Origin of the sequence: Streptosporangium saharense, assembly GCF_014203715.1 — a bacterium.
GTDB classification, from domain to species: domain Bacteria; phylum Actinomycetota; class Actinomycetes; order Streptosporangiales; family Streptosporangiaceae; genus Streptosporangium; species Streptosporangium saharense.
In genome coordinates, this window is the sequence record NZ_JACHJP010000001.1 from 641654 (window position 1) to 1094273 (window position 452620).

453 protein-coding genes, 3 tRNA genes, 3 pseudogenes, 1 CRISPR repeat array and 2 riboswitches (2 of these 462 cut by a window edge) are annotated in these 452620 nt (G+C 69.8%); of the genes and pseudogenes, 263 read left to right on the forward strand and 196 right to left on the reverse strand.

The window, feature by feature from the left end:
• On the reverse strand, positions 1-414 hold the 5' portion of the coding sequence (locus tag FHS44_RS03135) for an ABC transporter substrate-binding protein (protein WP_184712329.1). Its footprint begins 1167 nt before the window's first position; 414 of the gene's 1581 nt are visible here — the first part of the coding sequence; the start codon lies at positions 412-414; the stop codon falls past the left edge of the window.
• Positions 415-761: 347 nt separating this feature from the next.
• On the opposite strand from FHS44_RS03135, the gene FHS44_RS03140 reads away from it, so the two are divergent.
• Entirely contained in the window at positions 762-2612 is a 1851-nt protein-coding gene (locus FHS44_RS03140; protein WP_184712330.1) for a dipeptide ABC transporter ATP-binding protein, read from the forward strand.
• Between the two features lie 39 nt (positions 2613-2651).
• On the opposite strand, the gene FHS44_RS03145 is transcribed toward FHS44_RS03140, so the two are convergent.
• Complete coding sequence (locus FHS44_RS03145) at positions 2652-3845, reverse strand: RNA-guided endonuclease InsQ/TnpB family protein (RefSeq protein WP_184712331.1); 1194 nt, start codon at positions 3843-3845, stop codon at positions 2652-2654.
• Between the two features lie 132 nt (positions 3846-3977).
• Between FHS44_RS03145 and FHS44_RS03150 the strand changes: the two genes are divergently transcribed.
• From FHS44_RS03150 to FHS44_RS03160, 3 genes are read left to right on the forward strand one after another with little or no spacing between them, the layout of a single operon-like run.
• Positions 3978-4922 carry an ABC transporter permease gene (locus tag FHS44_RS03150; RefSeq protein ID WP_184712332.1) on the forward strand — a complete coding sequence of 315 codons (945 nt, stop codon included), beginning with the start codon at positions 3978-3980 and terminating at the stop codon, positions 4920-4922.
• Positions 4919-5797 carry an ABC transporter permease gene (locus FHS44_RS40610; protein WP_221460303.1) on the forward strand — a complete coding sequence of 293 codons (879 nt, stop codon included), beginning with the start codon at positions 4919-4921 and terminating at the stop codon, positions 5795-5797. Before FHS44_RS03150 ends, FHS44_RS40610 begins: the two co-directional genes overlap by 4 nt.
• Before the next feature lie 50 nt (positions 5798-5847).
• A complete protein-coding gene (locus tag FHS44_RS03160) occupies positions 5848-6768 on the forward strand; it encodes a LysR family transcriptional regulator (RefSeq protein ID WP_184712333.1) in 921 nt (306 codons plus the stop codon).
• On the opposite strand, the gene FHS44_RS03165 is transcribed toward FHS44_RS03160, so the two are convergent.
• The 6 genes from FHS44_RS03165 to FHS44_RS03190 all read right to left on the reverse strand — a co-directional run bounded on the left by FHS44_RS03165 (position 6765) and on the right by FHS44_RS03190 (position 12300).
• Complete coding sequence (locus FHS44_RS03165) at positions 6765-7958, reverse strand: NAD(P)/FAD-dependent oxidoreductase (protein ID WP_184712334.1); 1194 nt, start codon at positions 7956-7958, stop codon at positions 6765-6767. The two genes, FHS44_RS03160 and FHS44_RS03165, sit on opposite strands and share 4 nt — an antisense overlap.
• Positions 7958-8284, reverse strand: a complete 327-nt coding sequence (locus tag FHS44_RS03170; RefSeq protein ID WP_184712335.1) for a 2Fe-2S iron-sulfur cluster-binding protein — start codon at positions 8282-8284, stop codon at positions 7958-7960. Before FHS44_RS03170 ends, FHS44_RS03165 begins: the two co-directional genes overlap by 1 nt.
• Before the next feature lies 1 nt (position 8285).
• Positions 8286-9473, reverse strand: coding sequence for a cytochrome P450 (locus tag FHS44_RS42215; RefSeq protein ID WP_184712336.1), 1188 nt, complete (start codon positions 9471-9473; stop codon positions 8286-8288).
• 89 nt (positions 9474-9562) lie between these two features.
• Complete coding sequence (locus tag FHS44_RS03180) at positions 9563-10726, reverse strand: glycosyltransferase family 4 protein (protein WP_184712337.1); 1164 nt, start codon at positions 10724-10726, stop codon at positions 9563-9565.
• Positions 10723-11586 (reverse strand): sulfotransferase family protein, encoded by an 864-nt coding sequence (locus tag FHS44_RS03185; RefSeq protein ID WP_184712338.1) that lies wholly within the window; start codon positions 11584-11586, stop codon positions 10723-10725. Before FHS44_RS03185 ends, FHS44_RS03180 begins: the two co-directional genes overlap by 4 nt.
• 51 nt (positions 11587-11637) lie before the next feature.
• Positions 11638-12300, reverse strand: a complete 663-nt coding sequence (locus FHS44_RS03190) for a macro domain-containing protein (protein ID WP_184712339.1) — start codon at positions 12298-12300, stop codon at positions 11638-11640.
• A gap of 180 nt (positions 12301-12480) precedes the next feature.
• Here FHS44_RS03190 and FHS44_RS03195 point away from each other — a divergent pair, with 180 nt between their 5' ends.
• The 3 genes from FHS44_RS03195 (at position 12481) to FHS44_RS03205 (ending at position 14808) form a co-directional block, all read left to right on the forward strand.
• Positions 12481-14067 (forward strand): ADP-ribosyltransferase domain-containing protein, encoded by a 1587-nt coding sequence (locus FHS44_RS03195; RefSeq protein WP_184712340.1) that lies wholly within the window; start codon positions 12481-12483, stop codon positions 14065-14067.
• Between the two features lies 1 nt (position 14068).
• The gene (locus FHS44_RS03200) at positions 14069-14434 is read left to right on the forward strand and encodes a winged helix-turn-helix transcriptional regulator (RefSeq protein WP_184712341.1); all 366 of its coding nucleotides are present in this window, start codon (positions 14069-14071) and stop codon (positions 14432-14434) included.
• Between the two features lie 104 nt (positions 14435-14538).
• Positions 14539-14808: a hypothetical protein gene (locus FHS44_RS03205; protein WP_184712342.1), complete on the forward strand. Its 270-nt coding sequence runs from the start codon at positions 14539-14541 to the stop codon at positions 14806-14808.
• An 82-nt stretch (positions 14809-14890) separates the two neighbouring features.
• Here the strand turns inward: FHS44_RS03205 and FHS44_RS03210 are convergent, their stop codons facing one another.
• Both FHS44_RS03210 and FHS44_RS03215 read right to left on the reverse strand, forming a co-directional pair.
• Entirely contained in the window at positions 14891-15535 is a 645-nt protein-coding gene (locus tag FHS44_RS03210; protein ID WP_184712343.1) for an NAD(P)-dependent oxidoreductase, read from the reverse strand.
• A 78-nt stretch (positions 15536-15613) separates the two neighbouring features.
• On the reverse strand, positions 15614-16606 hold the full coding sequence (locus tag FHS44_RS03215) for a hypothetical protein (RefSeq protein WP_184712344.1): 993 nt from the start codon (positions 16604-16606) through the stop codon (positions 15614-15616).
• 128 nt (positions 16607-16734) lie between these two features.
• Between FHS44_RS03215 and FHS44_RS03220 the strand changes: the two genes are divergently transcribed.
• Together FHS44_RS03220 and FHS44_RS03225 are read left to right on the forward strand one after the other, a co-directional pair.
• Positions 16735-17829, forward strand: coding sequence for a sensor histidine kinase (locus tag FHS44_RS03220; protein ID WP_246435225.1), 1095 nt, complete (start codon positions 16735-16737; stop codon positions 17827-17829).
• On the forward strand, positions 17769-18413 hold the full coding sequence (locus FHS44_RS03225) for a response regulator (RefSeq protein WP_184712346.1): 645 nt from the start codon (positions 17769-17771) through the stop codon (positions 18411-18413). Before FHS44_RS03220 ends, FHS44_RS03225 begins: the two co-directional genes overlap by 61 nt.
• Positions 18414-18441: 28 nt before the next feature.
• On the opposite strand, the gene FHS44_RS03230 is transcribed toward FHS44_RS03225, so the two are convergent.
• The 5 genes from FHS44_RS03230 to FHS44_RS03250 all read right to left on the reverse strand — a co-directional run bounded on the left by FHS44_RS03230 (position 18442) and on the right by FHS44_RS03250 (position 21609).
• Positions 18442-19611: a cytochrome P450 gene (locus FHS44_RS03230; RefSeq protein WP_184712347.1), complete on the reverse strand. Its 1170-nt coding sequence runs from the start codon at positions 19609-19611 to the stop codon at positions 18442-18444.
• Positions 19612-19623: 12 nt separating this feature from the next.
• The gene (locus FHS44_RS03235; RefSeq protein ID WP_184712348.1) at positions 19624-20340 is read right to left on the reverse strand and encodes a helix-turn-helix domain-containing protein; all 717 of its coding nucleotides are present in this window, start codon (positions 20338-20340) and stop codon (positions 19624-19626) included.
• A 96-nt stretch (positions 20341-20436) separates the two neighbouring features.
• Positions 20437-20631, reverse strand: a complete 195-nt coding sequence (locus tag FHS44_RS03240) for a helix-turn-helix domain-containing protein (protein ID WP_184712349.1) — start codon at positions 20629-20631, stop codon at positions 20437-20439.
• 25 nt (positions 20632-20656) lie between these two features.
• Entirely contained in the window at positions 20657-20779 is a 123-nt protein-coding gene (locus FHS44_RS03245) for a hypothetical protein (protein ID WP_376771574.1), read from the reverse strand.
• 32 nt (positions 20780-20811) lie between these two features.
• Positions 20812-21609, reverse strand: coding sequence for an aminotransferase class IV family protein (locus FHS44_RS03250; RefSeq protein ID WP_184712350.1), 798 nt, complete (start codon positions 21607-21609; stop codon positions 20812-20814).
• Positions 21610-21701: 92 nt separating this feature from the next.
• Here FHS44_RS03250 and FHS44_RS03255 point away from each other — a divergent pair, with 92 nt between their 5' ends.
• Positions 21702-22046, forward strand: a complete 345-nt coding sequence (locus FHS44_RS03255; protein WP_184712351.1) for a MerR family transcriptional regulator — start codon at positions 21702-21704, stop codon at positions 22044-22046.
• Positions 22047-22076: 30 nt separating this feature from the next.
• On the forward strand, positions 22077-22427 hold the full coding sequence (locus FHS44_RS03260) for a hypothetical protein (RefSeq protein WP_184712352.1): 351 nt from the start codon (positions 22077-22079) through the stop codon (positions 22425-22427).
• On the opposite strand, the gene FHS44_RS03265 is transcribed toward FHS44_RS03260, so the two are convergent.
• The 3 genes from FHS44_RS03265 to FHS44_RS03275 are packed head-to-tail and all read right to left on the reverse strand — an operon-like array spanning position 22385 to position 27067.
• Positions 22385-25270, reverse strand: coding sequence for a DUF7824 domain-containing protein (locus FHS44_RS03265; RefSeq protein WP_184712353.1), 2886 nt, complete (start codon positions 25268-25270; stop codon positions 22385-22387). The two genes, FHS44_RS03260 and FHS44_RS03265, sit on opposite strands and share 43 nt — an antisense overlap.
• Positions 25271-25307: 37 nt before the next feature.
• The gene (locus FHS44_RS03270) at positions 25308-25967 is read right to left on the reverse strand and encodes a response regulator (protein ID WP_221460305.1); all 660 of its coding nucleotides are present in this window, start codon (positions 25965-25967) and stop codon (positions 25308-25310) included.
• Positions 25955-27067, reverse strand: coding sequence for a sensor histidine kinase (locus FHS44_RS03275; protein WP_246435228.1), 1113 nt, complete (start codon positions 27065-27067; stop codon positions 25955-25957). The genes FHS44_RS03270 and FHS44_RS03275 overlap by 13 nt, the downstream gene beginning before the upstream one ends.
• A 134-nt stretch (positions 27068-27201) precedes the next feature.
• Here FHS44_RS03275 and FHS44_RS03280 point away from each other — a divergent pair, with 134 nt between their 5' ends.
• On the forward strand, positions 27202-28230 hold the full coding sequence (locus tag FHS44_RS03280; protein WP_184712356.1) for an AF_0692 family protein: 1029 nt from the start codon (positions 27202-27204) through the stop codon (positions 28228-28230).
• Positions 28227-29000, forward strand: coding sequence for an NAD(P)H-binding protein (locus tag FHS44_RS03285; RefSeq protein ID WP_184712357.1), 774 nt, complete (start codon positions 28227-28229; stop codon positions 28998-29000). The genes FHS44_RS03280 and FHS44_RS03285 overlap by 4 nt, the downstream gene beginning before the upstream one ends.
• A 10-nt stretch (positions 29001-29010) precedes the next feature.
• Here FHS44_RS03285 and FHS44_RS03290 read toward each other — a convergent pair whose 3' ends face one another.
• A complete protein-coding gene (locus FHS44_RS03290; protein WP_184712358.1) occupies positions 29011-29904 on the reverse strand; it encodes an MBL fold metallo-hydrolase in 894 nt (297 codons plus the stop codon).
• 82 nt (positions 29905-29986) lie between these two features.
• On the opposite strand from FHS44_RS03290, the gene FHS44_RS03295 reads away from it, so the two are divergent.
• Positions 29987-30838, forward strand: a complete 852-nt coding sequence (locus FHS44_RS03295) for a LysR family transcriptional regulator (RefSeq protein WP_184712359.1) — start codon at positions 29987-29989, stop codon at positions 30836-30838.
• Between the two features lie 23 nt (positions 30839-30861).
• Here the strand turns inward: FHS44_RS03295 and FHS44_RS03300 are convergent, their stop codons facing one another.
• On the reverse strand, positions 30862-31449 hold the full coding sequence (locus tag FHS44_RS03300; protein ID WP_184712360.1) for a TetR/AcrR family transcriptional regulator: 588 nt from the start codon (positions 31447-31449) through the stop codon (positions 30862-30864).
• A 66-nt stretch (positions 31450-31515) separates the two neighbouring features.
• Between FHS44_RS03300 and FHS44_RS03305 the strand changes: the two genes are divergently transcribed.
• On the forward strand, positions 31516-32496 hold the full coding sequence (locus FHS44_RS03305) for a saccharopine dehydrogenase (RefSeq protein ID WP_184712361.1): 981 nt from the start codon (positions 31516-31518) through the stop codon (positions 32494-32496).
• A 3-nt stretch (positions 32497-32499) separates the two neighbouring features.
• Here FHS44_RS03305 and FHS44_RS03310 read toward each other — a convergent pair whose 3' ends face one another.
• Both FHS44_RS03310 and FHS44_RS03315 read right to left on the reverse strand, forming a co-directional pair.
• Positions 32500-32790, reverse strand: a complete 291-nt coding sequence (locus tag FHS44_RS03310; protein WP_184712362.1) for a hypothetical protein — start codon at positions 32788-32790, stop codon at positions 32500-32502.
• Between the two features lie 26 nt (positions 32791-32816).
• Positions 32817-33269, reverse strand: a complete 453-nt coding sequence (locus FHS44_RS03315; protein WP_184712363.1) for a carboxymuconolactone decarboxylase family protein — start codon at positions 33267-33269, stop codon at positions 32817-32819.
• Positions 33270-33364: 95 nt separating this feature from the next.
• Between FHS44_RS03315 and FHS44_RS03320 the strand changes: the two genes are divergently transcribed.
• From FHS44_RS03320 to FHS44_RS03335, 4 genes are all read left to right on the forward strand, one after another.
• Positions 33365-36130 carry an AfsR/SARP family transcriptional regulator gene (locus FHS44_RS03320; RefSeq protein WP_184712364.1) on the forward strand — a complete coding sequence of 922 codons (2766 nt, stop codon included), beginning with the start codon at positions 33365-33367 and terminating at the stop codon, positions 36128-36130.
• Positions 36131-36157: 27 nt separating this feature from the next.
• Complete coding sequence (locus tag FHS44_RS03325; RefSeq protein WP_184712365.1) at positions 36158-36820, forward strand: potassium channel family protein; 663 nt, start codon at positions 36158-36160, stop codon at positions 36818-36820.
• 81 nt (positions 36821-36901) lie between these two features.
• On the forward strand, positions 36902-37477 hold the full coding sequence (locus FHS44_RS03330; RefSeq protein ID WP_221460306.1) for a TetR/AcrR family transcriptional regulator: 576 nt from the start codon (positions 36902-36904) through the stop codon (positions 37475-37477).
• Positions 37474-38652, forward strand: a complete 1179-nt coding sequence (locus tag FHS44_RS03335) for an FAD-dependent oxidoreductase (RefSeq protein ID WP_184712366.1) — start codon at positions 37474-37476, stop codon at positions 38650-38652. The genes FHS44_RS03330 and FHS44_RS03335 overlap by 4 nt, the downstream gene beginning before the upstream one ends.
• Here the strand turns inward: FHS44_RS03335 and FHS44_RS03340 are convergent.
• On the reverse strand, positions 38615-38989 hold the full coding sequence (locus FHS44_RS03340; RefSeq protein ID WP_312863514.1) for an MmcQ/YjbR family DNA-binding protein: 375 nt from the start codon (positions 38987-38989) through the stop codon (positions 38615-38617). The two genes, FHS44_RS03335 and FHS44_RS03340, sit on opposite strands and share 38 nt — an antisense overlap.
• Before the next feature lie 349 nt (positions 38990-39338).
• Between FHS44_RS03340 and FHS44_RS03345 the strand changes: the two genes are divergently transcribed.
• Positions 39339-40244 (forward strand): hypothetical protein, encoded by a 906-nt coding sequence (locus FHS44_RS03345; protein ID WP_221460307.1) that lies wholly within the window; start codon positions 39339-39341, stop codon positions 40242-40244.
• An 89-nt stretch (positions 40245-40333) separates the two neighbouring features.
• On the opposite strand, the gene FHS44_RS03350 is transcribed toward FHS44_RS03345, so the two are convergent.
• The 3 genes from FHS44_RS03350 to FHS44_RS03360 form a co-directional block, all read right to left on the reverse strand.
• Complete coding sequence (locus tag FHS44_RS03350; RefSeq protein ID WP_184712368.1) at positions 40334-40894, reverse strand: TetR/AcrR family transcriptional regulator; 561 nt, start codon at positions 40892-40894, stop codon at positions 40334-40336.
• Positions 40895-40935: 41 nt separating this feature from the next.
• Entirely contained in the window at positions 40936-42459 is a 1524-nt protein-coding gene (locus FHS44_RS03355; RefSeq protein ID WP_221460308.1) for an MFS transporter, read from the reverse strand.
• Between the two features lie 213 nt (positions 42460-42672).
• On the reverse strand, positions 42673-42873 hold the full coding sequence (locus tag FHS44_RS03360; protein ID WP_184712369.1) for a hypothetical protein: 201 nt from the start codon (positions 42871-42873) through the stop codon (positions 42673-42675).
• 457 nt (positions 42874-43330) lie between these two features.
• On the opposite strand from FHS44_RS03360, the gene FHS44_RS03365 reads away from it, so the two are divergent.
• Both FHS44_RS03365 and FHS44_RS03370 read left to right on the forward strand, forming a co-directional pair.
• A complete protein-coding gene (locus tag FHS44_RS03365) occupies positions 43331-43882 on the forward strand; it encodes an SRPBCC family protein (protein ID WP_184712370.1) in 552 nt (183 codons plus the stop codon).
• The gene (locus FHS44_RS03370) at positions 43879-45054 is read left to right on the forward strand and encodes a zinc-dependent alcohol dehydrogenase (RefSeq protein ID WP_184712371.1); all 1176 of its coding nucleotides are present in this window, start codon (positions 43879-43881) and stop codon (positions 45052-45054) included. The genes FHS44_RS03365 and FHS44_RS03370 overlap by 4 nt, the downstream gene beginning before the upstream one ends.
• A 2-nt stretch (positions 45055-45056) precedes the next feature.
• Here FHS44_RS03370 and FHS44_RS03375 read toward each other — a convergent pair whose 3' ends face one another.
• The 3 genes from FHS44_RS03375 to FHS44_RS03385 all read right to left on the reverse strand — a co-directional run bounded on the left by FHS44_RS03375 (position 45057) and on the right by FHS44_RS03385 (position 51201).
• Positions 45057-45353 carry an STAS domain-containing protein gene (locus FHS44_RS03375; protein ID WP_184712372.1) on the reverse strand — a complete coding sequence of 99 codons (297 nt, stop codon included), beginning with the start codon at positions 45351-45353 and terminating at the stop codon, positions 45057-45059.
• Complete coding sequence (locus tag FHS44_RS03380) at positions 45353-49489, reverse strand: SpoIIE family protein phosphatase (protein WP_184712373.1); 4137 nt, start codon at positions 49487-49489, stop codon at positions 45353-45355. Before FHS44_RS03380 ends, FHS44_RS03375 begins: the two co-directional genes overlap by 1 nt.
• A 116-nt stretch (positions 49490-49605) precedes the next feature.
• On the reverse strand, positions 49606-51201 hold the full coding sequence (locus tag FHS44_RS03385; RefSeq protein ID WP_221460309.1) for a sensor histidine kinase: 1596 nt from the start codon (positions 51199-51201) through the stop codon (positions 49606-49608).
• Positions 51202-51345: 144 nt separating this feature from the next.
• Here FHS44_RS03385 and FHS44_RS42220 point away from each other — a divergent pair, with 144 nt between their 5' ends.
• The 3 genes from FHS44_RS42220 to FHS44_RS03400 all read left to right on the forward strand — a co-directional run bounded on the left by FHS44_RS42220 (position 51346) and on the right by FHS44_RS03400 (position 54534).
• Positions 51346-52155, forward strand: a complete 810-nt coding sequence (locus tag FHS44_RS42220; RefSeq protein WP_184712375.1) for a response regulator — start codon at positions 51346-51348, stop codon at positions 52153-52155.
• 84 nt (positions 52156-52239) lie between these two features.
• Complete coding sequence (locus FHS44_RS03395) at positions 52240-54036, forward strand: GAF domain-containing SpoIIE family protein phosphatase (RefSeq protein WP_184712376.1); 1797 nt, start codon at positions 52240-52242, stop codon at positions 54034-54036.
• Positions 54037-54123: 87 nt separating this feature from the next.
• Positions 54124-54534 carry an STAS domain-containing protein gene (locus tag FHS44_RS03400; RefSeq protein ID WP_184712377.1) on the forward strand — a complete coding sequence of 137 codons (411 nt, stop codon included), beginning with the start codon at positions 54124-54126 and terminating at the stop codon, positions 54532-54534.
• Here FHS44_RS03400 and FHS44_RS03405 read toward each other — a convergent pair whose 3' ends face one another.
• Positions 54535-56565: a sensor histidine kinase gene (locus FHS44_RS03405; protein WP_184712378.1), complete on the reverse strand. Its 2031-nt coding sequence runs from the start codon at positions 56563-56565 to the stop codon at positions 54535-54537.
• Positions 56566-56823: 258 nt separating this feature from the next.
• On the reverse strand, positions 56824-57171 hold the full coding sequence (locus FHS44_RS03410) for a hypothetical protein (protein WP_184712379.1): 348 nt from the start codon (positions 57169-57171) through the stop codon (positions 56824-56826).
• Between the two features lie 129 nt (positions 57172-57300).
• Here FHS44_RS03410 and FHS44_RS03415 point away from each other — a divergent pair, with 129 nt between their 5' ends.
• The 3 genes from FHS44_RS03415 (at position 57301) to FHS44_RS03425 (ending at position 60122) form a co-directional block, all read left to right on the forward strand.
• Positions 57301-57870, forward strand: a complete 570-nt coding sequence (locus tag FHS44_RS03415; RefSeq protein ID WP_184712380.1) for a hypothetical protein — start codon at positions 57301-57303, stop codon at positions 57868-57870.
• A 257-nt stretch (positions 57871-58127) separates the two neighbouring features.
• The gene (locus FHS44_RS40625; RefSeq protein ID WP_184712381.1) at positions 58128-58601 is read left to right on the forward strand and encodes a GNAT family N-acetyltransferase; all 474 of its coding nucleotides are present in this window, start codon (positions 58128-58130) and stop codon (positions 58599-58601) included.
• A gap of 243 nt (positions 58602-58844) precedes the next feature.
• Positions 58845-60122, forward strand: a complete 1278-nt coding sequence (locus tag FHS44_RS03425) for a chymotrypsin family serine protease (RefSeq protein ID WP_184712382.1) — start codon at positions 58845-58847, stop codon at positions 60120-60122.
• Between the two features lie 43 nt (positions 60123-60165).
• On the opposite strand, the gene FHS44_RS03430 is transcribed toward FHS44_RS03425, so the two are convergent.
• Positions 60166-61326, reverse strand: coding sequence for an MFS transporter (locus FHS44_RS03430; protein ID WP_184712383.1), 1161 nt, complete (start codon positions 61324-61326; stop codon positions 60166-60168).
• A gap of 84 nt (positions 61327-61410) precedes the next feature.
• On the opposite strand from FHS44_RS03430, the gene FHS44_RS03435 reads away from it, so the two are divergent.
• Positions 61411-62319, forward strand: coding sequence for a LysR family transcriptional regulator (locus FHS44_RS03435; protein ID WP_312863515.1), 909 nt, complete (start codon positions 61411-61413; stop codon positions 62317-62319).
• 211 nt (positions 62320-62530) lie between these two features.
• Positions 62531-63697 (forward strand): elongation factor Tu, encoded by a 1167-nt coding sequence (tuf, locus tag FHS44_RS03440; protein WP_184712384.1) that lies wholly within the window; start codon positions 62531-62533, stop codon positions 63695-63697.
• 154 nt (positions 63698-63851) lie between these two features.
• Here the strand turns inward: tuf (FHS44_RS03440) and FHS44_RS03445 are convergent, their stop codons facing one another.
• Positions 63852-64454, reverse strand: coding sequence for a DUF4291 domain-containing protein (locus FHS44_RS03445; protein WP_184712385.1), 603 nt, complete (start codon positions 64452-64454; stop codon positions 63852-63854).
• A 580-nt stretch (positions 64455-65034) separates the two neighbouring features.
• Here FHS44_RS03445 and FHS44_RS03450 point away from each other — a divergent pair.
• From FHS44_RS03450 to FHS44_RS03460, 3 genes are all read left to right on the forward strand, one after another.
• The gene (locus tag FHS44_RS03450; RefSeq protein WP_184712386.1) at positions 65035-66024 is read left to right on the forward strand and encodes a ParB/RepB/Spo0J family partition protein; all 990 of its coding nucleotides are present in this window, start codon (positions 65035-65037) and stop codon (positions 66022-66024) included.
• Between the two features lie 109 nt (positions 66025-66133).
• The gene (locus FHS44_RS03455) at positions 66134-66460 is read left to right on the forward strand and encodes a hypothetical protein (protein ID WP_184712387.1); all 327 of its coding nucleotides are present in this window, start codon (positions 66134-66136) and stop codon (positions 66458-66460) included.
• Positions 66461-66572: 112 nt separating this feature from the next.
• On the forward strand, positions 66573-66965 hold the full coding sequence (locus FHS44_RS03460; RefSeq protein WP_184712388.1) for a hypothetical protein: 393 nt from the start codon (positions 66573-66575) through the stop codon (positions 66963-66965).
• A 106-nt stretch (positions 66966-67071) separates the two neighbouring features.
• On the opposite strand, the gene FHS44_RS42225 is transcribed toward FHS44_RS03460, so the two are convergent.
• From FHS44_RS42225 to FHS44_RS03475, 3 genes are all read right to left on the reverse strand, one after another.
• The gene (locus tag FHS44_RS42225) at positions 67072-71730 is read right to left on the reverse strand and encodes an nSTAND1 domain-containing NTPase (RefSeq protein WP_184712389.1); all 4659 of its coding nucleotides are present in this window, start codon (positions 71728-71730) and stop codon (positions 67072-67074) included.
• A gap of 238 nt (positions 71731-71968) precedes the next feature.
• The gene (locus FHS44_RS03470) at positions 71969-73861 is read right to left on the reverse strand and encodes an alkyl/aryl-sulfatase (RefSeq protein WP_184712390.1); all 1893 of its coding nucleotides are present in this window, start codon (positions 73859-73861) and stop codon (positions 71969-71971) included.
• Positions 73862-73912: 51 nt separating this feature from the next.
• On the reverse strand, positions 73913-74941 hold the full coding sequence (locus FHS44_RS03475; RefSeq protein ID WP_184712391.1) for an AI-2E family transporter: 1029 nt from the start codon (positions 74939-74941) through the stop codon (positions 73913-73915).
• 167 nt (positions 74942-75108) lie between these two features.
• Between FHS44_RS03475 and FHS44_RS03480 the strand changes: the two genes are divergently transcribed.
• Positions 75109-75546 (forward strand): Hsp20/alpha crystallin family protein, encoded by a 438-nt coding sequence (locus FHS44_RS03480; RefSeq protein ID WP_184712392.1) that lies wholly within the window; start codon positions 75109-75111, stop codon positions 75544-75546.
• Here FHS44_RS03480 and FHS44_RS03485 read toward each other — a convergent pair.
• Together FHS44_RS03485 and FHS44_RS03490 are read right to left on the reverse strand one after the other, a co-directional pair.
• Positions 75543-76355: a DUF6885 family protein gene (locus FHS44_RS03485; protein ID WP_184712393.1), complete on the reverse strand. Its 813-nt coding sequence runs from the start codon at positions 76353-76355 to the stop codon at positions 75543-75545. The two genes, FHS44_RS03480 and FHS44_RS03485, sit on opposite strands and share 4 nt — an antisense overlap.
• Before the next feature lies 1 nt (position 76356).
• Entirely contained in the window at positions 76357-77724 is a 1368-nt protein-coding gene (locus FHS44_RS03490; RefSeq protein ID WP_184712394.1) for a type I glutamate--ammonia ligase, read from the reverse strand.
• 209 nt (positions 77725-77933) lie between these two features.
• Positions 77934-78139, forward strand: a riboswitch (cobalamin riboswitch).
• Between the two features lie 131 nt (positions 78140-78270).
• Between FHS44_RS03490 and FHS44_RS03495 the strand changes: the two genes are divergently transcribed.
• From FHS44_RS03495 to FHS44_RS03530, 8 genes are all read left to right on the forward strand, one after another.
• Positions 78271-80682 (forward strand): ribonucleoside-diphosphate reductase subunit alpha, encoded by a 2412-nt coding sequence (locus tag FHS44_RS03495; protein WP_312863516.1) that lies wholly within the window; start codon positions 78271-78273, stop codon positions 80680-80682.
• Positions 80682-81677 (forward strand): ribonucleotide-diphosphate reductase subunit beta, encoded by a 996-nt coding sequence (locus tag FHS44_RS03500; RefSeq protein WP_184713419.1) that lies wholly within the window; start codon positions 80682-80684, stop codon positions 81675-81677. The genes FHS44_RS03495 and FHS44_RS03500 overlap by 1 nt, the downstream gene beginning before the upstream one ends.
• A gap of 65 nt (positions 81678-81742) precedes the next feature.
• A riboswitch (cobalamin riboswitch) is annotated at positions 81743-81943 on the forward strand.
• Between the two features lie 298 nt (positions 81944-82241).
• A complete protein-coding gene (locus FHS44_RS03505; RefSeq protein ID WP_312863517.1) occupies positions 82242-82817 on the forward strand; it encodes a (2Fe-2S)-binding protein in 576 nt (191 codons plus the stop codon).
• 271 nt (positions 82818-83088) lie between these two features.
• Entirely contained in the window at positions 83089-84927 is a 1839-nt protein-coding gene (locus FHS44_RS03510; protein WP_184712396.1) for a SagD/YcaO family ATP-dependent cyclodehydratase, read from the forward strand.
• Between the two features lie 24 nt (positions 84928-84951).
• Positions 84952-85974 (forward strand): LLM class F420-dependent oxidoreductase, encoded by a 1023-nt coding sequence (locus tag FHS44_RS03515; protein WP_184712397.1) that lies wholly within the window; start codon positions 84952-84954, stop codon positions 85972-85974.
• An 11-nt stretch (positions 85975-85985) separates the two neighbouring features.
• The gene (locus FHS44_RS03520) at positions 85986-87269 is read left to right on the forward strand and encodes an MATE family efflux transporter (protein WP_184712398.1); all 1284 of its coding nucleotides are present in this window, start codon (positions 85986-85988) and stop codon (positions 87267-87269) included.
• Positions 87270-87587: 318 nt separating this feature from the next.
• A complete protein-coding gene (locus FHS44_RS03525; protein WP_312863518.1) occupies positions 87588-88331 on the forward strand; it encodes an ion transporter in 744 nt (247 codons plus the stop codon).
• A gap of 79 nt (positions 88332-88410) precedes the next feature.
• Complete coding sequence (locus tag FHS44_RS03530; protein ID WP_184712400.1) at positions 88411-88902, forward strand: hypothetical protein; 492 nt, start codon at positions 88411-88413, stop codon at positions 88900-88902.
• 69 nt (positions 88903-88971) lie between these two features.
• Here FHS44_RS03530 and FHS44_RS03535 read toward each other — a convergent pair whose 3' ends face one another.
• From FHS44_RS03535 to FHS44_RS03545, 3 genes are read right to left on the reverse strand one after another with little or no spacing between them, the layout of a single operon-like run.
• Complete coding sequence (locus FHS44_RS03535) at positions 88972-89562, reverse strand: hypothetical protein (RefSeq protein WP_246435060.1); 591 nt, start codon at positions 89560-89562, stop codon at positions 88972-88974.
• Between the two features lie 39 nt (positions 89563-89601).
• Complete coding sequence (locus FHS44_RS03540; RefSeq protein ID WP_184712401.1) at positions 89602-90183, reverse strand: DUF1963 domain-containing protein; 582 nt, start codon at positions 90181-90183, stop codon at positions 89602-89604.
• Positions 90184-90224: 41 nt separating this feature from the next.
• Positions 90225-90743 (reverse strand): hypothetical protein, encoded by a 519-nt coding sequence (locus FHS44_RS03545; protein ID WP_184712402.1) that lies wholly within the window; start codon positions 90741-90743, stop codon positions 90225-90227.
• Between the two features lie 223 nt (positions 90744-90966).
• Here FHS44_RS03545 and FHS44_RS03550 point away from each other — a divergent pair, with 223 nt between their 5' ends.
• The 3 genes from FHS44_RS03550 (at position 90967) to FHS44_RS03560 (ending at position 93173) form a co-directional block, all read left to right on the forward strand.
• The gene (locus FHS44_RS03550; protein WP_184712403.1) at positions 90967-91560 is read left to right on the forward strand and encodes an HAD-IA family hydrolase; all 594 of its coding nucleotides are present in this window, start codon (positions 90967-90969) and stop codon (positions 91558-91560) included.
• Between the two features lie 172 nt (positions 91561-91732).
• Positions 91733-92371: a TetR/AcrR family transcriptional regulator gene (locus tag FHS44_RS03555; RefSeq protein ID WP_184712404.1), complete on the forward strand. Its 639-nt coding sequence runs from the start codon at positions 91733-91735 to the stop codon at positions 92369-92371.
• Between the two features lie 52 nt (positions 92372-92423).
• Positions 92424-93173 (forward strand): alpha/beta fold hydrolase, encoded by a 750-nt coding sequence (locus tag FHS44_RS03560; protein ID WP_221460313.1) that lies wholly within the window; start codon positions 92424-92426, stop codon positions 93171-93173.
• Here FHS44_RS03560 and FHS44_RS03565 read toward each other — a convergent pair.
• The 8 genes from FHS44_RS03565 to FHS44_RS03600 form a co-directional block, all read right to left on the reverse strand.
• Complete coding sequence (locus FHS44_RS03565) at positions 93166-93951, reverse strand: nitrilase-related carbon-nitrogen hydrolase (RefSeq protein ID WP_184712405.1); 786 nt, start codon at positions 93949-93951, stop codon at positions 93166-93168. The two genes, FHS44_RS03560 and FHS44_RS03565, sit on opposite strands and share 8 nt — an antisense overlap.
• A complete protein-coding gene (locus tag FHS44_RS03570) occupies positions 93948-94874 on the reverse strand; it encodes a beta-keto acid cleavage family enzyme (protein WP_184712406.1) in 927 nt (308 codons plus the stop codon). The genes FHS44_RS03565 and FHS44_RS03570 overlap by 4 nt, the downstream gene beginning before the upstream one ends.
• Before the next feature lie 25 nt (positions 94875-94899).
• Complete coding sequence (locus FHS44_RS03575; RefSeq protein ID WP_184712407.1) at positions 94900-97383, reverse strand: CoA transferase; 2484 nt, start codon at positions 97381-97383, stop codon at positions 94900-94902.
• Positions 97384-97558: 175 nt separating this feature from the next.
• Positions 97559-98980 (reverse strand): amidase, encoded by a 1422-nt coding sequence (locus FHS44_RS03580; protein WP_184712408.1) that lies wholly within the window; start codon positions 98978-98980, stop codon positions 97559-97561.
• 37 nt (positions 98981-99017) lie between these two features.
• Positions 99018-99974, reverse strand: coding sequence for an ornithine cyclodeaminase family protein (locus FHS44_RS03585; protein WP_184712409.1), 957 nt, complete (start codon positions 99972-99974; stop codon positions 99018-99020).
• Positions 99971-100414, reverse strand: coding sequence for a thioesterase family protein (locus FHS44_RS03590; RefSeq protein ID WP_184712410.1), 444 nt, complete (start codon positions 100412-100414; stop codon positions 99971-99973). Before FHS44_RS03590 ends, FHS44_RS03585 begins: the two co-directional genes overlap by 4 nt.
• Positions 100411-101364: a 3-hydroxyacyl-CoA dehydrogenase NAD-binding domain-containing protein gene (locus FHS44_RS03595; RefSeq protein ID WP_184712411.1), complete on the reverse strand. Its 954-nt coding sequence runs from the start codon at positions 101362-101364 to the stop codon at positions 100411-100413. The genes FHS44_RS03590 and FHS44_RS03595 overlap by 4 nt, the downstream gene beginning before the upstream one ends.
• A 5-nt stretch (positions 101365-101369) precedes the next feature.
• Complete coding sequence (locus FHS44_RS03600) at positions 101370-102734, reverse strand: APC family permease (protein WP_184712412.1); 1365 nt, start codon at positions 102732-102734, stop codon at positions 101370-101372.
• A 231-nt stretch (positions 102735-102965) separates the two neighbouring features.
• Between FHS44_RS03600 and FHS44_RS03605 the strand changes: the two genes are divergently transcribed.
• A complete protein-coding gene (locus FHS44_RS03605; RefSeq protein WP_184712413.1) occupies positions 102966-103850 on the forward strand; it encodes a LysR family transcriptional regulator in 885 nt (294 codons plus the stop codon).
• 16 nt (positions 103851-103866) lie between these two features.
• Here the strand turns inward: FHS44_RS03605 and FHS44_RS42230 are convergent, their stop codons facing one another.
• From FHS44_RS42230 to FHS44_RS42235, 3 genes are read right to left on the reverse strand one after another with little or no spacing between them, the layout of a single operon-like run.
• Positions 103867-104460 carry a GNAT family N-acetyltransferase gene (locus FHS44_RS42230; protein WP_184712414.1) on the reverse strand — a complete coding sequence of 198 codons (594 nt, stop codon included), beginning with the start codon at positions 104458-104460 and terminating at the stop codon, positions 103867-103869.
• Positions 104457-105929, reverse strand: a complete 1473-nt coding sequence (locus FHS44_RS03615; RefSeq protein ID WP_184712415.1) for an APC family permease — start codon at positions 105927-105929, stop codon at positions 104457-104459. The genes FHS44_RS42230 and FHS44_RS03615 overlap by 4 nt, the downstream gene beginning before the upstream one ends.
• A 28-nt stretch (positions 105930-105957) precedes the next feature.
• A complete protein-coding gene (locus FHS44_RS42235; RefSeq protein ID WP_312863519.1) occupies positions 105958-107067 on the reverse strand; it encodes a GOLPH3/VPS74 family protein in 1110 nt (369 codons plus the stop codon).
• Between FHS44_RS42235 and FHS44_RS42660 the strand changes: the two genes are divergently transcribed.
• On the forward strand, positions 107058-107390 hold the full coding sequence (locus FHS44_RS42660; protein ID WP_376771555.1) for a PASTA domain-containing protein: 333 nt from the start codon (positions 107058-107060) through the stop codon (positions 107388-107390). The genes FHS44_RS42235 and FHS44_RS42660 overlap by 10 nt on opposite strands.
• Before the next feature lie 13 nt (positions 107391-107403).
• Here FHS44_RS42660 and FHS44_RS03625 read toward each other — a convergent pair whose 3' ends face one another.
• Positions 107404-108837 carry an amidohydrolase family protein gene (locus FHS44_RS03625; RefSeq protein WP_184712417.1) on the reverse strand — a complete coding sequence of 478 codons (1434 nt, stop codon included), beginning with the start codon at positions 108835-108837 and terminating at the stop codon, positions 107404-107406.
• A gap of 192 nt (positions 108838-109029) precedes the next feature.
• Positions 109030-109884 (reverse strand): GntR family transcriptional regulator, encoded by an 855-nt coding sequence (locus tag FHS44_RS41605; protein WP_184712418.1) that lies wholly within the window; start codon positions 109882-109884, stop codon positions 109030-109032.
• 2 nt (positions 109885-109886) lie between these two features.
• Between FHS44_RS41605 and FHS44_RS03635 the strand changes: the two genes are divergently transcribed.
• A complete protein-coding gene (locus tag FHS44_RS03635; protein ID WP_221460314.1) occupies positions 109887-110927 on the forward strand; it encodes a LysR substrate-binding domain-containing protein in 1041 nt (346 codons plus the stop codon).
• Here the strand turns inward: FHS44_RS03635 and FHS44_RS03640 are convergent.
• Positions 110858-111670: an alpha/beta hydrolase gene (locus tag FHS44_RS03640; protein ID WP_312863520.1), complete on the reverse strand. Its 813-nt coding sequence runs from the start codon at positions 111668-111670 to the stop codon at positions 110858-110860. The two genes, FHS44_RS03635 and FHS44_RS03640, sit on opposite strands and share 70 nt — an antisense overlap.
• Positions 111667-112458 carry an alpha/beta fold hydrolase gene (locus FHS44_RS03645; protein WP_184712419.1) on the reverse strand — a complete coding sequence of 264 codons (792 nt, stop codon included), beginning with the start codon at positions 112456-112458 and terminating at the stop codon, positions 111667-111669. Before FHS44_RS03645 ends, FHS44_RS03640 begins: the two co-directional genes overlap by 4 nt.
• Positions 112459-112633: 175 nt before the next feature.
• On the opposite strand from FHS44_RS03645, the gene hsaA reads away from it, so the two are divergent.
• The 3 genes from hsaA to FHS44_RS03660 all read left to right on the forward strand — a co-directional run bounded on the left by hsaA (position 112634) and on the right by FHS44_RS03660 (position 114913).
• On the forward strand, positions 112634-113797 hold the full coding sequence (gene hsaA / locus FHS44_RS03650) for a 3-hydroxy-9,10-secoandrosta-1,3,5(10)-triene-9,17-dione monooxygenase oxygenase subunit (RefSeq protein ID WP_184712420.1): 1164 nt from the start codon (positions 112634-112636) through the stop codon (positions 113795-113797).
• The gene (gene hsaB, locus FHS44_RS03655) at positions 113794-114327 is read left to right on the forward strand and encodes a 3-hydroxy-9,10-secoandrosta-1,3,5(10)-triene-9,17-dione monooxygenase reductase subunit (protein WP_221460315.1); all 534 of its coding nucleotides are present in this window, start codon (positions 113794-113796) and stop codon (positions 114325-114327) included. The genes hsaA and hsaB overlap by 4 nt, the downstream gene beginning before the upstream one ends.
• Before the next feature lie 166 nt (positions 114328-114493).
• Complete coding sequence (locus FHS44_RS03660; protein WP_184712421.1) at positions 114494-114913, forward strand: VOC family protein; 420 nt, start codon at positions 114494-114496, stop codon at positions 114911-114913.
• Positions 114914-114937: 24 nt separating this feature from the next.
• On the opposite strand, the gene FHS44_RS03665 is transcribed toward FHS44_RS03660, so the two are convergent.
• The gene (locus FHS44_RS03665; RefSeq protein WP_184712422.1) at positions 114938-115507 is read right to left on the reverse strand and encodes a hypothetical protein; all 570 of its coding nucleotides are present in this window, start codon (positions 115505-115507) and stop codon (positions 114938-114940) included.
• Between the two features lie 370 nt (positions 115508-115877).
• Between FHS44_RS03665 and tcuA the strand changes: the two genes are divergently transcribed.
• From tcuA to FHS44_RS03710, 9 genes are all read left to right on the forward strand, one after another.
• A complete protein-coding gene (tcuA, locus tag FHS44_RS03670) occupies positions 115878-117383 on the forward strand; it encodes an FAD-dependent tricarballylate dehydrogenase TcuA (protein WP_184712423.1) in 1506 nt (501 codons plus the stop codon).
• Positions 117384-117402: 19 nt separating this feature from the next.
• Positions 117403-118323 (forward strand): SDR family NAD(P)-dependent oxidoreductase, encoded by a 921-nt coding sequence (locus FHS44_RS03675; protein WP_184712424.1) that lies wholly within the window; start codon positions 117403-117405, stop codon positions 118321-118323.
• A gap of 64 nt (positions 118324-118387) precedes the next feature.
• Complete coding sequence (locus FHS44_RS03680) at positions 118388-119173, forward strand: citryl-CoA lyase (RefSeq protein WP_221460317.1); 786 nt, start codon at positions 118388-118390, stop codon at positions 119171-119173.
• A gap of 3 nt (positions 119174-119176) precedes the next feature.
• Positions 119177-120040, forward strand: coding sequence for a MaoC/PaaZ C-terminal domain-containing protein (locus FHS44_RS03685; RefSeq protein ID WP_184712425.1), 864 nt, complete (start codon positions 119177-119179; stop codon positions 120038-120040).
• Positions 120025-120960 (forward strand): phosphotriesterase family protein, encoded by a 936-nt coding sequence (locus tag FHS44_RS03690; protein ID WP_184712426.1) that lies wholly within the window; start codon positions 120025-120027, stop codon positions 120958-120960. Before FHS44_RS03685 ends, FHS44_RS03690 begins: the two co-directional genes overlap by 16 nt.
• A 96-nt stretch (positions 120961-121056) precedes the next feature.
• The gene (locus FHS44_RS03695) at positions 121057-122031 is read left to right on the forward strand and encodes an alpha/beta fold hydrolase (RefSeq protein ID WP_184712427.1); all 975 of its coding nucleotides are present in this window, start codon (positions 121057-121059) and stop codon (positions 122029-122031) included.
• A 36-nt stretch (positions 122032-122067) separates the two neighbouring features.
• Positions 122068-122832: an enoyl-CoA hydratase/isomerase family protein gene (locus tag FHS44_RS03700; RefSeq protein ID WP_184712428.1), complete on the forward strand. Its 765-nt coding sequence runs from the start codon at positions 122068-122070 to the stop codon at positions 122830-122832.
• Positions 122833-122854: 22 nt separating this feature from the next.
• Positions 122855-123919 (forward strand): LLM class F420-dependent oxidoreductase, encoded by a 1065-nt coding sequence (locus FHS44_RS03705; protein ID WP_221460318.1) that lies wholly within the window; start codon positions 122855-122857, stop codon positions 123917-123919.
• Positions 123920-123958: 39 nt separating this feature from the next.
• A complete protein-coding gene (locus tag FHS44_RS03710; protein WP_184712429.1) occupies positions 123959-125383 on the forward strand; it encodes an aldehyde dehydrogenase family protein in 1425 nt (474 codons plus the stop codon).
• 37 nt (positions 125384-125420) lie between these two features.
• On the opposite strand, the gene FHS44_RS03715 is transcribed toward FHS44_RS03710, so the two are convergent.
• Complete coding sequence (locus tag FHS44_RS03715; protein ID WP_184712430.1) at positions 125421-126176, reverse strand: GntR family transcriptional regulator; 756 nt, start codon at positions 126174-126176, stop codon at positions 125421-125423.
• Positions 126177-126330: 154 nt separating this feature from the next.
• Between FHS44_RS03715 and FHS44_RS03720 the strand changes: the two genes are divergently transcribed.
• The 11 genes and pseudogenes from FHS44_RS03720 to FHS44_RS42665 all read left to right on the forward strand — a co-directional run bounded on the left by FHS44_RS03720 (position 126331) and on the right by FHS44_RS42665 (position 138136).
• Positions 126331-127059, forward strand: a complete 729-nt coding sequence (locus FHS44_RS03720; protein WP_184712431.1) for a GntR family transcriptional regulator — start codon at positions 126331-126333, stop codon at positions 127057-127059.
• Positions 127056-127811, forward strand: coding sequence for a CoA transferase subunit A (locus tag FHS44_RS03725; protein ID WP_184712432.1), 756 nt, complete (start codon positions 127056-127058; stop codon positions 127809-127811). Before FHS44_RS03720 ends, FHS44_RS03725 begins: the two co-directional genes overlap by 4 nt.
• Before the next feature lie 107 nt (positions 127812-127918).
• Positions 127919-128635 carry a CoA-transferase gene (locus tag FHS44_RS03730; protein WP_184712433.1) on the forward strand — a complete coding sequence of 239 codons (717 nt, stop codon included), beginning with the start codon at positions 127919-127921 and terminating at the stop codon, positions 128633-128635.
• Positions 128620-129546, forward strand: coding sequence for a phosphotriesterase family protein (locus FHS44_RS03735; RefSeq protein ID WP_184712434.1), 927 nt, complete (start codon positions 128620-128622; stop codon positions 129544-129546). Before FHS44_RS03730 ends, FHS44_RS03735 begins: the two co-directional genes overlap by 16 nt.
• A gap of 66 nt (positions 129547-129612) precedes the next feature.
• Positions 129613-130371 carry an enoyl-CoA hydratase/isomerase family protein gene (locus FHS44_RS03740; RefSeq protein WP_184712435.1) on the forward strand — a complete coding sequence of 253 codons (759 nt, stop codon included), beginning with the start codon at positions 129613-129615 and terminating at the stop codon, positions 130369-130371.
• A 176-nt stretch (positions 130372-130547) separates the two neighbouring features.
• A complete protein-coding gene (locus FHS44_RS03745) occupies positions 130548-132185 on the forward strand; it encodes an ABC transporter substrate-binding protein (protein ID WP_184712436.1) in 1638 nt (545 codons plus the stop codon).
• A 30-nt stretch (positions 132186-132215) separates the two neighbouring features.
• Positions 132216-132959, forward strand: coding sequence for an enoyl-CoA hydratase/isomerase family protein (locus FHS44_RS03750; protein ID WP_184712437.1), 744 nt, complete (start codon positions 132216-132218; stop codon positions 132957-132959).
• A 39-nt stretch (positions 132960-132998) separates the two neighbouring features.
• Positions 132999-134057: an LLM class F420-dependent oxidoreductase gene (locus FHS44_RS03755; protein WP_184712438.1), complete on the forward strand. Its 1059-nt coding sequence runs from the start codon at positions 132999-133001 to the stop codon at positions 134055-134057.
• Positions 134057-134995 carry an ABC transporter permease gene (locus tag FHS44_RS03760; protein ID WP_184712439.1) on the forward strand — a complete coding sequence of 313 codons (939 nt, stop codon included), beginning with the start codon at positions 134057-134059 and terminating at the stop codon, positions 134993-134995. Before FHS44_RS03755 ends, FHS44_RS03760 begins: the two co-directional genes overlap by 1 nt.
• Before the next feature lie 79 nt (positions 134996-135074).
• Complete coding sequence (locus FHS44_RS03765) at positions 135075-135986, forward strand: ABC transporter permease (RefSeq protein WP_184712440.1); 912 nt, start codon at positions 135075-135077, stop codon at positions 135984-135986.
• Positions 135987-136020: 34 nt separating this feature from the next.
• Positions 136021-138136: pseudogene (locus tag FHS44_RS42665) on the forward strand (ABC transporter ATP-binding protein).
• A 64-nt stretch (positions 138137-138200) separates the two neighbouring features.
• Here the strand turns inward: FHS44_RS42665 and FHS44_RS03780 are convergent.
• The 6 genes from FHS44_RS03780 to FHS44_RS03805 form a co-directional block, all read right to left on the reverse strand.
• A complete protein-coding gene (locus FHS44_RS03780; protein WP_184712442.1) occupies positions 138201-138566 on the reverse strand; it encodes a cupin domain-containing protein in 366 nt (121 codons plus the stop codon).
• A gap of 100 nt (positions 138567-138666) precedes the next feature.
• On the reverse strand, positions 138667-139692 hold the full coding sequence (locus FHS44_RS03785; RefSeq protein WP_184712443.1) for an alpha/beta hydrolase: 1026 nt from the start codon (positions 139690-139692) through the stop codon (positions 138667-138669).
• Between the two features lie 161 nt (positions 139693-139853).
• On the reverse strand, positions 139854-140678 hold the full coding sequence (locus FHS44_RS03790; RefSeq protein WP_184712444.1) for a MoaF C-terminal domain-containing protein: 825 nt from the start codon (positions 140676-140678) through the stop codon (positions 139854-139856).
• 377 nt (positions 140679-141055) lie between these two features.
• Entirely contained in the window at positions 141056-142009 is a 954-nt protein-coding gene (locus tag FHS44_RS03795; protein WP_184712445.1) for an NAD(P)H-dependent flavin oxidoreductase, read from the reverse strand.
• Positions 142006-143634, reverse strand: coding sequence for an AMP-binding protein (locus FHS44_RS03800; protein WP_184712446.1), 1629 nt, complete (start codon positions 143632-143634; stop codon positions 142006-142008). The genes FHS44_RS03795 and FHS44_RS03800 overlap by 4 nt, the downstream gene beginning before the upstream one ends.
• A 145-nt stretch (positions 143635-143779) precedes the next feature.
• Positions 143780-144265, reverse strand: coding sequence for a MarR family winged helix-turn-helix transcriptional regulator (locus FHS44_RS03805; RefSeq protein WP_184712447.1), 486 nt, complete (start codon positions 144263-144265; stop codon positions 143780-143782).
• Between the two features lie 103 nt (positions 144266-144368).
• On the opposite strand from FHS44_RS03805, the gene FHS44_RS03810 reads away from it, so the two are divergent.
• Positions 144369-145337 (forward strand): haloalkane dehalogenase, encoded by a 969-nt coding sequence (locus tag FHS44_RS03810; protein ID WP_246435064.1) that lies wholly within the window; start codon positions 144369-144371, stop codon positions 145335-145337.
• A 44-nt stretch (positions 145338-145381) separates the two neighbouring features.
• On the opposite strand, the gene FHS44_RS03815 is transcribed toward FHS44_RS03810, so the two are convergent.
• Positions 145382-146953 carry a sulfatase family protein gene (locus tag FHS44_RS03815; protein ID WP_184712448.1) on the reverse strand — a complete coding sequence of 524 codons (1572 nt, stop codon included), beginning with the start codon at positions 146951-146953 and terminating at the stop codon, positions 145382-145384.
• 128 nt (positions 146954-147081) lie between these two features.
• On the reverse strand, positions 147082-147189 hold the full coding sequence (locus FHS44_RS42670) for a putative leader peptide (RefSeq protein ID WP_376771556.1): 108 nt from the start codon (positions 147187-147189) through the stop codon (positions 147082-147084).
• Positions 147190-147906: 717 nt separating this feature from the next.
• Here FHS44_RS42670 and FHS44_RS40070 point away from each other — a divergent pair.
• Positions 147907-148224, forward strand: a complete 318-nt coding sequence (locus FHS44_RS40070) for a hypothetical protein (protein WP_221460320.1) — start codon at positions 147907-147909, stop codon at positions 148222-148224.
• Positions 148225-148608: 384 nt separating this feature from the next.
• Here the strand turns inward: FHS44_RS40070 and FHS44_RS03820 are convergent, their stop codons facing one another.
• Positions 148609-149343 (reverse strand): TetR/AcrR family transcriptional regulator, encoded by a 735-nt coding sequence (locus FHS44_RS03820; RefSeq protein WP_184712449.1) that lies wholly within the window; start codon positions 149341-149343, stop codon positions 148609-148611.
• A 96-nt stretch (positions 149344-149439) separates the two neighbouring features.
• Between FHS44_RS03820 and FHS44_RS03825 the strand changes: the two genes are divergently transcribed.
• The 5 genes from FHS44_RS03825 to FHS44_RS03845 all read left to right on the forward strand — a co-directional run bounded on the left by FHS44_RS03825 (position 149440) and on the right by FHS44_RS03845 (position 155480).
• Positions 149440-150150 (forward strand): GNAT family N-acetyltransferase, encoded by a 711-nt coding sequence (locus FHS44_RS03825; RefSeq protein ID WP_184712450.1) that lies wholly within the window; start codon positions 149440-149442, stop codon positions 150148-150150.
• Between the two features lie 144 nt (positions 150151-150294).
• Complete coding sequence (locus tag FHS44_RS03830) at positions 150295-150459, forward strand: hypothetical protein (RefSeq protein WP_184712451.1); 165 nt, start codon at positions 150295-150297, stop codon at positions 150457-150459.
• Positions 150460-150745: 286 nt separating this feature from the next.
• On the forward strand, positions 150746-151141 hold the full coding sequence (locus FHS44_RS03835; protein WP_184712452.1) for a hypothetical protein: 396 nt from the start codon (positions 150746-150748) through the stop codon (positions 151139-151141).
• Positions 151142-152374: 1233 nt separating this feature from the next.
• On the forward strand, positions 152375-152827 hold the full coding sequence (locus tag FHS44_RS41610; protein ID WP_184712453.1) for a tyrosine-type recombinase/integrase: 453 nt from the start codon (positions 152375-152377) through the stop codon (positions 152825-152827).
• 661 nt (positions 152828-153488) lie between these two features.
• Positions 153489-155480, forward strand: coding sequence for a pentapeptide repeat-containing protein (locus tag FHS44_RS03845; protein ID WP_184712454.1), 1992 nt, complete (start codon positions 153489-153491; stop codon positions 155478-155480).
• Positions 155481-155857: 377 nt separating this feature from the next.
• Here the strand turns inward: FHS44_RS03845 and FHS44_RS03850 are convergent, their stop codons facing one another.
• Both FHS44_RS03850 and FHS44_RS03855 read right to left on the reverse strand, forming a co-directional pair.
• Positions 155858-156571, reverse strand: coding sequence for a creatininase family protein (locus FHS44_RS03850; RefSeq protein WP_184712455.1), 714 nt, complete (start codon positions 156569-156571; stop codon positions 155858-155860).
• Complete coding sequence (locus FHS44_RS03855; RefSeq protein WP_221460321.1) at positions 156568-157887, reverse strand: helix-turn-helix domain-containing protein; 1320 nt, start codon at positions 157885-157887, stop codon at positions 156568-156570. Before FHS44_RS03855 ends, FHS44_RS03850 begins: the two co-directional genes overlap by 4 nt.
• A gap of 143 nt (positions 157888-158030) precedes the next feature.
• Here FHS44_RS03855 and FHS44_RS03860 point away from each other — a divergent pair, with 143 nt between their 5' ends.
• From FHS44_RS03860 to FHS44_RS03875, 4 genes are all read left to right on the forward strand, one after another.
• Positions 158031-158210 (forward strand): hypothetical protein, encoded by a 180-nt coding sequence (locus FHS44_RS03860; protein ID WP_184712456.1) that lies wholly within the window; start codon positions 158031-158033, stop codon positions 158208-158210.
• The gene (locus FHS44_RS03865) at positions 158210-158572 is read left to right on the forward strand and encodes a hypothetical protein (protein WP_184712457.1); all 363 of its coding nucleotides are present in this window, start codon (positions 158210-158212) and stop codon (positions 158570-158572) included. Before FHS44_RS03860 ends, FHS44_RS03865 begins: the two co-directional genes overlap by 1 nt.
• 62 nt (positions 158573-158634) lie before the next feature.
• Complete coding sequence (locus tag FHS44_RS03870) at positions 158635-158853, forward strand: hypothetical protein (RefSeq protein ID WP_221460322.1); 219 nt, start codon at positions 158635-158637, stop codon at positions 158851-158853.
• A 150-nt stretch (positions 158854-159003) separates the two neighbouring features.
• On the forward strand, positions 159004-159477 hold the full coding sequence (locus FHS44_RS03875) for a tyrosine-type recombinase/integrase (RefSeq protein WP_246435254.1): 474 nt from the start codon (positions 159004-159006) through the stop codon (positions 159475-159477).
• A gap of 554 nt (positions 159478-160031) precedes the next feature.
• Here the strand turns inward: FHS44_RS03875 and FHS44_RS03880 are convergent.
• Positions 160032-160105, reverse strand: a tRNA-Gly gene (locus FHS44_RS03880).
• A 100-nt stretch (positions 160106-160205) separates the two neighbouring features.
• Here FHS44_RS03880 and dcd point away from each other — a divergent pair.
• The 3 genes from dcd to FHS44_RS03895 all read left to right on the forward strand — a co-directional run bounded on the left by dcd (position 160206) and on the right by FHS44_RS03895 (position 162705).
• Complete coding sequence (gene dcd, locus FHS44_RS03885) at positions 160206-160781, forward strand: dCTP deaminase (protein ID WP_184712460.1); 576 nt, start codon at positions 160206-160208, stop codon at positions 160779-160781.
• A 301-nt stretch (positions 160782-161082) separates the two neighbouring features.
• On the forward strand, positions 161083-161700 hold the full coding sequence (locus FHS44_RS03890; RefSeq protein WP_184712461.1) for a DUF47 domain-containing protein: 618 nt from the start codon (positions 161083-161085) through the stop codon (positions 161698-161700).
• A complete protein-coding gene (locus FHS44_RS03895) occupies positions 161701-162705 on the forward strand; it encodes an inorganic phosphate transporter (RefSeq protein ID WP_184712462.1) in 1005 nt (334 codons plus the stop codon).
• A 29-nt stretch (positions 162706-162734) separates the two neighbouring features.
• Here the strand turns inward: FHS44_RS03895 and mshD are convergent, their stop codons facing one another.
• Positions 162735-163643, reverse strand: coding sequence for a mycothiol synthase (gene mshD, locus FHS44_RS03900; RefSeq protein WP_184712463.1), 909 nt, complete (start codon positions 163641-163643; stop codon positions 162735-162737).
• A gap of 131 nt (positions 163644-163774) precedes the next feature.
• Between mshD and FHS44_RS03905 the strand changes: the two genes are divergently transcribed.
• Positions 163775-165595, forward strand: a complete 1821-nt coding sequence (locus FHS44_RS03905) for a bifunctional metallophosphatase/5'-nucleotidase (RefSeq protein WP_246435065.1) — start codon at positions 163775-163777, stop codon at positions 165593-165595.
• A 25-nt stretch (positions 165596-165620) separates the two neighbouring features.
• Here the strand turns inward: FHS44_RS03905 and FHS44_RS03910 are convergent, their stop codons facing one another.
• A complete protein-coding gene (locus FHS44_RS03910; protein WP_184712465.1) occupies positions 165621-166334 on the reverse strand; it encodes a winged helix-turn-helix transcriptional regulator in 714 nt (237 codons plus the stop codon).
• A 205-nt stretch (positions 166335-166539) separates the two neighbouring features.
• Here FHS44_RS03910 and FHS44_RS03915 point away from each other — a divergent pair, with 205 nt between their 5' ends.
• The 9 genes from FHS44_RS03915 to FHS44_RS03950 all read left to right on the forward strand — a co-directional run bounded on the left by FHS44_RS03915 (position 166540) and on the right by FHS44_RS03950 (position 171228).
• Positions 166540-166791, forward strand: coding sequence for a MoaD/ThiS family protein (locus tag FHS44_RS03915; RefSeq protein ID WP_184712466.1), 252 nt, complete (start codon positions 166540-166542; stop codon positions 166789-166791).
• 133 nt (positions 166792-166924) lie between these two features.
• Positions 166925-167605, forward strand: a complete 681-nt coding sequence (locus tag FHS44_RS03920; protein WP_184712467.1) for an LmeA family phospholipid-binding protein — start codon at positions 166925-166927, stop codon at positions 167603-167605.
• A gap of 26 nt (positions 167606-167631) precedes the next feature.
• Entirely contained in the window at positions 167632-168183 is a 552-nt protein-coding gene (locus FHS44_RS03925; protein WP_184712468.1) for a sigma-70 family RNA polymerase sigma factor, read from the forward strand.
• Entirely contained in the window at positions 168180-168986 is an 807-nt protein-coding gene (locus tag FHS44_RS03930; RefSeq protein WP_184712469.1) for a zf-HC2 domain-containing protein, read from the forward strand. The genes FHS44_RS03925 and FHS44_RS03930 overlap by 4 nt, the downstream gene beginning before the upstream one ends.
• 40 nt (positions 168987-169026) lie before the next feature.
• Positions 169027-169443 (forward strand): thioredoxin family protein, encoded by a 417-nt coding sequence (locus tag FHS44_RS03935; protein ID WP_184712470.1) that lies wholly within the window; start codon positions 169027-169029, stop codon positions 169441-169443.
• Positions 169444-169533: 90 nt separating this feature from the next.
• Positions 169534-169617, forward strand: a complete 84-nt coding sequence (locus tag FHS44_RS42675) for a putative leader peptide (protein ID WP_352004551.1) — start codon at positions 169534-169536, stop codon at positions 169615-169617.
• Between the two features lie 61 nt (positions 169618-169678).
• Positions 169679-170077, forward strand: coding sequence for a DUF4395 domain-containing protein (locus FHS44_RS03940; RefSeq protein ID WP_184712471.1), 399 nt, complete (start codon positions 169679-169681; stop codon positions 170075-170077).
• A 15-nt stretch (positions 170078-170092) separates the two neighbouring features.
• On the forward strand, positions 170093-170932 hold the full coding sequence (locus FHS44_RS03945; RefSeq protein WP_184712472.1) for a sulfurtransferase: 840 nt from the start codon (positions 170093-170095) through the stop codon (positions 170930-170932).
• A complete protein-coding gene (locus FHS44_RS03950) occupies positions 170932-171228 on the forward strand; it encodes a DUF1416 domain-containing protein (protein WP_184712473.1) in 297 nt (98 codons plus the stop codon). Before FHS44_RS03945 ends, FHS44_RS03950 begins: the two co-directional genes overlap by 1 nt.
• Before the next feature lie 61 nt (positions 171229-171289).
• On the opposite strand, the gene FHS44_RS03955 is transcribed toward FHS44_RS03950, so the two are convergent.
• Positions 171290-172168 (reverse strand): DsbA family protein, encoded by an 879-nt coding sequence (locus tag FHS44_RS03955; protein ID WP_184712474.1) that lies wholly within the window; start codon positions 172166-172168, stop codon positions 171290-171292.
• An 87-nt stretch (positions 172169-172255) separates the two neighbouring features.
• Here FHS44_RS03955 and FHS44_RS03960 point away from each other — a divergent pair, with 87 nt between their 5' ends.
• Positions 172256-173560, forward strand: a complete 1305-nt coding sequence (locus FHS44_RS03960) for a hypothetical protein (RefSeq protein ID WP_184712475.1) — start codon at positions 172256-172258, stop codon at positions 173558-173560.
• Here the strand turns inward: FHS44_RS03960 and FHS44_RS03965 are convergent.
• From FHS44_RS03965 to FHS44_RS03975, 3 genes are read right to left on the reverse strand one after another with little or no spacing between them, the layout of a single operon-like run.
• Complete coding sequence (locus FHS44_RS03965; RefSeq protein WP_184712476.1) at positions 173550-175085, reverse strand: chromosomal replication initiator protein DnaA; 1536 nt, start codon at positions 175083-175085, stop codon at positions 173550-173552. The genes FHS44_RS03960 and FHS44_RS03965 overlap by 11 nt on opposite strands.
• Positions 175082-175744 carry a hypothetical protein gene (locus FHS44_RS03970; RefSeq protein ID WP_184712477.1) on the reverse strand — a complete coding sequence of 221 codons (663 nt, stop codon included), beginning with the start codon at positions 175742-175744 and terminating at the stop codon, positions 175082-175084. Before FHS44_RS03970 ends, FHS44_RS03965 begins: the two co-directional genes overlap by 4 nt.
• Entirely contained in the window at positions 175744-176385 is a 642-nt protein-coding gene (locus FHS44_RS03975) for a hypothetical protein (RefSeq protein WP_184712478.1), read from the reverse strand. The genes FHS44_RS03970 and FHS44_RS03975 overlap by 1 nt, the downstream gene beginning before the upstream one ends.
• A gap of 174 nt (positions 176386-176559) precedes the next feature.
• On the opposite strand from FHS44_RS03975, the gene FHS44_RS03980 reads away from it, so the two are divergent.
• From FHS44_RS03980 to FHS44_RS03995, 4 genes are all read left to right on the forward strand, one after another.
• Positions 176560-178500: a hypothetical protein gene (locus FHS44_RS03980; protein ID WP_312863521.1), complete on the forward strand. Its 1941-nt coding sequence runs from the start codon at positions 176560-176562 to the stop codon at positions 178498-178500.
• A 172-nt stretch (positions 178501-178672) separates the two neighbouring features.
• Positions 178673-181642, forward strand: coding sequence for an ATP-binding protein (locus tag FHS44_RS03985; RefSeq protein ID WP_184712480.1), 2970 nt, complete (start codon positions 178673-178675; stop codon positions 181640-181642).
• A gap of 230 nt (positions 181643-181872) precedes the next feature.
• Positions 181873-183186, forward strand: coding sequence for a MurT ligase domain-containing protein (locus FHS44_RS03990; protein WP_184712481.1), 1314 nt, complete (start codon positions 181873-181875; stop codon positions 183184-183186).
• Positions 183176-183892 carry a type 1 glutamine amidotransferase gene (locus FHS44_RS03995; protein WP_184712482.1) on the forward strand — a complete coding sequence of 239 codons (717 nt, stop codon included), beginning with the start codon at positions 183176-183178 and terminating at the stop codon, positions 183890-183892. Before FHS44_RS03990 ends, FHS44_RS03995 begins: the two co-directional genes overlap by 11 nt.
• A gap of 59 nt (positions 183893-183951) precedes the next feature.
• Here FHS44_RS03995 and FHS44_RS04000 read toward each other — a convergent pair whose 3' ends face one another.
• Positions 183952-184314 (reverse strand): DsrE family protein, encoded by a 363-nt coding sequence (locus tag FHS44_RS04000; protein WP_184712483.1) that lies wholly within the window; start codon positions 184312-184314, stop codon positions 183952-183954.
• Between the two features lie 67 nt (positions 184315-184381).
• On the opposite strand from FHS44_RS04000, the gene FHS44_RS04005 reads away from it, so the two are divergent.
• Positions 184382-184870, forward strand: coding sequence for a heme-binding beta-barrel domain-containing protein (locus tag FHS44_RS04005; RefSeq protein ID WP_184712484.1), 489 nt, complete (start codon positions 184382-184384; stop codon positions 184868-184870).
• Here FHS44_RS04005 and FHS44_RS04010 read toward each other — a convergent pair.
• Positions 184854-185789, reverse strand: a complete 936-nt coding sequence (locus FHS44_RS04010) for an AF_0692 family protein (RefSeq protein ID WP_184712485.1) — start codon at positions 185787-185789, stop codon at positions 184854-184856. The two genes, FHS44_RS04005 and FHS44_RS04010, sit on opposite strands and share 17 nt — an antisense overlap.
• Positions 185786-186016, reverse strand: coding sequence for a hypothetical protein (locus FHS44_RS04015; RefSeq protein WP_184712486.1), 231 nt, complete (start codon positions 186014-186016; stop codon positions 185786-185788). The genes FHS44_RS04010 and FHS44_RS04015 overlap by 4 nt, the downstream gene beginning before the upstream one ends.
• Before the next feature lie 169 nt (positions 186017-186185).
• Here FHS44_RS04015 and FHS44_RS04020 point away from each other — a divergent pair, with 169 nt between their 5' ends.
• A complete protein-coding gene (locus FHS44_RS04020; protein WP_184712487.1) occupies positions 186186-187343 on the forward strand; it encodes a sensor histidine kinase in 1158 nt (385 codons plus the stop codon).
• A 13-nt stretch (positions 187344-187356) separates the two neighbouring features.
• A complete protein-coding gene (locus FHS44_RS04025) occupies positions 187357-187662 on the forward strand; it encodes a DUF2470 domain-containing protein (RefSeq protein WP_184712488.1) in 306 nt (101 codons plus the stop codon).
• 9 nt (positions 187663-187671) lie between these two features.
• Here FHS44_RS04025 and FHS44_RS04030 read toward each other — a convergent pair whose 3' ends face one another.
• The gene (locus FHS44_RS04030) at positions 187672-187995 is read right to left on the reverse strand and encodes an STAS domain-containing protein (protein ID WP_184712489.1); all 324 of its coding nucleotides are present in this window, start codon (positions 187993-187995) and stop codon (positions 187672-187674) included.
• Between the two features lie 76 nt (positions 187996-188071).
• Positions 188072-188530, reverse strand: coding sequence for a DUF5994 family protein (locus tag FHS44_RS04035; RefSeq protein WP_184712490.1), 459 nt, complete (start codon positions 188528-188530; stop codon positions 188072-188074).
• Between the two features lie 742 nt (positions 188531-189272).
• Here FHS44_RS04035 and FHS44_RS41615 point away from each other — a divergent pair.
• On the forward strand, positions 189273-189875 hold the full coding sequence (locus FHS44_RS41615; RefSeq protein ID WP_221460324.1) for a collagen-like protein: 603 nt from the start codon (positions 189273-189275) through the stop codon (positions 189873-189875).
• 74 nt (positions 189876-189949) lie between these two features.
• Entirely contained in the window at positions 189950-191182 is a 1233-nt protein-coding gene (locus FHS44_RS04045; RefSeq protein ID WP_184712492.1) for an acyltransferase family protein, read from the forward strand.
• Here the strand turns inward: FHS44_RS04045 and FHS44_RS04050 are convergent.
• Complete coding sequence (locus tag FHS44_RS04050; protein WP_184712493.1) at positions 191132-191638, reverse strand: P-loop nucleotide/nucleoside kinase family protein; 507 nt, start codon at positions 191636-191638, stop codon at positions 191132-191134. The two genes, FHS44_RS04045 and FHS44_RS04050, sit on opposite strands and share 51 nt — an antisense overlap.
• A 78-nt stretch (positions 191639-191716) precedes the next feature.
• Between FHS44_RS04050 and FHS44_RS04055 the strand changes: the two genes are divergently transcribed.
• Positions 191717-192130, forward strand: coding sequence for a Fur family transcriptional regulator (locus tag FHS44_RS04055; protein ID WP_184712494.1), 414 nt, complete (start codon positions 191717-191719; stop codon positions 192128-192130).
• A gap of 20 nt (positions 192131-192150) precedes the next feature.
• A complete protein-coding gene (gene ygfZ, locus FHS44_RS04060) occupies positions 192151-193137 on the forward strand; it encodes a CAF17-like 4Fe-4S cluster assembly/insertion protein YgfZ (protein WP_184712495.1) in 987 nt (328 codons plus the stop codon).
• A gap of 54 nt (positions 193138-193191) precedes the next feature.
• Here ygfZ and FHS44_RS04065 read toward each other — a convergent pair whose 3' ends face one another.
• Together FHS44_RS04065 and dtd are read right to left on the reverse strand one after the other, a co-directional pair.
• On the reverse strand, positions 193192-194013 hold the full coding sequence (locus tag FHS44_RS04065) for a hypothetical protein (protein WP_184712496.1): 822 nt from the start codon (positions 194011-194013) through the stop codon (positions 193192-193194).
• 111 nt (positions 194014-194124) lie between these two features.
• Positions 194125-194550: a D-aminoacyl-tRNA deacylase gene (dtd, locus tag FHS44_RS04070; protein ID WP_184712497.1), complete on the reverse strand. Its 426-nt coding sequence runs from the start codon at positions 194548-194550 to the stop codon at positions 194125-194127.
• Between the two features lie 81 nt (positions 194551-194631).
• Here dtd and FHS44_RS04075 point away from each other — a divergent pair, with 81 nt between their 5' ends.
• The gene (locus tag FHS44_RS04075; RefSeq protein ID WP_184712498.1) at positions 194632-195576 is read left to right on the forward strand and encodes an asparaginase; all 945 of its coding nucleotides are present in this window, start codon (positions 194632-194634) and stop codon (positions 195574-195576) included.
• Here FHS44_RS04075 and FHS44_RS04080 read toward each other — a convergent pair.
• From FHS44_RS04080 to FHS44_RS04100, 5 genes are all read right to left on the reverse strand, one after another.
• A complete protein-coding gene (locus FHS44_RS04080; protein WP_184712499.1) occupies positions 195565-196005 on the reverse strand; it encodes a hypothetical protein in 441 nt (146 codons plus the stop codon). The two genes, FHS44_RS04075 and FHS44_RS04080, sit on opposite strands and share 12 nt — an antisense overlap.
• Positions 196006-196116: 111 nt before the next feature.
• Positions 196117-197478, reverse strand: a complete 1362-nt coding sequence (locus FHS44_RS04085; protein ID WP_184712500.1) for a serine hydrolase domain-containing protein — start codon at positions 197476-197478, stop codon at positions 196117-196119.
• A 28-nt stretch (positions 197479-197506) separates the two neighbouring features.
• Entirely contained in the window at positions 197507-198367 is an 861-nt protein-coding gene (locus FHS44_RS04090; protein WP_184712501.1) for a putative protein N(5)-glutamine methyltransferase, read from the reverse strand.
• Between the two features lie 198 nt (positions 198368-198565).
• Positions 198566-199387, reverse strand: a complete 822-nt coding sequence (gene erm, locus FHS44_RS04095) for a 23S ribosomal RNA methyltransferase Erm (RefSeq protein WP_184712502.1) — start codon at positions 199385-199387, stop codon at positions 198566-198568.
• A 186-nt stretch (positions 199388-199573) separates the two neighbouring features.
• Entirely contained in the window at positions 199574-201217 is a 1644-nt protein-coding gene (locus FHS44_RS04100; protein WP_184712503.1) for a DUF2207 domain-containing protein, read from the reverse strand.
• A gap of 189 nt (positions 201218-201406) precedes the next feature.
• Here FHS44_RS04100 and FHS44_RS04105 point away from each other — a divergent pair, with 189 nt between their 5' ends.
• On the forward strand, positions 201407-202450 hold the full coding sequence (locus FHS44_RS04105) for a neutral zinc metallopeptidase (protein ID WP_184712504.1): 1044 nt from the start codon (positions 201407-201409) through the stop codon (positions 202448-202450).
• 186 nt (positions 202451-202636) lie between these two features.
• Entirely contained in the window at positions 202637-203329 is a 693-nt protein-coding gene (locus FHS44_RS04110) for an SGNH/GDSL hydrolase family protein (protein ID WP_184712505.1), read from the forward strand.
• Here FHS44_RS04110 and FHS44_RS04115 read toward each other — a convergent pair.
• The 14 genes from FHS44_RS04115 to FHS44_RS04175 all read right to left on the reverse strand — a co-directional run bounded on the left by FHS44_RS04115 (position 203289) and on the right by FHS44_RS04175 (position 213037).
• Complete coding sequence (locus FHS44_RS04115) at positions 203289-204248, reverse strand: NAD-dependent epimerase/dehydratase family protein (RefSeq protein WP_184712506.1); 960 nt, start codon at positions 204246-204248, stop codon at positions 203289-203291. The genes FHS44_RS04110 and FHS44_RS04115 overlap by 41 nt on opposite strands.
• A 76-nt stretch (positions 204249-204324) precedes the next feature.
• Positions 204325-204921 (reverse strand): TetR/AcrR family transcriptional regulator, encoded by a 597-nt coding sequence (locus tag FHS44_RS04120; RefSeq protein WP_184712507.1) that lies wholly within the window; start codon positions 204919-204921, stop codon positions 204325-204327.
• Positions 204922-204976: 55 nt separating this feature from the next.
• The gene (locus FHS44_RS41620; RefSeq protein WP_281401252.1) at positions 204977-205102 is read right to left on the reverse strand and encodes a hypothetical protein; all 126 of its coding nucleotides are present in this window, start codon (positions 205100-205102) and stop codon (positions 204977-204979) included.
• 376 nt (positions 205103-205478) lie between these two features.
• Positions 205479-206015: an NUDIX domain-containing protein gene (locus FHS44_RS04125; RefSeq protein ID WP_184712508.1), complete on the reverse strand. Its 537-nt coding sequence runs from the start codon at positions 206013-206015 to the stop codon at positions 205479-205481.
• 83 nt (positions 206016-206098) lie between these two features.
• Positions 206099-207319, reverse strand: coding sequence for an NsdA family TPR-like regulatory protein (locus FHS44_RS04130; protein ID WP_184712509.1), 1221 nt, complete (start codon positions 207317-207319; stop codon positions 206099-206101).
• Between the two features lie 165 nt (positions 207320-207484).
• Positions 207485-208042 carry a GNAT family N-acetyltransferase gene (locus FHS44_RS04135; protein WP_312863522.1) on the reverse strand — a complete coding sequence of 186 codons (558 nt, stop codon included), beginning with the start codon at positions 208040-208042 and terminating at the stop codon, positions 207485-207487.
• 41 nt (positions 208043-208083) lie between these two features.
• The gene (locus tag FHS44_RS04140; RefSeq protein WP_184712510.1) at positions 208084-208416 is read right to left on the reverse strand and encodes a DUF2516 family protein; all 333 of its coding nucleotides are present in this window, start codon (positions 208414-208416) and stop codon (positions 208084-208086) included.
• Between the two features lie 162 nt (positions 208417-208578).
• On the reverse strand, positions 208579-209007 hold the full coding sequence (locus tag FHS44_RS04145) for a hypothetical protein (RefSeq protein WP_184712511.1): 429 nt from the start codon (positions 209005-209007) through the stop codon (positions 208579-208581).
• Between the two features lie 5 nt (positions 209008-209012).
• Positions 209013-209540, reverse strand: coding sequence for a helix-turn-helix domain-containing protein (locus tag FHS44_RS41625; protein ID WP_184712512.1), 528 nt, complete (start codon positions 209538-209540; stop codon positions 209013-209015).
• A 59-nt stretch (positions 209541-209599) separates the two neighbouring features.
• A complete protein-coding gene (locus tag FHS44_RS04155) occupies positions 209600-210526 on the reverse strand; it encodes a M56 family metallopeptidase (RefSeq protein WP_184712513.1) in 927 nt (308 codons plus the stop codon).
• Entirely contained in the window at positions 210523-210879 is a 357-nt protein-coding gene (locus FHS44_RS04160) for a BlaI/MecI/CopY family transcriptional regulator (protein ID WP_184712514.1), read from the reverse strand. The genes FHS44_RS04155 and FHS44_RS04160 overlap by 4 nt, the downstream gene beginning before the upstream one ends.
• Before the next feature lie 61 nt (positions 210880-210940).
• Positions 210941-211462, reverse strand: a complete 522-nt coding sequence (locus FHS44_RS04165) for a GNAT family N-acetyltransferase (protein WP_184712515.1) — start codon at positions 211460-211462, stop codon at positions 210941-210943.
• 45 nt (positions 211463-211507) lie between these two features.
• Complete coding sequence (locus FHS44_RS04170) at positions 211508-212296, reverse strand: class I SAM-dependent methyltransferase (protein ID WP_184712516.1); 789 nt, start codon at positions 212294-212296, stop codon at positions 211508-211510.
• Between the two features lie 3 nt (positions 212297-212299).
• Positions 212300-213037, reverse strand: a complete 738-nt coding sequence (locus FHS44_RS04175) for an SDR family oxidoreductase (protein WP_184712517.1) — start codon at positions 213035-213037, stop codon at positions 212300-212302.
• Positions 213038-213150: 113 nt separating this feature from the next.
• Between FHS44_RS04175 and mshA the strand changes: the two genes are divergently transcribed.
• From mshA to FHS44_RS04190, 3 genes are read left to right on the forward strand one after another with little or no spacing between them, the layout of a single operon-like run.
• A complete protein-coding gene (mshA, locus tag FHS44_RS04180) occupies positions 213151-214437 on the forward strand; it encodes a D-inositol-3-phosphate glycosyltransferase (protein WP_376771558.1) in 1287 nt (428 codons plus the stop codon).
• Between the two features lie 9 nt (positions 214438-214446).
• On the forward strand, positions 214447-214974 hold the full coding sequence (locus tag FHS44_RS04185) for a type III secretion system chaperone family protein (protein ID WP_184712519.1): 528 nt from the start codon (positions 214447-214449) through the stop codon (positions 214972-214974).
• Between the two features lie 10 nt (positions 214975-214984).
• On the forward strand, positions 214985-215728 hold the full coding sequence (locus FHS44_RS04190) for a phosphoglyceromutase (RefSeq protein ID WP_184712520.1): 744 nt from the start codon (positions 214985-214987) through the stop codon (positions 215726-215728).
• Positions 215729-215785: 57 nt separating this feature from the next.
• Here FHS44_RS04190 and phoU read toward each other — a convergent pair whose 3' ends face one another.
• A complete protein-coding gene (phoU, locus tag FHS44_RS04195) occupies positions 215786-216448 on the reverse strand; it encodes a phosphate signaling complex protein PhoU (RefSeq protein ID WP_184712521.1) in 663 nt (220 codons plus the stop codon).
• 159 nt (positions 216449-216607) lie between these two features.
• Between phoU and FHS44_RS04200 the strand changes: the two genes are divergently transcribed.
• Together FHS44_RS04200 and FHS44_RS04205 are read left to right on the forward strand one after the other, a co-directional pair.
• Positions 216608-217780 carry a sensor histidine kinase gene (locus tag FHS44_RS04200; RefSeq protein WP_184713431.1) on the forward strand — a complete coding sequence of 391 codons (1173 nt, stop codon included), beginning with the start codon at positions 216608-216610 and terminating at the stop codon, positions 217778-217780.
• The gene (locus FHS44_RS04205) at positions 217777-218466 is read left to right on the forward strand and encodes a response regulator (protein WP_184712522.1); all 690 of its coding nucleotides are present in this window, start codon (positions 217777-217779) and stop codon (positions 218464-218466) included. Before FHS44_RS04200 ends, FHS44_RS04205 begins: the two co-directional genes overlap by 4 nt.
• A gap of 281 nt (positions 218467-218747) precedes the next feature.
• Here the strand turns inward: FHS44_RS04205 and FHS44_RS04210 are convergent, their stop codons facing one another.
• Positions 218748-219374, reverse strand: a complete 627-nt coding sequence (locus tag FHS44_RS04210; protein WP_184712523.1) for a copper chaperone PCu(A)C domain-containing protein — start codon at positions 219372-219374, stop codon at positions 218748-218750.
• Between the two features lie 262 nt (positions 219375-219636).
• On the opposite strand from FHS44_RS04210, the gene FHS44_RS04215 reads away from it, so the two are divergent.
• From FHS44_RS04215 to FHS44_RS04230, 4 genes are all read left to right on the forward strand, one after another.
• Entirely contained in the window at positions 219637-220119 is a 483-nt protein-coding gene (locus FHS44_RS04215; protein WP_012887713.1) for a CarD family transcriptional regulator, read from the forward strand.
• A gap of 17 nt (positions 220120-220136) precedes the next feature.
• On the forward strand, positions 220137-220616 hold the full coding sequence (gene ispF / locus FHS44_RS04220; protein WP_184712524.1) for a 2-C-methyl-D-erythritol 2,4-cyclodiphosphate synthase: 480 nt from the start codon (positions 220137-220139) through the stop codon (positions 220614-220616).
• Positions 220617-220781: 165 nt separating this feature from the next.
• On the forward strand, positions 220782-221048 hold the full coding sequence (locus FHS44_RS04225; RefSeq protein WP_184712525.1) for a GlsB/YeaQ/YmgE family stress response membrane protein: 267 nt from the start codon (positions 220782-220784) through the stop codon (positions 221046-221048).
• Between the two features lie 93 nt (positions 221049-221141).
• Positions 221142-221408 (forward strand): GlsB/YeaQ/YmgE family stress response membrane protein, encoded by a 267-nt coding sequence (locus tag FHS44_RS04230; protein ID WP_184712526.1) that lies wholly within the window; start codon positions 221142-221144, stop codon positions 221406-221408.
• A gap of 246 nt (positions 221409-221654) precedes the next feature.
• Here FHS44_RS04230 and FHS44_RS04235 read toward each other — a convergent pair whose 3' ends face one another.
• Entirely contained in the window at positions 221655-222833 is a 1179-nt protein-coding gene (locus FHS44_RS04235; RefSeq protein ID WP_184712527.1) for a DUF2637 domain-containing protein, read from the reverse strand.
• A 67-nt stretch (positions 222834-222900) separates the two neighbouring features.
• Here FHS44_RS04235 and FHS44_RS04240 point away from each other — a divergent pair, with 67 nt between their 5' ends.
• The 4 genes from FHS44_RS04240 to FHS44_RS04255 all read left to right on the forward strand — a co-directional run bounded on the left by FHS44_RS04240 (position 222901) and on the right by FHS44_RS04255 (position 225968).
• Complete coding sequence (locus FHS44_RS04240; RefSeq protein ID WP_184712528.1) at positions 222901-223290, forward strand: PPOX class F420-dependent oxidoreductase; 390 nt, start codon at positions 222901-222903, stop codon at positions 223288-223290.
• A 114-nt stretch (positions 223291-223404) separates the two neighbouring features.
• Positions 223405-224802 (forward strand): cysteine--tRNA ligase, encoded by a 1398-nt coding sequence (cysS, locus tag FHS44_RS04245; protein WP_184712529.1) that lies wholly within the window; start codon positions 223405-223407, stop codon positions 224800-224802.
• A 23-nt stretch (positions 224803-224825) separates the two neighbouring features.
• The gene (gene rlmB, locus FHS44_RS04250; RefSeq protein WP_184712530.1) at positions 224826-225797 is read left to right on the forward strand and encodes a 23S rRNA (guanosine(2251)-2'-O)-methyltransferase RlmB; all 972 of its coding nucleotides are present in this window, start codon (positions 224826-224828) and stop codon (positions 225795-225797) included.
• A 98-nt stretch (positions 225798-225895) separates the two neighbouring features.
• A tRNA-Thr gene (locus tag FHS44_RS04255) sits at positions 225896-225968 on the forward strand.
• A gap of 509 nt (positions 225969-226477) precedes the next feature.
• Here the strand turns inward: FHS44_RS04255 and FHS44_RS04260 are convergent.
• Complete coding sequence (locus tag FHS44_RS04260) at positions 226478-226816, reverse strand: hypothetical protein (protein WP_184712531.1); 339 nt, start codon at positions 226814-226816, stop codon at positions 226478-226480.
• 590 nt (positions 226817-227406) lie between these two features.
• On the opposite strand from FHS44_RS04260, the gene FHS44_RS04265 reads away from it, so the two are divergent.
• Entirely contained in the window at positions 227407-228165 is a 759-nt protein-coding gene (locus FHS44_RS04265) for a hypothetical protein (RefSeq protein WP_184712532.1), read from the forward strand.
• Between the two features lie 260 nt (positions 228166-228425).
• Here FHS44_RS04265 and FHS44_RS04270 read toward each other — a convergent pair whose 3' ends face one another.
• A complete protein-coding gene (locus tag FHS44_RS04270) occupies positions 228426-228674 on the reverse strand; it encodes a hypothetical protein (RefSeq protein ID WP_184712533.1) in 249 nt (82 codons plus the stop codon).
• A gap of 347 nt (positions 228675-229021) precedes the next feature.
• Here FHS44_RS04270 and FHS44_RS04275 point away from each other — a divergent pair, with 347 nt between their 5' ends.
• Positions 229022-229861: an aminoglycoside phosphotransferase family protein gene (locus tag FHS44_RS04275; RefSeq protein WP_184712534.1), complete on the forward strand. Its 840-nt coding sequence runs from the start codon at positions 229022-229024 to the stop codon at positions 229859-229861.
• Between the two features lie 188 nt (positions 229862-230049).
• Here the strand turns inward: FHS44_RS04275 and FHS44_RS04280 are convergent, their stop codons facing one another.
• Entirely contained in the window at positions 230050-230829 is a 780-nt protein-coding gene (locus tag FHS44_RS04280; RefSeq protein WP_184712535.1) for a hypothetical protein, read from the reverse strand.
• Positions 230830-231052: 223 nt separating this feature from the next.
• Between FHS44_RS04280 and FHS44_RS04285 the strand changes: the two genes are divergently transcribed.
• Positions 231053-231352 carry a hypothetical protein gene (locus tag FHS44_RS04285; protein WP_184712536.1) on the forward strand — a complete coding sequence of 100 codons (300 nt, stop codon included), beginning with the start codon at positions 231053-231055 and terminating at the stop codon, positions 231350-231352.
• 281 nt (positions 231353-231633) lie between these two features.
• Positions 231634-231933 carry a hypothetical protein gene (locus FHS44_RS04290; protein ID WP_184712537.1) on the forward strand — a complete coding sequence of 100 codons (300 nt, stop codon included), beginning with the start codon at positions 231634-231636 and terminating at the stop codon, positions 231931-231933.
• A gap of 207 nt (positions 231934-232140) precedes the next feature.
• Here FHS44_RS04290 and FHS44_RS04295 read toward each other — a convergent pair whose 3' ends face one another.
• The 9 genes and pseudogenes from FHS44_RS04295 to FHS44_RS04335 all read right to left on the reverse strand — a co-directional run bounded on the left by FHS44_RS04295 (position 232141) and on the right by FHS44_RS04335 (position 237163).
• On the reverse strand, positions 232141-232314 hold the full coding sequence (locus FHS44_RS04295; RefSeq protein WP_184712538.1) for a hypothetical protein: 174 nt from the start codon (positions 232312-232314) through the stop codon (positions 232141-232143).
• Positions 232315-232679: 365 nt separating this feature from the next.
• Positions 232680-233144: a hypothetical protein gene (locus FHS44_RS04300; RefSeq protein ID WP_376771559.1), complete on the reverse strand. Its 465-nt coding sequence runs from the start codon at positions 233142-233144 to the stop codon at positions 232680-232682.
• 84 nt (positions 233145-233228) lie between these two features.
• Positions 233229-233618 carry a MarR family winged helix-turn-helix transcriptional regulator gene (locus tag FHS44_RS04305; protein WP_312863523.1) on the reverse strand — a complete coding sequence of 130 codons (390 nt, stop codon included), beginning with the start codon at positions 233616-233618 and terminating at the stop codon, positions 233229-233231.
• Positions 233619-234636: 1018 nt separating this feature from the next.
• Positions 234637-234988: direct repeats of the CRISPR family, unit length 29 nt; unit sequence GTCGCTCATCACCCTGAAGGGTTCGCAAC.
• 27 nt (positions 234989-235015) lie between these two features.
• Positions 235016-235216: pseudogene (locus FHS44_RS04310) on the reverse strand (helix-turn-helix domain-containing protein); the annotation flags it as partial.
• An 11-nt stretch (positions 235217-235227) separates the two neighbouring features.
• Positions 235228-235467, reverse strand: a complete 240-nt coding sequence (locus FHS44_RS04315) for a hypothetical protein (protein WP_184712539.1) — start codon at positions 235465-235467, stop codon at positions 235228-235230.
• Positions 235468-235887: 420 nt separating this feature from the next.
• Positions 235888-236217, reverse strand: coding sequence for a hypothetical protein (locus FHS44_RS04320; RefSeq protein WP_184712540.1), 330 nt, complete (start codon positions 236215-236217; stop codon positions 235888-235890).
• Positions 236218-236276: 59 nt separating this feature from the next.
• Positions 236277-236651, reverse strand: coding sequence for a hypothetical protein (locus FHS44_RS04325; RefSeq protein WP_184712541.1), 375 nt, complete (start codon positions 236649-236651; stop codon positions 236277-236279).
• Complete coding sequence (locus FHS44_RS04330) at positions 236648-236875, reverse strand: hypothetical protein (protein ID WP_184712542.1); 228 nt, start codon at positions 236873-236875, stop codon at positions 236648-236650. The genes FHS44_RS04325 and FHS44_RS04330 overlap by 4 nt, the downstream gene beginning before the upstream one ends.
• 72 nt (positions 236876-236947) lie before the next feature.
• Positions 236948-237163, reverse strand: a complete 216-nt coding sequence (locus FHS44_RS04335; RefSeq protein ID WP_184712543.1) for a hypothetical protein — start codon at positions 237161-237163, stop codon at positions 236948-236950.
• 281 nt (positions 237164-237444) lie between these two features.
• Here FHS44_RS04335 and FHS44_RS04340 point away from each other — a divergent pair, with 281 nt between their 5' ends.
• The 3 genes from FHS44_RS04340 to FHS44_RS04350 all read left to right on the forward strand — a co-directional run bounded on the left by FHS44_RS04340 (position 237445) and on the right by FHS44_RS04350 (position 239516).
• A complete protein-coding gene (locus FHS44_RS04340; RefSeq protein WP_246435069.1) occupies positions 237445-238041 on the forward strand; it encodes a hypothetical protein in 597 nt (198 codons plus the stop codon).
• 21 nt (positions 238042-238062) lie between these two features.
• On the forward strand, positions 238063-238701 hold the full coding sequence (locus FHS44_RS04345; RefSeq protein ID WP_184712545.1) for a GntR family transcriptional regulator: 639 nt from the start codon (positions 238063-238065) through the stop codon (positions 238699-238701).
• A 335-nt stretch (positions 238702-239036) separates the two neighbouring features.
• Positions 239037-239516, forward strand: a complete 480-nt coding sequence (locus FHS44_RS04350) for a hypothetical protein (RefSeq protein WP_184712546.1) — start codon at positions 239037-239039, stop codon at positions 239514-239516.
• A 30-nt stretch (positions 239517-239546) separates the two neighbouring features.
• On the opposite strand, the gene FHS44_RS04355 is transcribed toward FHS44_RS04350, so the two are convergent.
• Positions 239547-240416: a protein phosphatase 2C domain-containing protein gene (locus FHS44_RS04355; RefSeq protein WP_246435071.1), complete on the reverse strand. Its 870-nt coding sequence runs from the start codon at positions 240414-240416 to the stop codon at positions 239547-239549.
• 208 nt (positions 240417-240624) lie between these two features.
• Positions 240625-241509, reverse strand: coding sequence for a 1-aminocyclopropane-1-carboxylate deaminase/D-cysteine desulfhydrase (locus tag FHS44_RS04360; protein WP_184712547.1), 885 nt, complete (start codon positions 241507-241509; stop codon positions 240625-240627).
• 471 nt (positions 241510-241980) lie between these two features.
• Between FHS44_RS04360 and kynU the strand changes: the two genes are divergently transcribed.
• The 4 genes from kynU to FHS44_RS04380 all read left to right on the forward strand — a co-directional run bounded on the left by kynU (position 241981) and on the right by FHS44_RS04380 (position 245885).
• Entirely contained in the window at positions 241981-243264 is a 1284-nt protein-coding gene (gene kynU, locus FHS44_RS04365; RefSeq protein WP_184712548.1) for a kynureninase, read from the forward strand.
• The gene (locus FHS44_RS04370) at positions 243261-244574 is read left to right on the forward strand and encodes an FAD-dependent oxidoreductase (RefSeq protein WP_221460326.1); all 1314 of its coding nucleotides are present in this window, start codon (positions 243261-243263) and stop codon (positions 244572-244574) included. The genes kynU and FHS44_RS04370 overlap by 4 nt, the downstream gene beginning before the upstream one ends.
• The gene (locus tag FHS44_RS04375) at positions 244571-245257 is read left to right on the forward strand and encodes an alpha/beta hydrolase (RefSeq protein ID WP_184712549.1); all 687 of its coding nucleotides are present in this window, start codon (positions 244571-244573) and stop codon (positions 245255-245257) included. Before FHS44_RS04370 ends, FHS44_RS04375 begins: the two co-directional genes overlap by 4 nt.
• A 106-nt stretch (positions 245258-245363) precedes the next feature.
• Entirely contained in the window at positions 245364-245885 is a 522-nt protein-coding gene (locus FHS44_RS04380; protein ID WP_184712550.1) for a hypothetical protein, read from the forward strand.
• Here FHS44_RS04380 and FHS44_RS04385 read toward each other — a convergent pair.
• Positions 245879-246043, reverse strand: coding sequence for a hypothetical protein (locus FHS44_RS04385; protein WP_184712551.1), 165 nt, complete (start codon positions 246041-246043; stop codon positions 245879-245881). The genes FHS44_RS04380 and FHS44_RS04385 overlap by 7 nt on opposite strands.
• Positions 246044-246219: 176 nt before the next feature.
• On the opposite strand from FHS44_RS04385, the gene FHS44_RS04390 reads away from it, so the two are divergent.
• The 10 genes from FHS44_RS04390 (at position 246220) to FHS44_RS04435 (ending at position 255301) form a co-directional block, all read left to right on the forward strand.
• Complete coding sequence (locus FHS44_RS04390; protein WP_184712552.1) at positions 246220-246756, forward strand: flavoprotein; 537 nt, start codon at positions 246220-246222, stop codon at positions 246754-246756.
• A gap of 156 nt (positions 246757-246912) precedes the next feature.
• Positions 246913-248880, forward strand: coding sequence for a glycosyltransferase family 2 protein (locus FHS44_RS04395; RefSeq protein WP_184712553.1), 1968 nt, complete (start codon positions 246913-246915; stop codon positions 248878-248880).
• Between the two features lie 75 nt (positions 248881-248955).
• Positions 248956-249990 (forward strand): energy-coupling factor ABC transporter permease, encoded by a 1035-nt coding sequence (locus tag FHS44_RS42240; protein ID WP_312863524.1) that lies wholly within the window; start codon positions 248956-248958, stop codon positions 249988-249990.
• Positions 249990-250766: a cobalt ECF transporter T component CbiQ gene (gene cbiQ, locus FHS44_RS04405; RefSeq protein ID WP_184712555.1), complete on the forward strand. Its 777-nt coding sequence runs from the start codon at positions 249990-249992 to the stop codon at positions 250764-250766. The genes FHS44_RS42240 and cbiQ overlap by 1 nt, the downstream gene beginning before the upstream one ends.
• Entirely contained in the window at positions 250763-251512 is a 750-nt protein-coding gene (locus FHS44_RS04410) for an energy-coupling factor ABC transporter ATP-binding protein (protein ID WP_184712556.1), read from the forward strand. The genes cbiQ and FHS44_RS04410 overlap by 4 nt, the downstream gene beginning before the upstream one ends.
• Positions 251513-251824: 312 nt before the next feature.
• Entirely contained in the window at positions 251825-252163 is a 339-nt protein-coding gene (locus FHS44_RS04415; RefSeq protein ID WP_184712557.1) for an STAS domain-containing protein, read from the forward strand.
• Between the two features lie 80 nt (positions 252164-252243).
• The gene (locus tag FHS44_RS04420; protein WP_184712558.1) at positions 252244-253017 is read left to right on the forward strand and encodes an SDR family oxidoreductase; all 774 of its coding nucleotides are present in this window, start codon (positions 252244-252246) and stop codon (positions 253015-253017) included.
• 23 nt (positions 253018-253040) lie between these two features.
• Positions 253041-253805, forward strand: a complete 765-nt coding sequence (locus FHS44_RS04425; protein WP_184712559.1) for a crotonase/enoyl-CoA hydratase family protein — start codon at positions 253041-253043, stop codon at positions 253803-253805.
• A 165-nt stretch (positions 253806-253970) separates the two neighbouring features.
• On the forward strand, positions 253971-254627 hold the full coding sequence (locus tag FHS44_RS04430) for a rhomboid family intramembrane serine protease (RefSeq protein WP_184712560.1): 657 nt from the start codon (positions 253971-253973) through the stop codon (positions 254625-254627).
• A 134-nt stretch (positions 254628-254761) separates the two neighbouring features.
• Positions 254762-255301 (forward strand): GntR family transcriptional regulator, encoded by a 540-nt coding sequence (locus FHS44_RS04435; protein WP_312863525.1) that lies wholly within the window; start codon positions 254762-254764, stop codon positions 255299-255301.
• Between the two features lie 27 nt (positions 255302-255328).
• On the opposite strand, the gene serC is transcribed toward FHS44_RS04435, so the two are convergent.
• Together serC and FHS44_RS04445 are read right to left on the reverse strand one after the other, a co-directional pair.
• A complete protein-coding gene (gene serC, locus FHS44_RS04440; RefSeq protein ID WP_184712561.1) occupies positions 255329-256438 on the reverse strand; it encodes a phosphoserine transaminase in 1110 nt (369 codons plus the stop codon).
• A 155-nt stretch (positions 256439-256593) separates the two neighbouring features.
• Positions 256594-257700, reverse strand: coding sequence for a citrate synthase 2 (locus tag FHS44_RS04445; protein ID WP_184712562.1), 1107 nt, complete (start codon positions 257698-257700; stop codon positions 256594-256596).
• Positions 257701-257868: 168 nt separating this feature from the next.
• Here FHS44_RS04445 and pdxH point away from each other — a divergent pair, with 168 nt between their 5' ends.
• The 5 genes from pdxH to FHS44_RS04470 all read left to right on the forward strand — a co-directional run bounded on the left by pdxH (position 257869) and on the right by FHS44_RS04470 (position 263973).
• Positions 257869-258522, forward strand: a complete 654-nt coding sequence (gene pdxH, locus FHS44_RS04450) for a pyridoxamine 5'-phosphate oxidase (protein WP_184712563.1) — start codon at positions 257869-257871, stop codon at positions 258520-258522.
• A gap of 58 nt (positions 258523-258580) precedes the next feature.
• Entirely contained in the window at positions 258581-259828 is a 1248-nt protein-coding gene (locus FHS44_RS04455; RefSeq protein WP_184712564.1) for an MFS transporter, read from the forward strand.
• Between the two features lie 177 nt (positions 259829-260005).
• Positions 260006-260710, forward strand: a complete 705-nt coding sequence (locus FHS44_RS04460) for an iron-dependent transcriptional repressor DtxR (RefSeq protein ID WP_184712565.1) — start codon at positions 260006-260008, stop codon at positions 260708-260710.
• Between the two features lie 120 nt (positions 260711-260830).
• The gene (locus tag FHS44_RS04465; protein ID WP_184712566.1) at positions 260831-263059 is read left to right on the forward strand and encodes an ATP-binding SpoIIE family protein phosphatase; all 2229 of its coding nucleotides are present in this window, start codon (positions 260831-260833) and stop codon (positions 263057-263059) included.
• Between the two features lie 137 nt (positions 263060-263196).
• Positions 263197-263973: an alpha/beta fold hydrolase gene (locus FHS44_RS04470; protein WP_184712567.1), complete on the forward strand. Its 777-nt coding sequence runs from the start codon at positions 263197-263199 to the stop codon at positions 263971-263973.
• Between the two features lie 27 nt (positions 263974-264000).
• Here the strand turns inward: FHS44_RS04470 and FHS44_RS04475 are convergent, their stop codons facing one another.
• Positions 264001-264162, reverse strand: a complete 162-nt coding sequence (locus FHS44_RS04475; RefSeq protein WP_184712568.1) for a hypothetical protein — start codon at positions 264160-264162, stop codon at positions 264001-264003.
• Positions 264163-264281: 119 nt separating this feature from the next.
• On the opposite strand from FHS44_RS04475, the gene FHS44_RS04480 reads away from it, so the two are divergent.
• Positions 264282-264800 (forward strand): hypothetical protein, encoded by a 519-nt coding sequence (locus FHS44_RS04480; RefSeq protein WP_184712569.1) that lies wholly within the window; start codon positions 264282-264284, stop codon positions 264798-264800.
• 49 nt (positions 264801-264849) lie between these two features.
• Here FHS44_RS04480 and FHS44_RS04485 read toward each other — a convergent pair whose 3' ends face one another.
• Positions 264850-265995 (reverse strand): acyl-CoA dehydrogenase family protein, encoded by a 1146-nt coding sequence (locus FHS44_RS04485; RefSeq protein WP_184712570.1) that lies wholly within the window; start codon positions 265993-265995, stop codon positions 264850-264852.
• A gap of 270 nt (positions 265996-266265) precedes the next feature.
• Between FHS44_RS04485 and FHS44_RS04490 the strand changes: the two genes are divergently transcribed.
• Genes FHS44_RS04490 through FHS44_RS04500 form a run of 3 tightly spaced genes read left to right on the forward strand, consistent with a single transcriptional unit; the run spans position 266266 to position 269699 of the window.
• A complete protein-coding gene (locus FHS44_RS04490; RefSeq protein WP_184712571.1) occupies positions 266266-267834 on the forward strand; it encodes a hypothetical protein in 1569 nt (522 codons plus the stop codon).
• A 14-nt stretch (positions 267835-267848) separates the two neighbouring features.
• On the forward strand, positions 267849-268685 hold the full coding sequence (locus tag FHS44_RS04495) for a class F sortase (protein ID WP_184712572.1): 837 nt from the start codon (positions 267849-267851) through the stop codon (positions 268683-268685).
• Positions 268686-268736: 51 nt separating this feature from the next.
• Positions 268737-269699 carry a threo-3-hydroxy-L-aspartate ammonia-lyase gene (locus FHS44_RS04500; RefSeq protein ID WP_184712573.1) on the forward strand — a complete coding sequence of 321 codons (963 nt, stop codon included), beginning with the start codon at positions 268737-268739 and terminating at the stop codon, positions 269697-269699.
• Between the two features lie 21 nt (positions 269700-269720).
• On the opposite strand, the gene FHS44_RS04505 is transcribed toward FHS44_RS04500, so the two are convergent.
• Positions 269721-270500: a methylenetetrahydrofolate reductase gene (locus FHS44_RS04505; protein ID WP_184712574.1), complete on the reverse strand. Its 780-nt coding sequence runs from the start codon at positions 270498-270500 to the stop codon at positions 269721-269723.
• A 411-nt stretch (positions 270501-270911) separates the two neighbouring features.
• Between FHS44_RS04505 and FHS44_RS04510 the strand changes: the two genes are divergently transcribed.
• Positions 270912-271439, forward strand: coding sequence for a GNAT family N-acetyltransferase (locus tag FHS44_RS04510; protein WP_184712575.1), 528 nt, complete (start codon positions 270912-270914; stop codon positions 271437-271439).
• Here the strand turns inward: FHS44_RS04510 and FHS44_RS04515 are convergent, their stop codons facing one another.
• Positions 271440-272414 (reverse strand): alpha/beta fold hydrolase, encoded by a 975-nt coding sequence (locus FHS44_RS04515; protein WP_184712576.1) that lies wholly within the window; start codon positions 272412-272414, stop codon positions 271440-271442.
• A gap of 148 nt (positions 272415-272562) precedes the next feature.
• Here FHS44_RS04515 and FHS44_RS04520 point away from each other — a divergent pair, with 148 nt between their 5' ends.
• From FHS44_RS04520 to FHS44_RS04545, 6 genes are all read left to right on the forward strand, one after another.
• Positions 272563-272976 carry a DUF4259 domain-containing protein gene (locus FHS44_RS04520; RefSeq protein WP_184712577.1) on the forward strand — a complete coding sequence of 138 codons (414 nt, stop codon included), beginning with the start codon at positions 272563-272565 and terminating at the stop codon, positions 272974-272976.
• A 128-nt stretch (positions 272977-273104) separates the two neighbouring features.
• The gene (locus FHS44_RS04525; protein WP_184712578.1) at positions 273105-273887 is read left to right on the forward strand and encodes a class I SAM-dependent methyltransferase; all 783 of its coding nucleotides are present in this window, start codon (positions 273105-273107) and stop codon (positions 273885-273887) included.
• Positions 273888-274066: 179 nt separating this feature from the next.
• Positions 274067-274969, forward strand: a complete 903-nt coding sequence (locus FHS44_RS04530) for a hypothetical protein (RefSeq protein WP_184712579.1) — start codon at positions 274067-274069, stop codon at positions 274967-274969.
• A gap of 13 nt (positions 274970-274982) precedes the next feature.
• Positions 274983-275780 (forward strand): class F sortase, encoded by a 798-nt coding sequence (locus tag FHS44_RS04535; RefSeq protein WP_184712580.1) that lies wholly within the window; start codon positions 274983-274985, stop codon positions 275778-275780.
• Complete coding sequence (locus FHS44_RS04540) at positions 275777-277273, forward strand: DUF2079 domain-containing protein (RefSeq protein ID WP_184712581.1); 1497 nt, start codon at positions 275777-275779, stop codon at positions 277271-277273. Before FHS44_RS04535 ends, FHS44_RS04540 begins: the two co-directional genes overlap by 4 nt.
• Positions 277274-277345: 72 nt before the next feature.
• Complete coding sequence (locus FHS44_RS04545) at positions 277346-278491, forward strand: acetyl-CoA C-acetyltransferase (RefSeq protein WP_184712582.1); 1146 nt, start codon at positions 277346-277348, stop codon at positions 278489-278491.
• A gap of 374 nt (positions 278492-278865) precedes the next feature.
• Here FHS44_RS04545 and FHS44_RS04550 read toward each other — a convergent pair whose 3' ends face one another.
• Entirely contained in the window at positions 278866-279576 is a 711-nt protein-coding gene (locus tag FHS44_RS04550) for a class I SAM-dependent methyltransferase (RefSeq protein WP_312863526.1), read from the reverse strand.
• Positions 279577-279912: 336 nt separating this feature from the next.
• On the opposite strand from FHS44_RS04550, the gene FHS44_RS04555 reads away from it, so the two are divergent.
• Together FHS44_RS04555 and FHS44_RS04560 are read left to right on the forward strand one after the other, a co-directional pair.
• Positions 279913-281955, forward strand: a complete 2043-nt coding sequence (locus FHS44_RS04555; protein WP_184712584.1) for an ATP-binding protein — start codon at positions 279913-279915, stop codon at positions 281953-281955.
• A 32-nt stretch (positions 281956-281987) separates the two neighbouring features.
• Positions 281988-283847, forward strand: coding sequence for an ATP-binding protein (locus FHS44_RS04560; protein WP_184712585.1), 1860 nt, complete (start codon positions 281988-281990; stop codon positions 283845-283847).
• On the opposite strand, the gene FHS44_RS04565 is transcribed toward FHS44_RS04560, so the two are convergent.
• Together FHS44_RS04565 and FHS44_RS04570 are read right to left on the reverse strand one after the other, a co-directional pair.
• Positions 283834-284871, reverse strand: coding sequence for an adenosine deaminase (locus FHS44_RS04565; protein ID WP_184712586.1), 1038 nt, complete (start codon positions 284869-284871; stop codon positions 283834-283836). The genes FHS44_RS04560 and FHS44_RS04565 overlap by 14 nt on opposite strands.
• A 102-nt stretch (positions 284872-284973) precedes the next feature.
• Positions 284974-286179: a pyridoxal phosphate-dependent aminotransferase gene (locus tag FHS44_RS04570; RefSeq protein ID WP_184712587.1), complete on the reverse strand. Its 1206-nt coding sequence runs from the start codon at positions 286177-286179 to the stop codon at positions 284974-284976.
• Between the two features lie 247 nt (positions 286180-286426).
• On the opposite strand from FHS44_RS04570, the gene FHS44_RS04575 reads away from it, so the two are divergent.
• The 50 genes from FHS44_RS04575 (at position 286427) to truA (ending at position 325400) form a co-directional block, all read left to right on the forward strand.
• Positions 286427-286499: transfer RNA gene (locus tag FHS44_RS04575), tRNA-Trp, on the forward strand.
• A gap of 75 nt (positions 286500-286574) precedes the next feature.
• Positions 286575-286823 carry a preprotein translocase subunit SecE gene (secE, locus tag FHS44_RS04580; RefSeq protein ID WP_184712588.1) on the forward strand — a complete coding sequence of 83 codons (249 nt, stop codon included), beginning with the start codon at positions 286575-286577 and terminating at the stop codon, positions 286821-286823.
• Positions 286824-286889: 66 nt separating this feature from the next.
• On the forward strand, positions 286890-287687 hold the full coding sequence (gene nusG / locus FHS44_RS04585) for a transcription termination/antitermination protein NusG (protein ID WP_184712589.1): 798 nt from the start codon (positions 286890-286892) through the stop codon (positions 287685-287687).
• Between the two features lie 117 nt (positions 287688-287804).
• Complete coding sequence (gene rplK / locus FHS44_RS04590; protein ID WP_184712590.1) at positions 287805-288236, forward strand: 50S ribosomal protein L11; 432 nt, start codon at positions 287805-287807, stop codon at positions 288234-288236.
• A 140-nt stretch (positions 288237-288376) separates the two neighbouring features.
• Complete coding sequence (gene rplA, locus FHS44_RS04595) at positions 288377-289090, forward strand: 50S ribosomal protein L1 (protein WP_184712591.1); 714 nt, start codon at positions 288377-288379, stop codon at positions 289088-289090.
• Between the two features lie 148 nt (positions 289091-289238).
• Entirely contained in the window at positions 289239-290075 is an 837-nt protein-coding gene (locus FHS44_RS04600) for an SCO4651 family lipoprotein (protein ID WP_184712592.1), read from the forward strand.
• Between the two features lie 305 nt (positions 290076-290380).
• Positions 290381-290905, forward strand: coding sequence for a 50S ribosomal protein L10 (gene rplJ, locus FHS44_RS04605; RefSeq protein ID WP_184712593.1), 525 nt, complete (start codon positions 290381-290383; stop codon positions 290903-290905).
• An 85-nt stretch (positions 290906-290990) separates the two neighbouring features.
• A complete protein-coding gene (rplL, locus tag FHS44_RS04610; protein ID WP_184712594.1) occupies positions 290991-291383 on the forward strand; it encodes a 50S ribosomal protein L7/L12 in 393 nt (130 codons plus the stop codon).
• A gap of 565 nt (positions 291384-291948) precedes the next feature.
• Positions 291949-292458 (forward strand): Rv1363c family protein, encoded by a 510-nt coding sequence (locus FHS44_RS04615; RefSeq protein WP_184712595.1) that lies wholly within the window; start codon positions 291949-291951, stop codon positions 292456-292458.
• Positions 292455-292970, forward strand: coding sequence for a hypothetical protein (locus FHS44_RS04620; protein WP_184712596.1), 516 nt, complete (start codon positions 292455-292457; stop codon positions 292968-292970). Before FHS44_RS04615 ends, FHS44_RS04620 begins: the two co-directional genes overlap by 4 nt.
• Before the next feature lie 445 nt (positions 292971-293415).
• Positions 293416-296883 carry a DNA-directed RNA polymerase subunit beta gene (gene rpoB / locus FHS44_RS04625; RefSeq protein ID WP_184712597.1) on the forward strand — a complete coding sequence of 1156 codons (3468 nt, stop codon included), beginning with the start codon at positions 293416-293418 and terminating at the stop codon, positions 296881-296883.
• 27 nt (positions 296884-296910) lie between these two features.
• A complete protein-coding gene (locus tag FHS44_RS04630; protein WP_184712598.1) occupies positions 296911-300798 on the forward strand; it encodes a DNA-directed RNA polymerase subunit beta' in 3888 nt (1295 codons plus the stop codon).
• Positions 300799-301330: 532 nt separating this feature from the next.
• Positions 301331-301702, forward strand: a complete 372-nt coding sequence (rpsL, locus tag FHS44_RS04635) for a 30S ribosomal protein S12 (protein ID WP_012887826.1) — start codon at positions 301331-301333, stop codon at positions 301700-301702.
• Positions 301703-301704: 2 nt separating this feature from the next.
• The gene (rpsG, locus tag FHS44_RS04640; RefSeq protein WP_179819699.1) at positions 301705-302175 is read left to right on the forward strand and encodes a 30S ribosomal protein S7; all 471 of its coding nucleotides are present in this window, start codon (positions 301705-301707) and stop codon (positions 302173-302175) included.
• Positions 302176-302262: 87 nt separating this feature from the next.
• Positions 302263-304311 (forward strand): elongation factor G, encoded by a 2049-nt coding sequence (gene fusA / locus FHS44_RS04645; protein ID WP_221460487.1) that lies wholly within the window; start codon positions 302263-302265, stop codon positions 304309-304311.
• Between the two features lie 154 nt (positions 304312-304465).
• Positions 304466-305659, forward strand: a complete 1194-nt coding sequence (tuf, locus tag FHS44_RS04650) for an elongation factor Tu (RefSeq protein ID WP_184712600.1) — start codon at positions 304466-304468, stop codon at positions 305657-305659.
• 256 nt (positions 305660-305915) lie between these two features.
• On the forward strand, positions 305916-306224 hold the full coding sequence (gene rpsJ, locus FHS44_RS04655; RefSeq protein WP_012887830.1) for a 30S ribosomal protein S10: 309 nt from the start codon (positions 305916-305918) through the stop codon (positions 306222-306224).
• A 14-nt stretch (positions 306225-306238) separates the two neighbouring features.
• Positions 306239-306892, forward strand: a complete 654-nt coding sequence (rplC, locus tag FHS44_RS04660; RefSeq protein ID WP_184712601.1) for a 50S ribosomal protein L3 — start codon at positions 306239-306241, stop codon at positions 306890-306892.
• Positions 306889-307536 carry a 50S ribosomal protein L4 gene (rplD, locus tag FHS44_RS04665; protein WP_184712602.1) on the forward strand — a complete coding sequence of 216 codons (648 nt, stop codon included), beginning with the start codon at positions 306889-306891 and terminating at the stop codon, positions 307534-307536. The genes rplC and rplD overlap by 4 nt, the downstream gene beginning before the upstream one ends.
• A complete protein-coding gene (gene rplW, locus FHS44_RS04670) occupies positions 307536-307838 on the forward strand; it encodes a 50S ribosomal protein L23 (protein WP_184712603.1) in 303 nt (100 codons plus the stop codon). Before rplD ends, rplW begins: the two co-directional genes overlap by 1 nt.
• 91 nt (positions 307839-307929) lie before the next feature.
• Positions 307930-308766, forward strand: coding sequence for a 50S ribosomal protein L2 (gene rplB, locus FHS44_RS04675; RefSeq protein WP_184712604.1), 837 nt, complete (start codon positions 307930-307932; stop codon positions 308764-308766).
• An 11-nt stretch (positions 308767-308777) separates the two neighbouring features.
• A complete protein-coding gene (gene rpsS, locus FHS44_RS04680; RefSeq protein ID WP_068896536.1) occupies positions 308778-309056 on the forward strand; it encodes a 30S ribosomal protein S19 in 279 nt (92 codons plus the stop codon).
• A gap of 67 nt (positions 309057-309123) precedes the next feature.
• Positions 309124-309477, forward strand: coding sequence for a 50S ribosomal protein L22 (gene rplV, locus FHS44_RS04685; protein ID WP_179819691.1), 354 nt, complete (start codon positions 309124-309126; stop codon positions 309475-309477).
• The gene (gene rpsC, locus FHS44_RS04690) at positions 309477-310328 is read left to right on the forward strand and encodes a 30S ribosomal protein S3 (RefSeq protein ID WP_184712605.1); all 852 of its coding nucleotides are present in this window, start codon (positions 309477-309479) and stop codon (positions 310326-310328) included. Before rplV ends, rpsC begins: the two co-directional genes overlap by 1 nt.
• A gap of 2 nt (positions 310329-310330) precedes the next feature.
• Positions 310331-310750 (forward strand): 50S ribosomal protein L16, encoded by a 420-nt coding sequence (gene rplP / locus FHS44_RS04695; RefSeq protein ID WP_184712606.1) that lies wholly within the window; start codon positions 310331-310333, stop codon positions 310748-310750.
• Positions 310750-310986, forward strand: a complete 237-nt coding sequence (rpmC, locus tag FHS44_RS04700) for a 50S ribosomal protein L29 (protein WP_184712607.1) — start codon at positions 310750-310752, stop codon at positions 310984-310986. Before rplP ends, rpmC begins: the two co-directional genes overlap by 1 nt.
• A complete protein-coding gene (gene rpsQ, locus FHS44_RS04705; protein ID WP_184712608.1) occupies positions 310979-311260 on the forward strand; it encodes a 30S ribosomal protein S17 in 282 nt (93 codons plus the stop codon). The genes rpmC and rpsQ overlap by 8 nt, the downstream gene beginning before the upstream one ends.
• Positions 311261-311500: 240 nt before the next feature.
• The gene (rplN, locus tag FHS44_RS04710; RefSeq protein ID WP_012887841.1) at positions 311501-311869 is read left to right on the forward strand and encodes a 50S ribosomal protein L14; all 369 of its coding nucleotides are present in this window, start codon (positions 311501-311503) and stop codon (positions 311867-311869) included.
• 8 nt (positions 311870-311877) lie between these two features.
• Positions 311878-312174, forward strand: coding sequence for a 50S ribosomal protein L24 (rplX, locus tag FHS44_RS04715; protein WP_246435273.1), 297 nt, complete (start codon positions 311878-311880; stop codon positions 312172-312174).
• Positions 312174-312755 (forward strand): 50S ribosomal protein L5, encoded by a 582-nt coding sequence (gene rplE, locus FHS44_RS04720; protein WP_184712610.1) that lies wholly within the window; start codon positions 312174-312176, stop codon positions 312753-312755. Before rplX ends, rplE begins: the two co-directional genes overlap by 1 nt.
• A 2-nt stretch (positions 312756-312757) precedes the next feature.
• A complete protein-coding gene (locus FHS44_RS04725) occupies positions 312758-312943 on the forward strand; it encodes a type Z 30S ribosomal protein S14 (protein WP_012887844.1) in 186 nt (61 codons plus the stop codon).
• A 145-nt stretch (positions 312944-313088) separates the two neighbouring features.
• Positions 313089-313487, forward strand: a complete 399-nt coding sequence (gene rpsH, locus FHS44_RS04730) for a 30S ribosomal protein S8 (protein ID WP_184712611.1) — start codon at positions 313089-313091, stop codon at positions 313485-313487.
• Positions 313488-313504: 17 nt separating this feature from the next.
• The gene (gene rplF, locus FHS44_RS04735) at positions 313505-314047 is read left to right on the forward strand and encodes a 50S ribosomal protein L6 (RefSeq protein ID WP_184712612.1); all 543 of its coding nucleotides are present in this window, start codon (positions 313505-313507) and stop codon (positions 314045-314047) included.
• 2 nt (positions 314048-314049) lie between these two features.
• Entirely contained in the window at positions 314050-314433 is a 384-nt protein-coding gene (rplR, locus tag FHS44_RS04740) for a 50S ribosomal protein L18 (RefSeq protein WP_184712613.1), read from the forward strand.
• Positions 314434-314473: 40 nt separating this feature from the next.
• A complete protein-coding gene (gene rpsE, locus FHS44_RS04745; RefSeq protein ID WP_184712614.1) occupies positions 314474-315106 on the forward strand; it encodes a 30S ribosomal protein S5 in 633 nt (210 codons plus the stop codon).
• A gap of 3 nt (positions 315107-315109) precedes the next feature.
• A complete protein-coding gene (gene rpmD / locus FHS44_RS04750; RefSeq protein ID WP_068896549.1) occupies positions 315110-315292 on the forward strand; it encodes a 50S ribosomal protein L30 in 183 nt (60 codons plus the stop codon).
• A gap of 2 nt (positions 315293-315294) precedes the next feature.
• Positions 315295-315750, forward strand: coding sequence for a 50S ribosomal protein L15 (gene rplO / locus FHS44_RS04755; RefSeq protein ID WP_184712615.1), 456 nt, complete (start codon positions 315295-315297; stop codon positions 315748-315750).
• Between the two features lie 191 nt (positions 315751-315941).
• Positions 315942-317258 (forward strand): preprotein translocase subunit SecY, encoded by a 1317-nt coding sequence (gene secY / locus FHS44_RS04760; protein ID WP_184712616.1) that lies wholly within the window; start codon positions 315942-315944, stop codon positions 317256-317258.
• A complete protein-coding gene (locus FHS44_RS04765; RefSeq protein WP_184712617.1) occupies positions 317258-317908 on the forward strand; it encodes an adenylate kinase in 651 nt (216 codons plus the stop codon). The genes secY and FHS44_RS04765 overlap by 1 nt, the downstream gene beginning before the upstream one ends.
• Positions 317909-318031: 123 nt before the next feature.
• Positions 318032-318850 (forward strand): type I methionyl aminopeptidase, encoded by an 819-nt coding sequence (gene map, locus FHS44_RS04770; protein WP_184712618.1) that lies wholly within the window; start codon positions 318032-318034, stop codon positions 318848-318850.
• A 54-nt stretch (positions 318851-318904) separates the two neighbouring features.
• Entirely contained in the window at positions 318905-319321 is a 417-nt protein-coding gene (locus FHS44_RS04775) for a DUF1707 SHOCT-like domain-containing protein (protein ID WP_246435073.1), read from the forward strand.
• A gap of 167 nt (positions 319322-319488) precedes the next feature.
• Entirely contained in the window at positions 319489-319992 is a 504-nt protein-coding gene (locus FHS44_RS04780) for a hypothetical protein (protein ID WP_184712620.1), read from the forward strand.
• A gap of 682 nt (positions 319993-320674) precedes the next feature.
• Entirely contained in the window at positions 320675-320896 is a 222-nt protein-coding gene (infA, locus tag FHS44_RS04785; RefSeq protein ID WP_012887858.1) for a translation initiation factor IF-1, read from the forward strand.
• A 26-nt stretch (positions 320897-320922) separates the two neighbouring features.
• On the forward strand, positions 320923-321036 hold the full coding sequence (gene rpmJ, locus FHS44_RS04790; RefSeq protein WP_003956441.1) for a 50S ribosomal protein L36: 114 nt from the start codon (positions 320923-320925) through the stop codon (positions 321034-321036).
• Between the two features lie 207 nt (positions 321037-321243).
• The gene (gene rpsM / locus FHS44_RS04795; protein WP_184712621.1) at positions 321244-321624 is read left to right on the forward strand and encodes a 30S ribosomal protein S13; all 381 of its coding nucleotides are present in this window, start codon (positions 321244-321246) and stop codon (positions 321622-321624) included.
• Positions 321625-321670: 46 nt separating this feature from the next.
• The gene (rpsK, locus tag FHS44_RS04800; RefSeq protein ID WP_012887860.1) at positions 321671-322075 is read left to right on the forward strand and encodes a 30S ribosomal protein S11; all 405 of its coding nucleotides are present in this window, start codon (positions 321671-321673) and stop codon (positions 322073-322075) included.
• Between the two features lie 20 nt (positions 322076-322095).
• Positions 322096-322722 carry a 30S ribosomal protein S4 gene (rpsD, locus tag FHS44_RS04805; protein ID WP_184712622.1) on the forward strand — a complete coding sequence of 209 codons (627 nt, stop codon included), beginning with the start codon at positions 322096-322098 and terminating at the stop codon, positions 322720-322722.
• 98 nt (positions 322723-322820) lie between these two features.
• Positions 322821-323837, forward strand: a complete 1017-nt coding sequence (locus FHS44_RS04810) for a DNA-directed RNA polymerase subunit alpha (RefSeq protein ID WP_184712623.1) — start codon at positions 322821-322823, stop codon at positions 323835-323837.
• An 89-nt stretch (positions 323838-323926) separates the two neighbouring features.
• A complete protein-coding gene (gene rplQ / locus FHS44_RS04815; protein ID WP_184712624.1) occupies positions 323927-324448 on the forward strand; it encodes a 50S ribosomal protein L17 in 522 nt (173 codons plus the stop codon).
• A 79-nt stretch (positions 324449-324527) separates the two neighbouring features.
• The gene (gene truA, locus FHS44_RS04820) at positions 324528-325400 is read left to right on the forward strand and encodes a tRNA pseudouridine(38-40) synthase TruA (protein WP_184712625.1); all 873 of its coding nucleotides are present in this window, start codon (positions 324528-324530) and stop codon (positions 325398-325400) included.
• Positions 325401-325445: 45 nt separating this feature from the next.
• On the opposite strand, the gene FHS44_RS04825 is transcribed toward truA, so the two are convergent.
• From FHS44_RS04825 to FHS44_RS04835, 3 genes are all read right to left on the reverse strand, one after another.
• Complete coding sequence (locus FHS44_RS04825) at positions 325446-327086, reverse strand: hypothetical protein (RefSeq protein WP_184712626.1); 1641 nt, start codon at positions 327084-327086, stop codon at positions 325446-325448.
• A gap of 1397 nt (positions 327087-328483) precedes the next feature.
• Positions 328484-329455 (reverse strand): hypothetical protein, encoded by a 972-nt coding sequence (locus FHS44_RS04830; RefSeq protein WP_184712627.1) that lies wholly within the window; start codon positions 329453-329455, stop codon positions 328484-328486.
• A 36-nt stretch (positions 329456-329491) separates the two neighbouring features.
• On the reverse strand, positions 329492-330199 hold the full coding sequence (locus FHS44_RS04835; RefSeq protein ID WP_221460330.1) for a CAP domain-containing protein: 708 nt from the start codon (positions 330197-330199) through the stop codon (positions 329492-329494).
• Positions 330200-330640: 441 nt separating this feature from the next.
• Between FHS44_RS04835 and rplM the strand changes: the two genes are divergently transcribed.
• From rplM to glmM, 3 genes are all read left to right on the forward strand, one after another.
• Complete coding sequence (gene rplM / locus FHS44_RS04840; protein WP_184712629.1) at positions 330641-331084, forward strand: 50S ribosomal protein L13; 444 nt, start codon at positions 330641-330643, stop codon at positions 331082-331084.
• 71 nt (positions 331085-331155) lie between these two features.
• Positions 331156-331677: a 30S ribosomal protein S9 gene (rpsI, locus tag FHS44_RS04845; protein ID WP_184712630.1), complete on the forward strand. Its 522-nt coding sequence runs from the start codon at positions 331156-331158 to the stop codon at positions 331675-331677.
• 1 nt (position 331678) lies between these two features.
• Positions 331679-333034 carry a phosphoglucosamine mutase gene (gene glmM / locus FHS44_RS04850; protein WP_184712631.1) on the forward strand — a complete coding sequence of 452 codons (1356 nt, stop codon included), beginning with the start codon at positions 331679-331681 and terminating at the stop codon, positions 333032-333034.
• A 55-nt stretch (positions 333035-333089) separates the two neighbouring features.
• On the opposite strand, the gene FHS44_RS04855 is transcribed toward glmM, so the two are convergent.
• The 7 genes from FHS44_RS04855 to FHS44_RS04885 all read right to left on the reverse strand — a co-directional run bounded on the left by FHS44_RS04855 (position 333090) and on the right by FHS44_RS04885 (position 339371).
• The gene (locus tag FHS44_RS04855) at positions 333090-333554 is read right to left on the reverse strand and encodes a hypothetical protein (RefSeq protein ID WP_184712632.1); all 465 of its coding nucleotides are present in this window, start codon (positions 333552-333554) and stop codon (positions 333090-333092) included.
• 2 nt (positions 333555-333556) lie between these two features.
• Positions 333557-334855 (reverse strand): AAA family ATPase, encoded by a 1299-nt coding sequence (locus tag FHS44_RS04860; RefSeq protein ID WP_184712633.1) that lies wholly within the window; start codon positions 334853-334855, stop codon positions 333557-333559.
• Between the two features lie 47 nt (positions 334856-334902).
• Positions 334903-335619, reverse strand: coding sequence for an ABC transporter permease (locus tag FHS44_RS04865; RefSeq protein WP_184712634.1), 717 nt, complete (start codon positions 335617-335619; stop codon positions 334903-334905).
• A 2-nt stretch (positions 335620-335621) separates the two neighbouring features.
• Positions 335622-336536 (reverse strand): ABC transporter ATP-binding protein, encoded by a 915-nt coding sequence (locus tag FHS44_RS04870; protein WP_184712635.1) that lies wholly within the window; start codon positions 336534-336536, stop codon positions 335622-335624.
• A complete protein-coding gene (locus FHS44_RS04875; RefSeq protein WP_184712636.1) occupies positions 336533-337414 on the reverse strand; it encodes an ABC transporter permease in 882 nt (293 codons plus the stop codon). Before FHS44_RS04875 ends, FHS44_RS04870 begins: the two co-directional genes overlap by 4 nt.
• Positions 337407-338327: an ABC transporter ATP-binding protein gene (locus FHS44_RS04880; RefSeq protein WP_184712637.1), complete on the reverse strand. Its 921-nt coding sequence runs from the start codon at positions 338325-338327 to the stop codon at positions 337407-337409. Before FHS44_RS04880 ends, FHS44_RS04875 begins: the two co-directional genes overlap by 8 nt.
• A 78-nt stretch (positions 338328-338405) precedes the next feature.
• Complete coding sequence (locus tag FHS44_RS04885) at positions 338406-339371, reverse strand: DUF389 domain-containing protein (protein ID WP_184712638.1); 966 nt, start codon at positions 339369-339371, stop codon at positions 338406-338408.
• 93 nt (positions 339372-339464) lie between these two features.
• Between FHS44_RS04885 and FHS44_RS04890 the strand changes: the two genes are divergently transcribed.
• Positions 339465-339710 carry a hypothetical protein gene (locus tag FHS44_RS04890; protein ID WP_184712639.1) on the forward strand — a complete coding sequence of 82 codons (246 nt, stop codon included), beginning with the start codon at positions 339465-339467 and terminating at the stop codon, positions 339708-339710.
• Positions 339707-340633, forward strand: coding sequence for a CPBP family glutamic-type intramembrane protease (locus tag FHS44_RS04895; RefSeq protein ID WP_184712640.1), 927 nt, complete (start codon positions 339707-339709; stop codon positions 340631-340633). The genes FHS44_RS04890 and FHS44_RS04895 overlap by 4 nt, the downstream gene beginning before the upstream one ends.
• Here the strand turns inward: FHS44_RS04895 and aspT are convergent.
• From aspT to coaA, 3 genes are read right to left on the reverse strand one after another with little or no spacing between them, the layout of a single operon-like run.
• The gene (aspT, locus tag FHS44_RS04900; protein ID WP_184712641.1) at positions 340561-342246 is read right to left on the reverse strand and encodes an aspartate-alanine antiporter; all 1686 of its coding nucleotides are present in this window, start codon (positions 342244-342246) and stop codon (positions 340561-340563) included. The two genes, FHS44_RS04895 and aspT, sit on opposite strands and share 73 nt — an antisense overlap.
• On the reverse strand, positions 342243-343856 hold the full coding sequence (locus FHS44_RS04905) for a bifunctional aspartate transaminase/aspartate 4-decarboxylase (protein WP_184712642.1): 1614 nt from the start codon (positions 343854-343856) through the stop codon (positions 342243-342245). The genes aspT and FHS44_RS04905 overlap by 4 nt, the downstream gene beginning before the upstream one ends.
• A 48-nt stretch (positions 343857-343904) precedes the next feature.
• Positions 343905-344837, reverse strand: a complete 933-nt coding sequence (gene coaA, locus FHS44_RS04910) for a type I pantothenate kinase (protein ID WP_184712643.1) — start codon at positions 344835-344837, stop codon at positions 343905-343907.
• 127 nt (positions 344838-344964) lie between these two features.
• On the opposite strand from coaA, the gene glmS reads away from it, so the two are divergent.
• A complete protein-coding gene (gene glmS, locus FHS44_RS04915) occupies positions 344965-346809 on the forward strand; it encodes a glutamine--fructose-6-phosphate transaminase (isomerizing) (protein ID WP_184712644.1) in 1845 nt (614 codons plus the stop codon).
• Here glmS and FHS44_RS04920 read toward each other — a convergent pair.
• Positions 346796-347551 (reverse strand): hypothetical protein, encoded by a 756-nt coding sequence (locus FHS44_RS04920; RefSeq protein WP_184712645.1) that lies wholly within the window; start codon positions 347549-347551, stop codon positions 346796-346798. The two genes, glmS and FHS44_RS04920, sit on opposite strands and share 14 nt — an antisense overlap.
• Positions 347552-347681: 130 nt before the next feature.
• Here FHS44_RS04920 and FHS44_RS04925 point away from each other — a divergent pair, with 130 nt between their 5' ends.
• The 10 genes from FHS44_RS04925 (at position 347682) to tsaD (ending at position 356001) form a co-directional block, all read left to right on the forward strand.
• Positions 347682-348032 carry a holo-ACP synthase gene (locus tag FHS44_RS04925; protein WP_184712646.1) on the forward strand — a complete coding sequence of 117 codons (351 nt, stop codon included), beginning with the start codon at positions 347682-347684 and terminating at the stop codon, positions 348030-348032.
• A gap of 49 nt (positions 348033-348081) precedes the next feature.
• Positions 348082-349572 carry an NAD(P)H-hydrate dehydratase gene (locus FHS44_RS04930; RefSeq protein WP_184712647.1) on the forward strand — a complete coding sequence of 497 codons (1491 nt, stop codon included), beginning with the start codon at positions 348082-348084 and terminating at the stop codon, positions 349570-349572.
• A 135-nt stretch (positions 349573-349707) separates the two neighbouring features.
• Positions 349708-350829 carry an alanine racemase gene (gene alr, locus FHS44_RS04935; RefSeq protein WP_221460494.1) on the forward strand — a complete coding sequence of 374 codons (1122 nt, stop codon included), beginning with the start codon at positions 349708-349710 and terminating at the stop codon, positions 350827-350829.
• Between the two features lie 22 nt (positions 350830-350851).
• Positions 350852-351952, forward strand: a complete 1101-nt coding sequence (locus FHS44_RS04940) for an alpha/beta fold hydrolase (RefSeq protein WP_184712648.1) — start codon at positions 350852-350854, stop codon at positions 351950-351952.
• Positions 351949-352401: a tRNA (adenosine(37)-N6)-threonylcarbamoyltransferase complex ATPase subunit type 1 TsaE gene (gene tsaE / locus FHS44_RS04945; RefSeq protein ID WP_376771560.1), complete on the forward strand. Its 453-nt coding sequence runs from the start codon at positions 351949-351951 to the stop codon at positions 352399-352401. The genes FHS44_RS04940 and tsaE overlap by 4 nt, the downstream gene beginning before the upstream one ends.
• A 279-nt stretch (positions 352402-352680) precedes the next feature.
• A complete protein-coding gene (locus tag FHS44_RS04950) occupies positions 352681-353238 on the forward strand; it encodes a hypothetical protein (RefSeq protein WP_184712649.1) in 558 nt (185 codons plus the stop codon).
• Between the two features lie 17 nt (positions 353239-353255).
• On the forward strand, positions 353256-353813 hold the full coding sequence (locus tag FHS44_RS04955) for a class F sortase (protein WP_184712650.1): 558 nt from the start codon (positions 353256-353258) through the stop codon (positions 353811-353813).
• 31 nt (positions 353814-353844) lie between these two features.
• Positions 353845-354528, forward strand: coding sequence for a tRNA (adenosine(37)-N6)-threonylcarbamoyltransferase complex dimerization subunit type 1 TsaB (tsaB, locus tag FHS44_RS04960; protein ID WP_184712651.1), 684 nt, complete (start codon positions 353845-353847; stop codon positions 354526-354528).
• Positions 354529-354545: 17 nt separating this feature from the next.
• Positions 354546-354977, forward strand: a complete 432-nt coding sequence (gene rimI / locus FHS44_RS04965; RefSeq protein ID WP_184713438.1) for a ribosomal protein S18-alanine N-acetyltransferase — start codon at positions 354546-354548, stop codon at positions 354975-354977.
• A complete protein-coding gene (tsaD, locus tag FHS44_RS04970) occupies positions 354970-356001 on the forward strand; it encodes a tRNA (adenosine(37)-N6)-threonylcarbamoyltransferase complex transferase subunit TsaD (protein ID WP_184712652.1) in 1032 nt (343 codons plus the stop codon). Before rimI ends, tsaD begins: the two co-directional genes overlap by 8 nt.
• A gap of 15 nt (positions 356002-356016) precedes the next feature.
• Here tsaD and FHS44_RS04975 read toward each other — a convergent pair whose 3' ends face one another.
• Entirely contained in the window at positions 356017-357075 is a 1059-nt protein-coding gene (locus FHS44_RS04975; protein ID WP_184712653.1) for an alkene reductase, read from the reverse strand.
• 127 nt (positions 357076-357202) lie between these two features.
• Between FHS44_RS04975 and FHS44_RS41630 the strand changes: the two genes are divergently transcribed.
• Entirely contained in the window at positions 357203-357721 is a 519-nt protein-coding gene (locus tag FHS44_RS41630; RefSeq protein ID WP_184712654.1) for a MarR family winged helix-turn-helix transcriptional regulator, read from the forward strand.
• A gap of 3 nt (positions 357722-357724) precedes the next feature.
• On the opposite strand, the gene FHS44_RS04985 is transcribed toward FHS44_RS41630, so the two are convergent.
• The 4 genes from FHS44_RS04985 to FHS44_RS05000 form a co-directional block, all read right to left on the reverse strand.
• On the reverse strand, positions 357725-358957 hold the full coding sequence (locus FHS44_RS04985; RefSeq protein ID WP_184712655.1) for a hypothetical protein: 1233 nt from the start codon (positions 358955-358957) through the stop codon (positions 357725-357727).
• Between the two features lie 212 nt (positions 358958-359169).
• Positions 359170-360333, reverse strand: coding sequence for a class I SAM-dependent methyltransferase (locus FHS44_RS04990; RefSeq protein WP_184712656.1), 1164 nt, complete (start codon positions 360331-360333; stop codon positions 359170-359172).
• Positions 360334-360382: 49 nt separating this feature from the next.
• Positions 360383-361021, reverse strand: coding sequence for a Uma2 family endonuclease (locus FHS44_RS04995; protein ID WP_312863527.1), 639 nt, complete (start codon positions 361019-361021; stop codon positions 360383-360385).
• Between the two features lie 147 nt (positions 361022-361168).
• On the reverse strand, positions 361169-362512 hold the full coding sequence (locus FHS44_RS05000; RefSeq protein ID WP_184712658.1) for an FAD-dependent oxidoreductase: 1344 nt from the start codon (positions 362510-362512) through the stop codon (positions 361169-361171).
• Between the two features lie 86 nt (positions 362513-362598).
• On the opposite strand from FHS44_RS05000, the gene FHS44_RS05005 reads away from it, so the two are divergent.
• The 5 genes from FHS44_RS05005 (at position 362599) to FHS44_RS05025 (ending at position 366527) form a co-directional block, all read left to right on the forward strand.
• Entirely contained in the window at positions 362599-363114 is a 516-nt protein-coding gene (locus tag FHS44_RS05005; RefSeq protein ID WP_184712659.1) for a MarR family transcriptional regulator, read from the forward strand.
• A 183-nt stretch (positions 363115-363297) separates the two neighbouring features.
• Positions 363298-363609 carry a co-chaperone GroES gene (gene groES, locus FHS44_RS05010; protein WP_184712660.1) on the forward strand — a complete coding sequence of 104 codons (312 nt, stop codon included), beginning with the start codon at positions 363298-363300 and terminating at the stop codon, positions 363607-363609.
• A gap of 90 nt (positions 363610-363699) precedes the next feature.
• Positions 363700-365322: a chaperonin GroEL gene (gene groL / locus FHS44_RS05015; protein ID WP_184712661.1), complete on the forward strand. Its 1623-nt coding sequence runs from the start codon at positions 363700-363702 to the stop codon at positions 365320-365322.
• A gap of 271 nt (positions 365323-365593) precedes the next feature.
• Positions 365594-366232, forward strand: a complete 639-nt coding sequence (locus FHS44_RS05020; RefSeq protein WP_184713439.1) for a sigma-70 family RNA polymerase sigma factor — start codon at positions 365594-365596, stop codon at positions 366230-366232.
• Positions 366233-366275: 43 nt separating this feature from the next.
• Positions 366276-366527 (forward strand): anti-sigma-D factor RsdA, encoded by a 252-nt coding sequence (locus FHS44_RS05025; RefSeq protein ID WP_184712662.1) that lies wholly within the window; start codon positions 366276-366278, stop codon positions 366525-366527.
• Here FHS44_RS05025 and FHS44_RS05030 read toward each other — a convergent pair.
• Together FHS44_RS05030 and FHS44_RS05035 are read right to left on the reverse strand one after the other, a co-directional pair.
• Positions 366488-366868: a DUF5319 family protein gene (locus FHS44_RS05030; protein ID WP_221460331.1), complete on the reverse strand. Its 381-nt coding sequence runs from the start codon at positions 366866-366868 to the stop codon at positions 366488-366490. The genes FHS44_RS05025 and FHS44_RS05030 overlap by 40 nt on opposite strands.
• Before the next feature lie 96 nt (positions 366869-366964).
• On the reverse strand, positions 366965-367963 hold the full coding sequence (locus FHS44_RS05035) for a helix-turn-helix transcriptional regulator (RefSeq protein WP_184712663.1): 999 nt from the start codon (positions 367961-367963) through the stop codon (positions 366965-366967).
• 579 nt (positions 367964-368542) lie between these two features.
• Here FHS44_RS05035 and guaB point away from each other — a divergent pair.
• The 3 genes from guaB to FHS44_RS05050 all read left to right on the forward strand — a co-directional run bounded on the left by guaB (position 368543) and on the right by FHS44_RS05050 (position 372470).
• Positions 368543-370024, forward strand: coding sequence for an IMP dehydrogenase (gene guaB, locus FHS44_RS05040; protein WP_184712664.1), 1482 nt, complete (start codon positions 368543-368545; stop codon positions 370022-370024).
• Between the two features lie 83 nt (positions 370025-370107).
• Complete coding sequence (locus tag FHS44_RS05045; protein WP_184712665.1) at positions 370108-371226, forward strand: GuaB3 family IMP dehydrogenase-related protein; 1119 nt, start codon at positions 370108-370110, stop codon at positions 371224-371226.
• Positions 371227-371513: 287 nt separating this feature from the next.
• Positions 371514-372470 (forward strand): hypothetical protein, encoded by a 957-nt coding sequence (locus FHS44_RS05050; RefSeq protein WP_184712666.1) that lies wholly within the window; start codon positions 371514-371516, stop codon positions 372468-372470.
• Here FHS44_RS05050 and FHS44_RS05055 read toward each other — a convergent pair.
• From FHS44_RS05055 to FHS44_RS05070, 4 genes are read right to left on the reverse strand one after another with little or no spacing between them, the layout of a single operon-like run.
• Positions 372442-373263: a class II fructose-bisphosphate aldolase gene (locus FHS44_RS05055; protein ID WP_184712667.1), complete on the reverse strand. Its 822-nt coding sequence runs from the start codon at positions 373261-373263 to the stop codon at positions 372442-372444. The genes FHS44_RS05050 and FHS44_RS05055 overlap by 29 nt on opposite strands.
• A gap of 12 nt (positions 373264-373275) precedes the next feature.
• Entirely contained in the window at positions 373276-374247 is a 972-nt protein-coding gene (locus FHS44_RS05060) for a 1-phosphofructokinase family hexose kinase (protein ID WP_184712668.1), read from the reverse strand.
• Complete coding sequence (gene nagA, locus FHS44_RS05065; RefSeq protein WP_184712669.1) at positions 374244-375380, reverse strand: N-acetylglucosamine-6-phosphate deacetylase; 1137 nt, start codon at positions 375378-375380, stop codon at positions 374244-374246. The genes FHS44_RS05060 and nagA overlap by 4 nt, the downstream gene beginning before the upstream one ends.
• A 37-nt stretch (positions 375381-375417) precedes the next feature.
• On the reverse strand, positions 375418-376299 hold the full coding sequence (locus FHS44_RS05070; RefSeq protein WP_184712670.1) for an SIS domain-containing protein: 882 nt from the start codon (positions 376297-376299) through the stop codon (positions 375418-375420).
• A 104-nt stretch (positions 376300-376403) separates the two neighbouring features.
• Between FHS44_RS05070 and FHS44_RS05075 the strand changes: the two genes are divergently transcribed.
• Positions 376404-377174 carry a DeoR/GlpR family DNA-binding transcription regulator gene (locus FHS44_RS05075; protein ID WP_184712671.1) on the forward strand — a complete coding sequence of 257 codons (771 nt, stop codon included), beginning with the start codon at positions 376404-376406 and terminating at the stop codon, positions 377172-377174.
• 42 nt (positions 377175-377216) lie between these two features.
• On the opposite strand, the gene FHS44_RS05080 is transcribed toward FHS44_RS05075, so the two are convergent.
• Entirely contained in the window at positions 377217-378014 is a 798-nt protein-coding gene (locus tag FHS44_RS05080; protein ID WP_184712672.1) for a MerR family transcriptional regulator, read from the reverse strand.
• A gap of 118 nt (positions 378015-378132) precedes the next feature.
• Between FHS44_RS05080 and FHS44_RS05085 the strand changes: the two genes are divergently transcribed.
• The 3 genes from FHS44_RS05085 to FHS44_RS05095 are packed head-to-tail and all read left to right on the forward strand — an operon-like array spanning position 378133 to position 380758.
• Positions 378133-378663, forward strand: coding sequence for a MarR family winged helix-turn-helix transcriptional regulator (locus FHS44_RS05085; RefSeq protein WP_184712673.1), 531 nt, complete (start codon positions 378133-378135; stop codon positions 378661-378663).
• 39 nt (positions 378664-378702) lie between these two features.
• Complete coding sequence (locus tag FHS44_RS05090) at positions 378703-379722, forward strand: hypothetical protein (RefSeq protein WP_184712674.1); 1020 nt, start codon at positions 378703-378705, stop codon at positions 379720-379722.
• A 10-nt stretch (positions 379723-379732) separates the two neighbouring features.
• The gene (locus FHS44_RS05095; RefSeq protein WP_184712675.1) at positions 379733-380758 is read left to right on the forward strand and encodes a hypothetical protein; all 1026 of its coding nucleotides are present in this window, start codon (positions 379733-379735) and stop codon (positions 380756-380758) included.
• A 1-nt stretch (position 380759) separates the two neighbouring features.
• Here FHS44_RS05095 and FHS44_RS05100 read toward each other — a convergent pair whose 3' ends face one another.
• From FHS44_RS05100 to FHS44_RS05120, 5 genes are all read right to left on the reverse strand, one after another.
• Entirely contained in the window at positions 380760-381419 is a 660-nt protein-coding gene (locus FHS44_RS05100; RefSeq protein ID WP_184712676.1) for a response regulator, read from the reverse strand.
• 183 nt (positions 381420-381602) lie between these two features.
• On the reverse strand, positions 381603-383804 hold the full coding sequence (locus FHS44_RS05105; protein ID WP_184712677.1) for an MMPL family transporter: 2202 nt from the start codon (positions 383802-383804) through the stop codon (positions 381603-381605).
• A gap of 184 nt (positions 383805-383988) precedes the next feature.
• A complete protein-coding gene (locus FHS44_RS05110; protein WP_184712678.1) occupies positions 383989-384210 on the reverse strand; it encodes a hypothetical protein in 222 nt (73 codons plus the stop codon).
• On the reverse strand, positions 384207-384530 hold the full coding sequence (locus tag FHS44_RS05115; protein WP_184712679.1) for an ArsR/SmtB family transcription factor: 324 nt from the start codon (positions 384528-384530) through the stop codon (positions 384207-384209). Before FHS44_RS05115 ends, FHS44_RS05110 begins: the two co-directional genes overlap by 4 nt.
• A gap of 91 nt (positions 384531-384621) precedes the next feature.
• Positions 384622-385827 (reverse strand): sensor histidine kinase, encoded by a 1206-nt coding sequence (locus FHS44_RS05120; protein WP_184712680.1) that lies wholly within the window; start codon positions 385825-385827, stop codon positions 384622-384624.
• 151 nt (positions 385828-385978) lie between these two features.
• Here FHS44_RS05120 and FHS44_RS05125 point away from each other — a divergent pair, with 151 nt between their 5' ends.
• From FHS44_RS05125 to FHS44_RS05145, 5 genes are all read left to right on the forward strand, one after another.
• On the forward strand, positions 385979-387457 hold the full coding sequence (locus tag FHS44_RS05125) for a DUF8832 domain-containing protein (RefSeq protein ID WP_221460334.1): 1479 nt from the start codon (positions 385979-385981) through the stop codon (positions 387455-387457).
• Complete coding sequence (locus FHS44_RS05130; RefSeq protein WP_184712681.1) at positions 387454-387858, forward strand: FixH family protein; 405 nt, start codon at positions 387454-387456, stop codon at positions 387856-387858. The genes FHS44_RS05125 and FHS44_RS05130 overlap by 4 nt, the downstream gene beginning before the upstream one ends.
• A 27-nt stretch (positions 387859-387885) precedes the next feature.
• Complete coding sequence (locus tag FHS44_RS05135; protein ID WP_221460335.1) at positions 387886-389016, forward strand: hypothetical protein; 1131 nt, start codon at positions 387886-387888, stop codon at positions 389014-389016.
• A 4-nt stretch (positions 389017-389020) separates the two neighbouring features.
• The gene (locus FHS44_RS05140; protein WP_221460336.1) at positions 389021-389563 is read left to right on the forward strand and encodes a hypothetical protein; all 543 of its coding nucleotides are present in this window, start codon (positions 389021-389023) and stop codon (positions 389561-389563) included.
• 79 nt (positions 389564-389642) lie between these two features.
• Positions 389643-390347 (forward strand): DUF5710 domain-containing protein, encoded by a 705-nt coding sequence (locus FHS44_RS05145; protein WP_184712682.1) that lies wholly within the window; start codon positions 389643-389645, stop codon positions 390345-390347.
• Here the strand turns inward: FHS44_RS05145 and FHS44_RS05150 are convergent.
• Together FHS44_RS05150 and FHS44_RS05155 are read right to left on the reverse strand one after the other, a co-directional pair.
• A complete protein-coding gene (locus tag FHS44_RS05150; protein ID WP_184712683.1) occupies positions 390341-390973 on the reverse strand; it encodes an NAD(P)-dependent oxidoreductase in 633 nt (210 codons plus the stop codon). The two genes, FHS44_RS05145 and FHS44_RS05150, sit on opposite strands and share 7 nt — an antisense overlap.
• Positions 390970-391875: an EamA family transporter gene (locus tag FHS44_RS05155; RefSeq protein ID WP_312863528.1), complete on the reverse strand. Its 906-nt coding sequence runs from the start codon at positions 391873-391875 to the stop codon at positions 390970-390972. The genes FHS44_RS05150 and FHS44_RS05155 overlap by 4 nt, the downstream gene beginning before the upstream one ends.
• A 79-nt stretch (positions 391876-391954) precedes the next feature.
• On the opposite strand from FHS44_RS05155, the gene FHS44_RS05160 reads away from it, so the two are divergent.
• From FHS44_RS05160 to FHS44_RS05170, 3 genes are all read left to right on the forward strand, one after another.
• Positions 391955-392833, forward strand: a complete 879-nt coding sequence (locus FHS44_RS05160; RefSeq protein WP_184712684.1) for a LysR family transcriptional regulator — start codon at positions 391955-391957, stop codon at positions 392831-392833.
• 81 nt (positions 392834-392914) lie between these two features.
• Positions 392915-394648, forward strand: coding sequence for a glycerol-3-phosphate dehydrogenase/oxidase (locus tag FHS44_RS05165; protein ID WP_184712685.1), 1734 nt, complete (start codon positions 392915-392917; stop codon positions 394646-394648).
• Positions 394649-394672: 24 nt separating this feature from the next.
• Positions 394673-395026 carry a VOC family protein gene (locus FHS44_RS05170; protein ID WP_184712686.1) on the forward strand — a complete coding sequence of 118 codons (354 nt, stop codon included), beginning with the start codon at positions 394673-394675 and terminating at the stop codon, positions 395024-395026.
• A gap of 3 nt (positions 395027-395029) precedes the next feature.
• Here FHS44_RS05170 and FHS44_RS05175 read toward each other — a convergent pair whose 3' ends face one another.
• The 8 genes from FHS44_RS05175 to FHS44_RS05210 form a co-directional block, all read right to left on the reverse strand.
• The gene (locus FHS44_RS05175; RefSeq protein WP_184712687.1) at positions 395030-396031 is read right to left on the reverse strand and encodes a hypothetical protein; all 1002 of its coding nucleotides are present in this window, start codon (positions 396029-396031) and stop codon (positions 395030-395032) included.
• A 157-nt stretch (positions 396032-396188) separates the two neighbouring features.
• Positions 396189-398423 carry a hypothetical protein gene (locus tag FHS44_RS05180; protein ID WP_184712688.1) on the reverse strand — a complete coding sequence of 745 codons (2235 nt, stop codon included), beginning with the start codon at positions 398421-398423 and terminating at the stop codon, positions 396189-396191.
• A gap of 57 nt (positions 398424-398480) precedes the next feature.
• Positions 398481-400661, reverse strand: coding sequence for a TIGR03986 family type III CRISPR-associated RAMP protein (locus tag FHS44_RS05185; protein ID WP_184712689.1), 2181 nt, complete (start codon positions 400659-400661; stop codon positions 398481-398483).
• The gene (csx19, locus tag FHS44_RS05190; RefSeq protein ID WP_184712690.1) at positions 400658-401227 is read right to left on the reverse strand and encodes a type III-D CRISPR-associated protein Csx19; all 570 of its coding nucleotides are present in this window, start codon (positions 401225-401227) and stop codon (positions 400658-400660) included. The genes FHS44_RS05185 and csx19 overlap by 4 nt, the downstream gene beginning before the upstream one ends.
• A complete protein-coding gene (locus tag FHS44_RS05195) occupies positions 401224-402771 on the reverse strand; it encodes an RAMP superfamily CRISPR-associated protein (protein ID WP_184712691.1) in 1548 nt (515 codons plus the stop codon). Before FHS44_RS05195 ends, csx19 begins: the two co-directional genes overlap by 4 nt.
• Positions 402768-405095, reverse strand: a complete 2328-nt coding sequence (locus FHS44_RS05200; protein WP_184712692.1) for an RAMP superfamily CRISPR-associated protein — start codon at positions 405093-405095, stop codon at positions 402768-402770. Before FHS44_RS05200 ends, FHS44_RS05195 begins: the two co-directional genes overlap by 4 nt.
• Complete coding sequence (locus tag FHS44_RS05205) at positions 405092-406702, reverse strand: Cas10/Cmr2 second palm domain-containing protein (protein WP_184712693.1); 1611 nt, start codon at positions 406700-406702, stop codon at positions 405092-405094. Before FHS44_RS05205 ends, FHS44_RS05200 begins: the two co-directional genes overlap by 4 nt.
• Entirely contained in the window at positions 406687-407799 is a 1113-nt protein-coding gene (locus tag FHS44_RS05210; protein WP_184712694.1) for a hypothetical protein, read from the reverse strand. Before FHS44_RS05210 ends, FHS44_RS05205 begins: the two co-directional genes overlap by 16 nt.
• Positions 407800-407895: 96 nt before the next feature.
• Between FHS44_RS05210 and FHS44_RS05215 the strand changes: the two genes are divergently transcribed.
• Positions 407896-408636, forward strand: a complete 741-nt coding sequence (locus FHS44_RS05215; RefSeq protein WP_184712695.1) for a CRISPR-associated endoribonuclease Cas6 — start codon at positions 407896-407898, stop codon at positions 408634-408636.
• A gap of 7 nt (positions 408637-408643) precedes the next feature.
• Here FHS44_RS05215 and FHS44_RS05220 read toward each other — a convergent pair whose 3' ends face one another.
• Positions 408644-410191 (reverse strand): alpha/beta hydrolase, encoded by a 1548-nt coding sequence (locus FHS44_RS05220; RefSeq protein ID WP_184712696.1) that lies wholly within the window; start codon positions 410189-410191, stop codon positions 408644-408646.
• Between the two features lie 78 nt (positions 410192-410269).
• The gene (locus FHS44_RS05225) at positions 410270-410743 is read right to left on the reverse strand and encodes a hypothetical protein (protein WP_221460337.1); all 474 of its coding nucleotides are present in this window, start codon (positions 410741-410743) and stop codon (positions 410270-410272) included.
• A 58-nt stretch (positions 410744-410801) separates the two neighbouring features.
• On the opposite strand from FHS44_RS05225, the gene FHS44_RS05230 reads away from it, so the two are divergent.
• Entirely contained in the window at positions 410802-411500 is a 699-nt protein-coding gene (locus FHS44_RS05230; protein ID WP_184712697.1) for an AraC family transcriptional regulator, read from the forward strand.
• On the opposite strand, the gene FHS44_RS05235 is transcribed toward FHS44_RS05230, so the two are convergent.
• The 4 genes from FHS44_RS05235 to FHS44_RS05250 form a co-directional block, all read right to left on the reverse strand.
• Positions 411479-412132: a class I SAM-dependent methyltransferase gene (locus tag FHS44_RS05235; protein WP_184712698.1), complete on the reverse strand. Its 654-nt coding sequence runs from the start codon at positions 412130-412132 to the stop codon at positions 411479-411481. The genes FHS44_RS05230 and FHS44_RS05235 overlap by 22 nt on opposite strands.
• 126 nt (positions 412133-412258) lie before the next feature.
• Positions 412259-412651, reverse strand: a complete 393-nt coding sequence (locus tag FHS44_RS05240; RefSeq protein WP_184712699.1) for a RidA family protein — start codon at positions 412649-412651, stop codon at positions 412259-412261.
• 44 nt (positions 412652-412695) lie between these two features.
• Entirely contained in the window at positions 412696-413181 is a 486-nt protein-coding gene (locus tag FHS44_RS05245; RefSeq protein WP_184712700.1) for an RrF2 family transcriptional regulator, read from the reverse strand.
• A 43-nt stretch (positions 413182-413224) separates the two neighbouring features.
• Positions 413225-414205 (reverse strand): saccharopine dehydrogenase family protein, encoded by a 981-nt coding sequence (locus FHS44_RS05250; RefSeq protein WP_184712701.1) that lies wholly within the window; start codon positions 414203-414205, stop codon positions 413225-413227.
• A 65-nt stretch (positions 414206-414270) separates the two neighbouring features.
• On the opposite strand from FHS44_RS05250, the gene FHS44_RS05255 reads away from it, so the two are divergent.
• Positions 414271-414984: a TetR/AcrR family transcriptional regulator gene (locus tag FHS44_RS05255; RefSeq protein WP_312863529.1), complete on the forward strand. Its 714-nt coding sequence runs from the start codon at positions 414271-414273 to the stop codon at positions 414982-414984.
• Between the two features lie 153 nt (positions 414985-415137).
• Here FHS44_RS05255 and FHS44_RS05260 read toward each other — a convergent pair whose 3' ends face one another.
• The 6 genes from FHS44_RS05260 to FHS44_RS05285 form a co-directional block, all read right to left on the reverse strand.
• The gene (locus tag FHS44_RS05260) at positions 415138-415500 is read right to left on the reverse strand and encodes a CU044_2847 family protein (protein ID WP_184712703.1); all 363 of its coding nucleotides are present in this window, start codon (positions 415498-415500) and stop codon (positions 415138-415140) included.
• On the reverse strand, positions 415497-416762 hold the full coding sequence (locus FHS44_RS05265; RefSeq protein ID WP_221460338.1) for an ABC transporter substrate-binding protein: 1266 nt from the start codon (positions 416760-416762) through the stop codon (positions 415497-415499). Before FHS44_RS05265 ends, FHS44_RS05260 begins: the two co-directional genes overlap by 4 nt.
• Positions 416763-416857: 95 nt before the next feature.
• On the reverse strand, positions 416858-417961 hold the full coding sequence (locus FHS44_RS05270) for a GlnX family signal transduction membrane protein (protein ID WP_184712704.1): 1104 nt from the start codon (positions 417959-417961) through the stop codon (positions 416858-416860).
• Positions 417958-419754, reverse strand: coding sequence for a vWA domain-containing protein (locus tag FHS44_RS05275; protein ID WP_184712705.1), 1797 nt, complete (start codon positions 419752-419754; stop codon positions 417958-417960). The genes FHS44_RS05270 and FHS44_RS05275 overlap by 4 nt, the downstream gene beginning before the upstream one ends.
• A gap of 24 nt (positions 419755-419778) precedes the next feature.
• Positions 419779-421983: a serine/threonine-protein kinase gene (locus FHS44_RS05280; RefSeq protein ID WP_184712706.1), complete on the reverse strand. Its 2205-nt coding sequence runs from the start codon at positions 421981-421983 to the stop codon at positions 419779-419781.
• Entirely contained in the window at positions 421980-423704 is a 1725-nt protein-coding gene (locus FHS44_RS05285; RefSeq protein ID WP_184712707.1) for a S1 family peptidase, read from the reverse strand. The genes FHS44_RS05280 and FHS44_RS05285 overlap by 4 nt, the downstream gene beginning before the upstream one ends.
• A 532-nt stretch (positions 423705-424236) precedes the next feature.
• Between FHS44_RS05285 and FHS44_RS42245 the strand changes: the two genes are divergently transcribed.
• From FHS44_RS42245 to FHS44_RS05305, 4 genes are all read left to right on the forward strand, one after another.
• The gene (locus FHS44_RS42245; protein ID WP_184712708.1) at positions 424237-425226 is read left to right on the forward strand and encodes a class I SAM-dependent methyltransferase; all 990 of its coding nucleotides are present in this window, start codon (positions 424237-424239) and stop codon (positions 425224-425226) included.
• Positions 425223-427253: a glycosyltransferase gene (locus FHS44_RS42250; RefSeq protein ID WP_184712709.1), complete on the forward strand. Its 2031-nt coding sequence runs from the start codon at positions 425223-425225 to the stop codon at positions 427251-427253. Before FHS44_RS42245 ends, FHS44_RS42250 begins: the two co-directional genes overlap by 4 nt.
• A gap of 12 nt (positions 427254-427265) precedes the next feature.
• Positions 427266-428966: a glycosyltransferase gene (locus FHS44_RS05300; protein WP_184712710.1), complete on the forward strand. Its 1701-nt coding sequence runs from the start codon at positions 427266-427268 to the stop codon at positions 428964-428966.
• 76 nt (positions 428967-429042) lie between these two features.
• A complete protein-coding gene (locus tag FHS44_RS05305) occupies positions 429043-432747 on the forward strand; it encodes a bifunctional glycosyltransferase/CDP-glycerol:glycerophosphate glycerophosphotransferase (protein ID WP_184712711.1) in 3705 nt (1234 codons plus the stop codon).
• A 608-nt stretch (positions 432748-433355) separates the two neighbouring features.
• On the opposite strand, the gene FHS44_RS05310 is transcribed toward FHS44_RS05305, so the two are convergent.
• From FHS44_RS05310 to FHS44_RS05320, 3 genes are all read right to left on the reverse strand, one after another.
• A complete protein-coding gene (locus tag FHS44_RS05310) occupies positions 433356-433571 on the reverse strand; it encodes a DUF397 domain-containing protein (RefSeq protein WP_184712712.1) in 216 nt (71 codons plus the stop codon).
• A gap of 175 nt (positions 433572-433746) precedes the next feature.
• On the reverse strand, positions 433747-433962 hold the full coding sequence (locus FHS44_RS05315) for a DUF397 domain-containing protein (protein WP_184712713.1): 216 nt from the start codon (positions 433960-433962) through the stop codon (positions 433747-433749).
• A complete protein-coding gene (locus FHS44_RS05320) occupies positions 433950-434777 on the reverse strand; it encodes a helix-turn-helix domain-containing protein (protein ID WP_184712714.1) in 828 nt (275 codons plus the stop codon). Before FHS44_RS05320 ends, FHS44_RS05315 begins: the two co-directional genes overlap by 13 nt.
• A gap of 176 nt (positions 434778-434953) precedes the next feature.
• Between FHS44_RS05320 and FHS44_RS05325 the strand changes: the two genes are divergently transcribed.
• Together FHS44_RS05325 and FHS44_RS42680 are read left to right on the forward strand one after the other, a co-directional pair.
• Positions 434954-435481 (forward strand): ATP-binding protein, encoded by a 528-nt coding sequence (locus FHS44_RS05325; RefSeq protein WP_221460339.1) that lies wholly within the window; start codon positions 434954-434956, stop codon positions 435479-435481.
• 50 nt (positions 435482-435531) lie between these two features.
• Positions 435532-435786: pseudogene (locus tag FHS44_RS42680) on the forward strand (helix-turn-helix domain-containing protein); the annotation flags it as partial.
• A gap of 66 nt (positions 435787-435852) precedes the next feature.
• On the opposite strand, the gene FHS44_RS05330 reads toward FHS44_RS42680, so the two are convergent.
• Positions 435853-436275, reverse strand: coding sequence for a VOC family protein (locus tag FHS44_RS05330; protein WP_184712716.1), 423 nt, complete (start codon positions 436273-436275; stop codon positions 435853-435855).
• A gap of 96 nt (positions 436276-436371) precedes the next feature.
• Between FHS44_RS05330 and FHS44_RS05335 the strand changes: the two genes are divergently transcribed.
• On the forward strand, positions 436372-437352 hold the full coding sequence (locus FHS44_RS05335) for a helix-turn-helix transcriptional regulator (RefSeq protein WP_184712717.1): 981 nt from the start codon (positions 436372-436374) through the stop codon (positions 437350-437352).
• Here the strand turns inward: FHS44_RS05335 and FHS44_RS05340 are convergent.
• Positions 437349-440282 carry a M36 family metallopeptidase gene (locus FHS44_RS05340; protein WP_312863530.1) on the reverse strand — a complete coding sequence of 978 codons (2934 nt, stop codon included), beginning with the start codon at positions 440280-440282 and terminating at the stop codon, positions 437349-437351. The genes FHS44_RS05335 and FHS44_RS05340 overlap by 4 nt on opposite strands.
• A 160-nt stretch (positions 440283-440442) precedes the next feature.
• Positions 440443-442488, reverse strand: coding sequence for a beta-propeller domain-containing protein (locus FHS44_RS05345; protein ID WP_184712719.1), 2046 nt, complete (start codon positions 442486-442488; stop codon positions 440443-440445).
• 86 nt (positions 442489-442574) lie between these two features.
• On the opposite strand from FHS44_RS05345, the gene FHS44_RS05350 reads away from it, so the two are divergent.
• Positions 442575-444140 (forward strand): succinic semialdehyde dehydrogenase, encoded by a 1566-nt coding sequence (locus FHS44_RS05350; RefSeq protein ID WP_184712720.1) that lies wholly within the window; start codon positions 442575-442577, stop codon positions 444138-444140.
• On the opposite strand, the gene FHS44_RS05355 is transcribed toward FHS44_RS05350, so the two are convergent.
• Positions 444133-445095 (reverse strand): GlxA family transcriptional regulator, encoded by a 963-nt coding sequence (locus tag FHS44_RS05355; RefSeq protein WP_184712721.1) that lies wholly within the window; start codon positions 445093-445095, stop codon positions 444133-444135. The two genes, FHS44_RS05350 and FHS44_RS05355, sit on opposite strands and share 8 nt — an antisense overlap.
• 126 nt (positions 445096-445221) lie before the next feature.
• On the opposite strand from FHS44_RS05355, the gene FHS44_RS05360 reads away from it, so the two are divergent.
• Positions 445222-445896, forward strand: coding sequence for an alpha/beta fold hydrolase (locus FHS44_RS05360; RefSeq protein WP_184712722.1), 675 nt, complete (start codon positions 445222-445224; stop codon positions 445894-445896).
• Between the two features lie 8 nt (positions 445897-445904).
• Here the strand turns inward: FHS44_RS05360 and FHS44_RS05365 are convergent, their stop codons facing one another.
• The 5 genes from FHS44_RS05365 to FHS44_RS05385 all read right to left on the reverse strand — a co-directional run bounded on the left by FHS44_RS05365 (position 445905) and on the right by FHS44_RS05385 (position 449295).
• Positions 445905-446636: an AAA family ATPase gene (locus tag FHS44_RS05365; protein ID WP_184712723.1), complete on the reverse strand. Its 732-nt coding sequence runs from the start codon at positions 446634-446636 to the stop codon at positions 445905-445907.
• Positions 446633-447466 carry an aminoglycoside phosphotransferase gene (locus FHS44_RS05370; protein ID WP_184712724.1) on the reverse strand — a complete coding sequence of 278 codons (834 nt, stop codon included), beginning with the start codon at positions 447464-447466 and terminating at the stop codon, positions 446633-446635. Before FHS44_RS05370 ends, FHS44_RS05365 begins: the two co-directional genes overlap by 4 nt.
• A gap of 259 nt (positions 447467-447725) precedes the next feature.
• On the reverse strand, positions 447726-448568 hold the full coding sequence (locus tag FHS44_RS05375; protein ID WP_246435078.1) for a radical SAM/SPASM domain-containing protein: 843 nt from the start codon (positions 448566-448568) through the stop codon (positions 447726-447728).
• Between the two features lie 275 nt (positions 448569-448843).
• Positions 448844-449101 carry a hypothetical protein gene (locus FHS44_RS05380; RefSeq protein WP_184712725.1) on the reverse strand — a complete coding sequence of 86 codons (258 nt, stop codon included), beginning with the start codon at positions 449099-449101 and terminating at the stop codon, positions 448844-448846.
• Complete coding sequence (locus FHS44_RS05385) at positions 449098-449295, reverse strand: hypothetical protein (RefSeq protein ID WP_221460340.1); 198 nt, start codon at positions 449293-449295, stop codon at positions 449098-449100. The genes FHS44_RS05380 and FHS44_RS05385 overlap by 4 nt, the downstream gene beginning before the upstream one ends.
• Before the next feature lie 352 nt (positions 449296-449647).
• Here FHS44_RS05385 and FHS44_RS05390 point away from each other — a divergent pair, with 352 nt between their 5' ends.
• Both FHS44_RS05390 and FHS44_RS05395 read left to right on the forward strand, forming a co-directional pair.
• Positions 449648-451147 (forward strand): NsdA family TPR-like regulatory protein, encoded by a 1500-nt coding sequence (locus FHS44_RS05390; RefSeq protein WP_184712727.1) that lies wholly within the window; start codon positions 449648-449650, stop codon positions 451145-451147.
• A 16-nt stretch (positions 451148-451163) separates the two neighbouring features.
• Entirely contained in the window at positions 451164-451529 is a 366-nt protein-coding gene (locus FHS44_RS05395; protein ID WP_184712728.1) for a hypothetical protein, read from the forward strand.
• A 99-nt stretch (positions 451530-451628) separates the two neighbouring features.
• On the opposite strand, the gene FHS44_RS42255 is transcribed toward FHS44_RS05395, so the two are convergent.
• Positions 451629-452620, reverse strand: partial view of a PucR family transcriptional regulator gene (locus FHS44_RS42255; RefSeq protein ID WP_184712729.1) — the 3' portion only. The gene runs 247 nt beyond the window's last position; the window shows 992 of its 1239 coding nt (coding positions 248-1239); the start codon falls outside the window, past its right edge; it ends in the stop codon at positions 451629-451631.

Genomic DNA, 452620 nt, shown 5'->3' on the forward strand with positions numbered 1-452620 from the left:
GGCGTTGCCGGTGAACCAGCGCTTCATGCTGGCGACGACGTCCTTCGAGGTCAGCGGGGTGCCGTCGTGGAAGGTGACGTCCTTCCTGAGGACCAGGGTGTAGGACAGGCCATCCTGGGCGCGCTCGTAGGTGTCCACGAGCATGGGCCGCGCCTCGTAGTTCCTGTCCACCTCGAACAGTTTCTCGAAGATCATGTCGCCCATGTGGGCGGCCAGCAGGTTGGGCTTGGCGACGAAGTCGAGCGAGCCGGGGTCGTTGGGGACGGCGACGTTGAGGTTGCCGCCCCTGACGGGTCCCTGGTCGCCGGTCGGGCTGGCTGCCGTACCGGAACGACCGGCACAGGCGGTCAGGGCGAGCAGGCAGGCCGCCACCAGGATCGGGATCGAGAGGCGGGACCGGGGGGCTGTTCTCACGGGGTCTCCTTCTCCTGGGAACAAGCTTGGGGACGAGCTCCCGGGAACGGATGAGAGGGAATGGGCGGCGTTCCCAGGGGGAGTCGCGGCAGCCGAGATTCCCTGCAATGTCGCATATCGGTTCCGCGCAATAAACCGAGAAAAACAGCACAGAATCCTCGACCCAGCCGAGGAAGGCGATCGCGCGCCTGGGACTTCCCCTACTCAGTCGAGGAAGAGGTCCACTTTTTCCTGGTTTACCGGGGGAAATCTGACTGCCAGAGTCGTCCTACCCGTCAAACCGCCTGCTCGGTGAGAAGGGTGACGAACGCCCCGATGCCAGCCCACCCGTGCAGCGTAGGAACGCCATGCCCAACGCCCCCGAACCACCCCTCCTCGACGTGCGGGGCCTGTCGGTCACCCTCGGCACCGACACGGCGGACCTCGAACTGGTCCACCACCTCTCGCTGACGCTCGACCGCGCGCAGACGCTCTGCGTCGTCGGCGAGTCGGGCAGCGGCAAGACCGTGACGGCCCTGTCGATCATGCGGCTGCTGGAGTTCACCGCCCCGGTACGGACCCGTGGGCGGATCGACATCGACGGCACCGACTTGGTCGCCCTGCCCGACGAGGAGATGCGGCGGTACCGGGGCCGCAGGATCGGCATGATCTTCCAGGAGGCCCTGGAGTCCCTCAACCCGTCGCGGCGCGTCGGCAGACAGCTCGTCGAGGCCGACCACCGGGCCCGTGGCCTGCGCGGGCGGCGGGCGCGCACCCCCGGCGCGATCGACAGGGCCGAGCGCAAAGCCCGCGACCTGCTCACCGAGGTCGGCCTGACCGACACCGAGCGCGTCATGGCGCTCTACCCCCACCAGCTCTCCGGCGGCATGCAGCAGCGCGTGATGATCGCCATGGCGCTCATGTCGGACCCCGACCTGCTGCTCGCCGACGAGCCGACGACCGCGCTCGACGTCACCACCCAGGCGGACATCCTCGACCTGTTCCGCAGGGTCCAGCGGGAGCACCGCATGGCGTGCGTCTTCATCACCCACGACATGGCCGTCGCCGCCGAGATGGCCGACCGCATCGCCGTCATGTACGGCGGGCGCCTCGTCGAGGCGGGTCCCGCGACCGAGGTGCTCACCATGCCCAGGCACCCCTACACCCGGGCGCTGCTCGACTGCGTGCCGCAGGTCGGGGTGCGCAGGACCGGTGGCCTGCCGTCCATCCCCGGCGCCGTGCCGAGTCCGGCCGAGCAACTGCCCGGCTGCCGCTACGCCCCCCGCTGTCCGTGCGCGACCACCCGGTGCACCGCGCAGGAGCCGGACCTCATCCCGGCCGGGACCTCCCGGGTCGCCTGCTGGCACCCGGTGACCGAACCGCTCACCGCTCCAAGGAAACCCGCCGAAAGCCCCGCCCGGATCCCCGCGCGGGACGAGGCGCCCGTGCTGCGGGTCAGGGAGGTCGGCAGGACCTTCGGAACGCGGGTACGGCAGGTGCACGCGGTCAAGAATGTGTCGCTGGCCGTCGCCCCCGGGGAGTTCTTCGGCCTCGTCGGGGAGTCGGGGTCGGGCAAGACGACCCTCGGGCGCATGATCGCCGGGCTCGAACGGCCCACCACGGGGGAGATCGACGTCGGCGAGGACATCGTGCTCACCGGCTCCGGCATCCGGGGGCCGAAGAAGGACTTCCGGCGCCGGGTGCAGATCGTCTTCCAGGACCCGCAGAGCTCGCTCGACCCGCGTCACACCGTCGCGGCCATCATCAAGGAGCCGCTGCGGGAACTGACGCCGCTGCGCGGGGACGCCCTCGACGCGCGGGTGCTCGAACTGCTCGACGAGGTGGGGCTGCCCGCCTCGACCGCGCGCAGGCTGCCCGGCCAGCTCTCCGGCGGGCAGCGTCAGCGGGTGGCCATCGCCCGCGCCATCGCCCCGGAGCCCGAGCTGATCGTCGCCGACGAGCCGACCTCGGCCCTCGACGTCTCGGTCCAGGGGCAGGTGATGAACCTGCTGCTCGACCTGAAGCGGGAACGACGGCTCGGCTTCGTCTTCATCACCCACAACCTGAGCCTGGTGCTCTCGGTCGCCGACCGCATCGGCGTGATGTACCAGGGTGAACTCGTGGAGGTCGGCCACCCGGACGCCATCGTCTCTCCGAACGCGCACCCGTACACCCGGCGGCTGCTCCAGGCCAACCCCAAGCTCACGATGCCGGATTGACATCCTCCCCTGCCTGAAGGCGGGGGATTCCAACGGCAACTACTCCACGAGGAGGAGATCGCGTTGAGGTTCACGGTTCGCAGACCCACCCAACGGCGGGCCTCCCCGTGCGGACACGGCATGCCCTGCCGCGTGGCGAATGTTCCTGGCCGCGTTCACATCGGCGTTGCCGGCGTATCCGCAGGACCGGCACCGGAAGTCGGCTTGGCTCTCACGCGACGTCCGCTCCACGATCCCGCACGCCGAGCACCGCTGACTCGTGTACGCGGGGTTGACCTTCACGACCCGCCCGGGGGCCTTGTGCTCCAGGCGTTCCACAAGCCGGCCCCACCCGGCCGCCAGGATGCCCCGGTTCAGGCCCGCCTTCTGACGGACGTTCCCGCCGGGCGCCTCAACCGTGCCCCTGGCGGATCGGGTCATGTTGGAGATCTTCAGGTTCTCGACGGCGATCACGTCGAAGCGCCGAGCCAGGCCGGTGGAGATCTTCTCCACCCAGTCCCTGCGGCGGTCCGTCTCGCGGGCCTTCAGCCTCGCGATCGCGGCCTTGACCTTGCCGCGCCGGTTCGAGCCGCGTTTCGCCCGGGCCAGTTTCCGCTGGAGACGCCGAAGCCGGGCCTTCTCCGTCGGGCGAAGCGTGGGCGCGTTCAACAGCTCACCCGTGGACAGGGCGGCGCTTACCGCGACGCCCCGGTCCACGCCGACGACCTCACCGGTGCCGGGCGCGGGGATCGGCTCCGGGATCACGGCGAACGCCACATGCCAGCGGCCCGCCCGGTCGCGGGTGATCCGGTAGGACTTCACACCCTGCGGGACGGCACGCGACCAGCGAAACCGCACCCAACCGACCTTCGCAACCCTCACCTCGCCCACGGTGCGCGACAGGCGGCGCACATCGCCCGCCGTGACGGCGACGATCCGAAACCCTTCACCCCGCCCGCGCCTGCGCCACGTCGGCCGGCGGTGAGTTCTGCCGAAGAAGTTCGCCATCGCCTGCGCGAAGTCCTTCAACGCCTGCTGCTGCACGATGACCGACCCGCCGCGCAGCCACGCGTGCTCGGCCCGTGCCTGGGTCAACTGGCGGCACTGCTCGGCGAAACCCGGCGCGGACGCCCGCCCCGGCTTCCAGTGGGCATGCTGCTCCACCGCCAGATTCCACACGTATCGGGCGTGCCCGCAATGCTCCAACAGCGCCCGCTCCTGAGCGGGCGTGGGCTGAAGACGGTAACGGGACACGCCCTCGAACCTACCGACCACCACCGACACAACCAGGAGACCGAAGTGCTCGACCGTGCCGCGTTTCCTCCCCGCCCTGAAGCACGGGGCATCCACGCCGTAGGCGCTTGGTGATCCGGGAGGAAGAGAACGATGCCACAACTCCTGCTCCGGCGCGCACGTGACCTCGTCATCGTGCTGTGGGTGGTCGGAACCGTCATGTTCGTCGTGATCAGGCTCGTGCCCGGCGACCCGGCCGTCTCGATCCTGGGGGACACCGCCACCCCGGAACAGCTCGCCGTACTGCGTGACAGCCTTGGACTGTCGGGGTCGTGGTACGAGCAGTACGCCGCCTGGCTCGGCCGGGTGATCTCCGGGGACCTCGGGACCTCGATCAGCTTCTCGGAGCCGGTCCTTCCGGTGATCCTGGGGCACGTCGTCCCGACGCTCACGCTCGCGGTGTTCAGCACGGTGATCAGCTTCACCGTCGCGCTGATGATCACGCTGTGGGGCACCGTACGGCCAAGGAGCCTGGCGGCCAGGTCGGTGACGCAGGTGGCCTCGCTCGGGATGGCGCTGCCGCAGTTCTGGGTCGCGCTCATCGTCATCCTGGTCTTCGCGATGGTGCTGGGGTGGTTCCCGCCGAGCGGGTACGCGGACCTGCTGACCGACCCGTTCACGGCGGTTCCCTCCCTCGTGCTGCCGGTCGTCGTGCTGGTCGTCGGGGACGTCGCGGTCTATCTGATCTTCCTGCGGGAGAGCGTCACCAACGAGATGTCGCAGCTCTACCTGCGCACCGCCCGCTCCAAGGGGCTGAGCGAGACCAGGGTCGCCCTCGGCCACGCGCTGCCCAACGCGCTGATGCCGATCCTGACCGTCATGGGCGGCCACTTCGCCACCCTCGTCGGCGGCGTCGTGATCGTGGAGACCGTGTTCGTCATCCCCGGTCTCGGCTCCCTGGCCCTGCAGGCGATCTCGACCAGGGACTATCCGCTGGTGCAGGGCGTGACCCTGTTCGTGACGCTGTTGTTCGTCGTCGTCAACCTGCTCGTCGACCTCTCCTACGCCCTGATCGACCCGAAGGTTCGCGTCTCGTGAGACCACACACGCTCATCACTTCCGTACGGCGCAACCCGGCGCTGACCACGGCGATCGTCGTTCTGGCGGCGATGGTCGTGGCGGTCGCGCTGCTGCCGCTCGTCCTGCCCTCGACCAGGGCGATCTACCCGGAGAGCAGGCTGATGCCGCCGAGCTGGGCGCACCCGCTCGGCACCGACTCCTACGGGCGCGACGTGCTGAGCCGCCTGGTCACCGGGGGACGCTACTCACTCGGCCTGGCCGCGCTCATCACCCTGTGCGCGGGGACGCTCGGCCTGCTGGTCGGCATGGTCAGCGGGTTCTTCCGTACGGCTGACGCCGTGCTCATGCGCCTGGTGGACGCGGGCATGGCCTTCCCGGGGATCGTGCTGGCCATGTCGCTTGCCGTGGCGCTCGGCCCGAGCATGTCCACCGAGCTGCTGGCGCTGACGATCGTGTTCACGCCGTTCGTCGCCCGGGTCATCCGCAGCCGGGCGCTGAGCGTGAGCGGCCGGGCCTACATCGACGCGGCGCGGGCGGCCGGGGTGCCGTCGTGGAAGATCCTGCTCAGACACGTCTGCCCCAACGTGCTGCCGCTGGCGGTCGTGCAACTGGTGATCGTCTCGGCGATGAGCATGCTGGTGGACGGCGCGCTGAGCTTCCTCGGCCTGGGGATCGCGCCGCCCACCCCGACCTGGGGGAACATGATCTCGGACGGCCGCGACTACCTGACCGTCGCGCCCTGGCTGGTGATCTTCCCCGGGGTGGCACTGCTGGCGTGCGTGTTCTTCCTCAACCTCCTCGGGTCGAGCCTGCGTGCCGTCGTGGACCCCAGGACGCGCTCGCTCAACGCGCTGCAGCGGCTGCGGGCCCGATCACCCCTGGCCAGTGGCTGACCTGGATCGCATACGATGCGGGTTCCCAAGGGTCGGCCGGTGGGGGACGGATGAACTTCACGCTGCGACAACTGAGCTACTTCGTGGCCGCCGCCGAGGCGGGCAGCATCTTCCACGCCGCCGACAAGCTGCACGTGTCCCAGTCCGCGCTCTCGGCCGCCCTGACCGAGCTGGAACGCACCCTCAACACCCAGCTCTTCGTCCGCCGCAAGGCGCGCGGGGTGACGCTGACGGCCAGCGGGGTGCGCGCCCTGGAACAGGCCAAGCTGATCCTGCGGGACGCGGCCGAGCTGAGCGTGACGTGTTCGAGCACCGAGCTGGCCGGGCCGGTCATGCTCGGGTGCTACCCGCCGCTGGCGTCGATCGTGCTGCCCCGGCTGCTGCAGGGCTTCGGTGACCTGCATCCCCTGGTACGGCTCGACTTCGTCGAGTGTGACCAGGACGTGCTGCAGGGCAGCCTGCACACCGGGGCGCTCGACGTGGGCATCGCCTACGAGTGGGGGCTGCCCGCGGGGCTCGACCGGGTCGTCCTCTACGAGGCCCACCCCTACGTCCTGCTGTCGGAGGACCACCCGCTGGCCTCGGCGCCGACCGTCGATCTCGCCGACCTGGCCGGGGAGCCGCTCATCCTGCCGAGCACGCCGGTGAGCCAGGAGCACACGCTGTCGGTCTTCCACGACCGGGGGCTCACGGTCTCGCGGGGGCACACGACCACCAGCTTCGAGCTGACCCGGGCCCTGGTCGGGCGGGGGATGGGCTACGCGGTCTCGGTGCAGCGTTCGCACAACGACCGCAGCCACGAGGGGCTGCCCGTCGTGGTCAAGGAGCTGTCGCCCTCGGCCAGGCCGGTGCGGGTGGTCATGATCTGGCCTTCCCGGGTACGGCTCGCCCGCCGGGTCAGGGAGCTCGTCGAGTACGCGACCACCCTGGACTGGGGCGTCGGGGGCATGCCCCCCGAGCCGCCCCGCTAGAGACCGAGCTCTACCGCGACTTCTTCGAGCCGTGGGGACGTCCCCCCGGCCAGTGCCCTGCGGGCCCACACGTGGTCTCTTGGCCGGTTCACCGACTCGACGGCGACCAGCCTCTCCTGCCGGAACGACAGCACCGAGAACGCCCCGCCCGCCGGGTCTCCCAGCGGAAGCGCCCTGTCCCCGGCCTGCCGTACCCCGGCGATCTGCAGCCTGACCTGGCCCTGGTTGCTCCAGAACCACGGGACCTCGTCGTGGCGGGTGTCGTCGCCGAGCAGGGTCCGCGCCAGGGTCCTGGCCTGGGCGGAGGCGTTCTGTACGGATTCGAGACGTGTCCTACGCCCGGTGTGGAGGTCGGGGAAGCTCGCGCAGTCGCCGATCGCCCAGACTCCCGGCGCCCCGGCGCGGAAGCGCTCATCGACGCGGACGCCGTTCTCCACCGGCAGTCCGGTACGGCGCGCCAGCTCGTCCCTCGGGGTCGCGCCGACCCCCACGACCACCAGGTCGGTCTCCAGCAGCTCGCCCCGGTCGGTCCGTACAGCGGCGACGGCGCCGGAGGAACCGACGATCTCCACGACCGAGGTGCCGCAGCGCAGCTCGACGCCGGTCCCGGCGTGGGCGCGGGTGACGAACTCCGAGACCGGCGGGCTGGCGACCCGCGCCATCGGCCTGTCGGCGGCCTCGAACACGACGGTCTCGACCCCCAGCAGGCGTGCGGCGGCCGCGATCTCAAGGCCGACGAACCCGGCGCCGAGCACCACGACCCGGCCCGCCTTCGCCAGGTGTCCCCTGAGCAGGTCCGCGTCCGCGAGCGTGCGCAGCGCGACAACCCCGCTCAACCCGGCGCCCGGAATGTCCAGGGTCCTGTTCCTGGCGCCCGTGGCCAGCACCAGGTTGTCGTACGGCACGCGTTCGCCGTCGTGCAGTACGGCGTGGCGGTGGCCGAGGTCGATCCCGGTGACCGTACGGCCCCGGCGCAGCTCGACGCCGTGGTCGGCGTAGAACGTCTCCCCACGCAGTGGGGGCGGCGCGTCCTCCCGCCCGAGCAGGTAGTCCTTCGACAGCGGTGGACGCTGGTACGGCAGCGCCGTCTCCGCGCCGAGGAGGACGACGGGTCCCTGGTGGCCGCCCGCGCGCAGGGAGTCGGCGAGCTGGACGCCCGCCGCCCCGGCGCCGACGATGACGACGCGCATCAGATCTGGGTCTCCGGGACCTCGACCTCGATCTCGTCGAGGCCGGAGCCGACGACGATCTGGCAGCTCAGGCGGCTGCGGACCTCGTCGCGGGGCGAGGCCGTACAGCCCAGCATCTCCTCCTCGTCGTCGCCGATGTCCGGCAGCCGGTCGAGGTAGCCGTCGGCGACGTAGACGTGGCAGGTCGCGCACATGGTCTGGCCGCCGCACTCCCCGACGATGCCGGGGATCCCGGCCTCGACGGCGGCGCGCATGACGGAGGCGGGGGTGGCGCGTTCGACGGCCCGGGTGGTGCCGTCGCCGTACCGGTAGACGATCCTGGCCATCTCACGCGTCCCAGGTGAGGCGCAGCTCGTGGATGCGGCGGAAGATCCAGCCGCCGCTGCGCGGCTCGGTGTCCTGGGCGGGCCGCAGGCCGGGGAGCCCGGCGAGCAGCGTGGGCAGCGCGACCCGGCCGATCATCGCCTTGGCGGCGTGCTGACCGGCGCAGATGTGGGCGCCGTTGGCGAAGGCCAGGTGGGGTTTGCGCTCGCGGTTGAGGTCGAACTCCTCGCCGTTGGCGAAGACCGTCTCGTCACGGTTGGCCGAGGCGATCACGACGCCGAGGTTCGCTCCTTCGGGCAGGTCGATCCCGGCGAGCGTGGTCGGCCGGGTGGCCTTCCTCGGATACATGCCGATGGGGGAGACCCACCTGACGGCCTCGTCGAAGGCCAGGGTGGCGGCGCCGGGGTCGTTCCTGACCTGGTCGAGCTGGTCGGGGTGGCTGAGCAGCCCCCACATCGCGATCACCAGCGTGTCGCGCGGCTCCTTGACCCCGCCGCCGACGGTCATCTTGACGTTCGCCCTCACGGACTCCAGGCTCATCGGCTCGGGGCCGTTGACCAGGGCGGAGATGAGCGAACCGTCCGGGTTCGAGCGCAGCCGCGGGATCATCTCGTCGAGCGCCGCGTCGATCTCCTCGCCGCTGCGCCGGTAGCGTTCCCAGACGGCCTCGTCGTCATCGCTGTTGCTGTTGCCGTCCATGATGGTCTGGGACCACCGGTGCACGTCCTCGTGGGCGGCGTTCTGGAAACCGAGCATCTCCCGCAGACATTCGGCGGCGAAAGGGCCGGAGAAATGCTCCACCAGGTCGGCGCCGGGGCCCGCCTCACGGAGTTCGCCGAGATATCTCCGCGCGTTCTCCGCGAATATCCTGTTCCAGTCGCGGTTTATCGCGTTCGGTTTGAGAACGCCGCCGAACGCCTTTCTTTCCACGGCGTGCTCGGGGTCGTCCTTGTGGAGCATGCTCGCGCCCATCGAGTACCGACGGGTGTAGTCCCTGGTCGCCGTGAATATCCGCTGGTCGAGGTTGACGTCGCGGCACGCCTGGTAACTGGTCAGGAAGTAGCCGCCCGTCGCGGGAACCCAGGCGATCGGCGCCTCACGCCTCAGCCGCGCGTATATCGGATAGGGGTCGTCATGGAGCTGGTCCAGGGTGAACCAGTCCGCGACCGGGGCCTTCGCGGTATTCGGCACGTCAGAACTCCCTTTTGTGTCCTCTCTGTTTTGGAGATTCTGACAGCCTTACATCTTCGTATAAACCGCATATATCAGAGCATGTTTTCCTACTGGGCAGGGAAACCGGAGGTCCCCAGGAGTTCGGCGAACAGCCGCTCCCACATCGGCGTCACGACCTCGGGGGAGTAGTCCCGAGCGGTCCGCACGGCGGCGGCCCCCATCCGCAGCCGCAGCTCCCGGTCGCCGATCAGCCGCAGCAGCCCCCCGGCCAGGGCGTCCACGTCCCCCGGCGGCACGAGCAGCCCGTCGATCTCGGGGGTGAGGACGTCACGCGGGCCGGTCGGGCAGTCGAAGGCCACGACCGGCAGGGCGTGCGCCATGGCCTCGATCATCACCATCGGCAGCCCCTCGAACCGGGAGCTGAGCACGTAGACCGACGCTCGGGCCAGCTCCCGGTCAAGGTGGTCGCTGCGTCCCATCAGGGTGACGTTGTCGCCGATCCTGTGCTTGTTGACGAGCTCCCGCAACGCGGCCTTGCGCGGGCCGGTGCCGTACAGGCGCAGCCGCCAGTCGGGGCGGTGCCGTACGACCTGGGCGAAGGCGGGGACGAGCAGGTCGAAGCCCTTCTGCGGGACGAGCCGTCCGGCGGCGACGACCAGCCGCTCCTCCTGCCGGGACGGGGCCCGGTCGAGGGGGTGGATCGCGTTGGGGATGCGCACGACCGGGGTGTCCGGCAGCAGCGCCTGGTAGTCCTTGCGGTCGGTCCCGGTGAGCGTCACGACCGCGTCCAGCCTGCCGTAGTGGCGGGCGATCTCCCGCCGGACGGCCTCCGGGTGGGTGGCCAGGTTGATGTGCTCCTGCGCGACCCGGACCACGCTTCTCGGGGTACGGCGGGCGGAGATGAGGTTCAGCGCGGGCCGGGTGGTCACCAGGACGCCGTCCCGCAGGGAGGAGACGTAGTCGATGACGGCCCTTTCGACCCGTTCCGTGAAGTAGGCCGCCGCGAACTCGCCGGACGGCACGACTTTCCCCCGGAGTCTTCGCCAGGCCCTGCGGCCCAGCGAGTCCGGATATATCCCGTCACGTTGGTCGACCAGGGCGGTGAGCGTCACCCGGGGGTCGATGGGGAAGCGGGCGGCGTCGCGGCGCCGTACGACACTGATGATCTCCACCTCGTGCCCAGCCTCCGCCATCGCGTTGGCCTGGTTGATCACGGTGCGGATCGTGCCGCCCATCCCGTAGGCGTGCAGCAGCAGGTAGCGGACCCTCACGGGGCCGCCAGATAGTCCCAGGTGACGGCCATCGGGCGCAGGACCTCGGGGACCTCCTCGGGGGCCGGGAGGTCACGGCCCCGCTGCACGCTCCCCGAGCGGATCTTGTCCTTCCAGTCGCCGAGCCCCTTCTGGAGTACGGCCTGCTCCCCGTAGTCGAGCATCCCGGTCTCCCAGGGAACTCCCAGGAAGTCGCACAGGCGCCGGGTCTCCCGCTTCGGGTTCTCCGTCAGGTCCTCGTAGCGCACGGTCAGGCCGTCGAGCGCCCGCCGCGCCCGCTGCACGGCCTTCATGTAGCGCAGGGCGTCGAGCGCGGCCTCCTGCCGGGTACGGCGCTCCGGGCTGGCCTCGTGCCACGACCTCGCGATGGAGGCCGGGTGACGCAGCAGGAAGACGAAACGGGCGTCCGGCCAGCAGGTGGTGATGCGCTCGTAGGCGAAGGCGTTCGCGGGGGTCTTGTCGACGACGAAGGACTTGCCGCTGCGGACCAGCTCCCGGTGCAGGACCCGGTCCCACAGCAGATGTTCCAGGTCCGCCCGGTTGTGGCCGAGGGCCTCCATCGCCTTTCTCGACAGCGGGGTGCCGAAGTCCACGGTCAGCCTGCGCACGTGCAGTTCGTGCGGGGCGTGCAGCATCGAGTGGGCGTTGAGCAGCGCCCGCAGCAGCGTCGAGCCCGACCTGACGGGGGACAGGATGAAGATCGGCGCGGTCAGCAGCCGGTCGGTCACCGGGTCGGCGGGAGGCCGTATCGGCTCCCGCTCCTTCTCCTGCTCGGGTGCTTTCTCCGCCTTCTCCGGTCGGTTGAGCTGGAATCCGGTGACCCTGACCAGGGCGTTGTTGACCGTGCGCTGCCAGTTCATGGCGAGGCAGGTTACCCAGCCTTCCTGGCATTTCTCTGTGTACGGCCCGGCCTAGCGGCGCTTGGGGGGAACGATCCGTACCCGTTCCTCGGAGCGTTCGTCGATGCCGCCGAGTTGCTCGACGACCGTTTTGCGCAGGTCGTCGTAGTCCTGGAAGGAGTGGTCGTTGAAGAGGGTGTAGCCGGTCCACATGAGGTTGGCGCACACCCGGGCGGGGACCCGGCCCGTCGCCGCGCCCATGCCGACCAGCGCGACCGAGGTGATGCTGCCCGGCTCCTTCTCGTTCTGCATGTGGACGGCCTGGAAGGCGGCGGCGCACGCCAGGGCGACGTTCAGCGTCTCACTCACGTCCTGCGACGTCCGCGTCATCGTCGGCGTCGAGATCAGGAACTTCGGGGTGACCGCCCCGGAGGGCACGCACACGGCGGCGCCGACCGGGAGCGACCCGCCGAAGCTCTCGCGGATCGCCCGCTGGACCTTGAGCTGGATGCCCGCCCCGAGGTGCCGCTTGATGACCGCGTCGACGCCGCCGTCCATCCGGCCCTTGGAGTTGGTCGGGGTGACCCAGGCGTCGACGTTCTGGTCGAGGATCGACCCCCGGTTGACGTCGATCCCCGGGGTGTCGGCGAAGGCCGCCAGCCACGACTGCACCACCTCGGTGTTGACGTCCGTCAGCACCACCCTGAGCGGTGACTTCACGTGTTCGACGGTCATGGATGTGCTCCAGGTGCGGGGAGGTTGGTTCCGACATATCCGAAAATATCCTGCGCGACCGACATTTCGGATCATGCTGGTAGGCGTCCGATCTGGAGATCGCATCCCGGGGCTCCAGACGGCACAATTCCCCCCAATCGTCGATCCGATATCCGTACGCCCGCCGACCAGGAGCTCACGATGAGTGACAGCACGCCCCCGCCCTCGCAGGACCCGAACGACCCGCTGGCCCTCGCCGAGCTCTTCGCCGGGGGCGAGGACTGGCTGCCGGTCCTGAAGCCGGTCATCGAGCGGCAGGCCAGGCCCGACCTGTTCATCGGCCCCAACCGCGACCAGCAGATCGTGCCCGTGCGGGAACTGACCTTCCAGGCCCTCAAGCCGAACCCGCCGCACAGGTGGAAGGTCGTCGTCTTCGGCCAGAACCCCTACCCCAGGGCCGAGAGCGCCACCGGCATCGCCATGTTCGACAACACCTTCCACGACTGGAGCGACAGCCAGTTCGGCAGGGTCGTGAGCATCCGCTGCATCATCAAGGCGGCGGCCATGTGGAAGCACGGTATCCCCAAGAAGACCCCGATCGCCGACATCCGCGCGCTGCTCAAGGAGCACGAGACCGTCCAGCCGCCGGAGTGGTTCCAGGCGATGCTGACCCAGGGCGTGCTGCTGCTCAACGCCGCCCTGACCGCCAGCGGCGACGGAGCGATGAGCACCTCCGAGCACACCTGGTTCTGGCGGCCCATCATCAAGGCGATCGTCGAGGAGATCTTCAAGGCCAAGCAGGACGCCGAGGACGAGCAGGACCGTGGCATCGTGTTCGCCTGGTGGGGAGCGCACGCCCGCAACCTGAAGGAGATCGTCCAGGGCGTCCAGGAGAAGTATCCCGACGTCACGGTCTGGCACATCGACCACCCCAACCCGGCGGCCCAGGGCGACATCTTCTGCGACGGCGACCACTTCGGCGCCGTGAACAACGCGCTCAGGGCCCTCGGCACCGACGAGATCGACTGGCTGCCCAGCAAGGGGTGGAACGCGGCAAGCGGCGACGACACCGCCAGCAGGATGGGGGAGTTCATCGCCTCGACGATGGAGCTCCACCAGCTCTACCTGGAGCGGCTCGCCAGCGTCAAGGACGAGGGCCTGGTCCTGCCCGCGATCACCGGCGTCTTCGACACCCCGCTCATGGACTTCCTCAAGGCCGTCGAGCCCGTCGCCGAGCTGCTGTCCGGCCTCGACCGGTACGTGAAACGGGCACACCTGTTCGGCGTCGAGAAGGCGGGCACCCTGTCCGCCGAGGAGACCGCCGCGCTGTACCTCTACACCTGCGAGTCGTCCTTCTACCGGCAGATCAACGCAACCCTGCGCAACCCCGACCGCGACCGGATCGTCCCCTACCTGCCGTACCTGCGCCTGCTGTTCGAGGCCGTCTCCAACCTGCCCACCCGCAGGGAACCCCTGTGGCGCGGCGTCTCACTCGACCTGCGGGCCCAGTATCCGCTGGGCCGTACGGTCACCTGGTGGGGTGTGTCCTCCTGCACCTCCGAGCCGGACGTCGCCAGGGCGTTCCTCGGGCGCCGGGGCAAGCGGACGCTCTTCGAGGTGCACCCCGTGCGGGCCGTGGGCATCCGGGCCTTCTCCGCGTTCACCGGCGAGGAGGAGTTCATCCTGACCCCCGGCACCCAGCTCAAGGTGACCAACGTGAAGACTGAACGCGGCGGGCTGTGCACCGTACAACTGACAGAACTGGACGAACAGGGCCTGGTGGCGTGACATGAGCGAACAGCTCGACCCGGAGATGTTCTCGGCCTGCGGGAACGTCGTCCTGCCGATGAGGACGCACAACAAGTGGGCGTTCAGGATCATGGTCTGCCTGGAACCGGGGCGGCGCCGGTTCTCCGAGCTGCGGATCCCGCTGCGGGAGATCACCCCGAAGGTCCTCGCGGAGTCGCTGCGGGCGATGGAACGCGACGGTCTCGTCACCAGGACCGCCTATCCCGGGGTACCGCCCAGGGTCGAGTACGAACTGACCGACCTGGGGCGGTCCCTGCTCGGGCCGATGCGGGTCTGGTGCCGCTGGGCCGAGGAACACCTGCCGGACCTGGTGGCGGCCCGCGAGTCCTACGACACCGCCGTCTGAGAGGACACCTTGACGCGCGTGATCGTTCAGGTATGTTCCAAATAGGAAAGTTTCCTAAAGAAAAGCCCTGGCCAGGCTCCCTTGCAAGCCCGGAGGCTCTCACCTTGCGCAGTGCAACAATCGCCCTCACCCTCGCGACCGCCGTCGCGGCAACCCTGGTCGGAGTCACGCCGGCGAACGCGCAGATTTTCTGCCACGTCACCAAGGACACGTGGGTCTACTCGGCCCCCGGAGGATCGGCCCGCTACCTGATCCCCACGGGCGGAGGGTTCTACCTGGACTACTACTGGAACGCCGGTGGCTGGGCCGCCGGTCACGGCGTCGGCCAGGTCGACGGCTACCTCCAGAACAATGACGGCCGCCTGAGCTGCTAGTCACACCGTCGGGATGGCTGTCATCCCGAAGCCGGTCTGTGTCGTCATGACGACACAGACCGGCTTCGGAGTGGGCCGGTGGTCAGGCCACCGCCACCACCGCGCGGGTGTGCCGCCTCCCGGTCGCCTCGTCCACGAGCGCGACCGCGAGGTCGGCGTAGGAGAACGCCCCGGCTCCCTCCTCAGCGGACAGTACGGCGACGCCCCCGGTCCGGTAGGTCCCCGTCCGCTCGGCCTCGGCGTCGAGAACGACAGGGGGCGGGGTCACCACCACCCAGTCCAGCTCGCTCCCGCTGAGGACCGCGATCTCCGAGGCGTGCCCGACCGAGAAGCGCCGATACTCCTCGGGGAAGTCCGGCGCGTCGTGCACGGCCACCCCGGGCGCCACCTCAAGGGCGGTGCCGATCCCGACCGTGACCAGCCGCTCCACCCCCGCCTTCGTGAGACCCGCGACCAGCGCCTCGGCCGCCGCCGTGTAGAACTCGTCGGCGGGCACGTCCGCCCGGTACACCGTGGAGACCACGGCGTCGTGCCCTGCCGCGACGGCCGCCACGCTCTGCGCCCGGGTCACGTCCCCCGCGACGAGCGTGACACCGTCACCCCGTAGCCCCTCGTGCCCGCCGGGATCCCGGACCACCGCGGTCACCGCGTGCCCACGGGACACCGCCTCGGCGACCACCCTCCTGCCCGCGTTGCCCCCGGCCCCGAACACGACGATCCTGCTCATCGCACATCCCCTTCGTCTGGTCTCGCTGAACGCTGGTCTGCTGAACGCGCGTCCAGACGTTAGCCCCGGCCCCCTCGGTTACCGCAACGATACGAAGGCGTCCTTCTCGGCGTCCCTGCGGCGCAGGTGGTAGGAGACGGTGGCGGCACCCAGCGCGGCGCCCCAGATCGGCCAGAAGCACTCCGGCAGCCACGTGCCCCACAGTTCCATGGGGAAGACTCCCGTGCCGGCCATCCGGATGTAGGCAAGCCCGGCCACGACGACGATGATCGACACGAACGAGGCCGGGATGACCGCCAGCATGGGCGGCACCCGCCTGCCGCGCAGGAAGGGAATCCACCTCGGGAAGATCTCCCCCCACCGCTGGATGAGCCCGAGGGTGAGCACCCCGCCGAGCGCGCCGAAGGTCGCCAGGTAGGCGCCGACCAGCCACAGGGCCTGCGGGCTGGCGGCCAGGAACTCCGAGGTCACCCCGAGCGGGATGCCCAGCGCCCACGCCCACCGGGTGACGCAGTAGATCAGGGAGACCGCGATGCTCACGTACACGGCCACGCGACCCCGCCCCGGGGTGAACCAGCGCAGCAGGGTCCGGCGGCGGTCGTAGGCCAGCGCCGCGGAGGCCAGCAGCAGCCCGCCCAGCAGGGGGAGAAGCTGGTTCAGGACGGGCCACGGCCAGGCGTCGGCGAGGGTCTTGCCGCCCAGGTCCCAGCCGAAGACCGGCAGGACCAGCATCAGCGGGGTGTACGCGACGCCCATCATCAACCGTGAGTCGGGCACCACCAGGACCAGGATCGCGGCGATCGGCCAGGCCAGGAACAACGGCGCACGGCGACTGCCCCCACGGGTGAGCGCCAGCGCCATCACGGCCGTGAGCAGGCAGAACGCGGCGATCCACCAGCCGAAGCCGGGCGTCGTCCAGCCCAGGGAGGACATCGCCCTGTTCGGGCTGGGGTCACCGGTGCCCCAGGGGTAACCGGGCAGGCCGAGCGCCCATGCCAATGCGAGCGCGCCGTACGCCAGCGCCCACAGCGCGGCCGTGTAACCCCGCCAGGCGGGAGCAATGGATCTCATGCGACCAGCCTGGCCGTACGGCACCCCGCCACCCAGATGCCGTTCGGCACCTTCGGCCGTACGAAAGGTGCCGAACGGCACCTGCGGCCGGACGCCGTGGCGCACGTATCGTGGTCGCGGTGAGCTCGATGGTTTCGGTGGTTTCGCTGCTGGTCTCGCTGGTCGCGGTGACGACGGCGGTGTTGTCGCGGTCCTCGCCCGGACGCCTGTCCGCCCTGACGCTGGTGGCGGCGGCCGTCTCGCTGGCCGTCTCACTGGCCCACATCCTCGGCGGCGTACGGCCAGGCCCGACCGCCGCGTCACTGCAACTGGCCGAGAGCCTGGCACTCATGGCGCTGGTCGGCCTGGTCGTCCGGTACACACCGGTACGACGGGCGGCGCTGGCCGCGCCGGTGGCCGGGGTGGTCACGGCCACCTGGCCGCTGCGCTTCCTGACCCCCGTCTCGCTGCTGGAGGGGGTGGGCATGTGCGCGTTCTGGGGGATGGGCGCGCTCCTCGCCGCCGCGGTCGGTGGCTACCTGCGCTTCCTCGACGTACGGCAGGCCCGCGCCGTGGCCGACGCCGGCACCGCGCTGCGGCTCAGGCTGGCCAGGGACCTGCACGACTTCGTCGCCCACGACATCAGCGAGATGGTGGCGCACGCCCAGGCGGGCGGGGTCGTGGGCGATCCGCTGCGGGCGCTCGAACGGGTCGAGGCGGCGGGCCAGCGGGCCATGTCGATGCTGGACCGCACCCTGGACATGCTCCACAACGACCGGCCCGTCACCTTCACCGGGGGGCTCGACGACATCCGCGACGCGGCCGACCGCTTCTCGGCCGCGGGCCCGGCGACGGTCCATCTGCGCCTGGACCGGCGGGCTGAGGTCCCCGCGGAGGTCGCGGCCCTGGCCTACCGGATCGTGGTCGAAGGTCTCACCAACGTACGGCGGCACGCCCCCCGGGCCGGCCGGGTCGATCTGGACGTCGGCACCGGACCGTCCGGCACGCTGGAGATCACGATGACCAACGACGGCGTGACCCGGGCGCGAAGCGGACGGCGCAGCGGACTGGGCCTGACCGGTCTGGCCGGACTCGTCCGGGAGCAGGGCGGCGAACTGCTCGCGCACGCCGTACCGGACGGGTGGTCGCTGACCGCGCGCCTGCCGCTGGCACAATCGCCGGAGTGTCCATCCGCATCCTCATCGCCGACGACCAGGAAGGCATCAGAAGCGCCTTCCGAATGATCCTCGACGCCCAGCCCGACATGACCGTCGTCGCCGAGGCCGCAGACGGCCGTACCGCGATCGACACCGCGAGGGCGATCAAGCCGGACGTCGTGCTCGCCGACATCCGGATGCCCGGCGCCGACGGCATCGAGGTGGTCAGGGCCCTCGCCGACACGGCCGTCCACGTGGTGATCGTCACGACCTTCGGCCACGACGAGTACGTCCACGCGGCCCTGCGGCACGGCGCCGCCGGGTTCATCCTCAAACGCTCCGGCCCCACGCTGCTCGTCGAGGCCGTCAGGGCCGCGACGAACGGCGACATGCTCATCAGCCCGCAGCTCACCGTCCGGCTGCTGCGCGACCACGGCCTGCCCCACGACACACCGGATCACGCGGTCCCTGACGTCGCCCTCACCGAGCGGGAGAACGACATCGTCACGCTGCTCGCGAGCGGCAGAACCAACGCCGAGATCGCCGCCGAACTCTTCCTCTCCCCGGGCACCGTGAAAAACCACATAGCCACCATCCAACGCAAAACCAACACCAAAAACCGCGTAGCCACCGCAGCCTGGGCCTGGTCCACCGGCCGGGCCACCCCCTGACCACCCCGGCTCGGGGATCGATCCCCGGCTACGGGCTGACCAGGACCAGATCGAGCACGTCGATGCCGACCGGGGCGTGCCCGGTCGCGATCCGGCCCACCGACCACGGACCGGGGAACCGGTACAGCAGTGCGTTGACCGCGATCGCGAGCTCATGCCGGGCCAGGTGCGTGCCGAGGCAGAAGTGCACGCCATGGCCGAAGGAAAGGTGCTCGTTCGGCGTTCGGTCGGGCCGGAACTTCTCTGGCTCGGCGAACACCCGAGGGTCCCGGTTGGCCGAGAGCACCATGGCCATCACTCGCTGGCCGGTCTCGATGGCGTGCCCGGCGATGCTGGTTGGGCCGGTGGTGAAGCGGTCGGTGCCACCCACCGGGGGCAGGAACCTCAGCACCTCCTCGACGGCATCCGGCACCAGCCCAGGGTCGGCACGCAGCTGGGCCAGTGCGTCCGGATGAGCCGCCAGGCACAGCACCGTGTTGACCAGCAGGGTCTTGGTCGTCTCGTGGCCGTTGATGAGCAGCAGCGTGCAGAAGTCGATCAACTCCTCATCGGACAGCCGACTGCCGTCCGGTTCGGCGGCCAGCAGAATGTCGATCACGTCGCCCTGGGGGCGGGCACGGTGCTTGGCGAACACCTCCCGGAAGTACTCGACCAGTTCGGTGTGTGCGGTGCGGAACGCGGCCTGACGCCCGGGGTCCTCGGCGAACGACCCGGCGAAGGAGGTGATCGCCTCGGTCCAGCGCATGAAGTCCGGTTGCCGGTCCGCCTCGACTCCGAGCAACGCGGAGATGGCGCGCACCGGCAACGGGTAGCCGAGTCGGCCGATCACGTCCAGTTCACCGTCCGCATCGGCCAGTTGTCTCCGTACGGTGTCGGTGATCGAGGGGAGTAACGCCCGGATCGCGCGGGGCGTGAAGGCTCGGCTGACCAGTCGGCGCAGCAGGTGGTGCCGGGGCGGGTCCATCGCCGACAGGCTGCTGAGAATCGGGTTGTCCCGGTGCGGTATGGGTCGCGCGCTGTAGCGCAGCTCGTCGGAGGAGAACGTCGAGTGGTCGGTGAGCACCCGGTTCACCTCGGAGTAGCCGTGCACCACCCAGGCGTCGAACGGTTCGACGAAACGCACCCCGTCGCCGGAGAGACCGTCCCCTGCGGTCTCCCGGCACCAGTCGAGGACCTCTGTGACAACGTCATCAGTCATGCGTCGAGTGTGTTAGCCCCGGCCTGTCGAGGCTTGGAGAGAACGGACATCCGACAGCAACGTGGTCGGCGGCACCCCCACCGCGTACCGGAACTCGGCGAGCAGGTGTGACTGGTCGTAGCAGCCGCTGCGCACGGCGATGGCGGCCCAGTTCGGGCGCTCGCCCTTGGCCACCGCAGCGTGGGCGGCGGCGAGCGCGTGGTGCAGCCGCACCACGCGTGCGTAGGACTTGGGTCGCAGCCCGACCGCCACCCCGAATCGCCGCCGAAGCTGCCGTTCGGACAACCCGGCCTGCGCGGCATACCGGTCGACCGGCGCACCTGGCGCCGCGTGCATGGCCGCCAGCACGATGCGCACCCGCTCGTCGACCCGGCATCGCCCAGCCCGCTCCCGCACCAGTGCCAGCGCCCCTGCCAGCCGCCTGGTCACCGACCCGTCCAGTCGCCCGACCTCGATGGGCATCCCGGCCAGTGGCACCTCGTCGGCCGCGACCCCGAACAGCCCGGTCACCGTCCCCGGTCGCAGCCGCACCCCGATCAGGGACCCGCCCTTGGGAGGTGTCCCCTGCCGAGCGCGCGTCTCCGGCCCGGCCAGCCGGCACATCCCACCAGGCATGACCAGCAGGTCGACCGTGGGCTGCGGTAACCCTCTCGGCACCACGTCACCGTCAAGCACCCAGATCCCGGCCACCAGATGGGCCAGGTCGGCGGGCACGGGCAAAGCGGTCACCGGTGCAGTCAACCCGGAGACCGTCGCGTCCGCCAGCGATTAACCGGACGGAGAACGCGGGACAGACACCACAGGATCGAGCCGGCCCCGGGCACGTCATTCGCCCGAGGCGTCCTCGGCCTCCCAGCGCAGCAGGACGCCCGGCTGGCACCTGAGCACCTCGCGGAGCGCGGCGAGTGTCGTGAAGCGCACCGCCTTGGCGCGGTCGTTCTTGAGTACCGCCAGGTTGGCGGGGGTGATCCCGACGCGGTCCGCGAGGCCGCCCACGGACATCTTCCGCCTGGCCGGCATCACGTCGATGTCGACGACGATTGCATCAGATCGTCTCGTCCAGTTCGGCCTGCATCTGCCTCGCTTCGACGTCGCGTGCGACGGCCTGGGCGAGCAGCATCCGCAGCACGAGCACGATGAGTGCGACCCCCAGGATGCCCAGGACGATGGCGTACGGCGGAAGCCGTCAGGAACACGGTCTCACGGTGCGGTGAGCGGTTCTGAACGGTAGGCCCGGTGGAGCGTCTCGACGAAAGCCGGGGCCTCCGGCAGGGAGAAGGAGCCGATCCTGTGCACCGGGATTCCCGGGGACCAGGAGTTCATGACCACGGCGCCCGTCAGTGTTGGCAGGTCGGCGAGGGTGATCTCCTGGACGCGCTGGGGCACGCCGAGGTGTTCCAGGCGGCGCCGTACGATCCCCATCGTGATTCCGCCCAGTTTCTCGGCGTCGGGCCACACCACCGAGGTGCCGTCCCAGAAGGCCAGGTTCCAGATAGTCGCCTCGCTGAGCCGTCCCCGGCGATCGACGAAGGCGGCGTCGTCGAAGCCCTGGGCGACGGCCTGTCGGAGGAAGTATGTCTTGGCCACCTCGCCGACGTGCTTGATGGCCGGGAGGACCCGTTCGTACTCGACGGCCGTCAGGGCGAGTGGTCCGCGCGGGGCGGTCGCGGGAGGGCCGGTGCGCACCAGCAGCGCGGGCTCCGCGTCGGCGTCGGTGAACTCGCCCGCCGGGGAGTAGACCGTGGCCGTCAGCGACAGGTCGGCAGGACCGGCCTGGATCGCCGTCCGCAGGTGTGCCAGCACCCGGTCGTCGGGCAGGGCCCTGCCGTACAGCTCCATCGAGGCGAACCGCAGCCGTTCCAGGTGGAGGTCGAGTCCCCTGATCCCGCCCTCACGCACCTGCATGGCGGTGAAGTGGGCGTAGCCCGCGAAGGCGAGCGGTGCCAGTTCCTCGGCGCTCGCCACGTGGCCGTCACGGTGAACAGCGAAAAAGGACATGTGCCGCTCCAGACGTGTGTGGAATGTCCGTTCCTGGGGCGACGTTAAGCCTTCACACCGGTGGAAAGGTCAACACGTCGAGGGTGGGGCACATGCTGATCGGGGAGCTGTCTCGCAGAACCGGGGCCAGTCCCCGCTCGCTGCGCTACTACGGAGAGCAGGGGCTGCTCGCCACCGGACGCGGGACGAACGGCTACCGCCACTACAGCGAGGACTCCGTGGTCACGGTGCGTCAGATCCGTGCCCTGCTGAAGGCCGGTCTGTCCACCGAGGTGATCCGGTCCGTGCTGCCGTGCGCGCGGGGTGAACGCCCGGACTTCGACTGGTGCGCCGACCTGTGGGACATCCTGAACGGCGAGCTGGCCGCCATGGACGAGCGCATCGACAACCTCCAGCGCGACCGCGGCACCCTCGCCTCCTACCTGACGCCCCCCTGACCACCGGGGCGGGGGTCGTAGGGTGGCCTGATGCCGTTGGTGGAAGTTACCCATGGGCCGGATGTGACCGAGGCGAAGCTCCGCGAGCTGGGGACCGTCCTGCCCCACCTGGTCTCCCTGGCCGTCGAGTGTCCCGAGGAGCCGTACGACGGTGACCTCCAGCCAGGCGACGTCGAGATCCGCTTCCGCCCCCTGGGACCGCTGGACCGCTGCGGCCTGGACGTGGTGATCGAGATCAGGTCCAAGTGGTTCGAAAGCAGAGCCGCCAACCGTCAGGCCCGCGTGGACACCCTCCACGAAGCCATCAGCACCGCGACCGGCCTCACCGACTTCGGCATCTACCTCTCCCTCCCGGTAGCGGCCTGGTCCCAGGGCGACTGAAGCAGTTGCTCGTGCAGGGCGCGGGCGGTCCTCAGGAAGCCGCTGGTTCCCCTGCGGGCCGCCGCCTCCGCGACCACCGGGACGGGGCCGTGCGCCTTCGCCCAACGAGCGGCGTCGATCGCGAAGGAGAGCGCCTGGGTGTGCGCGGAGTGCGGTCGTTCGTCCGGCCCCGGCAGGTAGACGGGCAGCAACCCGGTCATGATCTCCCACACCTGCCGGTGCGCGCCCTGCCTCGCGCACTCCTCAAGGGCCTGCCGTACATTGCCCATCTTGGTCACGTCCCTGCGCAGGCACAGCCCGAGCTGACGTCCGCACTCCACGGTGGGCAGGAGGTCCGCGGCGGTCGCGTTCAGCAGCAGCCTCTGGCCGCGTTCCGGCCAACCGAACATGCTCTGCTCGGTCATCTGGACGGCGATCAGTAGCGCCATCGCCTCACCGATCGGCCCGTCCTGGGAGAGCAGGGCGGTCACGGCCTCGTGGAAGTAGCCGGGCCGATCCCAGACGTTGAGCAGGTGCGGCAGCAGGTGCATGGCCGCCACCTCCCGGTCCGAGGGCAGCGTCAGCCGCCAGCCGTGCACGTACGCGCCGCCCTCTTCGCCCAGCCAGGACGGCGGATCGGACAGCAACGCGTCGACCAGTGCCAGCCCGGTCGGCTCGATCCGGACGCGGGGGTGCAGCCGGGGACTGTGCCCGCCCTTCTGCCGGTCGTGCGTGTAGTCGCCGCCGGAGGACGACCAGTCGACGCGCAGCCTCGGCTCCGGCCGGTCGGTCAGCCAGCGGACCAGTACGGCTCCCGCCTCCGAGGTCAGCTTCCCGGCGCGGTCGACCACCTCCGGGTCCACCTCGCGCGGCAGCCGCAGCAGCGCCTGTCCCAGGTCGGCGGGCAGCGCCTGGACGTCCGCCCGCTCGTATCCCTCAAGACGGGTCACCAGCTCGGCCGGATCGAGGTGACCGGAGGTCAGGGTCGGGGTGGCCAGGAGGTACGGCGGAAGCGTCCCGGCCTTCAGCGCGGCGTGGATCTCGGCGCAGCGCAGCAGCATGGCGTAGTGCGGCGCCGAGACGTGACGCGGGTCCGGCAGCCGGTTCGTGGGCCTGGGCTCCTCCTCCCTGTCGCCGCCGCTCCAGGGACCCGACGGTATGACCATCGTGTGCAGGATCTCGGCTTCAAGCGGTGGCTCCTCGGTGAAGTGCTCCAGGTTGCCCAGCGGAATGCCGCGCTGCCGCAGACCGGAGATGATCTTGTCGCGCGTCTCGGCGGGCAGGCCGCCGAAGCCGACCTCCATGTCCCCGTCGGGGGTGCGTACGGCGATGGTGTGTATGACGGGCTCGGGAGCCCGCCGGGGCTCCTCGGGGATGGGCGGTTCCTCACCGGGGGCGGCGGCCTCGCGCAGCATCGCCTTCGTCCACTCTTCGAGGCGGTGCCACTGACGCTGCCGGTAGATGCCTCCCTGGCCGGGACGTGGCCGCCCGGACGGGTCGCGGACGAAGCCGTCGAGCCAGCGTTCGAAGGTGACGCCGTCGTTCGTCGAGGCGTAGGTGCCGGTCAGGTCGGTGAGCGGCGCGGGGAACGGCTCACGGGGGAGCGGCTCGAACGGCGGCAGCGACCCCGGCTCGAAGTCGTCCACCACCTCGGGCTCGGCCGCCGCCACGCCGTACGCCTCGGCCAGCCGCCCCGCCAGGTCGGCGGGCAGGAAACTCGCCGCCTCGCGGACGGCCTCGGCCCCGGTGGCCGTGAAGCGTCCCGCGTGCTTGACGGCCAGGCGCACCGCGCGTTCGCGTACCTCGTACGACTCGCACAGGAACGCCGAGGCGAGCGCGGCGGCCAGGTCGTCGAGGTCACCGGTCGTGTCGCGGGCGGCCCGCTCAAGCAGACTCAGTCCGGCGCGGACGAGCTTGCCCTCGGGGCGCGACAGCAGCGCGACCGCCGCCTCGTTGACCTCCTCGCCACTCAGCCAGTCCGAGCCGCGCACCTGCCGCAGCGCCAGCTCCGCAACGGGCCCCGGGGACGCGGGCAGCAGCCGAAGATAGTCGCGGGTGCGCTCCCTGCTCGGCCCGGGAGCGAGCATCTCGTGCAGCCGGGCGAAGAACCGCAGGTCGGTGGCGCTGCCGCCGCGCAGGAAGCGGCGTACGCAGCCCTCGACCAACGGCTCGGCGGCGAACCGCCCGGCCGCGACCGCGTCGCGCAGCGCCCCCAGCCAGGTGCGACGGCCGGAGTCCCACTCGGGCGGATCGACGACGTCCTCGCGTAGTGCCCGGCCCACCCCCTCGGCCTCGAACAGCCGGGGCACTAGGTGCTCGGCCAGCGGGTCGTGCTCCAGGTCCGGCGGTTGGGAGACCCACGCGACGACGAGCGGGTCGTGCTCGGGCGGGGTCACGCCGGTACGGCGCAGCAACTCCAGGGCCAGCGAAGCGCTGCCGTCCCTGGCCTGAGCCCGGCTGCCACGCAGCCGCAGCGCCAGCCGTACGGCCAGGTCGGCCTGCCAGTCCTGCGGACGCGCGGTGATCACACTCAGCAGCGGCCCGGAGTCGAGCGGCTGTCGCCAGAGGGCGAAGTCACGCCGGTAGAGCCAGGTCGCCACGGCCGCAGCTCCGGCGATGGTGCCCGCGCCCGCGACGCGCATGGGTTCGGTCCACTTCTCGGCGTAGGACCACTCGCTCTGACGCGGGTTGCGTTCCGCGGTCTCCTTCTTGGCGGGGCCGAGGTGGCCGGGCAGCTCGCGGGCCACCGCACGGCGTCCCGCCTCGTCGAGAGCCAGTACGGCTTCCGCGACCTGGGCCGGGTCTTCGGTGGAGATGGCCGCGCGCACGCTCGACCAGGCCCCGCCTTCGGGGAGTGTCGTCATGCCGCACACCGTAGAGATCGGCTCCGACAGAAGCGGATCACCCGGCGTCGTGGGATATGAGGGCTAGTTGGACGCGGTTTTCGAGGTTGGTTTTGGTGAGGATTCGGGAGATGTAGCCCTTGACCGTGCCGACGCTCATGTGGAGTTCGGCGGCGATGTCCCCGTTCGACAGGCCACGGCCGACCGCGGCGGCGACCTCGCGTTCGCGGTCGCTGAGCCTGGACAGCAGCCGGGCGGCGTCGTCGCGGCGGCGGCTCTCCGTCTCCGGGGTCAGGTGCGCGATCAGGCGCCGGGTCACGCTGGGGGACAGGATCGGCTCACCGGCGACGACCCTGAGGATCGCGTCCACGATGCCCTCAGGCGGGGTGTCCTTGAGGAGGAACCCGCTGGCCCCGGCGCGCAGGGAGCCGAAGACGTGCTCGTCGGCGTCGAACGTGGTCAGCATGATGACGTGCGGCGGGTCGGGGCGGCGCCGGAGCAGCCGGGTGGCGTCGATCCCGTCCAGGCCCGGCATCCGGATGTCCATGAGCACCACGTCGGGCGCGTGGGCCTCGATCGCGGCCCCGACGTCGGCGCCGTCGGCCACCCCGCCGACCACGACCAACTCCTCCGCGCCTCTGAGCATCAGCGTCAGACCCGCCCTGACGAGCGGGTCGTCGTCCACGACCAGCACACGTACGGCCGTCATGTCGGCCATGGTAGCCAGACGGTCAGAAGGAACTCCCCGCCCTCGATCCCGGCGCGCTCGACCCGCCCCCCGGCCAACTCCGCCCGCTCCCGCACCCCGGTCAGCCCCGCGCCCTCACCCTGGGAGAACCCCTCGACGGGGTTGCGGACCTCTATGGTCAGGTCCTCGCCCGGGGTGCCGGTGAGGTGGAGGGTCACCGGCTGGCCGGGGGCGTGTTTGAGGGCGTTGGTGAGGCCCTCCTGGACTATTCGGTAGGCGGCTCGGGCCGTGGTGCCCGGTAGGTCGGCCAGCCGTACGCCACTGTCGTCCAGTTCGACCCGGGCGCCCGCGTGCCGTACCTCCTCGACCAAAGCCCGCAGGTCGAGTTCGGCCAGGACGGGGGCCTCGCGCAGGACCGAGATGACCTGGCGCAGCTCCTGGAGGGCCTGGTGGGCGTTGGCGCGCACCACGGAGGCCGCCTCGACGACCTCCGTGGGGTCGGCCTTCGCGTTGAACTCCAGGGCTCCGGCGTGCAACGCCAGCAGGGAGAGGCGGTGCGCCAGCACGTCGTGCATCTCGCGGGCGATGACCAGGCGTTCTGCGTGGCGGGCCTGCTCGGTGCGCCGCCGCTGGTCCTCCTCGGCCCTGCGGGCGCGCTCGACCAGCGAGAGCAGCAACTGGCGGCGGGCCCGCGCGAGCATCCCCCACCCGGTCAGCGCCACCCCGAACAGCACCGCGACCAGGGCCCACACCGGGTACGGCGCCAGCCCGGGAGGCCGGAGCCAGAACCGTGTCAGCGTCGCCGCGACCCAGGCGGCGCCGACCGCGACGGCGACGGCGGAACGCCGGTACAGGGCTGCCATCAGCGTCGCGACGCCCGCAGCGACCGACGCCGAGGCCGCGAACACCGAGATCGCCACGGCCACCAGTGCCATCGTGGCGGGCCACCGGCGTGACGGCCACAGCGCGGCGCACGCCGCCACGCCACCGGCCACGTCCACGAAGAACCAGGTGTCGCCGACCTCGCCCAGTACGACCGCGACCGCCGCGACCAGCGCGCAGGTCAGGCCGCCGATCCGCGTCGCCCTGTCCCAGGAGGTCCTGGCCGGCCCTGGCCGTACGTCTGCCATCACGGACGACCAGCGTAACCAGGCGAGTCGGCCGGGGGCAGCAACCAAAGTCGCCGCCGGTCGCTCACCTGGGTTGCCACGGACAGGCCCGGGGGCACAGGCCAGGGAGGGGGCGCGCGGACCACGATCGCCGTATGACAGCCAACCGGACCCGCGGCCGCCTGGCCGCACTGCTGCTCGCGGTGGTCACACCGCTCGTGGCCGAGTTCACCCTCGGCAACCCGCCGCTCCGCATGGCGTGGCTCCTGCTGCTGTGGATCCCGATCTACGGCGCGGGCACCGTCCTGGTCCGTGAGCTGGTACGGCGGGCGGGGACGGGCTGGGCCGGGGTGCTGCTCCTCGGCGCCGCCTACGGGATCGTCGAGGAGGGCCTGGCCCTGCAGGCGCTGAGCAGCCCCACGATGTACGGCGCCGTAGGGTGGGCGCCCCGGATCCTGGGCCTGAACAGCGCCTACGCCGAACTGCAGATTCCCTACCACGCGGTCTTCAGCGCCGTGATCCCGATCCTCCTGACCGACCTGGTCTTCCCCTCCCTGCGGGAGCGGCCCTACCTGGGCAGGCTGGGCGTCTGGTCGGCCGGGGTGGTCTTCGTCCTGGGTGCGCTGCTGCTGCGGGTGACCGTGGTGACGAGCATCGACCCCGGATACCGGGCGTCGACGGCGGTCCTGGTGGGGTGCGCGGTCGCGGTGGCTTTGCTGACGTTCGCGGGCCTGCGGCTACGGCTTCCCCGGAGCACGTCCTCGGGGAAACCGCCCCGGCCTGCGGTAACCGGGGTGTTCGGCGGGGTTGTCGTGTTCGGATACCTGGCGCTGCTGTTTCCCTTCGGGGGCGCGACGCGGCCGTTCTTCACCCACGGCGGGTGGACGGTCGCGCCCATGGCGGCCGCCGCCGTACTGGCCGTGGGGGCCGGGTGGCTCCTGCGCCGCTGGACGGCCGGTGACCCGTGGACGCCCGGGCACAGTCTCGCCCTGGCCACCGGCGCCCTGGTCGCCCACACCGCCTTCGGGCTGGTCTCCAACGCCGACACGACGGCCGACCGGCTCAGCCTTGCTGCTGTCGGCGTGGTCATGGTTGCGCTGCTGGCCCTGCTGGGAAAACGGGTGGCGTCCCCTCGGGGGTTGGCGGTTCACTGTGAGCGGTCTTTTCCAGAGGGAGCCTCATGATTGTCATCTCGGCCGCTTCGGGCGCTCTCGGCCGTCTCGTCGTCGATCGGCTGCGGGACCGGGCGGAGGTGGTGGCCGCCGTACGGGATCCCGGGCGGGCTCCTTCGGGGGTGGAAGTCAGAAGGGGTGACTACGACGATCCGGCGAGTCTGCGCGCGGCGTTCGAGGGGGCCGACCGGCTGCTGCTGATCTCCTCTCCCGAGCTCGACCCGGCCCGCAGGATCGGCCAGCACCTCGCCGCGATCGCCGCGGCCGTCGAGGTGGGGGTCGGTGCCGTCGTCTACACCAGCTTCCTGGACGCCGACATCGTCCCGACCGGGATGACCGAGGCGCACCACGCCACGGAGCAGGCCATCCTCCGCAGCGGCCTGCCGTACACCCTGCTGAGGCATCCCTTCTACGGTGAGGCGTTCGTCCCGCAGGTCTCCGGCGGGGAGCTGACCGGCAGCACCGGGGGACGGGGGCTGAACACCGCGTTCCGGACCGACCTGGCCGAGGCCGCGGCGAACGTCCTGACCGAGGAGGGGCATCTGGGCCGCGCCTATGACTTCACCGGCCCGCTGTGGAGTCACCCCGGGGTGGCCGAGGCGCTCGGGGTGCCCTACCGGGAGGTGCCCGACGCGGGCCCTGGGCCGATGAGCTGGCTCAACGCGCGGGTGCGTGCGGGGGACCTGGAGCGGCAGACACCCGACCTGGAACGGGTGCTCGGCAGGCCAGCGGAGAGCATGGTCTCCCGGCTGCTTTCGGGGGGTACGGCGAAGCCCCGCTGACCGTGGCGGGTCACACGGCGTGTTCGGCGCACAGGCAGGAGACGCCCCGGTCTATCCACTCCCGGCCGGTCCACTCGGGGTGGCGTTCGAGGAGCAGGGCGCGGACCTCGGCGAGGATCTCGGTCTCCTCCATCGCCGAGTCGCGCCGCCGCCACGTCTCCTCGCGCAGTTCGCGCAGGTAGTCACGGACGTCCGTGAGCACCTCAGGACCCCCGAGGTCGCCGTGGCCGGGCACCACCGTCCTGGGAGCCGTGGCGGTCAGCCGGTCGAGCACCGCCAGCCAGCCCACGCCGGAGACGTCCGTGTCGTACGGCGGGAACCAGGGGAAGATGGCGAACTGCCCGGTCTCCGCGAGGTCCCCGGTGAACAGCACCCCGGCGTCCGGCACCTCGACCACCTGGTCACCCCTCGTGTGACCCCGGCCGGTCGGGCGCAGCCGTACCGTGCGACCACCGAGGTCCAGGTCGTGGGCGTCGTCGTAGACCAGGTCGGGGACGGGCACCCGAACACCGTCAAGGCGGCGGGCGACCGTCTCGCCGAGGCCACGGAACATCTCCAGGTAGCCCTGCCCCTTCTCCCTGAGGTCGTCGGCCTGGGCGCGGTTGACCAGGTAGGTGGCCTCGTCGGCGAACACCTGCGCGCCGAAGGCGTGCTCCGGGTGGAAGTGCGTGGTGGTGAGGTACAGCTCGCGGCCCCCGGCGACCTCGGAGGCGAGGGCGAGGACCTGCTCGGCGTTGGCGACGCCGATGCCCGTGTCGACGACGAGGACGGCCCGCGTGCCGCCGACGACGCCGATGTTGGGCACCAGTCCGGCCCGCCGGTTCGGGACCACCAGCAGGTCGCGGGCGATCTCCTGGGCGCCGGAGGTCTGGACGGCGGGGTCGGGGATGGGTTCGTGGGTCATGCCCCGATTGCACCGCCGAGGGGTCGTCGCCGTCCAAGTCCGGTTGGGTGGCGGCGATACCGTGCGGGTATCGTCGCCGGTCATGGAGCTACGCACGCTGCGCTACTTCGTGGCCGTCGCTGAGGAACTCCACTTCGGCAGGGCCGCCGCCCGGCTGCACATGAGCCAGCCGCCGCTGAGCCGGGCGATCAGGGGTCTTGAGGCCGACCTCGGCGCCGTCCTGCTGCACCGCTCGGCCTCGGGAGTCAGCCTCACCCCGGCCGGTACGGCGCTGCTCGACGAGGCGCGTGCCCTGCTTGGGCGGGCGGAGCGGCTGCGGGTGCGGGTGGCCGTCGCGGCGGGGGCCTCGACCGTCACCGTCGGCATCCTGGGCGACGGCACCGACCGGGGCGCGACCCGGCTGGCCGCCGTCTATCGCCGTCGGCACCCGGACGTCGAGATCCGCGTCCGCGAGACCGACCTGACGGACCCGACCTGTGGGCTGCGCGCCGGGCTGGTGGACGTCGCCCTGACGCGTGGACCGTTCGACGAGACCGGGCTGACGGTGCGCGAGCTACGTGCCGATCCGGTCGGCGCCGTGCTGCGCGCCGACGACCCGCTCGCCCGGCGTGACCGGCTGAGCATGGCCGACCTGGCAGGACGGCGCTGGTTCCAGTTCCCCGACGGCGTCGATCCGCTCTGGCGGTCGTACTGGAACGGCGGCGAACCCCGCGAGGGCCCGGTCGTGCGCGCCGTACAGGAGTGCCTGCAGGCCGTGCTCTGGAACGGCACGGTCGGAATGGCCCCCCTCGGGCACACCCCGCCCGAAGAACTGACCGTGGTCCCGCTGACCGACATGGCCCCGAGCCGCGTGGTCGTGGCCTGGCGGACGGGCGACACGAACCCACTGGTCAGGTCGCTGGTCCGGCTCGCGGTAACTGTCTATCGCGGGTGAGGCGTACGGCTCGCGGTGGTTGTTCACCGTGACCGGGGGTCCAGGGTGCTCGTGATCAGGTCGGTCAGGGCCGTGACGGCGTTTTCGAGGGTCGTGTGGCCGTGGTTGAGTTCGGCGGCGATGGCTTCGGCGGCGCCGAGGGCGCCGACGCAGCGCAGCCTCAGTGCCGGGGCGGGCAGGCCGGAGTGGGGGGCCAGCGCGGTGGCCATCAGGTCGGTGTAGCCGTCGAGCGCCTCGCGCTGGACCGCCTCCATCTCCGGGCTGCCCCGTAGCGCGGCGGAGACGGCGTTGAACTCCGGCATGGCCGTGGCGCACGCGAAGTAGGCCGCGCTCATGACGCGGGCGACCTCGTGGCCGGTTGGCACGGCCTCCCGCAGTGCCCGGGTCAGCGCGGCCCGGTGCTGCTCGTCGAGCCGCTGGTAGAGCGCGATCAGCAGGCCGTGGCGGGTGCCGAAGTGGTCGTAGACGATCGGCCTGCTCACCTCGGCGGCCTCGGCGAGGGTGGGCAGGGTCAGGCCGTCCGCGCCCTGGGTGCGCACGATCGTCAGGGCGGTCTCAAGGAGCTGTTCCCGTCTCGCCTGCTTGGACAGACGGGTCGTCGGTGTTGCCATGGTGCCCCAGCTTAAGCTACAACGTGTAGCCTACAAAACGTAGCTTAGCCGTACGGGAGGAAACCGATGGAACCGGTACTGATCATGGGCGGGTCCGGGCAGGCGGGCGCGGGGGCCGCGGCCGTGTTGCGGCGGTGGCACCCGGAGCTGCCGCTGACCCTCGCGGGCCGTGACCTCGACCGCGCCCGGAAGGTCGCCGACGGGCTCGGTGCCGCCACGGCCGTGACCATCGACCTGCGGCGTGACGATCTCGGCCTCCCTGAGGACGGGAAGTACTCGGCGGTGGTCGCGGCGGTGTGGGACTCCCACCTCAACGGGCTGCGCTACGCGCAGGGGCGCGGCCTGCCGTACCTCAGCATCTCCAACGGGCTGGTGGACCTCGCGCCCGAGGTCTTCGCCGTGGCCCAGCGGGCGTCGGCGCCGGTGCTGCTGGCCAGCCACAGCTTCGCCGGGCTCGCCGTCCTCGCGGCACTGGACGCGGCCCGGCGGTTCGAGCGGATCGACGCCATCCGGATCGCCCTGATCCTGGACGAACTGGACGCCGGTGGGCCCGCCGCCGTCGCGGACCTGGACCGGCTGATGGCCGCCACCTCGGCCGGGCTGGTGCGCCGCGACGGCGTCTTCGCCTGGGTGGACGGTGAGGAGGCGCGGGTGGAGGTGGCGACCGCAGACGGCGTCGTCCTGGCCGGCCAGACGATCGCCATCCCCGACGTGCCGAGCGTCGCGCTCGCGACGGGGGCGCCGAATGTCCGCTTCGACTTCGCGGTCGGGGAGTCGGCGGGCAGGCGCGGCGGAGGTCCGGCCTCCGTCGAGGTCAGGATCGACCTGGCGGGGACCGGCCCCGGAGGGACGCCGCTCGGGGTGAGCCGCCGCCTCGCGCACCCCGACGGGCAGCGCCCCCTGACCGCGCTCGGCATCGCCCTCGGGGTGGAGCGCCTACTCGGCGAGCCCGTGGCGCCCGGCGTCCACGCCCCCGAGGCGCTGCTCGACCCGGCCCTCGCGGTCGAGCGGATGGTGGACGCGGGCACCGTCCTCACCGACACGTGAGGCTCACCGTTCGTCGACGACCTTGCCGTTCAGGGCGGTCGCGTCCTGGGTGAGGGCCATGGTCAGCGGGGCCTCGGGGAAGGTGGAGATGGCGGCGAGGGCGGCGCCGAGCTGGGCGGCGCTCTCCCAGTGCCAGGTGTCGGTGTAGGTGCCGTCCTCAAGCCGGACGAGCACGGCGTGGGTGAGGCCGGGGTGCCCCTCCCTGACGGTCGCGATCAGTGAGCTCCTGCGGGCGAGGAACTCCTCAAGATCATCCTCGGCGACGAGGTAGCGGTGCGAGCGGACCACGGACATGTTCTGCTGCTCCTTCGGAATCGGGCTTACCAGCTGCCCGCGACCTGGCGGATCGGGGCGTTCAGGCGGTTGAAGAGGTTGGTGACGGCGGTCATCAGCAGGATCGAGGCGAGCTGCTTCTCGTCGAAGTGGTCGGCGGCGTTGTCCCAGACGTCGTCGGGGACGGCGTCGGTGTTGTCGGCGAGCCGGGTCGCGGCCTCGGCCAGCGCGAGCGCGGCCCGCTCGGCGTCGGTGTAGTACGGCGCCTCGCGCCAGGCCACGACCAGGCCGACGCGGTCGTCACTCGCGCCGAGCTTGCGCAGGTTCTTCAGACCCGCGTCCACGCAGAAGCTGCAGCCGTTGATCTGGCTGACCCGCAGGTGGATCATCTCCATGAGCTCCTGGGGGAGGCCCTGCGACTGGGCGGCCTTCATCAGCTCCTGAACGGGCTGGATCACGCCGGGGATGATCGAGGCGGGGTTCTTCATCCGGGCTTCCATGGTGTTCCTTCCATCGCGGTTGGTGTGAGACCAGAGTGGATGTCCGGATTGATACATTCGCTATGCGTGCACGATGCGACCGTGATGGGGGGACGATGCCGCGTTTCACCCTGCTCGGTCCTGTCCAGGTGATCGTTGACGGCGCCCCGCTGACGGGCATCGCCCCACGTCACCGGGCCGTGCTGGCCTACCTCCTGCTCAACGCGGGCCGGGTGATCGGCATCGAGCGGCTGATCGACGCGATGTGGGGCCACGACCGGCCGGACACCGCCCGCTCGCAGATCCACGCCTCGATCACCGCGATCCGCAAGGTGCTGCGGGGCGCGGGAGCCGTACACCTGCTGGAGACGCGGGGCGGCGGGTATGTCGCGCGGCCGGAGCCGGGGCAGCTCGACACGCGGGAGTTCACCGAGCTGGTGGCGGCCGGGGAGCTGCGCGCGGCGCTGGACCTGTGGCGCGGCGAGGCGCTTGAGGACGTGCACGCGCACTACGTCTCCGGCGCCAGGGAGCTGTGGCGGGACCGTCGACTCGCGGCCTACGAGCGCCTGGTCGAGGGGGAGCTGGCCGAGGGGCGGCACGGTGACCTGCTCGACGAGCTGGCGGCCCAGGTGAACGCCAACCCGCTGCGCGAGAGGCTCAACGGTCACCTCGTCCTGGCCCTGCACCGCGCGGGACGGCAGGCCGACGCCCTGGCCGCCGCGCGCTCCTACCGTACGGCTCTCGCGGAGGAGCAGGGTCTCGACCCCGGGCACGCCTTCGTCGAGCTGGAGCGGGCGGTGCTGACGGACACCCCGGCCGCCGCGCCGGTGCGCCGCTCGGCCTTCCTGCCGTACGACATTCCCGATTTTTCCGGACGAAGTGTCGAGGTGGGGCGGCTCGTCGGGGAGCACCGTGGGGCGGCGGTCATCACGATCGACGGCATGGCCGGGATCGGCAAGACCACGCTCGCCGTCCACGCGGCCCACCGGCTGGCCGGGCGCTACCCGGACGGACAGCTCTTCATCGACCTGCTGGCCCACACCGCGGGCCGGGAGCCGGTCGACGCCGCGGCCGCGCTTGAGACCCTGCTGCGCCAGCTCGGGGTGCCCGCGGAGCGCATCCCGGCCTCACCGGCGGAGCGGGGCGCCCTGTGGCGTGCCGAACTGGCCGGTCGCCGGGTGCTCGCCGTACTGGACAACGCCCTGGACGCCGAGCACGTCCGGCCCCTGCTGCCGGGGCGCTCGGACACCCTCGTCCTGGTCACCAGCAGGCGGCGGCTCGTCGATCTCGACGGCGCCGGTGCCCTCTCGGTTGACGTGCTGGGCGAGGAGGAGGCCGTCGAGCTGTTCGGGCGGATCGTGGGGGAACGCGCCTCACGTGAGGCCGAGGCCGTACGAGACGTGCTGCGCCTGTGCGGGCACCTCCCGCTGGCGATCAGGATCTCCGCCGCCCGCCTCCAGCACCGCCCGCGCTGGACCGTGGCCTACCTGGCGGACCGGCTGCGTGACCACCGCAGGCTCCTGGACGGTGTTTCGGCCGCGTTCACCCTCTCCTACGAGCAGCTCGACGAGGCGGAGCGGCGCATGTTCCGCCTGCTCGGGCTGGTGCCGGGACGCGACATCGACCCGTACGGCGCGGCGGCGCTGGCCGGGATCTCCGAGGAGGAGGCCGAGGAACTCCTCGAGGGGCTCCTCGACGCCCACATGCTCCTGCAGCTCGAACCCGGCCGCTACACCTTCCACGACCTGCTCCGCGAGCACGCGCGCTCGATCGCCGAGGACGACGGCGCCGTCATGCGGCTGCTCGCCTACTACCTGCACCGCTCGCGGGCGGCGATGGACCGGCTCTTCCCGCACACCGTCGGCCAGCGGGAGGGCATCCCCCAACCGGCGACCCCGGTGCCGCCCGTCCGCGACGCCGCCGAGGCGATCGGCTGGCTCGACGCCGAGCGCGCGAACATCATCGCGACCGCCGTCCAGGGGCCGGAGATCTGCCTCGGTCTCCTGGCGCTGGCGATAGGGCTCTATCTCGACAGGTACGCGCACCACGACGACGCGCTCACCCTGCACACGCTGGTGCTGCGGCGCAGCCGTACGCTCGGAGACCGTGGGGTCCAGGCGCGGGCGCTGGCCGACCTGGCGTGGACCCACTGGCGGCTCGGCGACTACGAGCGGGCACAAGAGTACGCGGAGCAGGCCCTCGACGTGTGCGAGAAGGCCGAGGAACGGGCCCTGGCCCTGCTCGCGCTGGGGAACGTGGCCCTGCGCCGCCACCGGGACGCCGAGGCCGAGAAGTACCTCAGGCAGGCGCTCGACCTGACCAGGATCGGCGCCGACACCTGGGGTGAGGCCCACGTGCTCGGCATCCTCGCCCTCGTGCTCGACCGGGCCGACCGTCCCGAGGAGGCCAGGCGCCACCTCGACCTGGCGCTCGCGCTGCACCGCAAGGTGGGCAACCCGGCGGGGGAGGCGGTGACGCTCAACCATCTCGGCGTCGTCCTGCGGCACCAGGGGGAGCTGGCCCAGGCGCGGGTCCGTCACGAGCGGGCCGCCGCCCTCTACCGCGGGCTCGGCAACGCGGCCGACGAGGCGGCGGCGCTCAACGGGCTCGCCGAGGCGGCCGACGACCTGGCCGGGGCTGTCGAGGGGCACACGGCGGCCCTCGCGCTCGCCGAGCTGACGCGCAACCGGCCCGAGCTGGCCCGCGCCCACGAAGGGCTGGCCCGCGCGCACCTGACACTCGGGAGCCCTGAACGGGCCTGCGAGCACGGGCGGCTTGCCCTGGCCCTCTACGACGAACTCGGTGTCCCCGAGGGCGGGGAGCTCCGTGCCCTCCTGGACCTGACGGGAGAGTCCGCAGGGGTGACAGGCTTGTGGCGGTAAGGAAACACCCCGAGGAACGGATCAGCGGTGGGTGACAGGAGAAACGACCCGGTCGTGGTGATCGGGCTCGGCAGGTTCGGCAGCTCCCTCGCCCTGGAGCTCGTCCGCCAGGGCACCGAGGTGATGGCGATCGACCACCGGCCCAAGGTGGTGCAGAGCCTCGCCGGGCAGCTGCCGCACGTCGTCACCGCCGACTCGACGGATCCCCACGCGCTCGACCAGCTCGGGGTGCCCGACTTCTACCGGGCGGTCGTGGCCATCGGCAGCGACATCGAGGCGAGCATCCTCACCGCGTCGATCCTGAGCGAGCTGGAGATCGACGACATCTGGGCCAAGGCGATCAGCCGCCAGCACGGCCGGATCCTCAACCGGGTCGGCGCCCACCACGTGGTCTTCCCCGAGCACGACATGGGCGAGCGCGTCGCGCACCTGGTCGGTGGGCGGATGCTCGACTACATGGAGGTCGACGAGAACTTCGCGCTGGTCAAGACCCGGCCGCCGAGGGACTACGTCGGGGTGCCGCTGGGCGAGTCGAACCTGCGCCGCAAGTACGGTGTCACGATCGTGGCGGTGAAGCCCCCCGGGGAGGAGTTCACCTACGTCGGCTCCGAGACCGTGCTGGCCTACGGCGACGTCATCATCGTCTCGGGCAAGACCCAGCAGATCGAACGCTTCACCGACCTTCCCTGACCGGAGGCTCCGGGGCCAGGGGGAGAGGTCTGTGTTATCTTTTGGGCAAACGTCCAGGGCGATCGTCCAAGAGGGGTGGCGATGGTGGAGAGATCGGCGGAACGGGGCCGGGCGACCCGGCAACGGCTGTTCGACGCCGCGGTGGCGCTGATCGGTGAGGTCGGCTGGGGTGGGGTCACCACCCGGATGGTCGCCGAACGCGCCGGGGTGGCCCCCGGCGTGGTGCACTACCACTTCGCGTCGGTGAACGACCTGCTGGTCGAGGCCTCGGCCGCGTTCGCCGGTGCGCTGTTCGGCGAGGCCGCGCGTCGGTTGACCGAGCAGCCCGACATCGGGAGCGGTCTCGACTGGCTGCTGGGCGAGCTGTCCGGATACACCGGCGCCGATCCGGCCTCACCGCTGATCGTGGAGATGTATCTGGCCGCGGGCCGGCACCCCGAGCTCCGCGACCGGCTCCGCGTCATGATCGACGACTTCCGCTCCCAGGTGGCCTCCTGGCTGCGGGTCAACGGCCACACCGGTGACGCCGAGGCCGCCGCCGTCCTGCTCGCGGCGAGTGTGGACGGCCTGGTGCTGCACCACAGCCTCGACCCCGCCACGGACATCGCCGCGCTCGCCGCTCCGCTGCGGGCCATGCTGACGGGCCAGCCCGGATGAGGGCGCTCATCTGCGGCGCGGGGATCGCCGGGCTCACCCTGGCCTGGCACCTGGAGCGCGCGGGCTGGCAGGTCGAGGTGGTCGAACGCGCCCCGGCCCTCAGGGACGGCGGATACATGATCGACTTCTACGGGCCGGGATACGAGGTGGCCGAGCGGATGGGCCTGACCCCCCGCCTGCTGCAGGCGCGCTACCCGGTCAGCGAACTCAGCTACGTCGATCGCGACGGACGCCAGACCAGCCGCCTGGCCATGTCCGCGTCCTTCGACCGGGTGGTGAGCCTGCTGCGCGCCGACCTGGTCCACGCCATCCACGACGACGTGCGCACCCCGGTGACCTACGGCACCAGCGTCGCGGGCATCGAACAGCACGACGAGGGCGTCACCGTGGAACTGACCGACGGCACCCGCCGCGAGGTCGACCTCCTCGTGGGCGCCGACGGGGCCCACTCCCGGGTCAGGGAACTGGCCTTCGGCCCCGAGGAACGGTTCCTGCGCTACCTCGGCCACCAGGTCGCCGCCTACGTCATCGACGACAAGGCACTCAGCGAGCAGGTCGGCACCCGCTACCGGATGCTGACTGTGCCGGGGCTGATGGCCGGAGCCTACGCGCTGCGCGGCGACCGGCTCGCCCTGCTGTTCCTGCTCCGCGAACCCGACCCCACCCTGACCGGCGACCCGGCCACCTGGCTACGGCGCCACTACGGCGACCTCGGATGGATCCTGCCGGAGGCGCTCGCCCGGTGCCCGGAGCCCGCCGAGATCTACCGCGACCAGGTGACCCAGATCGACATGGAGCACTGGAGCACGGGACGCGTCGTCCTGCTCGGGGACGCCTGCCAGGCGGTGTCCCTGTTCGCCGGGCACGGCGCCTCCCTGGCGATGGCCGGGGCGTGGGTGCTCGCCGACGAACTCGCGGCGGCGGGCGCGGACGGCGTCCCGGACGCGCTGGCCGCCTACCAGCGGCGGGTACGGCCCGCGGTCGAGGAGGTGCAGGCCTTCGGCCGCCGCTTCATCCGGTGGATGGCCCCCGCCAGCAGGCTGCGCATCACCGCCCGCGACTGGATGCTCCGCCTGGCCGCCCTGCCGGGAGCCGACCGGCTCTTCCTCAACACGCTCACCTCGGGCGGACACGGCCTCATCGTCTCCCGCGCCGTGGACGAACTGCGGGGTTGACGAGACCGAGGTGCGCGGCGGCGACACCTTTGGGGACGGCCATCCGCCAGGCGTCGGTCACGATCTCCGTGAGCTCCGGGGTGTCGAGGGCGGACAGCCGTACCCGGACCCAGTTGAAGCGTTCGTCGGACGGGAGGGGCATGAGGAAGCGGTCCGGGTCCGAGGCCACCAGCGCGGCGCGCTCCTCCCTGGGGAAGGCGAAGCCCATGAGGGTCTCGTCGCGCGACAACGCGACGTAGACGATCCGGCCGACCCTGAACTTGACCCGGTCGCGGATCAGGTGCTCACTCGTCCTGGGCAGCGCCATGGCCACCCGCCGCACGTCCTCCGTGGTCACCAACGCATACCTCCCGGCACCGTACGGCCCGCTCCACCGACGGGCACGACAGCCGCCGGTCACTCGTGACCGGCCACCATTGTCGGCCCCGGACGAGGCCCCCAAGGACATGACCGGACAATCCACGCATCCCTTCGGGTGTACGGCCCGCCGTACCACCCGCCTGACCTGCGGCGGGACCCTGACCACTCGACGGAGTTATGCACCCCTGGGATTAGTCAGTGAAGAAGGGCGCTCGTACGCTCCACGGTGACGACGAAAGAGCGGTGGCTGTCCGTGCCCTGCTTGCCCGGCGGCGCGTCCGCTCAGGAATGAGGTCCCGGTGAGTCGAAAACGCCTCCTGTCTCTCGTGACCGTGCTTCTCGCGCTGCCGCCGCTCGCGGTCACCACCCCCGCCTCGGCCGCCACCACGAGAACCGCCGCACCCTACTGTTACGAGGAACCGTCACAACCGACCGCGGACGTGAGCGACCTCAAGGCGAGGTTCACCGCGTCCAACTGGATGCAGACCCTCCAGACGATGTACCGAAGGCGGTGGCCGAGCGGTGAGGCGCTGGCCGTCGCCCAGGCCAGGGACCAGTACTGGACCCAGTTCGTCCGGACGAACAGCTTCGAGGCCTTCGCCGAGTCGATGATGGTCGCGATCCACGAGGAGACCCACATGTGGGACCTCGACCCCGCGCGGACCAGGTGGAACGTGCACACCGCGGCCTGGATCAACGCCTCCCGGCAGGACACGACGGTGCCGCTGCACGACGGCTTCCCCCGCAAGGAGATCATCCCGCTGATCACCGACCGGCTCAGCGACTCCATGGACGGCATCTACCTGCGCGACCGCACCCAGGGGGAGTATCACCTCCAGGGCGTGCTGGCGGAGCTGAACGCCGGGCTGACGGGCCTGCCCGCGGTGACTGTCGTCCAGGAGTACATCCGGGGCATCGGCGCCAGCAACGCGCGTGACATCGCGGCCACCAACCTGCGCTACCTGCTGCTCTATCTACGGGTGGCCAAGAGCAGGCACCCCGACTACTGGACGAAGATCAAGAACGAGCCGAAGCTGCGTGAGCTGGTCCTGACCCAGTTCCTGCGCACTGCCTACTGGCTGGAGAAGTCCGCCCCCTACACCGGCAAACTGGGCAGCCCCGACGCCGACAGGATCACCGCGACCAACTACTCCGCGGAGAACATCGCCATCCTGGAGGAGTTCACCGGCAGACGCGTCCGCACCGACACCCAGAAGAACTGCACCCTCTGAGCAGGAACCGGCGCTCACCGACTCCCGCTGCCGCGTGAGCGCCGGTCCCACAGCCCGCCACGCCGTACGGCATGGCAGAACCCGTCGGTTCAGTCGCGGACGGCTCGTCGCAGGACGGCGTGGATGCGGTCGGGGTCGGCGGGGGCGTTGTCGAGGAGGATCGCGGTGCACAGTCCGTCGGAGGCCGCGACGAGGGCGGCGACGGCCGCGGGGTCGTCGGTCAGCGTGGCGGCGAGTTCGGCGATGTTCTCCCGCCAGCGTCGTGCCACGGGTCGCAGCGCGGGGCGGCGGGCGGCCAGGGTCGCCAGCTCGCGTTCGGCCAGGGCGCGTTCACGTCCGGGACCGGCGGACTCGGCGATGAGGTGGGCCAGGCCGGTGAGCTTGTCGCCGGGGGCGTCGATGATGTCGCGGATGCGGGCGGTGTAGGCGTCGGCGACGCTCGTGAGGGCGGCGACGAGCAGGTCGTCGAGGGTCGCGAAGTAGTAGGTGCTCAGGGACGTCGTGGTGCCGGCCTGTTTGGCGACCGTGCGATGGGTGACGCCTGCCGCGCCGTCGCGGGTGACCACGGCGAGGGTGGCCTCGATGATCTCCGCGCGTCGCTTCTCGCCACGTGCGCGGCGTCCGTCGGTGGTGTCGGTGGTGTCGTCCATGCTGCTCCTCGGCCCGGCCCCCAGGATAGTCGGACCATCGTTCAAACGTCGGGGTCGCGGTTCGCCTCCCCGAGCGCGGGCACGTGACGCAGCATCCCGAGGCACAGCACCGTGGCGGCGGCGATGGCGACCCCCGCGACCAGGGAAGCGACGTTGAGCCCACCGGTGAAGGCCTGCTGGGCCGCCTTGACGGTCGCGGGCGGAAGACTCTCGGCGATCGTCACGGTCGCGTTCAGGCTGTCGGTGAGGTGACCGGAGGCTTCCGACGTCAGGCCTTCGGGCACCGTCACCCGGGTGCGGTAGACGGCGGTGGTGAGACTGCCGAGCAGGGCGACGCCGACGGCGATGCCGAGTTCCTGGACCGTCTCGGACATCGACGCCGCCGACCCGGACCGCGCCGTCGGCACGGAGCCCACCACCATGTCGGTGCCCAGGGCGGCGAGGGCGCCCAGCCCGAGATAGACGAATGCGAAGCCGACAACCACGGGGACCTTGTCGTCGAACCCCACGGTGGCGAGCAGTGCGTAGCCGACGAGGGACACCCCGAGGGCGGCGCCCATGACCGAGCCGGGGCGCAGGCGCCGGGCGACCAGGGGAGCGCCGACGGCGGCGGCGAACATCGCCAGCGCCGGTGGTCCCATCCAGAGCCCCGCCTCGAAGGGAGTGAGCCCTTCGACAAGCTGGAGGTACTGCGTGACCAGGTACATCGAGCCCCCGACTCCGGCCAGGCCGATGAGCAGCACACCCAGGGCCACGGTGAAGGCCCGGTTGCCGAACAGCGTCACGTCCAGCAGCGGGTCGGAGAGGCGGCGTTGGCGGCGTACGAACACGATGCCGGCCAGAACGCCCGCCACGGCACAGACGAGGGTCAAGCCGCCGGGACCGTCGGAGGCGACGTGTTTGACGGCGTAGACGACCGGAAGGATCGCCGCCAGGGACAGGCCCACGCTGATCAGGTCCAGTCGCCCGGCGGACGGATCCGCGTACTCGGGAAGCAGCGCGCGTGCCCCGGCCAGGACGGCGAGGGCGACGGGCACCGCCGTCAGGAACGGCGCTCCCCACCAGAGGGAGTCCACCAGCGCTCCGCCCACGATCGGCCCGGCGGCCATCCCGAGCGCGAACATCGTGGCCCAGACCCCGATCGCGACCGCGCGCTGACGCGCGTCGGGGAACATGTTCGAGATCAGCGACAGCGTGGAGGGCATGAGCGTCGCCCCGGCCACCCCCAGCAGCGCTCGTGCGAGGATCAACAGCTCGGCCGTGGGGGCGAACGCGGCGAACACCGATGCCGCCGCGAAGGCGATCATCCCGATCTCCAGCAACCGGCGCCGCCCGATCCGGTCGCCCAGCGTGCCCATGGTGACGAGGAACCCGGCGACGAGGAACCCGTAGGCGTCCATGATCCATAGCAGTTGGGCGGCTGACGGGGACAGATCGGCCGCCATGCTCGGCGCCACCAGGTACAGGACGGTCACGTCCAGTCCCAGCAGCACCGTCGGCAGGGCCAGCAGGCCCAGTCCCGCCCACTGGCGCTTCCCCGCTCGCATGAATCGTTGCCGCGTCATCACGTCCCCCTTCGTCCTCATTAAATTGAACGTTAGTACAATTAGTACCATCGTTCAATATTATGAGGACGAGCGTGACCGGTCGGGTCCAGGACGTACGTTGTGAGCCCTCAGTCGGGCTGCCTGGCGTTGACCCGTGCCTGGATGCCCTGGAGCACGTTGTGCGTCGCGCGGATGGAGCCCTCCTGCCAGCCGGTGATGTGGCTCATGTGCTCACCCGTGAACCGGTACGGCCCGTCCGGCGGCAGCGGCACGGAGTAGACGTCGCGGCGCGTCGCCCCAGTCGATCCACGCCCCCTTCTGGAAGGGCACGTTCGGCCACGCGACGGAGAAGGGGCGCCGGACCAGGTCGCGGTAGCCCGGGAACAGGTGTTCGCCGTCGGCCGCGCGCCGCGAGATCCGGCCGACCCGCACAGGGTTCCGGTACGGCCAGCAGCCCCATCGCCGTCAGCGTTCCGTAGGCGGCTCCCACGCCACCGGCGCGGCCGACCAGGTTCACGAACGCCCGGCGTGTCAGGTGGTCACGGTGCATGCGCCCTCCAGTGCGGGGGTGAGTGGGGGATCTGCGGGGCGCCTGGCTTCCCAAGCTTCCGTCACGCTTTTCCAGAACGTCCCCCGGACGTTTCCGGGCTCCCAGGAGGCGCTCGGGAAGGCTGCGGCTTTCGGGGAACTTGAGGTGAGCTTGTCATTGCATGACTGGAATGTCGTTGACGATCTCCGCACGGGTTGTTGATGGTTTCTGCACCGTCCCGCGCCGGGCGAACCCCGTTCCACGTGCCTGGATATATGTGGATATATCCAGCTATCTCCCATTCAACAGGTGTAACTCTCCCTGAGGCCGGTAGCACCAGAAGGCAGGAGAGGAGAAGCCATGGAACTGACGGCCACGACAACAATCCGCAGACCGGCGCGGGACGTGTACGCGTTCTGGCGTCGTCTGGAGAACCTCCCGACGTTCATGTGCCACCTCGACGAGGTGCGCGTGACGGGCGAACGGACGAGTCACTGGACGGCGAGCGCCCCCTTCGACCGGACGGTCGAGTGGGACGCCGAGATCACCGACGAGGTGCCGGAGGAGTTCGTCGGCTGGCGCTCGACCGGAGACGCCGACGTGCCGAACGCGGGAAGGGTCCGCTTCGCGCCCGCCCCCGACGGGGTGAGCATGGAGGTGCACGTGGTGCTCGTCTACGACATCCCGGGTGGCCCGCTCGGCAAGGCGGTCGCCAGATACTTCGGCGAGGAGCCGCACCAGCAGCTCGACGACGACCTGCGCAGGCTGAAGCAGGTGCTGGAGACCGGTGAGGTGGTGCGCTCCGACGGGGCACCCTGGGGCAAACGCGCCCGCAAGGAGTTCCCGCAGCGCCCGGCACAGCCCCTGTCGGCCGAGGAAGTCGAGGAACTCGCGAAGGAGGCACGGGCATGAGAGCCAACACCTGGGCCGGACGCAACAGGGTCGAGGTCCGTGACGTGCCGGACCCGACGATCCTCAACAGCCGTGACGCGATCGTGCGGGTCACCTCGACCGCGATCTGCGGTTCGGACCTGCACCTCGTCGACGGATACGTGCCGACGATGCAGGACGGCGACGTCATGGGCCACGAGTTCATGGGGGAGGTGGTCGAGGTCGGCTCCGGCGTCGATCCGTCGCGGCTGCGCGTCGGCGACCGCGTCGTGGTGCCGTTCCCCATCGCCTGCGGCGCCTGCGCGGCGTGTACGGCGGAGCTGTACTCCTGCTGCGAGAACAGCAACCCCAACGCCGGGATCGCGGAGAAGATGTTCGGCCACCCGGTCGCCGGGATCTTCGGATACTCCCACCTGACCGGGGGGTTCGCCGGTGGGCAGGCGCAGTACGCGCGGGTGCCGTTCGCCGACGTCGGGCCGTTGAAGATCGAGTCGGAGCTGAGCGACGAGCAGGTTCTCTTCCTGTCCGACATCCTGCCCACCGGCTACATGGGCGCCGAGATGTGCGACATCCAGCCCGGTGACGTCGTCGCCGTGTGGGGCGCGGGTCCCGTCGGCCAGCTCGCCATGGACAGCGCGAGACTGCTCGGCGCGGCCGAGGTCATCGCGATCGACAGGGAACCGTACCGGCTGCGCATGGCCGAGGAGGCGGGCCACACCGTCGTCGACTTCGAGGAGGTGGACGTCCGCTCCCGGCTCCTGGAGCTGACCGGGGGCCGCGGCCCGGACAAGTGCATCGACGCCGTCGGCCTTGAGGCCACGCACGGCAGCACCCCCATCGGCGCCTATGACCGGATCAAGCAGGCCGTACGCTCGGAGACCGACCGCCCGCACGCCCTGCGGCAGGCCATCCTGTCGTGCCGCAGCGGCGGTGTCGTCTCGGTCATCGGCGTGTACGGCGGGCTGATCGACAAGTTTCCCGCCGGGGCGTGGATGAACCGGTCGATCACCCTGCGCACCGGGCAGTGCCACGTGCAGCGGTACATGGAGCCCCTGCTGCGGCTGATCGAACAGGGCGAGCTCGACCCGACCCGGGTCATCACCCACACCCTGCCGCTTGAGCAGGCGCCGTACGGCTTCGAGATCTTCAAGAACAAGCGGGAGGACTGCGAGAAGGTCGTCCTCAAGCCCTGAGTTCAGCGCGGCTCCGCAGTGTGGACCGTGGCCAGGTCGGTGAAGCCGGAGATGGCCAGCACCGGGAGCAGGAGGGGCGGGGCGAACAGCTCGATCCGCTCGACGTGGGCGAAGAGAACGGAGAGACCGGCGCTGTCGAGATACTCGACGGCGGTCAGGTCGAGCACGACCGGCCCCGTCGTGTCGTCGAGGGCGGCGCCGAGGGTTTCGGCGTTGCTCATGTCGATCTCCCCGACGGCCGTCAGCAGGGCGGCGCCGTCCTGGCGACGGCCGGAGGTGAGGGTGAGCGGTGTGGCCATCAGGCGATCCTCGTGTGCATGTCCACGGTGGTTCCCGTGGAGCCGGAAGTGACGGTGACCTGCTGCATCATGGCGCGCATGAGGGCCATGCCACGCCCCCGGTGGGTGTTGGCCTCCGGCTGGGGGGTCTTCCAGTCGCCGGTGTCGACCACGGTGAGCCGCAGGTCGTCCACGAAGGCCTCGGCGCGCAGCCGGATCGTGCCGCCCGGCGCGTTGCGGTGCCCGTGCTCGATGGCGTTGGCACACGCCTCACCTGCGGCGAGCAGTACGCCCTGCAATGTCTGTGGAGAGAGCTGACACCGGGTGAGCCAGCCACGCAGGGCACTGCGGATCGGGGCGAGCTGGGACGACTCGGCGGGGAAGACCATCTCCAGCGGGGCGGGATGCCGGTACAGCAGCAGCGCGACGTCGTCGTCGTAACCCCCCTCGGGGGCCAGGCGTGACATGACCTGGGTGGCGAGGTCGTCGACGGCGACGTCCCGTCCCGCCTGGATCGCCTCCCCCGCCTGGTCGATGCCCACGGTCAGGGGGCGGCGACGGCGTTCGACGAGGCCGTCGGTGTACAGCAGCAGGGTGGCGCGGGCGGGGATGGCGCACCGGGCCTCGGGGCGCTCCCTGCCGGGCAGGACGGCCAGCGGGACGGAACGGCCCTCGGACAGCAGGCGGGTGGTGCCGTCGGAGTGGGCGAGGATGGCCGGTGGATGCCCGGCGCTGGAGTAGGTGAGCTGCCCGGTCTCCGGGTCGAGGACGCTGCAGAAGACGGTGCTGCACCTCGCGCCGGGAAGGCTGGCCGCGAAGTGGTCCAGGGCCATGAGCGTACGGCCGGGCCGCGCGTCCTGCAGCAGCAGGGCGCGGCAGGCACTGCGCAACTGGCCCATGACGGCCGCGGCCTCCAGCCCACGGCCCACGCAGTCGCCGACCACGACGCCGATGCGGCCGTCGGGCAGGGCGATGGTGTCGTACCAGTCGCCGCCGACCTCCAGGGGACGGGTGGCGGGCTCGTAGCGGACGGCGAAACCGTCGGGCAGGCTTGAGGGGCCGAGGATGGCGCGCTGCAGGGCGATGGCGGTCTCGCGCTGCTGGTCGATCTGGTGGGCGCGGACCAGGCCCTGGGCGAGATGCCCGGCGAGCAGCGACAGCAGTAGCTGGTCCTCGCCGGTGAAGGGCCGGTTGTCGCCCAGGTCGATCCACAGGGCCAGCGGCCCCTGCGGGTGCTCCAGGAGGATGCCGGCCCCGGTGCGGTCGGCGGCCGGGGTGAGCAGGGGCCGGTGGCGCAGCTCGGTGAGGACGTCACGGCGTTCCCCGGGCAGCCCGTGCCAGGTGAACGTGTCGTCGGTGGCGGTCAGGGCCGGTTCGTCGTCGCCGCCGAAGACGGCGGCCAGCACGGACCGGGCACGCCAGAGGTTCCTCAGCTCGGTCAGCGCGCCGCCGAGCGCGTCGGCCAGGCTGGTGGCCTGGGACAGACGGGTGCTCAACGAGGCCAGGGCGCTGTCACGCTGGATGGCGTAGTGCTCGGCGGTGACGTCGCGGAAGGTGCCGACGACCACCCTGCGCCCTGTCTCCGGGTCCTGGGCCTGGTTGAAGGTGGAGTTGATCCACAGCCGGTGCCCGTCGCGGTGGGTGACGGGCAGGGTGTAGCTGCCCTGGCCGTGGCCCAGCAGCCCCGCGAAGGCGTCGGCGGCCTGCTGGTGCGCCTCGGGATCGACGGCGGCGTCCGGCCACCAGGGATGAACCGGCGCGTACGGCAGGCCGTCGGCCCCGTAACCGAGGATGTCGGCGAAGGAGGCGTTGATCTCGATGACCGCACCGTCCTCGTCGCAGACGAAGAACGCCTCCTGCAGGGAGTCGACCAGCGCGGTGCGCCAGCGGGCGTGGTGGCCGCGCAGCCGGGCCAGCTCGACGCTCGCCCGTACGCGCGCCAGCAGCTCGGCGGCGGCGAACGGCTTGACGAGATAGTCGTCGGCACCGGCCCGCAGGCCCTCGATGGAGGCCTCCTGCCCCGCCCTCGCGGACAGCAGCAGGACGGGGACCGAGGCGGTGCGTGAGTCGGCGCGCAGCGCCGCGACCAGCTCAAGGCCGTCCATGTCGGGCATCATCACGTCGCTGACCACCAGGTCGGGAGCGGCCGTGCGGACCGCCCGCAGGGCCGCTCGCCCGTCGCCGACCGCGTCGACCAGGTACCCGGCGTCCCGCAGGATGCGGGCGAGGTACTCGCGCATGTCGGCGTTGTCGTCGGCGATCAGCACCCGCGCCGCGGCGTCGGTGACCGGGACGGGGGAGGGGGCGTCGTCAGCGTCGGAGGATTCGTCGGGCAGCCAGCGCAGCGCCTCCCGCAGGTAGGAGTCCGAAGAAAGTACGGCGGGCCCTGTGGGGGGCGCCAGCGCCTCGGCGGGCAGGTGGGCGTGCCCGAAGGGCAGGCGGATGGTGAAGGTGGTGCCCTCTCCTTCGACGCTGTCGGCGGTGATGGTGCCGCCGTGCAGGCCGACGAGCTCTCTCACCAGCGCCAGCCCGATCCCGCTCCCCTCGTTGGAGCGGGAGCGGGCGTTCTCGATGCGGTGGAAGCGCTCGAACAGCCTGGGCAGTTCCCCGGCGGGAACGCCGATGCCGGTGTCGGCGACGGTGACGACGGCGTGACCGTCGTCCGCGCGCACCCGCACCCGGATGGAACCGTCGAAGGTGAACTTCAGCGCGTTGCTGAGCAGGTTGAGGATCACCTTCTCCCACATGCCGTGGTCGATGTGGACCGGCTCGTCCAGCGGGGGACACTCGACGTCGAAGGACAGCCCGGCCTTCTCGACGGCGGAGCGGAACATGCTGGCCAGTTCGGCGGTGACGGCGGCGAGATCGACCGGCTGGTAGCGGGCCTGCATCCGGCCCGCCTCGATGCGGGAGAAGTCCAGCAGGGTGTTGACGAGCTTGCCGAGCCGCAGCCCGTTGCGGTGGATGACCTCAAGCTCCTCGCGTACCCGGGGGTCCGCCCCCGCCAGGTGGCCGCGCAGCTCCTCAAGCGGTCCCATGATCAACGTGAGGGGCGTGCGGAACTCGTGGCTGATGTTGGAGAAGAACGTGGTCTTCGCCCGGTCCAGCTCGGCCAGTTCCTCGGCCCGCCGCTGCTGGGCCTGGTAGTTGCGGGCGCTGGCGACCCCGGCCGCGATGTGCCCGGCGACCAGCTCGGCGAACCCGCGGTAGCCGTCGTCCAGCGGCCGGTACCGGTTCAGCGCGGCCACCAGGAACCCGTACGGCCCGCTGCCCTGCCGCAGCAGCGGCAGCACCAGGGCCTGCGTGGGCGGCTGTGGCCAGTCCCCGGCGGGCAGGTCCGTGAACGGCGCCCCCCGAAGGTCGACCAGCGCCGACCTCCCCTGCGCCAGCTCGGTGACCGGCCAGACTCCGTCCGCGTCGTCGGCGGACAGGATCGCCGGGGCGGCGGGGTGCCCGGGAGCGACGCCTGTCGCGTTCGCCAGCCGTACGGTGCCGTCGTCCTGGAACAGGTAGGTCAGCGTGAACGGGAGGTCCCGCAGGTTGCGGCCGAGCTGCCTGCCGGTGAAGGTGAGCATCTCCTGCTCGGTGCGCACCACGCTGAAGTCGGAGCCGAGGTCCCGCAGCGTCGCCATCCGCCGTTCGCCGACGACCCGCTCGGTGTCCTCGCTGACCACGCACAGCATGCCGACCACGGTGCCGTCGTCGTCACGCAGGGGGCTGTAGGAGAAGGTGTGGTAGGTCTCCTCGGGGTATCCGGAGCGCTCAAGGAACAGCAGCAGCCCCTCGTCCCAGGTCGCCCTGCCCGTGGTGAGCACGGTGTCGATCCTGGAACTCGCATCGTCCCAGACCTCCGCCCACACCTCGCTCGCCGGACGGCCGAGGGCCCACGGATACTTGCGGCCCAGCGTGTCGCGCCGGTAGGCGGCGTTGCAGAAGAACGTCAGCTCGGGGCCCCAGGCCATCCACATCGGGAACCGGGACGACAGCAGGATGCTCACCGCCGTCCGCAGGCTCTGCGGCCAGCCGCCCGGAGGCCCGAGCGGGGTCGCCTCCCAGTCCACCAGGGCGAGATCGCCGCCGACCTCGTCGTCCACGACGAACACGTCGGCCCCCGTCGTCGCCGACGGCCCGTGCCCAGCGTCTTCAGAACGCGTCAACGAACGCCCTTTCGCCTACCTGACCGGATTCCGAAGTCGCCACCCGCGCCGGTCACGTCTCACATCGCCTCCTCTTGCCACAGGAGAGGAGAAAACACCGGCATTTTCTTGATCATTTAGCTGTTTTCCTCCCCGGCGGGCTCGGCCGGCTCAGGGGGGTCGGCGGGCAGGGTGAAGACGAAACGGGTGCCGGGCTCCGCGTCGCCGGAGTCCAGGGCGATGGACCCGCCGTGGAACTCGACGATCTTCTTGCACAGGGCCAGGCCGATGCCGTTGCCCGGGTAGTCCTGCCGGGTGTGCAGTCGCTGGAAGATGACGAAGATCCGGTCGGCGAACTCGGGGGCGATGCCGATGCCGTTGTCGCCGAAGGTGAAGCGCCACATCCCGTCGTCCCGCTGGACGGCCAGGTGGACGCGGCAGGGCCGGTCCGGGGAGCGGAACTTGATCGCGTTGCCCAGCAGGTTGTGCAGCAGCATGCCCAGCTGGGTGCGGTCCCCGGTGACGGTCGGCAGCGGGTCGCAGGTGACGTCGGCGTCGGACTCGGTGATCGCCAGGCTCAGCGTCTTCGCGGTCTCGGCGAACAGGGCCTGCAGATCGACGGGGGCGTGCTGGTTGTGCAGACGGCCGACCCGGGAGAAGTCCAGCAGGTCGTTGATCAGGGTCTGCATCCGCAGGGCGCCGTCAACGGCGAACTCGATGTACTTGCGGGCCCTGTCGTCGAGCCGGTCGCTGTAGTTGCGCTCCAGCAACTGGCAGAAGGCCGTCACCTTGCGCAACGGCTCCTGCAGGTCGTGGGAGGCCACGTAGGCGAACTGCTCAAGCTCGGTGTTCGAGCGGCGCAGATCCGCGGTCTGCTCGTCCAGTACGGCGCGCACCTCCTCCGACCTGGCCAGATCGTCGGCCATCCGGCGGCGCATCGCCTCCACGTCCTGGCCGAGCGCGCGCATGTCGGCCGGTCCGCTGCTCAGGATGGGGTGGGAGAAATCACCTTCGGCGACGCTGCGCGCGTCGGCCGCCAGCCGTTCCAGCGGGGTGGTCACCGCCCGGCGCAGCGCCGCGGAGACGACGACGGCGAGCGCCAGGATCAGCAGGGAGATCGCACTGAAGATCCCGTTGCGCAGCGAACGCATCGCGATCAGGTCCGCGCGGCTCTCGTCACGGGCGGCCTGCAGATGCCGCTGCTGTACGGCCAGCGCCTGCCGTACACCGTCGAAGGCGACCTTGCCCTCCTCGGAGCGCTCGCGCGCCACCGCGACCGGCTGGTTCGCGGGCGCGGCGGCGACCACCGAGGCGAACCGCTCCTGCCACGTACGGCTGCGCTCCCGCACCACGCGCAGGTCCTCCCGGGTGGTCGGGTCGTCGACCAGGGCCAGCAACTGCCGGTCGGACTCCCGCTGCTGGGTCAGGCCCTGCTGGTAGGGCTGCAGGAACACCGGATCCCCGGAGATGCCGTACCCTCGGATGCCGGTCTCCTGGTTGAGCAGCGCCGCCTCAAGACGGACGGCGGCGATCAGCGCGGGGGAGCTGCGGTCGACCAGGCGGTTGCTGATCGTGGTCATCCGGTTCAGCACCACCGCCCCCAGCACGGAGAGCGACATCAGCACGATCAGCGCCACGCTCACCCCGGCGCGCAGCCACTGTCGGGTCGTCCACCGCGACCTCCAGGTCGCTGGTGGCGGTACCGGCCTGGCGGACCTGGCACTGGCGCTCACGTGCTGCTCCTTCGGGGAAAGGGCTCCGAGGGCCACCGGCCGCGGAGGGCGGCCGATCCGCCCGGCTGGGACGGCGCGTCGCATACTACCCCCCGTGTGACAACACATGTTGTCGGGTGGGGTGGGGGTGCGTAGGGTAGGGGCATGGCGCGGAACGACTTTGTGACCAGCCTCACCGAACAGCAACTCGACGAGCTGGCGGAGACGGCCATCGCCGGTCTGACCGACGATCTGGTCGCACGGGTCTTCTCCGCGCTGCCGACCGGTTCCGACCACCTGGCGGGCCCGCATCCGGCTCCTCCCCTCAACCGGCTGCGGATCCTGGCGCACCTCAACCGCGCGATCGAACGCCGAGCCCGGAGTGAGGCGGCCCACGCCGCCCAGGCCGGAGCAGGCTACCCGCAGTTGGGCGAGGCCTGGTACATCACCCGGCAGGGGGCCCGCCGCCGCTGGCCGGGACTGGTCTTCACCGCACAACCCTCTACGCGGCCCCTTCCCGGCGGCCATGACAGGAACTCCGGCGTGAACAACGACCCTCGCACCTACGACGTCCTCCTGGTCGAGGACGACGAGGCCGATGCCATGCTCATCGAAGCCGCTCTGCACGAGCACGGCATGGCCCGCGACATCCACCATGTCCACGACGGACTGGCCGCCCTGCAGCACCTGCGTGACCCCGGCTCCCCGCGGCCCGACCTGATCGTGCTGGACCTGAACATGCCGCGGATGAACGGCCGTGAGCTGCTGGCCGTACTCAAGGGCGACGAGCAGTTGCTGAGCATTCCCATCGTGGTGCTGACCACCTCCTCGGCCCCGGACGACATCAAGGCGGCCTACCACCAGCACGCGAACGCCTACGTCACCAAGCCCATCAACCTCGACGACTTCGTCCAGGCCGTCCACAGCATCGACACCTTCTTCCTGGACACCGCCGTCCCCCCGCGCCGCCCCTGATCTCAAAGATCACGGCACATATCGGTCATCCGTGGGCAGAAGCCGGTTCGACCAGTAGGCACCACACAAGACAGGTGAACACCGATGTCGACGAACGGCACCGAGGACAGGCGGTGCGAGGCGCTCGGCCAGACCGGACTGTCGGCCCGGGCTGACGTGAACATGGAACGCTTCGCCGGTCTGGTGGCCAGGACGCTGCGAGCACCGGTGGCGCTGGTGTCCCTGGTCGAGCACGACCGTCAGGTCTTCCCCGGCGCGGTCGGGCTGACCGGGCCGTGGGCCGAGCACCGGCAGAGCCCCGTGACGCACTCGCTGTGCCGGCACGTCGTGGCGGACGGCAAGCCGCTGGTCCTGGCGGACGCCCGCCTCGACGACCGGGTGAGCGCCACCCCCGCCGTCGCCGAACTGGGGGTGGTCGCCTACGCCGGGATGCCGCTGACCGACGGGGACGGCCATGTGCTGGGGTCGCTGTGCGCGATCGACACCACCCCCCGCCGGTGGAGCAGGGCGGAGCTGACCGACCTGGCCGACCTGGCCGCGGCCTGTTCGAGCGAGCTGCGGCTGCGCCTGGCCTCCCGCGCCGCCGAGGACGCCAGGGCCGCGGCGGAGGCGGCGCGGGCGACCGCCCAGGCCAACGCCGCGCTGCTGCTGCGCGCCTCCCAGGAGATGGCCGACGCCGCCAGCGTGCAGGACGTGCGGCAGCGGCTGCGCCACCTGGTGACCGGAACCCTGACCCCGCACTACGTCGGCCTGAGCCTGCTGCGCGACGGCCGGTTGATCCGGGTGCCCGACCCCGACGCCCCATACGAGATCGAGGAGGCCTACGGCCACTACGACATCGAGGCGCCCTACCCCTCGGCGCGGGCGCTGCGCGACCGCCGGATGATCGCCATCCCCGACAGGGAGGTCCTGGCCGCCGAGTACAGCGCCGAGGCCGTTGCCGCCTTCGACTCCCTGGGCCTGGCCTCCGCGGTGTGCCTGCCGCTGGTCGCCAGCCGGGGCCCGGTCGGCGTGCTCATGGTCGGCTGGGACCGGCACCACCAGCCCGACCTGGTGGAACAGGCGACGCTGAACGCGCTGGCCAGCTACACCGCGCACACCATGGCCAGGGCGCTGTTCCTCGGCGAGCGCATCACCGTGGCCCGCCAGCTGCAGAGCGCCATGCTGACCGACCTGCCCGCCACCCCCGGCCTGGACAGCGCCGCCCTCTACCGGCCCGCCGCGACCGACGACATGGTCGGCGGCGACTGGTACGACAGCTTTCCGCTGCCCGCCGTCCCCGACCGGCCCGGGGAGTCCTCCCTGGCGATCACCGTGGGCGACATCACCGGCCACGACATCCGGGCCGCCGCCCTGATGGGACAGGTGCGCAGCATGCTCCGCCAGGCCGTACTCGATCATCCCGCGCTCGGGCCGGCCGCCGCGCTGACCGCCCTCGAACACGCCTGCCTGAGCCTGCGGCTGCCCGCGACCGGCAGCATCCTGCACGCCCGTCTCGCCCACGGCGACTCCGGCTGGGCGCTGACCTGGTCGAACGCCGGTCACCCGCCTCCGCTGCTGCTCCTGCCCGACCGGCGCACCCTCCGGCTCGACCAGCACGACGTGCTGTTCTACCCGGGGCTTGGGCATCCGCCGCGCACCGACCACCGCATGGACCTGGCGCCGGGCTCGACGCTGCTGCTGTACACCGACGGCCTCGTGGACCGTCCCGGCCGTGACGTCGAGCGGGCCATCGGGACCACCCGTGAGCTGCTGGCCACCCACGGTGACCGGCCGCTGTCCGAGCTGCTGGAGACCCTGGCCGACGAACTGGCCGGGCCGAAGGCCGACGACGACATCGCCCTGCTCGCCGTACGCGTCCCACCCTCTCCGCATGACTGACGTGCGGCGCACGGGACGCCCGGACGTGCCTTACCGTGGTCACAGAGCCGTGTACCGGCCTGTGGCGCCTGCCAGTGGAAGGAAGTCATGTCGCACCACGCCGAGCGGAACGAACAGACGGGGCAGGCGCAACGGACTTTCACCGTGGAGACCGGCGAGGGCGGCACCCCGACGGTCGTGCACGTGCGGGGCGCGCTGGACTACGACACCGCCCCCGTGCTGGGCGCCGTGATCGACGGGCTGTGGGAGGGCCTGGACGGCGGTCACCTGGTGCTGGACCTGGAGGAGATGACCTTCTGCGACTCGGTCGGCCTGAGCCGCCTCATCACCACCTTCACCGATTCCCAGCGGCGGGGTGTGACGCTGCTGCTGGCCGCCCCGAAGCCCTTCCTGCGGCACGTCATGGAGCTGACCGGCCTGTCCCGGATCCTGCCGGTCCGTGACACTCTTGACCAGGCGCTGGCCGAGGCCCGGGAGCACCACGCGCCCTCCCGGTAGTCACCTGCCCGCGTCGGTCGTGAGCAGGGGCAGGGGCAGCATCACCTCGACCGTGGTGCCCTTCCCGGGAGCGCCGCTGACGAGGCAGAGCCCGCCCAGCTCGGCGGTCCGCTCCCGCATGGAGGTCAGGCCCACGCCCGAACGGCGCTCCTGCGGCAGCCCGACGCCGTCATCGACGATCATCAGGCGCAGCGCCTCGGGCTCACGGCGCAACTCGACCCGGACGCGGTCGGCGTGCGCGTGCCGCCGTACGTTGGTCAGCGCCTCCTGCGCGATCCGGTAGACCGCCACCTCGACGGCGGCGGGAAGATCGTCCAGGTCACCCTCGGTCTCCACCTCGGTGACGGGCCCCTCGGGACCGGCGGGCCCGGCCAGGGTCCGTACGGCGGCGGCCAGCCCGAGATCGTCGAGGGCGGGCGGGCGCAGGCCGTACACGAGCTGCCTGATGTCGCCGGTGACCGAGTCCATGCCGGAACGCAGCTCGCCCAGCAGCCCGTCCGTCGCCTCGGGGGAGCTCTTCAGGCTGAGCCGGGCCATGTTGATGGTCATGGCCAGCCCGCTGAGCGTCTGGCCAAGGCCGTCGTGCAGGTCACGGCGCAGGCGTCGGCGCTCCTCCTCCCTGGCGGTCAGGATGCGCTCCCGGGAACGCTGCAGGTCGGCCGCCATCCGCAGCGCGTGCGCCACGTCGGCCGCGTACGGCACCAGCGTGGCCAGCACCCGTTCGTCGTGCGCCGCGGGGAAGCGGCGCGGGGCCGGTGGCCCGACCAGCAGCCGCCCCACCCGCTCGCCGTGCCAGACCAGCGGCACCTCGCGCGGGGAGTCGCCGACCTGCCCGCTGGCCGCGCTCGCCACGCTGACCCACCGCTCCGGCTCGCCGCCGGTCACCTCGACCGTCACTCCCTGTACGGCGAGGCCCTCACGCAACACGCCGATCACCGATGCCAGCGCCTGCGCCGGATCCCCCCGGCGTTCCTCCTGGACCAGCCGCTCGGCGAGTAGCCGCGGATCACCGACCGGGCCGTACAGCAGGCGGTCGATGGCGCGTTGCAGCACCCGGCGCAACGGCTGGAAGAACGCCCCGGTGAACAGGGCGGCGGCGAGCCCGGCGATCTGGTCGACTCCCGAGACCACCAGGCTCGACAGCGCCGCGACCCCGAAGTAGACCCCACCGACCACGGCCAGCAGCCCGGCCGCGACGAAGGTCCGGCTGACGATGGTGTCAATCCCGTACAGCCGGTAGCGCGTCACCGAGAACACCAGCGCGATCGGAAGGAGCGTCGCCCACAGGATCGACAGCCAGGTCAGCTCGGGCACGACGACGCCGACGAACATGAACACGATGTATCCGGCGAACGCCAGCAGCGGCCAGCCGATCTGCCGCCTGCCCACCGGATCGGCCCTGCGGAACCGCAGCAACATGGACAGCGCCGCCAGCGGCAGCGTCGCCAGGATGCCCGTCCAGTTCACGATCGCCAGCGTCGGGTGGTACGGCGCCAGCTCGGGGATCTGCAGCGGGTTGTGGATGACGACGGGCAGCAGGTAACCCTCAAGCGGCGGGTCGGGCCGTACGAACTGGCGCAGCATCTCGGCGGCGGTGGACACCGCGCCCAGCGCCACCACCAGCCGCCAGCGCGGCGAGGGCAACTTGCCGTCCGGGGAGTACAGCGGCAGCAGCATCTCCAGCGCGAGCCCGGAGACCGCCCACCCCACGTAGACCGGGAACCTCAGGGACCCCGCGAGCGTGAGATGCCCATGCGATGCGGCCACCAGCATCATCGCCTGGCAGAAGTCGTGCAGGGCACCGCCGAGCCCGCCGATACACATCAGCCACGCCAGCTTGAGCCGGGGCCGGTGCGCGATGAGGAAGGCGCCGACCGCGGGGAAGGTCACCCCCGCCGCCGTCAGCGGGGTGGCCGTCTCCGGCAGCCGCCACTCCTCGGGCAGCGTCGCGAAGGTCACCATGGCGATGGTCACGAGCACCGGGGACACAATGGCCAGGACGACGGTGACCACCCGGGCTGCCCGCGCCATCCCACCCCCGCTCTCCGCCCCCCATTTCCGCCCGACCCTAGCGCGCCTTCTGGCCAGCACAAAGGGGTCTCAACGGTGCTGTGGTCCTGTGGTTCACAGGGTGGCGCGAACTCCCGGTGATACCCGGCCGAAGACGTTCGACCTCGTCTGGTGCCTCCCCACGGGAGTGCCGGGATCTACAGGTCCGGATTCACCACCACCTGCAGCGACTGGCGCTCCACCGAACAGCCCCGCGAGCCGTACTCCATCACCGGATCTTCAGAGATCCGGCCAGACGTGGGTGTCCGTGTACGGAGACCGCCCGGTGACGAACCAGTTCTGAAGATCGTGGAGACGTTCCAACGCGGCCTCGTAGTAGTCGGGCTCGGGACGGGGAAAGTTCGGGTGGCCGGTCCAACCCGGCACGAAGTCGGCCAGAAACCAGTAGCCGTCGACCAGCCAGCGGTCGAGTCGTTCCTCGGCCTCGTAGCGAGCACAGACCCGGCGCATCGCCCTCTCCAGGCGACCGAACGCCTGCCGGTCCCAGTGCAGATCACCCCGGAGCCGAAGCAGGAAGGAACCGTCCTCCGCCTCGAACTCCCGCCGAAGCACCTCAAGATCGTCCACCCACCTCAGCATGCCACGGCGGCTCCGGACACTTCATGTCATCGGACATGGTGTGACGGTCACGTCAGCTTGTGGGATCAGGCGCATCTATCGGAGCTGGTTGTCGGATCTGCTCGCTACGGTCGGTCCGTGAGTGACGATCAGACCGCGTTGGAGCGGCTTCTCGCCCTGGTGCCCCCGCCGACGGATCCGCTGTTCGCCCTGGGGAGTTGGGAGGAGTTGTTCACGGACCTGGGAACGGGACTGCCCTCGGACTACGTGGCGCTCATCGACGCCTACGGGTCGAGTGACTTCTCCGACTGGCTCGGGGTGGGGGATCCTCGGCGGGACGGACACGGGTCCAGTAAGGATGCCGGGGCGCGGGAGATGGGTGACCAGTATCGCTTCTTCCGCTCGCGGTGGCCGGAGGACAATCCGTTCGCGGCCTGGCCCGAGCCCGGGGGGTTCCTGTCGTGGGGGAACACCAATGACGGTGATCACCTGGGGTGGCTGACCGTGGGCGAGCCCGATCGGTGGCCGGTGGCCCTCTGGCCGCGTCACCACGGTCATCGGGTCGTCGAGCTGACGGTGACGGAGTTCCTGGTGGGCTGGTTCACGGGTGAGCTCGTCGGCGAGGAGTTGCCGGACCTGACCCCGCTCACCTGTGCGCCTTGGGGATGCGGCTGTGGCGGCGACTGCATGAGACAAGGCGGGAGATAGGCCTGGTACGGCCCCGGCCTGGGATGTCGCCGGGCCAGGCACGACGGCTTCTGCGCCTGGTGGAGGTGGATCCAGGGTGGCTGACACGGCAGGCGAGGAACAAGCTGGTGCGGCCCGGTGCCGTCGGCTGTCGATCGCTGGAATCGGTGCGTCCGGTGAGGGTGATCTGTCGGAACGGGTCGAAGATCTGCTGGGGGAGCGGTTCGGTCGCTCGGTGTGAGACGCGCGTTCCTGGTCGAGGTCGTTATGGTCTTTGTGTGACTGAGAGTTTCCGCCTTGAGGCCGTTACCCCCGCCAATGTTGAGACGGCTCTTGGGATCAGGGTTCGGCCTGATCAGGAGCGGTTTGTTTCGCCGGTGGTCAAATCGTTGGCGGAGGCTTACGCGTACGGGGAGGTGGCCTGGCCGCGCCTGATTTTTGATGGGGACCGGCCGGTGGGTTTCCTCATGGCCTTTCTGAACATCGACTGGGACGGCAAGGGGGTTGACTTCCGGTCCGGTCTCTGGCGGCTCAATGTGGTGGCCGACGCGCAGGGGCGTGGGGTCGGGCGTTTCGCCGTCGAGTCGGTGGCCGCCGAGGTGCGGCGCCGGGGCGAGACGCGGATGTACGTCACCTGGGAGCCGGGGAAGGACGGGCCTGAGGGCTTCTACCGGAAACTCGGGTTCCGGTTGACGGGTGAGGTGAGCGGGGGCGAGACGGTCGGGGTGCTGGATCTGACGAGCTTCTCGTGAGGCACATCGTCGTGGGGGGGGACACCGGTCCCCGAAGTTCTGATCCGCGCCGGGGCTGAAATCGCGCGCCTTTCTTGGGATTTCCGCTTCACAGAAGCGTGAGCGTGTTCAGTCATATGACTCAGGATCTTTTCCTCTCGATACCTCATCGTCGGATGCGTCAGATTCCAGCCCGTGGAGAGGATCGAGATGTTTCCGGTGAAGAACAGGGTTCGTTTACCCGGGTGGGCGCGTCCGCTGGCCGTGGCGGTTTTGGCATTCGGCGTGGTGATGGCGCCGAACGTCGTCGGGGGTGCCGCCTCCGCCGCCCCGGCCCCCACACCCACCTCCGCCGCCGAGAGCGGCCCGGTCCCCACGCCCGCCGCCGAGAGAATGCGGGCCGCGCTGGACGGGCAGCGGGAGAAGGACAGGCTCGCGGAGGCCAAAGAACGCTGGAAACGCGAGAACGGCGTCATCGGAATGTCCGCCGACAGCGCCGGGCACGTCACGGCCGCCGTTTCGAGAACGGCACCTGCTGACAGACTCGCCGAGGTCAGGGCCACGGTGAACGCCAGGCGACTGTCCCCGGACGGCGCCCCGGTCACCGTGACCCGCAGCACCCTGACCTCGGCCGACATCGAGGCGACGGCGGCCACGATCATCGCCTTCCACGCCGAGCACCCGGAATACGGGATCAGCTTCAGTTTCGACGCGGCGAGGGACGCGACCGTGGTCAGTGGAAATCTGCCCGCCGTACTCGCCGAGAAGCTTGAGGCGAAGGCCGGAAAGGTCATTCTGGAGATGTCTCCGGAAACTCTCATGGAGGAGAACGTCGGCACCTCCTCCCTCGGTGCCCTGGAGGGAGTGGGAAGGGTTCAGGACCGGGGCCCATGGCATTTCGGAGGGGCGCGAATCTCCTCCCATGACGGCACCGTCTGCTCAAGCGGGTTCTCGATGGACGCCAGTCCGGGATACGACGCGACCTATTCGACGACCGCGTCGCACTGTGGGCCGCTCAACACGAACTGGCTCTCCGGCGGCTACGAGTACGGCACGGTCATCTGGCGGGTCGACTTCCCGGCAACCGACGTGATGAAGCTCGCCTGCTGTAGCGAGCACTACGGAGACAGGATCTGGACCAGCCCGACCACCACCAGGAAGGTCTCGTGGGCCTGGGACCCGGACCTCGGCTACAACACTCCTGCGGGCGGTAGCGGCATCTGCGTCTCCGGTGGCAAGAGCGGCAACGAGGAGTGCTTCGCCCGCGTCACCAACACCGACGCGACCGTCTGTTTCTCCGGTCAGAGCGCGTGCACCCAGCACCTGATGGCGTACGAGCGGGACAACGGCAGCCAGATGACGTGGGGCGGCGACTCCGGCTCCCCCGTCTACACCATCGACAACGGCAACGTCGACGCCCACGGCACGCACGTCGGGTTCGAGCGCAGGTCCTACGGGGGCGGGGCCGCGAAGTATCTCCACTACGCCATGAAGTACTCCACCATCAGGCACTACTACGGCGGAGTCATCAGGAACTGGTAGCCACGCCGTGCCGATGCCCTCGAACAGGGCATCGGCACCCCGGTCAGGCCGTCCTGGTCCTGCCGAAGGCGGCGGTGACGGCCACGGCGACCAGGGCGAGCGCGGTTCCCACCCACATCACCCCGGGAAGCGACACCCCGTCCACGATCCGGCCGCCGACGAACGCGCCGAGCGCGATGGAGACGTTGAAGACGCCGACGAAGAACGCCGTGCCCATCTCGCCGTCGCCGGAGCGGAGGATCCAGAGCTGCAGCGCCACCCCGACGCCGCCGTAGCCGAGGCCCCACACCACGAGCATGACCAGAGGCAGGCCGACCAGGGGAAGCGCCGCCGTGGCGAGCGCGATCAGCAGGGCCAGCGTGATCAGGACCGGCCTGGGGTTCCTGGCCGCCCACGCGCCCGCCACGAAGTTCCCGGCCACGCCCGCCGCGCCGTACAGCAGCAGAGCGGCACTGACGAAGGCGGGACCGGCGTGTGAGACCTGCTCCAGGAACGGCCGGACGTAGGTGTAGGCCGCGAAGTGGCCGGACACGATCAGGGCCGTCAGGACAAGGACGATCTTGAGCGAGCCGGAGAGCCTCCGGGCGGGCGACGGCTCGGACCCGCGCTCCCGGGGTTCGCCGGGCAGGGGCGGCAGGGTGACGGCCAGCAGCACGATGAGGGCCAGGGCCAGCGCCCCCATGGACGCGAACGCGGTCCGCCACCCCGCGAACGACGAGATGAACGTCGCCAGGGGCACCCCGAGCACCGACGCCACCGACACCCCGGCCAGGATGATCGACGTGGCCCGTCCGACGGACGCCTCGGGCACCAGCCGCAGGCCGAGCCCGGCCGCGAAGGCCCAGAATCCGCCGATGCTCACCCCGGTCAGCACCCGCGCGGCCATCATGACTAGGTAGTTCGGCGCGAACGCGCCCGCCAGGTTCGCCACCGACAGCAGCGCCACCAGTCCCAGCAGCATGACGCGCCGGTCGAGCCGCCGGGTGGTGATCGCCAGCACGGGCGCGGAGATGGCGGCGACCAGTCCGGGAGCCGTCATCGTCAGCCCCGCCGTACCGTCAGAGACGCCGAGGTCCGTGGCGATCGAGGTCAGCAGGCCGACGGGGAGCATCTCGCTGGTCACGATGGTGAAGGTGCCCACCGCGACCGAGAACACGGCGAGCCAGCGCGCCCGCGTGACGGCGGAAACGTCAGTCATGGTCATGCGACCAGCCTTCTGCCGGTCGTCGGCGGGAACAATGACGAAGCTCGAAGGCTTGGTTTAGGTGAGCTAAGCGAACATACGGGGGTGAAGGTGGAGTTCAGGGAACTGGAGTGCTTTGTCGTGCTCAGCGAGGAACTGCACTTCGCGCGTACGGCTGACCGCCTCTACCTGTCACCCGGCCGGGTGAGCCAGCTCATGCGCTCCCTGGAGACCAGGGTCGGCGGCCGGCTCTTCCAGCGCACCAGCAGGCGCGTGAGCCTCACGCCGCTCGGCCAGCGTTTCCTCGCCGACCTGCGGCCCTCCTACGACGGCCTCGCGGAGGCGGTCAACCGGGTCAAGGCGGCGGCCCGCGAGGTGACGGGCGTGATCAGGGTCGGCTTCCTGGCCACGCCGACGGACGTCGTCGTCGGCAGCGTGCGGGCCTTCGAACGCCGGTATCCAGAGTGTGAGGTTGAGCTCGTGGAGATCACGCTCTCCGACCCCTTCGGGAAGCTGCGGTCCGGGGAGGTGGACATCGCCTTCTCACTGCTCCCGATCGACGAGCCCGACCTGGTGACGGGCGAGGAGCTGAACCGGGTCTCCTACCAGCTCGGTGTCTCCGCACGCCACCCGATGGCCGGGCGTTCGCACATCGACGTGGAGGAACTGGTGGACGTGGCCCTGATCGGACTGGACGGCCCGGCCCCCCGCGTGTGGGCCGATCGGATGGCGCCGTTCTTCACCCCTTCGGGCCGCCCCATTCCCCGGGCCGGTGCGGTGGTCACCTGTCAGGAGGGGCTTACCCAGGTGACGCTCAACCGGGGCGGCATGCTGTTCTGCACCCCCACGGCGCTCCACTACCGGCGCCCGGACATCAGCTTCGTCCCCGTCACGGGACTGCCTCCCTCGATCCTCGGCCTGGCCTGGGCGAAGGCGGCGGAGACGGCGGCGATCCGGGCGTTCAACGAGGTGGCCGTCGAACACGCGCTGGGAGCCGCCGCCCTGGTCGCATAATCCGTTGCGGTGCTTCGCCGTACTGGGCCACCATGATGTCCATGTCCCGTCACGCCTTCCAGAAGACGCTCGCCGTCGCGGGTGTTCTTGGGCGTGCCTGCGACGGCCTGGAGCGTTGACCTCTTCCCGTGAGTCCTGAGGTGACCCGGCGGGGAGAGGTTGTCGCCCCACATCGGGTCACAAGAACCTCCAGGTCTTCAGGGAAGGGATCATGGCCAAGCAGGCCTACGTGCGGAACAAGCCGCACCTCAACATCGGCACCATGGGTCACGTCGACCACGGCAAGACCACGCTGACCGCCGCGATCACCAGGGTGCTCGCCGAGCGGGGCCGCGCGACGTACACGCCGTTCGAGAAGATCGACCGCACGCCCGAGGAGGCGCGGCGGGGCATCACGATCAACATCTCGCACGTCGAGTACGAGACGGACACCCGTCACTACGCGCACGTGGACATGCCCGGCCACGCCGACTACGTGAAGAACATGATCACGGGGGCGGCGCAGCTCGACGGGGCCATCCTGGTGGTCTCCGCACAGGACGGCGTCATGCCGCAGACCCGCGAGCACGTGCTGCTCGCCAGGCGGGTCGGGGTCGAGCACCTGGTCGTCGCGCTGAACAAGGCCGACGGCGCCGACCCCGAGCTGGCCGACCTGGTCGAGCTTGAGCTCGGCGAACTGCTGGCCGAGCACGGCTACCACGACGTGCCCATGGTCAGGGTGTCCGGGCTGCGGGCGCTGGAGGGCGACCCCGAGTGGACGGCCTCCGTCGAGACGCTGCTGCGGCAGGTGGACGACCATATCCCGGTCCCGGTCCGCTACGTCGACGCGCCGTTCCTCATGCCGGTGGAGAACGTGCTCACCGTCACCGGGCGGGGAACTGTCGTCACCGGGGCGATCGAGCGCGGCTCGGTCAAGGTCGGCGAGACGGTCGAGGTCGTCGGCTTCGACGCGGACCTCACCGCGGTGGTGACCGGCGTCGAGACCTTCGGCAGGACCATGGACCGGGGTGAGGCGGGTGACAACGCCGCGGTGCTTCTGCGTGGTGTACGGCGTGAGCAGGTGCGCAGGGGCCAGGTGCTGGCCGTACCGGGCTCGCAGAGCGCCCACCGGCGTCTCGTCGCCAGGATCTACCTGCTCACGACGGCCGAGGGCGGACGGCACAGCCCCGTCTCCGGCGGCTACCGGCCGCAGTTCTACCTCAGGACGACCGACGTCCCCGGCCAGATCGACCTGGACGCCCCGGCCGCTCCGGGGCAGACGGTCGAGGCCGTCGTGGAACTGGGCAGGGCGGTGGCCCTGGAGCCCGGCCTGAGCTTCGCGATCCGCGAGGGCGGCCTGACCGTGGGAACGGGCACGGTGCTGTCCGTCCTCGATTAGGTGTAGTGGCCTGACCTCGCCGCGTGTCGGCGGCGAGGTCAGGCTGTCTCACGGTCCGGTACGGCGGGGCGCCGTGGTGCGATCACACCCAGGATCCCGCTGGATTCGGGCCGGACTTTCTCACGCATCGGGCTTTCTCACACACCAGGCTTTCTCACGCATCGGGCTTTCTCACACAGGAGCCGATGACTTGGGCGAGTTCCTCAGGCAGGGGATAGGGACGCTCCACGGGCAGCATGCCCGTGACGTCCCGCCCGTCGCGCAGCGCCCGCCGGATGTCGTGAACCCGGTCGGTCAGATCGGTGATCCGCAGAGTCCACCGGTCGAGATAACGGGCGACGGCCTCCCCGGAAAGCCCAACCTGGATCGACCGGTACGGCAGGGCATTGTGGTGCGGGTCGCGTTCGGGATCCCACTGGACCCGGACCGGACTTTCCCGCAGCCGCCTCCGCCACGCCTCGGGATCCGTTTCCCCGTCGGGATGGCTGAGGCAGGAGTGCCCAAGCGCCCACTCGAACCCTTCCCGACTGATCTCGACGGCCAGAACCCTGGTCTGTCCGGCCTTGGTGGCCCAACCGCAGCGATACATCATCCACAGAAAGGACGGCTTGATCCAGGTCATCCGCTCACGCTTGAAAGGCGCCACGAACCGCTGCGCCGCGACAGCCGGATCCGCGATGGCCGGATCATAGGCCTGATAGACCGTGACAGCCTCCTCACCGAAGTCAGCCCGGATCTGCCGATAGGGGACGTTCATCCCGCCGAGCATGGTGAACGGTCCTCCACCCCGCAACAGAATTAACCAGGCTCGGCTCATCATGGACGATGAGCCGAGCATCCTCGATCACGTCGGGTGGCCACGCGGTACGGCTTCGCACACCGTTTTTGACAGCAGGACTCTGTCCCATTGAATGATGTCCTGGCGGACAGTGGCATGGTCGTGACGACAACGTGAACGGTTCATGCCGGTTACGTGCTGTGGAATTCAGAAGTCGAGTTCGCCTGGCTGGTGAATGAGCACTGCAGGAGGCGTCGCTTCAGGTGACTTCGGGGTTTTCGTTTGGGCTGACATCCAGTGTCTCGTTGGCGCGTACCTGCGGTAAGGGGGTGCCGGTGTGCGGGAGAGATAATCGCTAGGACAAGATCAAGAGTGTTGTCTGAAATGCTGCACGTGGCTCTTGCGGGACGGGGATGACCGGGGTCGGTGGGGAGTTCGCCGGTCAATCCGGGGTGGGAGCGGAAAAGCGGGTCGGGGTTTTTCAGATGGGAGACACGCATTGGTTACGCGGATCGAGACGGCCGCCTCGTCGAGTGTGACCCGGTCTCAGGGGGAAGCGTTGGATGAGGACTACCGTTCCAGGCTTTCTGAAGTTCAGACGGTTCCCGTTCGTGAGCTGCTCTCGGCGGACACGCCGCGGAGCGGGGGAGAGGATCTCCAGCACGTACGCCTGCTCTCCAGCGTGGAGACCGCGCTGCCCCCGGTGATCGTGCACCGGTCCACCCGGCGGATCGTGGACGGGATGCACCGGCTGCGGGCGGCGATGCTGCGGGGGGACGAGACCATAAGCGTGCGGTTCTTCGACGGTGACGAGCGCGAGGCCTTCGTGGTCGCCGTCAAGGAGAACATCACTCATGGCCTGCCGCTCTCCGCCGATGACCGGGCCGCGGCCGCCGTACGGATCGTCCGGACGTATCCCCACTGGTCAGACAGGATGATCGCCAAGGTCGCAGGGCTGTCCGCTCGGACGGTGAGCGGCATCCGCCGTACCGCACTCCCCGAGGACGCCTCGCCGAAGGCGCGGCTGGGGAACGACGGCCGGGTCCGTCCGCTGGACAGCTCGACGGGCCGGATCCGCGCGGCCGAACTCCTCACGAAGGAGCCGCGTGCCTCGCTGCGGAAGGTCGCCGAGCAGGCGGGCATCTCACCGGGCACGGTCCGGGACGTCCGCAACCGCCTTGAACGCGGGGAGGGACCGTTACCGGGTCTGCGACGGTCCGTTGACGCGCGACCAGCCTCGGCCTCGCGCGAGCGGCCGGTCACCGCGGACATTCCGCTCCCGGACACCGCCCCCGAATCCCCTCCCCGCCGAAGGTCGTCACTGAAGACCCTGATCAGGGACCCTTCCCTCCGGTCCAGGGAGCACGGCAGGCTCCTTCTTCGGATGCTCAGCGTGAACGCCCAGCTCACGTCGATCCGGGAGCAACTGGTCGCCGTGATCCCCGAACACCGCATCAGCCAGGTCAGCCAGCTGGCCAGGGAAAGTGCCGCGGCATGGACGGAGTTCGCGGAAAGACTCGAACGCAGAACGGCACGCCCCAAAGCGTGAGGTGGAGAAGCGGTGGTGAGGACCGAGGATCTGATCGGTATTCAGGCGAAAGCACCGGTCTGGGAAAGCGCTGGCCGACGGCCGTGATTCCTCTGGGAGCCTGTGAGGCATGAGCGAGATAGTCAGGCGGGTGCCGTTTCCCTTCGACGGCGGGAAGTTCCCTTCCGAGCTTGGGGCTGTCGTGCAACGTACGGTCCTCAGCGGAGAGTTTCCCGTGCTCGTCGTGATCCACGATGACGACGATGACTGGCTGATCGGGGACGCCGTGACCGACGCGAGCGATCCCGAGGTCCTGCTCATCAGCCACGTTCGTCACCTGGTGGAACGCGATCCCAGCATCGAGGAGACCGCCGATCTGCCCCGCGGGTACGCGGCTCGAAGGGTGTCGCCGTCGGCTCCTTGGACGATCGAGAGGTGGAGCTACGAGGACGAGTAGTGCGACCATCGCCGCATGATGTCGATCAGAAAGAACCATGCCGCGTAGGCGCCCCTCCGAGGTCCGCGCACGCAGGGTGCGGTGCGGAACCCACAGGGTCTCGATTCACCAGGTGCCAGGTCTCACCGCCCACCCCATGGCCGCGGTGATCGCCCTGGAACACACCCTCCTGCAGCCGGGCGAGGTGGCCGCGAGGCTGTTGGCCTGGGCACAGGACGTCATCCCCGGCACCTCAGCCAAGCTCCTCCCCACGTGCTCATGCGCTGGGTGCGCCTGGGAGGTCGATCCACGCGGGGAACTCGAAAGGGCGCTCGTCGCCCTGCCCCACTGGGCCAGGCCGTACCTCTATGGCCTGGTGCTTCCCATTGACAGGAGCTTCCTCGCCAGGACGACGCCGGATCCGTATGCCTCGCCTGATTGGCCGTGGTGGCGACAACGACGACGTCCGTACTTCGGAGAAAGGCGGACTTCAGGGGGTGTCCAGGACGGCGGCCAGGCGTTGTAGGGAGTGGGGTTGCCGTCGTGGTCGAGGTGCCTGAAACTCACCGGCGACGACGAGCAGAACGCGTCCGCGAATGGTGGGCAAGTACGGCAAGCGAGAGCGCCTGACCTTATCGAGAGGCCGGGCAGTTGGGCTGATGGTAGGGCTCGCCGGGAATGTATTGCCGCCACTCCTCGGGGGTGAAGGACCGGCCTGCGATGCTGCACACCGCTCGCAGGAGGGCCTGGGGATCATACGGTAAACCGACGTTCCAGATCCGTACCATGCCATCGCCTCCAGCGGTGGCCAGGCGGGTGCCGTCTGGGCTGAACGCCACCGAGAACACGGTATTGGTGTGACCGGTGAGGGAAGTGCCGATTTGCCTGCCGGTGGCCGTATCCCAGATCCGCACCGACTTGTCGTATCCGCCGCTGGCCAGGCGGGTGCTATCTGGGCTGAACGCCACTGAATACACCCCGCTGGTGTGTCCGGTGAGGGGGGCGCCGATTTGTCTGCCGGTGGCCGTGTCCCAGATTCGCACGGTGGTGTCGTCTCCGGCGCTGGCGAGGCGGGTGCCGTCTGGGCTGAATGCCACCGAGTACACCCGGCCGGTGTGTCCGGTGAGGGGGGCGCCGATTTGCCTGCCGGTGGCTGTATCCCAGATCCGCACGGTGGTGTCAGCTCCGGCGCTGGCCAGGCGGGTGCCGTCCGGGCTGAACGCCACCGAATACACCCCGTTGATTTGCCTGACGACAGGGGCGCCGGTCGGTTTGCCGGTGGCTGAGTTCCAGATCCGCACGGTGATTTCGCCTCCGCCGCTGGCCAGGCGGGTGCCGTCTGGACTGAACGCCACCGAGAGCACTGTGCTGGCGTATTTGGCGACGGGAGCGCCAGTCGGTTTGTTGGCAGCCACATTCCAGCTCCACACCGTCTTGTCGTCTCCGGCGCTGGCGAGGCGGGTGCCGTCTGGACTGAACGCCACCGAATACACCACACCGGTGTGTCCGGTGAGAGGCTGGCCGGCCGGTTTTCCGATGGTTGCATTCCAAATCCGCACGGTTTTGTCGCCTCCGGCGCTGGCGAGGCGGGTGCCGTCTTGATTGAACGCCACTGAATACACCACACCGGTGTGCCCGGCGAGGGGGGCACCGCTTTGTTGGTTGGTGGCTGCATTCCAGATCCGCACGGTGGTGTCGTCTCCGCCGCTGGCCAGGCGGGTGCCGTCCGGGCTGAACGCCACTGAATACACCACACCGGTGTGCCCGGTGAAGGGGGCACCGATCTGTTGGTTGGTGACCGTATCCCAGACGCGCACGGTTTTGTCAGCTCCGGCGCTGGCGAGGCGGGTGCCGTCATGGTTGAACGCCACCGAATACACCACACCGGTATGCCCAGTAAGGAAGGTGCCGCTTTGTTGGTTGGTGGCCGTATCCCAGATCCGCACGGTGGTGTCGTCTCCGCCGCTGGCCAGGCGGGTGCCGTCCGGGCTGAACGCCACCGAATACACCACACCGATGTGTCCGGTGAGGGGCGCGCCGACTTGCTTGCCGGTGGCCGTATCCCAGAGGCGTACGGTTTTGTCGTCTCCGGCGCTGGCGAGGCGGGTGCCGTCTGGGCTGAATGCCACCGAGTACACCCCGCCGGTGTGTCCGGTGAGGGGCGCGCCGATTTGCCTGCCGGTGGCCGTATCCCAGAGGCGTACGGTTTTGTCGTCTCCGGCGCTGGCGAGGCGGGTGCCGTCTCGGTTGAACGCCACCGAGTACACCCCGCCGGTGTGCCCGATGAGGAAATTACCGATCTGCCCAGCGTTGGCCACACCTCGGATCGACACCGTGCCGTCGTCTCCGGCGATGGCCAGGTACTTACCGTCCGGGCTGAAGGCTACCGAGCGTAACGTTCCACCCTCAAGGAGATCGTCAGCGTCACTCTGCCTGCCAGTCGTCGCATTCCAGATCGACACGACGCCATCGCCTCCGGCGGAGGCCAGGCGGGCGCCACCCGGACTGAAAGCCACTGAGAACACCGTACTGGTGTGCTTGGTCAGGACAGCACGTGCAGGTCTGCTGAGGAGAGCGGCCATGCTCGCTCGAGCTTCGTCGGTATCGGCGATGGCTTGCGCCGCAGCGGCCAGCCGCGCCGATGTCTCTGGGATGCCGGGCAGGGCTTGGCTGTAGGTGGCCGCCTCCCGAGAGGCGGCCTGGGCACTGCGAGCCAGCGCCAACGCGCGTTGCTGATTGGCATCTTGGCTGGAGAGTGCCGCGGCCACTGCGGCGATGCTCGTGATCACCAGCAGCCCGGCCAAGACCGCGGACATCCCCTGCCGGCGGAGTCGAGTCCGAGCGGCGGTACGGGCGCCGTCGTGCAGAAACGCCTCCACAGAGTGGGACAGGTCGAATCCGTCGTAGCGGTCCGGGTCAGCCCGCCAGCGGGTGATGGCCTCCTGGGCGGCTTGCAGACGAACCCCGCGATACAGGAACGACGCATCCCGGCGACGCTGGTCCCATTTGGTGGAATCTCGAACGATCTCCCCGTGCAGGGCCCGGTCAGCGCTCTCGCTGGCCAACCAGTCCTGCAGTAGCGGCCAGGCGGTCAGCAGTACGTCGTGGGCGAGTTCGACCGCGTTGGCTCCCCCCGCCGTCTCAGGAGTCTCGGGCGCCGGGGAGACGTTGGCGGTGGCCTCCGACGCGGGATCAGCGGATACCGCCTCCGTTGTCTGGGCCGGGTCGGGGGGCCGGAGCACAGGGCCGGTGATCATCAGCCGGGCGGCGGTGAACACCTCGACCACCTGCCGGGCCAGTTCAGGCGGTTCGGGTGCGCACAAGGCGGCCAACTCACCCATGGTGGCGCGGCGTCGGCTGACCTGCCCGTCGGCGCCCGTGATCGTCAACGCCAGGATCAGACGCGGAGCGATGGCCTGCTGCCGGGGGGTGAGGGAGTCGAAGGCCTCTTTGGCGGTGGCTTCCACAGCCGAGGCGACGCCGCCGGAGCGATCGTAGCCCTGCCGGGTCAGCTTCCCGCCTTCGCGCTGATCCCAGGTGCGCACCATCGCCATCGACAGCAGCGGCAACGCCCCCGTCAGCCCTGTGAGGCCGATCCCGCCCGCGGGCAGGCGCAGGTGGCCGACCAGTTCCCGCACCACCTGCTCGGCCAGGCCGTCTTCCACACTCGCCCCGGCTGCGGCGGCCGGGCCGGTGATCGCCCGCTGTAGTTCCGGCTCGTTCATCGGGCCCAGCACGAACATCCGCTCCTGCAACGCCCGCTCCAGCACCGGGTGAGCGGCGCACCGCTCGACGAAGTCTCCGCGCATCGCCACCACCACGACCCCCGGTGCCGGTCTGCCTGCCTGCTCACCGGCCGCGCGTTCCGGCTGGGCGGAAGGCACCGGAGCGGCCCCGCTTCCGGTGCCGACGGTCATCGCCTCCAGAGCGACGACGAACGTCTCCGCTTCCTCGGCGTGCTCTCCCGAGGTCAGGGTGAACAGTTCCTCGAACTGGTCGACGACCACGACCAGGCGTTGCGGGCCGTCACCGGTCGCGCCCTGCTGGTGGCGGCGGATCCGTTCGGCGGCCAGCACCTGGTAGGCCCGCTCCCTGGCCCGGGACGGGTCGCGGCCTAGCTCGGCCAGCACGGTGTCGGGGTCGGCGCCACAGCGCACCGCCAACTGTGTGGCCAACTCCTGCAGCGGCCGCTGCCCGGGGGTGAAGGTCACCGGCACCCATTTCGCGCCACCAGGGCCACCAGGGCCACCAGGGCCACCAGGGCCACCGGCGGACGAGGAGGCGGGGGTGGTCAGCGCAGGCAGTAGTCCGGCGTGCAACAGGGAGGACTTGCCCTCCCCAGAGGCCCCGATCACCACGATCAGCCCGCCTTCGCGGGGGACGGTGACCATCGCCGTCAGCCGGGCGGTGGCCTGGCCTCGCCCGTAGAACAGGTCCGCCTGGGCTGGGCCGAACGGCTCCAGCCCCTGATACGGGCACCCGCCCGCCCACGCCGTGCCGCTCGCGCCCAGCAGTGCAGCGGAGGTGCCGCCAGGTGGGCGGACTGCCAGCTCGCTCAACTGTTCACGCATCACCGTCAGCAGGGCGATCTGCTGCTGTGTCTGGGCGCGGTCGAAGCGATGCTCGGCATCTTGCCGGTACAGGGTCTGCTGGATCCGGGCCACTTCGACGTACAGCAATCTCAGCATCGGTGCCAGCGCCGCGATCTGCCGGCCGAGCTCGACGAAGGCTGTCATCAGTTCCTCCAGCAGCCGGGCATGTCCCTGGGCGACTGCTTCACCGATCACGACCTGGGTGACCTCGACCTCGGCCAGCACCCTCCCCAGCGTCTCGGCGAGGGCATCGGCGTGCGCGTCTCCGGCCTGTAGGGCCTTCTCCAACTGCGCCGTCAGTTCCCGCTCCACCTGCCGCACCCGGTCGGCCGGCTGGGCAGCGGCACGGGTATCACCGGGGGTTCTGAGGCTGGTTTTGGCGCGGGCAGCGGCCAGGTAGGAGCCGATGAGGCCCGACAACAGATTCTCCCCGACCGAGCCGACCACGTTGATCCCGGCCGCCGCCACCGCCAGGCCCGGCTCGGCCAGGGCCAGGGGAGCAAGTGCGCTCGCGCACAGCGCGGCCAGCAGCGCCCGCGGGCTCGCCCAGCCCACTCCCCGCGCGGACTGGGACGCCGCCTGCCGCACCCAGCCGCGCACCCCGTTCTGGGCAGCGGCGATCTGCTCGGGCAGCAGGACATGACCATCCAGTTCAGGCAGTTCAGACAGCTCGGGGAGTTGCTCACCGTGGTGGCTCACACTGCTCCTGACCGTGCGATACGACAGCCGACATAGCGTGCGACAGCAGAGGCCGAAGTCGAGTGGCATCCCGGCCCCTCTTACGGCCTCCATGGCTTATCGGCCCAACCCCGCCGAGCGCTACCCAACCCCAGCACATCGGTCTGCCCTGAACGGTAAGCGTTCACCGAGCGTTACTCACCCACGAGCCGACTGTCCGGAAAAACCCAGGCACCCCAGCGTGAGATGCGGAACCCGATCAGGGCGTGACGATGGGGAAGTTCGGGGTGGGGGTGTCCAGGATGGTGGCCAGGCGTTGTAGGGGAGTGGGGTCGCCGTCGTGGTCGATGTGGGCGAGGGCGCCGGGGGCGCCGGTGGTGAGCAGGTCGAACAGTTGCTGTCTGGTCAGTCGGAGGGTGAGGTCGGCGCCGTCGCCGGAGGGGGTTCGGCGGTGGGTCAGGGCGCCGTTGGACAGCGTGGTGCTGTGGTGTTCGTCCAGGTCGGTGAGGTACCAGTCGATGGTGAAGCGCTCGTTCCAGGCGTCGGGGCCGTTGACGCGGATGGCGAGGGAGTCGAAGACCTGCTCCACGCTGAGCGCGCTGAGCATGTCCGGTGAGGTGGTGTCTGCCGTGCCCGCGGCGGGGCCGTCGGCCAGCTCGGCGGCGCCGGTCAGGTAGAAGTTGCGCCAGGTGGCGTTCTCGGCGCCGTGCCCGAGGCGGGTGTAGACCTCGGCGAGCAGCGAGCGAGCCTCGGCGTGGTGCGCCGCGTCGTGCTCGTCGCGCCCGCGGTGCTCAGAGCGGTGTTCGGTGCGGTGCTCGCCGTACCTGGCGTCGGAGTGGGGGTCGGTGGCGAAGATGGCGTGGTTGAGGAGGGTGGCGGCGAAGCGGAGGTCGCCTTCCTGGATGTAGCGGCGGGCGTGTGCGATGACGGCCGAGGTTCCGCCCAGGCACTCGACGTAGCGTCGAGCCTGCTCGACGGGTGGGTGTTCCCACAGGTGGGCCGGGTTGCCGTCGAACCAGCCCAGGTAGCGCTGGTAGATCGCCTTGACGTTGTGGCTGACCGAGCCGTAGTAGCCGTGGGTGTGCCAGGCCCGTTCCAGGGCGGGTGGCATCCGCATGGTCTCGGCGATCTCGATGCCGGTCAGGCCGTGGTTCAGCAGGCGTACGGTCTGGTCGTGCAGGTAGGCGTACAGGTCGCGCTGCTGCGACAGGAACCGGACGATGTCCTCCCTGCCCCAGGTCGGCCAGTGGTGGGAGGCGAAGGCGACGTTGGCCCGGTCGGCGAACAGGGTGATCGCCTCGTCCAGGTAGCGGGCCCAGACGCGGGCGTCGCGGACCACCGCGCCGCGCAGGGTGAGGACGTTGTGCAGGTTGTGGGTGGCGTTCTCGGCCATGCACAGGGCGCGGTGGTCGGGGAAGAGGAAGTTCATCTCCGCCGGGGCCTCGGTGCCGGGGGTGAGCTGGAAGACGATCCGCACCCCGTCGATGGTCTCCTCCTGCCCGGTGTGGGTGATGTCCACGGTGGGCGGGATGAGGGTGACGGTTCCCGCCGAGGTGCCCATGCCCAGGCCGCAGCCGAGCTGGCCTTCGGGAGAACGCGGCAGGCGCTGGCCGTACATGTAGAGGGCTCTGCGGTTCATGGCGGTGCCCGCGTAGACGTTCTCGGCGACGGCGTGTTCCATGAAGTGGGCCGGGGCGAGGATGGGGATTCCGGTGCCGTCGGTGACGCCGCGGACTCCGCCGAAGTGGTCGGCGTGGGAGTGGGTGTAGATGACGCCGGTGACCGGGCGTTCGCCCCGGTGGTCGCGGTAGAGCCGGAGCGCGGCGGCGGCGCACTCGGTGGAGACGAGCGGGTCGATGACGATGACGCCGGTCTCGCCCTCGACGATCGTCATGTTCGACAGGTCCAGGCCGCGCACCTGGTAGATGCCGTCGGTCACCTCGAACAGGCCCTGTTTGGCGCACAGTTGCGCCTGTCGCCACAGGCTCGGGTGGGCGTCCTGTGGGCAGTCGCCGTCAAGGAAGGCGTAGACGTCGTTGTCCCAGACGACCTCGCCGTCGGCTCCCCTCACGAGGGCCGGGGAGAGTTTCGCGACGAAGCCGCGGTCGGCGTTGTCGAAGTCGGCCCGGTCGTGAAAGGGAAGGTCTGCCATGGAAGCGTGGTGCCCCCGGTCATCCGGAATAAGGCCAGGAAAACCCAAAAATCATCTTTTATGACCCGGGTCGGTGCCGGTGACGAGAGGGGAGGCCCAGGCCGTGGCGGGGTCGGCGTCCAGCAGTACGGCACGGGCGAAGGAGCTGAGCGGCACCGCCAGGATCGCGCCGAGCGCCCCCAGCGCCCAGGTCCATACGAACAGGGAGAGCATGGTCACCGTGACGGACAGGTGGGCCGACTGCCCGGCGAACTTCGGCTGGATGACCGACTGGATCACGAAGTTCAGCACGCAGTAGGCCACGACCACCCACACCATCGTGGCCACCCCGGAGTCCAGCAGCGCCAGCACGGCCGGGGGGACCAGCCCGATGACGAAACCGACGTTGGGGATGTAGTTCGTGATGAACGACAACAGCCCCCACAACAGCGGCAACGGCACCCCGAGCAGCGCGAGGACCGCCGTGTCGAGCACCGCTACGATGAGCCCGAAGACCGTGCAGACCACCAGGTAGGAGCAGGTGTCACGGGCGAATCCCCGCAACGCGGTCACCAGGTCGGGGCGCTGGGCCACGAGGGCACCGGTGGTCCGCCGGAAGACGACAGCGTCCAGGCTCATGCCGTACAGGACCAGGATCGTCACCACCACCGCCGAGACCGTTCCGGCGAATCCGGACAGCAGGCTCTGCGCCGCCCGGACGATACGGTCGGGGTCGATGCCGCTCAGCGCGTTCCTGATCTGGGACTGGTCGACGCCGAGGTCGCGCAGGGCCGTACCGACGGACGACAGCAGGCGCCGGTACTGGTCGGCATATCGCGGGACAAGGGCGACGAACCGTGCCACGGAGACCACCATGGCCGCGCCGAGGGCGCACAGCGCGAGCAGGATGACGGCGAGGGGGACGAAGGCCGCGGCCCAGCCTCGCAGCCGGTCGCGCAGCGGGCTCACCGCGATCGTCAGGGTGAGCGCCAGGAACGCCGGGGCGACGATCGCGCTGAGCTGCCTGGTTCCCCACAGCACGATCACCGCCGCCGCGCAGGCCGTGAGCGTGCGGAACCCGACGGACACCTTCACCGGCATGCCGTGACGCTACGCGATCACCTCCGGCGTCCCCGGAAGGCGACACGCTCCTTGATCGATCGCATACCGTCCGGCGACGGCTTGACAGTCCGGCGGGAGATTATCTATAACTCAGCTTGTAGGTTTCCTCTTGCGTGAGGAGCAGTTTTCCCCGGAGGTGATGGTCCATGTTGCTGACGTCGATCGACCCCTTCGTGCAGGAGTTCGAGCGGCAGTTCGACCGGATCGTCCGCCAGGCGGGTGGCCAGGACGGTGCCACCATGGCGATGGACGGCATCCGGCGCGCCGACGACGTCGTGCTGCGCTTCGACCTGCCCGGCATCGACCCGGACTCGATCGAGGTCACCGTCGACCGCGGCGTGCTGTCGGTCTCCGCTCGGAGGGAGGAGAAGTACGCCCAGGACGAGCGGCTGTTCGTCCGCGAACGGTCGATGGGCACCTTCACCCGGCGCGTCTACCTGTCGGAGCACCTGGACGCCGAGGCGGTCGAGGCCGCCTACGACAGCGGCGTCCTGGCCGTCCGCATCCCGGTGCTGGAGAAGGCCAGGCCGCGCAGGGTCACCATCAGGAAGGGCGCCGACACCCGCAGGGCGATCAAAGGCTAACCGCGCTGGAAAGGAGTGCCGTTGTCCCACCAGGTGGGTTCCAGGTGGGCTTCCAGCACCAGGTCGCGGACGGCTTCCCGGTCGTCGGCCAGTACGGCCAGCAGAACGCCGCCGGTTCGTGGGTGACTCCGTGCGAGGGCCGTGGCGAGGTTCTCCACGGGCTGCAGGTGAAGACCCTGGTCGCCGAGGCTGGGATAGGTGTCCGCGACGGCGACCAGGGTTCCCCGGTCCCCGGGGAGGGTGCCGCACAGTGCGGTGAAGTGCCCCACCCGCCAGTCGGCGGACGGCCCGAGGGTGAAGTCCCCGGTCCGGAGATAGTTGTCGATCTGGTCCCGCGTCGGCCTGGATCCCCACAGTGGGCCGGTGGAGAGGTTCGCGACGGGTACGGCGGGGCGGCCTCGCTCGTGCAGGGCGTCGAGCAGGGCGAGGAGCCCGCCGGGGGTCCACACGCCGGTCGCGGGGACCGCGGCAACGGCCCCCGAGGACAACTCCTCGACGGCCGCCCCCACCCCGGGCGCCGAGGTGCCCGCGCCCTCCACGTCGGCGGCCCGCGACACGCCCGTCCAGGCGTCGGTGCGTGAGGGCTCGCCGACGGGACGGGCCGAGGGCAGGTCGTGGGGCCAGACGGCGGTGCCCGCCGCGACCGCGAAGGTGGGCAGGTCAGGAGGGTCCTCGCCGGTCAGGGTGGCCACGGCGAGCCACGCCCAGAACGGACCGCACAACTGGTCAGGCTGGGGCAGCGCGCGACGGTGCCGTTCGAGCAGCGCCGTCGCGCCCGCGAACCGCCGTACCCCTTCCAGCACGTCCATGTCAGTACCGCCACAGGTGGGCGGCCACCACGTCCTGGATGGTCTTGCCCTCGGCCCACGCCTGGTCGGCCGCGCGGACGGCGGCGAAGGCGCCGAGGAGTTCCTCGCCGAGGGCGGCGCGGACGCGGTCGTTGCCGAGCAGGGCCCTGCGCTGCTCCTCGGGGGTGGTGGGCAGGCGGTGGATGTTCCGCCTGTCGCGCTGCTCGGCGGACCAGGAGCTGGGGTCCTCCTGGACGGGTTCCGGCAGGGTGAGGCCGTCGGCGATCCCGGCCAGGCCCGAGGCGATGACGACGCCGAGGGCCAGATAGGGGTTGGCCGAGGCGTCGGAGGGCTTGAGCTCGACGTTGGCGTGCGAGGCGCCGAGCAGGTCGGTCGCCGGGACGAACCGCAGGGCCGCCTCCCGGTTCTCCACCCCCCAGAAGGTGAAGGCGCTGGAGAAGTAACCGGGCCTGAGCCGGTGTAGGGACGGCACGCTGGGCGCCGTGACGGCGGTGATGGCCGGCAGGTCACGCAGCAGCCCGGCCAGATAGGCGGCCCCTTCGGGGGTCATGCCGTACGGCTCGGCGCCCCCGGACAGCAGGTTGACGCCGTCGCGGGAGAGGGAGGTGTGTAGGTGCCAGCCGTTGCCCACCCCCTCGGTGGTGACCAGGGGAGCGAAGCTCGCCCGCAGGCCGTGCGCGTCAGCGGCGGCGTGGATGGTCTGCCGGGCGAGAACCTGCTGGTCGGCGGCGGTGACCGGGTCGGCCGCCGCGATGCTCAGCTCGAACTGGGCCGGGCCGTACTCGGCGTGGAACTGGTTGACCCGCACCCCGTTGTCGCGCAGGTCGCGCAGGAGCTGGGCGGCGAAACCGTCCACGTCGAGCAGCACGCGGGGACCGTAGGCCGGTCCCGAAAGGACCTCGGCGGCTCCCGGCTCGGTGCGGCTGAGGTGGAACTCCATCTCATAACCGGCCCGGAACTCCAGCCCGAGCCCGGCCGCCCGCTCGACCTGGCGCTCCAGCACCCCCCGCTGGTCGTACGGCCAGGCCGAGCCGTCGGCGGCGACCTGCCTGCCGGGGGCCCACGCGAAGGCGGGCTGCCCCGCCAGCCGTACGAGCCGGTCGGCGACGGGGACCAGCCGGACGTCGCCGGAGGGGGTGCTCAGCCCCGGGTGGCCGAAGGTGATGCCGTCGTGGGAGTCGAAGACCGCGAACAGCGTGGTGACGCCGACGCCGCGTTCGGCGACGGACGGCAGCTCGTCCACCGGGACCGTGCGGGAGCGGGTGATGCCGTTGTTGTCCACCCAGGCGATCGTGATGCCGACGACGCCCTCCTTCGCCAGCGCCTCGGCCTTCGCCTGGAGATCGACGGCTGTCACGTTCCGCTCCATGAACCGCTCCCTGGGGTGCCGGTGTGTGGTGGCCGTTGGTGAAGATACCGCCCGTGGCGACGGCGGCGAGGGTGGAGATCGGATACACGCCGGGGCCGGGGTCTTTGTGCGGGCCTGGTGCCCCGCCGCCTGGTTCGGGCGGTTGGCGCGTCGCGGGAAACTTGTCGCAACACGAGATATGGGATGTGACTTTTGGATCAGCCCTATATATGGTGTCCCATGCAGTCGGTTCGGCCGCCCAAGCCAGGGTGGTCGAGGCAAGAGGGAACCCGGTGGAAATCCGGGACTGCCCCGCAGCGGTGAGTGGGAACGACCGCCGTCACACGCACTGGGTCACGGACCTGGGAAGCGACGGCCAGTAGGAACGCGTGTCACGCCCACGAGTCCGAAGACCTACCGGCCGTGCCGTACGCGATCGTGGGCGTGCGGCTGCTCCGAGGCCGCGCGGGACGGTCGACGGCATCGGCGCGAGGGCTGTACGACGCCCCTGCCGGAGCCCTTCTGCGCGGACCTTCGGTTCATGACCGAGTTCGCGAGGAGAGAGCTGTGACGGTCATCGGGGATCCGTTGACGGACCTGACCAGTATGACGCCGGACCAGGGGGACCAGCCCGCGCCACGGCATGTGCAGATGCACGTCCGCAAGCGCAACGGCAACGCGGAACCCGTCGATGTCAACAAGATCGTCAGGGCGGTCGAGCGCTGGGCCGACGGCCTGACCGACGTCGATCCGCTGCGCGTGGCCACCAAGACCATCAGCGGTCTGTACGACGGTGCGACGACGGCCGAGCTGGACAGGCTGTCGATCCAGACCGCCGCCGAGATGATCGGCGAGGAGCCGCAGTACTCGCGCCTGGCCGCGCGGCTGCTGTCCGGCTACATCGACAAGGAAGTACGCGGCCAGAGTGTGGCGTCCTTCAGCCAGGCCATCCGGCTCGGACACGCCGAGGGCCTCATCGGCGACGCGACCGCCGCGTTCGTCGCGGCCAACGCCCGCAAGCTCGACGACGCCATCGACCCCACGGCCGACCTGCGGTTCGAGTACTTCGGGCTGCGTACGATCTACGACCGCTACCTGCTGCGGCACCCGTCGACCCGGCTGGTCGTGGAGACGCCGCAGTACTGGCTGCTGCGGGTGGCGTGCGGGCTGGCCGAGACGCCGGGGGAGGCGATCGGCTTCTACCGCCTGATGTCGTCGCTGTCCTACCTGCCGAGCTCGCCGACGCTGTTCAACTCGGGCACCCAGCACACCCAGATGTCCTCGTGCTACCTGGTCGACTCCCCGCGTGACGAGCTGGGCTCCATCTACGAGCGGTACGCCCAGATCGCCAAGCTGTCGAAGTTCGCCGGGGGCATCGGCGTCTCCTGGAGCCGGGTGCGCTCGCGCGGCGCCCTGATCCGTGGCACGAACGGTCACTCCAACGGCATCGTGCCGTGGCTGCGCACCCTGGACGCCTCGGTCGCCGCCGTCAACCAGGGCGGGCGTCGCAAGGGCGCCGCCTGTGTCTACCTGGAGCCCTGGCACCCGGACGTCGAGGAGTTCCTCGAACTGCGGGACAACACGGGTGAGGACGCCCGCCGTACGCACAACCTGAACCTGGCGAACTGGATCCCCGACGAGTTCATGCGCCGGGTCGAGGCCGACGAGATGTGGTCGCTGTTCGACCCCAACGAGATCCCCGAGCTTCCCGACCTGTGGGGCGAGGCGTTCGACGAGGTCTACCGCGCAGCCGAGCAGGCGGGGCGCCACACGCGGCAGGTCAGGGCGCGCGACCTGTACGCCAGGATGATGCGCACGCTCGCGCAGACCGGCAACGGCTGGATGACCTTCAAGGACGCCGCCAACCGGACGTGCAACCAGGCCGCCGAGCCGGACAACGTGGTGCACCTGTCCAACCTCTGCACCGAGATCATCGAGGTGTCCAACGACGGCGAGACCGCGGTGTGCAACCTCGGCTCCGTCAACCTGGCCGCGCACGTGGCCGACGGCGACATCGACTGGGTACGGCTGCGCGCCACGGTCCACACCGCGGTCACCTTCCTGGACCGGGTGATCGACATCAACTACTACCCCAGCGAGCAGGCCGCGGCCAGCAACCCGAGGTGGCGCCCGGTCGGTCTCGGGGTGATGGGACTGCAGGACGTCCTCTTCGCGCTGCGGCTGCCGTTCGACTCGGCGGAGGCCAAGGAGCTGTCCACCCGGATCTCCGAGGAGATCTACCTCTCGGCGCTGGAGACCTCCGTCGGGCTGGCCGAGCGCTTCGGCGCCCACCCCGCCTACGAGCGGACGTGGGCGGCGCGCGGCAAGCTCCAGCACGACCTGTGGGGCGTCGAGGGCACCCAGACCGAGCGCTGGAACGCCGTACGGGAGCGGATCGCCGTCCACGGGCTGCGCAACTCGCTGCTGGTCGCCATCGCGCCGACGGCGACGATCGCCTCGATCGCCGGGTGCTACGAGTGCATCGAGCCGCAGGTGTCCAACCTGTTCAAGCGCGAGACCCTGAGCGGGGAGTTCCTGCAGATCAACAGCGCGCTGGTGACCGAGCTGAAGACCCGTGGGCTGTGGACCGAGCAGATCAGGGCCGCCATCAAGCAGGCCGACGGCTCGGTCCAGGGCATCACGGCGCTGCCCGACGACGTGCGGCTGCTGTTCCGCACGGCCTGGGAGCTGCCGCAGCGGGCGCTGATCGACATGGCCGCCGCCCGCTCGCCGTACATCGACCAGAGCCAGTCGCTCAACCTCTTCATGAGCGCGCCCACGATCGACAAGCTCTCCTCGATGTACCTGTACGCCTGGAAGTCGAAGCTGAAGACCACCTACTACCTGCGTTCCCGTCCCGCCACCCGCATCCAGCAGGCCACCGTGCCCGTCGCCGCGGCGGCCGAGCAGGTGAACAAGTCGGAGGAGGCGCTCGCCTGCTCCCTGGAGAACCCCGAGTCATGTGAGGCGTGCCAGTGATGTTGCTCGACCCGGGCATGAGCCTGACCCTGCGTCCCATGCGGTACCCGCTGTTCTTCGACCGCTACCGTGACGCGATCAAGAACACCTGGACGGTCGAGGAGGTGGACCTGCACTCCGACCTCAAGGACCTGTCCAAGCTGTCGGCGGCCGAGCGTCACCTGGTCAGCCGTCTGGTCGCCTTCTTCGCCACCGGCGACACGATCGTGGCCAACAACCTGGTGCTCAACCTGTACCAGCACGTCAACGCCCCCGAGGCGCGGCTGTACCTGTCGCGGCAGCTCTTCGAGGAGGCCGTGCACGTCCAGTTCTACCTGAACCTGCTCGACACCTACGTCCCCGACGAGCAGGAGCGGTTCGAGGCGTTCGCGGCGGTGGAGAACATCCCCTCCATCCGGCGCAAGGCGGAGTTCTGCTTCCGCTGGATCGACTCCCTCGGCGAGCTGCGGGAACTGCGCAGCAGGGAGGACCGCAGGGCGTTCCTGCTCAACCTGATCTGCTTCGCGGCCTGCATCGAGGGGCTGTTCTTCTACGGCGCCTTCGCCTACGTCTACTTCCTGCGCTCCCGGGGCCTGCTCAACGGCCTGGCCTCCGGCACCAACTGGGTCTTCCGCGACGAGTCCATGCACATGGCCTTCGCCTTCGACGTCGTGGACGTCGTGCGCGAGGAGGAGCCCGACCTGTTCGACGACGAACTGGTCGCCCAGGTCAGGGAGATGCTCGCCGAGGCCGTCGACTGCGAGGCCCAGTTCGCCGAGGACCTGCTCGGCCAGGGAGTGCCCGGCATGTCGACCGCCGACATGCGCTCCTACCTGGAGCACGTGGCCGACCGGCGGCTGTCCCTGCTCGGCATCGAGCCGCTCTACGGGTCGAAGAACCCGTTCGCGTTCATGGAGCTGCAGGACGTGCAGGAGCTGTCGAACTTCTTCGAGCGCCGGGTCTCGGCCTACCAGGTGGGCGTGACCGGCTCGGTCAGCTTCGACGCCGACTTCTGATCCTGCACGGCGTCTGATCTTGTACGGCGCCGCCCCGGATGGGGCGGCGCCATGTCGGCATATTTGCGGTATTTGGCGGATCGGCGCCTCGTGTCATGATGGCGGAAAGGCGAGCGGGGACGAGGAAGCCGGTGTGAGTCCGGCGCGGTCCCGCCACTGTGATCGGCGAGCGGATCCCCACGTGGTCACCGCCCCTGACGGGGTGGGAAGACGGGGACGAGCATCGACCCGAGAGCCAGGAGACTCACCCGGTCGCCTCCTCGATGAGCTGGGGCGGATCTCCCCGGGGAGGAGCGGGTCGTCATCCAGGTGCTTGCCGTCCTGAGGGCTCCCTTCGCGGAAGGGAGCCGGGGGACGAGCTGACCTTTTTCCTCGAACCAGCCGGGCGTGAGGTCCGGCCATTTCGACATGCGTTCCTGTGATTCCGGAGAACGGAGAAACAGCGCTATGGAAACACTTCGACCGGCGTCTTCAGAATCAGTTGTCACCGCCCTCGGGGAGGTGGCGAAAATCGGTTCCTTCTTCGCGATCGACATCGGTGCCGGCGGCGCAGGATGGCACGACGTGAATGCCGACTACGCGCGTGGTTTCACCGACCTGGTGGAGGCGGTCGCCGCGAGGTACGGCACCGGAGAACTGCGGATCGGCGCCTCCATCGCCCAGCTCGGACACGCCGCCAGGCTGTGGTCGCCGCTGCTGGCCACCGTGCTCGGCCATGGCCTGGTGCTCGACCTGCGCCGCCTCGAACGCGCCGACGACGGACCGAGGCTGCGCCTGCCAACGGTCTCCGGCTGGCACGCGGAGACGGAAGACCAGGTCACGGGCCTGCTGTACAACATGGTCGTGCGCGGTCACCTGGAACCGCTGGCCGCCGGACTGCGGGTCAAGGTCGCCCCCGGACTGCTGTACGGCAACGCCGCCTCGGCGCTCGTCGAGGCGGGCCGGGCGATCGTGGCCGCCCGCCCCGAGCTGACGGCCCCGGCCACCCGGCTGGTCACCGCCCTGCTCGGCCACGGCGCCCTGACCGGGAAAGGCGTGATCACCTCACCGGCCCTGGCATTTCGCCGTACCACCTGCTGCCTTTATTACCGGGTGCCCGACGGGGTCAAATGCGACGACTGCTCGCTGGCCGGAAAGTGAGTTCTTGAATTTCCCCGGCCGCCATGCTTATTGTGCTTTCGCAAGGAGTTCGCAAATGCGTATCACTTGCAGTTGGCCGGTGATGCGCGCGACCGAAGGAGGACGCACATGGCGCACCACGGTTTCGACGAACCCGAGGGCACGGAGTCGTGCCTGAAGTCCCACACCCCCGCGGTCGACGCGCCCTTCGAGTGGCGTGAGGACGACGACGAGTAACCCCGGGGCCGGGGTTCCCCAGGCCCCGGCCACACCCTTGACTGGAGGAGCACAGGTGCGACGACCCCGCGTGCTGGTCGAGGGAGCGGGCGCGCTCGCGCGGCGGACAGCCGTACTGCTCGCGGCCGTCGGCGAGGTCGTCACCGAGGGGGACGCCGACCTGGTCGTCTCGTGCGCCGTCGGGCTGCCCGACGAGCACTGGTGCGACCTCGACCTCCGGCTGGCCGAGGCGGGCGTCCCGTGGCACCGCGCCCACACCGAGTCGGGACGGGTCCGCGTCGGGCCGTTCACCCGGGCCGGTGGGGTCACCTACCGCGACGCGCGGACCCGGCTGCTGGCCGCCACCGGCGAGCTTCCCCCGGCCGACGACGAGGGGGAGATCCACCCCGAGGTCGTCGAGGTCGCGGCGGCGATGCTGGCCGCGGAGGTCGTGACGCACCTCACGGGCGGCGCCGTACCCGAGCACGAGCTGACGATCGAGGCGGGCCAGGCCGTCACGGTCACCGCGCGGCCGGTGCTGCCGCTGCCCGGCGGCCCGCCGACCCCCTCCAGGGAACACGAGGGGAGGGAACGGCTGCTGGTCGGCGACAGGTTCGGGCCGGTCAGGAGGGTACGGCGGGACCGGCGACGCGCGCCGGACCCACGGAACCTGGTCTCCTACTCCGCCTATCTGGCGCATCATCCCCGGCTCACGCCGTGGGTGGCCGACCCGGTGACCGGGGGAGCGACCCTGGGCGACGACGAGGCCGCCCGGTGGGCGGCGATCGGCGAGGCTGCCGAACGTTACTGCGGCAACCACGTCCCCGAGGACCTGCCCCGCGCGGCCTATCGCGACCTGGGCGACTCCGCCGTGGACCCCCGGACCTTCGCGCTGTACTCCAAGAGCCAGTACGACGCCCATGGCTTCCCGTTCACGCCGATGACGGCCGACCTGGAGATCGCCTGGACCTCCGCCGTGGACCTGGAGGACGGACGGGACGTCCTGGTGCCCGCCTCCCTGGCCTACGTCAACTACTTCCGTGGCTCTCACAGGGACGAGCCGCCGACCAACTACCCCCTGCTGGCCGGTACGGCGGCCGCGGACTCGCCGGAGCGGGCCCGTGAGGCGGCGCTGCGGGAGGTGCTGGAACGCGACGCGGTCACCCTGTGGTGGCAGAGCGGCGCCCCCGCCTCCCCCCTCCCCGTGCCGGGTGAGGGCCCGCTGGCCGACGCGCTCCACGAGGCAGCGGAGGCGGGGCTCACGGTGTCGCTGCTGCGGGTGCCCTCGGCGTTCGACGCGATGGTGGCGGCGGTGTTCGTCGAGGACACGCGGCGGCACGTCGTGGGGTTCGGCAGCGCCTGCCGTACCACCGCGGAGGAGGCGGCGAGCAAGGCGTTCACCGAGGCGATCGGCACCTACCAGACGGGGCTCGACCTGCTGGACGAGGAGAGCGGCTTCTGGCGCGGGGTCCGCTCCGGCACCGTCGAGCGGCGGCCGTACCTGCCCTATCGCGCCGACCGCGCCTACCTGGACGGACTGCGGCCCGGCTGGCGCGACCTCAACGACGTGCGCGTCAACGTCCAGGTGTATCTCGACGAACGCATGCAGGACGCGGCCCTCGACCGGTTGCGCGTCCCCGTCGGCCCACCGCTGCCCGCCGAGACCGTCGGCCCGTGGCGGTCGCTGGCCGGGCGGGGGCTGCGGCCGTACGCGGTGGACCTGACGACCCGCGACGTGCGGGCGGCGGGGCTCAGCGTGGCGCGCGTCATGGTCCCCGGCCTGTACGGCAACGCCCCGGCGGCCTTCCCGTTCCTTGGCGGGACCCGGCTGCTGACCGAGCCCGTGGCCCGTGGCTGGGTGCCGGGGCCGTTGACCGAGGACGACCTGTGGCGACGGCCCCTGCCGTTCGCCTGACCTTATTCATTCCTGGGGGAGCGTATGCGGCTGGGACTGGCCATGGGGTACGGCGGAGCGCCCATGGAGCGGGTGCTCCCGGTGATCCGGCACGCCGAGCGGATCGGCGTCGACTCGGTGTGGAGCGTCGAGGAGTACGGCCCCGACGCCGTCAGCGTGCTGGGCTACCTGGCCGCCGTGACCGAGCGGATCGAACTGGGCACCGCGATCATGCAGATCCCCGCCCGCACCCCCGCGGCCACGGCGATGGCCGCGATGACCCTCGACGTGCTGTCCAACGGGCGCTTCCAGCTCGGTCTCGGCCTGTCGGTCCCGTGGATCGTCGAGGGCTGGCACGGCCTGCCGTACGAGCGGCCACTGCGCAGGACCCGCGAGTACGTCGAGATCGTACGGCGGGCCATCGCGCACGAGGACCGCGTCCACTACGACGGGCAGATCTACACGCTTCCCTACCGGGGGCCGGGATCGACGGGCCGGGCCAGGCCGGTCCGCTCGGAGATGACCCCGCTGCGCCCGGACATCCCCATCTACCTGGCCGCCATCGGCCCCGGCAACCTCGCTCTCACCGGGGAACTCGCCGACGGCTGGCTGTCCGGGATGTACGCCCCCGAGCACGAGGCCGCGATCCTGGCCCCGCTTGAGGAGGGTCTCGCCCGGGCCGGACGCGCCCGCGACGCCGTGAAGATCTGCCCCATCCTGTACGTCGCCCGCGCCCGCACCGTCGCCGAGGGCCGTGACAAGCTGCGGCCCCTGTACGCCCACCTGATCGGCGCGGCCTCTCCCGGCGTCCGCAACACCTACGCCGACGTCGTCGCCCAGATGGGCTACGAGGGCGCGGCGCACGACGTGCGCAAACACTTCGCCGACGGCGACAGGGCGGCGGCAGCGGCGGCGGTGCCCGACCGGCTGCTCGACGAGGTCGCGCTGCTCGGTCCCGTCGAGGCCATCGTGGACCGGCTCGCCGCCTGGCGGGAGTCCCGGGTGGACACGCTCATCCTGCTCGACCGGGACACCGAGCTGCTGGAAGCCGCGCGAGCCGCCCTGTGAACGAGCCGTCCATGCGGCGGCTGTGGGCGCTGGCGGTTCCGCTGCTGGTCGCGGGGCTGACGCAGATCATCGTCAACCTCGTGGACACGGTGCTGCTGGCCCGGCTGTCCACCCGGTCCCTGAGCGCCTTCGCCCTGGCCGCCCCGTTGTATCTGGTCGCGCTGGTCGTCGTCCGTGGCTGGGCGACAGCCGTACAGGTCAAGGTCGCTCGGGCGCACGGAGCCGGTGCGCCGGGGGAGGTCGTCCAGGTCGTCCGGCTCGGGCTGGTCACCTCCGCGGGCGCCGGACTCGCCATCGGTGCCGTCCTGTACGGCGTCGCCGAACCGGTGCTGACCGCGCTGGGCGCCACGGCCGAGATCATCGAACCGGGCGTCTCCTACCTGCGCGTCCTGGCGTTCGCGGTGCCGTTCGCCGCCGCGTCGTTCACGCTGCAGGGGGCCTGCGCCGGGATCGGGATCACCCGGGCGGCCATGTACCACGCGCTCCTGGTCAACGTGGTGAACCTGCCGCTGGGGCTGTTGCTGATCTTCTCCTTCGGCCTGGGCGTGACGGGCGCGGCCCTCGCCACCCTGGCCGCGACCGTGGCGGGGACGGCCTTCCTGCTGGCGTACTCCCGGACCCGGCTGCCCTCGGTGGCTCCCGTGGACACCGGCGCGGTGGTGCGCGGGCTGTGGGCCATCGGCTGGCCGGAGATGAGCGCGATGGGCGTCGGCTACGTCAACGAGGCGCTGATCGCCGGATTCGCGGCCAGGATCGGCACCCCGGAGCTGGGCGCCTACCGGATCGTGGACAACCTGCTGCTCGTCGTCTTCACCGTGATGGGCTCGGTCGCGGCCCCGATCAGCATCCTGGCGGGACACGAACTGGGGGCTGGCGACCCGGCCCGCGCCGAACGGTGGCGCCGCACCGGGCAACGGCTGCTGCTGGCCGTGTACGCGGTCCCGGCCGTCCTCGCCCTGACCCTGGGCCGTCCCCTGCTGTCCCTGGTGACCGAGGACGCCACCATCGCCGACCTCGCCTGGCAGGCGGTGCCGCTGGCCGTACTGAGCCTGGCCCCGATGGTGCCCGCCATGTCCTACGGCTGCCTGCTGCGCGCCATGGGCGACACCCGCTCCGTCATGATCGGCAATGTCGCCGGGGACTATCTGGTCCTCGTCCCCCTGGCGTGGTTCCTGGCCGTCCCCGGCGGGTGGGGGCTGCCGGGGATCTACGTGGCGTGGGTCGCGTTCACGGTGGTGCTGGCGATCTTCCTGGGGGCGCGTGTTCGGGTACGGCTACGCGTGGGCGTCGGGTAGCCGGTCTTGTCGTGTGGCGGTCTTGCCGTACGGCGGGCTGGTGGTGCGGCGGGTTGGTTGTACGGGGGGCTTGGTCGTGAGGCGGGCTTGCCGTAGGCGGCTTTGGTATGCGGCGGTGCGGCGGTTTGTGGTGGCGCGGGGATCTGTGGTGGCGCGGTTCTTCTTCCGATAGTGGGCCTTATGGGGAGATCTGTCCGAAAACGGCTGGGACGGGTTTGCGATGATCAGCGGGTGAACTTCCATTCCCCCGGGGCCGATCAGGTGTCGATACGAGAACGTGTTCGCCGCATCCTCGAAAGTTCTCGTCTGCAGCGGACCGTGGTCGCGGTCATCGTGATCAACGCGATCACGATCGGCTGCGAGACGTCCTCCTACCTCGTCGAGCACCTCGGCGGGCTGCTCCACGTCGTCGACAGGATCGCGGTGGCGGTCTTCGCCGTGGAACTCGCCGCCCGGCTCTACGCCTACCGTGGGGACTTCTTCCGCGACCCGTGGAACTGGTTCGACACGATCATCGTGAGCATCGCCCTGATCCCGGCCTCGGGGCCGACCTCGATCCTGCGCACGATGCGGATCCTGCGCGCGCTACGCCTGGTGTCGGCCATCTCCAGCATGCGCAACGTCATCGACGCCCTGCTGTCGGCCATTCCCGGCATGCTGTCGATCGTCGGCCTGCTCGTCCTTGTCATGTACGTCTCGGCCGTCCTGGCGACGCAGTTGTTCGGGGGAATCGCCCCGGAGTACTTCGCCGAACTGCCCACCTCACTGTTCACCCTGTTCCAGGTCATGACCGGTGAGGCGTGGCCCGACATCGCCGAGAAGGTGATGGCGCAGCAACCGTGGGCGTGGGTGTTCTTCGTCGGCTACATCCTGATGACCACCTTCGTGGTCCTGAACCTGTTCATCGCCGTCGTGGTCAACGCGATGGACGACCAGAACACCTCGGCCGAGGAACAACGCACCGAGGACCACCTGGCCGACATCGCCGTGGAACTGGCCCGCCTCCACGCCAAAATCGACGCCCTCCAGTCCCACCAAACAGCGACCGAACCCACGACCTGACCGTTCCCCCGGTGTCCGCCGTGTGTCAGGGGGAGTGGGCCTCGGGGCCGGGCCGGGGTTTCGAATTCAGAGGGGCAATATGCCGGGACTGGTGTGGGACGAGGTCAGGTGTTTCTTCGACCCCGACCTGATGGGGGCACTGCCGGAGGTGTGGGTCGCGGATGCTTCCGTCGCGGACTGGCAGATGGTCCTCGACCTGATCGAGGCTCACCCCTGGGGGAGCGAGTATCTCGAAGGCGACGTCGTCATGCCGCTGCCTTCCGCCGAGCAGGTGCTTTCCCGGCCTGAAGACGCTGAGTGTCCGACTCTCCGCGTCCGGCCCGCCCCCGACGTGCTGGCGATTTTTCGGTTCCTGTCGGATGACACGATCGACTTTGACGTCGATCTGCGGGAACTCCAGGGTCAGGAACGGCTGGACATCCTGTGCGAGTTCATCACGGCGATCGGGCGAAAGCTGGGAAAACCGGTGATGATGTCGCCGGAAGGAGACCGGGAACAGGATCACCCGGTCCTTGGGTTCGACGTCGAGGCCGATCGAATGGTGCTGTTGGCGCGACCTCTGCCCGACTGAGCATCCCTCAGCGGAGAAACCGACCGCCTCGTTGCCGACCTTCGGAAGACCGGCACGGGGCAGGGACGGTCAGGGCAGGCGGATGCTGGAGACGATCTTGTTGAGGTCGGGGACGAGGGGGGTGCTGGCCATCACGGTGATGACGACTCCCTTGCGTTCGACCCAGCCGACGTACTGTCCGTCGCCGAGTGCGCCGTCGCCCTCCCTGGTCAGCACCCGGTGGCCGCCGATCGTCGCGGTCTTCACGCCCGAGGTGAAGGTTCCGTAGGTCACGGGGAGGCGCTTCAGGTCCGTGAGCTTCCTGGCGCCAGGCCAGCACAGCACGCGTACCCACAGGCTCCGCTGCTTGGGGTCGGCGTTGGCCCGGTCGTCACCCCACTGGTAGCCGTAATCGGTGACGCCCTTGTGCTTACCGGCGACCACCCCGCCGTAGGTGAAGCCCCCGGGGAGGTAACCGACGCGTACGCCTCTGATGGCGGTGGCGCCCCTCGGGGGCTTGTCGACCTTGGAGTCGTAGGAGTGCTTGATCTCCGCCTTGCTCGGAGTGGGGCAGGCGGCACCGCTCGTGGTGGCCGCGTGGGCGGAGGGGACGACGAACAGCGTCGCGGCGGAGGCCACGGACAGGGCGGCGGTCGTGAGTGTCCTCGTCATTGTGTTCATGTACGGATTGGACGCGGCGGACGGGACAGAAGTTCGCCGTCAGCCCTGAAGAACGACGGACGCCGCGTCGCAGGGCGGACAGGCGAAGACGAACGCCTCTCCGCCGCCGAAGTTCATCAGCCAGTTCCGGCTGTAGCCCTCCCTCATCTGCGCGACGAAGCCCATGGGGGTGCCGCAGGTGGAGCACGTGGGCGTCATGTCGGTGTCCCACCACTCCGCCTCGCCGCCCAGCCAGCCGACCACCTTGAAGTCGGCGACCTCGTCGGCAGTCTCCGGTTCGACCTCGCAGATGCCGATCTCGAAGCACTGCGACAGGACGAACGCCTCTCCGGGGGAGGTCGCGGCCACCGTGGCGTCCGCGGCGAACAGGTAGGCGCGGTTCCCACCGGCTTCGGGGTCCCAGGCCTCGCACTGGCCGGGGTCGTTGTCGCACATGAAGAACGACAGCAGGGCTCCCGGCCGCAGGGACTCGGCGTGGTCGCCGAGGTCGTCCGCCATGAGCTGGAACAGGAACCGCAGCGGCCCGTCACACCGGGAACAGAGCGGCCAGGAGAACCCCTCCGGCGCCAGCGGCAGCCCACCGATCCGGCTCACCCGGGCCGCGACCTCAACATCCTTCACAAAAGCCATAGATCCACTCACGGCCCGGCAGCCTATACCGCTCACCGGCCCTCGCCATCCACCCGGCCTTGGTCAGGCGGAGTACTCACCCGTCCGGAAGACCAGAGGATGTCGGCGGCTTCGCGTAGGCCCTCTGCGAGGGCGGCGACGGTGGAGACGGACAGGGCCAACGTCTCGCCTGGGCTGTCTTCTGGAAAGTCGGTGTGGCAGGGGGGCGTGGGAGGTAGCAGGGCGGACAGGGTTCGGGCCATCTCGCGGGCCTGCGCCGGCGACAGGTTCACCCAGGTGGAGGCGTCGCTGTGGCGATAGGTGACCCGCACAGCCGCCGGACCAGAGATCTGGCCGTCCGGCTCGGCGGGCTGAGCCGCCTCAACCAGGACGAGATAACCGTCGACGGTGTCGATGAAGGCGGTCCGTCGGACGTGGTCAACGGCATGCGTCGCGTTGCACCACGGTGGACAGGGCTGACGCACGGTGACGCCGGTGGTCGTGGCGTCGTCCTGGCCGAAGCCCTCCGGCGTATCGGCCGGGGAGGCGCTGGGATTCTGGGAGTGATCCATGCGAGCTCCAGAGGGTGATTTTCGGTCGCGGGAGAGTCGAAGTTATCAAGGAGCTTGAGTTCTTCTCGCGGTCGTAGAAGAGGCGGAGCCCAAAAGGAAGCGGACCGGCGCCTCACTGGAACGAGTATCAGCTGCCAGGTACGGTCGTCTCGGAGGCGCACAGCTGACCGGATGGGGAGGCGCGTTGCCGTACCGAGGCCTGATCTTGGACTTCTCCGGAGTGATGACGATCCCTCTGAGGGCCCCCATCCATGCCTGGTGCACCAGCCAGGGCTTGCCCGTCGACGCCTGGGCGAACGCGCTGGGCAGTCACCCCACCGGTCGATCCCTGTATATGGAGCTGGAACTGGGCCGCATGACCCAGGCGGAGTGGAACACGGCCACCGCCATGCTGCTGGGAGTGGATCCGGACAACCTCATGGGGCGCGTCCACGCACAGGTGCGCGCCGAGCCGTCGATGGTCGCGCTCGCTCGCCGGGCACGTCAGGCTGGCCTCACGGTGGCGCTGCTGTCCAACTCCTATGGTCGTGATCCCTACGATCCCTACACCGCGACCGGCGTGTGGGAGCTGTTCGACCATCATGTGATCAGCGAGGTCGAAGGTGTCGCGAAGCCGGACCCGAGGATCTACGAGGCGACGTTGGAGCGAATGGGCCTGGTGGCCGACCAGTGCCTGTTCGTGGACGACACCGCGGCCAACCTCCTTCCGGCACAGATGCTGGGCATCGGCACCGTCCTGGCCGACGGACCCGACATCGCGCGGCGTGTGGCCGCCCTCCTGGATCTGCCGCCTGTCTCGTACACGGCCTGGCCGTAGACGCCGACACCAGAAGCTCTCCAAGCCGGTGCCGACGTCGAAGGCTTGGGACCGCTGAGCCAGCCGTACAACCGGCGTGGAAGCCTTCCCGACGTCACACCGGTCGATGGGCGGGCCAGTGATCGCGTCATAATGACCAGAATGGCGTTTTTGGTCATTTAGGATGTTGATTGTGGTTCGCCCCAGTGTTGAGACGAGTGTCATCCTTGATGCCGCTGCCCAGGTCATCGCGGAGCAGGGGTTCGGTGGGGTGCGGATGGGCGAGGTCGCCGCCCGGGCCGGAGTCGCGAAAGGTGTGCTCTACCTGCGGTTCGCCGACAAGAACGCGTTGCTCCGCGCGGTCGTCGACCGGGAGGTCGTCCTGACGGCCCGTCGTTCGATCGAGTTGGTGGAGGCCGACGACCAGGGTGGCTCGTTCTCCCGCCTGTACGTTCACGCGGTGACCGCGCTGTACTCGCGTCCGGCGTTGCTGCGCCTGTACCAGGAGCCCTCCGCGCCGCTGCAGGAGCTGGCGCGGGACGGTGAGCGGCTCCGGGCGCGCGAGCTGCTCGGCGCCGAGTTCATCCGTGCCCTCCAGGCGGAGGGCGTCGTGACGGCGGACCTGGACGCGGACGTCCTCGTCGCGAACCTCACCCTGTGGAACCAGGCACTCGCCGCGCAGGCGCCGACCGTCGGCGCCGACGCGCTCATCCTCGGCATGGGCGCGCTGCTGGCACGCGCCGTCGACACCGGCACCGGCGACACGACCGCGGGCAAACGCGTGTTCGTCGCCTTCGCCGAGGCGCTGATCGCCGAACGGGAGCGACGGTGACCCCGAAACGAGGCCATGCCGTACAGACCGATCCCACAGGAGGGCACCCGCCTTGTACATACGAGAGACCGGTAACGCCGACGGCCCCGTTCTGCTGCTCGTCCACGGCGGCGGGGTCGCCGGGTGGATGTGGAAGGCGCAGATCGACAACTTCGGAGCGCGCTTTCGCGTTCTTGTGCCCGATCTGCCCGGTCACGACCACAGCCGCGACGTGCCCTTCACGACGAGCGCGGCGGTCGTCGCCGAGCTCGCCGCCCTCCTCAAGCGGCTTCCCGCCGGTACGGACGTCACCGTGGTGGGCTTCTCGCTCGGCGCGCAGCTCGCGCTCGAACTGGCCGCCTCCCACCCCGAGCTGGTCACCCGCGTGGTGGTCACCAGTGCGCTGACCGGGGGCATACCGCTGCCGAGCCTGAGCCACGGGCTCGTCAGGCTCACCGCGCCGCTCGCCCGGCAGACGTGGTTCGCCAAGCTCCAGGCGAAGTCGCTGTACATTCCGGACGACCTCCTCGACGACTACCTCCGCACCTCGAAGAACCTGCCCGTGGAGAGCCTGGTCGCGCTGACCAGGGAAAACGCCGACTTCCGCACACCACCGGCCTGGCCCGCGTTCCCCGGCGCCGCCCTGCTCCTGGCCGGAGCGAAGGAACCACGATCACTCCGGGAAGGGATGCGGCGGCTCGACCAGGAGCACCCGAGGAGCGAGTTGATCATCCACGAGAACGCGGGTCACGGGCTGCCGCTGCGGTACCCCGAGTGGTTCAACACGCGCGTCGAGGACTGGATCCGCGCCGACCTCACGTGAGCCCGCCGTACAGCGTCGGCCGCCGCTCGGACAGGTAGGAGAAGGCGGACCGGGCACCCTCGACGGCGGCGGTGTCGATCGTGGCGAACACGAGGCCGGGGCCGGTGCCCGCGGACGCCAGCTCGGTGCCGTCCGGGCCGATGACGCGGCTGCGGCCGACATACTCGGTCGTTCCCTCGGCGCCGCACCGGTTGACGTAGGCGAGATGGACCTGGTTCTCCCAGGCCCGGGTCCACATCACGTGCTCGTTGATGGCGCCATAGGGATGCATGTTTGCGGTCGGCACGAGCACCACGTGCGCTCCCGCGAGCGCCGCGACCCGCACGGGCTCGGGGAACTCCGCGTCGAAGCAGATCACGACGGCACACCGCACCCCGTGGTGGTCGAAGACGGCCGTGGGCTCCTCTCCCGCGCGGAACCGGCCGTCGATCTCGCCGAACAGGTGGGCCTTGGTGTAGTCGGCCAGCACCTCGCCGCTGTCGCCGACGACGACAGCCACGTTGCCGACACCTCCACCGGGCAGTACGGCGGGCAGACCGGCGACGACCGCGATGCCACGGGCGGCGGCGATGGTGGCGACCCGCCCGGTCAGCGGCAGGGCGGCGAGTTCGGCGACGTCCCCGACGTCGTACCCGGTCACGAACATCTCCGGGGTGACGAGCAGCTCCGCGCCCTCGGCCACCGCGGCGGCCGCTGTTGAGTCCAGCTCGGCCAGGTTGGCCTCGACGTCACGGCCGTGACCCGCGCTCTGCATGCACGCGATCCGCAGGGTGCTCATGACGACCGCCCCTCGGCGAGTTCCGCGCGCAGCTGTTCCGGGGTGGCGATCGGGCGCTCCAACTGGTCGGCGATCGCCACGGCCGCCGCGACGAGCTCGGCCGAGTCGGCGGCCTGCCTGCGGCGCCGTACACGCAGGTTGTCCTCGATCCCGACCCGCACGTCCATGCCGGACGCGGCGGCGACGGCGGCGAGCCGCAGCTCGGCGGGGTAACCGACCCCGGCGACGCTGACGGCGGCCAGGTCGGGCCCGAGGATGCGGCCTGCCGCCTCACGCAGCGCGAACAGGTCGTGCGGGCTGCTGCCCACGCCGCCGAGCACGCCGAGGACGAACTGGACGCGGACAGGGCCGGTGAGCGTGCCCTCGTCGAGCAGGAACCGGGCCATCGACAGGTGGCTCAGGTCGTACACCTCAAGCTCCGGGGTCACCCCGAGCTCGCGGAACGTCGTGGCGAAGCGGCGCATCGTGGCGAGCGTGTTGGTGAAGACCACCGACCCGGACTGCTCCAGCACCCGCCGCTCCCAGTCGTGGGTCACCCGCGGCCACCGGGAAGGGGTCGGGAAGCCCTCGAAGTTCATCGTGCCGAGGTTGAGCGTCGCGATGTCCGGCACCACGGCCACGACGCCCTCAAGGCGCTGGTCGGGCGTCATGTCGACGGACCCGCCGGTGGTGATGTTGATGACGATGTCCGACCGCTCGCGGATACCGGCGACGATCTCCTTGAACATCGAGGCCGATCCCGTCGGGCGGCCGTCGAGCTCCCGGGCGTGCAGGTGCACGACGGTGGCACCGGCCCGCGCGGCCGCCACGGCCGCCTCGGTGATCGCCTCCGGCCCGCACGGTACGGCGGGGCTCTGGCTGGGCAGGACGTCGCCTCCGGTGACGGCGGCGGTGAGGACGATGGGGTCGTACGGCGCGCGCATAGGGCGTTCCTTCCTCGGATGTGGTTCAGGTGGGCAGGTAGGTGCGGTCTTCGGTCCAGCCGTCGGCGATCGCGCCTTCGGCGGCCATCGCCTCGATCTCGGCGGGCGTGAAGCCGAGTTCGGCGAGCACCTGGCGGGTGTGCGCGCCGTAGCGGGGGGCGTCGGAGGGCACCCGCACCGCCGCGTGCCGGGGCCGTACGGCCTGTGGGGCGATGAGGTCCACCTCCCGGCCGCTGGGATGCCGGTCGTGGCGGACGAACACCGCCGAGCCGCGCAACGGGACGGGTCCGGCGCTCTGCCGTACCAGACCACGGGAGCGCAGTGCGGCGATGTGCTCGATCCGGTGCACCGCGACCCCGTGCGGGCCGAGCAGGTCGGCCCACGCCTGGACCGGGCGCTCCCGGAACCGGGCGGCGAGCAGGTCCTGCGACGCGTCCGCGTCGAGCCCGAGCGCGGGCGCCAACACGTCGGCACTCGTTTCGGACGGGCAGGCCAGGAAGAACCAGCCGTCCGAGGTCGGGTAGCACCGGTATCCCGCGTGCTCCCCGAGCACGTCCGGCCCCGAAGGTTCCCGTACGGCGTCGCGGCCCGTGCCGTCGAAGAGGAACGGGATCTGCAGCAGCTGCCCGGCGGCGGCCAGGGAGGTGCGCATCACCGGGGCGTGTTCATCGCGTCCGGCCAGCGCGGCGACGACGGCGAAGGCGCCGCAGAACCCGGCGAGGGCGTCGATCGTCCCGAGGTGCGCGTGCTCCTCGGGGGTGTCCGGGCCGCCGCCGAACCGCGTCATGATCCCGGTGCACGCCTGCACGTTGTCGTCGTAGCCCGCCGCGTGGCTGCGTGGCCCGTGACCCGGCCCGCCGTAGGCGTCCACCCGCACGAGCACGATCCCGGGGTGGATGTCCCGCAGCCGCCCCGGATCCAGGCCGAGTTCGCCGAGCTGGCGTTCGCTGCCGTTGAACGTGACGACGTCGACGGTGGGCAGCAGCCGGTCGAGCACCTCGCGACCGGCCGGAGTGCGCAGGTCGGCCAGCACGCTGCGTTTGCCGCGCTGGGCGTGCATGCCGATGACCACGGTGTGGTACGGGTCGAAGCCCGGCGTCGGGGGGTCGATCTTGACGACCTCGGCGCCGAACCGTGCGAGGGTCGCGCCGATCATCGGCCCGGCGATGACGTTGGTGACGTCGAGGACGCGGACGCCGTCCAGCGGGAGCCCACCGGGCGCGGCCGACGGGTCTGGCGGCGGTACCGGTGGTTGCGGCGGCTCCGGCGGCAGGGCGGCGAGGATCGCGGCCCGGTCGGCGTCGAGCGCGGGGGCGGGCCTGCGCCCCGGCGGGGTGCCCTCGGCCCAGACGACGGGTCCGGGGATGGTCAGTTCGCCGTGGACCGGATCGTCGACGGTGGCGACGAGCCCCGCCGTACGGGGATGTTCGGAACGCAGCCACTCCAGGCTGCTGCGGTGGGCGGCCCCAGGAAGGCCCGCCGCGTCGAACCGCCGCTCCCACTCCCGCGCCGGGTGCCGCAGGAAGGCGGCCGCGATCAGCTCCGACAGCCGGGCCGCCCAGCGGGCGGAGAGCGGGTAGGCCAGCAGCGTGCAGTCCGTGCCGTCGGGCCAACGGTCGGTGGACAGGTAGGGATCGACGGTCGGGATGCCCTCCGCGCGGACGGTGTCCCAGATGCCAAGCAGCCGCAGCGACCGGACCGCGTGGGTGCGGTGGGCGGGGCAGCAGTGGTAGAACAGCCGCCCGTCCTGGCAGGGGTAGCTGCGGTAGAACGGGTCGAGAAGCTCCTGCAGTTGCGCGTAGGTGAGGTCCATCGGCTCTCCCGTGGCGCGTCGGCGGGCGATCTCGTGCTCGCGCAGCGAGAGGTAACGCGGCGGGAGGTCGGAGACGGCCAGGGAGTTGAACGCCAGCCCTTCCAGTACGGCCTCGGCGAGCGGCACCTCGAAGGCGTCGCCGTGGCCGGTGCGCCGCCTGGCGACCAGCCCGACGCCGACCGCGAGCGCGCCGAGCGCCGCGGCGTAGGCAGAGGCCAGCGGCAGCGGCGTGTAGGACGGGTTGACGCCCATGAGGATCCGGTTGAGTCCCATGTCCGTGAAGCCGCCGGTGGCCGCCAGCACGATCCCCTCCCAGGCGGGCAGGTCGCGGCGTGGGTCGTTCTCGGCGAATCCGGGCAGCGACAGGTGGATCACGCGGGGGTTGAGCGCGAGCGTGTCCTGCGGTCCGAGCCCGAACCGGGCCATGACGCCGGGACGGAAGTTCTCGACCACCACGTCGGCCCCCGCTATGAGTCGGCGGGCGGTCGCGACGTCGGCGGGCCGGGTCAGGTCCAGCACGATGCTCTTCTTGCCCGCGTTGAGCGCGGCGGCAGCGGGGGAGGTCCATCGCGGGCCGCCCGGCGGGTCGACGCGGATCACTTCGGCGCCCAGGTCGGCGAGCAGCAGGGCGACGGCCGGACCGGCGACGTACTGGCCGAAGTCGAGGACGCGGACGCCGTGCAGCGGCGGGTTCATACGCGGCTCCTTGGGGTGGGACCGGTTCGTGGGTCGCGGGGACGGGACTCTTCCCGGTGGCGACGACGAGGTGGGGCCGGACCTTCCGGGCGATCGTCGGACGGGCCTCGCACGCCGTCAGGGGAGGCTGCGGACCCGGACCCGGACCCGGACGCGTGGGCGAGGACGTGTGCCCTCATGTCATGACCTCCGGCCAGCGCGGCCGCCGCTCGACCGCAGCCCCGACCAGGAACGGCGTGGTGTCGTCGAACGGCCGCCCGACGATCTGCACCCCGGTGGGCACCCCGTTGCCGGCGATTCCGGACGGTACGGCCAGCACGGGGCAGCGGTTCATGATGTTGAACGGGAGCGCGAGCAACGACTCCAGGTAGTGCCCGAGCCGTTCCCCGTCGATCTCCGGGCCGTGGTCGAGGTAGTCCTCGCCCGCCACCAGCCCGCTGGTGGCCGCGGTCGGGCAGACGAGCGCGTCGAACCGCTCGAACAGTTCGCCGACGGGCCGGTAGAGGTCGGACTCGATCGCGAGTCCGTCGAGCACCCCGGCGTCGGCGGCGTTCTCGGCCGCCCACCGCGCGAACGCCCGCGCGTACGGGGTGAGGTGGGCGCCGGGCGCGCGGTCCTCGGCCGCGACGGCGGCACCGAACCCGTGGTGGAAGTGGATGGCCGCCGCGCGCAGCACCCGTGCCCGCGGCACCAGGAGCCCGACCTCCTCGACGTGGGCCCCGGCCGCGCGCAGCCGCTCGCCGTACTCCCTGGTGTTGCGGCGGACCACCGGGTCGACCACCCAGTCACCGAGGTCCTCGGACAGGGCGATCCGCGTCCCGCGCAGGTCGCGGCCGAGCTCGGCGGGGCCGGGCAGCACGTGACGGGGCCGCAGCGAGCCGACGTCCCCCGGGTGGGGTCCTGCCACGACGTTCTGCGTCAGCGCGACGTCGGCGACGGTACGGCCCAGCACACCGGAGTGCACGTAGGTGTCGAGGTGGTAGGGCGGGTCCACCGGCACCCGGCCGTGCGGCGGCTTGAACCCGACCACCCCGCTGAACGAGGCGGGCACCCGGATCGATCCCGCGGTGTCCGACCCCGTCGCCAGCACCGTGGACCCCGCGGCGAGCGCGGCGCCCGAGCCGCCGGAGGAGCCGCCGGGGGAGAACTCGGGGTTCCACGGGTTGCGGGTGACGCCCCAGAGCGCCGAGTGGGTGAACGCGGCGGAGGCGAACTCCGAGGCCGTGCTCCTGGCGTGGACGATCACACCGGCGTCGAGGAGGCGCTGGACGAAGACCGAGGTGTGCTCGGCGACGGTGTCGCGGTGGCGCAGCGACCCCTGGGTCCAGGGCTGTCCCGCGACCGGTTCGTCCTCCTTGACGACGGTGGGCAACCCCTCCAGCGGTCGCGGCGGCTCGCCCTGGCCCGCGTAGCGGCGTTCGGCCAGTTTGGCCTGCCGCAGCGCCTCGTCGAAGAAGCGGTGGCACAGCGCGTTGACGACCGGCTCGGTCCGTTCCGCGCGGGCGATCACCGCCTCGGTCAGCTCGACCGGGGACAACCGCCGGGCGCGGAAGGCGCGCAGCGCGTCCGTCGCCGACAGGTGGTGCAGCTCGTCCATCGGGTCCTTCGCTCTCGTCGTGGTCGGCGCGCCCGGATCACCAGGCGATCTCCTGCCCGGCCCCCAGCGCCTCGGCGCGTTCGATGACGTGCCACGCGGCGGCGGCGTCCTGCACGCCGAGGCCGACGCTCAGGTAGGTCACCAGGTCGTCCGGGCGCCGTCGCGCGGTCGCGCGTCCGCCCAGCACCTCGCCGAGCGCCAGCAGTTCCATCGGCCGTCCGGCGACCACCGGCCCGGCGTGGGCGCGGGCGGTCGGCACGTGGTCGACGACGACCGCGGCGCTGGCCTCAAGCAGGTCCGTGCCGACCTCAAGGCGGTGCTCCTCGAAGGAGCCGATGCTCACCACGGTGGCGCCGGGGCGCAGCAGTCCGGGCGGGAGGATCGGCTCGGTGGCGAGCGTCGCGCAGACCACGACGTCGGCCTCGGCCACCGCGTGGGCCACGTCGGCGACGGCGCGCACGGGATACCCGTCCGCGGCCAGCTCTCGGGCCGTCCGCTCGCGTTCCGCGAGGTCCGGGGACCACATGGTCACCTCCCGCAGCGGGAGCACCCGGGAGATCGAGCGGACGTGGGCGCGTCCCTGGGTGCCCGCACCGAGCACCGCGAGCCGGGCCGCGCCGGGCCGGGCGAGCTCCGCGACCGCCACCGCGCTCGCCGCCGACGTCCGCAGCGTGGTGACGGCGCCGCCGTCCAGCACCGCGACGGGCGCCCCGGTCTCCGGATGCAGCGCCACCAGCACGGCGTGGATCGAGGGCAGGCCCAGCGCGTGGTTGCCGGGGTTGACGCTGCCGAACTTCGACACCGGTCCGGTCGCCGCGTCCAGGCGGGCGGCGTAACAGAAGACGGTGGAGCGCGCGCCGTACGGGCCGCCGCCGATCTTGTCAGGCTGCCAGGCCTCGCCGGTGGCCAGCGCCGTGAACGCCGTCCGCTGGGTCGCGATCGCCGCGTCCAGGTCGAGCAGGGCGTGCACGTCGGCCGCGGTGAGCAGTCTCATCGCCGCCACACCCGGCCCGCGGCCTGGGGAACCGGCCGGAGCCGTACCTCGGCGGCGGCACGCACCGCGTCGGGGAAGGGACAGGAGGTGCCGCTGGGGATGTCGACGTGGACGCCGAGCACCTCCGCCGTGGCCCGCGACCGGCCGTCCGCGGCCATCTCGTGCCACAGCAGCAGCCGCTTCGCGTCCACCCCGATCACCGTGGTGCGCACCTCAAGCCGTTCGCCCGGCAGCACCTGGTCGAGATAGCGCAGGTGGGCCTCGACCGTGAACAGCGAGCGCCCTGTCTCGGTGCGGTAGGCCGGAGCCATCCCCACGTGCGCCATCGCGTGTTCGGTCGCCTCTCCGAACACCAGCACGTAGTACGCCTCGCTGAGGTGCCCGTTGGCGTCGATCCACTCGTCCCTGACGGGCCGGTGCAGCGGCGGGACGGCGTTCACGCCCCCACCTCCCGCAGCGCCCGCAGGACCGCGATCAGCCGCCGGTCCCGTTCGGTGATCAGGTCCGCGGTGGACCGGCCCTCGGTGACCTGGGCCGCTCCCGTCACCAGCGCCTCCCGCAGGCTGCCGGTGAGCGCCGGGCTCGCCAGCCGGGTCCACGGATACTCCAGCGCCGGACCGAAGTGGTCGAGCGCGTGCGCCATGCCGCCCTCGCCACCGGCCAGGTGGAAGGTGGTGCACGGCCCGTGGAACGGCCAGCGTAGTCCGGGCCCCGCGGTCACGGCGGTCTCGATCTGGGCGACGGTGGCCTCGCCCGCGTCGAGCATGTGCAGCGCCTCCCGCCACAGCGCCTCCTGCAGGCGGTTGGCGATGAACCCGGGCACCTCGCGGTCCATCACGATCACGGTCTTGCCGGTCAGCGTGTAGAACTCCTCGGCCCAGGTGACCGCGGCCCGGTGCGTGCGTTCCCCGCCGACGACCTCGACCAGCGGCACCAGGTAGGGCGGGTTGAACGGATGCCCGACGACAAGCCGTTCCGGGTGTACGGCGGAAGCCTGCATGTCGGTCATCCGGTATCCGGACGTGGACGAGCCGATCACGATGCCGGGGGGCGCCGCGGCGTCGATGCGGGCGAGAAGGCCGGACTTCAGCCCGAGGTCCTCCGGCGCGCTCTCCTGCACGAACTCGGCGTCGGCGACGGCCTCCTCAAGGGTGGCCGCGACCGTGAGGTTGTCGCGGGTGGCGCCGTCCGCGAGCCCGAGGGTCTCCAGCGCGGGCCACGCGGCGTCGACGAGCCTGCGCAGCCGGTCCCCGGCGTCGGGCGCGGGGTCCCACGCGGTGACCCGGCGGCCACGGGCCAGGAAGTGCGCCACCCAGCCGCCGCCGATGACACCGGCTCCCACACAGGCGATCCGGTCGACGGCGCCAGGCGCGACGGATGGTTGCCACATGCTCATCACCTCGGGTTCTCAGGGGTCGGGGTCCGCTCGCCGAGACGGCGAACGGCGTAGAGGGTCATGGCCAGGGCCAGCACGCCGAACCCGATCAGCTCGTCACGCCAGCTTCCGTAGCCGGTCAGCTCCGGATTGAGTACGGCGACCACCAGCAGCAGCAGGTTGATCCCGGCGAGGGCGGCGGAGACCGCCACCCAGGACCGGTGCAGCCGGAAGGTCCGGTCGGGGGTCGTGTTCGCCCGCCGCAGCACCACGTAGCCGGAGAGCGCGATGACGACGGAGATCATGTAGCCGACGTTCGAGGCGAACACGACGCCCAGCAGGTTGCCGATGAACACGACCAGGCCGATGTTGACCAGCAGCCCGACGGTCATGGCACGGGCGGGCATCCCCGCGGAGTTGAGGACGCCGAGGCCGCGGACGGTCAGCCCCTCGACCGCCATGCCGTGCAGGGCACGCCCGCTGTCGGCGGTCGCCACCGACATGAGGTTGAGCATGGCCAGGCACAGCACGACCACGGCGAGCCAGCCGGCACCGCCGAACAGGTTCTCGAACATCACGACGGTGAATCCGAGAGGCTCGGTCGCGATGGCAGCCTCGCCCGTCGTGCCCGCGGCGAGGATCGGCATCAGCACGAACACGCCCAGCGCGGCGACGCCCGACGAGACGAGCGCCCGGGGGGCGTCCGAGCGCGGGTCGCGGTACTCCGGGGTGAACGTGGCGGCGACCTCGGTGCCGTAGACGGTCCAGCCCATGAGGAACAGCCACACGCACGCGACCACGAACGACGACTGCCCGTCGCCGCCGAGACCCCAGGACAGCCGGTCCAGGCGCAGGTTCCCGGTGAGGAGCGCCGTCGCGGCGGCCACCGCGAGCACCACCAGCACCAGGACGTTGACGATCGTGCTCAGCCGTACGGCGGGCCGGATCCCTGCGGTGTTGAGCAGCCACACCAGCACCAGCGCGGCCACCGCGACGGTGTGCGCGCTGCCCAGATGCAGGGGACCGACCCGCAGGATCCCGGTCTCCGGGAGCCACTGCGCCCTGATCAGCTCGCCGATCACGAGCGCGTTCCCGGCCAGGCCGAACGACCATCCGATCCAGTAGCCCGCCGAGGCGAGGGCTCCGAGCGGGCGGCTGCGGCCTTTCCAGGCGGCCGAGGCGTAGAGCGCGATGCCGCCGGGTTTGTCCGGGAACATCGCCGCCATCTCGGCGTACACGAAGTTCTGGCCGATCGCGAGCAGCCCCGACACGGCGAGCAGCGCGACGGCCGCCCACGCGCCGAGCGCGCCGGTCCAGTAACCGACCAGTGCGAAGGCGCTGGCGGGCAGCGCGATCGCCAGCGAGAACGCGTCCCGCCAGGTCATCACGCGATGGAACCGCTGAGAAGGGTTTTCAAGATGGGTGGGGGGTTTGGACATGGCGGTCTCCTTCCGTCGCCATTGCCCAGAAGGCGATCACTCCGGTCAGCGCCTGGGCGGTGACGGAGAATCAGCCGCACAGAAGAGGTGCTGCGGCATGGATAAATCGTCATCTCCTGTTTGGGATAAGTCAATTCTCGGATTTTGTTGCTGACCCATAAGTGTTAGCTTCTACCTGTGACGCTGGATGATCTGCGGGTGTTCGTTGAGGTCTGTGAGCGGGGCAGTTTCACCGCGGTGGCGCGGGCCCTGTCGTGCAGTCAGTCGGCGGTGAGTCAGCACGTGCGTCGCCTGGAGCGGGAGTTCGGCCTGAGCCTTCTCGAACGGCGTCCGCGTGGCGTGCTGCCCACGTCGGCCGGGCGGTTGCTGCGTGACGCGGCCGTCGCCGGGGTGGGTCAGATCGACGCGGCGGCGCTGCGACTGCGCGCGCTGGCGGCCGGTGGGGCGGGTGAGGTGCGGGTCAGCTCGGGAGCCGCGACCGTCCGGCACTTCATGCCCGAGGCGATCCTGGAGCTGCGCCGTCGCTACCCCGGCGTGCAGCTGACCCTGCGCACGCAGCCGACCACCCGGGCGTGCCTCACCGACCTGGCCGCGAACCGCGCCGACATCGCCCTGATCTCCATCAGCGGGCCGATCCCCGACGTCGAGCTGCGTCCCCTGGTCGAGCTGCGGTGGTCGCTGGCGGTCAACCGCGACGACCCGATGGCGGCGCGGGAGAGCCTGGACGTGGCAGAGCTCGCCGGCATACCGAACATCGTGCTGCCGGTGTCGTCGAGCTCCCGGGGGCGGCTCGAAGCGGTGCTCGGCGAGGGCGTACTCCCGTCCCAGGCCGTCTCGGACTGGGACACCGCGCTGTTGCTCGCCGAACTGGGGGTGAGCCGGGCCGTCGTGGCGACCGTCCCCAACTGGGCGCCGTCGGTCCACCCCGACCTCCGGCTGGTGCCGATCCCGGAGCTGCCCGGCCCGACCGCGGGCTGGGCGGCACGCTCATGGGCCGACCTTGAGCCGCCCGTCATCGAGTTCGCCGACCTGGTCGCCCACCAGATGCGCGGCTCGAAATGACAGGGCGGTAGTCAGGTCAGGGGTTCGGCGGGCGCCACATCGGGAACATCGGCGGGCCGCCGGGCATGAGGATCGGGTCGCCGAGGTCCTGGTAGCCGTGGCGCAGGTAGAGCCTGCGGCTGTCGGTGCTGCTGGCCTCCAGGTACGCGGGGACGCCCGCCTCGTCGAGCCCGCGGTGATACCCCTCAAGCAGCCGGGTCCCGGTCTTCCGCCTCTGGTGGCCGGGGAGCACGGCGAGGAACGCCAGGTAGTGGTGCGGGGCGTGGGGGTGGCGCCTGTCCATCTCCTCGCCCATCTGCCCGATGCGCTCCGTGTGGGGACCGGCGATGGCCTCCACCCGGGCGTCCCGGTCGGGGATCTCGGGAAGCGGCTCCGTGCCCTTGTGGAACCACACGGCGACGGCGGACATGTCGGCCGTCGCGTGGACCTCGCCGTGGACGAGGGCGCTCTCGGTGACCATGGAGAAGAAGGGGGGCATCACCCGGCGGCGGTCGTCCTCCGACGGGATCATCCAGGCCGAGATCTCCTGCGTGTGGAAGGAGGTCGCGATGATCGCGCCGACGGTCTCGGCGGCTCCGGGGACGTTCTGGACACGAATGATCTCTGTCACTGGGGCCCTCCCACGGCCGCCTGGGCACCACGCCCGATGTTCGCGTACACCTTCGGCCGGTTGGCCCGCAGGGCGAGCCCCCACATGACGCCGAGTCCCATGGCGACGAAGTAGACCGCGGGCATGATCCAGCGCAGCGGGGAGTCGGAGGCCACGCCGAGCACGGTGTCGAAATTGATCATGACGAGCGTGATGACCACGACCAGCAGGACCGAGGAGATGGCCGGGGCGATCCTGGTCCGCCAGGCGTTCTCCGCGTTGGGGTTCTTGGCGAAGAAGACCAGCACGGAGACCGAGGTCGCCGCCAGCATCATGAGCAGTCCCAGGCCGCCGAACGATCCGACGGTGAAGAACAGCTGGACGACCGGATCCAGGCCGAAGACCGCGTACACGATGATCGTGATCAGCCCGATGACGCTCTGCGCCAGCGAGCCGTTGATCGGGGCGCCGGTCCAGGGGGAGGTGCGGCCGAAGGTCTCGGGCAGCACCCTCTCCCTGCCGAGGGCGAAGACGTAGCGGGAGATCGTGTTGTGGAAGGCGATCAGCGCGGCGAAGAGGCTCGTCACGAAGAGGAGGGAGCCGATGGTGGCGATGGTCGCCCCCAGGTGCTGCCCGGCCAGGTTGAACAGGAGGTTCGAACTCTGCTCGCGCGAGGTTTCGACGATCTTGTCCGAGCCGATCGGCACGGTCATCGCCCAGGAGGACAGGGCGTAGAGCCCGGAGATGACGGCGAGCGCGACGTAGGTCGCGATGGGCACCGTACGCCGAGGATCCTTGGTCTCCTCGGAGAACACCACCGACGACTCGAAGCCCGCGAAGGACGCGATGCAGATCGCGACCACCGCGCCGACCCCGGGGACGAAGAGGTTCGACGGGTCGAAGACGTCGAGGCTGTAGCCCGAGGCCGCCGGGTTGACCAGGTCCGCGATGTCGAACACGATGACGACGGCTATCTCCGTCAGCAGCAGGACCGACAGGACCTTTCCGTTCACGTCGACCCGCATGAGACCGAGCGCCCCGGTCAGCACCCAGGCGACCAGCCCGATGACCCACCAGGGCGGGGAGCTTCCGAACCAGTCGGTGATCGGCTGTTGGGCGGCCGCGCCGATCATGCCGTAGAGCCCCACCTGGAGCGCGTTGTAGGCCAGCAACGCGACCCACGCGGTCGCCACCCCCACCGGCCTGCCAAGTCCTTTCGCGGTGTACGCGTAGAACGCCCCGGCGTTGACGACGTAACGGGCCATCGTCACGTAGCCGACGGCGAACAGGCCCAGGATGGCTCCGAGCAGGATGAAGGCGAGCGGCACGCCGGACACGCCGGTCGCGGCGTAGGCGGAGGTCACCGAGCCACCGATGACGGTCAGTGGCGCCGCCGCCGAGATGACGAAGAACACCACCGACGGCACGCCGAGGCGGTCCTGGGCGAGCGCCGCGGAGACGGCGCTGGCCCTTCGTTCTGTCACGGACATGGGGATCCTTGGAATGAGGGAGGGAGGTTCACCGGCGGCTGATGATGGAGTCACCCACGGCAGCCTCGGTCTGGGCGATCAGTTCCCGGAGCGGCGCCGGGAGGGCGGCGATCGAGTCGGCGAAGTACTTCGGGCTCTGCTCCCACAGGACGAGCCGGTTGCCGCCGGTCGCGACGAGCAGCCCCAGCAGGACACTGTCCTGGACGTTGAGCCGCTCACCGCGCTGGATCGCCAGGTTGACGCGTCCACCGGGCCACGCCGCGACGTTCACGTCGGCCGGTGCCTGCCTCCGCGACAGGCGTCCACCGGGCGGGCGCAGCAGGCCCTCGGCGGTCATCCGGGCCGCCACGTCGGCGAGAGCCGTACGGGCGAAGAACTGCAGCCAGGTGTGGAAGCGGTGCGAGGGTTCGGCGATGATGTGGCCCAGGGCGGTTCTGACGAGCGCGTCCTCCGGCGGCGTCGTGTCGAGAACGACGAGCCGTATCTGCCCCGCTGCCAATCCCACGGTCGTCCGCCCGGTGAGCATCAGCTCTCCCAGGATGGCGGCGGCAAGCCCCAGACCGGCCAGACGGGCATGAAGCCGTATCCGACCTGTCGAGTTGTCATGCATGACAAAGAACAGGTCGTTGGCCAATCGGGTTCTTGAAGGATTAACTCCAACCACGAACGGCGATCGTATAGCTAAATCATTAAATTTGTCATTATATGGATGGAGATCCGTCATCCGACACAGGCCAGGCGAGACCTGAGAAAACGGACAGGTAGTCAACAACCTGGAGCCCTGTCGCGGGTATCTCGAAAATATGGGCGAATATCGAAATTTCCTATTTTTGGCCAGTCGTGGGCGGGTGCCGGGAGGGGCGCCGGAGCCGGAACGACCCCGGTCAGGCGGCTTCCTGAAGCGTGATCCCGCGGCCCCCGATGAGCCTCCACGGGATTTTAATACGGGGATTTTCGGCAGTTTGGGACTGGCGTAATGCCGCGTGGCCGAGGGCGTGACGACCGTCGCCGCGTCCTTCGTGAGGGGAACGGTCAGCCTGGGAATTCTCTGCCGCGCATGCCCCCTGAACTGGAGAGACGCCTTTCCGCCGGGACTGAAGGAACAAGGCCTGACCGTGGGAGGACGGTATGACGCCATCCGGCGCGAGGTGGAGCGGTGAGTCCGAGGTGCCCGAGCTCGTTGGACTGACCGTCCGTGAGGCCAGGAACGTCGGGCACCAGGCGGGTTTCGTGGTCACCGCCGCTGATGTGGACGGACCGCCCCTGGGCGAGCTGACCTGGCCCGGAATCTGGGTCGTCACGGGCCAGGCCCCGTCCCCTGGAACACGTCTGCGTCGCTGGGAAAACGTGGTGATCGAATTCGAGAAGCGGTCAGGTGACGGGTCAGGCGGAGTTCGCGAGCCACGGCGGCCACTGCCCGATCCTGGAATGTTCGGCGTGGAGCTTGACCCAACCGAATAGGCGGATTCCGGATCTACCGGAGGTAGGCGCGGGCGAAGTTCGCCGAGGCCATCCGTTCCGCCTGGGTGAACCACCCGTGAACGGCCTCCGGCGGCAGTGAGGGAAGCGCCGACGCGGCCTGCCGCAGCCGGTCGAGCGCGGCGTTGGCGCGACGCCGTACGGCGTCGAGATCGACCCCGGTGAGCCTGCCGTACAGCTTGCGGATCTGACCGGCGACGAGCACGGTGGAGACGTCCGCGGCCGTGGACTGGAGCACGACGGAGCCGGTCGGATGGCTGGAGCGGACGAGGTCCATGCGCGGGGACACGACGATGAGGTCGGCCTGCTTGCCGGGGGTGAGAGAGCCGGTGAGTTCGCCGAGGCCGAGGGCGTCCGCGCCGTTGCGGGTGGCCCAGGCGAGCGCGTCGCGCACACCGAGGCCGACGCGGACGGGCATGGTGCCGGTGCGGTGCACGGCGTCGTGGTCGAGGCAGCGCTGGAACTGCAGGCCGAGCCGCATCTGGGAGAACAGGTCGCCGGAGCCGACGCAGACGATGTCGGTGCTGATCGCGGGGGCGAGGCCGTGGTCGAGGGCGGCGCGGAAGGGCGGGTGGCCCATGCCCATCTGCATCTCGGTCTCTGGGGCGATGGTGACCTTGCCGCCGGTCTCGGCGAGAAGCCTCCACTCCTGGTCGGTCAGGGCCGGGCAGTGGATGTGCAGGTGGCCGGGCAGCAGCAGGTCGTGGTCGTGCAGTTCGCGCAGGCCACGCAGCAGGATGGAGCCGGTGGCGGCGCCGGTGTGGGAGGCGCCGAGGACGCCCAGGTCGCGGGCGGTGCGGATCTCCTCCGCGGTCTGCTCGAAGGGCAGGATGCCGAAGTCGCTGTAGAGCAGCCCCATCCGGCCCAGGCCGTCGGCGGCGAAGTGCTCCGCGCGCACCCGGCGGGCGTCACGCAACCGGTCGGCATGGCCGTCGAAGGCGGGAGGCTGGAAATCGAAGGCCTGCATGCCGTACGCGTAGACGAACCGGATCCCGGACGCCTTCAGCGATTCGACGGCCGCGTCGGCGTGCGCGGGGCTGTTCACGCAGTCGCAGCAGTCGAGGATGGTCGTGACCCCGGCGTCGAGTGCCTCCAGGGCGCCCACCTGCGCGGCGGCGCCGAGATCGTCGGCGGTGACGAGCGAGCCGATGCCGTAGAAGGTGGAGGCGAGGAACTCCAGGAGTGACTGGTCGGCCGACTGGCCGCGCAGCAGCGCCATCCAGGTGTGCCGGTGGCTGTCGATCATGCCGGGCAGGACGAAGCCGCCCGCGGCGTCGACGCGCTTGGCGTCTACGTGATCGAACTCCTCTGCCGTGCGGCCGACCGCGGCGATCCGGTCGCCCTCGATGAGGACGGCTCCGCCGGGCAGCTCGCCCAGGTCGTCGTCCATGGTGATCACATGGCCGCCGGAAATCAGTGTGCGGTTCATCGTGTACGGCTCCCGCGGGCTCGAACGGGTCGGGTGGTGATCCGATGCTGGCGGCGGGGGAGCGGGGCGCGCCAATGCCGCTTGGGCCGTGAGGTATGCCGATCCTGAGGTATCTCGTCCTGGTTATGGCTCGCGACCGAAAACGTATTGGACAGCGCCGGAGGGGCGACACAGGATGACGGCAGAGGTATCCTAAAGTGGATCCAATTTCCGACCTCGGTGGGAGTGGACATGGGCGGACGTCACGTCCACGACGTAGTCCGTGGTCACCGGCTCGTAACCGGGCAGCTCCACGGCCCAGGTGACCTCGACCGGTGGCGCGAGCGTGCCGTCCGCCGACAGGGGCACGGTGATCCCCAGCCCCGTCGCGGCGTCGACCAGCGGCCCGAAACGGTGCCAGGGGTCGGCGTCGGTGATCAGCCCGATCGCGGAGCTGAGCACGTGCAACTCCTGCACCCGCCGCGCCCGCGCGCCGTCCCGGTCCCGCATCGCCTCCAGGAGGGCCCGGTCGAGCTCGACGGCGAAGGCCGGGATGCGGCGGCCGCGGTAGTAGAAGCGCTGCAGCCGCGACAGCCGCCGGTAAAGGTCCTGGGCGATCTTGGACAAAGTAGGCCCGAAGGTCGCCTCGTGCAGGCCGTGGAAGGCGGCGTGATCACGGTGGAAGTCGCGCGCCTCCTGCGGCCGGCCGCGCATCAGCGCCGAAAGCTCGGCCATCCGGGCCAGCGACTCCTCGGAGATCTCCCTGGTCGCCCTGGGCACCATCGGCGCGTGCAGCATGAGCAGCGCGGCGTAGAGCTCCTCGGCTTCGTCGAGGTCGAGCCCGGCGACGGTGATGCCGTGGTTGGCCCGGGAGAGCACGAACCCCTCGGCCTCCAGCATCCGCAGCGCCTCGCGCAGCGGGGTGCGGCCGACGCCGAGCCGCTCGCCGAGCTCGCGCTGGGTGAGCCGCTGACCGGGCAGGATGCGTCCGCTGAGGATCAGCTCCCTGAGCTCCTCGTGCACCCGCGCGACCGCGTCGCCCGATCGCGACCTGTCATTTGTATCCACCTTTGGATCATATCTACGAACCAGAGAGAACCAGTGAGGAGCAGGAGATCGACCTACTCAACGGACGGCTGAAGCTCCGTCACCTCATCGTGGTGGTGGCCGTCGCCGAGCAGGGCAGTGTGGTGCGGGCCGCCCAGCACCTGCGCCTGGCCCAGCCCGCCGTGACCCGCTGCCTGCGCGAGCTCGAACGCATCCTGGACGTGGAGCTGTTCGTCCGAGGGCCGCGCGGGGTGAGCCCCACCTTCTACGGCGAGGCGTTCCTGGAACACGCGCGGGCCGCGCTGGCCGAGCTGCGGCGGGCGGGGGAGAGGATCACCGACCTCGCGGACGGACGCCTGGGCACGGTCAGGGTCGGCACCCTGCTGGCGGGCTCCAGCCAGCTCCTGCCCCGGGCGATCGCCGACCTCAAACGGGCGCACCCGGGCGTCACCGTGCTGGTTTCCGAGGCGACCTTCGACAAACAGGTGCTGCGGCTGCTCGCCGGGGAGCTCGACCTGATCGTGGGCAGGCTCACCCCGCTCGGCGACCTGGGCGGGCTGCGGCAGATCCACCTCTACAGCGAGGCGATGCGGCTGGTCGCCCGCCGCGACCACCCCGTGCGCGGGCGGACAGGACTGGGGCTGGGCGACCTGGTCGGCTACCCGTGGATCCTGCCGCTGGCACAGACCGCCCTGCGCCAGGAGGTGGAGCGGGCCTTCCGCGCCGAGGGCCTCGACCTTCCCGAGGACGTTGTCGAGTGCACCTCGATCCTCACCGTGCGCACCCTCGTGCGGGAGACCGACATGATCGCCGTGCTGCCGGAGCTGATCGCCGCCGCAGACGGCGACCTCGCGCCGCTCGCCGTACCCCTGGAGGGCATCAGGCGGGCGGTGGGGGTCACCGTCCCGCAGGAGCGGTCACCGACGCCCGCGGCCGGGCTGCTGCTCGGCTACCTGCGCGAACGCGCCGCCGCGCTGGAACTGCCGGGCGGCGATCAGAACAGGTTCAGCAGGGCACGGGTGAGCGCGGAGTCCGTGTCGGCGAGGTCCAGGATGACGTCGTAGTGGTGCCGTCCGGGCACGGTCAGCAGCTCGGACGGCCACCGCGCGTGGAAGCGCGCCGCCTGGTCGAGGAACCCCGCGCCGTCGTGCTCGGCCACCACGACGTGGGCGGGACAGCCGGGCTCCACCGGACGCAGCAGCGGGCTGAGCGCGGCGGCACGGGCCTCGTCGAGACCGAGCCACTCGTTGACGTAGGTGCGGACGAGCGGACGCAGATCGAACAGGCCGCTGACCGGGAGCACCGCGCGGACTGCCGACGGCGGCAGGCCGAGCGGCTCCTGCCAGCCGCCGACCGCGGTCATGGCCGCCAGGTGCCCGCCCGCCGAGCTGCCGCCCACGACGATCCTGGCCGGGTCGAGCCCGTGCTCGGGGCCGTGGCGGTGGATCCAGGCGACCGCCGTACGCACCTGGCGGACGATCTCCTCAAGACTCGCGCGGGGCGCGAGCGTGTAGTCGGGAACCACCGTGGCGATACCGTGGTCGGCGAGCGCGCGGGCCATGAAGGCGGAGTCGTGCCGCGAGAGCATCCGCCAGTAGCCCCCGTGCAGGAAGACGAAGACCGGCCGCGGCCGCGCACCGGTGCCCCAGACGTCGAGCACCTCTCCCGAGTCGTCGTACGGCAGGCCCGCACGGCCGGGCAGCCCGGCCACGGCGGCGACCGACTCGGCCCGGTAGCGCTCCATCATCCGGGCGAACTCCACCTCGCCCACCGTGGCCCGAACGTCGTACCCCGCGTCAGGGGTCACCGTACGAACTCCGCGAGATGCCAGGCCAGGGCCGCCGGTGACTCCAGGGTCGGGAAATGGGTGCGCCCGCCGAGCCACTGGGCGCGGTACCAGGGGTGTTCGGCACCGAAGGCGAGCTGGGCCAGGTGGTAGGCGTCCTCGGCAGGCTGCGAGTACAGGTGCATGATCGGCCGCGGCTCCCCGAGCGCGGCCATCCGGGCCAGCGGCGAGCCCCAGCGCGCGTAGGCCGCCTCGATCACCCGGCAGGAGCGGGCCCACATCTCGAAGCCGAAGGAGCCCATGTCCCGGCTCAGGTGCTCGGCCACCGGCGGGCAGTCGGCGCCGTCCAGCCACGTGTCGAACAGCCGCTGCCGCCCCACGGCCCACAGCTCGGGGTCCTGCCCGGCCCGCAGGTCGGCGAGGAAGGCGTCGGGCGCCTCCAACTGCAGCCAGTCGATGACCGCCACCCGCGGTACCCGGGCACTCCCCAGCCGGTCGGCGAGTTCCAGCGCCGCCCAGCCGCCGTGCGAGGTGGAGACCGGCACCACCCGGTCCACGTCGAGCGCGTCGAGCAGCGCGACCAGGTCCTCGGCCTGCTCGGCGTAGCCGAAGTCGGCGACGGAGGAACGGTCGGCCCCGTGGCCCCGCCAGTCCGCCCTGATCACCCGGTGCGCGTCGGCCAGCAGCGGCACCAGCGGGTCGAACAGGCGGTGGTCCTGGCACCAACCGCTGAGCAGAAGCAACGTCGGCCCGGTGGAACCGGTGACATCGTGGTCAAGGGCATGCCCGTGCAGAGTCAGGGTCTTCACGCCCCCAGCGTCCTGTACGGCGTGCCCCCACCGCCAATGCCGTTTCTGGCCGCCGCCATACCCTGTCTGACCATTGCATTCTTGGCATATGTCCCGAGCGAACCGGTATTGGCGGCCCCGCCCCGGCGGCTGAAGGATTCTGGCCACCGTCCCTCCGACACAGGAGCCCAGCCAGATGAGCGAACACGTGTTGACCGCGATCCGCGACCTGCTGCCCGTCCTCAGAGAACGCGCGCAGGCGACCGAGGACGCCCGCGTGGTCCCCACGGAGTCGATCAAGGAGCTGCGCGAGGCGGGCTTCTTCCGTCTGCTGCAGCCCACGCGCTTCGGCGGGCACGAGGCCGACCCGGTGACCTTCTACACCGCCGTGCGCCTGATCTCCAGCGCCTGCGGCTCCACCGGCTGGGTCTCCTCGGTGCTCGGCGCCCACGCGTGGCACGTCGCGACCTTCCCGGCCGAGGCCCAGGAGGAGCTCTGGGGACAGGACCCCGCAGCCCTGGTCTCCTCCGCGTACGCGCCCGTCGGCCGGGCCACCGCCGTCGACGGCGGCTACCGCCTGTCGGGCACGTGGAACTTCTCCTCGGGGGTGAACCACGCCTCCGCCGCCATCCTCGGGGCCCTGATCATGGGCGAGGACGGCAGGCCCGCCGACTGGGTGGCCTTCCTGGTGCCACGCGAGGACTACGCCGTCCACGACGTCTGGCGCACCGTGGGCCTGCGCGGCACGGGCAGCAACGACGTGGTGGTCGAGGACGCCTTCGTCCCCGCGCACCGCGTGCTCAGCTTCGCCGACTCCTTCCGCTGCGTCTGCCCGGGGCAGGAGGTGAACCCGGGCCCGCTGTACCGCATCCCGCTCTACTCGCTGATGACCACCACGATCGCCACCCCGCTGGTCGGCATGGCCACCGGCGCCTACGAGGCGCACGTGGCGCACCAGCGGCGGCGCGTGCGGGTGTTCGCGGGGGAGAAGGTGAAGGACGATCCGTTCGCGAAGGTCCGCGTCGCCCGCGCGGCCAGCGAGGTGGACGCCGCCTGGCTGCAGCTCACCCGCAACATCACCGAGATCTACGACACCGCACGGCGCGGCGAGCCGATCCCCACCGCGCTGCGGCTGCGGCTGCGCCGCGACCAGGTGCGGGCCTCGGAGCGGTGCATCGCGGCCGTTGACCAGCTCTTCGAGAACTCCGGGGCGGGCGCGCTCGCCGAGGGCACCCCGATCCAGCGGTTCTGGCGCGACGCGCACGCGGCGCGGGTGCACGTCGCCAACGACCCTGAGGCGGCGCTCAAGCTCTTCGGCGACGGGGAGTTCGGCGAGGACGTCACGGTGGGCATGTTGTGAACCCCTCGCTCTTCCGGCAGGTCCTGGGCCACTTCTGCACGGGCGTGGCGGTCGTCGCGACCATGCGGGACGAGCGGCCGGTTGGCTTCGCCTGCCAGTCCTTCGCCGCGCTCTCGCTCGATCCGCCGCTCGTGCTGTTCTGCCCGGCCAGGTCGTCCGGCACCTGGCCGGCCATCGAGAACTCGGGCCGCTTCGCCGTCAGCGTGCTGGCCCACGACCAGCGCGAGACCAGCACGCTGTTCGGGCGGGGCGGCGCGGACCGGTTCTCCAGCACGCCCTGGCGGCTCTCGCCCAACGGCTCGCCGCTGCTGGAAGGGGCACTGGCCTGGGTGGACTGCTCACTGGAGACCGTGCACGAGGCGGGCGACCACCACATCGCCGTGGGCCGCGTCCACGACCTGGGCACCGGCCCGGCCGAACGCCCCCTGCTGTTCTACCGAGGCGGCTACACCGTCACCGAACCCCCGGCCGCACCCGCCCCCGCCCAGGAGACCTTCCTCACCTGGGCCAGGCCGGGGGACTGGTGCTGAACCACCGCCGAAACCCCGGCCAAGCTGTTCGGCGGAATGCGGTCACAACCGGGGGCGCGCCACCGGCACGGTGACATCGATCTGGGGTGGCGTTCTCACGAGGGCGGACCACATACGGTGGTGACGGCCGGATGACGTGCCGGGCTCCGGTTCCCAGGAGGAAGACATGCGGCGGCGACTCAACCTGATCCTGCTCGGCGTGCGCGACGTCGCCGCCTCGGTCGCGTTCTACGAGGCGCTGGGCTGGCGGAGGTCCACGGCGGGTTCGGACGAGTTCGCGCTGTTCGAACTGGGTGGGGTCGCGGTCGCCTTCCAGTCCCGGACGGCCTTCGCCGCCGACGCCGGTCTCCCCGACAGGGAACCGGGCGGCTTCTCCGGCTTCGCCCTGGCGTACGTGGCCCGCAGCGCCGAGGAGGTGTACCAGGTCATGTCCAGGGCCGCCGACCTGGGCGCCACCGTCACCCGCCCGGCAGGCCCGAATCCCTGGGGACACAGCGGCTACTTCACCGACCCCGACGGCCACCTGTTCGAAGTCCTCTACGAAGACGGCTGGATCTTCGACGACCACGACGACCTGGTGCTCTGAGCGGTTTCGTCTCCAGACGGTGAGTCACCAGCCGCCCCACCCTCTGCAGCCCCACCACGGGCCGGTCAGATGCCTGAGCCCGTACTCGTAGTCCTCGGCGCGGGGCTGTCCGTGAGGCGCCCATACGAAACATCTCGATGGTGCGATGAACCAGTCGCCGATCCGCAGTTCGACGCCGATGGGGGCACTCTTATCCTCACCGACGATCTCGCCGCATACCGAGAAGAGCCCTGTCCATGCGCAGTCGTCCTGTGCGCCGCTGCGCAGGACATCCTGGGCGAAGCCCTCCATGCTGGCCTGGGAAAGCGCGAAGCGCGCCTTGAATGGGAGATCGACATCGACGGCGAGCCACAACCCCCCGATGATCGCGGGTAACGCGAGCCAGCCGAGAAGGCGGTGCCGTACCGCCGCGGCGTCTCGTATCAGTGCCACCGTGAGGCGGACGATCCAGTACAACACCAGTGGCGCGAGGGCGAAGATCACCACCAACAAGGATTCGGTGTAGCTGAAGGGGACGCTCACCCACAAGGCGATGACGAGGACGGTGATCACGATGGCGGCGTGATAGCCCCGTCCCGGGGGCTTGTTGACCACGGCGTCACCATAGCGCCGGGGCCGCTCACCGCCGACAACCGGACGCGCACCGCGGAATCCGGACTGTCAGGTCCGACCCGCGCGTGGAACTCCGGGACGGCGCCGTGGAGAGGGCCGCGTTCCGGCCAGCCGTACGGCCTCAGCCTCCGAAGCGCGCGACCCGGACCAGGCGGCGCAGCCGTACAGCATGCCGATCTTTGGTCACGCCCGATCGTCCGGCAGCCTCTCGTCGCGATCCCGTGGGCTCGTCGGCCAGCGCGACGGGCTGAACCAGTGAGCTGTACGGCCCGGCGCCCGTGGGCCTCCTTGTCGAGACGTTGACATCTGATATATTAGAGTTTACGTTGCACATGCAAGGAGAGGGGCTGGCATGGGTCAGAGTCGAGTTGTCGTCATCGGCGGCGGTAACGCCGGCTTGTGTAGCGCGTTGGCCGCCCTTGAGGGTGGGGCCGAGGTGACACTGCTCGAAGCCGCCCCGGAGCCCGAGCGCGGTGGGAACTCCGGATTCACTGCGGGGGCCATGCGCTTCGCCTACGACGGCAGGGAGGACATCGTCCAGCTCGTCCCCGACCTGTCAGAGGATCAGCTCGCGAGGACCGACTTCGGCAGTTACCCGAAGGAGCAGTTCTTCGACGACATGGCCCGGGTCACGCAGTACCGCTGCGACCCCGACCTGGTCGATCTGCTCGTGACGCGCAGCTTCGACACGTTGAAGTGGATGCGCGAAAAGGGCGTACGGTTCCTGCCGATCTACGGCAGACAGGCGTTCCAGGTGGACGGGAAGTTCACCTTCTGGGGGGGCCTGACGCTGGAGACCAACGGGGGCGGCCCCGGGCTCGTCGACTCGCTGTTCAACGCGTTCGAGTCGGCGGGCGGCAAGGTGTTCTACGGCCACCGCGCCGTCGGCCTCACCGAGGACGGCGGCAAGGTGACCGGCGTCGTGGTCCGCACCGGCGGGGAGATCCGGACGATCTCCGCCGACGCCGTCGTGCTGGCCTGCGGCGGATTCCAGGCCAACGCGGAGTGGCGCACCCGCTACCTGGGGCCGGGATGGGAGTTCGCCAAGGTCCGCGGCACCCAGTTCGACGTGGGCGACGGGCACCGCATGGCGCTGGAGATCGGCGCCATGTCGTGGGGCAACTGGTCGGGCTGCCACGCGGTGGGCTGGGACAGCAACGCGCCCGCGTTCGGCGACCGCGTGGTCGGCGACGGGTTCCAGAAGCACAGCTACCCCTTCGGGATCATCGTCAACAGCCGCGGCGAGCGGTTCGTCGACGAGGGCGCGGACTTCCGGAACTACACCTACGCGAAGTACGGCCAGGAGGTGCTGCGGCAGCCGGGACAGGTCGCCTGGCAGGTCTTCGACAGCAAGGTGACCCACCTGCTGCGCGACGAGTACCGGATCCGGCAGGTCACGAAGATCGTGGCACCGACCCTGGAGGAACTCGTCCGGCGGATGGACGGCATCGACGCCGGGCAGTTCCTGCGGACGGTCCACGAGTACAACGAGGCGGTCGACCAGTCGGTCCCGTTCAACCCCAACGTCAAGGACGGGCGGAGCACCTCGGGGCTGCCGGTGCCGAAGTCGAACTGGGCCAACACCCTCGACTCGCCACCGTACGAGGCCTACGCGGTGACGTGCGGAATCACGTTCACCTTCGGCGGCCTGAAGATCGACACCTCGGCGCGCGTGATCGACGTCACCGGCGAGCCCATTCCCGGCCTGTACGCGTGCGGGGAGATCGTCGGCGGGCTCTTCTACTTCAACTACCCGGGGGGCAGCGGCCTCACGGCGGGTTCGGTGTTCGGGCGGATCGCAGGGTCGGCGGCCTCGGCCGCGGTCGGCCGCTCCGCCGCGTCGTCGGTGAGCGCGTGAGGTGGCCGTGCTCGGCGGAGTGATCGTTACCGGTGCGGGCGGGGGCATCGGCGCCGCGGTGGCCGAGTGCCTCGCCGCCGCGGGCTACGGCGTCGTCGTGAGCGACCTGGGGGTGTCCGTCGACGGTCACGACCCGGACCGGCAGGTGGCGGAGTCCGTGGTCGAGGCGATCCGGGCCCGGGGCGGCCGCGCCATGGCCCACCAGCACGACGTCGTCTCGTTCGACGCGGCGGCCGATCTGGTACGGCGCGCGGTCGAGGAGTACGGCTCGCTCGACGGCCTCGTCACCTGCCACGGCATCCTGCGCGAGCGCATGATCTTCAACATGACCGAGGACGAGTGGGACTCGGTCATCGCCGTGCACCTCAAGGGCACGTTCAACTGCGTGCGCTTCGCCACGGAGCAGATGCGCCGCCAGCGCGGCGGAAGCATCGTGGTGCTGAGCTCGGCGGCGGGTCTGGAGGGCAGCCCCGCGCAGGCCAACTACGCGGCGGCCAAGGCGGGCATCGTGGGCCTCGCCCAGAGCACGGCGCTGGCGATGGGACGCTACGGCGTCAACGTCAACTGCGTCGTCCCCTCCGCGGCGACACGTATGACCTCGCGGCTCACCGGACGAATGCAGGCCAGCAGGCCCGACGCCGAGCGGCAGGGTCCCGAACTGGTCGCCGCGCTCATCCACGCGCTGCTCGATCCGGCCAACCGCCACATCACCGGACAGACCTTCACGGCGGCAGGCCGCAGGCTCGCCCGGTGGGCGCCTTTCGAGGAACAGGAGAGCGTGCGCCTCGCCGACGAGTTCACCTACTCCGACGTGACCGGCGCGGTCCGGCAGCGGCTGGGAGCCACGCCGCTCCGCCGGTTCGCGGCGCTCGGGCTGCCGACACCGGCCGCGCCCGACCACCAGACCACGGACATCCTCGAAGTGGGAGACGGAACATGAACGCCCGGCCGACAGTGCGCTCCTCGCACGATCAAGCCGCCACGCGCGCCGAGGGGATGTCGCGGTGAGCGGGCGCAGCGTGCCGTTGGAGATCGGCACCGCCGTGGGAGCGGCGGACGAGCACCACGTGCGGGTGCGCGGACTGGACCTCGTCGACGACCTGATCGGCGAGCTGACCTACACCGAGGTCGCGCTGCTCGCGGTGACCGGCCGCAGGCCGACCCCCGCCGAGACCAAGGTTGTCGACGCGGTGCTGGTGAGCCTGCTCGACCACGGGCTGACGCCCAGCGCGCTCGCCGCGCGGCTGACGTTCTGGTCGGCTCCCGAGGCGATCCAGGGAGCCGTCGCGGCCGGTCTGCTCGGCGCGGGAAGCGTGCTGCTCGGTTCGATGGAGGGCTGCGGGCGCCTGCTCACAGATATCGCTGACCAGGTCGCCTCCGGTGCCGAGGCCCGTGACGCGGTGGACACGCGGCTGCGCGCCATCGTGGACGTGGGCGGGCGGATCCCCGGTCTCGGTCACAGCCTGCACCGCGACGGTGACCCGCGCGCCGGGAAGCTGCTCGCCGTCGCCCGCGGCCAGAAGGTCGCGGCGCGGCACGTCGAGCACCTCGAACTCGTCGTCGAGCGGGCCGCCGCCCTCACCGGCAAGGCACTCCCGCTCAACGCGACGGGCGCCGCCGCCGCACTGCTGCTCGAAGTGGGCGTGCCCTGGCGGCTGCACCGCGGCTTCGCCCTGATGAGCCGTACGGCAGGCCTGGTCGCGCACGTCGGTGAGGAGCTCGAATCGCCCATCGCCCCCGCGGTGCGCGCCGCGCTGCGAGCCGCCAGCCGCATCGAACCGGAGGTGTGAGCGGTGTCGGATGCCGTGGAGCCGGAACCGGGGTGGGAGATCTTCGTCTGCGACGAGTGGCGGGCGCGGGTGCTGCAGGAGATCACGGGCCTGGACGGCCCGCCGTACGCCGACGGACATGTGCCCTGTCCCGCGCTGCTGCCCCCGACGTTCCTGGTGGCGCATCGGACCGACCCGGACGCCATGGGTGTTCCCGACGCGCCGGTACGGCTCAACGCCGGCAACTGGTGCAGGTGGGAGGCGCCCGTGATGCCGGGTGAGGTCCTGGAGCGGCGCACGGTGATCGAGTCGGTCACCACGAAGCCGGGCCGGGACAGCGACCTGACGTTCTACCAGCTCGCGACGACCTACCGGCGCCGCATGACGCACGACGTGGTGGCGCGCACGTCCACGACGACGATCCGCACGGGTGCCCGGCAGGGAGGCGGAGGTTCCGGGCGGCACACGGAACCGCCCGCCGACGCCGTACCGGTCATCGAGGTCACCCCGAGCAGCCGCGAGGTCGTGCGGTACGCCGCGGCCACCGACGACTTCTACGAGGTGCACTACGACCAGGCGTTCGCGCGGGCGAGGGGTCTGCCGGGGACGATCACCCACGGCCTGCTCAAACTCGCCTACCTGGCGCGGGCCGCCGTGGAGTGGGGCGGCGACGGGACGTTCGTGCGGGAGCTGAGCGCCTCCTACCGAGGGATGGACCGGGTCGGCGCGCCGTTCCGCGTGCTCGCCAGGGCGGACGACGGCGCGGGGGACGGGCCGTCGCGTCGTCTCACGCTGTACGGCGTCTCCGCCGACGGCGTGGTCAGCACCGTCGGCCGTGCGGTGATCGAGAAGAGCGAAGGAGAGAACGGGCAGTGGCTGAGCGACTGACGGTGCAGACGGTACGCGGACCGGTCCCGGTGTCCGAACTCGGGCGTGTGCTGCCGCACGAGCACGTGGCGTGCGACCTGTTCCGGGTGACACGGCAGATGGGTCTCGCCGCGTTGAACGACCCGGACGAGGCGGTCAGGGACCTGAAGGTCTTCAAGGAACTCGGCGGCGGCTCCGTCGTGGAGGCCACCAGCGGCGGGCTCGGCCGTAAGCCCGGCGTGCTCCGGTCGGTGTCCGAGCGCGCCGACGTGCACATCGTCATGGGCTGCGGGTGGTACCGGGAGCCCTACTACGAAGAGGACATGAACAAGCTGAGCACGGCCGAGCTGACCGACCGCCTGCTGATCGACATCTTCGAGGGTGAGGGTGGCGTGCGGCCGGGGGTGATCGGTGAGATCGGCGCCGACCGCGAGTGGGTGTCCGGGGTCGAGGAGCGGGTGCTGCGCGCCGCCGCCCGCGCCCAGCAGGAGACCGGGCTCGGGCTGATCCTGCACGCGGTCAAGAGCGAGGTCGGCGCCTGGCAGCTCGACGTGCTTGAGGACGAGGGCTGTGACCTGAGCCGGGTCGCGGTCGGCCACTGTGACACCTATCCGGACGTCGACTACCACGAGCGGCTGGCTGAGCGCGGCGCGATGGTGATGTACGACGGCAACGGCCCGGGTGACCCGCTGCTCCAGGAGCAGCGGGTCGCGAACGCGGTCGAGCTGATCCGCCGTGGATGGGCCAGGAGCCTGCTGCTGTCCCACGACGTCTGCGTGCTGGGGATGCGCGAGCGCCGCGGTGGACCGGGCTACTCATACGTGCTGCGGCAGGTCGGTCCCGACCTGGTCGCGGCCGGGGTTCCCGAGGAGGTCGTGGAGACGATCTTCCGCGAGAACCCGTTGCAACTGCTCGCCGGGCACCGCCCGAGCGGCAACTGAGGCACGCCTTTTCCGCCGGCTCGAACGTTCGGGGACGACCGCTGCCGGATGCATTGGCGCCTGTTCTGTCAAGTTCCGAGAAAGTGTGAGGATGCGATGAACGACAGGACCGGTCGAACGATCGATCGACGGCGAGTTCTCGCCGGGGTAGCGGGAGCGAGCGTCGTCGCGTTCGCCCCTTCGGCGGCGTTCGCGGAGGAGCGAGCGCACGGCCAGCAGCGGCGCGGACGCGAGAACGTTCTGCCCGCGCAGACGTCGTGGGACCCGGTGCCCGCGATGACCGGCAGGAAGCAGGTGCAGATCCCCGACGTGAAGCTGGCGGTCTGGGACACCGGCAACGGACGCAGGGGCCCGGGCAGGGGCCAGACCGTGGTGCTCATGCACCCGCACACCGGCAACGGCGGCTCGTGGGGCTACCAGCAGGCCGTGTTCGCCGCCGAGGGCTACCGGGTGATCAGCTACTCGCGGCGAGGATATTACGGCTCTGAGGCCGGTCCCGCGGAGCGGCCCGGCACGGTCGTCGGGGACCTGCTGGCGCTGATGGACGCGCTCGGCGTCGGCAAGTTCCACCTGGTCGGCCTGGCCGCGGGCGCGTTCGCGGCGTTCGACGCCGGTCTGTCGGCCCCGAACCGGCTGCTGAGCTGCACGGTGGGCTCGACGCTGGCGGGAATCCAGGAGGCGTCGTGGAACGAGGGCACCACGGCGATCCTGCCGGAGGGCTGGTTCGCGCTGCCCGAGACGTTCCGTGAGCTCGGCCCGTCCTACCGGGCCGCGAAGCCGCAGGCGATGGCGACGTGGATCGAGCAGGTGAAGCTGCCGGTCACGACCGTGACGCAGCCCCCGCAGAACACGCTGCTGTGGCCGCAGATCGAGTCGATCAGGACGCCGATGCTCCTGCTCACCGGCGACTGCGACCTGTACCTCCCGCCGACGCGCCTGCGCGAGATGGCGGGCCACGTCAGGAACGCCGAGGTGGCGATCTTCAGCGAGGCGGGGCACGCCCCGCACTGGGAGTCCTACCGCGAGTTCAACAAGACGGTGCTCTCCTTCCTCGGCAAGCACCGGCGGTAGACCGTGGGAACAGCAGGCACCGGGGCCCAGGAGCCCGTGGATCTGAGAATCGCGGGTCATGTCGCGACCGTGACGCTCGACCGGCCCGACGTGCTCAACGCGGTCAGCACGCCGATGTACCGGTGCCTGCTCGCGGTCTTCGCGGAGATCGAGAACGAGGCGGACATCCGGTGCGTCGTGGTGCGAGGGCGAGGCAGGGCCTTCAGCGTCGGCGCGGACCGGACGGAACGCGCCGGGATGACGGACGACGACCTGCGAGGCAGGCGCAGGCTCGTCCCCCGGGTGTTCTCGGCGATGTACCACTGCTCGCGCCCCGTGATCGCGCAGGTGCACGGCTACGCGCTGGGCGGCGGTCTCGAACTGGCGCTGAGCTGCGATCTCGTGGTCGCCGCGGAGGACGCCGTCATGGGGCTCGTCGAGACGACCCTCGGCAGCATGCCCGCGGGCGGTGGCACACAACTGCTCCCGCGGCTCGTGGGCATCCCCAGGGCGAAGGAACTGATCTTCACCGGCCGCCGGTTCACCGGCGCCGAGGCCCGGCAGTGGGGGCTGGTGAATCACGCGGTGCCCGCCGCCGATCTCGAAACCACGGTGGGCGCGCTCGCCGCCGAGATCAGTGCGGCGGCGCCGCTGGCGGTCGCGCAGGCCAAGCGCGCCATCGCCCTTTCCACCCAGGTGGAGATCGACAGCGGGGTCGAACTGGAGGCCGAGCTGTACGAGCGGCTCCTCACGAGCACCGACCGGCTCGAAGGGCTGGCCGCGGCGCGCGAGGGGCGCCCGGCACGCTTCCAGGGCCAATGACCAGCGAAGAAAGGAATGCACGGTGATCGAAAGGTTGGGATGCGCCATCGGCGGGCTGGCCGACCCGGAACACCCCGGGGACGTCGCCTCGATGGTGCGGGCACTCGAAGGCGCGGGCTACGAGTCGGCGTGGTCCTACGAGGCGTTCGGCGCCGACTGCTTCACGCCGCTGGCCTGGTGGGGCTCGCACACGCGCACGATGCGGCTCGGCACCGACATCGCCCAGATGGCGGCGCGCCCTCCGACGGGGATGGCGATGGCCGCGATGAGCCTCGACCAGCTTTCCGAGGGGCGGGCCGTGATCGGCCTCGGACTCTCCGGCCCGCAGGTCGTCGAGGGGTGGTACGGCATGCCCTTCGAACGCCCGCTTGGCTGGACCCGGGAGTACGTCGCGATCATGCGCGCGACCATCGCCGGGGAGCGCGTCGCATATGAGGGCAAGACGTACCGGCTGCCCGCGGAGGGAGGGTCGGGGATGGGCCGCCCGATCCGCTCCACGCTCCGCGGCGGCCGTACCGACATCCCGATCTGCCTGGGCGCGGAGGGGCCGAAGAACATCTCGCTGTCGGCCGAGATCGCCGACGGCTGGCTGCCGACGAACTTCTCGCCCAGCGCGGACGACTGGTACCGGGAGCGGCTGGAGTTGGGCTTCGCCCGCAGACCCGGTGGCCGCCCGGAGAACTTCGAGATCGCGCCCGCGGTCTCGGTGGCGTTCGGCCCGGACCTGGAGTCCGCCGCCGACCGGATCCGCCCGTTCATCGCCTACCAGATCGGGGCGAACGGGGCGGCGAACATGAACTTCCACCTCAACGCCATCGCGCGGCTCGGGTTCGAGGAGCCCTGCCGCGAGATCCAGGCCAAGTTCCTCGAACGGGACCGCGAAGGCATGGTGGCCGCCGTACCGACCGAGATGATCGAGGCGGTCGCGCTGGTCGGGCCACCGGAGAAGATCCGGGCCGACCTGGAGACGAAGTGGAACAGGTGCGTCGCGACGAGCCTGATCGCCAGGGCGCGCTTCGACGACCTGCTGCAGTTGGCCGAGGTGTTCCGCACAACCACGGGCGCCGCGCGACAGCAGCCCGCCTGATTCGTACGACCGGTTCGGTCGGTGAGGAGTTCGCAAGTGGTGACTAGGTACGAACACTGGATCAACGGCAAGCCGACGCCGTCGTCGGGCGGGGAGTGGCTCACGTCGACCAGGCCCGGCACGGACGAGGCCGTGTGCGAGATCCCGTTGGGTACCCGGGAGGACGCCGACCAGGCGGTGGCCGTCGCGAACGCCGCCTTCGCCGGGTGGGCGGCGGAGAAACCGATCCGCAGGGGCCGGGTCCTGATGAAGATCGCGGCGGGGCTGCGGCGCGAGCGGCAACGGCTCGCCGAGCTTGAGGCCGCCGAGACCGGCAAGCCGCTGCGGCAGGCGGACGTCGAGATCAGGGGCGCGGCGGCGTTCTTCGAGTTCTACGCGGGCCTGGTCAACGTGCCCTCGGGAGAGATCATCGACCTCGGCGACGGCTACCACGGGTACACGCGGCACGAGCCGTTCGGCGTGGTCGGGGTCATCACCCCGTGGAACGTCCCGCTCAACCAGGCGGCCAGGGCGGTGGCACCGGCGCTGGCGGTCGGCAACGCCGTGGTCTGCAAGCCGTCGGAGTTCACCTCGTCGACCACGCTTGAGCTCGGGCGGATCGCCGCGGAGGCCGGGCTGCCGCCGGGCGTGCTCAACGTGGTGACCGGTATGGGCGACGTTGTGGGCAGCGCGATCGTCGAGCACCCGCATGTCCGGAAGGTCGCGTTCACCGGTTCGGTGCGCGCCGGTCGCATCGTCGGCAGGACCGCCGCCGAGAAGATCATCCCTGTCACGCTCGAACTGGGCGGGAAGTCGCCGAACATCGTGTTCGCCGACGCCGACCTCGACGCCGCCGTCGCCGGTGCGGCGAGGGCGTTCGTCGGGAACGCCGGGCAGGTCTGCTCGAACGGCACCCGGCTGCTGCTGGCCCGCGAGATCCACGACGCGTTCGTGGCGCGGCTGGTCGAACGGGTGCGGACGGTGAAACCGGGTGAGGACTACGGGTCGCAGACGACGAAGGACCAGTTCGAGAAGGTGCTGTCCTACTTCGACGTCGCACGCGAGGAGGGCGCCACGCTGGTCACCGGCGGGCGGTCCATCGGCGACGGGTGGTTGATCGAACCGACGATCTACACCGGCGTGACGAACGAGATGCGGATCGCCCGCGAGGAGATCTTCGGTCCGGTCCTGGTGGTCATCCCGTTCGACGACGAGGACGACGCCGTCGCCAAAGCCAACGACTCCGACTACGGTCTCGCGGCGGGCCTGTGGACGGCGGACCTCGGGCGGGCCCACCGCGTCGCGGCCGCCCTGCAGGTGGGACAGGTCTACGTCAACGAGTGGACGGCCGGACTGATCGAGGGCCCGTTCGGCGGCCACAAGAACAGCGGTCACGGCCGGGAGAAGGGCGTCGAGGCGCTCCGGCACTACACCCACGCGAAGTTCGTGTCGGTCCGGATCGGCAAGAGCGCGAGTGGTGGCTGAGCACGACCACCACCCGTGAGATGTACGGCAGGCCGGCCTACGTCGAGGCCGAGGACGAGCGCTTCCTGGGTCCGCGCGTCGACCGGGACGTTCCGCGCCGGCCCGCCGCCAGTTGGGTGACCGACGGCGTGTCGCTGTCGGTCACCGGCATCAGCGCCTCGACCTTCGCGGTCGAACGCGCCATGTGAGCCTGCATCGCGTTGTACGCCGCCTGCGGGTCGCCGACGGCGATGGCCTCGGCGACCGCGCGGTGTCCCACGACGGACTCGGCGAGACCGCCGGGCTGGCTGAGGCTGCGGAACCGCAGCAGGCGCACGCGGCCGTCGAGAACACCGAGCGCGTCGCGTAACCCGCCGCTCCCGGCCATCGCCAGCATCTTCTCGTGTCTTTCCTCGATCAGGCGGACGTACGCGGGGATGTCCCCGGCCTCGGCCACCCGCTCCAGGTCGGTCACCGACCGCAGCAGGGCACTCCGCTGGTCCACGGTGCCGCGTACGGCGGCCCAGGCGGCCATCATGGGTTCCAGCGCGGTCTTGATCTGGTAGACGTCGGTGATCTCCTGCGGGCTGATCTCCCGGACGAAGACGCCGACGCGCGGGGTGATGGTGACGAGACCCTCCACGCTCAACTGCTGCAGAGCGTCACGCACCGGTGTCCGGGACACGCCGAACCGCTCAGCGAGTTCGTCGGTCGAGATCCGCTCACCGGAGGCCATCGTGCCGTTGTAGATCAGCGCACGGATCTCCTCGGCGACCACGTCTTTGGCCGAGAGAATCCGGACCTGGGAATCCAACGATCTCACCTACTCCATTAGCGCTGATGTGCGGACCCTGAAGCCAATCGTAGCCGCCCGAAGGGGTCGGCCAGTGGGCATTGCGCGCCATCATCGATCAGCTCTGGAATGCTGATCCTTGACATGTAGTACATCAGCGCTCACACTTGAGCCTGTGCGCACTTCCCTGAGACTCCGTGTTCTTTCGGCGAAGGACGTCGTCATCGAGGAGATCCGTGCGCTGATCCACAACGGCACGGTCGTCTCCGGTGAGCGGATCTCGACCGACGAACTCGCTGAGCGGTTCGGCGTGTCCCGGACACCGGTGCGTGACGCTCTGCAGCAGTTGAGCGTGGAGGGTCTCGTCACCATCACCCCGCGCGTCGGCGTCTTCGTCCGGGAGATCAGCCCGCAGGAGATCACCGACGTCTACCAGATCAAGACCGCGCTGGAACCCATGATGGCCGCCTGGGCCGCCGTACGCGGCACCCGGGAACAACGTGCCGCCTTCCGCGGGACCTTCGACGAGCTCGAACGGCTGGCGCTCTCCAACGACGTCCAGGAATACGTGAGGGCGCTGGAGGAACGCCGCGAGGCCCTGCTCACGATGGCCAGGAGCGACGGGTTGCGGGACTCGTTCGCGGTGCTCGACGGGCGGGTGCGCCTGCTGCGGTTCCGCAACCTCAGCCAGCCCGGCAGGCTCGCCGAGTCCGCGGCCCAGCACCGTTCCATCGCGGAGGCGGTCGAGGCCGGCGACCCCGACGCCGCCTACATCGCCATGCGGGACCACATGCTGGACGCCACCGCACGGGTGCGCCTTCTCGTGGTGACGCCGCAGTCGAACGGCGATCCGGCACACACCGCCCATTCAAAGTTGTCGAAACGCACGGAAGGTGACCGATGATCAACAAGGTCGTGGAGTCGGCGGCCGAGGCCGTCGCCGACATCGAGAGCGGCGCAATGATCGCCTTCGGCGGCTTCGTCGGTGTGCCCGGTGTCCCGAGCACGCTGATCAAGGCCATCGCCGAACGCGGACTGCGCGACCTGACGATCATCGCGTGCGAGTCCGGCAGAGGCCGTGCCGGCGCGCAGTCGTACGGGGTCAGGGGCGGCGACCAGCCGTACATCCCGGAGCCTGAGGACGGGGTCTATCCCGTCGGCTACCTCGCCGAGCTCGGCCAGGTGCGCAAGGCGATCACCACTTTCTCCTCGCTCAACAGCCCGAACTTCGACGGGCCGTTGGAGGCGGGCGTACGGCGGGGCGACGTGGAGATCGAGCTGATCGGGCAGGGCAGCCTGTGTGAGCGGCTGCGCTGCGGGCGCGCTGGTCTCGGCGGCGTCTACACCCCGGTCGGCGTGGGCACGAAGATCGGCGCGGGCAAGGACATCCGTCACTTCGACGGGGTGCCGCACGTCCTTGAGACGGCGCTGCGCCCCGACTTCTCCATCATCTCCGCGTACCAGGCCGACCGGTTCGGCAACCTCGTCTACCGGCACGGCGCCAGGACGACGAACCCCGTCGTGGCGGGCAGCGGCAACGTGACGATCGTGGAGGTCGAGGAGGTCGTCGACTATCTGGACCCGCAGCACATCGTCACCCCCAGTCCGTACGTGGACCGGATCGTCCTGAGCGACAGGCGCCTCATGGTGAGGTGACCGGCGCTCCAGCGAGTTCCAGGACCGAGGCGGTCGGGCGGCCTCGGGTGAACCCATCCTCGGGAAAGGAGTTCGGGGGACACTGGGCCCGAACCCCCGGCCAGGCTATGACGCCAGCTCAACACCCCTCCGCGCCATCCCTGTCCAGGGTCGGAATCGCGCGACGCATCTCACAGGACTTCCGTGAGGGAGACGTCATCAACCTGGGCGTCGGTGTGCCCATGCTGTGCAGTCTCTTCATCGAGGATGAGGAGGACATCTTCCTGCACAGCGAGCACGGCGTCCTCGGGCACGGCAGGCAGGCCCGCACCCAGGACGAGGTGGACCCGTCCCTGGCCACGGCGGGCAGGCAGCCGATCATCCCCCGTCCCGGGATGGTCGTCATGGACCACGCCGAATCCTTCGCCCTGATCAGGGGCGGTCACCTCGACGCGACCATCCTGGGAGCGTTCCAGGTGAGCGTGCAGGGCGACCTCGCCAACTTCTGGCTGCCAGGGGCGGTGGCGGGAGCGATCGGCGGCGCCCAGGACCTCGCGTTCTGCGCCCGTCGGGTTGTCGTCGCCATGCAGCTGCTGCCGCGCCCGCGGCGGTTCGTCAACCGGCTCGACCTGGAGATGACCGCGCCTCGGTGCGTCGACAGGCTGGTCACCGACATCGGCGTGATCGACCTGGAGGACGGCCAAGCGATCGTCCGCGAGCTCGTGCCCGGTTGGAGCCTTGAGGACGCCCAGCGGCTCACCGAGGTCGAACTCGTGGCCGCGCCGGAGGGCGTCGCCGAGGTGACGCTCAAGAGCGACAGGGATGACCTGTGGAACGCGGCGTAGCGGGTCAGACCGTCGAGACCGTGCGCGGCCCGGTCCCGGCGTCGGAACTGGGGCGGATCCTGCCGCACGAACACGTGGTCTGCGACCTCATCAAGGACCGGCCCCGGCCCGACCCCACCCTGGACGAGTCCGAGGACGCCGTGCCCGACCTCAGGGAGTTCGCGGCGGCGGGCGGCGGCACGATCATCGACTGCACGAACAACGGCCTGGGGAGGAACCCGGGGCTGCTGCGTTCGGTGTCCGAGCAGACCGGCGTGCACATCGTGATGGGCTGCGGCTGGTACCGCGAGTCCTTCTACGAGGAGGACATGAACAGGGTCAGCGTCGCGGAGCTGACCGAGATCCTCCTTGAGGACATCAGAACCGGGGTGCACGGTATCCGGCCGGGCGTGATCGGGGAGATCGGGGCCGACCACGGCTACCTGTCCGCGGCCGAGGAGCGGGTGCTGCGCGCCGCGGCCAGGGCCCAGAAGGAGACCGGTCTCGGGCTCGTCCTGCACGCGGTGAAGAGCGACGTCGGCAGGTGGCAGCTCGACGTGCTGGATGAGGAGGGCTGCGACCTGCGGCGGGTCGCCGTGGCCCACTGCGACATGTATCCCTACCTCGACTACCACGAGCTGCTCGCGAGCCGCGGCGCGCTGGTGAGCTACGACCGCAACGGCCCCCGCAATCCGCACCAGCAGGAACGGCGCGTCCGCAACATGGTGGAGTTCATCCGCCGGGGTTGGGCGTCGCACCTGCTGATCTCCCACGACGTGTGCATTCCCGGGGATCGCGGCAGCGCGGGCGGACCCGGATACGCGTACGTGCTGAAGCAGGTCGTGCCCGACCTGCTGAAGGCCGGGGTCCCCGACGAGGTCGTCGAATCCATCATGGTGGACAACCCCCTGCGCCTTCTCGTCGGCTCCTGACCACCCCGATCCATCCGATTCCCGCCATGTTCCATCGACTGTTCCATCGACGTCAGGAGAAAGCGAGTGACTGACAACGCCGAGGTGGTGCTGTGCCGTACCGACGGAAGGGTGCGTGTCATCACCCTCAACCGTCCCCGGGTCCGTAACGCGCTGAACAGCGAGCTGCTGCGGCTCTTCCACCGGGCGGTTGACGACGCCGTCGCCGATCCGGACGTGGGCGCGATCGTCATCACCGGCAACGGTCCCGCGTTCTCGGCGGGGGCCGACCTCAAGGAGGCCGGGACGAGTCCCCGGCCGGACGATCTGTGGGACCGGTACGCGCAGGCTGTCGACAACGACCGGATCTACGAGCGGTTGTCGCGGGTGCCGAAGCCGGTGATCGCCGCGGTCAACGGCTTCGCCGTGGGCGGCGGCTGTGCGCTCGCGGTGTCGTGCGACGTCGTTCTCGCGGCCGACACGGCGCGGTTCAGCTATCCCGAGACCAACCACGGGATCGCCGCGGTCACGGTGGCGGTCGGCCTGAGCAGGGTGGTCGGGCGCCTCCAGGCCCTCGACCTGCTGCTGTCCGGCCGGTTCGTCGACGCGGCCGAGGCCCACGCGATGGGCATGGTCACCCGGATCGTTCCCGCCGCCGACCTGATGACCGAGGCCGTCGGCTACGCGCAGGCCCTGGCGGAGAAGTCGCCGACCGCGATCCGCCTCACCAAGCGGGTCTTCCGGGCCGTCCAGGAGCTCGACTACGACCACGCCTTCGAGTACGCCCGCGACGTCAGTCTGATGACCCGCGAGGCGATGACCGGCGGTCGCGGGGCGCCGGAATGACCGTTGCGTATGTGATATTTCAGGTGTAACATCCAAAGCTATACTGCAAGAGAAATCCAGCCCAGCGCGGTTTCTATCACTCGGGGACGGGATCGCCGCCGTCTCGGCACGACCCCCATCAATAAATTCCTTGGACTTTCGGAATCGGGTCAGTGCCCGGGACATGGAAGTGAACGATGAAGGTAAGCGGGATTCAAACCCGTGTTGTCGCCCCCGCCGCGCTCCTCGCGGTGCTGGCGGCCACCAGTTGTGGTGGCAACGCTCCGACGACGAACGAACGGCCGACCATCCGATGGGGTGTGGCCACCGAGGGCATCACGTCGATGGACCCGGTCCGCGCCGTACAGCCGGTCGACCGCACTCTGTCGATGATGCTGTTCGACGGCCTCGTGCGTTACCAGCCGGGCGACGCGACGGCGCCGTTCGAGCCGGGGATCGCGAAGGAGATTCCCCAGCCCACGACGCAGGACGGCAAGCAGGTCTGGACGATCGCGCTCCGCGCGGGCGTGAAGTGCCCCGCCGGGCAGAAGACCCCGGCCTACGACCTGACGTCCGACGACGTGGTGTTCTCGCTGAAGCGGGCGGCCAACCCCGAGACGTCGACGTTCGCCTCGGTTTTCACCGCCTATGACACGGTCGAGGCGGTGGACGCCGGCACCGTGAAGGTGACGATGAAGCAGCCGGTCTCGCCCGCCGCGTTCCTGCCGACGATCTCGAACTGGCAGGGCGGGCTCGTGGTGTGCAAGAAGGCGGTTGAGGCCGAGGGCGAGGACTTCGGCAAGCATCCGGTGGGGCCGGGGCCGTTCAAGTTCGAGAACTGGACGCCGGGCCAGCGCATCACGTTGCTGGCCAACGATGACTACTACCTGGGCAAGCCGCTGTCCGCCGGGTGGGACATCCGGTTCATGCCGGACGACACGGCTAGGCAGGCCGCCCTGTTCGGCGGCGACCTCGACGTCGCGCCGCCCACCGCGACCGGCGACAAGGGCCTTGAGGCCATCGACTCCCGCAAGGGGTTCAAGGTCGTCGAGGCCCCGCTCTTCGGCACCTGGTACCTGCTGTTCAACACGAAGGTCGGCCCCACCGCCAACCCGGAGGTACGCAAGGCGCTGGCCTACGCGGTGAACCGCGACGACTACGTGGCCCTGACCGGGAAGCGGACGGCGAAGCCCACGCTCAGCGTGTGGGGGGCCCAGCTACCCGGCGGAATCCCCGACGACCACGTGCAGCAGGCCGGTCTTGCCTACGAGTTCGACGTGGCGAAGGCCCGTCAGATGCTCGCGGCCGCGGGATACCCCAACGGCTTCGACGTCACCGTCACCGCGCCCAGCAACGCGACAACCTTCCAGGTCCTCCAGGCCCAGATGAAGGAGATCGGCGTCAACGTCAAGATCAAGACCGTGGACGTGCCCACCTGGCAGACGGCCATCATGACCGGCCAGGAGCCGCTCATGCTCACCCTCATCTCCTACCGGCCCACGCCGCAGATCCCGTACACGGACTTCTTCTATGGGCCCTCGGCCGTACGGGGCGGCAAGCACCCGGCGCAGAACTTCGGTGGATACGACGGGGCCGACGCCCTGATCGAGAAGGCGTCCAAGACGTCCGACTCCGCGGAGCAGGCGCGGCTGTGGCAGGAGATCAACGACAAGATCCTCGACGACGCCGCGGCGAAGCCGCTCTTCGTGGCCTACCAGGCGTACGGCGCGGTCTGCGGGTTCACCATGGGTGGCGTCGAACCGCCGACCACGATTCCCGGTAACTGGCAGCCGAGCTACAAGGCCACCGTCGATACCCGAGCGAACGACTGCTGATCCCGTGCTGTGCGGAAGAGAGGTGCTGTAGTGGCCGAGGTCGAGTTCCAGGTCGTGACCGATGGCGTCGGCGTCATCACGCTGAATCGGCCGGAGAAGCTCAACGCGTTCAACTTCGAGATGCACCGGCTGCTGGCGGAGGTGCTCACCGGCGACGAACTGCAGGACTGCCGCGCGGTCGTGCTGCGGGCCGAGGGCCGGGCCTTCTGCGGCGGCACCGACCTCAGCGAGCTGGGCAACCAGCTCGGACAGAGCCGGACGCCCTCGTTCGAGGTGTCCACCGGCACCGAGATGGCGCACAACTTCCGCTACGCACGGCCCGTGATCATCGCGGCGGTCCAGGGCTACGCGCTGGGCCTCGGGACGCTGGTGGTCAACCTCACCGACCTCGTGATCGCGAGCGAGGACGCCGTGTTCGGGCACCCGGAGGTCACACACGGCCTCGTCCAGGGCAACGGCATCCCTCGGCTCCGCGAGGTCGTCGGCACCCGGGCGGCGATGTCGATGCTCGTCACCGGCCGTCGCGTACCGGCGGACGAGGCCCTGCGGATCGGCATCGTGAACGAGGTCGTGCCCGCCGACCAGCTCGGCGAACGGGCCATGGAGGTGGCACGGCAGATCGCGGCGAACCCGCCCTACGCCGTGCACATGGCGAAGCGCTTCTTCTACGAGTCGGCCGACATGCCGTACGGCGCCGCCGTCCAGGCCGGTTACCGGGTCATGCGCACCGCGCAGCTCGCGAGGCGGGAGAACGGGGCGAACTTCCAATGGTGACCACGCCGCGGGCCGCGGTCGGGCCGGGAGGAGCGCCAGGTGATCGATAGGCTCGCCTGCTCGATCTACACGCTGGGTGCCGAGGCCGCCGAGGTGGCCGAGGCCGCGGGCTACGAGTCGGGATGGACGTCGGAGTCGTACGGCACCGACTCCTTCACCCCCCTGGCCTGGTGGGGCGCCAAGACCAAAACGATGCGCCTCGGCACCGGCGTCGCGCAGATGGCGGCCCGCGCCCCGACCGCGACCGCGATGGCCGCCATGACGCTGGACAAGCTCTCCGGCGGGCGCGTGGTCGTCGGCCTCGGGCTCTCCGGCCCACAGGTGGTCGAGGGGTGGTACGGCATGCCCTTCGAACGGCCGCTCCAGTGGACCCGCGAGTACGTCAAGATCATGCGCGACACGTTCGCCCGGGAGCGGGTCGCCCACCAGGGCGAGGTCTACCGGCTCCCGGTGAACGGCGGGACCGGGCTGGGGCGCTCGATCCGCACGGGCATCCGGGACGCCCGCACCGACATCCCCATCTACCTGGGCGCCGAGGGGCCGAAGAACATCTCGCTGGCCGCCGAGATCGCCGACGGCTGGCTGCCGACGAACTTCTCCCCGGAGTTCGACAACTGGTACCGGGAACGCCTCGACCTCGGTTTCCGCAGCAGGCCAGGGGGACGCCCCGAGAACTTCGAGGTGGCTCCCGGCGTGTTCGTCGCGTTCGGGCCCGACGTCGAGACGGCCGCCGACGAGCTCCGGCCCGGCATCGCCTTCCAGGTCGCGGCCAACGGCGCCGAAGGTATGAACTTCCACTACAACTCCATCGCCAGGCTCGGCTTCGAGGAGCCGTGCAGGGAGATCATCGAGCGGTTCAAGGCCCGTGACCGCGAGGGCATGGCGGCAGCCGTACCCACGGAGATGGTCGAGGCGATCGCGCTGGTCGGTCCGCCGGAGAAGGTCCAGCGGGACCTTGAGACACGGTGGCACGACTGCGTCGCCACGACGCTCATCGCGCGGACCTCCGTACAGAACCTTCCCGTGCTCGCCCACGTGTTCGCCGCGTCGCGAGCCGCCCGCGGCGCGCCCGTGGCCTCACGAGCGGAGAACGGCTGATGGCACGCTACTTCCTGAAGCTGTTCGGGCGGCTGCTGCTGACCCTGGCGGTGGTCTCCACCGCCGTCTTCTTCCTGATCCGGCTCACCCCCGGCGGTCCCGCCGTGGCGATGCTGGGCCAGGACGCGTCCCCGGACGCGGTGGCGCGGCTCAACGAGAAGCTCGGGCTCACCGACCCGGTGTTCCTGCAGTACTGGAAGTTCCTGACGCAGCTCGCCCAGGGCGACCTGGGCGAGTCGCTCACCAACGGCCTGTCGGTGAGCGGGACGATCCTGAGCGTGCTCCCGCACACGCTCGAACTCGCCATCGCGGCGCTCATCATCGGCAAGCTCGTCGGGATCACCCTCGGCATCGTGGAAGCGGTGTGGAAGGACAGGTCGCCCGACGTCATCGGACGGATCATGTCGCTGGTCGGGCTGTCCTTCCCGAGCTTCTTCGTCGCCGTGCTGCTGGTCCTGTTCATCGCGCTGCCGCTCGGGCTGCCGACCAACGGGGTCGCCCCCTTCGTGGAGCTCGGCTCGAACCTGCAACGTCTCCTGCTGCCCGCGCTGGCCATGGGGATCGTGAGCGCCGCCTACACCTCCCGGGTCACCCGCTCGCTCATGGTCGAGATCATCGGGGAGAACCACGTCCGTACGGCACGGGCGAAGGGGGTGCGGGAGGGCCGCGTCCTGGTGCGCCACGTGCTCCAGCCCGGTTCGCTGCCGCTCGTCCCGATCGCCGGTATCTCGTTCATCACCCTGGTGGGGGACGCGGTGCTCATCGAGACGGTGTTCGCCCGACCGGGGCTGGGCAGCCTGATGGTCAACGCCATGCAGGCACGTGACTACACGACCGTGCAGGGCTGCATCATCGTGGTCACCACGGTGATCGTCCTCGTGAACGCGGCCGTCGACGCCTTCTACCACGTCCTCGACCCCCGAACCAAGACGGCGTGAGGTGCTCCATGAATCCGCTCTGTATTCACAGCCCTCGGCGCCCGAGTGACGTCGAAACGACACGGATGCCGGTGCGAACATGACGACGAACGACCCGGGAGCGGTGGTGACCGCCGCCGTCCCCCCGCCGGGCAGGGGCGCCTCACGAGATGTCGTGAGGCCCCGGAGGCGGATACTGCGACGGCTCAATCCGCTGCTGGTCATCGGCGGGCTGATAATCGCCTTTCTGGTGTTCGTCGCGCTCTTTCCGACCCTGTTCACCTCCCAGGACCCGGCGCACCAGGATCTGGCGGCCCAGCTGGAGTCGCCGAGCGCCGAACACTGGCTCGGTCGTGACCAGTTCGGCCGGGACATCTACACGCGGCTGATCCACGGCACCCAGGCCTCGATGGTCATCGGGGTGTCGTCGGTGCTGCTGGGGATGGCCGTGGGCATCCCGGTCGGGATGATCGCCGGTTACTTCCGGGGCAGGACCGAGCGCGTGATCATGTGGGTCGTCGACGTGCTGATGGCCTTCCCCGGGCTCATCCTGGCCCTGCTCTTCGTCGCCCTGTTCGGGCAGAGCATCTGGAACATCACACTGGCCATCGTGATCGGGATCGTCCCGGTGTTCGCCCGGCTCGCGCACGGCCCCGCCCTGGCGTTCCGGGAGCGGGAGTTCGTGAAGAGCAGCATCGTGTTCGGCGCGCGGGCGCCGTGGATCCTGTACAAGCACATCTGGCCCAACCTGCGCAGCGAGATGGTGGTCATCGCCAGCATGACCGCGGCCGTGACGATCCGGATCGAGGCGGGCTTGAGCTTCCTCGGCCTCGGCCTGCCGCCACCCACGGCCACGTGGGGTGGAATGCTCCGCGACGGCACCACCTACCTGCAGACAGACCCCCTGTTCTCGCTGGTGCCCGGATTGGCGATCTTCGTCGCCGCCCTGGGCTTCAACCTCCTCGGTGACGGACTGCGGGATGCCCTGGATCCCCGGACCGCGAACAGTTGACCTGCCGGAGACCGGCCGACCCGAAGGCGTGTCGATGACCGACGTGACCGAAACCGAAATCCACGGACGTCCGCAGACCCCGGCGTCGGACGGATGCCTGTCCGTGCGGAACCTGACGACGGTGTTCACCACCAGGCGCGGGACCGTCGCGGCGGTGACCGATGTGAGCTTCGACCTGCGCGCGGGGGAGACCCTGGGGATCGTCGGCGAGTCCGGATCGGGCAAGAGCGTGACCGCGATGTCGGCCCTCGGGCTGATCCCGCAGCCCCCGGGCAAGGTCGTGTCCGGCGAGATCTGGGTGGACGGGAAGAACCTGCTGGCGCTCGACCGCCGCAGCCTGCGGGCGGCGAGCGGGTCGGACGTGGCGATGATCTTCCAGGACCCGATGACCTCGCTCAACCCCGTCCACCGGATCGGAGCGCAGATCGCCGAGGGGATCCTGACCCATCAGCGCAGGCCGTCGAAGGCCGACAGGGAGGCGGCCCGGCGCCGGGCCGTCGAACTGCTCGCGGCCGTCGGGGTGCCCGCGCCGGAGCGGCGCGCCCAGCAGTATCCACACGAGCTGTCCGGCGGCATGCGGCAGCGGGTGATGATCGCCATGGCGATGAGCTGCGACCCGAAGGTGCTCATCGCCGACGAGCCGACCACCGCGCTCGACGCCACGATCCAGGCGCAGATCATGCGGCTGCTGCGCGAGGTGCAGCAGCGCACCAACGTCGGGATCATGCTGATCACCCACGACATCGGCCTGGTGGCGCAGAACGTCGACCGTGTCCTGGTCATGTACGCGGGGCGGGTGGTCGAGATGGGCACCGTCGAGGAGGTGCTCGAGAACCCCAAGCACCCCTACACCGTCGGCCTGCTCCGGTGCACGCCGAGCCGGTTGCCTTCGGACTCGGTCCGGCGGCGGCTCACGCCGATCCCCGGCCTTCCGCCCAACCCGACGGACCTGCCCCCCGGATGCTCCTTCGCGCCCAGGTGCGGTCTTCGCGGCGACCGGGAGCTGTGTCTCCTGGAACAGCCGGAGCTGCGCCCGGCGCCGACGGACGACCACCGGTCCGCATGCCACTTCCTTGAAGAGGTCACTCCCTGAGCGTGTCCCTACGCTCGTGCTCGACGGTGAGGAGCCGGAACTCATGTTCCACAGCACACAGCAAGACGTGATGGACCCCGCGGAACCGGTCGGCGAGGAGCTGCTGCGGATCGAGGGACTCAAGATCCACTTTCCGCTCGGCAGGCGCAGACACGGCCAGTACGCCGAGACGGTGTACGCCGTCGACGGGGTGGACTTCGCACTGCACAAGGGCCAGACCGTCTCGCTCGTCGGGGAGTCGGGGTGCGGCAAGTCGACGGTCGCGCGGTCGCTCGTCGGGCTGGTCCGCCCGACCGCCGGGTCCATCCGCTACAAGGGCATGGACCTGAGGACCGCGAGCCGGAGCCAGATGCGGATGCTGCGGCGGGAGGTGCAGATCGTCTTCCAGGACCCGTTCGCCTCGGTCAACCCGCGGATGCGGGTGCGGGACATCATCGAGGAGCCCCTCCGCGTGCAGGGGCTTCCCCGGGACAGGTATGTGGCCGAGGAACTCCTGGAGATGGTCGGCCTCCAGCCCGTGTACGCGAACCGGTTCCCGCACGAGTTCTCCGGCGGGCAGATGCAGCGCATCGGCATCGCGCGCGCTCTCGCGCTGAAGCCCCGGGTGCTGGTGCTCGACGAGCCGATCTCCGCGCTCGACGTGTCGATCCAGGCCCAGATCATCAACCTGCTGATGGACCTGCAGGACGAGCTTGGCCTGGCCTACCTGCTCATCGCGCACGACGTGGCCGTCGTTCGCGCCGTCAGCCACCGCGTGCTGGTGATGTACCTGGGCAGGATCGTCGAGGCCGGTCCTGAGGTGCTGTCCGACCCCGGGCACCCGTACACGCAGGCGCTGCTGAGCGCCATCCCCTCGGCCGAGGTCGGCTCCCGCGGCTCCAGGAAAGAGATCATCCTTGAGGGCGACGTCCCCAGCCCGACCGATCCGCCGAGTGGCTGCCGCTTCCGCACCCGGTGCTGGAAGGCCGCCGACGTGTGCGCGGAGGAGGAGCCCGGTCTGCTCGACCGCACCGGGCACGGCGCGCTCAACGCCTGCCACTTCCCCGCCCACGAGTAACGCGCGACATGAAAAGGCCCGGAGGCCGCTGTGGCGGCTTCCGGGCCTTTTCCCGCGTCGGAGGTCAGAGGCGGTAGATGTGGTACACCTTCTGGAAGGTCTCGTGGACGGTCCAGGTGCCGTTCCAGCCGACGGGGAACACCGCGCTCGACCCGGGTGTGAGCTTGACGGGTTCGCCGCCGTCCTCCTGCACGGTCATGGTGCCGGACAGCACGTAGATGGACTCCTCCCGGTTAGGGTACTCCCAGCGGGACGACCCGGGCGCGCACTCCCAGGTGCCGATGATGAACTTCTTGTCCTCGCTCATGTGCAGGACGCGGTTGCGGGTGAGAATCTCGGCGGGCTCGATGGGCGTGGCGCTCGGCGGCACGAGCGGCCGCTGCTTCGCATCGCTCAGGTCGAGATCTTCGGGGCGAAAGTTCATCGTCATGGATCGCTCCTCACTTCGTCTGGATCGTAACGGCGCTGCGTGAAGTCTTCTTTTAAATTCTATCCTTGATATATCACATGTCAAATCTGGTGCATGTTCATCAGCCGTGCGCTCCGCCGGCCGGCCGGCCGTACCCGACCTGAGGGGTGGTCGCGTGGGGCAGGCCGAGGACGCGTTCGAGCCAGGAGCCGCGGGCGGCCTTCGACGCCCGGCTGACCGTGGCGCCGGGAGCCTGCTCCGTGAAGCCGTGGAACGCCCCCGCCCAGATGTGCAGCTCGGCCTGGCCGCCGACCGCCCAGATGCGCGTCGCGTAGTCGACGGCCTCGTCGCGGAACACCTCGCAGGCGCCCGCGTCGATGTAGGCGGGCGGGAGCCCGGACAGGTCGGTCGCCCGCGACGGCGCGGCGTACGGGGACACCTCGGGGCCGCCCGCGTCCTCACCCAGCAGGAAACGCCAGCCCCAGAGGTTGCTGTCGCGGTCCCACCAGCCGATCCCGTCGTACTGGTGACTTGACGCCGTGGTGTTCCTGTCGTCGATCATCGGGCAGTACAGCCCCTGCCCGGCGATGGCGGGCCCACCCCGGTCGCGCGCGAGCAGCGACACGCCCGCGGCGAGGCCGCCGCCCGCGCTGCGCCCCATCACGACGATCCGCCCCGGGTCGAAGCCCAGCTCGTCGGCGTGCTCGGAGACCCAGACGAGGCCCGCGTAGCAGTCCTCGACCGGCGCGGGATGCGGATGCTCGGGCGCGAGCCGGTACTCGACGGAGACCGCGACGAGCCCGTAGACGTCGACGAGCTCCACGAAGCTCTCCATGGACCAGAACCGGTTGCCCATGCACATCCCGCCGCCGTGGATGTTGTACAGCGCGGCCGGAGTCCTGACCCCGCCCTTCGGGCGCAGGATGGAGATGGTGAGGTCCGGGGCTCCGGCCGGGCCCGGGATCACCCGGTCCTCGAACTCCACAGGACGGCCGCCGATGATCTCCTCGACGGGCCTGGTCATCAACCCGCCGCCGTCGCGTTGCGCACGTACGGTCTCCGGGCCGAGCGGCGGACTCCCACCGATGTGGAGCGCCTGGTAGGCGGGCAGCAGGTCGGGATCGAACGGGACGGGTGCCACGGTCATCGGTGGCCACTCCTTCAAGTCTCAGACAGGGGACACGGCCGTACGGCTTCCGCCGAACAAGTCGGCCTCTTCACATACTAGATGTGATGTATCAATTCCTCTATTATGAGAAACGGGCACCCGGGCCGGACGGCATATGCCATCCGGCCCGGGAACCGGGTCTAACGCGCCGGGTCGAACTCGGCGGGATAGACCGTCGTGCTGATCAGCCTGCCGAACCCGTCGAGCGTGAAGTGGGCGAGAACCTCACGGGACTCGTCGAGCCCGAACAGCACGCCCCGCGAACGGATGCTGCGGATGTCACGGTGGTCGGCGACCGTCACCGCCGCGCAGGGAAGCGCCTTCTCCCGCCAGGCGAACAGGAAGATGCCGGGGCGAAGTTCGTAGGCGGTGCACTCGTCGGTGTCCGCGAGCCCTTCCTCCAAACCGGCCAGGCACTGCCAGGCGTACTGCCGCGGCCCGAGATAGATGTGCTCGTACACGCGGTCGTGGCCGTACTCCCACAGCACACGCAGACCGGTGAGCGCGGTGGACGGCGCGGGCGGAAGCATGGTCGACTCGATGCCCTCGATCCGCGCCGTCGCGAAGCTCTGCCGTACCCGAGGCCGGCCAGGTGAGGGATCGCCGATCGACGTGATCGCCGACAGCGCGTGCCCGCTCGTGAAGTCGAGCACGAGGCTCACGGACTCCGCCGGTGTCTGCGTGTGGTGGAACTGTACGTAGAAGAGATCGTCCGCGATCCGGAACGCCTCGTAGCGGCCCTTTCCCGAGGCCGGGACGTCGTCCCCGCGCCCCGGGCTGCGCGTCCACGTGACGGTGTCCGTGCCGAAGCGGTGCGTGGTGCGGGTGCCGTGGTCGTCGTAGAGCACGACCACGCGGCCGACGAGGGCGGACGGCGGATCGGTTCTGGTGAGGCCGATGTCCGTGGCCCCGAGAAGTCCGTGGATGGGTCGACGGATCGAGGCTTCGGAAAGATCGCTAATCATGGTTCTCCTCACCGGAGGAAGACGAGGCGAGGGCGGGCGAGGAGGCGGCGCCCGTGACTCCCGCTCGGCTCATCAAGCTCGGTTTCGCCCGCGGCGGCGGACTCTGGTTTGGCAGTGAGCGCGCGGCTGTACGCCGATCGTCAGGGGTGACGCTGGTTACGTGGAGCGGGATGAACGAGGTGAAGACGGCGTGGTGGAACTCGGCTGGGTTGGGGCCGAGCCGCGTCTCTTGAACGGCGTCGTTCAAGACTTACCTCCCTTGCCTCAAGGGCAAAGCTTGCCGATCCCATATCGGATCTCGCCAGGTCCGGTGCTGTCAAGGTGCCTGAAGCCGGACGTCTGATGATCGACGACAGGCTCCAGGCGCCCAGGTGGCGCTACCGAGGCGGGCAAAGCCGCTCACGGGCGCCGATGTACTCCGCGACGATCCGCTCGACGATCTCGGCCGCCGGGAGCACCGAGTGGACGAGTCCGGCTGACTGGCCCGCCTCGGCCTTGCCCCAGGTGACGTCGCCGTACAGCGCGGCGTCCCTCAGTGTCGAGGACTGGAACGCCTTGCGGCGCACGTCGAGGTCCGCGTTGGACTCCTCAAGCTCGGTCATGCGGGCGGTGAACTCGTTCGCGAGCGCGCGGGTGACGCCCAGCTCGCGTCCGACGGCGCGGGTGCCGTCGACGGTCGCCGCGAGGACGGCGGCCTTGTAGTTCGGGTGGACGGTCGCCTCGTGGCTGGCGAGGAACCGGGTGCCGAACTGCGCGGCGTCGGCCCCCAGGGCGATCATCGCGGCGAGGCCCGCGCCGTCGGCGACACCACCGGAGGCGATGACGGGGATGCCGGGGACCGCGGTGACGACGGCGCGCACGAGGACCTGCGTGGTGACCATGGCGGGCGGCGGGTGGCCGCCCGCCTCCGCACCGACGACGATGAGCCCGTCGACGCCCGCCGCCGCGGCCTTGCGGGCGTGCTCGGTGCTGGCGACGACGTGCAGGCACGTGGTGCCGACGTCGCGGAAGCGATCGAGGTAACGCTGCGTCCCGCCCTGGGCCGCGATCAGGACCGGCGGTCTGCGCTGGAGGAGGAGGTCGATCACCTCGTCGGCGCCCCGCCGGTAGAGGGGAAGGTTGACGGCCCACGGCCGGTCGGTCCCGGCCTCCATCTCGTCGAGCGTGCGCGTGAGGTCGGCGATCCGCATCGGGCCCGCGGCGACGACGCCGAGCCCACCGGCCCGGCTCACGGCGAGCGGCAGGGCGGAGCAGGACGAGGCCCAGGACATGCCGCCCTGGATGATCGGCAGGTCGATCCCGAGCAGGCGGGTGACCGAGGTGGAGATCACGCGTCCACCTCGCTGCGGTCCCGCTCAAGCAGCCCGCGCGCGTGGGCCGCGAGCTGGTTCTTCTGCACCTTCGAGCTCGCGGTCATCCCGATGTTCTCGAACCCGTCCACGATGCGGAGGTAGCGGGGGACCTTGAACCCGGCGAGCTGGGTGCGGGACCAGCCGAGCAGCTCCTCCTCCGAGGCGTCCCCGGACTCGGTGAGCACGACGAACGCGAAGGGAACCTCGATCAACCGCTCGTCGGGGACCCCGACCACGGCGGCCTGGTGGACGCTGGGATGGCGGTGCAGGGCGTCCTCGACGTCGGCGGGGGCGACGTTCTCCCCGCCGACCCTGATGATGTCCTTCGTGCGGCCGACGAAGTGCAGGCGCCCGGCCGCGTCGAGGACGCCGATGTCGCCGGTGAACAGCCAGCCGTCGGCGTCGATGGTGGCGGCGGTCTGCTCGGGGTCGTCGAGGTAGCCCCGCATGACGTTCCAGCCGCGGACGAGGATCGAGCCCGGTTCGCCGGGGGCGCAGTCACCACTGTCGTCGAGGGCGCGGATCCGGACCTCGACCCCCGGCTGGACACGCATCGCCCCGGAGGCCCGTACTGCCTCGTCCTCCCACCAGGCGGACAACGCCACATTGGGGGAGGCCTCGGACAGGCCGTAGGCGGCGACGCACTCGGTGGCGCCGAGCTCGTCGATCACGCGCCGGATCACGGTGGGGGAGGCCGCGACCCAGGCTCCCCGCAGGTGCAGCGTCCGCCGGGCGCGGTCGGGGTGGTTGAGCAGCATCAGCGCGATGGTGTCGTTGCCGGAGAAGTGCGTGCACCGTTCCACCTCGAACAGGCGCAGCGCCTCGGCGGGCTCGAAGCGGGCCATGGTCACCAGCGTGGTGGCGTGCTGGATCGACGCGAGCACCGAGAGCGTGCTCCCCGCGACGTGGAAGAACGGCCGGGCGCTGTGGTAACGATCTCCCGGACGCAGGCCGAGCCGTACCCCGGCGAAGAAGGCGTCGGCGCACATGCTGCGATGGGTCAGCAGCACGCCCTTCGGCCGCGAGGTGGTGCCGGACGTGTACTGGACCAGCAGGACGTCGTCCGGATCGGCGGCGGGCGGTACGGTGCCCACATCGCTCCCCGCGTCGACGAAGTCCGGCCACGCGGTCGCCCACCCGGGGACGTTGTCGCCGAGCACAACAACCGACGTGAGGTCGGGCAGGTTCTGGCAGGTCGGGGTCCCGTCGTGACCGATGCCGAGCTCGCCCAGCATGGTGATGAAGTCAACGCGCAGGACCCGGTCCGCCACGAACAGGGTGGAGATGCGGGCGTGACGCAGCGTGTACTCGACCTCGCCTGCGGTGAACCGGGTGTTCACCGGGACGGTGACGGCCCCGACGCTTCCGAGGGCGACGAACAGGGCGACCCAGCGCGGCTCGTTGCCGAGGCAGACGCCGACCCGGTCACCGTGCCCGATGCCGGCGGCGGTGAGGGCCGCGCGGATGCGGGCGACCTCCCCGGCCAGCTCGGCGTAGGTGATCCGGTCATCGGGGGTGACCACCGCCTCGACGTCGGGAGCGAGCAGCGCGGCGCGGTCCAGCGCCTCGTGTGGGGTGAGGGGACACGCCGTTCTGAGGTCCATCAAGCTTTCTCCGTCCCGGATCCGGTGCGCCGGACCTGTGGTCCGCCCGGGGCGACGTACGCGCAGACAGTGATCGCGTCGGTCATCGAGCCACCTCCTCGTGCTGGCTCTAGGAGTACGCAAATCTGTTGATGTTGTCAACAGTCTAGGGACTGTTTGTGTGGTCACGTTCCTGGCGCTCGATGTCCAGTGCGAGGTCGGCGAGCTTGTCGAGCGCGCCCACCAGCACCTTTCGCTCCTCCGGGGACAGGACGGCGAGGAACGTCGCGTCGCGCTCGTTCGCCGCGTGGATGAGGCCGCGGTAGACCTCGACACCCGTCTCGGTCAGCGCCAGCTGGGACGTCCGCCCCGACCCCGCGGTCCTGTTGACCAGGCCCCGCTCCGTTAGCTTGGTCACGATGCGGCTCATCTGCGCTTTGTCGAGCCCCGCGCGCCGGGCCAGCCGGTTCAGGGTGAGCGTCGGATCGGACGCGATCAGGGCGATCGCCCGCCACTCGCCAAGGGTGACGTCGAACTCGCGGCGGTAGCGCAGGGCCGCGCTACGGGAGAGGGCCGCCGATGTGCGTGACAGGCGATAAGACAGCAACTCGGCGATGGGGACGAGATTCCTGACGTTCGCGCGCTCGGGCATGCAGCGATCGTAGTAGCCAGGAAGGCTGTGTTGCATCATCAACAACCAGCGAGCTCATGACGATCATCACGCCCGCGGCCCGGGCTGACAGCGGTCGCACACTATGGCGCACCGGGGGGCTTGTGGCAAGACCCGGGGCGTACTGCAAAATCTCCGACCGAAGCAAGGATTCGCGGAAATGAGGAGAGTCGTGATCTCGGCTGAGGAACGGTATCGGAAGCGTCGTATCGAGGTTGACGGGCTTGAAATGGCATACGTGGAGGAGGGAGAAGGCGATCCGATCGTCTTTCTTCACGGCAACCCGACCTCGTCGTACGTATGGCGGAACGTCATCCCGTATCTGGCGGACAAAGGGCGCTGCATCGCCCCGGACCTGATCGGGATGGGCGAGTCCGCGAAACTTCCGGCCAGCGGACCGGGCTCGTACCGCTTCGTCGAGCATCGCCGCTATCTCGACGCGTTCCTTCAGGCCCTCGGCGTCCGTGAACGGGTGGTCATGGTGCTGCAGGACTGGGGTTCCGCCCTGGGTTTCGACTGGGCGTACCGCCATCCCTCCGCTCTCCGGGGTATCGCCTACATGGAGGCGTTCGTGGCCCCTATCTCGTCGTGGAGCGACTGGCCGGAACCTGCGATCGCGCTCTTCCAGACCATCCGTTCCACCGCGGGTGAGGAGATGGTCCTCGACCGGAACTTCTTCGTCGACGAGGTCCTGCCCGCGGAGGTGCTGCGAGGGCTGTCGGAGGCGGAGATGGCCGTCTACCGCCGTCCCTACACGGAACCGGGCGAGTCACGCCGACCGACGCTGACCTGGCCGCGAGAGGTTCCCGTCGCGGGTGAACCCCACGACGTTCACGACGTCGTCACGCGTTACGCGGAATGGCTCGCCAAGTCCTCGGTCCCCAAGCTGTTCATCGAGGCGGTCCCAGGAACGATGTTCGAAACGCACCGGGCCATCGCCCGTTCGTGGCCGAACCAGACACACATCACGATCATGGGTGGCCACATGCTCCAGGAAGACGCTCCCGACCAGATCGGATCGGCCATCACCTCCTGGCTGCGAGACCTTTCCTGAAAGGGCCGGCGGATTCGGGCGACCCGCTTCCCGAAATTTCTCCGCTACTGCGGTGGGGTCTCCTCCGCGTCTCGCAACGCCTGCCCAGAGGCGTTCTTGAGTCGGGTGACCCAGGTTTCGAGCCTCTGTCTGAGCGTGGGGCTGGCGCTGTCGTAGGAGTTGTCGAGCTGGTAGGGATCGGCGGACAGGTTGTACAGCTCGTGTTCGCCGGTTCTGTAGGCGACGTAGTTCAACGCCGCGTTCACGCCGAGCGTGTTGGGTTTGGCCCGCAGGCCGACGTAGACGGGGGCGCCTCCGGAGGCGAGCGCTTGCGCGTCGCCGGGATCCTGGGGTTCCAGCAGGTTGTTCAGGGCGTTGGTGTTCAGGGTGCTGGGGCCGGCATGCTCGTTGAGGAACGCCAGGCGCCACCGTGACGGTGTGGTGCCGCGCAGGAACGGCACGAGGGAGCGGCCGTCGACGAAGGCGGGCGTGGTCGCTCCGGCCAGTTCGGCGAAAGTCGGTGCGAGGTCGACATTGAGGGTGAAGGCGTTGACGACCGCCCCGGCGGGGACGCCAGGTCCGCGGATGACCAGCGGGACGTTGAGATCTTCCTCGAAGGCGGTGTTCTTGCCGGAGTTCAGGCGGTGCTCGCCCTGGTGGAAGCCGTTGTCCGACGTGAAGACGATGTAGGTGTTGTCGAGTACGCCTTGCGTCCGAAGGGTGTCAATCGTGTCCTGGACGAGGTCGGTGACCGCGCGCAGGGATTCTCTGCGCTTTTCGTAGAAGGTGTCGATGTTGTTGATCTGGGCGGCGGTGAGCTTGGGCTTGTTGCGGATCCAGGCTGGCTTGTCGCTGACGTCGTCCTCGTTGAAGGACGGAGTACGTGGAGCCTTGGCATTGGGGTAGATGCCGTCGTAGCGCGGCGGCGGCGTCGCCGGTCCGTGGGGGATGTAGGGAGCGACATAGGTGAAGAACGGCTTGTCCGGGTGGTTGGTGGTGGTGTTCTTGATGAACGTGGTCAGCCTGCGAGAGATCACGTCAACGCCGTAGTCCGACGGTGCGCCGCCGAAGTGGACGGTCGTTCCATTGTCGTTGACGTCGTAGTTGTACTCCGAATACGGGCTTCCGCCATTGGGGCTGAACCAGCGCGTCCACCCGGGAGGAATGTAGGTGCTGCTGGGCGCTCCGTTGGGATACCCGTTGAGATATTTACCGAAGAACCCGGTGCGGTATCCGGCGCTTTGCAGCCAGGTGGCGACGGTCGAGTTCTCCAGTCCTTTGCTGCGGAAGGACTGGAACCCGCCGCCGGAGGCGGCATCGTTGGTATAGATCCCTGTGTTGTGCGCGAACTGCCCGCGCAGCGTGGACACTCGCGACGGGCAGCACAGCGACAGTTCGACGAACTGCTTGTTGAATGTCGTTCCCTGACTGGTCAGGAGCGTTTGGAGCCCGGCGTCCTTGCCGAAGACGTCCTCGTTGAGGTCATCGGTAAGAATGAAGACGATGTTGGGCTGGGTCGTCGCTGCCGAGGCCGGCGAACTGTCGAGTTTCACACCCGCGTAGGCGACGCTCGCGGATGCGACAAGCAGGATCCCCAAGAGTTTCGATCGGTGACGATTTGGCTTGTGGGCGTTCATACTGCACCCTTTCTCGGGATGCCTGGTCCATCACCTGATGCGGATGAATTTTGAACAGGGTGAAGCCCATCTGGGCGTACCAGCAGTCGCGGGCACAGAAATTCGCACCCGAATGGGAGGCTGGAGAATCAGCGGTGACGAACCGGGCGACACAAGGCGCTGTTCACGCGCGCCAAGTCGATGTGACGCCGCACAGTGGCGTGAAAACTGTGTCCACTCCAGGCGGTCGGTGCCATAACCACATCGAATCCGAATTAATCCTACCGGTCAAGTGGGTAATTTCTGGTGCTCGCCGCATCATGCGATGTTCGCCCTGTTCACAACCTCGCACGGACCCTCGTCGGCATGCTTCTTTCGTCAGATCTCCGCTGCCCGGGGTCTTGCGGCCGGGATGGTCGGTGCCGTCGAGGGACGGTGAACGGATGCTGTCGAACGGCTTCGTCGCCGAGACCGCCCTGGCCTCTCAAGATCAATACTGGGACGGCGTAGGGCCGACCTTCATGGTTTGCGGGCGGCACATCATTGGGCGAGGTCATGGCCCACCTGCTCCTGAGGGCCAATTACGCGGAGAGACCGGGATTTGGCGGCTGGCTTCGGCAACGATCCCCACCGCTACATCTGGCGGCCAGTCTCCTCATCCGGCCCGACCCAGACTCCGCTGGCCGTACGGCGGCTGCGTGGAGTGGCTGGACGCCTCCGTTCGCTTCCCCGTCGCCTGATCGAGAGCGCGTGTCAACGACGCTCGAAAACTGGGTCACGCATCTGCTCGGCGCCCTGAACCTGGCCGTCGAGAAGATCTGCCACCAGAATGTTTTCCTGTTTCGGACTTCGATCTGCGGCCCTGTGGCCAGCCCGTAAAACGCGTACTCGAATCGTATACCGCCCCCTATAGATATCCGCCAAAGCTGTGTCTACTATCAAAAAGCAAACGTCGAAAACGAAAGGGATAACTAATGATCCGTGTCAAGAAGTTCGGCGTTTCTGCGGCCATGGTGGCCGCGATCACCGCCGTGACAACTCTGACGTCACCGGCTGCCCACGCCCAGGCGCCGATCTGCAGCAGTGGCGCACAGATTGGCGTCAGCGGCGGCACCGGCTGGGCGACGTGCGGCGGTACCGGAGTGACTCAGACACGGGTCGTGCTCTTCTGCCAGGACGGCAGCGGTAGCTATACCACAATTTACGGCCCTTGGGTCGCTAATTCTGTTACCTCAAATGCCAAATGCAGCAGCAGCTCATGGCCGATATCGGTCGGACATCAAAGAATCTGAGCCGGTCAAGAGCTCGTTCGACTGCGGCAGGACATACAGGACAGCTCAAAGAAAGCAAGGCTAAAAGACTCTTCGCCATCACCCGCCCGTGATGCAGCGGACCACTTCATCACAGACGGGTGATGAAACTCCTGCCCGACGTCGAGTCGGCGGCTACCACGGGGAGCACATGGTGTTGCTACCGGCGCTCGCGGCGGGCCTTGGACGGATCGCCGACCTGTTCGGCGTGCCGTACTCCACGGCATAGGGGCACCGAGACAAGACCGCATTCGACCTGCCCTGAACAGCCACAACAGCACATCGGAATCTCGGCCCGCTGACGCCGTTGGCCGTTCGGTTGTTGTCAATGGCCTGGAAATCAGTTCACCCGGCGGCCGGGGCCGGCTACCGGGCCGGGCGGGCGATCAGCGCCTCTATGCCGTCCAGCAGGAGGTCGAGGCCGAACCGGAAGTCGGCGTCCTCCGTCCAGCCAGTGGATTCCCTGAGCAGGCCGGAGCGCATCATGGCCGACAGCGCCGGGTACGTCGCGGGGTCCAGAACCTCGGCGAGTATCTCGCCGTACTCGGCGGCTCCCTTGGCCCTGGCCGCGGGCTCCTCGCCACCGGCGCCGAGCGCGTGCGTGAGTGTGGCGTCGGTGAGGGCGTAGCCGGTCAGCACCGTGGCGGCGTTGAACTTCTGGCCGTCGTCCAGCCCGGTACCGGACAGCGCGTCCAGGGCCCGGTCAAGCCAGAGCAGTCGCCGCGGGCCCATGGGCGGGGTGCTCTGGCGCAGGTCCAGCAGCCAGGGCCGGGACAGCAGGAGGTCGCGGTTGAGCCGGGTCCACGTGGCGAGGTAGGCACGCCAGGACAGGTCCCCGCGTTCGGGCGGTGGGGGCACGGCGCTGTCCGCCATGACGGTCAGCAGTTCGTCCTTGCTGCCGACGTACCGGTAGAGCGCCATCGGAGCGACGCCCACCCGGGCGGCGACGTTGCCCATGGAGACGGCGGCCAGTCCCTCGGCGTCGGCGATCTTGATGGCGGCCGTCGTGATCGTGGCCAGGTCCAGGCGCGGCCTCGGACCTCTGCGCGTGGTGGGTTCGCGGTCCCACATCCGCGCCACGACGGGTGGCAGCTCGGCCATCGAACATCCTCTCGTGCGGTCGGAATCTGTGTACGTCATATAGTCTAATAATCGTATATGTCGTACAGAGTAGGACATACATAGTGAGGGAGCGTCATGGAGATCCGTACGTTTGCGCCAAGTGACCGCGCCGAGCTGCGCGAGCTGTTCGAACGCGTGGGCGAGGGCTCTCCCACCGCGTCGCTGTGGGGGCACGTGGACTCGGAGGCGGCCGTCTACCTGGACCCCTACATGGAGCTGGAGCCGGACTCGCTCTTCGTCGCGGTCGCCGGGGGCGCCCTGGTGGGCTACCTGACGGGATGCCTCGACAGTACGAGCTTCCCCGGGGAGGGCGAGCGCATGGAGAAGGCGATCCGGACCTACCGGCTGGCCTTCCGGCCCAGGCCCGCGGCCTTCTTCGCGCGCAGCCTGGCCGACCTGGCGTGGGCCACGGTCCGCAGGGAGCCCGGCGTCGGCGAGTTCGCCGACGCCAGGTGGCCCGCCCACCTGCACATCAACGTGGCACCCGAGGCGCGAGGAACCGGCGCCGCCGACAGGCTGATGAGCCGATGGCTTGACCGGCTCAGAAAGGCCGGATCCCCCGGCTGCCACCTACAGACCCTGGTCGAGAACACCCGAGCGGTGCGATTCTTCGAACGCATAGGCTTCACCGATTACGGCCCGGCCCCACTGGTGCCCGGCCTCCGGCACAACGGCCGACGGGTCCACCAGCGGACAATGATCTGGAGCGCCGACCACGCCGCCGAGCAGGCCGAGTCCGGAGCGCGGACGTCCGCAAGCGGAACTCCTCGCCGACCCCTGGAGTAACCCCGACCTTGGGACGGTGCCGAGTACGGCCGCGACTGGATGAACGAGCGCCCTGACCTGTGGCCCAAGACGGCCCAGCTCTACGAGGAGCCTGGTGCCGACGTTCGGCAACTACGCCGTCAACGAGATCAGGACCGCCCACGTGTGCAAGACGCTTCTGGGCGGGGGAGCCGGGCCGGTGACGCGGCCAAGGCGTACCGGTTGCTCAAGGCGATCATGAACACGGCGGTGGAGAACAAGATGATCAAGCCCAATCCGTACCAGATCAAGAGCGGCGGCAAAGAGGAGTCCCCGAACGGCCCACGCTGACGGTGAAGCAGGTCCTCGCCTTGGCCGACGCGATCAACCCCGATTCCGGGCGCTGGTGCTCCTGGCGACTTTCGGCAGTCTGAGATGGGGTGAGTTGGCGGCGCTGCGACGCAAGTACATCAACCTGGATGCGGGGATGGTACGGGTCGTGGCCTCAACCACCGAGCTCAAGGATGGCTATTGGACCGCCCAAGCCCGCCGCTGGAACACGCACGGTGGCTCTGCCCGAGGCGGTGGTCTTCGAGCTTCGCACCCACTTGGGGCCTCTTTCCGCGAGTCCCCGTGGATGACCGAGGTTTCCCGCCTGTTCTGGCACGGATCTGGCACGCGATCGCTCGCCTGTGCTTACGTGTTCAGCGTGACTTTTGATTCGGATATGGGCAGGCGTCTCGAACCCGTTTCGGTGAAGATGGATCCGGCGGTTAGGAAGGCGAAGTACATCACGCCGGCCCTTGTCCTGGGCGTGGTCCCCCTCCTGCTCGCCAACTGGTTCATCGCTGCCACGATCCTAGGGCGCGACTGTGCCGTGCTATACGAGGGCGGCAACATAACAGAATGTGGTGGAGGGCTTTCGGAGGAAGAGATGTCCGCCGCATCAGGACTGATCGCACTGGTGATGCTCGCCATCCAGATAGGGCTGACCGTCCTGCTGAGACGGCGCATCCGCTCCGGCCCGCGGTGAGGTTACGTGGCTGGACGACTCGGCCCCCGTCGGCGCCGGAATCAACTGATCTGGCACGAGAGCGAGAACAAGCTCAGAAAAAGATCAAGGCCCAGTTCGGAATCATGTCATCGACCTGGGCCTACGCTCTTGGAGCGGGCGACGGGAATCGAACCCGCGCTGTCAGATTGGGAAGTCTCTATTGCGGCTGGTCACTGAGCTGGGGAGAGGCTGACCTGCGGGGGAGCGGGACGGGCGGCTGTGGTTCCCCGCGAGTCCCCCTTGATCACCTTTCTGGTGGGCACGCAACGGGCACGCGAGGAACACGGGAGCGTCTCCGCCTCCGTCGGCCTGGTGCTCGGTGGGCCGGGGGTATGAAACCCCGCACCGTCGATCGCCGTCAGTCCTGTGCGGAGATCAGCCACCGCCAGGTGATTGTGAGGGTGACAGCGCTCAGGGGCATCTTGCTTGAAGTTCAGGCTGTGACAGGATGGCGCTATGTCGATCACACGAAGGGGTTATGGCGCGTAGGCGTCCGGCTCAGATTCGCACTGACTGTCCGTGGCGTTCACAGAGAACCGCCACGAAAGTTCCGGAAGTTCCGGGCCTGTCTTACCGAGGCCGTGTTGCAGTCGCCCGTCTGGAGCACAAGCGTTACTGGCCTGGCGCGGCTGGAGAGGCGTTACGCGCCTGGTCGCTGTTCTTACGAGACCCATGGCACCGGCTTTTCGATCCGGCGCAATCTTGTGGAGAGATGCTGTGCTGTCCTGATCCCGCCGAGCTTCGTGTACTCCTGGACGCCGTGCTTCATGCCTTACCCAAGAGGGACGCACGTGTACTCCGAAAGAGGATCGGTGACCTCGACGCCTTCTGGTAGGCGCCTTTGATATGAACCTCACCCTGTCGTGTCCGGCCAAGTGCGGCCGCACAAGGTTCATGGTCTGCCCGGCTGACGCAGCAGGATGGCTTTGGCCAGGTCGGTGGGTGTTCCGATCATAAAGATAATCGGAATGGATGCCCAGGATCTTGGAGTACAGGACAGAGACATGAGGGTTCCTTGATCCGCAGTGACCTGGCGGCGGCTGGCTCGTCGACGTCGAAGTCCTGGCGCGCACATGGCCCGCTCACCACGAGAACGTCCACGCCCACGACACTCACTGCGCCGAGCCATCGGCTACGACGCAAGACGGGCGCGGGCAGTCACCCGGTCCACGCCGAGCTCGGTCTGGGGTGCCCAACGGGACGGTGCGGGGCGTGGCCTCCACCACCGAGCTCAAGGACGGATCGGTGACCATCGGGCCGCCCAAGTCAGCGGCCGGAGCGCGCACGGTGGCCTTGCCCGAGGTGGTGATCTCGGAGCTTCGCCTCCACCTGGACGCCTATGTCGGAGACGGCGACGAGGTATTCGTCTTTCTCGGCGTGAAGGGGGCCATGCTCCGGCGATCGGCCTTCACCCGGCCATGGGCCAAGGCGCTCATGCAGGCGGGGCTGTCCGGGGTCCACTTCCATGATTTGCGTCACACAGGCAACACCTTCGCCTCGCAGTCCGGCGCCACGCTCCGGGAGCTGATGAACCGGATGGGGCACTCGACCAACCGGGCCGCGCTGATCTACCTGCACACCGAGGGCGACCGGGATCGGAAGATCGCCCACGGGATGGGGAGGCTCGCAGAAGAGGCCCTTTCCAAGGAGGGATCGGGCACGTAACGGGCACGGAAGATCGAAGAGGTTCAGAAAACAAACAAGGCCCGGGTCGGGAAATGATCCCTGACCTGGGCCTTCTCTCGTGGAGCGGGTGACGGGAATCGAACCCGCGCTGTCAGCTTGGGAATCGGCTGCTGGTGTTGGTGGGCTGAGCTAGGAAAACAGGGGTGCAGGTCAGGGCGAGGCGAGTGTTCGTGAGCCCCCGTGAGTGACCGCGGTTCCCCGCCTGTTCTGGCACGGATCTGGCACGTGATCAAGGTGCTGACCTGTTGCCTTGCTGCGGTGCCGTACCTGGCTGCTCGGTGGGCCGGGGTTGAGGAACGAAACCCTGGACCGTCGATCGCCCCCAACCCTGTACGGTGATCACCCACCGCAAGGCGATCGTGAGGGCGGTACCGCTCCAGTAGCGGTTTTCAAGAGAGCTGCGTTTTCGGCGACGATGTGCTCTCTCACCAGGGCGGAAGCGCCGCCCTATCCCTTGACCACAGAAGATTATCCCGCATATATCCCACCTCCTATGCGAGAATCTGCCATCTAGCAAGATTGCAGATTAGAGAAATGATCTTTGACTACTTCATGCATTTTCCGCAGCCCTATAGGGGCATGGGGTATTAATCTAGATCCATTTATAGCAGTTAAGTCTTCCGGTGTCATCCTATAGTCTATGCTGAATGCCAGCACTAAGGCGCTCCTCGACAATGCTTTTCGTCCAATCGTGGAATATTTGCTTACGGAACTCCCAGGGGGAAGCGTGGCGCGAATATCTCATGGAAGAATAATACTTACCATCACAATAGGGGCAGCTGGCTTAACGCTTTTCGGAGCGACCGTATATGTTGCACGGTTGAGCATTTTAAGCTGGTGGACATCTGTCCCTAAGGTCGGGGTTCTTGCCCTCTTCTCAGGAGGGTTTCTAGCCACGGCTATCGGATTATGGGCCAGATCATGGAAGGATGAAGAAACTGAAAGCGGATTTCGCATCCTGCCCTGGTGGACCGTGATCCTGGGTCTTTTTACGGCCGCTATAGCAACATGGGGATCAATATCATGGCTGACGCAGGCCGCGAAAGGGGATCCAAAGCTCGAATTCGATGCGATTAAGACGGGTCTCACTGTAGGAGTGGGAGTAGCGGGATTGGCGGCATTGCTACTCACGGTCCGAAAGCAGTGGCTTAGTGAGCGGGTGCATAAGCATCAGGAGGAAGTTTCCCGGCGTCAAGAGCACGACGCCACGGAGCGACGAGTAACAGAACTTTATACCAAAGCTGCCGATCAACTAGGGAATGAAAAAGCAGCAGTACGGCTTGCGGGGCTATACGCGCTGGAGAGGCTAGGGCAGAGCCATACGGAGCATCGACAGACAATAGTTAATGTCATCTGTGCATACTTGAGAATTCCATTCGATGGCCCAACGCTGGGATCAAATAGCGACTCGGAAAGCGCCGACGATAACGGAGGTTCGAGCGATTTAGAGCAGGAGCGCCAGGTTAGATGGGCTGCACAAGATATTTTACAGCGTCATCTTTTTCGTGGAGGAAAAGGGGACTCGACTCCTGAAACGCTTTGGGAGGGAATGAATGTCGATCTAAGCAGCTCTCGCCTTGGTCGAGGGGGATTTGATAACTGCACTTTCCGGAGCGCTAATTTTAGCCACACGAACTTCGACAATGGCGCAAGTTTCATGAGGGCGCGGTTCATTGAACACGCTATATTTATTGGATCACGGTTCGAGGGTGCAGTAAGATTTAATGGGGCCACCTTCCTAGGTAAGGCTTATTTTAATCGAGCTTCCTTTCGGAAAATGGCACTCTTTCGCTCGGCAACCTTTGGTGATAGAGTAAATTTCTCTCGTGTTCAATTTAACTCCGGAAGCAGTTTTGAGGGAAGTAAGTTTAATGGAGTTTCCAGTTTCGAGGAAGCAAGATTCTCTGGTGAAGCACGCTTCAATAATGCCTACTATGCAAGGCGGGCAACATTCAATCGAGCCAATTTTATTGAACGGGTAGTCTTCCATGGTGTGGTTTTCTCTGGTGATCGATTCAACTCACAGGCAGCATTCGAGGGTACAACTTTTCGTCGAAGCGCGGTATTTAAAGAAGTAAGATTCCGGGGAGAGGTGAATTTTGATCACGCAAAATTCGAAAGTAGAGCATTCTTTTCTATCTCGACTTTCGGAAGTAGATCCAACTTTCGCAACACGGAGTTTGAGGGGAACGTAGAATTTAACGGAGCGAAATTTGAAGATCATGCAAGCTTTGGCGGCGCAGTTTTCAGCAGGCGATCTGAATTTAACTCAGTTCTCTTTGGAGGGGGTGTATTTTTTAGAGGAGCGAACTTTTACAAAGACCCATGGTTTGGGCGATCAGTCTTCCGCCAGCAGGTAAATTTTTGCGAAGTCGAACTAGCTAGCGTCGCCAGGTTCAACAAGGCGAAATTTTTTGGGGATATGAGATTTGATCATATGCCGGAGCAGATAGTTTTAAATGAGGCCCGCGCGCATAAAGATTGCTCTCATAACTTTCCGGCCGGATGGAGGTTAGGTGACGAATCTGATCCCGAAGGACTCAATTTAATCTTAAGGGATAACAAAAATGCATCAGCAGCTAATAAATGTGAGACGGATGGAAAATCTGATTTAGGTGATTTCTGCCTTTAAGGGTCGAAGAATCTTTCGACCCTCTAGCGCGTTTAGGGTGAGCATCGTCTCATTATGCTCACTCGATGGTTCTGGGTTGAGGAACGAAATCTTGGACCGGCGATCGCCTCCGACCACGTGAGAGTCCAGCCGTCATCAGGCGATCGGAAGGGCTGTATCTGGGCGGTGGTGCGGCCCGTGTGCGGTGCGTTGATAGGTACGGCGCGTGGGCAGTGCGGCGGGCGGCCCGTGGTCCCGCCGCCGACCGAGACCGGCGCCCACGCCGCACGTTCGGGCGGCGTTCGGGCGGCGGCGCGCCGCGCCGCCGCGCTTGATACCCATAAGAACAATTCGGCAGTGCCCGCGCTACGTGATTGCGATCGCTTCGCGCCCAGTGCTCAGAGCTTGGCCAGCAGGGCCACTACGTCGGCGAAGCTGCCGGTCAGGGAGTCGAGAACAGCCTTACCTTTTTCGGCGGTGCCCAGGGACGGGCGCCCGATGACCCCGGTTTCGGTGTAGGCCCGCATGCCCTCAGTCAGCAGATGACGGCGGTCGTCAGCGAGGTGGTCAGTGTCCTCGTAGCCAGGGCGAATCACTTCAGGACAGGCGTGCAGCAAGACGGAGGTCTCGATTTCCCCGGCGTGCATGTCCTCGTGCATGGAACTGACCAGTTCAGCGGCGGCCCTCGCCTCCTGCCAGTCCTCCCGGGTGGGGAACAGCGCCATCGTGCGGCCTTCGGCATTGGCCTCTTGGACGACGTTGCTCAGCACGTAGTTGCCGCCATGGGCGTTGACCACCACCAGAGCCTGCGGGCCGGTGCGGGTGACGGAGTCGTAGACGTCGGTGATGACGGCGTGCAGGGTGCGGGCGGAGATGCTGACGGTTCCGGGCCAGGCGCTGTGCTCATGAGAGCAGGAGATCGTGATCGGGGGCAGCAGCAGGACGGGGTAGGCGTCTGAGATCTTTCGGCAGATGAGGGTGGCGATGATCGTGTCGGTGCTCAAAGGCAGGTGGGGGCCGTGCTGTTCGAAGCTACCAACGGGCAGGACGGCGATGGGGGCGTTGCGGTGGCGTTCCTCGGTGGTGGTCGCGGTGGGCAGCGCGTGGATCACCGTTCTCCTTCTGGTGGCCGGGGTGCTGGCAGGAAGAAGGACTCGGCGAGGAGGTCGAGTCTGGTGAGCAAGTCTGCCACGGCCCGATCCGTCGACCACCGGGACAACTGAACCCGGAGGGTGGCAAGCTGGCCGGCCACCCGGCTGGAACGCAACGCCTGGATCCGCGGGATGGCCTCCTCGGTCACACCACAAGCTTGGTCGCGTTCGCCCGCCATGGCGTAGGAGGTGGCCATGCGGGTCAGGAACAGGGCGTGGTCGCGGGCCTGGCTGGCGGGTGTCCACTGGGAGCGGCTGGCCTCGAAGATCGGGATCGCGGTGCTGGCCTGACCGAGTAGGAGCCGGGTGGCTCCGGTCTCCATGGCGATGTAGGCGGGCGTGCAGTACGGCGCGCGGTCGCTGTCGGTCTGACTCAGCCCCGCGGTGGCCTCGACGAGGGCGCTTTCCGAGTCGCGGGCGGAGTCAGTGGCTTCGCCCAGGTGGGCATTGGCGATGGCCCGAGTGCGCAAGATGACGGCCCGTAGACGAGAGGTGAGGGCCTCGGGGGTGGTCAGAGCGGCGTTGGCCAGGCCGAGGCCGTGACCGTGGTCGCCGGACTCGATGGCGATGGCGCTTTTGCGCATGAGCACATAGGAGATGACGCGCTGGTCTCCCAGTTCCATGGCGTAGTCCAGGGCTTTGTTGGTCCACATCGTGGCCTGGGGGAAATCGCCGAGGTCCTGGTGGAGCCAGCCGCAGAACTCCAGCAGTTCACTGGCGAAACTGAGCGCTTCGGCACGGTCGGCGCCTCGCGTCACCCGGCATACGTGCCCGATCAGGGGGATCTGGCTGGTGACCGCGTTGACGAGCAGGGGTGGCCCCATGATGGCCTCGGCCTGGATGTGGGCGGTGAGAACGTGCCGCAGGCCGGAGATGACGGGGCGGCTGGAGGCGCCGGTGAAGGTGGTGAGGTACTTCGTCGGCACGTCTGGTTCCGGCAGCGGGACCTGGCCGGATGGTGCGGCATCTGGCGTCGAGAACGGGCCTTTGGGGGCCAGACCGAGGGTCATACGGGCGGGGTCGGGCATGTTCAGGCCGTCAGCGATGCGTTCGATGACCTCGAACGAGGTGACCTGCACGGCCCCTTTCATGATCTCGCTGATCTTGCCCTGGCTGAGATTGACCGCGATGCCGATGCGGGTCTGGCTGGCTCCGGTGCGCTGGCGGATGAGCCGGAAAAGCTGCCCGATGTTCCGACTTCGGAGACTTTCCAGGATTTCGGGACGTTGCCATACTTCCGGCAGGATAACGACTGGTTCAGTCGCATCTGCGGGCATATGGAATATCTCCTTGAAAGCTCGACTTTCGGGTATTCAACGGTTGCCGCCGAGTGGTTATCCCGTCAAGGGATACAGGCCATCCGCCTGAAGGATTCTGCGCCGGGATGGGAGACAACGGTGCAGGTGAAGACCCTTGACTCATGATTGGCGAGGATGCGCCGACGAGGGCGGCGGAGGAGAGGTGCCCGGCCTGTCGTGGGCGGGGCTGGCGGTGGGTTCGCCGTACCCGTGCTGAGATGGCGCTGCTGCTGGACGGGCAGGCCGTGACGCTGGTCCGGGTCGCGTGCCCGGACTGCCCGGCGGCGAGTGAGGCGGCGTGATGGGCCGCGACGAACGCCCTGTTGCCGGGCCGGGGCCGGTGGCCGGTGCGATGGAGGCGGCTCAGGGGTTGCAGCGGGAGTTGGCCGCGCTGGGGATCGCCTGCGATGTGCACGCCGGGCACTGCCTGGCCCTGGTGTCGGTCTGGTCGGGGCTGGTGGTGTGGACCGACGGCCGGACCTTCCGGTGGCGTTCCGGTCGTGACGTCATCGGCCGGGTGGTGCGGGACGGGCTAGGCTGGGACGCCTGCGGGCGGGTTGAGGATCTGGCGGGTACGGCACAGCGGGTGGCGGCCCGGTATGCCGAGCTTCGCCGCCTGGCCGCCTTCACCGACGTGGCGCCGAGCGGCTGGGTTCCGCTGTGACGGTGCGGGGCGGGTGTCTGAGCCCGCACCCGGCTCGGCCGCTTCCGGATCACATGAGGTTGGTGTGGCGCAGGCCGTGCCAGGCCGAGCGGCTGCGGGTGATCGCGTGGAGCTGTGACTGCGGCGCGGTGGTGTACGAGCTGTGCCATGCCGGTGGGCAGGCGTTCGTTCGCCGTACGCACCATTTCAACGGTGCCCGGATGGTGCATGAGACCTACCGGTGGCCGATCCGCAAGGGTGATGACGTGTGGAAGGCGTTGCTCTGCGGTCAGGCCCGGTAGAACGGCGCGGTGGGATGGGGTCCCTCTGGTCTTGGAGGGGTCCGGGGAGCGTTACCCCTGTCCCGCCGCGCTCCTTACGTTGTGTCTGATGGCGGCTGCGGGCGAGGGGTTGATGCGCGGACGGTCAGGGTCGAGGCGTCGGTGGCGGAGATGAAGACGGGAGAGCTGATCACCGGTCGTCCGAAGTCGGAGGCGGGCGCTCGGGTGGTCACTCTGCCGGAAATCATCGTCGGTGACCTGACCTGGCACCTCCAGCGGTTCAGCGAGTCGGCACCTGACGGCCTGGTCTTTGTGGGGGAGAAGGGCGCCCAGCTCCGGCGGAGCAACTTCACGAAGGTCTGGGCCAAGGCCATCACGGAAGCCGGGATTCCGAAGATCCACGTCCGTGACCTGCGGCACACGGGCAACACGCTGGCGGCGATGACCGGGGCCTCGCTCAAGGAGTTGATGGCGCGGATGGGCCACTCCAGCACCAAGGCGGCGATGGTCTATCTACACACGTCCAAAGACAGAGACCGCGTGATCGCCGATGCTCTCGGAGAGATCGTTAAGGCGGGACTCAAGAACGAGAGCAAGGGTGATCGAGGCGATGATCCACTGGCCGATCAGCCAACCGTGGGCTAATCGGTCACATGGAGCTTAAAGGTACAAAGCCTGCATTCGCCTGCATTCCGCAAGCGGGGTAGGGGAGCGTCCCCCTGCTTTACTGCTCCTTGCGTGAGAGCGGCGCGTCGGTCGCCAAATAGCGAACGGCTCTCTGTTGGCGCAGAGAGCCGCTCTTACGTCCCTCGGTAGTCGTAATAGGAGAGGACGTCGTTGATGAGCGTACGGAAGGGGCCTCCGCCAGACAAAGCGGCGGCGGGCGGCGGAGATGGGCGTCTGCCTCAGAGGTGGGTGACCATCCTGGCTGTCTCGTCTGCGATCGCCGTCGTTGCGGGGTTCCTGACCAACCCCATGGTCGGAGTGCCCGTCTGGCTCGCGGCGATCGGCTTGCTGCACCAGATCATGGACTGAGGTCGCGAAGCGGAGGGCCGCCGTGAGCGGTGGACGTGATGATCGGCGGCCCTCCATGCCAAGATCAACTGATCTGGCACGGATCTGGCACGTGAGTGAGAAACGTCTCAGGAAACAACGAAGGCCCAGATCGGAAATCTATCCCTGACCTGGGCCTTCTCTCGTGGAGCGGGTGACGGGAATCGAACCCGCGCTGTCAGCTTGGGAAGCTGATGTTCTGCCATTGAACTACACCCGCAAGGCGGTGAACCGCGTCCCCTACTGTAGCGGAAAGTTCGGGGTGTCTGCTCGCTCGTGGGTCTGCTTTCGGTGGGGGGCGTGGTTGGTAGGTTGCCCACGTGCTGCTTTCCGATCGTGACATCCTTACCGAGATCGACTCCGGCAGGGTCAGGCTTGACCCCTTCCAGCCGGAGATGGTTCAGCCGTCGAGCGTCGACGTACGGCTGGACCGTTACTTCAGGGTCTTCGAGAACCACCGGTATCCGCACATCGACCCGGCGGTCGAGCAGTCCGATCTGACGCGGCTGGTCGAGCCCGAGGGGGACGAGCCGTTCATCCTCCACCCGGGGGAGTTCGTGCTGGCGAGCACCTACGAGGTCGTCACGCTGCCGGACGACATCGCCTCCCGCCTTGAGGGCAAGAGCTCGCTGGGCAGGCTGGGGCTGCTCACCCACTCGACCGCGGGGTTCATCGACCCCGGGTTCAGCGGTCACGTCACGCTGGAGCTCTCCAACGTCGCCACGCTGCCGATCAAGCTCTGGCCCGGCATGAAGATCGGCCAGCTGTGCATGTTCCGGCTCAGCTCACCGGCCGAGCACCCCTACGGCTCCGAGAAGTACGGCTCGCGCTACCAGGGACAGCGGGGCCCGACGCCGAGTCGTTCGTACCTGAACTTCCATCGCACCCCGATCTGACGGGGTGGTGATGGAAATCACGTGACGGCTCCGGGCCCTACACGCCGCGCCGGGGCGGTAACGCGATGATCACCGTCCCCTGGGACGGCTCCATGGATGACCGGTTTCCACGTAATATGGGTCAAAACCAGCATAACGGTCATCGGAAAGATGCGCCCAAGGCTCCCTCAACCCGTGTGTTGCCAGGTATACGCCGGGTAGCGACAGCTGGAAGAGTGGGCGTCTTGCGGGTGAAGTTCGCATTTCCGCTGGTAACCCGTACCCTTCTCTGCGGACCATCCCCGCACATCTGGAGAACGACGTGCGCCTGCGTCTCACGCCTAGTGAGGACAGCTACTACGACTTGTTCGCCGACTCGGCGAACAACCTCGTCACAGCGTCCCGACTGCTGGTAGAGATCATCAGCGACGGGTCGGACAGGGAAGCCCTGGCCGAGAAAATGCGCGCTTGTGAGCACGCCGGTGACGAGCGTACTCATGCGATCATGAACCGGCTGAACGAGAGCTTCATCACCCCTTTCGACCGCGAGGACATCTACCGTCTCGCCTCGAACCTCGACGACGTGATGGACTACATGGAGGCCGCGGCTGACCTCATCGTCCTCTACCAGATCGACCATCTCCCCAAAGAGGTAGTCCGTCAGGTCGAGGTGCTGGAACGTGCCGCGGAGCTCACGGCCGAAGCCATGCCCCGTCTGCGCTCGATGCGAAACCTGAACGAGTACTGGATCGAGATCAACCGGCTGGAGAACCAGGCTGACCAGGTCTACCGCCGCCTTCTCGCCAAGCTCTTCGGTGGCGAGTACGACGCGTTGACCGTCATGAAGATGAAGGAGGTCATCGAGCAGCTTGAGATGGCCGCCGACGCCTTCGAGCACGTGGCCAACACGATCGAGTCGATCGCGGTCAAGGAAAGCTAAGTGGATCTCACGCTCGCACTCGTCATCGGCGTGGTGGTCGTGGCGTTGGCGTTCGACTACACCAACGGTTTCCACGACGCGGCGAACGCGATCGCGACCTCGGTCTCGACACGCGCGCTGACGCCGAGGGCGGCCCTCTTCATGGCCGCCGCGATGAACTTTCTGGGCGCCCATCTCGGCACGCAGGTGGCGGCGACCGTCGGCAAGGGCATCATCGACGCCCCGAAAGGCAGCCACGGTCTGGTGATCGTGGGCTCCGGCCTGATCGGCGCGATCGCCTGGAATCTCATCACGTGGTATTTCGGTCTTCCCTCATCGAGCAGCCATGCCCTCATCGGGGGCCTGGTCGGCTCGGCGCTCGCCTCGTCGAGCGTCGTCCACTGGGACGGCGTGGTGGACAAGGTCGTCATTCCGATGATCCTGTCGCCGGTGCTCGGTTTCTTCCTGGCGGCGATCATCATGATCGCCATCCTATGGGGTTTCCGGCGTTCCCAGCCCGCCAAGACCAACCGGGGCTTCCGGCACGCGCAGACCCTGTCGGCCGCGGCGATGGCCCTCGGCCACGGCCTTCAGGACGCGCAGAAGACCATGGGTGTGATCTTCCTGGCCCTGGTGGTCGGCGGGTTCCAGCACGACGGGGACCCGATTCCGCAGTGGGTCATCCTCTCGGCGGCCACGGCCATCTCGCTGGGCACCTACGCGGGTGGCTGGCGGATCATGCGGACGCTCGGGCGCAGGATCATCGCCCTCACCCCGCCGCAGGGGTTCGCCGCCGAGTCGGCGGCGGCGGCGGTGCTCTACGTCGCGGCCCTGGGCTTCGGCGCTCCCGTGTCCACCACCCACACGATCACCAGCGCGATCATGGGCGTCGGCGCGACCAAGCGCCTGTCGGCCGTGCGCTGGGGGGTGGCGGGCAACATCGTGACCGCCTGGGTTCTCACGATCCCGGCGGCGGCCCTGGTCGCGGCGCTGTCCTACTACGCGCTGCACTGGATGGTCGAGTAGGCGCGGGGCGCCCGCGGGCGCCCCGACCTTCACCCCTTCTGATACATGACGTCCACGTCCCAGCGGGTGAAGCCCAGCCTCTCGTAGAGGCGGACCGCCGCGACGTTGCTCTCGTCGACGTACAGCATCACCTGGGCCAGCCCCAGGGAGCGCAGGTGCGCCAGGCCCGCGAGGGTGAGCGCCCTGCCGAGGCCGCTTCCCTGCTCGGCGGGATCGACGCCGACGACGTAGACCTCGCCGATCGGCTCGTGGCCGTCGTGCACCTTGGTCCAGTGGAACCCCGCCAGGCGTGCCGTACCGTCCCGTGGGTCGTGCCGTTCGGCGAGGAAGAAACCCGCGGGGTCGAACCACGGCTCCCGTTCGCGCAGCCTGAGGTCCTCAAGGGTCCAGGAACCCTGCTCGGGGTGGTGGGCGAAGGCTTTGGCGTTGAGCGCGACCCAGGCCTCCTCGTCGGGGGAACCGGGTTCGAAGGCGCGCAGCCTTACCCCATCGGGAAGTTCGTAGGGCGGCAGTTCGGCGGACAGGGGGCGGCGCATCCGCCACAGTGACCTCACCCTGGCGAAGCCGGTCGCGGCGGCCAGCGCCTGCGCCCCCGGATGCCCCCCGTGCGCCCACACGCGCAGTCGCCCCCCGGTCTCGTCGAGTACGGCCCGCAGCAGGCGTCGCCCGTAGCCCCGGCGCCGGAAGGCGGGGTGGACGACCAGTTCCCCACCCGGGTCGGCGGGGTCGGTCAGGTCGAGGTGCGCGTAGCCGACGAGGTCGTCCCCGGCGTACAGCAGCGTGGAACGTGTCCGATCGCCGCCGTGGCGCAGTTGCAGGATCGCCTGTTCGTTGAGCGGTCCGACACCGTCCGCCTCCATCGCCGCCTCGGCCACGCCCAGGACGGCGGCCACCTGTGAATCGGTGAGTCGTTCCCTGTGTTCCACACGCACGTTCATGTTCTGGACTTTAGGCGCAGTGGCATTTCAACCGGCGATCGGGTAGTGGCAAAAGGCGCCACCTTTCGGGACGGTTAATCGTTACCTCTAGGACATTCCTTGCATAGATCGTCACTTTAATGTCGTGGTTCATGACGTCTCGTACCTTCCAGCGCCTGGCCATGGCCGGGGCTCTCGCCGGAGCGGGTCTCGTGCTCGCGATGGGTCCGGCCGAGGCAGGCGCCTCAGGGACCCAGGGAACCACGACCAAGGCTCCCAGGACGGTCCCCGTCCGCCTGCTCGCCCTCAACGATTTCCACGGTAACCTCGAACCCCCGACCGGCTCCTCGGGACGCATGGTCGACGAGAACGGCACGACCGTCGACGCGGGCGGCGCCGCCTACGTGGCCACCCACCTCAAGCAGCTGACCGACAGGAACACGCTGAAGGTCGCCCAGGGCGACCTGATCGGGGCCAGCCCGCTGCTGTCCGCGGCCTACCACGACGAGCCGTCCGTCGAGTTCCTCGGCAAGATCGGCGTCACCGCCTCCGCCGTGGGCAACCACGAGTTCGACGAGGGTTACACCGAACTGCGACGCATCATGTACGGCGGCTGCCACCCGACGGACGGCTGTTCGCCCGCGGGCCGCTGGAAGGGCGCGCGCTACAGCTACCTGGGTGCGAACGTGCTCTTCAGGAAGCCGGGCGGCGGGGCGGAGCAGGAGGCGCTCGCCGCGTTCGGCGGCCAGGACAGCGGGTCGCTGCGGGCCCTGCTGAAGGGGTACGGCATCCCGGCGCTGCCGCCGGTCGCGGTCCGCTGGGTCAACGGCGTGCCGGTCGGCTTCATCGGCCTGGTCACCCAGACCACCCCGGGCATCGTCACCTCCGAGGGCATCAAGGACCTGCGGTTCGTCGACGAGGTCAAGGCGGCCAACGTCGCCTCGAAGCTGCTGAGGCTGGTCGGCGTCAGGGCGCAGGTGGTGCTGGTGCACGAGGGTGACCAGGTCACCGCGGGCCAGTCGCCGGACGCCTGCAGCGCGCAGCCCGGCGTGGGCACCAGGATCGCCACCCAGGTGGACCCCGAGATCGACGTCGTCCTCAGCGGCCACTCCCACCAGGCCTACCTGTGCAAGGTGACCGACCCCGCGGGCGGCACCCGGCTGTTCAGCCAGGGCGGCTCCTTCGGCCGGGTGATCACCAAGGTCGACTTCCAGGTGGACGTCCGTACCCGTGACGTGGTGCGCTCCTCGGTCGTCGCCGACAACCAGGTCGTGACCCGCACGGTCACCCCCGACCCGGAGATCACCGCGTTCGTGCAGTCCTGGAAGGACCGCGTCGCACCGGTGGCCAACAGGCCGATCGGCAGGATCACCGCCGACATCACCAACGTCGCGGGCCCCTCCGGCGAATCATCCCTGGGCAACCTCATCGCCGACGGCCAGCTCGCCGCGTCCAGGAGCGGGGGCAACGCGCAGATCGCCCTGATGAACCCCGGTGGCGTACGGGCGAGCCTCACCTACGCGGGCTCACCCGTGGGGGAGGGCGACGGCGTGGTCACCTACGGCGAGGCGTTCACCGTGCAGCCGTTCAACAACCTCGTGCAGGTGGTCACCCTCACCGGGGCGCAGCTGAAGACGGTCCTTGAGCAGCAGTTCCCCGGCGGCCCCAACGCGCAGCCGTTCACCAAGATCCTGCAGCCGTCCTCGAACCTCACCTACACCTACAGCACGGGTGCCGCGTGGGGCTCGAAGGTCTCCGACCTCAAGATCGACGGAGTGGCCGTGACGGACACCCAGAGCATCAGGGTCACGGCCAACAACTTCCTCGTCGGCGGCGGTGACGCCTTCGCCGAGTTCACCAAGGGCACCGATGTGTGGAGCGGGCCGCTCGACATCGACGCCTTCGCCGCCTACTTCGCGGCGAACCCGTCGATCACGCCTCCGGCCCCCACCCACATCACCGTCGTCCCCTGATCACGACAGAGCACCGGAAAGCGTTTCAGTGGCGGACGGGCTCGCGCTCGTCCGCCGACTCGCCGCCGCGCTCGGGGACGAAGCGGTAACCGACGTTTCGTACGGTGCCGATCAGCGACTCGTACTCGGCGCCGAGTTTGGCGCGCAGCCTCCTGACGTGCACGTCGACGGTCCTGGTGCCGCCGAAGTAGTCGTAGCCCCACACCTCCTGCAGCAGCTGGGCGCGGGTGAAGACCCGGCCCGGGTGCTGCGCGAGGTACTTCAGCAGCTCGAACTCCTTGAACGTCAGGTCCAGCGCCCGCCCGCGCAGCCGCGCGGTGTAGGTGGCCTCGTCGATCGCCAGGTCACCGCTGCGGATCTCGTCGGGGACCTCCTCGGCGGTGGACAGGTCGAGTTTGCCGACGGCCATCCGCAGCCGGGCCTCGACCTCGGCGGGGCCCGCGCTGTCGAGCAGGACGTCGTCGACGCCCCACTCGGCGGTCATGGCGGCCAGGCCGCCCTCGGTGACGATGACCAGCAGGGGACAGGTGATGCCCGTGGTCCGCAACAGCCTGCACAGTCCCTTGGCGTGGACCAGCTCACGGCGCGCGTCGACAAGCACGGCGTCGGCGGGTGGGATGTCGATCAGGGCCGAACCCTCGGCGGGGGCGACCCGCACCGAGTGCAGTAGCAGCCCCAGCGCCGGGAGCACCTCGGATGAGGGCTCAAGGGCGTTGGTGAGCAGCAGGAGATTGCTCACGGTGCCTCCTTCCCGCGTCGTGCCGGCTGCTGGCCGTACAAACACGTAAGGACCCGGGGGCTACGTCGCCCAGGTCCCGTGTAGGTGAGGATAGCCGACGTGGCTGAGGCGTCCACGGAGTGTCCAGCCAGTGAACACGGTTCGCCCCGTGGATTCACGGTAACAGGATGATGACCCAGCGTATATGGGAGGGATTGGTCGGGCCATGGCGAGAGGGACGATTCGGTACTGGGCGGCGGCGAAGGAGGCCTCGGGGGTGGCGGAGGAGCCCTTCGAGGCGGGGACGCTGGCCGAGCTGCTTGAGGACGTCACGCGGGGGCGCGCGGAGCTGGCCAGGGTGGCCGGGCGCTCGTCCTTCCTCGTGGACGGGCACCCGGTCGGCAGGCGGGCGCACGACACGGTGGTCCTGGCCGACGGGGTGACGGTCGAGGTGCTTCCGCCGTTCGCGGGTGGATGACCGGGTGCGGCACTTGGTGAGGTGTTTTGGAGATGATTGCCGGGGGATGTGCTGCGATGGCACTCTGGCCGGACCGAGGCACTGAGGGGCCCTCAGCCGAGGCACCGGGTCGAGGCACTGGACGGGGAGTCAGATGCGCAAGCTTGTCGCTTTTCTGGTTTTGCTGCTCGTTCTGGTCGCGATCGTGGACAGGGTCGCCGTCACCGGGGCGCAGCGGGAGCTCGCCCGGCAGGCGACCGCGAGATACGACCTGGAGAACCCGCCAGAGGTGAGCATCCTCGGCATCCCGTTCCTGACGCAGGCGATCGCGGGGCACTACGACGAGGTCAAGGTCGCGGCGGGCCCGATGACGCTGAACGGACTGCGCCTTTCCAGCGTCGACTTCACCCTCCACGACGTCACCGCCCCGCTGTCCGACCTGGTGCTCCACTCGGAGCGGGCCGACATCCGCGCCGGACGGGTCGAGGGGACCGTGGTGGTCCCGCTGGCGACCCTGAACCAGAAGGCGCCGAACGGGATCAAGGTCTCGGTCGACGGCGACACCCTGGTGGTCGACGGGGAGGTCACCGTGCTCGGCCAGAAGGTCCCGGTCAAGGCCGACCTGAAGATCGGCGTCTCGGCGGGGGAGCTGCGGTTCGCCCCCGAGAAGGTCACGGTCGGTGGGGGCATCCCGGTGCCCAACCCCGAGCGGTTCATCAACTACCGCATCCCGATCAAGAACCTGCCGTTCGGCGTGAAGATCACCGGCGTGCGCGTCGTGCCCCAGGGGATACAGGTCTCCGGCGAGGCGTCCGACGTTCCCCTGCACGGATGAGGAAACGCTCCAGCGTGTGACGACGTATGACTGAACCGAAGCGCCGCGCCGTACGTCGTGAGGGTGTGAGCCAAGCCGGAACCGCCGACGAGCAGCTCGTCAGAGCGCTCTTCGACGAGCATGGCGGCCCACTCTACGGTTACGTTCTGCGGCTGACGGGTGACCCGGGGAGAGCGGAGGATGTCGTGCAGGAGACGCTGCTGCGGGCGTGGCGGCATCCTGACGCGCTCAGCGGGAAGCCCATCCGCGCGTGGCTGTTCACGGTGGCCCGCAATCTTGTCGTCGACCAGCACAGGGCGCGCAAGGCGCGTCCGCCGGAGATGGGGGACGAGGCGCTCGCCGTCGTGCCCGCCGACGACGAGCTCGAAAGGGCCGTCGAGTCGTGGGCGGTCGCCGAGGCGCTGGCCACGCTGAGACCGGAGCACCGCGAGGTGCTCGCCGAGGTCTACTACCAGGGGAAGTCGGTCAAGGAAGCCGCCGAGGCGCTCGGGATCCCCGCCGGAACGGTGAAGTCGCGCACGTATTACGCGCTTCGGGCGCTCAAGCTGGCGCTGGAGGAGCGGGGGCTCGCGCCATGATGATGACCTGTGATGACATGCGGATGTCGCTCGGGGCGTACGTGCTCGGGGCGCTGGAGCCGGAGGAGTGCGTGCTCGTCGAGGCGCACCTCGCCGAGTGCGACGGCTGCCGCGCGGAGTTCGAGGAGCTGACCGGGGTCGCGGCCTTCCTGGGGAAGGTGTCCCAGGAGGACGTGGCACAGGCGGCCAGCCCGCCGCACGCCGTACTCGACAGGCTGCTGAGCGCGCGGGCCAGACGGCGCAGGATGAGCAGGGTGCTGCTGTCGCTGGCGGCCTCGGTGCTGGTCGTCGGTCTGGGCGGGACGATGTGGGCGAGCATGCGCCAGTCGCAGGACGGCGGCTCTTCGGCGGCGATGCCCGCGGCGGTCTCGGCCTCGGCGGGCGGCGAGAGCGGTCAGTCGCGGCTGATGAAGGACCAGGGGCAGGGATACGCGGGCTCGGCCTCGGAGAGCCCGTCGCCGGAGGCCCAGGACAACCAGGTCTTCTCCGGGGTGCCGGAGAAGCGCAGGGTGGTCAAGGGAACCGAGGGTCCCGTCCACGCCACGGTCGTCCTGACCGAGGGCGAGGGCACCACGACCGTCAAGGTCGTCGTCTCCGGGATCGCCAAGGGCACCCCGTGCAGGCTCGACGTGGTCGGTGCCGGTGGACAGCGGCAGACGGCGGCCAACTGGGTGGTCAACAAGGCCGCCTACGACCGCTCGGGCCCCTTCCAGGGGAGCACCACGATCCCGTTCGGGAGCATCTCCAAGGTGGAGGTCACCACGGAGCAGGGGGAGACGCTGGTCGGCGTCACCGTTCCCTAACCGGGGAATGGGCCGGGGCGGGCGCGTGTTGTCGTGCTCCGTGACCGGATTGGCAGTGGTTCTCGTCACGCTGGCCGTGGCCACCCTGGTCGGCGTGATCGTACGGCGGCGCAACGGCGTGCCGCGTGACGTGGGGGGCGACGTGGAGCGGCTGACGACCGGCGATCTCGGAGCCCCCCTGGGCGAGCGGGCGACACTGGTGCAGTTCTCCAGCGCCTTCTGCCAGCCGTGCCGGGCGACCCGCAGGATCCTGTCCGAGGTGACGGCGATGGTTCCCGGGGTGGCGCACCTGGAGATCGACGCCGAGTCCCGTCTCGACCTCGTCCGTTCGCTGAACATCATGCGAACCCCGACCGTACTGATCCTTGACGCGTCAGGACGTGTTGTGAAACGTGCCTCCGGGCAGCCACGTAAGGCCGACGTGATCGGCGCGCTCGGTCTCGCCGTTGGCGAGTGAGCGGGTCAGGTATCACGCGTTGGGCAAATTTGTCTCATAGCGTGGACAGGGATGTGACAGACGATGGAGCGTCAATGTAGTGTCTTGGACATGAACCCCTCGACAGAGCTGCTGACGAAGCGGCGCGCGGTCGATTTCTGCCGCGTCGCCACCGCGCTCTGTCGCGTTTCCTAAAGGGCGATCTCAAGCGGCCATTGCCGCACCGATCTGTACAACCCTTCAGGAGCATCGAGCGATGCAGGTTGATCCCCGTGCCCTTCGCTTCTCTGCGGCCTTGACGACAGTTGTCCTCGCCCTCGTCCTCGTGACGGGAAGCGCGTGGTTGCTGGCCGCCCAGGCCGTGGTGTTCGCGCTGAGCCTTTTCGGTGCCTCGCCGTACGGGATGATTTTCAAAGGGATCGTGAAAAGCCCTCCGTCGGAGTTGGAGGACGCAGCCCCACCGCGCTTCGCGCAGGCAGTGGGCCTGGTCTTCGCTCTGGCGGGACTGGTCGGCTACGTCACGCAGATCACGCCGCTGGCCCTCGGCGCCACCGCCGCGGCACTTTTCGCCGCCTTTCTCAACGCCGCCTTCGGTTTCTGCCTTGGCTGCGAGATGTTCCTGATCATTCGCCGTATATTTCCCGCCGCAAATTAATCCCGGAGGATTCCGATGAGCCGCTCCGCCGTCCTGGTGGACGCCGACTGGGTCGAGGCCAACCTCGACACCGAGGGCATCGTTCTCGTTGAGGTCGACGAAGATGCCAGTGCCTATGACAAGGGCCACATCCGTGGCGCCGTGAAGGTCGACTGGAAGCAGGACCTCCAGGACCCCGTCCGCCGCGACTTCGTGGACCGCGAGGGCTTCCAGGCGCTGCTCTCCTCCCGGGGCATCGCCAACGACGACACCGTGGTTCTCTACGGTGGCAACAACAACTGGTTCGCCTCCTACGCCTACTGGTACTTCAAGCTCTACGGCCACGAGAACGTCAAGCTGCTCGACGGTGGCCGCAAGAAGTGGGAGCTCGACTCCCGCGAGCTGGTCAAGGACGTCCCCAACCGCCCGGCCACGAATTACCAGGCCAAGGAGCAGGACCTCGCCATTCGCGCGTTCCGCGACGACGTCGTGAACGCGATCGGCAAGCTCAACCTGGTCGACGTGCGCTCGCCCGACGAGTTCACCGGCAAGCTGCTGGCTCCCGCGCACCTCCCGCAGGAGCAGGCCCAGCGCGCCGGCCACGTGCCGACCGCCCGCAACATCCCGTGGTCCAAGGCGGCCAACGACGACGGCACCTTCAAGTCCGACGAGGAACTGAAGGCTCTCTACGAGTCCGAGGGCGTCGACTTCGCCAAGGACACCATCGCCTACTGCCGTATCGGCGAGCGCTCGGCCCACAGCTGGTTCGTGCTGCACGAGCTGCTCGGTCAGGCCAGCGTCAAGAACTACGACGGTTCGTGGACAGAGTACGGCTCGCTCGTGGGCGTGCCGATCGAACTGGGAGAGGCTCGATAATGACTCAGGGATGCGCTGCTCCGGAACAGACGATCGCCCTTCCGGCCGGGATCGACCTTTCGACCCAGGCCGTCATCCAGGGAGTGGTCTCGGGCACGGGCACGGCCTACGCCCGGCTGCTCGACCACTCCGGCGAGTTCACCGGTGAGGTCGTGGTGTCCGACGAGGGCATCTTCCGCTTCTTCGCCGCCCCCGGTGAGTGGACCGTCCGCATCATCGCGGGTGGTGGCGTCACCAAGGACATCCCCGCCCAGGCCCGCCTGGGTGAGGTCACGCAGCTCGCCGTGGCTGTCTGACCTCGAAGAACCGATCACCGGAAGCCGGTGCCCCGCCTGGGGTGCCGGCTTCCGGCGTGTCTCACGCGGCTCCGCGCCGCTCGGCCCTGCGGACGGCGTCGGCGTAGTCGGGCTCCGCGGACATGGCCGCCGCCAGGCGCAGGTGGGGCAGGGCCTCCTCGGGGCGGTTGGCCCGTTCGAGGGTACGGCCCAGCAGGAACCTGGCGTAGTGGTCGCCGGGGGCGCGCTCGACCAGCGCCTCAAGCACCTGCCGCGCCCTGCCGAGCTGCGCCGAGGCGAAGTAGGCGCGGGCGGCCAGCGACCCGACCGTGGGATCGTCGCCGTGCTCGTCGAGTAGCGGACGCAGCATCTCCAGCGCGCCGAGCGGGTCACGGGCGTCGAGCAGGGACTCCGCGTGGCGCAGCCGCGTGACCTCCTCGGGAAGGTCACGGCCGGGGGTGGCCTGCCGTACGAGATCGCGTAGGACCTCGGGGGACTGGGCGCCCGCGACCGCGCGGTCGCCGACCACGAAGGTCGGGGAGGTGACGATGCCGAGGGCCTTGCCGCGCAGGAGCTGGTGGCGGACCTGCTCGGTGCCCTCCCCGGCGGCGAGCGCCTCCGCCACGCCGTCCAGGCCCGCGTCGGCCGCCAGGGCGGCCAGGACCGCGGGGTCGCCGATGTCGGCCCCCTCGGTGAAGTGGGCGTCCAGGATCCGCCCGACGACGGCGTCCTGGAGGGCGGGGCCGCCGCGGTCGAGGGCGACGGCGATCACCCGGTGGGCGTCGAACGTGTTGGGCGGGGAGGTGGCGTCGTGGTCCTGCTCGCGCGGGGCCGTCGGGTCGAGTTGGTAGGGACGCCAGACGACCTCGACGTCCTCGCCGAACCCCGCGCTCACCAGGCGCCGCCTGCCGACGTGGGCCCAGGCGCAGACCATGTCCGCCCAGACTTCGATGCGCTTCATGACCTGTGCAACAAAGTGGACCTGCCGTTTGTTCGACGGGGATTGAAGCTCGCGTCCGGGCCGGTGCGGGCCGCTAGGATTCCTTGAGTGTCCGGAACGCCTGCTATGTCCCCGCCGCTGCCGTCGCCCAGAGCCGCGGGTCGCGGGCCGAGCACGCTGACGGCCTACTCCCTGCCCACGCACACCCTCAGGATCCTGGGGGCCTGCGGCATCTCCCTGGTGCTCTGGTTCTCCGCCGGGCGGGCGATCCGCGCGGGCCTGCTGTGGGCGGGCACCGAGCTGTCGCACGGCGACTACCGCCAGGCGCGGCTCGTCGTCACGATGTTGATCTTCACGTTGATCGTGATGAACGAACTCGTCATCACCGTCGGCATGCTCTACTCCGTGCGTGGCGCGCTCAGGGAGATCCGGGTACGGCGGGCGGGGGACGAGGCCGACGAGAGCCTGTTCGGCGCGCTCAACCGGGCCACCCTGGTCTTCGCCACCATCTACATGGCCTGGAGCTTCCACGTCGACGACGCCAGGGACTTCGTCTCGCTCGACATCACGCACAACGTCGGGCAGGACCTCGTGCGGACCTTCGCCGGGGAGACCGTCACCACGGGCACCGGCCTGGTGGGCCTGGACGTCCGGCTCTCGATCGGCATCGCGGTCGTGGCCTACGGCCTCAAGGCGCTCTTCGGGTGGTGGCACGCCAACGACAGGGTCAGGGGAAGCGGCATCATGGCCACCTTCTTCGAGCTGGCCTTCGCCTTCTACAGCATCAACGCGATGTTCACCCTCGTCTCCGCGCGTTCCGACTGGCTGTCCAGCCGGGTCGCGGTGACCACCCTGAACGGCTGGCTGGAACAGGCGCAGGGCGGCATCCCCGGGTGGAAGGAGGTGACCGGGGTCGTCGCGGAGGTCTGGCCGTACGTGGTCTCCGCGCTGGTCGAGCCGCTGACCTGGCTGACGGTCGCCTCGCTCGTCTACGGCGCCTTCGCCGAGGACACCCGCGCGGTCGTACGGGGGACCAGGCTGGACACCGTGGCCGACCGCATGGAGCAGACCCACACGCTCACCCGCTCGACCATGACCCGGGCCACGACCGGGTTCCAGGAGCGCTGGGTCCCGCCCGCCAACGCCTTCCGGCTTGCCGTACGGGGAGGAGCCGCCCTGTTCGGGCTGTTCTGCCTGCTCTACGTGCTGATCAGGGTGGGGACCGACTACGCCGACCAGGGGATACGGATGCTGGTCGGCAGCGAGGAGCCCTACATCTGGGTGTTCCTCGGCAACCCCGCCGGGGTCGTCAGGGAGCTGATCGTCAAGGTGCTGACCATCTGCCTGCTGGCGGCCACGTTCGACATCGCCGCCACCCGCAGCCGCGAGGCCGGAGAGGTCGTCAGCGCCTGAAGCGCAGCACGTTGTCCTTCAGCTCCTGCTCCTTCGCGGTCCTCTTGAACATGTCCTGTACGGACTCGCCCTCGATCATGCGTGCCGGGCTGGGACGCACGTAGACCTCGACCTGCGCGGCGAGCGCCCTGGGCACCATGCTGACCATGTCGTAGTGGTACGGCGCGCCGACCCTGTAGTCCTTGACCTCAAGGGGCAGGTCGTCGACGAGGGGCTCGACCTTCCAGACCCGCCCGTCGAGGGCCCGCACCTCGACGTCGGGAGCGGCCCTGCGGATGATCCCCTCCTGGTCCAGGGCGACCCGGGTGAGCCTGATCTTGAGCCACTGACGGTCGGCCGGGATGGGACGGGCGTTGGGCATGGTGTCCACGGCCTCCACGCTCACCTGCCAGGACACGTGCCTGAACGACGCGGTCTGCCCGGCCGCGAAGACGTGGACCTGGTCCGGGGGACGCGCCTCAAGGTAGGTGCTGTAGCCGTCCAGCGTGGGGACGGCGATGGCGACCGCCAGGGCCAGCACCGCGCCGGTCGCCAGCAGTGCCGTACGGCCACGCCTGGGCGGGGGCGGGTCCGCGGGCCCGTCGGGCCCGTCAGGCTCGGTGCCGTCGGCCTGGGGCGCGGTGGGGACCGGGTCCGGAGGAGGGGGCTCCTGCGTCATCCCGAGGGGCTGCATGGCGGGCACGGGCCGCCTGGGGGGCAGCGGGGAGGCGGGGACGGCGGGGAAGGGCTGCGTCGAGATCCCGGCGTGCTCCTCCCGCGCGTGCTCCTCGCGGGCGGCCGGGGGCCAGACCTGCTGGTCGGGGAAGGCCGCGGGGGACTCGGCGAACCAGGAGCGACCGGGCCGCGCCGGGGGAGCCGGGGCGGGCCGGGGTTGCGGCGGGGGAGTTTGGGCGGGCTGGGGTGGCTTCGGCGTTGGCGGGACAGGCTGCGCCGGGGCCGGGTGCGACCCTGGGTGCGACAGGCCGGGCTGCGGCGTGGGCGCGGGGTGAGCCGTGCCGGGGCGCGCCTCGGGGGCGGGGCCGGGCTGGGGCGGTTGGGGCCAGGTGCCGGTGCCCTGGGAGGGCCAGGGGGCACCCGGCGGATCCTGCCTGGGAGCGTCCTGATGGGCGTGCCTCGGGGCGGGCTGGCCGTACGGGGGGCGCTCCTCCCCGGGGGCGGACCGGCCGGGCTCAGGGGCGGGCCAGCCGGGGCCGGGAGCTGGGCGGCTGGACTCGGGGGCGGGACGGCCGGGAGTGAAGAGGCCGGGGTCGGAAGGGGCCTGGGCGGGGCCCTGCCAGGGGGCGTCCTGTTGAGGGGGCTGGGCGGGCTGGCCGTACGGGGAGAAGGGGGGACGTTCCTCCTCGGCGGCGGGCCAGGCGGGCGCGTCCTGCTGAGGGGGCTGGCCGTACGGGGAGAAAGGGGGGCGTTCCTCCTCGGGAGCGGACCGGCCGGGCTCGGGAGTGGGCCAGGCGGGGTCGGTGGGGGGCCAGCCGGGTTCGGGGGTGGGGCGGCCGGGCTCGGAAGGGGGGGTCGGCGTGCCCGTCACTTCTTGTTCCCCAACGGATAGACGTCCTTGGCTTCGGATACCAGCCGGGCCGCGCCCGCCTCGTCCAGGCCGAGGTCGATCTCCACCTCGGGCAGGGACGGTTCGACGATGAAACCGCGTACCGAGCTGACCACGATACGGGCTCCGGCCAGTTGGGAGACGGGGAGCTCGAAGACCGCGGGGCCGGAGACCCACCAGCCGGGCTGGACGAAGAACTGCTTGATGGTCTGGGTCTCGGGCACCCGGTCCGTGGAGGCGTAGCGGTGGCCGTCGGCGGTGAGGACCTCCAGCCAGACGACCTTCTGCGGCTCCCTGGTCGCCTGGGCCGCGAGATCGACGATGAGGAAGATGCCGGTGGTCGTCGCGGTCTGCGGCTTGCCGCTCGTCCCCGGCACCTCGATCGCCTTGGCGGCGTGTACGGCCTTGGCCTGGACCCAGACGCGTGAGGCCCGCACCTCGTCGCCGACGCCACCGGTCCAGGTGAGCGGGGCGCCGCGGTCGTCACGCGTGTAGGCGAAGGTCTGCGCCCACACCGCCGCCACGGCGAACGCCAGCCCGGCGACCAGTCCCACCGGCCGCTGCCACCTGCGGGGCCGGGAGGGGGCACGGCGGCGGCCACGGGTGGGCGCGGCCACGCGCTCGGGGGCGACGGTTCCCATCAGGTGTTCTCCTTCCGCCGGACCGGGAGGGTGACCTGCGCGGCGACGGTCGGCGGCCCGCTGGGATCCTCGCTGACGAGCACCCAGCCGAGTTCGTGGCTGAAGCCCTCGTTGAACTCGAAGGTGCCCACGTCCAGTTTCACCTGCTGGGGGGCGCGCTGGCCCTCGGTGAGCTGGTATTTGATCACGACGGTCGAGGGGACGTCCGGGTGGAGCTGCTGGCTCGGGACGCCCTGGGTGGCGACGGAGGAGAGCGGGCCGTACGGTGTCTTGATCTCGGGGGTGACCTTGAGCAGGCCCGCGCCGAACAGCAGGCCCCGCTCGGCGCCGTGCCAGGGGGAGCCGACCGGGACGGTCTTTTCGCCCTTGTTGGTGACCTTCAGCACGATCTCGACGAAGTGCTTGCCCGGCCCGCCGTACGTGTCGGGCTGGAAGGCCGTGCGGGACTCGACGAAGGTGGTCGTGAACTCGCCCTGGTCGACGGTCGCGCCGGGGCCGAGCTGTTTGGGAGGCTCTTGGGGAGCCTCGGCGAGCCCACCGAGGGCCGCGGTGACTCCCAGACCGGTGGCCGCCACCAGAGCGGCTATCGGGACCGCGACCGGGCGCCGTCGCCTGTTTTCGCCACCGGAGGGAGACGTCATGACAAAGGATGGTAATCGCTTACCTTCACCCCATCCGACTCATTCATCCCTTAAGCAGCGATGAACATGGGGAAAATGCAGCAGATTGACGGGAACGCTGCCCGAATCGGAGGTCCAACTCTTACGCTGTCTCCGAGGCGGCGAGAGCCCTATGGCGGAGGTTCCGTGGCGGACGTGCATCCCGAGCATGCGCAGCTCCAGGCGGACCGGATCTACCTGGGCTGGCAGTACGCCCTGCTGCACCCTGATCCGGGACCGGCCCCGAGGCGACCCTCCCCGGTGGACAGCGGGCCCGTGACCAACGACAAGGCCGACGCCGAGTGGATGCGCAGGGAGCGGCTCAACGAGGCCCTGCTGAACCGCCCGATGAAGGTCTTCAGGGCCTTCACGACCGCGCTCGCGGTGCTGATCCTCGTCCTGGGCGTCACCGAGCTGCTGCGCTGGTCCTTCGCCGCGGCCGGGCTGGTCACCGTGGGCGGGATCGCGGTCTTCTGCAGCTACGCGATCCGCCAGGGGAACCGCGCGGTCAGGCACCGGATCCAGGAGCGTCAGGCGGTCGGCGACCGGCAGCGCGAGGAGCGCGACAGGGAGCTGTTCCAGGCCCAGGAGGAGCACGCCGCCCGCTACCGCGAGTGGGCCGAGCGCAAGGAGCGCTACGACCGCCAGCTCACGTGGTACGCCGTGACGGTGCCCGACGAGATCGACCGCATCGACGTCGCGGGCGGCACGCTGCCCGGCTGGTCGGCGCTGATCACCCTGCTCGGGGCGACCCGCCTCTACAGCGGCGGCCACCTGACCGTGCTCGACCTGTCCGAGGGCGCGATCGCCAAGGACCTGATAGAGCTGGCCCGCAGGGGCGGCGACGACCCGCTGGTCTGGGTGCTGCCCGGCGACCTGCCCCGGCTCGACCTGGGCGCGACGCTGCCGCCGGAGGCCTTCGCCGACGTGCTCGCCCACGTGGTGAGCGTCAGCGAGGAGCACCCGAGGGACCTGTCGTTCGACAACGCGATCCTGGAACGCGTCCTCGAAGTCCTCGGCGAGAACGCCACGATCAACCAGGTCACCGCGGCCCTGCGCGCCCTTGCCCAGGTCGGCGACCCGCGCGAGGACCTGCTGACCGGCCTGATCACCGCGACCCAGCTCGAACGCATCGGCACGCTGTTCGGCCGCGGCGTCAGCGACCGGGTGGTGATCGAGCGCGCCTGGGCGCTGGAGTCACAACTGCGCAAGCTGGAGACGCTCGGTTCCGAGGCCGTACGGCTGCCGCCCGCGCGGTTGCGGGTGGTCTCCATGGACCGGCAGGCCGGGGTGCTCGGTAACCGGGTGCTGGGCACCTACGTCGCCACGGCGCTCACCCACATCCTGCGCCAGTCGCCCGCCTCGGAACGGCCGTGGTACCACACGATCATCGTCGCCGGGGCGGACAAGCTCCGCGGTGACGTGCTCGACCGGCTGATGGACGCCTGCGAGACCTCGCGGACCGGTCTGGTGCTCACCTACCGCGCGCTCACCCCGACCGTGCGGGAGCGCCTCGGGCGGGGACACGCCGCCGTGACGTTCATGCGGCTGGGCAACGCCGAGGACGCCAGGATCGCCAGCGAGCACGTCGGCACAGAACACCGCCTGGAGATCGCCCAGCTCACCGAGACGATCAGCGCCACGGGCGCCGGGCTCGACGGCGGCTACGTCTCGACGGTCGGCCACGCCGACGAGGGCGAGGACGACCGCGCCGTCAGGGGCACCGACCTCAAGGAGGACATCACCTCCTCGACCGAGTGGGGCCGCCAGGCGACCAAGGCCATGGGGGAGACCGAACGGGTCCTGCACCGCTCGCGGGAGTTCCTCGTGGAACCCCACCAGCTCCAGCAGCTTCCCACCACGTCGGTCATCGTCACCGACGCCACCGCCCAGGGCCGCAGGGTCCGCATGGCCGACGCCAACCCGGCCATCCTCACCTTCCCCAAGACCACCCTGGGGGAGTTTGACGAGATCAAGGAGGCGGTGCTGGAGCGCGCGCCGGAGGAGCCACGGCGCCACGAGCCGACCGCCTTCGAGAGCGCCCCACCCAACCTCGGGCCGCCTCCGGCGAGGCTCGACTGGCGCAGACGCCAATGAACCGTCCGCTCGCGGTAAGGACCTGGTCAATGCGGAGGTGCGATCACCGGGCGAGGTTCGACCTTGGTTGCCGGGGAACCCCCGCCCCCGGGTCCGCCGTCCAGTCCGGCGGAGCGATCCGTGAAGCGTCGACCCCTCCGGCCTGAGGCCGGGTCCCCCGGGTGGAGAGCAAATGCAACCGAGCGTGTCCCGTCCCCCCAACCCGCTGGCCGGTCCGTGGTACCGGATCCAGGCCATCACGGCTCCCTCCCGTAGTTCGTCCGCGGAGTGGGACTTCGTCACCGTGCTGCCGGCCGTACTGTCCGCCGCGCAGCGCAACCGGCCCTTCGTGGTCGGGTGGCTCTCCCGGGGGTCGGGGGCACCGCTCGAACTCATCACCAACGCCGGGCCCCTCAACCCGCCCAGGCCGCCCCGCAGGGCCGTCGCGGAGCCGGAGCAGGCCCCCACGGGTCCTGAGCCGCTGCTGTTCCCCAGCGGCGCGCGGGGCCTGCGGATCGGTGACGAGTGGCTGCGTGACCTGTCGGACCTGGTCTGGACCGTCTGCCCCGGGCGTCAGGCCCCGCCGCTCGGCGGGCGCCGCGAGCCGGACGCCGACGAGGCCAAGCGGCCCACGCTCTTCGAGTCGACCCTGGTCACACTCATGTCCCGGCCCTTCGCCTGGCTGGTGGTCGCCGAGCAGACCGACCTGCTCGACGCGGAGGTGGCCCACCTGCGCACCCAGCTCAACGTGCTCAGGCAGTACGGCGACGCCTCGGAACGCTCCCGCTACGACGCCGAACGCGCCGAGCGGCGCATGCAGGAGCTCGACGCCTTCCGCGAGGCCGGGCTGTGGAGCGTGCGGGTGCTCGCCGGGGCCGCGGGTCCCGAGGAGCTGCGGCAGATCGCCCCGGTGCTGGTCGGCTCCGCCGAGATGAGCCACCATCCCTACCGGCTGCGCAGCGCCCTGACCGGCCCCGTGCACGGTTTCGTCGAGGCGCTCTCCGTCACGTTGCAGGACCCGGCCGACGGCACCGCGGCGCCGTTCGCGGCCACCGCGGGCGCGCTGGCCGCCCTCGCGGGGCTGCCGCGCAGGGAGGTGCCGGGGGTCAGGGTGCTCGACGCTGGCTTCTTCGACGTGACCAGCGAGGCGGACATCGCCCCCGGCGCCCCGACCGTGGACCTCGGGGCGATCCTGGACGGCCAGGACAGGGCGGTCGGCTCGTTCCGGGTGCCGCTGGCCACCCTGAACCGGCACGCCTTCGTCACCGGCGCCACCGGCTCCGGCAAGTCGCAGACCGTCAGGCACCTGCTTGAGCAGCTCACCGGTGCCGGGATTCCCTGGCTGGCCATCGAACCTGCCAAGTCGGAGTACGCCGCGATGGGCGGTCGGGTCGAGCACCTCGCCCCGGTCACCGTGATCAACCCCTCTGCGCCCGACAGCGTGCCGTTCAGCGTCAACCCGCTCGCCCCGGAGCCGGGCTACCCGGTGCAGGCGCACATCGACATGGTGCGGGCGCTGTTCATGGCGGCCTTCGACGCCGAGGAGCCGTTCCCGCAGATCATGTCGCTGGCGCTGCAGCGGGTCTACGAGGCCAACGGCTGGGACGTGGTGACCGGGTGGGCAGCTCCCGGCGCCGCCGTGCGGCCGGCCGTACCGACCCTTGAGCAGTTGCAGCAGCACGCCATGGACGTGATCCAGGAGATCGGCTACGGCAAGGAGGTGCAGGCCGACGTCGAGGGGTTCATCTCCCTGCGGCTGCGGTCGCTGCGGGTCGGCTCCGCGGGGCGCTTCTTCGAGGGCGGGCACCCGGCCGACATCGGGGACCTGCTGCAGCGCAACGTGGTGCTGGCCATCGAGGACGTCGCCAACGACGAGGACAAGGCGTTCCTGATGGGGACGCTGATCATCCGGATCGTCGAGCACCTGCGGATGCGGGCCAGGAAGGAGCGCGGCGGCGGCCTGCGGCACGTCATCGTGATCGAGGAGGCGCACCGGCTGCTGCGCGACCGGGGCGCGGGCCGCGCCAGCACGCACGCCGTCGAACTGCTCGCGGGTATGCTCGCGGAGATCCGCGCGTACGGCGAGGGCATCGTGGTCGCCGAGCAGATCCCCACCAAGCTCGTCTCCGACGTGGTGAAGAACACCGCGCTCAAGGTGGTGCACCGGCTGCCCGCCGAGGACGACCGCCAGCTCGTCGGGGCGGCCATGAACCTCAGCGAGGAGCAGTCCAGGCAGGTCGTCTCACTCCAGCCGGGCGTCGCCGCGATCTTCGCCGACGGGATGGACCGGCCGCTGCGCGTGCAGGTCCCGCTGGGGGAGGACCGCGAACGGCTGCTGCCCGGCACCACGCCCCCGATCTGCGGGCGTCGTTCGGCCGCCTGCGGCCAGGAGTGCAGGACGGGACGCGCCTGCACCCTCGTCGAGCTGCGCGAGGCCGACCTGCTCGCCGACGCGCCCGAATGGGCCTGGCTGCGGATCTGGACCGACACCCTCGTGCTGGCCTTCGGCGCCAACCGGCCCGTGCCCGGGGTGCCCAGGATCCTGGCCGACATGTGGGCCGAGCTGCCGCCCAGGAGACGCGAGTGCCTGCTGGCCACGGCCGTCGAGCGCAGCGTCGGACGCAGGGCCTGGTCGCTGCGGACCATCGGCGACCCGGCGAAGCTGACCGAGCAGGTCGCCGGGGCCGCCACCCGGCTGCTCGGGCCCGACAGGGAGCCCGGCGAGCGCCCCGGGCCCGCCTGGGTCATCCCCCAGGTCCGCTGGCTGCACGAGGTCGACAAGCTCTTCCCGTACGGCCAGCCCGCCCCCAACCCGCGCGGGGCGGCCCCGGTCATGGAGTACGCCCTGTTCAACCGCCAGCACAACGGCACCGAACTGCTCGGCCACCGGGCCAAGGCGTTGCGCCACCACCCGCTGTCCATGGAGGTCGAACGCAACAGGACGCTCGCCTGGCGGGTCATCCTCGGCGACGACGAGCACGAGGGGATCGAACAGGACATCCTCACCGTGACGATCGGCGTCGACCCGGCCGAACGGCTGCGTCACGTCGCCCAGACGATGGGGGCCGGGTGGCTGGAGAGCGTGCTGTCGTGGCCACGCCGCTTCGTGCTGCCCTTCGACGCGGCCTCGCCGGAGAGCGCGGAGCTGGCCTTCAGCGAGTGAGGTGGTTTTGTCCCTGTGGTCATCTTCTGGGTTGTTGCTGGGGTTGTCCCACCTGTCGTCCTGGGGATCGTTTTACAAGGTAGGACAGGTGGGGACGCCCAGCCCTGAATCGGCATAGGACGGTGGCTCCGCCCAACCACGGCTAGGATCGGCGGCATGAACGATTCGGCTATCCCGGGCTTTCCGGCTGCCGGATCGTCCTGCGACGGGTCGCTACGCGAGGAGACGGCATGACTCAGCTTCCGCTGCGGGCGCAGCTCGCGAGCGCTCTCGGCCGGACGGCCGCGACCCTGTCCAGGGCGACGGGCAGAGGCGACGGATCGGTGATCGGCGGCCGGGTCGGCCTGGCGCTGGAACCCGACCTGCTGCGCAAGCTCGCGCAGGACCGCAAGCTCGCGCTGGTGAGCGCGACCAACGGCAAGACGACGACAACCCGGCTGATCACCTCCGCGCTGCAGGACCTCGGCGAGGTCGCGACCAACGCCTTCGGCGCCAACATGCCCGCCGGGCACGTCTCGGCGCTGTCCTCGGCCAAGCACGCCCCCTACGGCGTCCTTGAGGTCGACGAGAAGTACCTCCCCGAGGTGATCGACACCACCGGCGCCGGGGTGATCGTCCTGATGAACCTCAGCCGCGACCAGATGGACAGGGCGGGCGAGATCTGGCTCCTCGCCCAGAAGTGGCGGCGGGCACTGGCGGGCAGGCAGGTCCACGTGATCGCCAACGCCGACGACCCGCTGGTCACCTGGGGCGCCTCGACCGCCGCGGGCGTGACCTGGGTCTCCGCGGGACAGCCGTGGAAGGAAGACTCCTGGTGCTGCCCCGAGTGCGGCGGCCCGCTCGACCGCAAGGGCATGGAGTACACCCCGCCCGGCAGCGCGGCCCCCGGCCCCGTCCCGGCCGCCGCCCACGGCGCCGTCGTCTCCCGCGCGGCCGAGAACGACTGGGCCTGCCGCGAGTGCGCTTTCCGGCGCCCCCAGCCGACCTGGTTCCTCGACGACGACGCGGTGATCGACCCGCACGGGCAGCGCTGGGTGCTGGACATCGAGCTTCCCGGCCGGGCCAACCGGGCGAACGCCGTGATGGCCCTGGCCACCGCGGCGGCCTTCGGACTGCCGGTCCAGCAGGCGCTGCCCCGGCTGCGCGAGGTCACCTCCGTCGCGGGCCGCTACACGGTCGTCCAGCGCGACGGCAGGCACGCCCGGCTGCTGCTGGCCAAGAACCCGGCCGGTTGGCTTGAGGCGTTCGACGTGCTGGACCGCTCCCTGCCGGTGATCCTCTCGGTGAACGCCCAGGGTCCCGACGGCCGCGACACCTCCTGGCTGTGGGACGTGGACTACCGCGTGCTGCGCGGCGGACCGGTCTTCGTCACCGGGGAGCGCAGGCTCGACCTGGCCCTCAGACTGGACATCGCGGGCGTGCCGTTCCAACTGGTGAACTCCTTCGAGGAGGCGCTGGCCGCCCAGCCGCCCGGCAAGGTAGACGTGATCGCCAACTACACCGCCTTCCAGCAGATTCGATCGGAGTTCGGTCGTGCCGTCTGACAGCATCCTGCGACTCGTCTGGATCTACCCGGACCTGCTGAGCACCTACGGCGACCAGGGCAACGTGCTGGTCCTCGAACAGCGCGCCCAGCGCCGGGGCATCCCGGTCGAGACCTACCACGTGCGCTCCGCCGACCCGGTGCCCGAGGGCGGCGACATCTACCTCATCGGCGGCGGCGAGGACCGCCCGCAGATCCTGGCCGCCGAACGGCTGCGCAGGGACGGCGGCCTGCACCGCGCCGTGGCGCGCGGCGCCTGCCTGCTGGCCGTCTGCGCGGGCTACCAGATCATGGGCACCACGTTCGGCGGTGAGGAGGGGCAGCCGGTCGACGGCCTCGGGCTGTTCGACATCTCCAGCGGACGCGGCACCGCCCGCGCCGTCGGGGAACTGGTCGGCGAGGCCGACTCCGGGCTCGGCATCCCGACGCTGACCGGCTTCGAGAACCACATGGGCGTCACCCGCCTCGGTCCCGGCGTACGGCCACTGGCCACCACGACCGTCGGCACGGGCAACGGCAACGGCACCGAGGGCTGCCACGTCGGCAAGATGATCGGGACCTACCTGCACGGTCCCGCGCTGGCCCGCAACCCCGGCCTGGCCGACCTGCTGCTGACCTGGGCCGTCGGGTTCCAGCTCCCGCCGCTCGACGACACCTGGTTCGAACAGCTCCGCCAGGAACGGCTCGGAGCCGTACTGTCCCGCTGACCGGCGTTGGGTTCACGGCCCCGCCCGCGTGGCGGGGCCGTACCGCTCGGTGGGGCCTGTCAGTAGATGAGCGCCTGCACCCCTTCGCCGAGGACCTCCTCGACGAAGGTCGAGGCACCCGCGATGCGCACACCCTCGATCACGTCGTCGACCGTGATGTCCCGCCTGGCCGCGCACTGAGTGCACAGCGACACCCGACCGGCCGCCAGGACCGCGTCGAGCAGGTCGCCGAGCTGGGCGGCGTGCGGAAGGGCGAACTCCTTGGCCCGTCCGGGGAGGGCGAACCACGAGGCCTCCCCCGTGAGCCAGAGCGAGACCGGAACCCCGCTCGCCAGCGCCGCCGCCGCGACTGTGAACGCCTGGTTGCAGCGCTCCGGCGCGTCCGCGCCCGCGGTCACCTTGATCACCAGTGATCGTGCCATACCCCGAAGCCTACGAGGCAGGTGTCGCGGGCGCGAGCCGTACCGGGGCGGCTCTAGGCTCGGACGCATGGACGTTCCCGAACTGCACTCCGCCCTTGAGCCGATCGCCTTTCTCCTGGGCCGGTGGGAAGGTGCCGGGGTTGGTGGATATCCGACGATCGAGAGCTTCAACTTCGGCCAGGAGATCGTCTTCGGTCACAACGGCAAGCCGTTCCTGACGTACGAGAGCCGCACGTGGTTGCTGGACAAGGAAGGCAACAAGGTACGGCCACTGGGCACGGAGACCGGCTTCTGGCGGGCCCTGCCCGAGCGCAGACTTGAGGTGTGCGTGTCGCACCCGACCGGCATCGTGGAGATCTACGTCGGCGAGGTGGTCTTCCACAAGATCGAGCTGCAGACCGACGTGGTCGCCCGCACCGCGACCGCCAAGGAGTACACCGCCGGCCACCGCCTCTACGGCCTGGTCAACGGCAACCTGATGTGGGCTTATGACATGGCCGCCATGGGCGAGCCCCTCCAGTCCCACCTTTCCGCGGAGCTCAAGAAAGTGGAATGAAGAGGAGAAGGGCCACGGCCCCCAGGACCAGGAGGGTTTGGGCGGTGAGGTTGAGGGGGGTCGCGTCGCCTTCCAGGGAGAGCAGGACGAAGCCGCCCCAGACGTAGGTCAGCAGCGCGCCACCGGCCAGGCCGAGCCGGTGGGCGGCGCCCCAGCCCGTACGGCGTGACCAGCGGGTGATCGTGACGGCGGAGACGGCCAGCAGCACGACCGCCAGGGCGACTCCCGGCCAGTCCTCCATCCTGACGAAGAACAGGCCGGAGGCGAGGAAGGCCGCGAGGCCGACCAGCCACGGACGGGGAACGGCCCCGGGGATCGCGGGACGCGGACGGCGGAGGGCGAAAGCCGTACCGGCCAGGAGAAGGACCACGACGGCGGCGCCGATCCGCTGGGGCGTGGAGGCGACGAACCCGTTCTCCTCGACCATGCTCCGGAAGATGACGAACGAGCCGAGGACGAACAGGACGCCGGTGACGGCCAGGCCGGGCGGGCCGAGCCAGGGGACGGCGCTCCTGCGGGGAGTCAGGGCCTCGACGAGCGCGATCGGCACGCCGATGCTCCAGATCACGTGGCCGCCGACGAAGCTCAGCGCGTAGTGGGCGCTGACTCCCAGCCACGGGATCGGCGTGACGCTCTGGAAGTCGTGGCCCTCGAACGACGGGTTGAACAGCGACTGGTCGATCAGACCCGCTTCGAGCACGCCGTACGCCGCCGCCAGCAGGATCATCGTGGGCCAGCCACGTCCGGTACGGCGGGCGGTCTCCCTGACCAGGAGGGCGCCGCCGCCGTACATCGGGGCGAGGACCAGCAGGCCGCCGATGTCGGCCATGGGGACGTTGCCGAGCAGGTATTCGCCGACCAGTGGCGCCAGGAGGAACAGGCCGACGGCGGGGGCCAGGCGCCAGGTGATGGACCTCATGCCGGAGCGCTGGTTCTGGAGGCGACGAGGAGCAGGCCGCCCAGGGCCGCCAGGGCGAGGTTGGCGAACAGTTCGTAGCCGGTCAGGACGTCCAGGTGTTCCACGACCACCCGGTTGAAGAAGTTGAGGAAGGCGCTCATGAAGGGCTGGACGGCCACCCGGTCGATGGCCCCGCTGACCCCTTCCAGGAGGAGGAGCAGGCCCAGGAGCTTGACGATTTCACGCATGCCTGAACGCTAGGAACTCCGTCCCACCCGGCGGATCGGTCGTCGGCATGCTCCGTACCGACGGACGTCTCCCAGGCCAGGCTTGATGAACGACGAAGGTGTCGTTCCCCCCGACTTTGGTATCGCCGTCGTCCAGGACACGGGCGGGCGACCGTAGGCTCGTGGCGGGATGAACGAATCGACGACGGCGTGGCGACGCGGCCCGCGCGACTGGCTGGTCGACGCCTGCCTGTTCCTGCTGGCGGTGGTCTTCGGGATGGTCCTGGCCGGGCTGCGCCTCGACGTCTCCCCGAGACCGCCGAGCTGGCTGTTCAACCTCGACCAGACGGTCGCCGCGCTCGGCTGTGCCGCGCTGTGGCTGCGCCGCAGGTGGCCGACGGAGCTGGCCGTGGCGCTGGTCGTGCTGTCGGTCTTCTCGGAACTAATCTCCGGGGCGATGCTGATCGCGACGTTCACGGTCGCGGTGCACCGCCCGCCGAGGACCACGATGACGGTCTTCGTGGCGAGCCTGGTCGCGGCGATCGGCTACGTGCTGCTGCGCCCTGAGCCGGACATGCCCGCGACGATGGCGTGGGTCACGGGGGCCGCGATCCAGGGGGCCGTGGTCGGCTGGGGGCTGTACGTCCACCACCGGCGCAGGCTCGCCGCCGCGATGCGCGAACGGGCGGCCCGGGTGGAGACGGAGGCGCGGCTGCGCGCGGAACAGGCAGGTCAGGAGGCCCGTACGGCGATCGCCAGGGAGATCCACGACGTCCTCGGGCACCGGCTCTCACTGCTGAGCGTGCACGCCGGGGCACTCGAATACCATCCCGACGCCCCCGCCGAGGAGGTCGCCCGCGCGGCCAGGGTGATCAGGGAGAGCGCCCACCAGGCGCTACAGGATCTGCGCGAGGTCATCGGGGTGCTGCGCGCCCCGGTCGGGGAGCTGCCCCAGCCGACCTTCGCCGACATCAGGCAGCTCGTCGCCGAGTCGGACCGGGCCGGGATGCGGGTGACCATGGCCGAGGAGCACATCGGAACCGTGCCGGAGGGGCTTGGCCGTACCGCCTATCGGATCGTGCAGGAGGCGCTGACCAACGCGCGCAGGCACGCGCGGGGGGCGTCGGTGCGGGTGCGGATCGCGGGGGCGCCGGGGGCGGGACTGACCGTGGAGGTCGGCAACGACGCCGGGGGCCACTCCGTCGAGCCCACCGGGGCCGCCCGGCCTGGGCGGGGGCTGATCGGGCTGGCGGAGCGGGTCGCGCTGGTCGAGGGACGCCTGGAGTACGGTCCCACGGAGATGGGCGGCTGGCGCCTCACGGCGTGGCTTCCCTGGTCGCCGTGCTAATACCATCGCGGGCATGAGCACTCCTTTCACCCCTGATGTGGTCGAGGCGATCAAGCGCCACATGAACGACGACCACGCCGACGACTCGCTGCTGATCTGCCGGGCCCTGGGCGGCCAGCCCGAGGCGACCAGCGCGGTCACGTCGGGGGTGGACGCCGAGGCCATCGAGTTCCTCGCGGTCGTCGACGGGCGGGAGGTCACGGTCAGGGTGCCGTGGAGCACGACGCTGACCGAGCGCGCCCAGGTCCGCGCCGAGGTCGTCCGGCTGTACCGCGAGGCGTGCGCCGCTCTCGGGGTTCCGGCCAGGGGCGAGCACTAGGGGGTCAGGTCACGCCACCGTCGGCAGGCTGCGGCCCAGGCCGGTGACGTGCAGCAGCCGGGACAGGAACGGGCGGGGCGCGGCCAGCACGAGGGTGATGCCCATCGACCGGGCGCGGCGCCGGGCACCGACCAGGACGCCCAGCCCCGAGACGTCGCAGAACGTCACCCCGGACAGGTTGAGGACGAGCACGTTCGTGCTGTGGCGCAGGGTGTTGATCAACTGGTGACGCAGCGCCGAGCTGGAGAAGATGTCGATCTCACCGGTCAGGTGGACGGTGGTCGGTCTCGGCGCGTCGGCCATGCTGGGCGCGAGGGTGTCGAGGACGGTCATGGTGTTTCTCCGATCGGAGATGAGTGGAAAAGGCGCCCGCGTGGGCGGGCGGCCTCTCAGGCGTCTGGACGGTCGGCTAGACCCGCACGGTTTCGTGGGCCGTACGGCTGGCGTGACGGGTGGGCGCGGGCGGCGCGGGATTGTGCGTGATGTCCGGTTCGACGACCAGCAGGACGATGCGCTCGGCGCCCATGGGGAACAGGACGACCACCTGGGAGTCGCTGCGGCGAAGGCAGTTGACCCGCACCCGGCGCCCACGGGCCGGAACCCGGTACGGGATGTTCTCCCACGTCTCGGGGTGCACGCTGACCAGCAGTGTGGTCCGGTCGAGCCGCTGGTCGACGGCGGCGATGAGACCGGGAAGTTCGGCGACGGCGTCGTGGGAGTAGGGCCACCACATGCCGTGCGTCGCGGCCTGCGGGTCCGGGACGGGGTCGAGGCAGAGCCGGGTGGGAATCGCGGACATGGCGGAGCCCAGCGACTTGAGATGGAAGAGGACTGTCGGCGTCATGATCGCCTGGCCTGTCTGGGCCACCTGCTAAGGGGCCGGGAGCGGTCTATCGCCGGGGGCGACGCCGACCTGAGTGCCAACGCTCGAAAAGTCCTCGGTGCCCTCACCCTACCTCTTTACCTAGGAGGTTTCTGTTTCCGGGGGTAAAGGGGAGCCGTGGCTTCCGGAAACCGGCGTTCCGGGACGGAGATTTCCGGAGTGGAAAAGGGAAGAACCCCGGGCTGTTACCTCCCTGGGGTGGGAGGGCCAGGTGGACCAAAGGCGGGAGAACACTCCCACCACCCTGGCAGCCCGGGGTTCCGGTGATTGTCGTGGATTCGCCGAACGTCACCAGACGTCCGGACGGAGTCCGGAAGCTGGGGCGTCCTAGCGGACAGCCACCTCGCTAGCCCTATGATCAACCATCGTTCGGACCACCTCCTTTCGGCGTGCTTGTACGTTATGAAATCTCCGGAGCCAGGGCAAACGATTATTTTCGCCAGGTTGCCCCCGCGTCTCCGCCCCCTGGTCGGGCGCGCCCTGACCTCCCCCGACTGGCAGGTCCGGTACGGCGGAGCGCCCAGGAGAGTTCGTGACGTCCTGCGGGATCACGCTCCCGGTGTCACGCGAGCGCGGGGGCGCCTGCCGCGCAGGGAGATCCGGGCGAGATCTATCTCTTTTTCGTCACATGGTCGGATTTGACCCGCTTGGAACGATCCTTCCTGGCACTCTGGTCCTCCGCCTCACGATCTTCGTGCTCGTCCCTTCTCTCTCTGGAGTCACATTCATGCGATCGAAGACGCCCGCCGCGCTCCTGGGCGCCGTTGTTCTCCTGGTGGGTCTGTCGAGCGTCACCACCGCCTCGGCCGCCACGTCGGCCGCCGCGCCGACGGTCTTCTGCGTCAACAAGACGACGAAGGTCGTCCGCGCGCTGACGAGGTGCAACACGAAGACCGAGCGGGTGCTGACCATCGAGGAGGCCCAGCAGGGCATCGCCTCCCAGGGTCCGGCCGGTCCGCGCGGGCCCCAGGGACCGCAGGGTCCCCAGGGCGAGCGGGGCACCGCAGGCCCGCAGGGTGAGCGGGGAGCCACGGGCCAGCAGGGACCGCGCGGCGAGACCGGCAGGACCGGGCAGGCCGGACCCCGGGGTCCCCAGGGCGAGGCGGGCCCGGCCGGAGAGCAGGGAGAGCAGGGGGCACAGGGACCCGCAGGTGAGGACGGCGGGCTGCCCCGCGTCTACGCCTACCGGGTCGGTCCCGTCTGGACGACCTGCACGCTGCTGGACGGGTACGCGATCGCCGCCTACGACTGCAAGGTCACCAAGGCGCCGGAGAAGGGTCCGAAGCCCAGCGCGTCGCCGACCCCCACGTCCTCCTCGACGCCGAAGTAGGGCGTCTACCGGACATGTTCAACTGACCGCCGTCCGCCCGTGGCGGGCGGCGGTCGGTCGTTACCATGAACCAGGTGATTACCGATCAAGGGGGGCGGCGGAGCCGTCTGGCATGGCTTGACGCCATCCGGGGGTTCGCGGCGCTGACGGTGGTCTTCGAGCACGCGCTGCAGCCGCTGCTGCCCGAGCCGCGCTTCCAGATCAAGGCCGCGTTCGAGCCCGGCTGGTACGGGGTCATGGTGTTCTTCCTGGTCAGCGGCTACATCGTGCCCGCGTCGCTGGAGCGCGGGGGCAGCCTACGGGCCTTCTGGATCTCCCGGGTCTTCCGGCTTTACCCGATGCTGGGCGTCTGCGCGCTGGGGGTGGCGCTGCTGGTCGTCGCGGGCTGGGACGGCATGCACGTCTGGTGGGAGGACCGGCCCCTTTCGGTGACGCTGGGGCATCTGACGATGCTGCAGAACCTGTTGAACATGCCGAACATGGTCAACGTGCTGTGGACGCTCTCCTACGAGATGGCCTTCTATCTGCTGCTGAGCGCGATGTTCACCCTCGGGGTGAACCGGGGGAGCACCACGGCCGCGCTCGGTTTCGCCGCGGCGGCCGTGCTGGGGGCGGGCGTGCTGCCGAGCAAGCTGCTCTCCGACGGTGACGGGACGCGGATGCTGTCGGTCACGCTGACGGTGGTCGCGCTGGTCGCGGTGGGGACGGCCATGATGCTCGGGGGTTCCGTCGCGGTACGGCGGGCGGGCGCCGTCGCGGTCGGGGGCACCGTGCTGGTGCTGCTCGCGGTCAACCAGGTCTATCCCGGTCCCTGGCAGGGGTTGTTGATCCTGGCCACCATGTTCTCCGGCACCGTGCTCTACCGGGCCGAGCAGGGCCAGATCACCTGGGCGCGGGCCGGGTGGGTGCTCCTGGTGCCGACGGCCGGGATCTGGCTGACCCGGGACGCGCCCGGCCTGTGGCTGGCGCTGGTCGCGGCGTGGCTGACCTTCGCCGTGGGGATGGCGCTGCGGGACCGGGAGATGCCCCGGGTGCTGCCCTGGCTCGGGCTGGTCAGCTACTCGGTCTATCTGCTCCATCCGCTGCTGTTGAAGGCCGTCCAGATGGTCTGGCCGGATCCGCTGGCCGTACCGCTCGGGGCTCGGTTGGTCGCACTGGCGGTTGTGGTCGGGGTTCTACTCGGAATCAGTGCGTTGACCTGGCGTTTCGTTGAGGCGCCCGCGCAGCGGCTGGGCAGGCGCCTCGCGCGGGGGACGTCAGAGGGTCTCGCCCCGCGTCCAGCCGAGGACGCGCTCCGCCAGGGTTGAGGGGTCCTCGCCACCGTCGAAGATCGTCGGAATGAACGCGCGGGCCTGGGCCGCGTCCTCCATCGCCTCGTCGATCCAGTCCTGGGGCCAGTTCCTGGCCGTCAGGCGGTCGAGCCGTACGGTGTCGGGGCAGTCGAGCAGCGCCCAGCGGGTCGGGTCGCCCCAGCGGGCGTCGGAGGTCAGGTCCTCGGGGTCGGGGACCGGGGTCAGCAGCAGCACCGGGTGGCCCGCCCGCCGCACCATGTCCACGATCCGCCGCCACATCCGGTCGTAGGCGGGCCAGACCGGGGCCGCCTCCGGTTCGGCGATGGGCACCCCGACCAGGGCGCCGTCCTCAAGCAACTCGTCCATGTCCATCACGACCAGCCCAGTGGCCTGCCGTACGAGATGCGGAAGCAGTGTCGTCTTGCCCGCTCCCGGGGCGCCGGCGAGGATCCACAGCGGCTCTCTGTTCACCGGAGCAGACTAGCGGCGGGGGATTTGCTGGGGTTTGTAGCGATCCCGACAGGCCTGTTCTGCTCGTAGACTCTCTTCATGACCGAGACGTCGTGGCATGAGCAACTGCGGGCGCACGGTTACCGGATCACTCCGCAGCGCCAGTTGGTGCTTGAGGCGGTCAAGGCCCTTGAGCACGCCACCCCCGAGGAGATCTGCACCAAGGTGCGGGAGACCGCCCGTGGGGTCAACATCTCGACCGTCTACCGGACGCTTGAGCTCCTCGAAGAGCTCGGCATGGTCACCCACAACCATCTCGGGCACGGCGCGCCGACCTACCACCTGGCGGAGGACGCCGACCACGTCCACCTGGTCTGTCACGACTGCGGGGAGCTCAACGAGATCCGCCCCGAGCTGGTCGACGACTTCGTGTCCAAGCTGGACGAGGAGTTCGGCTTCGCCGTGAACGTGCACCATCTCACGGTCTTCGGCCGCTGCAGGAAGTGTCGCTGAGGCCTCGTAGGCTTGGGGGCATGCGAAGTCCTCTGCTGGACACCCCCGGCGCGGTCGCGGCCGAGACCCCCGACGCCGACGTGGCCGGACACTACGGCGATCCGTTCGCCGAGCAGCGCGCCCTCCTCGCCGGAGAGGCGATGGTCGACCGGAGCAACCGCGAGGTCGTGCGGATCTCCGGTCCCGACCGGCTGAGCTGGCTCAACAGCCTGAGCTCGCAGAAGCTCGACAACCTGAAACCCGGCGAGGCCACCCAGACGCTGTTCCTCGACGCCCAGGGCAGGGTCGAGCACCACCTCACGCTGGTTGACGACGGCGAGGCCGTGTGGGGGCACGTCGAGCCGGGCACCGGGGCCGACCTTGTCACCTTCCTGGACAAGATGCGCTTCATGCTCAGGGTCGAGGTGGCCGACGTCACGGCCGACTACGCCGTGGTCTCCGTGATCGACGCCGGGCGCCTGACCCCTCCTGAGGGCACGATCGTCGTCGGCGACGACCTGCTCCTGCCGCGTGACCTGCTGGCCGGGCGGCTCGGCGGTCTGCGCCTCGCCGGGCTGTGGGCCTACGAGGCGCTGCGCATCGAGGAGCACCGGCCCCGCCTCGGCTTCGAGACCGACCACAGGGCCATCCCGCACGAGGTCGGCTGGATCGGTACGGCCCTGCATCTGAGCAAGGGCTGCTACAAGGGCCAGGAGACCGTGGCCCGGGTCCACAACCTCGGGCATCCGCCCCGCCGCCTGGTCTTCCTGCACCTCGACGGCAGCGCCGACGTCCTTCCCGGGCACGGCACCCCGGTCCTCAACGCGGGCGAGGAGGTCGGCTTCGTCGGCAGTTCGGCCCGACACCACGAGCTTGGCCCGATCGCGCTGGCCCTGGTCAAGCGGACCGTCCCGGTCGACGTCCCCCTCGACGCGGGCGGGGTCGCGGCCTCCCAGGAGGTCATCGTGCCGCCCGACGCCGGACGCAACGTCCAGATCGACCCGGCGCTGCGCCGCCGCATCCGCTGAGCGGGCCGCGCGCCGTACCTCTTCGAGAGGTACGGCGCGCGGTTCCGTGGGAGATCAGCCCTTGGTCCAGATGGCGGCGTAGGTGCCGCCCTCGGCGTCGAGCTGTGTGGGCAGGTAGCCCTTGGCCTTCAGGTCGTCGAAGCGCTTCTGGTAGCCGCCGGGGGTCATGCCGGTGTACTCGTACCAGCCGGAGCCCGAGCCCTTGACCCAGACGGCCGTGTAGGTCCCGTCGGGGGCGACGGAGACCAGCGAGGGCCGCTCGCCGCCCTTGGTCCTGGCGAGGAACTCCGCGTGGTGCTCGTCGAAGGACTTGCCGACGGTGACGGACCAGGCCTGTGAGCCCTGCGTCCAGACGCCGACGTAGCGCGGGTCGTCGGCGGTGCCGTACACGTTGGCCGTGGTGAGCACGTAGCCTCGCTTGGCCGCGTCGGCGTTGGCGGCGGCGAACTGGCCGGTCGTGAGGTTGTGCTTGGCGAAGAACTTCCCGGGGATCTTCTCGAAGATCGCGGCGAAGACGGTGCCGCCGCCGGAGCCGGTCGCGCTCACCGAGGTCGGGCGGTAGCCGTCGGCGAGATAGTCGTCGAACCGCTTCTGGTATCCACTTGCCGACATGCCCTGGATCATCGCCCAGGCCGGGCCGGACCGCTTGACCCAGACGGCGCCGTAGCGCGGCGAGGACGCGTCGTCGACGGTGAAGGTGATCGGCCGGTAGCCCTGGCCACGCAGGGTGTTGAAGCGTTCGGTCTGCTGCTGGCTCGTGGCGTTGTGGTAGGCGCTGAAGGCCGGTGCGGCGGCCTGGGCGCTTGCCATCGGCCCCGTGACGGTGACCAGTGCGGCTGCGACGGACGCGGCGGCGATGGACGCGGAGATGCGCATGACCCTCCCCAAGGGTGCGACTTTTCGGGCGTTTCATCCACGGATAAACGGATTTATCCGGACAGGCGGCTACCCTAGCGGATCATCGCGGCCGGTGATCGTGATGCCGGTTCAGACCTCAAGAATCAGGGTGATGGGGCCGTCGTTGGTCAGCGCGACCTTCATGTCGGCGCCGAAGACCCCGGTCTCGACGTGCGCGCCCAGCGCCCGCAGTTCGGCGCAGACGGCCTCGACCAGGGGTTCGGCGACCGGCCCGGGAGCCGCGGCCTGCCAGGTCGGGCGGCGGCCCTTGCGGGCGTCGCCGTACAGGGTGAACTGGCTGACCACGAGCAGCGGGGCACCGATGTCGGAGCAGGACTTCTCGCCGGACAGGACGCGCAGGCCCCAGAGCTTGGCGGCGAGTCTGGCCGCCTGCCGCCGGGTGTCGTCGTGGGTCACCCCGACCAGGACCAGCAGTCCAGGCTCGTCGATCGCGCCGACCGTCTCGCCGTCGACCGTCACCGAGGCCGAGCTCACCCGCTGTACCACCGCACGCATGCGTCCATCATCCCGGTTGACCCGACCGCGCCGGAAACCGGAAATTCCGATCTCCGTAGAATCCACGCGAAAGGAGCTGTGGTGTCTGCTGAGTCACTGGTCGTCGAGGTCGTCCGTTCCGGGTTCGTGGAGTCCACCCACCGGGCCCGCATGTTGGCCGTAGACGCGGCCGGTTCACCGGTGCGGGTGCACGGGGCGGTCGACGTCCTGGTGTCCCCGCGCTCCTCGTTGAAGCCGTTGCAGGGGCTCGGCATGGTCCGCGCCGGGCTGGACCTCGATGGTGAGCTGCTCGCCCTGGCCTGCGCCAGCCACACGGGGGAGCCCTTCCACGTCGAGGGGGCGCGCCGCATCCTGGCCGGGGCCGGGCTCGACGAGAGCGCGCTGCGCTGCCCCGCCGACCTGCCGGAGGACACCGCCTCCCGCGAACGGGTGCTGCGCGCGGGCGGCGACCCCTCGCCGCTCTACATGAACTGTTCGGGCAAGCACTCGGCGATGCTCGCCACCTGCGCCGCCAACGACTGGCCGCTTGAGACCTACCTGAGCCCGGCGCACCCGCTGCAGCGGGCGCTGCGCGACACGGTCGAGGAGCTCACCGGGGAGCGGGTCGCGGCCACCGGGGTGGACGGCTGTGGCGCGCCGCTGTTCTTCGTGTCGATGGTCGGCGTGACCAGGTCCTTCCGTGCCCTCGTCCAGGCCGGGGAGGGCACCCCCGAGCGCAGGATCGCCGACGCCTTCCGCGCGCACCCCGAGTGGACGTCGGGTACGGCCAAGCCGGAGGCGCGGCTGATGCGGGCGCTGCCGGGGCTGCTGCTCAAGTCGGGGGCCGAGGCGTTCGATGCCTTCGCCTTCGGGGACGGCAGGGCCGGGGCCGTCAAGATCGAGGACGGTGGCTACCGGGCCAGGATGCCGGCCACCGTCGAGGCGTTGCGGGCGCTGGGCTTCGAGGCCGACGTGCTCGACGAGCTGGCGACCGGCGTGCTGTTCGGCGGTGGCCAGCCGGTCGGCGAGGTACGGCTACGCCGGTGATCCGGGCCGGGAACGGCAGCAGAGTTCCTCGGCGACCAGGCTCGTCCCGATGCCCAGCAGCCAGACGTCCTTGGCGACGCCGATGCCCTCCTGGGACGGGCGGAGGCTGCCCTCCCGGCGCAGGCTCGGCGTACGCAGGTAGAGGCCGACGAGCCCCCCGGCGAGGGCGGTGAGCGCGGCGCCCGCGACCAGTGAGGGCACGACCGGGACCAGCAGGGCCGCGCCGACGGCGATCTCGGCCCGCGACAGCAGCCAGACGAACCTCTGGGGGTCCAGCTTCTTCAGGAACGGGTAGGCGTTGACGGCCATCCCGTGGACGGCGGCGGCGTTGTCCTCGTCCCCGGCCGCCATGGACAGCCCGGCGTTCAGGACGAACGCGCCGGTGGCGAGCCGTACGGGAAGCTGGTGCAGGCGCGGCAGGATCCTCATGAATGCTCACAAAGGTTGATGGGCCGGGAATCATGCTCCTTCCCGGTATATATCCGGCTCATCCGGGTTTCGGGCCTTTCTTGACGGTCGGTGACAGGCCCTTTGCCGAGCTCACACCGGGGTGGCCTCGCACCAGTGGCTGAGGCAGTTGCCGAGCCAGCCGTCGCCCTCGCCGTTCTTGATAGCCCGCGCGGCGCCGACGAGGTGGCCGTGGCGCGCGTTGAGTTCGAGGACCAGCCGGGGGCTGTTCACCCGCGCGTCCTCGGTCGGCAGTTGCAGCGGTGCGCTGACCCGCAGGTCCCAGTCGTCGGAGGCCGAGACCACGTCTGCCCGCACCATCTCCCCGCCGTCGAGCCCGACCTCGGCCTCGGAGTCGGGCAGCACCCGCAGCAGCAGCGGTACGGCTCCCGCCTCGGTCCGCACGTGTCCCTCCCAGAGTCCCTGCGGGACCGCGACCGCCCGCTCGGGGGAGAAACCGGGCGGCAGGGACGCGGGGGTGTGGTCCGGGACCAGCTCGGCCATGACGCGGTTGACGACCGAGGTGCGGACCTCGGACCCGGTCTGGTTGGCCAGCACGCAGACCGACAGCTCAAGCTCGGGCACCACCGCGAGCATCGCCGACACCCCGCCCATGCCGCCGCTGTGCGCCACGGTCTGGTACGGCCCGCCGCGCGAGACGAACCAGCCAAGGCCGTAGCCCAGCTCCGCGGTCACGGGCAGGGCGGTTCTGGTGGCCGCGGCCGTCTCCGGTCTCAGCACCCCGGGCCCGCACACCTGTAACAGCCCGAACCTCGCCAGGTCCGGGGCGCTCGCCCAGCCGAGCGAGGCGCCGCGGTGGCTGGTGTCATAGGAGGGGTACGGCATGCCGTCGGCGGAGTAGCGCAGCGCCGTGGGCCGCTCGCCCTCGTAGGAGGGGCCGACGCGGCAGCCGGTCAGCCCGAGCGGGTCGAGAACGTGGTCGGCGGCGAAGTCGGCGGCGCTCCTGCCGGTCGCCCTCTCCAGGACCGTGTCGAGGACGCCGTATCCGAGGTTGGAGTACTCGAACCGGGAGCCGGGCTCGCGGTACAGCGTCGCGTAGTGCTCGACGCCGTGCCTGACCGTGGGCAGCCCGGCGTAGGCGAAGTCGTAGTGCCCGCCGAACCCGGCCCGGTGCTGGAGGACCTGCCGCAGCGTCGGCTCGCTGTGGTCGCGGTGTCTGGGCAGCCGGAAGGGAAGGTGCTTCTCGACCGGGTCGTCGAGGTTCAGCAACCCCCGGTCCGCGGCTACGCAGACGGCGGTCGCCGTGATCGGCTTGGTCACCGAGGCGATCGAGTAGACGGTCTCCGGGGTGGCCGCGACGCCCCGCGCCACGTCCGCCAGGCCGTACGCCTCGGCGAAGACCACGCGGTCCCGGTGGGCCACCGCGACGGAGACCGAGGCGCAGCCGTGGGTGGCGAGCGTCCGCGCGCAGTGCTCCGAGAGTCCCTCAAGCATGATCGAACATCCCTTCCGCCGTGCCGACTCAGACTCTAGGCCCCGCGATGACCGGTGCGGCGGGCATCGTACCGATGACGACGCTCGCCCCCAGCTCCTCGCAGTCGGCCACACGCGCGTCGAGTCCCGCCCGCGCCACGGCCTCGACGGTTCCCCGCGCCTGCCGCTGGCTCGTCTCGACCAGCAGGTGGCCGCCGGGCGCGAGCCACAGGGGCGCCGCCCGCGCCACCCGCCGCACCACGTCGAGACCGTCCGCGCCGCCGTCGAGCGCCACCATCGGCTCGTGGACCCGCGCCTCGGTGGGCAGCAGCCTGATCGCCTCCGTCGGCACGTACGGCGGGCTCGCCACCAGCAGGTCGACCCGGCCACGCAGTACGGCGGGCAGCGGGCCGTACAGGTCACCCTCGTGGACGTGCCCCGAGACGGCGGCTCCCGAGACGGTGGCTCCTGGGACGGCGGCGAGGTTGCGGCGGGCGCAGCGCACCGCGGCCGGGTCGATGTCCACCGCGTGCACCTCGACCCGGCCCGGGGGCAGCGGAGACAGGGCCGTGGCCAGCGCGGCGCCCATCGCGCCGGAGCCGCAGCACAGATCGACCACCACGACCGGCCCGTCCCGGCGTGCCAGGGAGACCGCCTGGCCGACGAGGAACTCGGTACGGCGCCGCGGCACGAAGACGCCGGGATCGACGTCGATCCGCAGGCCGCAGAACTCGGCCCAGCCGAGGACGTGTTCTAGGGGCAGGCCGTGGGCACGCCGCTCGACCATGAGGGCCAGCTCTTCAGGGGTTCGCGCGGCCGAGACGAGGAGGTCGGCCTCGTCCTCGGCGAAGACACAGCCCGCCGCGCGCAGAGTGGCGACGACCGTGGAAAGGGAGGAGACAGGGGACACGTGGAGCCTTTCGGGATGCCGACGGGCGCTCCCTGGGTCCTGTGTCAGACGGACCGCGTGGTCGTGGGAGAGAGCACCCGACCTGATGTGGTGATCGGACTCACCTCCTCGACGCGTGTACTGCTGGGGCCGGTAACACTACCCGAAGGTCACCCGGCCCGCCGAGCAGGGGCTGCCCTGCCCGGCGGGTGGGTGTTCCTAGAGGTGACCGAGGTGGTCGTACAGGACGCGCCACCGGTCAGGATGGACGTGCGCGACGACAGTCCCCCTCGGGACGCCCGCAGCGGCGAAGGCGGCCTCGACCAGCGGCGCCGGGTGACGCAGCCGCATGCTCGCGTCCAGGGAGCCGCCAAGCCCGGTGAAGCCGTAGTCGACGAAGGCCGCGTAACCCGGCAGGTCGGGCGTCTCGGCCCGGCGCTCGATCCGCAGGATCGCCGAGTCGACCGAGGGCACGGGCCGGAACGCCTCCCGGCCGATGTGCCCGAGCATCTCCCAGCGGAACCACGGCCAGGTCCGCACGGTCAGCGCGCTCCAGCGGCCGAAGTCCCCGGTGCGCTTGCGGACGTATTCGAGCTGGGCGACGAGCGTGGCCGAGGTCAGCGCGGGCTGCCCCAGACACCAGTCGACGATCTTCGAGGTGATCGAGTACGGGATGTTCCCGACGACCGCGAACGGCTCACGCGGCGCGCGGGCGGCCAGGAAGTCCCCCCTGACGACCCGGACACGGGCGTCGTCACGGGTGCGGACGGTCAGTTTGGCCGCCAGCAGCGGGTCGATCTCGTAGGCGACGACCTGGTCGCAGGTCCCGGCCAGCGCCAGGGTCAGGACGCCCTCGCCCGCCCCCGGCTCAAGGACGAGGCCGCGCGCCCCTGCCGCCTCGGTGACGCGCCGTACGGCCTGGCGGTCGACCATGAGGTTCTGCGAGAGGGTGCGCCTGGCCTGGTCGCGGGCGGTCCTGCCTTTGGCCGCGACCTTCTTCTGGGTGTGTGAATGATCTCCGTGTGCGAAAGAACGCGCCACAGTCTTGCCCCTTCGGGTCCGAGATGAAGTGGTCTCGGAAGATCCGGGGCACGCGTGGAGAAACGGTGTTCCCTAGCGGCCCTGGATCGGGCCGCGGCGTATACGGATGAAGAAGCACGGAGCGTGACACATGCCGCTCACCCTAGGAGGGGCCGGGTGAGCGGCACAAACGGTTTTCCATCGCTGTCAGAGGGACCGGAACTGCCGGGACGAGGAGATGGCGCCCGAGGTCGTCATGGTGAAGGTCCGCATCGAGTCGGCGAACTTCGACAGGTCCCACTCGGCGGGGCCGTGGTACCAGTACAGGTTGTCCGCCTGACCGCCGTTGCCGGTGATCGAGGAGACGACCCGGGCCCAGCGGTCCACGCTGTCGAAGATCACGGCATAGGGAAGATAGCGGGAGAAAAGCTCCACCCGCTGGGAGGGCGGAACGTCCGCGCCGATGTCGCCGGAGGCCAGATACTCGCGGAAGCCCAGCGTGTGGGCCAGGGCCGCGGCGCCCTTGGACGTCTTGGCGGGCATGTACTGGCCGCCAACCGCCAGCGCGGCCCCGGCGATGATCACGGCCAGGCCGAGCAGGCCGTACGTCGTGAACCAGGCGAGCGCGACGGTGCCGAGGACACCGGCGGCGGTGAGCAGCACGCCGAGGGTCGTCCAGCGGGTGCGCACGGTGTCCGGGCGCCGGGCGAACCAGCCCTGGGCGACCACGTCCCGGTAGAGGGCGTCGCGGACCTTGCTGAGCTTGGAGGCGAAGGTGCCCTTCAGGTGCGAGAGCGGGACCGCGTCACGGCCGTCGAAGATCGCGTCGTACAGGGCGCGCTCGTAGGACTGCAGCGCCTTCAGGTCGGCGTTGGGCATCCGGACCAGGACCCAGTCGGGCGCGTCGTAGGTCTGCCTCGGCTGCTCGTCGATCCCGAGGTAGCCCCGCACCGCGAGATCGACGATCGTGGCGGTCACGTCGATGACGTCGGCCTGCTCGTCGACGAGCGTGCCGATCTGGCCTGGCCGTACGCCGTCGGGTGGGGCGAAGTGACCGTTGCTGACCCCGCTGAGCGCGCCCGACTCGTGGCCGACCACGCGGGCGTCGCGGCCCCTCGTCCAGTACAGCAGGCCGACACCACCGAGCAGCAGGACCAGCAGGCCCGCCAGGGCGCCACCGGTGACGGCGTTCAGGGTGAAGGCGTTGGACAGCTCGAAGCGGCGCTCCAGGATGGGCGCGCCCTTGGTGGCGCCGTTCGGGTAGCCGATGACCACGGTGAGGACCTCGTCCGGCCCGAGCCCCTGCTGCTCGAACTCGGCCTCGACCCCGGTGTGGTCCGGCGAGGCGGTGGTGCAGCCGATCGCGGAACTCAGCACCCCGGCGAAGCAGGACAGGCTCTGCAACTGCGCCGGACCCTTGACCTTGACCTTGGCCAGGTCCACGGGCACCGACCAGCCGCCCGCGGCGTACCACCGCAGCTCCTGGACGTCGCCGAGCGGGGTGACGGCACCCTTGACGTCGTATTCGAACTTGGCGGTCCCCGAGCCCTTCACCGTGATCGTGGCACCGGTCAGCGTGGCGTCGCCCTTGACGTTGACGACCTGGTAGAGCCGGTCGTTGGAGTCGTCGTAGCGCGTCCGGTCGACCAGTTTCCTCGTCGGCGCGGTGCCGTCGAACGTGACGGTCTCCTTGACGTGCAGCACGCCGTCCTGCCGCAGTTCGAGTTCGAGCGCGTCACTCTTGATCTTGCCTGCCAGAGCGGCGGCCGTACCCGGTGACGTGTGCGCCGTACCGGCCGCGAGCGCCGGGGAGGCGCCCAGGGCCAGCGCGAAGGTGGCGATCGTGGCCACGCTTCCGACCGTCCGGCACACGGTCGCGGCCTTTCGGTGCAATAAGGATCCCGACATGGCCCGGGAGCCTACCCATAACCACCGACACATGACGTCAGCGACCCTTTCAGGTTTTTCGGACAATCACGTCTATGTGCTGAAATCCGCTAGATTGCCGCCCGGAGATCCACGGTTCGGAGAGGTGGTCGCATGCGTCCGCGAAGGTCAAGTCCCCTGGCCTTTGGCGTTTTCGGGATTCTGGCCCTGACCTTCGCGGTGGTCGTGGTGATCGCCGGTCTGGTCGGGGGAGACGACGCCGGGGTTCCGGCCGGCCCGAAGACGGGTCCCGTCGCGACCGAGAACGGCGGTCCCGTACCCGCGGAGGGAGCCGAGATCTCCCCGCCCGACGTCACGCCTCCGTCGCCGCTCAAGCTTCGTGAAGCCGGTGACGGCAACGGCGCGGGCGGTGTCCCGATCACGCTGGCCGCCCGCTCGGGCACGAGCGTGGACCTGCGTTCCATGCGGCGCACGGACACCACCGTCAGGCTCCAGCGCAACCCCCTGTACGGCACCGGCGTCATGGGCTCGATCGCCTGCCGCGCGCCCCGCCCCTCGACCCAGCCCGCCGCGATGTACGGCTACCTCAGCGCCGTCACCAACTGCCTCGACCGGGCGTGGGCGGGCAAGTTCGCCCAGGCCAGGGCGGTCTTCCTGGCCCCGCGCCGGGTCTACTGGACCCGGCCCGGGCGGGGGCCGTGCGGCACCTACCCGGCCTCGGGGGCCGCCGCCTACTACTGCCCGTCCAACCGCGGCATGTACATCGGCCTGACCCACCTCATCAGGGAGAGCGGCAACGTCGATCCGGCGCAGAACCACGTCCCCTACCTGACCGTGCTCGCCCACGAGTACGGCCACCACGTGCAGGCCATGTCGGGCATCGGCGGCGCCTGGTGGTGGGAGGTCGCGGACCGGTCGAAGTCCGCCCAGGACGCCCACTCCCGTCGCTCCGAGCTCCAGGCCCAGTGCCTGGCCGGGATCTTCACCCGCGCCGTCCGCGTCCCGCTGGCCGTCACCGCCGCCCGCTGGCAGTCGGTGCTGGAGCTGGAGTACAGCCGGGGCGACGACCAGAACGGCCTGGGCAAGCGCGACCACGGCAACGGCGACCACTTCGCGGGCTGGATCAACCAGGGCTGGAAGTACTCGAAGATCGCCTACTGCAACACCTGGAGCGTGCCCGCCTCCTATGTGAGCTGACACTGTGAGCTGACGTGATCTCGGGGAGGCCCCTTCCCGCGCGGATAGAATGCCGATCTGCTCAAGATGATCCCCCCGGGCGGTGATTTCGCCGTGCCCGCCTGGGGGAATCCCCTCTCATATCGGCAGTCCGAACCTCCCCGAGGTGGCATGCGCGGGCCTGTGCGCCGACGTCCCCGAGCATCCGTGCTCGCGGCTTCTATGGTGATTTTCTGTCTTATTTCGGGATGTGCTGATGGGGAGGCGGCCGGGCAGGTCCCGATCCCGGCCTTCAACCAGCCCGCGACCCCGGGAGGCCAGGAGCGCCTGATCAGGTCCCCGGTGGTCATGGTGCTCGGGGACAGCTTCACCATGGGCTCGGGGCCGGTCCCCCGCTGGGAGAGCTACGCCGCGCAGGCCGCCCGCACCCTGGGCTGGCAACTCGTCACCGCGGGCGCGGCGGGGACCGGGTTCGTCAACCCCAGCAGGGTGCGCAGGACCTTCCAGCAGTCGTTCGAGCAGGAGCTGTCCTGGCGCCCCGCCCCCGACCTGCTGATCATCTCCGGCGGGCACAACGACCACACCGCCGACCCCGGCAGGGTGTACGGCGCCGCCAAGCGCCTGCTGGTGACGGTCAGGCTCCGCTGGCCGCAGACCAGGATCGTGGTGATCGGCCCCATCTGGATGGGCAGGGAGCCTCGCTGGCTCCCCGCGGTCAGGGACGCCGTCGCGGTCGCCGCCGACGAGGAGGCGACCGTCTTCCTCGACCCGCTCGGCCGCTCCTGGGGACGGGGGGCGATCCTGCCCGACGGCGTCCACCCCACCCTCCTGGGGCACAGACGGCTGGCGAACTGGCTGGTCACGGCACTGCACGAGCACGGGGCAGGGCCGGACGGCTGAGTTCGGCCAGTGTCGCCGCCACCCCCTCCCGGTAGGACGGATAGCGCGGCGCGAACCCCGTCTCCGTCAGCGCCGAGGTGTCGGCGACGACGTCGAGCGTGAGCGTCTGGACCGCGATCCCGCCCGCGAACGGCACCGTCAGCCACCGGGGCAGCCTGCGGGGCCTGCCCGCCCCGAGCAGCGCGGCCGTCTCGTCGAACAGCTCACCGAGCGTCGTGGCCGTGCCGTCGGTGGCGACGAAGCTCCGTCCCGCGACATCGGGCAGCCCCGCCACGTGTACCAGCGCCCGCGCGGCGTCCTCCACATGGATGATCGGCAGCCGGTTCCTCCCCGTCCCGGGAACCGGCATCCTGCCGTTGGCCAGGCCCGGTACGACCAGGTCGCCGAACCCCTTGCCCGGGCCGTACACCATGTTCCCCAGATAGACGTGTACGGCGGGCGTCCCCGACGCCTCGACCAACCGCCGCACCGGCAGCCCCACGTGCGCGAACCCCACGGCGCTCTCACGCGGCACCGACAGGTGCGAGACCGTACGGCCAGGCCCGGGGGCGAGGTCGTCCATCCCGCTGACCGAGACCAGCAGGGGCCGCTCCTCCTCGGGCAGGGAGAGCAGCGTTCGCAGCACCCCCCGGGTGGTCTCCTGCCGGGTGGCGGCGACCCGGCCGATGGCCCGCCTGGTCAGCCGCCCCGGCAGGCTCGGCTGGATGAGGTCGAGTACGGCGTGCGCCCCCCTGGCGGTCTCGGCCCAGGTGGCGGGGTCGCCGACGGAGAAGAGGTGAGGCGTGCCGCCCGCCCGCCGTACACGCTGGGCCGCCTCGTCGTTCCTGACCAGGCCGACGACCTCCCAGCCCGCGGTGACGGCCTCGCGGACGGCGGTGCGGCCGATGAAGCCTCCGGCGCCGAGAACGAGCAGTTTCATGGTTCCTCCAGGATTGTGCGGTTAGCATTTGCTAACTCGATGGGCGTGCGAAACGTCCCGGGGGCCGGGACGGGTCTCAGGGGGCGATCATGCGGGTGACCAGGGGCCGGAGGGCGGCCAGCGCCGCCCCCCTGGGAAGCTCGTCGAAGTGGCGCATCCTCGCGTACTGCGCGACGGTGCCGGAGAGCGCCGCGACCAGCAGGTCGGCCGGGATCTCCGTGGTGACCTCGCCCGAGGCGACCCCGTCGCCGACCAGCCCGCGCAGCAGGCCGAGCAGGGACGGCCCGCGCTCGTCGGCGGAGAGTTTGGGCAGGTAGACGCGCAGGTTGTCCTGGGTGAAGAGCAGGACCTCGGGCTCCTCGTCGAGGAAGGCGCCGAAGGCCCGCATCAGCGCGTCGAGCCGCTCGCCGAACGGCCGTCCCGGCGCGGTGGCCAGCGCGGCCCGCTCACCGAGCCTCGCGTAGCACCTGGCGAACAGGTGCAGCGCCAGCTCCTCCTTCGAGGCGAAGAACTTGAACAGCGCCGGATTGCTGTAGCCGCTGGCCGCGGCGATGTCGCGCACCGTCGTGCCGTCCACGCCCCGCTCGACGAACAGCCGCAGCGCCTCGACCAGCATCCGCCGCTTCGACGGCGGATCCCGGTCGTCCACGAGGAACGTCTCGATCCCTGTCACACCACGAAGTTAGCAGTTGCTAACCGCCGCTCGCCAGGGGCCGAAAGTCCCGAAGTCAGCAGGTCGCCGAGACGACGGGGGCGGGCGGGCTGACGGCGGCGCGCGCGGGCGTCGCGGGGACGGTGACCAGGACCAGGAAGACAGGCAGGAGGGTGGCGAGCGTTACGCGTCGTGTTCTCATGACCTACCTCGATAGGGGAGTCGCCGACGGCCCCGAGGCCGCCGGAAGGCCGGGTTGCCTTGCTGAGGTGGCACCGAGGGCGCGGACGGAACACGCCCGGAGACCGTGAGAGGCGTCCAGAGAGCCTCACGGAACCCGAAGAGCCGATAACGGTCAGAATAGGATCCATCACCATCCGAAGGAAGCCGAAAACCCGGCCTCACCCGGCCACCCCTGCTCGGCCACGCCGTACGGCCCGCGCGACGGCAGACCGATGAGGTGCCCAGCTTCAGTCGGCAGCGGCGAGCCTGGCGGCGGTAACCTCACCTCCGGTCGATCAGCGGCAGACCGGCGGCGACCTCAGCTCTGATCGATCAGCGGCAGGCCGCCGGTGGTCTCAGCCCCGGTCGAGCAGCAGCAGGCTGTAGGCGGCGAGGCTGCAGCTCTCCACGATCACTCCCTCGCGGATCATGTCCTCCACCTCCCGCCGGGGGAACCACCGCTGGCACAGGTCCTGCTCCTCGGCCTCCCGCTCCGCCTGCCCCTGCCGCAGCCCGGTCGCCAGGAACACGTCGTACCCCTGGACCGTCATCCCCGGTGCGCAGTGCAGGTGCCCCAGATGCCGCATGGAGGCCGCCGTCAGCCCCGTCTCCTGGCGCAGTTCCTCCCTGGCCAGGTGCTCGGGGTCGGCGGTGGCCAGGTCGGGCATCGTCCCCTGGGGAAACTCCCACGACCTGCGGCCTATCGGATAGCGGTACTGCTCCACCAGGTGGAAGCCGTCATCCTCCAACGGGATGATCAACGCGAAGTCCGGCTTGTCCACGTAGGAATACACCCCGAGCGACCCGTCGGCCCGCCGGATCTCGTCATGCCGCAACCGCATGTACCGCGTCTCATGCACCACCGTGCTGGAAAGTCGCTCAATGTCAGCCATACTCAGCCTCCGGACGGATCATGATATTTCCCGATTCTCCCCGGGTGCAGCCGTGTCTCCTGGGCGCATCCGTGAACCAGGGCTCAGCCACCTGTCAGCCGGGTTCTCAGCTCGGCGGTGGCGTCGCTGAGTGTGGACGGCAGAGCCGCCTTGGACCTCCCAAGCCTGTCGGCGACGGTGGTCAGGAGATTGTCCGTACGGTGTGACCCCACCTCCCCGACCTCCGCGAGCAGCGTGACCAGCACCGGCTCCGCCTCCCGCCAGGCGCCCGCCCGGACGAGGATGTCCAACTGCTGTGCCCTGTCGTTGAAGGAACAGCGAGTCCTACCGGCCTCGCATCCCTCAACGGCACGGCCGATCACCTCGACCGCGCGGTCCCATGACCCGAGATCGCCGTGACACACGGCCTCGTGGTAGGCCAGCTCGTGGTCGTCGATCCACCATGCCCACGGAGGGTCGGAGCTCCCCACACCGTCACCGAGATGGGCGTGGGCGGCGCTCAGCGCCTTGAGAGCGTCCCGTCGCTCGTCGAGCTGTGCGAGCGCCCGAGCGCGCCGCATCTGGAAGAGCGTCGAGGTCCTCCCCGACAGCCGTCTGTCGTCGATCACGGAGTCGGCCAGGGACAGGGCTTCACGCGACCGATGGAGGTAGACCCCCTGCATGCTGAGGTGGGAGAACTGGAGAAGCTCCATGCCACGGTCACCCGCGAGCCTGCTGATCATCATGGCCTCGTGGATGAGCTGGCGGGACAGGGCCTGCCGGTCGGCGTCATAGGCGATCCACGCCGCGATCTCTCCCGTCTCACCGACGGCGGCCTGTAGATCGCGTTCGACGGCGGGTGGGCAACGGCCCGAGGCGAGTCCGGCACCGGCGTTCCGGAAGGCGCGGCAGGCGATCGCCACGAGTTCGCCGCCGCCGTAGGCGTTGTCCAGCGCCACGAGGTGCCGGTTGGCGTCCCGCAGGGCGAGCACGTGGTCGGCGTCAACAGGACGGGCCCGCCTCGCCCCCGTGAGAAGAAGGTCCCCGAACGACGCGTGGTCGATGATCATCCCCTCCGGGGAGCCACCGAAAAGCTCATGATCAGACTTGCCGTATATCGTGCGATACAGCGGCCGATACGGGTCACCCGGCCTGTGGCGCCCGACCTCGTGCCCCTTGATACTCGCCACTATCGACTTCATACCGGGCAGCGTGTACGGCTCGGCCGCCTTCAGCATCTCGCGGGCGAGGTCGGCGCGTCCCCACCCCCGTGACTCACGTTCGGCGCGTAGCCGCCTGGCCCATTCCGGCAAACCAACCTTCACAGCCATCAACGCCTCGCCGCAGGTGGGTGATCGTTGTTCCTGCTCTCAGTATCACCACCGGCGCGTTCCGGCGTGCCGACCTGGAAGAAGTGACCTTCGTGGGTGCCCGGCCGGATGCCCCCCGCATCAGACCGGGCACCCTCACCCCCTACCCGCCTGAACCGTTCACACCCTGGCGGCGAGCCATTCGGGGGCCAGGACGGACATCACGACGGCGTCGTGCCAGCGGCCCTCCCAGAGCAGGGCGTCGCGGCGCACGCCCTCCTCGACGAAGCCGGCCTTCCGGTAGACGTGGGCGGCCCGCTCGTTGAAGGTGAAGACCTCAAGCTCGATCCGGTGCAGGTCGGTGGTGGTGAAGGCGTGGTGGAGCATCAGCCTGATCGCCTCGCTCCCGTAGCCCCTGCCGTACACCTCGGGGCCGGAGAGCGCGATGCGCAGGTTGCAGGAGAGGTTGTGCGCGTCAAGGTCGTTGAGCACGACCTCGCCCACGTAGGCGTCGTCGTCCGCGGCGCAGATCGCCAGGTCGAGACGGTCGTCCTGGTCGGCGCGCGTGTGGCACCACAGGGCGATCGCCGCGCGGTCCACGACGCCGTGCGAGCCGGTGAGACGGGCGGTCTCCGGGTCGTTGATCAGCGTCCAGAGGCCTTCGGCATGCTCGGGGCCGACGGGCCTGAGGGTCACGCGGCTGCCGTACAGGACGGGTTTCTTCGCGAACAACGTCACCCGAGGTGTCTACCCGGTCCGTACGGCGGGGGCAACGGAATTCACCAGGGGCCGTAGGGACCCTGGTTGCCACCCTTGCCGATCTCGCTCACCGCGGGCTTGACGTCGGCCAGGTAGATCCCGGCGGCGACCACCGACGCGATGGCGAAGATGTTGAGCTGGCCGAGGCCGATGCCGAAGTAGCCGACGGCGGAGGCGAAGGAGAACAGCGCCGCCAGGCCCAGGATGATCAGCCAGAGCTTCTTCGTCTGCTTGCCGGTCACGGCGAAGGCGCGAGCGGGGGTACGCGTCGCGTGGAACAGCGCCCAGGCGGACATGCCGAAGGCGATGATGCTGAGGACCCAGAAGACGAGGTCCAGCCCTACGGAAATCATCGTCGTCACTCCACCGTGCTCGCCCTGCTGACAGCAACCACCCTAATGCCGGAACTCTTCCCGTGGCGGACGTCCTTCCGCCCGGATCGGGCGGGAAAGACGGAGGGGCCGCCCCGGGTGTCCGGGGCGGCCCCTCTCGGGATCCTGGGGAAGGCCCCGGGGTCAGGACTTCGCCGAAGAGCCGTTCCTGGTGGTGCGGGTGCTCTTCCTGGCCGGCTTGGCGGCCTCGGAGACCTGCGCGAGCTCACGGGCGGTCTGGCCGCTCGTCTTGGAGACGACCTTGCGGCCGCGGGTGGCGAACTCCTCGTACAGCTTGACGGCCCTGCCGCTGACCTGGTCGGCGTAGCCGCGGGCCTTGCCGGGGAACTCCCTGGCGTAGACCTCGGCCTTGTCGGCCAGCTCCTTGGCCTTCTCCGGCAGGTCCTTGGCGGCCTCCCTGGCGGCATCGCGGATGTCCTCGCGGCGGCCCTGGATGCGCTGCAGGTGTTCGGGCAGCTCACGGAGCTTCTCGACCGCGTAGTCGCCCGCGCCCGCGACGGCGTAGAACGGCTTGGACTCGGCGAGCCTCTTCACTTCGGTGGCGAGAGTCATGGGTGTTAACCTTCCTTGGATTCCGGTGTGACGTTTTCGCTGTCCACGGGGGCCGCGTAGGGCTTCAACGCGGCGAGATACCCCTTGGGCAGCGGAGTCTCCCCCTCAGGAGAGATGTTCGCGTCGCTCCCCTGGGGCTCCGGTGCGGGATGCGCTTTCTGGGAGGTCTGCGCTTCCTCGTCCGGGGCCCCGTTCCGGTTCTCCCGGCGGAACGACTCGTAGATGTCGATCAGCACCTGGCGCTGACGCTCGGTGATGAGATGGTCCGCCCTGATCGCGGCGAGCACGTCGCTGTCCGGCTCGCGTTCCTCGATGAGCCCGGCCTGGACGTACAGGGCCTGCGACGAGATGTGCAGTCCCTTGGCGATCTGGTTGAGGATCTCCGCACTCGGTTTGCGCAGCCCCCGCTCGATCTGGCTGAGGTAGGGGTTGGAGACCCCCGCCGCCGCCGCGAGCTGGCGCAGCGAGATCTTCGCGTGCGTGCGCTGCTCCCGGATGTACTCACCGATCGAGCCGACCTTGGGTAGTGCCATGTTTGCAGTCTACCCTCGTTGCTTGCAATTGCAAACGCGGTGGCTAACAGTTGCAAGCGTCAGTGGGGCATCAGCCAGAGCAGCGGGGCCGAGGCCGTCAGGGTGACGGAGAAGGCGACGATGGCGTAGCGGACCCGCCGGGGGAGGTCGGGACCGGGGCTGACCAGGCGCTCGACCCTGGCCATCACGGCGCCCGTGGTCTCGGAGACGCCGAGGGCGCCCTGCGGGGTCGGCGCGGCGCCCGCCGTACCGAAACGGAGCAGGGCGGTGGCCAGACGGCGCGGTGAGCAGTAGCGGCGGGCGACGTCGTCGGCGGCCATCTCGACCAGCAGGCTGACCTCGCTCTGCACCCTGCCGACGACCTGAGACCAGGGCAGCGCCCTGCGCAGCGCGGCGAACGGCAGCAGCACCAGGTCGTGGCGCTCGCGGACGTGCGCGGACTCGTGGGCGAGCACCGCGGTCAGCTCGGCGGGCGACAGCAGCTTGAGCGTCCCCTCGCTGACCACGACCTCAGAGCGCAGCCCCGGCACGCAGTAGGCGGCGGGGCCCGGGTGGTCGACGACCCTGACGCCGGGGACCTCGGGGTCCTCGCGGGCGACCAGGGCCAGCAGCGTGCGGTGCCTGCGACGGGCGCGGAGCGTCTGCGCGCCCGCGCTGAACAGCACGACGACCAGGATGGTCAGCGCCGTCAGCCCGGCGATGAGGGCCAGGATCCTCGGCAGCGTGAACGAGTCGGCGGGGCCGTACCCCCCGTTCATCGCCGAGACGGCGAAGGAGCCGAGACCGTGGAGCACGCCCTGCCCGTAGGGTTCGAGGGCGTAGGAGAGGAGCGCTCCCGTCCCGGCCAGGCCCCAGGTGACCCCGAGCGCCTGCCACAGGACGATGGCCACGTGCGGGGCGCGATACGTCCACCGCGCCCGCGTGAACCGCCAGGCTCCGACCGCGCAGACCAGGGCGAGGGTCGCCAGGACTGCCGCGGTGATCACTCGTCCTCCAGCTCCGTCAACGCTTTGAGCAGGATCTCGGCCTCGCTGCCCGAGACGGCCTGTGCGAACCGGGTGAGGGCGGCGGACCGGTCTCCGGTCAGGTCCAACGCCTCAAGCATAAGCTCCGCGACGTACGCGTCACGGCTCTCGGCCGGCTCGTAGCGCCAGGCGCGCCCGTCCCGGGTGCGCTGCAGGAACCCCTTGCGGGTCAACCGGTCGAGCACGGTCATCACCGTGGTCGGCGCGAGGTCGCGATCGGCGATCAGACGCCCTACCTCCCGCGCCGTCACGGGGGATGACTGCGCCCAGATGATGTCCATGATGCTGCGTTCAAGCTCGCCCAGACCCTTCACACAACCAAGCCTAACTCCCGCACCACGAGGGGTAGTACTACGGGTTGTCGAGTGATTTCCGTCACAGCCTCAGAACCATGTAGATCTCGTCGCGGTCGTCCCCCGGGACCAGCCGGATGGCACCGGGGATCCGGCCGACCTCCGTGTAGCCGAACCGCGCGTAGAAGCCCTCGGTCCCGGTTCCGCCGCGCACGGTCAGGTGCAGCGCCTCGATCCCCAGGCCACGGGCCGCCTCCTCGGCCGCCCGCATGAGGTGCGCGCCGTACCCCGCGCCCTGGTGTTTGGGGTGGACCATCACGCGCAGCACCCAGCGCCAGTGGGCCCGCAGGTGGGATCCGGCGTCGGCCAGGACCAGCCAGCACGCCAGCCGCCCGGTCTCGTCGAATCCGGCGACGAGGTGGTCGGGGCCGTCCGCGCCGCAGCGGGCGAAGGTCGGCAGAGCCAGCTCGCGGACCTCGGCGGCGGTGACCGGGGGCACGAAGCCGACAGCCCCGCCCGCGTTGCTCACCTCGGTCCAGCACTCGACCAGCTCGGCGACGAGTTCCTCGGTCAGGTCGGGGTCCGTCACGAAACGAGGGGCCATGCCGACGACCCTAACCGCCGCATTCGGGACAGGTCCGCGCGGGGGTCAGCGTTCCAGGGCCGACCAGGGAAGGGTGAGTTCGCCGAGCCGCCAGCGGGCCCCGCCGCCGAGCGGGGGACGCGTCGCGACCGGCCAGGTCCTGGCCAGCGTCCGGGCGGTGGCGATCCACCGCTGCCGGAAGCCGTAGGCGCCCAGCGGGGCGTTGACCGCCCAGGCGTGGTCGAAGTCACGCAGGAAGGCGTGGATCGGCTCCCCGGGGACGTTGCGGTGGATCAGCGTCTTGGGCAGCCGCTCCGCCAGGTCGGAGGGGCGCTCGAACCCGCCGAACCGCGCGGAGAAGGTCAGCGTCCTCGGCCCCGTCGCGTCGAGCCCGGCCCACACGGCCCGGTGGCCGACCTCGGAACACGTCCCCTCGACCACCACGCCGCCGGGGGCGACGGCCCGGCTGAGCATCGTCCAGTAGCCCCACGCCTCGGCCTCGCCGTACTGCCTGAGCACGTTGAAGGCCCTGACCAGCGTGGGCGGCCTGCCCACCGGCAGCTCGAAGCCGCCGAGCACGAAGGACAACCCCTCCTGCTCGTACGGCCTGGCCGCGGCGACCCTGGCTGGGTCGATCTCGACGCCGACCACCTCGACTGTGGGACAGACCCTCCGCAACCGGGAGAACAGTTCGAGGGTCGTGGTGTGCGAGGCGCCGTAGCCCAGGTCGACCACCAGGGGACGTTCGGCCGAGCGCAGCAGACGGCCGTGGACGGCGACCACCCAGCGGTCGGCGCGCCTGAGCCGGTTGTGGCCCGTGGTGCCCCTGGTGATCTCCCCGATCGGCTTGGGCACGGCTCAGACGCGGTGGATCTTGTGCTGGGCGGCCTGCGCGCGGGGGCGGATGACCAGGCGGTCCACGTTCACGTGCGCGGGCCTGGTCACGCACCAGGAGATGGCGTCGGCCACGTCGTCGGCGGTCAGCGGGCCGGGGACGCCCTGGTAGACGCGGTCGGCCGCGGCGGAGTCGCCGTGGAAGCGGTTGAGGGAGAACTCCTCGGTGTGGACCATGCCGGGGGCGACCTCGACGACCCTGACCGGCTCGCCGCACAGTTCGAGCCTGAGCACCTCGGTCATCGCGGTCTGCGCGTGCTTGGCCGCGTTGTAACCGCCGCCGCCCTCGTAGGAGACCAGTCCCGCGACCGAGGTCAGCATGACCAGCACGCCGTCGCCGGAGGCGACCAGCAGGGGCAGCAGGGCCTTGGTGACACGAAGCGAGCCCAGCACGTTCGTGTCATACATCTGCTGCCAGTCGTCCACATTCCCGGCCGCGACGGGTTCGAGGCCGATCGCCCCGCCCGCGTTGTTGACCAGCACGTCGCAGCGCTCAAGGGAGGCGGCGAGGGCGTCGACCGACTCCTGGGAGGTGACGTCCAGGGAGACCGCGCGGATCCCCGGCACCTCGGCGGCCAGTTTGTCGAGCCGGTCCCGGCGCCGCGCCGCGGCCACCACGTCGAAACCCTCCGCGGCCAGGCGGCGGGCGGTCGCCTCGCCGATCCCGCTGCTGGCGCCGGTAACCACTGCCGTCCTGTTCATGGCCCCCATCCTGCCAGGGCCGTGAGCCGCGGTGTCACCGCCTCCCGGGCGCCCGGGGCGGTGGGAATGTCGCGAACTATTGGGTGGTTATATCCCTCTCGGAGGTGGTGCCGGTGAGGCGGCGGGGTAGACAACGGGTCAACCGGGTCGCGACGATCAGCATGCACACGTCCCCCCTGGACCAGCCAGGGACCGGAGACGCGGGCGGCATGAACGTCTACGTCGTCGAAGTGGCCAAGCGCCTGGCCGGGCTGGGCGTGGAGGTGGAGATCTTCACCAGGCAGACCGCGCGTGACCTGCCCCCGGTCGCCGAGATCGTTCCCGGGGTTTCGGTCCGCCACATCACGGCCGGGCCGTACGAGGAGCTGGACAAGGGGGACCTGCCGGGCCAGCTCTGCGGGTTCCTGTCCGGCGTGCTGCGCACCGAGGCGATGTACGACCCGGGCCGCTACGACGTCATCCACTCCCACTACTGGCTGTCCGGGCAGGTCGGCTGGCTGGCCAAGGAGCGCTGGGGCGTGCCCCTGGTGCACACCATGCACACCATGGCCAGGGTGAAGAACCTCCTGCTTGCCGACGACGACAACCCCGAGCCCCAGGTCAGGGTCACCGGTGAGCAGCAGGTGGTGGACATCGCCGACCGCCTGGTCGCCAACACGCCGACCGAGGCGCACGAGCTCGTCGAGCTGTACGGCGCCGCCCCGGGCCGTGTCGAGGTCGTCAGCCCCGGGGTGAACCTCACGGTCTTCCAGCCCGCCTCCCAGGGCGCGGCCAGGCACCGTCTCGGGCTGCCCCAGGACGCCCACGTGCTGCTGTTCGTCGGCAGGGTGCAGCCGCTCAAGGCCCCTGACGTGCTGCTGCGCGCCGCGGCCCTGATGCTCGCCGAGGACCCGGCGCTCAGGTCGCGGCTGGTCGTCGCCTGCGTCGGCGGCCCCAGCGGCAACGGGCTCGCCAGGCCGTCCTACCTGACCGAGGTGGCCGCCTCGCTGGGCATCTCCGACGTGGTCAGGATCGTGCCGCCCGCCCCGCAGCACGAGCTGGCCGACTGGTACCGCGCCGCCGACGTGACCGTGGTCCCCTCCCACAGCGAGTCGTTCGGACTGGTCGCTCTTGAGTCCCAGGCGTGCGGGACGCCGGTCGCCGCCGCCTCGGTCGGGGGGCTGCGCACCGCCGTACGAGACGGGGTGTCCGGGGTGCTCGTCGAGGGGCACGATCCGCACGACTGGGCCAGGGTGCTCAGCCGGTTCGTGCACCACCCCGCCTGGCGCGACGCGCTGGCCGCGGGGGCGGTGACCCAGGCGGCCACCTTCGGCTGGTCGGCGACCGCCTCCAGGCTCGCCGACGTCTACGCGCGGGCGATGACCAACCTGCACCGGGTGCCGGTCGCGGTCAGCTCGTAGGGTGGGCACATGCGTGAGGTGATCGAGGCGGCGCTGCGGGCCGCGGAGGCGTCCTTCGAGGAGCCGAGGCCGGGCGCCTTCCTGGTACGGCTCCCCGGCCAGCACAAGCTCGCGACCATGACCTGGCTCATCGTCGGCGACCAGGCCCTGCACGTGGAGGCGTTCTTCTGCCGCCAGCCCGACGAGAACCACGCCGAGTTCTACCGCTGGCTGCTGACCAAGAACGGCACGACGTACGGCGTGCACTTCGCCCTGGACCCGGTCGGCGACGTCTACCTCGTCGGCCGCGTCCCGCTGACCGCGGTCTCCGAGGAGGAGATCGACCGGCTGCTCGGCTGCGTGCTCACCTACGCCGACGAGGGCTTCGACCGGGCGCTCGAACTCGGCTTCGCCTCCTCCATCCGCAGGGAGTGGGAGTGGCGTGCCAAACGGGGCGAGTCGCTGGCCAACCTCCAGGCCTTCGCCAGGTTCGCCGACCCTGACCTGGGCGTCTCGCCTGTCGAGCGCCCTCCGGGAGCCGCGGAGGGGTCCCACTAAGCTTGGCCGCATGGCGACTTTGGTGCTGCTTCGGCATGGTGAGAGTGAGTGGAACGCTAAGGGCCTGTTCACCGGGTGGGTGGACGCCGGGCTCTCCGCCAAGGGCGAGGAGGAGGCACGGCGCGGCGGGCGGCTGCTGAGCGACGCCGGGGTGCGGCCGGACGTGGTCCACACCTCGCTGCTGACCCGCGCGATCCAGACGGCCAACCTCGCGCTCGGTGCCGCCGACCTGCTGTGGCTGCCGGTCACCAGGTCCTGGCGGCTCAACGAGCGTCACTACGGCGCGCTGCAGGGCAAGGACAAGGCGCAGACCCGCGCCGAGTTCGGCGACGAGCAGTTCATGCTCTGGCGCCGCTCCTACGACACCCCGCCGCCCCCGATCGCCGACGACGACGAGTTCTCCCAGGCGGGCGAGGCCCGGTACGCGCTGCTGCCCGAGGAGCTGCTGCCGAAGACCGAGTGCCTGAAGGACGTCGTCGAGCGGATGCTGCCCTACTGGTACGACGCGATCGTGCCCGACCTGGCCGACGGCAAGATCGTCCTCGTCGTGGCCCACGGCAACTCGCTCAGGGCGCTGGTCAAGCACCTGGACAAGATCGACGACGACGCGATCGCCGGGCTCAACATCCCCACCGGCATCCCGCTCGTCTACGAGCTGAACGACGACTTCACCCCGGTCACCAAGGGCGGCCAGTACCTCGACCCCGACGCCGCGAAGGCGGCGATCGAGGCCGTGGCCAACCAGGGCCGGTAGCCTCCGGACACGTCGAAGGGCCCGCCGGTCACGGCGGGCCCTTTCGCGTCCCCGGGCCTAGACCAGGTCGGCGGCGTCCGGCGTCCGGGTGCCGGTCACCAGGTAGACCACGTCGCGGGCGACGCGCACCGCGTGGTCGGCGTAACGCTCGTAGTAGCGCCCGATCAGCGTCACGTCGATGGCGGGCTCGACGCCGTGCTTCCAGTCGGGGGCCATCAGGACCTTGAACAGCCTGCGGTGCAGCCTGTCCATCGCGTCGTCGTCGTCCTCAAGCTCAAGGGCGGCGTCCACGTCGCGGGAGGCGATGCAACTACCCGCCTTGGTGACCAGACGCTCGGCGATCTGGCCCATCTCCACGATCGTCGAGCGGACCTCCGCCGGGATCGCCGACTCGGGGTGCCGCAGCCGCGCCACCTTGGCCACGTGCTCGGCCAGGTCGCCCATCCGTTCGAGGTCGGTGCCCATCCGCAGGGCCGCGATGACCACCCGAAGGTCCACGGCGACCGGCTGCTGGGTGGCCATCAGGCCGAAGATCGAGGCCTCGATCTCGGAGAAGATCCGGTCGACCTCCTCGTCTTGGGAGATCACGCTCTCGGCGAGCTGAAGGTCGGAGTCCAGGATTGCGGTGGTGGCCCGGGAGATCGCCGACCTCACCAGTCGGGTCATCTCCACCAGTTGGCCCGTGAGGGCGTCGAGCTCGTCATGGTAGGCGTCGCGCATGGCCCTCACCGTATGTGCGCAACAGTGAACGAACCTCGACCGTAAAGTGAACTTTGCGGGAAAGGCCTTGGTCGTGCCCCCATGAGCTGCCCCAATGGGGAAAGCACCCGCCTACCATCAAGGACGTGAAGCGGACAGGAGGAGCACGTGAGTGAACTGATGGCGAGTCTGGCCGCCCTGGCCGGGTTCGTCGTGGGGGCGCTGGCCGTGATGGTGGTCCGTCAGAACTTGGGGCGAGAGACTCCCGCCGCGTCGGACTCACCCGAGCCCGCCACGCTGCCGCAGGGTGTCGCCTCGGTGCTGGCGGTCCTGCCGTCGTCGGCGGTCGTGCTCGACAAGGAGGACCGGGTGCTGCGGGCCAGTTCGGCCGCGCGGGCCTTCGGTCTCGTACGGGGCGAGAACCTGATGGCGGCCGAACTGCTCGCGCTGGCCAGGCAGGTCCGCAGGGACGGTGAGATCCGCGAGAGCGAGATCGAGGTCGCGGGCCACAAGTTCGGCCAGGACTCGACGAGCTTCGCCGTACGGGTGGCCCCGCTCGGCTCGCACGGGCAGGTGCTGGTGCTCGCCGAGGACCAGACGGAACACCGCAGGGTCGAGGCCGTACGGCGTGACTTCGTGGCCAACGTCAGCCACGAGCTCAAGACACCGGTCGGGGCGCTGTCGCTGCTCGCGGAGACCATCCAGGACGCCGCCGACGACCCCGAGGCCGTCACCCGGTTCGCCGGGCGCATGCAGCACGAGGCCGCGAGGCTCACCTACCTCGTCCAGGACCTCATCACCCTGTCCCGCATCCAGGGGGCGGAACCCATCCCCACCCCTGGACCCGTCCCCGTTGACGAGGTCGTGCACGAGGCCATCGACCGCTGCAACACCACGGCCGCCGCCAAGGACATCACCCTCGTCGCCGGAGGGGCCGAGGGGCTGCGCATCTGGGGCGACGACGATCTCCTCGTCACCGCGCTGCGCAACCTCATCGACAACGCGGTCGCCTACAGCCCCGAGCACACCCGCGTCGTGGTCAGCGCGCGCACCGCGGGGCCGCACAGCGACTCGATCGAGATCAGCGTCAGCGACCAGGGCATCGGCATCCCGGAGAACGCCCAGGAGCGCATCTTCGAGCGGTTCTTCCGCGTGGACGCCGCCCGCTCGCGCGCGACCGGAGGCACGGGCCTCGGCCTGGCCATCGTCAAACACGTCGCCGCCGCCCACAACGGCGCGGTGACGGTGTGGAGCAAGGAAGGGTCGGGCTCCACCTTCACACTTCGTCTGCCCGCCTTCGGCGCGGCAGCCGTACCCCGTACCACCACCATTCCCCTGGAGGCCGCGCAGTGACTCGCGTGCTTGTTGTCGAGGACGAGGAGTCCTTCTCGGACGCCCTGTCGTACATGCTGCGCAAGGAGGGCTTCGAGGTCGCGGTCGCGGCCACGGGTCCCGAGGCGCTGGACACCTTCGACCGCAACGGCGCGGACCTGGTGCTGCTCGACCTGATGCTGCCGGGGCTGCCCGGCACGGAGGTCTGCCGTTCCCTCCGTCAGCGTTCCAACGTCCCGGTGATCATGCTCACCGCCAAGGACAGCGAGATCGACAAGGTCGTCGGCCTCGAACTCGGCGCCGACGACTACGTGACCAAGCCGTTCTCCTCACGGGAGCTGGTCGCCCGCATCCGTGCCGTACTGCGCCGCCAGGGCGACGTCGAGGAGCTTGAGTCGGCCGTCCTGACCGCGGGTCCCGTCAGGATGGACGTGGACCGCCACATCGTCGCCGTCCGCGGCGACCACGTGCAGCTCCCGCTGAAGGAGTTCGAGCTGCTTGAGGTCCTGCTCCGCAACGCGGGACGGGTGCTCACCCGGGGCCAGCTCATCGACCGCGTCTGGGGCGCCGACTACGTGGGCGACACCAAGACCCTGGACGTCCACGTCAAGCGCCTGCGCGCCAAGGTCGAGGCCGATCCCTCCAACCCCCGCTGCATCCTCACGGTGCGAGGCCTCGGCTACAAATTCGACCCCGCCGAGGACTGACCAACCCATTCAACGTTCAAGGGGTACGGCGCACGCCGTACCCCTTGTTGTTTATTTGCCGTTATGAGCCGGTAATTGCATTTGTGCTTTACCGACGCCGTGCGTGAAGAGTGTCGGCTTGGGCGCGTCGGTGAGCTGGACTGAGGAGTGACGGAGCGAAGCGGAGGAGCGACGAGGGAAGTCACCGACTTCAGGCGCCCAAGCCCTGCGGTGCCGTCAGGCGCCGCAAAGCAAGCACAGCCAAGCCCTGCGGCGCCGAAGGCGCCGCAAAGCAAGCAGGGCTAATGACCGTGTTCATCCGTGGCCGGAGCGGTCGGCTCAGCGGGGGCCGTGGGGTCCGCAGGGGCAGCGCCGGTCGTGGTGGCCGAGGGGCTCGGGGTGGGGCCGGCGGTCGAGGCGGGGGCCTGGGGCAGGTCGGCGAACTCGCGGCTGCGGGTGATGACCGGGACCGTCAGCGAGATGACTCCGGCCCTGGCGAACTGGAGCTGCACCGGGATGCTCTCGCCGCCGCTGAGCGCCTTCTTGAGGCCGTCGATCATGATCGTCGGCGTCGGCTTACCGACGTTGACGCGCTGCTGGATCGGCAGGTTCACGGGGGAGACGACCTTGGCGGTGCCGAGGGCGGGGTCCACGCCGAGACCGACGAGCTGGTCGGCGTCCTTGTTGGTGTTCACCAGCGACAGGTAGAGCGGCGTCGCGCCGCCCTCGGCCAGCTTCGAGCCGGAGTCCGGGCCCAGGAAGAACGCCTGGGAGACGGAGATGCCCTTGGCTTCGACGTGGAGGGCCTCGGTCGGGGCGTACGGCTTGTTGGTGATCGCGTCGAACCCGGCGCCGCAGCCGGTCAGGACCGGGGCGGCTGCGAGGAACGCGGCGGCGGCGATCGCCCAGTGACGGCTGTTGCGGGTCACGGTGCGGGTACTCCTTGTCACAAACGGGGCCAGGGCAGAGCCAACCCTATCCGTGGGCTTCGCCGGGTTTTCCGCCGACCCGCCCCATCGCGGGGAGGTGTGGCCCGCAGGTCGCGGGGGCCTTTCAGGCCCCTGATTCACAGAGTCGGACACTTGTCAAGCCTTAATATGCGGCTTTGACCTGCAGTTATGGTGATTTCACTGTTCCGGGAGGCTGTGGATACGTGGTACTCTTGAGTACAGCGGAAGGGGTACTTGTCACATGACTTTCCAGGTCGGCGACACTGTCGTCTACCCCCACCACGGGGCTGCTCGGATCGAGGCCATCACGACCCGAACCATCAAAGGTGAGGAAAGGACCTACCTGGTTCTCAAGGTCGACAAGGGCGACCTTACCGTCCAGGTGCCGGCTGACAACGCCGAACTCGTCGGTGTTCGCGATGTCGTCGGCCAGGAGGGCCTTGAGCGCGTCTTCGACGTGCTTCGCATGCCTCACACCGAAGAGCCCACGAACTGGTCCCGCCGCTACAAGGCCAACCTCGAGAAGCTGGCGTCTGGCGACGTCAACAAGGTGGCCGAGGTCGTTCGCGACCTGTGGCGGCGTGACAAGGAGCGCGGGCTCTCCGCAGGAGAGAAGCGTATGCTCGCCAAGGCGAGGCAGATCTTGGTAAGCGAGCTCGCGCTCGCCGAGAAGACCAACGAAGACAAGGCCGAGGCCCTGCTCGACGAGGTTCTCAACTCCTGAATACATCATTTCCACGGGTGGGCGTCGGGGTCGACGTCCACCCGTTCGCATCCGACCGCGAGTTGCATCTCGCGGGACTTCACTGGCCGGGCGAAACCGGTCTGGCCGGGCATTCGGACGGCGACGCCGCCGCCCACGCCGCCTGTGACGCGCTGCTCTCCGCGGCCGGTCTCGGCGACATCGGCGGCCTCTTCGGCACCGCGGACCCACGCTGGGCCGGTGCCTCCGGCGTCGCCCTGCTTGAGGAGACCGCACGGCAGGTGCGTGCCGCGGGCTTCGAGATCGGCAACGTGGCCGTCCAGGTCGTGGGGAACCGTCCCAAGATGGCGCCGCGCCGTACGGAGGCTGAGAAGGCGCTCAGCGCGGCCGTGGGGGCACCGGTGAGCGTCAGCGCGACCACCACCGACGGTCTGGGGCTGACGGGGCGCGGTGAGGGCGTCGCGGCCATCGCGACCGCGATAGTGGTCAACCACTCTCCGCAGTCAGGCGTCTCCTGATACAGAACGCGTCAGCGTTCCGGCGGGTGGCGCGAAGACCCGCCGCCGCATTCCGAGGTGGCCCGTTTACTGGCGCGGTACGGGCCACCTCCTTTTCTGGAATGACCGGTGAATGTCCTGGGTAACCCCTAATTAGCCATGTCTCGTCATCGGGGGGAGCCGGACATGATTGGCTCGATTATCGCTGCGATCGTCATCGGTGCCATCATCGGTGCCCTCGCCCGTCTGATACTTCCCGGGCGGCAGAACCTGTCGATAGGTCTGACGCTCATCGTGGGTATCGTCGCGGCCCTCATCGGCACCGCCATCGCGGCGGCGCTGGGTCTCACCCACACCAGGGGTATCAACTGGTGGGAGCACATCATCCAGCTCGCGCTCGCGGTGCTCGGAGTGCTGCTGGTGGTCCAGATGCGTGCGAGAAAGACGCACTGAGCGGAAACTTTGCCGTTCCCAGGAATATCCGTGACCCAGGGGGTAGCCAACCTCCCGTGAGCGTGAAGGTCACCTCACTGGGAGGTTCACGATATGACCATCGCATCCATTCTCGGGGCCATCATCATCGGTGCCGTCATCGGCGCTCTGGGTCGTCTCCTGCTTCCCGGTAGGCAGCCGATCGGGTGGATCCTGACCGTTGTGGTCGGCATCGTCGCCGCGCTGATCGGTACCGCCATCGCCCAGGTCCTCGGCGTCGCGACCACGAACGGGATCGACTGGATCGAACTCGTCATGCAGGTCGTCCTCGCCGCCGTCGGTGTCGGCCTGGTCGCGAGCATGCAGCGTTCCAGGGTCTGACCCGAGAGGACGCCGCACCTTGGGAAGACGTCCGAACGCCCGTCCGTCTCCCGTCGCCGGTCCGTTCCGGCGGCGGTGAGCCGGGCGGGCTCCGGCGCGCCGTACCCCGAAAGCACTGACCGCCCCGCGGCGGGGCGTCGCCCACAGATCGGTGAGCGAGAAGCCTGCGGGCCTGTCCGATCCGCGTGAACGCGGCCCCCAGACCGGGCCGGCTCCTTCCAAGGCCCCGGAGCCGGCCCGATTCTCTTATTCCTCGCCTTTTTCCGGCGGGACGGGGGTGCTGCGCATCCGCCCCGAGGGCGCCGCGTCGTCAGCTTTGTCCGTCTCGCCGGATCTCTTCGCGGGCTCGTCGGTCGCCACGGCCATCGGCTGGGTGTCCTCGCCCGGGTCCTCCTCCGCGTCTTTCTCCTCGGCCTTCTCGGCGGGTTCCTCAGGGGAGCGCTGCTCGGCCTCCCACGTCTCGACCCGCTCACTGACCCGCCCCTCCGGCTCCTCCGGCTCATCCGAGGCGTCCTGTACGGCGGAGCGCGGCGGGTGGACGAGGAGGTCGCCGTGGTGAGGCCGTACCAGATCACCCCAGCGCAGCGGCCTGTCAGGCTCGCGCTCAGGCTCAGGCTCCGCTTCCGCGCGGGGGGCGGGGAGCTCGGTGACCTCGGGCGTCTCCGGAGCGGCGGTCGGGCCGACTACCGGTTCCGAGACGGGAACGGTGACGGGCGCGGCGGGCGGGGCGTGGCGCGGCGCGGGTTCGAGCGGGGGAGCGGCCTGCGGGTCGAGCACCACCTCGGAGGGCTGGTGGTGCACCGGCTCCTCGTGCCGCCCCGAGTACTCCTGGTGCGCCGGTCGGGGGAGCGGGACGGGATACTCGGCGGTCGGCAGGTCCCCTTCGGGGAAGGGCACGATGTCGGCCGTACGGCCCGCCGCCGCGGTGTCAGCCGACGCCCGTCTGGCCGCCGCGTGGTTGATCAGCAGCAGCCAGAGCCACAGGGCCAGCAGTAACGCCACCCAGGGGAAGACGGCCACGACCACGGCCGCGCGCCGTACGTCAACGGTGGCCCGGACGGCGGTGGCCGTCTCGGCGGCGACCGCGCCCGCGAGCAGCAGGGTCAGGACCACGCCCGCCTGCAGCCGGATCGGCCAGCGCGCGCCCCGCAGCAGGAGCACGGAGATCAGCGCGACGGCCAGCAGCGCGTCGAAGGCGGCGGGATAGAGGTAGGCGAGGCCGACGGGGGCCTCGCCCGTGATCGCGAGGGCCCGCAGGTCCTCGAAGGAGAGCACACACGCCGCCGCGGCGAGCGCGGCCACGCCTACACCGACCAGGGCGATCCCGGTACGGCGCAGCACGATGGCTGTCCTGCTCTGCTGGGCGGGCGGGATCGAGGACGGGCGGGAGGCGATGCCTGCCGCCGCGGGGGATTTCACGTCCATGGCGCTTCGAGCCTACAGAATCGACACCTGGCATGATCTGTACATCGAAGCACGACAAGGAGGAAAGTTGTCCGAACTATCCGACGACGTGCGGGCGCTCTTCGACGCGGCGAACTACGCCACCGTGACGAGTCTGAACGCGGACGGCAGCCCGCAGGCCAGCGTGATCTGGGTGAAGACCGACGGTGACGACGTGGTGTTCTCCACGGTCAGGGGACGGCGCAAGGCCCGCAACTTCGACCGCGACCCCAGGACCGCCGTCGTGGTGATCGACCACACCAACCCCTTCCGCTACGCGGAGGTGCGCGGCAAGGTCACGGTGACGGAGGACCCGACGGGCGCTCTCATCCAGGAGTTGGCGCACAAATACACCGGCAAGCCCTGGACCGAGTCTCGTCCTGACATCGAGCGGTTGATCGTCCGAGTGATCCCAGAAAAGGTGCATCTGCACGGCTGACCGGGGAATGCGTGGGGCGCCATTCGCCCTCGTTGGTATAAAAAGTGCCGTCGGGCAGTCCCAACGTCTCGTAACACGGCTTGTGAGGTGAGGTAAGGCGTTAGCCTTGCCTCCGTGAGCCTGCACCTATACGACACCAGCGCACGTACGGTCCGCGAGTTCGTTCCGGTCGAGTCCGGCCGGGCGTCGATCTACCTGTGTGGTGCCACCGTGCAGGCTCCTCCGCATATCGGGCACATCCGCTCCGGCGTCAACTTCGACGTGCTGCGCCGGTGGATGATCCGGTCCGGCTACGACGTCACGTTCTGCCGCAACGTCACCGACATCGATGACAAGATCATCAGGGTCGCGGCGGCCGAGGGCGTGCCGTGGTTCGTCGTCGCAGAGCGCAACCAGCGCGCCTTCACCTGGGCCTACCAGATTCTCGGCTGCCTTCCGCCGACCGTCGAGCCCAGGGCCACCGGCCACGTGCCCGAGATGATTGAGCTGATGGAACGGCTCATCGCCGCCGGGCACGCCTACCCGGCGGGCGGTGACGTCTACTTCGACGTCGTCTCCTACGCAGACCGGTACGGCTCGCTGTCCAACCAGCGCCTGGAGAACATGAGGGCGGCCGGGGACACCGACACCGACTCAGCCAAGCACGACCCGCGTGACTTCGCGCTGTGGAAGGGCGAGAAGCCCGGCGAGCCGACCTGGCCGACCCCCTGGGGGCGTGGCCGTCCCGGCTGGCACCTGGAGTGCTCCGCCATGGCGACCAAGTATCTCGGCCCGACCTTCGACATCCACGGCGGCGGCGTCGACCTGATCTTCCCGCACCACGAGAACGAGCTGACCCAGTCGCAGGCGGCCGGTGACGGCTTCGCCCGCTACTGGATGCACAACGGGATGCTCAAGATCGGCGCGGAGAAGATGAGCAAGTCGCTCGGCAACTCCCTGCTGATCCCCGAGGTGACCAAGAAGGTCCGCCCGGTCGAGTTGCGCTACTACCTGGCGGCCCCGCACTACCGTTCCGCGATCGAGTACTCCGAGGAGGCGCTGGCCGAGGCCGCCGCCGCCTACCAGCGCATCGAGGGGTTCGTCACCAGGGCCGCCGAGGTGATCCACGACGTGGACGCCCACGCGCCGCTGCCCCAGGCGTTCGTCGACGCCCTCGACGACGACCTGGGCACCCCGCAGGCGCTCGCGGTCGTGCACGAGGTGGTCAAGGAGGGCAACGTCGCCCTCGCCCAGGGCAACAAGGAGCAGGTGGCCAGGCTCCTGGCCGAGACGCAGAACATGCTCGACGTGCTCGGTCTCGACCCCCGCTCCGAGCAGTGGCGCTCCTCCGGCGACGACTCCGGCCTGCGCGCGACCGTCGACGCGCTGGTCGGCGTGGCCCTCGAACAGCGTCAGGCGGCCAGGGCTCGCAAGGACTTCGCGGCGGCCGACGGCATCCGTGACCAGCTCGCCCGGGCGGGCATCGTCGTCGAGGACACCGCCCAGGGACCGCGCTGGGAACTTTCCCGGTAGACGCAGGCCATACCCTAGACACCATGGCTGCTGGCGGTAGAGGGTCCGGACGACCCGCGAAGAAGAAGAGTCCGACCAAGGGCACGGGCGGTAACAAGCGCCGTGGCCTTGAGGGCAGGGGCGCGACCCCGCCGGCGCACCTGCGGCACTGGCACAAGGACAAGGCCAGGACCGAACGGGTCGAGCGGGAGGAACGCACCGGCGGCAAGACCTCCGCCGCGCGTCCGCAGACCCGCACCAGGCGCAGCGAGGACGCCCCCGAGTACATCGGCGGGCGCAACCCCGTCCTGGAGGCGCTGCGTGCGGGTGTGCCCGCCGCCGCCATGTACGTCGCGCTGCGCATCGACAACGACGACCGCGTCAAGGAGGCCGTACGGCTGGCCGCCGAGCGGGGCATCGCGCTCCTTGAGGTCGGCAGGGAGAAGCTGGACCGGCTGACCGAGGGCGGCATCCACCAGGGCGTCGCCCTGCAGATCCCGGCGTACGAGTACGCCCACCCCGACGACCTCGTGAGCATCGCCCAGGAGGCGGGAGAGGTGCCGTTGATCGTCGCGCTCGACAGCGTCACCGACCCGCGTAACCTCGGCGCCATCGCCCGTTCCGCGACCGCCTTCGGCGCCCACGGCCTGCTGGTCCCCTCCCGCCGTTCCGCCGGGGTCACCGGAGGGGCCTGGAAGACCTCCGCGGGCACGCTGGCCACCCTGACCGTCGCCCGTGCCTCCAACCTGACCTCTGCCCTGCGGGAGTACCGCGAGGCGGGCCTGTTCGTCGTCGGCCTCGACGGTGAGGGCAGCGTGGACCTGGAGAAGGCCAACCTTCTCGACGGCCCACTGGTCATCGTGGTCGGCTCCGAGGGCAAGGGCCTGTCGCGCCTGGTCGCCGAGTCTTGTGACCTGGTGGTACGCATTCCCATGCACGCCGCGGCCGAGTCGCTCAACGCGGGTGTAGCGGCGGGCATCGCGCTGTACGAGGTGGCTCGCCACCGCCGCCGCTGACTTTCTCTCCGCCGGGGCGGCCGTACGGAAATCGGCGTTTCGGCGGCTCCGTCGGTGACGTCCACCGTTCGGGCCGACTACACTCATCAGTTGACCATGCCGACGTAGCTCAATCGGCAGAGCAACAGTCTTGTAAACTGTAGGTCAGGGGTTCGATTCCCCTCGTCGGCTCGTGAAGAACCCCCAGGCACCTGGGGGTTCTTACTTTTGTTGGTCCGATCTTCCTCGCGGGGGCGACCGGCAGTCGGACGACTCCCGGACAGCGACCTTTCAGGAGAACAGAGTGGCAATCGCCTCGGCCGCCTCCCGGGCCACTCCCGGCGTGATCGACGTGTGTGACGGAATCCGTCATCACCAGATACCTGGGGACGTACAGGACGGCAGTTGAAGAAGCCGCGATCGGCTGGAGCAACCTTTCCTTGGAGAGGCTCAAGTCGGCCGCCACGACAGCTCCCATCGTGCGCTTCTACACTCCTTGACGTCTTGGGCTCTGAGGTGCTGCCACTCGCGGAGTTCAGTCGGCACGTCACGTTCATTGGCCCTCGGCGATGCAGTGCAACGCCGAGAACTGCGTCATCTCCGTGATGTTCATGTGCTCGCTGCTCGGGTCCGTTGACGAGACTCTCAACGGACCGGAGCAGCAGTAAGAGCAGGTGGAGCTTCTGGCGGGGGCGATGCGGTTACGCGAAAAGATCCTCCGGATCGCGGCCCTCGGCTAGTTCGCCGGTTCCTGCTAGTAGCACATTGGAGGTGCGGCCATCGGCGCTAGCCGGATCGGCGCCAACCTGGACAGCACGCAGTCCCGCACCGGCTAGGGCTTCCGCCGCGATATCCGCCGCCTTCTCCTGGCGGTCTGTCGGAACCACTAGGTAGAGCCGGACATGGTTGTCCTGGATGAAAAGGCAGGCGCCGTTCAGGGAGGAGGTATCGACCGGGAAACCGGTGTCGTCGTCTCGGACGTCGAAACCAGCCGCGATGAGAGCCGCTTCGGTCTGTCGGCGGAGGTCCTGAAGATTCATGAGTATTGCTCGTCTTACGTTAGGTATTGATCATCTCCGGAGTGGGATGATCACTGCTTTCGAGCGTACGCGCGATCGAGACCGGATTGTTAGTTCAGCCCGCCCGGCACCTCGAAAGCCCTCCTTCCGGAGATCATGAGACGTGGCAGTGACAGTCTCTGGGGTCCCGGTTCCTCGAAACGGGCCGCCGAAGGGGCTACGCGAAGGCGCCTCTATCTTCGACCGTTCCCCCTGGCCGGTCAGGTAGAGGTACGGGTAGCAGCGCCGCTACCTGTTCTGGAACGGAGCCTGGCCATCCTTCCCGCCGTCCTGGTAATCGCGTGGCGCTCCTGCGAGTGTCACGGCGGGGTTCGGGGAGAAAGATGCAGGCCAGGGCGGGTTCACGGATCGCGGCACCCGGTATGGCACTCTCGTGACACCCGTGGCGGCAAGATCAAAAACTTTCTCGCGCGCATCCCGTACGCAGTCGTATGTGTGACTCGGGCCATCAACTGCACCAGGAGTTCGATATTCCAGGTGACTCGGGTTTTCGCATCGAAAATCTGCTAATATGGTTTTCGTAGTGAAAAGCCTATGCCACGGGGGGAAACGTGTCTAACTCCAACAAGGGGGGCCGGCCGTCGGTCGGCACCCCCATCACCACAACGATCCCGGATGACTTGCTGGCCGAGATCGACCAGCAGGCCGCCATGTCCGGAGTCACCCGGGCGGCCGAGGTGCGGGACCTGTTGGCCAGCTCAATCGGATTGTTCAGGGGGCCAATCGAGCTGCCCGTCTCCGAATGGAGCGACGTGGCCGAGAAGGTGCGTCCCGTCACCGAACTCCTGGTGCGCTGGATCGGCCACACCCCAGCCAAAGCACTCAAGCGGTATCGGGACTACCGTGTCCGCTCGCTCGACCCCGACCGCCTCCTTCGAGTGATCGGGGTAGCCCGGGGAGAACTCCTGCTCGCCAAAGAATCCGGCGTGTCTCCGGCCCCGGAGCTGATCGCCTGGCTGAGTGGCGAGAACGGGCGCCCTGCCCGCAGCCTGCTGGCCGCGACGGTCAAGCAGGGACTCGACCAAAAGGGAATCCTCAACGCCATCCAGCTTGTGGACCGTGTGAACACTGTTATCGACAAGGAAGCGAACCTGCACGAGGGAAGCGCTGACGTCGAGGTCTGGCTGACCAACGCTTACGAGATTCGCATCCGGATGGGCGAGCAGTGGCTGGGGGATTACAACATCGCCAAGAGCGTGGAGGAAGAGCTCAACCGAGCCGGGTTCGACCTGTTTGGTACTGCCCCCGCTGTGGACATCTGCACGCTGCTGGCAGAGCGGGCCGAAGTTGAGGTACGAGCTCGTCCCTAAGCGTCGAGCTTGTCCCAGCGTACGTCGTCTGGTCGGGTTGTGGTTCAAGGTGGCCGACGTCCCGGTTTGGATGCCCGGGTCCGACGTCGGACCCGGACACTCTCAGAACTGGGCGTACGGCGGGCCGATGACGGGCGGCATGGGCGTCGGAAGGGCCCAAGGAGGTATGTTCCAAGGCCCGGACCCCCTGGACGTCTGGGGTTGTCTGGCCACCCACCTGCAGAAACGCTCTTTTTGCTTTTTCCTGGGGCTGTTGCGACTCAGTAGCCCATGAGGAAGTAGAAGCCGAAGCGCGGGAGGTCGGTGTTGTATTCGCAGGGGTCGACGAAGCGGTAGGGCGGGTGCGCGAGGGTGTAGTCCCGGTATTCGTTGCACTCTTTCAGAGTCTTGAAGGGGCCCACCCACATTATCTGTGAGCCGGTCTGAGCAGTGGCGGCGGTGGGGGCGGCCAGGACGGTGGTGCCCAGTGCCGCCGTTAGCAGGGCGGTGTGGAGTCTGCGGATCTTCACTGCGGGTGGCTCCTCACGGCTGGGTAGGAGGACACCTCAAGATGACCACCGGTCGTTGGGACCGGGGAGCTCTCGGTTCTCCATATTTCGGCTGCATGGTCCTGCTTTGCCGCCTGCTGGATCGGACCCGAATCGGCGTCGGTCATGGCTCGGTGAAGTGATCGCGTGTGGCCCGCGACGCAGGAGCGACATCGGCCCTGAAGGGGTTCCTGATTCTTTCGGCACCACCCTGACGGCGTGAACTCCTGAGAGGTCCATGACCAACGTCGTTCTGATGGGCGGTGGAGCTTCTGGTGGCCGGTGGTTTCGGGCGACCGCCGTGTGTGATGGTTCGCCAGAATAGTGGGATGCCCCGACCGGTTTCCGCCGACCTTCTGGAGATCGCTGAAGCGCTTGTCCCCGGCGCTCCACCTGACTCCGCACGCCTCGCCGAGGACGGGAACATGCACCACGTCGTGCTGTTCCCCGGTGTCGCCGCCGTGCGTATCAGCAGGCGCCCCGATGCCGCCGCCGAGCTGCCGCGCCGGGTCGAGATTCTTCGGAGCGTCGCGGCGGTAGGTCTGCCTTTCGCCGTACCGGAGCCGCTGACCGAGGTGGCCGCGTTCGGGGAGCGCGCGGCCGTCGCGATTTCGTGGATCGGCGGGGAGGGGCTACCGGAGGGCGTCGGGGACCCGGGGGCGTTCGGCCTGCTTCTGGAGGCGCTGCGTGAGGTCGAGATCTCGCCGGAGCTTGAGGCCGTTCTCCACAGGCCGCGCCGGTGTGCCGATGGCCTGGGGTGGGCCGACATTCTGAACGACGAGATCGTTCCGCGCCTGCCGACGAAGTGGCGTGACGGAGTCCGGCGACGGCTGGACACGCTGCTGGCGCTTGAGGAGGTCCCGGCCAGGCTCGTCCACGGCGATCTTGGTGGAGGCAACGTCCACTTCGGCGAGGAGGGCAGGCTGATCGGCGTCCTCGACTGGGACATGGCGATCCTGTCCGACCCGGCGATCGACGCGGCACTTGTCGCGACCTGGCACGGCTGGGATGTCCTCCGTACCACCGACGAGGAGACCAACCGACGCGCCCGGGCCTGGAACGACGTGGTCGGGGTCGAGCACCTCCACGCGGTGTTCACCGGCGAACCGGTGTCGCGTGTCGATGGTTTCGTCCGTTCTGTTGTTGCCTGGTTGGAGGGGCGTGACTGATGCCCTCTCCTCGGGTGGCCGACCAAGGGGACGGACTCAAGCCAGGGGTCAGAGCACGGGCAGGTCCATCACCCACCCAAGGCTTCAACACGCCCACCTGAGAGGGAACATCACGCTTGGCCCGGACCCGCGCCGAGCCGGGCAACTCGTCCAGCGATGATCGGCAAGTGGCGGCGCACAGCGTGGGATCACCTTGTTAGTACCCGGACCTGGTCGGCCGGAGGGGCGGTCACGGTCGTGCCTCCCCAGTGGGAGAAGGTGACCTCCGCCGGGGCCTTCGCGGTCAGGCGTTGCCGTACCGGACGCCCCTGGTTGTCGAGCCAGAGATCGTACGTGGCCCGTGGGCCGAACTCCTTGAGCAACTTCTCGCGTAGCCGTGCCTGTGCCGCTTTGTCACCGGCCCGGACCAGGGCGTACTCGTCCCCGGTGTCCCGCGTGAACGGCAGCGGGTCGTACGCGTCGAGGAACGTGCCGAGATCCACCTCGTCGAGTGCCGCCCGCACGTCGATGGTGACCGTGTAACGGTCGAGATCACCATCGGGCGCCGGGCCGCTCGCTCGTCCCCGCGCTGCCAGCAGCGCGTGCACCCGGTGGCTGTTCACCAGTGTCATCGCCTGGCTTGTCACCATGGTGACACCGAGCAGGTTGTACGGCTCGTGCTCTTCGGTGATCCTGTCCCAGGTCTTGCCGGGTGCCACCTCCTCTCCCGGTGTCTGCATGTAGGCGGCACCGCCCGTCTGGATGAGCCGTCCGCGCAGGCCCCCGCCCAGATCGGCGAAGGCGTCCTGGTCCTGTCCCCTGATGACCACGGTGGCGCTCTGGATTCCACTCTTCGCCACCCGCTTGACGTCCGGGTGCGCCTGTAGATACGTCTCGACATATCCGGCGATTTCGGGGGCGGTCCTCGCTCCCGAACTGCAACCCGCCGCCAGCAGCGCCAACACGACGATCGCCATGTATTTAGGCACACCGGGCATGCTCGCACCGTCGCGTGCAGATTCTCCTGGGCGGGACGTGTGGATCGCGTGCAGAAAGATCGGCCCGAAGCCGAGTCCGCCGATCGTCGACGCGTGGATGGAAGTGGCGATGCCCTTACCGAAACACTAAGCACTTGATCGACTACTGATGGTTATGTCCGCGAGGTTCCCGGTTATGTTCCGTGAGGTCATCCACCCCACGGAAGGACCTCTCGTGCGCCTGACCCACCCTCTGCTCACCACCGCCCTGGCCACCCTTGTCGCCGCCACAGCCGTGGTCCTGGTCCCGTCCAGCTCGGCCTGGGCGGGGAACGGCTCGCTGTGGATCAACGGCCGACGTCACCACAACCCCAGCGGCTGCTTCACCGTCATGGGACGGCTTTCGATGACCAACCGCACCAACACGGCGGCCATCCTCTACAGGGGCGACAGGTGCAACAGCCGGATCCTCGGCGCCCTCGGGCCCGAGCAGCGCAACACGTGGGAGTTCGTCGGCAGCGTCTACGTCCAGTAGCACGGCACCGGCTGACGCCCTCGTCCATCAAGGGGCGGGGGCGTCGTCGCGTCCGACGTTGGACAGCTCGGCCTGATGGCGGAGGGGGCGCAGGGGCGGTGCGTGGCGCCATGATCACGTGTAGGTGAACGTTGGCCGTCGGCAACGGTCCGTGCCGTAACTGCCGTTGCGGAATGCTCATTGATGTCCGCTTCTGGTCATGAGATGAGAGCGGTCTCCCGGGTTACCTTCAAGGCGCTCCCCCGAACGGTCTCGCCAACCTTCTCGTGAAGGGCACTCCCATGTCCTTGATCAAACGTCTCGCCGTCACCGCTGCTGCGACGATGCTCGCTGTCCCGTTGGCGGCGGCTCCGGCCACCGCTGTCGCCACCCGCACCTACGTCTGCGCTCAGGGAGGATGGGTGGACTGGTATCCGTTCCAGGTGATGTCCCTGGAAGGCCAAGGGTGCACCGGGCCGGACGGGTTGGGCGGGCCCGGCGTGATCACCGTATCTTCCTGGGGAAAGACCTATAGCTGTGAGTCCGTGCTGTGGGCTTCCACAAAAGCCTCCGCAATCGGCTTCCGCTGCGTCCTGGCGTAGCAAGTCCTGGACATGACAGCGCCCCAGCCCAGAAGGACGGGGGCGCCGCGTCCGCGAAGTTCTCTCGGGAGCACTGTCGCCTCCGCCTCACTCCCCACGAACGGCCATGCTTCCGGCAGCCAAACGTGATCAGGCCGGCGTCCCCACACCGCTTGCAGAGCCTTCAAGAGCCGGTTCATCTGAATGATGCTCGTACGGCCCGGCGCCTCAGGTGGGCTCAGGGGGCGGAGGCTCGGTCGTCGGTTCCGGGGGCGGGCTCGTCTCCACCCGTGCCTTGGCCGGGGCTGGCGATCTCACCGAACGGTCGGGTTCGCCGTGGTAGACGACCATGGCGATGACGACGACGATCGCGATCGCCACCGCGCCGCTGATCCCGGCCACCGTGGCCGTGAAGACCGTCCGACTGTGCGCACGGACCCTGACCCGCCGTCCATTCGCGAGGGTTCGCCAGTGCGATCGGACCCGTGTTGTGCGCTTAGGGGTCATTATCGGACCGTATGAAGGGGATATCGGCAGGTCAGGTCGCGGTGAGGCGGGCATTACCTGCCGTGCGGGTGAGGTGATTCCAGCCACGTCCAGGATTGCTCGCCGTCGGGTCTCGGCCGTAGGGGATCACGGGACGGCTTGGTGAAGGCGGTCCGAAGGAGCTTCTTGCTCATCCCGGTCATGCCTGGCCCGGGAAGGACTCGCCAGGAGGGCATTCCCCTGCTCGGCGCGGGTCCGATGGAGCCTGGTGGTCGCGCGTCCTATCCCTCGGATCCGGGGCGGACGATCATCAGGACTACGACGATGGCCCAGATCAGGTTGTAGAACCCGGCGAGCATGGACAGGGTGCGCAGGGGGGCGGCCGGGCCGGGGGTGTCGAGTGCCGCCCGTTGACGCGGGACGATCTGGGTGACCAGCAGGCCCGCCGCTCCCGCGGTGAGGATCATCGACAGGGTGATCCAGATCTCTCCCATCCGGCCCTGCACTGTCGCGAGGACGATACCGGCCACGGGAACGACGAGACCGGCGACGGCGTAGCCCCGGGTGATGCGGTGCATCGCGGCAGCGACGGTGGGGCTGCGTTCGTCCTGGTCGGACGCGGCCTCCGCGGGAACGGTCGCGGCGACAGGTGCGTAGCGGGGGAACAGGCTCGTCGCGACGGCGGATCCGCCGACGAACACGATGGCGGCCAGGACATGGACCACCAGCAGGACGTCTTCCAGCACGGATGGCTCCCTTCAACCTTCAGGCTGGCTGAAGCCTAGACCATGCTTCAGCCAGCCTGAAAGATGGGGTCCGTGGAGAAGGGGTCAGTCGGTGGTACGGAAGGCGGCCAGGATGGCTTCGCCCACCTGCCGACGCGTTGGATCGGAGTTCGGGCCGAACAGGTGCTCGTCCACCTGGTCCACAGCTTCCTGCGCCGCGCGCAGCAGGTGCGCGCCCTCCTCGGTCACCTCGATGACCGAGGCGGAACCGGCGCGGGCGCTGCTGTCGCGCACCAGTCCCGACCGCTCCAGCGCCTTCACCGCCGTGTGCACGCTCTGTACGGTGATCCCCGACATGCGCGCCAGGTCGCTGAACGACACCCCGGGCACGGCCCTGATGTGCGCCAGCAGCCCCAGCCTGCTCACCGTCAGATCCAACGGCGCCAGGGCCTTGTTCAGCTCCGCCTCGACCTGGTGCGCCAACGTCAGGACCACGATCGAAACGCTGGTCACAGGCGGCGCGGGCCGGGAGGTCTCAGACACCGTTCCAGTGTCCCCGGTCAGACAGGCACTTCGCACAGACACGGGGCCGCTCTCGTCGTGTCGGAAGGGCGCGGGGAGCTGTCGCCAGGTGGGCAGGCCAGGGTGTGCGTCAGCGGGTAGGGCCGGTGGCGTCCGGAGACGCGTGAAAACTGACCCCGGGGGAGTTCAGTCTTGGCTGCGGCCGGGGCTTTCGCGTGACCGTCGTCTTCTCGCCGCGTACGGTCGAACCATGGCTGAGGATGACGACGTGCGCCTTGGCGCGCAGGGTGAATGGATCAGCCAGAACGGCACCGGGCCGAAGCAGACCGTGTGGGTGAAGTGCAAGGCGTGTAGCGGAACAGGGCGGAGATGACCGACCCGATCACCTGCCCGGAGTGCGAGGGGCGCAAAGGACAGCACCTGGGGGAGCTGTTTCTCCGGTGCCGGTTCTGCGGGGGGCTCGGCTGGGTGGGTGATCACAACGAACCCGCCGAACGCGGGGAGCGCCCGCCCCCGGAGCCACCACCGGCGTGGGAACACAAGGTGTGGCGAGACCCGGTCGTCGTCGCGGCGCTGCCATGCCGGTACTGCCTCGGCGCCCGAACCGTGTCGCACATCGACGAGAAATCCCGACGAATGACCACGGCGGCCTGCCCGGCGTGTGTGGCGTGACCGAACACGGGAGCCACGGCCGAGGAGGAGGTCGCGGCTCGGCCTGCCGTGTGGGGATCTGCGTGAGGGGGTCCGCTGGAGGGGCGCTGACTTCGTGGAAGTGCCGAAGCCTCATGTCGTGTGGAGCAGCGGGCTTTTGAAGGTGATTCTGAGGGCTGGGTTGCGTCTGGAGTCGGGGGAGGGAAAACTTGTGGGCCTGGCCGGATTCCACAAGATGATCAACGCTCTGACCTGCACTTCTGCACTACCGCCGGACCGCTGCAGAAACAGTCCGTCCTCTCCCTGTCTTGCCCTGTCTGACCTGGGACTTTACTCTCGGGTCGCTCATCACCCTGAAGGGTTCGCAACACGATCCCTTGGATGATTTCGATCATTTCGTCAGGGTCGCTCATCACCCTGAAGGGTTCGCAACCCCGGCCACACCGACCGGAAGATGCGGTGACCGTCCTGTCGCTCATCACCCTGAAGGGTTCGCAACAGGTCGGCCATACACGCGGCCTGCGCCGCGCTGAGTCGCTCATCACCCTGAAGGGTTCGCAACCGGGCTTGTGGCGGCGCCCCTTGGGGGCGGGCAGCGTCGCTCATCACCCTGAAGGGTTCGCAACTCGATCTCACTTCCCCGGTAGCCCAGGTCGTCCCCGAGTCGCTCATCACCCTGGAGGGTTCGTGACTTGGGTGGTTGGGGGGTTGATGAGAGCGTTGATGTCGCTTTGGCGGTAGCGGCGCTGCCCGCTGGGCGTTTTGAGGGAGGGGATCTTCCCGGTGAGGGACCAGCGGTTGACGGTTTTGGGGTCGACGCCGAAGATGTGGGCGACTTCGCCGGGGGTGAGGAGGCGGTCGGTGGTTTCTGGGCCGGTGGTGAAGGTGCCGTCGGGGGTGACGGTCTTGCTCGGGGGCATGGGGGGCTCCTTCAGTAGCGGAGGTTGTGGAGGATCTTGTCGTGGTGGGCGAGTGCCCTGATCAACCCGTGCAGGGTGGTACGGCCCAGCACGTCGCGGGCCCCGGCCTTTCGCTGGTCGGGGCGCAGCGGGTAGTAGCGGGTGGCCCACCAGCGGGGCAGTCCGGGCAGGTCGCGTTGTTCGTAGTACCAGCCGGGGTGGGTGCTGGTGAGCACGTCGATCACACGTCGCTCGTACTCGTCATCGGTCATCGTCGTCTCACTTCGGAGGACGGACAGGAAACCCGCCTCACGCGGGGAGGTCTCGCCGGTCAGGCGGGGGGGTGCCCGGCCCCGAGCCGGGGAGCACGGGCCGGGCACCCGGTAGGGGAGTTCTCACGGGAATGGAGCGGGTGTTCTTGCGGGGAGAGGGAGATGGGTGCCCGGCCCCGAGCCGGGGAGCAGGGGGCGGGCACCCGGTAGGAGGACCGGTCCCGCGTGTGGGGACGCGGGACCGGTACGCGAGGCGGCTCCCCCTTCCCCAACACGCCCGGCCCTTGGGAAAGCCGTGTCCCGGCGTGCGTGGGAGCCACCTTGCGGGGGTGTGCGGCTCAAGCCCTCCAACCTGAGCCGCACGCTTGGGGGTACGGCGGGCAGCGGGTGGGATGAGGTCCCACTGCCCGCCGTACCGGCTTAGGGGCGCAGAAGTCTGCGCAGGGCGGGAGGCCGGTAACCGGTCCGACCGGCCCGGAGGGCGCGGGTGGCAGCGACGGCCCGGATGCTCGGCGGCACCACCGGGGGTGCCTGAGCGGTCAGGCGAATGGACACCTGCCTGGGCGCCTGTACGGGCACCTGAGCGGGTGTCTGGGCGGTCAGCTTGCGGTCCAGCTCCTCCGCCGACTCGGCGCGTACCAGCAACACGGCCCCGGGGGTCGGCCTGCCGGACAGGACGTGCCGGTAGGCGCTCCACAACCCGGTCTGCGCGTTGGGGAAGACCAGCCAGCCCGGGTGAGCCGTTTGCACGGTGTTACAGGTTCGATCTGAAAGCCCGGCCTCTGGACGAGACGCCCCGAGCGATGGCATCATGCCGCCCTCCCACCCGGACGCCGCCGCCTGGCCGTGCCCCGGTAACGCGTTCCTGTCGTGTCCCGGTCGCGCGGCTCAGTGGGCGGACGCTCCTCGCCGCCGTGCTGGGGCGGCGCGGCCTGAACCAGGCGGACCATCTCCGCTTCCTGCATCCGCTCCTCCAACCCCTCGGAGGTAGCGTGCTCGACGATGACGGCCTGCGGGCTGTCCCAGGAGGCCACGGCAGAGAAGCTCCGCTTGCTCAGGCTGTAGAACACCGTCCACTCAGGCCACACCTGGCTGAGCCGCTCGGCCTCCGCCCGCGCGGGTCCGTCCCACACTCGCCGATACACCAGGCTGTACGGCTGGCCCTCCCGGTGCCGTCCCGTCACGAAGCCACCCCCTCAACAGCGGTCCGGGCCTTCTCCTCCTGCTCGGCTACGGCCTCCTGGACCTCCTCGAAGGTGTCGGCGTCCACGGCCGGTTCCACCCCGGCCCGCAACGCCGTACGCGGGAAAGCCCGGTTGCGGATGGCCCAGTACCGGCCGGTGTCACTGACGATCAACCGCCAGCCCGGGATCGCCGGGGCGGTCGTCGCGGCTTTACCATCGTGCACGGTCGCGCTCCTTTACGATCAAGAACATGTCCGGACGCCGAGAACGACCGGTAGGTCCGCCACCCCTGACGTTCAGCCAGCCTCGGCGGCCAATCGGTCCTGGTGCCGGAGCTGTTCGACGAGCTGGTGCACGTCCTCGTCGCTGACGGTCTGCTCCAAGCCCTGTTCCATCTGCGCACCGGTGAGCCGCCGGTTGCGGGTCGCCCAGAGACGACCGGTCGAACTTCGCCAGATCGTCCATCCAGGAAACGCGGCCTGAAGGTCCGCGAGGATCACCGGCTTGCTCATGCAACAAGGTTGCTGAGAGTAGGAGGATTTTCACACCCCGTTTCCAGGACGTGAGGGACGTTCAGCGCTACCGTCAAAAAACGTCCCCCATGTCCTTCCGCCGATTCGAGGCAGTAGTGACCAACGACTCTCTCCGCCACGCCATGGCCGATGCCAGATTTACCGAAAAAGACCTCGCCGAACGGTGCAAGGTGGATGTCAAAACGGTGTCCCGCTGGCTGACGGACGAAGGGCGCATGCCCCACCCACGCCACCGGTGGGCCGCCTCCGAAGCGTTGAAAGTGGATGAGTCCGTGCTGTGGCCCGACGCGATACGTAACACGGTCAAAACCGGCCCGGACCGCGAGGTCCTGACGGTCTACCCCTACCGGTCCGCCTGCCCCAAAAGCGTGTGGCGCTCCCTGATCACCAACGCCACCTCAACCATCGTGCTGGCCGGATACACCAACTACTTCCTGTGGCTGGAACACCCCAACTTCGCCACCGTCCTCAAACGCAAAGCCGAACAGGGATGCCGCATCCGCTTCCTCGTCGGCGACCCCGACAGCGAGGTCACCCGCCGCCGCGAACAGGTCGAGGCCGTACCACTGACCGTCTCCACCCGCATCCGCATCACCCTGGCCGAACTCGACCCCCTCAAGAACCTCTCCGGCATCGAGGCCCGCTTCGGCGACGAACACATCGCCCTGTCGGTCTTCCAGTTCGACGACGAGATGCTCGTCACCCCCCACCTGGCCAACCTGGTCGGCCACGACTCCCCGATGCTGCACCTCAAACGCCGCCAGGACGACGGCCTCTACGACCGCTTCGCCTACCACGCCAACGAACTGTGGCAACACGGCCGCGACATCTGGAACAACGAACCCACCACCACCTGAACGCACCGGGAGAGTCGCAGGATGGCCGTGCACTCGCGCTATCTGGACCTTGCCACGCAAATCCGGACACGGATCGAGGCGGGCGAGTGGGAACCCGGGGCCAGGCTGCCGCGACTTGATGACTTCGCCGCGCAGTACGGTGCCAACCGCGACACCATCGGCCGGGCCATCGCCGTCCTGGAGTCAGAGGGCTACGTCTGGGCGGTCCAGGGGCGAGGAATCATCGTCCGGCACGGCATGATGCGCCTGCGCAGACCACGCGGCAACCTCGTCAAACGCAACGTCGCCACCGACGGCCCCGGCTACTCCTTCCCCTCAGCCTCCGGCCAGGAAGTCTGGAAACACCATGTTCCGCCCACGGTGTCGGATGAACCCCTGACCGACCCGCGTATCGCCAAACTGCTCGGCGTCCCACCCGGCACGACCGTGACCCGGCGCTTCCGCGTCACCGGCCCACAGTCGGAACCCCCGTTCCAGATCGCCGTCTCCTGGATCCACCCACGCGGCCTGGCCGACGCCCCCGAGGTGACCGCTCAGGCCACCGGGCCGGGCGACTGGCTGTATCGGCTGGAGCAGGCCGGACACTGGCCCATCTCGTGGATCGAGTTCCATCGCGCCCGCATGCCCACCAAAAACGAGGCCGCCCTAACGTCACCGTGATCGTCATCGACATGAAACCCACAACCTGACCGCAAGCCGTACCGGCAGATCGGCCCTGGGCTTCACCCACCCAGCGGCGTTCGGCCATCGGCCGCGTGAACACCGCCTGGTCACCTACCTTCCCGCGAGGCTCCGGTGCTGGTACAGCGCCGGAGCCTTGTGCGTGCCGGGCACCGCTCGCACAGTGAGGATCAGGAATCCTCAGACGAAGGCGGGGAGCCCCATCACCTCTGAGGAATCATGGCTCGGCGTGATTCCGCGATGGCTGGTCTGAGTCAGTGGATTCAGGAGACGCCGGCACGCTGGAGATCATTGCTGTCGGACAGGAGAGGTTGATGACACGTATCGGTGTGACCGGGCACATGGACCTGACGGAACAGACGGCCGAGCTGGTGACGCGGGCGCTTCAGGAACGGCTGGGGCAGGTAGGCGGCGAGCTGGTCGGGGTGTCGTGTCTGGCGCGCGGGGCCGACTCGTTGTTCGCCGACGCCGTACTGCGGGCAGGCGGAGCGCTGGAAGTGGTGCTGCCCTCACGGGACTACCGGCGGGCCAAGGTCAAGGCCGACCACGCCGAACAGTTCGACCGGCTGCTCGACGCGGCGTCCCGGGTGCGGGTGATGGACTTCGAGCACGCCTCCGGCGAGGCGTATGTCGCGGCCAACGAGACGGTGCTCGGCTCGGTGCACGAACTGGTCGCGGTATGGGACGGCGTACTGCCAGCAAAGGAAGGCGGAACCGCCGACGTCGTGACCCAGGCACGCCAACGCGGCCTCCCGGTGCACATCATCTGGCCACAGGGAGCCACACGCGGCTGACTCTGTAGAAGGCCGCGGTGCCGTACAGGATCAGAGGAGTCGCGGCTGAGGGAAGGGCCAGAAGGCGGCGGTGGCGTCGTCGTGGGTTTTGGGGCGGGGCCAGCGGGCGCCTTGGGGGTCTTCGTGTTCGGCGGCGCGGACGCGGGTGATCAGGGACTGGGGGCCGTCGTTGGCCAGGAGGTCGAGGAGTTGGCGCCAGGTGGCCAGGCCGAAGAGGTCAGTCAGGCGGGAGGCGCCGTCGCTGAGCAGGGCGGCGGCCCGCACCTGGTCGGCAAGGACGGTTCCGGTCAGGGACTGTTCGGCGGCGAGGGGGTCGGCGGAGGCGGTCCAGAAGCCTCCCTCGCGGTTGCGGTGGCCGTTCATGACCTCGATGTAGCGCCGTAGGGCCTCGGTGTGCTCGGGGGTTCCGTTCGGCAGGGCGTCCAGCTCGGCCCGGTGGAGCGCGCCGATCCGTTCGAGCCGGTCGTCGCTGAGCACGGTCGGCTCCGCCGTACCGGTGTCGAGGATGATCACTGAGTCGGCCAGCACCAGCCACTCCAGGCTGTCGTCCGTACGGCGCAGCATCGCGACCGTGGCCGAGGGGGTGCCGGGGTGGGTCAGGTCGCAGGTGAAGTCGTGCAGCGAGGCGACGGTCTTGATCGACCTGGTGAGCAGCTCGGTCAGGGGCGCGGCGCTCTGGGTCACCTCGGCCAGCAGGGTCGAGCCGAGCATGCGGGCGTACCAGGCGACGCCGTGTGAGCAGCCGGACTCCATGCCGCCGGGGGTACCCGCCCCGTCCAGGAGGACCACCGCGCCCGAGGTGACCCCGACGAAGTCCTCGTTGGGACGGCTCGGGGAGGAGGGTTCGGTGGCGAGGCTGAGCCGCATGTCCGTCGTCCTCGTGTCCTGGTCGGGTCGCATGAGGGTTCCTCGGGTGCGGGGGTGTGTTCGACGCCGGGAGGTGGTGTGCGGGTCACGTCAGGCGAGCCTTTGGGGGCATGCCCGCCAATGACAGGAAATATGCCCTTATGGAGGGCTGCACGCCTCGGCGGGGACTCGGTGATCAGGGCGCGGGAACAGGCCACCGTTCCCGAGATGGCCCAGTGGAACCGGCCGGATCCGCAACTGATCACCCCTGGGACATGGGGCCGGTGATGACGGCGACGATCACCGTGCCGGGTGGGAAGGCGCCGTTCTCGGCCATCGTGAACACGGCCCGCATCATCTTGGCCACGTAGATCCGGTCCAGACGCAGGCCGTGCCGGGCGGCGAAGTCGTCGGTGAACGTCTCAAGGGCGGCGTCACTTCTGGCGTAACCGCCCGAGTGGAAGTCCAGGGCGATCGACCAGTTGCCGGACGCCTGGCCGTACGCCTCGGTCTGGAGGCGGGTGACCTCGTCGGTGAGGAAGGCTCCGCCGCGCAGCACCGAGACGCCGAGCGCCCGCCGCCCAGGCTCCAGGCCCGCGGCGATGCCCGCGAGGGTGCCGCCCGTGCCGACCGGGCAGCAGACGATGTCGTACGGCACGGCGATCTCGGCGGGCAGTTCGGCGCAACCGTGCACGGCCAGCGCGTTGCTGCCGCCTTCCGGCAGCAGGTAGAAACGGCCGAACCGCTCTCGGAGCGCCTCGACGACGGGGGCGGTGTGCTTGGCCCGGTAGGTGGTGCGGTCGAGGTAGGTCAGCCGCATCCCACGTCCGACGGCGAAGGTCAGGACCTCGTTGAGCGGCAGGTGCTCCTCCCCGCGCACGACCCCGACGGTCCTGAACCCGAAGCGGGCACCGGCCGCGGCTACGGCCCGCAGGTGGTTGGAGTAGGCGCCCCCGAAGGTCAGCAGCGTGTCGTGTCCCAGTTCGGCGGCGCGTGTCAGGTTGTGTCGGAGCTTGCGCCACTTGTTGCCTGGCAGGTCGGGGTGGAGGAGGTCGTCGCGTTTGAGGAGCAGCCGTACCCCTGCTTGGGCGAGGCGCGGGTCGCGCAGCTCGGTGAGGGGCGAGGGGGCCACGGGAGCGCCGATCATGCGCCACCGGCCGGGGGAGTGGCCACGGGCTGTTCGGCGGTCTCGCGTCCCAGCAGCGGTGGCCGCACGGACGCACCGGTGGAGGCGGCCAGGGGAACGCCGATCATGCGGCGCCAGCCGACCCGGCTGTGGTGGTCGCATGGGAGCGCCGGTGGAGGCGGTGCCTGATCATGCGGTGCCGGTTGGGGAGCGCTGATGGGAGGCGCCGCGGGGTGCTCGGCGGCCTCGTGCCCCGGCCGTGGTGGCTGTACGGGAGCGCTGGTGGGTACATCGGTTCAGGATGCCATCTTCGGCACTGGTCCTTCCGTTCTGAAGGTGAAAGCCGCAATGCAGCCTCCAATCAACGCATATATCCGGACATGCCCGTTGATAAGGCATTCCTCTGCCACGCCGTACGACGTCATCATGGGGGGAACCAGCGGCCCGCACCCTGCCGCGGCGGTCGGAGCCCACGTGTGAAGAGGAAGACGTATGACCCACTCGTTGACAACCGGCCCGACCCAGCAGGAGCAGGAGGAGGACGCGCTGCGGCGTGACGCGGAGGATCCCGGACGCAGGGAGCTCTTCCTCGTCCCGCCCGCCGAGGGTGGAAACTACCCGGAGAGCGCCTATCTCGCGGGCAACTCGCTGGGGCTCCAGCCGAAGGCCACCAGGACCGAGCTGCTCGCCGACCTGGACGCCTGGGCGAAGCTCGGTGTCGAGGGGCATCTTGAGGCGGAACGTCCCTGGCTGCCCTACCACGAGCTGCTCACCGAGCCCGCCGCCCGGCTCGTCGGCGCGCTGCCCGAGGAGACCGTGGTGATGAACTCGCTGACGGTCAACCTGCACCTGCTGATGGTGTCGTTCTACCGGCCGCAGGGGAGGCGCACCCGGATCGTCATCGAGGACACGGCCTTCCCCTCCGACAGCTACGCGGTGCGCAGCCAGGCCCGTTTCCACGGCCTCGACCCGGACGCCACGGTGGTACGGCTGCGCGACGGCGGGGAGGTTCTCGACTACCTGGCGCGTGAGGGGGAGACGGTCGCGCTGGTGATGCTCGGCGGGGTGAACTACCTGACCGGCGAACTCATGGACATCCCCGCGATCACCGCCGCCGGGCACGCGGCAGGGGCCGTCGTGGGCTGGGACCTGGCGCACGCGGCGGGCAACGTCCCGCTGAGCCTGCACGAGTGGGGGCCGGACTTCGCCGCCTGGTGCTCCTACAAGTACCTCAACTCGGGTCCCGGCGCCCTCGGCGGCGTCTTCGTCCACCAGCGGCACCTGGGCGATCCCTCGCTGCCGCGCTTCGAGGGCTGGTGGAGCACCGAGCAGGCGACCCGCTTCCTGATGGACCCGGTCTCCAGGCCGCCCGCGACCGCCGACGCCTGGCAGATCTCCAACCCGCCGATCTACGCGATGGGCCCGGTGCGCACCTCGCTCGAACTCTTCGACCGGGTCGGGATGGCCGAACTGCGGGCCCGGAGCGTACGGCTCACCGCCTACCTGGAGAGCCTGCTCGACGAGATCGTGCCGTCCAGGCCGCTCAGCGTGGTCACCCCGCGCGACCCCGAACGCCGGGGCTGCCAGCTCTCCCTGCGGATCGAGCGCGGCAGCGCCGCCGAACTGGCCGGGCGGCTGCGCCGGGAGTACGGCGTCGTCACCGACGCCAGGGAGCCGGACATCGTCAGGGTGGCGCCGACCCCGCTCTACTCGACCTACCACGACTGCTGGCGCGCCGTCGTCGCGCTGGCCGACTGCGTCCAGGAGGAGTCGTGACCGTCGCCGTCGTCGGAGCCGGGCTCACCGGTTGCCTGCTCGCCTGCTATCTGGCCCGCCGTGGCCTCGACGTGACCGTCTACGAGCGGCGCCCCGACCCGCGTGCGGGCACGCCGGAGCGTGGCCGGTCGATCAACCTGGCCATCTCCGAGCGTGGCCGGGACGCGCTGCGCAGGATCGGCCTTGAGGACCAGGTCATGGCCGACGCGCTGCCGATGCGCGGCCGGATGATCCACCCGGTGAGCGGGCCGCTCGACTTCCAGCCCTACAGCCACGACGGCGAGATGGCGATCAACTCGATCAGCAGGGGAGCGCTCAACAACACGCTGCTCGACGCCGCCGAGGCCGCCCCCGGGGTGAAGGTCTTCTTCGGCCACCGGCTGACCGGGCTGGACCCGGCGACCGGGGCGATGACCTTCCAGACGCCCGACGGGCCGGTCGAGACGGTCGCCGACGTCGTGCTCGGCGCCGACGGGGCGGGCTCCGCCGTACGGGGACAACTGCTGGCGCACCGGGACATCGAGGAGAGCCTGGACTTTCTCGACTACGGCTACAAGGAGCTGACGATCCCGGCGGTCGACGGGGAGTTCGCGCTGGACCCGGGCGCGCTGCACATCTGGCCGCGCGGCACCTCCATGATGATCGCGCTGCCCAACCCCGACCGGTCCTTCACCTGCACGATGTTCTGGCCGACCGGCGGCACCGCGAGTTTCGCCTCGCTGAGCAGCCCGGCGGCCATCGAGCGGCACTTCCGCGACCACTACCCGGACGTGGTGCCGCTCGCGCCGACGCTGGTTGACGACTACCTGCACAACCCGGTCGGGCTGCTCGGCACGGTCCGCTGCGCGCCCTGGCAGTCGGACGGCAGGGTCGGCCTGATCGGGGACGCGGCGCACGCGATCGTGCCGTTCTACGGCCAGGGCGCCAACTGCGGCTTCGAGGACGTGGTCGTGCTCGACCAGTGCCTCGACGAGACCGGGGGCTCCTGGTCCAGTGCCCTGTCGCTGTACGAACGGCGCCGCAAGGAGAACGCGGACGCGATCGCCGAGATGGCGCTGGAGAACTTCACCGAGATGCGCGACAAGGTCGCCTCCCCGGTGTTCCGGCTGGTCAAGGGCATCGAGCACCGGCTTGAGCGGGCGCTGCCCGGCCGTTACGTGTCGCGCTACGAGCTGGTCTCCTTCTCCACGGTGCCCTACGCCCAGGTCAGGCGCCGGGTGCGGACCCAGCAGCGGCTGCTCGCCGGGGCGGCCGCCGTGCTCGCCGGGGCGCTCGTTGCGGGGCTCGCCGGTCTCAGGCGCAGGTCATGACGGAGGACCGCGCCGTCCTGGAGAGGGCCGCGCCCGGTCCTGACGAGACGGTCGAGTACGGCCCGGCCCCCGACCAGGTGACCGACCTGTGGCACGGGACGGGGCCGACGGTGGCGCTGGTCCACGGCGGGTTCTGGCGGCCCGAGTATGACCGGCTCCACCTGCGTCCCATGGCGAACGCGCTGCGCGAGGCGGGCTGGAACGTCGCCGTTGTCGAGTACCGCCGCGAGCCCGGCCACCCGGACGCGGCGGTCGAGGACGTCCGTACCGCGCTCGCCGCGCTTGGTCCCGCCGTGGTCGCCGGTCACTCGGCCGGTGGCCACCTTGCCCTGCTCGCGAGCCCGGAGGAGGCCGGGGTCCTCGCCCTGGCCCCGGTGGCCGACCTGGGGCTCGCCCACCGGCTCGACCTCGACGAGGGCGCGGTCGCCGACTTCCTCGGCGGCCCGCCCGACGGGCGTCCCGATCTCGATCCGGTACGGCTGGACGCCCGCCCGGGGCGGGTGACGATCGTGCACGGCACCGAGGACGGGCGGGTTCCCGTCGAGGTCTCCGAGTCCTACGTCGCCGCCCGTCCCGAGGTCTCGCTGGTGCGGCTTCCCGGTGCCGGGCATTTTGTGGTTATTGACCCGGAAAGTGATGTCTGGTCGATTGTTCTGAGGGAATTGGCAGCCCTCGTCCGTTGACGCGGTGGTTTTTTGATGGTTCTCCGGGTTACTGGGGTTTCGATCAGTACGGTGATCCCAGCCCCCGAAGGAGAAACCGCATATGACATCTCCAACCCCTCAGGAGTTGAGAAAGCTTCAGGAACCCGCGTACTGGCTGATCTTCGCGCTGCCCTGGCCCGAGTCCCAGGGGGACGCCGCGATGGCGGAGGCCGCCTACGTCGTCGCGCCGCCGCTCGTCCCCAGGAACCAGGTGTCGGAGAACGCCGAGGGGGTCTTCGCGGTGGCCCACTTCCACGTCAAGGAGAACCCGGGCCGCAGGACCGTCTGGTTCAGCGACCTCACCCGGTGGCTGGCCGGGCGGGACAACAGTTGGCAGGGGCTTGGGGTGGACTGGGAGGCGGCACTGCGCGAGATCCACGAGCTGCCCACGTTCGGGATGTTCCTGCAGGTCAGCAGGCGGGGCTACATGTTCCTGCTGGACGGCTCACCGGAGGGGGCGACGGTGACCTATCCCGGAGGGGAGCGGGAACGCCTGACCGCGCGGGAGCGCGAGGCGGTGCACGCCGACTTCGAGGCCAGGATCACGCGTGACTGGGCGAACTACATCGGGGAGATGGCCGCGCGGGGGATGATCCACCTTCACTGAAGGCGGCGCGACGCGGGCCCGGGGCCCCGGCTCCCCTCGCCGGAGTCGGGGCCGGTCCTTCGGCCGGACGCGAGGCGCTCGGCCTCGCCGTGCAACGCCTCGACGAGGAGCAGCTCCAGAAGGAGGTCCGCGTCCACGAGATCGTCGAGTGCTGCCATGTGCCCTCCTGGTGAAAAGACGCCCCACGGGTCACACGGGTTGCTTCTCATAACGGAACGGCATGGAAATTCCCCGGCAGATCACCCGGAAACATACGGATTTTTCGTGCTTTTGGGCGAGAAGTCGATAGCCGCCCCGGCTTCAAGGCCGTTTCCGGATGTCCGAGACTTGTCCCATGAACCGTCCCCCGGCGCCGAAAGGCGTCCTCTACGTGATCGTCTGCGCGGCCGGAGCGGCCCCCACGGCACAGGACCTGGTCGTGACGGCCCTCGCCGAGGGATGGGAGGTCCAGGTCGTCGCCACCCCCGCCGCGCTGGGCTTCTTCGACGTCCCCGCGTTCGAGGAGCTGACCGGACGGCCCGTCAAGAGCCGCTACCGCAGGCCGGACGAGCCGAAGCCGCCCAGGGCGGACGCCATCGTCGTCGCCCCGGCCACCTTCAACACCGTCAACAAGTTCGCCCAGGGCATCGCCGACACCTACGCGCTCGGCCTGCTCGCCGAGGCCCCCGGGCTGGGCATCCCGGTGGCCGTGGTGCCCTTCGTCAACGCCGCCCTGGCCTGCCGGACCCCGTTCCTGCGGAGCGTCGAGACGCTGCGCGCCGAGGGGGTGCGGGTGCTCCTCGACCCACGGAACGAGGGCTGGAGCGGTGCCAAGCCCTGGCGGGAGGCCCTGGACGCGATCGGGGCACCCCGGCACGGCGACGCGGAGTAACGAAACGGCGGGCGCGCGGGCCGTACGAAAAGGGGAGTTTCCACCAGGGGCGGCGAAGGCGGGAGGACCAAGAAGCCGGATCCGCCCCCCGCGCGCGGCCCTTCGTCACATACTGAAACGCTGCGTGACGTTGAGTAACCGACGGGGGGCACAGCGGTGACGGGGACGATCATTCAAGCGGTTCGCGCGGGGCGCGGTGAGCGGACGAGCGGGGAGGGGCCCCCGGGGGACGAGGCCGTCGGGCGGGGGCGCTGGGCGGCCCGGGAGGAGGCGCAGCGTCCCGACATCGACGTCAGCGTGATCGTCCCCGTCCACAACTGCCGTCCCTACCTCGACCGGTGCCTGACGTCGCTGCTGGTCCAGCGGGTCAACCGGGAGATCATCGTCGTCGACGACGGCTCCACCGACGGCAGCGCCGAGCTGCTCGACCTCTACGCCGCCCACCACAGGGGGGTCGTGCGGGTCGTCCACCTGGAGCGCTCGGGCGGCGCGGGCCGTCCCCGCAACGTCGGCCTGGCCCACGCCAGGGGGAGATACGTCTTCTTCTGCGACGCCGACGACTACCTCGGCCCCGAGGCGCTCGAACGGATGCTCGCGATGGCCGAGCGCAACGGCTCCGACATGGTGCTCGGGAAGATCGTCGGGCACGACCGCAGGGCGCCCGTCTCGATGTTCCGCGAGAACGCCGAACGGGTCACGCTCGCGGAGAGCTGCGTCTACAACAGCCTGAGCTGCTTCAAGCTGTTCCGCAGGGAGATGGTCGAGCGCTACGGCATCCGCTTCGACGAGACGCTGCTGGTCGGCGAGGACGTGTTCTTCACGACCCACGCCTACTGCCACGCCGAGGTGATCTCCGTCGTCGCCGACTACGACTGCTACCACCTGGTCGCCAGGCCGGACGGCAGCAGCATCATGCAGCAGCCGGGCAGCCGTGACCCGGTCGCCTGGATGCGGATGATCAAGAAGTCCGTCGAGCTGATGGTGAGCCACGTGCGTCCCGGGGCGCTCCGCGACCACCTGCTCGGCCGTCACTTCAGGATGGACGCGCTCAGCAACCTCGGCAGGCCCTTCCTCGACGCCGGGGACGAGACGCGCAGGCTGATCGCCGCCGAGGTCGCCGACATGTGCGAGCGGTGGCTGACCGACGGCGTCCGCGAGCGCCTCAACCCCATCGACCGGGGCCGCGTCGCCGCCCTCCAGGACATCGACCGTCTGGTACGGCTCGCGCACATCGAGTCGGCCGTGATCCACAGGCGGCTGACCGGCCTGCACTGGGACCCGCGGGACGGCCTCGTCGTCGCGGGCCTGGTCGCGCTCGACGCCCTCGACGCCCTCAGCAGGGACGGGCGCCCCGACCTCGTGGCCGACGGTCTGGACCTGGTGCTGCGGCTGCGCGGGGGGAACGCGGGAAGCGACGGGGGGCGGCCGGTCGAGCGGGTGTTCCCGGTCAGCGGCGACCACGAGGGCTTCACCGCCGTGGTGGACGTCACGACGCTGTCCTCCGGGGTCTGGGACGTCTATCTGAACGTCGAGTGCGAGGGCGTCACCCGTCTGGTACGGCTCGGCGCCGAGCGGGACGAGCGGATCGCCAGGCCCGCCCCCCGGGTGATCGACGGCGTCGTCGCCCTACCGTACTTCACGAGGCCGCACGGCAATCTCAGCCTCGACGTCGGGGGATACGTGGTGAGCGTCCCCGGGAGCGTCCGGCTGACCCGGACCCGCTGGACGATCGGGCACAGGCTGGTGCTCGACGGCAGGATCAGCGTCGGCTCGGCAGCCCCGGGGGCGCGGGCCGTACGGCATCTGGTGTGGCGGGAACGGTGGTCGGGGCGGGAGCGGCGCGAGCCGGTCGAGGTCGGGGAGGGGGGCGAGTTCGCCGCCCGGCAGGCACTCGGCAGACTGGGACCCGGCACCTGGGACGCCTACCTGGAGCTGGACCTGGGCGGGCCGCCCGCGCGGTTCAGGGTCGAGGCGCCCGCCGAGATCGTCGCGCCGCCGCGCACCTGGTGGCGCGGGCTGGTCAGGCGCAGCGTCAGGCCCTACGCGACCGCGGGCAAGGGGCGGCTGAGCACGGTCGTCCGCACGTTCACCCCCAGGTCACTCGTCCGCCGGGTCCTGCGCTAATGCCACTCCCTTGCAAGTGCAAGCCCATGGCTTAAAGTAGGGAGGATTTCGCATTTCCGGAGGCTTGCCGTGCACGTGCCCGATGGCTTTTTCAACGCAGCCGTATCCATTTCGGCCGGGGCCGTCGCGGCCGCCGGTGTGGGGGTCTGCCTGCGGGGAGCCCGTAAGGAGCTCGACGACAGGACCGCCCCCATGGCGGGTCTGGTCGCCGCCTTCATCTTCGCCGTCCAGATGCTCAACTTCCCGGTCGCCGCGGGCACCAGCGGGCACCTGCTCGGTGGCACGCTCGCGGCGATACTCGTCGGACCGTACACGGCGGTGTTGTGCGTGGCCGTCGTCCTGCTCGTGCAGGGCTTCTTCTTCGCCGACGGCGGCCTGACCGCGCTCGGGGTGAACATCACCCTCATGGGCATCGTCGCCATCGTGGCCGGTTGGGCGGTCTTCCGCCTGATCGCGAGCAGGGCGCGCAGCCGGGGCGTGGTGGTCGCGGCCTCCTTCGTCGCGGCGCTGGTCTCGGTGCCGGTCGCCGCGCTGGCCTTCGCGCTGCTGTTCTGGATCGGCGGCACCGCGCCCATCGAGGTCGGCACAGTAGCCATGGCCATGGGCGGGGTGCACGTGCTCATCGGCATCGGCGAGGGCCTGATCACCGCGGTCACCGTCAGCACCGTGCTCGCGGTCAGGCCCGACCTGGTCTACGGCGCCCGCGGACTTGCCGCGCCCCTGGTGCTGAAGGGCGCCGACGGCGAGGCGACCGCGGTGAGCGCTCCCCAGCGGGCGACGGCCCCGCGCCGGGTCGGCTGGTTCCTGCCCGCGGGTGTCCTGGTCGCGGCGCTGCTGGCCGGGATCGTCAGCTTCTACGCCTCCTCCTCGCCCGACGGTCTTGAGCGGGTCGCCGAAGACAAGGGTTTCATCAGCCAGGCCAGGGACCACGCCCTCGGCGACCAGCCGCTTGCCGACTACGGCGAGGTCGGCGGCATCCCGGTCGGCGTCGCGGGGCTGGTCGGCGTGGGGGTGACCCTCGCCGTCGGCGGCGGCCTCTTCTTCGCGGTACGGCGCCGTAACCAGGGAAAGGCGAGTGACGACTCGGCGAAGGACGAGGTCACCGCGTAGTGGGAGCGGGCCACCACCACCAGCTCTACCGGCCGGGCGACACCCTCGTCCACCGGCTGCCGCCCCAGTGCAAGCTGGTCGCGGTCGCGGCCTTCGCGCTGGTGGTCGTGGCGACCCCGCGTGAGTGGCTGTGGGCCTTCGGGCTCTACGCGCTCCTGCTGGGCGTGGTGGCGTTCGCCGCCCGGGTGCCACCGGGCTTCGTGCTGCGGCGGATGGTGGTCGAGCTGCCGTTCGTGGTGTTCGCGGTGGCGCTGCCGTTCATCGGGCTCGGCGAGCGGGTGCCGTTCCTGGGGATCACGCTCAGCGTCGAGGGGCTCTGGGCGGCCTGGAACATCCTGGCCAAGGCCACGCTCGGGGTCGCCGCGAGCGTGCTGCTCGCGGCCACGACCGAGCCGAGGCTGATGCTGCTCGGCGCCCAGCGGCTGCGGCTGCCGCCGCTGCTGGTGCAGATCGCGATGTTCATGCTCCGCTACATGGACGTGATCGTGGACGAGATGCGCAGGATGCGGGTGGCCAGGGAGTCGCGGGGGTTCGTGGCCAGGGACGTCCGGCACATCCCGGCCGTCGCCAAGTCGGCGGGGGCGCTGTTCATCCGCTCCTACGAGCGTGGCGAGCGGGTGCACCTGGCGATGCTCAGCCGGGGCTACACGGGCTCGATGCCGGTCATCCAGGACCTGTCCGCCTCCTCGCGTCAGTGGCTCACCGCGGGTATGTTGCCGGGCGCGGCGCTGGTCGCGCTGCTCGGGACGACGCTCGTGAACGGGGGCCTGGGATGACCGCCTCGCTGGAGGTGCGCCGCCTGGCGTACGCCTATCCGGACGGCACGCAGGCGCTGTTCGGCGTGGACTTCGAGATCGCGCGCGGGGAGCGGGTCGCGCTGCTCGGCCCGAACGGCGCGGGCAAGACCACGCTGGTGATGCACCTCAACGGCATCCTGACGCCGGGGCACGGCACGGTGACGGTCGCCGGGCTGCCGGTCGGCAAGGACTCGCTCAAAGAGATCCGCAGGCGGGTCGGGCTCGTCTTCCAGGACCCCGACGACCAGCTCTTCATGCCGACGGTCAGGGAGGACGTCGCCTTCGGCCCGGCCAACCTCGGGATCAGGGGCGAGGAACTGCGGCGCCGGGTGGAGGAGGCCCTCGACCGCGTCGGCATGCTCGACGTGGTCGACAGGCCGCCGCACCACCTGTCCTTCGGCCAGCGCCGCAGGGTCGCGGTGGCGACGGTGCTGGCGATGGAGCCGGAGATCCTGGTGCTGGACGAGCCCTCGTCGAACCTGGACCCGGCCTCGCGGCGTGAGCTGGCCGAGATCCTCAGGGGGCTGGACGTGACCGTGCTGATGGTCACGCATGACCTGCCGTACGCCATGGAGCTGTGTGAGCGGGCGCTGATCCTGTCGGGCGGCGTGATCGCCGCGGACGGGCCGACCAGGGAGATCCTCGCCGACGCGGAACTGCTCGCCGCCCACCGTCTGGAACTGCCGTACGGCTTCGCCCTCCCGCGAGCGGAGCATTCCTCATGATCATTACCGTGTGTATCAATTCGCTGTGATAGCGGCTTATATGATCTTTGATCCGCGTTATTCGTGATTTTTCCGGTATAACTCGGCGGGGGATGCCACGGTCTGGCCGGTTCGGCTGTGTCGTGTCGCGCTGTGCCGTACGGTGCCGTGCTGTGCCGTTGGCTTCACGGACGGGGATCCGGAACGGGGTGAGGGTGATGTGTGGCGTTTACGGTTCTTCCTCCGCCCGGGGCGAATGATCATAGGGTCGCGGGACCTCACATACGGTGATGGCGAAGTAAAGTGGGTCTGCCTCATGGGCGAGGAGGACTGATGAAGCTACGGCTGGCTCGCCGCGCCGTCGGCGACGCCGTGGTGGTGGCCGTCGAGGGCGAACTCGATCTGTTCACCGCCCCCTTTCTGCGGGACGAGGTTCGCGATGCCATCAAGCTCGACGGGTCCCGGCTGATCCTCGACCTGACGGCGCTGTCGTTCATGGACTCAAGCGGCCTGTCCGTGCTCATCGAGGCCTGGCGGCTGGCCACGGGCGAGGGCGGCGGTGTCAGCCTCGCCGCCCCGCAGGCCCCGGTGGCCAGGATCCTGCGCACCACCGGTCTCGACCGCCGCATCAAGGTCTATCCCGACGTCGGCACCGCGGTCGGCGCGGGCTGAGCGTCACGGAGCGTGAGGCGACCTGCCGAACGACCACCCCCTGGTAGAACTTCATTCGGTAGCCGCGTTAGAGTCCGCTCATGGACCTGAACGGAGCAGCAGCAGTCATCTCGGGCGGTGCCAGCGGCCTCGGTGAGGCCACGGCCCGTCATCTCGCCGCACACGGCGCCACCGTGGTCGTCGCCGACCTCAACGAGGAGCGCGGAAAGATCGTCGCCGACGAGATCGGCGGGGTCTTCGTCAAGACCGACGTCTCCGACGAGCAGCAGGTGCAGGCGGCGGTCGACGCGGCGGTCGCGACCGGCAAGCCCTTGCGCGTCGTGGTCAACAGCGCGGGCATCGGCTGGGCGGGCCGTACGGTCAACAGGGACGGCACCCCGCACGACCTGGCCTCCTACCGCAGGGTCATCGAGGTCAACCTGATCGGCACCTTCAACCTCCTGCGCGTCGGCGCCGCCGCCATCGCCAAGACCGACCCGGTCGACGAGGACGGCCAGCGCGGCGTGATCGTCAACACCGCCTCCGTCGCGGCGCTCGAAGGACAGACGGGCCAGGTGGCCTACTCGGCGTCCAAGGGCGGCATCGTCGGCATGACCCTGCCCGCCGCGCGCGACCTGTCGCCCGTCGGCATCCGCGTCAACACAATCTGCCCCGGCATCATCGACACCCCGATCTACGCCTTCAACGCCAACGCGGAGGAGTTCAAGGCCAAGCTCGTCGCCCCCGTGGTCTTCCCCAAGCGCATGGGCAGGCCGGAGGAGTTCGCCCAGCTCGTGCGCTCCCTGATCGAGAACGACTACATGAACGCCGAGACCGTCCGCTTCGACGGCGGCATCCGTTTCCAGCCCAAGTAGCTTCCGGCCGAAGGAGTCAACCGGTGTCTGACGAGGTACTGGCCGAGGTCGGCGACGGCGTCGCGGTCATCACGATCAACCGCCCCCAGGCCAGGAACGCGATCAACGGCGCGGTCGCCAGGGGGATCGCCGCGGTGCTCGACGAGTTCGAGGAGCGCGCGGACGTCTCGGTCTACGTGCTGACCGGGGCGGGCGGCACCTTCTGCGCGGGCATGGACCTGAAGGGCTTCCTCAAGGGCGACCTGCCCTTCCTTGAGGGCCGGGGCTTCGGCGGCATCGTCGAGGCGCCGCCGAGGAAGCCGATCGTCGCCGCCGTCGAGGGCTACGCCCTGGCCGGGGGCTTCGAGCTCGCGCTTGCCTGCGACATCATCGTGGCCTCGGAGAAGGCCGTCTTCGGGCTGCCCGAGCCCAAGAGGGGCCTGGTCGCGGCGGCGGGCGGCGTGATGCGGCTGCCCCGGCGCATCCCGTACCACGTCGCGATGGAGATCGCCCTGACCGGCGACCACTTCCCCGCCTCCCGGCTGAGCGAGGTCGGCCTGGTCAACCACGTCACGCCCGAGGGCGAGGCGCTGACCAGGGCGGTCGAGCTGGCCAAGCGGATCGCGGGCAACGCCCCGCTGTCGCTCGCCGCGACCAAGCGGGTGATCGTCGAGTCCGCCGACTGGAGCGCGGGGGAGATGTTCGCCAGGCAGGCGGAGATCATCGACCCGGTGTTCGCGTCGAAGGACGCCCAGGAGGGCGCCGCGGCCTTCGCCGAGAAGCGCGCCCCGGTCTGGAAGGGCGAGTAGGACCTCTCACGGCGCCGGGCGCGGTCCGACGGGCCGCGCCCGGCGCGTTCGTGGCCTGGAATGCGTACGGTGGAAGGGCGTACGGCGTAGGTGTGGAAGGGCACGGCCAGGGCACCTGACCCCCACCCCGACACCCCGACCGCCCCCCGAAGGCCAGGAGAGTGCATGGACGACCCACTGGACACCTACGGCACCCGGTTCTCCCCGGCCGAGCGGCCCGCCGGGGAGCGGTTCAGGCGCAGGGCGGGTGAGCTGGCCGCGGGCGCGGCCGGAGCCGCGATGCTCATCATCGTGTTGGTCGCGGGCATGTGGGCGATCGAGGTCGCCGACTACGTGCTGCCCGCCGACTTCGACGCCTACGGCATCAGGTCGTGGGACGTCGAGGGCCTCGGCGGCATCTTCCTGGCGCCGTTCCTGCACGCGGGCTTCGGCCACCTGATGGCCAACTCGCTGCCCCTGCTGATCCTCGGCTTCCTCGCCGCGCTGCGCGGGATCGGCAGGTTCCTGCTCGCTAGCCTGATCATCATCGTGGTCAGCGGCCTCGGCGTCTGGTTCACCAGCTCGCCGTACGTCATCACGGTCGGGGCGAGCGGGCTGGTCTTCGGCTACTTCGGCTTCGTGGTGGCCAGGGGCCTGTTCGACCGGCGTGCCCTCGACATCGTCATCGGCATCGGCGTCGCCGTGGCGTACTACTCGATCATCTGGGGCGTGCTGCCGGGCGAGGCGGGCATCTCCTGGCAAGGGCACCTGTTCGGATTGGTCGGCGGTGTCCTGGCGGCCTGGGCGCTGCGCCGCAGACGTCCCGCGCCACTCGCCTACTGACTTCTCGCCGGTGTCGGACCACGGGGATGGCTCCAGCCGGTGCCAGAAACGCTGTGGAGGGACTTTCAGTGGAATCTCAGGAGATAGCGGACCCGCGCCAGGAAAGTGGCTCTGCGAGCCACACGGAGCCCCGCGTGGTGGTACGGCGCGCACTGCCGACCCAGCCCGCCGTACGGGCCTCGGCGTCGCTCTTCATGACCGAGGCCGCCGCGCAGGGCGTTACCCCGGGCCGTCGCATGCTGGATGTCGGCCCCGAACCCGCCTCCGCCGACGTCGCGGCGGCGCTGCGCGTCGAGCCCGGCACCGACGTCCTGGCCCGCAGGAAGCTACTGCTCGCCAATGACATTCCGGTGCGGATCGCCACGAGCTATTTCAGGCTCGACCTGTTCGGCGGCACCCCGCTGTGCGATCCCGATTTCGTACGGCCGACGCTGCAGGCGGGCATCGAGGCCCTCGGCCACCGCTTCGGCCACGCCGAGGAGGAGCTGGTGGCCCGCCCGCCGACCGCCTTCGAGGCCGCGACCCTGGAGCTCGGCCCCGGCGAGTGGATCGTGCGGGTGCTGCGCACGGGCTACGGCGACGACGGCACCCCGGTCCACGCCCTTGAGACGATCTGCGCCGCCTCCCGGCACGTCTTCGTCGTGGCGCAGGTCACGGGCGCCGACGAGTTCTGACCACCGGGAGACGGGGCGGGGGAGCGGCTAGAGGCGCTCGACCACGTGGTCGATGCACCTGGTCAGCGCCTCGACGTCGTCGGGGTCGACGGCCGGGAACATCGCGATGCGCAGCTGGTTGCGGCCGAGCTTGCGGTAGGGCTCGGTGTCCACGATGCCGTTGGCGCGCAGGACCTTGGCGACCTCGGCGGCGTCGACCTCGTCGGAGAAGTCGATGGTGCCGACCACGTTCGAGCGGAACTCGGGGGCGGCGAACAGCGAGGTGTAGGAGGTCTTCTCCGCCCACGTGTAGAGCCGCTGGGCCGAGTCGGCGGTGCGGGCGGTGGTCCAGGCCAGGCCGCCGTTGCCGTTCATCCAGTCGAGCTGGTCGGCCAGCAGGAACAGCGTCGCCACCGCCGGGGTGTTGTAGGTCTGGTCCTTGACGGAGTTGTCGATCGCCGTCGGCAGGCTGAAGAACTCGGGGACGTACCGGCCGCTGCCGGAGATCTCCTCGACCCTGGCCAGCGCGGCCGGGGACATCAGGGCCAGCCACAGGCCGCCGTCCGAGGCGAAGCTCTTCTGCGGCGCGAAGTAGTAGACGTCGAACTCGCTCGCCTCGACGGGCAGGCCGCCCGCGCCGGAGGTGGCGTCGACTAGGACCAGCGAACCCTCCTCGCCGACCCGCCTGATCGGCATCGCGACACCGGTCGAGGTCTCGTTGTGGGTGAGCGCGTAGACGTCCACGCCCTCCTCAAGACGGGCCTCGGGGTGGCTGCCGACCTCGGACTTGATCACGGTCGGGTCGCCCAGCCACGGGGCCTTCGCCACGACGGAGGCGAACTTGGAGGAGAACTCGCCGAAGTGCAGGTGCTGCGACCTCTCACGGACGAGCCCGAAGGCGGCGATGTCCCAGAACGCGGTGGTTCCGCCGTTGCCGAGGACGACCTCGTACCCCTCGGGGAGGGAGAACAGCTCCCGCAGGCCCGCGCGGACGCGCCCCACGAGCGACTTGACGGGCTTCTGCCGGTGGGAGGTGCCCATCAGCGTGGAACCGGAGGCGGCGAGGGCCGCCAGCTGCTCGGGTCGTACCTTCGAGGGCCCGCAGCCGAAACGGCCGTCGGCGGGCTTGATGTCAGAGGGAATCACGATGTCAGCCACCTGACCAGCCTACTGAGCCCGCCGCGCGATCCTGTCCGGGGTCCGTATTTCGAGACGTGCGTGCCGTACCAGGTGAGACCGAAATCTCCCGGTAACGCGAGACGGCTGCCGCGCGAGGTGCGTCGCGCGACAGCCGTACCAGACCAGGTGGGGGATCAGAACGAGTTGAGAACCTCGGCGGCGCCGGGCACGTCGTTGATCGAGCGCTGCGGCGGGCCCACGTACTTGGCGCTGGGGCGGACCAGCCTGCCCGTGCGCTTCTGTTCCAGGATGTGAGCCGCCCAGCCCGCGGTGCGGGCGCAGGTGAACATCGAGGTGAACATGTTGGAGGGAACCTCGGCGAAATCCAGGATGACCGCGGCCCAGTACTCGACGTTGGTGGCGAGCACCCGGTCGGGCTTGCGGGCGTGCAGCTCCTCAAGCGCGGCCTGCTCAAGAGCGGCGGCGACCTCGTAGCGAGGCGCGTTGAGCTCCTTGGCCGTACGGCGCAGCACACGGGCCCTGGGGTCCTCGGCCCGGTAGACCCGGTGACCGAAGCCCATGAGCCGCTGGCCGCCGTCCAGCTCCTGCTGGACCCACTTCCTGGCGTCGCCCAGCTTCTCGACGCCCTCGATCATGTGCAGCACGCGGGCGGGGGCGCCCCCGTGCAGCGGACCGGACATGGCGCCGACCGCGCCGCTCAGCGCCGCCGCGACGTCGGCGCCGGTCGAGGCGATCACCCGGGCGGTGAAGGTCGAGGCGTTCATGCCGTGCTCGGCGGCCGACGTCCAGTAGGCGTCGATGGCCTTGACGTGCTTGGGGTCGGCCTCGCCACGCCAGCGGATCATGAACCGCTCGACGATGCTCTCCGCCTTGTCGACCTCGCTCTGCGGGACCATCGGCAGGCCGAGGCCACGCGCCGACTGGGCCACGAAGCTGAGGGCGGTCACGCTGGCGCGCGCGAGGTCGGCGCGCACCTGGTCGGCGTCGATGTCGAGCAGCTGGCGGAAGCCGTACGCGGGGGCCAGGATGGCCAGCGCGCTCTGCACGTCGACGCGGATGTCACCTGAATGGACGGGGATGGGGTACGGCTCGGCCGGGGGCAGGCCCGGCTGGAACGTGTTGTCGACGAGCAGGCCCCACACGTGTCCAAAGGAGACGCGGCCGACCAGCTCTTCGATGTCGACGCCCCGGTAACGAAGGGCGCCCCCTTCTTTGTCCGGTTCCGCGATCTCCGTCTCGAAGGCCACCACGCCTTCGAGCCCGGGTTTGAAGTCGGACATTCTCGGCCGCCTCCCTTTCTTGAAGTCAAAGCCTTGATGTCGAGATACCGGCGGGTCATATTCAACCCCCTGGGGCGCGGTGGTGTGCCGCCGGACCCGCCGGAACGCGATCGTCCCAGGTGGGGGCGGTGCGCATGCTCTCCGTCAAGCACGGGAGAATACCTTCCCGTGGATGCCACCTCGCGCCCGCCTTCGCTCGCCGGGCTTCGCCGCACCTACGAAGGTCTTCCTCTCCTTGAGGAGGATCTCGCCCCCGACCCCGTCTCCCAGTTCGCCCGATGGTTCGACGACGCCGTGGCCGCGGAGCTTCCCGAGCCGAACGCGATGGTCGTCGCGACCAGTTCCGCGGGGGGCAGGCCGACGGCCAGGACCGTCCTGCTCAAGGGCTACGACGAGAACGGTTTCGTCTTCTACACCAACTACGAGTCCCGCAAGGGCCGCGACCTCGCGGAGAACCCGAGGGCCAGCCTGCTGTTCCCCTGGCACTCCATCCGCCGCCAGGTCAGGATCGAGGGCCGCGTCGTACGGCTGCCGCGCGAGGAGTCGGCCGCCTACTTCAGGTCCCGCCCGTACGGCTCGCGCATCGGGGCCTGGGCCTCGCGGCAGTCGGCCGTCGTGCAGTCCAGGCGGGAGCTGGACGAGCGCTACGAGGAGCTGGCCGAGCGCTGGCCGGAGGACCCGCCGGTGCCCGACTTCTGGGGCGGTTTCCTGGTCGTGCCGTCGGAGGTCGAGTTCTGGCAGGGGCAACTGGACCGCATGCACGACCGCCTCCGTTACCGTCGCGCGGGCTCCTCGTGGACCGTCGAACGCCTGGCCCCCTGACTTGTTACCTGGCCATTACTGATATATCCCCATATGTCCGAAGGGCTGAGGGGGAAATGTGGCAGTCAGGGATCTCGTCAGAAGACTCGCGGTGGACACCCGTCCGCTGCGGGTCCCGGCCTACCGGCGGCTCTGGATGGGCCAGGGCGTCTCGTTCATCGGCTTCCAGCTCACCTCGGTCGCGGTCAGCGCCCAGATCTACGGCATCACCGACTCCTCCCTCTGGGTCGGCATGCTGGGCCCGGCCAACCTGGTCCCGCTGATCGTCTTCGGCCTGTGGGGCGGGGCCGTCGCCGACGCCGTGGACCGGCGCAGGCTGCTGCTGATCGGATCCCTGATCGCCTGGAGCGCGACGCTGGCCCTGCTCGCCCAGGCGGTCCTGCAGGTCTCGAACGTCGGCCTGCTCCTGGCCACCGTCGCCGTGCACGCCACCGGCTTCGCCATCACCGGGCCGACCAGGGGAGCGATCATCCCCAGACTCGTCCCGACCGACCTCGTCCCCGCCGCCAACACCCTCAACTTCCTGGTCAGCAGCCTCGGAACCGTGATCGGCCCGCTGATCGCCGGCGTCGTGCTCGCCCAGGGCGGCGTCGCCACCGCCTACCTGATCGACGCGCTGCTGTTCGGCGCGGGCTTCTACGCCGCCGTACGGCTGCCGCGCCTCGAACCGGTCGGCGTGGTCACCCAGCCGGGACTGCGCTCCGTCATCGACGGCCTGCGCTACATCTCCGGCCACCCCGTGGTGATGATGTCCTTCGTCGTGGACATCATCGCCATGGCCTTCGCGATGCCCAGGGCGCTGTTCCCCGAGATCGTCGCCGAGCGCTTCGGCGGCGACCTGCTCGCGTACGGCTGGCTCTCGGCGAGCATCTCGATCGGCGCGGTCCTCGGCGGCCTGCTGTCCGGCTGGGTCGGCAGGATCAGCCGTCAGGGGCTCGCCCTGACGTTCGTGATCGCCGCCTGGGGCGTCAGCGTGGCCCTGGCGGGACTGGCCGGCCAACTGTGGCTGATGGTCGCCCTGCTGGCCCTCGGCGGCGCCGCCGACCTGATCTCGGCCGTGTGGCGGCAGACGATCCTGCAGACCCACGCCCCCGATGACATGCGCGGACGCATGCAGGGCGTGTTCATGGTCGTGGTCGCCGGTGGCCCCAGACTCGGCGACCTCAGGGCGGGCGCCACGGCCGTGTGGTTCGGCGCGACGGCCTCCTGGATCGGCGGGGGAATCGCGTGCGCCGTGGTGGTGCTCCTGGTCGGGCTGGCCGTACCGGCCTTCAGGAACTACCGTTCCGCGGCCCGAAGCGTCTGAGTGATCTCAGCGTTTGGGCAGGTTGGGAAGGATTTACCTCTCCTCGATGTTGCCATCGATGGCCGCTGTGGGCGGATCTCGCAATAGGGTCAGGGTCTGAGGACTTTCGGTCCATCGCTGTCCCCAGGGGAGGACGCCGCGACAGGGCCTTGGAACGAGATAAGGACGGGAGGAGCCTTGACCGCACACGGCCTGATCGACACCACGGAGATGTACCTCCGCACGATCTTCGAGTTGGAGGAGGAGGGAATCACCCCTCTCCGTGCGCGCATCGCCGAGCGGCTTCAGCAGAGTGGACCCACCGTCAGCCAGACGGTGGCCCGCATGGAGCGCGATGGCCTGGTCAGGGTTGAGGGAGACCGGCACCTGACGATGACCGACCTGGGACGCACGCTCGCCACGCGCGTCATGCGCAAGCACCGCCTCGCCGAGTGCCTGCTCACCCAGGTGATCGGCCTGCCCTGGGAGGAGGTGCATGTCGAAGCCTGCCGCTGGGAGCACGTCATGTCCGAGTCCGTGGAGGCGCGGCTGGTCACCCTGCTGAACAACCCGACGGAGGACCCGCACGGCAATCCCATCCCCGGCCTTGAGGAGCTGGGCGTCACGGGCCAGGACAGCGGTGCCTGGCAGTCGCTGCCGTCGATGGCGGCGTTGGCCGGACCCAGGGATATACCCGTTGTCGTCCGCCGAATTAGCGAACAAGTGCAAAGTGATCCGGCTGTGATGCTTAAACTCAAGCAAGTTGGGATACAACCCGGACGCGAGGTAACGCTCGCGGCAAGCGACGACGGTGTGCGGGTGACAGGTGACGACAAGGCGGAGAATACTCTGGCGGACCTCCCGCGAGACATCGCCGCGCATGTTTTCGTCTCCACCCGATGACCAAGATCCATCTGCTTGGTTGAATTCCCCCCGGGAGACCCTCCACTCCCCTGCCGAGACCGCAGCAGGAGCAACCGTGGTTCGCTTTGCGCAAAGCCGTCCCCAAGGGGTGGTCGCTGGATGAAACGGTGGGGGGATCTCTCACAGGACACCGCCGACCACCTCTCGGCTCACTCGGTCCTCGACCATGCCGAGATGGCGGTGGTCGTGACCGACCGCTTCAGCAACGTCGTCTACTGGAACCCCTTCGCGGAGCGACTGTTCGGCAGGCCGGGCCCCGCGGCCCGGGACCAGTCGCGTTCCCTGGGGATCATGGAGAAGGACCACCCCCTCGCCGTCGAGCTCGCCAAGCACGTGCTCAAGGGCGGGGTGTGGGAGGGCACCTTCGACGTCAAGCGCGGAGACGGCACGATCATCTACGTCCGGGCCCAGGCGGTGCCGCTGCGTCACCCGTCGGGCTCGGTCACCGGCATCGTCATCACCGCCAGGGAGGCGATGCGCAGCAACGAGCGCGAGAAGGACCGCTACGGCCTGCTCGAACGGATCGGTGAGCGCCTCGCGGGCTCGCTGTACGTCGAGGAGACGCTCAACCGCGTCGCCGAGATGCTCGTCCCGCAGTTCGCCGACCACTGTTTCATCGAGCTCATGGACAACGGCAGGCTGACCAGGAAGGTCTCTAGCCACGTCCAGGGCTGGAGCCCGCCGCCCAACACCTGGGCCCCCGTCGGTGCCGACATCAACTACCCGACCGGGCACTACGCCGACATCGCGCTGCGGCGCCAGGAGACGATCCTCGTCGAGGACTTCTCCCAGACGAACTATCCGAGCCCGGGGGAGGCCAACACCCGCCTCGCCGCCGAGATAGGGATGACCTCGGCCATCGTGGCGCCGCTGTGCGTGCGCGGCGAGATCCTCGGGCTGATGTACCTCGGCCTGTCCAACCTGACCGACCGGCGCAGCCCGCACTACGACGCCTTCGACCGCGACTTCGTCGGGGCCGTGGCGACCCGGGTCGCGCTCGCGGTGGACAACGCGCTGCTGTTCGAGGAGGAGCGCCACACCGCCGAGTCCTTCCAGAAGAACCTGCTGCCCCCCCAGCCGCTGCCCGAGCTCGACGGCCTGGAGATCGCGGTCCGCTACTTCCCCGCGGCGCCGCTCGCCTCGCACGGCCAGGGCATCCAGACCCAGGTCGGCGGCGACTGGTACGACGTCATCCCGCTGTCGGCGGGCCGGGTCGGCATCGTCATCGGCGACGTCGAGGGCAGGGGAGCCAAGGCCGCCGCCGTCATGGGCCAGCTACGGGCCGCGCTGCGGGCCTTCGCCCAGGACGACAAGCCGCCCGCGGAGATCCTCGCCAGGCTCGACGACTGGACCCACAGCATCGCCACCCCCGAGTGGGACGACAGCGGCGCCGACATCAGCGTCCCGCCCATCGTGACCTGCCAGTACCTCGTCTACGACGCCTGGTCACGGCAGCTCTCCTTCGCCAACGCCGGGCACGCCCCGCCGCTGCTCCTCGTGGACGGCACCTGCACCGAGCTGGAGATCGAGGAGGTCGGCAAGCCCTTGGGCGTCCGCGCCCGTGGCATCAACGCCGACCTGGTCTACAAGGAGGAGACCCGCACGCTGCCCGCCGGGGCCGCGCTGCTGCTCTACACCGACGGCCTCGTGGACCGCCGCCCCATGCGCGACGCCGACAGCAAGCCACCGAGCGACGAGGAGACCCTCGCCACGCTCTTCGGCAAGCTCATCGAGATCGCCGACGACACGGTCGAGAACATCGCCGACACCGCGACGGCCGCCGTCCCCGGCGAGATCGACGACGACATGGCCATCCTGGTCGTCAGGTCGGCCCGCGAGGAGCTGGACGTCGAGGAGCGCACCTTCCCCGCCCAGCCGATCATGGTCGGCGAGGCCCGCAGGATGGCCGCGGAGGCCTTCAACGGCTGGAACGTCCCCGAGGAGCGCGCGGAGCTGGCCTGCCTGCTGGTCTCCGAGGTGGTCACCAACGTCGTGCTGCACGCCGCCAACGCCAGCGTCCCCCGCCGCGACCTGGTGATCGACACCACGACCCCCATCTCGTTCGACGAGTCGTGGGACATCCCGGGCTTCGAGGACGAGGTCGTCAGCGAGAAGGAGTTCACCCTGCGGCTGCGCAGGGGGGGCGAGTCCGTCTGGGTCGAGGTCTTCGACCAGGACCTGCGGCTTCCCCGAATCCGCAGCGCGGGGGAGAACGACGAGGGCGGCCGAGGGCTCTACCTCGTGGACCAGCTCGCCAAGCGCTGGGGCTCCCGCCCGACCAGGGAGGGCAAGGCCGTCTGGTTCGAGATCCCCACCAAGTCGCGCTGACCTGATCCAGGATCACTGTCAGGTTTCGTGAGCTTGGTCGGAATTTCCCGCAGGTTACGCGCCCCGTGTCGGCGAGGCGGTCAGGGCATGGCGCCTCCGTCATAGAAGCCGGGGACGATCGGTGCTTCACTCGGGGGATGGATCTGGCCTTCGAACGTCGCGGGACAGGGGAGCCCCTGGTCCTGCTGCACGGAATCGGGCACCACTGGCAGGCGTGGCTGCCTGTGCTCGACCTGCTCGCCACCGAGCGGGATGTGATCGCCGTTGACCTTCCCGGCTTCGGCGCCTCCCCGCCCCTGCCGCCGGGCACGCCGTACACGGTGGAGAGCCTCGCCGACGCGGTCGAGACGTTCTGCGCGAGGCTCGGCGTCACCGAGCCCCATGTCGCGGGCACCTCCCTCGGGGGTCACCTGGCCCTGGAGCTGGCTTCACGGGGGACGGTCCGTACGGCTACCGCGCTGTCTCCCGTCGGGTTCTGGAACCGGAGCGAACTGGTCTACTCGCGGGCGGTGCTCAGGGCGTCGCGGGCACTGGCCTTCGCGCTGGACTCCGCGCGGGGTGAGGCCATCGCGGCCGGTCCGCTCGGTCACACGCTGGCCGCCGGGCTGCTCGTCGCCCACCCGTCCAGGCTCTCCACGCGGGACCTCTCCGAGGCCCGGCAGGCGCTGCGGCGGGCGCCGGGGTTCGACGACACCCTCGACTCGTTCGTCTGGCTGATGCCTCCGGCCCCGCCGAAGACGCCGATCACGATCGCCTGGGGTGAGCGCGACCGGCTGTTCTCCAGGCGGCAGGCCGTACGGGCCGCGAGATGGTCGGGGCAGCGGGTGCGGCTGCTGCGCGACTGCGGGCACCTGCCGATGAACGACGACCCGGCGCTGGTCGCGCGGGTGCTGCTTGAGGGGTCGCGGATCTGAAGGTTCTCGTACGGCGGGCGGGGTCGCTCAGCGGAAGGTCTGGCCCCACATGGCGAGCATCACCAGGATGAAGACGATCATGATGCCGGCATAGGCGATCGTGCTGAGCCGCAACGCCCGCCGTACCCGGTTGAGCCCCCAGGCGAACAGGAACGCCAGGAAGACCAGCAGGATCAGTCCGCTGTCCATCAACACCGCCTCAGGGGAGCCTACGGTGACCAGTATGCGTCGGCCGTGTGGATCTCGCGGCGATTAACCGCGATGCCGTGTCTCGTGGAATGGTGCTGTCCGTGAGTAGATGGGTGAAAGTGACACGCCTTCCTTCGGCCGTCCGGGGCTCCGTGCTCGCCGTCGCGCTCGCCGCCTGCCTGGCGGCCTGCTCCTCGGGGGGCTCCTCTCCCACCGGTTCGGCCGCCGCGCCGTCGGCAACGCCGTCGGCCAGTCCGTCGGCCACACCGTCGGCCACGGTCACCGTCACGGTCACCGAGAGCCAGCCGAGCGTGCCGGTTTCCACTTCTACGCCTCCTACGCCGACGCCTTCCCGCAGCGGGGGCATCACGAAGGTGGACGAGGTGACGGGAAGGCTCAGCCCGGTGGGCAAGGAATCGGTCGTGGTGGACACCTCCGACGGGCCGCACGAGGTGCACCTGACCGCCGACACAGTTGTGCTCGACACGCAGGGGAGCGTCTGCGACAAGGGGGCGGTCCCGCATCGTTGCACGTCGGAGCAACTGGTCAAGGCGCTCAAGGCGGGGGTCACGTTCGAGGCGAAGGTGCTGATCACGGACGGCGACGCCGTCAAGATCGAGGAGATCGTCAGGGACTAGGTGGGGCCGCCCTCTCGACGTCCGGGTCGGGAGGGCGGCGGGCCCGTGGTCAGAAGCCGAAGGAGCGGCCGATGATCTCCTTCATGATCTCGGTCGTGCCGCCGTAGATCGTCTGCACCCGGCTGTCGATCCAGGCCTTGGCCACGGGGTAGTCCATCATGTAGCCGTAGCCGCCGTGCAGCTGCAGGCAGCGGTCGATGACCTTGTTCTGCAGCTCCGTGGTCCACCACTTGGCCTTGGCCGCGTCGACCGCGCTCAGCTCCCCGGCGTTGAGGGCGACGACACACCTGTCCACGTAGTGCCGGGCGATCTCCAGCTCGGTGTCCAGTTCGGCCAGGACGAACCGGGTGTTCTGGAAGCTGCCGATGTTCCGGCCGAAGGCCGTACGGGACCTGCAGTACTCGATGGTCTGGGCCAGCACGGTCTCCGCGGAGGCGATCGCCATCACCGCGATCGACAGGCGCTCCTGCGGCAGGTTGGCCATGAGCTGGAAGAATCCCTGGCCCTCCTGCCCGCCGAGCAGGTTGGCCACCGGGACACGTACGTCGTCGAAGAACAGCTCCGCCGTGTCCTGGGCGTGCATGCCGATCTTGTCCAGGTTGCGGCCCCGGCCGAACCCCTCCATGCCCCGCTCGACGACCAGCAGCGAGACGCCCCTGGCGCCCGCCTCGGGATCGGTCTTGGCGACCACCACGACGAGGTCGGAGTTGATGCCGTTGGTGATGAAGGTCTTCTGGCCGTTGACGACGTAGTGGTCGCCCTCGCGTCTCGCGGTGGTCCTGATGCCCTGAAGGTCGCTGCCCGCGCCGGGCTCGGTCATCGCCACGGCCGTGATCAGCTCGCCGGAGGCGAACCCGGGCAGCCAGCGGGCCTTCTGGTCCTCGTCGGTGAGGTCCACGAAGTACGGTGCCATCACGTCGTTGTGCAGGGAGAACCCGAGACCGGTGGCCCCGATCCGCATGACCTCCTCGGTGATCACGACGTTGTAGCGGAAGTCCTTGATCCCGGCACCGCCGTACTCCTCGGGCACCCCGAAGCCGAACACACCGATCTCACCGGCCTTCTTCCACACCTCGCGGGGGACGATGCCGTCCTTCTCCCACCGGTCGTGGTGGGGGACCACCTCGCGGGCCATGAACTCGCGCACGGTCTCCTGGAAGAGCAGGTGCTCCTCCTCGAAGAGGTCTCGTCGCATGGGCTTGCCTCCTTGGGATACGAGGACCTTGGGATACGAGGACAGAATACGATTCTGTTACCCATAGGTACGCGAGTTGACGAGACGCGTAGGGCCCTGCCGGGGATCACAAGTACGCCACGGTCTTCAACTGCATCTTCCATCTCGCTGCGCTCAAGATGGTGCAAACCGTACGATCTACTCTTGGTTTGCTAAGTCTGTAATCCCAATTGGTGCCCCTCCCGATTGGAGTGTGCGGTGGTGTGGCGATCTGGGCTCCGTAGGTCCGTGGTGATCTCGGCCTTGGGCCTGGTGGGTGGTGCGCTGGTCGTGCTGCCCTCGGTCCCGGCCGGTGCCAACAGTGCCGAACTCGTGGTCGACTACAGCTGCACCGGAGGGCCGACCTCGGTCGCCTCGCACGGTCCGGTGAGTCTGACGACCAGGGTTTCCGTTCCCACGACGCTCACCGTCGGACAGCCGCTCAACGTCCAGTGGGCCCTCGGCTACAAGGGCGACGCGGCCAGGTTCGGTTCCCCGGACTACTTCGCGGCCGGTGGCAAGGCCACGGTGACCGGGAACGTGCAACTGTCCGGCGTCTGGAACGGAATCCTCCAGCCGTCGGGATCGGTCGAGCAGGCGGAACTCGGCAAGGACGAGATTCTGAAGCTTCCCGAGAGCATCTCCGACTCCGCGCACACCAACCGGGCGGGAAAGCTGCGGGTTACGCCCCAGCAGTTGTTTGTGGACTTCACGCCGCCCAAGGGCGAGGACGTCGTCAACGACGACGACTTCGCCCGCGTGAAGTACGCCGGTGACTGGGAGGACCTCAACGACCAGCCCCGGAACAACAACGACTACCACTACGACATCCACCGGACCGTGGACAAGGGCGCCAAGGCCGAGATGACGTTCACCGGGACCGGGATCGAGTACGTCGCGCAGCGGGACTTCCGCGCGGGACGGGTTCTGTTCTACATCGACGGTCAGCCCGCCACCCCGGCCTCCGTGGACGCCTCGAAGAACACCAACGGCACGCCGTCGAACGACGCCAACAAGGGTGGCCAGACGCTGTGGAGGTTCCACGGCCTCAAGTACGGCAAGCACCTCGTCCAGGTCGTCAACGACGAGCAGGACAAGTGGGCGCAGCTGGACGCGTTCCGGGTGATCACCGACGAGCTGCCGGAGGCACCCCAGGAGCACCGGGCCACGTGCACGCTCGTCAGCGCACCGGTGTCGGTCGATGTCACGATCTCCAGCGGATCGACGCCCACCCCGACCAACAGCGAGGGTCCCGTGGGCACCCCGACGTGCACCCCCGTGTCGTATCCGGCGACGCCGACCTGCACCCCCGGATCGCCGACGCCGACGTGTACCCCCACGCCCACCCGGACGTGTACTCCCACGACACCTCCTCCGACGTGCACCTCAACGCCGTATCCGACGGGGTGTCCGTCTCCGACGATCACTCCCACGTGCCGTGTGGTCACCCCGACGCCCACTCCCACGGGCACTCCGCCCGTCACCCCCACGCCCACCCCGACGTGTATTGTCAGTCCTTCCCCCACCACTTCGACGACTCCCACCCCCACGCAGGGAGGGACGAGCACCACCACCTCCACCGCCACTCCCAAGCCGACGCTGACCGTGACGGCGACCGTCACCCCCACCAGGCCCACGCCCACCGCCCCGCAGGTGGTGATCACTCCCTCGGGAGGCGCGCAGACCGGTGAGGCCCCCGAAGGAAGCCCCTCGGGACCGGGTCTGATCGGTGCCGGAGCCGCAATGGTGCTCGGCAGCGCCTGGGGCGGGGTCGCCCTGAAGCGGCGCCGGGCGGCGCACGCGCGTGGCGGCCAGGACTAGGGAAGGCCGTCGCGATGTACCCAGGGGCTCCCCATCAGGATGGACACGACCCGTACCGGGGCTACGGCCGTCCCCAGAAAAGCGTCGGAGGCAGGCTGCTTCCCGCCCTGCTCGTGGTGGGATCGCTCGGCGGCGTCGGGGCGATCATGGCGGGGCTGCTCACCTACATGACACCGGTGGCCAGCGACGAGCCCTACGGACCCCCGATCCCGCAGGCGGCGAGCACCATGGAGGTGGCACCTCCCGCGGCCGGACAGGGCCAGGAGCCGGTGGCGGTGCTGCCCGCGGGGGTTGGGCCCGGGGGTCCGGACGCGCCGCTGACGGCCGCCGACCCCACGGCGCCGCCGCCGCTGCCCGTGGTTCTGCCGCCCGCGCCGCTCAAGAGTGCCGGGGTACGGCCGGGCAAGCTGGCCATTCCGAAGATCGGGCTGCTGGCTCCGTTGATGGCGTTGGGGGTCGATGCCAAGAAGGAGATCCAGACGCCGCCGCTGAGTAAGCCGAAGCTGGCCGGGTGGTACAAGAACGGGCCGGTTCCCGGGCAGCAGGGGCCCTCGGTGGTGCTCGGGCACGTGAACACCCGCAGGGGCGCGGCCGTCTTCAGCCGTCTGAAGGAGGTCCGGCGCGGGGACAAGATCAAGGTCTCCAGGTCGGACGGGGCCATCGTGGAGTTCACCGTTGACGGGGTCGAGCAGGTCAGCAAGACGTCGTTCCCGTCGAAGCGGGTCTACGGCAACACCGGGGAGGCGACGTTGCGCCTGATCACCTGCGGTGGCGTCTACAACAGCAAGACCCACCACTACACCGACAACATCATCGTCTACGCGACCCTCTCGGCCACCCGCAAGGCCTGACGCGCGCGGGCGGTTACCGTGGTCATGCCGCCGAACGGGAGGAATCACCCGATGCTCGAGTTGCCGACCTACGACGACGTCAGGGACGCCGCCGCCCGCATCGCCTCCCACGCGCACCGCACCCCGGTGCTGCGCTCGCGCCTGGTCAACGAGAGCGTCGGCGCCGACGTGGTGTTCAAGTGCGAGAACCTCCAGCGCATGGGCGCCTTCAAGTTCCGTGGCGCGTTCAACGCCCTGTCCCGGTTCACCCCGGAGCAGCGGCGCGCGGGCGTGGTCACCTACTCCTCGGGCAACCACGCCCAGGCCGTCGCGCTGGCCGCCCGGCTGCTGGACATCCCGGCCACGATCGTCATGCCCCACGACGCGCCCGCCGCGAAGGTCGCCGCGACCGAGGGGTACGGCGGGCGGATCGTCGGCTACGACCGCTACACCGAGGACCGCGAGGAGATCGGCCATGCGCTGTCCGTCGCGCACGGCCTCACGCTGGTCCCGCCGTACGACCACCCGGATGTCATCGCCGGGCAGGGCACCGCGGCCCTGGAGCTGATCGAGGAGGTCGGCGACCTCGACGCGCTGTTCGTGCCGCTGGGCGGGGGCGGGCTGCTGTCCGGCACCGCGCTGGCGGCCAGGGAGCTCTCACCGGGCTGCGCGCTGTACGGCGTGGAGCCCGAGGCCGGTGACGACGGCCGCAGGTCCCTGCGCGAGGGGCGGGTCGTCCACATCGACACCCCGGTGACCATCGCCGACGGCGCGCAGACCCAGCACCTCGGCGCCTACACCTTCGCGATCATCAGCCGTCACGCCACCGACATCGTCACCGCCACCGACGCCGAACTCGTCGAGGCCATGCGGACCTTCTTCACCACCATGAAGATCGTCGTCGAGCCGACCGGTGCCCTCGGCCTCGCCGCCGTCCGCAGGCTCGCGGGGGACCTGGCGGGACGGCGGGTCGGTGTGATCATCAGCGGCGGCAACGTCGATCTCGACCGCTTCGCGGCACTGCTGACCGGCTGAGGCCGTACAAGGCGACAGGAATCAGAGCAGGTCCTCAAGCCGGGCGGCGACCTGGCGGTAGCGGGAGACCGGGATCAGGTGCACCCCGTCGAAGGCGCCGGAGTCGCGAATTTTGAGCACCTGCTCGCAGGCGGCCTCGACCCCGGCCTGACGGTCGGCGGCGACCTGGCGGATCAGGTCCTCGGGGATGTCGATGTCCGGGATCGCCGCCGCGAGGCGCCGGGCGTGGTTCTCGCTGGCCAGGACCATCACGCCCGCGTAGACGGGGACCTCGACGGGGTTGGCCTCCCGCCATTCCAGCAGGGCGTCGAGGGAGAAGCTGACCTGGGCGAAGATGAAGTCGGCCGCCCGCTTCCACGCGGGAAGCGGACGCAGGCCGCTGGCCGTACCGACCTGGAAGGGCCTGACCCCGGCGAAGGCGGGGTCGTGCGGCAGGGCGTGGGCCTCCTCGATCATCGAGCGCACGTTCAGGTCGCCGGTGCGGTTGCCCGTCGCGGGCTTGTCCCCGTAGACGAACAGGAAGCGGTCCACTCCGTAGGCCGCGGCGGTCAGCATGTCGCGGCGGAACCCCAGCAGGTTGCGGTCTCGCGAGTTGAGACACGCGATGCTGCGGCCCCCCATCGCCTCGACCTCGTGCGCGACCGCCACGCTGGAGACCGTGGCCCGGCCGATGTGGTTGTCGGGCACCAGGAAGGTGTCGGCGACCTTGCTCAGGGTGCCGATCTGGTGCCGCACACGCATCAGGTCGGGCCGGGTCGGAGGCTCGATCTCGCATATCACCTGGAACGGGGGAGTGGTCATGCGCCAAATGTAGTGCAGGGATCGCCGCCCTTTCCGGCCGCGACGGAGAACGGCGAACAGGCGTTTCACGCGGAAAAGGAAAACGAATTTCCGATCGCTACGATCGTTCGTATGGCGACTACGGAGTCCGGATGGTCGTCGATCCCGCCCTGTCCAGGGACAACGTGCTCGTGCTCGCGCGGACAAGGAACGGCTGGAAACCACTGCCGGAGCCCAGGAGAATGGCGGTCATCTTCCCTGGTGGCCCTTCGGCCTTCTCGCCGCGCTTTTCCTCGGTGCCGGTCTCCCGGTCGAGATCGTGCTGGCCGTACCCGAGGTCGGGAGGCTGGTCGACGAGGCGGGTGGGTTGGAGCGGCGCGGGAGGTCTTCGGGCATCTGGACGGGACGGCGGGTGGTTCGTAGCGTGTCGGCATGGGCGTTGATCATGTTTCGTTGCGGCCTGTCGTCGAGGACGACCTGGAGACGCTTGAGCGGTTCACGAACGAGCCGGAGGCGGGCGGGGTGTTCAACTGGCTGGGGTGGTCCAATCCGCACCGGTGGCGTCGTCAGTGGGCGGAGAACGGCTTCTTCGACGCCGAGAGCGGTCGGCTGCTGGTCGTCTGTGGTGCGGAGCGGCTCGGCTTCGTCTCCTGGCGCAAGGCTCTGACCTCGCGGAGCTCGCACTGCTGGAACGTGGGGATCCTCCTGCTGTCCGAGGCCAGAGGCCGGGGCTTCGGCACCGAGGCGCAACGCCTGCTCGCGCGTTACCTGTTCGCCCACACGGAGGTCGCCAGGGTCGAGGCGGTCACCGAGGCCACGAACATCGCCGAGCAGCGCGCGCTGGAGAAGGCGGGCTTCACCCGGGAGGGCGTGCTGCGCGGTTACGCGTTCAGGAACGGCCGCTGGCGTGACGCGGTGATCTACAGCGTGCTGCGCGACGAGGTCGAACTGCCCGACTGATCACCCGGCCACCCTGGCGATCTCGTCGAGGACGAGGTCGGGCTGGGCGTTCTGCACGTAGTGCTCGGTGGTCGTGGCCGTCACCAGGCGCCCCCGGCTCGACAGCGCCGCGAGGCTCCTGGCGTGCGCGCTGTCCTCCTCTGACTGCCCCAAGGGGCGGATCACCGTGACCGGCAGGTCGCCCCAGGCCCCGGGGCGGACCGTCGCGGCAACCTGGGCGGCGCTGTCCACCGACGCCCACGCCTCCGCGCGGGCCGCCGCCATGCTGCCCGAGCCGTAGACGACTGTGGCGTTCGCGCGGGCCAGCGGGGTCGCCTCCGGCGGCACGAGGGCGTCACCGCGCAGCCTGAGCAGGCCGACCCGGGCGAGGAACTGGTTGACACTGAGCTGTACGGCCAGCAGCGGCTGGGAGATCCGCAGCGCGGTCAGGGCCGTCTCGTCGGTGACGTCGATCAGCACGAGCCCCGCGGTCAGGCTCCGCCAGCGGTCGGCGAAGACGCGCACGACGTTGCCGCCGAAGGAGTGCGCGACCATCACGTACGGCCCGGCCTCCCCGGAGGTGGTCAGCAGCGCGTGTAGTTCCCCGGCCAGGCGCTCCGCCGTACGGGGAGATGGTCCTTCCTGGCTCCAGGCGTATCCGGCCCGGTCGTAGGAGCAGACCCGGGAGCGGGCGGACAGGCGGCGCTGGATCACCTCCCAGCTCGCGCTCGACTCGGCCAGTCCCGCTTCGAGCACGACGGTCGGGGAGCCGGAGCCCGTGCAGTACAGGTGCAGGCGGTGGCCGCCCACGTCGATGAGCCGTCCCGGTGCCGGGTGCTCCCGCGCGTCGGCCCGTGCTGCGTTCGACTCGTAGGCGAACCCCACCCCCGAGGCCAGCACGAGCAGGACCACCGCCAGGGCCGTGGCCCGCAGCAGCGCGCGCAGCAGCCTGCGGGGGCGTGGTCTCGTGGTGCGTTCGAGCTTTCTGTCCGCCATGTTTCGAAGGTAGGGATGCGGATGGCCCGTTTCCTCCTCCGCGCTGGGGGATCCGGTCGCGCTCCCTCCTCCGGTGGAAGGACGACTTTGGGCGATTTGTCAGGGGCGGCTCCTAGGATCGGCGAACCGGCGAAGAGAGAGGTGTGACATGGGAGCCTGGGACCTGGGACCGTTCGACAACGACGGGGCACTCGACCTGCTGGGTCATCTCGACGGCAGGGCCGACCTGGCGACGGCCCTCGCGGGGGCGTTGCGGGAGGTTCTCGACCAGGACGACTACGTGGAGGGGCCGGACATGGCGGGCGGGGTGGCGCTGGCCTGTCTCGCGGTGGCGCGGCTCGCCGGTGCCGAGACCGTCGCGCTGACCGACCCGGTGGCGGTCAGATGGCTTGAGACCAACCCGTTCGAGGTGGACGAGGAGCTGCGCGGGCTCGCCACCGGAGTTCTCGACCGGGCGGCCGATCCCGGGGACAACGAGCTGTACGACCTGTGGGAGGACGCGGGCGTCCTCGACAAGTGGCTCGCGACCCTGGCTCCCTACCGGCGGGCGCTCGTCGGATAGGCGACAGTCACGCACAGTGACGGCATGGCCGCTTTACCGGCGGGTTCACCCACGCTCACCAGCAGATTTACCAGAAAAACCCATTTTTTCACGATGAGCTAGGAAATATGGCCCTATATCGTGATGGCATGGGTGGACCCAGCGCTTTCCCCGGCATCAACCCCGAGTCCGCGGCCCGCAGGGCGTCGTCGTTCGGCGACCAGGCGGAGGCCTACGCCCGGGAGCGGCCCGACTATCCCGACGCCGCCGTGCTGTGGGCGCTCGAACCCGTCGCGGTCCACGGGGCCCCACGGGTGCTCGACCTGGGCGCGGGCACCGGGAAGCTGACCGAGGTGCTGCTGCGGCACGTCACCGACGTCGTCGCGGTCGAGCCGGACCCGGCCATGCTCCGTCAGCTCCGTGGACGGCTGCGCGGGGTCGAGGCCCTGCCGGGCAGTGCCGAACGGATTCCGCTGCCGGACAGTTCGGTGGACGCGGTCCTGGTCGGGCAGGCGATGCACTGGTTCGACCTCGACCGGGCCGCGCCCGAGATGGCCAGGGTCCTGGCGCCGGGCGGGGTGCTCGCGGGGCTGTGGAACCTCGACGACGACCAGGTGCCGTGGGTGAACGGGATGAAGCAGGTCTCGTCGAGCGCGGTCTCCCGCACGCAGTGGCGTCCCGACGCGCTCGCGCTCGGGGAGCCGTGGTTCGGCGCGGTCGAGCAGGCCTGGTTCCCGCACAGCCAGCGCAGGACCATCGAGTCGATGGTGGCGACGATCTCCACCCACTCCCACGTGCTGACGCTGCCCGAGGGGGACCGCGCCGAGCTGCTCGGCAGGGTCGCCGACTACCTGCGCTCGACCCCGGAGACCTCGGGAGGCGAGTTCGAGCTGCCGATCACCACGGTGGTGGTCCGAACACCGCGCGCCTAGAGAGTCTTTTTCCTGGCGTGCACTGACTTGATGGGGCAGGACGGAATTTATGCCCGTTTTGCCAACACCCGTGCATCTCTCTGCTTGTGTTCATAGGATCTATGCCGGACTGTGACCATCGCCTGGAATCGTGGGCAACCGCGCCAAAGCGGTCAGCTGTGCCGAAACGGAGAGTAACTGTGCTGAGGTCCAAGACGCGGCGTCCCGTCGCGGCGAAGACGGCCGCCGGAATGATCGGCGCGGGCATCCTCCTCGGCGCGGTCCCCGCCATCGCCTCACTGACGGCGGTGGCCAAACCGGTCACCTACACGTGCACCCCGGCCTCGGCCGTCGGCACCGCGAACACCTACAAGATGCAGATGGACCTGTCGGGTCCCCTCACGCCCACCCCGAGCGCGACAGTCGTGGTGACCTGGAAGGCGGGCCAGCCCGCCATGCCGCCGAACCTGGTAGCCCCGGTGCCCATCGCGGCGGGCGACCGGATCGTGATCGAGGCGGACGCGGCGCTCTCCGGGCCGTTGCCGACCACGACGAGCATCCAGAGCGTCCTGGCCACGGCGACCCCGGGGGTCGTGCCCGTCAACGGCACGCTGCCCCCGCTGCCCACCGTGCTCGTCACCGTGGTCCCGACCGCGACCGGCGTCATCACGGTCAGGCCCGACGCCTTCTCCATCAGCCAGGAGACGGGCACCGGCACCGGGACGGAGACCGTCATCTACGACTGCCTGGTCGCCAACCAGGCGGAGGCGACCACTGCGGCCCTGCTGGTCACCGTCAAGCCGACCGGCGCGACCACCGGAACCCCGAGCGCGACGCCCACCAGCTCGACGACCACGGGCACGCCGACCCCCACGCCCACCGAAACCACCCCCGAGCCGACCGTGACCATCACCCAGACCAAGACCGCCAGCCCCAGGAAGTCCGGGCACGTCGCCGAGACCCCCGGTGGCGGCGCCTCGACGGGCGGGGGAGGGGACGCCGGTCCCGACGCCAGGATGTTCGTCCTCGGCGGGACGGCGATGATCGTGGCGGCGGGAATCGGCGGGCTGATGCTGCGGCGCCGTACGGCGACCCGGGGTTGACCGGGGCCGCCGGATGAGCATCCCGCCACCGGAAGGCTGGCCGCCCGAGCCGTACGGCCAGGGGCACTACGGCTACCCGGAGTACGAGGAGCCCTACCAGGAACGGCCCCCTGGCGGCGGCATCCTGCGCTCGGTGCTCGTCCTCGCCGGGGCGGCCGGGGTGGTCACGGTGCTGGTCGGCCTGCTGATGATGGCGGTCTCCCCGGGTGAGTACGGCCTGCCCGAGCAGCGCACCACGCTGCCGCCGCGCAGCGCGGCCAACGCCACCGGGCCCGCCGACCCCTACTTCAGGGCCGACCCGACCGCGCCGCCGCCCATGCCGAGCGTGCCGGCCGTACCCGCGATGCAGCCCTCGACCCCGCTGCGCCTGGTCATCAAACGGCTGAACATCAACGCGCCCATCACCTCGGTCGGGCTCGACAAAAAAGGCGCGATCGAGGTGCCGCCGGTCGGCGATCCGAACCTGGTCGGCTGGTACCGTTCGGGGCCGACGCCGGGCGAGGCCGGTCCCGCGATCATGCTCGGCCACAAGGACACGCGTTCGGGGAGCGCGGTCTTCAGCCGTCTGGCCGAGATCAGGAACGGCGACGAGATCGAGATCCGGCGCCAGGATGGCATCATCGCGGTTTTCACGGTAGGCGGACTCGAACAGGCGGACAAGACGGTGTTCCCGACACAGCGCGTATACGGCGAATCGCCGAACCCACAGCTCCATCTGATCACGTGTGGCGGCACCTACAACCACACGACAGGTCACTACACCGACAACGTCATCGCCTACGCGACGATGACCGCCACCCGCAAGGCATGAGCGCCGTGACCGCGACCGCCGAGGAGCCGGTCGAGAGGACACAGAAGACCCGGGATGTCCCCGCGTTCCTGCGCGGACGGCGGCACGGGCTGACGCTCGGCGCGCTCGTCGCGCTGGCCACCACGGCCTACAGCGTGCTGGGCCTGGTCAAGTTCTCGGCCTTCAAGGCGAGCGTCTTCGACCTGGTCATCTTCGACCAGGCGGTGCGGGGATACGCGCGCTTCGGGCCGCCGACCGCGCCCTCGGTCGGCATGTTCTACAACCAGGGGATGGACTTCGTCCAGCCGGCCGACCACTTCTCGCCGATCCTGGCCGTCCTGGCCCCGCTGTACTGGATCTACAACGACCCACGGACCCTGATCGTCGCCCAGGCGGCGCTGCTTTCGCTGGCCGCCGTCCCCGTCTGGCACTACACATGCCGCCGTCTCGGCCCGGTCCCCGCCCACCTGGTCGCGGTCGCCTACCTGGTCTCCTGGCCGGTCGCCCAGGCCGCGGGGTTCGACTTCCACGAGGTGGCGTTCGTCCCGCTGCTCAGCGCGATCATGATCGAGCGGGCGGACGCGGGCAAGATCCGCTACGCCGTACTCGCCGCGCTGGGCATTCTGCTGGTCAAGGAGGACATGGGCCTGCTGGTCGCCGGGTTCGGGGTCTACCTGTTCCTGACCAGGCGCAGGCTCGCGGGGACGGGCTTCGTCCTGCTCGGCGTGGGCGCGCTGCTGCTCATCCGCGGCGTGGTGATGCCGCTGATCGGCTCGGGTGGCGAGGGCTTCCACTGGGCGTACGGCAGCCGCGGCGCGACCCTCGGCGAGGTCGCGCTGTCCATCGTCCGCGACCCGTTCGGCACGGTGTGGCAGATGGTGAGCCCCGAGATCAAGGTGGACACCCTGGCCTACCTGCTGTGGCCGATGCTGCTGGCCGCGCTGCTGTCGCCGCTGGTCCTGGTGGCCGTCCCGCTGCTGGTCGAACGGTTCCTTGCCGACCGGCCGCAGTGGTGGGGGACGGACTTCCAGTACAACGCCTTCGTCGTGGCCATCCTCGTCCTCGCCGCCGTGGACGGCGTCCACCGGCTGACGGGGTGGGTCCGTAGGCGCTCCCCGGAGAAGGCGCGGGCACTGGGCGGGCACTGGGCCTTCGCGGTCTGCGTGATCGGGTTGACGCTCGTGCCCCGCTTCGCCTTGGGCAACCTCGTCGAGTCGTCCTTCTACATCGAGGAACCGTCCGTCGCGGCGGCGCGCGAGGCCGTGGCCAAGGTCCCCGACGGGGTGGTGGTCGAGGCGGCCAACAACGTCGGTCCCGCGCTCAGCGCCAGGGCCACGGTGCTGCTGTGGGGGCCGCAGGCGCACGGCGCGCCCTGGATCGTGGCCGACGTGACGCGCTGGACCTTCCCCTTCGGCGGCCCCGAGGTGCAGCAGCAGCGGGTGGACGAGGCGCTGCGCACCGGCTACGTCAAGGTGTACGACCGCGACGGCTACGTCGTCCTGAACCGGCCGTAGAACCGCTTCCCCGGCGGGCGCGGTACCCTGCAGGTGACCGAACAATGCTCGGTTCTGTGAGCAGGAGGCACCGTGGCAGAGGCGTACATCGTCGGGGCGGTCCGCACCCCGGTCGGCAGGAAGCAGGGAGGCCTGTCCGGCGTCCACCCCGCCGACCTGGCGGCCCACACCCTCAGGGCGCTCGTCGACCGCACCGGCGTCGATCCGTCCGCGGTCGAGGACGTGATCATGGGCTGCGTCATGCAGTTCGGCCCGCAGAGCATGGACATCGCGCGCACCGCCTGGCTGTCGGCGGGGCTGCCGGAGGACGTCGCCGGGGTGACCATCGACCGGCAGTGCGGCTCCTCCCAGCAGGCGGTCCACTTCGCCGCCCAGGGCGTGCTCTCCGGCACCCAGGACCTCGTGGTCGCCGCCGGGGTCGAGTCCATGAGCGTCGTGCCGATGGGCTCCCACGTCACCACGGCCCTGGAGAAGGGTCTGCCCTCACCGTTCGGCGACGGCTGGGCCGAGCGGTACGGCAGGCAGGAGATCTCCCAGTTCCGCGGGGCCGAGCTGATGTGCGAGAAGTGGGACCTGAGCCGCGAGGAGCTTGAGCGCTTCGCCGTCGAGAGCCACCGGCGCGCGCTTGAGGCCGTCGCCGAGGGCCGCTTCCGCGACCAGATCGTCCCCGTCGCCGGTGTCGAGAACGACGAGGGCCCCCGCGCCGACACCACCCCGGAGAAGCTGGCGACGCTCAAGACTCTGCGCGAGGGCGGCAGGATCACCGCGGCGACCTCCTCGCAGATCTCCGACGGCTCCGGCGCCCTGCTGATCGCCTCTGAACGGGCGGTCCGCGAGTACGGCCTGACCCCCAGGGCCCGCGTCGTCACGCTGACGCTCACCGGGGACGACCCGGTCTACATGCTGACCGCGCCGATCCCGGCGACCAGGAAGGCCCTGGCCAGGGCCGGTCTCTCCGTTGACGACATCGACGTCTTCGAGGTTAACGAGGCCTTCGCCCCGGTGCCGCTGGCCTGGCTCAGGGAGATCGGCGCCGACCCGGAGCGGGTCAACCCCAACGGCGGCGCCATCGCCCTCGGCCACCCCCTCGGGGCGACCGGGGCGATCCTGATGACCAAGCTCCTGCACGAGCTCGAACGCACCGGCGGGTGGTACGGCCTGCAGACGATGTGCGAGGGCGGCGGCCAGGCCAACGTCACCGTGATCGAACGCCTCTGACGGGTGAGACCGTCTCAGCGACCGCCCCGGCCGGGGATCCGGCGGGGCTGCCGGGTGGGCCTGGGGGGAGCGGGCGGCATCGGCACTCGCCTGGGCGCCGGAACCCGCTCGGGCAGCGGGACGCGGGGCGTGACGGGCTGGTTCTTTCCACCATTACGGGTTCGCATATGGACTCCTTAGAAGATCATGACGACGCGGACTGTGCCGTGCCGGAACCTCAGCTGCCGCGTCAGACGAACGGGGCCAGAGAGCTGAGCGCGGGCGGACCGACGACGATCGGTCGACGCCTGCTTCTTAGGAGTTGATCCACATGTGGAACACCGTACGGCGAGTCCGCCGTACGGTGCAAAGGGTTTTTTCCATCCAAAAACAGGTCAGCGCGGAACGCGCGCCACGCAGAAGACGGTCTGGCCGAACGGCGGGCGCACGAAACGCTCGATGAACCGGGTCGCCGGGACCACCGTACGGTCGTAGATCTTGACCAGCCTCGGGTCCGGATAGCCGACACCGCCCCTGCGGACCGCCAGCCACCAGGCGATGCCGCCCAGGAAGTTGATCGGCTTGAGCACGTCGATGTCCAGCCCCGCCTTGGAGACCGTGCCGCGCAGGGTCGCGGGGGTGTAGCGGGTGACGTGGCCGACCTTGCGGTCGAAGTCTCCATAAAGCTGCATGTAGCCCGGCACCCAGATGATGATCCTGCCGCCGGGGGCGGTCACCTTCGCCAGGGAGCGCAGCGCCTCGACGTCCTCCTCGATGTGTTCGAGGACGTTCATCATCACGACCGTGTCGACCTTCTCGCCGATCGGGATGTCCGTCGGCAGGCCGAACTGCAGCACGTCCACGTCGTCGCGCTCGGCGAAACGCTTGTTCAGCTGCTCGACGCAGTAGGGGTCGAAGTCGCTGACCACCAGCCTGTCCAGGCGGGGCAGGAACGACTCGGCGAAGTGCCCGAGACCGGAACCGATCTCCAGCATGGACTTGCCCACGTGCGGGGCGACCATGTCGAGCTCGTACTGCCGGTAGTTCCTGGCCTCGTCCCCACCCAGGTGGTTCTCCAGGGCCTCGTCACCGGCCGCCGGTTGCACTACGCGGTCATAACCAGACATGCGGTTCCGTCCAGCTCACTCATCGGGGAGCCGTGCCGCCCACGACTGGAGGGCGTCCACGGCCGGGAAACATCAAGAGTCTAGTGTCGCTTCCCCGGCGACGGCCCAGGAAACGCCTGGCCACCAGGTCCTCCGGGACGGACCGGGGGAGGAATCCGACCCCGGAAGATCAAAGGGAAACCCCGCTGACCTGCGGTTCTCCGTGAGATATGCGCCACGGGAGAAGATCCGACAACCGCACACCCCTCACGGAGCGGGTACGGCCACGCCCGCGTGGTTGGCTGGCCATCTCATGCGGAGGGGCGAGGAATTTCGGTGGAGGAGACGCGCACGCGCCGGGACAACGTACCGGCGGAGACGGGTGACCTCGTCGGGCGGGAGGCGGAGCTCGGCGAACTCGCCGCACTGGTCGGCCACTCGCCGCTGGTGACCCTCACCGGGGTCGCCGGGGTCGGCAAGTCCAGGCTCGCGCTCAGGGCCGCGACCACACTGCGCGGGGCCTTCCCCGACGGGGTGTGGGTCGTCGCGCTGTCCGCGGAGCAGAACGGCGCCCTGGTCGGCCACGCCGTCGCCGCCGCGCTCGGGCTGCCCGAGCAGGCCGTACGGCCCCAGGCGGAGGTGCTCGCCGACTTCCTCGCGGAACGGCGGCTGCTGCTCGTCCTCGACGACTGCGACCACCTCGCCGAGGCGTGCGCGGAGCTGCTGCGCCACGTCCTGGAACGGGCACCGCACGTCCGGGTGCTCGCCACCGGCCGGGGCCCCCTCGGGCTGGACCAGGAGAGGCTGGTGGCCGTCGAGCCGCTGGCCGTACCCGACGGGGCCGAGGCCGAGGACTGCGCGGCGGTCAGGCTGTTCACCGAGCGGGCCAGGGCCCTGGTGCCCGGGGCCACCCTCGACCCCCACGAGGTGGCCAGGCTCTGCCGGGGCCTCGACGGCATCCCGCTCGCCATCGAGCTGGCCGTACGGCGGCTGCGGGCGCTGTCCGTGCCGCAGATCGCCGAGCGCCTCGACGACCGCTTCGCCCTGCTGGCCGGGGAGAGCCGCGCCCCCCTCGGGCGCCACCGCAGCATGCGCACCGCGGTCGGCCTCAGCCACGAGCTGTGCACCGCGCGGGAACGCCTGCTGTGGGCCCGCCTGTCGGTCTTCGAGGGCTGGTTCGACGCCGACGACGCGTGGGCGGTGTGCGCCGACGGACGGCTGGCCACGCTCACGCTGTCCGGACTCGCGGAGAGGTCGATCCTGGTCGCCGACGGCGAGCGCTACCGGATGCTCGACACGATCCGCGACTACGGCAGGCAGTGGCTGCGGCTGCTGGGCGAGGAGGAGGCCATGCTCGCCCGGCACCACGACCACTTCCTGGCCGTGGCCCGCAGGGCGGAGGCCGAGTGGTACGGCCCGCGCCAGGCCCGCTGGGCGGCCTGGGCCAGGCAGGCGATGCCCGACCTTGAGGCCGCGCTGACCCGCGACGACGGCTTCGACCTGGCCACCTCGCTCTGGTTCGTCTGGTGCTGCCTGGGACAGGGCCGCCTCGGGCACCGGCACCTGGACCGGCTGCTCAACCGGGAGGCCACCCCCGGCCCCGCCCGTACCAAGGCCCTGTGGGTGTGCTCGTGGGCGGCGCTGGCCGCGGGCGACACCGCGGCGGCCAGACGCAGGGCCGCCGAGGCGTACACGGCGGCCACCGCCGAGGGCGACCTCGCCGCCGCCGGATGCGCGAAACAGGGCGCCGCGGCCGCCGCGCTCGTCCTCGGCGACCTCGACACGGCAGCCCGCCTCGCCGCGCAGGCCGCCGGGCTGTTCGAGCAGGCGACCCCGGAACGGGCAGCCCACATCGGCCTCCCCGTCGCCGAGACGACGCTGGCGATGGCGCACAGCCTCAGGGGCGAGTTCGGCCCGGCCGTCGAGGTGCTCGTCCGCCAGTGGGCCAGGTGCGCCGAACGGGGAGAGCTGTGGGCCAGGTCCCACGGCGACCACGTGCGCTCGCTCGCCGAACTCGGCAGGGGAGAGATCGCGGCGGCCGAGGCCTACGCCCGCGCGGCGCTCGACGCCACGTGGTGCCTGCGCGACCCGCTCGGCGTGGCCGCGGCCACCGACCAGCTCGCCGCGACCGCCGTGGCACGCGGCGACGGGCACCGGGCCGCCCGCCTGCTCGGCGCGGCGTCGCGGATGTGGACGGCCGCCGGACTGTCCGCCCACGGGGCCTCGCCGTACGTGACGTCGAGGGTCCGCACCGAGCGCGGGGCCAGGACGCTGCTCGGCGACCCCGCATACGAACGCGCGTTCGCCAGGGGAATGGCCATGGACATGGACACCACTGTCGCCCGTATCCGGGACACAGACGGCTTCGGCCACCTTTAGCATGAATGCCCACGCCGCGAGGAGACTGCGGAATGAGTGCATTCGTCGGTAGACGGGACGAGGTCGCGGAGATCACGGCCCTGTTCGACCGGGTACGGCTCGTCACCCTCTCGGGGGCGGGCGGCGTCGGCAAGACCAGGCTCGGCCTCGAACTCGCCAGGACGCTCGTCCCGGAGCCCGCGGTGATCGACGTCGCCGAGCTGGCCCAGGTCGGCGGGCCGCAGGCGCTCGCCCCCGCGGTCACCGAGGCCCTGGCCCTCTCGACCGGGTCCCTGCTCGTGCTCGACACCTGCGAGGCGCTGGTCGACGAGGTCGCCTCCCTGGTGAGCGAACTGCTCGCCGCCGACTCCGAGCTGCGCGTCCTGGCGATCAGCCGCCAGTCGCTGGCCGTCCCCGGCGAGCACCTGTGGGTCCTGTCAAGCCTGCCCGCCCAGGACGCCCACGCCCTGCTGGCCGGCCTCGGCGACGCCTGCCCCCAGGAGACGCTCGCCGAGGTGTGCGACAGGCTGGAGGGCCTCCCGCTGGCGATCGAACTGGCGGCCGTACGGCTGCGCGCGATGCCCGCGGAGGACTTCGTCACGGCCCTGGACGACCGCCTGGCCCTGCTCGTTGACGAGGACAGACAGGGACCTTCGAGACATCGGGCGCTGGCCACCTGCATCGGGTGGAGCCACCAGCTGTGCACCGAGCGGGAGCGGCTGTTCTGGGCGCGCGTCTCGGTCTTCCCCGGCGAGTTCGACCTGGAGGCGGCGACCTACGTCTGCCGCGACGACACGCTGCGCGCCCAGGACATGGTCGACGTGGTCACCGGCCTGGTCGACAAGTCCGTGCTGCTGCGCAGGGAGACCGTCGCCGGGGTCCGCTTCCTGATGCCCGGCGCCACCCGCGAGTTCGGCGCGGGCTGGCTGGCCCTGCTCGGCCAGCAGGAGGAGGTACGGCTGCGCCACCACGACTTCTACCTCGCCCTGGCCCGCACCGTGGAACACGAGTGGCCACGGCGCCAGGTGCGCTGGCACCGCAGGCTCCGCCTTGAGGCCGCCAACCTCGCCAAGGCGCTGGAGACGGGCCTTGAGGCGGGCACCGGCCTCGAACTGGCCGGGACGCTGTGGATCCTGTGGGTCTGCTGCGGCATGCACGCCGAAGGACGCGGCTATCTCGACCGCGCCCTGGCCGCCGACCTGCGGCGTGGACCGGCGCGCACCAGGGCGCTGTGGGTCTGCGCCTGGACCGCCAGCCTCCAGGGAGACCTGCTCGGGGCCGAGGAACGCCTCTCCGAGTGCCGGGAGGCCGACCCCGGCGGCCACGCGGGCGCCTACGTCACCCAGCTCGCCGCCCAGGTCGCCGCCCAGCGGGGTCAGGCGGACCGCGCCGTCCTCGGCATCAGGGCCGCCCGCGACCGCCACCACTCAGCGGGCCGCTCCTTCCCCGGCCTGCTGCCCGGCTACGCCGTGGTGGCCGCCTGCCTGCTGACACTGGGGGACGTCGAGGATGCGATCGGCGTCCTCGTCGAGGGACTCGACCTCTGCGAGACCTACGAGGACCTGTGGACCCGTTCCCACCTGTGCCACCTGCGGGCCCAGGCCGACTATCTGCGCGGAGACCTCGCCGCCGCGGGAGAGCACGCCCGCGAGGCCCTGCGCACCGCCCGCCTCTTCGACGACCGTACGGCGCAGGCAGCCGGGATCGAACTGCTCGGCGCGCTCGCCGTCGCCGAACGGCGCGCGGAGGAGGGCCTGGCGCTGCTCGCCGCGGCCCGCGACGCCTGGGTGGCCCTGGGCGGCGACCACCTGCGTCCGCCGCTGCTCGCCTCGATCCCCGCCCCGCAGGAAACGCTCCCCACCGAGGTCCTCTCCCTCGACGCCGCGACCACCCTGGCCCTCAAGGAGCCGTAGGCTCCGGGTCGGGGGCGGCCAGCCACTCGTCGATCTCCCGCAGGACGTTCTTACGAACCTCCTCGGGGGCGGCGGAGGCCCTGATCGACTGCCTGGCCAGCTCGGCCAGCTCCGCGTCGCGGAAGCCGTACACCTGCCTGGCCAGCTCATATTGCGGCAGCAGCCGCGCGCCGAACAGCAGCGGGTCGTCGGCGCCGAGCGCGATGGGCACCCCCGCGTCGAACAACCGCCGCAGCGGCACGTCCCGCGCCTCCTCGGCAACCCCGAGTCCCACGTTGGAGGTCGGGCAGACCTCGCACGTGATCTGCCGGTCCGCCAGGCGCTCCATCAGCCGGGGCGACTCGGCAGCCCGCACGCCGTGCCCGATCCGGTCCGCGCCCAGCTCGTCGAGACACTCGGCCACACTGGCCGCGCCGAGCAACTCCCCACCGTGCGGTACGGCCAGCAGCCCCGCCCGCCTGGCCAGCCTGAAGGCCCCGTCGAAGTCGCGGGCCCTGCCCCTGCGCTCGTCGTTGGACAGCCCGAAGCCGACGACGCCCTGGTCTATGTGGTGCGTGGCGAGCCTGGCGAGCGTCTTGGCGTCCAGCGGGTGCCTGGTGCGGTTGGCGGCGACCACGACCGCCATCCCGATGCCCGCGTGCGCCGCCGCCTGGTGCGCGGCGTCGAGCATCAGCTCAAGGGTCGGGGTCAGACCGCCGAAGCGGTGGGCGTAGCCCGAGGGATCGACCTGGATCTCCAGCCAGCGCGACCCCTCGGTGGCCTCGTCCTCTGCGGCCTCGCGCAACAGCCGGTAGACGTCCGACTCCCGCCGCAGCACCGCCCGCGCGATGTCGTAGAGCCGCTGGAAGCGGAACCAGCCCCGCTCGTCGGTCGCCCGCAACCGGGGCGGCCAGTCCTGCTCAAGCGCGTCCGGCAGGTGCAGACCCTGCTCGCGGGCGAGCTCGATCAGGGTCGTGTGCCGCATCGAGCCGGTGAAGTGCAGGTGGAGATGGGCCTTTGGCAGGTCGGTGAGCGGGCGTGGCATTTCCATATGGTGCCGCATGCCGGGCACCGCGCGAGGCCGCACGCCGAACGTCACGGCCCCGCCGCCGGGCGGCGCCGTACCAGCACCGCCCGGCAGGGGGTCTCAGCCGACCTGGCCGAGGAACTTGGCCACCCGGCTGACGCCCTCGACGAGGTCCTCGTCGCCGAGCGCGTAGGAGAGCCGGAAGTAGCCCGGGGTGCCGAAGGCCTCACCGGGGACGAGGGCGACCTCGGCCTCCTCAAGGATCAGCTCGGCGAGCTGGGCGGACGTCTCGGGGCGCCTGCCGCCGAAGTCCCTGCCCAGCAGCTCCTTGACCGACGGGTAGGCGTAGAAGGCGCCCTTCGGCTCGGGGCAGAGCACCCCGGGGATCTCGTTGAGCATGCGGACCATGGTCTGACGGCGGCGGTCGAAGGCCTCACGCATCTTCTCCACGGCCGACAGGTCACCGGAGACGGCGGCGAGGGCGGCGGCCTGGGCCACGTTCGAGACGTTGGAGGTGGCGTGCGACTGCAGGTTGGTCGCGGCCTTGACGACGTCCTTCGGGCCGATCAGCCAGCCGACCCGCCAGCCGGTCATGGCGTAGGTCTTGGCGACGCCGTTCAGCACGACGACCCGGTCGCCCAGCTCGGGGACGACGGTGGCGATGCTCGCGAACGTCGCGCCGCCGTAGGTGAGGTGCTCGTAGATCTCGTCGGTGACGACCCACAGCTCGTGCTCGGCCGCCCAGCGGCCGATCGCCTCGACCTGCTCGGGCGAGTAGACGGCGCCCGTCGGGTTGGACGGGGAGACGAACAGCAGGGCCTTGGTGCGCTCGGTGCGCGCCGCCTCAAGCTGCTCGACGCTCGCGAGGTAACCGGTGGTCTCGTCGGTCACCACGTCCACCTGGACGCCCCCGGCGAGCTTGATGGCCTCGGGATAGGTCGTCCAGTACGGCGCGACCACCAGCACCTCGTCACCCGGGTCGAGGAGCGTGGCGAAGGCCTCGTAGACGGCCTGCTTGCCGCCGTTGGTGACCAGCACCTGGGCGGCGTCGACCTGGTAGCCGGAGTCGCGCAGCGTCTTGTCCGCGATGGCCTGCTTCAGCTCGGGCAGGCCCCCGGCCGGGGTGTACTTGTGGAACCTGGGGTTGCGGCACGCCTCGACGGCCGCCTCGACGATGTAGTCGGGAGTCGGGAAGTCCGGCTCGCCCGCGCCGAAGCCGATGACCGGACGGCCCGCAGCCTTCATGGCCTTGGCCTTGGCGTCCACGGCGAGCGTGGCGGACTCGGAGATCGCGGAGATGCGCGCTGAGATGCGAGGACGGGTCATGCCTCCATGGTTACAGACCCACGAGGCGCCTTCCGCCTCGCGTCACCGGCTTTTCCCGTACGGCACGGGCAGGGCTGTGACGTGGGGGATTGATGGGAAAACGAGGGGCGGTCCTCGGCTGGTTCGACGCGGGGGCCATTCCCACGTAGACTCCCGCATGTTCCTGCCGCCGTGTGTGAATTCGGCGGCCGGACCCGTGAGCCACGGACAAACTTCGGTCCAACCGATGTATGGTGGTTCATGTCTTAGGGCACTAGCGCAATTGGTAGCGCACCGGTCTCCAAAACCGGCGGTTGGGGGTTCGAGTCCCTCGTGCCCTGCGAGGAGCGGTCCGCGCATCAGGGCGTCTAGCGCGCCGCAGACATGCGTTGGACTCGACGGAGCAGGTGAGGACTGTGGCGATCGACACGCGCGGCGAAACCGCAGACAAGCCGAGCGGTGAGAAGAAGGCGAAGCGCACTTCTCCCGCACTTTTCTATCGGCAGGTCGTCGCTGAACTGCGTAAGGTCATCTGGCCTACGCGTAAAGAACTTCTCTCATACACCACGATCGTCCTGGTCTTCGTTCTGATCATGGTCGGGATCGTGTCCGGACTCGACGCGTTGCTCACCGAAGGTGTGCTGCGGATCTTCGGCGGAGCCTGAGGCCGGACCCCGGCGGATCGCCCCCCGTAACTTCATCAGCCCATCGACGAAAGAGAATGAGTCACCGTGTCCGAGTCTCCACAGCCGGCCGGCGAGTCCCGCGAAGAGCGGACTGACGAGCCGGAAGAGGTCGTCGACGTCGCGAAGGACTCGCCTGACGCCGACACCGAGACCGACGAGGTCACGGCCGACGTCGAGGTCGACGAGGACGAGGAAGAAGAGGCCGGGCAGGCCGTCACCGGTGAGGTCGACGAGGACGGCGACGTCCTCCCCGACATCGACCCGGTCGAGGAGTTCAAGCGCCACCTTCGCGGCCAGTACGGCGAGTGGTACGTCATCCACTCCTACGCCGGCTACGAGAACCGCGTGAAGTCCAACATCGAGACCCGCACGCAGTCCCTCAACATGGAGGACTACATCTTCCAGGTCGAGGTGCCGACGCACCACGTGACCGAGGTGAAGAGCGGCAAGCGCCAGCTCGTCAAGGAGCGGGTGCTGCCCGGCTACGTGCTGGTCCGGATGGAGCTCACCGACGAGTCCTGGTCCGCGGTGCGCAACACGCCCGGTGTGACCGGCTTCGTGGGCCTGTCGAACAAGCCCAGCCCGCTGAGCCTGGACGAGGTGGCCAAGCTGCTGGCCCCCGAGCCCTCGGAAGAGGCCAAGAAGGCGACCGTCAAGACCGCGGCCGCGACCGTCGACTTCGAGGTCGGCGAGTCCGTCACGGTCATGGACGGTCCCTTCGCGACCCTGCCCGCCACGGTCAGTGAGATCAGCGCCGAGTCGCAGAAGCTCAAGGTCCTCGTGTCGATCTTCGGTCGCGAGACCCCGGTCGAGCTCTCGTTCAACCAGGTCTCGAAGATCTGACCGATCACATAAACTAAGACGTTCGGTGGGCCGTGTCTCGCGAAGCACGGCCTTCCGACATGCTCCCCGTGTCTGCGTGGGAGCCGCATCACCCCGATTAGGACCCGGAGTAGAACCATGCCTCCTAAGAAGAAGATCGCGGCACTGGTCAAGGTCCAGCTCCCCGCTGGCCAGGCCACGCCCGCTCCGCCGGTCGGTACCGCCCTCGGTCCGCACGGCGTCAACATCATGGACTTCGTCAAGCAGTACAACGCTGCCACCGAGGCCCAGCGCGGCAACATCATCCCCGTTGAGATCACCATCTTCGAGGACCGCTCCTTCACCTTCGTCACGAAGACGCCCCCGGCGCCTGAGCTGATCAAGAAGGCCGCCGGTGTGGCGAAGGGCTCGGCCGTCCCGCAGAAGGACAAGGTCGGCAAGCTCACCAAGGAGCAGCTGCGCCAGATCGCCGAGACCAAGATGCAGGACCTCAACGCCAACGACATCGAGGCGGCCGAGAAGATCATCGCCGGCACCGCCCGGTCGATGGGCATCACGATCGCCGACTGACGTCGCGGCGATCCGGTCCCGAGCGGACCGGAAACGACGGGACATGACGGTGGTTGTGTCCGTCACCACAACCTCGAAGTGAGTGGAAGGGCCAGGCGCTGGCCCGCACCACGGGCACTCGGATTCACAGGAGTGAGCAAGTGAAGCGCAGCAAGGCATTCCGCGCGGCGGCCGCACAGGTCGACGGCGAGAACCTCTACACCCCGGCCGAGGCGGCGAAGCTCGCCAAGGGCACCAGCGTCACCAAGTTCGACGCGACCGTCGAGGTCGCGCTGCGGCTGGGTGTCGACCCCCGCAAGGCCGACCAGATGGTGCGCGGCACCGTCAACCTCCCGCACGGCACCGGTAAGACCGCCCGGGTCCTGGTCTTCGCGACCGGTGACCGTGCCGAGGAGGCCCGCGCCGCCGGTGCCGACATCGTCGGCGCCGACGAGCTGATCGACGAGGTCGCCAAGGGCCGTCTCGACTTCGACGCCGTCGTCGCGACCCCCGACCTCATGGGCAAGGTCGGCCGTCTCGGCCGCGTGCTCGGCCCCCGTGGCCTGATGCCCAACCCCAAGACGGGCACCGTCACCCCGGCCGTCGGCAAGGCCGTCACCGACATCAAGGGCGGCAAGATCGAGTTCCGTGTCGACCGGCACGCGAACCTGCACTTCATCATCGGCAAGGTGTCCTTCGGCGAGCGTCAGCTTGTCGAGAACTACGCCGCCGCCCTCGAAGAGGTGCTGCGTCTGAAGCCGTCCGCCGCCAAGGGCCGCTACCTGAAGAAGGTCACCTTCTCCACGTCCATGGGCCCCGGCATCCCGGTCGACCCGAACGTGACGCGGGCGCTGACCGCCGAGATCGACGCCTGATCGACTAGCAGGCGCCTTCTGGGGAAGGCCTCAACCGAATGGCCATTCGGTTGAGGCCTTTCTTCGTTCCTATGGAGGACGCGCCTCGTGATCGCCGGGCGTATGGTCATAAACAAGTCCATCGGGGGACACGAAGGAGTGAAGACTAATGCGCCGATTGGCTCCCGCACTGACTCTGGGAGCGGCCGCACTGATCGCGGTCACGGGATGCGGTGCGCAGAGCACCGGCACCCTCGGAAACGTCAAGCTGGCCGCCGCTGACGCGGTCCAGCAGAGCGCCCAGAGGGCCGGGGAGGTCACTTCGTACTCCGCGGACCTGGTCCTTGACGCCACAGGTGGCGAGAAGGGCCCGGGCAAGATCCAGGGCAGCGTGGTCTACCAGAGCCAGCCCCAACTGGCGACCGACATCACGCTGGACACGATCACCTTCGACGGGCAGAACGTCCCCGGCGGAGCAAGGGCGATCTTCACCGGTGACACGGTCTACGTGAAGTCGCAGTTGCTCACCAAGTTCGCGGGCGCGACCAAGCCCTGGCTCAAGGCTTCGATCACCGACATCGACGCCGAGGGCCAGAAGGGCGTCAGGGACCTCCTCGACCAGGCCAGGCAGTTCGACCTCGCCGGGACGGTCAAGTTGCTCACCACGTCCAAGGACGTCAAGGCGGTGGGTACCGAGACGGTCGGCGGAGCCGAGACGACCCACTACAGCGGCACCTTCCCGGTCGCCGAGGCCGCCCAGGTGATCGACCCGGCCAGGCAGGAGCAGCTCAAGCAGCAGCTCTCCTCGGTCAAGGACGTGAAGTTCGACCTGTGGGCCGACGCCCAGAGCCTGCCCCGCAAGGTCACGCTCAGCGGCGCCGAGCACGGTGCGACCTTCAACCTGACCGCGCTCTTCAAGGGCTTCAACGAGCCCGTGACGATCGCGGCGCCGCCCGCCGAGCAGGTGGGCGACCTGCCGAAGAACCCGGCTCCAAGCGGCAACTGAGGCCCTCTGGGGCGTGTACGGCCCGCCTGCCCCACACCGGGGGAGGCGGGCCGTCGCCTTTCCCGGTTTGGCGTCCCCGGTTTGGTGTTCCTCACGTCAGGGCGTATGCTGTCAACGCCGAAGACCGCCGGTTGTCGTCAGGCCTCATGGTTCGACGACCTAAGGTTCCACTCGTGGACGACCCGCGTAGGTGTGATGTGAGTTTCCATTTGGACTGACCTCCTCATGTGAGCCCCGTGCGCCTGCGCCCGGGGCTTGTTTGCGTCTGTGGCCCCTTGCCGGTGGCAACATCTGGAAGGAGGCCCATGGCGAAGGCGGAAAAGGCAACGGCTGTAGCCGAGCTGAAGAGCAGCTTCGAAGGCTCCAACGCTGCCGTTCTGACCGAGTACCGCGGTCTCACCGTCGCCCAGCTCAAGCAGCTGCGCGTCTCTCTCGGTGAGCATGCGAAGTTCGCCGTGGTGAAGAACACGCTGACCAAGATCGCGGCCAACCAGGCCGGGATCAACGAGCTCGACGACCTGCTCGCGGGTCCGTCGGCGATTGCGTTCGTCAATGGCGACGTGGTCGAGGCCGCCAAGAGTCTGCGTGAATTCGCCAAGGCCAATCCCCTCCTGGTCATCAAGGGCGGTGTCGTCGACGGCAAGTCGATGAACCCGACCGAGATCAGCAAGCTTGCCGACCTCGAGTCGCGCGAGGTCCTCCTCGCGAAGCTGGCCGGTGCCATGAAGGCGAAGCAGGCGCACGCCGCCGCCGTCTTCAACGCGCTGCCCACCAACATGGCTCAGCTCGTCGAGGCTCTGCGCGCCAAGCGCGAAGAGGCGGGCGAGTAGGTCCGCGCTGGCGGACTCAGGGGATTAGCGCATACATACCGCGGTCCCGAATTCTCAGTTTTTTGATACATACGGAGGAACCATCATGGCGAAGCTCACCACCGACGAGCTGCTCGACGCTTTCAAGGAGATGACCCTCCTTGAGCTGTCCGACTTCGTGAAGCTGTTCGAGGACACCTTCGACGTCAAGGCCGCCGCCCCCGTCGCCGTGGCCGCCGCCCCGGCCGCCGGTGGTGGCGCTCCCGCCGAGGAGGCCGAGGAGCAGGACGAGTTCGACGTCATCCTTGAGGCTGCCGGCGACAAGAAGATCCAGGTCATCAAGGAGATCCGCGCCCTGACCAGCCTGGGCCTGAAGGAGGCCAAGGACCTCGTTGACGGCGCTCCCAAGCCCGTCTTCGACGGCAAGGTCAACAAGGAGCAGGCGGAGAAGGCCAAGGCTGCCCTTGAGGGCGCCGGCGCCACCGTCACCGTCAAGTAGTCTCACACGGCCTGAAAGCCGCGTAGAGAGCTCGACGAGACTCAACGGAAAGAGCGGGTCCACCTGGTGCCGGTGGCCCGCTCTTTCTGCTTTTCCGGCCCTCTGCGGGCTCCCCGTGCCCGGGGCCTCCCACGGTGCTTTTCCCACGCCATGCTTATTACGGTTTATGGTGCTATGGGTGCTTTTGGGGTTTGAGTTCGGTAAATGCCCCGAAAGGATGTGGAGTGTGGTCTGTCAAGGCGGGGCGAGGCCGTACGGCGAGGCGGGGGAAGGCGTTTCCCCGCGCGGGCCCGTCACGGAACGGAGGGGCCGTTTATCGGTGGTGTGCGGGCCTTCGAGCCGCGAGATCGGTGGTCCTGGGCCGGGTGGGCCACGGGATCGGCGGTCCAGACAGGAAAATTGTTTTCTCGTTGCAGTAAGGCGACTCTTGGAGAGGTCGGTAAAGCTCTCCATGACGGTCCGTTTGGCGGGTTATGATCCGGCGATCGGGGAGCTTTCGGCCTGACGGCCGGCGCCACGTGATCACCGGTCCGTGTTACGACGGACCCGCGATGGGAGAGAGCGCATGGCGGTGAACGCTGCTCGGCGGGCTCGCCCGCTGAGGGTCGCCGGGCTGGTGCTGGCCCTGTTGATCGTGGCGTTGCTCGGCGCGGCCCTCTGGCTACGCTCGGCGCTGGCGCAGGCCCAGTCGGAGGCCGACGACAGGGAGGCCGCGATGCGGGCGGCGGGCACGCACGCCCTGGACCTGCTCTCGGTCGGTCACCGGACCGTGGACTCCGACATCAAACGCATCCTGGACACGTCCACCGGCGCGGCGAGGGCGGAGTACGCCAGGAACGTCACGACGCTCAAGGAGACCACGCTCAGGAGCAAGGTTCTCCAGACGGGCGCGCTGCGGGCCTCCGGCCTTGTCTCGATGAAGGGCAACGTCGCCAGGGTGATGGTCGTCGGGGACGCCGTCATCCGCTGGGAGGGCAGCAAACAGCCCCCGCAGGAACGGTTCTACCAGTGGAACATGGAAGTGACCAAGATCGGGGCGGCCTGGCTCGTCTCGAAGACGGAGCTGGTCCTGTGACGCGCGTCTCCCTCCTGCTGGTCGGGGTGATGACCGCCGTCGCGCTCTCGCTCGCCGCGGTGGTGTGGATCATGTTCGCGGACCTGAGCCGGTTGCGCTCCGACGAGACCGCCGGACAGGAGGCGCTCGCGACCGCCCGCTCCGTCGCCGCCGACATGCTGTCGTACGACTACCGTACTATCGAACAAGATTTCGCACGGGCGCGTGGATACACCACGGGCAACCTCAGCCAGTACTACCGGGAGCTCACCACGAGCCTCGTGCCGACGGCCAGGAAGCAGCGCGCCGTCCAGCAGGCGACGGTGGCCGGGGCCGGGGTCGAGTCGGCGCGCGCCGACCGGGTCGAGGTGCTGCTGTTCGTGAACATGAACACCGTGCGGACCATGCCGGGAGACAAGCAGCCCCGGCGCCAGATCAGGCAGAACCGTGCCCGGCTGGTCATGGTCAGGCAGGACTCCCACTGGCTCGTCTCCGAGCTGTCCACCCTGCTGGGGAACCCGCCACCTCACTAGACGGGCGTGGCGCTTCATTCAATTGTTATCAAAGTCTGCGTTTAGAGCTGGTTTGTGGCCGGGTACATCGATCACGGCAGCGTCGATCGTCGGTCGTGCACACGGCTGGCGCTCGAAGCTTCGTGGGGCGAGGCGTTAGCCTCCCCGAGGCGCGGGTATCGTCTTGGGGCTGGTGGTTGCGCAGGTCACACGATGGGCAAACTCCCAGCGTCTCGGCTGTTCCTTGGCTGAAATGTCGGCTCGCGGGCTTGACGTTTCGGCTCTGACGGGCGATGCTGCGACCAACGTGGAGAGCGCAGCGAGAGTGGACTGGACAGGTGTATGCCCTTCGGCTACACTGCCCCTTTGCGCTGCCCTTTGACGACCCGCTTCTTTTGGTGCTCCGATGCATGGTCGTCTGGCGTGCGTGTAGTCAGTCCGCCGCGAGCCCTCGGAAGGACATCTGTTGGCAGCCTCGCGCAACGCCTCCGCCGTACCCGCTGGTCCCCGTCGCGTGTCTTTCGCGCGTATTCAGGAGCCGCTCGAAGTTCCTGACCTTCTCGCTCTGCAGACCGAGTCGTTCGACTGGCTGCTGGGCAACGAGAAGTGGAAGGGGCGGGTCGAGGCGGCTCGCCAGGCCGGGCGCAAGGACGTTCCGGCCCAGTCGGGTCTCGAAGAGATCTTCGAGGAGATCAGTCCCATCGAGGACTTCTCCGGGACCATGTCCCTGTCGTTTCGGGACCATCGGTTCGAGCCGCCCAAGTACTCCGTTGATGAGTGCAAAGACAAGGACATGACCTACTCCGCCCCGATGTTCGTCACGGCGGAGTTCATCAATAACACCACCGGTGAGATCAAGAGCCAGACCGTGTTCATGGGCGATTTCCCGCTCATGACGGGTAAGGGGACGTTCATCATCAACGGCACCGAGCGTGTCGTGGTCTCTCAGCTGGTGCGCTCTCCGGGGGTCTATTTCGATCGGAGTGTCGACAAGACCTCGGACAAGGATCTGTTCGGCTGCAAGGTGATCCCGTCGCGGGGTGCCTGGCTGGAGTTCGAGATCGACAAGCGTGACAGTGTCGGGGTCCGGATCGATCGTAAGCGTAAGCAGGCCGTGACGGTGCTGTTGAAGGCGCTGGGCTGGACCAGTGAGCAGATCCTGGAGCGGTTCGGGCGCTACGAGTCGATGCGGGCGACCCTGGAGAAGGATCACACGGCCGGTCAGGATGACGCTCTGCTGGACATCTACCGCAAGTTGCGGCCGGGTGAGCCGCCGACCAAGGAGTCGGCGCAGACGTTGCTGGAGAATCTGTATTTCAACTCCAAGCGGTATGACCTGGCCAAGGTCGGCCGCTACAAGATCAACAAGAAGCTCGGCGTCGACGCCGACATCACCCAGGGAACCCTCACCGAAGAGGACATCGTCGCCACCATCGAATACATCGTCAAGCTTCACGCGGGCGAGAACTCGATGCGGGGTGCCGGTGGCGAGATCGTCGTCGAGACCGACGACATCGACCACTTCGGCAACCGGCGCCTGCGCACGGTCGGCGAGCTGATCCAGAACCAGGTCCGTCTCGGTCTGGCGAGGATGGAGCGTGTCGTTCGTGAGCGGATGACGACGCAGGACGTCGAGGCGATCACGCCGCAGACCCTGATCAACATCCGCCCGGTCGTGGCGTCGATCAAGGAGTTCTTCGGAACCTCCCAGCTGTCGCAGTTCATGGACCAGACCAACCCCCTGGCGGGCCTGACGCACAAGCGGCGTCTGTCCGCGCTGGGCCCCGGTGGTCTGTCCCGTGAGCGGGCCGGCTTCGAGGTCCGTGACGTCCACCCGTCCCACTACGGCCGCATGTGCCCGATCGAGACGCCGGAAGGCCCCAACATCGGTCTGATCGGCTCGCTCGCCTCCTTCGGGCGGGTGAACTCCTTCGGGTTCGTCGAGACGCCGTACCGCAAGGTCGTCGAGGGCAGGGTGACCGAAGAGGTCCACTACCTGACCGCCGACGAGGAGGACCGCTACGTCATCGCCCAGGCGAACACGCCGATCGCGGCCGATGGCACGTTCCTTGAGGACCGCGTCCTCGTCCGCCGTAAGGGCGGCGAGTTCGAGTCCGTGCGGGCCAGCGAGGTCGGCTACATGGACGTCTCGGCACGCCAGATGGTGTCGGTCGCCACGGCGATGATCCCGTTCCTGGAGCACGACGACGCCAACCGGGCGCTCATGGGTTCCAACATGCAGCGTCAGTCGGTGCCTCTGCTCAAGAGTGAGGCGCCGCTGGTCGGGACCGGGATGGAGTACCGGGCGGCGACGGACGCGGGGGATGTGATCACCGCGGACAAGGCGGGGGTGGTCGAGGAGGTCTCGGCCGACTACGTCACCGTGATGAACGACGACGGCACGCGCACGACCTACCGGGTGGCGAAGTTCAAGCGCTCCAACCAGGGCACCTGCTTCAACCAGAAGCCCATCGTGGCCGAGGGCGACCGGATCGAGGTCAACCAGGTCATCGCCGACGGCCCCTGCACCGACGACGGTGAGATGGCACTCGGTAAGAACCTGCTGGTGGCGTTCATGCCGTGGGAGGGCCACAACTACGAAGACGCCATCATCCTGTCCCAGCGCCTGGTCCAGGACGACGTACTCTCCTCGATTCACATCGAGGAGCACGAGGTGGACGCCCGCGACACCAAGTTGGGGCCCGAGGAGATCACCCGGGACATCCCCAACGTCTCCGAAGAGGTGCTGGCCGATCTCGACGAGCGGGGCATCATCCGCATCGGCGCCGAGGTCGTCCCCGGCGACATCCTGGTCGGCAAGGTCACCCCGAAGGGCGAGACCGAGCTGACCCCCGAGGAGCGGCTGCTGCGGGCCATCTTCGGCGAGAAGGCCCGCGAGGTGCGCGACACCTCCCTGAAGGTGCCCCACGGCGAGCAGGGCAAGGTCATCGGCGTACGCGTCTTCTCCCGCGAGGAGGGCGATGAGCTGCCGCCGGGCGTCAACGAACTGGTGCGCGTCTACGTCGCCCAGAAGCGCAAGATCACCGACGGCGACAAGCTCGCCGGCCGACACGGCAACAAGGGCGTCATCTCCAAGATCCTCCCCGTGGAGGACATGCCGTTCCTGGAGGACGGCACCCCGGTCGACATCATCCTCAACCCGCTCGGCGTGCCGGGCCGGATGAACGTCGGCCAGGTGTTGGAGACCCACCTGGGGTGGATCGCCGCCCGAGGCTGGGACATCACCGGCGTACAGGAGGCCTGGGCCGAACGGCTGCGCGACAAGGGTTTTGCCGAGGTCGACCCCCGCACCAACATGGCCACCCCGGTGTTCGACGGCGCCAACGAGGAAGAGATCGTCGGCCTGCTCGACAACACCCTCCTCAACCGTGACGGCGGCCGTATGGTCGGCGCGAACGGTAAGGCCCGGCTGTTCGACGGGCGCTCGGGTGAGCCGTTCCCGCATCCGATCTCGGTGGGTTACATCTACATCCTGAAGCTGCTGCACCTGGTGGATGACAAGATCCACGCCCGGTCGACGGGTCCGTACTCGATGATCACGCAGCAGCCGCTGGGTGGTAAGGCGCAGTTCGGCGGTCAGCGTTTCGGCGAGATGGAGGTGTGGGCGCTGGAGGCCTACGGCGCCGCCTACGCCCTGCAGGAACTGCTGACGATCAAGTCCGACGACGTGCTGGGCCGGGTGAAGGTCTATGAGGCGATCGTCAAGGGCGAGAACATTCCCGAGCCGGGCATTCCGGAGTCCTTCAAGGTTCTGATCAAGGAAATGCAGTCGCTGTGCCTGAACGTCGAGGTGCTCTCCAGCGACGGCATGTCGATCGAGATGCGTGACACCGACGAGGACGTCTTCCGCGCCGCCGAAGAGCTCGGCATCGACCTGTCCCGGCGCGAGCCGAGCAGCGTCGAAGAGGTCTGATCTAGAAGCTGAGGAGGGGAACAACACATGCTGGACGTCAACTTCTTCGACGAGCTTCGGATCGGCCTCGCGACCGCTGACGACATCCGCCAGTGGTCGCACGGCGAGGTGAAGAAGCCCGAGACCATCAACTACCGGACCCTCAAGCCCGAGAAGGACGGACTCTTCTGCGAGAAGATCTTCGGTCCGACCCGGGACTGGGAGTGCTACTGCGGCAAGTACAAGCGTGTCCGCTTCAAGGGCATCATCTGTGAGCGCTGTGGCGTCGAGGTGACCCGCGCCAAGGTGCGTCGTGAGCGGATGGGCCACATCGAGCTGGCCGCGCCCGTCACGCACATCTGGTACTTCAAGGGTGTCCCGTCCCGACTGGGATACCTGCTCGACCTGGCCCCGAAGGACCTGGAGAAGGTCATCTACTTCGCGGCCTACATGATCACGCACGTCGACAAGGAGATGCGCGACCGCGACCTGCCGTCGCTGGAGGCGAAGATCTCGGTCGAGCGCCAGCACATCGAGCAGCGTCGTGACGCCGACGTCGAGGCCAGGCAGAAGAAGCTCGAAAGCGACCTGGCCGAGCTTGAGGCCGCGGGCGCCAAGGGTGACCAGCGCCGCAAGGTCCGCGAGGGCGCAGAGCGTGAGATGCGTCAGCTCCGCGACCGGGCCCAGCGTGAGCTGGACCGTCTCGACGAGGTCTGGAGCCGCTTCAAGAACCTCAAGGTCCAGGACCTTGAGGGCGACGAGCTGCTCTACCGCGAGATGCGCGACCGTTTCGGCCGCTACTTCCGCGGTGGCATGGGCGCCCAGGCCATCCAGGAGCGCCTGACCAACTTCGACCTCGAGCTCGAGGCCGAGAACCTCCGCGAGACGATCCGCAGCGGCAAGGGCCAGAAGAAGGCCCGCGCGCTCAAGCGTCTCAAGGTCGTCTCCGCGTTCCTGAACACCCGCAACTCGCCCAACGGCATGGTTCTGGACTGCATCCCGGTCATCCCGCCGGACCTGCGCCCCATGGTGCAGCTCGACGGTGGCCGGTTCGCGACCTCGGACCTGAACGACCTGTACCGGCGTGTGATCAACCGGAACAACCGCCTCAAGCGTCTTCTCGACCTCGGTGCCCCCGAGATCATCGTGAACAACGAGAAGCGGATGCTCCAGGAGGCCGTCGACGCGCTGTTCGACAACGGCCGTCGCGGTCGTCCGGTCACCGGTCCCGGTAACCGCCCGCTGAAGTCCCTCAGCGACATGCTGAAGGGCAAGCAGGGTCGTTTCCGTCAGAACCTGCTGGGCAAGCGTGTCGACTACTCCGGCCGTTCGGTCATCGTCGTCGGCCCGCAGCTGAAGCTGCACCAGTGCGGTCTGCCCAAGCAGATGGCGCTGGAGCTGTTCAAGCCGTTCGTGATGAAGCGCCTGGTCGACCTGAACCACGCGCAGAACATCAAGTCGGCCAAGCGGATGGTCGAGCGTGCGCGCCCGGTCGTGTGGGACGTCCTCGAAGAGGTCATCACCGAGCACCCCGTGTTGCTCAACCGTGCGCCGACGCTGCACCGCCTGGGCATCCAGGCCTTCGAGCCGCAGCTGGTCGAGGGCAAGGCCATCCAGATCCACCCGCTCGTCTGCACCGCGTTCAACGCGGACTTCGACGGTGACCAGATGGCCGTGCACCTGCCGCTGTCGGCGGAGGCACAGGCCGAGGCCCGCATCCTGATGCTGTCCACCAACAACATCCTGAAGCCGGCCGACGGCAAGCCGGTGACCATGCCCACCCAGGACATGATCATCGGTCTGTACTCCCTGACCACCATCAAGGACGACGAGGAGAACGCTCCGGGACAGGGCCGGGTCTTCGGCTCGGTCTCCGAGGCGCTCATGGCCTTCGACCGGCGCGAGCTGGACATCCAGGCCAAGATCCAGATCCGGATGAAGGGTGACGTCCCGCCGCCTCGCGGCTGGGCCGCTCCCGAGGGCTGGGAGCCGGGCGAGCCGTACCGTCTGGAGACCACGCTGGGCCGCTGCCTGTTCAACCAGACGCTGCCCGCGAACTACCCCTACGTGAACTCGCAGGTCGGCAAGAAGCAGCTGTCCGCGATCGTCAACGAGCTGGCGGAGAAGTACCCGAAGGTCGAGGTCGCCGCCGCGCTCGACGCGCTCAAGGACGCCGGCTTCTACTGGGCGACCAGGGCCGGTGTGACGATCTCCATCGAGGACGTCATCGCGCCGCCGAACAAGTCCACGATCATGGAGACGTACGAGCGCAGGGCCGACAAGGTCCAGCGTGAGTACGAGCGCGGTCTGATCACCGACGAGGAACGCCGTCAGGAGCTCATCGAGATCTGGACGCACGCGACCAGCGACGTGACCGACGACATGCAGAAGGCGTTCCCGAAGACCAACCCGGTCTGGATGATGGTCCAGTCGGGCGCCCGAGGAAACCTGATGCAGGTCCGGCAGATCTCCGGCATCCGTGGTCTGGTGTCCAACACCAAGGGTGAGACGATCCCGCGTCCGATCAAGGCCTCCTTCCGTGAGGGCCTGTCGGTGCTGGAGTACTTCATCTCCACCCACGGACAGCGAAAGGGTCTGGCCGACACCGCGCTGCGGACCGCCGACTCGGGTTACCTGACCCGTCGTCTGGTGGACGTCGCGCAGGACGTCATCGTTCGCGAGATCGACTGCGGCACCGACCGCGCGGTCCCGCTGCACGTCGGCGAGCGCGACGCCCAGGGCAACCTGGTCAAGGCGGAGAACGCCGAGAGCAACGTGCACGGCCGCATCCTGGCCGAGGACGTCGAGGTGGACGGCAAGGTCATCGCGAGCGCCGGCGTCGACATCGGCGACGTGCAGGTCACCGCGCTGGTCGAGGCCGGTGTCGAGACCGTCAGGACCCGCAGCGCTCTCGTCTGCGAGGCCAAGATCGGTGTCTGCGCCACCTGCTACGGCCGTTCGCTGGCCACCGGCAAGCTCGTGGACGTCGGCGAGGCGGTCGGCATCATCGCCGCCCAGTCGATCGGTGAGCCCGGCACCCAGCTGACGATGCGTACCTTCCACACCGGTGGTGTGGCCGGTGCGGACATCACCCACGGTCTGCCCCGTGTCCAGGAGCTGTTCGAGGCGCGCGTCCCCAAGGGTGTCGCCCCGATCAGCGAGGCCGAGGGCAGGGTCCGCATCGACGAGACCGACAAGACCAGGAAGATCGTGATCGTTCCGGACGACGGTTCGGACGAGATCGCCTACCCGGTGTCGATGCGCTCGCGGATGCTGATCTCCGAGGGGCAGCACGTCAAGGTCGGCCAGCAGCTGGTCGCCGGTGCCGTCAACCCCAACGAGGTGCTGCGCATCCTCGGCCCCCGGGCCGTGCAGCTGCACCTGGTGGCCGAGGTCCAGCAGGTGTACCGCTCGCAGGGTGTGTCGATCCACGACAAGCACATCGAGATCATCGTTCGCCAGATGCTCAAGCGGGTGAACGTGCTGGAGTCCGGTGACGCGGACATGCTCCCCGGTGAGCTGGTCGAGCGTCCCCGCTTCGAGCGGATCAACCGCGAGTGCGTCGCCGAGGGCGGCACCCCGGCCTCCGGCCGTCCGGTGCTGATGGGCATCACCAAGGCGTCGCTGGCCACCGAGTCCTGGCTGTCCGCGGCGTCCTTCCAGGAGACGACGCGAGTGCTCACCGACGCGGCGATCCACGCCAAGTCGGACTCGCTGCTCGGCCTCAAGGAGAACGTCATCATCGGAAAGCTCATCCCGGCCGGTACCGGCATGCCGCAGTACCGCAACATCCGGGTCGAGCCGACCGAGGAGGCCAAGGCCGCGATGTACACCGTCGGCGGTTACGACGGCTCCGCGGCCGACTACACCTTCGGCTCCGGCTCTGGTGAGGCCGTACCGCTGGAGGAGTACGACTTCGGTCAGTACAACCGCTAGCCGACAGGCACGGATCGACGACGGCGCCCGGTTCCCCGCGAGGGGGGCCGGGCGCCGTCGCGTCCGGAACAGTCCGGAGACTTCTTGACCGGAACGTTGCGCGGAAAGCCACGGGCTCGTAACCGGAACGGCCGGAGAAGTCCTCAGGGGCGGGTAAACTGTGGCCTGGACCCGACAGCGGCCGGCTGGAAATCGGCCGCGGAGTCGCGACACGAACACGGGCGCTCGCAACGGCGGCCGGAGGGCGCAACCGTTTTGACGTGTTGCGTTGGACTCGGTAGTCTTTCCGTTCGTGCCCGTGGCTTCATGGGCTCTCATGCGTGCGCGTCGACAGGTCTCCCGTCTGGGAGTTGACAGGTGCGCCGTGTGGCTTCCTCCACCGGAGCGGCCCTCCTCGGGAAGTGGCGTGACAAGTGCGCGACACGCCCGAGCGCGTGGGTCGGAGTGGACGGAAAACCCGCAGGTCATGACACCGGCAGTGCCTGCAAAAGCAACAACATTCGAATCACCGGCAAGCACGAACGGAGACGCGGTGCCTACGATTCAGCAGCTGGTCCGCAAGGGCCGCCAGGACAAGGTCACCAAGACCAAGACCCCGGCGCTCAAGGCCAGCCCTCAGCGACGCGGCACCTGCATGCGCGTTTACACCACGACCCCCAAGAAGCCGAACTCGGCGCTCCGCAAGGTCGCGCGTGTCCGGCTCACCAACGGTATCGAGGTCACGGCCTACATCCCCGGTGTGGGGCACAACCTTCAGGAGCACTCCATCGTGCTCGTGCGTGGCGGTCGTGTGAAGGACCTGCCGGGTGTTCGCTACAAGATCATCCGTGGTTCGCTGGACACCCAGGGTGTTCGTAACCGTAAGCAGGCCCGTAGCCGTTACGGCGCGAAGAAGGAGAAGTAAGAATGCCTCGCAAGGGTTCTCCTGGCCGTCGTCAGCTCATGGCTGACCCGGTCCACAACTCGCCCCTGGTCACCGCCCTCATCAACAAGGTGCTCCTGGACGGCAAGCGCTCCATCGCCCAGTCCATCGTGTACGGCGCCCTTGAGGGTGCCAGGGAGAAGACGGGCAACGACCCGGTCGTCACCCTGAAGCGGGCACTGGACAACGTCAAGCCGACCCTTGAGGTCCGCAGCCGCCGTGTCGGTGGCGCGACCTACCAGGTTCCGGTCGAGGTGCGCGCCGCGCGGAGCACCACCCTGGCGCTGCGCTGGCTGGTGCAGTACTCCCGCGCCCGCCGCGAGAAGACCATGACCGAGCGCCTCATGAACGAGCTGCTCGACGCCAGCAACGGCCTCGGCGCCAGCGTCAAGAAGCGCGAGGACACCCACAAGATGGCCGAGTCCAACAAGGCCTTCGCCCACTACCGCTGGTAACAGCGGGTTCGACGAGACGACGAGGACGCGAGAGAAGTGGCCACCACGACCGCTCTTGACCTGGCCAAGGTGCGAAACATCGGCATCATGGCCCACATCGACGCGGGCAAGACCACGACGACCGAGCGCATCCTGTTCTACACCGGCATCAACTACAAGATCGGTGAGGTCCACGAGGGCGCAGCCACGATGGACTGGATGGAGCAGGAGCAGGAGCGTGGTATCACCATCACCTCCGCTGCTACGACCTGCGAGTGGCTCGGCCACACGATCAACATCATCGACACCCCGGGTCACGTGGACTTCACGATCGAGGTGGAGCGCTCGCTCCGCGTCCTCGACGGTGCCGTCGCCGTGTTCGACGGCGTCGCGGGTGTGGAGCCCCAGTCCGAGACGGTGTGGCGTCAGGCCGACCGTTACGAGGTGCCCCGCATCTGCTTCGTCAACAAGATGGACCGCGTCGGCGCGGAGTTCCACCGCTGCGTCGACATGATGGTCAGCCGTCTGCACGCGACCCCCGCGGTCGTTCAGCTCCCCTGGGGCGTCGAGGCTGACTTCAAGGGCGTCATCGACCTGGTGAAGATGAAGGGCCTGCTCTGGAGCGCCGAGGCGGCCAAGGGCGAGATGTACGAGACCGTGGACATCCCGGCCGAATACGCCGAGGTCGCCCGCGAGTGGCGTGACAAGCTCGTCGAGACCGTCGCCGAGAACGACGACGAGCTGATGGAGCTCTTCCTTGAGGGCGTCGAGCCCACCGAGGAGCAGCTCGTCGCGGCCATCCGCCGCGCGACGCTGGCCAGCGCCATCAACCCCGTCCTGACCGGCACCGCGTTCAAGAACAAGGGTGTTCAGCCCCTCCTCGACGCGATCGTCGCCTACCTCCCCGCGCCGACCGACATCCCGGCCTTCAAGGGCCACGCGGTCAACAACGAGGAGGAGGTCATCGAGCGGCACGCGGACGTGAACGAGCCGTTCGCCGCTCTGGCCTTCAAGATCATGAGCGACCAGCACCTGGGCCGTCTCACCTACATCCGCATCTACTCGGGCACGCTCGAGACCGGCACCGCCGTGGTCAACTCGGTGAAGGGCCGCAAGGAGCGGATCGGCAAGATCTACCAGATGCACGCCAACAAGCGCGAGGAGCGCTCGTCGGCGCACGCCGGTCAGATCGTCGCCGTGATGGGTCTGAAGGACACCACCACCGGTGACACCCTGGCCGACGTGGCGAAGCCGGTCGTTCTGGAGTCGATGAACTTCCCGGCTCCGGTCATCAACGTCGCGATCGAGCCCAAGACCAAGGGCGACCAGGAGAAGCTGGGCACCGCGATCCAGCGTCTGGCCGAGGAGGACCCGTCCTTCCAGGTCCGTCGTGACGAGGAGACCGGCCAGACGGTCATCTGGGGTATGGGCGAGCTCCACCTGGAGATCCTCGTCGACCGGATGCGCCGTGAGTTCAAGGTCGAGGCCAACGTCGGTCGCCCGCAGGTGGCCTACCGCGAGACCATCCGCCGCAAGGTGGAGAAGGTCGACTACACCCACAAGAAGCAGACCGGTGGGTCGGGTCAGTTCGCGAAGGTCATCATCGACATCGAGCCGCTGGGCGAGGGCAACGACGGCTACGAGTTCCAGAACAAGGTCTCCGGTGGCCGCATCCCGAGGGAGTACATCCCCTCGGTCGACGCGGGCGCCCAGGAGGCCGCCGAGTTCGGTGTTCTCGCCGGCTACCCCATGGTCGGGGTGAAGGTCACCCTGCAGGACGGTGCCTACCACGAGGTGGACTCGTCCGAAATGGCCTTCAAGATCGCCGGGTCCATGGCCTTCAAGGAAGCCGCCCGCAAGGCGGACGCCGTAATCCTGGAGCCGATGATGGCCGTCGAGGTCACCACGCCCGAGGACTACATGGGTGACGTCATCGGTGACCTCAACGGTCGCCGCGGGCAGATCCAGGCGATGGACGAGCGCGGCGGCAACCGTGTCGTCAGCGCGCTCGTGCCGCTCTCTGAGATGTTCGGCTACGTGGGTGACCTCCGTAGCAAGACGCAGGGACGCGCGAGCTACAGCATGCAGTTCGACTCCTATGCGGAAGTGCCTGCGCACATCGCCAAGGAGATCGTCGCGAAGGTACGGGGCGAGTAAGCCCGGTATCCGCCTCGGTGACGGACGGCGAGAGGATCGCCACCCGCCACCGGGGCATACGGGCGAGGTTCTATTGGCGGGTCCTGCGGGATCCGCTCCCCGAACCCGAGTGAGAAGACGAAAGTCAAGTCAGAATCTCTAAGGAGACAGAGCAGTGGCCAAGGCCAAGTTCGAGCGGACCAAGCCGCACGTAAACATCGGCACCATTGGGCACATCGACCACGGCAAGACCACTCTGACCGCGGCGATCACCAAGGTGCTCCACGAGCGTTTCCCGAACCTCAACGAGGCGACCCCGTTCGACAAGATCGACAAGGCGCCCGAGGAGAAGGCTCGTGGTATCACGATCTCCATCGCGCACGTCGAGTACCAGACCGAGCAGCGCCACTACGCCCACGTGGACTGTCCCGGTCACGCCGACTACGTGAAGAACATGATCACCGGTGCGGCTCAGATGGACGGCGCGATCCTCGTGGTCGCCGCCACCGACGGTCCGATGCCGCAGACCAAGGAGCACGTCCTCCTGGCCCGCCAGGTCGGTGTTCCCTACATCGTGGTCGCCCTGAACAAGGCCGACATGGTGGACGACGAGGAGATCCTGGAGCTCGTCGAGCTCGAGGTCCGTGAGCTTCTCTCGGCCCAGGAGTTCCCCGGCGACGACCTGCCTGTCGTCCGCGTCTCCGCGCTCAAGGCGCTGGAGGGCGACGAGAAGTGGGGCGACAGCATCATCGAGCTCATGACCGCGGTGGACGAGAACGTTCCGCAGCCGCAGCGTGAGACCGACAAGCCGTTCCTCATGCCGATCGAGGACGTCTTCTCGATCACCGGTCGTGGCACCGTCGTCACCGGTCGTATCGAGCGCGGTGTCGTCAAGGTCAACGAGACCGTCGACATCATCGGCATCAAGGACACCAAGACCACCACCACGGTCACCGGTGTCGAGATGTTCCGCAAGCTCCTCGACGAGGGCCAGGCCGGTGACAACGTCGGTCTGCTCCTGCGTGGTATCAAGCGCGAGGACGTCGAGCGTGGCCAGTGCATCATCAAGCCGGGCACGACGACCCCGCACACCGAGTTCGAGGCCCAGGTCTACATCCTGAGCAAGGACGAGGGCGGCCGCCACACGCCGTTCTTCAACAACTACCGTCCGCAGTTCTACTTCCGTACGACTGACGTGACCGGTGTTGTGAACCTGCCCGAGGGCACCGAGATGGTCATGCCTGGCGACAACACCGAGATGAGCGTCCAGCTCATCCAGCCCATCGCCATGGAGGACGGTCTCAAGTTCGCCATCCGCGAGGGTGGCCGCACCGTCGGTGCGGGTCGCGTTACCAAGATCATCAAGTAGTACGATCGCGGAGTGGCGGTCGGCCCTCATCCCAGGGTCGGCCGCCGCACCACGAGGAGGCTCGTGCCGTACGGCCCGGCCTCCGCGCCCCACGAGAAACCGTGATCTCGCAGTTGGTTCGGCCGCACAGTGACCGAACTAACCGCCAGATCACGGAAGAAAGCGCAGATCATCTGCGTCTGCTCCGTGGGACACGAACAGCGGCACAGGCCGCACGCAACTTTTTCAGACGACAGCGAAGGACACCGAGGCCATTATGGCGGGACAGAAGATCCGCATTCGGCTCAAGGCCTATGACCACGAGGTCATCGACAGCTCGGCCAAGAAGATCGTTGAGACGGTCACGCGGACTGGTGCTAAGGTCGCGGGCCCGGTGCCGCTGCCGACCGAGAAGAACGTGTACTGCGTCATCCGCTCGCCGCACAAGTACAAGGACAGCCGCGAGCACTTTGAGATGCGTACGCACAAGCGGCTGATTGACATCATCGACCCGACGCCGAAGACGGTCGACTCGCTCATGCGACTCGACCTTCCCGCCGGCGTTGACATCTCGATCAAGCTCTGAGGGAACGCACTGACATGGCTAAGCAGATCAAGGGCGTCCTGGGCAAGAAGCTCGGCATGACCCAGGTCTTCGACGCGGACAACCGGATGGTCCCGGTGACCGTCGTCGAAGCTGGTCCGTGCGTCGTGACCCGAGTCCGTACGCCCGAGAAGGACGGCTACTCCGCCGTACAGCTGGGCTTCGGGCAGGTCGACCCGCGGAAGGTCAACAAGCCGCTCGGCGACTACCTGCGCAAGCACGACATCACCCCGCGCCGTTACTTCACGGAGATCCGTACCGACGACGCGAGTGACTACACCCTGGGCCAGGAGGTTCTGGCCGACACCTTCGAGGCGGGCCAGTTCGTCGACGTGACGGGCAAGAGCAAGGGCAAGGGCTTCGCCGGTGTCATGAAGCGTCACGGCTTCAAGGGTCTGGGCGCCTCGCACGGTACCCAGCGCAAGCACCGTTCGCCGGGTTCTATCGGCGGCTGCGCCACCCCGGGCCGCGTTTTCAAGGGCGTGCGCATGGCCGGTCGGATGGGTAACGTCCGCACCACCATCCAGAGCCTCAAGGTTCACGCCGTGGACGCCGAGAAGGGCCTCATCCTCATCAAGGGTGCGATTCCCGGCGCCAACGGCAGCCTGGTTCTCCTCCGCACCGCTGCCAAGAAGGGGGCTGCCAAGTGAGCACCATTGACGTCCTCGACGCGAGCGGCGCGAAGTCCGGTACGGTCGACCTCCCCGGCGACGTCTTCGGCGCCAAGGTCAACGTTCCGCTGATCCACCAGGTCGTCGTGGCCCAGCTCGCCGCTCGTCGGCAGGGCACGCACAAGGCCAAGACCCGTGGTGAGGTCAGCGGTGGCGGCAAGAAGCCGTACCGCCAGAAGGGCACCGGCCGCGCCCGTCAGGGTTCGACCCGCGCCCCGCAGTTCACCGGCGGTGGCGTCGTCCACGGTCCGGTTCCGCGGGACTACAGCCAGCGGACGCCCAAGAAGATGAAGGCCGCCGCCCTGCGTGGCGCCCTGTCCGACCGGGCCTCCGGCGGTCGCGTCCACGTGGTCAGCTCGCTGGTCACCAGCGAGACGCCCAAGACCAAGGCGGCGCTTGAGGCGCTGCGCAAGGTCACGCAGGCCCGTAGCGTCCTGGTCGTCGTCGACGAGGGCGACGAGCTCACCTGGCTGAGCCTGCGCAACGCTCCGGAGGTCCACCTGCTGGACTCCGGGCAGCTGAACACCTACGACGTGCTCTGCTACGACGACGTCGTCTTCACTCAGGAGGCGTACGACCAGGTCGTCGCGCGCCTGAGCCAGAGCGGGAAGGAAGACGCCTGATGGAGAAGATCGCCGACCCGCGCGACATCATCATCAAGCCGATCGTCTCCGAGAAGAGCTACGGCCTGATCGACGAGCACAACAAGTACACGTTCCTGGTGCGGAAGACCGCCAACAAGACGCAGGTGAAGATCGCGATTGAGCAGATCTTCGGCGTCAAGGTGGTCAGTGTGAACACCATCAACCGCCAGGGCAAGCGCAAGCGGACCAAGTTCGGTTACGGCCAGCGCCCCAGCACCAAGCGCGCGATCGTGAGCCTGGTCGAGGGTGACCGTATCGACATCTTCGGCCAGGTCGGCTGACCCGCTCGCTGAAGTAAGGAAAGGGAGAATGCCCCCCGTCAACAGCGGGGGGCATTCGACCGGATTAACCGACGAAGGATGAACGAAAAAGATGGGCATCCGTAAACTCAAGCCGACGACCCCGGGTCGCCGCGGCGCCAGTGTCTCGGACTTCGCCGAGATCACGCGCAGCACGCCCGAGAAGTCGCTGCTTGCCCCCTTGCACAGCAAGGGAGGGCGCAACGTCCACGGCCGGGTGACCGCTCGTCACCAGGGCGGTGGCCACAAGCGCGCCTACAGGATCATCGACTTCCGGCGCCACGACAAGGACGGGATCCCGGCCAAGGTCGCTCACATCGAGTACGACCCCAACCGCACCTCCCGGATCGCGCTGCTGCACTACGCCGACGGGGAGAAGCGCTACATCCTCTGCCCGACCGGCGTGAAGCAGGGCGACAAGATCGAGAACGGCCCCACGGCCGACATCAAGCCTGGCAACTGCCTTCCGCTGCGCAACATCCCGACCGGTACCTTCATCCACGCGGTGGAGCTCCGTCCGGGTGGTGGCGCCAAGCTGGGCCGGTCCGCCGGTGCGCAGATCCAGCTCCTCGCCAAGGAGGGGCAGTACGCCACGCTGCGTATGCCCTCCGGCGAAATGCGCCAGGTCGACGTCCGCTGCCGGGCCTCCATCGGCCAGGTCGGCAACGCCGAGCAGGCCAACATCAACTGGGGTAAGGCCGGCCGTATGCGGTGGAAGGGCAAGCGCCCCACCGTCCGCGGTGTCGCGATGAACCCGGTCGACCACCCGCACGGTGGTGGTGAGGGCAAGACCTCCGGTGGTCGTCACCCCGTGAACCCGAAGGGCAAGCCCGAGGGTCGTACTCGTGCGGCGAACAAGGCCAGCGACCGGCTGATCATCCGTCGTCGGACCAAGCGGAAGAAGCGGTAGGAGCAGCCAAAATGCCACGTAGCCTTAAGAAGGGTCCCTTCGTGGACGACCACCTTCAGAAGAAGGTGGATGCCCAGAACGAGAAGGGCACCAAGAACGTCATCAAGACGTGGTCGCGGCGCTCCATGATCGTTCCCGACATGATCGGTCACACGATCGCCGTTCACGACGGCCGCAAGCACGTCCCAGTGTTCGTCACCGAGGCGATGATCGGTCACAAGCTCGGTGAGTTCGCGCCCACGCGGACCTTCCGCAGCCACGTCAAGGAAGACCGCCGCAGCCGGCGGTAAGCGCCTCACAGGGCGGCAGGCCAGGCCGGTCGCCCCACACGAAGCAGAAGGTTAAGAGGAGTAAGCGATGGAAGCCAGGGCTCAGGTGCGGTTCGCGCGCCACACGCCCATGAAGGCCCGCCGTGTGGTGGACCTCATTCGCGGGCTGCCCGCTTCGGAGGCGCAGGCCGTGCTGCAGTTCGCTCCCCAGGCGGCGAGCGAGACCGTGTACAAGGTGCTGTCCAGCGCCATTGCCAACGCGGAGCACAACTTCAAGCTCGACCGCGACACGCTCTTCGTGAGTCGTGCGTGGGTCGACGAGGGCCCGACGCTGAAGCGGTTCCGTCCCCGCGCTCAGGGTCGTGCCTATCGGATCAACAAGCGGACGAGCCACATCACCGTGATCGTGGAGTCCCGCGAGCCGAAGGGGAGGACCCGCTAGTGGGTCAGAAGGTTAACCCGCACGGGTTCCGCCTCGGCATCACGACCGACTTCAAGAGCCGGTGGTATGCCGACAAGCTCTACAAGTCGTACGTTGCCGAAGACGTGGCGATCCGCCGCATGCTCAAGAAGGGCATGGAGCGGGCCGGCATCTCCAAGGTGGAGATCGAGCGGACCACCGACCGGGTTCAGGTCGACATTCACACCGCCCGTCCGGGCATCGTCATCGGCCGCCGCGGCGCCGAGGCGGACCGGATCCGCGGTGACCTCGAGAAGCTGACCAAGAAGCAGGTCCAGCTGAACATCCTTGAGGTCAAGAACCCCGAGATCGACGCTCAGCTCGTCGCCCAGGGCGTCGCCGAGCAGCTGTCCAGCCGTGTCTCGTTCCGCCGTGCCATGCGCAAGGCGATGCAGTCGGCCATGAAGAGCGGCGCCAAGGGCATCCGGGTGCAGTGCTCCGGTCGTCTCGGCGGCGCTGAGATGTCGCGTTCGGAGTTCTACCGCGAGGGCCGCGTGCCCCTGCACACGCTCCGCGCCGACATCGACTACGGCCTCTACGAGGCCCGCACCACCTTCGGCCGCATCGGCGTGAAGGTGTGGATCTACAAGGGTGAGGCTCCGACCAGCCGCGCCGAGCGCGAGGCGGCTGCCGCCGGTGCTCGTGCGGGGCAGCGTCGTGACCGTGACGACCGTCGTGGTGGTCCCGGTGGCGACCGTCCCCGTCGCGGTGGTGGCGGTGACCGCCCCCGTCGTGGCGCGGGCCGCGGCGACCGCGCCCCCAGGACCGAGGCGGCCTCCCAGGCCACCCCCGAGACCGGCCCGGCTGCGCAGCCGGGTGCTGAAGGGAGCTGACCATGCTGATCCCGCGCAGGGTCAAGCACCGTAAGCAGCACCGGCCCGACCGTCACGGCGCCGCCAAGGGTGGCACCAGGGTCGTGTTCGGCGAGTACGGCATCCAGGCGATCGAGCACTCCTACGTGACGAACCGCCAGATCGAGTCGGCCCGTATCGCCATGACCCGTCACATCAAGCGTGGCGGAAAGGTCTGGATCAACATCTTCCCGGACCGTCCCCTCACCAAGAAGCCCGCCGAGACCCGCATGGGTTCCGGTAAGGGTTCGCCGGAGTGGTGGATCGCCAACGTCAAGCCCGGTCGCGTCATGTTCGAGCTGTCGGGTGTCGCCGAGCCCGTGGCCCGCGAGGCCATGCGTCGCGCGATGCACAAGCTCCCGATGAAGTGCCGGTTCGTCAAGCGTGAAGTGGGTGAGGCGTGATGGCTAAGGGCCTGACCGCCGGTGAGCTGCGAGTGGAGGACCAGGACACCCTGGTTCAGAAGCTGAAGGAAGCCAAGGAGGAGCTGTTCAACCTCCGCTTCCAGGCCGCGACCGGCCAGTTGGAGAGCCACGGGCGGCTGCGCGCCGTCCGCCGCGAGATCGCCCGTATCTACACCGTGATGCGCGAGCGGGAGCTTGGCATCGTGACGGTTGAGAAGGAGACGGTCGATGGCTGAGACAACTGAGAACACGAACCAGGCGCGGAACTACCGCAAGACCCGCGAGGGTCTGGTGGTCAGCGACAAGATGGACAAGACTGTCGTCGTCGCCGTCGAGGACCGCGTCAAGCACCCCCTGTACGGCAAGGTCATCCGTAGGACGACCAAGTACAAGGCGCACGACGAGGCCAACACGTGCGGCGTCGGCGACCGCGTTCTCCTGATGGAGACCCGGCCGCTGTCGGCCAGCAAGCGCTGGCGGGTCGTCGAGATCCTCGAACGCGCCAAGTAAAAAGACGCGCCTCGTGGGGGGTGACCTGATCACCCCCCATGACGGTGTCCAAGGGGACGGGGACAACTCCTCGTTCCGCCCGCGACGGCGGTGGTACGGAAGCGGACGCTCATCCGGGCACGACAGGTGCCCGGCGGGTTGCCGGCCGTACGGCTGTCGCCGGGGGAAAAAGACCACAGCAGTTCCGCAAGGCTTGCCCGGCACACGGGTGAGAACCGGCGAGACAAACAGGAGTTATAGGTGATTCAGCAGGAGTCGCGACTCAAGGTCGCCGACAACACGGGTGCGAAGGAAGTCCTTTGCATCCGTGTGCTCGGTGGCTCGGGTCGGCGCTACGCGGGAATCGGCGACATCATCGTCGCCACGGTCAAGGACGCCATTCCTGGCGGCACCGTGAAGAAGGGCGACGTCGTCAAGGCGGTCATCGTCCGCACTGTCAAGGAGCGCCGTAGGCCCGACGGCTCCTACATCCGCTTCGACGAGAACGCCGCCGTGATCATCAAGGACAGCGGCGACCCTCGTGGAACGCGTATCTTCGGTCCCGTCGGACGCGAGCTGCGCGACAAGAAGTTCATGCGCATCATCTCGCTTGCTCCGGAGGTGTTGTAATGCCGAAGCTGCACGTCAAGAAGGGTGACCTCGTCCAGGTCATCGCGGGCAAGGACAAGGGCGCCAAGGGTCGGGTGATCGCCGCCTACCCGAGCGAGGACCGCGTGGTCGTCGAGGGCGTCAACATGATCAAGAAGCACTCCAAGGAGACCCACCAGGGCCCGCGCGGCGCCAAGAGCGGCGGCGTGCAGACCATGGAGGCTCCCATCCACGTGAGCAACGTCAAGAAGCTCAAGGGTGACGAGAAGCCCGCCAAGAAGGAGTCGGCCAAGGCGGACTCCGACGAGTCGGGTGAGGACAACTGATGACCGCCAACACCACCGAGGCCGTTCAGACCCGGCCCGTCCCGCGCCTCAAGCAGCGTTACCGCGAGGAAATCACCGCGAAGCTGCAGGAGCAGTTCGGGTACGAGAACGTCATGCTGATCCCCTCAATCACCAAGATCAAGGTGAACATGGGTGTCGGCGAGGCCGCGCGTGACTCGAAGCTCATCGACGGCGCCGTCCGTGACCTGACCTCCATCACCGGTCAGAAGCCGGCCGTCGTGCGGGCCCGCAAGTCCATCGCCCAGTTCAAGCTGCGCGAGGGCATGCCGATCGGCGCCCACGTGACGCTGCGCGGCGACCGCATGTGGGAGTTCCTCGACCGGCTGCTGTCGCTGGCGCTGCCCCGTATCCGTGACTTCCGCGGTCTGTCGCCGAAGCAGTTCGACGGCAACGGCAACTACACCTTCGGTCTCACCGAGCAGGTCATGTTCCACGAGATCGACCAGGACAAGGTCGACCGTCAGCGTGGCATGGACATCACGGTCGTGACCACCGCTAAGACCGACGACCAGGGCCGGGCGCTGCTGAAGCTTCTCGGTTTCCCGTTCAAGGAGGCCTGATCATGGCGAAGACGTCGCTGAAGGTCAAGGCCGCTCGCAAGGCCAAGTTCGAGGTCCGGGCGTACACTCGGTGCTCGCGCTGTGGTCGTCCCCGCGCCGTCTACAGGAAGTTCGGCCTGTGCCGCATCTGCTTCCGCGAGATGGCGCACCGGGGCGAGCTGCCCGGCATCACCAAGTCGAGCTGGTAGTCTCCGCGCGGTCCGGTGAACATCTCACCGGACCCGCGCGGCGCCAGCCGTACATGTAAGTCGATATTCACCGGGCGCTGTTCCAAGCGCCCATGACCGCACCGAAGGTCCCCTGGGGAAACCGCGGTGAGGAAGGCCGCCGGCCATGACGATGACCGACCCGATCGCAGACATGCTCACGCGTCTGCGAAACGCGAACTCGGCGTACCACGACACCGTGGCCATGCCGTACTCGAAGATCAAGGCGCACATCGCCGAGATCCTCCAGCAGGAGGGTTACATCCAGGCCTGGAGCGTCGAGGACGCCAAGGTCGGAAAGAACCTCGTGGTGGAGCTCAAGTTCGGGCCGAGCCGTGAGCGTTCGCTGACGGGCCTGCGCCGGGTTTCCAAGCCCGGTCTGCGGGTCTACGCGAAGAAGGACAACCTGCCCCGGGTCCTGGGTGGACTGGGCGTCGCGATCATCTCGACGTCCGGTGGACTCATGACCGACAAGCAGGCCGGCAAGCGTGGAGTGGGCGGGGAAGTCCTCGCCTTCGTTTGGTAGAAGGGAGAAATCACAGCATGTCGCGAATCGGACGGCTGCCCATCCCTGTACCGAACGGCGTGGACGTCGCCATCGACGGCCGGGAAGTCACGGTCAAGGGCCCCAAGGGCACGCTCTCACACAAGGTCGCTGAGCCGATCGACGTCGTCAAGGGAGATGACGGCGCTGTCACCGTCTCTCGCCCCAACGACGAGAACAAGGTCCGTGCGCTGCACGGACTGTCCCGCACGCTGATCGCCAACATGGTGACCGGTGTGACCCAGGGTTACTCCAAGACCCTGGAAATCGTGGGTGTCGGTTACCGCGTGCAGGCCAAGGGCCCGACTCAGCTCGAGTTCGCCCTCGGTTTCAGCCACCCGGTGGTCGTCGACGCCCCCGAGGGTGTCACCTTCCGCGTCGAGAAGCCGACCCTGTTCCACGTGGACGGCATCGACAAGCAGAAGGTCGGCGAGGTCGCCGCGAACATCCGTAAGCTGCGCAAGCCCGACCCGTACAAGGGCAAGGGCGTGCGCTACCAGGGCGAAGTTGTCCGCCGCAAGGTCGGAAAGGCTGGTAAGTAGGCATGGCTGGCAAGACTGCGTTCGGCAAGCACACGGCCGCCCGCGCTGTCTCGCGGGCCCGCCGTCACGGCCGAGTCCGCAAGAAGGTGGTCGGTACGGCCGCGCGTCCGCGCCTGGTCGTCAACCGTTCGACGCGGCACCTGTTCGTGCAGATCGTCGACGACTCCCAGGGCCACACGCTGGTGAGCGCTTCCACCATGGACGCCTCCCTGCGCACGGCGACGGGTGACAAGACCGAGAAGGCGAAGCAGGTCGGCGAGCTTCTCGCTCAGCGGGCCAAGGCTGCCGGGATCACCGCGGTCGTCTTCGACCGTGGTGGAAACCGTTACGCGGGCCGCCTGGCGGCTCTCGCGGACAGCGCCCGCGAAGCCGGGCTGGAGTTCTGATGGCCCGTACTTACAAGAGCAACGAGAAGAGGAACCACTGATGGCTGGAGCTCCGCGTCGCGGTGGCGCCGCCGGTGGCGAGCGGCGTGACGGTCGTCGTGACGACCGCCGCGGTGGCAGCGCTGACAAGGGCGTCTCGTACATCGAGCGCGTCGTGAAGATCAATCGAGTGGCCAAGGTCGTGAAGGGTGGTCGTCGCTTCAGCTTCACCGCCCTCGTCATCGTCGGTGACGGCAACGGCATGGTCGGTGTCGGCTACGGCAAGGCCAAGGAAGTTCCCGCGGCCATCGCCAAGGGCGTCGAAGAGGCGAAGAAGCACTTCTTCAAGGTGCCGCGCATCCAGGGCACCATCCCGCACATCGTGCAGGGTGAGGAGGCCGCCGGCGTGGTCTTCCTGCGTCCGGCCTCGCCCGGTACCGGTGTCATCGCCGGTGGTCCGGTGCGCGCCGTACTGGAGTGCGCCGGTATCCACGACGTGCTGTCCAAGTCGCTCGGCTCGGACAACCCGATCAACATCGTGCACGCCACGGTGGCCGCTCTGAAGGGCCTCAGCCGCCCCGAGGAGATCGCCGCCCGTCGTGGCCTGCCGCTGGAGGACGTCGCTCCCAAGGCGATGCTCAAGGCACGCGCCGAGGGCCTCGCCGAGGCCGCGGCCGCCAAGGCGGTGAGCTAACCGATGGCACGTCTGAAGATCACTCAGGTCCGCTCGAAGATCGGCGGCAAGCAGAATCAGCGTGACTCGCTGCGCTCGCTCGGTCTCAAGCGAATCGGCGACGTCGTCGTCAAGGAGGACCGCCCGGAGATCCGCGGCATGGTCTCCGTGGTGACGCACCTGGTCACCGTGGAAGAGGTCGACTAGTCATGGCAGACAACACTCCGCTCCGCATCCACCACCTGCGTCCGGCTCCCGGTGCCAACAAGGCCAAGGTCCGCAAGGGTCGTGGTGAGGGCTCCAAGGGCAAGACGTCCGGTCGTGGCACCAAGGGCACGCACGCGAGGACCGGGGTTCCCCTCGGCTTCGAGGGTGGCCAGGTTCCGCTGCAGCGCCGCCTGCCCAAGATGAAGGGCTTCTCCAACGCCCTGTTCAAGACGACCTACCAGGTCGTCAACCTGGACAGGCTCGGCGAGCTGTTCCCCGAGGGTGGCGACGTCACCGTCGAGACGCTCGTCGCAAAGGGCGCGGTTCGCAAGAACCAGCTCGTGAAGGTCCTGGGAACCGGTGACATCTCCGTGGCGTTGAACGTGCAGGCGCACGCCTTCTCCGCCAGCGCCAAGGAGAAGATCGCCGCGGCCGGGGGCTCTGTCTCCGAGCTGTAGGACATGGAATTTCACGCATGAAAACGTGGCGCGGGGGCTCATTATGGGCCCCCGCGCCCGTAGTGCGTTAGAGTTCGCTGGACAGCGAGACTCAACTCGTTTCCGTGAGCTCGTTGACACGAGATAGCAAAGATGGACCACCCCCGCACCATCGCTGACCGACATCGCCTTTCAGGCGCGCAGGAGGGCCCGTGCTGACCGCGTTTACCCGAGCGTTCCGTACGCCGGACCTGCGCAATAAGTTGCTCTTCACCTTGGGCATCATCGCGCTGTTCCGGCTGGGTTCGGTGCTTCCGACCCCGGGTGTGAATACGGAGAACATCAGCCGCTGTCTCAGCCAGGCTCAGGCTGGGGACGCGGGCAACATCTATGGAATGGTACAGCTCTTCAGCGGTGGCGCCCTGCTGAAGCTGTCGGTGTTCGCGCTCGGCATCATGCCGTACATCACCGCGAGCATCATCCTGCAGCTCTTGGTCGTGGTGATCCCGCGCCTTGAGGCCCTCAAGAAGGAGGGGCAGGCGGGCCAGACCAAGATCACCCAGTATACGCGGTACCTCACGGTCGGTCTGGCGATCCTGCAGTCCACCGCGTTCATCGCCCTCGCGCGCACCGGGCAGCTGTTCCCGCAGTGCCGTGAGGAGATCCTGCTCGACAAGAACAACATCTTCTCGATCGTCACCATGGTGGTCATCATGACCGCCGGTACGGCCGTCATCATGTGGCTGGGCGAGCTGGTGACCGACCGCGGCGTCGGCAACGGCATGTCCATCCTGATCTTCACCCAGGTGATCGCGGTCTTCCCCGTCGAGCTGATGACCATCGCCCGTACCCGCGGCCTCTTCGTCTTCAGTGTGGTAATCATCACAGGTATCGCGATGATCGCCCTGGTTGTCATGGTCGAGCAGGCCCAGCGCCGGGTCCCGGTGCAGTACGCCAAGCGCATGGTCGGCCGCAGGATGTACGGCGGGACCTCCACCTACATCCCGCTGAAGGTGAACCAGGCCGGCATCATCCCGGTGATCTTCGCCTCCTCCCTGCTCTACCTTCCGCAGCTGGTCACGACCCTGTTCAGCAACGCTCAGGAGGAGCCGAACGCGGTCGTGCAGTGGATCCAGCAGAACCTGGTCACGGGCGACACTCCTGCGTACATGGTCACGTTCTTCCTGTTGATCGTCTTCTTCGCCTACTTCTACGTGTCCATTACCTTCAACCCCGTTGAAGTCGCCGACAACATGAAGAAGTACGGTGGGTTCATCCCGGGCATCCGTCCGGGTCGGCCGACGGCTGAGTACCTGAACTACGTGCTCACGCGACTCACTGCTCCTGGCGCCCTCTACCTGGGGTTGATCGCCATGGTGCCGATCGTCGCACTCGCCCTCGTCGGCGCGAGCCAGAACTTCCCGTTCGGAGGGACGAGCATTCTGATCATGGTTGGTGTCGGCCTGGACACCGTGAAGCAGATTGAGAGCCAGCTGCAGCAGCGCAACTACGAAGGCTTCTTGAAGTAGTGCGTCTCGTCCTGGTCGGGCCCCCCGGAGCGGGTAAGGGGACACAGGCCCAGTTCATCGCATCGAACCTGTCCATCCCGAAGATCTCGACAGGTGACATCTTCCGCGCCAACGTCTCGGGCGGCACGGAACTCGGCAAGCTTGCCAAGGAGTACATGGACCGTGGCGACCTCGTGCCCGACGAGGTCACCATCGCGATGGTCCGCGACCGTCTCTCGGAGAGCGACGCGCAGGACGGTTTCCTGCTCGACGGCTTCCCCAGGAACGTGCCCCAGGCCGAGATCCTGAAGAAGATGCTTGAAGAGTTCGGTGTCGCGTTGGACATCGTCCTCGAACTCGTGGTCGACGACGACGAGGTCGTGCGCAGGCTCGCGGGCCGCCGCACCTGCAGCCAGTGCGGCCGCATCTGGCACGTCGACTTCGACGACAAGAAGGACGACGTCTGCGACGCCTGCGGCGGACACCTCTACCAGCGTGACGACGACAAGGAGGCGACCATCAGGCACCGCCTGGAGGTCTACCAGGAGCAGACCGCTCCTCTGGTCTCCTTCTACGCCCAGGAACGCATCCTGGTCGGGGTCGACGCGACCGGTCCGGTGGAAGAGGTCACGCAGCGCGCGATGGAGGCGCTGAGCCCGTACATCGACTAGGGACACTTGTCTCCCCAGCACGCCATCCATGGCAACCCCATGGGTGGCGTGCTGCCGTTTAGGGCACAATCGGGGGAATTGGGCTCCCCGACTGCCCGTTGAATCACCCCAGGGGGTGCGCACGTGTTCAAGAAGAACAAGCACGGAATTCAGATCAAATCGCCCGAACAACTGGAGAAGATGCGGGCAGCGGGTCTGGTGGTCGGCCGTACGTTGCAGTTGCTCCGTGAGAACGTCAGGCCGGGCGTGACGCCGCTCGACCTCGACGGCATCGCGGAGAAGGCGATCAGGGACGAGGGCGCCATCCCCTCGTTCAAGGGCTACCAGGGATTCCCGGCGACGATCTGCGCCTCGGTGAACCACGAGGTGGTCCACGGCATCCCGAGCAACCGGCGTCAGCTCCAGGAGGGCGACGTCATCTCCATCGACTGCGGTGCCATCCTGGACGGCTGGCACGGCGACTCGGCGATCACCGTCCCGGTCGGGGAGGTCGATCCCAAGCTAACCGAGCTGATGCGGGTCACGGAGGAGGCCATGTGGCGGGGCATCGCCGCGCTCACCGTCGGCCGCAACCTGTCCGACATCGGGCACGAGGTCGAGAAGTACGTCCGCTCCCAGGGTCGCTACGGCATTCCCCAGGAGTACGGCGGGCACGGCATCGGCACCGAGATGCACATGGACCCCTGGGTGGCCAACCACGGCAAGCCCGGCAGGGGACCGCGCTTCGAGCCCGGCATGTGCTTCGCGGTCGAGCCGATGGTCAATCTCGGCACCGACAGGACCAGGGTGCTGGCCGACGACTGGACCGTCGTCACCGTCGACGGCAAGGCTTCGGCGCACTTCGAGCACAGCGTCGCCGTGACACATAATGGACCTTGGGTACTGACCGCTCTTGATGGTGGAAAAGAGCGGCTTGCCGGACTGTTGGGCGATGCGGGATAACACGTAACGCCCGCCGACGAGCGGATGTGGTCAACCATGATGCCTTCCCCGGAGATGCGAGCCTCGGACGGAGACCGTGACAAGGTCGCCGGGGTGCTGCGCGAGCACTACGCCCAGGGCAGGCTCACCAACGAGGAGTTCGACGAGCGTCTCGAACGGCTCTACTCCAGCAGGACCTACGGCGAGCTGGCCAGGCTCACCTCCGATCTTCCCGACGTCGACCTGAAGCGGATGACCCCGGCCCCGGCGAACTCCCCGCAGCGGCGCGACGCCCGGCGCAAGGGCGTGGCGGCGATGTGGGCGTCCTGGGCCATGGCCAGCGGCATCAACTGGATGATCTGGCTCATCATCGGCGTCACCAACGGCCTCGACTTCCCCTATCCGTGGCCGCTGTGGGTGATGGGCCCCTGGGGCGTCATCCTGCTGATGAGCACGTTCCTCGGCGGACGGGGTGACCGGCCGGACCGGTGACGGCCCCGAGGCCCTGACAGAGGTCACATACGCGAAAAGCCCTCCCACGACCAGGTCATGGGAGGGCTTTTCGCGTTGTGTCAGATCTTTAACGTCAGGGGCAGTTGGGGCTGGTGGGGCGGGGTAGATGATCGTTGCCGAGGCGCCGTCGTGAGGTGGGGGTGGTGATGGGCCTCAGACAAGACCCTGTGGCGGCGGCGAGGGCCCTGCTGGGCGCGGGGACGGTGTTCCTGTTCGTGGGGGGCGCCGCCGTACCGGCCGATGTGCGGGTCACGCCCTCGACGGTCGCTCCCGGGCAGTCGGTGGCCATCGCGGCGGCGGGCTGTGCGGCCCCGGCGACCGCCTACTCGGCCGCCTTCGCCTCGACCTCGGCGCGGTTGAAGGGCAGGACAGAGGCGCTGCGCGGAAGCGCCCGCATCAGCTCCCATGCCGCGCCCGGCACCTACGCCATCACCGTCCGCTGCGTGAGGGGCGGGCCGTACAACGGCACCTTCGTCGTCGACGAGCATCCGGTCCTCGCTCCCGGAACCGGGGGCGGCGGCCTGGCGATGCACACGTCCGGCGGCGCCACGCGCACGGCCTGGCTCTTCGGGGCCCTGGCCACGGTCGTCACGGTCCTCGGAGCGGCCCTGGCGCTGTCGCGCGGGCAACGTGGACAGGGCGATCACTAGACCTCCGTGCCCGGCCGGAACCGTTTGTGCGCGTCATCGGCGGGGTCGCGCCTCGGCCGGGCACGGATTCCCGTTGCGGGCTGCGGGCCGTACCGGACGAGGGGCTGGGAGGGGTCCCGCGCGCTCCGTGGCGGTCCAGGCGGGGCGGTCGCGGGAGTCGCGGCCCTTGCTGGCCCGTGCCGATCTCGCGTCTCCTGGGCGGTGCTGAGCCGACGCGTGTGCGGGGTGAACGTCCCATCGGACGGCAGGCTCCACTTGATCATGCCGACGCGACGGGTGGTACGGCGGGCGGGGTTGACTCCGCGGTCTTCGCCAGGCTCGGTGAGCTCGGACCCGGGGACGCCGAGTCTTCGCGGTCGCGTGCGTCGAGTGGGTGTACGGCTAGGCGGGTGGGCGGCGGCTTCGACCAGGTGGGACGCTCCTACGCGGACAACGTGATCGTCCGGCCCTGTGCCGTGCGGGATAACGCGCTTCGGATCTGCGGTATTCTGAGTAGCGGTTGTGTCAAGGTGCCGGCCGTCTGTTTCGCATTTCATCGCCCGGTGCCCTACACTCCTTCTTCGGTTCACTATGACCATTGCGCATCGACGGTGTCGCAACCGTCGCTCTCATCGAAGCGCTGGGTCGCGGCTGCGTAGTGTTCCGAGAGCCTCAGACGACCGATCAGTGAAACGCGAGGGACATGGCCAAGAAAGACGGCGCCATCGAGATCGAGGGCACTGTGGTTGAGTCGCTCCCGAACGCGATGTTCAGGGTGCAGCTCGACAACGGCCATAAGGTCCTGGCCCACATCAGCGGGCGGATGCGGATGCACTACATCCGAATCCTTCCTGACGACAGGGTTGTCGTCGAACTGAGCCCCTACGACCTCAGTCGTGGGCGGATCGTCTACCGATACAAGTAAGCGCGTCTGAGGGACGAATAAGGACTATGAAGGTCAAGCCGAGCGTCAAGAAGATCTGCGACAAGTGCAAGGTGATTCGCCGGCACGGTCGCGTCATGGTGATCTGCGACAACCTGCGCCACAAGCAGCGTCAGGGCTAGTCGAGAAAAGGCCCACAAGGAGTCCGCTCATCAGTGGCGGACTCGACCCATGTCGGGCCACAAAGTAATCGCGTTCCACACTCACGTAGGCGGCCTCGGCCGGACCACGTGGGAGACCCCCGGTCGGAGGCCGGGGCCCTCACCCCGGGCATGGGGAGGGGAAGTGGGGCGTAGGACCTCCGCCACAACGAAGGAGAATGCCCGACCATGGCTCGCCTGGTTGGCGTCGACCTCCCCCGCGACAAGCGGCTGGAGATCGCTCTCACCTACATTTACGGAATCGGCCGCACCCGTGCGCTTGAGACCCTGAAGGCCACCGGCATCAACGGCGACCTGCGGGTTCACCAGCTCACCGACGAAGAGCTGGTGCCGCTGCGCGACTACATCGAGGCCAACTTCAAGATCGAGGGTGACCTCCGTCGCGAGGTCCAGGCCGACATCCGTCGCAAGATCGAGATTCAGTGCTACCAGGGCATCCGGCACCGCCGTGGCCTTCCCGTGCACGGTCAGCGCACGCAGACCAACGCGCGTACCCGCAAGGGCAAGAAGAAGACCGTCGCCGGTAAGAAGAAGCCCGGTAAGAAGTAGTCCGCGTAGCCGCAGGACCGAACACCTCAGGAGTTGAAGGCAAGCAATGCCTCCTAAGAGCCGCCAGGGTGCCCCGAAGAAGGTGCGCCGCAAGGAAAAGAAGAACGTCGCTCACGGGCACGCCCACATCAAGAGCACGTTCAACAACACGATCGTCTCGATCACCGACCCGAGTGGGAATGTGATCTCCTGGGCCAGCGCCGGCCACGTCGGGTTCAAGGGCTCCCGTAAGTCCACCCCGTTCGCCGCGCAGATGGCCGCCGAGAACGCCGCCCGCCGTGCCATGGAGCACGGCATGCGCAAGGTCGACGTCTTCGTCAAGGGTCCGGGCTCCGGCCGTGAGACCGCGATCCGTTCGCTGCAGGCGACCGGCCTTGAGGTTGGCTCCATCCAGGATGTCACCCCGGTGCCGCACAACGGCTGCCGTCCGCCCAAGCGCCGTCGCGTCTGACGCCCAGGAGAAGATAGAAAATGGCTCGTTACACGGGTGCGGACTGCAAGCTCTGCCGCAGGGAGAAGACCAAGCTCTTCCTCAAGGGCAAGAAGTGCGAGTCCGCGAAGTGCCCCATCGAGATCCGTCCCTACCCGCCGGGTGAGCACGGTCGCGGTCGTCCGAAGGAGTCCGAGTACCAGCTCCAGCTTCGTGAGAAGCAGAAGACCCGCCGCATCTACGGCGTCCTCGAGAAGCAGTTCCACAACTACTACGAGGAAGCCAACCGCAAGACCGGCAAGACCGGCGAGAACCTCCTCCAGATCCTGGAGAGCCGTCTCGACAACGTGGTCTACCGCGCCGGTTTCGCCGAGTCGCGCGACGCCGCCCGCCAGCAGGTGCGCCACGGCCACATCGTGGTGAACGGCAAGAAGGTCGACATCCCGTCGTACCGCGTGCGCGAGCACGACATCGTCGAGGTCCGCGAGAAGGCTCGCAACCTTCTGCCCTACGAGGTGGCCCGCGCCACCGCCGGTGACAAGACCTACCCGGCCTGGCTGGGAGTCGCTCCCGAGGCGCTGCGCGTGCTGGTCCACCAGCTCCCGGTCCGTCAGCAGATCGACACGCAGGTCCAGGAGCAGCTGATCGTCGAGCTCTACTCCAAGTAGTGGCCTCGCGGGTGCCGTACGGTTCGCCGTACGGCACCTATGCTGTTTATCCGAGCGACGTCAAATAGCGGGCGTCGCCATCCAGGGGGAGATCCCACATGCTGATCGCTCAGCGTCCCACCCTCCTCGAGGAGTCCATCGAGGAGACCCGCTCCAAGTTCGTCATCGAGCCGCTGGAGCCGGGCTTCGGTTACACCATCGGCAACTCGCTGCGGCGCACGCTGCTGTCGTCCATCCCGGGCGCGGCCGTGACCAGCATCCGCATCGAGGGCGTGCTGCACGAGTTCTCCACGGTTCCCGGGGTCAAGGAGGATGTCACCGACATCATCCTGAACCTCAAGGAGCTGGTCGTCTCCTCCGAGCACGACGAGCCCGTGGTCATGTACCTGCGCAAGCAGGGCCCCGGTGACGTCACCGCCGCCGACATCGCGCCCCCGGCCGGTGTCGAGGTGCACAACCCCGAGCTGCGCATCGCCACGCTGAACGGCAAGGCGAAGCTGGAGATGGAGCTGACGGTCGAGCGTGGCCGCGGTTACGTCTCCGCCGCGCAGAACAAGCAGCCCGGCCAGGAGATCGGTCGTATCCCGATCGACTCCATCTACTCGCCGGTTCTCAAGGTCACCTACAAGGTCGAGGCGACCCGTGTCGAGCAGCGCACGGACTTCGACCGGCTGATCCTGGACGTCGAGACCAAGCCCTGCATGAAGCCTCGCGACGCGGTGGCCTCCGCCGGCAAGACCCTCGTCGAGCTGTTCGGCCTGGCCAGGGAGCTCAACGTCGAGGCCGAGGGCATCGACATCGGCCCGTCGCCGACGGACGCGGCCCTGGCCGCCGACCTGGCGCTGCCGATCGAGGAGCTGAACCTCACGGTCCGCTCCTACAACTGCCTCAAGCGCGAGGGCATCCACACCGTGGGCGAGCTCGTGGCCCGCAGCGAGCAGGACCTCCTGGACATCCGCAACTTCGGTGCCAAGTCCATCGAAGAGGTCAAGCAGAAGCTGCACGAGATGTCGCTCGCGCTGAAGGACTCCCCGCCCGGATTCGACCCGAGCGCGGTGGCCGGAGGCGGCTACGACGATGACGACAGTGCCTACGTCGAGACCGAGCAGTACTGATTTTCATCTGACGGGGGCCGGACACCGGCCCCCGGCCTGACCGCGGTACCTCGTACGGCCGCGGCGGGTTAACTCTCAAGGAGAACGAAATGCCCAGGCCCACCAAGGGTGCCCGTCTCGGCGGCAGCCCGGCCCACGAGCGGCTGATCCTGGCGAACCTCGCCACCCAGCTGTTCCAGCACGGCCGGATCAAGACCACGGAGACGAAGGCCAAGCGCCTGCGCCCGCTGGCGGAGAAGCTGATCACCAAGGCCAAGAAGGGCGACATGCACAACCGTCGTCAGGTGCTGACGGTCGTGCGTGACAAGAGCGTGGTCCACCACCTGTTCACCGAGATCGCGCCGACCTTCGCGGAGCGTCCCGGTGGCTACACCCGCATCACGAAGATCGGCTTCCGCAAGGGCGACGCCGCCCCCATGGCCGTCATCGAGCTGGTGTCCGAGCCGCTGAACACGGTCACCACCACCCGCCAGGCCCCGGCCGCCGCTCCCGCCGCCACGGAGGAGCCGAAGGCCGAGGAGACCGCCGAGACCACCGAGGCTCCGGCCGAGGAGGCCCCCGCGGCCGAGGCTCCCGCCGAGGAGACCGAGGGCAAGAAGGACAACGCCTGATCTTCCAGGCTTTCGGACGGGTCCGGCATTTCGCCGGGCCCGTTCTTCTTTTCCCGGCTTCTTTCAGGAGGGACACATCGTGGTACGGCTGCGCCTTGACCTGGCCTACGACGGGACCGGCTTCTCGGGCTGGGCGCGTCAGCCGGGGCGCAGGACGGTCCAGGGGGAGATCGAGGACGCGCTCGGCAAGGTCTTCAGGCTTCCCGAGCCCCCGTCGCTGACCGTGGCGGGGCGCACCGACGCCGGGGTCCATGCCAGGGGTCAGGTGGCCCACGTGGACCTGGAGCCCGAGGCGTTCGGCGCGCTGGACAGCAGGAACCGGGTGGTCCCCCTGGACGATCCCGTCGCCGACCGGCTGCCCGTCCTGGTCAGACGCCTGGCCGGGATCCTGCCCGCCGACGTCAGGGTCCACCGCGTCACCGTGGCCCCCGAGGGCTTCGACGCCCGCTTCTCGGCGATGTCACGGCGCTACGCCTACCGGGTCTGCGACGCTCCCGGCGGGGGCGATCCGCTGCGCCGCCACGAGGTCGTCTGGTATCCCCGGCCGCTCGACCTGGACCGGCTCAACGCCGCCGCGTCGGCGCTGCTCGGCGAGCACGACTTCGCGGCCTTCTGCAAGAAGCGCGAGGGCGCGACCACGATCCGCGAACTCCAGCGGCTCTCCTGGGTCAGGGAGGGTGACCTGCTGGTGGCGACGGTCGTCGCGGACGCCTTCTGCCATTCGATGGTCAGGGCGCTGGTCGGGTCGCTGCTGCCGGTCGGGGAGGGGCGCCTGCCGGTCGAGTGGCCGGGGCAGGTGCTGACGCGGGCCGTACGGGACTCCGCTGTGCACGTCGCACCCGCGCACGGGCTGTGCCTTGAGGAGGTGCGCTACCCGGAGGGCGAGGCGCTGGCCCGCCGAGCGGCGCAGACCCGGCGGGTGCGCACACTCGGCGACACTCCTGAGGCGTGACGGTCGGCCCTGGTCGTCCGTCTTGTACGGCAGGGCCTTGGTTGGTCAGCTGGTTACGCGGCGTTCGACGACTTTGGCGGTCTCGTCGCGGAAGGCGCCGCTGACCTTGCCCAGGGTCTTCTCCTTGGCCGTCGGGGTGTGACCGTCGCTGAAGGTGGCGTAGCTGAAGACGATGTAACGCCCCCACACCAGGCCCGCCGCGTAGCCGCCCGCGATGCCGACGCGCTCGGCCCCGCTGCCCGCACTTCCTGGAAGGCCGCGGAACCACAGGTTGCTGCCCAGGTTCTTCGTCCGGTCGACCTCGACGGCCGACTGCAGGGTGGGCAGCACCGCGATTCCGGTGGTCACGGCGTACTTGCGCTTGCTGTCGACATACGTGGCCCGCAGCACTTGGCGGCAGTCCTGGTTGGCCAACGTGCTGGCGAACCTGCCCGCCGCGGCCTCGTCGCACTTGTTGGTCACATCGGTCTTGACCCGGACGAACGTGGCACCGGCCAGGGTCACCTTCTTGGTGAAGGCGTCGGCCACGGTCATCTTGCCCGGGTCCGTCTTCTCCGAGTTGAGGATCTCGGTGTTGATCGGGTCGGGCTCGGGAGGCGTGTTCGGGTCGTCGGTGGGCTCGACGGGCGCGGAGGTGGGGATCGGGGGTTCCGCGCTGGCCGACCGCTTGGCGTTGAACGACTGGTAGGCGAAGAACGCCCCGGTACCGGTGCCGCCGACCACGACGGCGACCACGGCCGCGAGCAGGATGGTGTTGACACGCTTGCGTGGCGGCGCGGGGGGAGGCGGCGGGGCCTCCTGGACGACCGCGGACGGCGGGGTGAACGGCCCGCGCTCGACCTCGACGGCCGGACGCGGTGCCGGTGGCTTGTCACCCGTCGGTGCGGGAAGCGGCGCCGTGACCACCGGGATGCCCCTGGGCGGGGTCGGCTGGTCACCCTGCTCGGGAGGCGGGGCCAGCGCCCTGCTGACCACACCGGGCGCGTCGGTTCCGAGCGGAACGGCAGCCTGATCCGGGGCGGCACTCTCGGTCGAGGGCGTGGGCTCCGGCGTCGCGTCGGGGGTGTCCGTCTCTGGCCGGGGCCCGGACTCCTGCTCTCGCCCATGACGGACGGGCGTTACGGCCTGGCCGACGTCCTTTCGGACCTTGACGGTGGTCTCGTCGGACTCCTTGTCCTGCGGCCCCTCGTTCTCCGAGCCCTCGGGCCAGACGGGTTCCCCGGTCGCCGCGGGCCATCGTGAGGTGTCGGGGAGGTCCTGACCGGGGGCGGGCCACACCTGCATGCCCGCCGCGGCGGCCGTGAAGGCGGGGGGCGGCTGCCAGGGCGGACCTCCCGGCACGGGCGGCGCCGTCGTCAGCGGGGACGCGTCGAACGGCGTCTCCTGCTGCGGCGGTGGAGGGGGCGGGGGTGTGCTGGTCTGCCAGGGCTGCTCGTTCTGTCGGGCTTGTTCGGTCTGCCGGGGTTGTTCGGGGAGGGCGTCCTGCCGGGGTTGTGCGGGCGCGGTGAAAGGCGTGGGTTGGGCGGGGGTGCCCGTGGAGACGTCCTGCCAGGGCTGCTGGGGCGCGTTGGCGGGGGGCTGTGGGGGGCCGCTCTGCGTGGGCGCACCCCAGGAGGCCGGGGACTCGGGAGAAGGAGAGACCCACGGGCCCTGGGAGTCGGTCGGGGGTGCTCCGGGCTGGACCACGGGGGGCGTCCACGGCGCCTGACCCCTCGGTTCTCCGGACGCGGGACCCCACGGCGGTGGTCCCGACGGCCCGGACGACGCGGGGGTGGGTACGGCTCCAGACAGGGGAGCGGGCGGAGCTCCCGGCGCGTTTCCTGGCGGCGCCCACGGCTGTGCGGTGGGAGCACCGGGGACGGGCGGCGCCTGCCAGCCCGGTCCCTGCTGGGCGGGCGGCGTGTTCCAGGCGGCGCCCGGGGGTGGAGGCCGGTCCACGGGAGACCACGGCGCCGGTCCCTGCGGCCCGTTCTGCACGGGACCCGGTCCGTTATGGGTGGAACCCGGTCCGTTCTGCACGGGAGCGGGTCCGGGCTGGGTTGGGAGCGGTCCTTGAGGTCCGTTATGGGCGGGGGCCGGTCCCGGCTGGATCGGAGGCGGTCCCTGCAGCCCGTTCTGAACAGGAGTGGGTCCGGGCTGGGCCTGAGAACCGGGCTGGGAGGAAGGCGGCGCCTGAGGTCCGTTGTGGACGGGAGCGGGTCCCTGCGGTCCGGGCTGGGCGGGGGCGGTCCCATATGGCCCGCTTTGGGCGGGAGCCGTTCCCTGGGGTGGGTTCTGGGAGGGGAACGGGATCTGACCGGCAGGCGGTCCCTGGGGTCCGGCCTGGGTGGGCGGTGCTGAGTGCGCGCCGGGGGCCGGGGGGGTCCAGGAAGGTGCGGCGCCCCAGGACGGGGGAGCGGTCGGGGCGGGTGGCTCGGAGGCGGGGGCGGGACCGCTCCACGGCCGGGTGGGAGGCTCTTCGAGGGCGTCGTTCCACGGCGGGGCGGGCTCCCGGGGAGCGGCCCACTGCTGCTGCGCCTGACCCGGAGCCTGACCCGGGGCCTGAGGGCCGGGAGGAACCGGGGCGCCCGGACCGGGGTTCTCGATCCAGGAGATGACGGCGGGCACCGCGGGCGAGACGTCCGGCCACGCCGATCCGGTCCCGCCGGACGGTCCTCCAGATGGGCCGGAGCCGTACGGCTGGGCCGTACCGCTAGAGGGGCGCTCTGCCGACCGGGCGCGCCACGGGGTGGGAAGGTCGTCCTCGGGGTCGGAGAACCAGTCGTACGGCGCGCCGTCGTCGCCCGGGACCACCCATGGCTGGGCGCCTCCCGGCGAGGGTTCCGGCCAGGCCGGAGGCTCGCGGAGCTGGTTGTCACCTGTGAGATCTGCCCGCGGCACGTGCGGCGAAGGCTGACCGAAACTCGGCGGGGGCGTCGCCGGTGCGGCCGAACCGTCGGCTTCGCGTTCGTGCTCGGACCCGGATTCCTGGCCACGCATACGTGGAAGAGTAGCGACAGCCAAAGATCATCATGTGGGTATGGGTGTTCCTGGCCGGATCGCCCGCCAGTTTTATCCGGGGAAACCGTCGTATGAACCTTTGGTCAGGGTCGCTTCCCGGTCAGCGAACGCGACTCCAGGGCCGGGGTCACGGTGGCGTCCACGGTTCCGAAGGCGGCCTGGTTCAGCTGCTTGACCTCGGTCTTCTTGGGCAGGTGGCCGTCCTTGAACTGGAACCAGACCATCACGGCGTAGTGCCCGTGCCGCCATCCCCCGGCGAACGCCTCGCCGGAGCCGAGAAATTTGGTGACCTTGTCCTTACCGGGCAGCGCCTTGAGGTACTCCTTGCGAGACTTGCCAGCCCCCACCGAGACGACCTTGGCCGCTCCGGCCGACGTCTTGAGGTTGGCGACGCCCACGGTTCCGATGATCTTCCCGGAGGCGTCCCGGAAGCTGGCCCGCAGCAACTGGGTGCATTTGGCCGCCTCAAGCGCCTTCTGGAGCTTCTCGCCGACCACGGCGTCCTTGCACTTCTTGTCCGTCCTGCGAACCGTCATCAGGTAGCTGCGGCCGCCGTACGACACCTTCTTGTGCTTGAACAGTTCGCCGAGCGTGAGCGCGTACGGATCGGTCGTGCGGGCGCCGGCGAAGCCGAACTTGCCGCTGGGCGGCTGGGGGATGGCCGGGTCGGTCGCGGTCCTCGTGGGGGCGGCGGTGCCGGGGGCGGGGGTGGAGTCGGAGTTCACCAGCATGGTGAGGCCGACGCCGCCCGCGACGAGCACGGCGAGCGCGCCGAGCGCGATGAACAGCGGTCGCCGGGAACGCGGGCCCTCGTCGTATGGACTCCACATCGCCTGCTTGCGCGACGGGGGCTCCGCGGACGAGGGGCCCGGCGTGGGAGTGGGGGCGTTGCCGTACGGCGGGCTCTCCACGGGGCGCTCCCCCTGGACGGGGCTCTGCGGGACGGGCGGTGTGGGGTCGAACCAGCCCTCGGCACGTGCGGGCGGCATCTGACCCGCGGGGCTCTCAGGCTGGACGTACGGCTGGCGGCGCGGCGGCTCCCCGGGAAAACCCATGGGGCAGAGACTAGCCCGCTCTCCGGGCCGGTTCACTCACGAGTAACCGAAGTCCTGGGTCCACCAGGGACCGCTGACGCCGCCCATCACCCCGACGCCGGTCGCCTTGAGCGAGCAGTTGAGGATGTTGCCTCGATGGCTGGTGCTGGCCAGCCAGCCCCGCACCGCCTCGGCGGCCGTGGCGAAGCCCCGGCCGATGTTCTCCGCGCCCCCGTTGCGGTAGCCCGCGGCCTCCATCCGCTGCCAGGGCGAGCGTCCGTCGGGGGAGGTGTGGGAGAAGACGTCGCTGGCGGCCATCTCGGCGGAGTGCGCCCTGGCCGACTGGACCAGCCGCCTGTCGATCCGGAACGGCGCGCACCCCGCTTTCCTGCGCTGGGCGTTGACGAGCCTGACGAACTCGCTCTCCAGGGAGCTCAGCGGGACGGCGGAGGTGTCGGTGTTCTCCCTGCCCCCGATGTTCTGGTTGTCCCCGCCGATGATGTAGCGGGGGCCGTTGTCGGCGCCGAGGTCGTCGAGCGGGGCGCGGGGCAGCCGGGTGGCCTGGGGAGTAGGGCGCTCGTTCGGCGTCACCGGGGCTGGCGTGGGGCGGATGACACGTTCGAGCGGGGGACGTCCGTTGGCGTATCCCTGTTCGACGGCCGTGGGCGTCGGTCGCGCGGGTCCCGTGTTGTTCAGATAGATCTTCGGGGTGTCGTCGTCACGGCTTCCACGCCCGATGAGATAGCCCAGCAGCAGCACCGTCATCAGGCAAGCGAAAAGCCCCATACGGCGCAGACTGGTCCGCTGGGTGTCGCGAAGGTGAGGAAGCTGCCACATTCCGCTGCCAAAGATAGAGATGTTTGTGCTGAGGAAAAAGAGAATGTCAAGAACGTATTGGAACCGTTCTGCGAAGAACGGGAGGGCTGATCGTGGCAATGGTCCGGTGGGGCGGTGCCGTACGGGTAGACTGCTCGGGGACACCGGTGGGGTGAGGCCTCGTTTTGACCCGCGCTCAGCCGTACCGGTAACCTGCTAGTTCGTTGTGTGCGAATTGGTCTCCTCAGCAGACCGATGCGCGGCGCGTCCGGCGTCATCTCCTGCGTCTCGGGAGACGGAAGGTCCGGGCTGTCGTGTGCCCGCACCTACCGACCATGTTGCTGTCATCTCTGACAGCGCCGAAGACGCGAGCAAAGAAGGCATACGACCGTGCGCACGTACACACCCAAGCCTGCCGAAGTCGAGCGTCAGTGGTTCATCATCGACGCCACCGACATCGTGCTTGGCCGGCTGGCCAGCCACGTCGCGATCCTGCTCCGCGGTAAGCACAAGCCGATCTTCGCCAACCATGTCGACACCGGTGACTTCGTCATCGTCATCAACGCCGACAAGGTCGCACTGACCGGCAACAAGCTTGAGCAGAAGAAGGCGTACCGTCACTCGGGCTACCCCGGTGGTCTGCGTTCGGTGACCTACGGCGAGCTCATGGAGAAGCGTCCCGACCGCGCCGTCGAGAAGGCCGTCAAGGGCATGCTCCCCAAGAACGCTCTCGGCCGGAAGATGATCAAGAAGCTCAAGGTCTACGCGGGCTCCGAGCACCCGCACCAGGCTCAGCGCCCGACCCCCTTCGAGCTCACCCAGATCGCCCAGTAGCCACCGGCTGACCATCGCCAGCAGCGTCGGCCGGACGGCCTGCGCCGAGTTAGGAAAGTAAGAGGAGAACCGTGGCTGAGCCCACCGGTGTCGAAACGCCCATCGAGGGCGAGCAGGAAACGTACTCCGCGGAGGAGTTCCCCTCCGAGTACACCTCCGAGTCCACTGCCAGCGGCGAGGCCGCCGTCCGTAAGCCCATCACCACGGGCAACTCCTACGGCACCGGCCGCCGCAAGGAGGCCGTCGCCCGCGTCCGCATCGTGCCGGGCACCGGCAAGTGGACGATCAACGGCCGTCCGCTCGACGTCTACTTCCCGAACAAGGTCCACCAGCAGATCGTCAACGAGCCCTTCGTGACGCTCGGCGCCGAGGACCAGTTCGACATCATCGCCCGCATCGACGGCGGCGGTGTCACCGGCCAGGCCGGTGCCCTGCGCATGGGCCTCGCCCGCGCGCTCGCCATCCTGGACGTCGAGGTCAACCGCGCCCCGCTGAAGAAGGCCGGCTTCCTGACCCGTGACGCCCGCGCCACCGAGCGCAAGAAGTACGGCCTCAAGAAGGCCCGTAAGGCTCCGCAGTACAGCAAGCGTTAAGTTGGGGCGCCTTTTCGGCACCGACGGGGTACGTGGGGTCGCGGGTCGCGACCTCACGGCCGAGTTCGCCATGGACCTGTCCGTGGCGGCCGCTCATGCCCTCGGCGATGCCGGGGCGTTCAACGCCAGCGTCGGGCGGCGTGGCCGCCCGGTCGCCGTCGTGGGCCGGGACCCGCGGGCTTCAGGAGAGTTCCTGGAGGCCGCAGTGGTCGCCGGCCTTGCGTCGTCTGGCGTGGACGTTCTCCGGCTCGGCGTGTTGCCAACCCCGGCGGTCGCGTATCTGACCACGGCTCTCGGAGCCGACATGGGCGTGATGATCTCCGCCTCCCACAATCCCGCACCGGACAACGGGATCAAGTTCCTCACCCGCGGTGGCTACAAGCTGCCCGACACGGTGGAGAACGAGATCGAGGAACGGCTCGGCGAGAAGTGGGACCGCCCCGTCGGCGCTGAGGTCGGCCGTGTCCGTGAGGCGTACGGCGAGGCCGACCGTTACGTCTCCCACCTGCTGTCCACGGTCTCCGGCCGTCTGGACGGCCTGAACGTCGTCCTCGACTGCGCGCACGGAGCCGCCCACGTGGTGGCGCCCGAGGCACTGCGCAGGGCCGGGGCGACCGTCGAGACCATCGGGACCCGTCCTGACGGTCTCAACATCAACGCCGGTTGCGGCTCGACCCACCTGGACAAGCTCCAGCAGGTCGTGGTCTCCAGAGGGGCGGACCTCGGTATCGCCTACGACGGGGACGCCGACCGCTGCCTGGCGGTCTCGCACACCGGCGAGGTCGTCGACGGCGACCAGATCATGGCGATCCTGGCCACCTCCATGCACGCGGAGGGCAAGCTGGTCGGCGACACCGTAGTGGCCACGGTGATGTCCAACCTGGGCTTCAAGATCGCGATGCGGAACGCGGGTATCGACGTCATCGAGACGGCCGTCGGTGACCGCTACGTCCTTGAGGCCATGCGGGCCGGTGGCTACAACCTCGGCGGGGAGCAGTCGGGGCACGTCCTGCTGCTCGACCACGCGACGACGGGGGATGGTCTGCTGACCTCGCTCCACCTGCTGTCGGTCGTGGCCCGCGAGGGCAGGCCGCTGGCCGAACTCGCCTCGGTGATGACCCGGCTCCCGCAGATCCTGGTCAACGTCAAGGATGTGGACCGCGCCAAGGCCTCCGTGCCCGAGCTGTCCGCGGCGGTCGCCGCGGTCGAGCTGGAGCTCGGGGAGACCGGGCGGGTGCTGATCCGTCCGAGCGGCACGGAACCCATGATCCGCGTCATGGTCGAGGCCTCCTCCGCGGAGCAGGCCGAGCGGATGGCCGGCCACCTGGCCGAGGTCGTCCGTACGGCCTGCGTCTGAGAACACCCGGCCCGCCCGGTGCGCCTACGCACACCGGGCGGGCCGTTTTCGTGTCTCAGGAGTGGGAGCGGAGCTGAGTGTCCAGCGTCCAGATGCCGACCTCCACGTTGGTCACCCTGGTGCGGTAGAGCTCCCGCTCGGTCAGGATGCAGAGGTCGCCCAGCCCCAGCTTGGCCATCACGTGGTCGGAGAACGGCGTGCCTGTCCCCGCCCCCGCGAGCAGGGAGCGCAGGAACCCCTCACCCCATTCGACCGTGTGCAGGACCCAGGGAGCCTCACCGGCGATGACCAGACTCAGCAATTGGTGCAGTTTGTCGGCGCGGTCCCTGCGGACGCGGCCGTCGGAGAGCTGGGCGATGTGGTTGCCGGTCTCTATCACCGTGGTGACGGGCAGGATGAGGTCGCATCCCCGCCTCTGCTCCAGTTGTTGCTTGACACTCTCTCGGTCCTGGTTCTTGCCGGGGATATCGAGGATGTTGCAGAGCACGGAGGTGTCGACGAACTCCACTCTGGGCGCCATGGTCAGTCGATCCCCATGAGTCGGTCGAACGCGGTGAAGTCGCGGGAGCGGACGGGCGCCTGTTCCAGGAGCCCGGAGGTGATGACCGTGCCGAGATCGCCCTGGGCCATCAGGGTGGGGTAACCGTCCATATCGGGGAGTTTTCTGAGCTGGGAGAGACCGGTCGTCCGGTCCCGGGTGCAGACGACGACGTTTCCGTGCTCCTCGGGCTCCAGGGCGGAGAGGAGGGCGGGGCTGTGCGTGGTGAAGATCACCTGGGCGGTGTCCTCCCGCGTGGCCTGTCTGACCAGGTCAAGGATCTGACTGGCCTGGGAGGGGTGCAGGCCGTTCTCCAACTCCTCGATCACCAGGGTGGGGGACACCGTCTCACGGGTGCGTCCCTGGCGGAGCAGGCTGGTGGCGATGGCCGTGAACCTCAGCAGGCCGTCACTCATCTCCCTGGCAGGGGTCAGGGCGCCGTCCTCCCTGAGGGCGAGCATCACGTCGTTGAGCGGGGACCGGATGACCTCGATCCCCGTCACCTCGTGGTCGACGAGTCCCCGCACATGGGAGACGAGCTGCCGGAACCGTTCGGGATCGTCGTCGGCCATACGACCGACCACGGCGGAGAGGTTTTCTGCTGTTCTGCGCAGTCGCACATCCCGGCTGGGGATGTACTGCCGCATGAGATGGGGGACAGGGTCCAGGTGGAAGACCCCGCGCAGCGTCTCCAGGACGTCTTCGACGGCGGTGACGACGCGCCTTTCCGCCTCGGTTTCCCCGGCCAGCCGGAGAGGCAGCTGGCTGATCAGCAGCCGGTCGGAGCGGAAGGGCACTCCGGGGGCTTGTCCTCGACGGCCGTTGTACCAGGTGGCGTCGACAGTCCCAGACCGTGGGTCCGTCTCTGTCGACCTGAGGAGGTCGTGGAAGTCATCGTTCCCAGACCGGCCGGTCAGGCGCTCGCTGACGATCACCGGTTCGGGGCGGACCAGGATCGTGACGTCGAACCGCAGATGGACGTATCCTTCGTCGGCTTGGCCGACGGCGATGACGTCGCATCCGAGTTGGAACTGATCAGACCCGTGAGGCGGGCACCCTTCGATGCCGCCCCGCAGTGCTCCCTCGTCGCCTCGCCTGCTGTCCAGCGCGTCGACGATGTCTCCGCCCTCCGCCAGGCGGGACAGGACTTCGAGGCCGTCGAGGGCGTTGGACTTCCCGCCGCTGTTGCGGCCGATGAGCGTCGTCATCGGCCCCAGAGGGAGAACCGCGTCACGGAAGGTCTTGAACTCGGTGAGACGCAGTTCTGCCAGGCGAGACTTCATAGGTGAACCGTACATGCGCACCTCCTACAGGAGGTGCGCACGCGGACCTACTCGTCGCCGGTGAGGGAGAAGGTGCGCAGGCGTTGGCCGGCCCAGAGGACGGCGCCTGCGGTGATGAGGAGGAGGGCGGTGGCGGCGAAGCCTATGGTGAGGTCGCTGGACAGGAACGACGAGGATGACACCTGGTCGGCCACGGTCTGGGCCCACTGCTGGATGGAGTATCTCCTGGCGCCGGGGACGAAGTTGCCGACGACGCCCTCCCAGATGAGGGCGTAGGCGATGCCGACCGTCACCGCGTGCCTGGTGAGGACGCCGAGCAGCATGAACAGCGCCGCGTAGGCGAGGCCCCCGGCCAGGGCGCCGACCGCGAAGCCGTACGCGATGCCGGATTCGAAGCCGACCAGCAGGTAGGCGGCGACGAGGGTCGGCACGGCGGCGAACAGGGCCAGGACCGAGGAGGCGACGAGGAACTTGGTCTGCGCGACGACCGGGCGGGAGATCGGCTTGGACAGCAGGTGGACGATCGTGCCGTCGTCGATCTCGGGGGCGATCACGCCGGTCCCGGCGATCAGGCCGAGCAGGGGCAGGATGGTGCCGAGGGCGAACTTCTGCATGAAGTCAACGGCGATCCGCTCGCTCCCGCCGCTGATCATCCGCACCAGCACGGCCAGCCCGATCAGCACGACCGGCAGCAGGACCAGCAGCCAGATCCTTCTGCGGCCGAGCAGCGCGCGGTAGGAGATTCCGGCGATGACAGCGTTCATTGTCAGCTGCTCCTGTTGATCAGGTAGGAGAAGACGCTCTCCAGGTCTTCGTCGGCGGGGGAGATCTGCCAGATCCGCACGTCCGCGTCCCTGGCGACCCTGGGCAGCAGCCAGGTGAACCGCCGGAAGTCGACAGCCTGCACCTCAAGCCCCGTCTGGGTGAGGGAGACCGAGCTTGAGGAGCCGTCGGAGATCAGGGCCGAGGCCAGCCGTCTGTCGTCGCTCGACCGGACCCGGAACACGTGGGGCCGGTCGGTCATCCTGCGGCGGATCTCGCGGAAGTCGCCGGTGGCCGCGTGACGGCCCGCGACCAGCACCTCGATGTGCTGGGCGACGCGCTCGACCTCCTCCAGGATGTGCGAGCTGAACAGGATGGTCTTGCCCGCGGCGCCCATGGCACGCACGAGGTCCATCAGGTGCATGCGCTGGCGCGGGTCCATGCCGTTGAACGGCTCGTCGAGCAGCAGGACCTGGGGGTCGTGCACGAGGGCGGCGGCGACCTTGATGCGCTGGCGCATGCCCTTGGAGTAGGTCTCGATCCTGCGTTCGGCGGCGGTCTCCATCTCGACCGTGGCGACGGCCTTGCGGGCGGCGCCCTCGGGGTCGGACAGCCGGTGGAGCCTGGCGCTGGACAGCACGAACTCCCAGCCGGTCAGGAAGCCGTAGGCGGCCTCGCGCTCGGGGACCAGGCCGATCGAGCGGTAGACCTCGTGGTTGCGCCAGATCTTGACGCCGTCGAGGGTCACGGTGCCGCCGGAGGGGGCCAGGAAACCGGCCATCATGTGCAGCAGCGTGGACTTGCCCGCGCCGTTGGGGCCGAGCAGGCCGGTGACGCCGGGGGCGACGGTCATGGTGACGTCGTTGACGGCCACCACGTTGCCGTACCAGCGGGAGACCTGGGCCAGTTCGATGTTCATCGCGCGGCCGCCTTCCGGTAGCGCGTGACCAGGGCGATCACGGACAGGGCGATCAGGACGACCACCAGCAGCAGCTGCAGCGCGACGGCGCCGCCGCCGCTCGGGTAGACGACGGGGGAGGAGGCGTCCGCGCCGAAGAGCCCGACGTGCACCGCCGCGTCGACCAGGAAGAACGGGTTGATCATCAGCGCCCAGCCGGAGGCGGTGTAGTTGTTCACCGACTCCATGGTCGCCGAGACGAGGGTCGAGACCGCCGACGTGAGCAGGTAGAACGCGATGACGGAGGCCACCCCGAGGCCGCGGCGCGGGGTGAAGGAGGCGATCGCCACACCGATGCAGGACAGCAGCAGCGCGGAGACGGCCGCCCCGGCCATGGCGGCCAGGTAGTTGCCGGTCTTGACCGGATCCGGCAGGTCGACGACCAGCTCACCGATATAGAGCACGGTCAGCGGTACGGCCAGCAGCAGGAACATCGCCGTGATCATCGCCGCGAGCTTCGCGCCGACGTAGTCCCACAGCGTCACCGGGCGGGACAGGTAGAGCGGGAGCACCCGGAAGCGCAGGTCGGGGGCCACGATGTACGGCGACTGCGCGGCCAGGAAGACCGCCAGCACCGCCTGCATGATGGAGCCGTAGGAGGTGTAGGCCATCACCTTCTGCCGCAGCAGCGCCATGACCGCGATGGAGACGACCGCGGGCAGCATCATGACGCCCACGATCAGGAAGGGGATGATCTTCGCCCGTATGGTGCGGCCGAGGCCGAAGATCCCGCGCAGGCTGTGTACGGCCAGCGCCACGGTGGCGTGTCTGCGGCCGAGCCGTACGCCGTCGTAGTGGCGGTATCCGATGTCGTGGATGACACCTGTCGGCTCAGACATCGGCGGACTCCCTGCTGACCGGCTCCTTGAAGACGTCCTCGATGCGCTGGCGCCCCTGCTCCATGCGGACCAGGCACAGGTCCAGGTCGCAGACGGCGTCGCGGAGCGTGTCGAAGGTCTCCGGCGCGCGGACCTGGACCAGAAGAGAACGGCCGTGCTCGACGACGGTCTCGCCCAGCTCGGTCAGGCGGGCGGCCAGCGCCTGGCGGCCCTCCTCGACCTCGACCGTGACCGTCTGGGTGGTCTGGGTGAAATCGGCGATCGACGAGGAGCGCAGCAGCTTGCCGCCGTCGATCACGATGACGTGGTCGCAGACCCGTTCGAGCTCGCCGAGCAGGTGGGAGGTCACCAGCACGCTGATGCCGAACTCGGTGCCGATCCTGCGGATCAGCGCCAGCATCTCGTCGCGGCCCTGCGGGTCGAGGCCGTTGGTCGGTTCGTCGAGGAAGACCAGGCGGGGGTCGTGCACCAGCGCCTGGGCCAGCTTGACCCGCTGCTTCATGCCGGTCGAGTAGCCGCCCATCACGCGGTAGCGCTCCTCGTACAGGCCCACGTGGCGCAGGACGTCGGCGGCGCGCTCTCTGGCGGACGTGCGTGGCAGACCGGACATCTGCCCCATGTGCACGGTGAACTCGGTCGCGGACATGTCGGGGGGCAGACAGTCGTGCTCCGGCATGTATCCGACGACCCTGCGGATCTCGGGACCCTGGGTCGTGGTGTCCATGCCGAGCACCTGGGCCTTCCCCGCTGAGGGGTCGAGCAGACCCAGCAGGATCTTGATGAGGGTGGACTTGCCCGCGCCGTTGGCGCCGACCAGGCCGGTGACGCCGGGACCCACGTTCACGGTGAGCTGGTCGAGCGCCGTCACCCGGGGAAAGCGTCTGGTTAGTCCCTCGGTGGCGAGGATGGTCATGCTCGGACCCTACCTAGCGGATGGGGGTAATTCCTCGCCCGAGCGAATGAGGAGGGCATCGTCCGAAAGTTCAGGTTCTCAGGGCTTCTCCCAGGGGGTTCCCCGGCGAGGATGCACGGGCAGCCGCACGCCGTACCGCGACCAGTAGGCCCGCTGGACGACGAGCGTTGCCGTACCGGAGATGACCATGCCCGCGACGTTGACCGCGAGCTGGGTGACGGAGGCGGCCATGTCGTCCCAGCGGGCCAGGGCGGCGGCGACCGCGAAGTATCCGGCGGCGGGGACTGTCGTGACCGAGATGAAGACGCCGACCAGGGCGGAGGACTTGCCCGCGGTGACCGAGAGCACCCCGGCCGCGCCCGCCAGCAGCGCCACGATGAACGACCACCGGTCGGGTTTGACGATGAACTCGATCTCCTTGTGCTCACTGAGGCTGGTCGGCCCGATCCAGCCGAGTCCCCGGGAGACCAGGGCGCAGGCGAGGGTGACCGCGACGGCGAAGGAGAAGCCGACGGCCAGCGCGCGCAGGGCCCTGGTGATCAGCCGTCTGTCGCGGCGCAGCAGGCCGAAGCAGATGGCGGCGATGGCGCCGAACTCGGGGCCGAGGACCATCGCGCCGACGATGAGGATCGGTGAGTCGGTGATGACGCCGATGGCCGCGAGCTGCGTGGCGATCGCCAGGAAGGCGAGGAAGGCCCAGGTGATCCTGGACTCGGCGGCGACCTTCCTGGCGAGTTCCGCCCAGATCACCGCGTCGTCGCTCTCGCCGGGGGCCTCCCGTTCCGCGCGGTCGGCCGCCTCGGAGAGGGACAGGTCGACCTCCTCGGCGGAGATGGAGCCCTCGGTGCGCAGGCCGAGGCGCTGGAGGTGCTCGATCACCTCGTTGGCGGCCTCCCGCGCGACGTCGAACTGGACCAGGTCTCCGCTGGGGGAGCGGGCCGCGCCGGGCAGCACGACGAGGTTGGTCACCCCGACGGCGCCGTCGAGCAGCCCGAGGACGTCCTCGGTGCGCCCGGCAGGGCTGATCACACGCAGATGCAGCACGGGCCAACCCTAGATCCTCCTGGTTCGACAACATTCGCGCCTGGCCGAACCTTGGAGTATCTATTAGATATATCTGTTAGATAGAAGGGGGTCATGATGGCGCGACGAGATCAGACGGGGCATGTGCTCGGCGAGCCGCCGTTCGTCATGTGTGATGGTGTACGGCTGGCATCGCCGGGCCGTGTGTTCGGTGAGTCGCTGCTCGACATGGGTGTACGGCTCGCATCGGTGGATCGCGTGTTCGATGAGCCGCCGTTCGTCACGCGTGAGGGTGTACGGCTGGCGTCGCCCGGCCGTGTGACGGGCGGGGACGTTCCCGGGGCCGAGGGGCGAAGGTGACCGGGACCGTGAGGCGGGCCCGGGTCGGCTTTGCCCTGTTCGCGCTCGTCACCGTTGGCGGTGGCTGGCTCTTCGTCGTCCTCGACAGGGCGACCGGGCAGCTCACCGGCACCGGCAGTGCCGTCTCCGCCGACGGTTCCACCTCGGGGCAGGGGCTGTGGATCGTCGTCCCCGCGCTGACCGCGCTCGTGCTGTTCCTGGTCAGCAGGGACGGCGCCGGGCCGCTGGGGATGACGCCACGCGTCCCCGTCCGCTGGTTCGCGTTCGCGACGCTGTTCTTCCCCGTGCTGGCCGTCGGCTGTGTCGCCGCGGCGGCGGTCAGCGGCGTCGCGACGTTCACGCCGGGCCTTCCCGGCTCCGTGGCCACCGTCCTGGGCTTCCTGGTGGTCAAGAACGTGCTTGAGGAGTTCGTTTTCCGTGGGTACGGCACGCGCACCGCGATGGCGCTCGGCCTGCGGGGGGTCATGCCGCACGTGCTCGTCGGGGCGGTCTGGGGGCTGTGGCACCTGCCGCTGTATCTGGTCTGGATGTCCCCGGCCGACCTGCGCGCCGCGACGACGCTGCCGCTCGCCTGGTACGTGCCGTTGTTCCTTCTCGGGATCACGGCGCTGGCCGTCCTGTACGGCGAGCTGCGGGTGTGGACCGGCTCCATCTGGCCGGGGGTGGTGCTCCACACGGTCAGCGGCGCGCTCACCCTCTCGCTCATGACCGGCGGCCACCTGCGCTTCACGGGACCCGGCGAGGTGCTGTTCGGCCTGTCCCCCGCCTCGGTGGCCTCCATGATCGTCTGCGGCGGCACGGGACTGTATCTGCTGCGGCGCCGTACAGGACGGTCAGGCAGGGGAGGGCGTCAGCCCAGGGATCTGGCCATGCCGACCGCGATGGGGCCGAGCAGCGGCAGCGCCACGTTCGACAGGGCGTAGACGATCGTGTACGACATCAACGGCGTCGGGTTGCCCGCGACCTGCTGGATCGCGGTGATGGCCGGGGTCGAGCACTGCTGCCCGGCCACGGCTCCCAGGGCGAGGGGCGGCTCAAGCTTCAGCACCTTGAATCCCACGACCAGTGAGATCGTCGCGGGGACCAGCGTGACGAGGATGCCGACCAGCGGCAGGGCCAGACCGTACTTGGTGATGAGGGAGACCGCCTGGGGGCCGGAGGACAGGCCGACCGCGCTGATGAAGACCGCGAGCCCCAGGTCCTTGATCACCGAGGCGGCGGCGGGGTCGTACTGGCCGAAGGTCGGGTGGCGGGCGCGCAGCCAGCCGAAGAACAGGCCGGTCAGCAGGCAGCCGCCGCCCGTGCCCAGCGACAGTGGGATGTCGCCGAGGGTGAGGGTGAGCTTCCCGATGAGCAGGCCAAGGACGATACCGGCCGCGATGTAGACGAAGTCGGCCTTCACCCCGGTGCCCAGGCGGGTGCCCATCCAGGCGGCGGCGCGTTCCACGTCCCCGCGCACGCCGATGATCCGCACCACGTCCCCGGTGTTGACCACCGTCCCCGGGCGGATGGGCAGGGTGTGCTCCATCCGGCTGATGTCGCGCAGGTAGACGCCCTGCACGGCCTCGGGAGGGAGGTCGTGGCGCAGGTGGGCGAGGGTCTGGCCGGAGTGGTCCCTACGGGTGAGCAGGACGTCGGCGACCTCCAGGTCGAGGTTGAGGTCACGGCCCCCGGGCAGTTCGGGGCCGAGGACGGCGTCGGCCTTGATCGCCTCCTGGCGACGTCCGACGACCACCACCTCGTCGCCCTTCCGCAGCACGGTCTGCGGATCGACGTCGATCACCTGGCCGTCGCGCAGGACGCGTTCCACGGTGGCCTGGCCGTCCATGGCCGCCTCGACCTGCGCGACCGTCCTGCCCGCGCCCGCGATGACCCGCTGGGCCCTGCCGACGACCGAGGGCAGCGCCGGGGTGCTACTCGCCCGCGAGCCGGTGCCGCCGAGACTCTTCCACAGCTTGGCCGCGGACTCCCGCAGGTCGAAGCGGAGCAGGGCGGGGGTGATCTGGCTGGTCAGCAGCACGATCGTGATCAGGCCGCAGATGTAGGAGATGGAGTAGGCGGTGCCGATGTTGGCCTGAAGTGTCCTGATCTCGGCGGCGGGCAGCGGCAGCCTGCCGACGGCGTCGGTCGCGGTGCCGACGACCGCCGACTCGGTGGCGCCGCCCGCCATGAGCCCGGCGGCGGTCCCCGCGTCCAGTTTGAGGATGACGACCGCCAGCGCGGTCACCGCGAGTACGGTCACCACCTCGATGAGGGTGAACCAGCCGTAGCGCAGGCTGGTCCTGTTGAGGCTGGAGAAGAACGACGGACCGCTCATGTAGCCGAGGGTGAAGATGAACAGCGCGAACGCGATGTTCTTGACCTGGTCGTTCAGGGTGACGCCGCCGCCGACCATGCCGACGACGATGGCCACGATCAGCGTGCCCGCGATGCCGCCGAGCGAGAGCCGCCAGAATTTGATCCTGCCCAGCGCGAAGCCGAGCGCCAGGCAGACGAACAGGGCGATCTCCGGGGTGCCCCTGAGCAGCTCCTTCATGAGCGGTCGAACTCGTCCTTGTAGCCCTGCACGACCTCTTTGAGCCAGGTGCCGATCTTCTCGTAGGCGTCCATCTCCAGGTTGGCCAGGCTGACCCGGACGCTCCACTCGGGGCCGTCGAAGCCGCCGCCGTTCAGCAGCACGACCGACCCCTTCTCCGCGAGCCTGAAGACCGGGTCCACGGGCTCGTAGTTGTGGACAAGCCAGGTGGCGAACTCCTGGCCGAAGGTGCGGCCGATGAAGGACAGCAGGTCGAGTTCGGCGTAGTAGTGGGCGGACAGCGGGTCCTTGGGCAGGGGGACGCCCATCCCCTTGACCAGGGCGTGCAGCCTGCGGGCGACGATCGCCTGGCAGGTGTGCCGGTACTCGTTCTCCTCGTCCATCAGCTCCGCGAGGGCGAACAGCGCCATCTGCGCCTGCTGCGGAAGCGACAGACCGGCGGTGTGGTTGAGCGCCACCTGCCGGGAGTCGGCGACGAGCCGGTCGATGAACCTGATCTTCTCGGGCTCCAGGCTGATGCTGCCGTAGCGCTCCCTGAGCCGGTCCCTGTCGGAGCGGGGCAGGGCGGCCAGCTTCTCCTCGAAGACGTTGTCCTGGTTGATCGCGATGACGCCGAGCCGCCAGCCGGTGGCGCCGAAGTACTTGCTGAAGGAGTACACCCCGATGGTGTTGCGCGGCGCGGCCGACATCAGGGAGCGGTAGCCGTTGACGAACGTGCCGTAGACGTCGTCGGTGATGATCGTCAGCCCCGGGTTGCTCGTCCTGCTGATCTCCACGATGCGGTCGAGCGCCTCGGGGGCGAGCATCACCGAGGGCGGGTTCGACGGGTTGACGACGAAGACCGCCTTCACCTGGGGGTCGGAGAGTTTGTCCAGTTCGCGGAGGTCGTACTGCCAGGTGTGCACGCCCGACGCGTTCACCTTGGTCGCGGCGATCTCGATCGTCTTGAACCGGTAGCGCTCCAGGTGCGGGATCTCCAGATACGGGCTGAAGATCGGCGTCATCAGCGCGATGGTGTCCTCGGGCCGCAGGATGCCGTTGATCACGGCGCTGTCGAAGACGTAGCACATGGCCGCGGTGCCGCCCTCGGTCGCGAACAGGTCGTACGGCCTGGCCGGATCGTGGCCGTCGCACACCTCCTTGACGAGGTAGGCGTGGACCACCCGCTCGACGTGGGAGAGCATGCGCACGGGGTCGGGGTAGTGGTCGCCGACCACCGCGTCGGTCAGTTCCCACACCCAGGCGTCGGGGTCGAACCCGAGCCGGTCGACCCCCCAGGCCACGGAACGGCTGAGCTGCTCGGCCCCCGGCCGGTCCGCGTTGTCACGCAGGAAGGCCGTCATGCGCTCGGCGATGCCGTCCTCGCGGGGCACGCCCGCCAGGCCGTCCCACTCGTCCCAGTCGCGCCGCGCCTCGGCCATGCCGAAGGAGCCGAGCAGGAAGAACGCCTCGCGGGGCGCGGTGGCGGTCCAGTTGGGGTTCCCACGGCCCGCGTTGAGCAGCGCGCGGGCGTTCCTCCCGTTCCGCTCCCCGGCGAGGGCGATCAGCTCGTTCTTCAGCTCGAACGGGCTGAGCGACTCCCACCGGCGCTCCGCCTGACGATCGACCATGTTTCCCCCATGTCAACGGATGGGGGGACCGGTCAGACTCCTACCCGGTCAGATGCGGCGTAGCCGTACGCGGCGGACGGAGTGGTTGGGGCCCTTGTAGAGGATCAGGCCCGCGCGGCCCCTGGTTGGGGCGATGTTCTCGACCAGGTTGCGTTCGTTGATGTCGCGCCAGATGTCCCTGGCGAACGTGGTGGCCTCCTCCTCCGACAGCTCGGCCAGGTGCCTGAAGTAGGACTTGGGGTCCTCGAAGGCCGTACGGCGCAGCTTGTGGAAGCGGTCCACGTACCAGTCGCGGATGTGCTCGACCTTGGCGTCCACGTAGATGGAGAAGTCGAAGTAGTCGTTGACGGCCAGCGCCGCGGGCGGGGCCGGTTGCAGGACGTTGAGGCCCTCGACGATGAGGATGTCCGGCCTGCGCACGGTCTGCAGGGCGCCGGGGACGATGTCGTACTCAAGATGGCTGTAGACCGGGGCGCTGACCTCGGGCAGACCGGCCTTGACGTCGGCGACGAAGCGCACCAGGGCCCGGCGGTCGTAGCTCTCCGGGAAGCCCTTCCTGTGCATGATGTCCCGCTCGGTGAGCACCGCGTTCGGGTACAGGAAGCTGTCGGTCGTGACCAGATCGACCCTGGGGTGCTCCGGCCAGCGGGCGAGCAGGGTGTGCAGCAGCCTGGCCGTTGTCGACTTGCCGACCGCGACGCTGCCCGCGATGCCCAGGATGTACGGCGAGGGCCGCTGCCCGGCGCCGAGGAAGGTGTTGACCGCCGCCCCCCGCTGCCTGGCGCCGGTGAAGTGCAGGTTGAGCAGCCGGGTGAGCGGCAGGTAGATGTCGGTGACCTCGGCCAGGTCGATCGGGTCGTCGACGCCGCGCAGCTCCTCAAGCTCGTCCTCGGTGAGCGTCAGCGGAGTGTTCTTGCGGAGCTCACCCCACTGCTTGCGGCTCAGCTCGACGTACGGCGTGCCGTCCAACCCGTTGGCCATAGCTCCGAAGCCTACTGATCGGTCAAAAGTGCCTTTCGGTGGGGACGCCTTTGCCCGATGGCGGGCAGGAATCTTGGGCCTGCGGGCACGTTCTCCCTAGTCTCGTTCGGACGAAAAGGGGGATCCCATGTGCGGAATCGTGGGTTATGTCGGCGGGCGGCGGGCCGTTGACGTGGTCGTCGAGGGGCTGGGGCGGCTGGAGTACCGGGGGTACGACTCGTCGGGGGTCGCCCTCGTCGGGACCGACGGGGAGCTGACCGTCGAGAAGAGGGCGGGCAAGCTGGCCAACCTGCGCTCAAGTCTGGCCGGGCACTCCGTGCCGCCCGCGACGACCGGGATCGGGCACACCAGGTGGGCCACCCACGGCGCGCCGACCGACCGCAACGCCCACCCGCACACCGACTGCTACGAGCGGATCGCGGTCATCCACAACGGCATCATCGAGAACTTCGCCGAGCTGCGGGCCGAGCTTGAGGACAACGGGCACAAGATCGACTCGGAGACCGACACCGAGGTGGTCGCGCACATGCTCGAAGGGTTCGCCGACCTCGGGCTCGCCGAGGCGATGCGCCGTACCTGCCGACGTCTTGAGGGGGCCTTCACGCTGCTGGCCGTCTCGGTGGACGAGCCGGACACGGTGGTCGGCGCCCGGCGCAACTCGCCGCTGGTCGTCGGACGCGGTGACGGGGAGAACTTCCTGGGCTCGGACGTGGCGGCCTTCATCGCCCACACGCGGGAGGCGGTCGAGCTGGGCCAGGACCAGGTGGTACGGCTGCGCGCCAGCGAGATCACGGTCACCGACTTCGAGGGCCGTCCCGCCCCGACGCGCAACTACCACGTGGACTGGGACGCCTCGGCGGCGGAGAAGAGTGGCTACGACCACTTCATGCTGAAGGAGATCGCCGAGCAGCCCAGGGCGGTCGCGGACACGCTGCTGGGCAGGATCGGCGCGGACGGGCTGCTGACGCTGGACGAGATGCGGCTTTCCGGCGAGGAGCTGCGGGAGATCAACAAGATCATCGTGGTCGCCTGCGGCACCTCCTACCATGCCGGACTTATCGCGAAATATGCCATCGAACACTGGGCGGGTATCCCGTGCGAGGTCGAGCTGGCCAGCGAGTTCAGATACCGTGACCCGATCCTCACCCGCGACACGCTGATCATCGTGATCAGCCAGTCCGGCGAGACGATGGACACCCTGATGGCCGTACGGCACGCCCGCGAGCAGCACTCCCGGGTGCTGGCCATCTGCAACGTCAACGGCTCGACCATCCCGCGCGAGGCGGACGCCGTCCTCTACACCCACGCGGGCCCGGAGATCGCCGTCGCCTCGACCAAGGCCTTCCTCACCCAGCTCGTCGCCTGCTACCTGGTCGCGCTCTACCTCGCCCAGGTCAGGGGGACCAAGTTCGGCGACGAGATCTCCCAGATCGTCGCGAGGCTGTGGGAGATGCCCTCGCGGGTCGAGGAGGTGCTCTCCACGATGGAGCCGGTCAGGGAACTGGCCCGCTCGTTGGCCGGGGAGCGCTGCGTGCTCTTCCTCGGCCGTCACGTCGGCTTCCCCGTCGCCCTCGAAGGGGCGCTGAAGCTCAAGGAGCTCGCCTACATGCACGCCGAGGGCTTCGCGGCCGGGGAGCTCAAGCACGGGCCGATCGCGCTGATCGAGAGCGGGCTGCCCGTCGTGGTCGTGGTGCCCTCGCCGTCCGGCCAGCGGGTGACCCACGAGAAGATCGTCTCCAACATCCAGGAGATCAGGGCGAGGGGGGCCAAGACCATCGTCATCGCCGAGGAGGGGGACACCTCGGTCGAGCCGTACGCCGACACGCTGATCCGCGTTCCCGCGGTGCCGACCCTGCTCCAGCCGCTGGTGGCGACCGTGCCGCTGCAGGTCTTCGCCTGCGAGCTGGCCACGGCCAAGGGGCACGACGTGGACCAGCCCCGCAACCTGGCCAAGTCCGTCACGGTGGAGTAGCCGCGGGTCCCACGGTGATCGCCCACTGCCGGGTGCCCGCGAGGAAGGCCGCGACCGTCAGGGGCAGGCTGACGAGGCCCGTCACCAGGTCGCCCCAGACGGGCAGGCTGACGGCGGCCAGGGCCCCGGCGAAGGCGAGGACCGCGTTGCCCGTGGCCAGCGTGTGGGCCGAGCGGGAGCGGGTGGCGAGCACGGCCGCGACCACGTCGGCGGGGGCGGCCGGGATCGGGCGCAGCCGCAGGGAGCGGACCAGGAGCAGCGTTCCGCCCGTGACGGCGGCGGTCATCACGGTCCAGGGCAGCCCCGGGACGGGCCGTCCCGTCACGGCGACGCCGATCCCGGCCAGCAGGCCCAGCACGCTCAGCGCGGCGCCGCCGTACAGGAAGGAGCGAGCCTGGGGGGACAGCAGCCGGGGCGGGGCGGGGGCGGCCGCGACCGGGCCGGGCTCGCGCCTGGCGCCGATCGCCAGCTCCGCCCCGAGCACGCCCAGGAACCAGCCGCTGAACGGATCGAGTGTCAGCGGATCCGGGAGCCCCGTGAGAAGAACGAGGCCCGCAGCCAGCCCAGAGGCCCGCCACATGCGTGTGGTCCGCAGGTAGCGCCGCACGACCGGCTCCGCGCCGGGGGTGACCGCCAGCGCCTGACGCCTGGCGAACAGGGAGATCCGCTGCGGGTGCACCGGGCCCGACCAGTACCACGCCGCGAAGGCCATCAGGACGGCGGTGGCGGCCAGCGAGAGCATGTGATCATTTTAGGAGCGGCGACCGACATTTCCCGTCTCGGCAGGCCATGGGGGATGTGTCCACAACCTGTGGACAACATCCATGGATTGCCGGGACATGAAAGTGGGTAACGCGGCCTAGCCTGGAACCGTGATCGTGGGTATCGGGGTCGACGTCGTGGACGTGGCACGTTTCGCGGCGTCGCTCGAAAGGACGCCCTCCCTGCGGGCCAGGCTGTTCACCGAGGCCGAGCGCGGGCTGGCCGTACGGTCCCTGGCGGCGCGGTTCGCGGCCAAGGAGGCCGTCGCCAAGGCCCTGGGCGCCCCTCCCGGCCTGAGCCACCTCGACGCCGAGGTCCTCCCCGGCGCGTACGGCAGGCCCGAACTGCGGGTCCACGGCACGGTCGCCGAGGTCGCCGTGACCCTCGGCGTCCTGCGGTGGCACGTGTCGCTGACCCACGACGCCGGTGTCGCCGTCGCCTACGTGATCGCCGAAGGCTGACCGCACGGCCTCGCGCTGCGGCGTGGACGGGACGGGATACCGTCGGATCATGCTCAGCGCTTACACCTCCGACCAGATCAGGACGGCCGAGGCGGCCCTGATGGCGAAGCTGCCCGACGGCACGCTCATGGACCGGGCCGCGACCGGCCTCGCCACGGTCTGCGCGGCGCTGCTCGGCGGCGTGTACGGCTCGCGCGTCGTGCTGCTGGTCGGCTCTGGAGACAACGGGGGCGACGCCCTGTTCGCCGGGGCACGCCTGGCGGCCAGGGGAGCCAGGGTCGACGCGGTCCTGGCCGGGACCCGGGTCCACGAGGCCGGGCTCGCGGCCCTGCGTCGCGCCGGGGGACGCGTCCTGGACGTCAGGGAGGCCGGGGACGACGGGCGGGAGCGGGCACGCACACTGATCAAGCGAGCCGACCTGGTCATGGACGGCCTGCTCGGCATCGGGGGCGCCGGAGCGCTGCGGGAGCCGTACTCGACGCTGGCGGAACTGACGCATGAGACCGACAGACCGCTGGTCGTCGCCGTTGACGTGCCGAGCGGGGTGGACGCCAGCACCGGGCGGGTCGAGGGGGAGGCGGTCAGGGCCGACTACACGGTCACCTTCGGCGCCTGCAAGGCGGGACTGCTCGTCAGCCCGGGGGCGCGCCACACGGGACGGATCGAGTTCGTCGACATCGGGCTCGGGCCTTACACACCGGAGCCCGCGGTGACCGCGCTGACCGACGCCGACGTGGCCGCGATGCTGCCCAGGCCGGACACCACCTCCGACAAGTACCGCAGGGGCGTGGTCGGCGTCGCGGCGGGTAGTCACGGCTACACCGGGGCCGCGGTGCTGGCGGTCGGCGGGGCGGTCAGGTCGGGGGCGGGGATGGTCCGCTACGCCGGGGTCGCCGAGCCGGTGGCGCAGGTGCGCGCCCGCTGGCCGGAGGCGGTGATCACGGAGCTGGCGCCGGGGGAGGGCGTCGGCGAGGTCGGCAGGGTGCAGGCGTGGGTGCTCGGTCCCGGCCTCGGGACGGGGGCGGAGTCGCTGGAGATCGCCCGTACCGTGCTGGCGAGCGACGTGCCCGTGCTCCTCGACGCGGACGCGCTGACGCTGGCCGCCCGCGACAGGTCGCTGCTGCGCCGTACGGCACCGGTGCTCGTCACCCCGCACGCGGGCGAGCTGTCGCGGCTGCTCGACGTGCCCAGGGAGCGGATCGAGGCGGACCCTCTCGACCATGTACGGCGGGCGGTGGACGAGCTGGGCGTGACCGTGCTGCTCAAGGGTTCGACCACGCTCGTGGCGCGGGACGGCCTGCCGGTCAGGGTGAACCTCACCGGCAGCCCGTGGCTGGCCACCGCGGGCACCGGCGACGTGCTGGCCGGGATCGCGGGGACGCTCCTGGCGGCCGGGCTCGACGCCTACGACGCGGCCTCGTGCGCCGCCCACCTGCACGGCCTGGCCGGTGCCGACGGGCCCGTGTCCGCCTGGGACGTCCTTGAGGCCGTCCAGGGGGTCGTACGGTCCCTCCTCGAACCCGGGTTCCGGTCGAAGTAGGGCGGGAGTTTCGGACGCGGCGAGCCGGGCAGGTGGAGTGCTCGTCCCGGCCGCCAACCAGGCGCCGGAAACGTCCCTAAAGGGGTGCCTTTGGCATAGGTTAGACCGCTGACCTGGGAGACTGGATGAATGAGCATGCCGATGACCCCTGCCGAGGCGAGGGTGAACCTCTCTGCCATCAGGGAAAACGTGGCCTTGCTGAGGGAGCGCTCTCAGGGCGCGGAGACCATGGCCGTGGTCAAGTCCGACGGTTACGGCCACGGCCTGGCCGCCTCCGCCGAGGCCTGCCTCGCGGGGGGCGCGACCAGGTTCGGCACCGCCTACATCCGTGAGGCTCTGGCGCTGCGGGCCGCCGGGGTCACGGTGCCGGTCCTGGCGTGGATCATCCCGCCGGGCGAGCCTCTTGAGGAGGCGATCGTCCAGGGGATCGACCTGTCGGCGGGCGCCGTGTGGCTGGTCGACGCGATCGCCGAGGCCGCGGGCCGTACGGGCAGGGTGGCCAGGGTGCACCTGAAGGTGGACACCGGCATCCGCAGGGGCGGCGCGACCAGCGCCGAGTGGCCCGCGCTCGTGGAGCGTGCCACCAAGCGGCAGATCGAGGGGACGATCGAGGTCGTCGGGCTCTGGTCCCACCTCGCCTGCGCCGACATGCCCGGCCACCCGTCCGTCGAGATCCAGCTCGACGCCTTCGACGAGGCCCTGGCCATCGCCGGACGGGCGGGGCTCGGCGGCTCGCACGTGATCCGGCACCTGGCCAACTCGGCGGCGGTGCTGACGCTGCCCAGGGCGCGCTACGACATGGTCCGTCCCGGGCTCGCGCTCTTCGGCCTGAGCCCCATCCCGGAGCTGGGCGACTTCGGGCTGCGGCCCGCGATGACCCTGGTCGCGCGGATCGCGATGGCCAAGCGGGTGCCCGCGGGCTGCGGCGTCTCCTATGGCCACACCTACCTCACCGACCGCGAGACCACGCTCGGCCTCGTCCCCCTCGGCTACGCCGACGGCATCATGCGCCACGCGGGCAACACGGCCCAGGTGCTCGCGGGCGGCAGGCGGCGACTCGTCGCGGGACGGGTCTGCATGGACCAGTTCGTCATCGACGTCGGGGACGACCCGATCGCCGAGGGTGACGAGGTCGTCGTCTTCGGTGACGGATCGCGGGGGGAGCCGACCCTGCAGGAGTGGGCGGATTCCCTTGGCACGATTACCCATGAGATTGTGACCAGGATCGGATCGCGGGTTCCGCGCGTTTACCACTGAGAGGGCATGACTGGGGGGTCGCATGAGCAACACCGCACGGCGCAGGGTCGGCATCGCGGGAGCCGTCGTCGGCACCGCGTCCGCCGGGGTGGCCGCAGCGGCCCTCGCCAAGCGGTACGCGGTCGGACGCATCAGGCTCCGGCCCGACCTGGAGATGAGCGAGCCGCTCGGTGAGCTGCGCGGCGAGCCGGTCAGGGTCACCACCTCCGACGGCGTCAGCCTCTACGCCGAGGTGGACGGTTTGGAGACCTCCCCGCTGACCGTGGTGCTCTGCCACGGCTACACGCTCAATCTGGACTCCTGGCACTACCAGCGACGCGACCTGCGTGAGTCCTACCGCCTGGTCCTGTGGGACCAGCGCGCGCACGGCCGCTCGCCCCGCGCGGGCGCGGAGGGCTCCACGATCGACCGGCTCGGCGACGACCTGGCCGAGGTGATCGCGGAGCTGGTGCCGGGGCCGTGCGTCCTGGTCGGCCACTCCATGGGCGGGATGACCGTCATGGCGCTGGCCGAGCGCTACCCCGAGCTGTTCGGCGACAAGATCAAGGGTGTCGCGCTGATCTCCACCTCGGCGGGCAAACTGGCCGAGATCTCCCTCGGGCTGCCCGCGCTGCTGTCGAGGGCGGTGCACAAGGTCACCCCGAGCACGGTCGCCCTGCTCGGCCGGGGCGGCGCGCTGGTCGACAAGGGGCGTCAGGCGGGCAACGACGTGGCCTTCCTGCTCCTGCGCCACCTGGGCTTCGGCGACCCGAAGAGCGTCAGCCCGACTGTCGTCGACTTCGCCGAGTCGATGATCCGCTCGACGCCGTTCGAGGTGATCGCCGACTTCTACCCCGCGCTGATGTCGCACGACAAGCTGAGCGCCCTCGGCGTCCTGGACGACGTGCCGACCTCCATCATCGTGGGGGACAAGGACTGGCTGACGCCGATCGAGCACAGCAGGGCCATCGCGGCGGCGCTGCCGCGCGCCCAGCTCACCGAGGTTCCGGGAACCTCCCACCTGATCCAGCTCGAACGCCCTACGGTCGTCAACGACGCGCTGCGCGACCTGCTCAAGCGGGCGGCGGCCGAACCAGGGGGCGGCGAGCCCGGACGGACACCACCAGGGGAGAAGAGACAGTGAGAGTCGTGGCGACCGCCGAGGAGATGCGTGAGCTCGGCGTCGAGCTGGCCGGGCTGCTGCGCGCGGGAGACCTCGCGGTGCTCTCCGGGCCGCTGGGCGCGGGCAAGACGACCCTGGTCCAGGGGATCGCCGAGGGGCTGAAGGTGCGCGGGCCGATCACCTCCCCGACCTTCGTCATCGCCAGGGTCCACCCCTCGCTGGCCGGGGGCCCCGCCCTGGTGCACGCCGACGCCTACCGGCTCGGCGGGGACCTTGAGGTCGACGACCTCGACCTGGACGCCTCCCTCGAAGACTCGGTGACGGTCGTCGAGTGGGGTGAGGGCCTCGTCGAGGGGCTGACCGAGGACCGCCTTGAGATCCACATCCAGCGCGCCGAGGCGGCCGGGGTCGGCGAGGAGCGGACCGTACGGCTGAACGGCGTCGGCGCCCGCTGGGAGGGCGTTGTCTGATTCACCCCCGTAGGCACGGGAATCCTGTCACTCTGGCAGCACGCCCCACTTGGTATAGATCATTGGAACCGAAGATCGACCATGCGGGTATGCCCATGTTTAATGGGATTCAGGCGGGAAGTTATGCCGGGCAAAGGGTCGTCGGCCGGACTGCGAAGTGGAGTGCGACGGGTGCCAAGGGTCAAGCGTGTCGCGGTTCTGGGGGCTGCGGCCCTCTTCGGAGTGGCCGGATGTACGGCCCAGCCCACCACGGAGAACACGGACGGGAACGTCTCGCCCGTGTCGCAACGGACGGCGATCAGCAGGCAGGACATCGAGGTCCAGCTCCAACCGGCCCGCGCCAAGGCCGGGCAGAAGGTATGGGTGCTGGCGAACTGCCCCATCCCCGAGGGCGGCCCCGAGCACAGGGGCACCGCCTCCTCCGAGGCCTTCGGCGCCCCGATCACCCTTGAGCCCATCCTCGCCACCCCGAGCCCCTCGGCCTCGGCGACCGGCACGCCCGCGGCGCGCCCCTGGGTCCGCGGCCAGGCCACCGTCGCCGACAGCGTGAAGGCCGGGGTCTACGACGTCAACACCAGGTGCGAGGGCACCAACGACACCGGCAAGGCCGGGCTGCGGATCGTCTCCGACACCAAGCCGAGCTCCGAGCCGACCACGCGCCCGAGGCCGACCCGCACGATCATCTCCACCCACGCTCCCGGCACCGGCGGCGGAGGCACCGCCGCGGGCGGCCCCAACGACGGCTCCGGCATGCCGCTCGGCGCCACCGGGGCACTGCTCGCCGTCGCCCTGGCGGGCGGCGCGGGCTACCTCGTCGTACGGCGCCGCCGCTCGTAGTGGCCCCGTAGGCACCGATGGCAGACTCCTCCCGCTGGACCCGGATCATCGTCGCCGGGCTCGTCACCGGCTTCGTGATGGTCGCGGTCAACAAGGGCGTGGGCAGGGACGAGACCCCCGCCCGCGCCTCGGTCGTGCCCAAGCGCCTCGACATCCCCTCGCTGGGCATCGAGGCGCCGCTGATGAAGCTCGGCGTCACCGACGGCCAGATCGACCTGCCGCCCTTCGACAGGCCGGACACGGCCGGATGGCTCAAGGAGAGCGCGGTCCCCGGCGACCCCGGCTCCGCGGTGATCCTCGGGCACGTGGACACCAAGACCGACCCGGCCGTCTTCTACAAGCTGAAGCAGATGCGGTCCGGGCAGGTGATCAAGGTCGTGCGCAGCGACGGCAAGGTCGCCCAGTACCGCGTCGACTCCATCGAGCAGACCAGCAAGGAACGTTTCCCCGCAGACAAGGTCTACCTGGAGGACGGCCTGAGGCTCATCACCTGCGGCGGGACCTTCGACTGGGACAAGCACGAGTACCGCGACAACGTGATCGTCTACGCGACCCTCGTCAAGGCGAGGACCTGACCCGATCCGAGACGGACTAGGCTAACTGTTCGTGCTGGTCCTGGCCTTTGATACCGCGACCCCCGCCGTCACCGCAGCGCTGCACGACGGCGAGAGAGTCCTGGCCGAGTCGACGACGGTTGACGCGCGTCGGCACGGCGAACTGCTCGTACCCACGATTGAGACGGTCCTGCGGGAGGCCGGTGCCGTCCTCGCCGACGTCACGGTCGTCGTCGCGGGCGCCGGTCCCGGTCCCTACACCGGGCTGCGGGTCGGCCTGGTCACCGCCCAGGCCCTGGCGACCTCGCTGGGCGTGCCCGCGTACGGCGTGTGCACCCTCGACGCCGTGGCCTACGGCAGCGGCCTTGAGGAGCCGTTCCTGGTGGCAACCGACGCCCGCCGCAAGGAGGTCTTCTGGGGCCACTACGAGGACCGCAGGACACGTCTGTCCGGACCGGCCGTCGACAAGCCCCAGGACCTGCCCGCTGAGCTGCCGCTCGTCGGCGCGGGCGCGCGGATGTACGCCGAGGTCGTCGGCGCCTCCCGGCTGCTCGACGTCCCCGAGTACCCCTTCGCCGGGGCGCTGGCGGCGCTTGCCGCCGAGCAGCTCGGCCAGCCCGACGTGGCGGAGGTCGTGGAGAGCGGCACGCACCCGGTGCTGAGCCTGCCCAGGCCGATCTACCTGCGCCGTCCCGACGCCCAGGTGCCCGCGCCGCCGAAGAGGGTCACGGCGTGAGCGCTACCCTGCGCCCGATGACCGTGGACGACCTGCCCGCGGTGATGAAGGTCGAGCGTGAGACCTTCCCGCTGGACGCCTGGAGCGAGGGCATGCTCCGCGGCGAGCTGGACGACCAGCCGAGGACCAGGCACTACGTGGTCGCCGTCGTCGGCGAGGAGATCGTCGGCTACGCCGGTCTCTACGCCGCGGGGGACCAGGCCGACGTGCAGACCATCGCCGTCTCCGAGGGCCACCGCAGGTCGGGCATCGGCGGCGCCATGCTGACCGAACTGCTCACCGAGGCCGTACGGCGCGGCGCCGAGTCGGTCTTCCTTGAGGTGCGCGCGGACAACCCGGGGGCGCAGGCCGTCTACCACAGGTTCGGGTTCGAGCGGATCGGCCTGCGCCGCCGCTACTACGAGGACGGCACCGACGCGATCATGATGAAGAAGGATCTCAATGCGTGACGAACCCCTGGTGCTGGGCATCGAGACCTCCTGCGACGAGACCGGGATCGGCATCGTCAGGGGGCACACCCTGCTGGCCAACACGATCGCCTCAAGCGTCGAGCAGCACGCCCGCTTCGGCGGCGTCGTGCCCGAGGTCGCCTCACGGGCCCACCTTGAGGCCATGACCCCGACCGTCGAGCGGGCCCTCGACCAGGCCGGTCTGCGCATGACCGACATCGACGCCATCGCGGTGACCGCCGGTCCCGGTCTCGCGGGTGCCCTGCTCGTCGGCGTCGCCGCCGCCAAGGCCTACTCGCTCGGGCTTGGCGTGCCCCTGTACGGCGTGAACCACCTGGCCGCCCACGTCGCGGTTGACCAGCTCGAACACGGCGCCCTGCCGAAGCCCTGCATCGCGATGCTGGTCTCCGGCGGCCACTCCTCGCTGCTGCTGGTGCCCGACGTCGCCAAGGAGGTCATCCCGCTCGGCTCGACCGTGGACGACGCGGCGGGGGAGGCCTTCGACAAGGTAGCCCGCGTGCTCGGCCTGCCCTTCCCCGGCGGCCCCCACATCGACCGGGTCGCGGGCGACGGCTCGGGCACGGCCATCGCCTTCCCCAGGGGCAAGCACGACGACGGGACGCTCGACTTCTCCTTCTCCGGCCTGAAGACCGCAGTCGCCCGCTGGGTCGAGGCCAGGGAGCGCGCCGGTGAGACGATCCACGTGCCGGACGTGGCCGCCTCCTTCCAGGAGGCCGTTGTGGACGTGCTGACCCACAAGGCTCTGCTGGCCTGCCGCGAGTACGGCGTGCAGGACCTGCTGATCGGTGGCGGCGTCGCCGCCAACTCCCGGCTGCGGGCGCTGGCCCAGGAGCGCTGCGACGCGGCGGGCGTACGGCTGCGCGTCCCCCGGCCCGGTCTGTGCACCGACAACGGGGCCATGGTGGCCGCGCTCGGCTCCGACCTGGTCGCGGCCGGGATCTCCCCGTCTCCGCTGGACATCCCCGCCGACTCCTCGCTGCCGATCACCACGGTCCACGTGTGACCCCCCGGCCAGGCGTCAGGCCGGGTGCAGGGCGAGCGCCGGGTAGTCGGTGTAGCCGACGTGGTCGCCGCCGAAGGCCGTGCTGAGGTCGGCCTCGTTCAGCGGCGCGCCCAGGCGCAGGCGCACCGGCAGGTCGGGGTTGGCCAGGAACGCCTTGCCCAGGGCCACCAGGTCGGCGCCCTGGGCGAGCCAGTGGGCGACGGAGTCCGAGGGGACGTCCTTGGCGGGGTCGTTGACGATGAGCGCGTTCGGCCACAGGGAGCGGACCCTCTTGTCGAACTCCGCGGAGCCGCCCGCCAGATGGTGCAGATAGACCAGGTCGAGGCTGGCGAGCTCGGCCAGCAGCGCCGGGTAGACCTCGTCCGCGTCCTCCTCCACCAGGTCCTGGATACCGGTGGCGGGGGAGATCCTGATGCCGACCCGGTGGGCGCCGATCGCCTCGGTGACGGCCCTGGCGGTCTCGACGGCGAAGCGGATCCGGTTCTCCACGGAGCCGCCGAAGCGGTCCTGGCGCTGGTTGGCGTTCTGCGACAGGAACTGCTGGATGAGATAGCCGTTGGCCCCGTGCAGCTCGACCCCGTCGAACCCGGCGTCGACGGCGCGTCGGGCGGCGTCGGCGAAGTCACCGATGGTCGCCTCGACCTCCTCGGTGGTCAGCGCGACGGGGGTCGGCAGGTCCTGCATGCCGTTCGGGGTGAAGATCTGGCCGCCGGGCCGTACCGCGGAAGGGGCGACGGGAAGCGCGCCCGTGTTGTCGGGGTGCCCGATCCGGCCCGCGTGCATGATCTGGGCGAAGATCCGGCCGCCCGCTGCGTGGACGGCGTCGGTCACCTCACGCCACCCGGCGACCTGCTGGTCGGTGTGCAGTCCCGGCGTGTCCATGTATCCCTTGCCGGCCGCGCTCGGCTGCACGCCCTCGGAGACGATCAGTCCGGCCGAGGCGCGTTGCGCGTAGTACAGGGCGGTCAGCGTGGAGGGGACGCCGTCGACGTAGGCGCGCGAGCGGGTCATGGGGGCCATCACCAGGCGGTTGGGCAGCTCCAGCGCGCCGAGCCTGAACGGGGAGAACGGCATGACTGATCCCTTCGAGATCTGACGTGGTCGGCTAACTTGGGCGGCCAACTTGGTTGGCCAAGGCTTAGTTCTACAACTTGGGCAGCCAACTTGCAAGGGGTACGCTGGAGTCGAACAGGAGGACGAGATGACGCTTCCACGGCTTGACGAGGAGCTGACGAGGGTCGAAGCCTGGGACGAGAGTCCTGACAGCCTGAACTGCCTGATGGTCCAGGCCACCCGAGGGCACCGCACTCTCCTGGCGAGCCTCCTGGCGGAGATCGACCTCTACCCGGGCCAGGAACGCGCCCTGACCCTGCTGTGGGAGCTCGGCCCCCAGCCGCAGAACGTGCTGGCCAAGCACATCGGCATCGACATGTCCACGATGACCAAGACTCTCCAGCGTCTCGAACGCAGCGGCTTCGTCAGCCGCGCGCCGAGCCCCGCCAACCGCCGCGTCAGCATCGTGAGCAGCACCCCCAAGGGCGACGCCCTGCGCCCCGAGGTCGAACGCGCCCTGGCGGAGGTCCACCGCAGGATGACCAAGGGCCTGAACTCCACCCAGGCCGGGGAGCTGGCCTTCCTGCTGAGCGTCGTCAGGGACAACCTGTGCGGCGAGGGGACGTGCGAGACCTCCTCCTGCGCCACGGGCGACGACCTCTGCTGACCGTCAGTCCTTGTCGTTGCGCGGCGGGCGCAGCAGGGCCTCGGCGAGGGCGAGCATGGTCTCCTCAAGCGCGCCGAGACGGCGGGTGAGGTCGGCGCGCGCGGGCTCGACGGCCCGGGTCAGCGCCTCGGCGAGCTGCTCGCGGTCCGGCTGGGCCCGCAGCATGCCGCCCAGCGGCGCGAGGGCCGCGCGGGCCTGGGCGACGCACTCCTCAAGAGAGTCGAACCGCCGCGCGTGCTCCCCCTCCCTGGCCTCAAGCAGCCCCTCCAGGCGTTCCGTCGCCTGTACGGCATAGCCGTCGAGCGCGCGCAGCCGGGAGTCCACGGCCTCGATCCTGCTGGTCGTCCGCCCCTCCACGTCGTCGAGACGCTCGTCGAGGGTGTCGAACCGCACCTCGTGCCGGGCCGCGACCTCCCCGAGCCGCCCGCCCGTCTCCGCCACCCGCTCCTCCAGTACGGCGAGCCGCCCGTCGAACCCGCCAAGACGGTCCTCGACGTCCTCGGTCAGACCGTCGATCCTGGCCATGACCAGGTCGATCTTGCCGCTCACCCGCTCGACGGCACCGGACAGACGGCAGGCCGCCTCGCCGACAGCCTCGGCCAGCCCCGCCGACAGCTCGGGCAGGCCCTCCTCAAGGCGCTCCGTACGCTGGGCCAACTCGCCCAGCGTCCTGTCCAGGCGGGTGAACCGGCCCGCCGCGGCCTCCATGCCCGTCTGGAGACGGCCGAGCCGCTCACCGACCAGCTCACCGGTGTCCCGGGTGCCGTCGGTGAGCGCCTGGAGGCAGCCGAGCGCCTCCTCGACGTTCTCCCCGACGGTGCCGAGATCGGCCCACAGGCTCGGCAGCTCGCCCAGCGGTACGACCCGCGCGCCGACCGACTCGACGCCCTCGGACAGGGTGCCGATCCGCGCGCCGACCGCGTCCACGTGGTCGCGGACCGCCTCGACGTGCTGGGCGAGCCCCTCGGCCCACGAGGGCGGACGGGCCATGACGTCGTCGAGACGGACGGTCACGGATTCGAGCGTGCCGCTCAGCCCGCCAAGCTCCCGCTCCCTGACCTCACGCAGCAGCCACTCCATGCCTTCGAGGCGCTGACGGATCTCGTCGAGCACCGCGCCCTGGGTGCGTTGCTCGTACACGTGGTCCTGGGCGGCGCGCGCCAGTAACTCGCGCATCCGGTCGGAGATGGCGCTCTGACCGCCTGGCTGGAGCAGGGTGTGGTCGGAGTGATCCATGGAAAACTCCTTCACCCACCGACGATCGGCCGCGCGGTGGACGTTTGCGATTTGTTTGCGATTTTTACCGGTGAATTACCGGAGAACGCGGCCAGAGCCGCACGCGGAAAAACTCCGCGCGGGCAACCCTAGCCCCTGGATCGTGCGTTCTCCGTGCTGAATTTAAAAGATCTCGATTGCCGGTGAATTGCTCCATGCACCGTTTTGCCAGGTCAGGAAGGGGTGCAGATCAGGGCGAAGGGCCTTTCCTCGATACGGGTCAGAATGACGACCGCGGATTTGCCCCCGGGCAGTCTGAGGTCCTTTCGCAACCGATCGACATCGACCGCCGAACCCCTTTTTTTGATCGTCACGTTCCCCACCCCGCGCTCGCGCAGCGCGGCCCTCAGGCGTTTGAGCGAGAACGGCAGCGTCTCGTGGACCTCGTACCGCGACGCCCACGGCGTCCGCGCCGGGCCGTCCCCCGTGATGTAGGCGATGCGCAGGTCGAGCAGGTGCCCGCCGACCGCGTCGGCGACCTCCGCGACGAGGTGGGCCCTGATCGCCGCCCCGTCCGGCTCGTGGACGAAGCGCCCGACCGGGCCGTGCTCCGCCGTACCGAGTGCGGGATCGGGGGTCAGCGTCGCGCCGGACGGCAGCATCGTGGCCCTGCGCCCGACCCCGCCCGCCAGGGCGCCGCACCAGATCGCGGCCTCCTTGACCTCGCCCCGGTAGGAGACCCACTCGGCCTCCGCGTCCTGCGGGATGAACGCGTAGTCGATCCCGGGGGCGACCTTCAGGCACGCCGCCCGCGCCGCCCTCGCCATCTCCAGCACCAGTGGCCACGGCGGTGAGTAGGCCATCGGGTCGAAGGTCCTGCCCCGTGCCGTACGGCGGGCGGGGTCGGCGAACAGGACGTCGAAACCGGACGGATCGACCGTGGCGGCGTCAGCCGTACGGACCGTGATCCGGTCGCCGAACCCCAGCGCCTCGGCGTTGGCGCGGGCCACCGCGGCGGTGAGCGGATCGGCGTCGACGGCCTCGACCACGCATCCGGCCCTGGCCAGGGCGAGGGTGTCCCCGCCGATGCCGCAACAGACGTCGGCGACCCGGGAGCCGGGCGGGACGCGCAGGGCGCGGTGGTCGGCCACCTCGCGGCGGGTCGCCTGTTCGAGCCCGTTCGGTGTGAAGTACATCACCTGGGCGTCGGCGCCGAACTTCTCCGCGGCGCGCCGTCTGAGCCCGGCCTGGGTGAGCGCCGCGGAGGTCAGGTCGGCGTCGTAGGTCTTCCTGAGCCGCGTCACCGCCGCGACGGGGTCGTCTCCCGCGCTCTCAGCCGCCGCCAGGGCCTCCTGGCCACGGGGCGTCAACAGCCCCAGGAACGAGTCAAGCTCCACACCGCCCGACGCTACCGCCTCGCACGGGTGGAGCCTGTCCCGCGATCCGTCAGTCGGGCAGCTCGCTGAGGTCGATGTCGATGGGGAAGGGGTCGGCGAGCTTGAGACGTCCGTGGTGAATGCCGGTGACGACGTAGCTCTGGTTCACCGGGTCGAGCTCGTAGACGTAGACCACGGGCTCGTCGGCGTTGTTCTCCACCAGCCAGAAGTGCTGGATGCCCGCGGCGGCGTAGCGCCTGGGTTTCACCTCGCGGTCACGCAGTTCGGACTCGGGGGAGATGACCTCGACGACAAGGTGAACCTCCTGGGGAAGGTAGGCCGTGCGGGACCTGTCCCTCGCCACCTCACTGTCGATGATCAGGACATCCGGACACGGTCGCTGCCGTGGGCCGAGCACGACGTCCATCTGGGTTACGGCCTTCAGCTGCTTGGGCGCCTGGGCGTTGAGGCAGGTTCGCAGGCCGTACAGGACGTGCTCGTGGAAACGCTTCTGGGGGGACATGAAGATGAGGGCTCCATCGACGAGTTCGACGTGCTTGAAGAAGTCCGGCTCGCCGTGGGGGCCCTCCTGGGGAAGCCGGTCGAGGTCGTCGGCCGTCCATCCGCCTGGCGGTGGGTAGGGCCAGTTGGCGAGCAGCTCGCCGACCTCGCGCGTTGTGCTCGTTTCCTCGCTCAGCGTGCTGGTCACGTCGCCCACCGTAGCGTCTTTCTCGTCACCGTTCGTAGTCATCGGGTTGCGTTCCCCCCGGTGCTCTCTCGTCTGTTCCCGAAGTCGTATGTTCCCCGATGGGCGTCCCGGTGTCGCCCCGAAGCGCGGGAATTCGCACGATGGTCCTCAGGCGTCCGCGGCGCGGTAGGCGGTGAGGTCGGCGACGAACTTCCTGCGCAGCGCCGGGATGCCGTTGGTCACGCGGAAGAACATCCGGTTGGCCGCCAGGACCGCGCGGCCGACGACCGGCCTGTGCAGGGGGTCGTCGCCGTTCGTGCCGTTCTGGGCGAGGGAGTCGGCGACGCGGGCGAAGCCGTACGGGATCATCTCCGCCTCGTAGGCGGCGACGGCGTCCAGCAGTGACGCGGCGCCATCGCGTACGGCGACGAGTCGCCTGGTCAGGAGCATCGCGTCGCGCAGGGCGGTGTTGGCGCCCACGCCCCGGCCGGGGGTCATGGTGTGTACGGCGTCGCCGAGCAGGGTGACGTTCGTGCTCTTCCAGGGGGCGACCGGCTCCGAGGTGCGGATGGCGATGGGGAAGCAACTGCCCGGGTCGGCGGCGCGGAACAGCGCGCGCAGGTCCGGGTGCCAGTTGGGCGTCATGTCCAGGACCACCCGCTTGAGGTCCTCGCCGCGCAGGTCCATCACGCCGGGCGGGAACCTGCGGGCCGAGGCGGAGAAGCCCCAGTTGATGTAGTCGCGGGTGTTGTCGTACAGCAGGCCGGGCCAGCGCGCGATCAGCTCCGCCTCGTTGCCGCCGACGCCGTGTTTGACCGCGCCGTCGCGGTCCCACTTGAACTCCATGACGTGCCAGATGCAGAACTGGCCCCTGGGGGCGAAGGTGACGGAGATCCCGTCGAAGGCTTCGTCGGGCAGCAGGGCCCTGGTCTCCGGGGTCACCGCGACCTTGGCGGAGACCGCGATCACCCCGGTGTCCCTGACCTTCGCGTGTGGGAGGTACTGCCTGCGGACCCTGGAGCCGGTGCCGTCGGCGGCGACGAGCAGGTCGCCGGTGGCCGAGGTGCCGTCGGCGAAGAAGGCGGTCACGGTGCCGTCGGCGCCGCGCTCGTAGTGGGTGAAGGTCTTGCCGAAGCGCACCACGTCCTCCATCCCGGTGAGCAGCACCTGGCGCAGCGTCATCCGGGAGACCGAGCGTTCGCTGTGGACCGGGTCGTCGCTCTCGGGAAGCCGGAAGGAGGCGATCGTCCTGCGCCGTTCGGTCAGCACGTTGAAGTGGGCGGGTGTCCTGGCGCAGGTGGCGGTGTAGGTGTCGAACAGTTCCCGGGGCAGACACTCCTTCAGCGCCTGGTTGCCCGTTGGGTCGATGCCGACGCGGTAGCCGTGCACGCCGTCGGCGCGGGTGCGGTCGCGTTCGTAGACGGCGACCGAGATCCCGGCGCGCCGTAGGCCGTGGGCCAGGCACATGCCGCCGGTGCCCGCGCCGATGACGATCACGTGGAGAGGGGACATAGGACTCCCTTGAGAAGGCTGCTCCTCTCGAACGCCATGTATCTTGATGTTCGAGGCATATTTGGCTTGATAGTCGAGAGGCTTGAATGTCAAGGGAAAAGTCCGGTGGCTCCGGGGCCGCACGACAGGACAGTGCGCTCAGGGCGGAGCTCGGAGAGGAGATCCAGGCAGGTCAGGCGGCCGTTGACGCGTTCGACGAAGCGGTCGCGCTCTGTCTCGGGGTGAACAGGACCGACCTGCGCTGCCTGGAGATCCTGGCGCGCGAGGGGAGCGTCACGCCCAGCGTCCTCGGGGCGGGCCTGGGGCTCACCACGGGCAGCGTGACCGCGATGCTCGACCGTCTCGAACGGGCGGGACACCTGACGCGCTCCCCGGACCCGGGAGACCGCAGGAAGGTGGTCGTGCGCGCGACTCCCGAGGTCCTCGCCAGGGTGGCCGAGCTGTACGGTCCCATCGTCGAGCGGGGAGGGCGGATGATCGCGGGTTACTCCGACGAGGAGGTCCGTGTGGTGCTGGGTTTCCTGCGGGGTTCGCGGGCGCTGTACGAGGCCGAGATCGAGCGGGTCAGGGGCCTGCCGGGGGCGGGACGGCGGAGGGTTTGAGGTTCGCGTACCCAGTGCGGGGGTGGTTCGTGTTGACTGTCAAGGCCACCTTGCATACTGTTCCGTATTGGCACTCTCCCGGTGAGAGTGCCAAACATACGCGACGAGGCAGGTCTGACACCCGCGACGGCAGACCGCTGGTCGCCTCTTCTAGATCATCCAAATCTGAAGGGGAGGTCCGACGTGACGACCGCCACCAAGGTTCCCGTTAAGCCGCTCGGCGACCGCATTGTGGTCCAGCCGCTTGAGGCCGAGCAGACCACTGCTTCCGGTCTCGTGATCCCGGACACCGCCAAGGAGAAGCCGCAGGAGGGCAAGGTCCTCGCTGTCGGCCCTGGCAACTGGGACGAGGACGGCGACAAGCGCATCCCGCTCGACGTCAAGGAGGGCGACGTCGTCCTCTACAGCAAGTACGGCGGCACCGAGGTGAAGTACGGCGGCGAGGAGTACCTCGTGCTCTCCGCCCGCGACGTGCTCGCCATCATCGAGAAGTAACCAACACTTCACAGCGATGACGTATCGAGCCCCGGGCCGCGCGAGCGCCCGGGGCTTTGATGCGCCGACGTGCTTTCAGAGAGGACCACAATGCCCAAGATCCTGTCCTTCGAGGAGGACGCGCGCCGCGCTCTTGAGCGTGGCGTCAACGCCCTCGCCGACGCGGTCAAGGTGACCCTCGGCCCCCGTGGCCGCAACGTCGTCATCGACAAGAAGTTCGGCGCGCCGACCATCACCAACGACGGTGTCACCATCGCGCGTGAGGTCGAGCTGGAGAAGCCGTACGAGAACCTCGGCGCCCAGCTCGCCAAGGAGGTCGCGACCAAGACCAACGACGTCGCCGGTGACGGCACGACCACCGCGACCGTCCTCGCCCAGGCGATGGTCCGCGAGGGTCTGCGCAACGTCGCCGCCGGTGCCCAGCCGCTGTCCCTCAAGCGTGGCATCGACCTCGGCGCCAAGGCCGTCAGCGACAAGCTGATCGAGTCGGCCAGGCCGGTCGAGGACAAGAAGGAGATCGCCCACGTGGCGACGATCTCCGCTCAGGACGCCAAGATCGGCGAGCTGATCGCCGAGGCGTTCGACAAGGTCGGCAAGGACGGTGTCATCACCGTCGAAGAGTCCAACACCATGGGCCTTGAGCTGGAGTTCACCGAGGGTCTCCAGTTCGACAAGGGCTACCTTTCGCCCTACATGGTCACCGACCAGGAGCGGATGGAAGCGGTCCTCGAAGACCCCTACATCCTGATCCACCAGAGCAAGATCGCTTCAGTCGCGGACTTCCTGCCGCTGCTGGAGAAGGTCGCGCAGACCAAGAAGGCGCTGCTCGTCATCGCCGAGGACGTCGAGGGCGAGGCCCTGGCCGTCCTGGTCACCAACAAGATCCGCGGCACCTTCACCTCGGTCGCGGTCAAGGCCCCCGGCTTCGGCGACCGCCGCAAGGCCATGCTGCAGGACATCGCCATCCTGACCGGTGGCGAGGTCGTCAGCGAGGAGGTCGGCCTCAAGCTTGAGCACGTCGGCCTTGAGGTCCTGGGCACGGCCCGCCGCGTCGTGATCACCAAGGACAGCACCACGGTCGTGGACGGCGCCGGTGACGCGCAGGCCATCGCCGACCGCGTCAAGGAGATCAAGCTCGCCATCGAGCAGTCCGACTCCGACTGGGACCGTGAGAAGCTCCAGGAGCGTCTGGCCAAGCTCTCCGGCGGTGTCTGCGTGCTGAAGGTCGGCGCGGCCACCGAGGTCGAGCTCAAGGAGAAGAAGCACCGCCTTGAGGACGCCATCTCCGCGACGCGCGCCGCGATCGAGGAGGGCATCGTCTCCGGCGGTGGCTCCGCGCTCATCCACGTCGCCAAGGTCCTCGACGACCTGGGTCTGTCCGGCGACGAGGCGACCGGTGTCGCCGTGGTCCGCAAGGCGCTCATCGAGCCCGCCCGCTGGATCGCGGAGAACGCCGGCCTTGAGGGCTACGTCGTGACGACCAAGGTCTCCGAGCTCCCCGTGGGCCAGGGCCTCAACGCCGCCACCGGTGAGTACGGCGACCTGATCGCCCAGGGCGTCATCGACCCGGTCAAGGTCACCCGCTCGGCCGTCCAGAACGCCGCCTCCATCGCCGGCATGCTGCTGACGACCGAGGCGCTCGTGGTGGACAAGCCCGAGGAGGAGGCTCCGGCCGCCGCCGGGCACGGCCACGGGCACGGCCACGGCCACTGATCCGCTTTCGCCGTACGGCCCGCATCTCTCGCAGATGCGGGCCGTTTCGTTTTCCGGTAAACCGGAACGTGTCTCAAAGCGTCATCCTGGGATGCGCACAAGGAGTAAACTTTCACATGACCAATGGCCGACATAATCGGCAATCCAATGAAATATTCCATGGCGATCAAAGCCTTACTGTGTCTGGTTGATTACGCCCCGTTATCTCCCTCTCAATGTGACCAATCCGTAGCCGTTCGCCATGACGACAGGCTCGATCAGGGCGGGCATCATGCCTAACGTGACCGAGGGATGCGTCGCCGACGCCAAAAGTGGGGTAAGGCTTGCGACGAGATCTGAAGGGGTCCCCCACAGGGACGATCTCAAGGATCTGACGAGCCTCGCCGTTCAGGGAGATCGCACCGCGATCGAATCTCTGATCGCGCAGTTACGGCCAATGGTCGTTCGTTATTGCCGTGCCCGCCTGGGGCGGGTTTCCGGTCAGTACCACATAGCGGACGACGTGGCCCAGGAAGTGTGCATCGCGGTTCTGTCCGCCCTGCCGCGCTATCGCGACATGGGGAGGCCCTTCGCGTCCTTCGTCTTCGGTATCGCCTCGCACAAGGTGGCCGACGCGCTGCGCAGTTCCGTGCGCTCCGCCGTACCCACCCAGGACCTTCCTGACGGGCCCGACGAGGGGCCGGGGCCCGAGGAGACCGTGGTGCGCTACATCGAGGCCGAGCACGCCCGCAGGCTGCTCTCCAGGCTCCCGGACAACCAGCGCGAACTGCTCATGCTCCGGGTGGTCTCGGGATTGTCCGCCGAGGAGACGGGTAATGTGCTCGGCATGTCACCAGGTGCGGTTCGGGTCGCCCAGCATCGGGCGCTCGCCCGGTTGCGCGCGATGGCGGAGCTGGAGTCGATAGCTTGACCGCCGACCAGCCGGGCCGGATTCTTCGGCACCGCGGGGAAGCGTGGAGAGGGTCTCGCCGGGCCGGTGGGACCCGCTGGCGGGTGCCCTCATGACGGCGGTCCACCCCAGGCGCCCCGTCAGGAGATACGGCCCCGAGGAGGACAGGGGCGTCGCCGAGACCGACAGCCTTCTCGACGCGCTCTCACGGCGTGAGCCCGTCGCGTCCTCGGACGTCGCCGTCGGCCTGCTGGCCGCGCTGATCGGCGACGTCGATCAGCGATGCCCCTCGGTGTCGGTCACCCCGTCCACGTAACCCCTGGCGTACTCCCAGGTCACGTAGTTGGTCGGGTCGGGTTGGTAGGCGGGTTCGTGGACCTGTGGCCTGCCGTTCTCGATCATCTGACGCAGGTTGCCGCGCAGCAGCTCCCAGTCGAAGTAGTGCTGCTCCCCGCACTCGGGGCAGTCGAGCACCAGCCCGAGCACGCCCTGGGGTTCGAGGAGGGACCTGAAGACCTCGACGTCGGCGAGGTCCGTCATGGCCTCGTCGCGTTCGGCCGAGGTCAGCGCCTGGGGGGCCTCCGCCTCGCCCATCGCCGCCGCCGGGTCGTCGGGGTCGTCCGCGAACGGATCGCGGGGGACGTCGTCGAGCACCATCCCACCTTATGGCCTGGATGTGCCTCTCGCCCCCGAACAGGTAGGAGCCTGTCGTGGCGTGCGGTTCACCGGCGCGCGGAGCTTTCCTGCCCCGGTTCAGGTGAGCCAGCCGCGCCGGGCCGCCTCGGCGCCCGCCTGGAAGCGGGACTGGGCGCCCAGCTCGGCCATGGCGTCGGCGAATCTGGCGCGTACGGTTCGCACCGAGATCCCGAGCTGCCTGGCGATCATCTCGTCGCAGACGCCCTGGGCCGCCAGCCGCAGCACCTGGATCATCCCGTCACCCCGGCGCGGCCAGGGCAGCGGCGCCGCGCGGGCCCACAGCTCGTCGAAGAGCGAGCGCAGCGCGTCCACCACGACCGGCGTCCTGACCAGGTGGAAGTTGTAGGCGCTCTCCGCGAGCGTGCCACCCCACCTGGCGGGCACGCCCGCCGCGTCGGACCCGGCGACCAGGAACCAGCTCGGCACCGTGTCCAGGGTGCGGACGCTGGCCCCGGCCTGCTGGAACTGGGTCAGCTTCTCCCGCAGGGCGGGGATCTCCAGGGTCTGGACGGGGATGATGTTCCTGGTGGACAGCAGTCCCGCGCGCTGCGCCCCGATCCACTGGTCGGCGTAGCGGTGCGCGAAGTCGTTCATCGTGCGCCGGTCGGGGATGACCGAGAGCAGTTCGAGCGGCGGTGACTGTACGGCCATGCCGATCACGCTCTCGTACAGCTCGTCCGCCCCGCCGACCAGATCGACCGAGAACCGGCCCGTCTGGTAGTCGCGGCCCGCGTCGTACTGGTGGATGAGGTCGCGGATCGAGCCGACGACGGTGTCGATCCTGCGGCTCTCCGCGGCGAGCCGGTCGAGCCGGTCGGCGAGCAGGTGGCCCAGGGCCGTCGCGGGGTGGCGGGCGAGGTACTCGCCGCCCTGCTCGTGGACCACGCCCAGCTTCACCAGTGTGGCCAGCTCACGGCTGAGCGGCTCCGGGGAGCCGTCCAATGCTTCGGCGAGTTCGGCGCAGGTTGCGCGGTGTAGTCGTAGCACCGCGTTGTACAGGGAGATCTGGGCCGAGGTGAAGCCCAGACCCTCAAGCGGCGGTGTGTCGGTACGCATCGGCGAGAGGCTCCAGAGAGGACACGGCGTTCCGCGAGAATAACGTCCCGAAATCACCGGTGTCCGGGCGTTGCGTCTTCTGGGCCACTTCCGGTCTCGTGGACGACTCGTCCCACGGCCGGTCCTCCCGGGGTCCTCCCGGGCCTTCCCGGGGGCTCTCCTGGGACGACGGGTGCAGGTTCGTGCAACTGCACGTCCGTACATTGCGGATGAACGGAAGGTGACACAGACTTTACCCAGCGTCGGCGAGGGGCGTGGGCGTAGTGGCCGTTCGGACGCGGAGGGGGGTCCGACGGCGTGCGGTGCCCCCGCGCCTCCCGCCGGTGACCGGGGAACCGGGCGGGTCACCGACCGCTCGGTTCCCCAAACCCCGGCCGGGACCGGGCGGTCCGTCGGCCGCCCGGCTCCCGACCGTCTGGGGAGGGGGCTCCTCCCGAGGGGGGAACCGGACGCTCACCGGCCGTTCGGTTCCCCACCTTTCCCCGGTGTCCTCCTGCTTTGGCGCCAGACTCTAAACTGTGACCCGGGGGCCGGCGCCTTCCCCACTCCCATGAGAGCGCCGTGGCAGGAGGGTCGCAGATGGCAAGGTTCACCGAGACCGGGCTCACGTTCGACGACGTGCTCCTGGTTCCCGCCTATTCGGATCTACAGCCGGGTGAGGCCGACACGACCACCCGCCTGTCGCGGGGGATCACCCTGCGCATTCCGCTCGTCTCCGCGGCCATGGACACGGTCACCGAGGCCAGGATGGCGGTCGCCATGGCCCGTCAGGGCGGCATCGGCATCCTGCACCGCAACCTCTCCATCGAGGAGCAGGCCCAGCAGGTCGATCTCGTCAAGCGCTCTGAGGCCGGGATGGTCACCAACCCGGTGACCTGTTCCCCCGACGACACGCTCGCCGACGTCGAGCGCCTGTGCGCCACCTACCGCATCTCCGGCGTCCCGGTCACCGACGGCAGCGGCGTGCTGGTCGGCATCGTCACCAACCGCGACATGCGCTTCGAGAGCGACCACAGCCGCACCGTGCGCGAGGTCATGACCAAGATGCCGCTGGTCACCGCGCCGGTCGGGGTCTCCAGGGACGACGCCTTCACGCTGCTGCGGAAGAACAAGATCGAGAAGCTGCCGCTGGTCGACGCGGGCGGACGGCTGCGCGGGCTCATCACCGTCAAGGACTTCACCAAGAGCGAGCAGTACCCCCTGTCCACGAAGGACGCCGACGGCAGGCTCGTCGTCGGGGCCGCGATCGGCGTGGGCGAGGACGCCGAGAAGCGTGCCGCCGCCCTGATCGAGGCCGGGGTCGACGTGGTCATCGTGGACGTCGCGCACGGCCACTCCAAGGGCCTGGCCGACATGGTCTCCAAGCTCAAGGCCAACAGCGGCGTCGAGGTCATCGGCGGCAACATCGCCACCCGCGCGGGCGCCCAGATGCTGGTCGACGCCGGGGCCGACGCGGTCAAGGTCGGCGTCGGGCCCGGCTCCATCTGCACCACCCGGGTGGTCGCGGGCGTCGGTGCCCCGCAGGTCACGGCCATCCACGAGGCCTCGCTCGCCGCGGGCCCTGCGGGCATCCCGGTGATCGGCGACGGCGGCCTGCAGTACTCCGGCGACATCGCCAAGGCCATCGCGGCCGGGGCCGACGCGGTCATGCTCGGCTCGCTCCTGGCGGGCTGCGAGGAGTCTCCCGGTGAGTTGATCTTCATCAACGGCAAGCAGTTCAAGTCCTACCGGGGGATGGGCTCGCTGGGCGCGGTCCGCAACCGCGAGCGCGGCGGCGCCTCCTTCAGCAAGGACCGCTACGCCCAGGCCGACGTCGGCAGCGAGGACAGGTTCATCCCCGAGGGCATCGAGGGACAGGTCCCCTACCGTGGGCCGATCGCCGCGGTCGCCCACCAGCTCGTCGGCGGCCTGCGCCAGGGCATGTGGTACGCCGGGTGCCGCACGATCGCGGAGATGCACACCAGGTGCGAGCTCATGCCGATCACCGCGGCCGGGCTCAAGGAGAGCCACCCGCACGACATCCAGATGACCGTCGAGGCTCCGAACTACCACCGCCGGTAGAGTCCTCCCGGCTCTCGTGGCGGGCCGGACCGTGACGGCACGGTACGGCCCGCCGTACAGGCACGACATGGAAAGACAGGCATATGACTCAGGTGGAGATCGGTCGCGGCAAGAACGGCCGCCGTGCCTACGCGCTCGACGAGATCGGCATCGTCCCCTCCCGTCGCACCCGTGACCCGGAGGAGGTCTCGATCGCGTGGCAGATCGACGCCTACCGGTTCGAGCTGCCCGTCGTGGTGAGCCCGATGGACAGCGTGGTCTCCCCGGCGACGGCGATCGAGGTCGGCAGGCTCGGCGGGCTGGCCGTACTCGACCTTGAGGGGTTGTGGACCCGCTACGACGACCCGGCCTCGCTGCTGGCCGAGGTGGCCGAGCTTGAGGGGGAGGCCGCGACCAGGCGGCTCCAGGAGATCTACAACGCGCCGATCAGGGAAGAGCTGATCGGCCGTCGCATCGAGGAGATCCGCGGGGCCGGGGTGACCACGGCGGTCCGGCTGTCGCCGCAGCGCACGGTCCAGTACCACAAGGCCGTCATCGACGCGGGCGTGGACATCTTCGTGATCCGCGGCACCACGGTCTCCGCCGAGCACGTCTCCGGGCGGGCCGAGCCGCTCAACCTGAAGCAGTTCATCTACGAGCTGGACGTGCCGGTGATCGTCGGCGGCTGCGCCACCTACACCGCGGCCCTGCACCTGATGCGGACCGGCGCGGCCGGTGTCCTGGTCGGCTTCGGCGGTGGCGCCTCGCACACCACGCGCACGGTGCTCGGCGTCGCGGTGCCGATGGCCACCGCGATCTCCGACGTGGCCGCGGCCCGTCGTGACTACATGGACGAGTCGGGCGGCCGGTACGTCCACGTCGTCGCCGACGGCGGCATGGGCACCTCGGGCGACATCGCCAAGGCGATCGCCTGCGGCGCGGACGCGGTCATGGTCGGCTCGCCGCTGGCCAGGGCCGTCGAGGCTCCGGGCCGCGGGTTCCACTGGGGCTCGGAGGCCCAGCACCCCGAGCTGCCCCGGGGCAAGCGGGTGCAGTTCGGCACGGTCGGCACGCTGGAGCAGATCCTGCACGGCCCCTCCTCGGTCGCCGACGGCTCGATGAACCTCATGGGCGCGCTCAAGCGGACGATGGCCACCGCGGGCTACTCCGACCTGAAGGAGTTCCAGCGCGTCGAGGTCGTCGTGGCCCCGCAGGGGTCCTGACCTCTCGCCTTCGGGAAACCGGAGGCGCTTTCCGTGCCCGGGGCGGTTCGCTCCGGGCACGTGTGTTTTTCCGCACATCCGAGTTCTGTCCCGTGTCGCTCCGAAACGGAACTGTCACCGATCGGGAAGTTCCCAGGTCGCGACCCTGGAGTGTGCAACGGGTGCCAGGAATTGGCATCGGGGGACATTGTCATGAATGTCGACGCAGACCCGTGGGTGGTTACAAAATTGACACTGTCTGCGTCGGTAAAAGTGACGTAAGCCGAAAAATCTGTGAACATTCCCATGTGTCGGATGATCGTGAGCTGCGGGTCGCTCTTCGGGAAGGCCCGTTCCACGTCGCGCTCCGCGCCGCCGTCGAAGCGAGGGGGCTGACGCTGGACCGGCTCCGCCACCGCCTTGAGGAACGCGGGCTGCGGGTCGGGATGACGAGCCTGAGCTACTGGCAGCAGGGGCTGCGCCGTCCCGAGCGGCCCGAGTCGCTGCGGGCCGTACGGGCGCTTGAGGAGATCCTCATCCTCCCGCCGCGCTCGCTGATGGGCCTGCTCGGACCGCCGCGGCCCCGGGGCAGGGGGCAGGGCGGTGGCGTCGTGTCCAGCCCGATCTCCTACGCCACGATCCTCGAACCCTCCCGCGCGCTCTCCGCCCTGCTGCACGACCTCGACGGCGCCGCCGACGACAGGCGGCTGCACATCGGCGGGATGTACGAGACGCTGCAGATCGGCCCCGACCGCAGCGTCGTGCGCCGGGAGACGCTCCAGGTGGTGCGGGCGCAGGAGCCGACCGACCGCCACATCATCGTCTACCGGGGTGACCTGGGGTGCGACGTCGAGCGGGTGCGGATCAGGGCGCTTGAGGACTGCCGGGTCGGCAGGGTCAGGCGGGACGGGCCGACCGCGCTCGTGGCGGCCGAGCTGCTGTTCGACCGCAGGCTGCGGGTCGGGGAGACCCAGGTGATCCGCTACGAACTGGCCGACCCGAGCGGGGTGGAGACCACCGAGTACGAGCGCGGGTTCCGCTTCCCCGCCGGGCAGTACACGCTCAGGGTGAGCTTCGCCGCCTCGGCGCTGCCCGTCGGCATCCGCCGCTTCGCCCGCCACGACCACGCCGCCGAGGAGCACGACCACGGCGAGCTGACCCTCAACGCCCACCACGCGGTCCACCTGGTGGCCGACTCCCTGCGCCCCGGCCTGATCGGCATCCGCTGGACCTGGCCTAGTTCAGGACCCCGAGGAGACGCGTGACCTCGGTGGCGACGGCCGTACGGGCCGCTGACAGGTAGACGCGGGAGTCGACGACCCGGGCGTCGGCGGCCAGGTGGTCGCGGATCGTCCCGGTGAAGGTCCTGTTGAGGTGGGTGGCGATGTTGATCTTCTTCATGCCGTGCCGTACGGCGGCGCGGAGGGTGTCGTCGGGCACGCCGGAGGAGCCGTGCAGCACCAGCGGGACCGGGACGGCGGCGCGTAGCGCGGAGATCAGCTCCAGGTCGAGCACGGCGTCCCTGGTCGTCATGGCGTGCGAGCTGCCGACGGCCACGGCCAGCGCGTCCACGCCGGTCCTGGCCACGTAGTCCACGGCCTCGTGCGGCCTGGTCCGCGCCCCGGGAGCGTGCACCCCGTCCTTGCCGCCGACCTCGCCGAGCTCGGCCTCGACCCACAGGCCGTGGGCGTGGCAGTGGGCGGCGACCTCGGCGGTGAGCGCCACGTTCTCCTCGTCGGGCAGCGCCGAGGCGTCGAACATCACCGAGCCGACCCCCAGCGCGATGGCCTCCTCGACGAGCGCGCGGTCGGTGGCGTGGTCGAGGTGGACGGCGACGGGTACGGCCGCCGCCCTGGCGACCGCCAGCGAGGCCGCCGCGATCGGGGCGAGCGCACCGTGGTAGCGGACGCAGTTCTCGCTGATCTGCAGCACGACGGGCGTGCCCGCGGCCTCGGCCCCGGCGACGATCGCCTCCGCGTGTTCGAGCTGGACGACGTTGAACGCGCCGACGCCCGCCGGGGCGTTCCTGATGATGTCGCCTATTCCGGCGAGGGACATGGTTGACCTCCGTTACACCGGTTCCGGTTCCACCCGGACGCCCGGGTGGACCTCCCGCAGGACGTCGGCGTCGAAGTCACCCGCGACCGGGGCCGCGACCGCCGCCGCGCCGAGCGCCGCGGCCCGGCGCAGCCGTTCCGGCCAGGGGGTGCCCTCGACCAGGCCGAGCGTCAGCCCCGCGACCAGCGCGTCACCCGCGCCGGTCGGGTTCCCCTCCACCCGGTACGGCATCGCCGCCCGCCACGCCCCCTCCTGGGTCACCGCGAGCAGGCCGTCCGCCCCGAGGGAGACCACGACCGCCCTGGCCCCCGAGCGCCTGAGGACCTGGGCTCCCCGCACGGCGGCGCCCGGTCCTTGAGGCTCATCGGAGCCGATCAGGGCGCGCGCGAGTTCCTCGGCGTTCGGCTTGACGATCTCGGGGTGCCCGCCGGGGGCGTGTCTGAGCGGTTCGCCGTCGGCGTCCACGATCGCCGGGACGCCGCAAGCACGGGCGCGGGCGGCGAGTTCGGCGTACAGGCGCGGGGAGACCCCGGTGGGCAGGCTGCCGGAGATCACGACCGCGGCGGCACCCCTGAGCCGGGTGTCGTAGTCGTTCAGGAACCGCCCGATCTCGTCCTCGGTGACGGCCGGGCCAGGCTCGTTGAACAGCGCGGTGCGCCGTACCTCCCGGCCGTGGTCGTGGACGGCCAGCGTGGCGCGGGAGGGGGCGGCGATCGGGGTGAGGGCCGTGGGCAGGCCCGCCGCGGTGAGGTCGGCCAGGGCCGCCTCGCCGTTCGGGCCGCCCGCCAGACCGGTGACGAGCACCTCGCAGCCGAGGGCGGCGAGCACCCTGGCCACGTTGACGCCCTTGCCGCCCGCCCTGCGGTGCACGGTCCCGACCCGGTTGACGCCGTCCCAGTCGACGTCTCCGGCCACGTAGGTGACGTCGAGTGCGAGGTTCAGCGTGACGGTCAGGACCGGACCGCGGGCGGGCGGGGAGATCATCGGGGAGCCGTTGTCCACTTTCCGTGCCGCATGACGCCGGAGACCTCCAGGTCGTCGGTGAGCACAACGAGGTCGGCCCGCTTGCCGACGGCGACGGAGCCGAGGTGGTCGGCCAGGCCGAGCACCCTGGCGGGGGTGAGCGAGGTGACCTCGGCCGCCTCGGGAAGTGACAGTCCGACCTGCTGTACGGCTCGGCGGAAGGCCACGTCCATGGTGAGCGTGCTGCCCGCGATGGAGCCGCCCCCGGCCAGCCTCGCGACGCCGTCGACGACCTCGACCCGCATCGGGCCCAGGCCGTACACGCCGTCGCCCATGCCCGTGGCGGCCATCGCGTCGGTGACCAGCGCCGTCCTGCCGGGACCTGCGACGTCGTAGGCCAGGCGCATCATCGCCGGGTGGACGTGCACGCCGTCGTTGACCAGCTCGACCGTGACCCGCTCGTCCTCAAGCAGCGCGGCCACCGGGCCGGGGTCGCGGTGGTGCAGGGACGGCATCGCGTTGTAGAGGTGGGTGGCCACGCTGCCGCCCGCCTCGATGCCCCGCAGGGTCTGCTCGTAGTCGGCGTCGCTGTGACCGAGGGCGGCGATCACGTTGTTGGCGACCGCCTCCCTGATGGTGTCCAGGGCGCCGGGCAGCTCGGCGGCGAGGGTGAGCATCCGCACGTGGCCACGGCCCGCCTTGAGCAGCTCGGTGAACTCCTGCGTGGAGGGGTCCCGCAGGAGAGCCGGGTTGTGCGCGCCGCAGCGGGCCTTGGAGATGTAGGGGCCTTCGAGGTGGATACCGGCCAGCAGGCCGTCGTCGCACAGGTCGGCCAGCGCGGAGGCGGCCCTGGACAGCTCGGCCGTGGTCGCGGTGACCAGGCTGGCCATCATCGTGGTCGTCCCGTGCTCGGCGTGCAGGCCGACGACCCTGCGGGCCTCCTCCTGGTCGCCGTTGGGGAAGGAACCTCCGGCTCCGCCGTGGGAGTGGATGTCGACGAAGCCCGGGACCACGTGGCGGCCCCCGAGGCTGAGGCCCGGTCCCGGGGCGGCACCGCGGCCCACGTGGGTGATGCGGCCGTCCTCGATGGTGAGCCAGCCCTCGTGGACACCTTCGGGGGTCACGACACGGGCGTCGGAGAGTGTGATGCTCATGGCGTCAGTCCTTCCCGCTTCTCCCACGGGTCAATGGTCAGGAGGGGAGGATGACGGAGCGGGTCAGATTGAGTGGTTCGTCCGGGTCAAGCCCCTGGGCCAGTGCCCTGGCCACCGCCACCCGCTGGACCGTGACCAGCTCGGCCATCGGGTCGAGAGGACTGTCCAGGAACGCTCCACCCGTGGCCTCGACCTCGTCGCGCAGCCCCGGCGCGCCCTCCCCGAGGACCCAGGTGACGCGGTTGGGCCCGGCGATGCTGATCGGGCCGTGGCGGTACTCCATCGCGGGATAGGACTCGGTCCACGCCCTGCACGCCTCACGCATCTTCAGCGCCGCCTCAAGCGCCAGGCCGTACGGCCAGCCCCTGCCGAGGAAGGTGAACTGCTCGGCGGTCAGCGCGACCTCGGGGAGCGGGGCGGCGAGCGCCCGTTCGGCGTCGGCGGCCGCGCCGGTCAGGTCCTCGCCGAGGTGGGCGCGGAGCAGGGCGAGCTGCGTCGTGGCGAAGCGGGTCTGCACGACGGACCTCTCGTCGGCGAAGTCGAGCATCACGATCTCGTCGGCGGCGGTCATGACGGGGGTGCCGGGGGAGGCGGTCACGGCGCTCGTCCTGACGCCCCGCCCACGCAGGACGGCGAGCGCGTCGAGGACCTCGGTCGTCGTGCCGGACCTGGTCAGCGCGAGGACCCGGTCGTAGGGACGGCCCGTGGGGAACTCGGAGGCGGCGAAGGCGTCGGTCTCGCCGTGCCCCGCCTCCTCGCGGAGGACCGCGTAGGACTGGGCGACGAACCACGAGGTGCCGCAGCCGATGACGGCGACCCGCTCCCCGGGGCGGGGCAGCGCGTCCCTCGGGGTCTCGGCGACGGCTCTGCGCCAGCAGTCGGGCTGGGACGCGATCTCGGCTTCGGTGTGCGTGGTCACGGCGCGCCTCCCCAAGAAGCTTCGTTTATGAGTGATTTATACCAGAAATGAGCAGCTTTGTGCAGAGGTGGGTTTTGATCGGCGCGTGTGCGAGGCTGGCTACCGTGAGCCGATATGAGCGTTGGAACGCCATCCTCGAACTGCTCTCGCAGGAGGGACGGCTGTCCGTCGAGCGGGCCGCGGAGGCGCTGACCGTCTCGACGGCGACGATCCGCCGCGACTTCGACCAGCTCGCCCAGCAGCAGATGCTCATGCGCACCCGTGGCGGCGCCGTCTCCCAGAGCGTGAGCTACGACCTGCCGCTGCGTTACAAGACCGCGCGCCACGCCGACGAGAAACAGCGCATCGCGGACGCCGCCGCCGAACTGGTCACGCCGGGCGCGATCGTCGGCCTGAACGGCGGCACCACCACCTCCGAGGTCGCCCGCGCGCTGGCGATCAGGGCCGACCCCGACCTCGGCTTCACCGTCGTCACCAACGCGCTGAACATCGCCGCCGAGCTGACGGTCAGGCAGCACGTGAAGATCGTGCTGACCGGCGGGGTGGCCAGGCCGCAGTCCTACGAACTGATCGGGCCGCTGGCCTCCGCGGTGCTCGAACAGGTCGCGCTCGACATCGCCTTCCTCGGGGTGGACGCGCTCGACCCGGTCGCGGGCGCCTTCGCCCACCACGAGGGCGAGGCGAGCGTCAACAACCTGCTGATCAGCAGGGCCTCCCAGGTCGTCGCGGTCGCCGACGCCTCCAAGATCGGGGGGCGGGCCTTCGCGCGGATCTGCCCGATCGACGCGATCGGCACCCTGATCACGGACGAGGGGCTGCCGGACGAGGAGGCCGCCCGGTTCACCGACGCGGGCGTGAAGGTCGTCCGGGTGTAGGGGAATCGGGGAGCGGGCTCGCCGTACCGGATTCTGGGTGTTTCACGTGGACGGGGCGTCGCGGGTGGCGCGGGCGCGGTCCAGGTAGGTGTGCAGGGCGGCCATCTCCTCGGCGGACCAGGGCAGGTTGCGGACGATGTCGTCGCCGTGGTCCTGCCACATCCGCTGGACCGCGGTCCTCAGCCGTTCGCGCTGCTCGTCGGTGACGCCCTCCGGCTGGAAGGGGACGCCGAGCCGGTCGTACTCGCCCAGGAGGTCCAGCACCCGGGGGTCGTCGACCGGGGTGTCGTTCCGCACGTGGTCCAGTAGCCGTTCGACCAGCTCGGCCCAGCGCCGCTTGGTCGCCTCCGCGGCCTCGGGACCCGCGGCGGCGATGCCCTGGGCCATCTGCTCGCGCTGCTCTTCGGTGAAATAGCGGTCCAGCATCGAGATCGTCTCCAAGGTCGTCATGAACTGGTCGGGATCGGGCATCGACCCGGCCTCAAGCCGCTCCAGCAGCCCGCGGACCTGCTGGGCGAGCCGCTGGAGCTGGTCCGCCCGCGCGTTCAGCTGGCCGAGCTGGGCCGTCAGCAGCCCGCGCATCCCCGCCAGGTCCTCCGACGAGGAGTCGAGCACGCTCCTGATCCGCTCAAGGGGGATGCCGAGCGCGCCGAGCGCCCGCACGCGGTACAGCCGCCGCAGGTCCTCCTCGGTGTAGCGGCGGTGGCCCGAGGCCGTACGTCCACTCGCCCGCAGCAGGCCGATCTCGTCGTAGTGGTGCAGCGTACGCACGGTCACCCCGGTCGCCCGCGCCAGCTCGCCGACGCTCCAGCGGTGCCCGGCCGCGTCTTCTCCGATCACGACCTCGACGGTAGGACCTCACGTCGCGTGAGGTTCAAGTCCGCGCCGGTCAGTTGTGGGGAATCGTCTAGGATCGTCAGGGTCCGGATGATTCCGCCGCCCCCCGAGGAGCCTGTCTGTGAGCGGCGCGCACACCCTGCGGCAAACCGAGGAGGCCGTCTCGGGGAAGCTCCAGGGGCTTGAGCTGGACTTCCGCGCGATGACCGCGATCTCGAACCTCTACCGGGTGGCCTCGTCCATCAGGAACCACGTCGAGCAGACTGTGCTGAAGGAGGCCGACCTCACCTGGACCGCCTTCGTGGTGCTGTGGGTCGTGTGGATCTGGGAGTCGATCGAGAACCGGCACGTCGCCGCGGAGGCGGGCATCACCAAGGGCACGCTGACCGGGGTCGCGCAGACGCTTGAGACACGCGGGCTGATCGCGCGGGACATCCCGGCCAGTGACCGCAGGCGGACGGTCTTCTCCCTCACCCCCGAGGGCGAGAAGCTGATGACCACGCTGTTCCCCGAGTTCAACCGGGAGGAGCGGTTCGTGCTCTCCGGCCTCGGCGAGCGGCGGCTGACCGAGCTGGGCGAGTCGCTCAGGCACGTCCTGCGGCACCTGGAGAAGGAGGGCCCGGAACGACGGGCCTCCCGTAACGCCGGATAATCCGATGCCGGGTGGCGGGCCGTACGTCACGCTGGGGTGATGGACGACCCTTGGCTCGGACGGATCCTTCGCGAGGGGGCGGCACCCGGGATGCTCGACGCGCTGGTCGAGCGGCTGTCCCCGGCCGACCTCCAGACGCTGATGATGGCCGTCTACCGGCGTCGCGCGGCGGCCGTCACGCCCGCGGGCCTGCTGCGGCGCTACGAACACGACAGGTTCACGGCCCCGTCGCCGGTCGACGCGGGCGACCTGGCGCGGCTGACCCTGCTGGCCCACGAGTGCCTCACCCGGCACGGGTTCACCGCTCTCGCCCTGGCGCCCGTCTGCCCGCTGGGCACGGCCTCGGCGGTGGCGACCGTGAGCCAGGACAAGGTGGTGACGACGACCCGCACCACCGAGGTCGTCTCCGACGTGACCAACGTCCTGGCCCTCGAATGCGCGCTGCGCCGCCGCGACCTGCTGCGGGCCGACGCCCGCTCCCGGACGCGGGTACGGCTCGGCGCCGTGCAGCGGGTCCTGCGCGCGCAGCCGTTCGGGCCGGGCATGATGCCGCACTTCGCCCTTCTCGGGTTGTGTACGGCGGGCAGGGGCGAGGGCTCCTTCGACGTCGAGACCCTCGTCGAGCACGTCGAAGTCCACCTTGACGTTCTGAGGGGACTCGGCCGGGTGCGGGTCGGCTTCACCGACCTGACAGGCGGGCGGCGCCGTACGGCACTGCGGGAAAGGGTCCTTGACGTGCTGGCGCCGAGGCATCCGGAGGTCGGATTCGGCTTCGACGACGAACGGGTGTCGGGACGTGGCTACTACACCGGGGCCGCGTTCGGGATCGACGTCACCACCCCGGAGGGTGAGGTCGTCAACCTCGGGGACGGCGGGTTCACGACCTGGACCGGCGCGCTGCTCGGCAACGCCAGGGAACGGCTGCTGGTCAGCGGGCTGGGCGTCGAGCGACTGTGCGGGCTGATGCGACCTTCGTCGCAGGGGGAGTCCTCCTCAGAGGGGAGAAGGGGTGATCCTTTCACCCTTTCGGGTGACGTGTCGGGTGGGGAGGATGACTAGGGTCCTGGGCATGCGTGCTCTCGGATGGACTCTGGCGGTTGCGGGGCTGGTGCTTGCCGGATGCGGCACCGGTGGCTCCGGTGAGGCGGAGGGTGGGCTGCGCCAGACGATGGCGCGGCTCGACGCCTCGGGGCCCGCCGCGACCTACCTCGAATACGGCGACATGGCGCACTGGCGCAAGCTCGGTGTGGTCACCGACAAGGGCCCCGGCCAGGACCGGCGCTGGGTCGCCGCCGTCGGCTCGGGCTTCGGTGACTTCGCCGTCGGCGGGCAGCGGATCGCCGAGGCGACCGGTCTCAACGTGTTCGCCGCCGACCGGGGTGTCATCGCCGGGACACCGCCGAAGTCCGCGATCCGCGTCGAGGGCACCCTCGACGCCTCGGGCATCAGCGCCAAACTCACCTCCATGGGGGCGAAACCCCGCGAGATCGGCGGTCAGGAGGGGCTGTCCCTCAACAAGGACAACATGCTCGACCTGGCCGGGCCGCAGACCGCGCTCGGCCTGACCAACCAGCTCAACCAGGTGGTCGTCACCGACTCCGCGCTGGTCGCAGGTGCCGCGGCCGACTCCGTCGCGGGGGCGCTCGGCACCGGCTCGTCTCTGGCCGACGACCCCGGCCACGCCGCCGTCGCCGACTGCCTCGGCGACGTGGCCGCCGCGGTCATCATGGCTCCCAGGCAGCCGGGCGGGGTCATCCTGTACGGCGTCGGCCTGCGCGGGCCCGCCTCGACGGCGGACAAGGCGGTTGACGTGGTGTGCGTGCTGCCCCGGGTCGCCGAGGTGGGCAAGGTCTTCAAGGAGCGCCTCGTCACGGCCGCCAAGCCGGGTGGCAAGCCCCTGGGCGATCTGGTCGAGACGATCACGCACGACGACGTCACCTCGGGCGACCGTACGGTCCACCGCGCCCTGCTGACCGTCAAGCCCGACGGTCCGGTCCTGCTGGCCAACCAGCTCCTGATCCGCGGTGACCTGGAGCGTCTCGCGGACCCGGCCGCGCCCCTCGACCCGCTCGGCGTCACCCGTCCGAGCTCCTGACTCACCGGGACGTTCCGGCCAGGCCGTTCAGGTGGGCGTAGACGACGGCGTGGACCCGGTCGCGCAGGCCGAGTTTGGCCAGGATGCGGGAGACGTGCGTCTTGACGGTCTCCTCGCCGACGTGGAGGGCCGCGGCGATCTCGGCGTTGCTGCGGGCGTCGGCCAGCAGGAGCAGCACCTCGCGTTCCCGGGAGGTGAGCCGTTCGACCTCGGCGGGTACGGCCGCGGGCTCGATGCTGGTGGTGAAGCGGGCGATCAGGCGCCGGGTCACCGAGGGGTCGATCAGCGCGTCCCCCCGGGCGGCGACCCGGATCGCGGACGTCATCTCCTCCGGTGGCAGGCTCTTGAGCAGGAAGCCGCTGGCCCCGGCGCGTAACGCCCGGTAGACGTACTCGTCGCTGTCGTAGGTGGTCACGACCAGGACCCTGGTGGCGTTCCCCGGCGCCGCCAGGATCGCCTCGGTCGCGGCCAGGCCGTCGAGTTTGGGCATCCGCACGTCCAGGACCGCCACGTCGGGGCGCAGCCGTACGGTCTCGGCGACCGCCTCGTGGCCGTCGCCGACCTCGGCGACGCAGAGCAGGTCGGGCTGGGTTTCGAGGACGGCGCGCATCCCGGAACGGAACATCGCGTGGTCGTCGGCGAGCAGCACGCGCAGCGTCACGGTGTCTCCAGGTCTCGGGGGCGTCCGGGGGGCCGGTTCCCTGTGGGAAACGTGTCACGAACGGCGATTGTCTCCCGATGCCAGGGTTTTTCTGGCCCTAACCGCTACATGGAGAAATTTCCGGATATCGTCGCTGGATCCGGCCCCCGATGGTGATCTCCGGATCCAGCGGACGAACCTCTCCTACGGCTCCCGCGTGACCGTCAGCGCGTGCCCACCCGGGGCGGCGTGCCGTACGCCGTGGACCTGCCGGAACAGGGGGGCGGGCCACCAGTTCCACCGGCCGAGCGCGATCATGGCCGCGGGCAGGATCGTGGTGCGGATGACGAAGGCGTCGAGCAGCACGGCGACCGCGAGGCTGAAGCCGATCTGCTTCATCTCGGCCAGGTGCAGGAACACGAACCCGGCGAACACCGTGACCATGACGATCGCGGCGCTGGTCACCACGCCCGCCGAGCCGGCGATGCCGTCGAGAACGGCCTGCCGGGTCGGCACCCCCGCGGCGGCCCGCTCGCGGATACGGCTGACCACGAACACCTGGTAGTCCATCGAGAGCCCGAACAGGATCACCAGGAGGAACAGCGGCACCCGGGAGCCGATCGCGCTGGTCGCGCTGGGATCGAACCCGAACAGCGTCGTCGCCAGGCCGTACTGGAAGAACACCACGACCAGCCCGAACGAGGCCGCGGCCGACAGCGAGTTGAGCAGCACCCCGAGCAGCCCCAGCGTCACCGAGCGGAACACGATCATCGTCATGACCAGGGTGACCAGCAGCAGGAGCCCGGCCACCAGCGGCAGCTTCCCGTTCACGTGGTCGAGGTCGTCCACGTTGCGCGCCGCGTCCCCGGTGACGGCGGCCTCGACCCCCTCGATCGCGCCGACCGTCGCGGGCAGGTAGTCGTCACGGATCCGGTCCAGGGAGCGTTCCGCCTCCGGCGAGCTCAGCCGGTACGGCACGGCCAGTTCGAGCACGCTGACCCGGCCGTCGGCCGAGACGCGGATGTCGGCCGGGGCGTTCCGCGCGAACAGCGGGTCGGCGTGGGCCCGCCTGCCGAGCTCCCGCAACGCCTGGCCGACCTCTTCCGTACGGCCCTGCCCGTCGCGTACGACGACCTGGTGCAGGGTCCGCAGCTCGGGGAAGGCGGTCGTCATCCGGTCGTGGATCCGCAGCGCCGGGATCTCCCGGGAGTGGCTGTCCCGGTTGAGCACGCGCAGCTCCATGCCCAGCGCGGGCAGGGCCAGGACGATCATCACCAGGACGGCGACGACCAGGGTGAGCACGGGGTGCCGGTCAGCGGGCCGCAGCAGCGTCCGCCACAGCCGTTCACCGCCCGCCCCGCGCTCCCGGCCGCGACGCGGCGGCAGGCCACGCAGGGCCCTGCGCTCGGCCCTGCGTTCGGCGCGCTGCCCGATCCTGACGAGCAGCGCGGGAAGCACGGTCACCGAGCTGGCCATCGCGACCAGCACGACGAGCACGGTGCCCGTGGCCAGGGAGGAGAACACGACGTCGGCGGCGAGATAGAGCGTGGCGGTCGAGACGAGCACGGCGAGCCCGGAGACCACCACCGCCCGCCCCGAGGTGGCCGCGGCCAGTTCGACCACGGCCCGGGGGCTGAGCCGTCCGCCCGCGCGGGCCCGTTCCTCGCGTTCGCGCTTGAGGTAGAAGAGCGTGTAGTCAACGCCGACGGCCATGCCGATCAGCAGGATCACGTTGTTGCCGACCCCGGCGTCCGGCAACAGGTGTGAGACCAGCATCGACAATCCCATGGCGGCGATCGACGACAGCGCCAGCAGCAGCGGCACCGCGGCCATCAGCACCGAGCCGAACACCACGAGCAGGGTGACCAGCGTGACCGGGAACGAGATGGCCTCGGAGAGCGCGAGGTCCTCGCCGCGCTGCTGGTTGACGCCCTTGCTGATGGAGGCGCTTCCTGTCTGTTCGACGACCAGGCCGGGATGGTCGCGCTGGACCTCGGCGGTCTGCGCGAGCAGTGGGTCGACGTGCTGCCGGGCGTCGAGCTCGGGGCCCTTCATCGTCACGGCGATCAGGAGCGTCGTGCCGTCGGCCGAGCGGGCCGGAGGGCCGACGTTCTCGACCTCGGGGAGCCGCTTCATGCGTGCGGTGACGTCCCGCGCGGCGGCCTGGGTGGACGTCTCCCTTCCCGGCCTGATCAGGACGTACTCGACGGGCCTGCGCTCAAGGCCCGCGCTGGTCGCGATCTCCTCGGCGCGTCCGGCCTCGCCGATCCAGTAGTCCTCGGTGCCCGCGTTGCGGGTGCCGGCCGCGATCCCGGCGCCCAGGCACAGCACGACGAACACCAGCCAGCCGATGATCGCCCGCCAGGGGTGGGCCGCGCTCCAGGCGGCCACGCGCACGACGCTCATGGGCGCGTGCCGTACGGGCGGATGGATTTGCGTGGGAGCAGCATGAACTGCTCTCCTTTCTGTGGGGGTACGTGCGCATGAAGGCACGCCGGAAACGGCGTGGTCGCGCGACTTCCTTCACGGGGGCGGCGAGCTGGCACTCGCCGTCCCCGTACTCATGGTCGGAGGGACATCGGGGGACGGGTCAGCCGACGCTGCGCAGGATGCGCTCGATCTCCGCGACCCGGCCGTTCAGTTCGGTGAGCTGGGTGGTCATCTGGTCCTGCTGCCTGGTCATCCGGTCGACGGCCGCTCGATACTCCGCCATGGCCGCCCGGTACAGCCTGGCGCTGAGCACGAAGGCCACCGTGATGCCCACGGTGCAGATCAGGATGACCCCCAGAGGGAGAAGTGTTTCCTTCGTCATTTGCTCTCCTGCACGTCGTCTGGTCCTTCCTGGTCGGCCGCCTCGGCCGCTTTGGCTGCTTCGTCCGCGCGGAGAGCGTCGAGGACCGTGTCCACGGTGACGTGGACCCTGAACGGCACCAGCTCGTGGAACTTCATCGCCTTTCCCTCGGGGGAGAGCTCCAGCTCACCGGTGACCATCCCGGCCTCCTCCAGTCGCTGGAGATGCATGTAGAGCAGAGGCCGCGAGATGCCCAGCCGCCGGGCCAGCTCACTGACGTGCAGCCGTCCCGAGGAAAGCTCGGCGATGATTCTGAGCCGCTGCGGATGGCCGACGGCCATGAGCGTCCTCAGCAGTTCCTCACTGGTCAGCGTCCAACTCCCATCAACCGACTTTCACCTGTAATTTACATCTTACATGTGTTCGCCGGTTTTATCCCTCTGGGGGGCGGGACTGTTCGAGGGGGAAGCTGGCTCTGATCTGCCAGTGCCTGCCGTCGGGCTGCACGCCGTAGGTGATCCGGCCGCCGAACAGCGCGACCCGCTGCCTGATCCCGGCCAGGCCCCGGTGCGGCGAACTCCGCTGCTCGACGGGTCCCTCCCGCTCGCCGAGCTGGTTGGTCACGGTCACGACCGCCTCGGTCTCGCGGTACTCGATCTCGACGCCGACGCTCTCGCCCCGGCCGTGCCGCAGGGCGTTGGTCAGGGCCTCCTGCGCGACCCGGTACACCGCGACGTCGAGCGAGCCCGGCAGCTCACGGGGTGAGCCGTGGGTCGTCAGCGTGACCTTCAGCCCTGCGGCCCGCACGCCGTCGAGCAGCTCGTCGAGGTTGTTCAGGCCGGGCTGGCGCCGCCCGGTCTCGGTCTCGTCGCCGTGCAGGATCGCCAGCAGTTTGCGCAGGTCGGCCATGGCCGCGCGGCTGCTCGACTCGACGGCCGACAGCGAGCGGTAGGCCCGGTCCTCGGTGTCGTCGCCGGACGGAGAGCCGAGCCCGAGCCTGGCCGCGCCCGCGTGCATGCCGATCGCGCTGACGTGGTGGGAGATCACGTCGTGCAGGTCCCTGGCGATGGCGCTGCGCTCCTCGGCGACGGCCCGCTGCACCGCCGCCCGCTCGTCGTGGCGCCGCAGCTCCGCCTGCCGTTCCAGCTCGGCGATGTAGGCGCGCCGCTCGGTCGTGTAGCGCCCGACCAGCCAGGGCAGCAGCACCCTGGCGGTGAGGTCGATCCCCAGGACGACCAGGCTCGTCGGACGGCAGAGGTTCCCGGCCAGCAGATGGCTTCCCGTGACCCCGGCCGCCAGCACCGCGAGCGCGGCCCACGCCTGCGTCGAGCGCAGCCACGCCCCCGCGCGGTAGCCCGCGACCAGGAAACCCGCCTCGACCGGATGCCAGGTGGCGTCGGGGAACAGCAGCGGGGGCACCAAAACGGAGAAGCCGTGGAGCACCGCGACGGCGCCGGAGAAGCGGGGCGGGGTGGCCAGCACCGCGTCGATCACCAGGACGGCGAGGAACGCGGTCCAGTACTGCCATACGCCGGTCGGCCGGTCGTGGAGCAGGAACACGCCCGCGTCCGCCACCATGCACACGGCCGCGACCAGCAACGACTGGTTGGCCAGTGACCGGCTGGCGTCACGTCTCATGGCCCTCGCTCCTCGTCGGTCCTCACCCGGCCACGACATGCTGCCTTCTCCCGCTCCGGGAGGGAAGGGATGCGGGTCCCTCACGTGGGGGACCCGGGTCCCGCCCTCAGGTGACGAAATTCCGGGTGTGCCCCGATTAGCGTCTGGCGCGATGAGAACCTACGGACCCCGCGCGCTCCTCGTGCCGGTCATCGTGGCTGTGCTGATGATCCTGGTGGTCGGTCAACGGCCCGCGCTGGCCGACGGCGCCCCCACGGGACAGGACCTCCACGTCGCCCAGACGCTGGGCACCCGTGAGCTGTCGGTCGTCCTGCGCCGGGTGGACGAGGTGCCGGGGCCGCTGCGCGTCGAGGTCCTCACCCACGCGGGGGCCGGTCCGGGAAAGCTGGTTCTGCGGCTGGTCCCGACCGGGGTCAGCAGCGCCGAGGACGACCTGCCCGCCGCGGGCTCGGTCGTCAGTGAGGGCGAGCTGGTCCTGGGCCCCACGCCCGCCTCGTACGGCGCGACCCTGCGCGTGGACCGGCCGGGGCCGTGGGAGCTGACCGTCGACGACGGCCACGACAGCGGGCGGATCCCGTTCGTCGTGCCCGCCCCGGTCAGGTCGCCTCCCGACACGGTCGCCTACGCCGCCTTCTCGGTGGCGGGCGGGCTGCTGCTGCTCGCGCTCGGCACGGCGGTGTGGTCGCGGCGCTGGTGGCTTCCGCTGGTCCCGGCCTGCGGGATGGTTGCAGCCCTGGCCACGGGGGTGACCGGTGCGGCGCTGTCCCCGCTCACCCCGCAGCCCCCGCTGCCCGGTCTCCAGGTGGATGCGACAGTGGACAACGTCACGGCTCCCTACACGGCGGCCAGGCCGGTGAACGCCGACTACTCGCGGCCACCGGTGAACATGCTGGTCCGCGCCTCGGAGAAGACCTCGGGACGCCGCACGGACCTCGACCTGCTGCTGACGGACGGCTCGACAGGGCGGCCCGTCGAGGACCTGGTCGTCCACGACGACGCGCTGGTCCACCTGCTGGTGGTCTCGCCGTCCGGCCGCCTGTGGCACCTGCACCCGGTCATGACCGGTCCCGGGCACTACCGGGTCGGCCTGGTCCTGGCCGAGCCGGGCCACTACGCGCTCTCGGCGGAGGTGGCCAGGCGCGGCGGCGGTGTGCAGCTGGTCCGCTCGGCCGCCGGGCTGGACGTCGGCGAGGGCGCCACGCCCGTCGCGGCGGCGCCGACGCCCGGCGGCCCCGGTCCCCGGGAGATCGACGGCGTCCGGATCGACCTCGCCGCGACCCGGCCGTCCGCCGGGGAGGCCACCACGATCACCGTCAAGGTGGGGGAGCGCGCCGACCTGCAGCCCTGGCTCGGCATGGTGGGACACCTCATCGTCGTCGGGCCGCTGCCGTACGCCACGCCGGTCGGCACCGCGGCGCAGACCGCGCCGGTGTGGGGGCACGCGCACGCGATGGCCCCCGTGCCCCGGGGCGCGGCGGGCCGTCCCGACGAGACCGTCGCGACGTTCGGGCCCGAGGTGCGCTTCACCCACACCTTCCCCGAGCCGGGGCGCTACCGGCTCTGGGCGCAGGTGGAACGCGGCTACGCGCTGGTGACCGTACCGGCCGTGCTGGACGTTGGTGCGCCATGAAGCGCCGGGGGACGTGGGCGGCCGGCTGCGCCGCCGTACTGGCCGGGGCCGTGCTGTGGCTGCTGTGGCCGGGCGGCGGTTCGGAGCCGACGGTGCTGCGCAGCGGGACCGAGCACTATCGGGTACGGCTCACCGTCGAGCGTTCCGGGACGGGGCCCGTGACGATCGACGTGGCCGACCTGCGGGGGCGGCCGGTGACGCTGCGGAGCGTCACCGTCGAACCGGTCATGACGAACATGGGCCACGCCCTCGAACCCGTCACGACCGTCGCCCAGGGGCCGGGGAGATACCGGGCCGAGCGCCTGGCCCTGCCGATGGGGGGCGCCTGGGCGCTCACGGTGCTCATGCACGGCCCAGAGGGGACCGACCGGGCCACCTTCCCCGTGCTGGTGGCCGGGTGACTTCTGCGAAGACGACGAAAGGAGAAGATGATGACCGTCGCTGACGGGGCGTTGCCGATCAGGGGGCGCGCTCCCGCGTCCGCCCGTGCGACCACCGCGCCCAGGGGGTGGGTCCCCGCCTACGTCGTCCTGCTCGGCGCGGCGTTCTCGCTGTCGGCCGCGAGCTGGGACATCCAGTGGCACATCGACGTGGGGCCCGACACGTTCTTCACCCTGCCGCACCTGTTCCTGTACGCGGGCAGCGCCCTGTCCGGGCTGGCCAGCTTGGCCGTGGTGCTCATGACGACCGCCGCGAAACGCGGTGACCGTGAGGTGGACGCGGCAGTCGGGGGCCGGGCCGTACGGGTGTTCGGCGGAACCTTCGCCGCGCCGCTCGGCTATCTCGTCGCCGGTACCGGCTCCGCGGGCTTCCTGCTCTACGGTCTGTTCGACCTGTGGTGGCACAGTCTGTACGGCTTCGACGCGGTGATCGCCTCACCCCCGCACATCGGCCTGCTGCTGTCGATCACGCTGAGCATGGTCGGCGCCGTGATGGTCTTCGCCGCGGCCGGGGAGCACTCCTGGGGCAGGATCGGCGTCGTGCTCGCCCTCACCGTGATGCTGGCCTTCAGCCTGGTGGCCGCACAGGGGCTTGAGGAGTTCGAGGGCGGCGTGATCGACGCGATCACCGTCGGCATCACGTTCCTGACGACGCTTGTGCTGTTCACGGCCGTGGGGTTCCTGCGGAACGTCCGGCTTGTCCTGGGGTTCGGGGTCGTGTTCGCGCTCCTCCAGGGCCTGCTGTGGTGGTTCTCGCCGTGGGCGACCAGGGCGTACGCGGTGGCCGTCGATCTGCCGATGCGCGACTACGTGATGGGGGCGCCGCTGGTGCCCTCGCAGATGCCGATGTCCCTGCTCGTGGCCGCCGCGCTGACCTGGGGGATCATGCGGTTCGCGGGCCGCGCGGGACGGCTGGCCGCGCCGCTTGGAGGTTTTCTGGTCGGGGCGCTCGTGACGGTCTGCGGGCTGGCGCAGTCGGCCCTGGTCTACGGGTACTCGATACCGCCGTTCGGCGACCTGGTGCCCACGATCGTCCTGGGTGCCGTCCTCGGAGCCCTGGCCGGGTTCCTCGGCCGTCGCTTCGCCGTCATGCTGCGCGCGATGCGGGAAAGCAGGTAACCCCGTGTTCTCTCCCTTCTCACGAAGAGGCGTCGCGGCGGTGCTGGCCGCGACCGGCCTGGTCCTGGTGAGCGCGACCCCGGCCCTGGCCTATCCGCCGGTCGAGACCGTGCACACCGAACGCGTCCAGGCCGGGCCGTACGGCATCACCGTGGGGTTCAGCGTCTGGCCGCTGCGGGCCATGCAGTCGCTGGACTTCACCTTCACTCCCGACGACGGGATCACCGGCAAGCGCGGCACCGTCACCATGACCGGTCCCGACGGTCACGCGCACCGGACCAGGATGGCCAGGCATCCGCGCAAGCGCGAGGTGTGGGGCATGGACACCGTGGCCCTGCCCGCCGAGGGCGGTTGGAAGTTCACCTTCGCCGTCGAGGGGCCCGCGGGTCGGGGTGAGGGCGTCACGAAGGACATCCAGGTGCTGCCGCAGCCGGGGCCGCCGATGGCCCTGAGCTGGTCGATCGGGACCATCCCTCTTTGGGCGCTGATCGCGCTGCTCGCGGTGGCGTGGCGCCGTACCAGAGGGATTGTCCCTGAGGGGGTATAGATCCAGAAATGTGACTGACAGGCAGGATGCGGCGTGATCCGATGGCAGGTGAGCCTTCACCCCCGAACGGAGATCACACATGGCTGTCGAACGGCTCTGGCTGGACGTCCCCTACAACGAGAAGGACGAGGCCAAGGCGTTGGGTGCTCGGTGGGACCCGACCGCCAGGAGGTGGTACGCGCCCCAGACCGGTATGACCGGGTTGGAACGCTGGACGGCGCTGCCGGACGTGCCCGACCTGCTGCCCGGGGAGGACCGCGCCTTCGGCTCCGGCCTGTTCGTCGATCTGGTCCCCACCTCGTGCTGGTTCACCAACGTGCGTTCCTGCGTGGACCAGCGTGACTGGGAACGGCTGCGCCGGATGATCACCCGCCGCGCCGGGCACCGCTGCGAGATCTGCGGCCGGGGCGAGGACCGGGCCGTCCAGCGCTGGCTTGAGGCCCACGAGCGCTGGTCCTACGACAAGGCGGCCCGCGTCCAGACCCTGCGCCGGTTGGTGTGCCTGTGCACCGACTGTCACACCGTCACCCATATGGGCCTGGCGCAGATCCAGGGCAGGGAGGTCCAGGCCGTCGCCCACCTGCGGGCCGTCACCGGGATGAGCGCCGACGAGGCCGACGCCCACATCGACGCCGCGTTCGCCGAGTGGCACTCCCGTTCGGCCACCACCTGGACCCTGGACCTGAGCATCCTCACCGACGCCGGGGTCACCCTGGCCACGCCCCCCGAGGCCGGGGCCAGGGTCCGCCAGGCGGAGCGACGGCTCCGGGGCGTCCGTCAGTAGCCGACGGTGAAGTGCCGGTGCCCGCCGGGGTTCTCCAGCTCGTCGAGTACGGCGACCGCCAGATCCTCGGCGGAGATCCGGGAGGTGCCGTCGGCGTCGGCGATGAGGGTGGTCGTCCCCCGTCGATATGCCCCGGTGCGCGTCCCCGGTTCGAGGAGGGCGGGCGGGCTGAGATAGACCCAGTCGGCCGGGTGCGCCAGGCAGGTGTCCAACTGGACGGCGCTGGCCGCGGCGATGGTACGGATCTCCCCGGGCACGTAGTCCGGGTTGTCGAGCACGAGCAGGCCGGGGTTGCCCGGGGTCCGCAGGGGAGAGGCCCCGCCGACGACGAGGACGCGTGTCCCCGCCTTCGCGGCGGCGTCGAGCAGGGCCGTCGTGGTCGCCGCGACCGTGTGCTCCTGCCCGGGGGCGGGCCGGGTCGCGGCCACGACCGCGTCGGCGCCGTCGAACAGCTCACCCATGTGCCCCGGATCGTCGGCGTCGCCCACGACGGCGGTCACCCCCGGCGGCAGGGCGGCGGGCCTGTTCCTCCTGAACACGGCGACGAGGTCGTGGCCTCGGCCCGCGGCCTCGGTGACGACGCGTGAGCCGACCATTCCCGCGGCTCCGACGATGACGATCTTCATGAGAGTGTCCTTTCCAGGGGCGGTACGGCGGAGCGTGGACGGACGGGGCCGGGGAGCTGGCCCGCGACGATCGCGGCGAGGGAGAGCCCGAACCCCGCGATCTGGACCGGGCCGAGCGTCTGGCCGAGCAGTACGACACCGAGAACGGCGGCGACCAGCGGCGAGAGCAGGCCGAGAACCGCGACGGAGGTGACGGGCAGGACGGTGATGCCGTGGAACCACAGGGCGTAGGAGATGAGGCCGCCGACCAGCCCGAGCCAGAGGTAACCGAGGCCCGCGGCCAGGTCGATCGCCGGGGGCGCCCCCTCGACGAGGAACGTGATCGGGACCAGGAACAGGCCTCCCGCGGCGAGCTGCCACCCGGCGAAGGCGGTCGCGCCGACCCCTTCTGGCCGTCCCCAGCGCTTGGTGAGCGTCACGCCGAGCGCCATCGTGACCGCGCCCGCGAGACCCGCGACCACCCCGGTGACGTCGAGCGCCGCGTTCGGCCCGATCACCACGAGGCCGACGCCGACGACGCCCACGATCCCCCACAGAACGCGCCGGGCCGAGGGGCTCTCCCGCAGGACCGTCACGGCGAGGACGGCGACGACGAGCGGCTGGGCCGCCCCCAGGGTCGCCGCGACGCCGCCGGGCAGCCGCTCGGCCGCGACGAACAGCAGCGGCAGGAACAGCCCGATGTTCAGCACGCCGAGCACCGCGGCCTTGCCCCACCAGGCTCCGCGCGGCAGCGTCCTGGTGATCGCCAGCGCGACCAGGCCGGCGGGCAGCGCGCGCAGCAGCCCCGCGAACAGGGGGTGGCCCTGCGGGAGAAGCTCGGTCGTGACGACGTAGGTCGTGCCCCACACCAGGGGCGCGAGCGCGGTCAGGACCGTACGCGGCAGATTTCCGAAATTTGACACTTTCGCAGTCTCGCCGCGCGACTATTGATGAGTCCAACACATGTTTGTCAGCTCATCCATCGTGAATCAAGATGGATTCATGGAGCTCCAGCAAATGCGCTACGTCGTCGCCGTCGCCGAGACGAACAGCTTCACCCGGGCCGCCGAACGGTGCCTGGTCGTCCAGTCGGCCCTCAGCCACCAGATCGCCCGCCTGGAGCGGGAACTCGGCGCCCGCCTCTTCGAACGCACCAGCCGTCGCGTACGGCTGACGCCCGCCGGTGAGGCGTTCCTGCCCGCCGCCCGTCAGTGTCTTGACGCCGCGGACCGGGCCGCGGCCGAGGTCGCCGCAGCCGTCGGGGAGGTGCGCGGACGGCTCGCGGTCGGCCTGATCCCCACCGTGGCCGCGGTGGACATCCCGGAGGCGCTGCGCGTCTTCCGCGAGCGCTACCCGCACGTGCGGATCAACCTGCGGGTCGGCGCCAGCGAGGACCTCACCGAGCAGGTCAGGCAGGGCGTGGACGACGTGGCCTTCCTCGGGCTGCCGACCACGGCGCGGCCCGAAGGCGTCGCCGTACGGGAACTGGCCCGGGACCGGCTCGTCGCGGTGGTCGCGCCCGGCCACCCCCTCGCCGCGGAACCGACGGTCACCCTCCGCAGGCTCTCCCGCGAGGTGTTCGTGGACTTTCCCGCGGGGACGGCGGGACGCGTCCAGTCCGACCAGGCCTTCGCCGCCGCGGGACTCAGCCGGGACGTGGCCTTCGAGGTGACCACCGCCGACTACGTCACCCGGCTCGTCGGCCCAGGGCTGGCGGTGTCCATGCTCCCCAGCACCTACGTGCCCCAGCTCACGGGGGTGGTGACCATCGAGGTCACCGATGCGCCGAACCGCATCGAATACGTCATCTGGCGCCGCTCCGGCCACACTCCCGCCGCGGCGGCGTTCCTCGACATCCTCGGCGTCACGTCGGGCGAATAGCTACTGGTCGGTAGTAACGGGTGGAATGAGGGGGTAGGTACCGGAGAGCAAGCCGGTGACCCGTACCCCGGGGGGATGCACATGACGGCGCGAATGGGCACGGCTCGGCTCGGCCCCGCCGAGCGGGCCACGGCACTGCGGCGGATGGCCGCCCAGGAACTCGACGTGGTGGTGATCGGCGGCGGAGTCGTCGGCGCCGGGGTCGCCCTCGACGCGGCGACCCGGGGACTGACCGTGGGACTCCTCGAAGCCCGCGACTTCGCCTCGGGGACCTCCTCCCGGTCGTCCAAACTGATCCACGGCGGGCTGCGCTATCTGGAACAGCTCAACTTCGACCTCGTCAGGGAGGCGCTCCAGGAACGGGCCCTGCTGCTGCAGCGGATCGCGCCCCACCTGGTCAGGCCGGTGCCGTTCCTGTTCCCGCTGACCCACCTGGGCTGGGAGCGGCCCTACGTCGGGGCGGGCCTGACGCTGTACGACACGCTGGGCTTCTCCCTCGGGTTCACCCGGGGCGTCCCCGGCCACCGGCACCTGTCCCGCAGACGGGCGCTGCGGCTGGCGCCCGCGCTGCGCCGCGCCGCCTTCTCCGGGGCGGTGCAGTACTGGGACGCGCAGGTGGACGACGCCCGCTACGTGATGACCATGCTGCGGACCGCCTCGACCTACGGCGCCGAGGTCGCCTCACGCGTCCAGGTGGTCGGCTTCCTGCGCGAGGGGGAGCGGGTCACCGGCGTCAGGGCACTCGACCTGGAAGGCGGCGTCGAGTTCGACGTACGGGCCCGCCAGGTCGTCAACGCCACCGGCGTGTGGACCGACGACATCCAGGAACTGGTCGGCGGACGCGGCCAGATCCACGTCCGCGCCTCCAAGGGCATCCACCTGGTCGTCCCACGCGACAGGATCCACTCGCTCACCGGGATCATCCTGCGCACCGAGAAGTCCGTACTTTTCGTGATCCCCTGGGGCCGTCACTGGATCATCGGGACCACCGACACCCGCTGGGACCTGGACAGGGCGCACCCGGCCGCCTCCCGCTCCGACATCGACTACGTGCTCGAACACGTCAACGAGGTGCTGGCGGTCCCGCTGACCCGCGACGACGTCGAGGGCGTCTACGCCGGGCTGCGGCCCCTGCTGTCGGGCGAGTCGGAGGAGACCTCCAAGCTCTCCAGGGAACACGTCGTCGCCCACCCGGTCCCCGGCCTGGTCATGGTGGCCGGGGGGAAGTACACCACCTACCGCGTCATGGCCAGGGACGCCGTGGACGCCGTCGCCCACGGCCTCGACCAGCGCGTCCCGCCGTCGTGCACCGACCGCATCCCGCTAGCCGGGGCCGAGGGCTACCAGGCCCTGTGGAACTCCCGCCAGCGCCTCGCCGCCTCCTCCGGCCTGCACGTGGCCAGGATCGAACACCTGCTCCAGCGGTACGGCTCGCTGATCGACGAGATCATCATGCTGATCGAACGCGACCCCTCGCTGGCGCTCCCGCTGACCGGGGCCGACGACTACCTCAGGGCCGAGATCGTCCACGCGGCCACCCACGAGGGGGCACGGCACCTGAACGACGCGCTGTCCCGGCGCACCCACATCTCGATCGAGACCTTCCACCGCGGCCTGGCCGTGGCGGAGGAGGCCGCCGAACTGCTCGCAGGACCACTCGGCTGGGACGCCGAACAGATCAAACGCGAGATCGAGCACTACACCAAGCGGATCGAGGCCGAACGCCTCTCCCAGGAACAGGACACCGACCAGGAAGCCGACGCCATCCGCCTGGGCGCCCCAGAGATCGTCCCGGTCGTGGGCCCCGCCTCGTGACGGCCCTCCTGGCAAGATGGCGCCATGGAACATGTGCTTGGGATCGGCGGATACTTTCTGCGGGCCGTCGATCCGGTGGCGCTGGGCGCGTGGTACCGCGACTGCCTGGGACTGGACACCGACGAGAACGGCCTGTGGCGCCAGGAGACCGGGGTGACGGTGTTCGCGGCCTTCGAGGCCGAGACCGACTACTTCGGCTCCCGCGCCCAGCAGACGATGCTCAACTTCCGTGTCCGCGACCTGGACGCGATGCTCGCACAGCTCCGCGCCAGGGGAGCGGACGTGGCCGAGGAGACCCAGACCATGGAGGGCGTAGGCAGCTTCGGCTGGGTCACCGACCCCGAGGGCAACCGCATCGAACTGTGGCAACCCAGTTGAGGGTCAGGGGAGGTTCGCGCGGGAGATCAGCCGGGCGAGGGTCCTGACGAACCTCTCCGCGGCCACCGGGGTGATGCCGAGGTCATGGGCGGCTCGTGCGACCAGTTCCGGGCCGCTTTCCGGGACGGCGGCGCGGACCCCCTCGACCAGCGACCGGTACCGCGAGCGGCCGTCGTTGAGCAGCATGGCCAGGATCGTGCGGGCCTGCCGTTCCTCCTCGCCACGGATGACCACCTCCTCCGGGGTCGGCGGATGGTCGCAGGGGAGGAGGGGCATCCCGAGGTGGACGGCCACGTTGGCCGTGTAGAAGGCGGGACGCAGCTCACGTAGCCGTTCCAGGGTCGCGCGCAGCAGCTTCCGCGCGGTCCGCGCCTCCAGCCCGTGCTCGTCGAGCAATGTCGTGGGGACGGCGTACAGGTCGCACGTGACGCCGCGCAGCCGTACGACCGCGTCGGTCAGCAGGGCGAAGGCGACCGGGTCCTCGCGCAGCGGCGCGGCCCAGGCCGTCTCCCTCAGGTCGCGCGACGGCTTGGCCGAGGCTCCCCGGGCCGTCGCGATGTCGCGGCGCACCCGCGCCTCCAGGCTGCGCAGCGGGTAGTGGACGAGCTGGGCGCGGGCCGCGCGGATCGCGGCGGGCTCCTCGCCGCGGGGCCGGTCGCGGATCAGGCGGGCCACCCGGTGGACGTCCTGGCGGGCGGCCTCGGGGGAGGTCACCCAGCGGGCGACGGTCTCCAGCTCGCGCACCGGTTCGCCCGTCCGGGTGCGGGGCGGGTCTCCGGCCAGTGTCCGGCGGAGGGGAACGTATCCGTCGAGCAGACGGTCGTCGGTCTCCTGCTCGCACTCGTCGCACCAGTGTGTCCCGCTGACCCCGGTGCAGGGACGGCCACCGTGCCTGGCCCTGCGCAGCGGCCCCCGGATCAGGTCCCGCAGCGTGGGGGAGATCAGCGCGTGGTAGACGGGGAAGGCGACCGAAGAACGGGAGGCGGCGAGATCGCCGAGGTGCATGGCCCCTCCGAGCATGACGGGAGGACGCGCCTGGGAAGGCACGTTCTCATGACGTCGACCTCGACATCGAGGTCCTCAGAGGGAGCGGGAAGAACCGCTCAGGCTCGCGGGCACCAGCCGTTGAACGCCAACAGAATTCCAGCCGGTTCGATCATCGTCAACCGCTTTCCTGATATACGAGAGCGAGTTCGGCAATGAGTGATTTGTGGCGAATGATGAGTTCGTCATCCTTTTCGGATGGCCCGCCCAGTTCGCCAATGGCCTGCGTCAGTACCGTCCGCGCGTCTCCACGGCTGTCCCTGCCGTTGCCGGAACGGCCTCGCCGGTCGAGTCTGTCCAGCGCGTGACCGTGCAGGGCCTCGTTCGCCCGCCGTCCGAGCTCCTTCAGGGCGGGACGTGACTCACGCATGTCCTTCCAGACGCTCCAGGAGAACAGTGCCGGTTGCAGGGCGGAGACGGCGAGATAGACCGCCAGCCCCGGGTAGTCACCGCACGCCGCCGCGACCAGCCCCAGGCGTTTTCGCGCGGCGGCCCGCCGTTCCCCGTCCGTCCAGACGGAGGGGGCCGCGCCGAACAGGTCCTTCTCCAGTCCTTCGAGCGCGGGCAGCAGCTCACGCAGCCGGGACGAGCCACGCCCCGCCAGCCGTACGGCTGTGCGCAGATCCAGTCTGTGGACGGCGCTCGCGGTCAGCCTGGCCAGGACGTGGTCCGCGCCGAGACGGGCCAGGACCGGCTGTCCACCGCGCAGTTCGGGGACGGCGTTCTCGCGGACCAGTTCCGTGACGTGGAGCGGGCAGGCCGCAGTCAGCGACCACTCCACGCTCGCCGCGATCATGCCGTAGTTCGTCGCCGGAGGTCCGGGGTTGAGCACCAGCAGCAGCTCGTCGATGTCACGCGGGCTGCCCGACCCGGTACGGCCGGTCGGCGCCGCCTCGGAGCGCAGCGCGATGACGATCACCTCGCGGACCCGCTCGATGTCGCCGAAGACGTCCTCGATCACCCGGACGTCGGTTTCCGGGGATACGGAGGAGACCCAGTGGGCGAGGCCGTACGCCCGCTGGGCTGTCTCGGGGCTGGCCAGCAGCCGCAGGCGTGGAACACCCTCGCGCGGCAGCCGCTCCCGCCGCCTGCGCAGCTCGGCCAGGATCGCCCGGACGGCCTGCCGGTCCTCGGCGTCCTTCCCGCCGTCGGCGGGATCGTCGTTCCTGTCCAGCCCGACGGCCAGGAGAGCGAGGACGTCCCCGCTGCCCAGGACGGGCCAGCCGGTCCTGCCCGTCCGCGCGACGAGGCCGACCCCCTGGTCACCCCTCTCCCACTGGTCGGCCGCAGCCAGCAGCGCCGGTGGTAGCGGCCCCGGCTCCATGGGTTCGGGCAGCAGGTGCGCCCTGTGGGTCGAGGCCCTGGCGTAGAGGCGGGTCAGCGCGTTGTCCCTGAGCAGCCGCACGCAGGCGGCGTCGACACGCTCGTCGATGAGGCGGACGGTCTGCCTGATCCGTCCGGACAGGTGGCCCTGGTCGTCGTCCCGGGTGCCGAGCGCGGTGATGAGCTGCTCGATCTGCTCCCCGACCCGGGCGGGCAGTTCCTTCCGCTCGTCGCCGAACAGCTTGCGGAGCCGGTCGCCGAACCAGGCCCGCAGCAGGCCGTGGTCGGCGGCCTCGCCACGTCCCAGCCGCTCGAACAGGGCCGCCTGCATGGTGGGACGCAGCTCGGTGAACTTCTTCAGCTCTCCCTTTGCGATCATGTCGCTTTTGCGCACCTGGGCGGCGAAGTGGGTGTCCCCGGCCTGCCGGGCGGCCAGCAGTCGCCACAGCTCCTCGTTGCCGGGGTCGGTCTCCGCGAGCGCGTCCCAGAACCGGTGCCTGAGCAGCCAGGACTCCATGTGCCCGGCCATGTCCCTGGGGCGTTCCAGGGTGTACGGCCCGCATGGCGTGTCGATGTGCACGAGATCGGTGGGAACGCACGTCTCCAGCGCGGCGCACAGGGCGCCCGCACTGAGTGCGAACGCCCCCGAGCCGTAGCTGATGAGGATCTTCTCCGGCCGGTGCCGTGCCAGCCAGGCCGTGAGGCCACGGGAGGCTGCCTCCATCCGGGGCGCCTCGACCTCGACGATGTGAACCGCGCCGGGGTCGAGGCGCACCCCGCACAGCCCTTCTTCCGAGGTGAGGCGCGCCCTGATCTCCGTGGCCCAGTGGGCGAACGGCAGGCCGAGGGGACCGCCCTGGTTGGTCGTCCCCAGCAGGGCGAGCATGGAGACCGGGGGCAGTCCCTCGAAGAGCTTCCTCAGCGGCCTGCGGTCCCTTCCCGTCGCCTCGGGGGTGTCGCTGAGGATGGGAACCGTCCGTGCGTCGGTGAGTCCCAGGTCTCCGCCGCCGACGGCGTGAACGAGCACCACGCCGTCGCTTTTGTCGGGAATGGCAGACCCCCCGCTTCACGGGAACCGGTTATGACGTCATCTCTTGGTACCACCTTTTCTCCGATGGGGTTCGGATGGTGCTTTCTGTGGATAGATCCGGAGAGGGGAAGGGGTGCCTTCCAGGCCGGGCAATGAACGTTTCGTCCGGATTTTTGGTGATTTATCGTCTTGTTCGTTTGCGGTGAACCACTCGAAGTTCCTGCCGCGCGGATCCGGAGGAGTGGGGGCACCGGGGAGGAGCCCGTTCGGACGGGTGCGCGGATAGTGCACCGGCAGCGCCGGGTCACCGCGCGAGACCGTCAACATCGCGTCGCGGATCGTGGACAGCGCCGGGGAGGAGGCCACCTTCTCCTCGAAGACCTGCCTCGCCTTCTCCAGGACCTTGGCGCCGTCGGTGGCGGGGAGGTCCCCGGTGAGGGTGCGGTAGTAGGCCGCGTACTCCGCCCCCGTGTGCAGTTCGGTGCCGTCGGGATCGACGGCGAGCCGTACGCTGCCGAAACCGAGCGGGCGGCCGAGACCGAGCCGGTGGAAGTGCCCCTCGGGGAGGCTGAGCAGCCAGGCGAGCGCCCCAAGCTCGTGCTCGTCGAGGTCGCGGACCTCGACGGTGAACCGGAAGACCGTGCCGGGCCGTACCCAGCCGTTGATCGAGCGGTTCTGGGTGTCGCGCTGCTCGGCGCCGGGGACCGTCTTGTAGCGCCTCCTGTCCCTGGTCAGTTCGCCGCTGTCGCCGGGAGATCTCCACGAGCGCGTGTACTCCCGGTGACGGTCACCGGCCGGGGCTTGTGTCGGGTCCTCGGGCCCGGCGACGTTCCAGTGTTTCCCGGCGTCCAGGCCCGCGTGGTGCCAGTACACCTTCCTGCCGCGCAGACCCCGTCCCTCCGCGTAGAGGTTCTCCTTCGGAGTGCCGTCCCTGACCGGACGCTGGGGCCGCTGCCTGGACTCCGCCAGGTAGAACCGGCCCTGCTGGGGCTTGGGGCGGCTGAGGATCGCCAGCGACAGACCGTCCCCCTCGAACCTGGCCACGGCGTCGGCGGCGACGTCGTCGCAGGTGACCGGGCCGACGCGTAGCCGTCCCCGATAGGCGGAGGGCCGCACCCCGCTGCCCTTCGGTGCCACCCACCCGAACACCCGGTCGGCCGGGGACAGGCACTCGTAGCGGGACGCCGGGGTCAGATCCTCACCCAGCAGCGTCGAGGGGGCGACGGGATACAGGTCGCGGGGGATGAGGACCGGATACAGCCGATCGACCCCGCCGTCCACGAGCCTGGCGTAACAGATGGCGGAACGCCCCAGCCGCATGTGGTTCTCGTCGTGGAGGTGTGGGCTCCAGGCGAGCTGGCCCGGTCCTTCGCCGATACGCTCGCCCGGCCCCGCGGGTAGGCCGCCCGGGGTGCGTCTCTGGAGGAGGTCCTCGTCGGCGTGGGCGTCGCGGTAGTTCTGGATCAGCAGGTCCCAGTCCTCGACCAGCGCCTTCCACTCCCGCGCGAGGGGCAGGGGCGACGACTTCTCGCCCGGTGTCCGGTAGAGGAACCGCTCGTACTTCTTGCCCTCGATGTTGGGGCCGGTGATGTAGGCGATGCCGGTGACCACCTTCTCCCCTCTTTCGGCGACGAGCGCCACGGTCGAGTCCGCCGGAGCGAAATCAACCACTTTTTCGCCATTTTTGGTTTTGCTGATCACCGCCCGAAGGCGCTCCATGTGCCGAGGAGCATGGAGGTCGCCGTCCGGATAGAGGTTCTCGCCGCTCTTCTTGTCGTACATCTCGAACAACGCGCTCTGGAGACGGACGAGGACTCCCTCCCCGGCGACGTACACCGGCACCATGCCCAGGGCGTACTCGGCACCGCGCCGGAAGCCGAAAGGTGTGTCATGGGCGTCGAAGACGCCGAAGCGGGAGTTGGTGGCGGCTTCGTAGGCGGCGCGGAGCATGCCCTTGACCGTGGTCGCGGGCAGGTGCGGGCGGCCGTCGCGCAGCCGTACGGGATAGACCAGGTGGTCCTTCTCCTCGGTCGAGGGCGGGATGGCGCGGGTGGTGTCCAGGAGCAGGAGCGGGGTCTCGACGGTCAGCGTCACCGCGATCCCGCCGGTCAGGCACTCCGCCCGCAGCCGGTCCCTCGGCGGCGGCGCGGCGTCTTGGAACGGCTCGGGCAGGGCGTCCCGGGGGAAGGCGGGGATGAAGGTGTAGGGGTTGAGGAATCCCTCTTCGCCGGTCGTCACACGGTTCCTTTCACGAGATAGGGCTCGAAGCCGATCAGCCGCTCCTCGGCGACGTGGATGTTGCCGTGGTCGTCACCGACGACGACGTACTCGCGGGTCAGCAACCGCACCCGCCTGTGGTGGCCCTCGGCCAGGGGAACGGCCGTCGGCAGGGGGACGGTCAGGTGGCCGACCCGGCTTGAGGAGAGCGCGACCCAGCCGGGGCCGGGCGTGGCGGAGTCGTCGACAGCGCCCCACAGGAGGTAGTGGTTGTCCAGGGTCGTCAACGCCTCCAGGTCCTCAACCGGCTCGTCGAACGTGGCCGGGAACGGAGCACGGTCCTCGGTCAGCAGCACCGCGCGGTCCTGAGTCCAGCGCAGCTCGGCCTCGCCGGTGAAGACCCGCGCCTCGTAGACGGCCGACAGGCCGACGAGGCCCTCGGGGGTACGGCACGTCCCACCCGCCACTGAGGCGATCCGGTAGGCCGACGGCGTCGTCAGCAGGGCACACCCGCCGTCGAGGCCGGACGCCTCCAGTGCTCGCGGCAACGTGAGACCCGTGACGGCGGCGGCGCGTAGAACGGTCATGACACCTCCTGTGCCAGGTAGTCGGTCCAGGCCCGCCCGACGGAGGACACCTCCGGCGAGTTCAGGGCCTGCGGCAGCGTGACCGGCCGTGCCCAGGGCGGGCCGGTCAGGACGACCTCGGTGACCTCGATGTCGCCGAACCCCCGGTTGGCGGAGGCGCCGAGCGGGATCCGTCCCTCGGCCAGGTCGCGCAGGGTGACGAGCAGCAGGGCCAGCGCGACGTCGGAGCCGGAGCCGAGGCGGGTGAGATCGACGGAGAGCCTGATCGGCTCCCACCCCACGGCATGGGGTTCGAGCACGGTGAACAGCCGTCCGTCGGCGGCCCCGCCGGTCCACCGGTCGAGGGAGACGTGGTCGGAGCGCGCCATCCCCAGGTCCTCCAGCCTGTCGCGGACCGAGTCGGATTCGTCGGGTTCACCCCCGATGGCGGCGTCCCACAGTTCGTCGGGGACGGTCACCAGGGCCGCGCACTCCTCGGCGCGCAGCGCCCCCGCCCCACGCTCCCGCCCGTCACGGGCCGCACCGAACAGTGCCCGTACGGCGGGCAGCTGGTCGAGCTGGGCACGGAAGGCGGCGCTGTAGTCGGCAGGGGAGGCGCCGGGCGGTGCCGACGGCGCCGGGGGACCGCCTTCCCGCGCGGTGCGCTCGACGAACTCGGCGTGCCCGCGCAGCGCCCCCTTGATCGACCCGCCGGGCAGGACGAGCGTGACGTGGCGACGATCAACCCGCGTGGTCAGCGGCAGGGTGTCGGCGAACAGACCGCCCGCCCCGGCCCTGACCATCACCGGTGCCAGCGGCCGCCACTCCACCCGGATGTCGAGCACCTGTCTGGCGGGCGGCAGGGCGGGATCGGTCCGCCGCGAAGGCTCGGCTCCGCGACGGCGCGCGGGATCGTCCCGCAGTACGGCGGGCAGCCCCTCGGGAGAGTCGAACCTGTCGACGACCATCTCGAACGGGTCGTCGAGCAGCCGTACCGCGCCCAGCCCCCTGCCGGTCGCCGCGCCGACGCGCACCTTCCCCGCGCGCAGCGCCGTGAGCAGCGCGTCCATCCTGGCCTCGTCGAGGTCGGCCTCCTCGTTCGACTCGACATCGATCTCCAGCCTGACGTAGTGACCGGCCGGGATGACGGCCCTGCCGTACAGGAACTCGGGGGCCGCCGCGCCCGTCACCCTGTCGATGCCCACCGAGGGCCGGAACTCCAGGGCGGCGACGTCGAGTGGGGCGGCGGGCAGGGCGTGCTCGTCGAGGCGCGGCTCGGTCGTCACGAGGCCGTCGGCGACGACCACGCGGCTGGCGTGGCCCTTCTCCTCCGCCGACCCCCACAGGCCGTCCAGCGTGCCGGGCTGGGCACCGTCCATCCAGTGCCGCAGGACTCCGGCCAGGGTGGTGCCGGGGACGTACGGCCTGCCCTGGCCGTCGAGCGCGATCGGCAGCGGATCGGACGGGTCGTGGCCCAGGCCGCCGACGTGCAGCGGCGCGGTGGTGAGCAGCCAGCCGCGCGCCCTGACCCTGCTGGTGAGGTGGCGTCCCGCTCTGGGGCTCATCTCTCGCTCCCGGTGTCCGTCGAAGTCGCCTCGTCGCGGCCGTGCGCGGCCAGACAGGAGTCCACCAGCGTGCGTACCGCCTCGTGCCGGAGCTCGGCCCGCAGGCTCTTGACCCCATCCCGGGTGACGACGAGCTGGTCCTCCGGCAGATTCAGCAGCGTCCACACCGCGTCAGGGCCGGTCAGCAGCTCTCTGAGCGTCGTCACCGCCTCCTTCGGCCAGGGGGGACGGCCCGCCTTCTCCCTGGTGAGCCAGAGCAGACCGCTCTCCGCGCGGCCGGACGGCAGCTCACGGACGATCCGCCGCAGCGCGTTGAGCTGGGTGCTGGAGACTCCGGAGGGAACGACCCGGGCGCGTAGCGTCCTGTCGGCCCTGATCCGCTCGCAGGACCGGTGGATCTCCGCACGCCAGGCGGCGCGCTCGAAGATCCGTGCCTCCCGGTGCCCCTTCTCGTCCGGCGCGAGCGGCCCGATCGGCCCGGCCGGTTCGGCGGGCTCGGCCTGCGCGAGAGCCGCGGGAGACGTGGACTGGGCGGCGACGGGGGCGAGCAGGACGTCGTGGTCGAACTCCACCTGCCCGAACCCCTCGGCCCTGCGCTCACCCACCCCCGCGGCCCGTACCTCCGCGAGGACCTCCGGGGTGAGCGGGCCGCCGTCCACCGTGAAGGTCAGGCAGCTTCCCTGCGCGAGGCCGTACAGGGTGGGGCGGGGAAGGTTCCACCCCCGGTGCCAGCTCTCGGTGCGCTGCTCGCCGAGGGCGACGGTGACTCCCCTCCCGTCAGCCGCCGCGCTCAGCCGTACGCCGGGGGCTCCCGCCTTCGCGAACGCCTGCTCAAGCGCCCGCGCGACGTCACGCGGGTCCGTGCTCGGCCGCAGCCTGCGGTCGCGGACCAGCAGGCCGGACAGCAGCCACACACTGAGCGAGCGACCGCCGTGGCCGCCCGCCGACGGAACGCCGACCGGGGTGGCCGTGACCCGGACCTTCCCGTAGTCGTCCTTGGCCGAGCGGCCGATCCGCCAGCCTCCCGTCAGCCGCCGCGCCCAGCCGTCGCCCAGCGCGCCCGTACGGACCCGCACCTCGGCGCGGAGCACCGTCCCGGCCGCCAGCGCCCGGTAGACGTAGACGCCGCCGACCTCCCGGGTGGGCCGTTGCAGGTCGTCCTGGATGGTGTTGTGCATGCGTACCGTGCTCGCGGGGTTGACGACGGTGTACTTCTCCGGCCCTTCGGGCACGAGATATCCCGTCCGGTACGGCTTGCTCCTGGGAGGCCCGTCCCCCGCCATCTGGTTGCCGGCCACCGTGCCGTCCGCGTCCTTCTTGTGCACCAGGACCCTGGGCACCGGCAACGTCCTGACTCCCGGGGAGGGCACGGGGAAGGCCGCCGTGACCACCAGGTCGCCGGTGCGGACGAGGGCGTGCGCCCCACCGCCCAGCCTCCTGGCGACCTCCGGCATCAGGCACCAGCCGGGGATGTGGTCGGCGCCCCTGACGACGTTGCCCAGCACCGTGGCCGCGACGAGCACCGGCTGCTCGACCGTGATGAGCAGCTCCACACGCTCCCATCCGGTGCCCGCCGTACCCGCCGGTTCCGGACGGTCGGCGACCGCGTGATCCGGGCCGTCCGGCGGCGACGGGACACCGTCCAGGGGTGGCGGCGTCCACTCGGGGGAGACGCCGGGGCCGTCGAGGGTCATCCGGCAGCGGCCCGCGCCACGGCGCCGTTTGCCGCCGAGCCGTTCCAGCAGCCGTGCCCCCGCGTCCAGCAGGGCGACGGCGGCCTCCCGCTGGGTCCGGTCGAGTCCGGCGAACCCGTCGATCCTGGCCCGGCCCTCCAGGGTGACGCCGCCCCGGGCCAACTCCTCGAAGCGGAGCATGCCCTCCTCGGCGCCACCGGTGTGTGGATCGACCGCGACGCCCGGCTTGCGGAAGGTCGTCGCCAGGGCGACGCGCGGCCGCTCCCGCAGCGCCTCGGCGAGCCTGCCGGGCAGCCGCAGCGGGCCGTCCAGCGTCAGCGCGGCCGGGGCCGAGGTCCTGCCCACCGGGCCCGGAATTCCGTTCACCGGGGCGTACTGGCCGCCGAACAGGAACCTCACCCAGTCGTGCCACACCCCCACGGGGCCGCTGTCCAGGGCGTGGGCGGCCAGCTCGCAGGAGTCGCGCCAGACGCCGACCAGGGACTTGGCGGGCACGACCGGGGGAGCGGGAGCCCGGGACGACTCCTCCTCGCGCTGGATGATCTGGTTGACGTAGCCGGAGGCACCCCTTCCCGTGCCCACCCCCCAGTCGCTCACCATGAACAACGAGATCGTGAACTCGCCCGTCACGCGTCTCCTCCCTCTGATCTCCACGGCCCCTCCGGCACGAACGGCCGGGCCGCCATCACGTCCAGCAGCCTCGTCACGGACCTCTCCTCGGGGCCGGTACGGTCGGTCCACGTCAGGCCGCCGTCCTGCCCCAGGGCGAGCAGGGCCCCGGTGCGCGCGGCGTTCCCCGTGAAGCGGCGGCGCGCCAGCTCGAAGCGGGAGGCCGCGACCTCCTCGCCCAGGCACATCCCCTCGCGCAGTTCGTGCACGAGACCACCGGGCAGGAGCACCTCCCCCGAGGCCGGGTCACGCCGCCGCAGCGCGGCGACCCCTTCGAGCACGTCCTGCCAGCGCCGCCCGCGCGCCCTGGCGTCCCCGCTGCCCACCCCCACGAGGTACGGCGAGGCGGACCTGCCGCCGCCACCGGACAGGGCGACCGAGGCGCGGATGCGCTTCAGGTCGGGGGCCGAACTCTCGAACAGTGAGACGAACGACAGGGCAGAGCCCCAGCCCTTGACCCCCTTGGCCTCCTTGGTCAGCGCCTCGGCCAGCTCGTAGGCGAAGTGGAAGGGGTAGTTGCGCTTGACGATCGCCACCCCGGCCGCCGCACTCAGGCCGTCACGGTCCAGGCGCGCGAGGACGGGACGCAGCAGGGGATCCTCCTTCGTCATCCGCTCGAACCGCTCCAGGTAGTGCCGGGCGAAGGGCAGCGCGACCTCCCCCTCGCACACCACGGTCAGGTCGTCCCCCCCGATGATCAGCGGCAGGACGCGGACGGCCTCACCGGAGGCGAGTTCGCGGGCGGTGAGCCGCAGCGCGGCGGCGAACGCCCGCTTGGCGCAGCCGTCCACACCGCGTGAGAGGGCGCCCAGCCTCTCCGCGTGACGGCGGTCCCGCTCCCCGGGCGGCAGGGGCGCGTCCGCCACGCCGAGGCCGTCCAGGCCGCCGAAGACCTCGCCGAGACCGTTGCCGTCGGCGTGAATCACCGCCACCCACTCGGTCCTGAACCCGAGGTGGTCGACGATCTCGTTCATCGTGGCCCGGTCGGTCCCGGCGATGGCGGACATCCGGGAGAGCGCGCCCGGATGTGACACGCGCTTCGCCCTGGACACGGCGGACTCGGGACGGGCCGCCTCACCCTCTCCCTCGCTGTGCAGGCCCTCCGCGGGAAGCCCGTCCGACGCGCAGTCCGCCACGATGGGCAGGCGGGGGAAGCGCGCCGACGGTCCCGGCCGCCGCTCGCGCACCGTCGGCAGCTTTCTGCGCGCCTCCTGTACGGCGGAGGCCAGCGAGCCCTCCTCGTAGTCGACGACCACGCCGCACACGTCCAGCCCCGGGGCGAACTCCAGCGCGAGCAACTCCAGCCGCGTCACCAGCCGCTCCCCGGCCTGTCTGTCCCTGACCAGGACGGTGACGCCGCCCGCGCCCGCGACCAGCAGCTCCGCGTCATGGGTGCCGATGCGCCAGCCGTCCCTGTCGAAACCGGGGAAGACCTCCTTCAGAGCCTTGTCGGCCCACTCGCCGTCGACCCGGGCGATCAGGTCGGACGCCCCGACGATCTGCTGGCGTTTGCCCGAGGCGAAGATGTACCGCTGGAGACCGGCCGTACCGATCATGACGAGGTGCATGTCTCTCCTGTCTCGTGCGGGTGCTCGACCACCCGCATCGTGTGGCCGAACAGCCAGCCCAGTGCGAAGGCGACGCTGGCGGGGGCCGCGATGAACAGCCGGTGGGTCAGGTCCGCGTACTGCGGTCTGGCCCGGTTCCAGGCCCGCCACGACGCGTAGACGTGCCGTACCACCAGTTCGAAGTCGGCGGTCGTCTCGGGGAGGTTGGCCGGACCGCCGTCGATGACCAGCGCGGCCCGGCACCGCGCCCACTCTCCCCGGGCGTCCGCGCACCCGGCGCCCGCCGCGCGCAGCGCCTGGGCGACCATCAGCGGGTTGTCCGACAGGTGCACGACGACGGCGACGGCCCGCCCTTCCGGGTCGCTCTCGAAGTGCGGCTCCTCGACCACCTCGGCCAGCTTCGCCGCCCGTACGGCCTCCGCCGTGCTCAGCGGGTCCTTCAACCGGCCACTGATGCGGACGGCGGGGAAGAAGTCCGTGTGGGGGCGCTCGGAACGCTGCGGCAGCGTGACCCTCTCGGGGATGTCGTGCATCCCTCGCAGCTCACGCTGGACGTGGGACTTGAACTTGGCGCCCAGCTCGAAGGCGTCGGGCAGGGCGGCGTTGACGTACAGGGACACCGGCGTCGAGGGGTCGGCCGCGGACAGCTCGGTCAGCCGGGCGCTCATCAGCTCGTAGGCCACCCCCAGCGCGTCCTCACGGGTGGCGTTCCGCTCGGCGCCGGAACCGGACGAGGGGACGGCACGCCGTACGGTGAAGCAGGAGTCGTGACCACGCCGGGCGTGGTCGGCCGCTGCGACCGTCCACTGGGCGTTCCAGGGCTCCCGCCACTCCTCCCTCGGCAGGGCTACCACGATGCCGACCCCTCTGCTGCGCTGCTGCCACAGGTTGATCCCCGCGAACACGCCCGCCGCGACCACGCACAGCACCGTCAGGAACGGCCGCTGCTCTCCCAGCCAGCTCTTGATCACGTCCGGCAGGGTTCCGGCGGCCACCGCGGCGGCCACACCGGCCAGGGCCGCGACCGTCCACCCGGATGTCCCCTTCAGCACCTCCCTCGCCCTGCCCGTCCCGTTCCTGGCCCGGGGAAGTCTCATCTCCGCACCGCTCCATCCGTCGTTCTTCGCTTCCATCCACTACTGATGGACGACGGCGGTCGTCCATCAGTAGTCGGTGAAGGATGGGAGGAAACGATGAGGTTGCGGATTGAGGTCATGACGGGGGCGACGGAGCTGGCGTGGGCGAAGGTGTTGTCCCCTGGCCGTTCCCTGCTGTACGACCTGTTGACCCGTGAGGCACCCGATCTCGGGCGGCGGTTGCACGCGCGGGGGGCCGGGCCGTACGGCATGGTCCCGCTTGGGCACGGCGCCCCGGTCTTCCCCAGGGCCGTGAAGGTCAGGGGCAGATACGCCGTCGGCGGGCGGGGGCACCTGGAGCTGGGCAGTCCGCTGCTTGAGGCGGTGACCGCGATGGCCCAGGGGATCAAGCAGCGGGAGTTGCTCGACTGGGGCGGGGCGGCCTTCCGCGTGCTGAACGCGACTCTGGTCGAGCCCCCGGCGTTCGCCTCGGGGCGTGCCCTCCTCAGGACGCTCACCCCGGTGGTGGTGAAGGGCACCGGGGTGAACGCCCTGGGTGAGCGGACCACCCGTCAGGCGTGGCTGCTGCCGGCCGACCGGGAGTTCCCGGAGTGCTTCCAGCGCAACCTGCGCCGTAAGGCCGAGACCCTGGGGCTGGACCCGGAGGTGTCGCTGACGCGGATCACCTGGGTCGGTCCCCGGCGCTCCTTCGCCGTCGGCTCCGCGGGCGCGGTGCGGGGCGGCAAGTCCGGGGCACCGGTCGAGGTGGAGCTGACCGGTGCCCCGGAAACCCTCCAGGCGATCTGGAGCTGGGGTCTCGGCGAGGCCAATCCAGCGGGCTTCGGCTGGATTGGCTGAGGCAAGATCAGAAGGAGGAGGTCCAGCCGGGTCGGGTGATGAGGGGGGAGACGAGCTGCTGGAGGTTGAGGTTACGGGCCCCTGTGTTCGGCGGGACGGCTGGGCAGCGGGCTCCGCGGGCGGGGACGGTCCGTGAGATCAGGTAGGCGTCGATGGCGCTCGTGGCGCACGGGCTGCGGCCGTAGACGATGTGGCCCCAACCCTCGTAGGTGAGCAGCCTGCCCGAGTGGCCGAGCTGGCGGGTCACGTTCACGGCCCACGGGTAGACGGTGGCCGGGTCGTGCAGGGAGTTGACGACCAGCACCGGGGTGTCCGTACGGACGTTGATGGGGCGCTGCGGGTTGGGGATCACGTCCGGCTCACCCAGGCAGGCGAAGACAGAGAAGACCGCCAGGCTGCTGTAGCGCAGGTCGGGAGCGATCTTCTCCAGCCTGCGCAGGTGCCTGCTGTACTCGCGGAAGTCGCGGACCGGCAGCCGGTAGTCCTCGCAGAAGATCTGGAAGGGGTTGGGGGTGACGCCCTGGGAGCCGGCGGCCGCCAGGGGCGTGGGCAGCCGCTGGGCCGAGGGCCGCCCGGCGTCGAGGTCGGCCAGCAGCTCGGAGAACGAGCGCCAGGCGTCGGGGGTGTAGAAGTAGTCCAGCGCGGTCCAGGAGAGCAGGAAGGGCGTCAACGGGACGTCGGGCTGGCCGGGGGTGCCGAGTTCGCCACGGTCGGCGCGGGCCATCAGCCCCTTCCAGAGCGTCCTGACGTCCCCGTCGTGCTGGAGGCAGCTCTCGTCCCGCTCACACCAGGCCACGAACTCGTTGAAGAGGTCCTGCGCGCCTGCGGACTCGGCGTCGAGGAAGCTCCGGGTGTCGAAGGTGTGATCGATGGTGCTGTCGAGCGCGAAGGTCCTGACCCGGCGGGGGTAGCGGTCGGCGTACTGCTGGCCGAGGAGGGTGCCGTAGGAGCCGCCCCAGAAGGACAGCTTCTCCTCGCCGAGCGCCGCGCGGAAGGCGTCGAGGTCGGCGGTGGTGCTGAGGGAGTCCACGTGGTCGAAGACCGGTCCGGTGCGGGCCCGGCAGTCGGCGCGCAGCCGCCTGCTGTAGGTCCGCGCCCTGTCGAAGTCGGCCTGGTTCTTCAGGAGCGGGTCGGGAGACTGCAGCAGCAGGTCCGTCGAGCAGACCACCGGGTTGCTGCGGTTGGTGCCACGCGGGTCGAGGCCGACGATGTCGAAGCGGCGCACGAGCTCGGGGCTGAAGATCCACGAGCTGGCCAGGACGAGGTCGACCCCCGACCCTCCCGGACCACCCGGGCCCAGCACGAGCGTGCCGATCCTGGCGGCCGGATCGGCCGCCCTGTGCCGGGCGACGCCCACGTTGAACTTTCTGCCCGTCGGTCGGTTCCAGTCGACCGGTACGGCGAGCGTCCCGCACTCGGTCGCGGCGTCCTCGGGGCAGGGGCCCCAGGAGATCGCGGTGCTGGGCGTCGGGGTCGGCGGGGTGGCGGCCGCGACCGGGGTTAAAGGGGCAAGGGGGATCGTGAGCCCTAATAACAGGGCTAATGCCTTACGCATGTACCGATAAATATCGTAATTTCGGCATAAGATCATCATGCGGAAGTATGGGGTGATTTCTCCCTCAGAGGAATGATCTCAGAGGTCGCGTGACCTGAAGCGCTCGTGCGCGCTCTGCTTGGAGATTCCCATCGCCTCACCCACCTGGGCCCAGGATGCACCGGCGTCCCTGGCCCCGGCGACGGCCAGGTCGAGCAGGGCGCGCTGCCAGCTCTCCATCTGGGACAGCAGGGTCAGGGCCGCCAGGGGGCGTTCGGCGGCGAGCTTCACGACGCGCTCGCACAGGAGGTTCGACCTGGCCACCAGTTCGCTGGGCGGCGCGGCGGCGATCAGCGGGGCGGCGTGCCTGCTCCACCACCGGTACTCCGCCTCCTTGGCGCCCTCCTGTGTGGCCGGGAACCGTCGCTGGTCGGTCCAGCCGCACGAGCACACGGCCTGGTAGCCGACGAAGACCTTGACGAAGGCGCTGGAGGTCGAGGCCAACTCCCCGGTGGGAAGCACCGGGGCGGCGAGGCCCTCGTGGCCGGGGATGTCGGGGGAGGTGAACGTCATATGCGTCAGGATATCCTGACGAATCCAGGGCGGCGCAAGGTTTGGCAGTATCAAGGGGATGAACGCCCCGGAGGAGCCGACGCCCCGTTTCGCCATCGGCGAGGGATACGCGGTGTACCGGGGCCCGACGGGCGACAGCACCGTCCACCGGCACGCCGCCTTCCAGATCGCCGTCGCGGTCCGGGGCGAGATCTCCGTGGTGGACGCCTCGGAGACCTGCCACAGGGCGACGGCGCTGGTCGTGCCGCCGATGGAACGGCACCGCATGCTCGCCGCCCCGGACCTGCTCGTCTTCTACGTCGAGCCGCACTGTGTGTTCGCCGACCGGCTGCGCGAGCGCTACGGGAACGGCGTCACAGCCGCCCCCGAGATGCGTGACCTGCGCGAGGAGGACATCGGCAGGGCGGGCGCGCACCCGTCGGGCGACCTCGACCCCCGCCTCGTCGAGGCGCTGGACGTGCTGGGGGAGCGCGGCGTCCCCATGCCGGTCCTGGCCGCGCTGGTCGGGCTCTCCCCCCAGCGCCTGCGCGCCCTGGCGCGGAGTCAGGTGGGCATGCCGCTGACCCGCTGGCGGGTGTGGGTACGGCTGCGCCGGGCGGCCGAGGCGTTGCAGGCGGGACGCTCACCGGCCGAGGCGGCGCTCACGGCGGGCTTCGCCGACCAGGCGCACCTCACCCGGGGGATGCGCGAGATGATGGGCCTCACCCCCGCGACCGTGCTGGCGCTCCTGCGCGGTCACTCCCGGCGCGCGACGTAGACCGAGATCGAACCGGTGGCCGTGGGGACGACCTCGACCTCGCGGACGTCACGGAACCCGGCCGCCGTCATCAGGCCGGGGAGGGCGCCGTCGGCGTTGGGCTGGGTGTCCTCCCTGCCGTCCGCGAACTGCACGGTCCTGAAGGCCAGCCGCATCAACCTCGTCCGCTGCAGGCCGTAGTCCGCGATCACCAGCTTCCCGCCGGGCCGCAGCACCGCGCACATCGACGCGAGCACCGCCCGCTTCACCGCGATCGGGCACTGGTGGAGCACCAGGCTGGACACGACGGTGTCCACCGGGTCCGCCCCCAGCGCCTCGACCAGGTTGTCGCCCATGCCGACCCGCCAGTGCGCCGTCACGCCCGCGGTGTCGGCCTTGCGCCGCGCCACCGCGAGCACGTCGGGGTCGGGGTCCAGGCCGACGATCCGCGCCCCCGGCTCGATGCGGGCCAGCAGAACCGCCAGCGAACCGGTGCCGCATCCCACATCGACGATCACGTCTCCGGGCCGCGGCGCCACATGCATGGCGGCCAGCGCCCGCCACAGGCGCTCGCGCGTCAGCGCGACCACGCCGTCGTAGAACCGGGTGGGCGCGAACCGGCCAAGGGCGGGAGTGAAGGTGTTCTCGCTCATGCCCGCAGTCTTGTGCGACCGCCGCACCCCGGTCTTGAACGAACCGCTCGCCCCGGGCACAGCGCTCTCTTTGGTACGGCGTGCCGTACCAAAAGCGACGAGTGGGTACGGCGAAGCCCCCTGATCTCAGGTGACCGCGACGGCGTCCACCTCGAACAGCATGCCGGGCAGGGCGAGCGCGGCCACGCCGGTGAGCGTCTGGGTGGGCGGCAGGTCCCCCCAGATCCCGTGGATGACCTTGCCGAGAACCTCCAGCTTGGACAGGTCGTGGTCGACGATGTGGGTGCGGAGCTGTACGACGTGGCTGAAGTCCAGCCCCACCGCGTCCAGCGCGTTGCCCAGGTTGGCGAAGGAGCGCTCGACCTGTTCGGTGAAGTCCTCGGAGACGACCTGGCCCTGGCCGTCCGAGGCGTACTGACCCGCGACGAAGACGAGTTCCCCCGAGGCGCGGGCGATGTGGCTGTAGCCGAATCCGATGGGGTTGTGGAGCGAAGCCGGGTTGATGATGGTGTGCGGCATGGTCGCTTCCTTTCCATGATTTTTCGGGATTTATCAGGCGAAATTCAGGTTCGCCGGTTCCGCAGCCCGTCGCGGGTCTGCCCCGCCACCAGAGGGAAGCGGGACTCGACCGTGGCCCTCACGTCGGCCAGGGTCTGACCGGCCAGCTCCCTCCGCCAGGCCAGCTCGGCCTTCCGCATCGTCTGGGAGATCGCGCACGTGCTCCGGTAGTCGACGCCCGCCTCGCCGTGCGGGGCGTCACGCAGGATCTCGGTGCACCGGAAGGCGTCCTGCGGCCCCTCGATGGCCACCACCACGTCCAGCACGGTGATGTCCCCCGGTTCACGGGCGAGCCGGAACCCGCCGCGCGGCCCTGAGACCGACGACACGATCCCGGCCCGCGCCAGGGCCTGCAACTGCTTGTTGAGGTAGGCGGGAGGCAGCCTGAAGTAGTCGGCCAGGACGGTGGCGGACACGGGCGAGCCGTCCTCGACCCAGGCCAGGTTCAGGCACGTGTGCAGCGCCCACTCCACGCCCTCACTCATCTTCATATTCTGGATAGTACATGTCCAGAATAGCCCACGCGAGGCCCCGTCAGCCGTGGGGGAGGGCGAGGTCGAAGCCGTCGGCGGCGAGTTCGGTCAGGAAGGCGACCGGATCGACCAGCTGCTCGATGTGCCGGACGCCCGCCGGGAACGTGGGCAGGTCGCGCACGACCAGGGCGGCGGCGCGGCCGGTGGCGAGGCTCTGCCGCCGCCCGCCGAAGGCCGCCCGTGCCGTACCCGAGGTGACCGTCACGGCGAACCCGTCGCTCCCGAGGTGGACCCTCCCCAGCACGGTGAGGAGCAGGGAGCGGACCCCGTCGCGCCGCAGCAGGCGCGCGACGGCGGGCCGCCCTGCGGCGGCCAGCAGGCCGGTGAACAGCCGGGAGTCCAAACACAGCCCGGTGCGTACGGCGGGCACGCCCAGTGTGCCGGGCAGCGTGTACTGGTCGGAGAACGGGAACCTGTGGACGACGCGCGTGCCGTACGGCTCGGGAAAGGTCATGGTCCAGGAGCCGTCGAGCGCGCCGAGCCCGTCCAGGGTCCAGGCGAGGGCGGCCGGGCCGTGCTGTTCGCCGGAACCGAGCAGCACGCCGATGCGCGCTTCCGTGGTGGGTGAGCGCTCCGCGCAGAGGCGGGCCAGCAGGTTGGTGACCCCGGGGACGAGGCCGACGCTGAGGGCGGCCGTCGCGCCGGATGCCCGTGCCAGGTCGTCGAGGCCGCCGATCTCGGTGAGCAGGTCGTGGGAGGCCGACACGTCCACGTAGGAGACGCCGCGTTCCAGGCAGGCGCGGGCGACGCGGGCGTTGTCGATCTCGGCGCACATCAGGACCGTGGTCACGTCGTCCAGCGCCACGGCCAGGGCGGCGGGGTCGGTGGCGTCCAGGCGCATGGCGACGGCGCCGGGGACGGGCCGTGCCCGGCCGGGATCGCGTCCGGCCACGATCACCTGGGTGCCGGGATGCCGGGTGAGGGCGGTGGCGGCCTCGCGGCCGACCGTGCCGTAGCCGCCGAGGACGAGGACGGTGTTCATCGCTGAGGCCAAGTTTTTGTAGTCACGCTATAAGAATGTTTTTAGAGTGCCGCTATAGTCAAGTCGTGAGCGAGACACCGAGACGACGACGCGACGGCGCATCTGGGCCGAAGTCCGGGCAGAAGGAGGACGGGCGGACGGCCAGGGCGAGGATCACCCGCGCCCGGATCACCGCGGCGGCCACCGAACTGTTCACCACCTCCGGCTACACGGCTACGAGCATGGCCGCCATCGCGGCCAGGGCCGGGGTGAGCGAGCAGACGCTCTACTACGCCTTCAGTACCAAACGGGCCATCCTCACCACCGCGCTCGACCTGGCCGTCGCCGGTGACGACGAGCCGGTGCCCACCCTCGACCGTCCCTGGGCCCGCGCCGCCCTCGCGGAGCCGGACCCGGTCGGGCAGCTCCGCCGCCAGGTGGACGGCGCCGCCGACATCCACCTCCGGGTGGCGGCGCTGCTGGACGTCGTGCGCGGCGCCGCGACCACCGACCCCGACCTCGCCGAGGTCTGGGTCACCAACCTTCGGCAGCGCCTCACTGTCCAGCGCGTGTTCGCCGAGGCCCTGGCCGACAAGACCCCCCTGCGTGCCGGGCTCACCGCGGAGACCGCCGCCGACATCGCCCTGACCGTCCTGGCCCCCGAGACCTACAACCTGCTGGTCCACATCCGGGGCTGGAGCGGGACACGCTGGCGGGACTGGGCCGTCGACGCCCTCGTCGGCATGCTCACCACCCTGCCCCGCCCGGACGACGATCGGCGTGTCACCCCAGGAGGGTGACCCGGAGACGCCGGTCATGACGATGGACGACGCGCACCCCGAACTCAGCACGGTCCGGGCCCGTCACCCTCCCCGGCGGGAGCCGTCGGGAGAAACGGTCCCGGCAGTACGGCGGGCAGGCGGGGGCGCCAGCCGTACACGCCGGGTCAGGGGTCAGGCGGACCCGTCAGTCGTGGGGTCCGAGAGGATGCGCAGGCGGGGTTCGCGCTGCCACTTGATCCGCACCTCGAAGTGGCCCTCCGCGCCGGTCTTGGCGATCACCGCCCCGGCCGACGCGCTCAGCCTGACGCCGAACTGCAGCTCGACCTCGTCAGGGGGTACGGCCATCGCCTGGAACTGCCGCAGGGCGCTCGACGCGGCGTCACGCACCCCCGCGAGGGCGTTCTCGAAGGAGACCTTCGCCTGGGCGAGGTTGCCCTCCCCCCGGGAGAGGCGTTCGAAGCCCGGCAGCGGGTCGAGCTCGACGAGCACGGACCCTTCCTTGTCGTCGAGCTCGAAACGCACCAGTTCGGTCATGGGGTGACTCCGTTCGGATTCGTAGGGGTGGACCGGTCGAGGGGACCGGGGCAGGAGAAGGACCTCAGGTCCTGGCGTTCCTGGTCGCTCGGCTGCCACCGGTCCCCGACGCGGGCCTGGACCCTGTCGAGTTCGGCGAGCAGGGCGGGCAGCCGTTCCGGGGCGCTGAGGTACTCAAGGACGGCGTCGCCGAAGGCGTCGCGCAGGGCGGGCGGCATGAGGTCCGAGGCGTCCAGGCACACCATGGCCGCCGCGTCGAGGGTGTCGGCGACCTTCCTGCCCACCGGATCCGCGGCGGGATGGGCGTCGGGCGGCACCCTCAGGTTCGCCGAGAACGCGGCCCCCGAGGGGATGGCGGGCCAGATCCGCTGGGCCTCCTCACCGGCGAGGAACCTCATCAGCTCCTCGGCCTGCGGGGTCGCGTTGAACATCCCGGCGAAGTCGGCGGAGATCACCATCGGCTGGTGGGCGGGGACGCTGTCCCAGGGGTTGAGGGACGGGAACGGGAAGAAGTCGACGTCGCTGCCGGGCGGGTAGGACACGATGACGAAGGACGCCTGGTGTTCGAGGAGGCAGGCTGGCGGGTCGCCGAACAGCCCGAGCCCCGCCTCGCCGAAGTCGGTCAGCAGCGCGACCCTGCGGCCCTGCCGGTCGAGACCGGAGGCGTCCAGGATCTTCCCCCACGTCTCCCACGCCTGCCGTACCGGCGCCGAGGACCAGCTCAGCGTGCCCGAGGCCCACTTCCGGTACGTCTCGGGACCGGCCTGGTGCAGCAGGACGTCCTCGATCCAGTCCGTCCCCGGCCAACCGGCCGAACGCAGGGCCTGCATCCCCAGGCACCAGACGGTCCGCTCCCCGCCGTCGGCCCGCAGGGAGAGCAGGTCCCGCATGTCGAGGGGCGCGGGCCGCCGCCACCGTGCCCGGTCGTACCAGACGACGCTCTTGAGATTGACCTTGAACGGCACCGCGTAGACCCGCTGGTTCAGCCGCAGCAGCCACGGCTGCCTGTACTGCCCCTGCCAGGGGATCACCTTGTCCAGGGGGAGCAGGTCGCCGCTGTGCGCGTACTGCGCCAGGTCACCGGTGCTCGGCAGGATCGCGACGTCCGGCGGCGTCCCGCCCCGCAGGTCGGAGCGGAGCGTCTCGTCGATCGCGCGGGTCCCGGTGTACTCGACGTGGATGCCGGTCCTGTCCTCGAACGCGTCGAGGACCCGCCCGAAGTGCTCGGCCTCGGTGCCGGTCCAGGTCGCGAGCACGGACACGGTACGGCCTCCCGGCAACGGCGCACACGCGGTCCCCAGGACCGTCAACCCGGCGACGACAATTCCCGCTATGGCTCTGTGAAGGGTTCGGTGTCTCATCGTGGGCGGTACCTGTACTCGTTGAGGCGGGGATGGATGCCGCTCCAGATCAGCGCTCCGGCGGTGACCGCGAGCAGCGGGATGAGGAAGGCCAGGCCCGCGTACTCCGTGGCGTCCCGCATCCGGGTGGTGACCCCCCTGATCTCGGCGGCCTCCACGGTCTCCGCGGGGAGGACCGGGGTGGGGGAGCCGGGCCGTACCCGAAGTTCCTTGGCGACCGTGGGCCCGCAGCGGCTCGGCGCGCCGCAGACGGGGAGCAGCAGCCGCGCCAGCCGTTCGTCACCGAAGCGGCGTTCCGCCTCCACCTCGGCCTTCCTGGTCTCGGCCACCCGCCGCGTCATCGTGCCCGCCTCGTCGAGGCTGGCCCTGGAGAAATAGGCGAGCGAGGTCGCCGCGGCCAGGACGACAACGAGCCCGGTGGCCGCGAGCAGCCGGGGGTTCAGGTCCCGCCGGAAGCGCCGCCGCAGGAAGAGCTGCGTCCCGCAGAGCAGGGCCAGCGTCGTCAGGAGGCAGACACCCCAGGAGACCGTGGCCGTCCGCATCGCCCAGGTGGACGGGAACTGCGCGCGCAGCCACGTCCACTGCCGTTCCTGGGCGTCGTCGAGCGTCTTGAGGATGCCCTGGTCGTCATGGTGCATGAGACGGAAGGCGCCCCAGAGGTAGGTCGCGCCGACGGTGTCGTCCCCGCGCCGGTAGTGCTCCCCGGCCTGTTCGACGAGGGTGGTGTAGACGGCCAGCATCCCCTGCGCGAGCTGCAGGTCGTCACTCCTGCCCGGTATGTCCTCGGCGACGTCGTCCCTGGCCGCCTGGGCGAGGTTGAGACCCGCGGTCTGGATCTGCTCGCGGTACTCCTGCTCGGCGGGCAGCGTGAGTGTCGGCCCCGCTGACTTCGAGGCGCCGAGGAAGGTCTCGACGGCGGCCCGGTCGGCGGTGGCCAATGCCTGCCGGACGCTCGATATCTCCAGGATCGCGGAGACCGCCCGTGAGTTCGCGGTCTGGTGCACCCCCTGGAACAGCCAGAACGAGGTGGCGAACAACGCGACCACGGCAACCGTCAACCCAGCCCGAAGCCGCCACAGGGTCCTCCGCGTCGTGCTCACCCCTCCTCCGGGGGAGGCGCGCTCTTTGAAACAGCGTCCGAGGGCACCTCTGGTGACAGAGCATTTGGTACGGCCTCAGGGGGAGGCGCGTCCCTCGAAACGGCATTCGAGGGCGCCTCTGATGGCAGGACATCCGGTACGGCCTCAGGGAGGAGCGCGTCCGAAAACGGCGCTTTCGAGGCAGCGTCGGAGGAACGCGTGTCCGAGGGCCCATCCGATGGCAGGGCATCTGGTCCGGCCTCAGGGGGAAGCGCGTCCGAAAGCGATGCCTTCGCGGAGGCATCCAAGAGACGCGCATCTGAGGGAAACGCCTCCGGGAGTGCCTCGGACGGAAGGGCATCTTCAACGGCCTCCGGCGAAGAGGTCCCAGCCGTCAGGGGGAGGCCGCACTGTTCGCAGAACCTGCTCTCCGCCCGGGGCACCCGTGAGCAGTTCGAGCACCGCCGCCCTCCCGCCACCAGCCGTTCCCCCACCCCCTCGCCGGGACGCCGGGAGCGGGTGCCGGGGCTCAGGGTCGAGTGCCACGAGCTGAGCTGGGAGCCCTTCATGTCCCTGGGGTCGATCCGCTCCCGCAGCCGCACCAGCCCTCGGGAGGCGTCCACGACGTGGACCAGGTGGGACAGCCAGGTGAGGTTCCTGTCGTTGCCAAGCTCTGTCGCGAGCCGTACGGCCCGGCCCCACGCCTGCTCCGCACCGGCCCTGTCGCCGGACTCGTAGGCCAGGCGGCCCGCGTCGATCGCCTCCCTGAGCGCCAGGTGCCGGGTGTGGTGGCCGATCTTCGGGTCGATCCTGGAGGACAGCACCGGCTCGTCGGTCCAGTGCACGAGGATCGGCGTACCGACGGCGGGCAGTTCGACGTCCGTGGACGTCCCCTCGGCGGCCTCCAGATCGACCCGGGCCAGCCGCAGGTCCTCGCCCCGGTCGCGGCCGGTCGGATCGACGGCGACGCAGACGAAGTACTCCCTGCTCTCCTCGCCCCACGGCCCCGTCCCGAACTCGACAACGTCCCCGGTCCGCGTGAGCCGCCCGGTGAGGTCGGCTTCGACAGGAAAGACCTGTCTGACGTAGCGGACCTCGGCGCCGGGCAGCAGCCTCAGCCTGACCCGCAGGTCGGGGACGCCCCTGCGCATCGCCGAGCGCGTCAGCTCCCTGAAGTCGGCCACCAGGTCGACGTCGTCCCGTACGGCGTCGGCAGTGCCGTTGAGCCTGGTGACCACGCGCAGCAACTCCTGCGAGGCCCAGCCGTCCCCGATGCCGCGGGCGTCGCAGGAGAGGAACCCCGCGCAGGCGTCGAGTTCGGCGTCGAGCCGTTCCGCGGGCTCGCTCTCGTTGCGGCCGTCGGTCAGCAGGATCGCGTGCCTGATCACGGCGGGCCGGGTGGCGAGGACCTGCCGGGCGAGCCGTAGCCAGGTGCTCATCGCCGTGCCGCCGCGTTCGGTGAGCCGCCGCACCGCGGCCTTCGCCTCCCGCCTGACCTCCGGCGTCGCGACGGCCAGGCCGGGGGTCGGCGGGTAGACCATCGCGGCCTCGTGGTTGCCGGAGACGACGGCGAAGAACGCCCCGTCGCGCAGCGTGTCGATCGCCGCCGCGCTCGCCCGCCGCGCCGCGCCGATCTTCGTGCCCGGCCTGCCCATGGAGCCCGAGGTGTCCACGAGGATGACCTCGGCGACCGTGGGGGCGAGCCCGTCCAGGCCGTGCGCGCCGATCGTGAGCATGGCGTGCATCTCGTCGGCCGTGGCCCTGAGGTACTTGTTCTGGCCCACTTCGAGGGTGAAGGCGGGGCGTGCGCTCATCCGTTCCTGCTCCTCATCGCCGTGTCACCGCCGGGTTCTCGGGCGGACCGTGTTGGCCAGGTCGATCAGCGCGTCGTGCCGCCCGGCGTCCTGCGCCTGCTGGGCGAGCCTGCGCAGGGACTCCTCAAGCAGCGCCCGCTGGGCCGCCTCCCCGACCGGATCCGCCAGCACCGGCGCGCCGTACCTCGTGGGAGACCTGCGGAAGGACCCGGTGCCGCTCTCCAGCACCCACCCAAGGGCAGCCTCCTGGAGTACGGCCCGCAGCCGGGCACGGGCGTCGCCGTCCCGGTCGCCACCGTCCAGATAGAGGTCGGGCAGCCGGTTGACCGCCTCGCCCAGGTCGGCGGCCGTCGGCAGCCGCACCCCCGCGCCGCCGGGCAGCCGTCCCGCGTGGATCCGCACCGCGGCGATCCTGGCCGCGTCGAAGTGACGTGAGACGCGGGGAACCTGGTCGAGGACCCGTACGGCCTCACCCCTCGCGCCCTCGGCCAGGTGGATGCGGGCCAGCCCGAAGGCCGCGCTCACCTGGGAACGGTCACGGCGCCACACCGCCCGGTAGTGCCGCGCGGCCCGGTCGGGCTCCCCGAGGTGCTCGGCGCAGAAGCCCAGGGCCAGCCTGGGCGCGTCCTCCCCGGGCAGCGCCGTGCAGACGGCGTCGAACCGCTCCCGCGCCGCCTCGACCCGGTCCTCGGCGAGGGCGAGGAGCCCACGGTGCCAGGCCATCCGCCAGTCGTACGGCGCGCGCCCGCCGAGGAGCTCCCCGGCCCTCTCCAGGCACCGTCCCGCCTCGTCAATCTCGGCCAGTTCGAGGTGCGCCCGGCACATGAGCAGGTGCGCCTGGGCCGACTCCCGGCGCGGGGCGGCGAGGGTGTCCACGAGCCGCCGGGGGTCGTCCACGCTCACGTTCGCCAGATAGCCCGCCTCGGGATCGCCGGGATCGACCCGGGGCGTGGGCAGCCGGACGGCGCATTGCGCGGGCGAGGGCCTGCCGGGATCCAGCGACGCCGTACGGCCCGCGACATCGGTCCAGTGGTCGAGCGGCGGCACCGCCCCGAGCCCGGCGTCGAGCAGCGCGGCGGTCGGCGCGAAGACCGTGGACGGCTCCGGGCGGGGGACGCCGTCCCGCAGGGAGAGGATCTCCCGCAGCACACCGCGCAACTGCTCGGCCATCTCCGCGGCGGAGGCGAAGCGCTCCTCGAACGGGGCGGTCGCGCGCCGCAGCAGCCGCAGGAACGACTCGGCGCCGGGGGCGTCCTCGGCCTGCCAGTCGTCGGGGAGCAGGGCCTCCAGGGTGCGGCCGACCGTGTGGAGGTCGGACCGTACGGTCAGCCAGTGCTCGTCGATCTCCTCCTGGGGGACCTGGAAGTCGCGGGTGTGGACGAGGGGGGAGGTCCTGTCGCCGATCCAGCGGGCCGCGCCGAGGTCGATCAGCTTGACGCGGTCCCCGGTGTGCAGGACGTTGTCGGGCTTCATGTCGCAGTAGAGCAGGCCACGGCGCCCCGAGCCCGTGTCCGCGAAGCCGTGGAGATACTCGAAGGCTGACAGGATGCCCAGGCCGTAGGCGATCACCTGCTCGACGGGCAGGTCACCGGCCGCCGCGAGCCTGTGCAGGGGCTGGCCGTCCACGTACTCCATGACGATGTAGTCGGTCTCCGCCCCCGAACGCGGGTCGGGGTGGGTGACGAAGTTGAGGATGCGGACGATGTTGGGGTGGTGCAGGACCGTGAGGATCTGCCGCTCCCGCACCGCCACCCGGCGGGCGTGCTCGTCGCCGTCGCCGATCAGCCCCTTGAGCGCGACGTGCAGTTCGAGTCTGGTGTCCCAGGCGAGGTAGACCCAGCCGAGCCCGCCGTGCGCCAGGCAGCCGAGCACCCGGTACCGGTCGACCATCTCACCGGACAGCAGCTTCGGCCTGAAGGAGTACGGCGTGCGGCAGACCGAGCAGACGCCCTCGAAGAGCGGTGGCTGTCCGAGGTAGCCGCCCCCGACGATCCCCGTGCAACCGGGACGCGCGCAGGGCCGTCCGTGCTCGGGCGGGTGGGGGGCGGGATCGATGTGGCTGAGCGGGTCCGTGGCGGGAAGCCTGGGCAACGGAACCACGGAGAAGTCGTGCTCTCCGGTGGCCTCCACGGCTTTCGTCGGCTGCGGGACGTTCCGGTGCCCTTGGGCGTCGCAGTAACCGGTGTCGTCGACGACCCCCGTACACCCGGCCCGCGCGCACGGCCTCATCCGCCGCCCCCCGCCCCGTCTCCCGCTCCGCCGCTGTCCGCCACGCGGTCTCTCGCCTCACGGCCTCTCGTCTCGGGGGCGGCCGTGCGCAGGCGCCGTACCGTCGTCTCGTAGTGCCTGACCACCGCGCCCGCCTCGCCCACGTCGCAGGGGCGTTCGGTCCACAGCAGGCGGTGGGCCTCGTCGTAGAGGCGGCCCAGGTCGATGTCCTCGGCAAGGTCGGCGTCCACGGCCAGGGCCTTGCTCGTCTCCAGGCGGCCTCGTAGCTCGTTCCTGCGTGCCAGGGCCTCGCGCAGGCTTCCGCCGTACTCCTCGATCCGGGTCGCCGCGCGCTTCTGGCGGCGCAGGAGCTCCTGGAGCTCGCGGGCGGTCCAGTGCTCCTCGGGGGCCGTGCCGGGATGCCGGAGCAGGCGGAGCAGGAACGCGGCGGCGAGGTCGGGTGGGTCGGGCACGCCCGCGACGCGTGGGGCGACCTTTTGCCAGTGCTCGACGGCGCGTCTCTCAGCGGTCCTGAGCTTGGCGACCCTGCCGGTCAGCTCGTCGAGGAGGCGCAGGACGTGCTCGCGTTCGGCGCCGGCCGCCTCGGACTCCAGCGACCGCGCCCGGGTGAGGGCCGGAGAGGGATCACGGCCGAACACCAGCAGCAGCCGTGACCTCTGCTCGGCGAGGGGCCGCAGCAGGGTGTCGACCAGGGAGACCGGGTCGTCGGCCTCGTCGATGCCGTACACGACGATGGTCATCGCCGGGACGCCGTCCCGCACCCGTCCGGCCGCGCCGCTCGCGGGGCCGGGGATGCCCAGCCGGTCGAGGATGCGTTGGGAGATCGCCTCGACGGTCTTGCCCGAGGCGTTGACGGCCAGGTCGAGGCTGGCGACGGGGGAGACGGTTCCCGGGGGCGCGGAGACCAGCACCCGGTCGGGCGGGCGGTGCTCCCGGTCGGAGGAGACGATGACGCTGCGCAGCGTCCGTCTCTGCCCGGGGCCGTCGCCGACGAGCACGCGCACGGTGCTCGGGGCGCGCAGCCAGTCGGTCATCCGCTGGGCGAGCGCGACGTCGGGGACCAGCGGGTCGTAGTCGGACGCCGTCTCGGGATCGACCGCGCCGGGGCCGTGCACCCAGCGTCTGGTCCGGGGCAGGTAACGCGCGACGGTCTCCACCGGGATCATGTAGGCGAGGTTCGCCGGGGGACCGTTGTGCCTGCCGACGACCATGCCGATGACGTGGCCGTTGAGCATGTTGAGGACGGCCGCGCCGCTGAACCCCCTGGACGGCTCGCCGGGGCGCCAGTCGTTGAGCTGCACCCACTCGCCGCACGGGCCGCAGTTGCCCGCGAGCCGCATGGAGACCCACAGGCCGTCGGGGTGGCCCTGGGGGAAGCCGAGCGCGTGGACCTCGGTCGCCAGCGGGGTCGCCTGCCTGCGCAGGACGGCGCCGCAGCCCTCCGGCTGGTCCTCGGCGAGCCTGAGCAGGGCGATGTCGCCCTCGCCCGCCTTCCCCTCGGGGATCCAGTGGTCCGGCTCGACCCGCCCTGTGGTCGTCGCCTCGGGGCGGGTGGTGAACTCGACGACGACCTCGTTCTCCGGGTCACCGACGACGTGGGCGCAGGTCAGCACGTGCCGGGTGCCGACGAGCACGCCCGCGCCGAGGATCCGGTCCGTGGCGGCGTCCCTGACGCGCGCGTGCCAGGGGAGGGGGACGCCGTCGGGTTCGGTCGAACGCACTCTGATCAACTCCAGGCGACCGGGGGCCGCCGCCTCTCGAATGATGATCGAAAAGGCGGATCGACCGGGGGACCTCCGCCTCTGTCTCGCGTTGGGGCGACGGTAATGCACCGTGTGCAATTCGTAAAGGAATGCGGGTCAGGCTATCAAATGATTTACGACAGTTCTTATCGGCTGACCGGATATGGCGATATGTATCGTGCCATGCGAGGTGCCTGCTGTCCTGCTTGCGGTGGTTTGTTCGTTTTTTCCCGGGTGTACGGCCTGGCAGAAAACTCGGTGTGGCGGCCGAAAGGCGATTCAGGTGGAAAGTGGTTTTCCTGGTTCCGTGTGAAATTCTGCGCCCTCTTATTCATGGCGCGCAAGCCCTTGGGACGGGCTCGGCAAAGGCAGCGCCAAGCGCGGAACGCCGTCTTGAACAGGCCACTACGTTATTTCCATAACGTTGCCCGTTGAATGGCCGGTGATGCAGGAATGCGATCCATGCGGGCAATTTCCCCGAAAGGCCCAACTACGTATGCCGTTGATAAGAGTGCCCAGCCGTACCATCAGGGTCGCCGCCGGTGTGGTGATCGCGGTGACCGCGCTGTCCTACAGCGTGGGAGACCTCGACCCCCGCCTGCCCACGGCGCTCTCCGCCGGGTTCGCGGCCGGGACGGGGTGCCTGACGTTCGCCGCCGCACGCTCCCTGACGCGGGCGCTGCGGCGGGGCGAGGCCAGGAACGGCCGGATGTGCGGGGAGCTGAACCGCCTCGGGCGCAGGGTCGGCTCCCTTGAGAGCTCCGGCGAGGTACGGCACGCCGAGTGCCTGCGCTCCCTCACCAGGACCACCCAGCTGGTCGAGGTCGGTCTCGACCGGGTCGGCGGGCAGTGCCGCTCCCTGGAACGGGAGATCGGCCGCTCCTACGCGCAGCTTGAGGCCTTCACCGACCTGCGGGCGCTCATCACCCCCCGCGCCCCGCTGCCCGCGCTCAGGGGCTGGGCCGCCTCCCCCGACGTGCTGCGGATGATGACCGGGTGGATCCTCAGGACCAGGCCGAAGACGATCGTCGAGTGCGGCAGCGGGTCGTCCAGCGTGTGGCTCGGCTACGTCGCCGAACGCACCGGGGCCACGGTCGTCGCGCTCGAACACGAGCCGCGCTACGCCGAGGCCAGCCGCGACCTGGTCCGCGCCCACGGCCTGTCCGACGTCGTCGAGGTTCGTGACGCGCCCCTGCTTCCCTGGGAGGAGGGGCAGGAGAGCTACCTGTGGTACGACCGGGAGGCGCTCGACGGCATCGAGGACATCGGCCTCGTCTTCGTGGACGGTCCGCCCGGCGCCACCGGACCCGCCGCGCGCTACCCGGCGCTGCCGCTGCTGCTGCCCCGCTGCTCCGAGCAGGTCGCGTTCTTCCTCGACGACGCGGCGCGGGAGGACGACAAGGCGGTCAGCGACCGCTGGGTGCTGCGCTTCCCCGACGTGGTCCGCACCGAGCATCCGGCGGAGAAGGGCCTGGACGTCTTCGTCAGGGGCGGCGTGTGAGCCGCGAGACACTCGGCTGCCACATCGGGTTCGAGGAGAGCCCCGCCGTACTGGCCAGGCTGCGCGAGGGGACGAACGCGACCTGGACCGACCTGGACGCCGTCCCCGCCGACCACGTGATCGCCAAGGAGGCCGATGCCCTTCTGGTGCTCGCCAGGACCCCCGCCGACCTGCGACGGGCCGTGCCGTACGGGACGATGCTGCCGCGCGTCCGCACGCTGACGGTCATGGTCGCCGAGTCGCCGCAGTGGCGGCTGCCCCCGGTGCCGGTCCCCGACGGGGCCGCGTTCTGGCGGGCGCTGCGTGACGTCCGCGTGCGCGGTGGCCGCCCGCCCGCCTGCGCCTGGCGCGTCGAGGCGGTATTCGGCAAGGCCGTACCCGCCGGAGAGGTCCTGCGCGCCGTCGCCAGGGGGATGGGCGGGGTGGCCCGCGAGACGCTGCACGGCCCGGTGGTCTCCCTCGCGGGCACCGGCGCGGCCCACTGGCGGCCCGGCGACCCCAACGCCACCCCCGCGCCCCTCTCCGGTCCCGTTCCACCGCGACGCGACGCCCCGGGCAGCGACCTCTCTCTCCGTACGGCGGGCCACCCCGCCCGGCAGGGCGACGCCTCTGTTCAGCAAGGCGATGCCTCTGCCCGGCAGGGCGACGTCCCCGTCCACGAACACCACGCCCCCGTCCTACAGGGACCGGAGCCGATCGACCGGCCGGAGCCCGCCCGTCATCTCGTGCCCGCCCGGCCCGTGTCCGGTACGGACAGGCCGGTGCGGCTCGTCTCCGGGGGTTCGCCGCCCGACGGCCCCCTCACGCCCGACCTGCTCGCGCCGGTCGACGAGCGCTCCGTCTGTCCCGTCGGGTTCCTGCCCGCCGCCGACGGACCCGTCGCCGAGCTGACCGAACGTACGGGAGCCCACGAGATCGCCGCCGGGGATGTCGTCGTGCGCGTCCCGCTGTCCGGGGCGCTCACCGACACCGACGTCGCCCGGCTGCGCGGCCTCGCGGGCGTCACCGTGGACCTCACCGGGGAACTCGCCAACCGGATCTCCCCGCTCGGCCTCGCCCGTACGGTCTGCGGACTGGCCGCGGCGGGCGTGCCCGTCGTCGCCACCCCCGCCGGGGCCTGGCGCGACCTGCTCGGGGCCGAGCTGGCCGGGGTGCTGGACGGCTTCGCGGCCTCCCGCCTTGCCGACGCCCTGGACCGCGAGCAGTACAGCGTCAGGCTGCGGCGCTGCGCGCTCGACCTGCACGGCGTCGCGGGCCGGTGGCGCGCGCTCGCCACCATGAGCGGCCTGCGCGCGCCCGCGCCGACGACGGTCTCCGTCCTGCTGTGCACGCGGCGCCCCGACATGGTGGGCTTCGCCCTGCGGCAGGCGGGCAGGCAGCGCGGACCCGAGGTCGAGGTCGTCCTGACCCTGCACGGCTTCCAGGCCGACCACCCGGACGTCGCGGCGGCCGTCTCCGCCTACAAGGGGACGGTCACCGTGATCGAGGCCGACGGGCGCATGGTCTTCGGGGACGCGCTCAACCAGGCCGCGGAACGGGCCTCGGGTGCCTGGCTGACGAAGATGGACGACGACGACTGGTACGGCCCCGACCACCTGTCGGACCTGCTGCTCGCCCAGCGCTACTCGGCGGCCGACCTGGTCGGCTCCGCGCCCGAGTTCGTCTATCTGGAGCGGATCGGCGTCACCGTGCGCCGCGACATGGCCACCGAGCTGTACACCGGCGTCGTGGCGGGCGGAACCATGCTGCTGTCCCGCGCGGCGTTCGACGACGCGGGAGGCTTCCGCCCGATCCCGCGCACCGTGGACGGCCAGTTGCTGCAGTCGGTCACCGCGGCCGGGGGACGGGTCTACCGCACCCACGGCCTCAACTACATCCTCCGGCGCCGGGAGGCCTCCGGCCACACCTGGCAGGAGCCGATCAACGCCTTCCTGCGGTCGTTCAGGCGGCAGTGGAGGGGGTTCCACGCCAACCCGCTGATGGAAATGGAAGGACTCTCCGCGACCGGAGAGCGCGACGAGGCATAGATGAAGGGGCCCATGAACATGCACGACGTGCGCGCCCGTCCGGCGCGGGGGGCGCAGCCGCTGATCCGGCTCAACGACTTCGGAGTCGTGACGCCCCCCGCCCTGGGAGCGTGGACGCCGAGCCGTACGGTCAGCGTCGTCGTCCCCGTCCATCGGGGCCGCACTCTGGCGCTGACCCTGGCGAGCCTGGCCGCGCAGAGCTACCCGAGCCACCTGATGGAGGTCGTCGTCGTCGACGACGGCGCCGAGCCCCCGCTGCGGCTGCCGGAGATCGTCCCGGAACGGACCCGGGTCGTGCGCAGCCGTCCCGGTGGGTGGGGCCGTGCCTGGGCCTGCCAGAGCGGGGCCGACGTGGCCGAGGGCGAGGTGATCCACTGGCTCGACGCCGACATGGTCCTCTTCCGCGAGCAGGTCGAGGCGCAGATGCGCTGGCACCACCTGGCCGACTACCTCACCGTGCTCGGCACGCTCAAGATGGTCGCGGCCTGGGACGCGGGCCTCACCCCCGCCGAGGTGCACGCCGCGGTGAGCGCGGGCACCACGGAGAAGCTGTTCGAGGACGCCCTGGGGGACGGCGAGGGCAACGTCACCGACACCTGGTCCAGCGAGTACATCGGGCGGACCGCAGGGTTGCGGGAGGCGGGCTTCGAGGCGTTCAAGGTGCACGTCGGCGCGAGCGCGTCCCTGCCCGCCTCCCTGCTGCGCCGCGCCGGGGGGATGGACACCTCCCTGGTCCTGGCCGAGGACACCGAGTTGGGCTACCGCCTCGCGCAGGTCGGCGCCGTCTTCGTCGCCGACGAGGAGTCCCGCAGCCGCCACCTCGGCGCCTCCACGGTGATGCGCAGGGAGCAGGAGGTCAAACGGCACAACTGGGTCTTCCTCGCCAACCGGGTCCCCACCTTCCGGTGGCTGCGCAAGCCCACGGTCAGGCAGTGGGCGGTGCCGTACGTCGAGATCGTGGTCGAGGCCGGGAAGGCCTCCTACGAGCAGGTCCGCGCCACGGTTGACGGGTTCCTGCGCGGCTCGATCGCCGACCTCAGGATCGCCGTCGTGGGACCGTGGTCCTCCCTGCCGGAGGAGCGCCGCGCGCCCCTCGACGACCCGACCGTCGATCTGCGGCTCGTCCACGAGCTCTACGCGCACGACGGGCGGGTGACTCTCGTCGAGAGCGTGCCGGAGAGCCCCTTCCCCGCCCCCTTCAGGTTCGTGTGCCCGCCCGGCTGGGTGCCCGCGGTCGACTGCCTGCACCGTCTCGTACGGCTGGCGGACGACAACGGCTACGGCCTCGTCTCGCTGGCGCTGGCCGAGCGGGGCGGTTCGGGGACGGACGGGGTGGTGGCCGCCAGGCTCGAAAGGACAGCCGCCTTCGGCCGCGCCAGGCTGCTCGCCGAGCGGGGCGGCGGCCCCGACCTTGAGGACCTCGTCGAGGCCACCTTCGGCACGCAGTGGCTCGACGGGGAGACCTGGGGCCTGCTGCCCATGGAACGGGCCGTGGAGAAGCCGGCCACCAAGGCCGCGGCCAAGGCCAAACAGTGGAAGCGGCGGGCACAGCGCTGGAAACGGCGGACGGCGCGGTTGCAGGCCATTCTCGACCGCACCCCCGCCCGGCGCGTGCGGCGCGTCCTCGGCAGGGCCGTCAGGAAGGCGCTGACCGTCGCGGGCATCCGCCGCAGCAGGCGCTCCCGCTCCCGTGGGGGGAGCCGTCCGGGATGAGAGCCGGACAGACGACATCCAACCGGGCAGGCCGGGGTGCCGGGTCCCGCCCGCTCCAGCCATGGGAGTCCACACCGTGCCAGCCCTGAGTGTGATCGTTCCGATCTACGACGTGGAGCCGTACCTCACGGCCTGTCTGGAGTCGCTCGCCTGTCAGACGTGGCGGGACATCGAGGTCGTCATGGTGGACGACGGGTCCCCCGACACCAGTGCGGAGATCGCCGCGCGGTTCGCCGAACAGGACCGGCGTTTCCGGCTGGTCCGCCAGCCCAACGCCGGGCTCGGCGCGGCCCGCAACGTGGGCCTGCGGGCCGCCTCGGGGGAGCTGTTCGCCTTCGTGGACAGCGACGACATGCTCCCGCCGTACGCGCTGGAGACCATGGCCGCCACCCTCGCCGAGACCGGCTCCGACCTGGTCACGGGCAACGTGCACCGGTTCAACGGCAGGGGCGCCTGGCGGTCGAACATGCACCGCGACGCCTTCGCCGAGCGCCTCACCCGCACCCACGTCACCCGCACGCAGACCCTCCTGCGGGACCGCCTGGTCACCAACAAGCTGTGGCGGCGCTCCTTCTGGGAGAAGCACGGGCTGCGCTTCCCCGAGGGCGTGCTCTACGAGGACACCTCGGTCGCCCTGCCTGCCCACTTCCTCGCCGAGACCGTGGACGTGCTCGCCCGCCCCATCTACCTGTGGCGCGAGCGGGACGGCGACTCCCTGTCCATCACCCAGGACCGCGCGCACGTCAGGGGCATCGAGGACCGCTTCGCCTCGGTGCGGGCCGTACGGGACTTCCTGCTCGGCACCGGACGCGCCGCGCACGTGCCCGCCTGGGACCTGACCGTCCTCGACGGTGACCTGCCCGTCTTCCTGCCCGCGCTCGAACGCGGCGGGGAGGACTTCCGGCAGTGCTTCCTCGACCTGGCCTGCGACTATCTCGACGCCGCCGGGCCCAGGGTCTTCGCGCGGCTGCCCGCGCAGAAGCGGGCGCGCTGGCGCCTGGTCCGCGAACGCCGCCTGCCCGAACTGCTCGAACTGCTCGAATGGGACCGTACGGCCCCGCCCGACGCCAAGGCCGTCAGACGCCTCGGCCGCCACCACCTGGCCGCTCCCGTGCCGCTTCCCTCCAGGGTGACACGGCTGCGCCACGAGCTCGAACCCCGTCAGCGGATCGACGACGTCCGCTGGGAGGGCGGCAGGCTCCACGTGCAGGGCCGGGTGACGCTGAGGTACCTCAGCCCGCGCGAGCGCAGGCACCAGCACGTTTTCGCCTGGTTCGTCAGGCAGGACACCGGACGCGGCGTCAGGGTCCCCGTCACCGTTTTCCCCGCCGACTCGCTGTTCTCCCGCGAGGAACAGGACTGGTGCGGCTTCTCCCTGTCCGTGGACGCGGACACCCTGACCGAGGGGACGAGCTGGCGCGTCGACCTGTGGATCGTGCACCGCGGCATGCTCAGACGTGACCGGCTGCGCAGGCACGGCCCGGTCGAGACGCCGCTCGACCACCACGAACCCCGTCCGGGAGTACGGCTGTGGCCCCACTGGACGGATTCGGGGGAGTTCCGCGTCCGCGTCGAACGCGACCGGCTCGTGGTCACCGGGTGCTCCTTCGACGAGGACCGGCTGCTGCTGGCGGGTCACGTCGCCGAGGACCCGGGACCCGACCCGGTGCTGCTGGTCTCCAGGGCCGGGGGCGGGGTCGTGCACCGCTTCCCCGTGGACGTCGTGGGCGAGCGCTTCCTGGCCACGGTCGAGCTGGACAGGCTGCTGGCCTCCCGGCTGCCCGCGCTGCCCGCGTCGAGCCCGGAGGCCGCCCTCCTCGACGTGCCCGCCGAGTGGCGGATCGAGGTCGAGGGAGCGGGCGTCGGCTCGGTCGCCGCCGACCCCGTGGCCGGGAGCCGCCACACCTACGCGGGACGCGACCTCGTCGCCGGACCGTCCCTCTCCGGGGCCCTCGTGCTGCGCGAACACGCCCGCGCCTACCACGTCCTGCGGGCCGAGTGGACGCAGGACGGCGACCTTGAGCTGTCCGGCACCGCCGCCGGGACGGACCCCGCCCACCTGGTCGTGACCTCGCGCAGTCGCCACGACGAGCACGTCTTCCCGCTGCGCGTGGCCCACGGACGCTTCACCGTCATGCTCACCCCGGGCGAGGTCGCCACCCTCGCGGGCCGCCTCCCCCTGCCGACCGGCTCGTACGGCCTGGCCGTACGAGCCGGAGGCCGGGAACGACGGCTCCTGTCACGGCTCGACGGGCCGGTCACCCACACCGGGGCGTGGCGCGAGACGACCTTCGAGACCGGGCGGGACGGCGTGCCCACCCTCACCGTCGGCGGCGACCTGCGCGGGGAGGCGCAGGAGCCCAGGGAGCGGCGGGCGCTGCGCGACCGCTTCCACGTCCGGCTGCGGGAGGAGGAGCCGCTGCGCGAGGCCGTGCTCTTCGACAGCCGTGGCGGCAGGGGCTTCTGCGGCGACCCCAGGGCGATCTACGAGGAGCTGCGGCGCCGGGGGACCGCCGTCGAGTTCCTCTGGCACGTCAGGGACCGTCAGGTGACGCTGCCGGACATGGTCACGCCCGTCGCGACCTCGACGCGCGAACACTTCGAGGCGCTGGCGACCTGCCGGTACGTCATCACGGACGGCTCCCTCCCCAGGTGGTTCCGCCGCAGGCCGGGCCAGGTGGTCGTGCAGACCTGGCCGGGGGCGACCCCCAAACGGGTCGGCTTCGACATCGACAGGGGCCCGCTGGCCGCACCGGTCCACGTGGAACGGCTGGCGAGGGAGGTCGCCCAGTGGACCCACCTGGTCACCCAGGGCCCGTGGAGCACCCAGATCCTCGGCGCGGCCTTCCGTTCCCCGGGCTCCGAGTTCCCGGGGGCGGCGTTCCCTGGATCGGCGTTCGCGGGGTCCGGGTTGGTGGGGTCGGGGTTCGCGGGCTCCGAGGGGTTCTCGGGTTCCGAGAGCTGCAGCGGCACCGGGGGCGCCGGGGGCATTCGGGGCATCGGCGGCGCTAAGGGCATTCGAAGCGTCGGGGATGTCGGGGGCTTCTTCGCGGACTTCGAGGACTTCGAGGGTTTTCGAGGGGAACTGCTGGAGACCGGCAGCCCGCGTGACGACGCCCTGGCCCGTCCCCGCTCCCCGGGGACGGTGGCGGCCATCAGGGAACGGCTCGGTCTGCCCGGGGGCAAGAAGGTCGTGCTGTACGCGCCGACCTGGCGCGACGACAGGTACCACGGCAAGGGGCGCTCCCGCTTCGACCTGCGGCTCGACCTGTACCGGATGTGGCGCGCCCTCGGCGACGACCACGTGATCATGGTCCGCAGGCACTCCAACACCCTCGACCGCATCCCCAGGGCGGGCACGGGATTCGTCCTGGACGTCACGGCCTATCCCGACGTCCGTGACCTCTACCTGGTCGCCGACGTCCTCGTCACCGACTACTCCTCGGCGATGTTCGACTTCGCGGTCACCGGACGGCCCATCCTGCTCTACACCTACGACCTTGAGCACTACCGGGACGAGGTGCGCGGCTTCTCCTTCGACCTGGAGGCCCTGGCCCCAGGCCCCCTGCTGCGCACCACGGCGGAGCTGGCGGCGGCCCTCCGCGACCTCGACCGGGTGACGATCGAGTACGGCGAGCGCTACCGGGCCTTCGTGACGGACCTACGCCCCCCGGCGGACGGCGGCGCCACCGCCAGACTCGTCGACCACCTCTTCGGCCACCGCCCCGAAATAGACATCCCCCGCCAAACCCGAAAAGCCATCCACGACCGCCCGTCATGACTTTTCGTGATCTGACCCAGGGGGTCTCTCATCCGTTCCCGTAGTCGATGACCCGCCACCGTTCGGCAGGGGTGTCCCGCCCACCAGATAGTCGTAACGACGCTCCCCGTTCGCTTCGGGGTCCCCATCCTCCGTCTCGACCCTGTACCGGGTCGGAACGGCGAGGACGAACCGGGCGTATGGCGAACTGTCCGCATGGGGTTCGCCGACCTGGATCAGATCGAGGCGACGGTAGGAGCATCCGAAGCCCGTGCCGCCATATCTGGCCGAGAAGGAGGTCGCGGACAGGGCGAGGACGACGTCGTCGTCTCTGGCGGCCACGGCGTGCAGATACGCCGTGACGACCTGTTTTGGGGACGCGTCGGGAGGTGGGACGGCGACCGCCGCACGCCGTACGGAAAAAAGCTCGCACCACCCGATTCGCACCGCAGGCAGAACCCCATACGAAACCGCGTCGCCCACGCACACCACGACGATCGCGATCGGTATCCATTTCCCACGAGGCATGTCGAGATCCTGTCGGTGATCCGGCAAGGCGGGAAGGCCGCTGAACGGACACTCCAGGCCACTCTCATGGCCGACCGCATGAGGTTCGGGGTGTTGGGAGGTCAGAAGTCGAATTCGCCCTTTTTGGCTCCGTCGATGAAGGCGTCCCAGACGCTTGCTCTGACGATGTAGGGGGCTTTTTCTGGGGCTTCGGTGTCGCGGATGCCGACGCGGCCGTCGGACAGGGGGGCGACTTCGATGCAGTTGCCGTCGTTCGAAGCGGACTTGGTGGCCTTGCGCCATGCGGCGGTCGCCAGTTCAACGCTCAGGTCGTCCATAGCTTCACCATCGTCTCTTTGATTATCTTCGTCGAGGCGTGCTGCGAATGCGCGTCGCCACGGATCGTCTCGTACCTGAGGTTAACGGCCTGAATCTCCTCCGCCTTGGTTCTCCAGGGGTACATATTGCTGAAAGCCCCCGGGGTTCGGGGGCTTTCAGTGGTGGGTTGGGGGGTCAGAAGTCGAATTCGCCCTTTTTGGCTCCGTCGATGAAGGCGTCCCAGACGCTTGCTCTGACGACGTAGGGGGCTTTTTCTGGGGCTTCGGTGTCGCGGATGCCGACGCGGCCGTCGGACAGGGGGGCGACTTCGATGCAGTTGCCGTCATTGGAGCCGGACTTGGTGGCCTTGCGCCATGCGGCGGTGGCCAGCTCAACGCTCAGGTCGTCCATAGCTTCACCATCGTCTCTTTGATTATCTTCGTCGAGGCGTGCTGCGAATGCGCGTCGCCACGGATCGTCTCGTACCTGAGGTTAACGGCCTGAACCTCCTCCGGGCGATCGGTTACGTGCCCTGCTCCCATCGACTCCAGGTAGGCCGTGTCCGGCCCCCGCCTGAGCTGGGCTATGGCGAACCCACCCAGGAGCCCTGTAGTCGAGCCGAGGTCGAAGGGGACGATCTGGATGCTGATGCGCGGGGACTCCAGCATCTCCAGGAGGTGTTCGAGCTGGCGGCGCATGACCTCACGGCCGCCGATGGGGCGCCTGAGCACGCACTCGTCGATCACCACCCAGTACATCAGCGGCTCGGTGCGCTGGAAGACCTTCTGCCGCGCCATCCGTACGGCCAGCGACTCCTCGACCTGGTCGGGGGTGGCGCCGGGCTTGCCGCTGATGACGGCCCTGGCGTAGTCCTCGGTCTGGAGCAGCCCGGGGACCAGGAGCGGCTCCCACGCCCGGATGGTGTGGGCCTCGCTCTCGACCTCCAGCCAGGTGCGGAACCATCGCGGTGCGGCCTCCCTGGTGAGGCCGGGCCAGTGGTGGAGCAGTTCGCCGTTCAGGTTGAGCGCCTCCTCGCAGCGCTCGATGAAGACGCGTGAGGGCCGTCGGGTCGCGCGTTCTATCTGGCCTATCAAACTGGCGCTGAAACGCATTCTCCTGGCCAGCTGGTCCTGGGAGAGTCCGGCGACCTCCCGGTGTCTGCGCAGCTCATAGCCGAAAAGAGCCAGCGGACCTGCGTCCGGATTCAGCTCCTTGGGGGCGGGCATGGCGGCTCCATAAAACACGATCCCACAACGGTTGAACTGGTTGAACTGACCGAAGTGCGGATCTGTCCAGCAGATGTGACTGGAGTTTCGCATAAAAAATCGGCTCGTCAACGGCACTCTGAAAACTGCCCGCAGGAAACAAAAGGCGCAGGTTCGGATCTGGTCGTACAGGGCCGATGGAACTTTGGTGCTATCACTGGGCGGGCTGGACGAGCGAGGTGATACCAATTAATAACGGACACTTCACATGGAAAGAAACGCCGCTCGGAGAGGTCCTCCTGGAGAAGACCACCGCGTCGGCGGGGGCGGCCAGAGCCAGGGCGCTGGACCTCATCGGCCAGGATCACCCCGCGAAGGACGACGTCCTGTTGATCGTCTCGGAACTCGTCACGAACGCCGTGGTCCACGCGGACAGGGGGCGGACGCCGATCCGCCTCCGGCTGGTCACCACCAGGGATCTTCTCGTCGTGGAGGTCCACGATCCCGGCTCGCTCTTCGACGCCCCACGGGTCACGGACGTCCAGGACGTGTGCGCTCCCGCGGGCCGGGGCCTCCACCTGGTCTCGATCATCTGCGGGGGCCGGTGGGGCAGCAGCCTCCTGGACGACAGGCAGGGGCGCCTCGTGTGGGCGGCCCTGCCTCGGACGGACGACGCCCCCTCGGCGTACGAGATCTTCGTCGCCAGAAGACAACGGGCCGCGTGACGTCCTCTGATCACTACCGCCCGTTCCCGCCGCCCGCCGTACGGCCTCATATGGCTTCTCGTACGGCAGGCGGCCACCCCTTTGTCGCCTTTCAGAAAACCTCGGAAGAGCAGGAGTGTCGTGTGGGCACGGAGACATTCGGTGAGGTGCTCCGGCGCCTGCGTCTGCGCACCGATCTTTCGGTACGCGCACTGGCCCGCCGGGCCAACTGCGGAAAAACCCACATCTCCGATCTCGAGAACGGACGCCGAAATCCAAGCCTGACCGTGGCGACGGCACTCGACCGAGCACTTCAGGCGAACGGGGAACTCCTGGCCAGCAGACAATTTCTCATCGGATGCGAGAAAGACCCGACGAGAGTCAGCATCTGGTTATCCGTTGTGTTCGTTCGCGACGTCCACGACCCAGACGACGCCGAAGCGGTCTTCGAGCATTCCGTAGAGGGGGGCCCACGGGGAGGGGGCCAGGGGGTGCACGATGGTGGCGGACTCGGAGAGGTTCTTCCAGTAGGCGGTGACCTCCTCGGCGGTCTCGCCGCGCAGGGAGACGAAGAAGGAGTTCCGTCCCCGGTCCCACGGCAGGTGTGAGGGGACGTCGTAGGCCATCACGTGGAAGCCGTTCCCGGCGATCACCTGGCCCCACATCACCTGGTTCGCCTCGGTCGGCTCCTGCGTGTTCCCGGCGTCCGCGTACGTGACGACGGCGAGGTCTCCACCGAAAACCGACTGATAGAACGTGAGCGCCTCGCGGGCGTCGCCCCGGAAGTTAAGGTGGATCGCGGTGTTGACGGACATGAGAAGGCTCCCTGATCTCTGGGTGGTGGTGCTCACGACCACGGTCACAGAGGAAGCGGACAGGGTTTGACCGCTTCTCACGGCACGATGGCATCCATGCAGAAAACCTCAGCGCGGCTGCTGGCGCTGCTCTCGCTGCTGCAGGCCCGCAGGGACTGGCCGGGGGCGCTGCTGGCCGAGCGGCTGCGGGTCAGCCCGCGCACCGTGCGCCGCGACGTCGAGCGGCTGCGCGAGCTCGGCTACCCCATCGCGACCTTCAAGGGGCCCGACGGTGGATACCGGCTCGACGCGGGCACCCAACTGCCCCCGTTGCTGTTCGACGACGACCAGGCCGTCGCCCTGGCCGTCGCGCTCCAGCTCGCCACCACCTCCGGCGTCGGCGTCGAGGAAGCCGCGGTCCGCGCGCTGCACACCGTCCGCCAGGTCATGCCCGTACGGCTGCGCCACCGCGTCGACGGTCTTCAGGTCACCGCCGTCGAACGGCCGGGCACTCCCCAGGTCAGCGGCGACGTGCTCATGGCGCTCGGCGCCGCCGTACACGCCCGGGAGGTGTTGCGTTTCACCTACACCTCACAGGAGACGCGCCGGGTCGAGCCGTACCACCTCGTCGCCAGGGGTGGGCGGTGGTATCTCGTCGCGTGGGACCTCGACCGGGACGACTGGCGCGTCTTCCGCGCCGACCGGATCAGCCCGCGCACTCCCACGGGGCCTCGCTTCTCTCCCCGTCAACTGCCGGGAGGGGACGTCGCCGCCTTCGTGACCGGCAGGTTCCGGGGGTCCGACGGCACCGTCGGCTGGCCCTGCCGGGGTGAGGTGATTCTCGACCTGCCCGCCGCCGTCGTGTCCCGCCACACCCACGACGGGGTGGTCGAGGAGCTCGGCCCTGACCGTTGCCGGCTCGTCCTCGGCTCGTGGTCCTGGACCGCGCTGGCCGCCGCCTTCGGCAGGTTCGACGCCGACATCGAGGTCGTCGGCCCGGCCGACCTCAGGGACGCCTTCGCGCTCCTGGCCCACCGCTACGCCACCGCTGCCAGGACGGCCCCCACCCCTGAGCAGGGCGGGGGCCGTACGGGCTAGCGGGAGAAGGCCTGGAACTCGGCGGCGCGGAGCTGGTCCCTCAGGGGAGCGGCGGTGGCGCAGTCGGTCGCGGAGTTGGGGTCGTTGTCCTGCTCACCGGCGTAGAGCGGGTTGCCGGTGCACTGGGTCGAGACGGCCCGCAGGGTCAGGTGGGTCGCCGTGGTCGCCGGGATGCGGAAGGACTTGATGATCAGGTCCGAGGCGCGGGGGCGCGGCAGGCGGGTCTGGAAGGCGTCGGCGGGGCTGGTGTAGACGACCGAGTACGACGCGGGGGAGGAGCAGTCCTTCTTCTTGGTCACGTCGCAGGCCAGCACCTCGAAGGCGCGCAGGGCGCTGAAGCGGTTCTGGCCGCCGGGGTCGGCGGGGTCGTTGATGTTGGGCCGCAGCAGGGCGCTGACCTGGACCCTGCGGACGGTGACCGGCGCGGTCCCGGCCAGGTCCACGGTCACCGACTTGCCCTTGACCGGTCCGGTGAGCGAGGCCCAGTCGGTGGCCTCGGTCTCGTCGATCAGCTTGGCCTGGTTCACGCCGTCGCCCGAGGCCGTCGCGCCCAGGGCGGCGGAGGCGTGGTTCCTCTCCAGCAGCAGCGGCAGGGGAAGCGTCGCGCCGGGCAGCACGGTGAACTTGAGGCGGGTGTGGCCGAAGCCCTCACCGACCACGAGGAAGTCGTAGGTGCCGGGGGTCAGCTCCGCGGTGTCGCCGAGCGGGGTGGCGGGGTCGGTGTCGGCCACCGGTACGGCACGGCCCTCGTAGTCGCCCACGTAGAGGCGAAGCTTGGCGTCCCTGCTGCTGACGAGCGGGCTGAGCCGTACCTTGCCGTTCTTGCCCGCGGGGTTGACGAAGCTGGGCGTCGGGTCGGGGTCGTTGGGGCCGTTGCTCGTCGCGCCCTTGCCGAGGCCGTGTTCGGCGAAGGCCCGCCACATGACGTCCTTATCCCGGCCGCCGAAGCGGATGGCGTCGGCCGCGAGCAGCGCGTCCCGGTGGTCGACGTAGCTGACCGCCCCGGAGGCCATCAGCAACAGCGCGTCGAAGGAGACCTGCGCCCAGCGCCGGTTGCCCGGGCAGCGGTTGACGGCGAGGCTGCCCTCGGCGCAGGCCCGCTGCTGGGCGGCGGTGCCCTTGCCGTACCTGTCGATGAAGCCTTGGCGCACGTCGTACTGGGTGGCGGTCCAGATCTCGCCGTCGGCGTGCACCTGCTGCCCGACCAGGTCGTAGGCGATGTCGCTGTAGTTCAGCGGAGACTGCGACATGTCGTAGTTGCGGATGCCCGCCTTCTTGTCGCCGGTGACGTAGCCACCCGTGACGTACGGCGTGTCGCCCGCGGGGCGGAAGCCGTTCTCGAAGAGGTACTCCATGGCGAACAGGTCGGAGGTGCTCTCGTTCATGGCACCCGCCTGGGCGCCGCTCCACCCGGCGTCGGGGCCACCGATCATGCGGCCGGAGATGGCGTGGGTGTACTCGTGCCCGATAACCGACATGTCGTAGTCGCCGTCCACGCAGGGCGCGTAGAACGAGCCCGCGATGGGCTGCCAGAGATACATGTTGGTGATCGGCGCGAGGCCGTCGGGGCCGGTGATCTGGTTGGCGTTGTCGCGCACGGTCAGGTCCCTGGCGCCCGCCTGGGCGTTGCCCTGCTCGGGGTCGCCGCCGAGGCCGCCGCGGTCGCCGTTGTCGTCCTGCATGTTCCACGCGGTCTCGGTGAAACCGAGCCGGTAGGACCAGTCGTGCATCCGGTTGTGCATGACGTGCAGGTTGGAGATGGCGGCTTCGAGGTCGGCCTCACCCGGCTTGTCGAAGGTGGCCGGGTCGCACTTGGCCTTGTACCACGTGTTGGTCCACGGGTAGGAGTATTCGCGGTTCGGTGTGGCCACGTTGCTGCGGGTGCCGACGGTGTACGGGTCCCCGCTGGCGCGGTTCTCGAAGGTCTTGGCGGAGTTGCCGACGCTGGTGCCGGTCGGCGTGCCCGTGGTGTGGTTCACGTCCCAGGCCTTGCCGGTCGCGGCGTCGGCGACGGGCGCCAGGTCACAGCCACGTCCCGGCCTGAGGCACCAGGTCAGCCGGGTGTCGGCCGAGGAGTAGTCGGCCGGAGGGTTGGCGGTGAAGGCCTTCCAACGCGGGTTGTCCGGCTGGAAGTCGTGGTCCACCAGGTTCTCGCGGGTGAGGATCTCACCGCTGACCGCGTCCACGTGGGTGGTGTAGGCGGTGGCCTCGCCCTGGCCGGAGCCGATCAGGGTGACCTGGAAGGCGCTGTGCGTCCCGTCGGGGGCGGGCACCGCGACCAGGGTGACCTTCTTCACGCTCGCGGTCGCCAGGTCGATCGCGCCGTCGGCCGCGGCGACTTCGAGCGCCCGCTGCTCGGTGATCCTGGCTGCGGGCGGCGGCGCGCTCGACCGGGCCAGGGTCGAGGTGACGTGCAGGACCTTGCCGTCCACCACGCCGATCGCCACCTGCCCGTCCACCCCCGCGGACAGGTCGCCAAACTTCTGCCGCAGGAGTACGGCGTGGCCGTCCCCGATGGGGTTGACCGCGACCTTCTCCAGGGCGTCGACCTCTCCGGCGGACAGGCCGAAGAGCGGCTCGTTGGCCTTGAGGTAGGCGCGGGCGGCCCGCTCAGGGTCGGCGCCGAGACCCTCGGCGAGCGGTACGACCCCGACTGCCGTGTCCAGCGCGCCGGTGACGACGGCCGGGGTGCCCAGGGCGTTCCAGCGGACCGTCGCGCCCGAGGGCGGGGCCAGGGAAGTGGGCGGGGGCACGCTGCCCCTGCGGTTGTCCAGGTCGGGCTTCTCGTGCTCCTCGGCCTGGAAGTCGTGCGCCCTGGGCTGCTGGGCGGATCCCGACGGGGTTTCCTGGGCGAGGCCAGGGAGGGGGAGTGCGAGCGCCGCTGTCGCGGCCGCGATGACGGTGATGCGTAACCAGGGTTTGGTCGACACCGATCCTCCTGCGCAGAGTTGGCCGTCGTTGGCCATACGTCACGTGGGTCACGTGCGTTGCGCAAGAGGTAACACCCTCCGAAGTGTCCTGACAAGATCTTGTAAAGGGGGATATGTCCGTGTAAAAGCCCGCCCCGGGAAGGGGCGGGCTTTCACGTCGTCAGTCGAACGGGATCCACGCCTGCTCGGCGAGGCCGTCCATGGCGTTGACCTTCACCCCCTGCTCGGAGAACGTCCACAGCCCGTCCCCGATGACGACCGCGCGCCGTACGGTCGGATCGAACAGGATCGGCTCACCCTTCTTCACCGGCTTCGGCTTCGGGTGGACGACGGACCCCGTCTTCGTGACCGCGGAGTCGTCGATCTTGAGAACCAGCGCGGAGCCGGTGGTGTTCGCCGTACCGTCCCACGTGTTCAGCGGCAGTACGGCGAGGCCCGTCTTGGCCCAGTACAGGAAGGCGTGCGGGTCCCACTCGGCCTCAGAACCCGAGTCCTTCTGGAACATCTGCGACAGACGGCGCGGATTGGCCGGGTCGCTGACGTCGAAGAGCGAGACCTGGGTGCCGAGCGTGCGGCCCTTGGCGTTGGCCTCCTGGCCGATGCCGATCAGCCGTCCGTCGCCCGCCGGGTGCAGGTAGGCGGAGTAGCCGGTGATCTTCAGCTCGCCGGTCTTCCTCGGGTTGGCCGGGTCGCTCAGGTCGATCGTGTAGAGCGGATCGACCTGCTTGAAGGTGACCACGTAGCCGACCGGGCCGATGAACCGCACCGAGTAGATCCGCTCCCCGGCGCCGAGGCCACCGATCTCACCGACCTTGTCCAGCGTGTCGTCCTTCAGGACGTAGACGGCGCTCGAACTGTTCTCGGTGGAGGGGCCGACCGCGGAGTTCGTGGTCGTCGCGATCCGCAGGTGACCCTGGTACTCCGACATGGAGTACTGGTTGAGCAGGCGGCCCGGCACCTTCCCCGAGGCGACATACCGGGGCGCACCCGGCGCCGTGATGTCGAACCGGTGGACCTCGGTCTCCTCGGGCGGCTGCTCCGGCGTCTTCTCGGGAGCGGGACTCGGATCAGCCGACGGATCGACGGGGGGAGCCGAGGGGTCGCCCGGGGTCGGCTCGACCTGCGGGGCCTGTCCCGAATCGCTCTCGGCGGGAGCCGGGACGACGTCGTCGACCGGCCTCGGCCACCACCACCAGCGCGGGTTGCTGGCCACGTAAAGGCTGGTGCCCGTGCCGTACACCGTGTCACCGTCGGCGGCAACGCTGATCGGTGCGGTGTCGGTGAGACCCTGCGCCAGGTCGAGGGTGTGCACGGTCAGCAGCGAGGTGCCGGTGTAGTCGTCGGGGTGGCTGACCTGCTCACACTTGACCGACCCCTTGACGCCCACGCCCTTGGCGTCGGCCGTCTCGAACGTCGGCAGCCACGCCGAGATCGGCGCCCTGTTGACGATCTCCCTGTTCTTCAAGGTCCGTTCCTGCTCGGTGAGCTTGGGACCCAGGTCGGGGAAGACGATCTCCGGCTGGCTGCGGACCACGATCCGCACCGTCGAACCGACCATCCTGGCGTCCACGTGCGAGCCGTTCGGGGTGATCGAGCCCATGACCTTCGGCTCCCCGGACAGATCGACGAGCACGTATCGCGGTCCCGGGCTCGCCGCCCGCTTGGCCATGGCGCCGAAGGGGATGATCCCGCCGCCGGAGAAGAGCACGAGCGCCCTGTCCCCGCTGATCAGCAGGTCGGCCGGGGCCCACGCCTGCTCGGCGCTCACCAGCCTGAGCGTCCCGGTGATCTTCTTGGTCGCGGCGTCGATCACCCGCAGCACGCCGCGGTTCACCGTGATCACCCGGTTGCCGTCGGTCTTGACCAGGTCGGGTTCGTCGACCCCGGCCTCGTGGGTGTTCGTGGTCGAGTGCTCCTGCCCTGACCCAACCGCCTTGGCCTGGGAGGAGACGTCGGAACGGGCCTCGGCGTACATGATCTGCGGGGGGCCGAGTCCCCACGGCCCGACGTTCTTGGCCGCCGCCCTCCGTAGCCCGGCAAGCATGTCGTCGCAGCCGCTGTAGGAGACCAGTTTGACCTTCCCCAGCTCCACGACCGGTGTCGTACGGCCCGCCTCGCCCGCCGACCCCGTCGAACCGCTGCACCCCGTGGTGAACAACGCGGCGGCGAGGGTGACGGCGCCCGCCGTACGAATGGATGTCCTCATGCCACCTACCACGGATCGCCGTCGCGTCCGGTTCATGCCATTACTGCCTGGTAGCCAGCGAGGTTCGCCGGGAATATCCTCCGAGCATGGCTGTCACTGTCGGAGCAAACCGGACCCTCGACCCGGCGATGATCGCACGCGTCGTCCAGCAGGTGACCTCCAGCGGAGGAACCCGCACGGTCGTCGCGCCATTCACCGAGGAACCCCTCGCCGATATGCCCGTCTCGACCGCGCAGGACGTCCGTACCGCCTACGCCAAGGCCCGCGCGGCCCAGCGGGAATGGGCGGCGCTGCCGGCGCACGAGCGGGCCAGGCCGTTCCTGCGCCTGCACGACGCCATCCTCGATCGGCGCGAGGAGATCCTCGACGTGGTCCAGTGGGAGACCGGCAAGGCCCGCAGGCACGCCTTCGAGGAGGTGCTCGACGTCGCGGGCTGCACGCTCCACTACGTACGGCGCGCACCTTCGCTGCTGGCTCCCCGGCGCAGGGCGGGCATCTTCCCCCTGGCGACCAAGGTGACCGAGACCCGCCACCCCAAGGGCGTCGTCGCGCTGATCTCCCCGTGGAACTACCCGCTGTCCCTCGGCGTGACCGACCTCGTCCCCGCCCTGCTCGCGGGCAACGCCGTGGTCCACAAGCCCGACACCCAGACCGCCCTGTCCACGCTGTGGACGATCGACCTGCTCGTCTCCCTCGGGATGCCCCGCGACATCTGGCAGGTCGTCCTCGGCGACCCCGACGAGGTCGGTGACCCGCTGATCGCCGAGGCCGACTACGTGGCCTTCACCGGCTCGACCCGGGGCGGCAGGAAGATCGCCGAGGCCGCCGCCTCCCGGCTGGTCGGCTGCTCCCTCGAACTCGGCGGCAAGAACCCGATGGTCGTGCTCGACGACGCCGACCTCGACCTGGCCGCCCAGGGCGCGCTGCGCGCCTGCTTCACCAACGCCGGGCAGCTGTGCATCTCCATCGAGCGGCTCTACGTGCACGACAGCGTCTACGACGCCTTCGTCGACAGGTTCGTCCGCCAGACCAGGAACATGAAGCTCGGCTCCGGGCTCGACTGGGACGTGCAGATGGGCTCGCTCACTTCCCGCCGCCAGCTCGACGCCGTCGAAGCCCACGTGGACGACGCCGTCGCCAGGGGCGCCAAGGTCCTCACCGGCGGGAAGGCACGCCCCGACGTCGGCCCGCTGTTCTACGAGCCTACGATCCTGAGCGGCGTCGAGGACGGCATGGCGCTGTGCCGCGACGAGACCTTCGGCCCCGTCGTCTCCGTCTACCGCTTCGGCGACGACGACGAGGCTGTCGAACGGGCCAACGACACCGCCTACGGCCTCAACGCCTCCGTCTGGACCCGCGACCTGGCCCGTGGCCGCGCCCTGGCCGCCCGGATCAAGGCAGGCACGGTCAACCTCAACGAGGGGTACGGCTCGGCCTACGCCTCCTACGACGCGCCCATGGGCGGCATGAAGTCCTCCGGCCTCGGCCGTCGCCACGGCGCCGAGGGCCTGCTGAAGTTCACCGAGGTGCAGACCATCGCCAGCCAGGCCTCCTGGCTCGGCTTCGAACCCATCCTCGGGATGACCTACGACAAATACGCCGACACCCTCACCGGCCTCCTGAAGACCATGAAGAGGTTCCACCTCAAGTAGACGGCCCCCGGAACGCCTGGCGGTAGGTCGAGGGCGGAACCCCGATGGTGGCCGTGAGGTGCTGGCGCAGCGAGGCGGCGGTGCCGAAGCCCGCGTGGGCGGCGACCTGGTCCACCGGCAGGTCGGTGGTCTCCAGCAGCCGCCGCGCGTGCTCGACCCGCTGCCGGGTGAGCCACTGACCCGGCGGCATGCCCATCTCGTCGTGGAACCGGCGGCAGAACGTCCGGACGCTCATCCCGGCGTTCTCCGCCAACTCGGCCAGGGTCAGCGGCCGGTGCAACTGTCGCAGGGCCCAGTGGCGGGTGGCCGCCGTGGTCGCGGCCGACGGCTCAGGCACCGGGTTGTCGATGTACTGCGCCTGTCCGCCCTCCCGCCACGGGGGCACCACACAGAGCCTGGCCACCCGGTTGGCGATCTCACTGCCGTGGTCGCGGCGCACCAGGTGCAGACAGAGGTCGATGCCCGCGGCGACCCCCGCTCCCGTGAGAATCCGCCCGTCATCGACGAACAGGACGTTCGCGTCCACCTGGACCTGAGGGAAGGACCGCTGGAAGTGGTCGGCCTCGTTCCAGTGCGTGGTCGCGGGTCGGCCGTCGAGCAGGCCCGCGGCGGCGAGGACGTACGAGCCCGCGCAGATCGAGACGATGCGGGCGTCGTCCGGCAGCAGGGCGAGGGCCTGGCGCAGCGCGTCGGGCAGCCGGTCCCGTTCCCTGTCGGGACCGTAGGCGAACGGCGGGATGACGAGGGTGTCCGCGGACCGGAGCGCCTCGCTTCCGTGGGCCACGGTGATGGCGAAGTCGGCGCTCGTGGTGACCGGCCCACCGTCCAGGCCGCACGTGACGACCTCGTACAGCGGCTCCCCGTCGTGACCGACGGCCGTGCCGAAGATCCGCATCGGGATGCTGAGCTCGAAGGGATAGACACCTTCGAGGGCCAGGACCAGGACACGATGCATGGCAGGATCCTTCCATATATTGGCATTGTTGCCACTCGTCCGTCCTGGCGGAACGCGAAAGCCTTGCTCCCGACGGGGCAGCGGGGATGGTTCCCCCGCAGACCGAATCTTCAAGGGAGCATCACGATGACCACCTTCGTCCTCGTCCCCGGCGCCTGGCACGGCGCCTGGACCTTCGAACCGCTGGCCAGGAAGCTGCGCGAGCACGGACACCAGGCCTACCCTCTGACCCTCACCGGCGTGGGGGACCGCAGACACCTGCTCACCGCCACGGTCAACCTCGACACCCACATCGACGACGTCGTGAACCGCCTGGTGGACGAGCAGGTCACCGACGCCGTGCTGGTCGGCCACAGCTACGGCGGCGTGGTGATCACGGGCGCCGCGGACCGGGTGCCGGATCGCGTGGCCGGACTGGTCTACGTCGACGCCGTGGTCCCCGAGAACGGCGACTCGTGCTGGTCCCTCGTCACCGAGCGGGAACGCGGCTGGTACCTCTCGGGCGTGGGCGAGACCGGCTACACCAGCGCCCCGCTGCCCTTCTTCGACCCCCGGGCGACCCCGCACCCCCTGGCCTCCCTGCTCCAGGCGGTCCGCCTGGAGGGCGGCCTCGACCGCTACCGCAGCAGGGACTACGTCTACGCCACAGAATGGGACGGCGAGTCCCCCTTCACCGCCCTCCACGAACGCCTACGTGACGACCCCACCTGGCGCACCCACGCCCTGACCTCAGGCCACAACATCATGCGAGACGCCCCCGCCCCCCTCCTGAAGATCCTGCTGGCCGCGGCCTCAGGCTGACGAGGCCGTCAGTCCTCCAGGGCGTACCGCAGATACAGGTCCGGCCTGGTGAGGAAGCGGCGCCAGTGATCGACAACCTGGAGACGGTCCCACTCGGTCTCCCGGATGCCGTCGTCGCCGAGTTCGAGGATCCGCGCGCCAGGAAGGCTGGAGAGGATGGGCGAGTGGGTGGCGCAGATGATCTGCCCGCCCTCCCCGGCCACCCGCTTCATCAACGCCATCATGCGCAGGCAGGAGGCGAAGGACAGCGCCGCCTCGGGTTCGTCCATCAGATAGAGCCCGGGGCCGGAGACCATCCGCTCAAGGACGGTCAGGAACCCCTCCCCGTGGGACTGCCGGGTCAGGTCCTGCTCCCAGAAGCCGTACCTGCCCGACACGTTCTGCCCCAGGTTGAACAGCGTCTCCGCCCGCAGGAAGAACACCCGCCGCTTCAACCTCGGCCCGTGGACGAGCCGTAGCCCCTTCGAGGTCAGTTCGGCGTCGAGCACCTCCCCAAGCGGTGTGGCGGGCCCGGTGCTGGAGTACATGGTGCCCGCCTTGCCACCCTCCGAGTTGACCCGGCACACATCGGCAACGGCCTCGACGAGAGTCGACTTGCCCGAGCCGTTCTCCCCGACAAGAAAGGTGACAGGCGTGGTCACCTCAAGCCCCTCCTCAACAAGCTGCCTTATGGCCGGTACGGCCGCCGCCCACCCCTCAGGCGCCCGCCTGGCACTCAACCGAGTGAGCAACAAGCTCATCCCCTCCCTCCTCGGCTCAGGATCCGCATGGCGTGGCGCCGTACAGGATGTTGGAGTTCGGGATAGTCGTCCACACGATGTGCCCGCCCAAGCACGTGAGCGGCGGCGCTGAGCTGGGCGACCTGACCCGTCGGTGTGTCAAGCAGATCGGCGAACACCTCCCACACCCGCGCGGCCGTCTCGGGAACGAGGAGGCTGTGCAGGTAGAGGAGCGCGGCTCCATATCCGACCGGGGCGAGACCCCAGTACTCCCAGTCCAGGATCCACAACCGGGGTTGCGTGAGGTTGGCCCAGTGAAGGTCCCCGTGTTCGGTGCCGAGCGTCGGGGCGGGCAGGTTGATCGGTCGTTCGTACAGTCTCTCCAGATCACGCACCCAGGCGTCCGCGTCACGGAGACCCCGGCCGGTGGGATGCGAGGTCAGGCTGTCGAGCGCCGATCTGAGGTCGTGCCACCACACGTCGGGTACGTTGAACGCCTCGGTCAACTCGGCAGTCGGCGAGCACGGCCTGTCCGGGACATAGGTCATCAACTCAACGGATATGGCGACCGGCTCCTCGTACCATTCCGTCGAGGCTATGAGATCGGGTTTCGGGAGACCGGTTATCCCGGCGGCGTCGCGGTTGCCGGTCCACGCCTCGTTCCGTGTCCAGTCCCGGTGCTCACCGGTGGCACGTATCCAGAACCGGCCGCCATCTCTGTCGGCGGCCGATCCGATGGTGCGATCCCGCCAGCCGAACACCACATCGCCGACAGGGCTCACGCCAAGCCGCTCCGCTCCCTCATGGAGGATGCGGCTCAGAAACGCGCGCTGCCCGTGATATCCGGTCATTCCACGATCTTCCTAGCTGGTGGGGCGGCACTTGTTGGGACGGCACTGCCTGTCAGGGTTGCACAGTCGATCGTCCGGGTTGCACACGCCGTAGCTGGGGCCGCATCCCTTGTTCGGTACGCAGGGCTGTCCCATGCCCTGCGGGGTGCATGCCGGAGAGCAGGAGGGACCACACCTCGGCGCGCAGTGATCTGGTCCGCAGGTGGCGCGGGCACTGAACACGTCCCGCAGACTTTCCGTGACCTCGGAGAATCGCTCGCTACCGAGCGATATCCATCAGAGAATCCTGACGGACGTTACCGAGCGGCATCCATCTGGAGAACGCGCACGGCCACACTTCTCCCGTCGGGGAGACGGCGATCTGTCCCTGCCCGCAGCGACCGCAGAGCTGTTCGACATCAGGGCCGTTCTCCCGAACTCCGCGCCCCACCTCCCTGAGATTGTCGTAGCCGACTTCGGAAATGCCGAGCTGTTTCAGAATATCGACGGCCTGCCGGGACCGCTGTCTTTCAAGAACCTCGACCACTCCTACGCGGAGCGGGATACCGAGTTCTCGTAAACGGGCGCTGTTTCTTGTCGTCGCCCTGAGGGAGGGACGCTTGGTGATCAACCTGTGTTCTTCGGGATGGTCGGAATAGTAGGAGGTGGCCAGCCGTACTCCAGGAAGCTGGAACGTCTCCCACATGGCCGGGGTGACGTGCACGAGATTGGTGTAGATCTCAACCTCCATTCCCGTGTCGAGCGCGTGGGCGACGAGGTCGGAGAGGCTCGGGTGCAGTGTCGGCTCGCCGCCGATGAACTGTCCCATTTCCGCGCCGCTTTCCCGCGTCTGGGTGATGACCCGTCGCCAGTCGGCGTCGGTCATGGTTCCCTGGCTCCCGTTGGGGCCCGACGATGCATAACAGTGATCACAGGCGAGCTGGCACCTGCCGGTGATCTCCCACCATGCGAACTTGAGCGTGCTGCGTTTCACGTCTTCTCCGGAAGAGGCGATGATGGAGATGTTCGATCTGGGCAGTCGGGGCAGGGCACGGGCCTCGTAGCGCCAGCCGAGGTGCGTGCCGACGAGCAGACTGATCAGACGTTGCTCGTACTCGGTCATGGTGATCCCCGTTCCGAGGGCGGTACGGCGGTGAAGGTGAGAGGGTGGGGGTGCCCGGCCCGAGCCGGGGAGCATCCAGCCGGGCACCCTGGAGGAGGCCGGTCCCGCTGCGATCCGGGACCGGCGCGAGGCGGTTCGACCTTCCCCAACACGCCGGATGTTCCGAGTGTGTGAGAACCGCCTTGCGGAGGTGTGCGGCCCAGGTCCCTCCAACCTGAACCGCACGTTCATGAGGTACGGCGGGCAGCGAGTTCCTCCTGCCCGCCGTACCGGCCTCAGGAGCGCGGCAACCTGCGCAGTCCGGGTGGCCGGGTGCGGAGGGCGCGAGTTGCGGCGACGTCCCTGATGCTCGGCGGAACCAGCAGGGAAGCCAGGGCGCCCAGGGTTGCGTCCATGAAGCCTGCCCGCACCGGCGACACGTCCCCGGGGTACGGCCTGCTGCGGTAGGCGCTCCACACGCCGGTCGCCGGGTTGTGGAAGACCAGCCGCCCAGGATGAGCCTGCCGTACGGCATCGCAGCTCAACGGCATCATGCCGCGCTCCCCGACGAATGCGGCAGACCTTCGGAGATCAGGAGCGTCTCGGCCTCGCGTATCCGTTCCTCCAGTCCCTCGACGGTGTCGTCGCTGAGGGTCACCGGCTGGGGGGAGGGCCAGGCGCAGAAGGCATGGAAGCGACGCTGGCTCAGGCTGTAGAGCACCGTCCACCCCGGCGAGGCACTTCCCAACGCCTCAGCCTCAGCCCGAGCCGGACCGTCCCACACCCTCCGGTAGACCGCCGTCACAGGCTGCCCGTCCCGATGCCGCCCGATCACGGCGTCATCCCCTCAGCCGCGCTGGTTGGGCGGTCACGACTGATGGTCGTCTGATCGTGGTAGGTGGTGGTGAGGATCATTCGTCGCTCCGGGTGAGAGTGGTGAACACCCTGTACGGAACAGCGAAACGAAGCGCTTTCCCACCCCGGCGAAGGGGGAGCGGTAATACTCGAAATTCCCCGCGACAAGGGGAGCACGAAGAGCCATCAACGGCGTACGGTCGGTTCTGGTCTGTTCACCCATAAAGAAAAAGGGACATATCCGAATGGATGCCGCGGGTGGTCGTCGCCAGGTTAGGGAACTGCGCCGGATACTGCAACAGCGCGGAGTCCCGACCCGGCAGATCGCGGCGGTGATGGCCGAACGGTTCGGCGTCACTCCGCTGATGGCCTTCCGGCACGCCACGGGCCTCACCCAGGCCGAGGTGGCCGAGCTGTACAACAGGAAATGGCCCAGTGACCCTCCCAAGACCTTCAAGCAGGTCTCCTACTGGGAGTGCTGGCAGGGGCCGGGCTCCGAGTCGTCCGCCTCGGCCCGGCCGCCCTCCTACGAGGACCTGGTACGGCTGGCGAGCCTGTACAGGTGCCTGGTCGACGACCTTCTCCTCGGCCCGCACCGGAAGCTGCCGCTGCCGCCTCCGGAAATCGGTGAACTGCTGGCCGACGTCCTGTTGACAGTGGAAAGCGACAGCTACCCTGGAAAAGCCGATGACGCCACGGTCATCACTTTTGATGTCCCGACCGGCGAAGGGATTGTCGCCGTGAAACTCTCCCGTCGTGAATTCACCGAACTACTGGCTGCGGGCGGGCTGGCGGCTCTGGTCCCAGGCGCCGCCTTGGCCGAACCGGTGACGGCCTCCGGCACCGCACGAGGCGCCACCTACTACCGGCATGTCCTCAACGCCCACCAGGCCGGTCACCACCTGCTGCCCCCGGCCGCCCACCTTTCCGTGCTCCAGCGCGAACTGCACGGCATCGAAAAGGCCCGCCAGGAGACTCCCGGCGTCGCACGCCAGGAACTGCGGCGGATCCAGAGCGAGTACGCCGAGCACATCAGCTGGCTCCTGCGCGAGAGCGCCGACCTGAACGGCTGCCAGCAGTGGGCCAACCGCGCGACCACCTGGGCCATGGAAGCCGGGGACACCTCCATGGCTGCCTACATGATGATCCGTACGGCGAGCCTGGCTCTCGACAGGAAAGACCACACCCGCGCGATGGACCTCACCATGGCAGTCCGCAACGCCTCCTGGACGATCCCTCCGGTGCTGCGCGGCATCGCCCAGGCCTACGAGGCACGCGGACACGCGCTCACCGGCACGGTGGCCGCCGCCCACCTCGACGAGGCAACCGAACTGATCACCACGGGACGCACCGAGACCGACCCGCCCTACCTGAGGTTCTTCACCGGCGACTTCGCCGACATGCAGCGCGCCACCTGCTACGTGGACGCGGGACAGCCCGGACGAGCGGTCACCATCCTGCAGAGCAGGATCACCACCATTCCGACCTCACACCGCAGAGACCGCGCTGTCTACCTGACCCGCCTTGGCGCCGCCCACGCCGCCGCCCAGGAACCGGACGCGGCGGCCTTCGCCGGACTCGGCGCCCTGACCGACGCCCGCAGATCCGCCTCAGAACACGTCATGACCGAACTCGACAACCTCGCCGACACCCTGATGCGGCAATGGCCCAAACAACCGCAGGTACGCCAGTTCCACGAAGAACTCCGCACCGCCCGTCACTCTCAGTTGTCCGGTTCCGTCTGAACGAGAGGTTTTCGCGATGAGCACCCCGAACGAGAATGGCCGTGTTTTTCGGGAAGCCTGGATCGCCGGTGTTCTGAAGCATTTTCCCGGTGAGCCGAAGCCCGGTTACGTCACGCCGTGGGACCAGACCCCCGACTGGGAGCGCGAGGCCGCCACGGCGGTCTACGGGCAGGTGGCCGACTTCATCAGGGTCAGCGATGGAAACACCGGCAAGCTCACCCGTGAGCAGAAGGGGCGCTTCGTCGCCCTGTGCTGGATCGCCCAGATCCACAAGCACATCCCCGACCCCAAGCCGTCCTACGTCGCCGACTGGGACGACCTCCCCGAATGGCAACGGCAGACCGACGCCGACATCTTCGAACGCATCGAGCTGGAGTCCTGACCGTCAGGCACGTCCCGGGTATCCAGGGCGGTGGGGCGGATGGAGAGTCCGGCACCGCTGCCCGCGAGGTCGATGCGGCACTTCAGAATGCCAGGGCGCTCAGAACGCCGGGGCGGGAGGAACCGGCCCCTGGGCTTGAGGCCAGGCACCGGCCAGTATCCGGGCGACGACGGTGCTCAAGATCCGCACACCGCGCACCGAGCCGGGGTCGACGTTGACCAGGTCGCGGACGCGTCGCAGGCGGTAGTCCAGCGTTCGTGGATGGATGTGCAGGGCGGTCGCGGCGGCGAGCCGGTTCATGTCGGCGCGGTAGTAGGCGTCCAGTGTCATCACCAGGTCAGGGCCGTTTGCCAGGCGGCAGGCGATCTCACGCAACCAGCCGTCGACCTCGGTGAGTTGTGCGGCACCGAGTTCGACGAACACGTCGGCGACTCCGGAGAGGGTTCGCGGTGCGGTCTCCAACGGTGCGACATGGGCCACGCGTCGTGCCAGGTCCGCCGTCCTGTTCAGGGCGTTCATCGGGCCGGCGGCCGTCCCCACCGCGCATGGTCGGCCCACCCGTTCCACGATCTCGCGGACCAGGCTCATGAGCCGGTCTCCGTCGGACGTCATGGGCGACAACGACAGGGGGGACAGGGACACGGAGCCGTCGTGCGGCACCAGGGCGAGTAACTCGTCCGGTTGCTGCCAGGACAGTGGTACGAGGTGGTCTTTGAACACGCTCGCGATGAGATCGTCGTGAGCGGTGTCGGTTGGGCCGAACAACCGGCTCGGCACCCTGACGATGACCACCAGGTAGTGGTCGTGCAGGCCGACCCCCAGGCTGCGCGCGAGGTCAGGGGCGGTGGCGTCGCCGGTGAGCAGTAGCTGGGTGAGCGTGCGCACCCGAGTCGCCAGCGAAAGGCGCAGTTGCTCCTCGTCCATGTACGGCTGGAGATAGGCGGCGGTGCCTGGCGTGCCCTGGGTGCCGAACCACGACAACAGGTGCAGCAGTTCCTGTACGTCCTGACCTTCGGCCGCGTCGTAGAACTCGCGGAGCATCAAATTGGCGTGCAATGTCAGCACACGCCGTGCCGTATGAACGGAGAACC

Coding starts and splice junctions, on each gene's coding strand:
- FHS44_RS04445 (WP_184712562.1), bottom strand. CDS start 257,700: ATGTCCGACTTCAAACCCGGGCTCGAAGGCGTGGTGGCCTTCGAGACG.
- FHS44_RS04510 (WP_184712575.1), top strand. CDS start 270,912: ATGGGCGTTGATCATGTTTCGTTGCGGCCTGTCGTCGAGGACGACCTG.
- rpsG (WP_179819699.1), top strand. CDS start 301,705: ATGCCTCGCAAGGGTTCTCCTGGCCGTCGTCAGCTCATGGCTGACCCG.
- FHS44_RS03725 (WP_184712432.1), top strand. CDS start 127,056: ATGATCAACAAGGTCGTGGAGTCGGCGGCCGAGGCCGTCGCCGACATC.
- FHS44_RS04215 (WP_012887713.1), top strand. CDS start 219,637: ATGACTTTCCAGGTCGGCGACACTGTCGTCTACCCCCACCACGGGGCT.
- FHS44_RS05315 (WP_184712713.1), bottom strand. CDS start 433,962: ATGGACGACCTGAGCGTTGAGCTGGCCACCGCCGCATGGCGCAAGGCC.
- FHS44_RS03270 (WP_221460305.1), bottom strand. CDS start 25,967: ATGGCCGACATGACGGCCGTACGTGTGCTGGTCGTGGACGACGACCCG.
- FHS44_RS03615 (WP_184712415.1), bottom strand. CDS start 105,929: ATGTCCGTGACAGAACGAAGGGCCAGCGCCGTCTCCGCGGCGCTCGCC.
- FHS44_RS04145 (WP_184712511.1), bottom strand. CDS start 209,007: ATGACTCTCGCCACCGAAGTGAAGAGGCTCGCCGAGTCCAAGCCGTTC.
- FHS44_RS03300 (WP_184712360.1), bottom strand. CDS start 31,449: ATGGCAACACCGACGACCCGTCTGTCCAAGCAGGCGAGACGGGAACAG.
- FHS44_RS04570 (WP_184712587.1), bottom strand. CDS start 286,179: ATGACCCGTCCTCGCATCTCAGCGCGCATCTCCGCGATCTCCGAGTCC.
- FHS44_RS03800 (WP_184712446.1), bottom strand. CDS start 143,634: ATGGACCTCAGAACGGCGTGTCCCCTCACCCCACACGAGGCGCTGGAC.
- rplP (WP_184712606.1), top strand. CDS start 310,331: ATGCTGATCCCGCGCAGGGTCAAGCACCGTAAGCAGCACCGGCCCGAC.
- FHS44_RS03350 (WP_184712368.1), bottom strand. CDS start 40,894: ATGGACGACACCACCGACACCACCGACGGACGCCGCGCACGTGGCGAG.
- FHS44_RS03565 (WP_184712405.1), bottom strand. CDS start 93,951: ATGAGCACCCTGCGGATCGCGTGCATGCAGAGCGCGGGTCACGGCCGT.
- FHS44_RS03485 (WP_184712393.1), bottom strand. CDS start 76,355: ATGGACGTGCTGGAAGGGGTACGGCGGTTCGCGGGCGCGACGGCGCTG.
- FHS44_RS03165 (WP_184712334.1), bottom strand. CDS start 7,958: ATGCGCGTCGTCATCGTCGGCGCCGGGGCGGCGGGCGTCCAGCTCGCC.
- FHS44_RS04520 (WP_184712577.1), top strand. CDS start 272,563: ATGGGAGCCTGGGACCTGGGACCGTTCGACAACGACGGGGCACTCGAC.
- rpsK (WP_012887860.1), top strand. CDS start 321,671: ATGCCTCCTAAGAGCCGCCAGGGTGCCCCGAAGAAGGTGCGCCGCAAG.
- FHS44_RS05130 (WP_184712681.1), top strand. CDS start 387,454: ATGAAGCGCCGGGGGACGTGGGCGGCCGGCTGCGCCGCCGTACTGGCC.
- FHS44_RS04865 (WP_184712634.1), bottom strand. CDS start 335,619: ATGAACGCTGTCATCGCCGGAATCTCCTACCGCGCGCTGCTCGGCCGC.
- FHS44_RS04225 (WP_184712525.1), top strand. CDS start 220,782: ATGATTGGCTCGATTATCGCTGCGATCGTCATCGGTGCCATCATCGGT.
- FHS44_RS03550 (WP_184712403.1), top strand. CDS start 90,967: ATGACGATCCCTCTGAGGGCCCCCATCCATGCCTGGTGCACCAGCCAG.
- FHS44_RS03835 (WP_184712452.1), top strand. CDS start 150,746: ATGACCGAGGTTTCCCGCCTGTTCTGGCACGGATCTGGCACGCGATCG.
- FHS44_RS03315 (WP_184712363.1), bottom strand. CDS start 33,269: ATGGAAGCCCGGATGAAGAACCCCGCCTCGATCATCCCCGGCGTGATC.
- FHS44_RS04020 (WP_184712487.1), top strand. CDS start 186,186: ATGAACGAATCGACGACGGCGTGGCGACGCGGCCCGCGCGACTGGCTG.
- FHS44_RS04890 (WP_184712639.1), top strand. CDS start 339,465: ATGATGGCGCGACGAGATCAGACGGGGCATGTGCTCGGCGAGCCGCCG.
- rpmC (WP_184712607.1), top strand. CDS start 310,750: ATGGCTAAGGGCCTGACCGCCGGTGAGCTGCGAGTGGAGGACCAGGAC.
- FHS44_RS04880 (WP_184712637.1), bottom strand. CDS start 338,327: ATGACCATCCTCGCCACCGAGGGACTAACCAGACGCTTTCCCCGGGTG.
- FHS44_RS03335 (WP_184712366.1), top strand. CDS start 37,474: ATGAGGGCGCTCATCTGCGGCGCGGGGATCGCCGGGCTCACCCTGGCC.
- FHS44_RS03395 (WP_184712376.1), top strand. CDS start 52,240: ATGTCGACGAACGGCACCGAGGACAGGCGGTGCGAGGCGCTCGGCCAG.
- rpmJ (WP_003956441.1), top strand. CDS start 320,923: ATGAAGGTCAAGCCGAGCGTCAAGAAGATCTGCGACAAGTGCAAGGTG.
- FHS44_RS04410 (WP_184712556.1), top strand. CDS start 250,763: ATGACCGCCTCGCTGGAGGTGCGCCGCCTGGCGTACGCCTATCCGGAC.
- FHS44_RS03930 (WP_184712469.1), top strand. CDS start 168,180: ATGATGATGACCTGTGATGACATGCGGATGTCGCTCGGGGCGTACGTG.
- FHS44_RS03580 (WP_184712408.1), bottom strand. CDS start 98,980: ATGGACGAGCTGCACCACCTGTCGGCGACGGACGCGCTGCGCGCCTTC.
- FHS44_RS04165 (WP_184712515.1), bottom strand. CDS start 211,462: ATGGCCCCTCGTTTCGTGACGGACCCCGACCTGACCGAGGAACTCGTC.
- FHS44_RS05230 (WP_184712697.1), top strand. CDS start 410,802: ATGAACGCCCCGGAGGAGCCGACGCCCCGTTTCGCCATCGGCGAGGGA.
- FHS44_RS03310 (WP_184712362.1), bottom strand. CDS start 32,790: ATGTCCGTGGTCCGCTCGCACCGCTACCTCGTCGCCGAGGATGATCTT.
- FHS44_RS05110 (WP_184712678.1), bottom strand. CDS start 384,210: ATGACGAAGGAAACACTTCTCCCTCTGGGGGTCATCCTGATCTGCACC.
- FHS44_RS04540 (WP_184712581.1), top strand. CDS start 275,777: ATGAGCGCCGTGACCGCGACCGCCGAGGAGCCGGTCGAGAGGACACAG.
- rpsH (WP_184712611.1), top strand. CDS start 313,089: ATGACGATGACCGACCCGATCGCAGACATGCTCACGCGTCTGCGAAAC.
- FHS44_RS05145 (WP_184712682.1), top strand. CDS start 389,643: ATGGCTGTCGAACGGCTCTGGCTGGACGTCCCCTACAACGAGAAGGAC.
- FHS44_RS03805 (WP_184712447.1), bottom strand. CDS start 144,265: ATGCCCGAGCGCGCGAACGTCAGGAATCTCGTCCCCATCGCCGAGTTG.
- FHS44_RS04500 (WP_184712573.1), top strand. CDS start 268,737: ATGCTCGAGTTGCCGACCTACGACGACGTCAGGGACGCCGCCGCCCGC.
- FHS44_RS04015 (WP_184712486.1), bottom strand. CDS start 186,016: ATGCGTGAAATCGTCAAGCTCCTGGGCCTGCTCCTCCTCCTGGAAGGG.
- FHS44_RS04875 (WP_184712636.1), bottom strand. CDS start 337,414: ATGTCTGAGCCGACAGGTGTCATCCACGACATCGGATACCGCCACTAC.
- FHS44_RS03375 (WP_184712372.1), bottom strand. CDS start 45,353: ATGGCCACACCGCTCACCCTCACCTCCGGCCGTCGCCAGGACGGCGCC.
- dtd (WP_184712497.1), bottom strand. CDS start 194,550: ATGCGTGCGGTGGTACAGCGGGTGAGCTCGGCCTCGGTGACGGTCGAC.
- FHS44_RS05395 (WP_184712728.1), top strand. CDS start 451,164: ATGAGCACCCCGAACGAGAATGGCCGTGTTTTTCGGGAAGCCTGGATC.
- FHS44_RS03875 (WP_246435254.1), top strand. CDS start 159,004: ATGAAGACGGGAGAGCTGATCACCGGTCGTCCGAAGTCGGAGGCGGGC.
- FHS44_RS03370 (WP_184712371.1), top strand. CDS start 43,879: ATGAGAGCCAACACCTGGGCCGGACGCAACAGGGTCGAGGTCCGTGAC.
- rimI (WP_184713438.1), top strand. CDS start 354,546: ATGACCGTGGACGACCTGCCCGCGGTGATGAAGGTCGAGCGTGAGACC.
- FHS44_RS03430 (WP_184712383.1), bottom strand. CDS start 61,326: ATGACCATGACTGACGTTTCCGCCGTCACGCGGGCGCGCTGGCTCGCC.
- FHS44_RS03575 (WP_184712407.1), bottom strand. CDS start 97,383: ATGAACCCGCCGCTGCACGGCGTCCGCGTCCTCGACTTCGGCCAGTAC.
- FHS44_RS03295 (WP_184712359.1), top strand. CDS start 29,987: ATGGAGCTACGCACGCTGCGCTACTTCGTGGCCGTCGCTGAGGAACTC.
- FHS44_RS03950 (WP_184712473.1), top strand. CDS start 170,932: ATGACTCAGGGATGCGCTGCTCCGGAACAGACGATCGCCCTTCCGGCC.
- FHS44_RS05215 (WP_184712695.1), top strand. CDS start 407,896: ATGAGGTTGCGGATTGAGGTCATGACGGGGGCGACGGAGCTGGCGTGG.
- FHS44_RS03970 (WP_184712477.1), bottom strand. CDS start 175,744: ATGGGAACCGTCGCCCCCGAGCGCGTGGCCGCGCCCACCCGTGGCCGC.
- FHS44_RS04105 (WP_184712504.1), top strand. CDS start 201,407: ATGCGTCCGCGAAGGTCAAGTCCCCTGGCCTTTGGCGTTTTCGGGATT.
- FHS44_RS03500 (WP_184713419.1), top strand. CDS start 80,682: ATGTTGCTCGACCCGGGCATGAGCCTGACCCTGCGTCCCATGCGGTAC.
- infA (WP_012887858.1), top strand. CDS start 320,675: ATGGCCAAGAAAGACGGCGCCATCGAGATCGAGGGCACTGTGGTTGAG.
- FHS44_RS41625 (WP_184712512.1), bottom strand. CDS start 209,540: ATGGCACTACCCAAGGTCGGCTCGATCGGTGAGTACATCCGGGAGCAG.
- FHS44_RS04065 (WP_184712496.1), bottom strand. CDS start 194,013: ATGCGCATCTCCGCGTCCATCGCCGCCGCGTCCGTCGCAGCCGCACTG.
- FHS44_RS04565 (WP_184712586.1), bottom strand. CDS start 284,871: ATGCCACGCCCGCTCACCGACCTGCCAAAGGCCCATCTCCACCTGCAC.
- FHS44_RS04345 (WP_184712545.1), top strand. CDS start 238,063: ATGGCCGTGCACTCGCGCTATCTGGACCTTGCCACGCAAATCCGGACA.
- FHS44_RS04955 (WP_184712650.1), top strand. CDS start 353,256: ATGGCAGACTCCTCCCGCTGGACCCGGATCATCGTCGCCGGGCTCGTC.
- tcuA (WP_184712423.1), top strand. CDS start 115,878: ATGGGTCAGAGTCGAGTTGTCGTCATCGGCGGCGGTAACGCCGGCTTG.
- FHS44_RS03320 (WP_184712364.1), top strand. CDS start 33,365: ATGCCGCGTTTCACCCTGCTCGGTCCTGTCCAGGTGATCGTTGACGGC.
- FHS44_RS04630 (WP_184712598.1), top strand. CDS start 296,911: ATGCTGGACGTCAACTTCTTCGACGAGCTTCGGATCGGCCTCGCGACC.
- FHS44_RS03170 (WP_184712335.1), bottom strand. CDS start 8,284: ATGGCCAGGATCGTCTACCGGTACGGCGACGGCACCACCCGGGCCGTC.
- FHS44_RS04475 (WP_184712568.1), bottom strand. CDS start 264,162: ATGGACAGCGGACTGATCCTGCTGGTCTTCCTGGCGTTCCTGTTCGCC.
- FHS44_RS03600 (WP_184712412.1), bottom strand. CDS start 102,734: ATGACCTGGCGGGACGCGTTCTCGCTGGCGATCGCGCTGCCCGCCAGC.
- FHS44_RS04290 (WP_184712537.1), top strand. CDS start 231,634: ATGTCCTTGATCAAACGTCTCGCCGTCACCGCTGCTGCGACGATGCTC.
- FHS44_RS04200 (WP_184713431.1), top strand. CDS start 216,608: ATGGCGAGTCTGGCCGCCCTGGCCGGGTTCGTCGTGGGGGCGCTGGCC.
- FHS44_RS05280 (WP_184712706.1), bottom strand. CDS start 421,983: ATGAGGCCGTGCGCGCGGGCCGGGTGTACGGGGGTCGTCGACGACACC.
- glmS (WP_184712644.1), top strand. CDS start 344,965: ATGTGCGGAATCGTGGGTTATGTCGGCGGGCGGCGGGCCGTTGACGTG.
- FHS44_RS05345 (WP_184712719.1), bottom strand. CDS start 442,488: ATGAGGACATCCATTCGTACGGCGGGCGCCGTCACCCTCGCCGCCGCG.
- FHS44_RS40070 (WP_221460320.1), top strand. CDS start 147,907: ATGATCCGTGTCAAGAAGTTCGGCGTTTCTGCGGCCATGGTGGCCGCG.
- FHS44_RS04515 (WP_184712576.1), bottom strand. CDS start 272,414: ATGGCGGACAGAAAGCTCGAACGCACCACGAGACCACGCCCCCGCAGG.
- FHS44_RS05355 (WP_184712721.1), bottom strand. CDS start 445,095: ATGCATCGTGTCCTGGTCCTGGCCCTCGAAGGTGTCTATCCCTTCGAG.
- FHS44_RS04390 (WP_184712552.1), top strand. CDS start 246,220: ATGAACCGTCCCCCGGCGCCGAAAGGCGTCCTCTACGTGATCGTCTGC.
- rplQ (WP_184712624.1), top strand. CDS start 323,927: ATGCCCAGGCCCACCAAGGGTGCCCGTCTCGGCGGCAGCCCGGCCCAC.
- rplF (WP_184712612.1), top strand. CDS start 313,505: ATGTCGCGAATCGGACGGCTGCCCATCCCTGTACCGAACGGCGTGGAC.
- FHS44_RS05135 (WP_221460335.1), top strand. CDS start 387,886: ATGATGACCGTCGCTGACGGGGCGTTGCCGATCAGGGGGCGCGCTCCC.
- FHS44_RS03140 (WP_184712330.1), top strand. CDS start 762: ATGCCCAACGCCCCCGAACCACCCCTCCTCGACGTGCGGGGCCTGTCG.
- FHS44_RS03405 (WP_184712378.1), bottom strand. CDS start 56,565: ATGGCGCGGGCAGCCCGGGTGGTCACCGTCGTCCTGGCCATTGTGTCC.
- FHS44_RS03810 (WP_246435064.1), top strand. CDS start 144,369: ATGGCGCACCGGGGGGCTTGTGGCAAGACCCGGGGCGTACTGCAAAAT.
- aspT (WP_184712641.1), bottom strand. CDS start 342,246: ATGAAGGAGCTGCTCAGGGGCACCCCGGAGATCGCCCTGTTCGTCTGC.
- FHS44_RS04140 (WP_184712510.1), bottom strand. CDS start 208,416: ATGATTTCCGTAGGGCTGGACCTCGTCTTCTGGGTCCTCAGCATCATC.
- FHS44_RS05320 (WP_184712714.1), bottom strand. CDS start 434,777: ATGCCCGCCCCCAAGGAGCTGAATCCGGACGCAGGTCCGCTGGCTCTT.
- FHS44_RS04870 (WP_184712635.1), bottom strand. CDS start 336,536: ATGAACATCGAACTGGCCCAGGTCTCCCGCTGGTACGGCAACGTGGTG.
- rpsQ (WP_184712608.1), top strand. CDS start 310,979: ATGGCTGAGACAACTGAGAACACGAACCAGGCGCGGAACTACCGCAAG.
- FHS44_RS04985 (WP_184712655.1), bottom strand. CDS start 358,957: ATGGATCACTCCGACCACACCCTGCTCCAGCCAGGCGGTCAGAGCGCC.
- mshD (WP_184712463.1), bottom strand. CDS start 163,643: ATGAACGTGCGTGTGGAACACAGGGAACGACTCACCGATTCACAGGTG.
- FHS44_RS05245 (WP_184712700.1), bottom strand. CDS start 413,181: ATGAAGATGAGTGAGGGCGTGGAGTGGGCGCTGCACACGTGCCTGAAC.
- FHS44_RS03255 (WP_184712351.1), top strand. CDS start 21,702: ATGCTGATCGGGGAGCTGTCTCGCAGAACCGGGGCCAGTCCCCGCTCG.
- FHS44_RS05390 (WP_184712727.1), top strand. CDS start 449,648: ATGGATGCCGCGGGTGGTCGTCGCCAGGTTAGGGAACTGCGCCGGATA.
- FHS44_RS04600 (WP_184712592.1), top strand. CDS start 289,239: ATGCGCCGATTGGCTCCCGCACTGACTCTGGGAGCGGCCGCACTGATC.
- FHS44_RS04860 (WP_184712633.1), bottom strand. CDS start 334,855: ATGAAGTCTCGCCTGGCAGAACTGCGTCTCACCGAGTTCAAGACCTTC.
- FHS44_RS04335 (WP_184712543.1), bottom strand. CDS start 237,163: ATGAGCAAGCCGGTGATCCTCGCGGACCTTCAGGCCGCGTTTCCTGGA.
- FHS44_RS04430 (WP_184712560.1), top strand. CDS start 253,971: ATGGACGACCCACTGGACACCTACGGCACCCGGTTCTCCCCGGCCGAG.
- FHS44_RS03920 (WP_184712467.1), top strand. CDS start 166,925: ATGCGCAAGCTTGTCGCTTTTCTGGTTTTGCTGCTCGTTCTGGTCGCG.
- FHS44_RS03520 (WP_184712398.1), top strand. CDS start 85,986: ATGCGGCGGCTGTGGGCGCTGGCGGTTCCGCTGCTGGTCGCGGGGCTG.
- groL (WP_184712661.1), top strand. CDS start 363,700: ATGCCCAAGATCCTGTCCTTCGAGGAGGACGCGCGCCGCGCTCTTGAG.
- FHS44_RS04010 (WP_184712485.1), bottom strand. CDS start 185,789: ATGAGGTCCATCACCTGGCGCCTGGCCCCCGCCGTCGGCCTGTTCCTC.
- FHS44_RS04505 (WP_184712574.1), bottom strand. CDS start 270,500: ATGACCACTCCCCCGTTCCAGGTGATATGCGAGATCGAGCCTCCGACC.
- FHS44_RS03915 (WP_184712466.1), top strand. CDS start 166,540: ATGGCGAGAGGGACGATTCGGTACTGGGCGGCGGCGAAGGAGGCCTCG.
- FHS44_RS03230 (WP_184712347.1), bottom strand. CDS start 19,611: ATGACTGATGACGTTGTCACAGAGGTCCTCGACTGGTGCCGGGAGACC.
- rlmB (WP_184712530.1), top strand. CDS start 224,826: ATGGCTGCTGGCGGTAGAGGGTCCGGACGACCCGCGAAGAAGAAGAGT.
- rpmD (WP_068896549.1), top strand. CDS start 315,110: ATGGCACGTCTGAAGATCACTCAGGTCCGCTCGAAGATCGGCGGCAAG.
- FHS44_RS04385 (WP_184712551.1), bottom strand. CDS start 246,043: ATGGCAGCACTCGACGATCTCGTGGACGCGGACCTCCTTCTGGAGCTG.
- FHS44_RS04125 (WP_184712508.1), bottom strand. CDS start 206,015: ATGGCTGACATTGAGCGACTTTCCAGCACGGTGGTGCATGAGACGCGG.
- rplK (WP_184712590.1), top strand. CDS start 287,805: ATGCCTCCTAAGAAGAAGATCGCGGCACTGGTCAAGGTCCAGCTCCCC.
- FHS44_RS03955 (WP_184712474.1), bottom strand. CDS start 172,168: ATGAAGCGCATCGAAGTCTGGGCGGACATGGTCTGCGCCTGGGCCCAC.
- FHS44_RS05370 (WP_184712724.1), bottom strand. CDS start 447,466: ATGACCGGATATCACGGGCAGCGCGCGTTTCTGAGCCGCATCCTCCAT.
- hsaA (WP_184712420.1), top strand. CDS start 112,634: ATGAGCGAACACGTGTTGACCGCGATCCGCGACCTGCTGCCCGTCCTC.
- tsaD (WP_184712652.1), top strand. CDS start 354,970: ATGCGTGACGAACCCCTGGTGCTGGGCATCGAGACCTCCTGCGACGAG.
- nagA (WP_184712669.1), bottom strand. CDS start 375,380: ATGAGCATCACACTCTCCGACGCCCGTGTCGTGACCCCCGAAGGTGTC.
- FHS44_RS03625 (WP_184712417.1), bottom strand. CDS start 108,837: ATGAACCGCACACTGATTTCCGGCGGCCATGTGATCACCATGGACGAC.
- FHS44_RS04355 (WP_246435071.1), bottom strand. CDS start 240,416: ATGCGACCCGACCAGGACACGAGGACGACGGACATGCGGCTCAGCCTC.
- FHS44_RS04830 (WP_184712627.1), bottom strand. CDS start 329,455: ATGGGTTTTCCCGGGGAGCCGCCGCGCCGCCAGCCGTACGTCCAGCCT.
- FHS44_RS04230 (WP_184712526.1), top strand. CDS start 221,142: ATGACCATCGCATCCATTCTCGGGGCCATCATCATCGGTGCCGTCATC.
- FHS44_RS04485 (WP_184712570.1), bottom strand. CDS start 265,995: ATGCGACGAGACCTCTTCGAGGAGGAGCACCTGCTCTTCCAGGAGACC.
- FHS44_RS03210 (WP_184712343.1), bottom strand. CDS start 15,535: ATGAGCAGGATCGTCGTGTTCGGGGCCGGGGGCAACGCGGGCAGGAGG.
- FHS44_RS05210 (WP_184712694.1), bottom strand. CDS start 407,799: ATGAGACTTCCCCGGGCCAGGAACGGGACGGGCAGGGCGAGGGAGGTG.
- FHS44_RS03535 (WP_246435060.1), bottom strand. CDS start 89,562: ATGAACACAATGACGAGGACACTCACGACCGCCGCCCTGTCCGTGGCC.
- FHS44_RS04030 (WP_184712489.1), bottom strand. CDS start 187,995: ATGACCGTCCTCGACACCCTCGCGCCCAGCATGGCCGACGCGCCGAGA.
- FHS44_RS05035 (WP_184712663.1), bottom strand. CDS start 367,963: ATGCGTACCGACACACCGCCGCTTGAGGGTCTGGGCTTCACCTCGGCC.
- FHS44_RS05000 (WP_184712658.1), bottom strand. CDS start 362,512: ATGTCCCCTCTCCACGTGATCGTCATCGGCGCGGGCACCGGCGGCATG.
- FHS44_RS04375 (WP_184712549.1), top strand. CDS start 244,571: ATGACGGAGGACCGCGCCGTCCTGGAGAGGGCCGCGCCCGGTCCTGAC.
- FHS44_RS04940 (WP_184712648.1), top strand. CDS start 350,852: ATGAGCAACACCGCACGGCGCAGGGTCGGCATCGCGGGAGCCGTCGTC.
- FHS44_RS05250 (WP_184712701.1), bottom strand. CDS start 414,205: ATGAACACCGTCCTCGTCCTCGGCGGCTACGGCACGGTCGGCCGCGAG.
- FHS44_RS04005 (WP_184712484.1), top strand. CDS start 184,382: ATGGACGTTCCCGAACTGCACTCCGCCCTTGAGCCGATCGCCTTTCTC.
- ygfZ (WP_184712495.1), top strand. CDS start 192,151: ATGCGAAGTCCTCTGCTGGACACCCCCGGCGCGGTCGCGGCCGAGACC.
- FHS44_RS05380 (WP_184712725.1), bottom strand. CDS start 449,101: ATGATGCCGTTGAGCTGCGATGCCGTACGGCAGGCTCATCCTGGGCGG.
- FHS44_RS03745 (WP_184712436.1), top strand. CDS start 130,548: ATGAAGGTAAGCGGGATTCAAACCCGTGTTGTCGCCCCCGCCGCGCTC.
- rplO (WP_184712615.1), top strand. CDS start 315,295: ATGGCAGACAACACTCCGCTCCGCATCCACCACCTGCGTCCGGCTCCC.
- FHS44_RS05175 (WP_184712687.1), bottom strand. CDS start 396,031: ATGCACCTCGGCGATCTCGCCGCCTCCCGTTCTTCGGTCGCCTTCCCC.
- FHS44_RS03240 (WP_184712349.1), bottom strand. CDS start 20,631: ATGCCGGCCAGGCGGAAGATGTCCGTGGGCGGCCTCGCGGACCGCGTC.
- FHS44_RS03975 (WP_184712478.1), bottom strand. CDS start 176,385: ATGACGTCTCCCTCCGGTGGCGAAAACAGGCGACGGCGCCCGGTCGCG.
- rplW (WP_184712603.1), top strand. CDS start 307,536: ATGGAGAAGATCGCCGACCCGCGCGACATCATCATCAAGCCGATCGTC.
- FHS44_RS03865 (WP_184712457.1), top strand. CDS start 158,210: ATGGGCCGCGACGAACGCCCTGTTGCCGGGCCGGGGCCGGTGGCCGGT.
- rpsD (WP_184712622.1), top strand. CDS start 322,096: ATGGCTCGTTACACGGGTGCGGACTGCAAGCTCTGCCGCAGGGAGAAG.
- FHS44_RS04415 (WP_184712557.1), top strand. CDS start 251,825: ATGAAGCTACGGCTGGCTCGCCGCGCCGTCGGCGACGCCGTGGTGGTG.
- FHS44_RS03780 (WP_184712442.1), bottom strand. CDS start 138,566: ATGACGATGAACTTTCGCCCCGAAGATCTCGACCTGAGCGATGCGAAG.
- FHS44_RS05105 (WP_184712677.1), bottom strand. CDS start 383,804: ATGAGCGTCGTGCGCGTGGCCGCCTGGAGCGCGGCCCACCCCTGGCGG.
- FHS44_RS03990 (WP_184712481.1), top strand. CDS start 181,873: ATGACTCAGCTTCCGCTGCGGGCGCAGCTCGCGAGCGCTCTCGGCCGG.
- FHS44_RS04920 (WP_184712645.1), bottom strand. CDS start 347,551: ATGCTCTCGCTGGCCGCCACCGCCGTCCTGATGGCCTTCGCGGCGTGG.
- FHS44_RS03815 (WP_184712448.1), bottom strand. CDS start 146,953: ATGAACGCCCACAAGCCAAATCGTCACCGATCGAAACTCTTGGGGATC.
- FHS44_RS41630 (WP_184712654.1), top strand. CDS start 357,203: ATGACGCTTCCACGGCTTGACGAGGAGCTGACGAGGGTCGAAGCCTGG.
- FHS44_RS05220 (WP_184712696.1), bottom strand. CDS start 410,191: ATGCGTAAGGCATTAGCCCTGTTATTAGGGCTCACGATCCCCCTTGCC.
- FHS44_RS04350 (WP_184712546.1), top strand. CDS start 239,037: ATGACACGTATCGGTGTGACCGGGCACATGGACCTGACGGAACAGACG.
- FHS44_RS05365 (WP_184712723.1), bottom strand. CDS start 446,636: ATGAGCTTGTTGCTCACTCGGTTGAGTGCCAGGCGGGCGCCTGAGGGG.
- FHS44_RS03220 (WP_246435225.1), top strand. CDS start 16,735: ATGGTTTCGGTGGTTTCGCTGCTGGTCTCGCTGGTCGCGGTGACGACG.
- alr (WP_221460494.1), top strand. CDS start 349,708: ATGCCGATGACCCCTGCCGAGGCGAGGGTGAACCTCTCTGCCATCAGG.
- FHS44_RS03660 (WP_184712421.1), top strand. CDS start 114,494: ATGCGGCGGCGACTCAACCTGATCCTGCTCGGCGTGCGCGACGTCGCC.
- FHS44_RS03305 (WP_184712361.1), top strand. CDS start 31,516: ATGGAACCGGTACTGATCATGGGCGGGTCCGGGCAGGCGGGCGCGGGG.
- FHS44_RS05235 (WP_184712698.1), bottom strand. CDS start 412,132: ATGAGCGAGAACACCTTCACTCCCGCCCTTGGCCGGTTCGCGCCCACC.
- FHS44_RS03190 (WP_184712339.1), bottom strand. CDS start 12,300: ATGACCGTCGAACACGTGAAGTCACCGCTCAGGGTGGTGCTGACGGAC.
- FHS44_RS04525 (WP_184712578.1), top strand. CDS start 273,105: ATGGGTGGACCCAGCGCTTTCCCCGGCATCAACCCCGAGTCCGCGGCC.
- tuf (WP_184712384.1), top strand. CDS start 62,531: ATGGCCAAGCAGGCCTACGTGCGGAACAAGCCGCACCTCAACATCGGC.
- FHS44_RS04360 (WP_184712547.1), bottom strand. CDS start 241,509: ATGATCGGCGCTCCCGTGGCCCCCTCGCCCCTCACCGAGCTGCGCGAC.
- FHS44_RS03570 (WP_184712406.1), bottom strand. CDS start 94,874: ATGCGCGCGCCGTACGACCCCATCGTCCTCACCGCCGCCGTCACCGGA.
- FHS44_RS05045 (WP_184712665.1), top strand. CDS start 370,108: ATGACTCAGGTGGAGATCGGTCGCGGCAAGAACGGCCGCCGTGCCTAC.
- FHS44_RS03940 (WP_184712471.1), top strand. CDS start 169,679: ATGCAGGTTGATCCCCGTGCCCTTCGCTTCTCTGCGGCCTTGACGACA.
- FHS44_RS05195 (WP_184712691.1), bottom strand. CDS start 402,771: ATGAGCCCCAGAGCGGGACGCCACCTCACCAGCAGGGTCAGGGCGCGC.
- FHS44_RS05055 (WP_184712667.1), bottom strand. CDS start 373,263: ATGTCCCTCGCCGGAATAGGCGACATCATCAGGAACGCCCCGGCGGGC.
- FHS44_RS04855 (WP_184712632.1), bottom strand. CDS start 333,554: ATGGCGCCCAGAGTGGAGTTCGTCGACACCTCCGTGCTCTGCAACATC.
- FHS44_RS04000 (WP_184712483.1), bottom strand. CDS start 184,314: ATGGCACGATCACTGGTGATCAAGGTGACCGCGGGCGCGGACGCGCCG.
- FHS44_RS05300 (WP_184712710.1), top strand. CDS start 427,266: ATGAACATGCACGACGTGCGCGCCCGTCCGGCGCGGGGGGCGCAGCCG.
- FHS44_RS03820 (WP_184712449.1), bottom strand. CDS start 149,343: ATGGCCGAGCTGCCACCCGTCGTGGCGCGGATGTGGGACCGCGAACCC.
- FHS44_RS04080 (WP_184712499.1), bottom strand. CDS start 196,005: ATGAGGATCCTGCCGCGCCTGCACCAGCTTCCCGTACGGCTCGCCACC.
- FHS44_RS04930 (WP_184712647.1), top strand. CDS start 348,082: ATGCTCAGCGCTTACACCTCCGACCAGATCAGGACGGCCGAGGCGGCC.
- FHS44_RS03595 (WP_184712411.1), bottom strand. CDS start 101,364: ATGTGGCAACCATCCGTCGCGCCTGGCGCCGTCGACCGGATCGCCTGT.
- FHS44_RS05160 (WP_184712684.1), top strand. CDS start 391,955: ATGGAGCTCCAGCAAATGCGCTACGTCGTCGCCGTCGCCGAGACGAAC.
- FHS44_RS04465 (WP_184712566.1), top strand. CDS start 260,831: ATGAAACGGTGGGGGGATCTCTCACAGGACACCGCCGACCACCTCTCG.
- FHS44_RS03470 (WP_184712390.1), bottom strand. CDS start 73,861: ATGGCAGACCTTCCCTTTCACGACCGGGCCGACTTCGACAACGCCGAC.
- rpsM (WP_184712621.1), top strand. CDS start 321,244: ATGGCTCGCCTGGTTGGCGTCGACCTCCCCCGCGACAAGCGGCTGGAG.
- csx19 (WP_184712690.1), bottom strand. CDS start 401,227: ATGACCGTTCTACGCGCCGCCGCCGTCACGGGTCTCACGTTGCCGCGA.
- FHS44_RS03785 (WP_184712443.1), bottom strand. CDS start 139,692: ATGACCGTGGCACCCGTCCCGTTCGATCCCGACCTGCTGCCCGCCTAC.
- FHS44_RS03275 (WP_246435228.1), bottom strand. CDS start 27,067: ATGGCAGACGTACGGCCAGGGCCGGCCAGGACCTCCTGGGACAGGGCG.
- FHS44_RS03490 (WP_184712394.1), bottom strand. CDS start 77,724: ATGGAGCGGAACGTGACAGCCGTCGATCTCCAGGCGAAGGCCGAGGCG.
- rplJ (WP_184712593.1), top strand. CDS start 290,381: ATGGCGAAGGCGGAAAAGGCAACGGCTGTAGCCGAGCTGAAGAGCAGC.
- FHS44_RS05005 (WP_184712659.1), top strand. CDS start 362,599: ATGTCAAGGGAAAAGTCCGGTGGCTCCGGGGCCGCACGACAGGACAGT.
- FHS44_RS04235 (WP_184712527.1), bottom strand. CDS start 222,833: ATGGACGTGAAATCCCCCGCGGCGGCAGGCATCGCCTCCCGCCCGTCC.
- FHS44_RS05115 (WP_184712679.1), bottom strand. CDS start 384,530: ATGGCCGTCGGCCATCCGCAGCGGCTCAGAATCATCGCCGAGCTTTCC.
- FHS44_RS03585 (WP_184712409.1), bottom strand. CDS start 99,974: ATGAGACTGCTCACCGCGGCCGACGTGCACGCCCTGCTCGACCTGGAC.
- FHS44_RS04175 (WP_184712517.1), bottom strand. CDS start 213,037: ATGAACAGGACGGCAGTGGTTACCGGCGCCAGCAGCGGGATCGGCGAG.
- FHS44_RS03945 (WP_184712472.1), top strand. CDS start 170,093: ATGAGCCGCTCCGCCGTCCTGGTGGACGCCGACTGGGTCGAGGCCAAC.
- FHS44_RS42220 (WP_184712375.1), top strand. CDS start 51,346: ATGGCGCGGAACGACTTTGTGACCAGCCTCACCGAACAGCAACTCGAC.
- guaB (WP_184712664.1), top strand. CDS start 368,543: ATGGCAAGGTTCACCGAGACCGGGCTCACGTTCGACGACGTGCTCCTG.
- FHS44_RS03265 (WP_184712353.1), bottom strand. CDS start 25,270: ATGACGACACTCCCCGAAGGCGGGGCCTGGTCGAGCGTGCGCGCGGCC.
- FHS44_RS05060 (WP_184712668.1), bottom strand. CDS start 374,247: ATGATCTCCCCGCCCGCCCGCGGTCCGGTCCTGACCGTCACGCTGAAC.
- FHS44_RS05240 (WP_184712699.1), bottom strand. CDS start 412,651: ATGCCGCACACCATCATCAACCCGGCTTCGCTCCACAACCCCATCGGA.
- fusA (WP_221460487.1), top strand. CDS start 302,263: ATGGCCCACATCGACGCGGGCAAGACCACGACGACCGAGCGCATCCTG.
- FHS44_RS05350 (WP_184712720.1), top strand. CDS start 442,575: ATGGCTGTCACTGTCGGAGCAAACCGGACCCTCGACCCGGCGATGATC.
- FHS44_RS04835 (WP_221460330.1), bottom strand. CDS start 330,199: ATGACGGTGCTGCTGCTGGGCTATCTCATCGGGCGTGGAAGCCGTGAC.
- FHS44_RS03195 (WP_184712340.1), top strand. CDS start 12,481: ATGAGTGACAGCACGCCCCCGCCCTCGCAGGACCCGAACGACCCGCTG.
- FHS44_RS05150 (WP_184712683.1), bottom strand. CDS start 390,973: ATGAAGATCGTCATCGTCGGAGCCGCGGGAATGGTCGGCTCACGCGTC.
- FHS44_RS04975 (WP_184712653.1), bottom strand. CDS start 357,075: ATGCCGTTCTCCCCGTTCAGGCTCGGCGCGCTGGAGCTGCCCAACCGC.
- phoU (WP_184712521.1), bottom strand. CDS start 216,448: ATGCGCGACGCCTACCATGACGAGCTCGACGCCCTCACGGGCCAACTG.
- FHS44_RS03455 (WP_184712387.1), top strand. CDS start 66,134: ATGAGCGAGATAGTCAGGCGGGTGCCGTTTCCCTTCGACGGCGGGAAG.
- rplV (WP_179819691.1), top strand. CDS start 309,124: ATGGAAGCCAGGGCTCAGGTGCGGTTCGCGCGCCACACGCCCATGAAG.
- FHS44_RS03250 (WP_184712350.1), bottom strand. CDS start 21,609: ATGTCCTTTTTCGCTGTTCACCGTGACGGCCACGTGGCGAGCGCCGAG.
- FHS44_RS03215 (WP_184712344.1), bottom strand. CDS start 16,606: ATGAGATCCATTGCTCCCGCCTGGCGGGGTTACACGGCCGCGCTGTGG.
- FHS44_RS05090 (WP_184712674.1), top strand. CDS start 378,703: ATGGACGACCCTTGGCTCGGACGGATCCTTCGCGAGGGGGCGGCACCC.
- FHS44_RS04055 (WP_184712494.1), top strand. CDS start 191,717: ATGACCGAGACGTCGTGGCATGAGCAACTGCGGGCGCACGGTTACCGG.
- FHS44_RS03730 (WP_184712433.1), top strand. CDS start 127,919: ATGACGCCAGCTCAACACCCCTCCGCGCCATCCCTGTCCAGGGTCGGA.
- FHS44_RS03695 (WP_184712427.1), top strand. CDS start 121,057: ATGAACGACAGGACCGGTCGAACGATCGATCGACGGCGAGTTCTCGCC.
- FHS44_RS05170 (WP_184712686.1), top strand. CDS start 394,673: ATGGAACATGTGCTTGGGATCGGCGGATACTTTCTGCGGGCCGTCGAT.
- FHS44_RS04470 (WP_184712567.1), top strand. CDS start 263,197: ATGGATCTGGCCTTCGAACGTCGCGGGACAGGGGAGCCCCTGGTCCTG.
- FHS44_RS05325 (WP_221460339.1), top strand. CDS start 434,954: ATGGAACTTTGGTGCTATCACTGGGCGGGCTGGACGAGCGAGGTGATA.
- FHS44_RS05225 (WP_221460337.1), bottom strand. CDS start 410,743: ATGACGTTCACCTCCCCCGACATCCCCGGCCACGAGGGCCTCGCCGCC.
- FHS44_RS04085 (WP_184712500.1), bottom strand. CDS start 197,478: ATGCTTGAGGGACTCTCGGAGCACTGCGCGCGGACGCTCGCCACCCAC.
- FHS44_RS03330 (WP_221460306.1), top strand. CDS start 36,902: ATGGTGGAGAGATCGGCGGAACGGGGCCGGGCGACCCGGCAACGGCTG.
- FHS44_RS03480 (WP_184712392.1), top strand. CDS start 75,109: ATGTTGCTGACGTCGATCGACCCCTTCGTGCAGGAGTTCGAGCGGCAG.
- FHS44_RS03530 (WP_184712400.1), top strand. CDS start 88,411: ATGCCGGGACTGGTGTGGGACGAGGTCAGGTGTTTCTTCGACCCCGAC.
- FHS44_RS04185 (WP_184712519.1), top strand. CDS start 214,447: ATGCGTGAGGTGATCGAGGCGGCGCTGCGGGCCGCGGAGGCGTCCTTC.
- FHS44_RS04905 (WP_184712642.1), bottom strand. CDS start 343,856: ATGGTCGATCGTCAGGCGGAGCGCCGGTGGGAGTCGCTCAGCCCGTTC.
- FHS44_RS05375 (WP_246435078.1), bottom strand. CDS start 448,568: ATGACCGAGTACGAGCAACGTCTGATCAGTCTGCTCGTCGGCACGCAC.
- FHS44_RS03150 (WP_184712332.1), top strand. CDS start 3,978: ATGCCACAACTCCTGCTCCGGCGCGCACGTGACCTCGTCATCGTGCTG.
- FHS44_RS05095 (WP_184712675.1), top strand. CDS start 379,733: ATGCGTGCTCTCGGATGGACTCTGGCGGTTGCGGGGCTGGTGCTTGCC.
- FHS44_RS03290 (WP_184712358.1), bottom strand. CDS start 29,904: ATGACCCACGAACCCATCCCCGACCCCGCCGTCCAGACCTCCGGCGCC.
- FHS44_RS03905 (WP_246435065.1), top strand. CDS start 163,775: ATGACGTCTCGTACCTTCCAGCGCCTGGCCATGGCCGGGGCTCTCGCC.
- kynU (WP_184712548.1), top strand. CDS start 241,981: ATGACCCACTCGTTGACAACCGGCCCGACCCAGCAGGAGCAGGAGGAG.
- FHS44_RS05310 (WP_184712712.1), bottom strand. CDS start 433,571: ATGGACGACCTGAGCGTTGAACTGGCGACCGCCGCATGGCGCAAGGCC.
- rpsE (WP_184712614.1), top strand. CDS start 314,474: ATGGCTGGAGCTCCGCGTCGCGGTGGCGCCGCCGGTGGCGAGCGGCGT.
- FHS44_RS41620 (WP_281401252.1), bottom strand. CDS start 205,102: ATGAGAACACGACGCGTAACGCTCGCCACCCTCCTGCCTGTCTTCCTG.
- FHS44_RS04420 (WP_184712558.1), top strand. CDS start 252,244: ATGGACCTGAACGGAGCAGCAGCAGTCATCTCGGGCGGTGCCAGCGGC.
- FHS44_RS05120 (WP_184712680.1), bottom strand. CDS start 385,827: ATGAGACGTGACGCCAGCCGGTCACTGGCCAACCAGTCGTTGCTGGTC.
- FHS44_RS04115 (WP_184712506.1), bottom strand. CDS start 204,248: ATGAAACTGCTCGTTCTCGGCGCCGGAGGCTTCATCGGCCGCACCGCC.
- FHS44_RS04535 (WP_184712580.1), top strand. CDS start 274,983: ATGAGCATCCCGCCACCGGAAGGCTGGCCGCCCGAGCCGTACGGCCAG.
- FHS44_RS04025 (WP_184712488.1), top strand. CDS start 187,357: ATGAGCACTCCTTTCACCCCTGATGTGGTCGAGGCGATCAAGCGCCAC.
- FHS44_RS05165 (WP_184712685.1), top strand. CDS start 392,915: ATGACGGCGCGAATGGGCACGGCTCGGCTCGGCCCCGCCGAGCGGGCC.
- FHS44_RS03925 (WP_184712468.1), top strand. CDS start 167,632: ATGACTGAACCGAAGCGCCGCGCCGTACGTCGTGAGGGTGTGAGCCAA.
- FHS44_RS04190 (WP_184712520.1), top strand. CDS start 214,985: ATGGCGACTTTGGTGCTGCTTCGGCATGGTGAGAGTGAGTGGAACGCT.
- FHS44_RS04495 (WP_184712572.1), top strand. CDS start 267,849: ATGTACCCAGGGGCTCCCCATCAGGATGGACACGACCCGTACCGGGGC.
- FHS44_RS03985 (WP_184712480.1), top strand. CDS start 178,673: ATGCAACCGAGCGTGTCCCGTCCCCCCAACCCGCTGGCCGGTCCGTGG.
- FHS44_RS05330 (WP_184712716.1), bottom strand. CDS start 436,275: ATGTCCGTCAACACCGCGATCCACCTTAACTTCCGGGGCGACGCCCGC.
- FHS44_RS05260 (WP_184712703.1), bottom strand. CDS start 415,500: ATGACCGAACTGGTGCGTTTCGAGCTCGACGACAAGGAAGGGTCCGTG.
- FHS44_RS03285 (WP_184712357.1), top strand. CDS start 28,227: ATGATTGTCATCTCGGCCGCTTCGGGCGCTCTCGGCCGTCTCGTCGTC.
- FHS44_RS42670 (WP_376771556.1), bottom strand. CDS start 147,189: ATGGCACCGACCGCCTGGAGTGGACACAGTTTTCACGCCACTGTGCGG.
- FHS44_RS03260 (WP_184712352.1), top strand. CDS start 22,077: ATGCCGTTGGTGGAAGTTACCCATGGGCCGGATGTGACCGAGGCGAAG.
- FHS44_RS03355 (WP_221460308.1), bottom strand. CDS start 42,459: ATGACGCGGCAACGATTCATGCGAGCGGGGAAGCGCCAGTGGGCGGGA.
- FHS44_RS03765 (WP_184712440.1), top strand. CDS start 135,075: ATGACGACGAACGACCCGGGAGCGGTGGTGACCGCCGCCGTCCCCCCG.
- FHS44_RS41615 (WP_221460324.1), top strand. CDS start 189,273: ATGCGATCGAAGACGCCCGCCGCGCTCCTGGGCGCCGTTGTTCTCCTG.
- FHS44_RS05205 (WP_184712693.1), bottom strand. CDS start 406,702: ATGCACCTCGTCATGATCGGTACGGCCGGTCTCCAGCGGTACATCTTC.
- FHS44_RS05030 (WP_221460331.1), bottom strand. CDS start 366,868: ATGGTGCTCGACGACGTCCCCCGCGATCCGTTCGCGGACGACCCCGAC.
- rpsS (WP_068896536.1), top strand. CDS start 308,778: ATGCCACGTAGCCTTAAGAAGGGTCCCTTCGTGGACGACCACCTTCAG.
- FHS44_RS03860 (WP_184712456.1), top strand. CDS start 158,031: ATGATTGGCGAGGATGCGCCGACGAGGGCGGCGGAGGAGAGGTGCCCG.
- FHS44_RS04315 (WP_184712539.1), bottom strand. CDS start 235,467: ATGACCGATGACGAGTACGAGCGACGTGTGATCGACGTGCTCACCAGC.
- FHS44_RS04615 (WP_184712595.1), top strand. CDS start 291,949: ATGGCGGTGAACGCTGCTCGGCGGGCTCGCCCGCTGAGGGTCGCCGGG.
- FHS44_RS04810 (WP_184712623.1), top strand. CDS start 322,821: ATGCTGATCGCTCAGCGTCCCACCCTCCTCGAGGAGTCCATCGAGGAG.
- rplE (WP_184712610.1), top strand. CDS start 312,174: ATGACCGCCAACACCACCGAGGCCGTTCAGACCCGGCCCGTCCCGCGC.
- FHS44_RS42660 (WP_376771555.1), top strand. CDS start 107,058: ATGACGCCATCCGGCGCGAGGTGGAGCGGTGAGTCCGAGGTGCCCGAG.
- FHS44_RS04725 (WP_012887844.1), top strand. CDS start 312,758: ATGGCGAAGACGTCGCTGAAGGTCAAGGCCGCTCGCAAGGCCAAGTTC.
- rplC (WP_184712601.1), top strand. CDS start 306,239: ATGGCTAAGCAGATCAAGGGCGTCCTGGGCAAGAAGCTCGGCATGACC.
- FHS44_RS03445 (WP_184712385.1), bottom strand. CDS start 64,454: ATGAACGTCCCCTATCGGCAGATCCGGGCTGACTTCGGTGAGGAGGCT.
- FHS44_RS05360 (WP_184712722.1), top strand. CDS start 445,222: ATGACCACCTTCGTCCTCGTCCCCGGCGCCTGGCACGGCGCCTGGACC.
- FHS44_RS03515 (WP_184712397.1), top strand. CDS start 84,952: ATGCGGCTGGGACTGGCCATGGGGTACGGCGGAGCGCCCATGGAGCGG.
- FHS44_RS04260 (WP_184712531.1), bottom strand. CDS start 226,816: ATGAATCTTCAGGACCTCCGCCGACAGACCGAAGCGGCTCTCATCGCG.
- FHS44_RS03400 (WP_184712377.1), top strand. CDS start 54,124: ATGTCGCACCACGCCGAGCGGAACGAACAGACGGGGCAGGCGCAACGG.
- FHS44_RS03545 (WP_184712402.1), bottom strand. CDS start 90,743: ATGGATCACTCCCAGAATCCCAGCGCCTCCCCGGCCGATACGCCGGAG.
- FHS44_RS05335 (WP_184712717.1), top strand. CDS start 436,372: ATGCAGAAAACCTCAGCGCGGCTGCTGGCGCTGCTCTCGCTGCTGCAG.
- FHS44_RS03825 (WP_184712450.1), top strand. CDS start 149,440: ATGGAGATCCGTACGTTTGCGCCAAGTGACCGCGCCGAGCTGCGCGAG.
- FHS44_RS04275 (WP_184712534.1), top strand. CDS start 229,022: ATGCCCCGACCGGTTTCCGCCGACCTTCTGGAGATCGCTGAAGCGCTT.
- rpsJ (WP_012887830.1), top strand. CDS start 305,916: ATGGCGGGACAGAAGATCCGCATTCGGCTCAAGGCCTATGACCACGAG.
- rplB (WP_184712604.1), top strand. CDS start 307,930: ATGGGCATCCGTAAACTCAAGCCGACGACCCCGGGTCGCCGCGGCGCC.
- FHS44_RS05020 (WP_184713439.1), top strand. CDS start 365,594: ATGCCTAACGTGACCGAGGGATGCGTCGCCGACGCCAAAAGTGGGGTA.
- coaA (WP_184712643.1), bottom strand. CDS start 344,837: ATGGCCAACGGGTTGGACGGCACGCCGTACGTCGAGCTGAGCCGCAAG.
- FHS44_RS04775 (WP_246435073.1), top strand. CDS start 318,905: ATGCGAGCCTCGGACGGAGACCGTGACAAGGTCGCCGGGGTGCTGCGC.
- FHS44_RS03855 (WP_221460321.1), bottom strand. CDS start 157,887: ATGCCCGCAGATGCGACTGAACCAGTCGTTATCCTGCCGGAAGTATGG.
- FHS44_RS03200 (WP_184712341.1), top strand. CDS start 14,069: ATGAGCGAACAGCTCGACCCGGAGATGTTCTCGGCCTGCGGGAACGTC.
- FHS44_RS04780 (WP_184712620.1), top strand. CDS start 319,489: ATGGGCCTCAGACAAGACCCTGTGGCGGCGGCGAGGGCCCTGCTGGGC.
- FHS44_RS03160 (WP_184712333.1), top strand. CDS start 5,848: ATGAACTTCACGCTGCGACAACTGAGCTACTTCGTGGCCGCCGCCGAG.
- FHS44_RS04560 (WP_184712585.1), top strand. CDS start 281,988: ATGAGTGCATTCGTCGGTAGACGGGACGAGGTCGCGGAGATCACGGCC.
- FHS44_RS03475 (WP_184712391.1), bottom strand. CDS start 74,941: ATGCCGGTGAAGGTGTCCGTCGGGTTCCGCACGCTCACGGCCTGCGCG.
- FHS44_RS03845 (WP_184712454.1), top strand. CDS start 153,489: ATGCTGAATGCCAGCACTAAGGCGCTCCTCGACAATGCTTTTCGTCCA.
- FHS44_RS03760 (WP_184712439.1), top strand. CDS start 134,057: ATGGCACGCTACTTCCTGAAGCTGTTCGGGCGGCTGCTGCTGACCCTG.
- FHS44_RS05275 (WP_184712705.1), bottom strand. CDS start 419,754: ATGAGCGCACGCCCCGCCTTCACCCTCGAAGTGGGCCAGAACAAGTAC.
- rplR (WP_184712613.1), top strand. CDS start 314,050: ATGGCTGGCAAGACTGCGTTCGGCAAGCACACGGCCGCCCGCGCTGTC.
- FHS44_RS03185 (WP_184712338.1), bottom strand. CDS start 11,586: ATGAACTGGCAGCGCACGGTCAACAACGCCCTGGTCAGGGTCACCGGA.
- FHS44_RS42235 (WP_312863519.1), bottom strand. CDS start 107,067: ATGGCGTCATACCGTCCTCCCACGGTCAGGCCTTGTTCCTTCAGTCCC.
- rplL (WP_184712594.1), top strand. CDS start 290,991: ATGGCGAAGCTCACCACCGACGAGCTGCTCGACGCTTTCAAGGAGATG.
- FHS44_RS03790 (WP_184712444.1), bottom strand. CDS start 140,678: ATGATTAGCGATCTTTCCGAAGCCTCGATCCGTCGACCCATCCACGGA.
- FHS44_RS05125 (WP_221460334.1), top strand. CDS start 385,979: ATGAGAACCTACGGACCCCGCGCGCTCCTCGTGCCGGTCATCGTGGCT.
- FHS44_RS03280 (WP_184712356.1), top strand. CDS start 27,202: ATGACAGCCAACCGGACCCGCGGCCGCCTGGCCGCACTGCTGCTCGCG.
- FHS44_RS03365 (WP_184712370.1), top strand. CDS start 43,331: ATGGAACTGACGGCCACGACAACAATCCGCAGACCGGCGCGGGACGTG.
- FHS44_RS42675 (WP_352004551.1), top strand. CDS start 169,534: ATGAACCCCTCGACAGAGCTGCTGACGAAGCGGCGCGCGGTCGATTTC.